Here is a 460,180-nt window from a genome sequence, read left to right as displayed (position 1 = left end):
TCGCGGCTTCATGCCGTGCGCGATCGAAGCGATCCACAACTATCCGTGGCCCGGCAACGTGCGCGAGCTGATCAACCGGATCCGGTTCGCGGTCGTGATGACGAACGGCCCGATGATCTCGGCCGCCGATCTCGAACTGCAGCAGTACACGTCGCGGCAGCCGCCGACGCTCGCGGAAGCGCGCCGGCAGGCCGAGCGGCACGCGATCGAGGAAACGCTGCTGCGGCACCGCCACCAGCACGCGGACGTGGCGGCCGAGCTGGGCATCTCGCGCGCGACGCTGTATCGGCTGATGACCGCCCACGGGCTGCACGGCTGACGCGCCGCGGCGCAGCGCAGCCGCTCAAGACCGCCCGACGGCGGCCGTTAAGACAGGCAACGGCCCGTCCGGACCGCCGGCGCAGCGATGCGCGCGCGGCCGGCACGCGGCGCATCACGCTTATCCGAGGTTACCGTGGCAGAGTGCAGTCACTGCGGCAGGACGTTCCTGGTCGGCGGGCGGTCGATCGACGGCCGCCGCTATTGCCGTCCGGCGTGCGCCCGGGCGCATGCGATCGTCGTCGAGGCGGAACGGGTGCCCGACGCGAAAGTCTGGGAGTACGTGCACGACTGGCGTTACGGGCCATGCCCGATCTGCCGTCGCGACGACTGGCCGGTCGATGTCCATGCGTCGCATCGCGTCGTGTCGTTGCTGTTCGTCACGCGCTGGGCGACGCGGCGCCATGTGTGCTGCCGGCGTTGCGGCCGCCGGAAGCAGGCGGTCGCGCTGCTGGCGTCGGCCGCGTTCGGCTGGTGGGGGCTGCCGTGGGGCCTCGTGCTGACGCCGATCCAGCTCGCGCGCAACGCGCTCGGGCTGGCCGCGCGCGATCCGGAGGTCGCGACGCAACAGTTCGAGCAGCTCGTGCGGCGCAAGCTGGCGGCGCGCCGGCTGCGGCGCGCGAGGCAGGGCGTCAGCGCCTGAGCGCGTGGCCCGGCGCGCAGCGTCAGGAGGCCGGCCGCTCGAAGCCCGATGCGACCCAGCGCTCGGCGCTGGCCTTGTTGAGCTTGAACCCGGCCGACACCTTCGCTTCGGCCAGCAGCTCGCCGTACGGATCGAATGCCTTGAGCTGCGCGTACGGCTCGAACTCGTCCGGCACGATGTCGAGCGTCACCGACACATCCTGGTCGTCGTCGCCCTGAACCGTCACTTCCTTGTGCAGCATCGCGCGCCGCTGCTGCTCGTGCCGCATCAGCACCTCGGTCGCGGTCTTCACGAGCGTGCGGAACGCGTTCGCGTCCATCGGTTTCGGGTTCTTCTTGTCGCGGCCCATGGTCCACGGCCCGACGAGCGCGGGCTCGGACTCGCCGTCCTTGATCATCTCGACGGCCCAGCCGTCGTCGTCTTCGTTCTTGATGATGCGGGCCGTCCAGCCGTTGTCGCGCCAGAGGCCGTCTTCGTGGATGGAGGTGTCGTCGGATTGCAGGTCGGATTCGGTCATGGGGGAAGCGGGGGAGTACGGGCAGCCGGCGGATGGGCAGCCGGGAACCGGGCGGTGGCGCGCGGCCGGCATCGGCGCGTCGCTCGCCGCCGGTGGCCCGGCGCGGCATGCAAAGGGTGCAATTTTACCTGCTGGCCGGCCGAGTGGCCCGCACGGCCCGCCACGTTGGCCATCCGGCCGATGCCTGCCGATGCCGGCTGCCATGTGTCGGGCGCTCGAACCGGCGCAAATATCAAACTCGTATTACGTCCCGGACGGCCGATCTCGATGCCGTCCGATATCCTGTCCGCGCGCGGCTTCGTAGAATCGACGTTCGGGCTAAAAATAGCCTGAACGTCCTTTCAATGCCAAACCGGCCATGCGCGCTCCGCGCCGTCTGGCCGGCGAACCCCCTGGAACTGCGCATGAGGAAATTCAATGTTCGCATCGTCTTCGCGTACGACTGGCCGTTGACGCTGGCCGGCATCGAGCAGGTCGCCGGCAGCGGCTGTGCGATCGAGCTCGTTGCGGTCTACCGGAGTGTGGCCGAACTGGTCGCGTCGTTCGGCAGCGTCGACTGCGATGTCGTGCTGGTCGACTATGCGGTCCGCGGAGACGCGCAGATGGACGGCCTCGCGCTGTTCGACTGGCTGCGGCGCATGCGTCCGAACGTCGGGATCGTCGCGCTGGTCGCGAACGAGAATCCGCTGATCTTCGGGTCGATCCTCGCGACCGGCAGCTTGAGCATCGTCAGCAAGTTAGACGAGGTCGGCCATATCGTGACGGCCATTCATTCGAGCTACAGCGGCGGGCGCTACCTGTCGCCGCTCGTCAGGCGCGCGGTCGACGCATGCGGCGACCGTGGCGAGGCGCCCGCGAAGCTGACGACGCGCGAGATCGAGGTCATTCGCCTGTATCTGTCGGGGGTGCCGATCAAGACGATCGCGCACCGTCTGAGCAAGGGCAAGCAGACGGTCAGTGCGCAGAAGATCAGTGCGATGAAGAAGCTCGGCGCGAACAACGACATCGAGCTGATCCAGCGGGCGGCGGGGCTGGGGCTCGGCACCGGCGCCGCGTGAGCGTGCGTGCGTCGGGCTGCCGCCGTCAGGCCGGCAACGCAAACCGCGTCACGGCGTCCCGCAGCGCCTCGGCCTGATCGCGCAACGAATGCGCGGCGGCCGCGGCTTCTTCGACGAGGGCCGCGTTCTGCTGCGTGACCTGATCCATCTCGCCCACCGCACGATTGACCTGTTCGATCCCGGCGCTCTGTTCGCGCGATGCATGGCTGATCTCGTCGAGGATCTCGTTCACGCGCCGCACCGACTGCACGATTTCGGCCATCGTCTCGCCCGCATTCGTGACGAGCGCCGCACCTTGCTCGACGGTCTCGTTCGACGACACGATCAGCGTCTTGATCTCCTTCGCGGCCGTCGCCGAGCGTTGCGCGAGCGAGCGCACCTCGGCCGCGACCACCGCGAAGCCGCGGCCCTGTTCGCCCGCCCGCGCGGCTTCGACGGCCGCATTCAGTGCGAGGATGTTGGTCTGGAACGCGATCCCGTCGATCACGCCGATGATGTCGCCGATCTTGTGCGAGCGGTCGGTGATCTCGTTCATCGTGCGCACGACGTCGTCGACCACCGCGCTGCCGCGCGTCGCCACTTGCGCGGCCTGGTCGGCGAGCGAGGCGGCCTGTGCGGCGCTGTCCGCGTTCTGCTTCACGTTCGCGGTCATCTGGTCCATGCTCGACGCGGTCTGCACGAGCGCGGCCGCCTGTTCCTCGGTGCGCTGCGACAGGTCGGTGTTGCCGGACGCGATCTCGCTCGCGCCGACGTTGATGTTCTCGGTGCCCATCCGCACGCGCGACACCATGTCGATCAGCCCGCCCTGCATCGTGTGCAGTGCATGCAGCAGGCTGCCGCGATCGTCCTGCTTCACGGCGACGCGCGCGGTCAGGTCACCCTGCGCGATGCGCTGCGCGGCGTCGAGCGCCACTTCCAGCTCGCCGCCGAGGTTCGCACGCACGCTTTTCAGCACCAGCACCATCACGGCGGTTGCGATCCCGCCGAGCACGGTCGTCATCGCGAGCCAGCGGCCGATGCTCTCGAGCACGGCCGAGCGCACGTCGTTCATGTACATGCCGGTCACGAGATACCAGTCCCACGGCGCGAAGCGCTGCACGGCGCTGGTTTTCTCCTGCGGCTTGTCGGCGCCCGGCTTCGGCCACAGATATTCGACGAAGCCCTTGCCGCCTTCCACGTTGCCGGCTTTCACGATCTCGACGAACAGGTGCTTGCCGTTCGGATCGGTGAAATTCGACACGTCCTTGCCGTTGAGATCGGTCTTGATCGGATGCATCACGATCACCGGCTTCGAGTCGTTGACGGAAATGTAGCCGTCGGCGCCGTAGCGCATCGCGGCGATCGCCTCGAGCGCTTTCTGCTTCGCATCGGCTTCCGGCAGCGCATTCTGCTGCGACAGCTTGTAGTAATGGTCGGCCACGCTCGTGGCCTGCGCGACCAGCGACGCGAGCTGGTCGCGGCGGTCCGTGACCATCGATGCGCGCGTCTGCCAGGCGCCGAGCCCCGCGATCACGAGCAGGCCGAGCCAGAGGATGACGATCATCGAGGCGAGTTTCTGATTCAGGGAGAGGTTGCGCATGGTGTGTGGTCGGTCGGTCTTGGAAGCTCGCCGAAACGGCGTGACGGGATAAGTGTCTTGACGGCACAAAACGCGCAGCGCCGTAGACGGGAAATCCCTTAGAAGGTGTTGCGAAATTAAACGGGCGCTGTGTCGGACTTTTTCAGCAAGTCAAGCAGCAAGGGGCTGGAAGGGGCTCGATGTCAACGGGAATGGATAGCCGACGGGAGCAGCAATGAAAGTGGAGATGATTGAGTGACCGGAAAGTATGGCGATCCATGTCAGGAAGTTAAGCGAGTTGCTTGCCAAGGCGCATATGGTCAGCGTGGCAATCGGTACGTTAAACGCCCACGGCGAAGCATTGAAAGGTCTCAAAGAGTCGCGCGCGAAGTTTGAGGATGAGTGGATTCGGGCGACGGACGACGGACGACGGGATAGCGCATGCCGATGAACAAATGGACGCTTGCGTAGGAGCGGCGGTAGACATGATCGGCACGTTGATCGAAGACATGTTCGAAATCGGCATCGTCGATCGCGCCGACGCCGAACGCATCAAGTCGATGATGGATCGCAATATCGAGAAGGCTCGCAAGGGCGAACCATGACGACGATCGATCGCACAGCGCGATGTGCCCGCGCGGCTCGGGCGGGCTACGTCATCGGCGCGACGCCACGCGAGCCACGGCTGACGAATTAATCGTGTAAATACCTATCTCAAAATTTTGCACTCCAGATTGATTTTGTAACTTTGGTATGCTGGCGATCAAATTCCGAGTTTCGCGGCGTGGTCCCCGTGACCGCCCGCTTAAAAGACCAAGTCACGAAGAAGAATGATGAGAGCGTGGATATGTCGATAGCTGCAACCCTGCGAAGTTTTTCGTCCGGTCTGGTTGACTGGAACCAGCGGCCCGTCGCCCTCAATTTCGGGCAGGCGCAAAGCGCGGTCGGTCATCTACTGGCGCTCCATCACGCCGATATCCACGAAGGGCTGATGACCGGTATCGACGGCTATCTGAACTGCGTTTCGACGCGCGATAACCTGTCGCCCAAGCTGCTTCTCGGTTTGCCGGTGTCGGTGCGCCTGACGACCGACCGGGGCGGCTTGCAGACGATCAACGCGATCGTTCGCGATGTGCAGGTGGGCCAATCGGACGGCGAATTGACCGTCTATCGATTAAACGTTTGCGACGCTTTGTCGCTGATGGACCGCCGCACGAACTCCCGCATATTCCGCTCGCGCAACGTGATCGACATTGTGTCGACGCTGATGCACGAATGGCGGCAACGTAGCGCAGCGCTTGCCCGGGCGTTCGAATTCGACCTGTCCGGCCTGCGTAGTGAACGCTACCCCGCGCGCGAACTGACGCGGCAGGTCAACGAGTCGGATGCACGATTTGTTCGCCGTCTGCTGCGGCGCGAAGGGATCACGGTCTTCGCGAAGACCGGGCCGGTCGGTGGCGCACGCAGCGTCACCGACGAGCGACCGATTCACACACTCGTCTTTTGCGATGACCCGATGCGGCTTGCCGAAGCGCCGGCCGGTGCCGTGCGCCTTCATCCCCGCGATGCCGGAACGGAACAGCGCGACACGGTAACGCTCTTTGCGCACTTTCAGAGCCTTTCCGCCGGTAAGGCGAGCCGCCCATCGTGGGACTACAAGAAAGCCCGTTTGGACGATTCCGCCGTCGCTACCGGCATCGATCAGGGCGAGTCCGGCAACGACCTTGCGCAATTGTTGACCGACGTTGCCATCGATATCCCGCACGTCGGCGATTCATGGACCGACCATGAACGCATCACGCGCGACCGGATGCTCGCGCACCAGTTCGACGCCGAGCGTTACGACGGAATCGGCAGTGTCCGCGATATGCCGGTCGGCTCGTGGTTCACGCTGACGGGCGACCCAGAACTCGACATGAAGCCGGCCGATCAGCGCCAGTTCGTCGTTACATCGGTTCGTCACGATATCTGGAACAACCTTCCGAAAGACCTGACCGGCCGCGTGATCGCGCTATTCGCGGCGAGCCGAAACATCGCGCAGCCCGCGCTGCCCGCGCCGGCCGATGTGTCGGGACAGAAAGACACGCGTTACGAGAACAGTTTCACGTGTGTCCGTCGCGGCGTTCCGCTCAAACCATCCTACGATCCGAAGATCGATTTGCCGCCCGTACACCTGCTGACCGGAACGATTGTCGGCACGGAGGGAGAGGAAGTGTTTTGCGACGCAGACGGCCGTGTGCGCGTGCTGATTCACGGCCTCGATCCGGCGGACCATGCGCACGCGCAAGGCGTCGGAACGAATGGGCTGGCGGGCGACAGCGCGCCGATTCGTGTCGGGGCGAGTTTGGCGGGCGGCAACTTCGGCGCGCTCTTTCTGCCCCGCGTCGGAATGGAAGTCTTATTGGGCTGTCTTTCTGGCGACCCGGACCGTTTGATCATCATTGCGGTCTTGAGTAACGGTGCGAATCCGCCTGCGACGTTCACCCATACCGGCGCGCTGCCGGGCAACCGGTACGTGTCCGGGATCAAGACGAAGGAAATCAAGGGCCGGCGTTACAACCAACTTCGTCTTGACGATACCCCCTCGCAAATTTCCGCGCAGCTGGCGAGTGAACACGCGCATACGCAATTGAATTTGGGGTATCTCACGCAGCCCCGGAAGGACGGACACGGGACCGACCGGGGCGAAGGTGCGGAACTGCGCACCGACGCTGCCGCCGCGTTGCGCGCCGCCCAAGGCATTCTGTTGACGACCTACGCGCGCTCACAGGCGAGCGGCGGCCAGCTCGACCGCGACGAACTCGTTAGCTTGCTCGGCCAGTGCACGGAACTCTTCCAATCGCTTGGCGACTATGCCGGCCAGCACGGCGGACAAGCCGCCGATACGGCCGGCCAAACGACCATCGCTGACGCGTTCAAGGGCTGGAAGCCCGGTGACGCGGCCGGCGATGCGTCCGCGCTGATGGCGTTCGGCGCGCTGGCCGGATCGCTCAACGTCACGCCGAAAACCCACGTGATCTATGCGGGCGTGAACATCGATCAGGTAGCGCAGCAACACGTGCAACTCACCAGCGGCGAGCGGATCAACCTGCACGGCGGGCATGGTGTCGCGATGTTCGCGCACAGCGAAGGCGTGTCGGCCATCGCAAATCAGGGCAAGGTCACGATTCAATCGCAGAACGACGATACGCAAGTCGATTCGGCGAAGAACATCCAATTGACTGCAGCCGGCGGCAAGCTCGCGGGCATGGCGAGCGATCAGGTGGTGTTCATCACGTCGGGTGGCGCATATCTCAAGCTGCACGGCGGTGACATCGAACTCGGTTGTCCCGGCACCTTCACGGTGAAATCGGCCGGGCATTCGTGGGACGGTCCCGCCAGCATGTCAGCCGACATGCCGAAATTCGATCATGCGCCGCTCGGCCGCGTGCCGAAGCTCGTTCGTGCCACGGACGGTAACGCGGCGGTAGGGTTCGACGGACAGGTACAGAAGGCGTCGGGGGCGCTGTCGAATTTGAAGACCGATGCGGCCGGAGAGCTGTCGGCTGTGCATGCCGACCAGTTCGAAAAACTGGCGGTGCAGTTCGTCAAGAAGAACGTATAGACCAGGGCAGGAGTTTTGATGACCCATTCCTTTCTCGATCCTCGATCGGTGGCGGATGCGCGCACCGGCGAATCGATCTCAAAATCCGATGCGGCGGGCGCAACTGCATCGCGCGGAGAACCGCCGCCTATTGTTGTGGGTCGTGCCGAAGGGCCGACCTTGTACGACAAGAACAACCGGCTTATCTGCATCAAGCAAATGCCGTTGCCCGGCATCGTTATCTTCGTGCATGGCGTGAACTCCGAAGGCGAATGGTTCGAGGCGGCGGAAGAAGGACTGTGCAAAGGCTTGAATCGTCGGCTCGGGCGCTTGGACGATCAATTGAAGTACCAAGGCATCGACGCCGGCCAATTGACACCCGCGAAGTACACCGAAAGTCTGACGCCGGACGGGTTTCTGAACCCCGATTTGCTGGCAGACAATTACGTCAAGGCCGATCCGTCGTTCTCGAACGTGATTCATTTCAGGTGGGGTTACAAGGCGACGGCCGAAGAATTGAAAGAATACGGCGACAAGATTTTTCTGAACGAACAGGACTACTGGGGTGGCGGTCCGTTCACGAATGGATGTTCGAGTCTCCCCGATCTTTGGCATGGCGGACTTGATGATCGTGCATTCGGTTGGACAAGCGTGCAGGCCATCAACCCGACCAATCGGCCGTTGTATCGCGCGCCACCGCGTGCGTATGGTGTGCTCGCAGCCTTGCGCCTTGCCAAACTGATTGAGTCGATCCGACGAATGCAGGCTGGCGTGCCGATTACCGTCGTGTGCCATAGCCAAGGCAACATCGTGGGCCTCACGGCAGCGTTCTTCGGCGATGCGCTGCCCGACGTTGAAGACCCGTGGGGACGCAAGGGACGATGCGTGGCGGATGCCTATGTGCTGGCAAACGCGCCATACAGCTTTGCGAGGGGAGAAGGTCCGAATAAATCTTCGACGGGAATGGATGCGTGGTCGCAACGTGAGACGAAAGATCCACACGGGAAGCGCGGACGGCAGACCTACGCAGCGCGCACGCAGACGTTTGGCAAGTTTCTGTCGATCATCGGCACGCGCAAAGCCTACGAACTTCCTGCCGACAAGATCGATGAAGACATGGGGAACAGTCGAGTATCCCCGACGAGCAACAAGTCGTATGCAGCGCAGGAAGATCGCGTGCGGCATGGTCTGAATGAATCGACGTATGGCCGCGTCACGGCGTACTGTTGTCCGCACGATCAGGTGATTTCGGCGGTGACTGTTCAAGGGATTGGCTGGCGCGGTATCAGCAAGCTTGAAATCAACGATATCGGCGTTCCCGGCGTACTGACGCAGCGTGTCTTCGCATCGGGTTTCGATGTTGGCGTGCAGAAAGACTATCGATATTGGGAAGACGACTGGCGACGTGTGCAGAAAGGGTCGACTCCGGGATTCTGGTATCCGCCGTCGCCGCCGGCAAAATTCGGTCTGATTGGTGCGCTCAAAGGAAACGAGTCGGTCTGGGGGATGATGGGGACACTAATTACCGCATCCCTCATGTACGCGGGAACTGCTGCGACTTCTGCAATGAAGATGTTCCGCGTGAATGAAGATCCGCCGAAGGGCTGGACCGTGACTGCGGATGCTCCCGCGCTGGATCAACCGTTCCCGCCGAAGGCGATGCGATTCGGCAAGCCGATCGTGCCGACGGAAGATGGACCAGCCAAAAGCGACTTCAACGAAGGAAATGATCCGCCGTCCGCATGGCGCGACGCGAGCAAGGCAGATGCGGACAAGCGAGCCGACGATCCCTACGACCTTTACAAGTCGAAGAAAAAGGACGGTGACGCCCAAGGTACGGCTGAGAGTGAAACCGGACAGCGCTACGAGGACCGCGCGCTGATGCGCCTGGAAGCACGACGGACGATTAATTCCGATTGGGTTGATAAGGCCGGTCACGTGATAGGCGAAGACGGGAAAAGTGCCGTGCCTGAAGGATACAAGGAATGGCGCGACAAGCAGATCACGGACGGGATGGATCGCGGCCAGACCAACAACCCGACAAACCACTCGACGACGATGACCAATCCCGACCATGCCGAAATGGCGCTTGCGTATGATGTGGCGGTGGGCCTGTGCTATCTGACGGAAAAGCAAATCAAGGCGCTGCGCATTGAAGCTGATTGGCGGATGGGTAATGGTGTTTCGGGCGACAACCCGCACAAGAAATACTATGACTATTTTGCACTTGGGAAAATTGACGATCTAGCGATGCACGAATGGGTCCACAAAAAGGACGGTGAATGCAACATGCCAAGCAAGATTGTTGACGAGCGAGAAGGTCAGGCTTATCTGAAGGTCGGGGGTGGGGTATGAAGGCGTTGATTGCCACATGGCCCCGACGTGTCGCCGTCGCCGCTTTGGTTTGGATGATCGCGGTCTTATTCATGGCCTCGGTGATGGCACACGTCGAACAACCGGACCCAGCACACTTGGAAATAGGAGATTGGATGAAACGATTCGTCGTCGCGCCCGGCTTGCTGGCGCTCGTAGTGTTTTTGTTCACCACGGCCATGATGCAGCCCGTACAGGCCGCTCCGACCCCGACACCCATAGGCAATGCAGCGCCAGTAGTCGAAGAACCGGCGAAACCCTTTATCGCTCAGGTCGTCGGCCTGATTTGGTTGAATCCTCTAGAACGTAAGGACTACCCAACGGAATGGCAATTGTTGTGGACGCAAGGGCTTGTAGCGCCGAACAAGAACGACGATATGGTGCGTACAAAGCCCGAAAAGTTTTCGTCGCTTCGATCCATCGGTGCCTTAGTGTACGGGAACGAAGGTGAAGAAACGTTCAAGGGCTTCTATCACAAGTACGTCGATGAATTCCTGTCGCTGCTACGGACGCGCTACGCGAGCAACGCGAAATACTTCTACACGGTTAGTTCCGAGAACTCGAAGGACTGGCGCGAACTTGCCGGTATTCGAATCGAACTTGCGATTCCGAATCGACTTGAACCCAAAGAGGCTCAAGCCCGCTTGCGAAAGCGGGCCATGAGTTTCTTCGAGATTGGTGACCCACATCCCAAATCTGTTTGGAGCCGCGACACCCCCCCCCGATGTGCAGATCACACAGGGCGGCGCAAACGCTGGCTTCACGTCGCTGAACAATGCGTTGAGCTACTTGCAGGCGAACCCCGACAAGAGCGCGTGGGTTATGAATTGGGACGCACCGAGTTTCCCGCCCACGGATGCGCAGATCAACGAGAACCTTGTCGTGCTGTTCCTCGCTGGTCCGACCTTCAACACGGAGCGCGAACCGCTCGCATGGATCGGCAAGGCAGCGACGGGCGACACGAAGGACTTTTCGCCGAAGGTCGGCACGACGCGCACTGTTCAGGCGTGGAAGGCGACCATCGATCACGCGGCCCGCAATGCGGGCGTCGCGGTCACGGACCTGAAATACATCGTCCACGACGCAGGTAAAGGCAGTGATGCGGCCTCTAACCGCCTTGTCGGCCTGTCGCAAACGCTTACCGAAGTCTTGCCGGAATACGACCACTCGAAGCAGACGTTCAACACGGCGGCACTGCTCGGCGACATGGGAACCGGTAGCGCATTGACTGACGTTGCACTGGCAATCGGCCGGATCAATCACTTAGGCGGTAATGCACTGGTTGCTGGCACAACCGATGCCGAGCATCCCGTCGCAGTCGTCGTGCTGCCGCCGTCGAAGCTGACGCCGATCGATCCGAACAAGGACTGGTTTCGCGCGCGTGGCGGGAACAATGCTTACCTGCCGTGGTGGGGTCGCCGACACGATACCGATTACGGTCAGCAGGGTTATTCGTGGTGATGTAGTCGGCGCGGCGGCGCGTGCACATGTCGCGCGCTGCCGCGCCGGGTCATTCAGGGGATGGAGATATGCGGGGAATTGTCCGGGTAGACGATGCACATACACACGGTGGCCGAGTGGAAACCGGGGCCGGTACGAGCAACGTGATGGGGCGCGCGGTCGCTCGCATCGGCGACACGTGTTCATGTCCGATTCACGGCGCTTGCGTGATCGTCGAAGGTGACGCGGAATTCAAGGTTGAAGGCCAAGCCGCCGCGTTCGATGGCCACAAGACGTCATGCGGTGCCGAATTGATTTCATCCCTTCCGGCTTCCGGACGTGTTTGAATGCAGAAGCCCCGACGCATGACCGCCAAACAGTTCCACCGGATCAAGCCGTTGAACCAGTGGGCGTTGTACGAGATTTGCGTCCGGCACCTGGACAGCGGCGCGGCACCGCATGAAACCGAAAGGAGGCAACGATGCGAATTCTGGTGGTAGGGGCCGGCGCGGTCGGCGGATACTTCGGCGGCCGGCTGGCCGCGGCGGGGCGCGACGTGACGTTCCTGGTACGCGACGGCCGCGCGGCCGCACTGGCGCGTGACGGGCTGCTGATCCGCAGCCCGCGCGGCGACCTGACGCTCGCGAACGTGCAGACCGTGCGCGCGGGCGACGCGGATGCCGGCGTCGCGCCGTTCGACCTCGTGCTGCTGAGCTGCAAGGCGTACAGCCTCGACGATGCGATTGCGTCGTTTGCACCATTCGTCGGCCCGCAGACGCTGATCCTGCCGATGCTCAACGGGATGCGTCATCTCGACGTGCTGCGCGACCGGTTCGGCGCCGCGCAGGTGCTCGGCGGGCTGTGCGTGATCGCGGCGACGCTCGATCGCGAGCAGCGCATCGTGCACCTCAACGACACGCACGGGGTCACCTTCGGCGAACTCGCGGGCGGCGAATCGCCCCGCGTGCGGGCGGTGGCCGACGTGCTCGGCGGCGTGGGTTTCGATGCGACGCTCAGTGACAACGTAGCCGCGCGGATGTGGGAAAAGTGGGTGTTCCTCGCGACGCTCGCCGCGAGCACGTCGCTGTTTCGCGGCTCGGTGGGCGACATTCTCGCCGCGCCGGACGGCCGTCACCTGCTCGAGACGATGCTCGCCGAATGCAGCACGATTGCCGAGCACAACGGCCACCGGCCCGACCCGGCCGCCATCGAGCGGATGCAGCGGATGGTGCTGACGCCGTCGCCGCTGACCGCGTCGATGCTGCGCGACGTCGAGAACCACGCGCGCGTCGAAGCCGATCACGTGATCGGCGACCTGCTCGCGCGCCGCGACCCGCAGGCGGCCGATGCACTGTCGCTGCTGCGGATTGCGTACAACCACCTGAAGGCATACGAAGTGCGTACCGCGCGCGAGCACGCGGCCGCGTAGGCACCGGAGCGGGCGGTCGTGCGGCCGCCCGGCGGCTAGACCGGATCCTTGCTCGGCGGTCCGTCCGGTTGCTGCGGGTTGTCGTGATGGCCGGGCGGTGACGACAGCGGGTCGTCTTCCGGGTCGCGGTTCGGGTCGGCCGGAGGTTCGGGTGTCGGGGTCGTGTGATCGGTCATGGAGAACTCGCGGAGTATGTGACGGCGGTGGCGCGGCGGGGGCGCCTCGTCTCCGTTATAGCCAATCGGGCATGCGTTTGCAGCGGGATTGTTGCGGCGGCGGTCTTTCGTCTGCGCAATCCGTGCATGGGCGGTTTTCGTGCAGGAATCTGCTGCGCCGGCGCGGGTCATGCGTTGCAGCGCGAACGCTGCGTGATCGCGGTCAGCGCAAATCCGCCGGCGTGTCGACGTCGCGCACGATGCCGGGATCGTCGACGTCGAGCAGCTTGACCGGTGCGCTGGCGAACAGCGCGCGGGCGCCCGTGTCGCCGTCGAGGGCGGCGAGCGCATCGAAGTGGTGCGCGGAGAAACCGACCGGATGGCCACGCACGCCGCGATGGGCGGGCGCGACGATCGACGCGCCGTCGGCGTCGAGCGCGCGCGTGACGGTTTCGTAGGTGGAAGCCGCGATCCACGGCATGTCGCCGAGCGCGACGAGCCAGCCGTTCGCCTCGGGTGTCGCGCGCACGCCGGCCGAGAGGCTCGCGCCCATGCCGCGCACCGCATCGGGCGCGTAGACGACGTGGCAGCCGGCTTCGTTCAGCAGCATCGCGAGTTTTTCGGCGCCGGGACGCACGACGGCGATCACGTCGGACGTGACCGCCGCGAGATGGCGGGCGGCCGCGACCGCAACCGGCGTGCCGTCGGGAAGCGGCGCGAGCAGCTTGCTGTGCAGGCCGCTCGGGTCGAAGCGTTGACCGAGGCCGCCGGCGAGAAGGACGCCGGTGGCGAATGACGCGTAGGACATCGGCGCGGGGGAGAGTGAAGCAGGTGCTGCGATTGTGCGGGAGCGAGCAGGGATCGACAAGTGAGGATGTTACCGAGACGGGCGTGTTTCGTCGGAAAGAATGTCAGCGCGCGGCTTCGTCGAGCATGTTTTCCTCGACGGGACCGTAAATTGCGTGCGATTGATGGTACATGACGGCCCAATAGCGGTCGCCGAACGACCAATGCCACCATTCCGACGGGTAATTCGTGAAGCCGGCGCCCGTCAGTGCGGCGATCAGCATCTTGCGATTACGGGCGGCCGCGCGGCTGATGAACGGGTTGTGCGTGTAGCACGCGCCGGACGATTCCTGGTCGGTGGCGTCGAGCGCGCAGCCCATGTCGAGCTCGGTGCCGTCCGGCGAGATCAGTGTGAGGTCGACGGCTGCGCCCGTCGGATGCGCGGCGACTTCCGGCGGTGCGACGTAGTGGCTCGTGAGTGCGACCAATGTGTCTTCGTCCAGCAGCGGATTCAGCGTCCGGCGCAGGTGCGCGAGATGCCTTGTGAAGTAGTGGCGCTGCAGGGCCAGCGGACGATAGCCTTCCTTGACATACAGGCGCAGGCCGTCGGGCAGCGCGTGCGCGGCGGCGATCAGCCGGTCCGCCACGCCACCGCGCACCTTCAGGAAATGCGGGCTCTTGTTGGCGACATCGTCGGGGCCGGGAACGACAACGATGCGGTCATGGAAGCCTGCGAGATCGACAAACCCTTCGTGCGACTCCAGCAGGGCGATCGACCGGACAACGGGATCGGAGAGCGATATCACGATAGCGGACGAGGTGGCGCGATGACGGTTGCGGGCCACGCGCCGGCGGTGAGGCTGGCCGGCCGAGGTCATTTTTGTCAGACGAATCGCCAATATGCCAGAGTCCGGCGGAGATGGTGTTGCGGTTTGGCCCGCAGGAGGGCGGCGCTTACCAGAGCGTCTTGACGTGCGCGTAAGCGCGGATTTTTTCGTCGCGCGTGACGAGCGGCGCGCCGAGCCGCCGCGCGGTCGCGACGATCATGCGGTCGGCCGGATCCTTGTGGAACGTGCCGGGCAGGTCGGTGGATTTCGCGGCGATGTCGGCATCGACGGGCACGAAGCGCATGCCGTCGATCTGCGCGACGGTGGCGAGCCATGCGTCGACATCCATCGTCAGTGCGAGGCGGTCGTTGCGCACCAGCATCGCAATCTCCCACGCGGAGATCGCGGATGCGACGAGCGCGCCTTCGCTCCGAGCGCGATCGATCGCGCTCCTCGCCTTCTTGCTGAGCGAAGGATCGCCCGCCACCCACCACACCAATGCATGCGTATCCAGCACGATCACCGCGACGCCTCCCAATCATCTTCCGCAATCGGATCGAGAGGATTGTCGTAGCGCATGACCGAGCCGCGCAATATGTCCAACGGCTGAGCCTCACGTGCGCGATACGGCCGGATTTCGAGCGTCGGCTTGCCGTGATCGGTGACGATCAGGCTTTCACCGGACGCCTCGACGAGCCGGAAGTATTCGAGTGCGCGAGCCTTGAATTCGGATTTCGATACGGGGTCGTGCGGCATCATGATGTGATCATGGTCATTTGACGATGGTCATTTTAGTCACGGATGCCGGCGTGGCGCAAGCGCCGGGGCAAGCAGCGCTACCCGTTCGCGCTACGCATCCGCCCACTTCCGCAACAGGTTGTGATAAATCCCCGTCAACGCAATGACCATCGGATCCTTCGCGCCTTTCTCGGCGGACAGCGCCTGAATCTGCGTATCGAGCTGAAACAGCAGCGTGCGGTCGCCGTCGTCGCGCACCATGCTCTGGATCCAGAAGAACGACGCGACGCGCTCGCCGCGCGTCACGGGCGTGACGTGGTGCAGGCTCGATGCCGGATACAGCACGAGGTCGCCCACCGGCAGTTTCGCGCGATGCGTGCCGTACGTATCCTCGACACACAGCTCGCCGCCGTCGTACGCATCGGGTTCTTCGAGAAACAGCGTCGCCGACAGATCGCTGCGCACGCGGAAATCCGTGCCGCGCAGCAGCCGGATTGCGTTGTCGACGTGCGTGCCGAACGTCTCGCCGCCTTCGTAGCGATTGAACAGCGGCGGAAACACCTTGAGCGGCAGCGCCGCCGAAAAGAACAGTGGATGGCGTGCGAGTGCGTCCTGGATCGCGTCACCGACCGCGCGCGCCGCTGGCGAACCTTCCGGCAATTGCCGGTTGCGTTTCGCGAGCGCCGACTGCGTGCCGGACGTCGCATTGCCGTCGACCCATTCGGCTGCATCGAGCAACTCGCGACATTGCGCGACCTGCGCTTTCGTCAGTACGCCGGGGATATGAAGCATCATGATGCGGATTCCATGCAGTGCGGCTGCGGCTGGGGTGGCAACTGCATCGCCGCCGCACGAAACGCGTCGATCGGCGACGACGCGAGATACGCGTGCATCTTCGCGACGAACGCGGGGGTAGCCGTGGCCGGTACGCGCGCGAGCCAGGCGAGCGCTTCGTCGATGCGCCCGCGCTCGGCGAGCAGCCGCGCAAGGTTGAACTGGCCGCGGAAGTCGCCGGCCACGGCGGCGCGGCGATAGTGGTCGAACGCGGCGTCGGGGTCGACCGGGACGACCCAGCCATCCTCGTAGAAGCCGCCGATCAGGTTGATCGATTTCGCATGGCCGAGCGCGGCCGCGCGCTGGAACCAGTCGAGCGCATCGGCGCGGTTCTCGTCGACGCCGTTGCCGAGCGCGAGCGCCGTCGCGTAGTTGTACATGCCCCAGTCGAGCCCCGCCTGCGCGGCGAGCCGGTACCAGTACACGGCGACCGGTGCGCACGCGGCCGTGCCCCAGCCGAACTCGTAGCAGCGGCCGAGCATGTTCATCGCCATCGCGTGGCCGGCCCGCGCCGCGTGCCGGAACCAGTTGAACGCGGCCGCCGGATCGCGCGCGACGCCATGCCCGTCGAGCAGGTACTGCCCGTAGACGGCCTGCGCATCGACGATGCCGTTGTCGGCCGCCGCCGCGACCCACGCGGCGGCACGCTCGGGCGGTCCGGCCAGGATGTCGGCGAACTCGCGCGGCGATACCGACGCGAGCGCCTTCAGCGACACGGCCTCCATCGATCAGTAGCGCGCGTTCAGCGTGACGAACGCCGAGCGGCCCGGTGCGATCGACGCGTAGTGCGCTGGATACGCCTGGTCGAAGTAGGTGCGGTTGAACAGGTTGTTCACGTTCAGCTGCAGGTCGAGCTTCTTGTTGATCCGGTACTGCGCCATCGCATCGAAGCGCCAGTACGACGGCACCGCGTGCTGGTTCGCGGTATCGCCGAACACCTGCGACATGTAGAACGCGCCGCCGCCGACGGTGAACTTCGGCGTCACGTCGTAGTTCGACCACATCGTGAAGCTGTGCTTCGGCGTGTTCGGGAACTGGTTGCCGTTGCTCGTCGTGTCCTTGCCGTTGTCGCGCAGCTCGCTCTTCATGTACGTATAGCCGCCGAACAGTTGCCACTGCTTCGTGATCTGGCCCGCGACGCCGAGTTCGAGCCCCTGCACGCGCTTGTTGCCGACCATCGCGTACTGGTTGTTCGGCAGCGTCACGCGTGCGTTCGTCGTGTCGATCTGGAACAGCGCGGCGGTCAGCGCGAGCTTGTCGTTCAGCACGTTCCACTTCGTGCCGAGCTCGATGCTGCGGTTCTTTTCCGGCGACAGCTGATCGGCGTTCGAGCCGACGCCGCCACGACCCGGCGTGAGCGACTGCGATTCGCTGCCTTCGCCGAGCAGCATGCCGGCCGGCGTCGACGACGTCGCGTACGACGCATAGATGCTGCCGTTCTGCGCCGGCTTGAACACGAGGCCGGCCTGCCAGTTCACGAGCGTGTCGTCACGCGTGGTGGTCTTGCCGCCGTTGGCCTTGGTGTCGGTGAAGCGGGTCGAGTAGTCGTCGATGCGCACGCCGCCGTTGACCTGCCAGCGCGGCGTGATCTCGATCGTGTCGAAGCCGTAGATCGACTTCGTCACGGTGCGGGCATGCGAGTAGTCGTTGTTGCGCGTGATCGAGCCGGCCCACGGGTCGTTGGGATTCGGCGACCACAGGCTCGTGCAGTTGTAGCCCGACGCCGCGCCGATGCCGTTCTGGCAGATCTTGCCGTTCGCGGTGGCGACGTTGTACGTGTCGCGCTTGCCCCATTCACGTGACAGCTCGATGCCGGTCGTGAAGCTGTGCTTGAACGGGCCGGTGCGGAATTCGCCGAACAGCTCGGTCTGGTTCGCGATGCTGTTGATCGCGCTGTTGCGGGTGTTCGCGCGCCGCCAGACCTTGCCGTTGACCACGTTGCCCTGGCTGTCGTCGGGCTGCGTCCAGATGTAGTCCTGGGTGGACTCCGTGTAGCGCGTGGTGTTGCGGATCGTCAGCGACGACGTGATGTCGTGCTCGATCTTGAGCGTGCTGATGTCCGACGTCGTCTTGCGGAAATCGCGGTTGATCAGCCCGTAGAAGTTGTGGCGGTCGACGGGCGCCGGGCCGTCGGTGGCGACGCCCTTCGGGAGGTTGAAGCCGTAGTAGTACGGGATGCCGCCGTCGGGCAGGTCGTCGGTGGACAGGTGGTAGTAGCTCGCGACGACGCGCGTCGACGTGCCGAGGCCGAACGCGATCGACGGCGCGACGCCCCAACGCTCGTTGTTCACCGCGTCGCGGCCGGCCACGTCGTTGTTGTGGCTCATCAGGTTCAGGCGGAACGCGGCGTGATCGGCGAACTGCCAGTTGCCGTCGGCCGTGAAGCGGCGATAGCGGTCGGTGCCGAGGCCCGCGCTCGCAGCAGCGGTGGTGCCGAGGTGCGGGGCCTTCGTGATCAGGTTGATGCTGCCGCCCGCGCCGCCGCGACCGCCGTACGCGCCGTCGGAACCCTTGGTGATCTCGATGCGCTCGGTGTTGAAGATCTCGCGCGTCGTGGCGCCCGTGTCGCGCATGCCGTCGACGAACATGCTGCCCTGCGTGTCGTAGCCGCGGATGAACGGACGATCGCCGAGCGGGTTGCCGCCTTCGCCGGCGCCGAACGTGATGCCGGGCACGGTGCGCAGCGCTTCCGTCAGCGTCGACGCGCCGCTGTTCTGGATCAGTTCCTGCGGGATCACGGTGACGGATTTCGGCGTGTCGACGAGCGGTGCGGTGAATTTCGCGGAAGCGGAGAAGTCGGCCTTGTAGCTGTGCTCGGCCTTGCCCTGGATCTCGATCGGCGCGAGATGGCCTTCGGTGCTCGCCGGGGCGGGCGGCGGCGTGCCGTCCGCCGCGAATGCCGGACTCGCGGCGAGCACGCTGCACAGGGTGGTGAATTTGCCGAGCTTCAGCTCGTCGGAACGTGACTTCATGGTGCGCTTCGACCTCGCGGTGTGGCCCCGGGGCGGTGCGCTGCGGAAATGTGCATGCCGTCGGGAATTATTACGATTTGTTTTCAGGCGGCATTCTATGTAATTTTTAGTTAAATGAGAAGCGTTCTTGTTCGCGTTTGTTGGGAAATTGTTGAGGAATGTTGCGGGGTGGTTGCGCGGTCGACGGGGCGGTGGCGGATGGCCGAAAGGCCAGGTGGGACGGGCTTGCCGGGCGGGTTAGAGTGGTGCTGTTGCGGATCACCCGCCATGACATCAAGGTGCTAATATGACTGCATTGAAAGCAAATGTGGTGAGGTGCATCATGCCCGTGATTACCGTTCGAAATCTGCCCGATGAAGTGCACCGTGCGCTCCGGATTCGCGCGGCCCAGCATGGGCGCAGCACCGAAGCCGAGGTGCGAGACATCCTCGAGCAGGCCGTTTTGCCGGGTGGCCGGCTCAAGCTGGGGACGCTACTGGCGGAAATCGGACGGGAGGCGGGCGGCGTCGATTTCGACGTTCAGCGCGACAAGACGCTAACCGACCCGATGAGCTTCGAATGATCCTTCTTGATACGAACGTGATGTCCGAACCGCTGCGGCGCGAGCCGAGTTCGGCCGTGATCGAGTGGCTCGATGCCCAGAACGTCGAAACGCTGTTTCTTGCAGCGATCAGCCTTGCCGAAATGCGCTTCGGTGTGGCGGCGTTACCGGAAGGGCGCAGGCGCGACTGGCTTCACCAAAGCATCGAGCAGCGTGTCGTGCCGCTGTTTCGCGGTCGAATCGTGCCATTCGACGATGCAGCGAGCAAAGCGTATGCGGGTATTCGCGCGCGGGCCCGTGCCGCGGGCACCGCGATCGCGCCCGCCGACTGCTTTATCGCCGCGACGGCCGAGGCGAACGGACTCATCATTGCGACACGCGACGTCGCGCCATTCGAGGCGGTCGGCCTGCGGGTGATCGATCCGTGGGCGTCCTAGGCGCCGATTGCGCACCCGTTCACCGCGCGCAAAAAATAAAGCGCGTCGGGTAACCCGGCGCGCTTTCTTTTGAACGTAGGGGCGCCTGACTGGCGTGCCCCCGCAGTTCCTGCTCAATCCACCCCGTGAAACACCGCGTCCTCTGGCCCGAGATATGCCGGCGGGCGCCACGTCGCGTCGCGCATCGAATGCTGGACGAGGTTCTCCACACCGAGCAGTACCGCGAAGATCGCCATCCGCACCGGAATGCCGTTGTCGGTCTGGCGGAAGATCGCGAGGCGCGGGTCGCGGTTCAGGTCGACCGACAGGTCGTTCGCGCCGGGCCGGCTGTCACGCGGCAGCGGGTGCATGATCAGCGTGTCGGGTTTGCATACCGAGTCGACGAGCGCCTGGTTGATCTGGAAATCCGGCGTGTAGCCTTCGAACGACTCGTCGGTGAAGCGTTCCTTCTGGATCCGCGTCGCGTAGACGACGTCCGCGCCGCGCAGCCCGGCCGCGAGGTCGGTCGTCTGCTCGATCACATGGCCGTTCGTGGCGATCTGGTCGACGATGTAAGCCGGCATCTCGAGCGTCGGCGGCGACACGAGCGTGAACTTGAGCCCGCGGTACAGCGCGAGCAGCTTGACGAGCGAGTGCACGGTGCGGCCGTACTTGAGGTCGCCGACCAGCGCGATGTGCGCGCCGTCGACGATCTTGCCGAGCCGCGAGAACTCGCGCTGGATCGTATAGAGATCGAGCAGCGCCTGGCTCGGGTGCTCGCCGGGGCCGTCGCCACCATTGATCACGGGCAGGTTGGTCGCGCGCGCGAACTCGGCCACCGAGCCTTTCTCCGGATGGCGGATCACGAGCGCGTCGACGTAGCCGGCCATCACGCGGCTCGTGTCGTAGATCGATTCGCCCTTGGCCATCGACGAGAACGTGAAGCCCGTCGTGTCGCACACCGAGCCGCCGAGCCGGCAGAAGGCGGCACCGAACGACACACGCGTACGCGTGCTGGCCTCGAAGAACAGGTTGCCAAGCACCGCGCCCTCCAGCACGCGCGAGATCTTGTGGCGGCGCGCGATCGGCTGCATCACGTCGGCCACGCGGAACAGCGCCTCGACCGAATCCCGCGAGAACTGGTCGACCGAGATCAATTGCGGCTTGCCTTCGAACAGGAACTGCTTCGAGAGCCCTTGTTTGTCTACGCTTTGCGTATAGTCCCCGCCATCCGGTGCCGAGCGCTCGACGATTTCCGACACGAAGCGCTCGACGATCTCGGGCATCCCGCGCGATTCCTGCGAATCGTCGGGCAACAGCCAGGTGTCCAGCGCGCGCCGGCTGACACCGATACGATTGGCGAACGCTTCGCGGGTCATGTTGAGGCGGCGCATCGCGTCGCGAAGGAAGGCTTGCTGGGGAACGGTCATCGGCGGCTCCTGACAGAAAATATACGCGGTGCGTATATTAGATCGTGGCGCGTTGAAGTCAAGGAAAATCTGCGCGACCCGGCTGGGTGGCCCGTGTGACAGGCGGCGGGTTCGTACTGGCGTGCGGCGGCTGTCTCCGTATAATCAGGTCAGGCCCCGTGCCCGGCATCTTGCCGGGCACCGCGCCACACATGATTCGCCCGTCGGGCTTGATGATTCGAAGGAGAATGGGAATGACGCGTACGATTGCTGCAATGCTGCTGGTGGTGACCGCCGCGCTTGCCGGTTGCAACACGGTGGCCGGCATGGGGCAGGACATTTCGAAGGGCGGCCAGGCGATCAGCGATACGGCTGAAAAGGCCAAGTAAGCCGACTGGTTCAGGAATACAGAAAGCGCCGGGCCGTCCCGCGATCGCGGGGCGGCCCGGCGTTTTTTTTGCGTCTGATGTCCGATGCCAGTGGCGTCAGGCGTGCTCGACGAACGCGTAGCGGCCTTCGACCTTGCGCGGCGTGAACCCGCCGTAGTCGGGGAACATCCGGTTGCGGACGAACCAGACATAGCCCACCAGCAGGACCGTGACCACGAGGCTCGGCAGCGCGGTCGACGGACTGCGTCCGAGCTCGGCGATGGTCTTCGGCACCTGCACCAGCGACAACAGGATGAACGCGTGATAGGCGCCGACGCGATGCGTCGCGAAGCCCCAGATGAACAGCAGCGACAGCAGTACGTTCAGCGCGAGCAACAGCATGACGAGGCCATTGCCGAGCGCGCCCGAGACGCCGAGGTCGCCGCCGGATTGGGCGACGCCATAAGCGAACGTCAGGCCGTTCGCGAGCTGGACGACAGCGAGTGCGACCAGGATCCGGACGTGCACCTTGTTCTTGCGGCAGCGTTCGGGATCGGGGCGCGACGCAATCAGGCCGGCGAGCACACGATCGTCGAGCCCTTGTCCGGACAGATCGGCCAGGACGTCGGCCTTCCTCGTTCCAGCGGACATCAGCACCGCGATTCTTGTTTTGGCTTCCTTCCTGTTCATTGCGCGGCGGCGTGTCGTTCGATGGTCGTCAAAGGTCCCGGTCACGCGAATATTGCATCTCGCCGGGTGCCACGCAACGGTTTTGCGGCGCGCGGACACATTCCTACAATCGCCTGCGGCGGCGCGGGAACGCGGCGGAGCGACAGGGCCGAACGATCTCCCATGTTGAGATGACGCGACGAACGCCGATCAGTCGGTCGCGGTTGGTGCGGGGCGGGCTGGCCGTACCGGCTTCGCCGGCCGCGCATCGCGTGCCTGAGCGGGCGGTTCGCGCCGCCGTGTTGCGCCGACGGCCATGCCCGCGACGACGAGCGCGATGCCCGCGACCCGCGTGCCGTTGAGCGTTTCGCCGAACAGCGCGACTGCGAACAGCACGGCGGAGACCGGCGCGACCGCCGTGAACAGCGCGGCCTCGGTGCCGCTCGTGCGCGCCGAACCCGCATACCAGCACAGGTAGCCGAGCACGGTCGGCACCAGTGCGTAGTAGGCGATCGCCGATACGGCGCCGACGGTCCAGCCGGTCGCTACCGCGCGCCATTCGAACGCGGCCGGCACGAGTGCGAGCACGAAGCCGAGGCCCGACATCGCGGTGGACAGTGCCAGCGGCGGCAAGGGTGCGGCAAGCCGCCGGTTGAGCAGGATGAAGACGGCTTCGCACGCGACGGCGGCCAGCACCAGCGCATCGCCGGCAAGCGTGCGGAACGACGGCAGCGCCTGACCGGGTGCGAACGTGACGAACAGTACGCCGGCCGTTGCGAGCGCGGCGGCCAGCCAGTCGCGCGGCGTCTGCCGCTCGCGCAGTACGATGGCCGCGATCAGCGTCGACATCGCGGGCAGCGTGCCGAGCATCACGCCCGCATCGAGCGGCGACGACAGCTTCGTGCCGCAGATCAGCAGCACCGTATAACCGACGCCGCCCGCCGCCGCCTGGATGACGAGCAGCACGGCGTCGCGTGTGGAGATGCGTGGCCAGCGCATGCGCTGCGCGCGCATCAGCGCGAACAGCAGCGGTGTCGCGATCAGGAAGCGCAGCGCCGTGGCCGCGAACGGCGGCAGGCCGCCTGCCGCGAGACGGCTCGCGATGACGGTGCTGCCGACGCCCGCCATCGCGGCGGCGAGATAGAGATAGCCAATCAGTCGTGTCTTCATGCGCCGCATCGTCGCGCACGGCGGCAGCGTGCGTCTTGAACGAAATTGCAGCGCACGCGGGCGTGTCGAATACGGCGCACGGGATTCGGCATGCGTGCGCCACGGGCATCGGCTGCCGCCGCTGCGGTCATGTGTTACTGCGGTCGCTGTGGCCGTGCCGTCGACGGCGGTTTGCCTGGTGGCCTCGCGCGGGAGGACGGCGGCGTCAAACGGCCTGCGTGAACCGCCCGGGCGTGATCCCGAACTGGCGCGCGAATGCACGCGTCAGGTGGCTCTGATCGGCAAAGCCGGCTTCGGCCGCGGCATCGGCGATCGGCAGGCCGCTGGCGAGCAGCGCGCGCGCCAGCCGTGCGCGCGACTGGATCAGGTACGCGTGCGGTGTGATGCCGAGTTCGCGGGCAAACCCGCGCAGCAGCTGGAAGCGGCTGACGCCGCTCAGGTCGGCCAGCTCGGCGAGCGAGACGGGGGCGGCCGGCGCCGCGTCGAGCCGCTCCCGGGCGATGCGGATCGCCGGTGCGACCCCCGCCGCCGGCAGCGTGCGGTTCGCGTGCCGGGCGAGCAGCCCGGCGACGAGCATCACGAGTGCCTCGTCACGGGCGAGCGGCTGGGATGCCCCCGCGACGATGCGTGTATGCAGCCGGCCGACGGCGGCCGTGAGCCGTGCGTCGCGCACCGCCGGGTGTGCCAGTTCGACGCCGCCGAGACCTTCTTCCGCCGCGACGCCCGCGACCAGCGCGGGCGCGAGGTACAGCATCCGCCAGCGCCGGCCCGTACCGGCCTCGATCGGCGAGCCGTCGTGCATCTCGCCCGGGTTGACCATGATCGCGTCGCCGGCCAGTGCGTCGACCTGCCCGCGGCCGCTCCACGACCGGTGCGCGCCGCTGACGATCACGCCGACCCCGAATTCGTCGTGTGCGTGGCGCGGAAACGCGCGATCGGATTCGAGGCTGATCGCCTCGATGCCTTCGCCGGTTCGTCGGTAATGGGTGATGCGGTGCATGTGCGCTCCTCGCGCCGGTCGCGGCGCGGATTTCGTGCACTTTAGCGCGTTCCGGCGCCGCGCGCCCTTCATCCTTTTGGCCGATACCGCGCGGCGCACGCAGCCCGCACCATGTGCACATGAGCAGCGTACACGGCCCGCCGGGCCTGAAGCTGCGCGGGAGACGGCAGGTGGAACGACAGGATCCGGTATTCATCCAGGTTGGCGCGCTCGCGGACGGCTTCGCGCCCGAAGCGAACATCCTCGCATCCGTCGATGCGCTCGCGGGGCGGACGCTCACGCTCGGCGACGCATCGGGCGTGTGGCGCGTCTATACGTTCGAGCCCGGCGCGCTGCAGTGGCGCGATGCGGCGACCGGCGCGAGCGGCCGCGAGCCGTGCCGCGTGACGCGGCTGCGCGACGCGCTGTACTTCGTCGACTACCTCGATTCGGCCGCCCGTGCGACTTCGGTCAGTCTCGTGATCGATCTCGACAACGGCGTATGGACGTCGGTGGTCGGCACGCTGCCGATCGAAGCCGACACGCGCATCGACGCGTTCACGCGGGTTGCGCGCGGGCTGCCGCTGACGGCCGTCGAGGCCGGGTTCCGGCACGGCACGCTCGGCGGCCACACGCAGCCGGGGCCGTTGCACGGGCCCACGCGCGCGCTGATCGGCAAGCGGACGATGTACCGCTACAGCCCGACCGAATGCTACGAGCACATCTACCTGAACGAGAACTTCTATGCGTGGCAGTGCCTGCTGGGTGTCGAGCGCGGGCTGGCCGATGTCGACCGCTGCCATTACTTCAGGATTGCAGACGAGCTGTATCTGTTCGTGTGGCGTGAAAAGGTGGTGCCGACGCTCGGTGTCGTGCTGATCGACCTCGCGCAGCGCAAGACCGACGGCAAGATCTTCGGCTATCAGGGGGGCGATTTCGGCACGCTGTCGAACTTCCCGATCGGCGCGCATGCGCAGGTGCTGAACGACACCGTGCATCCGCTCGACGGCGAGGCGCCGCGATGAATGCCGCCCCGGGCAGCGGCCGCCTGCGGGCGGATTTCAGCGGGCGTGTCGTGCTCGTCACGGGCGCCGCGCAGGGGATCGGCGCGGCGATCGCGCGCCGTTTCGCGGAATCCGATGCGTTCGTCGCACTGGCCGACCTGAACGGCGAGGCCGCCGCCGCACAGGCCGACGCGCTCGCGAGCACGGGCGGCGAGGCACGTGCCTATCGGGTGGATGCCGCCAGCCGCGACGAACTGGTCGCGCTGGTCGCGGCGGTCGAGCGTGACGGCGGCCGGCTCGATGTCGTCGTCCACAATGCCGCGTATTTTCCGCTGACGCCGTTCACGCAGATCGACGAGCCGACACTCGACCGGACGCTGTCGGTCAACCTGTCGGCGCTGTTCTGGCTTGCACAGGCCGCGCTGCCGGCATTCGAGCGCGCGGGAACCGGGCGGCTGCTCGTCACGTCGTCGGTGACGGGGCCGCGCGTCGTGTATCCGGGGCTCGCGCATTATGCGGCGTCGAAGGCCGGCGTGAACGGCTTCATTCGCGCGGCGGCGCTGGAACTCGCGCGTCGCAACGTGACGGTGAACGGCGTCGAGCCGGGCATGATCCGCACGCCGGCGGCCGGCAATCTCGGCGACGCGTCGGTCGCCGCGCAGATCGCGCGCGACATTCCGCTCGCACGGATGGGCGAGCCGGAAGACATCGCGAACGCGATGCTGTTTCTCGCATCGGCCGATGCCGCGTACATCACGGGGCAGACGATCGTCGTCGACGGCGGTGCGACCTTGCCGGAGAGCGGGGCGGTGCTGGGCGGCGAATGACGGTTTACTGCGTCACGCTCCGGTGGAACGCGAGCGGCGGCGCCGGCCTGCTGTGCGTTTGCGCAGCAGGCTCTCCATGGTTCCCGCAGGCGGTTGCCGGATGGCTTCTCCGTAACGCGGCAAGCGGTGGCCGCCTAGGCGCTGCTTCGCGCCCCTTCGTTCCGCGCAATGCGGGACGTGCCGCCGACGTCTTGGCCGATGGCGGCCAGTGACGGCCAGCGACAACAGTCGACAAGCGATTAGCCCCAAGCCCCAAGCCCCAAGCCCCAAGCCCCAAGCCCCAAGCCCCAAGCCCCAAGCCCCAAGCCCCAAGCCCCAAGCCCCAAGCCCCCCAGCAACACTTGCCGCGCCCAATCCCGACTCGTTTGCATCGCGATCCGCGGCGCCTTGCCCGCATCCGAAACCCGGGCCGTCATACCGAGTGAATCGATCGCCAGCGTCCTTCCTGTCTGTCTGCTGGCCACTGGACGCCAATCTTACCGACCAGCCGTCCCGTCTCGCCGTCTCCCCATTGCCCGACAAAAAAATCGCTGATTTGTGGCGAATCTACCCGTGCCGGAACGAATCGCGCGGTAACGCCACCGGTTTCCACCTTCTCCGAGACGAATCATAGGATTCTTCCGACAATGTATTCGCACGAGCAACGCGATCATTTTGGAAAATGAAGAATTGGTTATTGGCTGAGCGATAAACCTGTCTTCATTCCGGATTATTTTTTCGGTTCTAGGAATATTCCGATTGTGTGCCGGGAATTTTTTCTGGATCATTACTGTGTGTAAAGAAAGCGAAAAGCAATCCGAGGCCACCAACATGCATTTCATCGAATAAATCGAGTCCGCGAGCGGGGAAACGAATCGCGGATTAACGACATCACAAGACATCATAAAGGGAAGGGCTCCGGCAGGCGCTGAGCGCGATGCCGGGCGGGCTTTGTCGTCCCTGAAAAATGCGAATGGAGCGAAGCGCCGATATCGATCGGTATCGTTCCATTTCGCTGTCTCGTGTCGCCGGGATATTCCCTTTTCAATCGTTTGCACCGGCCCGAATGGCCGGAATTCCAATGGGTTAATCAATTGCGCGGCAATGGCGGGTAATTGCGCCGTAATTGTGCGTGCGCCGGAGGCCAGCATGGTCAAAGCGATTCGGAAGACGGTCTGGCTCGGGCTGATGCTGGTTCCGTTCGCCGGCATTCAGGCCGGGCAGGTCAACGGCACGGTGAACGTCAGCCTGCAGGTGCGCAGCGGTTGTCAGGTCGGCGGCGGGCCGATCGGCGCGGATTTCGGCGCGCTCGACTTCGGCACGCGCGGGCCCACGTGGGCCGAGCCCCTGACCAGCGACACGCGCCCGTCCGGCAGCGGCCCGCTGCACGTCGTGTGCAGCCCCGATATCGGCGGTTTCCTGGTGTCGGTCGACGAGGGCCGGCACGGCCTGCAGTCGACCCGCTATCTGGTGCGGCGCGATGCGGCGGGCCGGAGCGTCGCGCGCGTGCCCTACAACATCTATCGCGATCCGGCGCGCAGCGTGGCGTACGTCCCGCAGATACCCCAATCGTTTCGTGTCGACGAGCGGCGCGATGCCGTCGCGCTGCCGCTGTTCGGCGTCGTCGGCACACAGATGCAGTTCGTCCCGGCCGGGACTTATGAAGATTTGCTCGGGATCACCGTCAACTGGTGAGCCCGGGCGGATGCGTAGCAACCTCACCTCTCATTCGTCAAAGGAACACGCGTGAAAACTCAATGGAACACCCTGGCAGCGGTTGCTCTGGCGTCGGCATGCATGACCGCCGGCGCGCAAACGAGCCCGATTACCGGCTCCGTCAATTCGAAGCTCGTGCTGACGACCGGCTGCGCGATCGATGCCGGCTCGGGCTCGACCGGCAACTCGACCAACCTCGGCACGCTCGACTTCGGCACGCAGCCGTCGGGCTTTACCGGGGCACTGACGGCCCAGGCCGCGGGCGGCGGCAGCGCCGGCGCGACGCAGGTGACCTGTTCGCCGGACGTGACCGCGCTGCAGGTGACGATCGACGGCGGCCAGAACCTCGGCAAGGGCGTGGCGGTCGGCGCCGGCACGCGCGCGCTCGCGAGCGGCTCAAGCTACGTGCCTTACGAGGTGTACGCGGATTCCGCGCGCTCGGTCCAGTACGTCGCGGGCACCGTGCAGTCCGTCCCGGTGCCGGCGCCGGGTTCGGCGTTCAACCTGCCGATCTACGGCGCGATCAACAAGACGAGCCGCGGCGCACTGTCTGCCGGCACCTACACGGACACGCTCAACGTCACGCTCGGCTGGTAAGCGCGCGGCCGGCGCCGCCGCCTGGCGGCCCGTCGGCTGCGCTGCCGCGACCCCCTTCGACTCACTTGCCATCATGCGGATAGCTGAACCTCTGGTCTTCCTGATGGGCGCGCTCGCGTGCCCGATCGCCGGCCTCGCGGATACGGCGGTGCCGACTACCCGAACCTTCGCGGTCAGCGCGCAGATCGTGTCCGGCTGCGGCGTGGCCGGCGGCGGGTCGGGCACGGGGCTCGATTTCGGCACGCTCGATTTCGGCGCGTATCCCGCGGTCGCGACGGGGCAGGCCGTCGCGACGTCGGGCGGCAGCGCGCTGCAAATCGAGTGCTCGCCCGGCACGACGCTGAAGATGTCGGTAGACGGCGGCATGCATCCGACGGGCGGCAACACGCAGCGCAACCTCGCGAGCGCGGGCAATGCGCTGATCGCCTACCGGCTCTATGCGGACGCGAGCCGCACGACCGTGCTGGCGGTCGGGCAATCGGTGTCGATCCCGGCGTCCGGTGTCGTCAGCCTGCCGATCTACGGCGCACTGACGCTGCCGGGTGGTGCGACGCCGCCCGGCACCTATACCGACACCGCGCAGGTCACGCTGAGTTATTGATTCAATCAGGATTCCGACATGAATGATGCCCTTTCAGGACTTCGCCGCGGATGCGCGCGGCGCAGGCGCACGAGGGTGCGCGCGGCCGTGGCGCTGGCCATGGCGGTCGCGGCCGGCGCGGCCCGCGCGGCTGCGTCCGTGATGATCTGGCCGATCGATCCCGTCATCGAGAGCGGCCAGCGCGCAGCGGCGCTGTGGCTCGAGAACCGCGACATGAAGCCCGTCACGCTGCAGGTGCGCGTGCTCGGCTGGCGCGAGGCGGGCGGCGAGGACCTGTATGCGGAAGATCAGATGCGCGTCGCGGGCAGTCCGCCGATGACGACCGTGCCGCCGGGCAAGCGGCAACTGATTCGCCTGACGCGCTTGACCGACGTCACGCCCGGCACCGAGGACGCGTACCGCGTGTTGATCGACGAGATTCCGCAACCGGACGACGACACGGCACAGGCCGGCGGCCAGGCGTCGCTCGGCGTGAAGTTCCAGATGCACTACTCGATCCCGCTGTTCGTGTATGGGGCGGGGCTGCGCGCGAAGGCGCCTGCGGAGCCGTCGTCCGGCCAGGCTGGCGTCGGGCAGCCGCGGCTCGGCTGGCGCATCGAGCACGAGGGCGGCAAGCGCTGGCTCGCGATCGAGAACCGCGGCCCCGTGCACGCCCGGCTGACGCAGGTTGCGCTCGTCGCGCGGGGCGAACGCAGCGACGTGGCGCGCGGGCTGCTCGGCTATGTGCTGCCCGGCGCGCGGATGCGCTGGGTGCTGCCGGATGCCGTGCGGGAGACGCCACAAGCGCGACTGGTCGCGACGGTCAATGGAGAGCACGACGTGGCCATCGAGCCGGAGCCCGCCGACATGAAGCGCTGACGCTTCGCATGCGCGCAGCGACGCGAGGTCGTCGCAGGGGATCGAGCAGGAACGGACGGGATATCACGGCAAACGGGGGCAGTCTTGGAGCGGTTCAATCGACAGGGACGCAGGCGGCCGCGCCTGCGCGGCGCCGCGTGGGCGATCGGCATCGCCGTTTCGGTGACCGGTGCGGCACGTGCGGACGACGCAATGAAACTCGCCGACAACTTCGGGCGCGCGTTGCCGACCTCCGACCCGGCGCTGCGCAGCGGCACGCTGTATCTCGAACTCGTGGTCAACGCGCTGCCCACCGGGCAGGTCGTGCCGGTTCGCTATCAGGACGGCGCGTACTACGTGCGCGCCGGCGATCTCGCGAAGGTGTCGGTGCGAACCGACGCCGAGCCTGACCGGATGGTCGATCTCGCGAAGCTCGCTCACGTCGAGGTCGAATACGAAAGCACGTCGCAGCAGCTCAGGCTCACAGTGCCGCCCGACTGGCTGCCGGCCCAGACGATCGGCACGCGGCGGCTGTACGACCGCACGCCGGCGGCGGCGGATTTCGGGCTGCTGTTCAACTACGACGTCTATACGAACTCGCCGACGCTCGGCCGCAGCCAGACGTCCGCGTGGACCGAGCAGCGGCTGTTCGACCGCTGGGGCACGCTCGCGAACACGGGCGTCTATCGACGCACCTACGGTATCGGCGGCGCGCCCGGCGACAACCGTTACATGCGTTACGACACGACCTGGCGCTATGCCGACCAGGACCGGATGCTGAGCTTCACGGCCGGCGACCTCGTCACGGGGGCGCTGTCGTGGACGAGCGCGGTGCGGCTGGGCGGCGTGTCGGTTGCGCGGGATTTTCGTGTCCGGCCGGACATCGTTACCTATCCGCTGCCGCAGTTCGCGGGGCAAGCAGCGGTGCCGACCGCGGTCGACCTGTTCATCAACGGCAGCAAGGCGACGTCGGGGCAGGTCAACCCGGGCCCGTTCGCGCTGAACGACGTGCCGTTCATCAACGGCGCGGGCGAGGCGACCGTCGTGACGACCGACGCGCTCGGCCGCCAGGTTGCGACCACGGTGCCGTTCTACGTCGCGAACACGCTGCTGCAGAAAGGGCTGTCCGACTATTCGCTGTCGGTCGGCGCGATGCGCCGTGACTATGGCATCCGCTCGTTCTCGTACGGCAAGTTCGCGATGTCCGGCACCGCGCGCTACGGGCTCACGGACTACCTGACGCTCGAAGGGCATGCGGAGACCGGCGAACGGCTCGCGCTCGGCGGGCTCGGCTTCGACGTCGCGGCCGGCCGCGCGGGGGTGTTCAACTTCGCGGCGACGCAAAGCAGCCTCGCCGGCACGTCGGGGCAGCAATACGCATTCGGCTACAGCTACACGTCGCGCCGATTCAGCGTCGCGTTGCAGCGCATCCAGCGCACCGACGGGTTTCGCGACCTGTCCGTGTACGACCAGGCGTCCGGCGTGACCTACCGGCTCGTGCGCAGCAGCACGCAGGCGACCGGCGCGCTGAATCTCGGCATGATCGGCGGCACGCTCGGGGCCGGCTATTTCGACGTGCACGGCGGCGACGGATCGCATACGCGGATCGCGAACGTGTCGTACACGCGGCCGTTGTTCGGGCGCGCGACGTTCTACGCGTCGCTGAACAAGACCATCGGCAATCACGGCGTCGCCGCCCAGATGCAGCTGATCGTGCCGTTCGGCGGCGGCGGCACGGTGACGGCCGGCACCGCGCGCGACGAGCGCGACAACTGGACCGAGCGCGTGCAGTACAGCCGCTCGGTGCCGAGCGATGGCGGGCTGGGCTGGAACCTCGCGTATGCCGGCGGCGGTTCGCGTTACCAGCAGGCCGACCTGACGTGGCGCAATCGCTACTTCCAGGTGCAGGGCGGCGCATACGGCGGCGGTGCCGGCCAGGGCTACACGCGCTGGGCCGACGTGCAGGGCTCGTTCGTCGTGATGGGCGGCGCGGTGCTCGCGGCCGACCGCGTCGACGATGCGTTCGTGCTGATCGACACGCAGGGGCAACCGGGCGTGCCCGTGCGCTACGAGAACCAGGTGGTCGGCAAGACCGACGGTGGCGGCCACTTGCTCGTGCCGTGGGCGCCCGCGTATTACGCGGCCAAGTACGAGATCGATCCGCTCGGCCTGCCGAGCAACGTGCGCGTCCCGACGGTCGAGCGGCGTGTTGCGGTGCGCCAGCGGGCGGGCGCGATCGTACGGTTTCCGGTCGAGCGCATCGTGTCCGCCAGCATCACGCTCGTCGACGCGCAGGGTCGGCCGCTGCCGGTCGGCGCGCGTGCGACGCATCGCGAATCGGGGCAGACGGCGCTCGTCGGCTGGGGCGGCGAGACGTATTTCGAAGGACTGTCGGACATCAATCACGTGGACGTCGCGTTGCCGGGCGGCCGGACTTGCGAAGTGACGTTCCCGTCCGACGCCGGCGCGGACCGGATGCAGCGCATCGGGCCGCTGCGCTGCGGCAACTAGACGGAAGGGAAGGGAGGGGACGGATGAAACAGTTCGGCTGGATCTTGAAATGGGTGCTGACGGCAGCGATGGCGGCCGTGCTCGCGCCATCGGCCGCGTATGCCGGATGCGCGGTGACGCCGGCGAACGGTGCGTCGTTCGGCACGGTCACGTCGTTCGCGGCGCTAAACCAGGCGCAGTCGACTTCGACGACGAACAGCGGATTGACCTGCTCGGGCGCCCTGTTGTCGCTGCTGCAGGTCGGCGACCAGATCGACGCCACCATCACGTCGGCCAACGGCGGCCAGTTGACCGGCCCGACCGGCGATGCGATTCCGTACACGATCTTCGCGGATTCGGCTTATTCGGTGGTGCTGAACAGGGGGCAGCAATACAACTGGTTCAGCGGCGCGCTGCTCAACCTGCTCGGGATTTTCGGCGGGCCGGCCGCCTCGCTGCCGCTCTATTTCCGCACGAGCACCAACAGCAACGTCGCGGCGGGCGTCTATACCGACACGCTGACGATCAACTGGACCTGGAACTATTGCGCGGGGATCGGGATTCTCGGGATCTGCCTCGGCCGCGACCAGGGCAGCGGCGTGTCGACGTTCCAGGTCACGATGACCGTCACCAACGACTGCACGATCACCGCGCCGGACGTGAGCTTTGGCGCTGCGCCGACCGTGTCGAGCTTCCAGCCCGTGTCCGGTGCGATTGCGCTGACCTGCACGAAGGGGATGATCTACACGGTTGGGCTGAGCCCCGGCAACAACGCGGCCGGCAACGGGCGCCGACAGATGGCGAGCGGTGCGAATCGTCTTCAGTACGACCTGTTTGCCGGCGGCGGCGCGACGGTCTGGGGGCAGGCGAGCAACCGCGTCGCCGGTAGCGGTCCGGCGGACGGAACGTCGGTGAATACGATGCCGTACGTGGCTAGAATCTACAACGACCAGGCCACGCCGCCCGTCGGCACCTATACCGACAGCGTGATCGTCGACGTCCGCTACTAGCGGGCGCGCGAAGGCATGCCTGGTTGGCGCCCCGAATGACGACAAGGATGAGGATGACCACGAGTGACGAACCACCGGGATGCCGGCGCGGTTCCGGGGGCGTGAAGTGACACCGAACGACCGCGCCGGTTCGGCGGCAGGGAGATGACCCGTGGTGCTATGGTCGGTGTTTGCCTCATGTGTCTGCAGCGCCCTCGCGGGGGTGGCGGTGTGGGCCTGCATGAGACGCGAGCGGCTGCGCCTCGAAGCGGCGCTGCGCGCGTCGAACGATGCGCTGGCGTTGGCCGGGCACGAACTGCGCACGCCGCTCGCGGCGATGCTCGCGCTCGTCGACGTCGCGCATCGCGAGGCGCCCGCGCACGAGCGCCGCGGCCTGCTGGCGCTCGTGCATGAGACGGGGTTGCGGCTCATGCGTCTGCTGGACGACATCCTCGTGCATGCGCGTGTCGACGCGGGCCGGCTGCCGATCGCACCGTCGGCGGTCGATCCGCGCGCGCTGCTCGACGACGTGTCGGCGTTGTTCTCGGCGCGCGCGGCCGCGAAAGGGCTGCGCCTGCAGGTGCAGGTGGCCGGCGCGGTGCCCACGTGCGTGACGACGGACGGCGAGCGCGTGCGTCAGATCCTGTCGAACCTGGTCGGCAATGCGATCGCGTTTACCGCGCACGGCGCGGTGGGGTTGCGTGCGGACGTGGTATCGCGGGCACGCGATGGCGTCGTGCTGGAGATCGTCGTCGAGGATACCGGGCCCGGTATTCCGGATGCGCTGAAACCGGGCCTGTTCACGCCATTCGTCACGCATGCCGGTGTCGAGCGCGATGGTGGCGCCGGCAGCGGGCTCGGCCTGGCCATTTCGCGCAAGCTCGCGCGGGCGCTCGGCGGCGACCTGCGGTTGCTCGATACGCATCGCACCGGTGCGGCGTTTGCGTTGACGCTGCGTTGCCCGGTGGCGGCGCCAGCACGCGCGAATGCGACCACGTCTGACTCCGGCGCTGCCGTTGCCGCTGCCGATTCACCGCACGATAGCGGGGGCACCGAGGCGCCCCAGCGGCCGTTGTGCGTGCTGATCGTCGACGATCGCGAGGTCAACCGCATCGCGCTCGCGCATCAACTGGCCCGCCTCGGGCATCGTGCGATCGAGCGTCACGACGGGCGCGCGGCGCTCGATCTGCTGGAGACGGGCGCGATGCCGATCGACGTCGTGCTGACCGACTGCCGGATGCCGGGGATGGACGGGTTCGCGCTGGCGGCCGCGTTGCGCGATCACCGCGATCCACGGCTCGCGCGCATACCGGTCATCGGCCTGACGGCCGGCGACGGGGCCGACCCTGATGCGTCCGGCTGGGCCGGCGCCGGCATGGTTGCGTGCCTGCGCCGGCCGGTCACGCCCGGCGAACTGCGCGACGTGCTCGATGCACGCGACACGCGCGTATCGCACGATGCCGGCGACGCGCTCGGCTTCGACGCCGCGGCGCTCGATTACGCGACGCTGTTCGATGCGTTCGGCGTAGCGGGGGATGGCGGCGCTGATGCCCGAAACGTGCTCGCCGCGTGCCGCGCGTCGCTCGATGCCGACTGCGCGGTGCTGTCGCGCGCGCTGCGCGCGGGGGATCGGCAAGCGCTGCAGGCATGGAGTCATGCGGCGCGCGGCACCTACGCGCTGTTCGGGCAGCGTCACATCGACTGCCTGCTCGACCGCTTTCACGCGGCCCTCATGTCCGGCTCGGCGGCGGCGATCGGCAACGCCGGAGCAGAAGTATCGAAGATGACGGATCATCTGCTGACGCACGTCGGCGAACGGGCACGCGCAGCGGGCGCCTGACGGCATTGAGTTGATGGCGAGAGACGAAGGAGGGCGAAAGTGAGTATCAGGGTTGTGATAGCGGATGACCATCCGCTGATGTTGTACGGCATTCGTCATGCGTTGGCATCCGAGACGAGTATCAGCGTGGTCGGCGAGGCCCTCGAGCCCGGCGCGCTGCTGAGCTGCATCGCGCGCACGCACTGCGATGTCGTGGTGACCGATTTCGCGATGCCGGGGCGTGCGCACGCGGATGGTCTGCTGATGCTCGAGGCGATCCGCGAAGCGTTTCCGCTGGTGCGCGTGGTCGTGCTGACGATGCTCGACAATCCGGCGCTGATGCAGAACATCTGCAATACGGGCGTGCTGACCGTGCTCAACAAGCGCGGCGTGGCGGCCGACCTGGCGCGCGCGATCGTCGCCGCGCATGCGGGCCGCCCGTTCCTGCCGGCCGTGCGGCCGATGCCGACGGCCGTGAACGACGACGTCTATGCGCTGAGCCCGCGCGAGATCGAAGTCGTGCGGATGTGCGCGAGCGGGATGACGATGACCGATATCGCGCATTACTACGGCCGCAGCATCAAGACGATCAGCACGCAGAAGCACAACGCGATGAAGAAGCTCGGCATCCGCAGCGACGCCGAGCTGTTTCTGTACGTGTCGGGAAACGGGCTGGCCTGAGCGGGCCGGCTGTCCATCCCGTGCCTCGATCCCGCACGATCGGGATCGCTTGCCCTCCAGCCTGGATCGACGGCGGAGGGATTTTTTTGCGCGTCGCGCCATGGCGAGGTGGGCGCCGGTAACGGTTGGCCCGGATCACTGCTGGCCTTTCGGCCATGCACTCGGGTCGACCGTCGAGCGTCAGCGACGCCCTTATGGCGTCCGTCAGAACACGGGTTCGATGACCGTCGCGGGCATCTTCGCGCGCGTCAGTCCGGCATCCCGTTGTGGCCCCCGAGCGGCCGGTCGGGCCAGTCCACCCAGCGGTCCGCGCGGGTAAGCTCATACGCCTGGTTCATCGGGTAGCGGATGCGGTTGTCGTCGCGCGGACGTTCACCGATCACCATCAGCCGGACTTCGTCCTGCGTGTTGTTGATGAAGGTGTGGCAGATGCCGGTGCCTGCCGGAAACGCGACCGAATCGCCTTCGGCAACGGGGTGCAGCACGCCGTCGATCCAGACATCCGGCTTGCCTTCGAGCACGTACACAAACTCCTGCTCGGTACTTTCTGCATGCGGATAGGACGTCCGCCGGCCCGGCGGAAGCCGCACGTGATGAATGCCGATACGGGTGATGCCGAGCTCGGCGGAAAGCGGTGCGTCCAGCGCCATCGGCTCGGTGTCGCCGCGATAGCAATGCGCTTCCGGTTCTTCGAGCTCGGTCCAGTGCTTGATGAAATCGGGGCGGCTCATCGGTTGCGCTCCTTTCGGGGAGATGGTGACGGTAGCGGTTCAGGCACCGAAGTCGGCGGTGACTCGCGCGCCCTCTCGGCGAATGAACCTCGCCCGATAACTTACCAGCGAATGCGGCGGGACGATTGCTCGTCGGATTTCTCGAACGGCCGTGGCGGCGAAGCCGGCTGGCGTGATCTTGACCGCCGGCCACGCGGGACGTCAGGTGCCGGTCGGCGAGATTCATGGCGGCCCGGATGTCGCGGATCGGGCGGTCGACGGCATCTGCGGAAATCGGCACCGCACCGTTTCTTGCGTTGTGCAAAAAAGTCTGCGACGCGATGCACGGATGCTCGCCGCCGCGTATCGCCGCGATTACAGCCAGCCGTTGCGGATGAACTCGACGATCGAATAGCGGCGGTGCTCGAGATCGTGCAGCCGGACGGCATCGACGATACGCGACACGCCGTCCGCGTAAGGCGTCGCGCCCACTACGCGCGATTCGAATTGCAGGCTGCACGCACCGTCGTCGATGCGGATCCGGTGAATCGCGTGGCGGCCGAGCTGATCGTCGGCGACCGCGAATTCGCTGCCCTGTACATCCGGGTCACGCACGGAGCGGATATCTTCCGGCCGCACGCCGAGCGACTGGCCGATTCCTACAGCCGTGCCGGGGACGGACGTCTTGCCGGCCTGATGCGACTCCGTCAGGCTGATCTGGCAGTCATGAAACAGGTGACCACTGGTTTCCAGCATGCTCATGAACTTGAGCATCAGGATGTTGGTGTTCGGGCACAGCACGACCGGGAACGCGTGCGAGCCGGTCTCGAGCTCGGAGCCGGTGGACAGCTCGACGAGTGGCGATCCGGTGGCTTCGCAGAACGCGATCACGTCCGGGAGTTCGCGGCCGGAACCGGCGTGCACGACGATCGTTCGGGCGTCGCTGCGCTGCGCATCGTTGCGCGCGCTGTCCGACCAGGGAATCACGCGACAGGTTGCCGGGTCGAGCCGGTGCGCGCCGAGCAGCTCGCTGGCCAGCTTGCCGGTTCCTACGACGAGTACTTGCATGGAATTGACGGGTTGAGGTTCAGGATTCAGGGCGAGAACGGCGCGGGCTGTCGGGTCGCCCGGCTCGGTCGCGGCGCGTGGCGCCGGAGCGGCCTCGCGCATTATGCCCGGCCGGGCGCCTGCGTGCCCGCCGGGGCTGTGCAGGCGGCGGCGCGGTGCGTCAGCTCGCCGACACCGTCGGCAGCCACGCGTTCGCGGCGTTCTGCGTCGCGAGCTGCTTCGCGATCGAGCGCGCGAGGCGGTCCGTATCGGACGCCACCGTGTCGTGCTTCGCTTCCGACACGCCGTGCAAGCCGGCGCCCACCGCTGCCGACGTCGCGAGGCGGCCGGCCGCCGCGCCGACTCCGGCGGTTTCCACCATGCCCGGCAGGTGGCCGCTGTTCGCGCTGGACGAGAACGTGCCGAGCGGCTGCGGTGCGCCATGCGCCGGCTGGAACAGCACGGTGACCGATGCCTTCACTTCGCTCTTGCCCGCGCCGAGCCCGATCAGCGTGCGGCGGCGGCGGTTGCCGGCGTCGATCGACTCGAAGCGGCCCTCGACCACCAGCGCGTCGCGACCGTCGGGCACCGGGCCGCGCAGCGCGGGGATGCCTTGCGACCGGAGCTCGCGCACGAGGGCGTCGGCGAGCTGGTCGCGGGTCTTCAGCGCGCTTTGCTGGCGCTGCACGTCGGCGGACGATCCGCTCGCGAGGGTCGCAAGCTTGCTGATCATCCCGCCGTCGACCTTGACGTCGGTCGTGGCCACGTCGAACGCGGACACATAGACGACGTCCGCACGAACCTGCGGCTGCGTGCGGGCGGCCGGCGCGGCGGTCATGGACGTGGTCGCGGTCGATGCGCAGCCGGTCATCGCGAACGTGCCGGCGATCAGCGCGGCACTGGTCAGACGTTTGGCGTGGGCGGCGAGTGCGTGAAGGGAAGGGAACATGTCGATCTCCGTGGCCTGGATGAAGTTGCCGATACTGTCGCGGCATTCAGGAACGCGAACGATCGGAAGCGGGGCGTGATCGCTGGCGAGGGAGAGGGTTCATGCCGTTGCGCAACACGCAGGCGCAAGTATGCGGAGGTCGGGCGGGATGCGCCACGCAGGAATTATGTCGGCGGATGTCACGCAAGGCTGCGCGCTGGCGCGGATGGTAGGTAGGCCGTCGGGCAGATGGACGAACGGGCGGGCGTGCAGACGCGCAGACGTGCAGACGTGCAGATAGGCAGACGTGCAGATAGGCAGACGTGCAGATAGGCAGACGTGCAGATAGGCAGATAGGCAGATAGGCAGACGTGCAGATAGGCAGATAGGCAGATAGGCAGATAGGCAGATAGGCGAGCAGACAAACGGGCGAACGGACAAACGGACGAACTGACGGTGGACGGTGAGTGGTGAGTGGCAAGTGGCAAGTGGCAAGTGGCAAGTGGCGAACGGCGAACGGCGAACGGCGAACGGCGAGTGGCGAACGGCGAACGGCGAACGGCGAACGGGCGAGCCGTCGGGCAGTAAGGTAGGCCATCAGGCAAACAGTCCGTCAGGCCGACAGCGACCGCCGCACCGCTCCGGACGAATCGAGCGGCAACGCGACGACGGCCTCCAGCCCGCCGCCATCGCGGTCGCGGAACGTCAGCGACCCACCATGCAGTCGGGCGATCCGCTCGACGATCGCGAGGCCGAGGCCCGTGCCGCCCGCATGGCTGCGGGCGTTCGCGCCCCGGCTGAACGGTGCCTTGAGCCGTTCGAGTTCGGCGGCGCCGATGCCGTTGCCGCGATCGCTGACCACCGCATACGCGATGCCGCGCTCGGTCCACGTGCGCACGCCGAGGCCCGTCCGGCCGTAGACGACCGCGTTCTGCATCAGGTTCATCAGCAGCCGCATCAGGGCGATCGGACGGAACGCGAACGCGGGCACCGCGCCTTCGTCGAAGTCGAATTCGTGGCCGAGCCCCGCGAAATCCGCGACGAGCTGGCCGATCAGCGCATTCAGGTCGCCGGTTTGCGGTGTTTCTCGTTCGCCGCTGCCTGCATAGTCCATGAATTGCTGCAGGATCGTATCGATCTGGTCCAGGTAGTGCTCGGTCGACGTGGTGAGCGCGTCGTGCGTGCCCCGCGGCAGCGCCATCGCGATCGCCAGGCGCAGTTTGGTGAGCGGCGTGCGGATGTCGTGCGACACGCCGGCGAGCATCAGCGAGCGGGTCGCTTCCGCCTGTTGCAGCGCGTCGGCCATCTGGTTGAATGCGCGGCTCACGTCGGCGATTTCGGTCGGGCCGTCGGTGGGCAGCGGCGGCGGGCGCTCGCCCGCGCTGACGCGTTGCGCCGCGCGCGCCAGTGCGTCGAGCGGCCGGTTCAGGTGGAGCTGGATCAGGTAGCCGGTCAGCGCGGCGAGCAACGCCAGCCCGACCGACAGCATGAGTGCTGTCGTGATGCCGCTCGCCTGCGCGTCGGCGGCCATCGGCAGCGGCAACCACACAGGCGAGCCGGCAACATGCAACCGGATCCAGAGACGCTCGTCGTCGCCAGACTGCCAACGCGCGGGGAGGTCAGGCGGCAGGTGGCGTTCGAGTGCCTGCATGAACACGTCACGCTGCCAGGTGCGGAAGAAGGCCGCCAGGTTCGGTGCTTGCGGCGATGCGGCGGGCGGCAGCGCGGCCTGGCCGCCGAATTGCGCGATGACCGTGCGGCCGGCGTCGGGCGGCAGGCTGGCGAGCGTGCGGTCGAGCAGCCTGACGTAGTCGGAAAAGACGATCGACGCCCGCTCGATGCGCGGGCGCTGCACGTAGTGCAGCAGCACGGTGAGCGAACAGGCGAGCGACAGCGCGACGAGTGCCACCAGCAGTGCGATGTTGCGCGCGAGCAGCGAGCGCGGCAGCGGGATGCGCATCACGGCTCGACGCCGGCCACCAGCATGTAGCCGATGCCCCAGACGGTCTTGATGAAGCGCGGCTTGCCGGGATCGTCCTCGACGATCTGGCGCAGCCGCAGGATCTGCACGTCGACGCTGCGGTCGAGTGCGGCATGGTCGCGGCCGCGCGCGCGGGCGAGCAGGTTTTCGCGGCTCACCGCGCGGTTCGGCGACGAGCCGAGCGCATGCAACAGCAGCATCTGCGCCGAATGGATCTCGACGGGCGTGCCGTCGCGCATCAGCGTCTGCTGGCCGACGTCGAACGTGAATGCGCCGAAACGCAACCGCTGCAACGTGACGGTCGGCTCGCCGGCCGCCATCTTCTGCCGCCGCAGCAATGCGCGGACACGGGCCACGAGTTCGTCGGGGAGAAACGGCTTCGCCAGGTAATCGTCGGCGCCCGTCTCGAGGCCGACGACCTTGTCGGCGGCGTCGCCTTTCGCGGTGAGCATCAGGATCGGCAGCGTCTGGCCTTCGGCGCGCAGGCGCCGGCACACGCTCAGGCCGTCCTCGGGCTCCATCATCAGGTCGAGCACCAGCAGGTCATACGGTTCGCGCTGTAGCAGGCGGTCGAGCCGCTTGCCGTCGGCGACCGCGCGCACCTGGAAGCCGTGGCCGGTCAGGAAGCGCTGCAGCATGTTGCGCAGCTCGGCTTCGTCGTCGAGCACGACGATCCTGCAGGACTGTTCCATCGCTTGCCTCCCGGTGCGTGCGCGGCCGGATTCTCGTGCGGGTTCAACGGGCCGCCATGCGCTGGCGCATGAAACCGGCGAGCTGCTCGAGCGTGACGTAGCCGTTGTGCTGCGTGTCGATTTCGTCGAAATGCTGCGCGACCATCGGCATGCCCGCGGCGGCCTGCTCGCGGGTGAGCTTGCCGTCGTGCGTCGTGTTCGCGCTGGCGAAACGGGACTGCAACTGCATCAGCGCACGTTCGACGCGTGCACCGCCGTTCGCCGCGCCGGGCGGCACCTGCTGGGCCGACGCTGCTGCTGAGACGATACACAAAACGACGACGGCAATCATCTTCTTGATGGACTTCATGGGGTTTCTCCGTGCGTGGCCGACGGTCTGCGCCGGCCGGGTGGTTGATGAAACAAGCGGATGGAAAACGAAGCGAAACGAAGCGGCGCCGGGTTATGCCCAGTGCGCGGGTACCCATACGCGGCCGGCCCAGTGGGCGGGCACCCAGATGACGGCGCGCGGCGGGTGGGCGACATACACGGCACGCGGGGCGACGTACACGGAACGCGGCAGCGGCGGCGCGAGGTACAGGACCTTCGGCGGCGGCGGTGCGACGTAGACGACACGCGGCGCGGGTGCGACCACGACAGCCTTCGGCGCCGCAACGCGCACGACCTTCGGCGGGGGCGGCGGGACGATGACAGCGGCAGGTACGGGCGGCGGGGGCGTGACCACGGCGGCGGCCGGGGCAGGTGCCGCGACAGCGACCGCGGCGGCGGGCGGTGGGGTCGTCACGACCACGGCGGCCGGCGGAGGCGCCACGACAGGCGCCGGCACCGGGACGGGAACCGGCACCGTTCCGCCGGCCACGACCACCGTGCCGCCCACTGTCGTGCTGCCGTGGATCACGGTCGTGCCACCGGTCGAGACCGTGCCGCCGTGTACGACCGTCGAGCCGCCCGACGTCGTCACGACACCCGGCGCCACGCGCGTCGCGCTGCCGGAATGCGTGACGGTTCCGCCGTCGGTGCCCGTCACGGTGCCGGAGCGCGAGCAGGTCGAGCCCGCGCAATTCGTCGACGCCGTGTGGCTGGCCGTGTTGCCGTTCGCGCCCGTGATCGTGCCGCTCGACGAGTACTGGCCCGGGCCGTTGCGCGTCACGCTGCCCGACGTCGTGGCGCTGCGGCCGTCCGAGCCCGTCAGCGAACCGGTGTGCGAGCAGGTGCCGTCCGCGCAGCTCGTGTCGCCGCTGTGTTCGACCGAGCGCCCGTTCGGCCCGACGGCCGTGCCGCTGTTCGAGAACTGGCCGGGCGCGGTGCGCGTGACGGTGCCCGTGTTGGTCGCGATACCGCCGCCGGGGCCGATCACGCCGCCCGCATGTGAGCAGCTGCCGCCGCCGCACGAGCCGGCGTGCGCGCCGTTGTAGGTGCCGCGCGGCGTGTACGCGGTGCCGTGGCCGGCCCAGCCGGCGAAGGCCGGTGCGCAGGCGAGGGTGAGAGCAGTGGCGGTGACGAGGAAGCGGGTTTTCATCGGGTGTCCTTGCGGTTCGTTTCGGTGCACGCAGTGGCGTGGCGACGGGACGAACTTTAGGGCGATGACACCCGCCCGTCGCGTCATAAAAGATGTCGCGGTGTTACACGTGGCGTGCTGTTTCGAAGTACGACGAATGCGTGCGCCGGCCACGGCGATCGCGGGCATGCCACGCCGGGCAAGGCTGTCGGCGATGCGGTCGCGTGAGGGCACGGTGCCGCGGCACGCGAGCGGACCGTGTCGTGCGCAGCGCGAAAGCGTGTCGCGGCGACATGCGGCGACATATTTGCCGGCCGATTCATGCGTGTTTTGTGTCGAGCCGCGTCACGCGAATTGAACGCATGCAGTACGCCATGTGCGACTGGAACGTGCTTCGCCGTAACAGGGCGCGACCGTCGCCAACCATCCGAAGAATCGATTTCCTTCCGATCGGTAACGACAGGGTTCATCTGCCGCGCAGGGCTTGTCCGTCGGCCCGTGTCATGCCGTGTACGACGCCGTCGACCGGCTTCGTCGCGGGCGACACATTTTCCGCAGGACAGGCGTACGCGCAGCCCCAAACCGGCTCGGCTCCAGTCCACAAGCGCCCACGCCCGCAACGCACCAGCTGAACGCGCCTTCCCGCACGACATGCGGCGACACATTCCCCGCCGGTCACACATACGCTCAGCCCCAAACCGCCCCGGCTCCAGTCCACAAGTGCCCGCGCCCGCCATGTAGCACCTGATCGCCTTTCCCGCGACACGCGGCGACACATTTCCCGCCGGACACACATACGCGCAGCCCCAAACCGGCCGTCCTCCAATCCACAAGCGCCCTTGACCGCCACACACCACCCGAACACCTTTCCCCGCGACATACGGCGACACATTTCCCGCGTGGTCTTTCCATTCCGCGCCCACTACAGTGCGTTCCATTCGACGCGATGGCAGCCCGTGCCGCCCATGACGCGTCCGACTCAACCGAAGGAAAGGCCCATCATGCTCACCACCACAGGAAAGCTCACGTACTACGTCACGCTCTTCATCGTCGCCGTCTCGCTCGTCGAGGCGGCCGTGCTCACCTGGCGCCGCGCCCGCGGGCCCGAACCGTTCGACTGGAACGAGGTGTGGCTGTCGCTCGCCGATCTCGCGGGCCGCAAGCTGCTCGCGCTGGTGCCGCTGTCGCTCGCCACGCCCCTGTTCGACCTCGCGTGGGCGCACCGGCTCTTCACGATCCCGCTCCACAGCGTCGCGCTCGCGCTGCTCGTGTTCGTCGGCCAGGAGTTCTGCTACTACGGGTATCACCGCGCATCGCACCGCGTGCGCTTCTTCTGGTCGACCCATGCGGTGCATCATTCGCCGAACCAGTTGACGCTGTCGTCCGCATTTCGCCTCGGCTGGACCGGCAAGATCGCCGGCGCCGCGATGTTCTTCACGCCGCTCGTGTGGCTCGGCGTGCGTCCGGAAGCCGTGCTGGCGATCCTGTCGTTCAACCTGATGTACCAGTTCTGGCTGCACAACACGTGGATGCCGAAGCTCGGCTGGTTCGAATACGTGTTCAACACGCCGTCCGCGCACCGCGTGCACCATGCGTCGAACCTCGACTATCTCGATGCGAACTACGGTGGCGTGCTGGTGGTGTTCGACCGGCTGTTCGGCACCTATGTCGCCGAGCGTGCTGACGAGCCGTGCCGCTTTGGCCTCGTCACGCCGACCCGCTCGCGCAATCCGTTCGTCGTCGAGCTCGAGCACTGGGCGAGCCTCGCCCGCGACGTCGCCACGGCCCGCGACGTGTGGACCGCGATCCGCTTCGTGCTGCTGCCGCCGGGCTGGCGCCCCGACAACCAGGGCGAAACGACGGAGGAATTGCGCCGCCGCAGCCTCGTCGCGGTGCGCACGGATGCGTGAACGGCGCTACGCTGTGGCGCATTGCCGGCCGCGCCCGCATGTCGCGGCCGGCATGACTCATGCAACACGCATCAAGCAACCCTCGATCCAGGAGAAAACATCGATGGAACACGAACTCAAAGGCAAGGCAGTCGCGATCACCGGCGGATTCGGTCATCTGGGCGTCGCGACGGCCGCGTGGCTCGGCGAGCGCGGCGCACGCGTCGCGCTGATCGGCCGCGGCGCGGCCCCGGCGGCGCAGGCGCTGCCCGGCGTGCCGGCCGACGCGCTGCGCATCGGCGGCATCGATCTCGTCGATCCGCAGGCCGCCGCGCAGGCGCTCGATACCGTACAGCGTGAATTCGGCCGCGTCGATGCGCTGCTGAACATCGCGGGCGCGTTCGTGTGGCAGACGATCGCCGACGGCGACGCCGCCACGTGGGACCGGATGTACGAACTGAACGTGAAGACCGCGCTGAACGCATCGAAGGCCGCGCTGCCGCACCTGCTGGCGAGCCCGGCCGGGCGCATCGTCAACATCGGCGCGGGCGCGGCGTTCAAGGCCGGCACGGGGATGGGCGCCTACGCGGCCGCGAAGGCCGGCGTCGCGCGGCTCACCGAGGCACTGGCGGCCGAGTTGCTCGACCGCGGCGTGACGGTGAACGCGATCCTGCCGAGCATCATCGATACGCCGCCGAACCGCGCGGACATGCCGGATGCGGATTTCACGCGCTGGGTGCGGCCGGAACAGATCGCGGCGACGATCGGCTTCCTGCTGTCGGCCGACGCGCAGGCGATCACCGGCGCGTCGATTCCGGTGACCGGCCGCGTGGCATAGCGCGGCGGGGGTAAGGGCAGGGGCTCGCGCCGTGGCCGGCCGTGCGTACAATGTCGCACCGGATTGCGCGAGCCCAGCCAGAGACCATGCATCAGCCCAATATCCTGATCGTCGAAGATGAAGTGGCGATCGCGGACACGATCGTCTATGCCCTCGGTACCGACGGCATGCAGACCGTCCACTGCACGCTCGGGCAGGCGGCGCTCGACCATCTGCGCGACGCGCGCTTCGATCTCGTGGTGCTCGACGTCGGCCTGCCGGATCTCAGCGGCTTCGAAGTATGCCGGCGGCTGCGCACCTTCTCCGACGTGCCGGTGATCTTCCTCACCGCGCGGCACGATGAAATCGACCGGATCGTCGGGCTCGAAATCGGCGCCGACGATTACGTGGTCAAGCCGTTTTCGCCGCGCGAGCTGGCGGCGCGCGTGCGCGTGATCCTGCGGCGTTTCTACCGGACGGCCGCACCCGAAGCGGCGCCCGCGCCGGCTGCGGCCATCGCACCGGGTTTCACGCTCGATACCGACGGCGCGCGCGTGTCGTGGCTCGGCCACGCGCTGGATCTCACGCGCTACGAATTCGGGCTGCTGGCGCTGCTGGTCCGGCATCCCGGGCGCATCTATTCGCGCGAGCAGTTGATGGACCTCGTGTGGCACGAGGCATTCGACTCGGCCGACCGCACGGTCGACACGCATATCAAGACGCTGCGCGCCAAGCTGCGCGCGGTCGACCCCGAGCGCGACCCGATCCGCACGCATCGCGGGATGGGTTACTCGCTGCAACCGTAACGAGCGGTACCGCCCATGCATATCGGCCTGCGCATCTTCTTCGGTTTTTTCCTGATCGTCGGTCTGGCCGCGCTGATCACGCTGCGGGTCTTCGTGCAGGAGGTGAAACCCGGCGTGCGCGAGGCGATGGAGGACACGCTCGTCGATACCGCGCAAGTGCTCGCGACACTGGCCGCCGCCGACATGGCGAACGGCCACATCGCCGATGGCGCGTTCGCGCGGCAACTCGCGAACCTGCACGAGCGCCCGGTCAGCGCGAACGTGTGGGGCGTGCAGAAGAACACGATCGGCTACCGCCTCTACATCACCGACGCGCACGGCATCGTGCGCTACGACTCGTCCGGCAAAGCGGTCGGGCAGGACTATTCGCGCTGGAACGACGTGTATCGGACGCTGCGCGGCGAATACGGCGCGCGCAGCACGCGCAGCGATCCGAACGACGACAGCAGCACCGTGATGCACGTGGCGGCGCCGATCCGGCGCGGCAACGAGATCATCGGCGTGTTGACGATCGCGAAGCCGAACCAGACGGTTGCGCCGTTCATCGCGCGCAGCCAGCGCAAGATCATGCTGTACGGCGCGCTGCTGATGGGCGGCGCGATCCTGATCGGCGTGGCCTGCACGTGGTGGCTGGTGGTCGGGCTGCGGCGCCTGCAGCGCTATGCGCGCGCGATCGCGGCGGGCGAGCGGGCCGACATGCCGCTGCAGGGCGCGAGCGAGCTGGCCGAGCTCGGGCGTGCGGTGGAAAGCATGCATCAGCGGCTGGAGGACCGGCAGTACGTCGAGACCTACATCCACACGCTCACGCACGAGATGAAGAGCCCGCTGGCGGCGATCAGCGGCGCGGCCGAACTGCTGCAGGAAGACATGCCGGTGGCGAACCGCCGGCGCTTCACCGGAAACATCCGCCGCCAGGCCGGCCGCCTCGAACAGATGATCCGCAAGCTGCTCGCGCTCGCCGAAGTCGAGCAGAAGCAGCGCCTGTCGGTGCGCGAACCGGTCGCGCTGCGGCCGGTGCTCGAACAGCTCGTCGACGATATCGAGCCGCGCGCGCGGCAGCGCGGCGTGAACCTGGCGATCGACGCACACGACGCGGCCGATCCGGCGATCGTCGAAGGCGATCCGTTCCTGTTGCGCCAGGCGCTCGGCAACCTGCTCGACAACGCGCTGGATTTCGCGCCGCAGGGCAGCACGATCCGCATCGTGCTCGAACGGCAGCCGGCGGGCAGGGCGCACGTCGCCGTCGTGCGCGTGGCCGACGACGGCCCCGGCGTGCCCGACTACGCACTGGCGCGCGTGTTCGAGCGCTTCTATTCGCTGCCGCGCCCCGACGGGCAGGATCGCAGCACGGGTCTCGGGCTGTGTTTCGTCCGCGAAGTCGCGATGCTGCACCGCGGCCAGGTCGCGCTCGCGAACCGCGACGAAGGCGGTGCGTGCGCGACGCTCACGCTGCCGTCGGCGGGCTGAGCGCGCTTCACGTTCGCCACACATTCGCTTCACACCGGCTTCAATCGCCCTTCACCGGGGCTGCTCATGCTGACCGTACCCTTTTACTCCGGTACCCGTCGGCCATGAATCGAGTCCTGTTGTTCAAATTCGCGATCACCGCGTTTCTCGCGCTGCTGATCCTGATCCCGCTGCACATGGTGCAAAGCATCGTGCAGGAACGCTCCGCGTATCGGATGGATGCACTGCAGAGCATCTGGTCGAGCTATGCGGGGCCGCAGACGGTGGCGGGCCCGGTGCTCGTCGTGCATTACACGGAAGTCACGCGCGTGCGCGACGACACGCCGGCCGGCGGCGCGACGAAGACGAGCCTCAGAAGCGAGACGAAGCGCCTGCTCGTGTTCCCGAAGACGCTGAACGTCGACGGCACGCTGACGACCAGCGTCCGCTATCGCGGCATCCACAAGGCGCTGGTGTACGAGCTGGCGAGCCGGCTGAACGGCACGCTGCCGTTGCCGGACCTGAAGAAGCTGCCGCAGGCGGACGGCCACGTGAGCTTCAAGGTCGACGACGCTTACGTCGCGATCGGCATCGGCGACATTCGCGGGCTGACCGCGCAGCCCGACCTGCGCATCGGCGGCGCGCGCTTCGACGTCGAGCAGGGCACGCGGCTGGACAGCCTGCGCCAGGGCGTGCACGCGAACGTCGATCTCGCGGCGCTGGCGGACGCAAGCGCGGGGGCGGCCGTGCCGTTCAGCATCGACCTGCCGTTGCGCGGCGCGGATTCCGTCGCGTTCGCGCCGGTGGGCGACCAGAACGATTTCTCGCTGAAATCGACGTGGCCGCATCCGAGCTTCGACGGCGCGTTCCTGCCGAACACCCGCACGGTCGATGCGCACGGCTTCACCGGCAACTGGCGCGTGACGTCGTTCAACACGAAGGCGCGCGAGCAGATTGCGTCGGGCAACGGGGAAGGTGCGATCGAAATGGCGTCGGTGTCGGTGATCGAACCCGTGAACGTCTATCTGCAGGCCGAACGCGCGACGAAGTACGGCGCGCTGTTCGTGATGCTCACGTTCGCGAGCTTCTTCATGTACGAGCTCGTGAAGCGGTTGCGTATTCACCCGATCCAGTACGCGCTGGTCGGCCTGTCGCTCGCGCTGTTCTTCCTGCTGCTGCTGAGCCTGTCCGAGCACATCGCGTTCGCGTATGCGTATCTGGCGGCGAGCGGCGCATGCATCGGGTGGCTCGGCTTCTACCTGTCGTTCGTGCTGCAAAGCGTGAAGCGCGGTGCGGTGTTTGCCGCGCTGCTCACGGTGCTGTACGCGGCGCTCTATGGGCTGCTGCTGTCGGAAGACAATGCATTGATGCTCGGCTCGCTGCTGCTGTTCGCGATCCTCGCCGGCATCATGACGCTCACGCGCCGCGTCGACTGGTATTCGCTCGGTGCCGCGTGGCAGCCGCTGGCCGACAAGGCGGGCGCGGGCGCCGCGAAGCCGGGTGCGCAGGCGAAGTAAGCGCGCGGGTCGAGTGCAGCGCGCCGGTCGGCATGTTCTGGCCGGCGCGTCAAACGGCGCGGCGTCGCGTCGCCGATTCACGCACGCGATGCAGGCCGGCGAAACCGCTCCAACGGAATTTCGGCGACGGCGGTGATCTCGATCAGCAGATCGGGATGGTAGAGGCGCTCGACCTGGACGGTCGTCGTCACGGGATAGGGCTCGGCGAAGTACGTCTTGCGGATGTCGCCGGCCTGCATGAACGCATCGATGTCGGTCGCGTAGTGCACGAGCGAGATCACGTCCTGCATCTGCCCGCCCATCGCAAGGAGCACGGCGCGGATGTTGTCGAGCGTCTGCCGCACCTGCGTGCGCATGTCGCCGTGGCCGACCACCTGGCCGTCGCGGTCGAGCGCCACTTGTCCCTTCAGATGCACGATCCGGCCATTGCCCTGGATCACGGCCATCGAGAATGCGCCGAACGGCGCCCAGACTTCCGGCGGGTTCACTGCTTCGGCCATGATGCAGCTCCATTGAGTCGAGAATGGGTCGGGCAAAGGGGATCGATGCTGTCGACCATCGCGCCATTATGGATGAGTTCGTTTTTGCCGCCGCTCGCGGCCTGTGCAACCCGCCTGCCCTGTTCGGGCGGCGCCCGGACGGCCACATTTTTTCATTCGCGGCGTGAATCGATTCGACTGTTGACGTAGCAGTAATTCCGCAGTGATTTGCGCCTGTCGCACGTATGCACCGTTATGATTCACACGCGCTTTCGTCAGTTGGAAATGCGCACATTCCGAGGGGCGGGACGATCACGCGCCCGCTATTGCTTCTCGTCAAAACAAGGAAAACAACATGTGTACGAGTTTTGTGATCCGCACGGTGGATGAGCACGTCGTCTATGGCAGAACCATGGAGTTCGCGCCGGATCTGGGTTCGGTCCCGGTCGTCGTCGAGGCCGGCAAGACGCTGAACGCGTCGGAGCCGCTCGGCAAGCAGGGCTTGAGCTGGACGACGAAGTACAAGGCGATCGGCATGAACGGGCTGCAGATGCGGATCCTGGTGGACGGCATCAACGAGAAGGGGCTGGCCGGCGGGATCCTTTACTTCCCGGGGTTCGCCGCGTATCCGGCGCTGACGCCGGAGAACACCGCGCGCGCGTTGGCGCCGTGGGATTTCCTCACGTGGGCGCTGACCAGCTTCGACAACGTGAGCGACGTCAAGCAGGCGCTTGGCGGCATCGTCATCGCCGATATCCCGCATCCCGCGTTCGATGGCGCGCCGCCCGTGCATTACACGCTGCATGACGCGAGCGGCGCGTCGCTCGTCGTCGAGCCGGTCCACGGCGAACTGCGCGTCCACGACAATCCGCTCGGCGTGATGACCAACTCGCCGCCGTTCGACTGGCATCGCACCAACCTGCACAACTACCTGAACCTGTCGCGCGTCACACCGGCGAGCAGGACGCTGTCGCTGTCGCGCGATGCGAAACACGTGAAGCTCGAGTCGTACGGCCAGGGGTACGGGATGCTTGGCCTCCCCGGCGACATCACGCCGGCGTCGCGTTTCGTGCGCGCGGTCGGCTATGTGACGTCCGTCGAGAATCCGCACGGCGGTGCCGACGCGATCCGGCTGGCCGAGCACATCGTCAATACCTTCGACATTCCGAAAGGGTGGATCAAGGAGGAGGTCGATCACGACACGCCGGTCTACGAATACACGCAGTGGATCTCGATCGCCGACCTGGAGGCGCGCAAGTATTACTTCCGGACGTATGACGATACGGTGATGCGTGTGATCGACCTCGCGACGTCGAAGGTGTCGACGGTCGAGTCGTCGACGCGGGTCGAACTGACAGTGATCTAGCCGTTCGGTCTGCTGAAAGCGGCGGTGGCCCGGATCGACCTATACTGATCGTCTTACTTCACCGGACCACGCCGTGCCGAACCAACCTTCCGGGGATCCGTCCGTCGACGATCCCCGTCCGACCCCGCCCATCCAACCCGAACTGGAAGACTGCTGCAACAGCGGCTGCTCGCCGTGCGTCTTCGATCTCTACGACGAAGCACTCGCGCGCTATCGCGTCGAGCTGGCCGAATGGGAAGCGCGCCAGGCGCAACGCAAGCATCACGCGTGAGCCGGATGCGGGCGTGCGCCTACACCTGCGTCTGCGCCGTTTCCGCGTCAGACCCTGCCGTCGCAACGATTCCCGTCCCGCTTACGTGCCTGCATGCAGCCGCCGATGCAGCGGCCCAAGCATGGCCGACAGCGCGATGCACACGAGCAGCACCACCGTCAGCGCGAACATCGACGTCCTGAAGCCCTGCACGTAATCGAGTGCGGCCGGATGCGCGCCGAGCCGGGCGAAGAACATGCCGCCGAGCGTGGCCGCGCCGACGGCCGCACCGATCTGCAGCATCGCGGTGACCATGCCGGATGCGACACCCGCGCGTGCCGTGTCGACTTCCGCGAGCACGATCCGCACGACCGACGGCAGCACGAGTCCCTGGCCGATTCCGATCGCCGCAATTCCCGCGTAGAAACCGGGGCCCGGCGCGGCCGCGCCCGCTAGCGCGGCGGCCGTCGCGACGCCGGCCGCGAGCATCGCGAAGCCGAGCGTGAGCACGCGATAGCCGCCGAACCGGCCGACGAGTCGCGGCATCAGCAACGGGCTCGACAGGAAGCCGAGCCCGAGCGGCAGGATCGCGAGCCCCGTCGCGAGCGGCGACCAGTTCAGGCAGCCCTGCAGGTAGATCCCGTAGCTCAGGAAGAACGCGCTCAGCGTATAGAACAGGAACGCCAGCACGAGCCCGAGCGCGACGACGGGGTTGCGCAGCAGGCGCACGTCGAGCAGCGGATCGTGTCCGCTCGTGAGACGGCGCGCTTCGACCGCCAGCAGCGCGCCGAGCATCGGCAGCGCGCCGACGAGGCACGCGATCATCCACAGCGGCCAGCCGGCCTCGCGCCCGTGCGTGAGCGGGTACACGAGCATCAGCAGGAACAGCGACAGCAGCGCCATGCCCGGCACGTCGATGCGCTGGCCGCGCGGCGGCCGGCTTTCCGGGATGAAGCGCCAGCTGCCGATCAGCGCGAGGATGCCGATCGGCAGGTTGACGAGGAAGATCGCGCGCCAGCCGAGCCCGAACGGATGCAGGCTGATCAACGCACCGCCGCCGAGCTGACCGATCACGGCCGCGAGGCCGAACACGAAACCGTAGAAGCCCATCACGCGCACCTGCTCCTGCGGGCTGAACACGCTGCGGATCGTCGCGAGCACCTGCGGCGCGAGGATCGCGGCGAACAGGCCCTGCAGCACGCGGCCGCCGACCAGCACCGCGCCGCTGCCGGCGAGCCCGCACAGCGTCGACGCGACGACGAAACCGGCCATTCCGATCATGAACATGCGCTTGCGGCCGTACAGGTCGCCGAGCCGGCCGCCGGTGATCTGCACGACCGCGTTCGCGCACGCGTATGCCGACACGACCAGCTGCAACTCGGCCGGGCGCGCGCCGATGCCGTCGCGAATGGCCGGTAGCGCGAGATTCACAATGAAGTAGTCGAGCGGCGGCAGAATCGCGCCAACCAGCAGGACCACCAGCGCCCAGCCGTGGTGGCTGCGCGGCGTCGCCGCGGCGGCCGTGCCGGCCGGCACGCAGGGGGCAAGGGTGTCGTTCGTCATGGAAGCAAGTCCGAAAGAATGAGTGCCACATTCACGCCGGACGTGACGTCAGGGGCGCCGGTTCGGCCGTGGATGGGCGATTGACCCCCATTCTGGGTGGTGGTAATGAATCGGAAAAGCGGGAATTGGTGGTAGCATCCATCGGGTTAATCGATGGATGGAGAATGGCGATGCGCGGTTTCGATCTGGATCAGTTGCGCACTTTCGCGGCGGTCGCGGATGCCGGCAGCCTGACGGCCGCGGCGCCGCTGCTGCACCTGTCGCAGTCGACGGTCAGCGAGCAGGTGCGCAAGCTTGAATCGCGCGCCGGCGTGCCGCTGTTCGTGCGCAGCAAGCGCGGGGTCGAGCCGACCCCGGCCGGCTCGCGGCTGCTGCAGCACGCGCGGCGCATCGTCGCGCTGAACGAGGCCGCGTTCGACGAAGTGCGCGGGCAGGCGATCAAGGGCGAACTGCGCGTCGCGATCACCGATTACTACCGGACCAACGAAGTCGCGGGCCTGCTCGCGCGGCTGCGGGAGTGCTACCCGCAGTTGAGCCTGCACGTCAGCGCGATGAAGAGCGCCGATATCGAGGCCGCGCACGCGCGCGGGCAGGTCGATCTCGGCGTGGTGATGAACCTGTCGAGCGGGCCATTCCGGCCGGCGTCGGCCGATACGCGCTGGGTGCTGCGGCGCGAGCCGCTGTCATGGGTCGCATCGCCCGCGCTCGCCGAGCAGTTGCCCGAGCCGTTGCCGCTCGTGCTGCTGCCGGACGACTGCATGATGCATCAGGTCGCGGTGCGCTCGCTCGACGAGCAGCACACGCCGTACCGGCTCGTGCACAGCGCGTCGGGGGTCGCGGGGCTGCAGTCGATGCTGGCGGCGGGGCTCGGGGTGGGCTGCCTGTGCGCGTCGGCGATCGGCGAGGGCCTGATGCGGCTCGGCACCAAATACCGGCTGCCGCCGCTGCCCGACGCGGTGTTTTCGCTGACGCCGCCGATGCCGGGCGAACGCGAAACCGTCACGCAGGCGCGCGAGGTGCTGTCGCGGCAATTGCTGATGTAAAACCGGGCCGCACGACCTGCGGCGGCGCGTATCTGAGAGGCGCGCGAAGGAACATAAAAATGAACGACGAACTGCAACGCCAGATGGCCGCGAAGCTGCAGGATGCGCTGGAGCGCGTGGTCGACGAACGCTCGCTGATCCACTTCCTGCGCGTGCTTGGGCACGACTGGAACAAGGAGCGCCAGCTCGAGGCCGACGTGCCGCCGTCGCCGTACGCGCGCGCCGCGCTCGGCTGGGAAAACCACTCGATCGGCGAATACCTCGACGCGATGGTCGACTGGGCCGAAGCGTCGGAGGAAGGGCTGCGCTGCTACGACCTGCCCGACAATCCGTGGCGGCGCATGGCGGACATCCTGTTCGCCGGGAAAATCTACGAATAGCGCCGCTCGGGCGCTTCGTTCACTTCGTTCGCGTACGCCGCCGGAACCGTCTATTCGACGGCTTCGCCGTTCACATACGCACGCAGCCCGTCGGCCAGCGCATCGAACACCGCGCGGCAGCGCGGGCTCGTCCGCAGGTCCTCGTGCATCACGACCCAGGTTTCCAGTTGCATCGCGGGCCCGTCCGGCAGCACGCGCACGAGCCGTGCGTCGCGTTTCGCGAGCCCGGTCTGGCAGAAGCCGATCCCGTACCCGGCGCGGATCATCGCGAGCTGCGCGAGGTTGCTGTCGGTGCGCAGCGAGAACGCATCGCGCTTCCACAGCGGCATGCTGCGGCCCACCGAGCGGATGAACGGCGTGACCGTGTCGAAGCCGATCAGCGCGTGATGCGCGAGTTCGTCGGTCGTCGCGGGCACCCCGTTGCGCGCCAGGTAGTCGTCGCGCGCATACATCCCGACATCGATTTCGCCGATGCGCCGCGCAACCAGCGCCTCCTGCACGGGCGGCGCCATCCGGACCGCGATGTCGGCCTCGCGCTTGAGCACGTCCTGGATGCGGTCGGTCGGCACCAGTTCGATGACGAGCCCCGGATGGTTGCGCCGCAATTGCGCGAGAATCGGCGGCAGCACTTCGACGGCGATCACGTCGCTGGCGGAGATCCGCACGATGCCGCGCACGCCGGCGCCGTGGCTCGCGGCCGCGCGCTCGAACGCGGCCGCCGCGCTGCGCAGCGCCTCCGCATGGCCGCGCAGCGCGAGCGCCGCCTCGGTCGGCAGCAGGCCGGACGGCGAGCGCGTGAACAGCGTCTGGCCGAACCCGGCCTCGAGCGCCGCGACGTGGCGGCCGGCCGTCGGTTGCGTGATGCCGAGCGCGCGGGCCGCGCCGGACAACGAGCCCTCCGTCAGCACGGCGAGGAAGGTGCGGTAGCGTTCCCAGTTCAGATCGGTGGTCATACATAAATGTATAGCTGATCAACTAGGTTCGGCAATTCCTTGATAGCTGAAGGCGCGCCAGAATGCGTGTCATCACGGAAGTTCATTCAAGGAGAGCGGCAATGACGACCCACACAGGCGGGACCCAACGACAGGCACTCGTGCTCGGCGCGAGCGGCGGGATTGGCGGGGAAGTCGCGCGGCAGTTGCGCGATGCGGGCTGGCAGGTGCGTGGGTTGAAGCGCGGGCTCGACGCCGAGGTCGTGGAGCGCGACGGCATCGCGTGGATGCGCGGCGACGCGATGGACCGCGACGCGGTCGTCCGGGCCGCGCGCGGCTGCAGCGTGATCGTGCACGCGGTGAATCCGCCCGGCTATCGGAACTGGGCCGGGCAGGTGCTGCCGATGATCGACAACACGATCGCGGCGGCGAAGGCGGAGCAGGCCACCGTCGTGCTGCCGGGCACCGTCTACAACTACGGCGCCGATGCATTTCCGGTGCTGGTCGAAGATGCGCCGCAGCATCCGTCGACACGCAAGGGCGCGATCCGCGTCGAGCTGGAGCGCCGGCTGCAGGATGCGGCCGGGCAGGGCGTCCGCACGATCATCGTGCGTGCCGGCGATTTCTTCGGGCCGAAGCTTACCGGCAACAGCTGGTTTGCGGCGGGGTTCGTCAAGGCCGGGCGGCCGGTTGCGGCCATCAGCGTGCCGGGGCGGGACGGCATCGGGCATCAATGGTCGTATGTGCCGGACGCCGCGCGCTCGATGGTCGAGCTGATCGAGCGGCGCGACACGCTGGAGCCGTTCGCGCGCTTTCATCTCGGCGGCCATTGGGACGCGGACGGCACGCAGATGGCGGAAGCCGTGCGCCGCGTCGCGCAGCGGCACGGGCTGCGGCCGACGGTGCGCAAGTTCCCGTGGTGGTTCGTGTGGGCGGCGGCGCCGTTCGTCACGACGCTGCGCGAATTGCTCGAGATGCGTTACCTGTGGCGCGAGCCGATCCGGCTCGACAACACGCGGGTGACCGCGGTGCTCGGCCGCGAGCCGGTGACGCCGCTCGACGCGGCGGTGGAGGCGACGCTGGCGGGGCTCGGGTGTCTCAACTGAGCAACGGCGGTCGCGAACGGAATCGCGTTCTGCTATGATCCGCGCTCCCTTCCTCGACGCTGCTGCAGGAAGGTACCCACGACCGCCGGAAGGCCGGAGGTCGCGTCGTACCTTTTTCATTTCCAGCAGCGATGTCTACTCTTCCTCGCTTAAAAAAGGCCTTGCAACGGCAAGGCATCCATGTCGACTATCACGCCGGCATCTATCACCTGCGCAATGAACTGACGCAGGCATCTGTCCTGTTGCCCGCTTCGCTCCCGCTCGAGGAGAAGGCCGTTCAGCAGTTGCTCGCGTTCGCGGCCGTCCGTTTGCCGGACGGTCATCAGCGCGTATGCAAGGCGTGCGCGACGCCCGATTTTCATCCGGGCGGGGTCGCGCCGGTCGGCTCGATCGTCGCGACCGACGACGCGTTCGTGATTCCCGCCGCGATCGGCACCGATATCAATTGCGGGATGCGTCTCGTCACCACGGGCCTCAAGCGGTCGGCGCTCGCGCCGTTCGAGACGGCGCTCGTCGAGCGGCTGACGCGCGCCATTCTCGCGGACCGGCGCGACGTGCCGGTCGGCAGCGACGCATTCCGCGCGCTGTTCGATGCGGGCCCGGCGGCATTCGTCGATCGCGTTGCGCCGCAGGGGCTCTGGCAGCACGTCGACCGCGACCGGCTCATCGACGAACTGTCGGCGTGCATCGGCCTCGACCGGTTCGACGGCAGCGCGAAATACGCGCCGGACGCACACGTCGGGTCGCGCGAGGTATTTCGCGATCCGTGCCTCGGCACCCCCGGGGCGGGCAATCATTTCGTCGAACTGCAGGTGGTCGACGAAGTGTTCGACCGGCATGCGGCCTACCGTGCGGGACTCGCGAAGGACGATGTCGTCGTGATGATCCACAGCGGGTCGCGCGATGTCGGTTTCTACGTCGGGCGCCGCTGGATGGACCGGGCGCGCGCGGCGTGGCCGGCGGGCGTCAGGCATCCGGAAAGCGGCCTGTACGGTCTTTCCGGCGAACTGGCGCGCGAATACCTCGTCGCGATGGGCACGGCCGCGCGCTATGCGTGGCTCAACCGTGTCGTGCTGGCCGAGATGGTCCGCAAGGAACTGGCGGAGCTTACCGGCGAGACCCGCTCGGCACTGGTGGTCGACGTGCCGCACAACGTCGTGCTGCGCGAAGACGGGATGAACATCCATCGCAAGGGGGCGACGCCCGCCCGCGACGGCGATCTCGCGCTGATTCCCGGATCGATGGGCGATGCGTCGTTTCTCGCGACGGGGCTCGGCCATCCGGACTGGCTATGGTCGTGCAGCCACGGCGCCGGCCGCAGCGTGCGCCGGCAGGCGGTGCGGCGGATGCGCACGGAGCAGGCGCCGGGCACGTGGCGCTGCGTCACGCTGCGCGACGAGCGTCGCATCGAGGAAGCGCCGGAAGCCTACAAGCCGATCGGGCCCGTGATCGACGCGCAGGAGCAGGCCGGCCTCATTCGCAGCGCGGTCCGGTTGAAGCCGTGGGTCACGTTCAAGGCGTGACGCGCGGCGGCGTGCTCCGCGGCCGCCGTCATCGCTTGCGCGAGGACCGGCGACCCGCCGTCCGCCTACCCGTGCCGCGGGCTGCGCCCGGGCACGGGGAACGCGTCATCGCGAACCGCGGAACCCCCGCGACAACAATTTTCCACATAACCGGGCGCGTCCGATGCGCATCATGGCGGTCAACGTCGAAACAGCGAAAACGGGGGCGCCATGTTGCAGATCGGATGGAAAGTGTCGGTTGTGGGGGCAATCATGTTTGCATTGAGCGGGTGCACCAACCTGGTCGGTGTGCTGTATTGCGGCAACTCACAGTTCAACTTTCCGGACTATCACTGCTTTTAGCCGTACCGGCAGGGACACGCGCGGCGACAGACAGCTGTCGCGCCCGTGTGCCGCGCGATGGCTCATGGCCGTCACGCGACGACCGGCAATACCTCCACCGCGTAGCGGTGCCGAAGGCTGCGCCCGAGCACCGGATCGTGCAGTTCCATCTCGAACGCATCGCCGTCGCCCATCGCCGCGATCGCGCCATGCACGGCGACCGTGCCGCCATACATCGCGCCGCGCGCGGGCATCGTGCGGCGGTCGTCGAAGCGCTGCCACAGCACGTCGGGCGCGAGCAGGCCGCTCACCGCGCCGTGCTGGTATGCGGCCCGCTCGCCATCGCGCGAGATCAGCCACGAACGCATCTCGATCGCATCCCAGTGATCCGCGACTTCCGCGTAAAGCCACGCGTCGCGGCCGAGCGGTTTCGCGCACACCTGCTTCGACACCGCGACGCCGTAGGCTTCGACTTCGCGATCCGTATGATCGGAGCCGACGGTCACGAGCGTGCCGGCCGGGCTGTCGACCAGCACGCATTCGATCTCGCCGCCCGAGCGCGCGCCGAGCACGCCGATCGACGGCGCCTGCGTGAGCAGTGCGGCCGACACGCGATAGAAGCACGGCGTGGTCGACGGCGGCGCGACGCCGAGCGCCGCGAGTTCGTCGATATGCGCGCGGATCGCGGCCGGATCGCGGCCGGCCCAGCCGGCGATCACGACGCGCTCGATCTCGACCTCGACGGCGGCCGGCGCGTGTTGCCGGGACATCACGTTGAACGACAGGGTTTGCATGCGGGTATCCGTTTGAAGTACGAAGGAATGAAACGGCGGGCGGCGACGTTCAATCCGCGAGCGGCTGGTGCGCGGTTTCGCGCGCGGCGAGGAGCGCGATCGACGTGACGACCAGCGCTGCGGCGACATACAGCGATACGGCCGTCGTCGTGCCCGTCTGCCGGAACAGCGCGGCGATCACGAGTGGCGCAAAGCCGCCGCCGACGATGCCGGCCAGCGTGTACGCGAGCGACGAGCCCGCATAGCGCACGCGGGTCGGGAACTGTTCGGTCACGAACGCACCCTGCGGGCCGTACATCACCGCATGGATCACGAGGCCGATCGCAACGGCCGAGACGATCGCGCCCGGGCGCGCCGAATCGAGCAGCGTGAAGAACACGAACGCCCACACGATGCCGGCGAGCGCACCGGCGAGATACACGGGCCGGCGGCCGAAGCGGTCCGACAGCGCGCCGAAGAACGGCACCGCGAGCGCGTTGCAGGCCGTGCCGATCATCACGGCCGTCAGGGCGACGGGGCGCGACAGATGCAGCACGGTCGTCACGTAGGTCAGCGTGAACACGACGATCAGCGCATACAGCACGTCCGAGCCGATTCGCGAACCGCCCGCGATCAGCAGGCGCTTCCAGTGGTATTTCAGCACGTCGGCGACGGGCACCTCGGCGGTCGCGTGCGATTCGGCGAGCTGCTCGAACTGCGGCGTTTCGTCGACGCCGCGACGCAGCCAGAAACCGAACACGACGAGCAGTGCGCTGGCCGCGAACGGCACGCGCCAACCCCACGACAGGAAGTCACCCGACGTGGTCGACAGCGTCACGAGCGCGATGCAGCCGGTGCCGAGCAGCGTGCCGAACGACGGGCCGATCTGCGTCCACGATGCGGACAGCCCACGCCGTTTCTGGTCGCCGTGCTCGACCGACAGCAGCACCGCGCCGGCCCATTCGCCGCCGAGCGCGACGCCCTGCACGAAGCGCAGCGCGACGAGCAGGATCGGGCTCAGGATGCCGGCCTGCGCGTAGGTCGGCAGCGCGCCCATCAGCGCGGTCGTCACGCCCATCAGCACGAGCGTGAGCATCAGTACCGCGCGGCGGCCGATGCGGTCACCGAGATTGCCGAACACGAAACCGCCTAGCGGGCGCGATACGTAGCCGACCGCATAGGTCGAGAACGCGAGGATCGTGCCGGCCAGCGGATCGACCGACGGGAAGAACAGATGGTTGAAGACAAGCGCGGCGAGCGTGTTGTAGATCGTGAAGTCGTACCACTCGAGCGACGTGCCGATCATGCTCGCGGTCGCGAGTCGGCTGTTGCGGACGCGGCGGGGCGCGTGGGCGGCGGGCTGGGCGAGAGTGCTCATGGTGTCGGGCATGTCGTGACGGGGAACGGGATGAAACGCCGGGCCGATGCGCGGGTGTGCATCGCGCATCCGGTGCGGCCGGCGTGGGCGATCAGGCCGGCAGGGCGGCGGCAGCGCCAGCGGGCTCGGTTTCGACGTCGTCGCGCACCGCATGCAACGGCGCGGCGGCGCGCCACAGCAGGTCGAAGGTGCGCACGTCGTCATGCCCGGCGAGCGTGGCGGCCACGCGTCGCGTCGCGGCCGCATCGCTGCCTTCGATCAGCACGAGCGCATCGGCGGCCGGGCGGGCAGCCGCATCGGCGCCGATCGGCGCGGACAGGTCGGGTGCGGTGCGGAAGAGGCGCGCGGCGTGGATGCCCGGTTCGTGCAGCACGTCGTCGAAGCGCGCGCGCAGTTGCGGCACGTCGATGCGATCCGGCGGCAGCACGAACAGTGCGAGATGCGCGCCTTCGCCATCGCCGGCCTCGATCGTCAGTTCGCCGACGCGCCGCTGCGTGCCCGTCATGAGCTCGAAGTTCGCGAGCGACCAGGCGGTCTGCTGCGTGAACGCACGCCGGTACGCATCGCCGCGGAACACGTCGAGCGCGTCCGTCACATACAGCGCGAGGTACTTGCGCGGGCCGCGATCGGTCGCGCAAAAGCGCCGTGCATGCGTGAAGCCGGGAATCGCGACACGTTCCTGCATGTGCTCGCGGTCGTACCACGCGTTGAAATCGGCTTCGTGCGCGGGGTCGATATCCGTCCAGACGCAGAGTTGGCCGTGCGGAAGGGAAAGGCGGGTCATCGCGGGGTTCCTCGTGACGGGGGGGTGTCAGGAACCGCAGTTTCCCGAAGATGGGCCGCGCCCGTCCAACAAGAAAACAAATTCGCGGTGAACAGGTTTTCTTATGAGCGGCGCGGGCGGCGTTTCGCGGGGGGCGTGGCGGATTGCGTCGTGCGCTTCGCTTGCGCCGGCGCGTTGGCTTTCGTTTTCGTCGCGGGACGGGCGGGTGGTTTGTCGGCGCTATCGGGCGTGGCTGGTGGCGCCGGTTTTGCGTGATTCGCGGCGGCCGACATCGCGCGCGCGACTTCGCTGGCCAGTTCCGCGATGCGCGCGGCCACCGGCTGGCCCTGGCTGCGGTACGTCGCGACGAGCGGCAGCGCGGGGAATTCGGGGTCGACGTCGAGCAGTTCGAGCGCCCCTTCGTGCAACTCGCGCCCGATGATCGCGGGCGGTAACGCGGCCACGCCGAAGCCGTCGGCGACCAGGCGGATCATCGCGGCGACCGACGTGATGCAGTTGATGCTGGCTGGCCGCTCGACGGCCGCGAACAGGCGCTCGATCGTCGCGTGCGGCCCCGAGTGGCGCGAGAAGCTGATGATCGGGAATTCGGCCAGGCGCGCAACGTCGAGCGCCTGGCCGCCGAGCCCGAGGCGCGGGCTGGCCGCCCAGCGCACCGGGAATTCGCACAGCGGCAGGTTCGTGAAATCGGGGCCCGGCACCGGGTCGGTCTGCAGGATCAGGTCGACGCCGTCGGTGCTGAGCAGGCGGATCAGGTGCAGCGTCGTGTCGCTCGTGATTTCGACGTCGAGGCGCGGATAGCGCTCGCGCAGTTGCGCCATCAGCGCCGGGAACCAGCTGTGCACGATCGATTCGATCACGCCGATGCGGATCAGGCCTGCGTCGCTCGCCGCGTCGATGTCGCGGCGCATTTCACCGTCGAGCCGCACGATCCGTTCCGCATAGGCCAGCATGCGCCGGCCCGCGGGCGTCAGCGTGGCCGAGCGCGTGTTGCGGTCGAACAGGCGCACGTCGAACGCTTCCTCGAGCGACGCGATGCGGCTCGATACCGCGGCCTGCGTCGTGTGCAGTTTTTCGGCGGTGAGCCGGAAGTTTTCCAGCTTCGCGAGCCAGACGAAGGTTTCAAGAAACCGGATGTTCATCGACGTTCGAACCGTGAGGCGGTGCCGGGCGGAGCGGCGGGATCGGTCGATGGTAGCGGATTTTCGCGGGCGGGAAATGAGCGGGCGGCACGGAGAGCGTGCCGTAATGGGTGCCGGGACGGGCGACGAAGTGACGGAGGACCCGCCCGGCACGCCGCCCGCAGCGATGGGTCACGCGGGTGGCGTGACTCCGCTCATCAAAGCCGGTCGAACGCGAGCGTCGGGACATCGACGACCATCGCGCCGCCGTCGGCGACGAGCGTCGTGCCGGTGACGAACGATGCGTCCGGCGACGCGAGGAACGCGCAGACGGCCGCGATTTCGTCCGGCTCGGCCGCGCGCCGCAGCGGCACGTCGGCGCTCACGCGTGCGTATGCGCCGTCGAGCGTGTCGCCATGCGCGGCCATCAGCGGTTCCATTTCCGCGTCGGCCATCGGCGTGCGGACCCAGCCCGGGCAGACGGCGTTCGCGCGCACGCCGTGCGGGCCGTAGTCACGTGCGAGCGACCGCGTGAGCCCGAGCAGCGCGTGCTTGCCGACCGTGTAGCCGCACACGCCGGGCCCGGCCGCGAGCGCGGCGATCGACGCGACCAGCACGATGCTGCCCCGCTGCGCGATCAGGTCGGGCAGGCACGCGCGCGCGCTGACGAACGCGGTGTCGAGGTTCGCGTGCATCGCGTCGCGCCACTGCGCGTCGTCGGTTTCGTCCGCGCGGCCGAGCCCGTGGCCGCCCGCGCACGCGACGAGCGCATCGACGCGGCCGAAGCGTTCGGCGATCTGCGGCAGGAAGCGGGCCCAGTCGGCGGCACTCGCGGCATCGCCGGCGAGCGCGAGGCCGCCCGTTTCGGCGGCCAGCGCGTCGAGCGGCGCTCGGCGGCGCCCGATCAGCACAACGCGGTCGCCGCGGCGGGCGAAGCGGCGCGCGCAGGCGGCGCCGATGCCGGTGCCCGCGCCGGTGATCGCGATCGTGCGAGGTTGCGGGTGCGTCATGTCGTTCTCCGGAAGGTGTCGTTGCCGGTCACTTTAGGCGGCGTCGGCGAGCGCCGGTATCAGCCGAAAGGATGAACGCAAACGAGGGATGACAGTCGGCAACGACGCACGGCGACGCGCCCGCGTTGCCGCCGTTCCGGATCCGGGGCGAGCGTCCAACCGCGCGCCGGTGGAGCCGACTGATATTCGGACACCGGACCAGTCCGGAATCCGGCCGTTCGCCGGTGCGTCACCTGTCCGAAGCAACCCGCTCCACCCGATGAACGCCCCGCCTGGCCTGGCCGGGGGGAATCGACCCGCCGGATCCACCGAATGGCACGGTTGTTGCCTCACTGCAGATGAGCCGACGCCCGGGATCGAGCGATGACCCCGCTCGAACCGGAACCCGGCTCATCACGACTTCAATCATTGGAGACATCACCATGGAAGGACTTTCGCAAGTCCAGGTCTTGGGCATCGACGCGGGCGGCACGATGACCGATACCTTCTTCGTGCGCGAGGACGGACGGTTTGTCGTCGGCAAGGCGCAAAGCAATCCGGAGGATGAATCACTCGCGATCTTCAACTCGTCGCAGGACGCGCTCGCGCATTGGCAACGCGACGTCGACGACGTCTATCCGGAACTCGTCACCTGCGTGTATTCCGGTACGGCGATGCTCAACCGCGTCGTGCAGCGCAAGGGGCTCGACGTCGGGTTGCTCGTCAACAAGGGCTTCGAGCACGTGCACCTGATGGGGCGGGCGATCCAGAGCTACCTCGGCTACGCGCTCGAAGAGCGCATCCACCTGAATACGCACCGCTACGACGAGCCGCTCGTACCGCTGTCGCGAACGCGCGGCGTCACCGAGCGTACCGATGTCCAGGGCGAAATCGTCATTCCGCTGCGGGAAAACGAAGTGCGGCAGGCCACGCGGGAGCTCGTCGCCGCCGGCGCCAAGGCGATCGTCATCTGCTTGCTCCAGTCGCACAAGAACGCGACGAGCGAGCGTCAGGCGCGCGACATCGTGCGCGACGAGCTGGCTGCGCGCGGCGTCGATCTCCCGGTGTTCGCATCGGTCGACTACTACCCGCAGCGCAAGGAAAGCCACCGGATGAACACGACGGTGCTCGAAGCGTATGCGGCCGAGCCGTCGCGGCAGACGCTCAGGAAAGTCAGCGACCGCTTCCTCAAGCACGGCGCGAAATTCGACCTGCGCGTGATGGCGACGCACGGCGGCACGATCAGCTGGAAAGCGAAGGAACTCGCGCGCACCATCGTGTCGGGGCCAATCGGTGGCGTGATCGGCTCGAAGCTCCTCGGCGAGGCACTCGGCTACGACAACATCGCCTGCTCGGACATCGGCGGCACGTCGTTCGACATGGCGCTCATCACGAAGGGCAAATTCGCGATCGCGTCCGATCCGGACATGGCGCGCCTCGTGCTGTCGCTGCCGCTCGTCACGATGGATTCGGTCGGCGCGGGCGCCGGCAGCTTCGTGCGGCTCGATCCGTACAGCGGGGCCATCAAGCTCGGGCCGGACAGCGCCGGCTATCGCGTCGGCACGTGCTGGCCCGACAGCGGCCTGACGACGGTGTCCGTGTCCGATTGCCACGTCGTGCTCGGCTACCTGAATCCGGACAACTTCCTCGGCGGCCAGATCAAGCTCGACGTGAATCGTGCCCGCGAGCACATCCGCGCGCAGATCGCCGAGCCGCTCGGACTCTCCGTCGAGGATGCGGCGGCCGGCGTGATCGAGCTGCTCGACCTGCAGTTGCGCGAATACCTGCGCTCGAACGTCAGCGCGAAAGGCTACAACCCGACCGAATTCGTGTGCTTCTCGTATGGCGGCGCGGGGCCGGTGCATACCTATGGCTACACCGAAGGTCTCGGCTTCAAGGATGTCGTCGTGCCGGCGTGGGCGGCAGGCTTCTCGGCATTCGGCTGCGCGTGCGCGGATTTCGAATATCGCTACGACAAGAGCGTCGATCTCGCGCTGCCGCAGCACGCGTCCGACGCCGAGAAGGCGCGGGCCGCGCAGACGATCCAGAAGGCGTGGGCCGAACTGACGGCCAAGGTGATCGACGAGTTTCGCATCAACGGCTTCAGCGAGCGGGACGTGATCCTGCGGCCGGGCTTCCGGATGCAGTACATGGGCCAGCTCAACGACCTCGAGATCGAATCGCCGATCGCGGGCGCGTCCGGTGCGGACGACTGGGACAAGATCGTGACGGCCTTCGAGGATACCTACGGCCGCGTGTACGCGAGCTCCGCGCGCTCGCCGGAATTGGGTTTTTCGGTCACGGGCGCGATCATGCGCGGGATGGTCGTCACGCAGAAGCCGGTATTGCCGGAAGACCCTGTCGCCGGCCCCACGCCGCCGGCGGACGCGCGTGCCGGCACGCGGCGTCTGTATCGGCACAAGCAGTGGCATGACGCGGTGGTCTGGCGAATGGAGTCGCTCAAGCCGGGCAACGAGATCGCGGGGCCCGCGATCATCGAATCCGACGCGACGACGTTCGTCGTCCCGAAGGGCTTCGCCACCACGCTCGACAAGCACCGCCTCTTCCATCTCAGGGAAGTCAAGTAAGGAGACATGCGATGAACATGATGTCCAGCCAGGAAGTCGGCTTCGCCGATCTGCTGAAGAACGGCCAGACGCTCAAGCAGTTTCGCGACGGCATTATCGAGCGCACCGCGCAAACCGGCCATTACAACGGGCTCGAACGGCTCGAGCTGCGCGAGCGCGATCCGATCCGCTACGAGAAGATATTCTCGAAGCTGCGCGGCGGCCTCGTGCATGCGCGCGAAACGGCCAAGAAAATTGCCGCGAGCCCGATCGTCGAGCAGGAAGGGGAGCTGTGCTTCACGCTCTACAACGCGGCGGGCGATTGCGTGCTCACGTCGACCGGGATCATCATCCACGTCGGCACGATGGGCGCGGCGATCAAGTACATGATCGAGAACAACTGGGAAGCCAATCCGGGCATTCAGCCCGGCGACATGTTCACCAACAACGACTGCTCGATCGGCAACGTCCACCCGTGCGACATCGCGACGATCGTGCCGATTTTCGCGCACGGCAAGCTGGTCGGCTGGGTCGGCGGCGTCACGCACGTGATCGACACCGGCGCGGTGACGCCGGGCTCGATGTCGACGGGTCAGGTGCAGCGTTTCGGCGACGGTTACATGATCACGTGCCGTAAGACGGGCGTGAACGACACGCCGCTGCGCGACTGGCTGCACGAGAGCCAGCGCTCGGTTCGCACGCCGAAGTACTGGATTCTCGACGAGCGCACGCGTATCGCCGGCTGTCACATGATCCGCGATCTGATCGAGGAAGTGATCGAGGAGGAAGGCCTCGACGCGTACGAGGCCTTCGGCTTCGAGGTGATCGAGGAAGGGCGGCGCGGTCTGCAGACGCGCATCAAGGCGATGACGCTGCCGGGCAAGTATCGCAAGGTCGCGTTCGTGGACGTGCCGTACAACCATCCGGACGTGCAGACCTCGTCGGCGTTTGCGAAGCTCGACTCGATCATGCATTCGCCGGTCGAGATGGAGATCCGCAAGGACGGCTCGTGGCGTCTCGATTTCGAAGGCGCGAGCCGCTGGGGCTGGCACTCGTACAACGCGCACCAGGTCGCGTTCACGAGCGGCATCTGGGTGATGCTGACGCAGACGCTGGTGCCGACGCAGCGCATCAACGACGGCGCGTATTTCGGCACCGAATTCCACCTGCCCAAGGGCGCGTGGATGAACCCGGACGACCGCCGCACCGGACACGCTTACGCGTGGCACTTCCTGGTGTCGGGCTGGAGCGCGATGTGGCGCGGGCTGTCGCAGGCGTACTTCAGCCGCGGCTATCTCGAGGAAGTCAACGCGGGCAATGCCAACACGTCGAACTGGCTGCAGGGCGGCGGGATCAACCAGGACGGCGACATCCATGCGGTGAACAGCTTCGAGGCATCGTCGTGCGGCACCGGCGCGTGCGCGATCAAGGACGGCCTGAATCACGCGGCCGCGATCTGGAACCCCGAAGGCGACATGGGCGACATCGAGATCTGGGAGATGGCCGAGCCGCTGCTGTACCTCGGCCGCAACGTGAAGTCGAATTCGGGCGGCTACGGCAAGTACCGCGGCGGATGCGGATTCGAGACGCTGCGCATGGTCTGGAAGGCGCAGGACTGGACGATGTTTTTCATGGGCAACGGCTACATGAACAGCGACTGGGGCCTGATGGGCGGCTACCCGCCCGCCACCGGCTATCGATTCGAAGCGCATCGCACGGGCATCCAGGAACGCATCGCGCTCGGCGAGAGCCTGCCGCTCGGCGGCGATACGAATCCGGACCTGCCGGATTACGAAAACCACCTGAACGCCGGCGCGGTCGTCAAGCGCGACCAGCAATGCATGACCACGGAGGACTGCTACAGCAACTACGATCTCTACCTGAACTACCTGCGCGGCGGCCCCGGCTTCGGCGATCCGCTCGACCGCGAGATCGACGCGATCGAACGCGATCTCAACAACGCGGTGCTGCTGCCCGAATACGCGCAGAAGGTCTACGGGGCGGTCGCGACGCGGGATGCCAACGGCATCTGGACGGTCGATCCGCAAGCGACCGCGCTGCAGCGCATCGAGATCCGCAACGCGCGTCTCGCACGCTCGCAACCGACCCGCGAATGGATGAAGGGCGAGCGCGAGCGGATCCTGCTCAAGCACGCATCGACCCAGGTGCAGCACATGTTCGCGACGAGCTTCGGCCTGTCGACGAAATTCGAGCAGCAGTTCCGCGTGTTCTGGGAGCTGCCCGATACGTGGACGCTCACCGAGGACGAACTCGACGTACCGACCTACGGCTCGAAATTCCGCATGGACCTGTCGAAGATGCCCGACGTCAATACGGTGGTGCTGGTCGAGGAGTGAGCCGGACCCCGCGCACTATCACCCATATGGAGGACTGGAAATGTCTACCTACACCAAGGAACAGATCAGGAACATGGTCGACGGCAAGCTCGACTGGGACACGACGTTGCGCATGCTGTCGATGCCGAAGGACGGCGAGCGCTTCCGGATGTATGTCGATGCGCTGCAGCAGAAACTCGGCTGGAAGGACCGCATCGTGCTGCCGCTCGGCCCGCACCTGTACATCGTGCAGCAATGGGCGACGAAGCACTGGGTCACGCAGTGCGACTGCGGCCACGTGTTCTGCGATTACCGCGACAACTGGAAGCTGCACGCGAACATCTTCGTGCGCGAATCCGAAGAGGCGATGGACGAGGTCTATCCGCGCCTGATGGCGCCCGACACGCAATGGCAGGTCTATCGCGAATACTACTGCCCGACCTGCGGCGCGATGCACGACGTCGAGGCGCCCACGCCGTGGTACCCGGTCATTCACGACTTCGAGCCCGACATCGATGCGTTCTACGCGGAATGGGTGAAGCTGCCGGTTCCGGAGCGCGTGCAATGACCTGACATTTGAGGCTGTCTGCGGGGCTCGGCGGTCGCCGGCCCTGCTTCGGCTTCGTCAGCGGGAAGCGTTCGATTTCCGGCCGTTCGATTGTCGAACGGCCGGTTTCTTTTCGGCCATCGGTTCCCGGCGGCGTGCCGGGCCGCGCGACGACTGGCGGGCGATCGCTTGCTGGCGCGCGCATTGCTTGCAGCGGTTTGTGTCCGGACGGTCGTCGAGGCGCCGGGACGGAGTACGATAGTCGCTACGCTCGCCGCCGGCTGCGGTCGGGCGCCCCACAAAGTCGACAAAAAGGCCGCTGCGACGGCCTTGCGGTTCGTGCCCTCACGAAACCGCCAGGAGACAGATATGCAACAGAGAGGCACGCCGATGGACTGGTTTCCCAGTCCACGCCATGACGCAAGCATCATGGCCGCATGGGAGCACCTGGTGACCGGCAGCGAGTGGCGTTCGCCCGACGTACGCGGCGTGGTCGACGATTCGTGGCAGCGCTGTCTCGTCAGCCGCGTCGATCCCGGCGTCGACCGCGCGCCGCCGCCGCTCGACGAAGACGGGCTCGTGCAGTGGCGCACGTCGAACGGTCGCCTCGTCGACGCCAGTCTGCCGCTGATGCAGCAGACCCGTGATTTTCTGTCGCAGACGGGCACGGTGATGCTGCTGGCCGATCCGAACGGGATGATCCTCCAGCAGGAGGGCGACCTGCGGATCGTCGAGCCTGCGCGCGAGGTCGGCCTGGTTCCGGGCTGCGAGTGGACCGAGCTGAATTGCGGCACCAATGCGATCGGCACCGCGCTCGCGCTCCGGCAGCCAGTCCAGATCCATGGCGCGGAGCACTTCTGCGCGGGCATCAAGCGATGGACCTGCTCGGCGACTGTCATCCAGGATCCGCGCGACGGGCACGTCCTGGGCGTGATCGACATATCGGGGCTCGCGCAGACCTACAACCCATACAGCCTTGCGCTCGCGGTATCGCTTGCGGGCCGTATCGAAAGCCGGCTCGCGAAGGATGGCATGGCACGCCGCCTGAGCTTGCTTGACCGCTGCGCGTCGCGCTTCGGTGCGTCTTCCGCCGATGCGGTGATCGTCGTGGACGAACGCGGCCGACTCGTCAAGGCCAACGCGCAGGTCGTTCCGGTATTGCGCCGGCTGGGATTCGATATCCGGTGCGACGCGGCGTTCGCGCTGCCCGAACTCGAGCACTACGCGGGCGACGGCCGTCTGCCCGCAAGCGCGCCGGCATGGCTGGCGCGCAGCCACATCGAAACCGTGCGTGACGGCGCCGACGTGCTCGGCTACATGATCGTGACGCCGGGCATCGCGAACCCCCGCGGGGCCGTCCCGATCGCGCGCGGACGGGAACGGCACGGCGGCGAGCCGCGCGGGTTCGAGCGCATCGTCGGCGACAGCGCTGCATTGCGGGAGGCCGTGAATCGTGCGCGTCAGCTCGCGCCGTCCAGGGTGCCGGTGCTGCTGCTCGGCGACACCGGCGTCGGCAAGGAGCTGTTCGCGCAGGGTATCCATCAGGCGAGCGATCGCGCCGACGGTCCGTTCGTTGCGCTCAACTGCGGCGGGTTGTCGAGAGACCTCCTTGCCAGCGAGTTGTTCGGCTACGCGGAAGGCGCATTTACCGGCGCCCGCAAGTCCGGTGCGGCGGGCAAGATCGAAGCGGCCGATGGCGGCACGCTGTTTCTCGACGAGATCGGGGAAATGCCGCTCGACATCCAGCCGCATCTGCTGCGCGTGCTGGAGGAGAGCGAAATCTATCGCCTCGGCGAGAATACGCCGCGCAGGGTGAATTTCCGGCTGGTCGCGGCGACGCACCGGAATCTGAAGGATGCCGTCGTGAAAGGCCAGTTCCGGATGGATCTGTACTACCGGATCGCGGTCACGACCGTGTCGATTCCGAGCTTGCGCGAGCGCGGCGAGGATCTGCCGGCGCTGATTGCGCATTGGCTCGGGCATCTGTGCGAGTCGTATGGCCTCTCCCCGAGGTCGTTCGACGACGATGCGTATGCGCGCCTGTTGCGCTATCCGTGGCCCGGCAATGTGCGTGAACTGCGGAACGCGATCGAGGGGGCGCTGCTGCTGTCGGACAGCACGGTGATCAAGGCCGACAAGCTGCCCGCCGAGATCGGCGCGGGGGCGTCGATCGATACGTGTGCCGCGCGGCCCGTCGACGCGCTCTCGCCGGATACGGGCGACTCGTTGAAGATGGCCGAGGCGGAATCGATTCGCCGCGCGCTTGCGCGTCATGCCGGCAACCTGACGAAGGCGGCGAGTCAGCTCGGCATCGCGAAGAGCACGCTCTATGAAAAGATCCGCAAGTATCGCCTGCTCGACGCAGTGAGCGATGTGCGCCGGGGTCGCGCGAAGTAAGTCGCGGCAGGCCTGGCCGTCCCCTGATCATCGCGTCCTCCCGGGCCGCACGTGCGGTCATTTTGCAAAGAATGACGATGTCGCCGGTCCGGTCGCACTATGCTCCATATTTTTTGCGATAAGACACCCAGATCGGCAAAATGGCGCGTGCGCCGGCCTGTCATCCGGGTGCCGCGTGCGTCGTGTATCGACAGGTCTGCACGGGTCTGCATGCATGACCGGGCGGGGCCGCCGTGCGATAGCGAGCCGGACGCTGCCCGTCGCAACGGGAATCAATCGCCTGCCGGGGTCTGTCCGGTCAGCACAACGACAAGGAAGGGAGGGCCGGCAATGAGGCTGGACGACGAAAGGGAAAGCACGAACGTCGAGGATCGCCGCGGCGCCGGCGGGTTCGGCGGCGGGCGCGGCGCGACGATCGGCATCGGCACGATCGTGGTTGCGTTCGCCGCGTCGTATTTCTTCGGGATCGACCCGCGCGTGATACTCGAAGGCGCATCGGCGCTGCAGGGCCGCCAGCAGCAGGCGCAGCCCGCGCCGGGCCAGCGGCAGGGCGCGGCGGCGAACGAACCGGGCGCGGTGTTCACGCGCAAGGTGCTCGCCAATATCGAGGACACGTGGTCGGGCATTTTCTCGACCCAGTTGCATGCGCAATACCAGCCGCCGAAGCTGGTGATGTTCGAGAATTCGACGCCAACCGCATGCGGCACGGGCCAGAGCGCAATGGGGCCGTTCTATTGCCCGGGCGACCGCAAGGTGTATATCGATCTCGGCTTCTACGACGAACTGCGCAAGCGTTTCGGCGCGGGCGGCGATTTCGCGCAGGCTTACGTGATCGCGCACGAAGTCGGCCATCACGTGCAGAACCTGCTCGGCATTTCCGACAAGGTCGACGCCGCGCGCCGGCGGGCGAGCCAGGCGCACTCGAACGCGCTGTCGGTGCGGATGGAGTTGCAGGCCGACTGCTTTGCCGGTGTATGGGCAAACAACGCGCAGCGCGCGAACCAGCGGCTGATGGAACCCGGCGATTTCGAGCAGGGGCTGAAGGCGGCCGCCGCGATCGGCGACGACCGGCTGCAGCAGCAAGGGCAGGGCTATGTCGTCCCGGAAAGCTTCACGCACGGCACCAGCGACCAGCGCGTGTACTGGCTGCGGCGCGGGATGCAATCGGGCGAGCTGAGCGCCTGCGACACGTTCGCGGCGAACGCCCGCTGACACGAGAGCGCGCGCCGTCGCGCGCCCGCCTCGTTCCGGCCGAACCCGCGATGCCGGCCGGGCCGGGACGGGACGATTTGCCGATTTGTGCTCACCGGCGCTTTTCGGCGCCGGTAGGCTGGCCCGAACTTCGATCTTCGATACGTTCGCTCGTCAGCCGACTCCACCATGCCGACCCCATCCGTTCCCGCCGACCCGGCCGCCGCCGACTGGCCACGCGCGCTGCGCGCGTGCGTGGACGCGTTCGACGCGTTCGCGAGCCCGTCCGCGATCGTGTTCTACCGGCTCGACCAGAGCGGCGAACCGGCCGATTTCGAGCTGTTCGGGATGCCGGAATCGATGCATCGCACCTATGTCGCGCGCTACCGGATGCTCGATCCGCTGCATCCGTCGCGTTGCGCGGCGGGCGAACGCGCGGTCGTCACGCTCGCTTCCCAATTGCCTGACGAAAGGCGCGACGCGTCCGCGTACTGGACCCGTTTCCTGCGGCGGCACGACGTGGCCGACGTCGTCGAGATCTGGCTGCGCGACGCGGGCCGGACGGTCGGCGCGTTCTCGCTGCTGCGCTTCGGGTCGGGCGAAACGCGCGGCGGCGTGGCCGGCAACAGCACGGCCGGGCGGTTCGCGCCCGGCGAGATCGATGCGCTCGCGCGGCTGCAGCCGGTTGCCGAAGCCGCGCTGAGCCCGCTGCTGCGCGCGCGGCGCGGGATCCACCGGATCGGCTGCGAGGAGCGGCTGACCTACCGCGAGGAGCAGATCGCGCGCCTCGTGCGCGACGGCCGCTCGAACAAGGAGATCGCCCGCGATCTCGCGCTCGGCCAGCCGACCGTCAAGACGCACCTGATGCGGATGTACCGCAAGCTCGGCGTGTCGAACCGCACCGAACTGGTCGGGGCGCTGTTCCTGTAATTCATCGGATAATTGCGATCCGGAATTCAAACCTTTCGCGATTGCCGATTCATGAATATCAAGGCGCTGCTGGCTGGGCTGCTCGTGTTGCTGGGTGTTTCCGCGGCCTCGACTGCGTTCGCGCAAGAGAGCGAACCCGATTCGTGCGCCGTACTGCAACCGCTCCGGATGCTGGCCGATGACGTCGGCGACGCTGGCACTGATCTCGGCGACGGATGGCTCGCACTGGCGCCGGACGGCAATCGCTGGAAGCTCGCGCCGGCACGCATCCGGCTCGAACCGGTGCAACCGGATGGCATTGTCGTCGACGTCACGCCCGACGTGAAACGTGCCGTTGCGCTGTTGCGTTGCACATCGCTCAGGCCGGGCCGGGTCGACGCGGTGAACCTGGCGTTCCCGAACGGTGGAAGGGTGATCGAGCCCGGCCCCGAACCGCTGCGTTTCGCGTTTCACGGCCACCGGTACGCGTTGCGCTACACCGCATCCGGCGCGGTGATTGCCGAAGGCGGGGGCAAGCGGTCGGTCCTGCATGATTTCGGCGGCGACCCGCCGCCGTTTCGCGTCACCCTGATCTGGGCGGGCGACCTCGATCGCGACGGCCGACTGGACTTCCTGATGGAATTCGGCAGTGAAATCGGCACGAATTTTTGCCTGTTCACGTCGGGCAATGCCAAGGAAAACGAACTGGTCGGTCCTGCAGGCTGTCTGGATGTCAGCGGCTGACCGGCCGGACGCCTCTGTCAAGCATCCACCTCGCAAGCCTGATCGGTCGAACCGTACCGAACCGGTTGGCTCGCCGCCGCCGCAATCGTTCTGCTCGCGGATTTCCGCCGTCGTGCAGTACCATGCGCGATCGTCGTTTCAATAACAACCAGGGGCCGGGAACATGGACGTCACGATCATTGCAGTTGCGCTTGTGGTCGCCGCCTTGAGCATTGCACTGCCGATTTTCATCATCAGGACCGTGAGAAGCGGGATATACGATTCGCTGTACTTCCTGATTCCGCTGGCGCTCGGCATCTACTGGCTGGATTACCAGGCGTACGACTTCCTTGCGTCGATGGGGCACGGCTTCAGAAACTAGCCCGGTACCGGCGCGGGCATGCCCGCACCGGTCGAGTAGGCCGGCCGGTCTGCCCGTGCGATACCGAGCCGGCTTCCCGTCTCGACACTCGACCCGCCACCGCGGGGTTCGAACCCGCCACCCTCAGCGCCCACGCGCTGCCAATTTGCGCTCACCGGGCGCGAACCCTCGTCGATACAGTGGAACGACGCCCGCGTGCCCATGCGCACGCGGTCCAGCCACGACAATCCTCGAGACGCCCATGAGCACCACGAATTTCGTCGCCGTCAGCGACACCGTGCGCACCTTCGTTGCGCGCGACTTCGGCCTCTTCATCGACGGTGAAATGCAGCCCGCGCACGCGGCCGCACGGCTCGACGTGTACGACCCCGCGACGGGCGAGCGGCTCGCGACGGTCGCGGACGCCGACGAACGCGACGTCGACCGCGCGGTCGCCAGCGCGAAGCGCGCATTCGACTCCCGCGTGTGGCGCGGCCTGCGCCCGGCCGACCGCGAACGCATCCTGCTGAAACTCGCCGACCTGATCGAGCGCGACGCCGAAACGCTCGCGCAGCTCGAAACGCTGAACCAGGGCAAGTCGATCCACGTGTCGCGCGCGGTCGAGGTCGGCGCGAGCGTCGAATACGTGCGCTACATGGCCGGCTGGGCGACCAAGATCACCGGCCAGACGCTCGACGTGTCGATCCCGTTCCCGCCCGGCGCGCGCTATACGGCCTATACGCGCAAGGAGCCGGTCGGCGTGGTCGCCGCGATCGTGCCGTGGAATTTCCCGCTGATGATCGCGGTGTGGAAGCTGATTCCCGCGCTCGCGGCCGGCTGCACGATCGTGCTGAAGCCGTCGCCGGAAACGCCGCTCACCGCGTTGCGCCTCGCCGAGCTCGCGCTCGAAGCCGGCGTGCCGCCCGGCGTGTTCAACGTCGTCACCGGCGGCCGCGTGTGCGGCGCCGCGCTCGCGAGCCACCCGTCGATCGCGAAGATCTCGTTCACGGGCTCGACCGCGACCGGCAAGCTGGTCGGCGCGGCGGCCGTGCAGAACATGACGCGCTTCTCGCTCGAACTCGGCGGCAAGAACCCGATCGTGATGCTCGACGACATCGACGTCGCGCAGGCACTCGACGGTGTCGCCGCCGGCGCGTTCTTCAACCAGGGGCAGGTGTGCGCGGCCGCGTCGCGCATCTATGTGCATCGCAGCAAGTTCGCGCAGCTCGCCGACGGCCTCGCGGGCGTCGCGCAGTCGATGAAGCTCGGCGCGGGCCTCGACACGACCGCGCAGATCAACCCGCTGGTCTCCGCGCATCACCGCGACAAGGTCGTCCAGCACATCGAAGGCGCGCGCCGCGCGGGCCTCACGTTCCTCGCGGGCGGCACGCCGGCCGACGATTTGCCCGGCTATTACGTGAAGCCGGCCGTGATCGCCGATCCGCATCCGGACAGCGCGATCGTGCGCGACGAAGTGTTCGGCCCGGTGATCGTCGTCGTGCCGTTCGACGACGCGGCCGACGCGGTGCGCCTCGCGAATGCGTCGCCGTACGGCCTCGCCGCGAGCCTGTGGAGCAACGACCTGAAGCGCGTGATGAACCTCGTGCCGCAGATCGAGGCCGGCACCGTGTGGGTGAACTGCCATATCCCGCTCGACCCGTCGATGCCGTTCGGCGGCTACAAGCAATCGGGCATCGGCCGCGAATTCGGCCAGTACGCGATCGAAGGCTTCACCGAAACCAAATCCGTCTGCATCGCGCACTGACGCGCTGCGCCAATTGCGAAAACCTCGAACCTCGGCGATCGAGGTTCAACCGATCCGACAGTGGAGACTGCAATGAGCTACAACGAAGCGAAATTCTGGCATCCGATGGTGCACCCGAACGACATGAAGCAGCGCAAGCCGATCCGCATCGTGCGCGGCGACGGCTGCTACGTGTTCGACGAACAGGGCCGCAAGCTCGTCGACGGCGTCGCGGGCCTGTGGAACGTGAACGTCGGCCACAACCGCCAGGAAGTGAAGGACGCGATCGTACGCCAGCTCGACGAGCTCGAATACTTCCAGCTGTTCGACGGCATTTCGCATCCGCGCGCGGAAGAGCTGTCGAAGCAGGTGATCGACATGCTCGAACCGGAAGGGATGCGCCGCGTGCTGTACAGCTCCGGCGGTTCCGACTCGATCGAGACCGCGCTGAAGATCGCGCGCCAGTACTGGAAGGTGCGCGGCCAGGCCGACCGCACGAAGTTCATCTCGCTGAAGCAGGGCTATCACGGCACGCACTTCGGCGGCGCGTCGGTGAACGGCAACACGGTGTTCCGCCGCAACTACGAGCCGAACCTGCCCGGCTGCTTCCATGTCGAGACGCCGTGGCTGTACCGCAACCCGTTCACGCAGGATCCGGAGGAACTCGGCCGGATCTGCGCGGAAATGCTCGAGCGCGAGATCCAGTTCCAGAGCCCCGACACGGTCGCCGCGTTCATCGCGGAGCCGATCCAGGGCGCGGGCGGCGTGATCGTGCCGCCGGCCAACTACTGGCCGCTGGTGCGCGAGGTGTGCGACCGTTACGGCGTACTGCTGATCGCCGACGAGGTCGTGACGGGCTTCGGCCGCAGCGGCAGCCTGTTCGGCAGCCGTGGCTGGGGCGTGCGCCCGGACATCATGTGTCTCGCGAAGGGGATCTCGTCGGGCTACGTGCCGCTCGGCGCGACGGTGGTGAACGCGCGGATCGAGGACGCGTTCGCCGCGAACGCGGACTTCGGCGGCGCGATCATGCACGGCTACACGTACGCGGGCCACCCGGTGGCATGCGCGGCCGCGATCGCGAGCCTCGACATCGTCGTGAAGGAAGACCTGCCGGCGAATGCGGCGAAGCAGGGCGCGTATCTGCTCGAAGCGCTGAAGCCGTTCGCGGAACGCTTCGCGGCGGTCGGTGAGGTGCGCGGCAAGGGGCTGATGCTCGCGCTCGACCTCGTCGCGAACAAGGACACGCGCGAGCCGATCGACCCGCTGTCCGGCTACGCGAACGCGGTCGCGGAAGTCGCGCGCGAGAACGGCGTGCTGGTGCGCCCGGTCGGCACGAAGATCATCCTGTCGCCGCCGCTCGTGATCCAGCGCGAGCAGCTCGACCGGATCGTCGACGCGCTCGCGGCGGGCTTCGAGGCCGTGCCGTTCGCGTGATGGCGTGATCGCGTGACGGCACGCCGGCGGCGGGCAGCGCGGCTGCCGCCGGTTTGCCGATTTGCGCTATGACCGGATTATTTTGCCTGCGTATTTTTTCGACATCGGATCAAGGTGTGATCGACAGGGGGTCCGGGAATCGAAGCGCTGAAGCGCCGCCCCGGGCCGACCGCAATGCCATGGAACCCCGGCCGCCGACGAAGCGGCGGCACGGTTCGACACAGGAAGGAGACAAGGATGTCGGGATGGTCTGGAGTTACCGGCGCAGCGGGCGACACGCCCGCCGGCGCGCCGGCTGAAGCGGGTGGCGGCACGGCGCTGAACGCGGGTGCGGTCGGTTTTCCGACCGCGCTGGCGAGCGCCGTCGGCCTCATCATGGCAAGCCCGGTGATTCTCACCGCGACGTCGGGCTTCGGGATGGGCGGCTGGGCGTTCGCGGTCGCGATGATCATCGCGTTCGTGATGATGCAGGCGCAGGCGACGACCTTCTCCGAAGCCGCCGCGATGCTGCCGACGGCCGGCTCGGTTTACGATTACCTGTCGTGCGGGCTCGGCCGCTTCTGGGCGATCACCGGCACGATTTCCGCGTATTTCCTCGTGCACGTGTTCGCCGGCACCGCGGAAACGATCCTGAGCGGCATCATGGCGCTCGTCAATTTCGAATCGCTGAATGCCGCGTTCGAGAAGCACAACAGCTCGTGGCTCGTCGGCGTCGGCCTCGTCGTCACGTTCGCGATCACCAACATCATCGGCATCAAGGTGTTCAGCAAGCTCGAGATCGTGCTGACGGCCGGCATGTGGCTGTCGCTGATGATCTTCGGGATCCTCGGGCTCGCGGCCGCGCCGGCCGTGCATCTCGACGGCTGGTTCGGCGGCTCGGAAGTCGGCACGTCGGTGCCGGCCGTGCTGTCGCTGGTCGGGATGGCGATGTTCATGTTCGTCGGCTGCGAGTTCGTCACGCCGCTCGCGCCGGAAATGAAGACGCCGGGCAAGACGATTCCGCGCGCGATGGCGCTGGGCCTCGTCGGCGTCGCGATCTGCATGTTCCTGTACGGCGCGGCGATCCGCCGCCAGGTCGCGAACGTGCCGGTGAGCCCCGACGGCCTCACGCACCTGCTCGATACACCGGGCGCGATTCCCGCGTTCGCGCTGCAGGTGCTTGGGCCCTTCGGCCGCGTGTGGTTCGGCATCGCGTTCCTGTGCGCGGGCGCCGCGACGATCAACACGCTGATGGCCGGGCTGCCGCGCATCCTGTACGGGATGGCGATCGACGGGGCGCTGCCGCGCTGCTTCGCGTACCTGCATCCGCGCTTCAAGACGCCGGTGGTCGGCATCGTCGCCGCGGCGATCGTGCCGATCTTCCATGCATGGCTGATCAACGGCAATCTCGACAGCATCCTGCACCTCGTGCTCGCCGCGACCTGCGCGTGGGGGACCGCGTATCTGCTCGTCACCGCGTCGGTCGTGATGCTGCGGATTCGCCGCCCGGACCTGCCGCGCCCGTACCGTTCGCCGCTGTTCCCGCTGCCGCAGATCGTGTCGAGCGTCGGAATCGTGCTCGCGATCTGGTACATCACGCCGCCGGGCATGAATGCGCGCGACATCTACGTGCCGTTCGGCGCGATGCTCGGGCTCACCGCGCTGTACGCGCTGTTCTGGACGCTCGTCGTGCAGCGCCGGCATCCGTTCAAGCCGGTGCCGGTCGAGGAAGTGCTGCGCAACGAGCACGTCGCGTCGTGAAGGCCGTGCTTGCCCGCTGGCGCGCGGCGCCCGATGCGCCGCCGCCCGGCCATCGGCCCGGCGCGATCGCCGCGCGCGTGCTGGCCGACTTGGGCGCCGAGCGCGATGCCGATCGCGTCGGCAGTCTGACGGCGAGGCTGCCGAACGGCGTGCGCGTGAGCATCGACGAGCGGGTCGACCGCCAGTTCCTGATGCACACGGTCAGCGTGAAGGTGGCGGCAACCGTGTGCGGCCCGGCCGTGCAGGGCAGTGCGCGCGTGCGGCAGACCGGCTGGCTGCGCTGCACGGGCATCGACGCGCTGGCCGCGCCGGGATGCGACCCCGGATTCGCCGACACGCTGGCCGCACTGGTGGCCGAGCCGTCGCTGGCCGACGCGCTGCGGCCGCTGCACCTGACCGACTGCACGATCGACGCGCGCGACGGCCGCTGGACGCTCGCGATCGTGCCGTTCGGTGGCAGCGAGGTCGTGAACCGGATGCCGTCGTTCCGCCGCTACGTCCGTCTGACGGGTGAGCAGGCTGCTGCATTGTCGGCGGCCTGTCTTGCGTTCGAAACCGCACTACGCAGGATTTTGCACGGGTAAGCTGTGGCGTTGCGCACCGGGGGAACCCGGCGGCCGCGTTTAGGGGTTTTACCGGAGATGCCGATGCTGTTCCAGTCACGCTCACACGAAGACGTGCACGATCACGGGCTCGCGATCGCGGGCTGGCATCAGGTCTATCGCCAGATGACGCCGGGCCGCTTCAAGGGCACCGTCACGCAGGTGCTGTACGACGATTTCCACTTCTTCCGCGAAACGACCAACCGGCGTGTCGCGCAAACCGGGCTCGCGCCGGCCGGGCGCACGTCGCTCGCGGTGCCGCTGTCCGTGCCGCTCGCGGGCACGTTCCAGGGCCAGCCCGTCGACGGCTATGCGCTGCTTGCACTGCGCGCCGGCGAGGATTTCGAATTCCACACGCCGGAAGGGATGGGGCTCGTCGGGATCAGTGCGGCGTCCGACATGGTCGACGAGCTGTGCGAAGCCGAATTCGGCGCATCCGGCGCGCGCAAGCTGCGCCACGTGACGCGGCTGTCCGACGAGCAGGGCGTCGCGCTCGGCGTGCGGCTGTCGGCGCTGATCGACGACGCGCAGCGCAACCCGGGCCACCTCGAATACGCGGCCACCCGCAAGATGTTCCGCGATGCGATGCTCGGCATGTTCCTCGACGCGCTCGAGCAGGGCATCGGCGTCGAGCGCCGCGACATCACGCACGCCACCTACAGCGACATCGTGAGCCGTTGCGAGAAGCATCTGCGCGACCGGCCCGAAGAACCCGTCACCGTGCTCGAACTGTGCCGTGCGCTGCGCTGCAGCCGCCGCACGCTGCAAACGAGTTTCCAGCGCGTGGCCGACGTCACGCCGGTCGGCTATCTGCGCACGATCCGGCTGAACGCGGTGCGCCGCATGCTGCGCACGACGTCGGTGCAGCAACTCGGCGTCGGCGAGGCCGCTGCGAGCTGGGGTTTTACGCACCTCGGCTATTTCGCGCGCGAGTATCGCGACCTGTTCGGCGAGCTGCCGTCCCAGACGACGCGCCCCGAATGACGCACGCGCGCCGCAACGGCGCCGCTGGGCACGGTCGCGGGCAACGCGTGCGACTGTTTGCCGATTTGCGATAGAGGTCCTGAATTTTCGCTGGATAGAGTCCTGTCACCCATATCGATAACCCCATCGATCTGCACTGCGAATCGATGACAACAGAGGGGCGGGACATGAAGATCGGACGACGACTGGCCGCGGCTGCGGCGACGCTGGGTTGCATGCACGCACACGCGCAAACCTCCGGCAGCGTGACGCTGTACGGCACCGTGGACACCGGCATCATCTACTCGACGAACCAGCAGTTCACGCGCGCCGACGGCAGCACGGGCGGGGGCCATGCGTGGCAGATGGGCGGCGGCAACCTCGTGCCGTCGCGCTTCGGCTTCCAGGGTGCCGAGCCGCTCGGCGGCGGGCTCAATGCAGTATTCACGCTCGAGCAGCAGTTCCTGTCGGCGAACGGGCAGGCGCTGCAGGGCGGCACGGCCTTCAGCCGGCAGGCGTGGGTCGGGCTGCGCCAGGACGGGATCGGCACGCTCGGCCTCGGGCGCCAATACGACTCGTACACCGACATGCTCGGCGCGTACGTGTCGAGCAACAACTGGGCGACGCCGTACGGCTCGCACCTCGGCGACGTCGACAACCTGAACGCCGCATTCAACTTCAACAACGCGGTGAAGTTCACCAGCGCCGATTTCAACGGCCTCACGTTCGGTGGCACGTTCAGCTTCGGCGGGCAGGCCGGCGACTTCTCCGCGAAGCGCGGCTATGCGGTGGCCGCGACGTACGCGCGCGCGCCGGTCGCGTTCTCGGTCGGTTACCTCGACCTGCATCAGCCGCTCGACGCGGCGCTCGGCGGCGCGAACGGCTATATCGGCGATTTCGCGTGCAGCAACCCGGGTGCGATGTACTGCCTGCTGCAGGATGCGGGCTCGATGCGCGCGTTCGGCGCGGGCGGGTCCGTCACGTTCGGCGATGCGACGATCGCGCTCACCTATACGCATACGCGCCTCGGCGACAGCCGCTATTTCTCGACCACCGCGCAGCCGCGCACGCAGGCGTTCACGTTCGACATCGGCGAGTTGAACGCCACCTACCTGTTCACGCCCGCGCTGCAGGGTGGCGTCGCCTATATCTTCAACGCCGCGCATACCGACGGGCGGGGCACGACGCGGTTCCACCAGGTGAACGTCGGCACGAACTACAGCCTGTCGAAGCGCACGGCGCTGTATGCGGTCGCGATCGGCCAGATCTCGAGCGGGAAGGGGCTCGGCACCGACGCGGACGGCAACGCGGTGAACTACGCGCAGATTCCGGTGCTCGCGAACAGCAATTCGAGCCGGCAACTGGCGGTGATGGCCGGGATCCGCGTGAACTTCTGATCCGGCCGGGGAGGTCTGGCCGGGAAGGTCCGGCCGGGGAGGTCCGGCCGGGGAGGCCGCACGGGTGGGGCGGCCGGGCACGGCGGCCGCCTCTCCCGCCGTGTGCCATAAATTCTTAACGATCGGCGTGAACAATGGCGTTCGCTTCAGGCGGCCAGAAGCGTCGCCCGCGTTGCACACGTGTGCAACGCCTGGCCGTCCCGCCACCACGCCGAACGAGAGAGACCTCATGACCTTGCTGAGCCGCCTGCGCGCGCTGTCCGCCGCCCTTGCGCTGTCCTTCGCCGCCACGCACGCCGTTGCCGCGGATCTCGTCATCGCGGGCCGCGACGACATCTACGGCAAGGGGCTGGCCGACGCCGTCGCCGGCTTCAACAAGCTGCACCCGGGCACCGAGATTGAGCTGCTCAAGCTGCCGAACGCGAACCTGTACCAGAAGCTCAAGCTGTCGATGCGCGAAGGCACCGGCGCATACGACCTCGTGATGATGGACGACACGTGGGCACCCGAGTTCATCGGCAACGGCTGGCTCAAGCCGCTTCCCGCGTCGCTCGCGGACGCCGATCTCGTGCCGTCCGCCGTCGCGCTCGGCCGCAACGCGACGGGTGCGCTGTACGCGCTGCCGATCGTCGGCAACGTCGAGATGTTCGCGTACCGCAAGGACCTGCTCGCGAAGTACAAGCTGCAGCCGCCGCGCAACTGGGACGACGTGCTGAAGATCGCGCAGACCGTCGGCGGCGCGGACAAGAGCGTGTCGGGTGTCGTATTCCGCGGCACGAAGGGCAACCCCGTCGTGACGGGTTTCCTGCCGATCCTGTGGGCCTACGGCGGCGACGTGTTCGACCATGCCGGCAACGTGACGATCGATTCGCGTGAGGCGCAGGCCGCGCTGAAGACCTTCCTCGCGCTGAAGGCGTCCGCGCCGAAGGACGTCGACGTGTATGGCGCGGCGGAAGTGCGCGACGCGCTGCAGCGCGGCACGGCCGCGCAGTCGATCGAGGTGTGGCCGGCGTGGGTGCCGGCGCTCGACGATCCGAAGCAGTCGCGCGTGGTCGGGCAGATCGCGCTGCAGCCGCCGCCCGGGCAGACCGCGGGCCCGGCGCCGATGCTCGGCATCTGGCAGATGGGCATTCCGAAGGACGCGCCGCACGCGAAGCTTGCACAGGATTTCCTCGCGTACCTGACCGCACGCGACACGCAGACGCGCCTCGCCGGCATCGGCATTCCGCCGACCCGCCGCAGCGTGTTCAATGATCCGGCGCTGGTGCGCCAGTACCGCTGGTATCCGGATCAGCTGAAGGCGCTCGAAGCGGGCCGTGCGCGGCCGCGCGTGAAGGACTGGCAGCAGGTCGAGAGCATTCTCGGCGACCAGCTGCAACTCGCGCTGACGGGGCAGGCCGCACCCGACGCGGCGCTGCGCCAGGCGCAGCAGAAGATCGCGCAGGCGACGGCCGCGGCGGGCAAGTGACGGCGCGCGTCGAACCTTCGCCGGGACACAGCGCATGAAAGCCTTCGGTCGCAGCCTGCCGTTCGTCGCGCTGCTCGGGCCCGCGCTGCTGGTGCTCGCCGCGCTCGCGCTGTATCCGGTCGCGCAGGTGCTGATCGATTCGTTCTGCCAGGTCGACTATTCGGCCGGCCGCCGCGCATTCGCCGGGCTTGCGAACTATCGCGCGGTGCTCGGCGACGACGCGTTCACGGCCGGCTTCGGCAACACGTTGCGCTTCACGGTCGTCGCGTCGCTCGCCGAAGTCGCGCTGGGTTTCGGACTCGCGCTGCTGTTCGTGCGTGCGTTTCCGGGGCGGCGTATCGCGCTGCCGCTCGCGATCCTGCCGATGATGCTGTCCACGCTCGTGTGCTCGGCGATCTGGCGCAACTGGCTGAACTTCGACGGCTTCCTGAACGCGCTGCTCGCGGCGTTCGGCATCGAAGGCGTGCGCTGGCTGTCCGATCCGCATCTCGCGCTGTGGTCGCTCGCGCTCGTCGACGTATGGCAGTGGACGCCGATGGCGTTCCTGATCGTGCTCGCCGGGCTGCAGTCGATTCCGCAGGAGCTGTACGAAGCCGCGCGCACCGACGGCGCGAGCGAGTGGCAGTGCCTGCGCGACATCACGCTGCCGCTCGCCGCGCCGCAGATCGGCCTCGCGCTGCTGCTGCGCTCGATCGACACGTTCAAGCTGTTCGACAAGGTCTATGCGCTGACGGGCGGCGGCCCCGGCAACGCGACACAGACGCTGTCGACCTATATCTACGACACGGGCTTCCGCTTCTTCAACGTCGGGCCGGCGAGTGCCGCGTCGGTGCTGATGCTCGCGGCGTCCGCGCTGCTGGTCTCGGGGTACGTATGGCAGACGGTTCGCAAGCGGCGCGCATGACGGCGCAACCCGCAGTCATCACGGGCGCACGAACGGGCGCCGCATTCGGTCGCGCACTGCCGTGGGCGTTGCGCATCGTCGCGCTCGCGCTGTTGCTGCTGCCGTGCCTGTGGATGGCCGGCGCGGCCTTCATGCCGACGCTCGAACGCCTCGATCATCCGTTGCGGATCTGGCCGGCCGCGCCGACCTTCGAGCATTTCGCATCGGTATGGTCCAACGGCATCGGCGCGCCGCTGTTCAATTCGCTGCTGGTCGGCTTCGGCACGACGCTGCTCGCGCTGGCGCTTGCGTTTCCAGCCGCGTACGCGCTCGTGCGATTGCGGTTTCCGGCACGGCTCGACCTGCTGTTCCTGGTGCTCGTGCTCGCGTTGAAGCTGATGCCGCCGATCACGATCGCGGTGCCGCTGTTCGCGCTCGCAAAGCGGCTGCACCTGCTCGATTCGACGCTCGGCCTGATGCTCGCGTACCAGATCTACGCGCTGCCGATGGCGATCTGGATGCTGCTCGCATTCGTGCGCGACGTGCCGATCGAATACGAGGAAGCCGCCTGCATCGACGGCGCGGGCCTGGCTCGACGGCTCGTGCAGATCGTGCTGCCGCTGTGCGCGCCGGGGCTGATCGCGACCGCGATCTTCGTGTTCATCGCCGCGTGGAACGAATTCCTGATCGCGCTGCTGTTCGTATCGACGCCGAGCCGCTTCACGCTGCCGCTCGCGATTGCCGGCTACGTGACGGAGAACGGCATCGACTGGGGCGACCTGATGAGCGCGGGGCTGATGGCGTCGCTGCCCACGCTGGCCGTGGCCGGCTACGTGCAGCGCTACCTGTTGCGCGGGTTCGCGGGCGGGCTGAAGTGACGCGCGGCAACGCCGCGCCCGATCTCCCCGCGTTACTCGCAACTGGCCCGCACCACCTGCGTGACCGGCACGACGCGCGTGCGCGACGGGCCGTCGAACGTCTGCATCCGGTCGGCGAGCAGGTCGACTGCCGCCTGCGCGAGGCCGCGCGTGTCCTGCCGGAGTGTCGTGAGCCGATACGCGTCGTATTCGGCGGCCGGGATGTCGTCGAAGCCGATCACGCGCACGTCGTCCGGCACGCGCAGCCCGAATTCGCTGCGCGCGACGTCGATCACGCCGAGCGCCAGCAGGTCCGACGAGCAGAACACGCCGTCGGGCCGCTTGCCGTTCGCGAACAGTTGCCGCGCCGCTTCGACGCCGCTCGCATGGGTGTCGGACGGCGCGTCGAGCACGTGCGCGAGCGTCGCGTCGAACGCGTCGCCGCGCCCGATCGCCTGCTCGAACGCGGTGGCGCGCGATTGCGCGCTGTAGCTCGCGCCGCGCGGGCCGACGAACGCGAGCCGGCGCGCACCGGCCCGCACGAGCCGCTGCGCCGCATGGACGGCGCCCGCCGCGTTGTCGCTGACGACGATGTCCGCGCCCGGCAGGTTCGCCTCGCGGTTGATCATCACGACCGGGATCCGGTGTTCGAGATACTGCTGTGCAACCGACAGCGGCGGCGACGCGGATGTCATCACGAGGCCCGCGATCCGGTAGCTGAGCAACTGTTCGAGCGATTGCCGGACCTGGCGCGGATCTTCCGCGTTGGTCACGAGCGGCGTGAGCGCGCGCTGCCCGAGCGCGGCCATCAGGTCCGACAGCAGCCGCGCGCGGAACGGATTCTCGAACCCGGCCGTCACGACGCCGATCATGCTGCTGCGCTGCGTGATCATGTCGCGCGCGATCAGGTTGACCTGGTAGCCGAGCGCGCGCGCGGCGACCATCACGCGCTCACGCGTCTGCGGCGCGATGCTTGCCGTCGGCGAGAACGCGCGCGACACCGCGGAACGCGAGACGCCCGCGCGTGCCGCGACATCCGACGCCGTTACCCACGGTTTTCTTTCCTTGTCATTCATCGATTCATGAATCCTTCGAGCCACGATACGTGCACGCCGCCTGCCGACTGGATGTCGGCGCTCGACGACGCGCGGCCGCTGCATACGCTGACCCTACCGGGCAGCCATGACACCTGTGCGTATACCGTCGACGATCCGCTCGTGCGCACGCAGCGTGCGCCGCTCGATGCGCAGCTCGCGCAGGGCGTGCGGCTGCTCGACATCCGCTGCCGGCACGTGCGCGATGCGTTCGCGATTCATCACGGCGGCATCGCGCTCGGCATGACGTTCGACGACGTGCTGGTCACCTGTGCGCGTTTTCTCGATGCGCATCCGCGCGAATGCCTCGTGATGTCGGTGAAGGACGAATGGCCGGCGCACGCGTGCACACGCAGTTTCGATGCGACGTTCGACGCGCATCGCGCGCGGCACCCGCGGCTGCGCTGGCATGCCGGCGGCCCGCTGCCGGCGCTCGGCGACGTGCGCGGCGCGATCGTGCTGCTGCGGCGCTTTCGCAGCAGCCGGCCGCTCGGCATCGACCTGACCGCGTGGCCCGACAACGCAACGTTCACGATCGATCATCCCGATGGTGCGTTCGTGATCCAGGACGAATATCGCGTGCCGGTGGCCGCGTCGATCGGCTGGAAGTGGCGTGCGATCGACGCGTTGCTGACGGACCTGCCGTTGCCGGACAGCGGCCGCTGGGCGATCAACTTCTGCAGCGGGACCGGGATGGGTGCGAATCCGTCGGTGGTCGCACACGGCGACGGCAGGGTGCGAGGCATTCATGCGCGGCTGGCCGAACGGTTGCGCGCGCAGCGCGGCCCGTACGGCGCGATGCTGCTCGACTTCTGCGATGACGACGACTGGGCGCTGGTGCGCGCGCTGATCGCGTGCAACGACCAGGCACCGTCGCCGGGCGTCTGGCGCAAGACGTTTCGCTGTTAGGGCCGACAATGCGCGGACTTCAGTCCTGGTTTGCCGGTCAGGTACCGCTGCGCGGGCGCGACGATCCAGGCGCGTCGCCGATCGTCACGCAGAAATGCAGTTTGTCCGTGGTTTCGGGATTTTCGTTCTGCCACACCTCGGCGTCGGACACCATCGTGCGTCGACAGAACGCGGCGGCCTCCTCGAGCGGCCAGTCCGCGAGGCAGACGGTGCCTTGCGGCGCGCTACCGTGTCCAACCCGTCCGTCGATGGTCAGGACCCAGCCTTCCCAACCGTAGATAGGGATGCGATGCAGTACACAGAAGTCGATGCATTCGAGCGCGGCGGCAAGCGGCAGCACGATTTCGCGACGGGAAATCGACTGGGCGGCGAGCGCTGGAGGCATTGCGCCGAGTTGCGACATGGCGGGCCGGCCGGCGACGGCGTGGCGTGCGACGGGGCGCCGCTCAGCGCGTTGCGATCGCCACTGCCGCACCGGCCATCGCGGTCGCGCTCGTGCGGTTGGCGATCCGCTTCGCGCGCGCCGACGTCAGGAAAGTCCGTGCGCGCGATGCAAGCAGCGACCAGAAGCAGTCGGCCAGGATCAGGACCGCGAGCATCGTGCCGACCAGTTCGGCCCATGCGGTCACGCCGACGTGCGCGAGATCGACGATGGTCGGCAGCAGCGCGAGATAGAAAACGGCGATCTTCGGATTGCCGAGCGTCACGGCCATGCCCGCGACGAACATGCGCCACGGCGACTGGCCGCGCGGCAGGTCGTCGGCGCCGGTCTCGGTAGGTGCGGTCCACATCTTCCATGCGAGGAACAGCAGGTACGCGACGCCGAGCAGCTTCAGTACGATCAGGCCCGTCTCGAACGTGCGGGCGAACGCGGACAGCCCCGCGACCGCGAGCGTGAGCCACAGCGCTTCGCCGAGCCACATGGCCGCCAGGAACGGCAGCACGTCCCGCACGCCGTTCGTCAACACGCGCGCGACCAGCGCGGCGACGCTCGGCCCGGGCGTGCCGGCGGTGACGAGCAGGGTGACAGCGAAGACGGCGAGCGCGGACAGCGTCATGACGGACCTCGTGGGCGGGCGTTCGAAACGTATGAAGTTTCGATTATAGTGACGGCCGTTCCAGACTGTCTGCCTGAGTTGCCGTCATGACTGCACCGATCCTGATCCGTCCCGCCACGCGGGACGACGCGGCCGCGATGGCCGCCATCGAAGTGGCTGCCGCGCAGCGGTTTCGCGAAATCGGCATGACCCACATCGCGGAAGCCGAGCCGACCGATACGGCCGCCGTGCTCGTGCGCATCGATGGCGGCCGGGCTTATGTGGCGGTCGATGCGCACGGCGCGTGCGTCGGGTTTGCGTTCTACCGGCTGCTGGATGCGCAGCGGCTTTATCTGGAAGAACTGGATGTCGCGCCGTCGCATGCCGGACAGCGGATCGGCGCGCGGCTGATCGAACAGGTGATGGCGCGCGCGGCGCAGGACGGCATCGCGGAGGTCGTGCTGTCGACGTTTCGCGAGGCGCCGTGGAATGCGCCGTACTACGCGCGCCTGGGTTTCGAGGTGCTCGACGACGCGATGCTCGACGATATGCTGCGTACCATTCGCGCGTATCACGTGTCGCTCGGGCTCGACGAGACACAGCGCGTATTCATGCGGTTGCGCGTTTCGGGCTGAGCAGGCCCGGCGAGTCATGGTGTCGGCTGCAGCCCGATTCGTTGTCAGCGCAATGCGTCGCTCCCGGTCAGCGGCAGCGACGCGAACGCGGCTTCCACGTGCGCCAGAAAGTCCGAAGCGGGCCGCGTCAGTTGCAGCCCCGGCGGCGTAAGCCGGTACAACTGCAGCGGTGGCGGCGACAACGGTAGCGGCAGCGGCGTCAGCTTCTGGCCGAACACGGTTTCCGCGAGCGAGAGCCGGGTCCACGAGAAAATCGCATCGTTGGTCATCATCAGGCTGTAGAACAGCGCATACGACGTGCAGCGCGTGATGCAGCGCGGCGGGGGCAGGCCCGCGTGCGCATGCAGGTCACGGATATACGTGGGGAAGTTGTCGCTTGCGTCGGCGTGGATCCATTCCGCGTCGCGCAGCGCCTCGAGCGATGTCGCGCCGGCGAAGCGCCCGTTCTCGCGGGTGACGAATGCGGTGTCGAACGTGCGGATCGCCTTGATGTCGACCGACTCGGCAATGGGGCCCGTGACGGCGACGAAGGCGAGATCGAGCGTGCGATTGCGCAACTGTTCCGAGAGCAGGTTGAACGTCAGTTCACGCAGTTCGCACTCGACGTTCGGCCAGTGGCGGCGGAACGCGGCGTAGGCCTCGGCAAAGCCCGTCACCGCGACGATCGGCGTGAAACCGATCACGAGCCGTCCGTCGCGCAGCCCCTTCATGTGCGCCATGTCCTCGCTCGCCCGTTCGAGCTCGCGCACGACGGCCTGGGCGCGCCCCAGCAGCGCGTCGCCTTCCGGCGTCGGCGCGACGCCCCACGGCTTGCGCTCGAGGAGCGGTACGCCGAATTCGTTCTCCAGTTCCTGGATCGCCTTGCTGATGGCCGGCTGCGTGACGTGCAGGGTCCGGGCCGCGGCCTTGATGCTGCCGGCCGTCGTGACCGCGACGAGCGCGCGCAATTGATGGATTTTCATGATGCGGAAGATATTACCAAAAGTTATCCGCATCAAAATTCGTGAGTTTTTTGACCCGAAACGCGTCTCTATGCTTGGCCGAGACGGTCGCGACGCGGCCGATTCCACGGAGCCATTCATGACGCAGAACCTTGCTCACGTACTCGCGGCAATTCGCGAGTCGGAGTCCCGATTCGTGGCGATCCGCCACGACATCCACGCCCATCCCGAACTCGGTTTCGCCGAGACCCGCACCGCGCAGCTCGTCGCCGAACAGCTCGCCGCATGGGGTTACGACGTGACGACGGGCGTGGGCGGCACGGGTGTCGTCGGCCAATTGCGGCGCGGCGCGTCGGCGCGCACGCTCGGCCTGCGCGCCGACATGGACGCGCTGCCGATCGAGGAGGCGACGGGGCTGCCGTATGCGAGCACGGTGGCGCGCACGATGCACGCGTGCGGACACGACGGCCATACGGCGATCCTGCTGGCCGCCGCGCACTATCTCGCTGAACAGGGCCGGTTCGACGGCACGCTCAACGTGATTTTCCAGCCGGCCGAGGAAGGGCTCGGTGGCGCAAAGCGGATGATCGACGACGGCCTGTTCGAACGTTTCCCCTGTGAACGCGTGTATGCGCTGCACAACGCGCCGGGCGTGCCGGTCGGCCATTTCGCGCTGCGCTACGGGCCGATGATGGCCTCGTCCGATTCGGTGACGATCACCGTGACGGGCAAGGGCGGGCACGGCGCGATGCCGCAACTCGCGAGCGATCCGATCGTCGCGGGCGCGCAAATCGTGACCGCGCTGCAATCGATCGTCTCCCGCAACGTCGATCCGCTGAAACCGGCCGTCGTGACCGTCGGCACGTTCCATGCGGGCACCGCGCCGAACGTGATTCCGGAAACCGCGACGCTGCAGTTGTCGGTGCGTGCGCTCGATGCGGCGACGCGCGACGAAATCGAGGCGCGGATCCGCCGGATCGTCGACGCGCAGGCGCAGGCGTTCGGGATGACCGCGCAGATCGAATACCAGTCGATCTCGCGCGTCGTGGACAACGACCATGCGGCGTCGGATCTCGCGGTCGAGACGATCTCGGCGCTGGCCGGCGAGGGCGCGCTCATGCTGTTGCCCGACGGCGTGATGGGCAGCGAGGATTTCTCGTGGATGACCGAATGCGTACCGGGCTGCTACGTGCTGATCGGTAACGGCGTCGATTCCCGGGGCGGGTGTTCGGTGCACAACCCGGGTTACGACTTCAACGACACCGCGCTGAGCTGGGGGGCGGCCTATTTCGCCGGTATCGCCGAACGCTTCCTGAAGGCGGGCTGACGACGGCGCACAGGAGACGCGCCGGCCGGAGATGGATCGAATTGACAATAAGGATAGCGAATGAAGAAGCGATTTGCATTTGGCGTGGCCTGTCTCGCGCTCGGCGCCGGCAACGCGCGTGCCGTGCCCTATCAGGACGTGTTGCTGGCGGCGGTGCCCGAGTACAACGGTCGACTGACGGAGGGTGTCGCGTTGTACGGCTCGGTCGACATGGGGATCAACTACCAGACGGTCGGCGGCCATTCGCTGTGGCAGACGCAGAGCGGCGGCGAGTGGACCTCCAAATTCGGCTTCTTCGGCCGTGAGAACCTCGGTGGCGGCTGGCGCGCCGAGTTCAACCTCGAAAGCGGGTTTCTCGCGAACAACGGCGCGCAGCAGGACAAGCAGTCGACTTACAACCGGCAGTCTTGGGTCGGCCTGACGTCGGACAGCTACGGGCGGCTGCGTCTCGGCAAGCAGATCGGCACGGCGCTGCCGCTGTTCATCGACGTGTTCGGCACGGTGGGCACGAACTCGGTCTATACGTGGCTGGGTGCGGCAGCCGTGCAGACGAGCCGCGGCGTCGGCTACAACTCGGACCTCGGGCCAGGGGCGACGCAATTGCCGGCGCGCGTCGACAACGCCATCACGTACCGTACGCCGATCGTCGCGGGCACCACGTCGCTGATGCTGATGGTTGCGCCGAGCAACGTGGCCGGGCGCGCGCCCGCGGCGTCCGCGCAAGGCGCGCTGCTGCAGTGGTACAACGGCTCGACCTATCTGGCCGCGAGCTACAACCAGGTGTGGGGCGTCAACGGGGCAAGCACCGTGCGCAACGACCTGTACGGGCTCGGCGCTGTTTATGACACGGGGCGGATCGTGCTGTCCGCATCGTTCAACCAGTACGCGCCGAAGCTGGCCGGCGACGGCATCGCGCGCGTCTACACGGTCGGCGCGATCGTGCCGTTCGGCGTCAATGCGATTCGCGCGTCGGTCGTCTATCGCGATACGTCGGGCGTACGCGACGCGGCCGGCCAGCCGGCCAAGGACTCGGCGCTCGGCGCGATGCTCGGCTACGACTACCTGCTGTCGAAACGCACGGGCCTCTATGCGCGCGCCGGGTTCATCCGCAACTACGGCATCTCGACCGTGTTGCTGAACGGCAACCCGCTGCCGACCGAACCGGGCGGCACCGCACCACGCACCGGGACGACACCCGTGACGCTGTCGCTCGGCATGTATCACAACTTCTGAACGGGAATTTTCCGATGCATACCCTGAATCGCACGGCCGCCGCGCCGGTCGATGCCGCGCCGCGCGTGACGCGCCGCACGGTCGTTGCGGCCGCACTCGGCAACGGGCTCGAATTCTTCGACTTCACCGTCTACAGTTTCTTCGCCGCACTGATCGGCAAGCTGTTCTTTCCCGCGTCGAGCGACGTAGGCGCGCTGATGCTGTCGCTCGCGACGTTCGGTGTCGGCTTCGTCGCGCGGCCGCTCGGCAGCGTCGCGATCGGCGCCTATGCGGACCGTGCCGGGCGCAAGCCTGCACTCGTGCTGACGGTCGCATTGATGGCGCTCGGCACCGGGATCATCGGCTGCGCGCCGACCTATGCGCAGATCGGCATCGCCGCGCCGCTGCTGATCGTCATCGGGCGCTTGCTGCAGGGCTTTTCGGCCGGTGGCGAAGTCGGCGCCGCGACGACCCTGCTGATGGAGTCGGGCGACACCGGCCGGCGCGGCGAGCGGGTGAGCTGGCAGATGGCGAGCCAGGGCGGCGCGACGCTGGTCGGCGCGTTCGTCGCGCTGACGCTGTCGCGCGCACTGTCGCCCGAAGCGCTGCACGCGTGGGGATGGCGCGTACCGTTCGTGCTCGGTCTGCTGATCGGCCCGGTCGGCTTCTATCTGCGGCGTCACCTCGACGATACGCTGCCGCACGCGGCGGCCGGCGCACCGCGCGAGCGTGCGCGCATTCCGTGGCGGCAGGTCGTGGCCGGCACGCTGCTCGTGATCGGCGGCACGTCGACCACCTATACGATCGTGTTTTTCCTGCCGTCGTTCCTGACGCTGACCGTCGGCATGCCGGCGTCGGTATCGCTGCTGTCGGGCTGCGCGGCGGGCGCCGTGCTGTTGATCGGTTCGCCGTTCGCGGGGCGGCTCGCGGATCGCGTGCGTCGTCGCAAGCGGCTGGTGGGCGTGACGTGCGTCGCGTCGGCCGTGCTCGTGCTGCCGGCGTTTTACGCGATGAGCGTGTGGCCGTCGGTGGTTACCGCGGTCGCGGTCGTGATCGTGCTGATCGGCTTGATGACGCTGTCGAGTCCCGCCGGTTTCGTGATGATTCTCGATGCATTCCGGCCCGAAGTGCGGGCGATGTCGCTCGGGATGATCTATGCGCTCGGCGTGACGATTTTCGGCGGGTTCGCACAACTGATCGTCGGTGCGATGTGGCGCGCGACCGGCAGTTTTTACGCGCCTGCGTGGTATGTGCTGGGATGCAGCGCGGCGAGCCTGGTCGGTCTGGCGTTGTTCGTGGACGCGCCCGCCGTGGACGGCAGGCGGTGAGCGGGAAGGGCGAATGCGTTGCATGCCCGCCCGGTGGTGTGCGCGACGAACGGACGGGCGAGGCCGGTCCGTTCGTCGCACGTGGCCTGCGGTGCGATCAGGCCGCGTCGCTCAGCGCCGGGTAATCGGTGTAACCCGTTTCGCCTTCCGCGTAGAACGTCTCCGGCACCGGCCTGTTGAGCGGCGCGCCGAGTTCGAGGCGGCGCGGCAGGTCGGGGTTCGCGATGAACAGCTTGCCCCATGCGATCGCGTCGGCGCTGCCGTTCGCGAGTGCGGCCTGCGCGGTGTCGAGCGTGAACTGCTCGTTCGCGATCAGCGGGCCGCCGAACGCTTCCTTCAGGCGCGGGCTCAAGTGATCGCCCGAATACGATTCGCGCGTGAAGATGAACGCGATCTTGCGGCGGCCGAGTTCGCGCGCGACATAGCCGAACGTTGCCGCCGGATCGGAATCGCCCATCGTATGCGCGTCGCCGCGCGGTGCAAGGTGCACGCCGACACGGCCGGCGCCCCACACGTCGATCGCGGCATCGACCACTTCGAGCAGCAGGCGTGCGCGGTTCTCGACCGGGCCGCCGTACGCATCGGTGCGGCGATTGGTGCTGTCCTGCAAGAACTGGTCGAGCAGGTAGCCGTTCGCGCCGTGGATCTCGACACCGTCGAAGCCGGCGGCCTTCGCATTCTCGGCACCCTTGCGGTACGCTGCGACGATGCCCGGGATTTCGTCGAGTTCGAGTGCGCGCGGCGTCACGTACGGGCGCTGCGGGCGCACGAGGCTCACGTGGCCGCCCGCGGCGATCGCGCTCGGCGCGACCGGCAGGTCGCCGTTCAGGAACACCGGGTCGGAGATCCGGCCGACGTGCCAAAGCTGCAGCACGATGCGCCCACCGGCCGCATGCACGGCCTGCGTCACCTGCTTCCAGCCCTCGACCTGCTCGTCGGACCAGATGCCGGGCGTGTCCGCATAGCCGACGCCCTGCGGCGTGACCGACGTTGCCTCGGTAATGATCAGGCCGGCCGTTGCGCGCTCGGTGTAGTAGCGGGCCATCAGTGCGTTCGGCACGCGTGCCGCACCCGCGCGGGAGCGGGTGAGCGGCGCCATCACGATGCGGTTCGGCAGGGTCAGGTCACCGAGGGTGACGGGATCGAACAGGGTGGGCATGGCAAATAACCTCTTCACGAAAGGCGGGCAGCCGTCGCGTCATGGGCGACCGCAACCCGCATGGCCGGTTCGGCCGTGTTGGCTAGAGTTCGCGGCGCAGGGCGTCGTGAAATGCGTCGATGACGGCCTCGTTGCGCTGAAAAAACGCCCACTGGCCGATCCGCGTCGACGTCACGAGCCCCGCGCGCTGTAGCGTCGCGAGGTGCGCGGAGACGGTCGATTGCGACAGCCCGCAGCGCGCGTCGATCTGGCCCGCGCAGACGCCGTGTTCGTACGGCAGCGTCTGGTTCGGGAAATGCACGTCCGGCGTTTTCAGCCAGACGAGGATTTCCCGGCGCACGGGGTTCGAGAGCGCTTTCAGGATCGCTTCGATGTCGAGTTCGGTCGGCATGGATAGGTGGGGTGTTTCGGTCGGGCAACCAGGTATCGTCGATGGGCGAATCTTATATCGGAATGTGACGATATATTTGAAAGCATTGTTGCCAATGGGGTTGATAGAGAACGGCTGTCGCGGGGCGTCAAGGCTGGCTGGGCCATCTGACGCCAGAGCGAACCGGTGGCTTGCCGAATCGACGCAGGGTCGGCAGGCCCCCGCCGCACGTTGGCGGGCGTCAGCCGTTCGAGCGCGTCATCGCCAGCAATTCGTCGATGAATGCCTCGCGCTGCGTCGGGTCCAGCGGACGTACCCCACATACTTCATCGAACCACAATCCTTCGACGGCAAAGCGGATGATCCGCGCGGTCCGTTCCGGCAACGCATCCCGGCTCAGCAATTCCGTCCAGCGGGCAGCGTGGCCCGCATAGACGGGGAGCAGGCTCGGCTCCAGGAGCAGGCTGCCGATCACGGCCGACAAGCTTCTGCCCTGGAGCGCTTGCTCGGAGCTTGCGATGATGTACGCGCCACCAGCATGCTCGCGGCGATCATCAGCTTCAACAATGCGACCGTGCGTTACGGGTATTCGCTCGGCCGCGACGGCATTGCGTTCAAGCGGCTCGCGCAATTGAGCGAGAAGAAGGGCCTGCCGGTCCGGGCCGCGAACCTGCAGTCGGTGCTCATGGTCACGCTGATCGCTTTGTGTGCCGCCCGTCGCGTCGATCCGGTGATGGTGATTGCACCGTATCTCAGCATTCCGTCCGCGATCGGGATCGTGTGCGTTCAGGCGTTGACCGCGCTGGCGGTCATCCGCTTCTTCGCGGCCCGCCGCGAGCGCGAAACGCGGTTCATCCGGTGGGCCGTGTTTCCGGCCCTGAGCTTTGCCGGATTCGCTTACTTCCTGTACGCAATGATCGGCAACGTATCGCTGATGGCCGGCACGGCTTCGACCGTCGTTTCGCTTCTGCCGTGCACGACGCCGGCGGTTGCTGTCGCGGGTGCCGGCTTCGCGGTTTGGCTGCGACGTGCGCGGCCGTCGGCGTACAACGGCCTGGGGCAATTTCTCAGCGATAGCTGAGCATGGGGACACATTCCTGAAACGGGCATGGCTGAATCGTTAAGGTATCCACATGGATTTGCGTGACGAAGGTGTTCCGGATTGACGATCCAGGGGGCGGGTTCGGTTCGACCGACGGGCCCCGCATCCATGCACGTCGGCTTCAGCCCGGCTTGCCGACGATCTCGTACCGCCCCTGCGTCGCATCGACATGCGCGATCGTGTCGAGCACGCGTATCACGGGCGGAAAGCCGTACACGCGCTCGACCATCGCCTTGTATTCGTCGCCGTGCCAGTGCGCGGCGGCTTCGCGCGTGCGCCACACGTACACGCCGCCGCCTTCGTGCGTGGCCGCGTCGTAGAAGTACCACTTGTGCAGCAGGTCCGGGTTCAGCGCCCACTTCACGGCGGTCGCTTCATAGCGGTCTCGCAGCGTGGGCAGGTCGACGTCGGGCCGCAGCTTGAAGAAGACGATTTCGGTGATCACGGCAGTGCCTCCATTCGCGAATCGTGGCGATGCGGCGGGGATGCCCCCGGGAGGCGTTTGAGTCGGACGACGGACCCCGGGAGGCAGCGTCTTTCAGTACGGCGACGGCCGGTTCTCCGTGCGCCACTTGAGATCGGCCGGTGTGCCCGGCTGCGGCGGGCGCAGCCCCTCGATCGTCCACAGCCCGAACGGCGTTTCGCCGATATGGATTTCCCAGCGCAAGCCACGCTCGCCGATGAACGGCGCCAGGCGCCGGCCGACATGCTGCATGAACCGCGCCTGCTCGGCGGGATCCTCGATCTGCCGCGCGATGTGGTCGACCCGGATCCGCACGAAGTCGTCGGTCGGCTTGCCGCCGATCAGGAACGACGCGGGCGGCAGCGGCTGGAACAGCACGTTCACGTAGAAGCGCGGCAGAAATCCGTCGTAGAGGCCGACGATGCGCTCGGCGATCTCCAGTTTGTCGGTATCGGAATAGGCGTGTTCGGGATGGTAGATGTTCCAGAGCGGCATGTGTGTTCCCCGGTTCGTGAGAGAGCAGGTGTCGTGTCAGATTGCGCTGTAGCGCGCGGCGGGCTGGCCATCCCGCGTGACGGCATGAAGGAGGGTGCCGCGCGCGCCGTCGAACTGCTGCCATGCGCCGAGATCGTGGAGCGTCGGAAAGCACACCGATTCCTCGTGATCCAGTGCATGCAGCGCGGTGTCGACAAGCGTTTCCGGCGTCATGAACAGCGAATCCGGGAACGGCGCGGCCGCGTTGCCGAAAAACGCCGTGCGCACCGGCCCCGGCATCACGGCCTGGACCGCGACGCCGCGCGACGCAAGCTCGGCGTGCAGCGAGCGCGTGAAGTTGAGCACGTATGCTTTCGAGCCGCTGTATCCGCCCGCACCGGGCACGGGCATCAGCGTGACGATCGACCCGATGTTCACGATCATGCCGCGTCCGGTCGCACTGCAGCGGCGCGCGGCCGCGAGCGAGAGCCGGGTCAGCGCGAGCACGTTGACCCGGATCATCGTGTCGACGGCGGCCGGGTCGACCGATACCGACAGGCCCAGTGCGCCGAGGCCGGCGGCATTGACGATGCCGGCGAAATCGGCGGTGCCGTCGATCAGCGCCTCGACGTGCGCGACGCCGTCGGGGCTCGACAGGTCGGCGGCGACGGCCTGCGCATCGCAGCCGTATGCGGACCGGAGCCGGTCGGCGAGCGCCGCGAGCCGTTCGCGCCGGCGCGCAACCAGGATCAGGTCGTATCCGCGAGCGGCGAGACGATCCGCATAGACCGCGCCGATCCCCGACGACGCACCGGTTACGACGATCACGCCTCGATCTTCTTGCTTCATGTTCGAACCTCCAAAGGGTTGGACTGACAAGGTTTCTATTAACTCTTATTATCAGAGTAAGTCGAGGGCGACACGCCGTCAAGCGTTGCCGGATGCGATACGATTACCGCCGTGCGCGCACCGGCATGGGCTGCGCATCGAAGTCAGGAAAGGTGATTTGCGATGAAATCCAAGAGTTTTGACGGCATGACCTGCTCGATCGCCAGCGTGCTCGATGCGCTCGGCGATCGATGGAGCACGCTGATCGTGCGCGATCTGGCGCTCGGGCTGGCGCGTTACGACGATCTGCGCCAGTCCACGGGCGTGACCCATGCGACGCTGTCGGATCGGCTGAAGGCGCTCGAAGGCAGGGGGCTGATCGAGCGCCGGCTGTATCAGTCGCGCCCCGACCGGTACGAATACCATCTGACGCCGCGCGGCCGCGACATCGGCATCGTGCTGATGGCGCTCGCGCAGGTCGGCGATGCATGGGGGCAGGCGGAATCGAAGGCGCCGCCGCTCCGTTTCATGGAGGCGCGCTCGGGGCATGCGGTGCGGCTGGCGTTGGTCGATGCCGAGACGGGCAGCCCGATCGACCTGCCGGACCTGCGCGTGGAGGCGGGGCCCGGCGCGGACGAGATCATGCACTGGCGGCTCGAGAAGACGCGCGCGCGGCGCGGCGAATCGTGACGCGCGCATCGCCGTCGCGCTGCCGGTTCACGGCTCATGCCGGAAATCGTGCTGTGCCTGCTTCCGGCGGCAGGCGCAGCCCGTTCGTGAGGTAGCTGACGGTCCGGTAGAAGCCCGCGAGCATCAGCAGTTCGAGCAGCGCCTCGTCGCTGAAATGCGGGCGCAGCGCGTGCCACAGCTCGTCGTCGATGTCGCAATGCCGATGCAGCGTGTCGCACAGCCGGATCAGCAACCGGTCCGCATCGCTCCAGCATGCGTCGTCGGCCGAGCCGCGGGCCAGCGAGCGAATCTGTTCGCTGGTCAACCCCGCGGCTGGCGAAAACACGGAAACATGCACCCCCCATTCGTATTCGGAACCGCACAGCGCCGTCGTGCGGTCGATGACGATCTCGCGTTGCCGGATGTCGAGGTGGCCTTTGTCCAGCAGCCCGGCGGCGAAGAACTTCGTGAACAGGCGAGTGTCGCGCGCCAGCGTGGTGAAGAGGCGCAACGGCGGGCGGCCCCGCATGATCCGGTCGATCGACGCGGCAATGTCGGGGGCAAACGGCGGCACTGCGCATGCGATACGCTGAGTCATGTGAACTCCTTCGTGCCCGTGGCGGGTGCGTGTGAACGCTCGCATTCGCCGATGGCTGAGCCGGTAGCGTAGGTGGCGTGCTTTAAAAAGTAAAGCATGAGTGACGAAAATTCATCGACATCGGGCGATGCCGCATACGTCCGACATTGCATCGATTCGTTGACGTCACGCGGCGTTTGCTCTAAAAAGTACAGCATGACCACACCCAAAATCGGACAACGCGTTCGCGGATCGAAGACGGGACGACCCATCATGGTCGTACTGGATCTGCTCGGGCGGCGCACCACGCTGCGCATCCTGTGGGAGCTGCGCGGCGAGCCGCTCACCTTCCGTGCGCTGCAGGAAGCCTGCGAAACGAATGCACGCCTGCTCAACACGCGGCTGGCGGAGCTCAAGGCGTCGGGCCTCGTCGAGCATGGCGAGGGCGGCTACTGCATGACCGCCGAAGGCCGGCGGCTCGAGGCGGCGTTACAGCCGTTGCTGGGGTGGGCAAAACAATGGGCAAAGCGCGACCCCGACGGATTCGATGCGGCCGATCGCGAGCAATCCGGTCAGGAACGCTGATCGATCGACGCACGGGTTTGCATCGCCACGTCATGCCGGTTCGCGCATCGCGCACGCGCCAATATTTTGCGGAGTCCTTTCATGCCTGTTCGGGCCGTCCTTTTCGATTTCGATTTGACGCTGGCGGATTCGTCCGCCGCGATCATCGCGTGCACGGAGTACGCGTTGCATCGGCTGGATGCCGCCGGCGCGACGCCGGCGCAGATCAGTGCCGTGATCGGGCTGCCGCTGCACGAGATGTTCCGCTCGCTCACGGGGGAAACCGAGCCGGCGCGGGCTGACGCGTTCGCACGTCACTTCGTGGCGCGGGCCGACGAGATCATGGTGCACGGCACGCGCATCTATCCCGAGGTTCCGTCGCTGCTCGCGCGTCTGCGCGAGCAGGGTCTCGCGGTCGCGATCGTATCGTCGAAGTTTCGCTACCGGATCGAGGCGATCCTTGCGCTGAACGAATTGCAATCGCTCGTCGACGTGCTGATCGGCGGGGAAGACGTGCAGCGTCACAAGCCCGATCCAGAAGGGCTCGTGCTGGCGCTGGCGCGGCTGGGCGTGCCGGCCCGCTCGGCAATCTACGTGGGCGACCACGCGGTGGACGCGCAGGCGGCCGAGCGTGCCGGCGTGGCGTTCGTCGGCGCGGTGAGCGGGATGACGTCGTTCGACGGATGGGCACGCGCGGGCAAGCAGGCGGTGGCCACGCATATCGGCGAACTGGACGCGATCGTGCAACGGATGCAGCGCGATCCGTCCGAAGCATCGGGCTGACGCTCCGCCGCGCCGCAAGCCAAGGCGACCTCGGCCTGTCGATGATCCCGGCGGTCTGCTTTCGGGCCAGTACGATCGACCTGCCGGCGGCTGGCAGGTCAGATGAGGGATGCCGGGAATCGGTGTCCGCGAAATGGCGATTTCGCCTGCTTCATCCCGGCATCGCGGGTTCGTCGGGTTGACGAACCCCTTGAGGCTGCATGTCGCTCAGGATTCAGGAAATATCATTTTCATTAAATCCCGCTTTTCGGAATAAATGCAGCCTGAATCGCGTGTCAGCTGATCGAGCCGATCACGACGAAGCTGAAATTCCGGTCGCTGTATTTTCCATAAGAGTCGCCGGTTTGAATCGTCGCGCCGCTGCCGGAAAGCGCAGGGAAGATCACGTTGTCCAGCGTGTTCTGTCCGCCGCCGTATCCCCATTGCGACCCGACAATCGCCGGCGTCTTGGTGAAGGCGGTGCTGAACGAGAGCTGATACGTGCCCGTGCTTTCACGTTTCACGGCGAATCCACCCGAACCATCCACGACCGTACCGTTGCCCTGAACGCTACCCCACAACGTAACTTGAGCCATGATCGCTTCTCCTTATCCATTGTTGAAACAATGTCGATAATTGAAACGGGATGTCGACCCAGTAATGTCTTGGTTATCCGGGTCGGCAGTTGTATTTTATGTTATGGATTTTTAAAGTTTGATCCGGGGTAAATAATTTATTCTGATTTTTATTTTAAATATGCGGAATTTGTAATCGGAAGAGAATACTGTTGCGTAAAGTTCGCATTCGGTCGTTGGCCGGGTAATCAAGCGCTGGTCGACGTCGTGACCCGGGGGATGCGCGGGTGGCCGAACGCGAAGCAGAACCGGCCGGCTGAACCGCTTTCGGCAACAGTCCGGCAGCGCGCGACGGATTCTGCGACCATCGCCGTTGAAGTCATACCCGCTACTCGATCCGTCGCCATGTCACTCATTTCCGTCGCCTTCGCCAGCCTCCGGTTCGCGCGCGTGCTGCCGGCCGCCCGAACGCTGTCATACGCCATTTCGCTGGCGGCCGCCGGTGCGGTGCTCGGCGTGCCGGGCGGCGTGCGTCCGGCCGAAGCCGCCACGCAGCGCGAACGCCTCGATGCGCCGGTCAAGGCCGTCGCCGGCCAGCGCGTGGCCGTCGATACACCGCGGGGCAGCGCGGTGCTGCCCGTCTACGCGGATCGTCCACTCGACCAGGCCGCGCCCGATGTCACGCGCGTCTTCGTCGTGATTCACGGCACGCTGCGCAATGCCGACGCGTATTACGCGTCGGGGCTCAAGGTCGTCGAGCAAGCCGGTGCGGTTGGCAAGGGCACGATGGTCGTCGCGCCGCAGTTCCTGACGCGTGCCGATACGCGCGCGTTTTCGTTGCCCGCGCAGACGCTCGCGTGGACGCAGGAAGGATGGAAGGGCGGCGACGCGGCCCGTCAGCCGGAGCCGGTCAGTTCGTTCACCGCGGTCGACGCATTGCTCGCGCATTTCGGCGACCGCAGCCTGTATCCCGCGTTGTCGAGCGTGGTCGTGATCGGCCATTCCGCCGGCGCGCAGTTGCTGCAGCGCTATGCGGTGGCCGGACACGAAGGCGATGCGCTGGAGCGGGCCGGCATCGCCGTGCGCTATGTGGTCGCGAACCCGTCGAGCTACCTGTATTTCGACGACGCACGGCCGGACGGCCAGACGATCGCAGGCGGAACCTGCCCGCGCGCGACGCAATGGAAATACGGGTTGCAGTCGGCGCCGCCCTATGTCGCATCGCAGGACGTGCGCGCGCTCGAAGCACGCTACGTCGCACGTCGTGTCGTGTACCTGCTCGGCCAGGCCGACACGAACCCGTACACGCATTTCATCGACCGTTCGTGTGCGGCCATGGCGCAAGGCCCGTACCGTCTCGCGCGGGGGCTCGCGTATTTCGACTACCTGAAGAAGCGGCACCCGGCCGATCTCGTCCAGCAGGTCGTCGAAGTACCGGGCGTCGGGCACGACAATCTCGGCATGTTCACGTCCGCCTGCGGGCTGGCCGTGCTGTTCGACCAGGCATTGCCGTCATCGTGTCCGGTCGTTGCCGGCACCGCGCCGGGCGTGCGCGCGGCGTTGCCGTAAGCGGGTGCGGGAGATCCGCGCCGGCCGGCATCGACCGATCGGAACGATCCACGAACCGGCCGGATCGATGCGTTTCGCTGTCGGTCACGCCCGCGTTCGGGCCGATCGCGATCGGCGCGCGATTGCCGCGCCGCGCGTCATGCCGTTTTTTCCGTGCCGGGCGGCGCGCTTGCATCGAATACCGTCAGGCCTTCCATCGGGTCCGTCGGCGTGTCCCACGGACGTGCCGCGATGGCCCGTTGCGCGGCCTCGTAGCCGGCCTGCCGGCGGGCCGCGATGCCGTCCGGCGTGAAATCGATGTCTTTCAGCTGATTGTCGCCGGCGAGTCGCGGCGCCGCGAGCTTGACCAGGTGCATCGTGGTTTCGCATCCCCACGCGGCGAGCCGGCGCACGGCCGGCGACGCGCGTTCGGCTTCCGGCACGTGCCGGGCCAGTTCGCGGATCACGTGGCGCAGCCGGTGGATCTGCTGCTGGCGCGCGATGTGGCTGTCGGTGCGGCTCGCATACTGGATATCCTTCTGCCGCTCCGACACCTGCCAGATGCTCTCGGGCTCGGGGCCGGCCGGATTCCACATCTGGACGGAGAAGATGATCGAGCTGCGGCGCGGGTTGTCGTCGAGCACGACCTCGACCGGCGTGTTCGAATACACGCCGCCGTCCCAGTACGGTTCGCCGTCGATCCGGATCGCCGGGAACGCGGGCGGCAGCGCGCCCGAGCTCATGATGTGCTCGATCCCGAGCCGCGTATCGCGCGAATCGAAATAGCGCATCGTGCCCGTGCACGCATTGACCGCGCTGACGGTCAGGCGCGGGTGGCCCGCGTTCAGCAGGTCGGGATCGATCAGCGACGCGAGCGTGTCGCGCAGCGGCGCGATCCGGTAATACGACGCGCGATCGACGCCGAGGCGGGCCATCGGCCCGAGCCACGATGCCGGATTCGGCTGGAAGAATCCCGCGATGCCGCCGCCGATGATCATCAGCTCGGCGAGCGTCCGGTCCCAGCCGGGCAGCAGCGGTGCGGCGTCGAAACGGGTCCGTTCGGTCACGCGGCGCCAGAACGCCGACAGCTTGTCGTAACGCTGCTCCGGCGGATTTCCGGCGATCAGCGCCGCGTTGATCGCGCCGATCGACGTCCCGACCACCCAGTCGGGCCGGATACCGGCTTCGTCCATCGCCTGAAAGACGCCGAGCTGGAACGCGCCCAGTGCGCCGCCGCCCTGGAGTACGAGCACGACTTGCCCGGGGAGATCCATGCGTGCCGGCTGGCTCGCGGTCATGGCTGGCCTCGCTGCGTGTGACGGTGGTTTGGATCCGAACGGTTCGATTCAGTTTAGGCGATCGGCGGCGGGGGACCGCCCCCAAGTGCAACGGGCCGCTGCGTCTGCGTTGCCTGCCGCTTCCGACCCTCAAGTGCGTTAGCCGTGGTGCGCTTGCATGCGGCAGCTCGCGTCGTTTTGGGCCGCGCATCCGCAGGCGTGAGCTGCAGGCGTCACGCGTCCGAGTACGGCGTGCCGTCCTTGTGCAGGAACCGGCCGTCGCGGCTCGGGCTCATCATGTCGATGTCCGGGCAGGTGATCACGTCGTCCGGCGAGCGCGAGCCGACCTCGAGATAGACGGCGACCGCATCCGACCGGTTGACCAGGTGATGGCCGTTGCCCGAGCCTTTCGGAAATGCCGCGCAGTCGCCGGCGCGCAGCACGGTTTCGCCGTCGTCCTCGATCATCACGAGTTCGCCTTCGAGCACGTAGACGAATTCGTCTTCGTCGGAATGCCAGTGGCGCTGGCTCGACCAGCCGCCCGGCGGCACGCGCATCAGGTTGACGCCGAAATCGCGCAGCCCGCCGGCGTCGCCGACGCGCTGGCGGATGCGCTGCGCACACGGCGCGTCGAACGGCCGCGGATAGCCGCTGCCGCGGCGTTCGGGCACGGTGCTGAGGTCGATCCTGGGCATGGGCGGCTCCGTCGGCCACGCGGGCGAATGGGATGGGGGCATTGTAGGCGGGCCGCCCGCCATTCGTCCGCGCGTGTCGCGGCGCGCCGCGTCATTCGACCGTGATGGTCTCCTTCATGAACGGGTGAATCCCGCAGAACACCTTGTAGACGCCCGGCTTGTCGAAGCGGAACGAGTACGTCTCGTCCTGGTCGAGCGCCTTCGAATGAAAGATGCCGGCGTCGTTGACGACGGTGTGCGGCTCCGCGTCGAGGTTCTTCCACGTGATCGTCGTGCCGGCCTTGATCGTGGTCGACATCGGCGAAAACATGAAATTGCGGATCGTCACGAGCGTGCCGTCCGGGCCCTGCGCGAGTGCGGAAAGCGGGGCGGCGGCGCACAGGATCAGCGCCGCGACGACGCTGAATGGCTTGAAGCGGGTCATGTCGATCTCCTTGCGGTTCGGTGCGTCACGCCAGCGTCGCATCGTGCAGCGACGATGCGACCGGATGACCCGCGAATTCGACGGTCGTCACGCCGAGCATCGACGGCAGCCGGTCGCGCGGCACGGTGAGCGGCACGGGCCCCGGGCCGTTGCCGGCCGTCGGCTGCGGGAACGCGGTGGAGCGCGCGGTGTGGAACGTCACGTTGCCCTCGACCTTCGACACGATCTGGTGGATGTGCCCGTTCAGCACGGTGACCGAGCCGAAGCGGCGCAGCAGCGCCATCGTCTGCGGTGCGTCGCCGGTGCCCCAGCCCCACGGCTCGTAGATGGTCCACATCGGCATGTGCGAGAACACGACGATCGGCGTGCTCGACGAGCGGCCCTTGAGATCCTGCGCGAGCCACGCGAGCTGGTCGTCGCCGAAGCTGCCGAGCCCGTTCGGCTTGAAATGCATCACGTTGACGAGGCCGATGAAGTGCACGCCCGCGTGATCGAAGCTGTAATACCCGCGGTTGTCCGACGCCTTGCCGAACCGGCTGAAATATTCGGCGCCGGAACCGTCGGTGACGTCGTGCTCGCCGGGCACCGTATGCAGTTCCGGCACGCGCAGTGCGGACAACAGTTGCGACGCATGGTCGAACTCCTCGGGCTTGGACAGGTGCGTGATGTCGCCGGTATGGATGGCCAGCGCGGGCATCGCCGGCATGCCGTTGACGAGGTCGATCGTCTGCTTCAGCGTGGCCGACACGTCGGGATTCGCGTCCTTGTTGAAGCCGATGTGCGTGTCGCTGATCTGCACGAACAGCGGGCGGCCCGCGTTGGCAGGGAGCGTGTCGCCGGTCTGCGCGAGCGCAAGGTCGAACGGCGTCAGGACGCCGCCCGACAGTGTAAACAGCGTGCCGAGGCCGCCGAAGGCCATGCACTGCAGGGCCTTGCGTCGCGACGGGTTGGTGGGGGTCGATGAAGACATGTGAGCCTCGCATTCGTGTGACGAAACCGGACGGCCGGATCGTCCTGGAAGAAACCGGCGCCTTCGCGTGCCATACCGGCGAAGCGGCGGATTTATTCCCATGCGTTACAAGGTCGACCGCCCGTGTTTGCGGCTTGCGCGGTGCGGCGCGATTCCTGACAGATGGCTTGTCAATGTCTTGTAAGTGACACGTCACATTTGCGTCACGACCGGTCGATAGCCTGCCACTCCGAGTCACCTCTCCGGAGCCCCTTCATGCCGAATCTCGCGGCAACGGAAATCAGCGGTGCGGTCAGCAACCGCACGCGCGCCATCAGCCTCGCGCTGTTTTTTCTGATCATTGCCTGCGGCATCGTCTATGTCGGTATTCATCTCAGCGCCGACCTCAGTCCCGTCAAGGAAAGCTCGGTCCTCCCGTTCCTGCTGCTGATCGTCGCGCTGCTGATCGCGCTCGGCTTCGAATTCGTCAACGGCTTCCACGACACCGCGAACGCGGTCGCGACCGTCATCTATACCCATTCGCTCGACCCGCACCTGGCGGTCGTCTGGTCGGGCCTCTGGAACCTGTGCGGCGTGCTCGTGTCGAGCGGCGCCGTCGCGTTCGGCATCCTGCAGTTGCTGCCGGTCGAGCTGATCCTGCAGGTGGGCAGCGGCTCGGGGTTCGCGATGGTGTTCTCGCTGCTGATCGCGGCCGTCACGTGGAACCTCGCGACCTGGTATTTCGGGCTGCCGTCGTCGAGCTCGCACACGCTCGTCGGCTCGATCATCGGCGTCGGGCTGATGAACCAGATCGTCAGCGGCCCGTCGGGCACGAGCGGCGTCGACTGGAACCAGGCGCTTGGCGTCGGCAAGGCGCTGCTGTTTTCGCCGCTGATCGGCTTCGTACTGTCTGCGCTCGTGCTGCTGCTGTTGAAGGCGCTCGTGCGCGTGCCGGCGCTGTACCAGGAACCGAAGGGCAACAAGCCGCCGCCGTTCTGGATCCGCCTGCTGCTGATCCTCACCTGCACGGGCGTGTCGTTCGCGCACGGTTCGAACGACGGGCAGAAGGGCATGGGGCTGATCATGCTGATCCTGATCGGCGTGATGCCGACCGCCTACGCGCTGAACAAGGCCGTGACGCCCGACCTGACGAGCACGTTCGTCGCGGTGGCGCGTCACGCGTCGACGACGCTCGTCAAGTACGCGGATCCCGCCGCGCAGTCGTCCGACCCGCGCGCCGACGTCGAGGCGTACGTGCGCACGCACAAGCTGTCGCCCGCGACGATCCCGGCATTGGGCAAGCTCACCGACACGATCGCCGACCAGGTCGCGCAGGCCGGCGGCATCTCGAGCGTGCCGCAGAACCTCGTCGACAACGTGCGCAACAACATGTATGTCGCGTCCGAGGCGATCCGGCTGATGGAGAAGGCGAAGACGCCGGCGTTCTCGGTCGAGGACGCGAGCGCGCTCGAAGCGTTCAAGAAGCAGATGGATCGCGCGACGAAATTCATCCCGACGTGGGTGAAGGTCGCGGTCGCCATCGCGCTCGGCCTCGGTACGATGGTCGGCTGGAAGCGGATCGTCGTGACGGTCGGCGAGAAGATCGGCAAGTCGCATCTCACATACGGGCAGGGCGCATCGGCCGAGGCCGTCGCGATGCTGACGATCGGGATGGCCGACGCATACGGGCTGCCGGTGTCGACGACGCACGTGCTCGCGTCGGGCGTGGCCGGCACGATGACGGCGAGCGGCTCGGGCCTGCGCTGGGATACCGTGCGCAACCTCGTGCTCGCATGGGTGCTGACGCTGCCCGCGTCGATCGCCCTGTCGGCCGTCCTGTACTGGGCGCTGCACGGACTGTTCTGACCCGCGCCGGGGGGCGCGACGTCCGGCCGCGCGACGCGCGGCCGGTCCCATCGATTTTCAATTCAACACAAGACGCTACCGATGGATATCAGTTTCGATCCGAATCGCACCGCGAACGCCTCGGCGTGGCGCGTGCTACCCAACCGCTGGGATGCCGTCGCGTTTCCGCTGATCATCTGCCTGCTCGCGATGACGATCATCGGCTTTCACCAGACGATGGCGCCGATCGGCGTGCTGCAGACGCAGAAGATCTCGCTCGACCCGTCGAACCTGCCTGAATACGCGCTGCGCACCACGCTGCGGATGCTCGCCGCGATGGTCGCGTCGCTCGTGTTCACGCTCGTCTACGGCACGCTCGCCGCGAAAAGCCGCCGCGCGGGCATGGTGCTGATCCCGATCCTCGACATCCTGCAGTCGGTGCCGGTGCTCGGCTACATTTCGTTCACCGTCACGTTCTTCATCGCGCTGTTCCCGGGCCGCGTGCTCGGCGCGGAGCTCGCGGCGATCTTCGCGATCTTCACGAGCCAGGCGTGGAACATGACGTTCAGCTTCTACCAGTCGCTGCGCACGGTGCCGCGCGATCTGCATGAAGTGTCGCGCGGCTTCCACCTGACGGCGTGGCAGCGCTTCTGGAAGCTCGAGGTACCGTTCTCGATGCCGGGCCTGATCTGGAACATGATGATGTCGATGTCGGGCGGGTGGTTCTTCGTCGTCGCGTCGGAGGCCATCACCGTCGGCAACCAGACGATCACGCTGCCGGGGATCGGCGCGTATCTCGCGCAGGCGATTTCGGACAAGAACCTCGGCGCGGTCGGCTGGGTGATCGTCGCGATGACGGTCGTGATCCTCGCGTACGACCAGTTGCTGTTCCGCCCGCTCGTCGCGTGGGCCGACAAGTTCCGGATGGAGAACACCGCATCGGGCGACGCGCCGCAGTCCTGGCTGCTCGACATGATGCGTCGCACGCACCTGATCCACCAGTTGCTCGTGCCGGCCGGCTGGCTGCTGTCGCAGGCCGCGCGGATTCCGTTGCGCCTGCCGTCGTTCAAGGGCACCGGTGCGCGCGGCGCATCGCGCCGCCGGTCGTCGCGGATCGGGGACATCGTCTGGGGCGTGCTGGTCATCCTGTTGACGGTGTATGTGGTGTGGCGCGTCGTCAGCTTCGTGTCGACCGGCGTGACGATGGCCGAGGTCGGCCATGTGCTCGTGCTCGGGCTCATCACGCTGCTGCGCGTGCTGCTGCTGATCCTGATCGCATCGGTGATCTGGGTGCCGCTCGGCGTGTGGATCGGGCTGCGCCCGGCGCTGGCCGAGAAGATCCAGCCGCTTGCGCAGTTCCTCGCCGCCTTCCCGGCGAACCTGCTGTTCCCGGTGTTCGTGATCGTGATCGTCCGCTTCCACCTGAATGCGGACATCTGGCTGTCGCCGCTGATCGTGCTCGGCACGCAGTGGTACATCCTGTTCAACGTGATCGCCGGGGCGATGTCCTATCCGAACGACTACAAGGAAGTGACGAAGAACTTCCATATCCGCGGCAAGCAGTGGTGGCGGCAGGCGATCCTGCCGGGCATCTTCCCGTACTACGTGACCGGTGCGATCACCGCATCGGGCGGCGCGTGGAACGCGAGCATCGTGTCCGAATTCGTGCAGTGGGGCGATACGAAGGTCGTCGCGCACGGCCTCGGCGCGTACATCGCGCAAACGACTGCCGCCGGCGATTTTCCGAAGATCATCCTGGGCATCGCCGTGATGTCCCTGTTCGTTACCCTGTTCAACCGTCTGCTGTGGCGTCCGATGTACGCCTATGCGGAAGCCCGGCTCCGTCTCGATTGAGAGTAAGCGCGATGCAAAATCCGAATGTCATGAATGCCCCCGTCCAGACGAACCAGGCGGCCCAGCCGCCGCGTCTCGGCGACGAAATCCTGCGCGTCGAGCATGTCAGCCGCGGTTTCAACAAGTCGCAAGGCGAACTGCTGGTGCTCGACGACGCGAACCTGTCGCTGCGCGAAGGCGAGATCGTCGGCCTGCTCGGCCGTTCCGGCTCGGGCAAGTCGACGCTACTGCGAATCATCGCCGGCCTGATCGAGCCGACCGGCGGCGAGGTGTCTTATCTCGGCAAGCCGCTGGACGGTCCGGCCGAAGGTGTTGCGATGGTGTTCCAGACCTTCGCGCTGTTCCCGTGGCTTACCGTGCTGCAGAACGTGGAAGCCGGCCTCGAGGCGCTCGGTGTCGACGCCCGCCAGCGGCGCGAGCGTGCGCTGGCCGCGATCGACCTGATCGGTCTCGACGGCTTCGAGAACGCGTATCCGCGCGAGCTGTCGGGCGGCATGCGTCAGCGCGTGGGCTTTGCGCGCGCGCTCGTCGTCGATCCGACGATCCTGCTGATGGACGAGCCGTTTTCGGCACTCGACGTGCTGACCGCCGAGACGCTGCGTACCGACCTGCTCGATCTGTGGACGCAGGGCCGGATGCCGATCAAGTCGGTGCTGATCGTTACGCACAACATCGAGGAAGCGGTGTTCATGTGCGACCGGATCCTCGTGCTGTCGTCGAACCCGGGCCGCGTGATTGCCGAGATCAAGGTGCCGTTCAAGCATCCGCGCAACCGGCTCGACACCGATTTCCGCAAGCTCGTCGACGACATCTACGCGAAGATGACGGCGCGTGCGACCAACGAGGCGACGAAGAAGGGGCTCGAGCTCGGCAGCTGGCTGCCGCGCGTGTCGACCAACCTGATGTCCGGCCTGATCGAGACGCTCGCGATGGCGCCGTACCACGGCCGCGCGGACATGCCGGAAATCGCGCGCACGCTGCATCTGGAAGTCGACGAACTGTTCCCGATCGCCGAAGTGCTGCAGTACCTCGGTTTCGCGGACGTGCGTGAAGGCGACGTGTTCCTCACGCCGCCCGCCCGCGTGTTCGCGGAATTCGGCACGCAGGAGCGCAAGCTGATGTTCGCGGATCACCTGCTGAAGCACGTGCCGCTGGCCGCGCGGATCCGCAAGGTGCTGAACGAACGTCCGGGCCATCGTGCGCCGCGCGTGCGCTTCGAGCAGGAGCTGGAGGATGTCCTGTCCGACGAAGCGGCCGAGGAAACGCTCGACGCGGTGATCGACTGGGGGCGTTACGGGGAAGTGTTCTCGTATAACGACAAGACCGAGGTGTTCAGTCTCGAGGATGTCGAGAGCTGAAGCCCGCGGACGGATCGACCGAACAGCCACTGCAAAACGAGCCCCTTGCCGAGTGTTCTAACCCGGGCAAGGGGCAAGCAGATGAGCAGGGCCGGGCAGGAAGGGGGGAGCCCTGCGGAGGCAGTGCGAAACCAGTCAGTCCGAAGCCGACGGAATGGTCGAGACTGCGTGCCGAAGCGGCGCGTCTGAAGCGGGCGCGCGACATCCTTTGGAACGCGTGCGCGTACTGCCCGGCAGGCGCGACACGACGTGCACGTTCATCGAATGCAATCGTCACCACTGGCCGATCGTACGGTGACGGGAAATGCCGGAAATCGGCATGGCCGATGTTCGGGCGAATCAATGCCTGCGGCGATACCGGATCAGTTGCCGGGGCGGAGCGATGAAAAAGATCATCGACGCCGCCTTCGCGTCATGCTTTCCATTCCTGACGCATCCAGCGTTGGCTGCCTCCCTTTCCGACAAGAAAATAATTTCGTGTCGCTCGTATGCCCGTCATTCTGGAAAATATGGAGCAGTCGCGATAAATGCTCGCGATTCCCGCGGTATCGACACCCCTTGGCGGAATTCGCTACCTTGCCGCGGGCGGCCACGCTTTCTATCAGATCGATAATGGATTGCCGGTCATTGCATTCAACCCGAACATGACAGCGCGGACACGGATGGGCGCGGCGGAGCGGAATAACGTTCGCACCGAGGCGGTTGCCGGCAAAAGGTAAGATGGCGGTTTGTGGCCGGCAGGCAATCGGGCCTGTATGGAAGGCCCACACCGGCATGCATGTGGCGCGTGATGGCGTCCTGCCTGTCCTGGCGTCGCAGGCCAGATTGCGGTTTGGCGTTTCTCGTTGATCAATGACCATTCTGCTGCGGGAGCGGGGTATGCCGTGTAACCGGATCGCCGGCATTTTTTGTGTATCGGGAGTCGTGCATTGAAGAGCCGGAGAATAGTGTCGATCGGGTTGGCCGTGGCGACATTGCCTTTTGGCGCGGTATCGGCAAGCGCGAGTGAAGCCGTGACTTTCACCGTTGAAGCGCGCGCATTGCGCTATCAGTACGCGAGTCCTTCCGACAATCGAAATGCCCTCGATGAAATGCTGCAGCACGCGAGTATCGTCGGCCACTATTGGAAGCCGACCACGGTCGTGGAAATGTCGCGATGCATGACCGGTGTGGTGTGTTATCCCTCCCCGCACCTGGAGAGTGAAACGAAAGATCATCCTGTTACGGTGCAGCCCCGGGTCATGCCCGGCCCGCCCGGGCAGGAATCGATCCAACTGCGGTTCGAACTGCCGGTCAGTCACCGCGGCGCGTCTCTGGACGGCGTGTCGCTGGTGTTGCCGCTCAAGTTCATGTTGCAGCAGCCGAGCGCGCAGCTTGTGCTCAAGCAAGCGGACGCGGCGCTGGCAGACTATCAAAAGACCCGCCGTGCATTTGAGCGCGGGGCGTCGGTGACCATCAATCTGGCATTGCCGAAGGTGTTGGGAGAGCCGGGCCCCATGCTGGATCACTGCACCGGGATTCCGAACCCGTTGAGCTGGAGCAGCTCCGGCGTCGTCGCCATCCGGACCTCTGCGCAGCTCGGGGCGCAGCGAAACGTGCCGTGGTCGCCGACGCGGGTCAATGAGGATGCGAGCAGGCTCGGAACGGAGGAAAGCTGTGCCACCTGGCGGCCGGATGTGGAGAACACCTACCGGTGGCGCGCGGAACCTTGAACGTGTCGACGATCGGGTTTCGGCGCGTCCAGCCTCGGTGAATGGCGCTGTTGCGCGCAGCGCCCCCTCACTCCGGCAAATCCCGCTGACTGATATCCGGCTCGCTCCCCCCGGAATTGAGATGCTCGATCTTCTCCATCCGCTGCCGCGCCAGTTCCGGCAACTGATTCGTCACGCCGATCACGAGTGCTTCAGCGAGCGCGAGCGCCGGCACGTTGGTCTGCAGCATCGCGAACGGTTGCCCCCGGATGCGCAGCACGATCTCCGCGAACTCGCCGATAGGCGAGTGCCATTCGTCCGTGATCAGCAGCACGCGGGCGCCGAGCCGATGCGCGGCCTGCGCAAAGCGAATACTGTCCCGTTGATAGCGGCGAAAATCGAAAATGACGAGCACGTCGCCGGGGCCCATGTCCGCCAACGCGACCGACGCGAGATTCACATTCGGTTCGATATACTGAACATGTGGCCGCGCGTACGCGAGCGTGAATGAAAACAGCGACGCGAGCGGCGCCGTGTAACGCCCGCCGCCGCAAAAGACACGCACATCCGGATCGGCCAGCAACGCCACGGCCGCGTCGAATGCGGCCGCATCGAGCCCGTCGATCGTGGTGGCGAGCGATTCGGACAGCCGCTGGAAAATCGCCGCATGGCTGTCGCGCATGCCCGTTTCCGAGTGGAACGCGTCCATCCGCGCGAGCGGCGAATTCATCGCGGTGTCGATCTCGCCATACAGCGCCTGCTGGAACGACGAGTAGTTGGGAAACCCGATCCGGACGACGAAGCGGAACACGGTCGGGTCGCTGACTTCCGCCTGCTTCGCAAACTGGGCGATGGGTCCGAGCCCGAGGCTGGGATAGCGATCCAGCAACGCCTGCGCAACCTTCTGTTCCGACGGCGTGAAGCTATCCATCTGGGATAACAGCAACGCCCTGATGCTCGTCCCCATCGGGCACTCCAGCTTTCTGATCTGAATGACAAACGGCAGACGGGTGTCTGCCGGCGACTCCATGCATGTTAGCCGATCGACGTGCGGCAGGCCGTCTGCGGCTCGAAATTAGAGGGACGCATCATCCGGTCGCATGGCACGTCGGTTTATGTAATGAAATAAACATACATCGAAAAGCATTCCCGGGGGCAGTCGCCATATATTCAGTGATTACCCTAGGTTTTAGCGTAAAAAAGCGAGTGCTATGATCGCGGCCTCGCCGGAATGTATGGTTTATTACATTCCGGATTGGCAGCGTCGGCACGTGATGACGCGGTGGCGCATCCCGGCCTGGCCCGGTTTTTTTGTCTGGAGGATTCCGTCATGAGGCGGCTCGTAGTACTCACCCTGTTGTCGGCCATGAGCGTGTGCTCGTTCGCCGCTTCGGACCCCGCGGTTGAAGCGAAGAACGGCATGGTCGTGTCCTCGCAGCATTTCGCGTCGCAAATCGGCGTCGATATCCTGAAGGAAGGCGGCAACGCGGTGGACGCCGCGGTAGCAGTCGGCTATGCGCAGGCCGTGACCAACCCGTGCTGCGGCAACATCGGCGGCGGCGGCTTCATGACCGTGCACCTCGCCGACGGCCGCGACCGCTTCATCAATTTCCGCGAGACGGCGCCGGCCGCGGCATCGGCGAACATGTATCTCGACGCGAAGGGCAACGTCATTCAGGACGACAGCCTGTACGGCTATCGCGCCGTCGGCGTGCCGGGCACGGTCGCCGGCCTCGATCTCGCGCAGCGCAAGTACGGCAAGCTGACGCGCAAGCAGGTGATGGCGCCGGCAATCCGGCTCGCGCGCGACGGCTTCGTGCTGACGCGCGCCGATACGGACATCCTCGACACGACGATCGACCGCTTCAAGACGGACCCGGATGCGGCCCGCATCTTCCTGCGGCCGGACGGCACGCCGCTGCAGCCGGGCGATCGCCTGGTGCAGAAGGACCTGGCCCGCACGCTCGAGCGCATCGCGGAGCAGGGCCCCGACGCGTTCTATCACGGCGAGATCCCGAAGATCGTCGAGGCCGCGGCCAGGAAGGGCGGCGGCCTGATCACGGCGGCCGATTTCGCGTCGTACCGCGCGCAGGACATGGCGCCGCTGACGTGTACGTATCGCGGCTACGAGTTCGTGTCGGCTCCGCCGCCGAGCTCGGGCGGCGTGACGATGTGCGAGACGCTGAACATCCTCGAAGGGTACGACATGCGCAAGCTTGGCTACCATTCGGCCGCGGCGGTTCACTACATGACCGAAGCGATGCGCCATGCGTATGAAGACCGCAACACGCTGCTCGGCGACCCGAACTTCATCGACAACCCGGTCGCGAAGCTGACGAGCAAGGACTACGCGGCGCAAATCCGCAAGAGCATCCATGCCGATACGGCAACGCCGTCGGTCGACGTGCAGCCGGGCGTCGGCGTGCACGAGAAGCCGGAGACGACGCATTACTCGATCATCGACAAGGACGGCAACGCGGTATCGACGACCTACACGGTCAACGGACGCTTCGGCGCCGTGGTCATCGCGCCGGGCACGGGCTTCTTCCTGAACGACGAGATGGACGACTTCACCGTGAAGGTCGGCGCGCAGAACCTGTTCGGTCTCGTGCAGGGCACGCGCAACTCGATCGCACCGGGCAAGCGTCCGCTGTCGTCGATGGCGCCGACCATCGTGAAGAAGGACGGCAAGGTGTTCATGGTGGTCGGCTCGCCGGGCGGCTCGCGCATCATCACGATCACGCTGCAGACCGTGCTGAACGTGATCGACTACGGGATGACGCCGCAGGACGCGGTCACCGCGCCGCGCATCCACCACCAGTGGCTGCCCGACGAGGTCTATTACGAAACCTACGGACTGTCGCCCGACACGCTCGCGATCCTGCGCAACATGGGCTACAAGATGGTCGAGCAGACGCCGTGGGGCGCCGCCGAGCTGATCATGGTCGGCTTGCCGGGTACCGAAGCGGCGAGCCGCCAGAGTTCCGGGAACGATTCGTCCGTGTCCGGCAACGTGCGGGTCGGCTTCATCTACGGCTACAACGACCCGCGCCGTCCGGCCGGTTCGGCGATCGGTTACTGACCTGATCTGATTGCATCATGCTGAATCGCTGCCGCCGGCGTTCGCCTCCGAGCGAATGCCGTTGCGGCGGCAGTACGTCAGTTCGCGGATCTCCGCGAGCCTGACCGGCGCCGGCACCCGTGCCCGACACACCGGGCACGACCGGCTTGCCACGCGCGCCCCCTGGCACGGCACGGGATGCGCGCCTTTCATCCGTCAACATCTTCCCGTGCGTCGAATTCCGTTATGAACAAACGAATGTCCGCGGCAGGCTGGATCCTGCTCGCGATGGCGGCCGGCATCCTGATCGGCTACATGATCTATACGCAACTGCCGGACAAGCAGGCCGCGACGGAGATCGCCGGCTACATCTCGCTGGTGTCCGACGTGTTCCTGCGACTGATCAAGATGGTGATCGGCCCGCTGGTGTTCTCGACGCTGGTCGTCGGCATCGCGCACATGGGCGACGCGTCGTCGGTGGGCCGCGTGTTCGTGAAGGCGCTCGGCTGGTTCGTCACCGCGTCGTTGATCTCGCTGCTGCTCGGGCTGCTGATGGCGAACCTGCTGCGCCCCGGCGAGAACCTCGGGCTGCCGCTGCCCGATATCGGCGCGTCCGCGCATCTCGCGACGTCGAAGTTCACGCTGAAGGATTTCGTCGGTCACATGGTGCCGAAGTCGATCGCCGAAGCGATGGCGAACAACGAGATCCTGCAGATCGTCGTGTTCTCGATGTTCTTCGGCGTGGCGCTCGCGTCGCTCGGCGAACGCGGCAAGATCCTCGTCGCGGCGATCGACCAGCTCGCGCACGTGATGCTGAAGATTACCGGCTACGTGATGAAGCTTGCGCCGCTCGCGGTGCTGGCGGCGATGGCGTCGACCGTCGCGATCAACGGCCTGTCGATCCTGCTGAAGTTCGCGGTGTTCATGGGCGACTTCTACCTGAGCCTGTTCCTGCTGTGGGGCACGCTCGTCGCCGCCGGGCTGCTGTTCCTCGGCCGCCGCGTGTTCAAGCTGCTGGTGCTGATCAAGGAAGCGTTCATGCTGTCGTTCGCGACCGCGAGCTCGGAAGCCGCGTATCCGAAGATCCTCGATGCGCTCGACCGGTTCGGCGTGCGCCGCAAGATTTCGAGTTTCGTGATGCCGATGGGCTATTCGTTCAACCTCGACGGCTCGATGATGTACTGCACGTTCGCGTCGCTGTTCATCGCGCAGGCATACGGCATTCACCTGTCGCTCGGCACGCAGGTCACGATGCTGCTGATCCTGATGCTGACGTCGAAAGGCATGGCCGGCGTGCCGCGTGCGTCGCTCGTCGTGATCGCCGCGACGCTGCACCAGTTCAACATCCCGGAAGCGGGGCTGCTGCTGATTCTGGGCGTCGATACGTTCCTCGACATGGGCCGTTCGGCCACGAACGCGGTGGGCAACTCGATCGCCAGCGCGGTGGTCGCGAAATGGGAAGGCGAGCTGATGCCGGAAGCGGAAGCCGAAGCGAATGCGGCGCGGCTGGATGCGGAAGCCGAAGCGCGGATGAGCGAGGCGGTCCGCGATGCGGATCGCGTCACCACTGCCTGAAGCGGAATCCCGGGCCGAATTCCCGGCCCTCAGGCCGCCTCGGCGGGGCGGGCCGCGTCGATGCACGCGGCCAGCACCATCGCGGCGGCGTTGCCCGGCGTCGAGCCGAGCAATTGCGGCGCAAAGACACTGTCGCCGATCTCGATCGGCTGCCCCGACAGCGCGCACACGCCGCGCTTGCGCGTGGTGAACAGCCGCCACTTCTGGTAACCGTAGTGCCCCGTGCAGGCGTCGCACCATGAAATCATCACGGTGTCGGCCGTGGGCCGTTCGAGCACGCTGATGGACGGCTTGCTCGTCGCGTCCCACGACGGCAGCCGGTCGCGCGTGACGCTGCGCCGTCGCGGCACGCCCCACGAGACGGACGGCATGTCGAAGCTGCTGATCGCGGCGACGGTCACGAGCCAGGGCGCTATACGGTTGTTCATGTCAGTTTTCCTCTAAACGTTACGCGACACCGCCACGTGCGGCATCACGACAGGCGGATGCGCGGCTGTACGCAGCCGTTGATCCGTTCGGCGATCCACAGCAGGGTCGCCTTGGGGAAGCCGTGCAGCGCCTGCTGGTGCCGCCGGTAGAGCATCAGGTGGCTGAGCTGCGCGAAGCGCCCCTGGATGAAGCCGCCGCGAAAGAACCCGAACTGCCCGAGCGTGCCGAACGCGTCGTAGTCGCTGATCGACACGAGCGCGCCGAAATCGTGGAACGCGAACGGCGGAATCGGCGTGCCGTCGAGCCACTCAGGCAGGTGCTTCGCGAGATGCTCGGCCTGCTGCGTCGCGACTTGCGCGGTTGGCGGCAGCGGCCGTTCGTGGCCGTCGGGCAACAGGCTCGCGCAATCGCCGATCGCGAACACGTGCTCGTCGCCGGTGGCCTGCAGCGTCGGCCCGACCACGAGCTGGTTCGCACGATTCGTGTCGAGCCCGTCGAGCGCCTGCATGAAATCGGGCGCCTTCACGCCAGCCGCCCAGACCATCAGGTCCGCTTCCGCAAACGAGCCGTCGCCGTAGTGGAAGCCGTTCGCGTCGGCTGCCGTGACGCGCGTCGACGTCAACACATGAAAGCCGATCTGTTCGAGCCGTCGCTGCGCCGATGCGGAAATCCTCGGCGGAAACGCGGCGAGGATGCGCGGGCCGCTTTCGAGCAGCGTGAGCTGCAGCCGCTCGCGCACCCTCGCGTCGCCATACGCTTGTCCCACTTCCAGCAACCGGCTCAGCTCCGCCGAGAGTTCCACGCCCGTCGCACCCGCGCCGACGATCGCGACGCGCAGTGCTTCGTCGCGCGCGACGCTGCGAAATACGCGCATCCGCAACGCTTCGTTGAAGGTCTCGGCCTGCTGCTGGCTGTCGATGAAATAGCAGTGCTCGCGCACGCCTGGCACGCCGAAATCGTTGGCCTGGCTGCCGAGCGCGAGGATCAGCACGTCGTATTCGAGTTCGCGCGCGTCGAGCATCAGCTCACCGTCCTGCGCGCGGATCTCGCCGAGCTGCACGCGGCGGCGTGCGCGATCGAGCCCCTTCAGTTCGCCGGGCTGGTACGTGTAGCCGTGGTCGCGTGCATGGGCGAGGAAGATCACCTGCTGTTGCTGGACGTCGCGCGTACCGGCCGCGATCGTGTGCAGCATGGGTTTCCAGATGTGGGTCGGGCTGCGGTCGACGACGGTGACCTGCGCGCGCCCGGACCGGCCGAGGCGCTCGCCCAGGCGGGTGGCGAGCTGCAGTCCGGCGATCCCGCCGCCGACGATGACGATGCGTGTAGGGGTTGTCATGTATAAATCATCACGTGATGAATAAGGTATGATCCTAGCGCTTCCCGGCTTCGCGTGTCAACGGAGTGGGGCAGGTCACCCGGTTTCGGCGGCGCTCAAGCGGGGCCGGAACAGGGGCATTCGAATCATTCAAGGAGAGCAGGAGAACGTGGCTGAAGTCACTGAGCGCGCGCCGGCCAAGCGGCGTATGCGAGGGCGGCCGCTGGCCGGGGCGTCCGTCGGTCCGGACGTGATACTGCGGGCCGCGCGCCGCACGTTCGCGAGGCGTGGCTACGACGCAACGAGCGTGCGCGAAGTCGCGCGCGAGCTGGGGGTCGACGCGGCGCTGATCGCGCACCATTTCGGGACGAAGGAAACGTTGTGGTTGGCGATCGTCGAGCAGATCGCCGAGCTGGCCGTGCCGATGTTCGATGCGATGCGCGCGCTGCGCACGTCGCCGCTGCCGCATCGCGACCGCGTGCGGCGCGCGATCGAGCTGTGTGTCGACCACGAGTTCGACGAGCCTGACATGGGCATGTTCTTCTCGACGGCGGCGACCGAAGTGGGCGGGCGGCTCGACCGGCTGCAGGAGCAGATCGTGCGCCCGTATTACGACGTGATGTTCCCGCTGCTGTCGGATGCGGTGGAGGCCGGCGTGATCCGCCCGGTCGAGCCGACGGTGCTGTTCTTCATGATCGCGAGCGCGATCGGCACGACTGTGTCGTACAGTCACATGATGCTGGAGTACACGTCGCTGCCCACGCAGCCGGACGCGTTCCGGAAGGCCGTGGTCGACGTCGCGTTCAACGTCGTCGGCGGCTGAGCGCCGCGCGCGGTCACACCGCCAGCACCCGCCCCAGTTCGCGCACCGCGCTTCGCGCGGTCTCGCGCAACGCATCGACGAGCGGCGATGGCGTCCGGTACGCGATCGCCAGCTCGTACGCGAGCGGGCTGCCCGCATCCTTCAGTTCGCGGAACGTAATACCTTGCGGTTGCATCGGCACGAACAGGCGCGGCATCGCACACCGCGCCCGTCTGCCGGTCATTCGAGGTCCGGGGGCGGCGGGTCGCCGAGCCAGCGCCGCGCGCCGGGCCCGTTGCGACCCGCACGGTCTTCCGGGTTCGTCAGCTTGCAGCGTTTCAGCGACAGGCAGCCGCAGCCGATGCATTCGTCGAGGCTGATGTAGAGCCGCTGCAGCTCCTCGATCCGGCTCGCGACCCGCTGCTTCCAGCCGCGCGACAGCCGCTGCCAGTCCTTGTTGCTCGGCGCGGTGTCCTCGGGCAGGCTGACGAGCTGCTCGGCAATTTCGTCGAGCGAATAGCCGATCTTCTGCGCGAACACGATGAACGCGATCAGCCGCAGCACCGCGCGTGAGTAGTGGCGATGGCTCGAGCCGTTGCGGTGCGACTTGATGAGCCCGCGCGTCTCGTAGAACCGCAGTGTCGACGCCGGCACGCCGCTGCGCGCGGCTACTTCGCGAATCGACATCAGCGGCCATTGCGGGATTTCCTGGATACCCATGTTGCCCCTCCGGGAAAACTTGACTTGAAGTTAACTTCAACTTTTATGCTACGCGGCAGTTTAACCCGTCGCGAGGCATCATGCTCTCCTTATCCCTACGCAGGACGTCGCCTTTGGGCGCGGCCTGTGCACTGCTGCTGGCGTTGTCGGGCTGTCACGACGGCAAAGGCACGTCGTCGGCCCAATCCCTTCCCGAAGTCGGCGTCGCCACGATCGCGCCGCGCACGATCCGCCTCGCGGACGAATTCAACGGACGCGTCGAAGCGGTCGACGCGGTCGAACTGCGGCCGCGCGTGAGCGGCTATCTGCAACGCGTCGCCTACAAGGAAGGCGATCTGGTCGCGCAGGGCGCGCTCCTGTTCGAGATCGACCCGCGCCCGTACCGGATCGCACTCGATCGCGCGAATGCGCAGCTGCAGCGGGCCCGCGCGGCCGCGAGCCTCGCGAACGTGCAGCTCAAGCGCGTGCAGACGCTGATCGATGCGCATGCGACGTCGCAGGAAGAGCTCGACAACGCGCGCGCCACGGCCGAGCAGGCGCGTGCCGACCTGCAGGCGGCCGACGCGGCCGTCGCCGATGCGAAGCTCAATCTCGGTTTCACCGAAGTGCGGGCGCCGATCGCGGGCCGCGTCGGCCGCGCGGTCGCTACCGTCGGCAATCTGGCGCGCGCGGACGACACGCTGCTGACGACCGTCGTGTCGCAGAACCCCGTCTACGTGTATTTCGACTGCGACGAACAGAGCTACCTGCGCTACAACGCACGGCGTGCCGATCCGAAGCACCGTGCGATCGGCGCCGATCCGGTGCGCGTGGGCCTCGCGAACGAGACGGGTTTCCCGCATGCCGGCACCGTCGACTTCCTCGACAACCGGCTCGACCCGCAAACGGGCACGATCCGCGCGCGCGTGCGGCTGCCGAATGCGGACCATACGTTTACGCCGGGCCTGTATGCGCGCGTGCAGCTCGTCAGCGGCCGCGATCAGGATGCACTGCTCGTCGACGACAAGGCCGTGCTTACCGACCAGGACCGCAAGTACGTGTATGTGATCGGACCCGGCGACAAGGCGATGCGCCGTGACGTGACGATCGGCCGCGGGCTGGACGGCGAGCGGATCATCGAGAAGGGGATCCAGGCGGGCGACCGCGTGGTCGTGGACGGCATGCAGCGGATCTATTATCCGGGCGCACAGGTGAAGCCGAAGGCACTGCCTGCGCGCGCCGACGCCGGTGCCGGCAATGGCGCGGGTAACGGCGCAGGCAACGGCACGCAGGCCATCGCCGACGCCGGTGCGCCGGCCGCGCAGTGACGGGAGACAGGTCATGGATTTCTCCCGATTCTTCATCGACCGGCCGATCTTCGCGGTCGTGCTGTCGATCGTCATTTTCGCGATCGGCCTGATCTCGATTCCGATGCTGCCGGCCGGCGAGTACCCGGAAGTCGTGCCGCCGAGCGTCGTCGTGCGGGCGACATACCCGGGCGCGAACCCGAAGGAAATCGCCGAATCGGTCGCCGAACCGCTGGAAGAGGCGATCAACGGCGTCGAAGGCATCATGTACATGAAGTCGGTCGCCGGTTCCGACGGCAGCCTGCAGGTCGTCGTCACGTTCCTGCAGGGCGTCGATCCCGACACGGCCGCCGTGCGCGTGCAGAACCGCGTGAGCCAGGCGCTGTCGCGCCTGCCCGACGAGGTGCGCCAGTACGGCGTGACCACGCAGAAGCAGTCGCCGACGCCGCTGATGTACGTGAGCCTTTATTCGCCGGACAACAGCCGCGATTCGCTGTACCTGCGCAACTACCTGACGCTGCATGTGAAGGACGAGCTGTCGCGGCTCACCGGCATCGGCGACGTCGGCGTGTACGGCTCGGGCGACTACGCGATGCGGCTGTGGCTCGACCCGAACCGGCTCGCGTCGCGCGGGCTGACCGCGAGCGACGTGATTGCCGCCGTGCGCGAGCAGAACGTGCAGGTGTCGGCCGGCCAGCTCGGCGCGGAGCCGTCGCCGAAGAAAAACGACTTCCTGCTGTCGATCAACGTGCGCGGCCGGCTGCGCACGGCGCAGGAGTTCGGCGACATCGTGCTGCGCAACGGCGGCGACGGCCAGGTCGTGAAACTGTCCGACGTCGCGCGCATCGAGCTCGGCGCGGGCGATTACACGTTGCGCTCGTATTTCAACAACAAGCATTCGGCCGTGGTCGGCATCTTCCTGTCGCCGGGCGCGAACGCGCTGGAGGTCGCGAAGGCCGTCTATGCGAAGTTCGACGAACTGTCGAAGCGCTTCCCGCCCGGCGTCGCGTTCCGACCCGTGTGGGATCCGACAGTCTTCGTGCGCGAATCGATCCGCGCGGTGCAGCACACGCTGATCGAGGCCGTCGTGCTGGTCGTGCTCGTCGTGATCCTGTTCCTGCAGACCTGGCGCGCGTCGATCATTCCGCTCGTCGCGGTGCCCGTGTCGGTGGTCGGCACGTTCGCGTGGCTCTATCTGCTCGGCTATTCGATCAACACGCTGACGCTGTTCGGGCTCGTGCTTGCGATCGGGATCGTCGTCGACGATGCGATCGTGGTCGTCGAGAACGTCGAGCGCAACATCGCTCAGGGGCTGAGCCCGCGCGACGCCGCGCATCAGGCGATGCGCGAGGTGTCGGGGCCGATCGTCGCCATCGCGCTCGTGCTGTGCGCGGTGTTCGTGCCGATGGCGTTCATGTCCGGCGTCACGGGCCAGTTCTACCGGCAGTTCGCGGTGACGATCGCGATCTCGACGGTGATCTCCGCGATCAACTCGCTGACGTTGTCGCCCGCGCTCGCGGCGAAGCTGTTGCGTCCGCACGGCGCACCGAAGGATGCGCTCACGCGCGGGCTCGATCGCGCGTTCGGCTGGCTGTTCCATCCGTTCAACCGCTTCTTCGACCGCAGTTCCGATCGCTATCACGGCTTCGTTGGCCGCACGCTGAAGCGGCGCGGGGCGGTGTTCGCGGTCTATACGGCGCTGCTCGCGGCGACCGCGCTGCTGCTCAACGCGGTGCCGGGCGGCTTCATCCCCGTGCAGGACAAGCTGTACCTGTTCGCGGGCGCGAAGCTGCCGGAAGGCGCATCGCTCGCGCGCACCAGCGAGGTGACCGAGCAGATGACGAAGATCGCGCTCGGCACCGACGGTGTCGAGATGGTGCCGGCGTTTGCCGGGCTGAATGCGCTGCAGGGCGTGAACACGCCGAACATCACGAACTCGTACGTGATCCTGAAGCCGTTCGATCAGCGCCACCGCAGCGCCGCGCAGATCAACGCGGACCTGAACGCGCGCTTCGCGGCCATCGGCGGCGGCATTACCTATGCACTGATGCCGCCGCCGATCCAGGGCCTCGGCAACGGCTCGGGGTATTCGCTGTACCTGGAGGATCGCGGCGGGCTCGGCTACGGCGCATTGCAGAACGCGCTCACCGCGTTCCAGTCCGCGGTCGCGAAGACGCCGGGGATGAGCTACCCCGTCAGCTCGTACCAGGCGAACATCCCGCAGCTCGAGGTGAAGGTCGACCGCTTGAAGGCGAAGGCGCAGGGTGTCGCGCTGACCGACCTGTTCAGTACGCTGCAGGTTTATCTCGGCTCGATGTACGTGAACGACTTCAACCTGTTCGGCCGCGTGTACCGCGTGATGGCGCAGGCGGATGCCGGCCACCGGCAGACGGCCGCCGACATCGCGAACCTGCGCACGCGCAACGCGAAGGGCGAGATGGTGCCGATCGGCTCGATGGTGACGGTGGCGCCCGCGTACGGGCCCGACCCGGTGGTGCGCTACAACGGTTATCCGGCCGCGAACCTGATCGGCGACGCCGATCCGAAGGTGATGTCGTCGTCGCAGGCGATCGAGAAGCTGCAGCAGATCGCGAAGGACGTGCTGCCGCCGGGCATCACGCTCGAATGGACCGACCTCAGCTACCAGCAGGTCACGCAGAGTAACGCGGCGATCGTCGTGTTCCCGCTCGCGGTGATGCTCGTGTTCCTCGTGCTTGCCTCGCTGTACGAGAGCTGGACGCTGCCGCTCGCGGTGATCCTGATCGTGCCGGTGTGCATCTGCGCCGCGCTGTTCGGCGTGTGGCTGTCCGGTGGCGACAACAACGTGTTCGTGCAGGTCGGTCTGGTCGTGCTGATGGGGTTGGCGTGCAAGAACGCGATCCTGATCGTCGAGTTCGCACGCGAGCTCGAAATCCAGGGCAAGGGCGTGATTGAGTCCGCGCTCGAAGCGTGCAAGCTGCGGCTGCGCCCGATCGTGATGACGTCGGTCGCGTTCATCGCGGGCTCGGTGCCGCTGCTGATCGGCGGCGGCGCGGGCAGCGAAGTGCGGGCGGCCACCGGCATCACCGTGTTCGCGGGGATGCTGGGCGTCACGCTGTTCGGGCTGTTCCTGACGCCCGTGTTCTATGTGGCGATCCGCAAGCTCGCGGGCGGCACACCGGCCGTGTGGAGCGAACACCACGGCACCCTCGAAGGAGAAAACCGATGAGCGCCGCTTTTCGTCTTTCCGCGCTCGCGATGTCGGTGACGCTCGCCGCGTGCGCGGTCGGCCCCGATTTCAAGCGGCCCGACACGGCCACGACCGCGCGGTTCGCGCGCGACGCGCATCCGGCGTCGCCGCGCGATGCGTCGCCGTCCGGTACGACGCCGGATACGCCGCCCGACGCGTCGGCCGATGCCGATGCCACGTTCTGGCGCGGCTTCGGCGATCCGACGCTGACGCAACTGATCGACACGGCGCTCGCGGCGAACCAGGACCTGCAGGTCGCCGTGTCGCGCTACGACGCATCGAATGCGCTGCTGTCGCAGGCCACGTTCGACCGCTACCCGACGATCACCGCGAGCGGGAAGATCGGCCATCAGCTGATGAGCAAGGATCAGGCGTTCGGCGCGCCGCGCAGCCAGCGCGATACGCCGACGTCCAGCGTCGGGATCAATGCGGCGTGGGAACTCGACCTGTTCGGCCGCGTGCGCCGGTCGATCGAGTCGCAGCGTGCGGAAACGGCCGCCAGCGCGGCGGACGTGCGCGCGGTGCGGGTCGCGATCGCTGGCGAGGTGGCGAGCACGTACGTCGATCTGCGCGGCTCGCAGGAGCGGCTGCGGATCGCGCACGAGAACGCCGACAACCAGAAGCAGACGCTCGCGCTGATCAATGCGCGCGTCGGCGCGGGGCGCGGCTCCGAACTCGATGCGGCGCGGGCGCGTGCGCAGTACGAATCGACGACGTCGCGGATCGCCGTGTACGAAGCGGCGATCGGCGTCGACGAGCACCGTCTCGCGGTGCTGACCGGGCAGACGCCGGACGCGCTGAGCGGCCGCTTCGATCTGCCGAAGGCAGCCGCGTCGGCGGGCACGCCCGTGCCGCTGCCGGCGCTGGCCGCCGACATCGATCCCGGCACGCCGGGCGACCTGCTGCGGCGGCGGCCCGACGTCGCGGCCGCCGAGGCGCGGCTGCACGCGGCGACCGCGCGCGTCGGCGTCGCGACGGCCGACCTGTTCCCGCGCTTCACGCTGTCGGGCCTGCTCGGCAGCGCGACGAGCAGCTACGGGTTCTTCCGCGCGGGCAGCGACACGAACCTGATCGCGCTCGGCATCGACTGGTCGTTCCTCGATGTCGGCCGCGTGCGTGCGCGGATCGCCGCGAGCGATGCGGAAGCGGCCGGGCAGCTCGCGCAGTACCGGCAGACCGTGCTCGGGGCGCTGGAGGAAACGGAGAATGCGCTGCTGCGCGCCGCCCGCACGCGTGACGAGACGGACCATCTCGTGCGGGCCGCGACCGACAGCGCGCGCGCCGCGCAACTGGCGCAGGCGCGTTTCTCGGCGGGGGCGATCGACTACTACGAAGTGCTCGACGCGCAACGCACGCTGCTGCAGGCGCAGGATGCGGCGGCCGACGGGCGGATGCGCAGTGCGGCGTCGACGGTGGCGCTGTACAAGGCGCTGGCGGGCGGCTGGCCGTCGGGAACGGGACAGGGCCCGCAAGGCCCGCTCGCGCAGTCGGGGCAGTAGCGCGGGCAGGGCGGTGGCGCGGCAGGCTGGCGCAATCCTGCCTGCCGCGCCACCGCATGACTACACGCTGGCCGGATCGACCTTGTCGATGTCGATGCCGTAGCGCCGGATGGCTTCGCCGACGCGTGTACGCGGAATCGCACCGTCGTCGGCGAGTGCCTTCAGCGCCGCGATCACGATGAAGTGCCGGTCGACCTCGAAGAACGTGCGCAGCGCGTCGCGCGTATCCGAGCGGCCAAAGCCGTCGGTGCCGAGCGACACGAAGCGCCGGCCGTCGACGAACCCGCGGATCTGGTCGCCGACGATCTTCATGTAGTCGGTCGCGACGACCACCGGCCCCGTGCGGCCGTCGAGGCATTGCTGCACGTATGGCACGCGCGGCGCCTGATCCGGATGCAGCAGGTTCCAGCGTTCCGCCGCAAGCCCGTCGCGGCGCAGCTCGTTCAGGCTCGTCGCGCTCCACACGTCGCTCGCCACGCCGAAGTCCTGCGCGAGCAGGTCGCTCGCCGCGAGCACTTCGCGCAGGATCGCGCCGCTGCCCATCAACTGCACGCGCGGTACGTGCTGCATATCGGCCGCCTGTGACGTGCCTTCGCGCAGCAGGTAAAGCCCCTTGAGAATGCCGGCCTCCGCGCCGTCCGGCAGCGCCGGATGCGGGTAGTTCTCGTTGAGCAGCGTGATGTAGTAGTACACGTCCTCCTGTTCCGCGAACATCCGCCGCAGGCCGTCGCGCACGATCACCGCGAGTTCGTACGCATAGGTCGGGTCGTACGACACGCAGTTCGGAATCACCGACGACAGCACGTGGCTGTGCCCGTCGTCGTGCTGCAGCCCTTCGCCCATCAGCGTCGTGCGGCCGGACGTCGCGCCGAGCAGGAAGCCGCGCGTACGCGCGTCGCCGGCCGCCCACGCGAGATCGCCGACCCGTTGCAGCCCGAACATCGAATAGAAGATGTAGAACGGGATCGCCGGCAGCCCGTGATTGCTGTACGCAGTGCCGGCTGCGATCCACGATGCGATCGCGCCCGATTCGTTGATGCCTTCCTGCAGGATCTGCCCGTCCTTCGCTTCCTTGTAGTAGCTGAGCTGGCCCGCGTCCTGCGGCGTGTAGAGCTGGCCGAGATGCGAGTGGATGCCGATCTGGCGGAACAGGCCTTCCATCCCGAACGTGCGCGATTCGTCCGGCACGATCGGCACGACGAGCTTGCCGAGCGCTGGATCCTTCAGCAGCGTGCCGAGGATGCGCACGAACGCCATCGTCGTCGACAACCCGCGCTCACCGCTGTCCTTGAGCTGACCGTCGAACGCGGCGAGCGGCGGCACCGGCAACGGCGCCACCTGGCTGAAGCGGGCCGGCACGTGGCCGCCGAGCGCGGCACGGCGCTCCGCGAAGTAGCGTGCCTCGGCGCTGCCCGGTTCGGGTTTCAGGTAAGGCAGGTCGTCGAGTTGCGCGTCGCTGACCGGCAGCGCGAAGCGGTCGCGGAACGCGCGGACGGCGTCCGCGCTCATCTTCTTCAACTGATGGTTCACGTTCTGGCCTTCGCCGGCTTCGCCCATCCCGAAGCCCTTGACCGTCTTCGCGAGCACGACGGTCGGCCGTCCGTCCGCGCGCATCGCCTGCGCATACGCCGCATGCACCTTTTCCGGATCGTGGCCGCCGCGCGCCAGTTTCCAGATGTCGTCGTCGGACAGATCGGCGACGAGCTCGAGCAGTTCGGGATACTTGCCGAAGAAATGCTCGCGCACGTACGCGCCGCTCTGCGACTTGAAGGTCTGGTAATTGCCGTCGACGCATTCCATCATGCGCTGGCGCAGCAAGCCCGTGGTGTCGCGTTCGAGCAGGCGATCCCAGCCGCCGCCCCAGATCACCTTGACGACGTTCCAGCCCGCCGCGCGGAACGTGCCTTCGAGTTCCTGGATGACCTTGCCGTTGCCGCGCACCGGGCCGTCAAGGCGCTGCAGGTTGCAGTTGACGACGAAGATCAGGTTGTCGAGCCGTTCGCGTCCCGCGAGCGAGATCGCGGCGAGCGATTCGGGCTGGTCCATTTCGCCGTCGCCGAGAAAGGCCCACACCTTGCGCCCCTGATGCGCTTTCAGCCCGCGATATTCGAGGTAGCGCATGAAGCGCGCCTGATACGCGGCCGTGAGCGGCCCGAGCCCCATCGATACGGTGGGGAATTGCCAGAAATCGGGCATCAGGCGCGGATGCGGATACGACGACAGCCCGTCGCGTCCCGCTTCGCGGCCGGTCTCGCGGCGGAAGTAGTCGAGCTGCGCGTCCGTGATGCGGCCTTCCAGGTACGCACGGCCATAGATGCCGGGCGCCGAATGGCCCTGGATGTAGACCATGTCGCCGTCGAACGTATCGGTGCGGCCGCGGAAGAAGTGATCGAAGCCGACGTCGTACAGCACCGCGGCCGACTGGTAGGTCGCGATGTGCCCGCCGACGTTCGAATGCCGGCCCGCGCGCAGCACCATCACCATCGCGTTCCAGCGGATCATCGCGTTCAGGCGCCGTTCGAGCGCGAGATCGCCCGGATAGGCCGGTTGCCGTTCACGCGGCACCGTGTTCACGTACGCGGTCGTCACGCGGCCGTGCAGGTCGCCGTGGCGCGCCGCGTCGAGGTCGGCAAGCTGGTCGAGCAGGTAGTGCGCGCGCGGGCGGCCTTCGAGCGCGATCACGGATTCGAGTGCATCGAGCCATTCGCGGGTTTCCTGCGGGTCGATGTCGGGTAGCGCGAGAGGTGCGGTCATGCAGTGTCTCCAGAAGCATAAGGCTGCGCGGGGCGACGGTCGTGGCGCCGCGACGCGCGACGGAACGCCCGCCGATCGGCGGGCAGATAATTGCAATTGCAATCGTGTGAGGGCAATTGTTATCGAGGTAAAATTTAATTGCAACTGCAATTCAACGAGAGGAACGACCTGACATGAGCGCACCCGAACCCGATCTGTGGTTCTCGTTCGTCCGCGCGCACCGGACGATGATTCGCGAGATCGAGCGCCGCCTCGCGGCGGCCGGCCTGCCGGCCTATGCGTGGTACGACGCGTTGTGGGGGCTCGAAAGCGGGCCCGACGGCACGCGCCGCATGCACGAACTTGCCGACGTGCTCGCGATCGAGCGTTACAACCTGACGCGCCTCGTCGACCGGCTCGAGCAGGACGGGCTTGTCACGCGCGCGCGTTCGGCGGACGACGGCCGTGCCGCGTACGCGAGCATCACCGACAAGGGGCGGGTGCTGCGCAAGAAGATGTGGAAGGTGTACCAGTCGACGGTCGCGGAGCTCTTCCTCGATCAGTTCGGCGGCAAGGAGCAGGCGGCGATGGCCGCCGCGCTCGACCGCGCGACCGCCGCGGCGCGCGACGCGGCGGCCGACGCGAAGTAGCGGCGGCGGGCCCGCGCGTCAGTCGCTCGCATAGCGGCGCATCGCCTGCGCGGCCCAGTCGGCCGGCACGCGGCCGTCGTCGGCCAGCAGGCGAAGCGCGACCGCGGCGATCCAGCGTGCATTCGGCGCGCGCGTGGCGGGGCCCGGGCCGGCCAGATCCGCGCCGAGCGCCGCAAAGCGGGCCGGTACGAACGCGCCGATCTGCGCGGCGACGTGCCCCGCGTAACCCGTCACCGCAAGCACCGGTATGCGGCTGTCGCCGATGCATCGGCGCACATGCGCGATCTGCGGTTCGTCGTGCGGGTGCAGCAGGTTCCACCGGTCGGCCGCGTGACCGTCGCGGGCGAGCTGCGTGTAGCTCGGGCAGCTCCAGATCGTCGAATCGACGCGCCAATCGTCGTGCAGCAGATCGGCCGCCTCCATCACCTGCGCGAGCGTGCTGCCCGCGCCGCACAGCCGGATCTGCGCGGTCGCGCCGGCTGCCGTGCGCCGGCCGGCCCGCACCATGCCGCTGAACGCATCGCGGGCCGCCGTGGCCGACAGCGGCTTCGCACCGGGCACCGGGTCGTCGTGGCTCGCGAGGTAGCAGAATCCCGGCTGGCCGGCGACATAGAGCGTGCGCAACGCGTGGCGCAGGATCGCGATCGCCTCATGCCCTGAAGCCGGATCGTACGGCGTGCACGCGGGGTTCGCGGCCAGCCAGTGCGGGACGTCGGGCGTCACGCCTTTCGGCCAGGACGACGCGATCGTTTCGGCATCGTTCACGAAGATCCCGCGATCGACGGTTTCGACCGACGCCAGCCGCAGCCGGTCGGTCGCGCGTGCGTGCAGCAGGTACAGAAGCGGCCGCTCGAACCGTTTGCGCGCATCGAGAAACCGCAGCGGCCATGCACTGATGCGGCGCTGCGCCCCCGCGTCCGCAACCGGCTCCCGCGCATCGGCGCGCACGATCCAGACGCGTTCCGAGGTCGTCTCATCGCGTTCGAGGCAATCGGCGGCCGCGCGCATCGCGCCGAGCGGCGATACCGCGCGGCCACGCGGCGCGAGTCGCTGCGTGATCAGCCTGTCGAGGCAGGCCGCCGCGGCGCGGTGGGTGTCGGGTGTCCGCACGGGCGGACCGGGTCGCGCAGTCTGCATGTCCCTCCTTCGAGTACTGGCATGTCGCCGGGTTATCGGTTCCGGCATAGAATTGCAATTGCAACGATTGTAGTTGCAACTATAACCGGAAGACAAGGACCGACATGATCTCGACGCACCCCCTCACGTTCTATACGGCCGACACGCCGAACGGGCACAAGGTTGCCATTTACCTGGAAGAGGCCGGGCTCGCGCACGATCGCGTGCACGTGAACCTGTCCGCCGGCGAGCAGCGCAGCGCGGCGTTCCTCGCGATCAACCCGAACGGCAAGATCCCGGCCATCGTCGACCGCGACATCGGGCTGACCGTGTTCGAATCCGGCGCGATCCTGAGCTATCTCGCCGCGAAGACGGGCTTTCTGCATCCCGACACGCTGGCCGAGCGTACGGCCGTCCAGCAATGGCTGCACTTCCAGATCGGCGGGATCGGGCCGATGCTCGGCCAGCTCTGGTGGTTCCTGCATGCATCGAAGACGGTCAATGCGGAAGCGCTCGAGCGCTACCGGAACGAGGCGCGGCGTCTCTATGGGGTCGTGAACGGCCGCTTGGCGGAATCGGCGTATCTCGCGTCGTCGCGCTACTCGATTGCCGACATCGCCGCGTTCCCGTGGTTGCGCGCGGCGGCCGAGCTCGGTATCGATCTGGCCGGCTACCCGCACGTCGAGCGCTGGCTTGCCGGCATCGAGGCACGGCAGGCCGTTCAGCGGGGCCTGACGGCGTGCCGCGCGCCGGCGGCGGAGGGCGCGCACTGACGTCGCATCGCCCGCGCCATACGGATGGCGCGGGCGCCGGCCGCTGGCCTGCCGGGAAACATTGTTCTCCTTCGTCGTAAACGTCTCGAATGCGTGATATTTGCGCCGCGCGATCCGGTTTAGAGTGGCCGCGAATCGATGACGATGTGTCGTATCGCCGCAGTCACGGGCCATACAGATGCACCAGAGGAGTGGGAGACAAATGAGTGAAGGCAGGATTACGCAGGTCGAGTCGTTCGGTTTCGAGCGCATTCCCGATGTATCGCGCTATGCACGGCCGATCGATCTGTTCAGGTTGCTGTTCGGCGGCTGCAATACGTTTTCAACATCGGTGCTCGGCAGCTTTCCCGTGCTGGTCGGGCTGTCGTTCAAGGCGGGTGTCTGCGCGATCGTGCTCGGCGTGCTCGCCGGCACCTGCATCCTTGCGCCGATGAGCCTGTTCGGCCCGCGCAACGGTACGAGCGACCCCGTGTCGTCCGGCGCGCATTTCGGCATCCACGGCCGGATCGTCGGCTCGTTCCTCGCGCTGCTCACGTCGATCGCGTTTTTCTCACTCGCGGTGTGGAGCTCGGGCGATGCGCTCGTCGGCGGTGCGCACAACATGGTCGGCGTGCCGGTCAACGGCTTCACGCTCGGCGCGGCGTACATGGTGTTCGCGGTGCTCGTGCTGATCGTCTGCATCTATGGCTTCCGCTTCATGCTGTGGGTCAACAAGATCGCCGTGTGGGCCGCGAGCGTGCTGTTCGTCGCGGGCCTGTTTGCATTCGCCGGCCTGTTCGACATGAGCTATGCCGGCACGGTGCAGCAGGGCAGCGCGGGCTTCTGGGCCGCGTTCGTCGGTGCAGTGCTGGTCGCACTGAGCAACCCGGTATCGTTCGCGTCGACGCTCGGCGACTGGGCGCGCTACATCCCGCAGAGCACCCCGAAGCATCGCGTGATGGGCGCCGTGTTCGCTGCGCAGATCGCGACTTTCGTGCCGTTCTTCTTCGGCCTCGCGACTGCGACGATCATCGCGACGAAGGCGCCCGCGTTCATCGCGTCGAACGACTACGTCGGCGGCCTGCTCGCGATCTCGCCGCGCTGGTTCCTGTTGCCGATGTGCCTGATCGCGATCATCGGCGGGATGTCGACCGGTACGACCGCGCTGTACGGCACCGGCCTCGACGTATCGAGCATGTTCCCGCGACTGCTGAACCGCGTGCGTGCGACGCTGCTGATCGGCACGATCGCGATCGCGTTCATCTTCGTCGGCCGTTTCTGGTTCAACCTCGTCGAAAGCGTCGCGACGTTCTCCACGCTGATCGATACGTTCAGTTGCCCGTGGATGGCGATCATGGTGATCGGCTACGTGACGCGGCGCGGCTACTATCTCGCGGACGACCTGCAGGTGTTCAACCGCGAGCTGCGCGGCGGCCATTACTGGTTCACGCACGGCTGGAACGTGCGCGCGATGGGCGCGTGGCTGCCGGCGGCGTTCGTCGGTCTGTCGTTCGTGAACCTGCCGGGCCAGTTCGTCGGGCCGCTCGGCAACCTCGCGGGCGGGCTCGACCTGAGCGTGCCGGTGTCGCTGGTGATGGGCGGGATGCTGTATTTCGCGCTGCTGACGCTGTACCCGGAACCGGACGGCGTGTACGGGCCGCACGGGCGCCGCTTCGTGCGCGGCGGCAGGCAGGCGGCGCGCAGCGTCGGCGCGCCGGCGATCCAGCCGAAGGGGTACTGAGCGACGCGGGGCGTGTCGCTCCGCACATGACGATGCCGCCGCGCGGGAGGGCCGCCGGCGGCATTGTCGTTTTCTGGTGCGGGAAGGCCGTACTTTTCACTCGGTGGCCCGCACACGAAAGCGAAAACGAAGACGCCCGCCGGGTTGGCGGGCGTGCGTCGACCTGGATGCGTGTCAGTGGAACGAACTGCCCGCGAGCATCCCGCCGTCGACGATGAATTCCGATCCCGTGCAGTACGCGGATTCGTCGGACGCGAGGAACAGCACGAGGTTCGCCACTTCGTCGGGCTTGCCGATGCGCGCGATCGGCAGGCCGCTGTAGATCGACGACGGATCGAAGTCCGCGAACTCGGGCGGGCGCGCCATCACCGTATCGATGCCGCCCGGGTGCACCGAGTTCACGCGAATGCCGTAGCGGCCGAATTCGAGCGCGGCGGCCTTGGTCATCCCGCGCACCGCGAATTTGCTGGACACGTATGCGCTGCCGCCCGCGACGCCTTCCATCCCGGCCGTCGACGACACGTTGACGATCGAGCCGCCGCCTGCCGCCTTCAGCGCACCAAGCGCCGACTTCATGCCGAGCCAGCAGCCGACCTGGTTCACGTCGATCACCTTGCGATAGTCGTCGAGCGAACACGCTTCGATCGGCACGAGCTTCAGGATCGCCGCGTTGTTCACGAGGATGTCGAGCCGTCCGAACTGCGCGAGCGTCGCATCGACGGCAGTCTGCCAGTCGGCTTCGCTGGTCACGTCGAGATGCTGGAAACGTGCGGCGTCGCCGAGCTCGGCCGCGACGCGCCGGCCGGCGTCATCCAGCACGTCGGCGATCACCACGCGCGCGCCTTCGGCAACGAACCGGCGCGCTTCCGCTTCGCCCTGGCCGCGGGCACCGCCCGTGATCATGGCCACCTTGCCTTCGAGTCGTTTCATGCTGTTTGCTCCTGTGCGTGAGAGTAAGAGGGGGCTTACGCGGAGGTGCCCGCCGCGTCGATGATGCGAACCGGATCGGTGCCGTCCCAGGCGCGGGCTTCTGCGATGCCGTGCGCGATCACGTCGCGCATGCCGGCACCTTCGATGACTTCGACGCGCACGCCGGGATCGTCGGCGTCGTCGAGATACGCGACGCGCGTGGCGGGGTTGCGTGCTTCAAACACGACACGTAGGCCACGGGACGTGAGCCGTGCGAGCGCGGCATCGAGATCGCCGACGACCCACGCGACGTGATGCAATCCGACGAGCGGCTGCCCATGCGCATCGCGGTACGGCGACGACGTGTCGCTCGTTACGTGAATCAGTTCGATCTGCAGATCGCCGCGATACGCGAGCCCGACGTCCATCGTGATCGTCACCGGTGCGCCGAGATGATGGCCGTCGAGGCGCACGTTGCGAAATACGGTCCACGGGCCGACGTCGTGGCGTTCGCGCCAGCGCGCGATGCTGCGGTCGAGATCGGCGACCACGTAGCCGATCTGGTCGATGGGGCCGAGGACTGGGTCGTTCATGGCGTCTCCTTGGCGGACGCACGTGTGCGTGCCGCGCGATGAATGACTGCCATGTTCGCAACAAAGCGCGCGCTTCGTGCCGTCCAAACGGACTAGCTGCGAGGCACGGCCAAGGCGTAGCGCCGATGGGGCGTTCGGCGTCCTGGTGACGCCGGTTCGCGCGAAGGCAGGGCGTGGGGCGTCAGCGCGCCACGAGGAGGTCGCGCACGCAGTCGACGAATTGCGCGGCGGCCGGCGTCAACGCGCTGCCGCGGCGCTGGATCGCGCACATCTGCAGTTCGGGCATCGGATCGTCGAGCGCCACGCGGCGGATGCCCATCCGCTGGAACACCTCATTCGCGAGCGGTTCGACGAAGAAGCCGACATGATCCATCTGCGCGACGAGCGCGAGCGCGGTCGAGATCGAATCGCCGTGCACGACGTGTGCCGGCACGGGCAGCCCGAACGAGCCGAACAGCCATTGGGTGGCCGACATCGGATCGTTGCCGTCGCCGGGCAGCACCCATTCGGCGTCAAGAAAATCGCGTACGTTGCGCCGGTTGCGCAGCGGATGCTTGTTGCGCACGCCGAGCACGAGCTGCACGGGCGCGAGCGGCTCGCTGACGAAATCGTCGTCGAGCGATTGCGGATCGACATGCATGATCGCGAAGTCGGTCTGCGCGTCACGCAGCCTCGCGAGCGTGCCGGGGAGACCCGATTCGGTGACGTGCACCGTCACGCCGGGGCGCCGTTCACGCAGCAGCCTGTAGGCCGGTACGAAGATCGTCTGCGCGAACGACGTGCTGACCGCGACACGAATGTGGCCGAAGTTGCCGTCGCGCAGCTGCACGATCTCATCGCGAGCGCGCTGCATGTCGTCGAGCAGCAGGCGCGCACGCGGCAGCAGTGCGGCGCCGTACTCGGTGAGCACGATGCCCTTGACGCTGCGCTCGACGAGCGGCGCGCCGATCTCGCGCTCCAGTTCGCGGATGATCTTCGTGACGGCCGGCGCCGACACGCCGAGCTGGCGCGCGGCGCCGCGGATGCTCATCTGTGCGGCCACGGCCACGAATGCATGCAGCTGGTTCGGTTTCACGAGGCGCTCCGGGGGTGTAAACCAAATGGCAACGAGTGTAATGGATTGTTGTCTTTTCGGGTAACACGAGCCCGCCTAGAATGCGTCGCATACAACCGGTGCGATACAGCACCACGAAGGAGACACCCGTGATGGCACCCCAACCGCAGTCCGGCGCCGACGTGCGCCGGACGATCCTCGCGACGACCGTCGGCAACGCGCTCGAATACTTCGATTTCACGGTCTACGGCTTCCTCGCGTTCATCATCGGCAAGCTGTTCTTCCCGTCGTTCGACACGGCCGGGCAGTTGCTGCTGGCAGTCGGCACATTCGGGGCCGGCTTCGTGATGCGGCCGCTCGGCGGCGTCGTGATCGGCGCATATGCCGATCGTGCGGGGCGCAAGCCGGCGATGGTGCTCACCATTTTCCTGATGGCGCTCGGCTGCGGGATGATCGCGGTGATGCCGACCTATGCGCAGATCGGCGTGGCTGCGCCGATCCTGATCGTCGTCGCGCGGTCGATCCAGGGCTTCTCGGCCGGCGGCGAATTCGGTGCGTCGACGACCTTGCTCGTCGAGCATGCGCGGCCGCGCACGCGTGGCTACATGGCGAGCTGGCAGTTCGCGAGCCAGGGGCTCGGCGTGCTGACGGCTGCGCTGACGGTCGCGATCCTGTCGTTCGCATTGACGCCCGACGCGCTCGAACGCTGGGGCTGGCGCGTACCGTTCGCGCTCGGGATGCTGATCGCGCCGGTCGGCGCCTACATACGCCGCCGGCTCGAGGAAACGCATTCGGGCGATAGCGCGCGGCCCGCGCCGGGCGGCGCGCGGCGCAGCGGTCGCGTCGCGACGCTCTGCCGCGAGCACGGGCGCGCGGTCCTCGTCGCGATCACGATCACGATGGGCGGTACGGGCGCATCGTACGTCGTCAGCTTCTACATGCCGACCTATGCGATCCACGAACTCGGGATGAGCCCGGCCGTCGCGCTGTCGGCCGCCGCGCTGACGGGCGCGCTGGCATTCGGATGCGCGCCGCTGGTCGGGCGCTGGTCGGACCGCGTCGGCCGCAAGCCGTTGATCGTCGCGGGGCGGATCGCGCTCGTGCTGCTGATCTATCCGGCGTTCGCGTGGCTGAAGGCGTCGCCGACGCCCGCCGTGCTGTTCACGGTGGTCGGCCTGCTGACCGTCGTGCTCGCGATCCAGGCCGTGCCGAGTATCACGATCCTGCCGGAGATGTTTCCCGAATCGGTGCGCGCGACGGGCATGTCGCTCGTGTACAGCGTGGGGGTCGCGATCTTCGGCGGTTTCGCGCCGTTCATCAGTACGTGGCTCGTCAACGCGAGCGGCAACAAGGTGGCGCCGGCCTGGTACCTGATCGTGGTCGCGCTCGTGTCGATGGCCGGCCTGCCGTACCTGCGCGACCGCACCGGTGAAACGATCGACAGTCCCGCCGTTTCCGGCGTTTCCTCCTACTCGAAGGTCTGACCATTCCATGGAATCTACCGCCGTTACCCGCCATTTTTCCGGCACCTATGCCGAAGCCCGCCAGAAGTTTCTCGACGCCGCCGCGCACCGTCGCGCGACGCTCGAGTCGTTCGTGCTGCCCGAGCTGCGGGGTGCGCTCGGCGAAGCGCTGGCGATCGACGTGGCAGGCCTCGGCATGGCCGATGCCGAGCGGCTGCTGATCGTCAGTTCCGGCACGCATGGGCCCGAAGGCTTCTGCGGGTCGGGCTGCCAGGTCGCGACGCTGTTCGACGACGACCTGATCGGGCGGCTGGCGCGTGCCGGTGTCGGGCTGCTGCTGATTCATGCGGTCAATCCGTACGGTTTCTCGTACCTGCAGCGCACCAACCAGGACAACGTCGACCTGAACCGCAACCACATCGATTTCAGCGCAGCGCTGCCGGCCAACGACGCGTATCCGGAGATCGACCGCCTCGTGCTCACGGAAACCTGGCCACCGTCGCCTGACGACGAGCGGGCGCTGGCCGATTACATCGCGCGACACGGCAAGCTCGCGTATCACGGCGCGCTGAGCGGCGGCCAGTATGCGACACCCGACGGGATGTTCTTTGGCGGGCGCGAACCGGCCTGGAACAACCGCACGATGCGCACGATCCTGCGCGAGCGCGCGGCACACGCGAACACGATCGCATGGATCGACGTGCATACGGGCCTCGGGCCGCGCGGCCATGGCGAGAAGATCTACGCGGGCCGCAACGTCGCCGCCGAACTCGCGCGCGCCCGCGCGTGGTGGGGCGCCGACGTCGTCGCGCCGTTCGACGGCGAATCCGAATCGCCGGGTGTGTCGGGGCCCGTCGCGTCGATCGCGCATGACGAGTGCCCGCACGCGGATGCGGCGCTGATGGCACTCGAATTCGGCACGTTGCCGTTCGACGACGTGATCAACCGGCTGCGTGCGTCGCACTGGCTGATCCGGCATCCCGATGCGCCGGCCGAACTGAGGCGCGACATTCTCCAGCGAATCCGCGACGCGTTCTACGGCGATGACGACGTCTGGAAGGGCGCGGTCTGGGGGCAGGCGCGAGCCGCGCTGCTGCAGGCGCTGATGGGGTTGGCCGCCGCGTAAGGGCGGGAAGGCGGCATGCGCCGCCTGTTCAATCATAAGAATATTATTGAGGAGATCTGATGAAAATCAACGGCATCATCGCGGCGGCCGCGACAGCATCCTTCGCCATCGCCGCGCACGCGCAGAATTCGGTCACGCTGTACGGCACCATCGACAACGGCGTGAACTACGTCAGCAACATGGGCGGCGGCAAGGCGATCCAGGCCGTATCGGGCACGCTGTACGGAAACCGCCTCGGTTTCAGGGGTAGCGAGGATCTGGGCGGCGGGTTGAAGGCGATCTTCACGCTGGAGAACGGCTACGACGCGAACACGGGGCGGCTCGGGCAGGGCGGCCTGATGTTCGGCCGCCAGGCGTTCGTCGGCCTGACCGGCGCGTTCGGCACCGTCACGCTTGGCCGCCAGTACGACGAGCTGAGCGGCGAATATCTCGGCCTGCTGGCGGCCGGCTGCAATTTCACCGGCTATCTCGGCGCGCATGCGGCTGACGTCGACAACCTGAACGACACGGCGCGCATCAACAACGCGATCAAGTACAAGACGCCGGATTTCTACGGGTTCTCGATGGCCGCGCTATACGGATTCGGTGGCGTGCCGGGCAGTTTCTCCTCGAACCGGGCGATCAGCGTCGGCGCGCGCTACGAGCGCGGCCCGCTGACGCTCGACGCCGCGTACGAGACCGTCAACAACCCGGCCGTGACGCTGTGGGGCGCGAGCGCGAACGCGGCGCTGAACGCGGCGTTCTCGACTGCGCTGCCCACGCCGATCTGGGGCGGCTACCAGTCAGCATCGAGGCTGCAGATCTTCGGAGCAGGCGGCAGCTATGGCGTCGGCAATGCGACGTTCCGATTCGTGTACACCAATACGCGTTTCCAGAACATCGTGCAGACGCTGAATACGGGGTACCGCGGCAAGGCAGCATTCGACAACTACGAGGCCAACGTCACGTACCTCGTCACGCCGGCCGTGTCGCTCGGCGCCGCGTACACGTACACGGCGGCGCCCGATGCGAAGTATCAGCAGTTCAATGTCGGCGCGCAGTATTTCCTGTCGAAGCGCACGACGCTCTACATGGTCGGCATCTACCAGCATGCGTCCGGGCTCGACTCGTACGGCCGGCAGGCCGTCGCACAGATCAACCAGACGACACCGTCGTCGACCGCCAATCAATTGCTGATGCGGCTCGGCTTGCTCGTCAAATTCTGATGTCGGGCGCCGCGACGCGCTACCGCGCGTTCGGCCCCTTGACCGTCAGCCGGCACACCGTCGCCAGTGCGAGCAGGTTCGGGTCGCGTTCGCGCCGATGCAGGAAGCTCAGGCCGATCGTCTGGCGGATCGCCGGCCCGGCGAGCGGCACGAGCGCGATCTTGTGCGCGAACAGGTCGCGCACGCGGCCGGGCAGCAGCGAGCAGCCGACGCCGCCCGACACGAGGTTGATCAGCGAGAAGATGTCGCCTACCCGCATCACGACGTTCGGCGCGATGTCGGCCGCGCGAAACGCTTCCGTGAAGCCGTGATGCGTCGCGAAGCCTTCGCCGAGCGACACGAACGGCGCGTCGCCGCACCTACGGAGATCGATGGCGTCATGCTGCGCGTACGGCGAGTCGATCGGCGCGGCGAAGAACATCTCGTCCTCGAACAGCGCAATCGATTCGATCTCGGCGTCCGGTTCGGGCAGCGCCATCAGCGTCGCGTCGATCGCACCTTGCCGTAGCTTGTCGAGCAGGTCGGCGTTCGAGCCGAGCACGAGCTCGGCCTGCAGCTCGGGGCGGCGCTCCTTCAACGCGATCACGACTTCGGGAACGGTGCGGATCGTCAACGAGTAGAGCGAACCGATCTTCAACTGGCCGGCGCCGTAGCCGGCCGCCTCACGCGTCGAGCGGATCCCGTCGGTCATCGTCTTGAGCACTTCGCCCGCGACTTCGGCGAGCACTTGCGCGGCGTCGGTCGGAATCAGGTTCCGCCCCTCGTGGCGGAACAGCGCGCAGTGCATCCCTTCCTCGAGCGTGTGCAGCGCGCGGTGCACGCTGACCGTGCTCACGCCCAGCGCCTCGGCGGCCTTCGCGAGACTGCCGGCTTCCATGAAGGCGAGCAGCACCTCGAGCTTGCGGAACGTGATCTCTTCGTTGATGCGGTTGCGCATGATGCGGACGACGGGAAGGGCGGCCGACGATTCTGCCGCAGAACCGGGGATGCAACAATGCGCGAATTTCCGGGGTTTTCGTGTGATGGAGCCCGGCGGGGAAACATTTAATCTCCGGCTAATCATCCGCCGCGGGCGTTAATTGATGCGGGTTTTCGGTATCCCTATGATCGTTTCACGCCGGTCGTGCGCGCGGGCCACGAGATTTCGATGGTGCGGGCCCGTGCCACATCGGCCGGCGATACGAACAGCCGGTTCGCCCATGCCAGCCACGGAAGGCGGCACGCATGCGGCGCGGCGCCATGAGACTGCAGGAGACAAGCATGCACGACTCACGTCGGAACGCACGGCATCGGCAGGTGGTTGCCGCTGTCGTCGGCAATACCCTCGAGTGGTACGACTTCATCGTTTACGGTTTCTTCTCCGGCATCATCGCGCGGCTGTTCTTTCCCGCCGAGAGCCAGTACGCGTCGTTGCTGATGTCGCTCGCGACCTTCGGCGTCGGCTTCTTCATGCGCCCGGTGGGCGGCATCCTGCTCGGGCTCTATGCGGACCGCAAGGGCCGCAAGGCCGCGATGCAGCTCATCATCTTCCTGATGACGCTGTCGATCGCGCTGATCACGTTTGCGCCGTCGTACGCGGTGATCGGCCCGGCGGCGCCGGTCCTGATCGTCGTCGCGCGGCTGCTGCAGGGGTTCGCCACCGGCGGCGAATACGCGAGCGCGACTGCGTTCCTCGTGGAAAGCGCGCCGGAAAACCGGCGCGGGCTGTATGGATCGTGGCAACTGATCGGCCAATGTCTCGCGGTGTTCTCGGGTGCTGCGATGGGCGCGTGGGCCACGCAGTCGCTGTCGGAGGCGGCGCTGCACAGCTGGGGCTGGCGCGTGCCGTTCGCGCTCGGGCTGCTGATCGGGCCGGTCGGCCTGTGGATCCGCAGGCACATGGAGGAGACCGAGGCGTTCCTCGACGCCAGCAAGTCGGCCGTCGAGCCGCCGGCGAGCGTGTCGCGCGTGCTGCGCGACAACCTGCGCGGCGTGCTGGTGTCGATGGGGCAGACGATCACCGGCACGGCCGTGTTCTACGTGATGCTCGTCAACATGCCGACATTCGTGCACAAGACCTTCGGGTTGCCGCTCGACCAGGTCTTCAAGGTGCAGATGGCGGCGGTTGCGCTGCTGACGGTGACGATTCCGGTCGCCGCGCTGGTGTCCGACCGCATCGGCCGGCGTCCCGTGCTGATCACCGGTTCGCTGGCGCTGCTGACGGTCACGTATCCGCTGTTCACGTGGCTGGCTGCGGCGCCGGGCATCGGGCGCCTGCTCGTGATGCAGCTCGTGATCTGCACGATCATCGGCATCTGCTACGGGCCCGCGCCGACCACGCTCGCCGAGCAGTTCGCGACGCGTTCGCGCTCGACCGGCATCGCGCTCGCCTACAACGTCGCGGTGATGGTGTTCGGCGGCTTCGCGCCGTTCATCGTCACGTGGCTGACGCACGCGAGCGGATCGCCCGTCGCACCTGCGTGGTACGTGCTGTTCGCGGCGTCGTTCGGGCTGCTCGCGAGCGTGTTCATGCATGACGGTGCGCCGTGCGTGCTCGCACGCCGGCAGTTTCAGGGCGAGCCGTTGAGCGTCAAATAGCGGGCGTGGCCTGCCGCCCACACCGGTGCCCCATCGGCGCGGGCGACAGGCAGGGTATGGGCGCGGCCGATGCTTAGCATCGCGGGCGGCGGCCTACCGCGGCCGCCGCCCGATCGATACGCTTGGGCGATCATCCACTCTGTCCGGAAGGTCGCCATGTCCCGGCTCGATTACAAGTTGCTCGGCCCCTGCCTGCTCGCGATCGCGATCGACGCGATGGGATTCGGGCTCGTCTATCCGATGATGTCCGCGATCTTCAGCGATCCGCACGCGGGCATCCTGCCGGCCGACGCCGGTGCGCACGCGCGCAATTTCTACCTCGGTCTCGGCTACGGGATCTACCCGTTGTGCATGTTCTTCGGCTCGTCGCTGATGGGCGACCTGTCCGATCGTTACGGCCGCCGCAGGATCCTGCTGCTGTGCTTGCTCGGCCTCGCGGCAGGCTACGCGATGATGGCGGCCGGCGCATGGCATGCGAGCGTCGCGCTGTTGCTGGCCGGCCGCGGGCTCACCGGGCTGATGGCCGGTTGCCAGGGCATCGCGCAGGCCGCGATCACCGACCTGAGCACGCCGGAGAACAAGGCGTACAACATGAGCATCATGTCGCTCGCGTTCAGCGCGGGCGTGATCGTCGGCCCGGTGCTCGGCGGCGTCACGTCCGACCACACGATTTCACCGCTGTTCGATTACGGCACGCCGTTCGTGCTGGTTGCCGCGCTGTCGCTGGTCTGCGCGTGCTGGACCTGGACGTCGTATCGCGATTCGGCCGCGCCGCGCGGCGACACGCGCATCGATCCGCTGCTGCCGCTGCGAATCATCGGGGAGGCCGCGCGCCAGCGCAACGTCGCGTTCCTGTCGGTGGTGTTCTTCCTGATGCAGGTCGGCTATGGGCTCTACCTGCAGACCATCATGCTGCTGCTGCAGGCGAAGTTCGGCTACACGAGCGCGCGGCTCGGGTTGTTCAGCGGCGTGATCGGCCTCTGCTTCGTGTTCGGCCTGCTGTTCGTCGTGCGGCGGATGCTGCGCGTGTGGCGCGTGGTCGACATCGCGAAGACGGGCCTGCTCGTCGCGGGCGTCGGCCAGGTCCTGTCCGCGCTGTTCCCGCACGAGCCGGTGCTGTGGGCGCTCGCGATGGTGGTCGGCTGCTTCGACATGGTCGCGTATACGACGATGTATACGGCGTTCTCCGACGCGGTCAGTGAAGACCGGCAAGGCTGGGCGCTCGGTGTTGCGGGCTCGGTGATGGCCGTCGCGTGGGTCGTGACGGGCGCGCTCACGAACCTGCTGCCCGTGTTCGGCGAGATCGGCCTGCTGCTGATCGGCGGCGCGGGCTTCCTGCTCAGCTTCGCGATGATGGTCGCGTATGGCCGCACGCAGCCGGGCGCGCGAACGGCCGCGCTGTCGTAGGTGGTTTGCACGTTGGCCCGATCCTGTCGGACGTTGTCCTGCGCGCCGCTGTCGCGCCAGGCCGCGCGGCCCGACACTGGCGCCTCGCGTCCCGGGAGCATCCGGGCCGCGTCCGGCGGCGCCGGCTGGCCCGGCGCGCCGTTCCTTCGACAGGCCAACCGAGAGAGCGACCCATGCAACATCCGACCATCCGTACCCTGGCGGGCGCGAGCGCGCCGACGTCGATCGCCGCCGCCCGCACCGCGCTGCTGGTGATCGATTTCCAGAATGAATACTTCAGCGGCCGCCTGCCGATTCCGGAGGGGCCGCGCGCGCTGGGCAATGCGCAGCGCGTGATCGCGTTTGCCGACCGCGCGGGCATTCCGGTGTTTCACGTCCAGCACGTCGATGCGGCCGACGGCCCGATCTTCGCGGACGGCAGCGACGGCTTCCGCTTCCACGCGGACCTGCAGCCGGCACCGCATCACACGGTGGTGAAGAAGACGTCGGTGAGCGTGTTCCCGACGACGGACATCGATGCGCGCCTGAAGGCGGCCGGTATCGACACGTTGATCGTCACGGGCCTGATGACGCATGCATGCGTCGCCGGTGCGGCACGCGATGCGGTGCCGCTCGGCTACGCGGTGATCGTCGTCGACGACGCATGTGCGACACGCGACCTCGACATCGCGGATGGCGGCACGGTATCGCACCGCGACCTCCATCGCGCGACGCTGGCCGCGCTGTCGGACACGTTCGGCGACGTGCTGACGACCGAGCAGGTGCTGGCGCTCAACGTCGCCTGACGGCCGCCGGGGGCGTGCTTCAGTCGGCCCAACCCGGTGCGGCGTACACGACTTCGCCGCGGAAGCACGTCTCGATCACGCGGGTTTGCGCGAAGGTCTCGACCGGGTGCGCGAACGGATTGCGGTCGAGGATCGCGAAGCTCGCGTCCTTGCCCGCTTCAAGCGAACCCGTGCAGTCGTCGAAGCGCAGCGCATACGCGGTGTTGACCGTATAGGCTTCGAGCATCGTGAGCAGGTCGAGGCGTTCGTGCGGATTCCACGGCGGGCTGTCGGGCTGGTCGATCAGCAGGTGCGTGACGCCTGTCTGGATGATCTGCATCGGGTCCATCGTGCTGACCGACCAGTCGGAGCCGGCCGCGAGCATCGCGCCCGCGTTGCGCAGGCTGCGGAACGGATAGTTGCGCGCGGTGCGTTCCGCGCCGAGCAGGTCGCGATAGAGCTGCTGCTGCTCCTCGCGCGCGGCCGTCCAGAGGGTCTGGACGCTGGCGATCGCGCCGAGCCGGTTGAAACGGCTCATGTCGGCCGGATCGACAATCTGCAGGTGCGCGAGCTGCGCGCGCCGGTCGCGCATGCCGTTGCGGATCTGGACATATTCGAGCGCGTCGAGCGTCATGCGCACCGCGCGGTCGGCGAGCGTGTGGAAGTGCAGGTCGAAGCCGGCCGCATCGGCGAGCAGGCAGATTTCGTTCAGCGCGTCCTGGCTCCACAGCGCGAGGCCGCAGTCGTCGGTGCCGGCGTACGGCTCGAGCAGCGCGGCGGTTTTCGATTCGGGCACGCCGTCGACGAAGATCTTCACCGTATGCAGGCGCAGGTTGTCGCATTCGTACTCGCGACGCCATCTGGCGAAGCGCTCGATCTGCTCGCGCGGATCGCGGCGCGGGTTCGCATAGAGGCCGGCGCTCATGTACACCTTCAGCGTGCCCGCGCGCTGCGCGTCGGCATATGCCTTGAGTTCGGCCTCCTCGACGCGAGCATCGAACCAGCCGGTGATGCCGTACCCGTGGGCCATCGCGTGCGCTTTCGCGAGCGACTTCGGGTAGCCGGCCGGGCTCAGCTGCGGAATGATCGGGCAGACGCGGTAGAACGCTGCTTCGTGCACGACGCCGTTCGGCGCGCCGGACGCATCGCGCTCGTAAACACCGCCGGCCGGATCGGGCGTGTCGGCGTGGATGCCGGCCGCTTCGAGGCCCTTCGTATTGAGGCAGCCGCTGTGCACGTCGAAGCCGACCACGAGCAGCGGCCGGTCGGGCACGATCCGGTCGAGCAGCTCGCGGGTCGGATACGCGCCGAAGGCGGCCAGGTTGGCACCGCCGAGATAGACCCACGGTTCGTCCGGCGTCGCATCGGCGCATGCGCGGATCCGCTGCAGGATCGCGTCGGGATCGTTGACGCCGGACAGGTCGAAGTCGCCGAGGATCTGGTGGCCTTCGAGCGGGTGCACGTGGCCGTCGATCAGGCCCGGCAGCATCAGCCTGCCGGTCAGGTCGACGACGCGCGTCGCGGGGCCGGCCAGCGGGCGGATGTCGTCGTCGCGGCCGACGGCGACGATCTTGCCGTCCTGGATGGCGAGCGCCTGCGCGAAGCGGCGCTGCGCGTCGCCCGTGTAAAGCAGGCCGTTCAGATAGACGGTATCGGCGTGTTGCATGTGTCTCCTCCGGATGGGGGCAGATCGACGGGCGCACGTGTCCGGCGGGCGGGCCGAGTGGCTCGTCCGGTCGCGTGTACCCGGTCGGGTTGGAATGGGATGGGGCGGCTAGGTGCCGGTGCGGCGCGGCAGGCGCGGCGATGCGTCTTGGAGCGGGCCGGCTGCTGCCGGAGCGTCATGCCGATCTCGCCGCCCGGTCAGCGTCGGCAGGTCGATGGGCGACGCGCGCGCGGCCGTGCGGGCCGGCGTCCATCCGGTATTCGGCATTCCGTGTCTCCGTGATATCCGACGCGTTCCTGTGGTCGGGTGAGTCAGATACTAGGAGCGGGGCGGCCGACTGTCTGTCATCGTTTTGAGGACAAGGCGCGACAAAGGCGGCGGGGGCGGGGGGCGTCGCAGCGATACGGAAGCGTCATCTAGTGACTGCGATCCTCCGGCGCTTCCTCTTCGGTCACGCACCACGCGAACAGCCCGGCCCGGTTCGCGACGCCGAGCTTCGCGAGCGCGCGCCCGAGATAGGTGCGCACGCTGCTCGGCTTGAGCGCGAGCGTATCGGCGATCTGCGGGACGGGTTGCCCTTGCAGCACTGCGCGGCACACGAGCCGTTCGCGCTGCGACAGCGCCGCGCCGCAGGCCGACAGGCGCTGTTCGAACCGCTGCAGCAGTGCGCCGTCGTCCGAGCGCGGCGTCAGGCGGGCGAGCCGCGCATGCTGGATCAGGAGCGGCAGCACGAAATCGCCGAGCTGGCGCAGCAGCGCCAGCTCGGCCAGCGTATAGGACGGCTGGCCGCGCCGGCGGAACAGCGAGAACGCATAGACATAGTCGCGCTCGCTGCCGAGCAGCGTGCAGTCTTCGCCGAGTTCGCCGAGCGCGAAATGGCGGCCGTATTCGGTCGCCGTGTCGATTTCCTCGTTGCACGAGAACACGAGCTGCGAATCGGTGGCGCGCTCGATATGCGGGAGCAGCGTGTCGGTGCGCCAGTCGCCCTGTGTATACAGATCGAGCGCGTGGCGCGTGCCGTCGGGATCGTCGCCGCCCGCGAAGAACAGCACGTCGACGCTGTCGATCGATTGCGACGGCGCGTCGCGACGGTAGCGCGTCGCGACGCTGTAATGCGACTGCGGATCGACAGTTTCGCGCAGCCACGCCCAAAGCCGGGCGGGAAACTGCGGACTGCCGAGGCTGGCGACCAGGTCGCCGGCATTGCTGAGGGAAATATGGGCGGGGCTCATCGTTGACACCGTCTTCGCGAACGGCCGCCCGTGCCGGCCGTGCTTCGCACACGACGGCCCGCCGGCGGCGGTGCGGTCATGCGGGACGGAGGCCGGCGCGGCGGCGAAGCTCGATTGTAGGGGACTTCGCCGCCGCGGGGCATGTGCGCTTGCGCGGCGGGCGGCCGATCGTCCGTCGACGGGCGGCGCGCTTCGTTGCGCACCGCGTTCCGCCCCGGCGTGTCAGAACATCGTGTTCGCGTTCGCGGCCGTTTCGGGCACCGGCTGGATCACGTCCCAGTGTTCGACGATCTTGCCGTCCTTCACGCGGAAGATGTCGACGACGGCTTCGCCACGGTCGCCCGGACGCTCGGTTGCATGCACGTGCAGGTAGACGAGGTCGCCGTCGGTTGCGCTGCGCACGATGCGTGCGCGCGATGCCGGGTTCTTCTGGAAGGCGCCGACGAAGTACGACACGAACGGCTTCTTGCCGTCCGGCACGTGCGGGTTGTGCTGCTTGTAGTCGTCCGCGACGACGGCGGCGGCCTCGACCGCTTCGTGCTTGTTGAAGAAGCGGTCGTAGAACGTCAGTACGAGTTGGCGGTTGGCTTCCTCGGCGGCCAGGTCGCGGGTGGCCGGGCCGGCCGCCAGCGCGGCCGTCGACGCGGCCAGCAGGACGAGCGCGGCAACGGCGCGAACGGGGGAGCGGAGCAATGGCATGTAGCGGGTTCCTTGTCTGACGAAGCGTGGGTTGGTGCGCGATGCGCGACGGCGGGTTGACGCGGCCGTGCCGATCGGCGGGAGAAGGGGCCTGGTTGCGGATGCATGTACCTGATCGACGCGACGGATTCGCCGCCCGGTCCGTAACGTCACGGTATGGGCGGGGCGAGGTCGCACGTCGTCATCATGCTTCGTTCAACTGGCGAATCCGCGCGGCTGTCGGGCCGATCGAATGGTACAGTTGCCGCGAACCCGTCACAAGAAGTCAGCGTGGTGTGAACAGGTCACACCGCGCTGACCGTGCGTTGCCCGTGAAAGAGAATCCAGCCATGCCGTTCCAGCCCGCCGATGAAACCGTCGAACTCGATCAGCCGTGCCCGATCCGCGATGTGCTCGACCGCATCGGCGACCAGTGGAGCCTGCTCGTGCTCGAAGCGCTGTCCGGCGGCACGATGCGCTTCAACGAACTGGGCCGTGCGATCGGCGATGTGTCGAACCAGATGCTGTCGCGCACGCTCAAGCGGCTCGAGCAGGACGGCTTCGTCAGTCGCACGTTGTTCGCCGAAGTGCCGCCGCGCGTCGAATATGCGCTGACCGACCTCGGGCGTTCGTTCCTGATGCCGATGCAGGCGATGATCCGATGGGCCGACGAACATCATCGCGCGATCTGCGCCGCGCGACGTCGTGCACGGGAGCTGGGGGGCGGCGGGCGCTGAGCGGGACGCTCGCGCTGTCCTGTCGAGGGGGCGTGCTGCGGATCGGGGGCGATGCGGCGAGGCATGGCGAAACTGCGTGTGTATCGCCACCGCATGATTTCGTTATCCGAATGATTTGATCGGGATGGACAGGATCGTCGATGCTTCGGCGTATTCCGTTTGTCCCGAATGCGGCAATGCGCTGGCGGTGCCCCGTTTGCAAGGGCAGGTGCGGGGGCGACCGAAACGGCGGTCTTCCGCCGCATGGCGCACGGCGGGTGCGGCAGGATCCGGTCGAGACGGGGCGGTGCGCCGTAAGTCGGCGGGCATGTCGATGGTCGAAGTTGAGTGACCGGACGCCTCGGCACCGGTTTGCGCGCCGGTATCGGGGCGGAGTGGGGCAGGATTCGCGGAGGCGCCTGCCAGGCGTCACGATGTCGGGGTCGAACGGCGCGGATTCGCCCGCGCCGCCCGGTTCCGGGCCGGCCACCGGCCGGATCCCGGCGCTTGCCTATCGCCATGTGCCGTCGACGTAGATCCACGCCGGTCCCTGACGGCGCCAGTAGCCGGGCACCCACCTACGCCCGGGGCGCCGCGCGACCCAGCGGCCGGACACCCATATATAGCGGCCACGCTGCCAGCGCCAGTAGCCGTCCGTCCATATATAGCCGTGCGGCCGTGGCGGCGGCGGGCGGCGGTCGTGCCGGGCGGCTGGCGGCGCGAAGCCCGGGCGGTCCCCATAGGGCGGCCCGCCGGGTACGCCGTTCGGACCGGACGGCCGGTACGCGGGCGGCGCGGGCTGGGCCGAGGCGGCACGCAGCCAGCCGGTGCCGACGAAGGCGGCGGTCAATCCGATGGCGCGCAACAACGAGCGTCGATTCATGGCGTGTCCTGTTCTGTTCTGTATTCGAGGCTGCCTTACGTTAGCCTGCCAGTCGGCCGGCCGGGTTACGCGAGCGGTTAAGGCTGTTACGGTGTGTCACGGCGGGCGGGTGAACCGCTGGTGGGCGGGGGCTTTCTGTTTCAGCAACTGATCGGGGTGCCCGCTGTACGAACGTCGCGCCCTGTTTATTGGCCGACGGACGCGTTTTAGGTGTCCGGAGCCTGGAATTCGAGGCTGAATCGGGTAAAATTTGCCGATTACGGGGTGTCTTGCCGAATCCGTTTGTTGTTTCTATGCAACCGTCAAGACGATGACATGAAAGAATGATGCGATGGAAGCCTCCAAAAAGCCCCCGTCAAGAAGTCAAAAACAAACGTCAAAACAAATACTTATAACGCGGCCCCATTTCTATTATTTCTAGTTCTGGAAAAGCTTATTTCTTTATTTGCGGATCGCTCGCCTAGGGTACACCCCTAAACTCACGGTTCCCAAACGGGCAACTATCCGGGCGCGGCCAGCAGGATCGATGGCGCTCCCGGGCGGTTGCAGACCGTTTATGAACAAGGTCGCGAGACCTGCCTCTTTTTAGAAGGGAGCTCCACGAATGAACAAGACTCTGATCGTTGCAGCAGCTGCAGCATCGTTCGCTACCGTCGCTCACGCGCAAAGCAGCGTCACGCTGTACGGCGTGCTGGACGCAGGCATCACCTACCAAAGCAACGTCGCAACGGGCGTTAACGCAGCTGGCCGGCCGGTGAACGGCAAGTCGCTGTGGTCGATGGGCTCGGGTATCGACCAAAGCCGTTTCGGCCTGCGTGGTTCGGAAGACCTCGGTGGCGGCCTGAAGGCAATCTTCACGTTGGAAAGCGGCTTCGGCATCGGTAACGGCAAGCTGGGCAACAACGGCGGCATGTTCAACCGTCAAGCCTTCGTCGGCCTGTCGAGCCAGTACGGCACGGTCACGCTGGGTAAGCAGTATGACGCAACGCAAGACTACCTGGCGCCGCTGACGGCAACGGGTTCGTGGGGCGGCACGTACTTCGCGCACCCGCTGAACCTCGACCGCCTGAGCACGAACGGCGATGTCGCATCGAACAACACGATCAAGTTCACGAGCGCGAACTACGCTGGCCTGCAATTCGGCGGCACGTACTCGTTCTCGAACAACACGAACTTCGGCAACAACCGTGCATACAGCGCGGGTGCTGCATACCAGTTCCAAGGTCTGAAGCTGGCTGCTGCATACTCGCAAGCAAACCTGGGTGACGGTTCCAACGGTAACGGCGCAACGTCGTCGGCAATCGGTGGCATCGCTAGCCAAGGCCGCGTCCGCACGTACGGTGCTGCTGCTGGTTATGCATTCGGCCCGGCACAAGTCGGCGCTGCATGGACGCAAGCACGTCTGGACAACAATGCAGTTGGCACGGGTTCGGTTCGCACCGACAACTACGAAGTCAACGCAAAGTACAACCTGACGCCGGCTCTCGGCCTGGGCGCTGCTTACACGTACACGAACGCGAAGATCAACAACGGCAGCACGCACTGGAACCAGTTCGGTCTGCAAGCTGACTACGCACTGTCGAAGCGCACGGACGTCTACGCACAAGCTGTGTACCAGCGTGCAGCGAAGAACGGCGTTGGCGCATCGATCTACAACGGCGACATCAACACGCTGCCGAGCTCGTCGATCAACCAAACCGCAGCAACGGTTGGTCTGCGTCACCGCTTCTAAGCGTGACGGCGGGGTAACCCGCTACGCAGCATCGAAAAAGGCGCCTTCGGGCGCCTTTTTTTTCGTCTGTGGAATGTGATGCCGGCGATTCGTATCGTCCGGATGCAAAAAAGCGAGGCCAGTGCCTCGCTTTTTTCGTTGAGCGCCCTTGCGGCGCGGTGCGGGCGGCAGGTGGCGTCAGCGCGTGTATTCGCCGTTGGCTTCCGGCTGGAACACGATCGCGGCGACCTTCATCAACTTTTCGGCGCCGCTCGGCTGCATCACCTTGACCATCTGGCCACGCTGGGTGCCCAGCAGTGCCATGCCGACGGGCGAGAAGACGTTCAGGCGACCGTGCTCGAGATTGGCAGCATCCGGATAAACAATCGTCCAGGTGGCTTGTTCCTGGGTCGCTTCGTCGAGCAGCGTGATTTGCGAGTTCATCGTGACGACGTTCGCCTTGATGGCGTCGGGCTGGACGATGTCGGCGCGCTCGAGCAGCGTATCGAGCATCGTCTGGAAGCGCGGGTTGTGTTCGGCGTGCTTCTCGAGGCGAGCGACGTCGAGTTCGGTCAACTGGTAAAGGCGTTGTTTCATGGCAGTTCTCCAAATGATCGGCAGGGGCAGGCGTGGCGTGCCTATGAGGATCGCCCGGAGCCTGTCTGACCTGGCTCCGGGAGGAGACCGAGCCGTCAGATCAGGCGCCGGGCAGGGGCGAGCGGCGCCTGGGCCGTGCGTCGAGCGAGGGGATGCGCCGGATGACCGGCGCGCGCGCGCACGCCGGCCGGGCCGGACGGCGAAACCGAAAGGGGCGTGAGCGCGTACATGGTGAATGGAAGGTCGATTGACGTATAAAACCTTACGATTCTACAACACAACCTTCGGGATATGTGATTTGGCTGTCGGCAATTCGTCAGCGATTGTTGTGCGAGTGAAGCAAGTTGAGGCGATATCAGCCTGGAAAAGCGGGTGATTTTTGTCGAAATCGCAACGCTGTATGTTCAAACTAAGGGTTTCCCCTTGAAGTGGCGAGAACTACACTGGATTCAATCGCTTCAGACAGGTCCCGCCGAGGCGACGCCATAAGAGAACATATTCCGGAGGTAAATCATGAAGTCGATCATCTACGCAGCTATCGCCGCATCCGTCCTTGCCGCCCCGATCGCATCGTTTGCACAGTCCGAGCAGGGGCTGACCCGCGACCAGGTCAAGGCCGAGCTCGTGCAACTCGAACAGAATGGCTACAAGCCGCTGGCGAGCGATTCGCAGTATCCGGACAACATCCAGGCCGCCGAACAACGCATTCAACCGAATCAGCCGATGCTCGCGCACGCCGATACGAGTGGCTACGGTGCCGTCGCGACGGGTGCCGCGCAAGCCGGCCGTCGCATGACGCGTGAAGCACCGAATCCCGTGAACTCGGTCTACTTCGGCAACTGATCGTCCCCGGGTCTGCCCGAGCGCACCGCTTATTCGACGAGACGCGCGCCAGTTGCGCGCGTCATCCGCCCGCAGGAGCAGAACCTCCGTCGCCGCATTCCGGCGGCTTTCCGCCCAGACGCTCACGCGTTTGGGCCTTTTTTGCTGGAGCGGGTCAGGCGGACGTGACCGCAGGCGTGCCGTGGATATAGTGTTCGAGCTGGCTGATCGTGAACTGCTGATCGGCGATCACGCTCTTGACGAGGTCACCGATCGAGATGAGGCCGACCAGCTTGCCGCCGTCGAGGACGGGCAGGTGGCGCATCCGGTGCTCGGTCATCAGCGCCATGCACTCGTCGGTGGATTGCGAGGGTTCGACGTAGCGCACCTTTGCCGTCATGATTTCTTCGACACGAGTGGCCTTCGACGAGCGATCCTGCAGCACGACCTTGCGCGCGTAGTCGCGCTCGGTGACGATGCCCGCGATGTCGTCGCCGTCCACGACCAGCAGCGCGCCGATGCCCTTTTCCGCCATCAGCTTGATGGCGTCGTAGACGAGATCGGTCTTTGTGACGGTGTAGATGGTGCGGCCCGAATCCGGCTTGGCCTTGAGAAGCTGCGCGACAGTCGTGCTCATTCGCTTTCTCCGTGTGCAGGTCGATGCTGGGCTGGCAGGGCGTGATGCGTGTCACCCGACGAGCCCAGTATAGCCGCGCAGGTGGCGGCAGTCGCGTGACGATTCCAGATTAGCGGTAAACTCCCGTCACGCACTATCCACACAACTCCTACATTCCTGAACGTTTCGATTGAATTCATGATGTCTTCGCGTCCCCAATCGCCCACGCCGGGCAACGGCCAAGCCGACGAGTGCGTGACACTCGTCGCCACCGCGTCGCTGCCCACGCGCTACGGTACGTTCAAGTCATACGCGTTTCGCGTATCGGGCAGCGATGCCGAACATCTCGCGCTTGTGATGGGCGACGTTGCCGGCGAGCAGTCCGTGTTGACGCGGCTGCATTCCGAATGCCTGACCGGCGACGTGTTCGGCTCGTACCGCTGCGACTGCGGCGAGCAGCTCGATCTCGCGTTGCGCTACATTGCTGCCGAAGACCGCGGCGTGCTGCTGTATCTGCGCGGTCATGAAGGGCGCGGGATCGGCCTGAGCAACAAGATCCGCGCGTACGCGCTGCAGGAGCAGGGGCGGGACACCGTCGAGGCGAACCTCGACCTCGGCCTGCCCGACGACGCTCGCGAATACGACTCGGCCGCTGCAATCCTCAGGATCCTCGGCGTGACGTCGGTGCGGCTGATGAGCAACAACCCGGCAAAGTTCGACACGCTCGCGAAGCACGGCATTCCCGTCTGCGAGCGCGTGGCGCTTGCGGTGCCCGTGCGCGAGGAAAACGAGCGTTATATCCGCACGAAGCAGGTGAAGTTCGGGCATTACTTCGAAGAAAACGAGTAATCCCCGCGGGCGCGCCGGCGCCCATTTCTCATCACCGGTTCCCTGGGTCGTCGCCGGCAGAAGCGACGATCCCGATTTCCCCTTCGTCCTTTCCGCTTTCGGGTTTGTGACGGCGCTTCCATTACGCCGCCTGAACGATCCGTATCTCCCGTGTCCACACCGTCGAAGATCGAAACCGCGCGTCTGACGCTGCGTCGCTGGCAGTCGGCGGATGCGGACGCGCTGTCGGCGATGAATGCGGATCCGGACGTGACCGCGTGGCTCGCGCGCGGTCCGATGTCCGTTGACGAGGCGAGCGACGTCATCGCGCGCTTCGACGCGCATTTCGATGCACACGGTTTCGGCCCGTGGGCGGTCGAGCGCCGTGCCGACGCGATGTTGATCGGTGTGTGCGGTCTGTCGCACGAAGTGCGTGCAACGCATCCGATGGCGCCGTGTGTCGAGATCATGTGGCGGCAGGCTCGCCACGCATGGGGGCATGGCTACGTCGCCGAAGCGGCCGCCGCCGCACTGGTCGACGGGTTCGGCCGGATCGGGCTCGGCGAGATCTTCGCGTGGACGGCCGACACCAACCTGCGATCGCAGCGCGTGATGCAGCGGCTCGGCATGCAGCGCCAGCCCGCGCGCGACTTCGACCATCCTGCGTTGCCGGAAGGTCACGCGCTGCGTCGGCACGTCGTGTATGCCGCTCGCGCCGCCGGCCTGGCCGGCGCGTAACGGCTCACGCGTATTCGCGTGTCAGCGCCACGTGCCGTTCTGCAGCACGATCCGGTAGCCGTCGGCATCCTCGAAGGTCTGGCCGGATATTTCCCAGTAAGGATTGAACGACGTGACGGGCATGAAGCCGTGCGCTGTGGCGCGCGCGCAGGCGGCTTCCCATTCCGGCCGATCGGGCAGGTAGAACACGATCAGGTCTTCGGGCGTCGGCGACGGCGCGATCGGATGGTCGGGGCAGTGCGTGAATTCGAAGTGATAGTCGAGGCCGTCGCGTCCGAGCATCACGCCGGAAAAGCCGTCGTGATCTTCAAAGCGGGCAAGAACGGACAAATCGAGGGCGTCGCGATACATGCGCTCGGTGCGGGTGAGGTTGCTGACCGGGCGGGCAATGCGCAGATGGGCGTGCAAGATGGCCTCGGAGGTGAGTGGCGGGCCGGTCAATGATAAGCCGGCCGATCCGGATTGCGCGAGGTGAACGGAGCACGCCCGGCGCATGCTCGTCGTATTGAACGATATGAGCGCGTTCCGGCCAAACGAATCGAACCGTCGAACCTCGTCTCGCGAAAGAAAAAACATGACGCTTCCGATCCAATGCCACTGCGCCCACCCCGATGCGGCGAGTGCTTGTCCGGACAACCTTCGAAGTTCCGCTTTGGCGTCAGCCTGTCGATCGACGGACGGATGCACGCATCCCGGACGAGAGGTCGTGAATGAGTAAGCCCGATCTCCGTCGACCGGTTGCCGGCCCTTATCGCCAGTCGCGATGGGCGGGCGTGCTGGAGCTTGCCTTTGGATGGGTGGCGAAGGGGACGATGGTGCTGCTCGGACTCGGCTTGGCTGCGCTGGCGGCCTTGACGGGCGATGTGAGTGCGCTGGCTGACCTGCCGACAACCAGAAAGGGCTGGTTGTACCTGCTGCTGGCAGTGGCCGGGGCAGTCGGGCTGATATTTGCGGTGCACCACTACTGGTTGCGACCGATCGGTGTGTACCCGGCGGGTTAGGCGGGGCGGAGGGGATGTGTCCCCGCAATTCGAGCAGACAAGAAAAAGCCCGCTACATTGAGCGGGCTGAATCCATGTTTGGAGACATGGAGGAGACAGACGTAAATTTAAGGGAAAACCCGACCCATGGCAAGCCCTAGTTGTATCGATACAACTTTTTGTTGCGCCGCACTCACATGGCGCCTGCCCGCGCGTGCGCCGCGAACGCGCTGAACCGCTCCTGCGCGACAGGCAACGCGAACTTGTCGCGCATCTCCGTCTCGATCCATGCGCAGGCCTCGCGCGCGCAGTCGGTCAGCGCGTGCCGTGTCGCGTGCCCGTCGATGTCGTAGAGGAAGCGCACACCGACCTCGTCGTCGGCGACCTGCCGCTCGAGCTGGTTGAGCTGCAGTTGCGGCCCGTGCTGTTGCGACAGCGCACGCAGTTCGTCGAAGTGATATTCGAGCCAGTCGGCAAAGAACAGCGCGTCGCTGTGGCACGGCAGCCGGAAAGCCGCGCTGCGCGACGGGCGCGAACCGGCTTCGCCGGCCGATGCATGCGGTTCGCTGTCCGTGGCGATGGACGTGTCGACGGGCGCGAGCGGGTGCCGAATCCGGCGATAGGGCTCGCGATCGCGCAGCGCATGCCACAGCAATTCGTCGCCGGCGGCGCCGGATGGCTGCATCGTCAGGTCATGCCGGCCGTCGCCGGCCGGCGCGATGTCGCGGATCACGAGGCGCAGCGAGCACAGTGGCTCGTCCGCGACCAGCAGCGTCGCCGCACGTGGCAGCCCGCACACGAGCGGCGCGGCGCCGGCGGCACGGAACACGAGGCCGCGGCGGTCGAGCCGCACGAGCGGCAGCGGCCGGGGAAACGACGGGTAGGCGACCGCGATGCGGGCGCCGTTGACGCTCGTCAACCCGGGCATCATCGCGCGAAAGACCTGGGACTGGTCCACGTTGATTCTCCTTCGTTACGATACCGCCCGGACCGAAACGCGCGTTCCGGCTCAGGCGGCGATGGCTTGCCGGGCGGCCTGCCCCGGCTCGATTCCTAGTGCAGCAAACGTTTGCGGATCGATGTCGATCCAACACGCGACCACCAGACGTCCGTCCACCTGCTTCGGCGAGCCTGCGCGGTGCGCGTGTATGCCGATCCGGCGGAACAGCCGCTCCACGCTTGCGAACGTCACGCCGATCAACTGCCGCGCGCCAAGCTTCGCCGCGCATTCGACGACGGCCGCGAGCATCGGGCGCACGGCCCATTCGGCATTGCCCGACCCGCCTTCGTCGTCGGTTGCCGCGAACCGGGACAGTTCCCAGACGGCGGCCGATTGCGGCAGCGGCATGTCTTCGGCGATCAGGTCGGCGAACAGCGACTTCAGCAGATACGGGCGCGTCGTCGGCAGCAGGCGCGCACATCCGCACATGTCGCCGCCGGCGTTTCGCGCGAACACGTAGACGGTATCGTCGCGATCGAATTGGTCGCGCTCGAAACATTCGTTCGCCGACGGGAGCGCCCAACCGAGCTGCTCGACGAACACACGGCGCCGATAGCGCCCGAGATCCGCTGCAAGTTCGTGTGGCAACCGCCCTTCCTCGTGAACGAAGGTACGCATGGTGTCCTCGGATCTGTGCTTTTGTATCCGTGCATTACATCGCGCAGCACGAGGGGGCTGTAACTGGTAACTCTTACAGGGTGACGGCGAAAGGGCGCCGTTCAGGGCGTGGTATCGGTTTCTTGATCAACGGGATTGAAAACCGAGCCGCTTTTGCTTATAAAGAGCGCCAGCATCGCGGAAATCGTCAGAGGAATGTGCGGCCAGTTGTCACTGGAGCGTCGGCCCGGCATGATAGGCGTCGTTGTGCCCGAGCAGGGCCGACGCGACGGCGGCGGGCCAGTCGATGGACGCAAGCCGCGCGGCGAGCGCGGCGGCCGTGCGGAACATGCCGATGTCGGCGCCCGTGGCGTCTACGACCATCACGTTGCTGCGGACGTCGCTGCCCGCGATCACGAACGTGCCCGTCGCGCGGTCGAGATACCAGTCCCAGCCGACCGTCACGTAAGCGACGCCGGTATGGGCCGGGCGATGCCATTCGGTATAGCCGGCAAGGCGTGCGTCGATGGCGCTGTCGTGCAGTTCCGCAAGCAGCGATGCGTCGAGGCCGCTTGCGACATGGTCGAGCGCAAGCGCGGCCAGTGCGCCTTCTGACAGGCGTACGTAGCCGTCCGGGGACGGGCCGGGGACCGGGTGCAGCAAAGGTGAGGTCATGCGCGGAATGTATCAGCCTCGAACGGGTGCTGGAACCTGACAAGTATGACAGCGTGTCGTTGTCGGAGAATGAATGGAACTGCGCTGGCAGGATGCCTACCAACAATTCAGCGCCGCGGAAGACGAGCAGCAGCTCTTCCAGCGGATCGCCGCCTATTCCAAACGGCTGGGATTCGAATACTGCTGCTACGGCATTCGCGTGCCGTTGCCCGTATCGAAGCCGTCGGTCGCGATCTTCGATACCTATCCTGACGGCTGGATGGCGCACTACCAGGCGCAGAACTACATCGAGATCGATTCGACGGTGCGCGACGGCGCGCTCAGTACCAACATGATCGTCTGGCCGGACGTCGACCGGATCGAGCCGTGCCCGCTGTGGCAGGACGCGCGCGATTTCGGGCTGTCGGTGGGGGTCGCGCAGTCGAGCTGGGCGGCCCGCGGCGCGTTCGGCCTGCTGAGCATCGCCCGCCATGCCGACCGGCTGACGCCGGCGGAAATCAACATGCTGACGCTGCAGACGAACTGGCTCGCGAACCTTTCGCATTCGCTGATGAGCCGCTTCATGGTGCCGAAGCTGGCGCCAGCGGCGGGCGTCACGCTGACCGCGCGCGAGCGCGAGGTGCTGTGCTGGACGGCCGAGGGCAAGACCGCGTGCGAAATCGGCCAGATCCTCAGCATCTCGGAACGGACGGTCAACTTCCACGTCAACAACATCCTCGAGAAGCTGGGTGCGACGAACAAGGTCCAGGCGGTCGTCAAGGCAATCTCGGCCGGGCTGATCGAGACCCCCTGACAGGGCACGAGGGCGGGCGGCGGCGCGAAACGCGGCTGCCGCCAGGCCGCTCACTCCATCATCGGCTCTGCTTCCTTCGCGGTCCAGCTCACGCTGGAAATGCTCTTCTCCATGCTCATCCGGCTCGCGATCTGCTCGAGCTTCTGCTGATCCTTCGGATGCAGCTTCAGGGTCGCGGTTACCTTCAGCCGGTCCGGCTGGTCGGGCACGTCCTCGCTCGTGAGGCTCTGGAACGACAGCGGCTTCGCGTACATCGAGTTCGACAGCAGCGTGCGGATGTGCACTTCGTCGGAGGCCAGGCAGATCACGGTGATCTGGTATTCGCGCACGAGATCGGCATTTGATACAGGCGTCGCGTTGATCGCCTGGCTGACGCTGCGCAACAGCGTATTGGTCAGCAGCACGACACCGGTGCCGGCGAGCGCCGGCACGTAATGGCCGGAACCGGACAGCACGCCGACGGCGGCCGAGCACCACAGCGTCGCAGCGGTGTTGATGCCCTGGATCGAGCCCTTGTCGCGCATGATCACGCCGCCGCCGAGGAAGCCGACGCCCGACACGACGTACGCGGCGATCTGCGTGACGCCCGCGACGCCGTTGCCGGTCAGCACGCCGAGTGTGACGAACAGGCACGCGCCGCTCGCGACGAGCGTGATCGTGCGCAGGCCGGCCGTGCGCTGGCGCATCTGGCGTTCGATGCCGATGGCGACGCCGCAGGCGAACGCGGTGAAAAGACGGAGTGCGAAATCGAAAGTCATGGTTGTCCTGCCGTGCAAGGAGCGCGTGCCGTTTCGCGTCGCTGCGGCGCAATGCCGAAAGCGACGCGAAGATAGCCGTCATCGCGCGGTACTGTACCGCGCGAATGCGTCATTCAGTGTGAAACGGTAGGCGTGCGGCTCGCGGAACGCGAGCCGGGCAGGAGAACTGCGTCGGACAGGCGTTCAGGCGGCAAGCGGCGCACGCAACGGAGTGCTGCAACTGTCCACGATGGTTCCTGAAGGAAGATTGGCCGGCATTCTAGTGGGCGGCGAGCGCATGCGTCAACCGCCTCGCGGCGGTTGCGCTACTGCGCCGAGCCGATCGTCCCCGTCGCGAGCGCGAGTGCGGCCGCGGCGGAGAGCGCACCGGCATAGCTGTCGACCTCCGCGTTGCGGGCCGCGAGCAACTGGCTTTGCGCGATCGTCGCGTCGGTGACCGAACCGACGCCGTTCCGGTACGCGGTGAGCGCCGCGTCGTAGCTCGTCTGCGCGGCATCGACGAGCGCCGTCGCGGCGTCGTGCGACGCAAGGCTCGTCTGCACCGCGTTCTGCGCGGCCACGACCTGGCGGACGGCTTCCTCCTTGGTTCGCGTGAGGCGCGCGGACGCGCTTTCCGCATCGTTGCGCGCCTGCATCAGCACAGCCGAGCGCAGGCCGCCGTCGTACAGCGGGATCGTCACGCCGAGGAACACGCCGCCGCCGTAGCGGCTGCCGTTCAGGTTGACGGTCGGTGCCTGGTCGCCGATTGCGGGCAGCGCGGTGAGGGACGTGCCGCCGCTCGCGTACGACGTCGACGCGGACAGGAAGATCTTCGGCATGAACGCGGCTTCCGCGGCCTTGATCTTCGCGCGATTGGCCTTTTCAAGCGCGAACGCGCCTTGCAGGTCGGGGCGGCGCGCGATCGCATCCGACACGATCGCGTCGACCGACGAGCCGAGCGTGGGCGGCAGCGGCCGCTTCGGCAGCGCGGCGATGGTCGGCTTCGACAGCGGCGAGATGCCGAGCGCGGAAACGAGGGCGAGGTAGCTGTCGCTCTCCGCGCCGTTCGCCTGCACGAGCGCGAGGTTCGCCTGCGCGCGGTTCTGCGTCGCCTGCGCAAGCTCGACGACCGTGCCGACGCCATGCTTGAGCCGCGCGCGGGAGGCTGCGAGGATCGCGTCCGCGTTCGCGAGGCCCTGCTGGGCACTGAGGGCGCGCGAGCGCGCGGCTTCGTAGCGGTAGTACGCGACGGTCACGTCGTGGATCACCTGCTGGTGCACGGCCGTGAACGCGACGTTCGACGCGATCGACGCCTGCTCGGCCGCTTCGACGCGCGCCGCGCGGCCGCCGAAATCGAACAGCAGCCATTGCAGCGACAGCGCCGAGATGGTGCCGTGCACGGTGGAGTTGCTCGACGAGTCGCCGAGGAACGACGACGTCGAGCCGTGGTTGGCCTGGTATCCGCCCATTGCCGTCGCGGACAGCTTCGGCAGGTAGGCGGTCTTGGCCAGGCCGACCGCGAGTGCGGCGTTGCGCGCGTCGTTCCACGCGATGCGGGTCAGCGGGTTCGCCGATTCGGCGACATCGATCAGCTCGGGCAGCGTGTACGCGTGCGCGGCATCGAGCGCGGCCGGCGGCGGGACTGACGCGAGCGCCGGCGACGCGGGCAGCGTGTAGTCGTGCGAACTTTGCGCGGACGCGCGCGGCGGGCCCGGCACGATATCGCCTGCGGCCGACGTTTGCGGCTGCCACGGGCGGTCGGACGCCTCCGGCGCCAGATCGATCGACGACGTCGCGCAGCCGGCCAGCGCGACGGCGGTCGCGAGGGCGGCGGCGGCGATCGAGGCGGCCGGCGGTTCAGGTAGGCGCATGGGGGGCAGGCTCCTTCGGTGTGGCTTGACGGGCGGCATCGGCGATGTGCGCGAGCCGCGTGTCGATCAGGTTCAGCAACGCGTCGCGTGCGGGGTCGATGGGGGCGGTGCCCGGCGGGGTGGCCGGCGGCGCGGTCGAATCTGCCGGGCGCGTGGCTTCGTCGTCGCGCGGTTCGGTCACGCGGGCGAGCTGCTCGCCGATCGCCGCATCGCCGGGCTTGCGTTCGGCAAGCAGGAACAGCGGGCCTTCGAGCGCGCCGAGTTCCGCGAGCGCGCGCCGTCGCGTGGCGAGCCACGTGGCGGCCGGTCGCACCCATGACGGTTCGTAGTGGATCAGCCCGAGCTCCTGCGCGATCGCGCCGTGGCGGGCGAACGCTTCGGCCGCGAGCGCGCGCCGCTCGGCCGGCTGCGTGATCTGCACGAGGCGTCGCCACTGGTCGATCAGCGCCGCGAGCCCGGCGTCGATCTGCTTGCCGATGCTGACGGGCCAGATGCGCGTGAACACGAGATACACGACCACGTTGCCGAGCAGGATACCGATCGTGCGATCGCGCGCGATCGTCAGGTCGAAGCCGGGGCCGGCGCCCTGGATCACACACAGGAAAAACGCGAACGCAATCTGGAAGCCGGCATACGCGATGCGCGGCGAGCCGAACGCGACCCACGCGGCGAGCCACCCGCCGGCGAACACCAGTGCCATCAGGTGGCCGACCGACGACAGCGACGGCACGACGAAGACGAGTGCCGCGGTGCCGAGCAGCGCGCCGACCATGCAGCCGAGAATTCGCAGCGTGAGCTTCTCGACCGTCTCGGCCGTCGAGCCGAGCGACACGATGTAGCAGGTGACCACGCACGTATGGATGCCCGACCAGTCGAGCTGCGAATACAGCAGGTAGCAGAAGATCGCCGCGGCGGTCGTTTTCAGCGCGTAGCGGATGTGGTCGGGATTGGTGCGCGCGTCGGGCAGGAAGAAGCTGCCGCGCGGTGCGGGGGGCGGGGCGGCTTCGGGGGCGGCTTCGGGGACATCGTGTCCAGCTGCCTGAGCTGCCTGAGCTGCCTGAGCTGCCTGAGCTGCCTGAGCTGCCTGAGCAGCCGAAGCAGCCGAAGCAGCCGAAGCAGCCGAAGCAGCCGAAGCAGCCGAAGCAGCCGGAGCTGCCGGAGCTGCCGGAGCTGCCGGAGCTGCCGGAGCTGCCGGAGCTGCCGGAGCTGCCGGAGCTGCCGGAGCTGCCGGAGCTGCCGGAGCTGCCGGAGCTGCCGGAGCTGCCGAAGCGACATTGGCCGTTGCGGCCGGTTCCGCGAAGTGCGTGATTGCCGCATGGAGATCCGTCGCGGCGACGCGTGCGAGCGGCGGCAGCGCGTCGATCGGCGGCAGCGCGAGCGTCACGTCGACCGGGTAGCCGCCTTGTTCGAGGATGTCGGCCATCTCGTCGAGCGTCGCGGCGATCGGTGCGGTGACCGTATCGGGCAGCCGCGCGTCCGGTTCGCGATCGGCCAGCGCGACACCGACCAGCAGCGCGGTGCTCGATGCCACGGCCTGCCGCAATGCGACGAAATCGGCGGCGGACGACGAGCCTTCGAGTTTCGACAGCTTGAGCCACGTGAGCAACTGCTTGTCGCCTTCGTGCAGGCAGGCATCGAATGCCTCGCGCGCCGTATCGTCGCCGCGCAGGCGCTGCGCGGCGAGCCGCAGGCGCTTGGCGAGCTGCGCGTGCGCGAGCTTGCGTGGCGACGGCGCGATCAGCAGGTTGACGACGATCGCGACGCCGACCGGGATCGCGATCGTCAGCCAGATGTACAGCAGCGCGCGTGTCGCGGCTTCGCCGAACGGTGCGAGGCCGAGCTGGTCGAGCCCGAAGCCGACGATCATCGCGAGGATCGCGCCGACCGGGCGCAGCTTGCTGGCCGACGTCAGGTACAGGAGGCAGACCGACAGCACGGCCATGCACGCGACCCGCAGGATCGAATAGTCGATGCTGAAGATCGCGACGCCGAGCACGAGCCCGATCACGATCGTGACGATCAGCAGCAGCGCGGCCGCGAGCACGATGCTCGTCACGCGATCGGCACGGATCATGAAGAACACGACGTACGCGGACAGCGCGGCTTCGGGCGTGCCGTAGGCGGCCGTCACGAGCGCGGTCAGCGCGCAGATCAGCGCGACCCGTACGGCAATCGACGCGCGTCCCGGAAACGGCGCGAGCAGTCGCAGGACTTCGCGCGGGCCCGGCGAGCGAACCTCAGCGGCAGGCAGTGCCATGCCGGACCTCGACGATCGCGCTGGCGCCGACGCGCACGAGCTTGCCGTCGGGTTCGTCGAGCTTCACGCGCACGGGGAAGCGCTGCGAGACGTGCACCCAGTTCACTGAACGCTGCACGATCGGCAGTGTGCGCGGCAGGTTGATGCGGTCGCTGTCCGCAATGCCCGCGCCGATGCCGACGACCTTGCCCGTCAGCGGGCGGCTGCGGTCGATCATCGAATAGACGGTCGCGCAGTCGCCGACCTCGATGCGGCTCAGCGACGTCTCGCGGAAGTTGCCGACGGCGAACCATTCGCTCGCGTCGATCAGCGTGAAGATCGACTGGCTCGGCGCAAGGGTTTCGCCGGCGAGTACCGTCAGGCCCGTGACGAGGCCGTCGTGCGGCGCGCGCACGACGGTGTCGTCGAGCGCGTGCTGCGCGCGCGCCAGCGCGGCCTCGCGCGCATGCAGCGTCGCGATCGCGTCGGCCTCGTCGCCGATCGTCTGCGCGGACGATCGCTGTTGTTCCTGCGCCTGCGCGAGCGACACGGCCGCGTCGCGCTGGCGGACCTTCGCCTGGTCGAACTGCTGCGCGCTGACGTAGCCCTGCGCGGCGAGCGGTGCGAGCCGGTTCACGTCGCGCATCGCAAGGTCGTGGTTCTGCGTCGCGCGCTTGACCTGCTCGGCGGCCACGGCCGCGTTCGAGCGCTCGCCGATCAGCGAGCGGCGGCGCGTGTCGAGCGATGCGCGCGCGAGCTCGAGGTCGGCCTGCGCCTGCGCAACCGTCAGCCGGTACGGGACGGGATCGATGACATACAGCAGGTCGCCCTTCGCGACGCGCTGGTTTTCATGCACCGCGAGCTGCACGATGCGGCCGCCGACCGGCGACGCGACATGCACGACGTCCGCGTCGATCGACGCGTCGTCGGTGGACGGGTAGGCCGTCGTGCGGTGATACGCATACGCGAGCGCCGCGATGCCGAGCGCGATGATCGCGAATGCGATCACGCGGCCTTTGATGGAGGGGCGGGCGGTGCCGGCGGCTTTCATGCGAACGGCCCCGTACCGGTGAGCCAGACGATCACGGCGACCACGAGCCCGATCGCGGTGCAGACGGCAAGCTGGTAGGGCACCGTGGCGGCCCAGCCGGTCGCGACGAACACGCGGTGCGCGACGATCGCGCCGACGACGCCGACGATCGCACTGACGAGCCAAAGCGGGAAATACGCGCCGAACAGGACGTACGACGGTGCGCCGCGCGATGCGCAGCCCGCGAGCGGCAGGGCGGGCGCGAGGACGGCGGCGACGCGCAAGGGCGCGCGCGGCGTTGTTTTTCTCATGGTGTGACGAGCTCGACGTTGGGGGTGGATGCCGGGCGCGGCGCAATGCGGATCGTCGCCGCGACGACGATTCCGGGATACGGAGCCGATAATAAATCAGTGCGATGCGGATCGCCAGCCATCCACCCTGTACACCGTGGGGGGGCGTTGCCGATCGGGGAGGCGAGTCCACATGTCCGGTATCGCGTTTCGGCAACCGGGACCGGATCGCCGCGATTCTGCCAGTGTCGGCTCGCATAGGGTTGCTAACGGACTGTAAAGAATCGTCAGACGAACGAAGGGTCGCTGAATTTGCCGTGTCGACAGCGCGGAATCGGCGCGGAAACGGGCGATTGCAGCACGGGCGCACGGGAATTCAGTCGGGTTGGCAGGCCGGGGGGGATGTTGACGCGCAGGTCGACGGGATCGCGTGCGAAGCGCGGCAGCGCGGCGTGATCAGCTATGCAGACCAGCAGCGGGCGTGTGGCCCGGGTCGTTGGCGAGGGCGACGCTCCGCAGCGCCATCGGGCAAGATGCGGTCGTTCGCGTCGATCGTCTTGCAGGCCGTGCCGACGTGGTCGACCTGGATGTGCAAACGCAGCATATGCTTCATGTCGCGAACGGGGTGCTTCAGGAAATCGTCGATCGCGCTCGCTTCGGGTCGCCTGATGCAGTCGCGGTCGAGTGCCGCGGCGAACGGGATCGAAGCCAGGCCGGCGACCGGTCGCCGCCGCCGCGATCTGTGTACCATCGTACGGATGGCGCGACGCGCGGCACGAACCCTCACGGTCTCGTGCGACACGCGGCGCGGACGCGGTAAAGCGGTATCGCAACGAAGGTGAACGTTCCATGCGAAGTTTCTTTGTCCGGTTCATTGCAATCGGCGTGCTGTTCCATCTGTACGTCGGGATGCGGATCATTCCCGATGCGTTCGCGTCGCCGGTCGCGCGCACGATCGCGGCGCTCGTGCTGGCGAGCTTCGTCGTGCTGATCCCGGTCGGCATGTTCTCTCGCCGCTTCGACGAAGGCTGGGCCGCGACGCTGGCCGGCTGGGCCGGCTCGCTCGTGATGGGCTTCTTCTCGTCGCTGCTCCTGCTGACGTTCCTCCGCGAACTCGTGCTGCTCGGCGTGTTCGGATGGCGGCATTTCGGGCACGACGGCGCGTGGCCCGGCGTGGCGACCGACACGGCGCTCGGCGTGCTGGCCGGTGCGGTGTTCGTCACCGTGATCGGATTCGTCGGTGCGCGCCGCACGGCGGCGGTCAAGCGCGTGTCGATTCCGGTCGCGGGGCTGCCGGCCGGGCTCGACGGGCTGACGATCGTGCAGCTGTCCGACATCCACGTCGGGCCGACGATCAAGCGGCCCTATGTCGAACGGATCGTGCGCGCGGTCAATGCGCTCGATGCCGACCTCGTCGTCGTGACGGGCGACGTGGTCGACGGCTCGGTCAAGCGCCTGCGCGAGCACACGGCGCCGCTCGGACGCATGCAGTCGCGGCACGGCAGCTTCCTGGTGACGGGCAACCACGAGTATTACGCGGGCGCGCATGCGTGGATCGACGAATTCCGCCGCATCGGGCTGACGGTGCTGCTCAACGAGCACGTGTTGATCGAGCGTGACGGCGCGCGCGCGGTGCTCGCGGGTGTAACCGATTTCACGGCGGGCGGGTTCGATCCCGCCCATCGCAGCGACCCCGCGCAGGCGCTGGCGGGCGCGCCGCACGATGTCGGCACGAAGATCCTGCTCGCGCACCAGCCGCGTAGCGCGGATGCGGCGAACCGCGCCGGTTTTACCGTGCAGTTGTCGGGGCACACGCACGGCGGCCAGTTCCTGCCGTGGCCGCCGTTCGTGCGGTTGCAGCAGCCGGTGATCGGCGGGCTGAGCCGCTTCGGCGATCTGTGGCTCTATACGAGCCGCGGCACCGGATACTGGGGCCCGCCGAACCGCTTCGGCGTGCCGTCGGAGATCACGCTGATCCGGCTGACACGCGGCGGCTAGGGCCTGTTCACGCTAATAACGGACTTGCGCTGGCCACCAGAAGGGCCGAGCGCAAGGATTGCGACGAAGCGAATACGCGACGTATTCGCGAGGAGCATGACGCGGCGATCGGCCCTTCTGGGGGCCAGCCCCACGAATGAATTTTCCGAACAGGGGAACGTGCCTTTCCGCCCGCATTGCGGCGTCGTTCGTCGCTTGTCCCCCAAGGGGACTTCCTTCGGGGCGTTTGGCACGGCCAAACGGCGCTCCTCACTTCTTGCACTGCGAGCGCAAAGGCACGTTCGCAAGCCCGTTATTAGCGTGAACAGGCCCTAGTGGGGGGCATCACTCGATGCGGGCGATGTCGTCGAAGTCGAAGCGCGGGCTGCGCGGGAACAGGCCGGCCGGATCGCCGTAGCCGAGATTCACGAGGAAGTTGCTCCTGATCGCGGTGCCCGCGAAGAACGCGGCATCGACCTTCGCGCCGTCGAAGCCGGACATCGGGCCCGCGTCGAGGCCGAGTGCGCGCGCGGCCAGGATCAGGTAGGCGCCTTGCAGCGACGAATTGCGGAACGCGGTGGCCTCGATCAGCGCATCGTTGCCGGCGAACCAGCTGCGTGCGTCGGCGTGCGGGAACAGGCGCGGCAGGTGTTCGTGGAACGCCATGTCCATGCCGACGATCACGGTGACGGGCGCGGCCATCGTCTTCGCGAGATTGCCTGCGGACAGCGCGGGCTTCAGGCGTGCCTTCGCTTCGGGCGACTTGACGAACACGAAGCGCGCGGGGCTCGCGTTCGCCGACGTCGGCCCGAATTTCGCCAGGTCGATCAGCCGGTGCAGCAGCGCGTCGTCGACGGGTTTGTCCTGCCACGCGTTGTGCGTGCGCGCGGTGAGAAACAGTTGATCGAGGGCGGCGTCGGACAGCGTCGTCATGATGGGATCCGGAAAGCAAGCGGCCGGATCGCGCCGGCCGGCAGGGCGGAGGAGGGAACGCGGCACCCGTCGGTAAGGCGGGCAGCGATACGCCGCGATGATAGCGTGATGCGCGAACGCGCATCGCCGGGCGCCGGGCGCGGCGGTTTCCTTCCATCCGCGAATGACAGCGCATGGCGGTGCGCGACGCCGTTGGCTAGTATGCAGGCATGCACTGTTCGCTCCGTTCCTTCCGACATGTCGACGCCCGATTTCTTCGCTGACACGCCCGCCCCCGACGTGGACTGGTATCCGGACTGGCTGGCGCCGCCCGACGCCGACCGCGCGCTGGCCGCGCTGATCGGCGAGGTCGCGTGGCAGCAGGACACGATCCGCACGCCGCGCGGACGCATTCCGTTGCCGCGGCTCACCGCATGGCAGGGCGAGCCGGATGCCGTCTACGTGTATTCGGGGATCCGCAACGTGCCGGCGCCGTGGACGCCGGCCGTGCTCGACCTGAAGCGCGCGGTCGAGGCGACGTGCGGCGCGCGTTTCAATAGCGTGCTGCTCAATCGCTACCGCAACGGGCAGGACAGCCTCGGCTGGCACGCGGACAACGAGCCCGAGCTGGGTGACGCGCCGGTGATCGCGTCGGTGAGCCTCGGCGCGATGCGCGTGTTCGACCTGCGCCATCGCAAGACCGGCGTCACGCATGCGTATCGCCTCGGGCATGGCAGCCTGCTCGTGATGCGCGGGCGCACGCAGGCCGAATGGCAGCATCGCGTGCCGAAGGCGCCGGGCGTGCAGGGCGAGCGCGTGAACCTGACGTTCCGGCGCGTGATGCCGGTCGATACGGGCCGGTAACAACCGTCGTCGCCGAGGTGCCCGGAGCGACGGGCGATTCGCGCCCCGTTTTTGCGACTCATGGGCGATCGATGCAGGCAAGCGGTCGAATGTGCGGCACGTTGCCGCACGAACGCTGATCCGTGCGCCCCGAAACGGCGCTGAGCCGCGTCCCATAAGGGTTTCATGAAAATTTCATCGACCGCCCGGTACCGATAGATGAGTGAAACCTCTGATGGTGCGTCGCAACAATCATTGACTAGACTGTCGAATGGCAAAAGCGCGTCGCATCCCGACGCGATCCTTTCGACATGCCCCACGCGTCGCCGATGCGGTGCGCAAGGGGGCAGGAGCAAAACGCGTGACCGTATTCGACCCTTCCTTCGAACCCTCGCTGCACGTCTTTGAACAAGACGGCGGATGGCAATGGGCGCTGACGGTGAGGCGGGCGACCGGCGTCGGCGTGAAAGTCGTTGCGTTCAGCCGGGAAGGCTTTCGCGGCGAAGCCGAGGCCTACGCCGCCGGCCAGCTTGCCCGCGCCGAGTATGACGACGCCGTGACGGCCTGACCCGTCGCGTCGATCCCGCCCGAGGATCGTCTTCACCCTTCACCGCCCGCCGCCGGGTGGTTTTTCCCGATCGTTTTCAGTTTCCCGTCGCCTGTCGCGCTTCGCGCGACAGTGCGTGCGGCGCAGTTGCACGCCTGTCCGCCTGAGCCCGCCGCGCCAAATGGTCCGTACCATTCGACACGTGTGTGCCATACGTCGCGCTTAACGTCCCTGCACGGCGTCCGTTGCGCCGGCGATGCGGCTTCGCGCCGCGATGTGCACGCCGAACGCCGGACGACGACCCATCGACAAGAATGCAGGTCATGTGCGACGACAGAACCGACTACAACCGCCATGCGCGCGGCGGATCGCGCACGGCGCGGGCGCCGGAACGGGGATTCACGCTGATCGAGGTGCTGATCGCGCTGGCGATCGTCGCGGTGGCGCTGGGCGCCGTGATGCGCGCGATCGGCGCGCTCGCGTCGGATACCGACATGGCGCGCATGCGCCTGCTCGCGCTATGGAGCGCCGACAACGCGCTCGGCGAGATCCGCATCGCATCGACCTGGCCGTCCGTCGGCACGAACACGTTTGCGTGCCCGCAGGGCCGCTACCGGTTCGTGTGCCGCCAGTCGGTGGCCGCGTTGCCGAGCCCGCTCGTGCGTCGCGTGACGGTGAGCGTGTATCCGTCCGCGTCGAGCCGCAACGTGCTCGCCGAAGTCGTCACGGTGATCCAGAATGAAGCGCGCCGCTAGCCCGCGCGCGGCGGCGCGTGCCCGCGGCTTCACGCTGATCGAGATGCTGGTCGCGATCACGCTGCTCGCCGTGATCGCGCTGCTGTCGTGGCGCGGCCTCGATGCGACGATCCGCGGCCGCGACGATATCGCGTCGAATCTGGCGCAAACGCGTCTGCTCGGCCGGTACTTCTCTCAACTGCAGTTCGACCTGACGAACCTCGTGACGCCCGACGAAGTGTTCGGGCCGCCGCTGCGCATCCACCCGGGCGAACTCGTGATGGTGCGCCATCTCGGGGTCGGCGGCGGGCCGACGCAGATGCAGGTCGTGCGCTACCAGCTCAAGGGGCGCGAGCTCGTGCGCAGCGCGTCGCAGCCGCTTGCGTCGCTCGCCGAAGTCGACGACGCGCTGCATCACATGGATGCGTTCGCGCGCGTGGTGGTCAGCAATGATGCGCGCTCGATGCAGCTTTCCGTATGGATTCCACCCAGTGGATGGACGACGAGCCAGGCCGCCATCGAACAGTCCTATGCGCAGTTTCTCGCGCAGCACGGGATCAGCAACTCGACGTCGATCGGCGCGCCGGTGCCGCGCGGGGTTCGCTTCTCGGTCACGATGGGCGCGCCGGCGGTCGAATACGTGCGGACGATCCCGATCGGCCAGTGAGCGCGCGATGGCGTCCTGCGCACGCGGCCATGCCCCGAAAGCCGTTCCGTCCCCCGGACAAAATGGTCCGTAACTTTCGTCATACGTCTGTTATTGGTCGTCCGTTAGTCTCGTCACGAGCATGACCGACGCGACCGGTTCCATCGACCGGCTCAGCGGCGGCATCGGCAAACGGGAAGGGGGCGAACGTGACGGTCGAGCACCGGCATGATGCACACGCGGGCGCGTCGGGACACGACGCGCGTGGACAATGGCAATCGGCGGCGATTCTGGGCCGTGCACAAAACTGGCACAGCGCCGGACGGTTTGGCGACGCGGCGCGCGACTATCTCGCGGTGCTCGCGAAGGAACCCGATCATCCGCGGGCGCTGCATCTGTACGGCGTACTGCAATTCCAGTGCGGTGCGGCCGATCAGGCCGAAGCACTGCTGCGCCAATCAATTGCGATCGCGCCGGACGTGCGCGCGCTGTCGGATCTCGGCGCGATCGTCGGCGAACGCGGTCGCGTCGACGAAGCCCTCGGCCATTTCGCGACCGCGCTGCAAGCGGCGCCCGACGACGTGCAGACGCTCGTGCGCCACGGCAACGCGTTGATCGGCCTGCGCCGCTACGACGACGCGCTCGCGTCGTTCGATCGTGCGCTCGCGGTGTCGCCGCTCGTGCTCGACGCGCTCTGCAATCGCGGCGGCGCGCTGCGTGCGCTCGGCCGCCTCGACGATGCACTCGACACCTACGACCGCGCACTGATGGTCGATCCGCAATCGTTCGAATCGTGGTTCAACCGCGGCCTCGTGCTGCGCGCGTTGCGGCGTGCGGCCGATGCGCTGCATTGCTTCGATCGCGCGAACGCGATCCGGCCAGGCATCGCCGCGATCATGGCCGAGCGCGGCCGTACGCTCGCCGAGCTCGATCGCCTGAACGAAGCGCTGGCCGCCTTCAACGACGCGCTCGCGGCCGATCCCGCCCGGCTCGATACGCTCTGCGACAGCGCGGCCGTGCTCGAACGGCTCGGTCGCGCGGACGAAGCGCTGACGCGTTGCGAACGGGTGCTGGCGCTCGATCCGGATCAGGTCCGCGCGCTCGCGGGCCGCGGCAATGCGCTGCTGCAGCTCGAGCGCTACGACGCCGCACTCGACAGCTACGAACGCTCGCTTGCCATCGATCCGCGTTCGGCCGACACGCTGTGCAATCGCGGCATCGTGCTGCGCGACCTGCAGCGCTTCGACGCGGCACTCGCCAGCCACGATGCCGCGCTGGCGCTCGACGAGCGTTTCGCCGAAGCGTGGACGAACCGCGGCACCGTGCTGCGGGACCTGCATCGCTATGACGAAGCGATCGCGTCGGTCGATCGTGCGCTCGCGCTGCATCCGGATCTTGCGACGAACTGGCTGGCCCGCGGCAACCTGCTTGCCGAGACAGGGAAGGTGGAGGAAGCATTCGCCGCCTACGATCGCGCGCTCGCGCTGCAACCCGACTTCGCCGCCGCACACTGCGCGCGTGCCGCGCTGCACCTGATGGAAGGCGATTTCACGCAAGGCTGGCGCGGGTACGAATGGCGGCTGCGCGATACGCAGCTCGCGCAGCATGCGCGGCCGTTCACGCAGCCGGTGTGGCACGGCGACGAACCGCTCGACGGCAAGACGATCCTGATCCATGCGGAAGCGGGCATCGACGACGCGCTGCAGTTCTGCCGCTATGTCCCGCTCGTCGTCGCACGCGGCGCACGCGTGGTGCTCGAGGTACCGCCGTCGTTGCGCGCGCTGATGGCGTCGCTCACCGGCGCGGCCCGCGTGATCGCGCGCGGCGAACCGATTCCCGCCTTCGACTGCCACGTGCCGCTGCCGAGCCTGCCGCATGCGTTTCGCACCGACGCGGACACCCTTCCGCGTACCGCCGCCTACCTGCATGCGGACCCGCTGCGCACGCGCCAGTGGGACACGCTGCTCGGCGAACGTCGCAGGCTGCGCATCGGGCTCGCGTGGGCGGGCGATTCGGCACGCCGGCATGACGCAGGCCGGTCGATCGATTTCGCGCGACTCGCGCCGCTGTTCGATCTCGATGTCGACTGGATCAGCCTGCAGAAACCGCTGGATGAACGCGATGCCGTGCGCCTTGCGGATGCGCCGGTATGTCGGGTCGACGACGAACTCGGCGATTTCGCGGACCGGGCCGCATTGATCGGCGCGCTGGATCTCGTGATCGCGACCGATTCCGCGGTCGCGCATCTGGCCGGTGCGCTGGGCGCGCGCGTCTGGGTGCTGCTGCCCGACCCGCCGGCGTGGCGCTGGATGCGCACGGGTGGCGACAGCCCGTGGTATCCGTCCGCGCGGCTGTTTCGCCAGCCGGCACCCGGCAACTGGACCGATGCGATCGACGCGGTGCGTGCCGCGCTCGAACCGATGACACGTTAGATACGACACGCGATACGAACAGCGACAGTGGGGGCCACACGATGACACCGAACGGGGAAGGGACGACATTGGCGAGCGCGACGATCGCGCCGGATCGCCGTCCGCCCGACACCATGCAGCTCGAACGGCTGCTCGTGCGCGCACGCAAGGCGCATCACGAGGGCGCGCTGCAGCATGCGGAGAACGCCTATGCCGAGCTGCTGGCGCTCGATCCCGAGCATCCGGAGGCGCTGCACCTGCTCGGCGCGGTGCGCTTCCAGCAGGGGCGGCTCGACGATGCCGAGCCGCTGATGCGGCGCTCGGTCGAGCGCCAGCCGGTGCCGCTCGCGCTCGCGAACTACTCGGCGGTGCTGGCCGGGCTCGGGCGCGAGCACGATGCGCTCGCGCGGCTCGACGAGGCGCTCGCGATCAATCCGGTGCATCAGCGCGTGCTGTTCCAGCGGGCCGGGCTGCTCGCGCAACTCGCGCGGTACGACGAAGCATGCGCGGTCTACGACCGCCTGCTCGAACTCACACCCGGTTTCGCCGACGGCTACGTGAAACGTAGCGACATGCTGCGCGCGCTCGGCCGCTTCGACGAAGCGCTCGCCGATTGCGACCGCGCGATCGCGCTCGCGGGGCGGACGTTCGACGCGATGCGCGCACGCGGGCTCGCATTGCGTGAACTCGGCCGCTTCCGTGACGCGGCGGACAGCTATGGCCACGCGCTCGCGCTGCGGCCGGGTAGCGCCGACGCGCTGTTCCTGCGCGGCGTCGCGTATCTCGACCTGCACGACCCCGAGTACGCACTGGCGGATTTCAACGCGGCGATCGCGGCGAGCCCCACGTACGTCGATGCGATCTTCAACAGCTCGATCGCGCTCGAACAGCTCGGCCGGCACGACGAAGCGCTGGTGCGTTGCGATCGTGCGCTCGCGATCGACCCGCACCATGCGCGCTCGCTCGCCAATCGCGGCAACGCGGCGAGCCACCTCGGCCGCTTCGCGGATGCGGTCGACAGCTATTCGCGCGCACTCGACGTGGAGCCGGGCAGCACGGGCGTGCTGTGCAACTACGCGAGCGCGCTGATGCAGGTGGCCCGTCATGACGATGCGCACGACATGTGCGACCGCGCGCTGGCGATCGACCCGCTCTATGCGCCCGCATCGTTCACGCGTGCGCGTGTCCGGCTTGAAGCGCATCGCTACGACGATGCGCTCGACGACCTCGCGCGCGTGATCGCCGCGACGCCGCGCGACAAGCTTGCGCACTTCCATCGCGGCAGCGCGTTGCGCGCGCTGCGACGTAACGAGGACGCGCTGCGCGCGTATGCGGAAGCGATTGACATCGATCCCGACTATGCGCACGCGCACTGCATGCGCGCGTTCCTGTGCCTGTCGATCGGCGACTTCGAGGCCGGCTGGGCCGAATACGAATGGCGCTGGCGCGACAGCCAGCTCGACGGCAGCCGGCGCGATTTCGCGCAGCCGCGCTGGACGCACGGGATGGCGCTCGACGGGCAGACGATCCTGCTGTATCCGGAGCAGGGGCTCGGCGACACGCTGCAGTTCTGCCGCTACGTGCCGCTCGTGAAGGCGCTCGGCGCACGCGTGGTGGTCGAGGCGCCGGTCGAGCTGAAGGCGCTGTTCGCGACGCTCGACGGCGTCGACGTGCTCGTCGCGCGTGGCGACCCGCTGCCGCCGTTCGACCTGCATTGCCCGCTGTTGAGCCTGCCGCTCGAATTTCGCACCGACCTGTCGTCGATCCCGGCGGGCGGTCCATACCTGCGCGCCGATCCCGCGCGGGTCGAGCACTGGCGCGCGCGGCTGGGTGCGACCGACCGGCCGCGCATCGGTCTCGTATGGTCCGGCAACCCGGCGCACCTGAATGACCGCAATCGCTCGATCACGCTCGCCGACCTGTTGCCGCTGCTCGACGACCGCTTCGAATGGGTCAGTCTGCAGAAAGTGATCCGCGACGAGGATCGTCCGGTGCTCGATGCGAGCCCGATCCGCTTCGTCGGCGACGAACTGACGGATTTCGCGGAAACGGCCGCGTTGACCGACGCGATGGATGCGGTGATCAGCGTCGATACGTCGGTCGCGCACCTGGCGGGCGCGCTCGGCCGGCCGCTCGCGGTCATGCTGCCGCACACGCCGGACTTCCGCTGGCTGCTCGATCGCGACGACAGCCCGTGGTATCCGGGCGCGCGACTGTTCCGCCAGCCGGAAGGCGGGCAGTGGGCGCCGGTCGTCGAACGGCTTCGCGACGCGTTGCCGGCGCTGGTGGCGGGAGCGTCGCGATGAGCACGGCGCAGGCACCGGCGTTCGGCGCGGGTGCCGCGCCGCTGCGGGCCGCCGTCGACGATGCGCTGCGCAATGCGCGCGCACGGCTCGAGCAACGCGACTACGCGGGCGCGAAACGGCTCTACGAGGGCGTGCTGGCGATGATGCCCGACCACGTCGAGGCGCTGCATCTGCTCGGGTTCGTGCATCTTCAGCTTGGCGATCCGGCACGTGCGGAGCCGCTGATCGAGCGCTCGATGCGCGCCGGGCTGAATCACCCGTGGAATTTCGTGAATCATGCGGAGGCGCTGAGCGGCACGGGCCGCCATCGCGAAGCGCTCAACGCGGCCGCGCAGGCGCTCGCGCGCGATCCCGGCCACGCGCAGGCCTACGCGGCACGCGGCGACGCGCTGCATGCGCTCGGCCGGCATGGCGAAGCAGTTGGCGCCTACGACCTTGCGCTGACGCGCGAGCCAGCGCGCACGGTGTCGTGGGTCCGGCGCGGCGAGGCATTGCGCGCGCTCGGCCGGCCCGCCGACGCGCTGATCAGCATCGAGCGCGCGCTGCGGATCGAGCCGGATGAGCCGGCGGCGCTTGTCGAACGCGGCCACGCGTTGCGCGCGCTCGGTCGCGGCGACGAGGCGCTGCATTGCTTCCAGCTCGCGATGGTGGTGCGCGGCAAGACACCCGATCTCATCTACGCGTGCGGCTATACGCTGATCGAACTGGGGCGTCCGGCCGAAGCGCTGGGGTGCCTCGACGAAGCGCTCGCACGGATGCCGGACGACATGCAGCTGCTGTTCGTGAGTTGTGTCGCGCTCGACCTGCTGCATTTGCGTGACGAGTTGCTGAAGCGCAGCGACCGGCTGCTGGTACGCGACCGCGACAACGTCGGTGCGTGGGTCGGCCGCGGCAACGCGCTGCTCGGGATGCGGCGGCACGAGGAAGCCGCGCACGCATACGGCGAAGCCCTCGCGCGCGCGCCGGCGGATTTCGATGCGCTGCGCAACCGGGCCGGCGCGCTGCGGGCGTGCGGTGCGTTCGACGAAGCGCTCGCGCATTACGACCGTGCGCTCGAAGCACGTGGTCCGCACGCGGAAGTGCTGTGCAATCGCGCGATCGCGCTGCAACTGCTCGGCCGCTACGACGACGCGCTTGCAAGTTATGCGGCGGCCGTCGGTGCGCCGGGCCGCACGGCGCAGGAGATCTATACGCGCGCGGTCGCCCGGCAACAGCTCGGCGACCACGAAGCCGCGCTCGTCGATTTCGCGCTGGCGTGCGGGCGCGACCAGAATCACGGCGTCGCGCGCCGGTCCGAGGCGTTCTGCCGCCTGGTGCTGGGCGACTTCGACGCCGGCTGGCGGCAGCATGAAGCGCGCTGGGATGCTGCCGACGTGACGCTGCATCGACGTCATGCGGACCGTCCGCAATGGACGGGCGACGAATCGCTCGCGGGCCGCACGCTGTTGCTGCATGCGGAGCAAGGCTTCGGCGACACGCTGCAGTTCTGCCGCTACGCGAGCCTCGCGCACGCGCGCGGCGCGACCGTGCTGATCGACGCGCCGGCGCCATTGGCCGAGTTGCTGGGCACGCTGCACGGCGTGAGCCGCGTCGTCGCCGACGGGCATCCGGCGCCGACGTTCGATTTCCATTGCCCGATGATGAGCCTGCCGTTCGCGTTCCGGACGACGCTCGATACGGTGCCGTCCGACGTGCCGTACCTGCATGCCGACCCGCAACGGCGCGCCGCATGGGTCGAACGGCTCGACGCGGTCGCCCGGCCGCAACGATTGCGCGTGGGGCTCGCGTGGTCGGGCAATCCGAATCATGCGAACGACGAGAACCGGTCGATGACGTTCGCCGCGCTCGCGCCGCTCGTCGCGCTCGATGCGACGTTCGTCAGTCTGCAGGTGGGCGCACGCCCGCGCGACGCCGACGCATTTGCGGCAAGCGGCGTGCTGTCGTTCGAGGCCGGGCTGAAGGATTTCGCGGAAACGGCTGCGCTCGTCGACACGCTGGACCTGGTGATTGCCGTCGATACGTCGGCCGTGCACCTGGCCGGCGCGCTCGGGCGCCCCGTGTGGGTGATGCTGCCGCGCGTGCCGGACTGGCGCTGGCTGCTCGAACGCGACGATAGCCCGTGGTACCCGAGCGCGACGCTGTTCCGGCAGGGGCTGCCCGGCGACTGGCCGGCGCTGGTCGAGCGTGTGGCGCAGGCCCTCGCGGCCCGCATCCGCACGCACCGCGCAACCGCGTGACCGGCCGACTGTGACAAAAGCTACGGACCTTTCCCATGCGGCCCGAATGGTCCGTAACACCCGCCACGCCGCTGCCATCGGGCCTTCGTATGTTCTTGGGATTCCAGTGGCCGGGGTCGATCCCGGTTGCAACGACCGAGCGCGAAAACGGATCGGCGCCGCTTTCGGCGCGACCGTCGTCAAGCGCAATTTCATAGGATTCGGGGTGAAGAATGGCAGCACGCGCACGCACGGCACGACAACCTGACGCGACGGGCTCGCGCCCGGTCCTGAAATCGGAACTGCGGCCGCTGGTCCGGGCCGTGGCCTTGATGCTGCTGGCGGGCGCGTCCGCGCACGTGCACGCGGCCGGCATCATGAACCTCGGGGCGGCGGCCGCGCGTGCATCGGGCGGCGGCGCGGGCGGCGCCGGTGGCGCGCCGGGCATGCCGAACCTGGGCGTATCGGCGCAGCAGGCGCTGCAGGCGAGCCAGCCGTCGATTCGCAACCTCGGGTATGCCGCGCATGCGATCGCCGCGCAGATTGCCGCGCAGCAGAATGCGGCCGCGGCGGCGGCGAAGCTGCCTTCGACCGTGCCGAACGGGCTGACGCCGGGCGGGCTGCAGGTGGCGGCCGGTGCGTCGAGCGATACGAACAATCCGGTGCTGTGGTTCAACGCGAATGCGCCGACGCAGAACGTCGACGGCAGCGGACACGTGAACGTCGACGTCAAGCAGACCGGGCAGAACGCAGTGCTGACCTGGGAGACGATGAACGTCGGCCGGCAGACGACGCTGAACTTCGACCAGTCGGCCGGCACGCAGACGAACGGCGCGAACAACTGGGCCGTGCTGAACCGGATCAACGATCCGAGCGGCAAGCCGAGCCAGATTCTCGGGAACATCACCGCGCAGGGCGCGGTGTATGTGATCAATCGTAATGGGGTGTTGTTTGGTGCAGGGTCGCAGGTCAACGTGCATTCGCTCGTGGCTTCATCGCTGAACCTGCTCGATATGAAAAACCAGCTCGTGCCGACGCCTGCGGGCATTGTGGCGAGCAATCAGCAGTTTTTGAGCTTGCCTGCGGGGACGACGGGCGGGCTGGCTTATCCGGAGTCGGGGAGTTCGAGCGGCACGGTCGGGTCGGGGGGCAAGCCGAACGAAGTGCTGGGACTGGGTAATCAGGTGCTGCTGACCGGCACGTACCAGGCGCCCGGTGACGTGACGATCGAGCAGGGTGCGTCGATCACGACGCATGTCAACGGTACGGCGAGCGATGGCGGCTTCGTGCTGGTCGCCGCGCCGAACGTGACGAACGCGGGCAGCATCTCGGCGACGTCGGGGCAGGTCGTGCTCGCGGCGGGGGTGGGGGTGAGCCTGCGGCCAAACGGAGCGGGGACGACGGCCAATCCTCAGGTCCTGTTGCCGGAGCTGAGCGGGCAAATCGTCACGACGGATCTGCAAACCGGATCCACGATCGACGTGACACCCGCCGGTACGTTGACCAATACGGGCATCGTGCAAGCTGCGCGTGGCAACGTGAACCTGCTCGGCAGCCGCGTTGCGCAAAACGGTGTAGTGGGCGTGACGACGAGCGTGAACACGCCGGGCACGATCACGCTCTCGACGGTGGACGAGTATGCGTCGAACAATCCGCTGGGCACACCGTATCCGAATCAGGTCCTGAACGGAGTCGACAATACAAGCCGTGCCGGCCTGCTGAGCTTCGGACCCGGTTCGGTAACGACGGTACTGCCCGACAACAACGGCCAGACCGCGACGTCCACGCCGGGTACGACCTTCACGCCGGGCGGCATTACGATGACGGCCGGTTCCGTCTGGTTCCAGGGCGGCTCGCTGATCGAGGCGCCGGGCTCGAACGTGTCGGTGACGGCCTATGCGCCGTCGATCGTGGCGAACAAGGTGCCGGGCCAGACGGCGGTGCCCGGCCGGATCTATGTGGACGACGGCGCGACGATCGACGTATCGGGGCTGGCGAACGTGCAGGTACCGATCTCGCAGACGCTCGTCACGGTTGACCGGATCGGCCAGAACGAATTGGCGGATTCACCGCTGCTGCGCAACAGCTTCCTGTTCGGACTGAAAGGTGTCGTCGTCGACAGCACGCTGACGGGCACGCGCAGCGACGGCGTGCAGTGGGTCGGCAGCCCGATCCTGAACCTGTCGGGTTACGTGAACCTGATTCCGCGTACCGTCGATCAACTGCTGACCAATGGCGGCACGATCACGCTGTCCGGCAACGAGGTGATGACCGCGGCAGGTTCGTCGATGAACCTGAACGGCGGGTATGTGCATTACAACGGCGGGATGGTCAACACGACGCGGCTCGTCGATGCCAACGGCGCAATCGTGCCGATCGGGCAGGCGAGCCCTTACGACAACTATGTCGGCATCGCCGGGCAGTTCATCGAAAGCCATCCGCGCTGGGGGGTGACGAAGTCCTGGTACAACCCGCTGCTGACCAGCGGCACCTACCAGTCCGACTACATCGTCGGCGGCAATGCGGGCACGCTCGACCTGTACGCGTCGCAGGCGCTGGTGCTCGACGGCGACATCAGCGCGCAGTCGTTCGGCGGTGCGAAGCAGATGCAGGGCAACAGCCTGCCGTCCGGCGGCATGTTCAACCTCGGTGCCGATCCGAAGCTGGCCGGCGGCGCGCTGGCAGGGATGACGTGGAACAGTGCCGTCAACTCGACCATCACGAACAACGGCGTTTCGGGATTGGCGATCCTGCAGGACAATGCGCCGCAACTCGGCGCGCTGATGCCGGGCTTTTCGATCGATACGCCTATCGACAAGACAGCGTCCCAGTCGCTGGCCGCCAATGATCCGGACAACCTGCTGACGACGCAGGTCGTGCCCGTTACGAAGCTGAACAACGGCGGTTTCGCGAACCTGAACGTGACCGGGGACAAGTACCTGGGCAAGGGCATCTTGGTTGCACAGGGCACGCAACTGAACGTGCAGCCGGGGGGCTCGATTTCGCTGAACAGTACGGTGGCCGGTGCCGACGTCAATGTTGCGGGGCGGCTGTCCGCGCCGTCCGGTTCGGTTTCGATCGCGAGCGGCGGCAATGTCGTCGTCGGGCCGCAGGGTGCGATCAGTGTGGCCGGACAGTGGGTGAACAACGACGTGCAGGCCGCGTCGGGCACGGTGCCAGGCAACAGCGAGTTCATCAACGGCGGGAGCATTTCACTGTCGGCGATACAGAGTGCGACCTTCGTGAACGGCAGCGCCGTGGATGCGACGGGGTCGATCCTGCTGCAGCCGGGCAGTGTGCTTGATGTATCGAGCGGCGGCGAAATGCTCGCGAACGGCCAGTTGCTGATGCAGAACGGCGTGCCGGCCGGGCGCGGGGGCAGCGTTGCGTTGCGGACCTACGCGGTACCGGCGAGCGGAGCGCAGTTCGGCGATACGGCTGACGGCGGCGCGAGCATGCCGAATGCTCAGCCGATAGCCGGACATATCGCGATGAACGGCTCGATGCTGAGCGAAGGCTTTTCCGGTGGCGGCACACTGACGCTGCAGGCACTGGGCTTCCGGATCGGCGGAGCGGAGTCTGCAGCGTCTCCGTGGGACCTGTACTTGCCCGAGAATTTCTTTTCCCGACAGGGCTTCGGCAAGTATGTGCTGAATGCGTATTACAACGCGATCGTCGCACCGGGCGCGACGGTTGCGCTGACGCAATTGAACCGTATTCCGGACGCGGTGGCGCTCCAGCAGGCGGGCTCGGGCGCAAATCCGGCGACGGCCGGCCTGACCACGATCGGCCAGCTGGACGCGTATCATCGGCAGCCCACGAGCCTTGCGCTGACGGGCGGGGGTTACGTAGCATGGCCGAACGCGGCGGGTACGGGATCGGTGTCGTATCCTGGCGTGACCGGTTCGGTCACATTGTCGTCCGGTGCGTCGATTGACGCGGATGCGGGTGCGAGCGTCGCGCTCACGTCGCCAAAGCAGGTCACCGTGCTCGGGGCGGTGGTCGCGCCGGGCGGGGCGATCACGCTGAGCGCGAATGCTGGCGGAATTGTGGCCGGGCAGAGCAGCCGGTCCGTCTGGCTTGGCTCGAATGCGACGCTCGACGTGTCGGGCGTCGCGCTTGCCAATCCGCTTGCTTCGCCGGTCAAGATCGGCGGAACGGCCGCGGTACCGCATACGGGCAAGGTGTTGCCGGGCGGATCGGTGACGCTGTCGAGCGATACGGGTTATGTGGTCGCGCAGGCCGGTTCGACGATCGACGTGTCGGGTGCGTCGGCGAACTTCGACCAACTGCAGGCGAACGGCACCTATGCGCGTCAGCCAGTGTGGAGCGATGCCGGGTCAATCACGCTGTCGGCCGCGTATGGTCTCTTCTCGGATGCGACCCTGGCTGGCCACGGTGGAGCGCCGCAGGCGCGCGGCGGTACGCTGTCGATCCTGCCGCATCAGAATAGCGGATCGGCCGGCGCGACCGGGCTCGTCGTCCGTCAGAGCGGGATGCTCGTTCCCGTCGGTCTCGTGCCCGGCCAGGATTTTTCGACGGCGATCGACCCGACCACCGGGCAACCGATCGGTCAGCCGACCGGCGTGATCCAGTTCGCCACCGACCGCCTGAACGATTCGGGAATCGCGAATCTCGTGCTCGGCGACAGCACACCGTCCCCGACTCCTGTATCGGTACCACCGATCGTGTTTGCCGGTGACGTGAACCTGACATTGCCCGAGTCGGTGACGCTGAACACCGGACGCATCGCGGCGATCGGAATGGACCAGCTCTCGACGCTGCTGTCGACACCGGCCCAGCCGGCAAGCGGCAATTCGGTGCTGGTGAACCTGCTCGCGCAACCGCCAGCGCATCCGCTCGGCACGACGGTGACGATCAACGCACCTTATGTTGCGCTGGTCGGCCCGACGGCAACCTCGTCAACGCCCGCATTCGCGCCGGTTGCGACGCTTTCCGACGCGACGCTGAACGTGAACGCGTCGTTCCTCGACCTGCGCAATCAGATCCAGCTCAACAATATCGGTCAGGCGACCCTCGCAAGCAGTGGCGATATCCGACTCGGTTCGACCAGCGTGGCGCAGAGCGGCCCCGCCGGGCTGGTTCCCGGCGTACTGTACACGCCGGGCAACGTGACGTTCAACGCGGCGGACGTTTATCCGGCAACCGGCAGCACGTTCATCGTCGATGCGGTCGGCCCGGTCGATTCGACCACCGGCAAACCCGCGCCGACCACCGTTACGTTCGGCACGACTGGTGCGTCCGGCACGCCGCTGTCGGCAGGCGGCACGCTGCTCGTCGACGCGACGAACATCGTGCAGGGCGGTGCCGTGCGCGCGCCGTCCGGCTCGCTCGTATTCGGCGTCGGCGACCCGACGAACAGTGCGACGCAGAAGCAGTTCGGCAACCTGCCGCTGGTCGCGACCGATTCGGTGACGTTCGCGAACGGCAGCGTGACGTCGGTTTCGAACGGCAGATCGATCATTCCTTACGGCACGACGGTCGATGGCGTCGAATGGCAGTTCAACCCGCTCGCGGGCACGACGGCGCCTGACCTGAGTGCGCCGCCGGCCAAGTACATCGGCGTGAACGGCACCAGCGTCGCACTCAACAAGGGCGCGACGATCGACCTGTCCGGCGGCGGTGACCTGCAGGCCGCCGAATGGGTGCCGGGCACGGGCGGCACGCGCGACGTGCTGTCGCAATACAACGTGAGCTATGCGAACGGCAAGGGTGCAACGGCCGTGCCGGTCAACGCGGGCGCCGGGAACGTCTACGCGATCGTGCCGGGCACGCAAGCGCCGGTTGCCGCCTACGATCCGCTGTTTGCACAGATCCTGCAGCCTGATGTCGCCAGCAACGGGACGCCGACGACCAAGACCGTGACGCTGGGTGTCGGCCAGGCCGGGATGAACGACGCGATCGGCAAGGCCGTGTACCTGTCCGGCGTGCCGGGCCTCGCACCTGGCTATTACACGCTGCTGCCCGGCAAGTACGCGACGCTGCCGGGCGCCTATCGCGTGACGGTATCGGCGACGACCGGCAACGTCGTGCCGGGCGCGTCGCAGGTGCTACCGGACGGCACCGTCGTGGCGGCCGGGTATTTTGCCGATGCGGTGACGGGCGGCCGCAGCGCGACGCCGACGCTCTTCAACGTGCAGTCGGGTGCGACGTGGCAGCAGTACTCGCAATACATGCTGAAGGGGGCGAACGACTTCTTCACGACGCAGGCCGTGAAGCAGGGCAACGTGACGCCGCCGCTGCCGGTGGACGGCGGCCAGCTCGTGCTGGCTGCAACGAAGGCGCTCACGCTCGGTGCGACGCTGAACGCGGCGGCAGGTGTGGGCGGCGCGCCGGCCGAGGTCGACGTCGCGTCTCAGGACATCCAGATCACCGGCAACGGCAGCGCGGCGCTGCCTGGCTATCTGCAGATCGGCGGCGATGCGCTCGATTCGCTGAACGCCGGCAGCCTGCTGATCGGCGGCACGCGCGCCGCGACGACGAAGGGCGTGACGATCACGCCGATTGCGAACAGCGTGGTGGTGTCGAACGATGCCGGCTCGTCGTTGAAGGGCCCAGAGATCCTGCTCGTGACGAAGACCGACGCGAGCGGCACGGATTCGAGCGCGGCGAATGGCTTGCGTGTCGACGCGGGGGCGTCGATCGTAGCCGCCGGCGACTACCCGGCCGCGAAGGACCAGCCGATCACGATCGCAGGCGACGGCGCGCTGCTGCGCGTATCGAACGGCGCGATGGCGCCGCTTACGCGCACGGGCGGCACCGGCACGGGGCTGCTGGCGGTCGGTGCAGGCGCGACGTTGTCGGGCGGCCAGGCGCTGATGCTCGATTCGTCGGGCAACCTGAAGGTCGATCCGAGCGCGGTGCTGTCGGGCAAAGCGATTACCGCGGACGGCTCGGCGATCACGTTCACGAATGCGAGCGGTGCGGCCGCCGCGAACCTGCCGGGCTTCGTGATCGATCCGGCCGGGCTCGCGCAGCTTGCCAACGCGGATCTCGTTTCGCTGCGCAGCTATGGCGCAATGGGTTTCGTCGGCGATGTGAACGCGACGTTCGGCAAGAGCGTCGACCTGAGCGCCGGCACGTTCACGAGCGACGGCGGCCACGTCACGTTGAACGGGCAGCAGATCGCATTCACGAACGAGACGGGCGCACCCACCAGTGCGGGTACGACAGGCAGTGGCACGCTGACGGTCAACGGGAAGGAGATCGACTTCGGCGCAGGCACGAAGACGCTGAGCGGGTTCTCGTCGGTGAACATGACCGCGAGCGGCGGCATCGTGGGGCAAGGCACGGGGACGTTCGATTTCGGTGCAATGCCGGTGACGCTGAATGCCCCGGTGTATCTGGCCGATACGAGTTCCGCGTCGACCGTGAAGACGTCCGGTGTCCTGACGCTGAACGGCGCAGCGGGCACGGCGCTGACGACAACGCCGGTCGGCGGCGCGTGGAAATTCGTTGGCAGCACGGTGGCCGACAACGGCGCGACGATCGCGGCACCGGCCGGCAACGTGAGCCTCGAGGCGACCACCGGCAACCTGACGATCGGCAGCGGTTCGACGGTCAGCGCCGCGGGCGTGTCGAAACAGTTCTTTGACGTGACGCAGTACGCGCCGGCCGGTTCGATCATCCTGACCGCCGATGCAGGGACGGTCGACGTGCAGTCGGGCGCAACGCTCGATTTCTCGGGCGCGAAAGGCGGCGGCGCGGCAGGCAGCCTGACACTGTCTGCGCCGAAGCAGGTCGTGAATCTCAACGGCACGATCAAGGGCGGCGCGACGAACGGCTATGCGGGCGGCTCGCTGTCGCTCGACACGGCCGGGGCGGCCGATCTCGATTCGTTGGCGCAGACGCTCGCATCGAGCGGCGTGAACCAGTCGATTGCGGTTCATACGAAGTCCGGCAACCTGACGTTGTCGGCCGGTAACGCGCTGACCGCGCGCTCGGTGTCGCTGACGGCCGACGGCGGCGCGGGCAATGCGTCGGACACGGCGAACGGCAACGTGAACGTGCTGGGCACGATCGACGCGTCGGGCAAGGCGGGCGGGCAGATCGACCTGTACGGCCGCAGCGGCGTCGATGTCGAGGGCACGCTGCTCGCACGCGGCTCCGACCCGACGCAGCGCGGTGGCAAGGTGAACATCGGCACGAGCGCGGTGTTCGATCCGACAGTGGCGAACCCGTACAACGCGACCTATGGCTACGAGAACATCGATCCGTCGCGTTCGGGGCTGATCCGTGTCGGTGCGAATGCGCTGATCGACGTATCGGGCGGGACGGCCGGCGGGTTGTCGGGCGGCACGGTGAATTTCCGCGCGCCGTTGCTCGCGGATGGCAGCGTCGATGTTCAGCTGCCGAATGCGTTCAACGACGGCAAGGGCATCGTCGGTTCCCGTGCGACAACGCTCGAGGCGTACGCGACGTGGAGCACGACCGATACGACGTCGGGTGCGCAGCACTTCGACGGCATCGTCGATCCGGCAGGCTGGTACGACAGCAAAGGGCATTTGCTGGCCGGTACGTTCACGGCACAAGGCACCAATCCGCCAACCTTCACGTTTGCGCCGAATGCGAGCGGCGACGGTGGCGGCACGCTGACGAACAACGCGACCGGTGCACAGGTAACGCTGACGGGGAGCCAGTCAGACCTGGCTTCGCTGTACAACGGTGTGGCGTCGATTGGCTTCCCGGGAGCGAGCGGCGCATACTTCGTTCCGACGACTGCGAACGCCGATCATCAGAACTACTACGGCGGACAGATCGTCAAGGCGAGCGACGGCACGCTGTCGATGACTCCCGGCACGCTGATGGGATTCATTCGGAGCGGGCTTGGCGCCAACGGGCCGACACTGCAGGGCTCGACGGCGAACATCGCGAATTTCCGCGTGGCACCCGGTGTCGAATTCGACAATCCGAGCACGGCGATCAATGGCGGCAACATCTCGGTCCTGTCCAACTGGAATCTCGGTGCGGGACTGCCGAACAACAGCGGGACGATCGATCCGTCGTATCGTTATAACGGGACGGTCGCGCCGATGCTGACGTTCCGCGCATCGAACAATTTCGATGCGGAAGCGAGCATTACCGACGGATTTTTTCAGAGCCAGGTCGCGACGATTCTGGGGGCGGCGGGGAATGCCTCTGCGACGGGGACGTATGCCGCTGCGTTGACCCTTTACAACAGCCTGATGTCGGTTGACGATCCCGCATCGATCACCGTGCAATTTACCGATGGATCGAGCCAATCGCTGACGTCGATCGGCAGCAATCCGACGAATCCGCTATACGACCCAAACGTTGCGCTGACCGCGCCGCTTCAGAATCAAGCGGCTCAGTACTACTCCGACTATCTGCAGTACGGTAGTTCATGGGGTTCGTATTACGGTTACTGGGCAAGTGGGAAATACGCATTCCACATCATGCCTTATATCCCGTTGCGCACGCCGGCTCCGGTGCTGTCGAACTATGCGTCCTACAAGGATTATGCCGACGCGTACTATGGTCCGGGCTCGTGGTTCCAGGGGTACTCAATTAATACAGTTGCCGGCGTGGTGCGGAACGGCGTCGTCCTCTTCGAGCCATTTGGCACGCCGACACCGCCGGTCCTGTCGTCGAAGCCCAGTGATTATGAGCAGTACATTGCCTTGTACGGAACTTATCTGGATCGATTGTCTTTCACGAAGTCTCCGAACCTGGTGTTCGTGAATCCCAGGAATGCGTACAGTTTCTTCTACGCACCGGCCGCTCCGCTGTCGATCGCGAACTCAGGCGTCAATATAGGTGCGTTGCCGGGCAACGCACCCGCGAACGTTGCTACTGCCGACAACCCGTTACCGATCAGCTATGCAGCATTGCTGAGCGGTCAAAGCACGTCGTACCGTATTGTCGGTGGCGCAGATCTGGCGAGTGCCAATCCCCTCGCCGTGCAACCGAGCGCAGCGTTCAGTTCGGCGAGTGGGCCCGCGGGCAACGTCACATTGAATCAGCACACTGCCTATATCGACTCGAACGGGTTGGCCTTGCTGCAGCCGACAACGATCAGGACGGGAACGGGTTCGATCGACATTGCGGCGGCCACCGATTTCACGCTGGCCGATACGACCGCTCCAGGGGTCGTGTACACGGCGGGCGCGCCTGCGCAGGGTTCGCCCGCGTTGGGGCTGGCCTCGGCTGTCGCTAAAGGCGGCCCAGGCCGGCAAGACATTCTGGTTACGCCGGCCGTGAACCCTGATTCGGCCGGCGACCTTTCGATTCGCGTGCAGGGCGATATCAACGGAATTCAGAACGTGACCGATGCGACGGGTGCGGTGACCGGCGGCGTGGGGAACAATATCGGCCAGTACTGGTGGCCGTGGATGCAGATCACCGCGGCGAAAACCTCGGATGGTTATGGCATTCAGGCTCCGTTGACCCGATCGTCGATCGATTTCGGCGCATTCGGTCAAGGCGTGATGAGCGTTGGCGGCAACGTGTCGATCAGCGCCGGTGGCAATATTGCCGACCTCGCCGTGTCGCTGCCGACTACGTGGTACTTGAACGAAAGCGGTAAGCCTGTGACTGTCGGAGGTGGAAATCTGACGGTGCGAGCCGGTGCCGATATTCTGAGCGGCGATTACTTCGTCGCGAAGGGCTCAGGGACGATATCGGCTGGCGGAAGCATCGGATCTGATATAGCCGTGTCATCTCCCATGGCGCTTGTGAAGGCCCCGATTGCCGTATCGACGGTGCTTGCGACGCAGGATGGCGTGCTCGATGTCACGGCGCGTCAAGGCGTTGAAATCGGCGCAGTGCTGAACCCGTCGTATGCAAGTCGTTTCGACCCGCCAGGCGGGCAACTCGCCACTACAATCAACCTGTCGAATTACGGCCAGTATGCCGACAGCAAGGGATACTCGCCGACTTCTGCGGTGAATGTGCTGTCTACAACCGGAGACGTCCGGCTCGGCTCGCTCGGCGGCTTGTTGACAGGGGCCAATGGCGTACTGCCGGCTAGCGTCAATCTGACGGCATTTGACGGCGGGATCAATATCGACTCGGGTGGTGTGCTTTATCCGTCGGCCGTCGGCCAGTTGAATCTGGTTGCGGATCGATCCGTGAATCTATCCAGCATATCGTCCGTACTGGTAGGGACGAATCTGCCGAATACGTTCGGTATGTCCGACGCCGATCCTTCGCAGATGCCTTCGCCGACAAATCCACTAGCGGTGATTCCGGCGTTGACGAATACGACGCTCGCTGCCCATGCGCTGAATGCACTTCACGGTGACGACTTGCAGCCCGCACGCATCTACAGCCTGAATGGAAGCATCGTCAACGGCACGGTGGACAATCCCAACTTCAATGACGGCTTCTACCGGAGCCTCATTACGCTATCGATCGACAAACCGGCGCTTCTGCAAGCCGGGCAGGACATCGTTAACCTCGCGTTCTGGGGGCAAAACCTGCGCAGTTCCGATGTGACCCGAGTCGTGGCCGGCCGAGATATCTACGACACGCCGATCCCTTACATCGGCGGCGGCGCTGTTCCGGTGCTGGCGATCGGCGGGCCCGGATGGTTCGATATACAGGCGGGACGCAACATCGGCCCGCTGTCGAGTCAGGCCGAGTTGTACAACCAGGTTGTCAATACAGGTGGGCTCGCACATGTTTTCACCGGTATCGACGCGGTAGGTAACGCGAACAACCCGAACCTGCCGCACGAGAGCGCGAACGTCAACGTGCTGTTCGGCGTCGGGCCGGGTGTCGATCTGCCGGGATTCGTTTCGGCCTATATCGCTCCGGGTAGCTCCGTTGCCGGTGTGCCGAGTGCGACGCCTGCATTGATCGCGTTCATGGAGCAGTACAACGCGGGGCTTGGCGTCGATACGGGATTGCAGGCGGACAAGGACGCCGCGCTGGCGAAGGTCGGCCGGTTGACGGCCGACGACGCGTGGAAGCAATTCCAGGCGTTGCCGTCTTACATCCAGCAGCTTTTCGCGGAACAGGTGCTGTTCGGCGTGCTGGCGCAGGTCGGTGCGGACTTCAACGACCCGGCGAGCCGGTACAACGGCAAGTATTCGCGAGGTTACCAGGCGATCAACACGTTGTTCCCCGCTGCGTTCGGCTATACGGCGAACAATCTGGAGGGCGGCTCGAATGGGGCGAACAAGCCCGCGAGCACGGGCAACCTCGATATCCGCAGCACGACGATCCAGACGCAGCAAGGCGGCGACGTGACGATCCTCGGGCCGGGCGGGCAGGCGCTCGTCGGCAGTACGACGGCGCCGCCGCAGATCGTCGGCAGTGGCGGGAACGTCGTTGCGGGCCCCGGCACGATGGGGATCCTGACGCTCGAGAAGGGTAACGTCGACATCTTCACGGACCAGAGCGTGCTGCTCGCACAGAGCCGGATCTTCACCGAACAGGGCGGCGACATGACGATCTGGAGTTCGAACGGCGACATCAACGCGGGCAAGGGCGCGAAGACGTCGGCGGACACGCCGGCGCCGCAGTACATTTGCGATGCGAACCACTACTGCACGGTCGATTCGCGCGGGCAGGTGACGGGGGCGGGGATCGCGACGCTGCAGAGCATCCCGGGCGCACCGAAGGGCACGGTCAACCTGATCGCGCCGCGGGGTACCGTCGATGCTGGTGATGCGGGCATACGCGCAGGCAACCTCAACGTCGCCGCGTTGCGTGTCGTGAACGCGGACAACATCCAGGTGACCGGCAAGGCGACCGGTATCCCGCTCGTTCAGGCGGTGAATACGGGCGCGCTGACTGCCGCGAGTTCGGCGGCGTCGGCGGCGAGCCAGGTCGCGCAGGACATCGCGAAGAACAATGCATCGGGCGTTGCTCCGCGCCGCTGGACGATCAGCGTGCAGGTCGAGGGCTTCGGGGATAACGGTACGGATGGCGGGTCGAAGCGGCGCAGGTCGGAGCAGGTTGGTTACGATTCGTCGAACTCGGTCGCCCTGCTTGGGTTCGGCGCGGCGGGGCCGACCCAGCGGACTTTGCTTGGCAAGGAAGAACTCGTGAAATTGAACAGGTTCTGAGTTCGACCCGAACTGAGTGTGTTGAGCTGCCAGGATCCGCGTCGATCGAATTGAATGGACGCACCTGCCCCCGTTTCGTGTTCGGAGTGGGGGCATGTCGTTTTAAGGCCCCGAGTTGCACTAGCTCAGGCAGCCTGCTGGTCAACGGGAACGAAGACGTCGCGGTGCCTGTTCCGGAGGGTCTTGTTCGGGAACACCGTTGATTCAAACGCACTGCAATCGGAAATCGGGGCCGTGTGGTGCCGAGGCTGGCGTTGCTTCGAATACGGCGATCTGGAAGCGCAGCGGCGGATTGCCGGGGGCAGGTGAGGGGCACGGGATGGAATCGTGCCGGTGGCCACGATCCGTTTCATGCGATGTATGTGGCGTCTGCTTGTGCCTCTATCCATCCGATAGTGGCCGTTCCATAAAAAACCCGCCTCGTAGGAGCGAGGCGGGTTCAACAGGACGCGTTGAATCAGCAGTGTTACCGCTTAACGGCCGGTGTACAAGGAGCAGTTGCCTGCATCGCCGATGTCCAGGCCGTTCCCGCTCGAGTTGCTCAGGAAGTTCGCCGAGATCGCGGTCCGGAAGCTCGACGGCACGGTGTCGAAGCCATTGCCATGAACGACCGATGCGTAGCTGGCGTTCGTGTAGTGGTTGTTCAGGAAGCTCTGAACATTCGATGCAACCGTCGGGTTGGCGTAGCACTGGCTCAGGATGATCTGGCTCGTGCCCGATACCGGATAGCCGGCCTTCGGGTTGGCGAGAGCCGCGTAATTCGGCCCCGAGACCGGTACCCATGCATTCGGATCGGCAGGGTTGGACGGGGCGGCAATCGTGCCCAGTGCCGTCGTTGCGTTTGCATACGTCGGTGCGTAGTACGCGCCGTTCGTCGAGTTGTACAGGCTGGCGACCGGAAGCTGCAGCGCGCCCGACGACGTCACGACCGAGCTTTGCGACGCGAGGAACGTGTTCGTGTAGTCCGGGCTCAGGTACGCGACGGCGGCAACACCTGCCGACGACAGCGATGCGAGCGAGCCGCGGACACCGGTCACGACACCGTTGACAATCGGGCCGCTGCCCGAGGCGCCGATGAAGTTCCCCGGCACGCCGGACGGGAATGCCGTCGTGTTCGCGAACGTCAGCGAATCGACGAACTTGACGCCCGTCGCCGTGTTGCCGGTCGTGCAGACAGCGGCCAGGTGACGGGTCAGCAGTTCGGTCGTGCCGCTGCTGTCCGAGCGATAGATGACCTTGATCGGGGCGTTGGTCGAGTAGAAGCCGCCTTCCGGATTGGTGACCTGATTCCAGTTCGTCAGCTTGCCCGAGAAGATGCCGCACAGGTCATCATCGTTCAGCGCAATGCTGTGCGCCTGACCCGGCGTCGTTTGCGGCGTGACCGAGCTCGTCACGGCCGGCGCGTTGACGACCGGCACCGTGATGGCCGTCACGATGTACGGGATCTGGATCAGCGGGCCGCTGTTCGCGCCGATCGTGCTGGCGTTATACGACGCGACTTGCGCGGTGGTCAGTGCGGCATCGCTGTTCGCGAAGTTGACCGTGCCCGTGACGCCTGCGCCGAGGTACGTCGGCTGGTTGTTCAGGAACGCGTTCTGGCCTGCGCCCGAACCGACCGAGAAGTACGTGAATGAGGCGTTGGACGAGCCGAACAGACCGAGTTCGCCGGAAGCCGTCACGGGCGGGGTGACGTTGGGGTTGGCGCTGGCGCCGATCGTCGGTGCGACGAGCGACGAGCCACCACCTTGAATCAGCGGGCCTGCGGCCATCGCGACCGATGCACCCATGCCCGAAACGACGAGAGCGAGGACTTGACAGATCTTGCGCTTGCTGGATTTCATGAGAAATTTCCTTGGACGAAGATAAACGGGAAGCCTGCTGCTGCGGTTTGAATACCGTGTCGACCGCCGGATAAATGTAGGAGGAAATCCGTATGCGGCGTGTGAATTTTTAATAACGAATGGTACGGAACATTTTTGGCGATATTGCCAATGGAGTATTCGGATTGGCGGGCGGCCAATCGGGACTGATTCGCGGGACGTGTGAGTCCCGGATGTTGGGAAGACGATGACGTTCGGTGGCGGCATGTTGTGCCGCGGGCGTGTTGGCGGGCAAGGCAGCGCTATCGCAACATCAAGTCAGTTTCGTGGCGGATGCTACGGAAGATTTCTTCCAGAGGCGCATCGGCTATCCGATTTATATATTCCTGAAATTGATTCAATTTCGTTAATTGTTGGATATTGATTCGTAATTGCTGGGTGGTCAATGATTGAATAATTGATGCCATCGATATGAATTAAATAATTTATCCAATATAAGAGCGCCGACCGAAAGTAATAACGCCTACCAAAGCCAAAAAAGGTAGCCCAACATCCGTCACAAATCTGCGCCGGTTCGCTCCGTAGTCTTCCCCGACGACTCCGTCCGACTCGTTGCACGACGTCGCCGAGCAAGTCGCACACGTGACACGAGGGCACTGACATGTCGGCATTCCGTTACGAAGCGATCGATCCCACCGGCCGCACGCTGAAAGGTGTGCTCGAAGCCGACAGTGCGCGCGCAGGCCGCAGCCATCTGCGCACGCAGGGTCTCACGCCGCTCGTGGTCGAACTCGCCGCGCAACGCCTGCACGGCGAGCGTCATCAACGTCTGTCGCTCGGCCGCAAGCTGTCGCAGCGCGAGCAGGCGATCATCACGCGCCAGCTCGCGAGCCTGCTGGTCGCGGGTCTGCCGCTCGACGAATCGCTGTCGGTGCTGAGCGAGCAGGCCGAGCGCGAATACGTGCGCGAGCTGATGGCGTCGATCCGCGCGGAAGTCGTCGGCGGCCATTCGTTCGCGAATGCGCTCGGCCAGCATCCGCGCGACTTTCCGGAGATCTACCGCGCGCTCGTCGCAGCGGGCGAGCACACCGGCAAGCTCGGCATCGTGCTATCGCGTCTGGCTGACTACATCGAGCAGAGCAACGCACTGAAGCAGAAGATCCTGCTCGCGTTCACGTATCCGGGGATCGTCACGCTGATCGCGTTCGGCATCGTCACGTTCCTGCTGAGCTACGTGGTGCCGCAGGTGGCCAACGTGTTCACCAGCACGAAGCAGCAGTTGCCGACGCTGACGGTCGTGATGATGGCGTTGTCCGATTTCGTGCGGCACTGGTGGTGGGCGTCGCTGCTTGCAACAATCGCGATCGTCTTTGCGATCCGCAAGGTGCTGTCGCAGGACGGGCCGCGGCTGAAATTCGACCACTGGGTGCTGACCGCGCCGCTCGCCGGCAAGCTCGTGCGTGGCTACAACACCGTGCGTTTTGCAAGCACGCTAGGCATCCTGACCGCAGCGGGCGTGCCGATCCTGCGCGCGTTGCAGGCGGCCGGCGAGACGCTGTCGAACCGCGCGATGAGCGCGAACGTCGACGATGCGATCGTGCGTGTGCGCGAAGGTTCGGCGTTGTCGCGCGCGCTGGCCCATACGAAGACGTTCCCGCCGGTGCTCGTGCACCTGATCCGCTCGGGCGAAGCGACTGGCGACGTGACGACGATGCTCGACCGCGCATCCGAAGGCGAATCGCGCGAACTGGAGCGCCGCACGATGTTCCTGACGAGCCTGCTCGAACCGCTGCTGATCCTGGCGATGGGTGGCGTCGTGCTCGTGATCGTGCTCGCGGTGATGATGCCGATCATCGAGCTGAACAACATGGTGCAGTGATGCGTTGTGGCTCAGCGCACGAACGCGTTGGCGTTCTGCACGGCGGGCAGCGCGATCTCGCGTTGCAGGCCGTTGCGGTCGACGACGATCGAGCGGGCGCGCACTTCAGCAAGTTTCGCGGCTTCGCCGATCGCCGAGCCGATCCGCACGACGCGCGCCGCTTCGCCGCCGATGCTGACGATCGCGGCCGCACGGCGCGCGTCGAATGCGAGCACGCCGAGCAACTGGATCGTATTGCGGCTGTCGTCGGGTTTGGCGCCGAACAGCTGCGCGCCGGCCGTGACGTCGAACGGTGCGGGCGGCGCGGGTTGGGCAGGGGCCGGCGCATCGGGCGCGTTCAGTGCGCGCGCGGCCCACATCGAAACGGCGACGAGCGCCGCGCCGGCTGCAAGCGTCGCGACGAGCGCCAACGGATCGATGCGGGACGGAACGGTGCGAAGCAGGGCGAGCGGTTTCATGGCGACGAATTGGATCGATGGGTTCGGTGGGTTCGATGAACAGGAACGGTTTCCATTCTTTGACGCAAGGGTGAATGCATGATGACGCGCCACGAAGAAGTCCGAACGTTGCATGCCGGCCTCACGCATGACAGTGCGCGCCGTCGCATGCAGCGCGGCTTCACGCTGATCGAGATCATGGTGGTGGTCGCGATCCTCGGGATTCTCGCGGCGCTGATCGTGCCGAAGATCATGAGCCGTCCCGACGAGGCGCGCCGCATCGCCGCGAAGCAGGACATCGGCACGATGATGCAGTCGCTGAACCTGTATCGACTCGACAACGGCCGCTATCCGTCACAGGAGCAGGGGCTCACCGCGCTGGTCCAGAAGCCGACTAACGATCCGGTGCCGAACAACTGGAAGGACGGCGGTTATCTCGAGCGGTTGCCGAAGGATCCATGGGGCAACCCGTATCAATACCTGAACCCGGGCGCGCACGGCGCGATCGACGTGTTCAGCTACGGCGCGGACGGCAAGCCGGGCGGCGAGGGGAACGATGCGGACATCGGCTCGTGGCAGTAACGGCATGACGATCGCGCTCGTCGGGAAACGGCGTCCGCTTGCGTCACGCCGTGCAGCCGGCTTCACGCTGCTGGAGATGCTCGTCGTGCTCGTGATCGTCGGGCTGCTGGTCGCGGTCGTGACGCTCGCGCCGTCGCGCAATCGCCGCACGGATCTGGCCGAGGAAGCGCAGCGGCTCGCGAACCTGCTCGAATCGGCCGGCGACGAAGCGCAGGTGCGCTCGATGCCGATCGCGTGGCAAGCGGTGGGCGGCGGCTATCGCTTCGTGCAGCGCACCGAAAGCGGCGCGTGGGCGCCGATGACGGACGACCTGTATCGTGCGCGTCGCTGGGGCACGGAGGTGACGGGCGTATCGGTGCGCTACACGGGCGGTGGCGAAACTCCGTCACGTATCGTGCTCGGCAGCGAAAGCATCGACGTGCCGGTGACGATCACGCTGTGGTCCGGCGATGTGCGGATGGCGGTTGTCGGCACGGGCATCGGCAACTTCGTCGTGCGTCGGCCATGAGTGGCGCGCGAAGTGTCCGGGAGGCGCGATGTCGAGCCTGATCGTGTCGCTGCCGTCGATCGGCGCGTTCGATGCTGCGGGGTGGGAAGCCACGGAGATGCCGTACGCGCTGTTCGACCGCCGTGGGCAATGCGTGCGGGCGGGGCGCGCGCATCGTGAAGCGTGGCCGAAGGCCGCTTCGACCGTGCTCGTGCTCGCCGCACGCGATACATTGCTCGTCGACGTGAACCTGCCGCCCGTGAAGGGAGAGAAATTGCGACGCGTGCTGCCGCATGCGGTGGAGGAGTATCTGATCGGCGATGCGCTGCAGAGTCATGTCGCCGTTGGTCCGGCTGCAACCGACAACGCGGCGCGACCTGTGGCGGTCGTCGATCGCGAGCGGTTCGGCGAAGTGATTCGCTGGTTCACCGAGGCCGGCCATCGGCGCGTGCGTGCGGTACCGTTGATCCACTGCATGACGACGACGGTGTACGGTGGGCCAGCGGATGGCGGCGAGCAGGACGATGTGTCGCCCGAGTTCGCAAGGTCATCCACATCGCGAACACTTCCAATACCGAACGGCGACGAGGATGGCGAAGCGACAGTACTCATGCGCAGCGACGCCGATGTGCTGAGCGTCGATCCACCCGCATTGAGCGAAGTGGATGCCGAACGCTGTGAAACCGATGTACTGATCATTTGTCGACCGGCATCGAGCGAAGGCGATACCGATACCGATGCGCGTGGCCACCCGCTCCGACTTGAATTGGCCATCAAGCGCGGATCATCAGGGTTCGGATTTGAAACGCATGCGTCGGCGCTGGATACGACGATTGCCGAGTTGTCGAAACACGATTCCGTGCGGGTACACGCGCTGGTTGTCGAGGGTCACGACGATGTCGAAGGCGGCGCCACAGCCGCATCGGACCTCCGCGCACGCATGGCCGGACCGTCCGCATTCCCGCTGGCCGCACGAACACTACGGTGGGACGCACTCGCAAGCAACGCGCTCGACTGCAAGTTCGACCTGTGCCAGTTCGAATTCGCCCGCAGCGCTTCACGCGCCGCCACGGGCGGGTGGCGTCGCTGGCGCGTGTCTGCCGGCCTGGCGATCGCGTCAGCGATCGTCGCAATCGCGACGATCAACGTGCAGTGGTTCCAGCTACGCCACCGCCAGGATGCGTTGAACGCCGAACTGACGGCACGCGTGAAAGCCGCCTTCCCCGAGACGCAGGTGCTGCTCGACCCACCGCTGCAAATGCGAACCGGGCTCGAACGCCTGCGCGCGGCGGCCGGCGAGCTGCATGCAGACGATTACCTGGTGCTGTCGGCGTCGTTGTCGCGTGCGCTGGGCCCGATCCCGTCCGATGCGATCGCGGCGCTCGACTATCGCGACGGCTCGCTGGCGGTCGCCTTCCGTCCCGGTACCGCCGTCGACGGCGACGGATTCCGCCAGCGCCTGCAGGCGCAGGGCGTGACGGCCAACGAGGAGGATGCGAAGTGGATGCTCGGCTCCGCGCGGCCCATGCCGCGCTGACGCAGTGGCTCGATGGCCGTTCGCCGCGCGAGCGCACGCTGCTGGCGGCGGGTGGTGCCGTGTTGTTCGCTGCGCTGGTCTACCACGTGATGTGGGAACCTGCCTACACGGGGCGCGCACGCATTGCGGCCAATCTGCCCGCATTGCAGCGACAAGTAGCCGAAGCTGGCGGGCAACTCGCAGAAGCACGACGCCTGCGCGCAGCCGCCGCGATCCGGCCGCCGGCCGGTGCCGCACTGCGGGATGCGCTTGCCGCATCGCTCGCACAGTCGGGCATCGCGAAGGCACAAGTCGCGGTGCTGGGCGAAGGTATCCAGGTGGACGCGAAGGGCATCTCGTTCGCCGCCTGGATGGACTGGCTCGACCGGATGCGCGACACGCACCACGTGCGGGTCGTGAGCGCGCACGCGAGCGCGGACGGCAAGCCTGGTGTGACGACGGTTTCGGCGTTGCTGCAGCCGCCAACGGCCCGTTGATTGCGAACCGCATGAACGCAGCGAAAGTATTGAATCGCATCGCTGCACGGTTCACCTGAGTGTCATAGTGCCCGCTCACAATCTGACGTTCGTTTGCTGCGGAACCGCTCACGGGGGTGCGCGTTTCGCACGGCAACGTGCAACTCCACTTCCGTCCAGGGATTCATGACTCGTTCACGGGCGCCGACCGGTGTCCTGGCGTTCGTCGCGTGGCTTGCGTTCGTCGTGCTGTGCATGCGCGGCGTACAAGCGCAGGAGACCGGTTCCAGCGGCCGCCAGCCGGGCAGCATGGTGCATTTCGATCTGCCCGCGCAGCCGCTCGCAAAGACCTTGCAGGACTTCGCGCGGCTGACCGAGCTGATCGTGCTGGCGCCGGCGCCGCTGCTCGACGGGCGCACGAGTGCGCCGGTCCAGGGCGAATTCGCGCCGCGCGACGCGCTCGAGCGGATGCTGGCCGGAACGGGATTGCGTGCGGAATTCTCGCGTCCGGACGAAGCGATCATCGTCGCGCAGCCGGCCGCCGAGCAGGCGTCCGCGACGGCCGACACGCCGGCGGATGCGGCCTTGCCGATCGACGGGATCGGCGATTCCGGCGATCGGCACGCGTTCGCGGGCCTGCTGCAGGCGCATCTGATCGATGCGCTCTGCGCGCAGCCGGGGGCCGTGCCGGGCAGCTATCGACTCGTCGCGCAGGTGCGCATCGACAACAGGGGGGCGGTGGTGGCGGTCAACATGGTGGCATCGAGCGGTTCAGCCGCCCGCGACGCGGCGGTGATGCGTGCGTTGCGCGCATTGAAGCTGGACGACGCGCCGCCTGCGGACCTGCCGCAGCCGGTCACGATCCTGCTGCGGCCGGCCGGCAACGGCGTGCATTTCCGCTGTCCGGCGCCGCAGCCGGCCGTCCGGGGCTAGGCCGCGATGACCGACAGCAACCGCACCGGGCTCAGGAAGCTGCTGGCGACGCGCTACGCGTACCTCGTCAGGCGCCTCGAGCGCGTGACCGGGTCGAAGGACGGCGCCGCCGACGCACTGCACGAAACCTGGCTGCGCCTCGAGAACGCGAACGTCTCCACGCAGGTGACGAACGCGGACGCCTATATACTCGGGATGGCGAACAATGTCGCGATCGACCAGCATCGCCGCGAACGCCGGCATCTGCACGACGACGATGTCGAGACGCTGCTCGAGATGCCCGACGAACTGGCCGATCCCGAGCGCATCGTCGCGGCGCGCCGCAAGGTCGAGACATTGAAGGACGTGCTGCGCGGCCTGCCGCCGCGGCGCCGCGCGATCCTGCTGGCCGCCCGCGTGGACGGCCTGCTGAACCGCGAGATCGCCGAGCATTTCGGCATTTCGCTGCGGCTCGTGGAAAGCGAGCTGAGTGCGGCAATGAAGTACTGCCTGCAGCGCATGCAGGAAGATGGCGATCCGTACACGGGCACGCGAGGCGGCCCGCGTAAATTTTGAGCATCAGGACGATGACGAAAGCCCAGGCCGAACCTGCCCACGACGAACTCGACGAAGCGAGTGCGTGGCTGCTGCGTCTGCGCTCCGGAGACGCGAGCCAGGCCGAAGCCGATGCGTTCGAGCGCTGGTGCGCCGATCGTCCGCAAGCCGCCGATCTGCTGCGCGATACCTGGAGCTCGCTGCGCACGGCGGGGACCGAACTCGCACACGAGGAACGCGCGGCCGCTGCCTGGGCAAACGTTGCCAAGCGCGAGCGCACGATGCGCACCGGGCGGCGCGCGTTCATCGGCTTCGCGGTGGCGGCCGGCGCGTCGTGGCTTGCGCTGCGCCCGCCGATGCAGTTGTGGCCGTCGCTCGGCGATCTCGCGGCCGATTACCACACGGGCACCGGCGAGCAGCGCAGCGTTGCGCTGTCGTCGCGCGTGACGGTGGAGCTGAATACGCAGACACGTCTGGACGTACTGGCCGCGAGCGATGCCGCGCACGGCGTCGAAGTCGTCGCCGGCGAGGCGGAGATCGACGCGGCTGCGCCGCCTGCCGACCGCGCGACGCCGATCCAGCCCGTCACCGTGGTGGCGGGCGGCGGCCGCATGCGGGCGACCGTCGCGCGCTTCAACGTGCGGCGCACTGGCTCGCAGGTCTGCGTGACCTGCCTCTCCGGCACGGTCGCGCTCGAACATCCGCGCGGCGCGCGCACGCTGGCGACCGACGATCAGGTCGTCTACGACGATCGTGGCGTGCAGCCCGTGTCGCGGATCGATCCGGGCGCGGTCAGCGCATGGCGGCGCGGCATGCTGGTGTTCAACGGCGTGCCGCTCGCCGATGTCGTCGACGAGATCAACCGCTACCGGCGCGGCAAGGTCATCCTGCGCAGCGCGTCGCTCGGCGAAAACCGGATGCAGGCGCAGTTCCCGATCACGCGGCTCGACGACGTGATCGACATGGTCGGTCGCCTGTATGGCGCGCACATCACGCGCCTGCCCGGCAATATCGTGCTGCTGAGCTGACCGGCTTCCCGCGTTTTACTTTTCCTTCTTCCTTCCGCTGGCGATGCGTTCGCGTCGCTTCCGGCTGTCCGCGCGCTGCGGGTTACGGCCGTCCGATACGACTTGATCAATGAGGGCCGGCAAACGCCGGGCTGCCTGTCATGGCGGCCCGGTGTGACGTCGTCGGACCCGAGGCGTGTGTGGCAAGCGCCCCGGCCGTGCAGCGATGCGCGGTGCGGGGGAGGTGTGTCGAGGGAGCTTCGGGCGGTGGCGTGATCATGAACGAATCGCAACGGGAGTCGGATCCCGGCGACGCGACTACGCGCGCCGATGCGATCCGCGAGGGCGCGGTGCGCTGGTTGCTGTGGTTGCGCGTCGGCGACACGACGGAACAGGAACTCGACGCCTTCGCGCGCTGGCGTGCGCAGAGCGACGAGCATGCACGCACGGTTCGCGAGCTGATCTGGATGTGGGCCGTGCTGGAGGCAGTCGGCCGCCAGGCGCCTGGCGGGTCGACGCGTACGCATTGATACGGCGGCTTGTCGTGCGCACTGGTGTGGTGCGCATTCGCATTTGCGCCGTGGCACGCGCGTGCTGAAAGAAAGTATGCGGGTTAGGCGGGCCCGCTTCGACCTTGTATATGAGAGAGCGAGGGGGCTGTACAGAGGGGCTGTAAAGCGGAGACCGGGGAACGGAGGTCTGAATGGGCTTCCGGATCACCGCTCACGCATGGTGGCGGGCGTGGCCGAGTACGTGCCGGCCACGTCACGCAAGCCCGGATTCACGACTCGGGATTCAGGATGGCGCCCCGGGCTGCAGGCCGGCGCGTGCGCCGTTCCAGGCGGCGTCGAGCGGATCGCCGGCATCGCGCAGCGGCTCGCGCAGAAAGGGAAAGCGTTCGACGAACGGTGCGGATTCTTGCAGGGCCACGATATGGTTGACCATCCATTGCAGCAGTTCGCCGCCGTGCCGGACCTGTTCCGGCCGCCAGTCCGGCATCGTCGAGAAGAGGGCCGAGAAGCCGCTCCAGCGCGACGGACGGTCGTTGTCGCCGGGCCGGAAATAGGTGTTCATCGCGACGTCGTGCGCGTCGGTCAGCGTGCCGACGAACAGCCCGTGCGGCGTCGGCACGCCGATCTGCTGCCAGCCTTCCGCGAGGGCGAGCGAGCGCATCACGCGCGCCGCGACGAACGCGATGCGCGTTTCATGTTCGATTTCCGCCAGCGACATCACGCCGTTGCGCTGCATGCAGCGTGCGACCGCGTGCGGCCGGATCACGTTCGACGCGAAGCTGCGCAGCACGAGGTCGGGCACCGTCAGTTGAAGCTGGAATTCGCGCAGGCCGTGCTCGGCGCTCATCGTCGAGAAGTTGACGAACAACCCTTCGGCATGACCGAGCGCGCCGACGTACGGATCGAGCCCGAGGCGCGCGAGCTTTGGTGCGATCTGGCGTTCGAGCAGTCGCATCAGGTTGCGGCGATTGCGCACCCCCGTGAAATCGTCGAGGCCGCGCGTGACCACGTCGCTGATCTCCCAGCGGCGCTCGTCGGCGACGAGCCGCGGGGAGCCGCTCAGGTCGAACCGGGCGCGGCCATGGGCCACGCGGGGATCTACGTACATGCCGGTGCCTCGTGCATCGATTGCGGGCTGACCGCCGCGGCGGCGCGTCGTCGCGCGGGTCCGGTCGCCCACGATGCTGCGGCGTCGCGGGCGGCCCGTCAAGTGCGCATGCGCCGCGATGCAGGCGAACGCGCGTGCCCGGCCGAACAGTGTGGAGTGACTGGATGATGCGCACGATTGTGGAACGCTTCGTCGAACAGAGCCCGATGACGATCATGACGCGGCTCGTGCTGCAGTGCGCGCTGCACGACGACTGGATCGATATGGCTGCCGACGCGGACGAAGCGCCCGACGACGAGTCGATCCGCGAGACGCTGTTCGCGCTGGCGGTCGACGCGCTCGCGGCGATTGCCGCGCAGATGCAGATGCCGCATGCGGTGCCCGGAAATGCGGTGTCCGCGTCCGGCGCCGCGGTGGCCGAGCTCCACGACGGCATGAGCCGATGGCGGGCCGGCTGGGGGCGGGCGCTCGTCCGGGACAGCGTCGATCTGTTGTTGCCCGTCGCGGCGGCGCGGGCCGACGAACGCGGGCGCACGCTCGGCGGGATGCGGCTGCGCGTGCTGGACGGCACGGGTGACAGTTGCGCGCCTGGCGGCGCCGGTTGCGACTGCGGCCGCGCGTGCGACGACCCGGCGCGCGATGCGGCGCTGGGCCTCACCGGCGCACGCGTGCTGCCGGTCTACGATCCGGAGCTTGCGATGATCGTCGACTTGCTGCCGGTCGAGCGCGGCCGCTTGCACGAACGTGCGTTCGTCGGCGCACTGCTGGAAACCGTCAGGCCCGGCGAGCTGTGGATCGTCGACGGCCGTTTCGACATCGACGCGATCGTGTCGGGCTGGCCGCGCCGCGGTGGCGCGTTCGTGCTGCGCGACGACGCCGGCGCTGCATGCCGGCCGCTCGGTGGCTGGCGCGATGCCGGCCCGCTCGACGGCGGTGACGTTCGCGAGCAGGCCGTCGGTATCGCGGGCGATGGCGAATCGGCCGGCGCGCTTCGGCGGATCGAGTGGCGCGGTCACGGGTTCGACGGCCACCCGGGCGCGATGGTCGCGGTGCTGACGAACCTGCCGGCGGAGCAGTTCGACGCGTGCGAGGTAATGCAGCTGGCGCGCCGGCGCTGGCGCGATGCGCTGCCGTTTTCGCTCGAGGCGATACTCGGCGGCGCGTTGTTCGGCAGCGTGCCCGCCCGCGCGTCGCTGCTCGCGAGCGGCATCGCGGCACTCGCGTACAACGCGTTCAGCGTGATGACGCGCGTCATCAGCGGTGCGCTCGGCCTGGATGAGCGCGACGCGGAACGCGTGCCGTCGCATATCGCCGACGGTGTCACCGCAACCTACGCGGGGATGATGATCGCGCTGCCGCCCGACTGGTGGCGACGCTACGACCAGTTGCCCGCGGCGACGCTCGGCCAGATCGTGCGGATGCTTGCCGTGCACGTCGATCCGCGCAGCGAGCGGCGCCGGCGCCGCGACAACCGGCTGTCGGCGAAGTCGCAGGCGCTGCTGCGCGCGGCGACGCTCGAACATCTGCTGCATGACGACGGCGGCGATCCGGCCGCGAACGTGTTCAGCCTGCGCACGATCGCGATGGCGACGCGCGACTTCAGCAGCAACCCGTCGAAGGCGCTGCGGCACGCGGGCGAGGCGCTCGTGATGGTCACGAAGTACAACCGGCCGATCGCGCTGCTCGTGTCGATCGACGACTGGAACCGGCTGCTCGGCGAAGTGCGCGAGACGAGTCTCTCGCGGCTGTCGTTCGATGCGGCGTTGACGCCGCAGGGGGCGCGTGCGGTCGGGTTTGGCGAGTTGTCACCGGTTTAGCGTTCCGTTCCGTTCCGGTGCGTTGCGGATACCGTCAGTATGGCGCTTCGAGCCGGGCGCCTGCTGAATCCCGTTGCGGCGGCATCGGGATACCTGCCAATGCGGGCGCATGAAAGATGGAACCGGACGCTCACCCGTCGCGGTTCATCGGCGCCCGACTACCCGGGATCGTTTGTCGGATAGACTCATCCGTTACTGCATGTCCCTATGCCCATATCCCGGTGATCTGCCGGGGCGGATGCATTTCCATCTCACGCTGACGAAATGATACGAGTGACGGTCTTCTTCCTGGCCATGTGCGCCGGTCTGGGTTTCTGCGCCCGGGCACATGCCTATACCACGTCGACATGCGAGGAGACCTGGTATGTGCCTGCCGCAGGCCAGGAGTTCACCGGGAGAACGACGTCGTGGAAGGAGGTCGCGACCAAGGCGTGCACCAGGCACGACGTCAAGGTGATCGGCACCCAGCCGTCGACCTGGGACGATTACAACGACGCAGGTTCCGGCGCGCGGCAAGGGGGCGCGTTCGCGATCCTGGGCGGGAAGGGGTATTTCATACTCGCCACGGACGTCCATCAAGGCCCGTATTGCGGCGGTGGGGACGTCGCGGGGTTCAGCGCAGAATGTGTGCTTCCCCCGGTAGCCCGACGGAACGAGGTGCATCACCACCGCTACTACTACCAGGTCACGTCCACACCGAAACTGGATCTCGTCGCCGGGTGCAAGCCGACCTATGCAACCGACGGGCAAGCGATTTTCTACCTGACGAGCGATCACAGTTACGAAGCCGGCCATGTCGAGGATCTGCCTTTCAAGGTTGTCGACGCGGACGTCCGCTCATTCAAATGCTTTGTACCCGAAGGCGCGCAAGGCGACCAATGGGCACGCGATGCGAACCGCGTATTTTTTGACGGAAGGCAGGCGAAGGGGATGTCTCCGGACGCTCCCGTCAAGGTGTTTGACGGCGCCATCCAGAATGTCAGCGATCTTGCCGTGAACGGCGGGAATGTTTTCAGTGTCGACTACACCGACGGCGTGAAATGGCTGAACAAGACCGACGGAGCGCTCAGGATCCTGTCGCCGGCTTTCTACGTGGATCGACGGAATGTCTTCGATCAGGGCTTCAGGAAGGTTGCGGGCTTGAGTCCCGATGCATTTTCCGTCGTGACACCGGCTTGCCCGGTTCCCGGGCAGCCGGACCTTCGATGCGTCGTACCGGACAGCCGGAGTGACAAAGCGGGATACGGAATTCAGGGCGACATGCTCGTCATTCCGCGCGGGACCCTGGAGCCCGGCAAAAGAATCGTGATCAAGGGATTGAACCGGAACAACGCTGCCGTTTTCATTCTTCACGGTATGTTTGGCTCGGTTTCCGGGGATTCCGCGTTCATGTTGGTCAACGATCGCTTGTACAGCATGGATGCGCTCGCCAAAGGCCGTTTCACGGACGGCATTCCGATTCGCGGGCGCCTGAGAAGTTTGCCGACGTTCAGCAACTGCGTCCTGAATGGCGACCACGGAGCCGGTCTGGACAGATATATCCTGGATGATGCGGGTGGTATCGACTTGACCGACATGAAGCACGTCGGCCCGTGTACGCATTGAGGCCAGCCCGCCGGCGTCAACTCGTCAGCCGATGAACCCAGATCACCGACGTCCACGTGAAATTGCCGCTGCCGTAGCGCGCGATCAGCGTGTCGACGCGTGCGTTGATGCGCGCCGAATGCACGCGGCAATGCACGATGAAGTAGAGGCTGTTGACGCCGACGGTCGAGCCGTCCGGCAGCGTCGGATTGCCGCCGCGCGCGGGTAGCAGGTACTCGGCGATGTCGCCGGTGCTGACGAAGTACGCGGTGCCGCGCCGGTCGACGAGCCGCTTGGCCTGGCTGGCCGACAGCGTCGGAATCGCGGCGACGAGCACGGGCTCGGCCGCCGTGTTCGCGTTGACGGTGGTCAGGTCCGGCAGGATCGTCGTGAACGGCGTCAGCGTCTCGATTGCATGTGCGTCGTAGCCGGGGATGCGGGCGAGATCGTCGATCGATACGAGCTGCAGCGGCCAGCCGTCGGGGCCGTTCGTGTCGCGCAGCGAACGCAGCATGTAGTCGGCCGTCTGCTGTGCGAGCGCGGGATCGAGCGATAGCTGGCTCAGCAGCCGCCGGTACGCGAGCACGCCTTCGCCGTTGGCCTGCCACGGCTTGCCGGGTGCGATGCGCGTGACGAGGTTCGTCAGGTTGAAGCGCGCCTGCGCATCTTCGACATGGCCGGAGATCCACGCACGCGACAGCTCCGCATTGACCGCCGCGGCGTCGGGCGGCAGCAGGTCGGCCAGCTGCACGTCGGCGGCCGGCGACGACCACGGCTGGCCGACGAACGTGACGTTCGACGTCGCGTTCTGCGCGCGCAGCGTCGCACGCGCCCATTCGACCGCCGCGCGTTCGACCCACATCGTCTGCGTCGCGAGCCGCTGGTTCTCCACGTCGCGCGTCGCGACCTGCTGGCGCCACAGCACGCTCGCCGCCAGCGTCGCCGCCAGCGCGACGACGAGCAGCACCGTGACGATCGCGATGCCGCGTTCGCGCCGCGGCCGCGTGCTCCGGGACTTTCCGTATCGATGCATTCGCATGCTCCTGCAAGGGCGGCGTGACTGCGCTCAGTCCACGAAAGCCAGCCACGCATGGGCGATGCTCGCATGCGCAGATGACGTGACGCCGAACATCGCGGTGAGTCCGGCCACCCAGAACGCGAGTGTCGCCGGACGCGTGCCGTCGGTCGTCAGCGCCAGCGGGCCGACCAGCGACGCGATCGCATGCGAGCGCCACAGCAGCAGCACGAACAGCGCACAGCCGACCGCCATCGCGACGAAGAACAGGTAGAGCGCAACCGTCGAGCGCCGCGTGAACGGCGTGCGGTGATGGCGCTGGTTTGCCGCGACGATCGCCGCCCCGTTCGCGACCGGCACGATCGCCATCGCGAGCATCCAGAACAGCGGCTGGTCGCTCGACGCGTCGATCAGCAGCAGCGTGCCGATCGTCCAGATCGGTGGCGCAAGCAACGTGAGCACGACCCACGACAGCAGGTGCCAGACCAGCCAGGGCGCGCGCCAGCGCAACGCGCGGCGCGGCGCGGCAAAGGCGGCAGGCGGCAGCCGGCCCGCGGCCGCGGCATGGCCGGACAGGCGTTCGGCGAGCCACCGTACGAACATCGTCGCGAATGACATGGAGGGATCCGGTCGTTGACGTTTTTACCCAATAGCTAGGACGAAGCGGACGGCCGCAAACCGCAGGATTTCTCGTGGCCGGGACGCTTGCGGCGGCGCCGCATCGCGGATGCGGTGCGCGGAAACGGTCTCGCGCACGTCTCGTGCATATCTTCAGCGGAATGTCACAAAAACTTCCCGGTTGAAACCTGAGGATTGTCGAGCCGCACACAGGGGGAGGGTGACGCGCGTCGCGCGCAGCCTTCGGGGCGGCAATACGTTTGCCGGCGATCGCGCACGCGCGATTCCGGAAGCCTCGGCAGCCACGGCAGACGATACGTACACGAAACGGGGGCCACGCACATTCCTGCGCAACGCGCCGCGCGATTCGCGCCGGCTATCGTTGCGCGCGCATTGCAGGCCGCACGCTGGCGGCCGTGTCCTGCTTCCGTCGTCGAGCCGGACGGCCAGCTGGACGGCCCGCGAAAAAAAGTTTGCGGCAATGCGCGACCAGTTCCGTCTAGGTAGGTGAGAGCGGCGACTCGTGCGCAGCACACGATGGTCGTTGCCGATCGACGCAGCAGTGCCGATGCGTCGGCGGGCAGCCGATCGCGACGATGCGTGACGAAGGTTGCGGGTTTTCCGGAGTCGCTTCGTCCTTTCCGGTAGATGCGGTTGAACGCACCGGGCACGGAAATCGGGAAAAGCATTGTGCAGATCATGCTAAGGATGACGAATAAATAGTCATCAAAGTGAAACAGGCATTTGATAGCGGAGCGAACGGCTGGTGCGGTGTGCTTCGTTGCGATCCGGAACAACAAAGGGGAATGGCGCATGCCGCCGAGAGTAGACCGCAAGTCACGTGAACGATGGCGGCTTAACTGCCGATGCCTGGCCGGTGTCGTGCTGGCCGGAGGGCTGGGCCTCGCGCCGGGCGTTCATGCGCAGGAAGCCGCGCCGGCTGCGAAGGCGGCACCGGCCGCGCCTCAGTCGTTCGACGTGAATGCCTTCGTGGTGCGCGGCAACACGACGTTGCCGACGCTCGAGATCGAGAAGGCCGTGTATCCGTTTGAAGGGCCGGGCCGCACGCTCGCCGACGTGAACGCGGCACGTGATGCGTTGCAGAAGGTGTACCAGGATCGCGGCTACCAGTCGGTCGTCGTCGAGCTGCCGAAGCAGCAGGTGAAGAACGGCGTGATCCTGCTGCAGGTGACCGAGGCGAAGGTCGGCCGCTTGCGGGTCGACGGCGCGAAATACAACTCGCCGCAGCACATCCGCGATGCGGTGCCCGCGCTGGCCGAAGGCCAGGTGCCCGATTTCAACCAGGCGCAGCAACAGCTCACCGACCTGAACCGCTCGGCGGACCGGCAGGTGATTCCGATCCTCAAGCCGGGCGCGCTGCCGCAGACGGTCGACGTCGACCTGAAGGTCGACGATCACAGCCCGCTGCATGGCTCGCTCGAACTGAACAACGACAACAGCCCCGGCACGTCGACGCTGCGCACGACCGCGAGCCTCAGCTACTCGAATCTCTGGCAGCTCGGCCACGTGATTTCCGGCACCTACGTGCTCGCGCCGCAGCATCCGAACGATGCGCGCGTCTACGCGTTCTCGTATCTCGCGCCGATCAAGGATTCGCACTGGAGCTTCCTCGCGACGGTCGTGCATTCGGACAGCAACGTCGCGTCGGTCGCGAGCACCAACGTGCTCGGCAAGGGCACCACGTACGGCTTCACCGCGATCTATTCGCTGCCGGCGTCGGAAACCTACGCGCACTCGGTCAGCATCGAGATCGACCGCAAGCACTTCGACGAAAACGTGTCGATGCCGGGCCAGCCGAGCTCGACGGCGCCGCTGACGTACGTGCCGGTGACGCTGTCGTACAACGGGCAACTGAGCCTGAAGAATTCACAGACGTCGTTCGCCGCATCGGTGACGACCAACCTCCGCGGCGTCGGCAGCGACTGGGCCGCGTGGGACAACAAGCGCTACAACGCGACGCCCGATTTCGTGTACGGCAAGTTCGACGTCAACCACACGCAACGCTTCGCAAACGACATGCAGGCGAACGCGCACGTGAACGCGCAGATCTCGAACTCGCCGCTCGTGTCGAGCGAGCAGTTCGCCGCGGGCGGGATGAACAGCGTGCGCGGCTACATGCAGGCCGAGGACACGGCCGACAGCGGCGTGATCGCATCGGTCGAGCTGCGCAGCCCGTCGCTCGCGAAGTGGCTCGGCGGGGCCGTCGGCAGCCGCGTGAACGAATGGCGCTTCCACGCGTTCTTCGACGCGGCGCACCTGTGGCTGCTGAGCCCGCTGCCGGAGCAGACGTCGCGCTTCAACCTGATGAGTGTCGGCGTCGGCACACGCGTGCAGATCATGAAGTACGCAAGCGCGGATTTCGAGGCCGGGTGGCCGTTGAAGGCGGGCGTCTATACGCGGCAGTACAGCCCGCGATTCGATTTCTACGTAAGGCTGGGTTTCTGACGGATTTTTTTGATCGTGCCGGGGCGATGCGACGAGCGCGGCGCCCGCACATTCGGGGAGTGGATCGTGAAGCGAGTCTTGTTTTTCCTGTTGGCGGTGATGCTCGGCGTGCTGCCCGGCATCGCGAATGCATGGTGGCAGAACGACTGGTCGTACCGGAAGGCGATCACGATCGACGCGAGCGCGAAAGGTGCGAACCTCGCGGAATCGGCCGGCCGCGTGCCGCTGCTGATTCGCCTGCACTCGGGCAACTTCCAGTTCGACGGGCTGGCCGACAACGGCGCGGACATCCGCTTCGTCGCCGCCGACGACAAGACACCGCTGAACTACCACGTCGAACAATACGATCCGGTGCTCGGCGTCGCGCTGATCTGGGTGGACATCCCGAAGATGCCGGCCGGTGCAGCGGAGTCGATCTGGATGTACTACGGCAACAAGAAGGCGCCGGACGGCAGCAAGCCGGCCGAGACGTTCGATGCCGACTACACGCTCGTTTATCACTTCAACGGCGCGGCGGGTGCGCCGCCGAAGGACCTGACCGCATATGGCAACCACGCGCAGAACGCGTCGTTCCAGACGGTCGAGGATGGCATCGTCGGCAAGGGCGCGCGGTTCGACGGCAACGGGTCGCTGACGCTGCCGGCGAGTGCGTCGCTGAACGTACCGGCGGGCGGCAGCTTCACGTTCAGTGCATGGGTGAAGCCGTCGGCGCTTGCACCGAACACGTTGCTCTACAGCCGCCGCGACGGCGCGAACGCGCTGCTGATCGGCCTCGACAACGGCGTGCCGTTCGCGGAAGTCCAGGGCGCTGCAGGCAATCCGGCGCCGGTGCGCACGCCGGCCGCATCGCCGGTCGCCGCGAACCAGTGGACGTATCTCGCGGTCACGGCCGACGGCAAGAATCTCACCGTCTACGTGAACGGCAAGCAGGCCGCGCAGGTCGCGGCGACGCTGCCTGCACTGAGCGGCGCGGCAACGGTCGCGGCGGACGCAACGGGCGCACCCGCAGGGTTCGCCGCGTATTCGGGCGCGCTCGACGAACTGCGTCTGTCGAAGATCGCGCGCTCGCCGGCCGCGATCGCGGTCGACGCGCTCGCGCAGGGCTCGGAATCGAAGCTCGTCGCCTATGGCGCCGACGAGAAGCAGTCGGGCTTCGGCTTCGGCTACTTCGGCGTGATCGTGCAGTCGGTGACCGTCGACGCGTGGGTCGTGATCACGATCCTGCTCGGCATGGCGCTTGTGTCGTGGGTCGTGATGTGGACGAAGGCGCGCTACGTCGGCACCGTCGACAAGGCGAACCAGTATTTCGTGCAGCGTTTCCGCGAAGTGGCCGGGCGTCATCTGGTCGGCCTCGCGCATGTCGACGAAGCGAGCGCCGATGGCCGCCGGCTGTACCAGTCGTCGCTGTACCGGCTGTACAAGGCTGGCGTGCATGAAATCCACAGCCGCGTGGACAGCAACGGCCGCACGGTGATCACGTCCGAATCGATCGAGGCGATCCGCGCGTCGATGGACGCGACGCTCGTGCGCGAGAACCAGCGGCTGTCGAAGTCGATGGTGCTGCTGACGATCGCGATTTCGGGCGGCCCGTTCCTCGGGCTGCTGGGCACGGTGGTCGGCGTGATGATCACGTTCGCGGCGATCGCCGCGGCCGGCGACGTGAACGTGAACGCGATCGCGCCAGGTATCGCGGCCGCACTGCTCGCGACGGTCACGGGCCTGTTCGTCGCGATCCCCGCGCTGTTTGGCTACAACTACCTGCTGATCCGCAACAAGAACGTGACCGCGAACATGCAGGTGTTCGTCGACGAATTCGTCACGCGCCTCGCCGAAGCGCACCGCGCACCGGATCACGCGGTGCTGGCCGACTGACGCACGCAGGAGACCACCATGCAGGTTCAGGACGACGACAAGCCGTACGACGACATCAACATCACGCCGATGCTCGACCTCGCGTACGTGCTGCTGATCATCTTCATCATCATGACGACCGCGTCGGTGCAGGGCATCAAGGTCGATCTGCCGAAGGCGAGCTCGTCAGCGAGCCTCGCGAAGCCGAAGACGAAGGCGATCACGGTGGCCGATTCGGGGCAGGTGTTCCTCGACGCGTACCCGGTGACGATGGACGAGCTCGAAAGCCGGCTGCGCACCGAGAAGGCGACCAATCCGGAGTTTCCGATCGTGTTGAAGGGCGACGCGGGCGTGCAGTACCAGAAGGTGATGGACGTGCTCGACCTGTTGCGCCGCCTCGATCTGTCGCAGGTCGGTCTCGTGACCGGCAAGGCAAAGCAGGGCGGCTGACGCGATGGAAATGACCTACAACGGCGGCCCGCCGGACAAGGGCCCCGGCCGCTACGTGAAGCCCATCGCGATCGCGCTGGTGCTCGCCGGCGTGGCCGCGCTGATCTGGCATTTCGCGGGCGACACGGCCGGCGTGAAGCGCGTGAGCGCGCCGCAGGTGACGACGGTGATTCCGTTGCCGCCGCCCCCGCCGCCGCCGAAACAGAAGCCGCCGCCCGAGAAGGTGAAGGAAGAGGTCAAGACGCCGGTCGACCGGCCGACGATCGCGCCGAAGCCGTCCGAGGCGCCGAAGCCGTCGGACAACCAGCCGAAGCAGATGACGATGAATGCCGATGCGCAGGCGGGCACCGACAACTTCGGCATCGGTGCGGGCGACGGGTCCGGCATGCTCGGCAGCGGCGGGGGCGGCAAGTTCGGCAACGCGAGCTATGCGCAATACATGGTGTACGTGCTGCAGCGCGCGATCGAGCAGGACAAGGGCGTGCAGGAGGCCGGCGGCGCTCGGTTCGCGGGCAGCCTGAACCTGTGGATGGATGCGTCGGGGCGGATCACGAAGGTGACGGTCGCGCAGTCCACCGGCGACGCGAAGATCGATGCGGCCGTCGTCGCGGCGGTCGAAGCGCTTGGCAGGGTCGACGAGGTGCCGCCGCCGGCGACCTCGTATCCGGTGCTCGTCAAGCTTCAGGGGCGCAAGCCGGCATGACGATGCGTGCGCGAAACGACGAAAGAATCATGGGGTGGCGCCGTCGCACGGATGCTGCCGGAAAAGAAACGAAAATTGTTCGGAGCAGTCGATGATTCAGAAGATGAACGGACGGGGTGGGGTGCCCCGCAACGGCGCGCTGCCCGCGCGCCTGTCGCGCGTCGGCGCGGCGGTGCTGACGCTCGGGCTGGCCTGCGCGTCCGCCGCGCACGGGCAATCGCTCGAGGCGCAGGCGGCGTCGGGGAAAGCCGCGCCGACCGAGAGCGTGGTGATCAACCTGATCAACCTGCTCGTGAAGCGCGGCGTGCTCACGCAGCAAAACGCGAACCAGCTGATCAGCGAGGCGCGCACCGAGGCCGTGCAGGCGAGGTCGGCCCGCGCATCGGGCACGCCGGTCGTGGCGGGTGGGGTCGTCAATCCGCCGACACAGCCGGGCGATGTCGCGGTGCCGTACGTGCCGCAGCTCGTGCGCGACCAGATCCGCGACCAGGTGAAGCAGGAAGTGATCGCGCAGGCGAAGGCCGAGAACTGGGCGCAACCGAACACGTTCCCCGACTGGGTGTCGCGCATCAAGCTCGACGGCGACCTGCGCGTGCGTGACGAGTACCACTTTTATGGCGGCCGCAACACGAACGGCGTGACGAATTTCGCGGCGATCAACCAGGGCGGCGGGTTCGACGTCAACTCGAACACCAACAACACGCAGATTCCTACGCAGAACACGCGGGAGAACCGCAACAACCTGCTGCGCTACCGCGCGCGGCTCGGCGTGACGGCGACGCTGTCCGACGAGATGATCGCCGGCATCCAGCTCGCGAGCGGCAACGACAACGGGCCCGTGTCGACCACGGCCACCGCGGGCGGCGGCTTCGCGAAGAAGAACATCTGGCTGAACAAGGCGTTCTTCGCGTACCGTCCGACGCCGTGGCTGAACCTGACGGCCGGCCGGTTCGACAATCCGTTCTTCAAGTCGGATCTGGTGTTCTCGGACGATCTGATGATGGACGGCCTCGCCGCGAACCTGCGCCATGCGCTGCCGTGGAATCCGGACGTCACGCTGTTCGGCACGCTCGGCGTGTTCCCGATTCAGTACACGAGCGAGAACTTCCCGTCGAACAGCACCGACAAGGCCGGCAGCGACACGAAGTGGATGTTCGGCGCGCAGTTCGGTGCCGACTGGAAGATCGACGCGAAGAACCGGCTGCGCGGCGCGGTCGCGTACTACGACTTCCAGAACATGCGCGGCACGCTGTCGTCGCCGTGCGCGCTGTATCTGGGCGCGACGAGCTGCAGCACCGACAACGAGGCGCCGGCATTCATGCAGGGCGGCAACACGCTGGTCGCGCTGCGCAACATCGTGCAGAACCCGAATCTCGCGCCGGGGATGACACCGCAGCCGCAGCTCTTCGGCCTGGCCTACAACTATCGGCTGCTCGACCTGAAGGCGCAGTGGGACACGGTGGTGGCCGATCGCTTCAAGCTGCGTCTCGACGGCGAATACGTGCGCAACCTCGCGTACAACGACAACAAGGCGTTCGCGGCGGCGTCGCTGCCGGTCAACAACTACGATTCGACGTCGGTGAACGCGACGCGCGCCGACTATCGCAGCGGCCCGAACGGCTTCCTCGCGAAGGCGACGTTTGGCGAGCCGGAGCCGCGCGAGAAGGGCCAGTGGAACTTCTCGATCGCGTACAAGTACCTGCAGCCGGACGCCGTGCTCGACGCGTTCAACGATCCCGACTTCCATCTCGGCGGCACCAACGCGCGCGGCTACGTGCTCGGCGCCGCGTATGCGGTCGCACGGGACACGTGGGTGTCGGCCCGTTACCTGAGCTCGAAGGAAGTGTACGGGCCGCCGGTATCGATCGACGTGCTGCAGATCGAGCTCAATGCTCGCTTCTGACCGGAGCCGCGGATGAACACGATCACTCGCACGATGTTCGCGGCCAGCGTGGCCGGCACGCTGCTGCTTGCGGCCGGCGGCGCACACGCGCAGAGCATCGAGGACAAGCTGCGCAGCCAGTTGCGCTCGACCGTGCAGGAGCTGCGCCAGTTGCAGGACAACCAGGCGCAGTTGCAAAGCGACAAGGTGGCGGCCGAGAAGCAGCGCGACGACGCGCTCGCGCAACTGAAGGCGATGCAGGGGCAACTGGCGGCCGCGCATGGCGACTCGGGCGCCGAAGCGGCCGCGAAGCGCGCGCTCGCGCAGGAGCGTGCGGGCCGCGAGCAGGACGCGAAGTCGCTCGCGAAATACAAGTCGTCCTACGAGGACTTGCTCGCCGTGTCGCGCGCCCGCGATACGCAGCACACGCAACTGCAGAAGGACGTGGCGGCGCGTGACACGCAACTGAAAACCTGCCAGGCACACAATGCCGAGCTGTATCGCGTGGGGCACGAGATTCTCGACGCCTATGAGCACGTCGGGATCGGCACGCTGTTCTCGTCGCGTCAGCCGTTCGCGCAGTCGGCGCGCGTGAAGTATGACGACATTGCGCAACGCTACGGCGATGCGCTGTATGCGGGCAAGTACGACCCGGCTGCGCGGCCCGTTGCCGCCACGCCGGCACCGGCATCGGCCGCTGCGGCGAACCCGCAGTGAGCGCGCGGCCCGCAGCCGGGGTCGAACCGATCGATTCGTTGAATACGGGGAACACAGACATGCAAGACAAGCAATCGAACGCCGGCGACGAACGCGCGGCACACGATGCGCCGATCGAAGCGATCAGCGCCGACCGCCTCGCCGACGTGCTGCGCCGCGCGGGCTACCGCGTGACGGCGGCCGAACAGAACGGCGCGGTGCAACTGATGAGTGCGAGCCAGGGCATCGGCTTCGCGGTGCGCTTCGGCAACCCGGCCGCCGTGCTCGCGCCGCAGGGGCCCGACGCATCGCCCGCGTCGCTGCTGTTCATCGACTACACGCTGTCGTGCGTGCTGCAGGTGCAGGGTGAATTGCCGGCCGAACTCGTCGCGGACTGGAACCGGACCAAGCGCTTCGCGCGTCTCGCGAGCCACGGGCCGTTTCTCGCGCTGGAGATGGACGTGGTCGTCGCGGGCGGCGTGTCGGAGCGCTACCTGCGCTCGACGATCGAACTGTGGGATCGCCTGATCCAGGAATTCCTGCTGCACCTGCGCAATCGTCCTGCGATGGCCGAGCAGGAAGCGGCGGCGCGCGCGGCGGCAGGCGATCCGGCCACCGCGTCGGCCGCCGAGGCGGCAGTGGAAGTCGCCGGGCTCGAGGCCGCCGCGCAGTGACGCTCGGCGCGAGCTGGCGCGCCGGCCGCCGGATCGGCGCCGCGCTGCGGGCGCTGCTGCCCGGCCGTGCGCGGCACGACGCGGACGCGATCGCCGCCGGCGATGCACCCGCCGCGTGGGGCGCGTATGCACGGCGCATCGCGCAGTGGCTGCAGGCGACGCTCGACGGCGACGACGCAGCGGTGTGCCGCCTGCGCGCCGGCATCGAGCGCTGGGCCGGTGAGCTTGCCGATGCCGGCGACGACGGTCCCGAGCTGCCGGTGCGTGCGTGGCTCGACCGGTACGGGCACGTGACGCGCATCGACAGCGGGGCGGCCGGGCAACCGGAACTCGACGCGGCGCTGCACGCCGCACTCGTCGGCCGGGCCGTCGGCGCGGCGCCGCCACGCGGGATGGCGCAGCCGCTCGTCCTGCGCATGACGCTGACGGACGCGCGCTGATGCAGCGTCCGCATTTCAAGAGCAATCGAGAGGGCAGTCGAACGATGAAGACGAAGATGAAGATGCTGGCGATCGTGGCAGGCGGTCTCGTGCTGGCCGTGCCGCTCGTTTCGCACGCGCAGGACGACGTGATCGCGAATGCCGCGCAGGCGTCGGTCACGCAGGCCGATATCGCGGAGCTGTTGAAGGCGGTGAGCCCCGAAGGGCGTGAACGTCTCGCGGCCGATCCCGGGGCGCTGGGCCAGGTCGTGCGCTCGACGCTTGCGCAGAAGGCCGTGCTGGCCGAGGCGAAATCGAAGGGCTGGGACAAGCAGGCGCAGGTGCAGGCGGCTGTCGAGCAGGCGCAGCGCGATATCGTCGTGCGCAGCTATCTGGCGTCGGTGAATGCGCCGCCGGCCGACTATCCGTCGGACGCGGAGCTCCAGTCCGCGTATGACAAGAACCGCGCCGCGTTCACCGCGCCGCGCGCCTTGCACGTCGCGCAGATCTATATCGCGGTGCCGCCGAACGCGGATGCCGCGACGCTCGACAAGGCGCGCAAGCAGGCGGCCGATCTCGCGAACCGCGCGCGCAGTGGCGACTTCGCGGCGCTCGCAAAGGCGAACTCGCAGGACAAGGCGAGTGCCGCGAATGGCGGCGATCTCGGTTTCGTACCCGATCAACTGATGGTGCCGGCGGTCCGGCAGGCGGCCGACGCACTGAAGCCGGGCCAGGTCTCCGCGCCGATCCAGACGCCGGCCGGCTTTCATGTCGTGAAGCTGATCGACATCCGCGCGGCGGCGCCGCGCCCGCTGGCCGACGTGAAGGAGCAACTGCGCGCGATGCTGCGTGCGCAGCGCACCCAGCAGAATGCGCAGGCGTATCTCGCGAAGCTGGCTGCGAACGCGTCGATCAACGAAGACGCGCTGAAGAAAGCGCTCGCGTCTGCCCGGTAGGCACGCTCATGGCAATCGTCCGTTCGACACCGCGCGTCGACGCGCCCGACGCGCGCACGCCGGGGCGACGCCGCCCGGCCGCAGCCGCCGACCGCCCGCGCATGCCGAAGGCCAACCCTTGGCCGGGCCGGCCCGGCGAGTGGCCCACGCATTGCCCGCTGTGCTTCGGCGCGCTGGAGCCGTTGCCCGGTGCGGGCGGCTACGCGAGGCACCGGAGCGCGCGGTGTTCCGCGCAGTGCGTGCTCACGACACGCCAGTATCAACCGGACGAACTGACGATTCGCGGCTCGCGCGACGTGCAGGTCGCCGCCCGGCACCGCGAGCGCTTCGTCGCGCAGTGGGCACGCCATTACGCGCTGATGCGGCGGGCGTGGCCCGCACTCACGATCGGCCGCTTCATCGCGGTGGTCGCCTGTGTCGACGTCGCGGATCTCTGGTCGTACCGGATGTTGCGCGACGACGATCTGGCGGCCGTGCTGCTCGTGCTGGCCGGCTTCCTGCGTGTGCCGGACGCGGCGGGCACCGATGCGCCGGGCCCCGACCCGCGCGCGCCGACGGTGCGCTGGGTGCGGTTCTGGTTCGACGCGAGCGTGCGCGACGTCGGCGATCTGTGGACGGCCGGCAGCGGCGCACCGGCGCTGTTTCGCGTCGACTATCGCGAACCGCTCGTCACGCCGTATCCGACCGGCGCGCAGGTCCATGCGTGGCAGCCGGTCGACGACATGCGCGACGCGTGGGTGCAACGGATCGATGCGCAAGAGCCTGCCGTCGAAGCGGCCGATAGCGCGGCGTTCGCGCGTTTCCTGGCGCGCGCGGCGACGCCGGGCACGCACCTGTGATGGCGGCCGTGAGGGCGCCATGGCGCCATTTCTGAAGGAGGCGCACATGAAGATGCGACGAAGCGGAATCGCGACGATCGTCTGCCTGCTGCTGGCAGCCGGTGCGCACGCGCAGGGGGGGCGCGCGGCGGCGAGTGCGGCCGTGCCCGCGCCGGCCAGTCCGGGCTCGGCCGCGAAGCCGGTGTGTGTCGATGCGGAAGTCGACGGCAAGCGCGCGCTGTCGTACGACTGCCTGAGCCAGCAACTGAAGCCGAAGGCCGACCCGCAGGCGGGGGCATCGCAAACGGATTCGGAGCGGCTGTCGAAGCAGCCGTCGAACCGTCTCGGCACGTTCAACCTGTCGACCGAGCGGAACCGTTTCGGCTCGAACTGGGGCCGGTCGGTGACGCCGCAGCGGCCCGATGCGCCGGTCGCGGTGCCGCCGAAGTAATGCACGCGGCCGAGCGTGGGGCGCAGGTATCGACGAGCCGGCTGCGTTCCGGTGCGAACTGACGAGGAGCAGCAACATGACGGCGGGCAAGCACACGAACCGGGCGGCGATGCTGCGAGCGATGGCCGGCCGGCTGGCATTGGCCTGTGCGTGCGCGTGCGGTTGTTCAACGGCAACGGCTGCCGAGCGGCCAGCGCAGCCGGGTGCCGCATCGCCAACGCCAACGCCAACGCCGACCGTCGCGCTGCCGAATTTCGCCGCGCTGGTGCGGCGTGTCGGCCCGGCCGTCGTCAACATCAGCGTCACGCGCGAAGTCACGCAGATGGGCATCCAGTTGCCGCCCGGCATCGCGCCCGATCATCCGCTCGCGCCGTTTCTGGCGCGGCACGTGATCGGCAACCGCGAGGAAGTGAGCCTCGGCTCCGGCTTCATCGTCAGTGCGGATGGCGTGATCCTGACCAACCGGCACGTGGTCGGCGACGCCGTTGCGATCGATGTGAAGCTGACCGACAAGCGGCAGTTCAAGGGGCGCGTGATCGGCAGCGATCCGGTATCCGATGTCGCGGTGATCCGCATCGACGCGCACAACCTGCCGGTCGTCGCGACCGGCGACCCGGCGCGCACCGAAGTGGGCGACTGGGTGATGGCGATCGGTTCGCCTTACGGGTTCGCGAACACGGTCACGCAGGGCATCGTCAGCGCGAAATCGCGCTCGTTGCCCGGCGAGCGGGCGATCCCGTTCATCCAGACCGACGTGCCGATCAACCCCGGCAATTCGGGCGGCCCGCTGTTCGACCTCGGCGGCCGCGTGATCGCGATCAACTCGATGATTTTCTCGAAGACGGGTGGTTATCAGGGGCTCGCGTTCGCGATCCCGATCGATATCGCGCTCGACGTGAAGGACCAGTTGCTGCGGACCGGCAAGGTCACGCGCGGCCGGCTCGGCGTGGCCGTGCAGGAGGTGAGCCAGGCGCTCGCGCGTTCGTTCGGCCTCGCGAGCCCGGACGGCGCGTTGATCACCATGGTCGAACCGGATGGCCCGGCCGCACACGCGGGCCTGCAGCCGGGCGACGTCGTGCTCGCGGTCGACGGCAAGCCGGTTGCCGAATCGGCGGACCTGCTCGGCACCGTGGCGGGCATGCGGGCCGGGCGGCAAGCCGACCTGCTGGTGTGGCGCGCGGGACGGGCGATGCACGTGAGCGCGACGGTTGGCGCATTCGACAGCGGCACGGCGTCGGCCGGTGGCGAGCAAGGGCCCGCGCGGTTCGGGCTCGCGCTGTGCGCGGCGACCGAGCAGGAGCGCCAGCGGCTCGGTGTCGGCCAGGCGCTCGTCGTCGAGCAGGCGAGCGGGCAGGCCGCCCGCGCGGGCTTGCAGCCCGGCGATATCGTGCTGTCGGTCAACGGCACGTCGGTCGCGAGCATCGGCGCGCTGATGACCGAGATCGACGCTGCGCACGGTAACGTCGCGCTGCTCGTCCAGCGTGGCGGCACGCGGTTGTATGTGCCGATCGAGATCGGTTGAGGGGCGCATGACACGACACGACGCAGCACGACGGCGAACCGTCGAAACGGGAGACGGAATGAAGCGAATGCAGGCGTGGGGCGCATCGGGATGGCTGCGGGCGATCGTCGTCGCGTGGGCGCTGGCCGTATGCGCCGTGCCGGCCGTCGCGCAGACGGCCGACGTGCCGCAGACGTGGATCCGCTACGGACAGCTCGCCGGGCAGCAGTTCCAGACCTGGCTCGAAGCCGACGGCGACGCGGCAGACCGTCTGCACCGCTATCTGGAGGCGCGTGTGCTGAACGCGCGTGCCGATGCGCCACCGCCCGCGATCGTCGTGCGCGCGTGGATCGGGGCGAACGGCGCCGTCACGCGCGTCGAATTCGCGTCGCTCGGCGATCCCGACGCGGACGCGACGCTGCGGCAACTGCTCACGGCCGGCCCGCTGGCGGAACCGCCGCCGCCCGACATGCTGCAGCCGTTGCGCGTGCGCCTGCGGCTCGCGCCGAATCCCGATGCGGCCGCCGCCGCGCCGGCATCGGCGGCGCGCATGCCGTGATGCCCGGGGGCAGGCGTCGACGTAACGGGATGTCGTCATAAGATATGAGGTTATTGCGTTGGCGGGACGATGACGCCTCGCTTCTTCGACAGGAGCCACCCATGCAACTGACCCCGTTGGGCGCGCATGTCGCCCAGTTCGGTTTCCCCGAGCGGCAGAGACACGTGCAGGCGCTGATCTCCGGCACGGCCGATATCAACACGTATGTTTCCGCCGGCGTCTGCTACGATGCCGCAGCCTATGTGCGGTACCTGATGCGCGCTGACGCGATGATCACACCCAACACGTTGCTCGACACGATCGGTCAGCACTGGCGGCCGCGGTTCAACTTCGAGAACGGCGGCGAATGGGACGGGCACGCGCCCATTCAGGCCGGGACCGCGGTCGGCTTCTCGCGTGGCGGCACGGTCTTTCATGCGGCGATCGCCATCGGCGGCACCCGGATCCGCGCCGTAAACGGCGGGCTTCTCGGCAGCGGATGGCGGTATGCGGTCGATCTGGCAAGCGTGCTCGAACCGGACGCGGCCGGCGGCTTCAAGTACGACCGCACGAACATCCGGGTTCATCTGTCGCACCTGTAGCCTGCGGGCGTCTCGGCGGTACATGCCACGGTGGTCTCGATCAGTCGGTGGCTCGCCTCGCACACGGCCGGGCGGCGGCTGTTCCGCCGTCCGGCGATTTCCGCATGGCGTCGCGCTGCCCATCGCTGCTATCCTCTCGACCGTGAATGACTCTTCCGGGAGTCGTGGCGGCGCATGCTGCGTCGCGGCGAAGTGCGCGGGTGCAACTGCGTGCGCGCCGGGGCGGCATGACCGGCCGTCCGCGACGATCCATGACCTGTTTCGTAATTGATTTCCTCCCGTCCATGCCCACATGGCCAAGACAACGATGAGCAACGCACCCGACCAAGCCGCGCCCGGCGACGATGAATCGTCCGGCGGCGGTTCGTCCTATCTGGTGCCGGGGCTCGAACGCGGGCTGCGGATTCTCGCCGAATTCTCCGCGCGCGAGCCCGTGCTCGGCGCGCCCGAGTTGTCGAAGCGCATCGGCATTCCGCGCACGACCACGTTCCGCCTGCTGCAGACGCTCGAAGCGCTCGGTTTCCTCGAGCGCGTGAACGGCGACCGTTATTTCCGGCTCGGCGTCGGCGTGCTGCGGCTCGGCTTCGAATACCTGAATTCGCTCGAACTGACCGATCTCGGTGCGCCCGTGCTCGAACGGCTGCGCGACGCGACCGGCCTGTCGACGCACCTGCTGATCCGCGACCAGCGCGACGTCGTGTTCGTCGCGAAGGCGCAGAGCAACGCGTCGATGTTCGGTTCGGTGAAGGTGCACGTCGGCACGCGCCTGCCTGCGCACGCAACCGTGCATGGCCACGTATTGATGGGCGACCTGACGCGCGACGCGCTGCGCCAGCTCTATCCGGAAAAGCGCCTCGAGCAGTTCACCGAGCGCACGCCGGGCACCGTCGACGAGTTGTACGAACGCGTGCGCCATTACGCGCGGCTCGGCTACGCGGTCAGCGAGGCGGCATTCGAGAGCGGCATTTCGGCCGTCACCGCGCCCGTGCGCGATCATTCGGGCTCGATCGTCGCGGCGATCACGGCGACGGTGCCGCGCTCGGAGATCGGCGAGGCCGGCGAGAAGGAACGGCTCGTCGAAGCCGTGTGCGGCGCGGCGGTCGACCTGTCGCAGCGGCTGAACTATCGTCCGCTCGAAAGCGACCCGACGTTCGCACACGCGCGCCACAAGGTCGCGATGTTCTGAGTGTTCCGATGTGCGGCCGGCGGCCGTGCCAGTGCAATGCGCGAAAGACAAAAGCGGCCCGTGGGCCGCTTTTGTCGTTTCAGGCGGCGAAGCGCCTGCCACCGTTCGTTCAGAACGAGTGGTGGATCCCGGTGAGCACGATTACCTGGTTCGCGGTGCTCGACACGCCTGCCGTGAAGAACGCGGCCTGTGCACCGCCCGAACCGTGCTCATACAACACGTTCGCGTACAGCTGCGTGCGCTTCGACAGCGAATAGATGTCGCCGAGCTCGACCTGCGTCCAGCGGCGGCCGGCCAGCGTCGTGGTCGCCGCGCCGCCCGCGATCGTGTTGAACGCGCTGCTGCGGTAGTTCACGCCCGCGTCGTAGCTCTGGAACGTATCCGAAAAGCCGTTCGACTGCATCTTCGTGCGCGTGTACAGGCCGTGCACGAGGAAGTCGCCGAACTGGTAGGACGCACCCGCGCCGATGTTTTCCACCTTGCTCGCGGTATAGCCGGTCGCGGTGTTCTGCCCCTGGAACGACGTGATGCCGGTCGTGCTGATCAGGATCGCGCGGTCGTGCTCGTTCGAGTACACGGCCGACGCCTTGAACGGCCCGTTCGCGTAGTTCAGCGCGACGCCGACCGACTTGCCGGTCGAGAAGTTCGTCGTGTTGCCGAGCGCCATCGTCGCGGCGGCCGAGAAGCCCGCGAAGGTCGGCGAGCGGTACTTGACCGAGTTGTTGTACGGCACGTTGCCGGTCGCGGCGAGCCCGTCGATGTTGCCGGGGTGGAACGCGTACCAGCTCATCGCGAGGTAGGCCGTGCTGAGCGGATCGAGATAATCGAACGACAGCGGCGTCTGGCGGCCGAGCGTCAGCGTGCCGTAGCGTTCCGAGCTGAGGCCCACGAACGCCGCGCGGTTCCAGATCGTGTTCGCGGTCGCGAACTGGCCGTTGTTCGTATAGAAGCCGTTTTCGAGCTGGAAGATCGCCGACAGGCCGTCGCCGAGGTCTTCCTTGCCTTTCAGGCCCCACCGATCGGGCTGCGTATTGCCCTGGATCATCGCCCACTTCGCATGGCCGCCGACGTTGTTCACGTACGCGACACCCGCATCCATGCTGCCGTACAGCATCACGCTGCTCTGCGCCCACGCGCCCGACACGGCGCCCAATCCGATCACTGCTGCTGCTACCGCATGCTTGACCATTTGATCTCCTGAATCTCCAACCTGATGAAAACGTGCCGTGGCGGCATGCGCAGGAACGGCCGGCCGTCGCGCGTTCTCGCCATCGGGTGGGCATTTTTATGTTCCATATAAGGAACGATGTGCCTCTGATGGAATAGAGTATAGAGGCGTCACGCACCGGATCAAAAATAATTTTTTCGGGACGGATGGGTTTCCGACCGATGCCCGGCGTCGGTGCGCGAAGCCCGCGTAAACCCGGTAAATCCCCGTTATATAACAAAAAATTTCATTTACTGAGATGGATGGACGTGATCGCCGACCCGACGGTCAGTGTTTTCCCTAGGGCATGCACCTTTTTGTTTTACTCGTGGAAAGTCGCTCCTATAATCACCATCCATAAACTGCTGTTCCTGGTATGGAACAAATCGGAACCAACCGAGAGTCGATCAGAAGGAAGGGTGTGAGATGTCTGAACAATGGGTTTGCGCCGGACACGCCGGCGCGCTGTCGGAAGACACGCCGATCGAGTTCAAGCGGACCGACGGCGTCGAGATCGGGATCTATCGCGTCGGCGATGAGGTGTACGCGCTCGAGAACGTGTGCCCGCATGCGTACGCGCTGCTGACGCAGGGGTTCGTCGACGAAGGCACGGTCGAATGCCCGTTGCACGAGGCCGTGTTCGACATCAAGACGGGCGAATGCCTGAAGGGTCCGGGCGGACGCGCACTGAAGCAGTACGCGGTGCGTCTCGCCGGCGAGGAAATCCAGATCAAGGTGGAATGACATGAAAGAAGCGACCGTCAACTTCAATCCCTTCCTGAAGCCGTGGGTGGCGCCGCAGCCGAACAACGTCGCGGGCAAGGGGCAGATCGAGATCCCCGGCCAGGTCGAGAACCAGGTCTGGCAGAACCGCAAGGCCGCACCGACCCAGTACGAAAACGACCTCGGCGATGCGCTCGAACGCGTGTTCGAAGCCGGCGCGATCGAGCTGGACGACGTCGTCGCGGGCCTGAACCGTATCGGCTTCCGCGCGCCGGACGGCACGGCGTGGACCGCCGAGCGTTTCCGCGCCGAAATGGCCGCGCTGGCGGAATGAGCGCTTGAGCGCCGATCGCCGACCCGACGACAACCGCATCCGGAGCACACTGATGACGTCCCCCGTACAACACGCAGTCCAACACGACCCGGTCCGTGACTATCTCGACCGCGGCATCAAGAACTACTGGTATCCCGTCGCGCCGAGCTGGCAGGTGTCGAATGCGCCCGTCGGCCTCACGCGCCTGTCCGAGCAGATCGTGCTGTGGCGCGATCACGACGGCAAGGTTCACGCGCTGGAAGATCGCTGCCCGCACCGCGGCGCGCGCCTGTCGCTCGGCTGGAACCTCGGCGGCAACATCGCCTGCTGGTATCACGGCATCGAAGTCGACGGCGGCGGCACCGTGAACCGCGTGCCGGCCGTGTCGAACTGTCCGCTCGAAGGCACGAAGTGCGTGAAGTCGTATCCGGTCGAAGAGAAGGCCGGCGCGATCTTCCTGTGGTTCGGCGATGAAGCGCACGGCGAGCCGGCGCCGCTGAACCTCCCCGAGGAACTGGTCGACGACGAGTACGGCCACTTCCTGTGCGTGTCGAACTGGAAGTGCAATTACCAGTACGCGATCGACAACGTGATGGACCCGATGCACGGCGCGTACCTCCATGCCACCTCGCACTCGATGGCCGAAGGCGACAAGCAGGCCGACATGCGCGTGCGCAAGACGGAAACGGGGCTGATGTTCGAGAAGATCGGCCAGCGCGACGTGAACTTCGACTGGGTCGAGCTCGGCGAAACGGGCTGCCTGTGGATGCGCCTCGCGATCCCGTACAAGCAGAAGTTCGGCCCGGGCGGCAACTTCGGGATCATCGGCTTCGCGACGCCGGTCGACGGCGACAACTGCCAGGTCTACTTCTGGCGCACCCGCAAGGTCAGCGGCTGGCAGCGCGACGTGTGGCGCTTCATGTACCGCAACCGCCTCGAGGGCCTGCACTGGGACGTGCTCGAGCAGGACCGCTACGTCCTCGAAAGCCTCGCGCCGAATGCGCGCGATCACGAATACCTGTACCAGCACGACGTCGGCATGACGCGCGTGCGCCGGATGCTGCGCACGCGTGCGCAGGAGCATCTTTCCGCGCTCGACGCGCATCGCGCGGCGCAGGCGCAGGCCGCATCGGAGCCGGCAAATGGCTGAGCGCGCTCCGGTCGTGTCGCTCGCGGGGCGCCGCGTGCTCGTCACGGGCGGCGCGCGCGGGCTCGGCGCGGCGTTCGTGACGGCGCTCGTCGAAGCGGGCGCGCAGGTCGCGTTCGGCGACGTGCTGGCCGACGAAGGCCGCGCGCTTGCCGCGCAACTCTCCGAAGCCGGCCATGTCGCCCATTTCTTCGCACTCGATCTTGCCGATCCGGCGAGCGTCGATGCGTTCGTCGCGCAGGGCGCGGCGGCGCTCGGCGGCATCGACGCGCTGATCAACAACGCGGCGATCACGAACTCGGGCGGCAAGCTGTCGACCGAGCTCGACGTGTCGACGTGGGACGCCGTGATGAACGTGAACGTGCGCGGCGTGTGGCTCGTCAGCAATGCAGCGCTGCCGCACCTCGCGCAGTCGGGCCGCGGCGCGATCGTGAACCTCGCGTCGGACACCGCGCTGTGGGGCGCGCCGAAGCTGCTCGCGTACGTCGCGAGCAAGGGCGCGGTGATCGCGATGACGCATGCGCAGGCACGCGAGTTCGGCGCGCACGGCGTGACGGTCAACGCGATCGCGCCGGGGCTCACCGAAGTCGAGGCCACGGCCTACGTGCCGGCCGAGCGCCACGCGTTCTACATGCAGGGCCGCGCGCTGACACGCGCGCAGGTGCCCGACGACGTGACGGGCCCCGTGCTGTTCCTGCTGTCGGACGGCGCGCGCTTCGTGACGGGTCAACTGCTGCCGGTAAACGGCGGCTTCGTGATGAATTGATTGAATTGAAGTTTTCACTCTGATGAAGGAGAGGACGATGGCGGACGCCGATCTCGAACGCAAGTCGTGGGACCAGCCGGAAGGCGCAAGCTTCAACGACTGGATGGAAGGGCGCGTGGCGCGCTACGCGACCCGTCGCTACGACTGGGACGCACTGAAGTTCCAGGCCGACTACGACCCGAAGTACCGCCGCGCGCAGATGCGCTACGTCGGCACGGGCGGCACGGGCGTCGCGAAGGACGTCAACACGGTGCCGGCCGGCGGCTTCACGTTTTCGACGATGGTCATCCCGGCCGGCAACATCGGCCCGAGCCACATCCACATGGACGTCGAGGAAATCTTCTTCGTGCTGCGCGGCAAGATGAAGGTGATCTGCGAGCGTGAAGGCGAGACGTGGGAAGCGATCCTCGGCGAGCGCGACCTGATCTCGGTGCCGCCCGGCGTGTATCGCACGGAAATCAACATTGGCGAGGAAGACGCGCTGATGTGCGTGATGCTCGGTTCGCCGAAGCCGATCACGCCGACGTATCCGCCCGATTCGCCGCTCGCGAAGATCAAGCGCTGAAACGGAGCGGGTGAAGCAATGAGTGTCATCGACAAACGTGAACGCGACCGCACCGCGGCGTTCGCCGCGCTGCTCGGGCAGTTTCCCGAACAGCGTTGCGCGGCCGGCGCGGCGGGCACGATCGGTTATCGCGAGGCCGGCGCGCAGCATGCGGGCCGTGCGCTGCCCGTCGTGCTGCTGCACGGCATCGGCTCGGGCGCCGCATCGTGGGTCCGCCAGCTCGACACGCTCGGCGCATCGCGGCGCGTGCTCGCGTGGGATGCGCCCGGTTATGGCGTGTCGACGCCGGTGCACGGCGCGTCGCCGGCCGCCACCGATTACGCGGCTTCGCTGAATGCGTGGCTCGAGGCACTCGGCATCGAACGCTGCGTGCTGGTCGGTCATTCGCTCGGCGCGATCATCGCGGGCGGTCTCGCCCGCGTGATGCCCGCGCGGATCGCCGGCCTGCTGCTGGTGTCGCCCGCGGGCGGCTACGGCAGCGCACCGGCCGAAACCCGCGAATCGCGCCGCGACGCGCGGCTCGCGATGCTTGCCGAACTCGGCCCGGCCGGGCTCGCCGAGCAGCGCAGCGGCAACATGCTGTCCGGTTTCGCGAACGAGGATGCGCGTGCGTGGGTGCGCTGGAACATGGCGCGCATCGTGCCGGCCGGCTACGCGCAGGCCACGCATCTGCTCGCGAATGCCGATCTCGCGACCGATCTCGCCGGCTTTCGCGGCCGCACGGCCGTGGCCGTCGGCGCGAACGACGCGATCACGCCGCCCGCCGCGTGCGAGCGGATTGCCGCGGCCGCGCACGTCGGGCTACAGGTGATTCCGCAAGCAGGCCATGCCGGCTACGTGGAAGCGCCGGCCGTTTATTCCGCACTGATCGACACGTTCTGCCGTCAGTGCGACCAACAGCGGGGAATGGCATGAACGAACCGCTACAACAACCCGATACCGAAAACGGGAAAGCCGAAGCCAGCTACGTGGTGCCCGGCCTCGAACGCGGGCTGCGGATCCTCGCCGAATTCTCGCCGCGCGAGCCCGTGCTCGGCGCGCCCGAATTGTCGAAGCGGCTCGGCATTCCGCGCACGACGGTATTCCGTTTGCTGCAGACGCTCGAATCGCTCGGCTTCCTCGAGCGCGCGGACAAGGATCGCAACTACAAGCTCGGCATCGCCGTGCTGCGACTCGGCTTCGAATACCTGAGCTCGCTGGAGCTGACCGATCTGGGCCTGCCCGTGATCGAGAGCCTGCGCGACGCGACCGGCTTCACGACGCACATCGTGATCCGCGACGGCCGCGACGTGGTGTTCGTCGCGAAGGCGCAGAGCCAGGCGCCGGTGTTCAGCTCGATCCGCGTGAATGTCGGCACGCGCTTGCCCGCGCATGCGACGACGCACGGCCACGTGCTGATGGGCGACCTGTCGTTGAAGGAACTGCACTCGCTGTATCCGGAAGGCGCGCTGAACCGGATGACGAACGCGACGCCGGAGACGGTCGACGCGCTGTATGAAGTGATCCGCGAGGATGCGCTGCGCGGCTACGGCGTCAGCAATTCGTCGTTCGAGCGCGGCATCTCGGTGGTGACGGCGCCGGTGCGCAACGAGACGCAGAAGATCGTCGCATGCATCACGGTGACGGTGCCGAGGCCGGAGATCGACGCGGCGCTGATCGCGGACGGTCTGATCGACAAGGTGCAGCGCGCGGCGGCGGAATTGTCGCGGCGGCTCAATTACCGCTCGGATGACGAGCACACGTTTCTGAAGGCTTTAGGACTCCGATGATCCAGATCGATCTGACCGGGCAGGTGGCGGTGGTGACGGGCGGTTCGTCCGGCATCGGCCTCGCGACCGCCGAACGGTTCCTGCAGGCGGGCGCGTCGGTCGCGATTTGCGGCCGCGACAGCGAGCGCCTGGCGCGCGCCGAAGCGATGCTCGGCGAGAAATACCCGGGCGCGCAACTGCTCGCCGCACGCTGCAACGTGCTCGATGAGCAGGATGTGGCTGCGTTCGCTCAAGCGGTGTCGACACGCTTCGGCCGCGCCGACATGCTGGTCAACAACGCCGGCCAGGGCCGCGTGTCGACCTTCGCCGACACGACCGACGACGCGTGGCGCGAAGAGCTCGAACTGAAGTATTTCAGCATCATCCGCCCGACCCGCGCGTTCCTGCCGTTGCTGCGCGACGCGCAGGCGCCGACGATCACCTGCGTGAACTCGCTGCTCGCGCTGCAGCCGGAGCCGCACATGGTCGCGACGTCGTCGGCGCGCGCGGGCGTGCTGAGCCTCGTGAAGTCGCTCGCGACCGAGCTTGCGCCGCAGCGCATCCGCGTGAACTCGATCCTGATCGGCATCGTCGAGTCGGGCCAGTGGCGCCGCCGCTATGAAGCGCAGGCGCAGGCCGGCGAAAGCTGGGAGGACTGGACGGGCGCGATCGCCCGCACGAAGAACATTCCGCTGAACCGCTTCGGCAAGCCTGACGAGGCCGCCTGGGCACTCTTTTATCTCGCAACGCATCTGTCGTCGTACACGACGGGCAGCCATATCGACGTTTCTGGAGGCTTTGCACGCCATGTCTAAAAAAACCACGGTTGGCGAGCTGATTGCCGCCTTTCTCGAGCAGTGCGGCGTGAAGACCGCATTCGGTGTCATCTCGATCCACAACATGCCGATCCTCGACGCGATCAACTCGCGCGGCAACATCCGGTATGTCGGCGCACGCGGCGAAGCCGGCGCGTTGAACATGGCCGACGGCCTGGCCCGCGTGTCGGGCGGCCTCGGCGTCGCGTTCACGAGCACGGGCACGGCGGCGGGCAACGCAGCCGGCGCGATGGTCGAGGCGCTGACGGCCGGCACCGCGCTGCTGCACGTCACCGGGCAGATCGAGACGCCGTATCTCGACCAGGATCTCGCGTACATCCACGAAGCGCCGGACCAGTTGTCGATGCTCGACTCGATCTCGAAGGCCGCGTTCCGCGTGCGCACCGTCGAAACCGTGCTGCCGACGATCCGCGAAGCCGTGCGCATCGCGCAGACCGCGCCGACGGGCCCCGTATCGGTCGAGATTCCGATCGACATCCAGGCTGCCGAAATCGAATGGCCGGAAGACCTCGCACCGGCACACGTCACGGTGCGCGAGCACGACACCGCACGCGTCGCGAAGCTCGCCGACGCACTGGCGGCCAAGCGCCGCCCGCTGCTGTGGCTCGGCGGCGGCGCGCGCCACGCACGCGAGGAAGTCGAACGCCTCGTGAAGCTCGGCTTCGGCGTCGTGACGAGCGTGCAGGGCCGCGGCGTGCTGCCCGAGGATCATGCGGCGACGCTCGGCGCGTTCAACGTGCATGCGTCCGTCGAAGCGTTCTACAAGACCTGCGATGCACTCGTCGTCGTCGGCTCGCGCCTGCGCGGCAACGAGACGCTGAAGTACAAGCTCGCACTGCCGCAGCCGCTGTTCCGCGTCGATGCCGACGCGCTCGCCGACAACCGCGGCTATCGCAACGAGCTGTTCGTGCACGGCGATTCGAAGCGCGTGCTGGCCGAGCTGGCCGACCGCCTCGAAGGCCGCCTGTCGGTCGATCCGCAATTCGCCGTCGATCTCGCGGCAGCCCGCGAGCAGGCGGTGGCCGACGTGTCGAAGGGCCTCGGGCCGTACAAGCAGCTCGTCGACACGCTGCAGGGCGCCGTCGGCCGCGACTACAACTGGGTGCGCGACGTGACGATCTCGAACAGCACGTGGGGCAACCGCCTGCTGAAGATCTTCGAGCCGCGCTCGGGCGTGCATGCGCTCGGCGGCGGCATCGGCCAGGGCATCCAGATGGGCATCGGCGCGGCGCTGGCGGACGCGGCTGCGAAGACGGTCTGCCTCGTCGGCGACGGCGGCCTGATGGTCAACGTCGGCGAGCTCGTCACGGCCGTGCAGGAAAACGCGAACGTGATGATCGTGCTGATGAACGACCAGTGCTACGGCGTGATCCGCAACATCCAGGACGCGCACTACGGTGGCCGCCGCTGCTTCGTACAGCTGCACCAGCCCGATTTCGCGCAGTTCTGCGCGAGCTTCGGCCTCACGCACTATCGGATCACGTCGCTCGACCAGGCGGAAGCGATCGTGCGTGAAGGGATGGCGAAGGAAGGGCCGGTGATGGTCGAGGTCGACATGCTGTCGGTCGGCTCGTTCGCGTCGAACTTCGCGGGCCCGCCGGTGAAGAAGGAAGCGCCGTCGGAGCGCCAGTATGCGTAACGGCCACGCACCCGTCGACGTCGCGATGATCGGCTTCGGTGCGATCGGCGCGGCCGTGTACCACGCGGTCGAGCACGATGCGTCGCTGCGCATCGCGCACGTGATCGTGCCGGAACACCAGCGCGCGGCGGTGCAGGGCGTGCTGGGCGGCGCGGTGGAGGTCGTGTCGTCGGTCGACGCACTGGCCCGCCGCCCCGAGTTCGCACTCGAATGCGCGGGCCACAGCGCGCTCGTCGATCACGTCGTGCCGCTGTTGAAGGCCGGCACCGACTGCGCGGTCGCATCGATCGGCGCGCTGTCCGATCTCGCGCTGCTCGACGTGCTCGCGCAGGCGGCCGACGAAGGCGATGCGACGGTCACGCTGCTGTCCGGCGCGATCGGCGGGATCGACGCGCTGGCGTCCGCGAAGCAGGGCGGCCTCGACGAAGTGCTGTACGTGGGCCGCAAGCCGCCGCTCGGCTGGCTCGGCACGCCTGCCGAGGAACTGTGCGACCTGCGTGCGATGAGCGCGGAAAAGGTGATCTTCGAAGGCAGCGCGCGCGATGCCGCACGCCTGTATCCGAAGAACGCGAACGTCGCGGCCACCGTCGCGCTCGCGGGCCTCGGGCTCGACGCGACCCACGTGCGCCTGATCGCCGATCCGGCCGTCGAGCGCAACGTGCATCGCATCACCGCGCGCGGCGCATTCGGCGAGATGTCGCTGGAAATGAGCGGCAAGCCGCTGCCCGACAACCCGAAGACGTCCGCGCTGACGGCGTACAGCGCGATCCGCGCGCTGCGCAACCGCGCGGCCCGCTGCGTGATCTGACCGGGCCATTGAATGTCCGCCCGCGCCACGGCGAGGGCGGACGTGCAGAGACAGATTTGTGGGACTTGTGACATGACTCCTTTCGATACGAGCCTCGTACCCGACGGCAACATCCTGATCGGCGGCGAATGGCGGCGCGGCCGTGGCGCGCGTTACGCGAGCATCTATCCGGCCGACCAGTCGCTGAACATGGAAGTGTCGACCGCGAACGCGGACGACGCGGCCGAAGCTGTCGTCGCCGCCGACGCCGCGTGGCGCCGCGCCGACTGGGCCGGGCTGAAGCCGCACCTGCGTGCGCAGGTGCTGTACCGCATCGCCGACCTGATCATGCAGCGCCACGAGGCGCTCGCGAACCTGCAGCGCCGCGACAACGGCAAGCCGATCAGCGAGACGCGCGTGCTGGTGGCCAGCGCCGCGAACACGTTCCGCTATTTCGCGGCGTGCCTTGAAACGCTCGACGAGGAACTGACGCCGTCGCGCGGCGATTACCTGACGATGAGCGTGTACGAGCCGATCGGCGTGATCGCGGCGATCACGCCGTGGAATTCGCCGATCGCGTCCGATGCGCAGAAGCTTGCGCCGGCGCTGGCGGGCGGCAACGCGGTCGTGCTCAAGCCGGCTGAAGTCACGCCGCTCGTGTCGCTCGCGCTGGCTCGGATCTGCGAGGAAGCCGGCGTGCCGAAGGGCGTGCTGAGCGTGTTGCCGGGCAAGGGCTCGGTGATCGGCGACGTGCTCGTGCGTCATCCGCTCGTGAAGAAGGTGTCGTTCACCGGCGGCACCGAAGTGGGTCGCGGCATCGCGCGCATCGCGGCCGAAAAGCTGATGCCGGTGTCGCTCGAACTCGGCGGCAAGTCGCCGACCATCGTCTGCGATGACGCCGATCTCGATCACGCGGTCAACGGCGTGCTGTACGGCATTTTCAGCTCGTCGGGCGAAGCGTGCATCGCGGGTTCGCGGCTGTTCGTGCAGCGCGCGGTGTACGACGAATTCATGAAGCGTCTCGTCGCGGGCGCACGCAAGCTGCGCGTGGGCGACCCGACGCGTCCCGACACGCAGATGGGGCCGCTGATCACCGCGAAGCATCGCGAATCGGTGGAGCGCTACGTCGCGCTCGGTCTCGAAGAAGGCGGCCGCCTGCTGTGCGGTGGCGAACGGCCGTCGGGCGACGGGCGCGAGAACGGCTTTTTCTATCAGCCGACGATTCTCGAAGGCCTGCCGAACAGCGCGCGTATCTGCCAGGAAGAAATCTTCGGGCCCGTGCTCGTCGCGATGCCGTTCGACGACGAAGCGTCGCTGATCGCGCAGGCGAACGACAGCGTGTTCGGCCTGGCGGCCGGCATCTGGACGCGCGACTACAAGCGCGCCTGGCGCATCGCGCGTGCGCTGGAGACGGGCACCGTCTGGATCAACACGTACAAGCTGTTTTCGATTTCCACGCCGTTCTCGGGCTGGAAGGAGAGCGGGATGGGGCGCGAGAAGGGCCGCCTCGGCATCCGCGAATACATGCAGCAGAAGAGCCTCTACTGGGGCTTGAACGACGCGCCGCTGCCGTGGGCGAACTGAGCGAAGGGGAATGACGCAATGAGCATTTTGGGAATCGAGCAGATCACGTACGGCGTCGACGACCTCGCGACCTGCCGGCGCTTTTTCGCCGACTGGGGGATGAAGGAAGTCTCGCACGACGATTCGCGCGCACGCTTCGAGACGCTGAACGGCTGCACCGTGCTGGCCGTCAAGGCCGACGATCCGGCGCTGCCGCCCGCGTTCGAAGCGGGCCCGACGCTGCGTGAAGTCACATGGGGTGTCGCGACGCAGCAGGAACTCGACGCGCTGCGCACGAAACTGGCCGGCCAGCCCGGTTACTACGCGCAGGACGATGCGGTCGGCTGCATCGACCCGAACGGGATGGCGATCCGCATCGAAGTCACGCGCAAGCGCGAGCTCGACATCACGGGCTCGCCGTCGAACGTGTGGGGCCAGACGCTGCGCGTCGACCAGCCGAGCCCGATCTATGCACGCGCGGAACCGGTCGAGGTCGGGCACGTGGTGTTCTTCACGAACTGCCTCGACGCACAGGAAAAGTTCTATCACGAGCTGCTGGGCTTCGAGACGTCCGACCGTTACCCGGGCCGCGGCGCGTTCATGCGCTGCGCGCCGCACGGCGGCCACCACGACCTGTTCCTGCTGGCGCTGCCGAACGGCAAACGCGGCCTGAACCATGTCGCGTTCACCGTGCGCGACATCCACGAGGTGTTCGGCGGCGGCATGCACATCGACCGCTGCGGCTGGGAAACGCAACTCGGCCCGGGCCGTCACCCGGTGTCGTCCGCGTACTTCTGGTACTTCCAGAACCCGGCCGGCGGCCTGATCGAGTACTACGCGGACGAAGACATGCTGACGCCCGAATGGCAGCCGCGCGAATTCGAGCCGGGTCCGACCGTGTTCGCCGAATGGGCCGTCGACGGCGGCCTCGACGGCAACACGCGCCGGCAGAAGAACGCGAAGGCGCCGGAAGGCAAGTTCATGACGGAGCGGAAATCATGAGCGAAGGGAACGAACAGGCGCAGGCTGCGCCCGGCACGGTCGTCGTGATCGGCGGCGGCCAGGCCGCCGGCTGGGTGCTGAAGACGCTGCGCGCGGAAGGCTTTGCCGGCCGTCTCGTGATGATCGCGGACGAACCGCATCTGCCGTACGAGCGTCCGCCGCTGTCGAAGGCCGTGCTGGCCGGCGACGCCGACATCGAAACCGTGCGCGTCGTGCGGCCCGACGAATTCGACGCGCTGAACGTGGAAGCCTGGCAGCCGGAACGCGCCGCATCGATCGACCGTGCGCGCCGCGTCGTGGCAACCGAAAGCGGCCGCGAGATCGAATACGACCGGGTCGTGATCGCGACCGGCGGCACGTCGCGCCGCCTGCCGGACGCGCTCGTGAAGACGCCGAACCTGCATTACCTGCGCACGCTCGACGAAGCGGCCGCGCTCGGCGAGAAGCTGCGCGCGAGCCAGCGCGTGCTCGTGATCGGCGGTGGCTGGATCGGCCTCGAAGTCGCGGCGACCGCGCGCAAGCTCGGCGTCGAGGCGGTCGTGGTCGAAGGCGCGCCGCGGCTGTGCGGCCGCTCGGTGCCGCAGATCGTGTCGGATTTCCTGCTCGACCTGCATCGTGCGAACGGCGTCGACGTGCGGCTCGGCGCGGCGCTCGCATCGCTCGACGCGCAGCCCGACGACGCGTCGAAGGTACGCGCGACGCTGGCGGACGGCACGACGATCGACGCCGATTTCGCGGTGGCCGGCATCGGCCTCGCGCTGAACGCGTCGCTCGCGAGCGATGCGGGGCTGGCGATCGACGACGGCATCGTCGTCGACGAATTCGGCGCGACCAGCGACCCGGCGATCTTCGCGTGCGGCGACGTCGCGAACCATCACAACGGCTGGCTGAAACGGCGCGTGCGGCTCGAATCGTGGGCCAACGCGCAGAATCAGGCGATCGCGGCCGCGAAGGCCGTGCTCGGCGTGCGTGCCCCGTACGCGGAGATCCCGTGGTTCTGGTCCGATCAGTACGACGTGAACCTGCAGATCCTCGGCGATCTGCCGGCCGATGCGCAGCTCGTCGTGCGCGGCGAGCTTGCCGCGCGGCGCGCGACGCTGTTTTTCGTGGGCGAAGGACATGTGAGAGGTGTCATCGCCGTCAACAACGCACGTGAGCTGAAGCTCGCGCGCAAGTGGATGAACCAGGGCCGGGCAGTGGATACGGAAGCCCTGGCAGACACGAGCAAGACACTGGCCTGACCGGGCGACGAGACACAGGAGACACCCCGCATGAGCACTTTCGACAACGTCGTGGCCGGTCGCGCCACGATGGAAGCTGCCGCCTCCACGCCCGGCGCGATCATCGCGCGGCTCGAGCGGCTTCCGGCCAACGCGATGCAGATCCGCGCGCGCGTGCTGATCGGCACCGCGACGTTCTTCGACGGCTTCGACGTGATCACGATCGCGGCGACGCTGCCGCTGCTGATTCACAAATGGGGGCTGTCGCCGACGCAGATCGGCATGCTGATCGCGTCCGGCGCGATCGGCCAGCTGATCGGCGCCTTCCTGTTTCCGGCGCTGGCGGAGAAGCACGGCCGCGTGAAGGCGATCGCGTGGAGCTCGGCCGTGATCGGCATCACGAGCATTGCGTGCGGCTTCGCGCCGACCTTCGAGATCTTCGTGCTGCTGCGGATCCTGCAGGGCCTGGGCCTGGGCGGCGAGCTGCCGGTCGCCGCGACGTACATCAACGAGATCACGCGCGCGCATGGCCGCGGCCGCTTCGTGCTGCTGTACGAGATCGTGTTCCCGATCGGCCTGCTCGTGTCGATGGCGCTCGGTGCGTGGCTCGTGCCGCGTTTCGGCTGGGAAATCATGTACTTCGTCGGCGGGCTGCCGCTGATTCTGTCGTTCGTGCTCACGCGCATCGTGCCGGAGTCGCCGCGCTGGCTCGCGTCGCGCGGGCGCCTGGCCGAAGCAGGGCGCGCGGTCGGCGCGTTCGAAGCGTCGGTGCGCGGCGAGCTGCCGCCGGTCACGCAGGTGGCCGCGTTCGACGAGATGGTGCGCCAGCATCCGAAGCGCAAGATGAGCGACCTGTTCAGCGCCGCGTATCGCAAGCGCACGCTCGCGGTGGCGACGTTGTGGGCGACCTGCGGGTTCATCCAGTACGGGCTGTCGACGTGGCTGCCGACGATCTACAAGAATTTCTATCACGCACCGCTGCAGCTCGCGCTGAACCTCGCGGTGATCGGCTCGGTGATGGGCGTGCTCGGGTCGCTGGCGTCCGCGCTGCTCGTCGACAAGCTCGGCCGCAAGCCGGTGATCGTGTGGTCGTTCGTGCTGTGCGCGCTGTCGCTGGCGTTCGCGGGCATCTATCATGCGTCGTCGGTGTATGTCGTCTCGATCTTCTGCTCGCTGTCGCTCGGGTTGATGGCGTCGGGGTTCATCACCGCGTACGTCTATACGCCTGAGCAGTATCCGACGAGCATCCGCGCGTCGGGCTGCGGGCTCGGCAGCGCGTGGCTCAAGATCGCGTCGTTCGTCGCGCCGATGGTGGTGCCGCACGCGATCATCGGCGGCAACCTCGCGCCGGCGTTCTACCTGATCGGCATCGTGCCGCTGATCGCGGCGGTGACCGTGCACTTCGTCGGGATCGAGACGAAGGGGAAGGTGCTCGAAGCGCTTGAAGCGTAAGCGCGGCCGGCAGGCGGTAACAGCTGAGGCGAAGAGGCCCGGGCGATGATGTCCGGGCCTTTTTGTTTTGCGGTGATTCGGGGTGCCACGGTGGGGCGCGGCGTACGAGCGCGTGCAATGACTGACTCCCGGCTTGCGTGTTCTAATTCACGATCCCGTTTTTCGACCGACTGTCGCCATGCCCCTGTTCGAACCCGTCACGCTGGATACTTCCCGCCTCGTCCTGCGGCCGCTACGCGAAGCCGATGCGCACACCTTCTTCGAGATCTGGTCGGATGCGGAAGCGATGCGCTATTTCTCGTTCTCGCCGATGACGCACATCGAACAGGCGATCGAACGTGTCGCGCGCAACGTGAAGAATTCCGCGAGCGGGCAGGACCTGATCTGCGTGCTCGAATTGCGGGAAACCGGCGAAGCGCTCGGCGAATGCGTGCTGTTCCATGCGAACGAGCAATGCCGGCGCGCCGAGATCGGCTTCTGCCTGCGGCGCAAGTTCTGGAGCGGCGGTTACATGCGCGAAGCGGCATCGGCCGTGATCGATCACGCGTTCGGCACGCTGCGGCTGAACCGGCTCGAAGCCGATATCGATCCGCGCAACGTTGCGTCGGCGCGGCTGCTCGAACGGCTCGGCTTTGTGCGGGAAGGGTTGCTGCGCGAACGCTGGATCGTCGGGGACGACGTATCGGACAGCGCGCTGTACGGGTTGCTGGCGAGCGACCGGCGCGCGTGATGCGTGACGTGTGATGCGGCCGGGCCGGCGATGGCCCGGTTGTATCAATCCCAGCGGCTGTCTTCCATGTCGGCTTCCACGTCGGCGGTGCCGCCGAATCCCAACTGCTTGAGCTGCGCGTAGTAGCGCGTGTAGTCGAATTCGCCGTCCTCTTCCCACGGTTCGAGATCCCGGATCACGTCGGCCATCCACGGAATCCAGCGCGGCGGAGGCGGCCATTTCAGGAAGTAGGTCACGCGCTCGCGCTCGTGCCACGTGTGCTGTTCCCACCATTCCTGAAACACCGTCATGAACGTTTCGCCGCCGCCCATGCGCCACCGCATGCTGTACGGATGCGAAGCGGCCGCGATGACCCACGGCGGCGGAACCGCACCGTACTGCGCGAGGTAGTCGGCCACGCTTCGTCTGTACCAGTCTGCGTCCGCATACTGCCCCGTCAGATCTCCTTCCGCTGTTTGCCGCGTATTCCCTTGGCACGCTCACGGTTTCGCGAGCCAGCCCTCGACCTGTTCTTTCCCGCGCAGCGCCGCGACCCAGCGGGTGGGCAACGCGTGCTCGCCGTACAGCGCGCCGGCGAGGCTACCGGCGATGGCCGCTGTCGTATCCGTATCGTTGCCGAGTCCGATCGCGCGCTTCACGCAGTCTTCGTAGCTGCCCGTCGACAGCAGGCAATGGATTGACGACCAGAAGCTGTCGACCACGTAACCGGATCCTTGCGGCGCATCGAAGCGGCCATCGAGCACGATCTTCAGTTCGCTCTCGTCGGCGGTGCCCGCGTAGCGCGCCAGCAACTCGTCTTCGGCCGCGCGCACGGCATCGGGCGCGGGCTGGCCTTCGACGATGCCCCATGCCGTCAGGCCGTAGAGCGCACAGCACAGTTGCGAGCGTACGTGGCCGTGCGTGACGACGCTCTGCTTGCACGCGAGCCGGATCGCTTCGTCGCGCGATGCGGCGACCATGACCACCGGGAAGCAGCGCATCAGCGAGCCGTTGCCGTTGTCGCGCTCGCCGTTCGGGCCGGCAACAACTGGCGCCGCGCCGGCCGCCAGCGCGTGGAATGCACGCTGCGTCTGCAGGCCGACGTCGAACACGCGGCCGTCCGGCGTGAAGGCGCCGCGATGAAACCAGTCCTGCAGGTTGCGCGCGAACGTGTCGAGATTCAGGGCGTGGTCGTCCGACAGCGCGTCGAGCAGCGCGAGCGCCTGCGCGCCGTCGTCGCTCCAGGTGCCGGGCGGCACGCCGTCGTGGGCGCGCGCAAAGCCGGGCGGTGGCGTCATGTCGATCGCGGCGGGCGGCGGAATCGACTCGGCGTCGTGGAATTCATACGGCACGCCCAGCGCGTCGCCGATCAGCAGGCCCAGCAGGCCGCCGCGCAAGCGGGATCGTCGGTTCGGAGTGGTGGTCATCGGACAGGGATCGGGTTGGCGGCTCGCGCCGCGGAATACCGTGCAGCCTAGACCAATCGTGTGCGCGTGCCTAGCCGATGCCGCGCCGCCGGTGCGAACGAGTGCCGCATGGCCCGTGTGCGCCGGTGAGCTAGAGTCGAACGGTAGTGGATGAAACGACATCGGGAAGACAAGATCATGGCCAAGAAATTTCCGCTGCATCCCGTGCATCCGGAGCGGATCTGCTGGGGATGCGACAACTACTGCCCGACACACGCGATGCGTTGCGGCAATGGCTCCAGCCGTACGCAGCACCCGAGCGAGCTGCTCGGCGACGACTGGTATCGATACGGCGACTGGGGCATTGAAGGCGCGGATGCCGACAACGAACATGAAGCCGCGACCGAAGCCGGCGGGCAGTCATAGCGACAAGTTGCCTCACCTGCGCGCATCCGGTTTCTTGATCTGCATCACGGTTGCGAAACGCGTGCCGAAACATCATGAAAAAAGATGCATAAGACACGCATCTTGAAGCGGGCGGGATGCCCGGCAGCCGGGAACCCGCGTTCCGCTGTCGCTCGCGCCGACCCGCGCCCCCATGATCGAGAATGGAGAGCACCGTGTTTTGCTATCAATGCGAACAGACTGACAGGACCGGCACGCGGCCCGGCTGTGCATCGGCGAAAGGCAACTGCGGCAAGGATGCAACGACGGCGGACCTGCAGGACCTGCTGGTCCATGCAGTGAAGGGCATTGCGCAATACGGCGCGATCGCGCGTGCGATGGGCGCACCGGATCGCGATGCCGACCGGTTCGTGCTGTATGCGATGTTCACGACGCTGACCAACGTGAACTTCCATGCGGCCCGTTTCGTCGCGCTGTTGCGCGAAGCGGCGCAGATGCGCGACCGCGTGAAGGCCGCATGCGACGCGAGCGCGCGGGCGGCGGGCACGGTCGTCCCGGCGCAGCACGGGCCGGCGATGTGGCAGCCGGCGGACGATCTGGCCGGGCTGCTGGAGCAGGCCAAGAGCGTCGGCGTGGACCACGGGCTCGACAAGGTGGGCGCGGACATCGTCGGCCTGCGCGCGCTGGTGCTGTACGGGCTGAAGGGCGTGTGCGCGTACGCGCATCATGCGCGGGTGCTCGGCTACGAGCGCGACGACATCTACGAGGGGATCGAGGCGGCGCTCGCGTTTCTCGCGCGCGACCCCGACGACGTCAACGCGCTGCTCGCGCAGGCACTCGACCTCGGCCGGTTGAACCTGACGGTCATGGAACTGCTCGACAGCGCGAACACCGGCCGCTTCGGCGCGCAGCAACCGACGGCCGTGCGCGTGTCGCCGGTGGCGGGCAAGGCGATCCTCGTGTCGGGCCACGATCTCGGCGATCTGCACGCGCTGCTCGAACAGACGGCCGGCACCGGCATCCAGGTGTACACGCACGGCGAGATGCTGCCGGCCCATGCGTATCCGGTGTTGAGGGCGTTTCCGCATCTGGCCGGCAACTACGGCGGCGCATGGCAGGATCAGCAGAGCGACTTCGCGCATTTCCCGGGGCCGATCCTGATGACGTCCAACTGCATCATCGAACCGATGCCGCAATACCGGCAGCGGATCTTCACGGCGGGTCCGGTCGGCTGGCCGGGTGTGCGCCATCTCGAGCATCACGATTTCTCGACGCTGATCCGCGCCGCGCAGGCGCTGCCCGGGTTCCCGGCCACGGCGCCGGAGGAGACGATCACGGTCGGCTTCGGCCGGCATGCGGTGCTCGGTGTCGCGGACAAGGTCATCGACGCGGTCAAGGCCGGACAGATCCGCCATTTCTTCCTGATCGGCGGCTGCGACGGCGCGGCACCGGGCCGCAACTACTACACCGAGTTCGCGGAGCAGGCGCCGGACGATACGGTCGTGATGACGCTCGGCTGCAACAAGTACCGGTTCAACCGGCACGCGTTCGGCGATATCGGCGGCATTCCGCGCCTGCTCGACCTCGGGCAGTGCAACGACAGCTACTCGGCGATCCGGATCGCGACGGCGCTCGCCGACGCATTCGAATGCGGGGTGAACGACCTGCCGCTGTCGCTCGTGATCTCGTGGTTCGAGCAAAAGGCGGCCGCCGTGCTGCTGACGCTGCTCGCGCTCGGCCTGCGCAACATCCGCCTCGGGCCGACGCTTCCGGCCTTCGTGACGCCGGGCGTGCTGGCGGTGCTGGTCGAGCAGTTCGGCATCCAGCCGATCGGCGACGCCGGTACCGACCTGGCCGCGTCGCTGGCGCGCCAGGCCGCTTGAGCGGGATCGTTCGATGACTTATCGCATCGAGATCACGACACGCGACGGCGAGCGCTTCGGCTTCGCCTGCGATGCCGGGCAGGATCTGCTGTCGGCAGCGGCCGAGGCCGATATCACGCTGCCGTCGCAATGCCGGCGCGGAAGCTGCGGCGCGTGCCAGGCGACCGTCGTCGACGGCGCGTACGAGACGTCGACCGACAGTGCCGGCGTGCTGCCGGCCGGCCAGCGCGGCGTGGTCCTGTTGTGCCGGACCCGGCCGCGCGGCGATCTGCGGGTCGCCGCGCCGTACGACCGCACCAAGGTGTTGCTGCATCCGGTGCCCGTGCGCACCGCGCGGATCGCGGCGCTCGAGACGATCGCGGCCGACACGATGCGCGTCGAGCTGCAGGTCGAGCCCGACGACGCGTTCGGCTCGGCCGCGGAATTCGAGCCGGGCCAGTTCGCGGAACTCGAGGTGCCGAGCAGCGGTATGCGCCGCCCGTATTCGCTCGCGAACACGAGCAACTGGGACGGCCGCCTCGAATTCCTGATCCGGCTGCGGCCGGGCGGCTGGTTTTCGACCTACCTGCGCGAGCGTGCGCGGCCGGGCGATCCGCTGACCGTGCGCGTGCCGATGGGCGGCTTCGGGCTGTTCGCGGACAGCCTGCGGCCGCGCTGGTTCGTCGCGGGCGGCACCGGGCTCGCGCCGATCCTGTCGATGCTGCGGCGCATGGCTGAATTTCAGGAGATGGTCGACGCGCGGCTGTTCTTCGGCGTCAATCAGGAAAGCGAACTGTTCATGCTGGATGAACTCGCGCGATTGCAGGCGGACCTGCCGCAGTTGCGCGTCGATCTGTGCGTCTGGCGGCCGGGCGGGGAGTGGGCCGGGCTCAGTGGCACGCCGGTCGATGCGTTGCGCGCGGCGCTCGCGCAGGTCGGCGCGCCACCGGACGTCTACGTGTGCGGACCGCCCCCGCTCGTGCAGGGTGTACGGGACGTGGCAATGGCGGCAGGCGTGCCCGATGCGCAGTTCGCGAGCGAGCGTTTCACCGTGTGATGCTTGCATCCGGCACCGATGGTGCGCTGCGGGTATGGCGGCGCCAGCGGAAGGCTGCGCCGTCCGGTGTGCAACGTGCCAGCGCGGCCCGCTGGTCCGTTGCCGCGAAGCCGTCGCACGGCGTCGCCGCGTATTCGTCCGGAGGGCGCGCGCGTCGCTGGCGGTATGCTTGCGCCCGGGACCGGCGCCGGTGACGGACGACGGAGCGCAATCCGCGCAGCCGACGACACGGCGGCGGCATCGGGGCATGGAGGCACGACATGGAGCAGGTGGTGGTGATGCACGTTGCGCCATATTCAACCGACAGCGAGTGCGCGGCGGTGACGTTACGGTGCGGCGAACACGCGATCACGGTGTTCTCGTTCGGAGGCGACGCGCGCGTCGACGACATCGTGCGAACGCCGGTGTCGGCAGTCGACTGCGAGGTCCGGGCGGCCTGTCTCGACGATTGGCCCGACGACGCAAGACGTGCAGCCAGCCGGCAACGGATCGGGAAAACCGGGAACCCGTACGGCTACCGCGGATGCGGGTGGGTCATCGATCGGGAGCAGGGATTGATCGACGTGGTCGGCTTCACGCTCGACATGGGCGAGTTGCCATGCGACGGCGCGGTCGAATTCGAGTGCCTCCGGCTCGATCTCTGACCGGGCGGGCGACCGGCGGGCTTGCCGGATTGCCGTCACGAACTTACCCTTGGTCGACATCCCGGCCCCGAACAGGATCACGACCATGCAAGCCCACCCTCTGCGTCTTTCTCCCGGCGACGACCTGCGCGCGTCGATCGAGCACGCATTACGTCAGCACGACGCGCACGCAGCCTTCGTGATCCAGGGCATCGGCAGCCTGAGCGTCGCGCAGTTGCGCTTTGCCGGGGCCGACGTGCCGACCGAACTGCGCGGCGACCTCGAAATCCTGACGCTGGCCGGCTCGGTATCGCCGGACGGCGCGCACTTGCACATGTCCGTTTCCGATGTGGTCGGCCGCGTGTCGGGCGGCCACGTGGCCAGCGGCTGCGTGGTGCGCACGACCGCCGAGATCCTGCTTGCCGTGCTTCCCGCGCATCGCTTTGCGCGCGAACCCGACCCGCACACCGGCTTCAACGAACTGGTGATCCGCCGTTAGCCGGGTGGCGAGGGCGCGTGACGGTTGCGAAGCCGCGTTAGAATTGGCGGTCATTCGACGCTTTTTCGCCATTCACCGTTCCGCGAGGCCGCCATCCATGGATGATTCCGACATCGAACAAAAGGCGTGGGATATCGTCCGCACCTGGCTCGAGGGCGCGACGCCCGAGCAATTGCACCGCTTCGCCGCGCGCTCCAATTACGACGGTAACAGCCGCGCGCTGCGCTGGCTGCTCGACAACCGCAACATCGATCGCGCCACCGCGCTGCTGATCTACTGGAGTCTGGGCGCCGCGTGGTTCGTGCAGTACGCGAACGAAAGCGACCTGGGCAACGCGTCGTATCAACTGGACCAGTTCCGGCTGGTGCGTGAAATCGAGCAGCGTTATGCCGACGGCTATTACGCCGATCACGGGATCTGGTTCGATCCGCATGACTACGAAGGCGCGAGCCCGAACGACTATCCCGATCTCCCGGTCGCGCGACCGGTGCCGGCGCTGATGCTGCAGCCGACCGACGGCCGCGAGTATGTCGATCTCGACGAAGCGGAAGGGTACGACGAAGGCTTGCCGTTCGACGTGGTCGAGCGGCTTTACGCGCTTCACGAGTGACCGGGCCGGCGCTGCCCTCCGGCGCCCGATAAAAAAATGGCGCCGCGGGCATTCAGCCTGCGACGCCATTGCGTGGTGTGCTGCGACGTCTACCGCCCGTCGCAGCCCGCTCCGCGTGCTTACAGCTGCACGGTGTCGGCCACTTCCTTGAAGTCTTCGATCTGATCGAAGTTCATGTACTTGTAGATCTTGTCGCCGTCCGCGCTGAGCACGCCCATGTCGGCCATGTACTCTTCCTTGGTCGGGATCTTGCCCAGACGCGAGCAGATCGCTGCCAGTTCCGCCGAGCCGAGGTACACGTTCGTGTTCTTGCCCAGGCGGTTCGGGAAGTTGCGGGTCGACGTCGACATGACCGTCGCGCCTTCGCGCACCTGTGCCTGGTTACCCATGCACAGCGAGCAGCCCGGCATTTCGGTACGCGCACCGGCCGTGCCGAACACGCCGTAGTGGCCTTCTTCGGTCAGCTGCTTCTGGTCCATCTTGGTCGGCGGCGCGACCCACAGCTTGACCGGGATGTCGCGCTTGCCTTCGAGCAGCTTCGACGCGGCACGGAAGTGACCGATGTTGGTCATGCACGAGCCGATGAACACTTCGTCGATCTTCGCGCCTGCGACGTCCGACAGCGTCTTCACGTCGTCCGGGTCGTTCGGGCATGCGACGATCGGCTCGTGGATGTCGCCGAGGTCGATCTCGATGACGGCCGCGTACTCGGCGTCGGCATCCGGCGACAGCAGTTGCGGGTCGGCCAGCCACTGTTCCATCGCTTCGATACGGCGCTGCAGGCTGCGCGGATCCTGGTAGCCCTGCGCGATCATCCACTTCAGCAGCGTGATGTTGCTGTTGAGGTATTCGATGATCGGTTCCTTGTTCAGGTGCACCGAGCAACCGGCTGCCGAACGCTCTGCCGACGCATCCGACAGCTCGAACGCTTGCTCGACCTTCAGGTCGGGCAGGCCTTCGATTTCGAGGATACGGCCCGAGAAGATGTTCTTCTTGCCTTGCTTGGCGACCGTCAGCATGCCTTGCTTGATCGCGTACAGCGGGATCGCGTTGACGAGGTCACGCAGCGTGACGCCCGGCTGCATCTTGCCCTTGAAGCGGACCAGCACCGATTCCGGCATGTCCAGCGGCATCGTGCCGGTGGCGGCCGCGAACGCGACCAGGCCCGAACCTGCCGGGAAGCTGATACCGATCGGGAAGCGGGTGTGCGAATCGCCGCCGGTGCCGACGGTGTCGGGCAGCAGCATGCGGTTCAGCCACGAGTGGATCACGCCGTCGCCCGGGCGCAGCGCGATACCGCCACGCGTGCTGATGAAGTTCGGCAGCGTCTGGTGCGTCTTCACGTCGACCGGCTTCGGATAAGCGGCGGTGTGGCAGAACGACTGCATCACGAGATCGGCCGAGAAGCCGAGGCACGCGAGATCCTTCAGTTCGTCGCGGGTCATCGGGCCCGTGGTGTCCTGCGAGCCGACCGAGGTCATCTTCGGTTCGCAATACGTGCCCGGGCGCACGCCCTGGCCTTCCGGCAGACCGCAGGCGCGGCCGACCATCTTCTGCGCGAGCGAGAAGCCCTTGCCGCTGTCGGCCGGCTGGTGCGGCAGGCGGAACAGCGTCGACGGCGCGAGGCCCAGCGCTTCGCGTGCCTTCGCGGTCAGGCCGCGGCCGATGATCAGCGGAATGCGGCCGCCGGCGCGCACTTCGTCGAACAGCACGTCGGACTTGACCTGGAATTCGGCGATCACGTTGCCGTCCTTCAGCGCCTTGCCTTCGTACGGGCGCAGTTCGACCACGTCGCCCATTTCCATCTGCGACACGTCGAGTTCGATCGGCAGTGCGCCGGCGTCTTCCATCGTGTTGTAGAAGATCGGGGCGATCTTGCTGCCGAGGCACACACCGCCGAAGCGCTTGTTCGGCACGAACGGGATGTCTTCACCCGTGAACCACAGCACCGAGTTGGTGGCCGACTTGCGCGAGGAGCCGGTGCCGACCACGTCGCCCACGTAGGCGACCAGGTGACCCTTTTCCTTCAGCGATTCGATGAACTTGACCGGGCCGCGCTTGCCGTCTTCTTCCGGCGTGATGCCCGGGCGTGCGTTCTTCAGCATCGCCAGTGCGTGCATCGGGATGTCCGGGCGGGTGGTGGCGTCCGGGGCCGGCGACAGGTCGTCGGTGTTGGTTTCGCCCGTCACCTTGAACACGGTGATGGTCAGGCTTTGCGGCACTTCCGGACGGCTCGTGAACCATTCGGCGTCGGCCCAGCTTTGCAGCACGGCCTTCGCGTGCGCGTTGCCCTTGTCGGCGAGTTCCTTGACGTCATGGAACTGGTCGAACATCAGCAGGGTTTTCTTCAGTGCGTCGGCGGCCACGGCAGCGACGGCTTCATCGGACAGCAGCTCGATCAGCGGCTGGATGTTGTAGCCGCCCAGCATCGTGCCGAGCAGTTCGGTGGCGCGTTCGCGCGAGATCAGCGGGGAGGCGGTCTCGCCCTTGGCCACGGCAGCCAGGAAGCCGGCCTTCACGCGGGCGGCTTCGTCGACGCCGGCAGGCACGCGATGGGTGATCAGGTCGACGAGCGTCTGCTCTTCGCCGGCAGGCGGGTTCGCCAGCAGTTCCACCAGTTCGGCGGTCTGCTGAGCCGTCAGCGGCAGGGGAGGAATACCGAGCGCGGCGCGGGCGGCCACGTGAGCACGAAAGTTTTCAAGCATGGGGAGACCTGCTGATATTGCGTTTGAGGGGAAGGCCTTGCCGGCACTCCGGGGCTGTTCCAGGCACTGCTTTGAGCGGGATTCTAATCTCAATGCTCTGTAACGTCAAATGTCTTATGTCTTATATAAGAGTTGCGGGGCGCGGCACGGAAAAGCCCGATGGGACGGGGGAGTTGGGTTTTTCGGACGTGTTTCGGTGGCTTGCCTGGGCGTGAACGCGGGAGAGGGGTTCCGGGTGGTTCCGACCGCCGCCGGGATGTGTGCGGGCGGCGGGGCCGGGTGGCCAACTGCGGCCCGGGATCGTCCGTTCGCGCCAGGCCGCTCCCGTCGGATCAGGCATGCCGTCATGCGGAATGGGCGCGGGCCGTTCGGGACGGCAGGCGAGGGGCGCGACCGGTAACGAAGTCCCGGGAGCCTTGCTTCCGGGGCCGTGGCGCACATATCTGCACAAGCACGTAAGGAAACGGTACACACATGGCGCTTTCGCGCGCCTACGCTCCATTTCGCACGACTTTCAATCAGGTTTCAAAAGCCGAGGCGAGCAGCGGTGCGTGCCGATCGCCCCGTCCCGAACGGCCGCGCGTCCCTCAGTCCTTTCGATCAACAGCATGCGATACAGAGAATCGGTTTTCGTGGTGGTGTCGCTCGTCGCTTCGTCGGTCGTGCAGGCGGCCGCGGCCGGCGCGGTCGTGCTGGCGACCTATCCGAACCGCGATATCGCGGCCGCGACCTATCGCTACGGCAAAGGCCGCGTCGGGCTCGTCGGCCCGCATCCCGAAGCGGACGAAAGCTGGTACAGCCAGTACGGTCTCAAGAATCCGGACGGCGTGCTGCCGGACATGGCTTACGACCTGATCAATGCGACGATGAAGCCATAACGGTGGGTGCTATTTCCGTTTGGCGCGATACGCGTCGAGATTTTTCCGCGCCTGCGCGCGGATCGCGCGTTGCACGAAAGGCGTCCAGCCGAGCAGCGCGCCTTTCAGTCCCAGCGCCTGACGCGCCCAGCGCCACAGGTCGAAGCTGTCGCGATGCTCGACGATGAGTCCGTCGCGAAACCGGAACCGCGCGTCGATCCGGTTGACCACCGTCCGGCCGGTCGCGGTGAACCGGTAGTGGGCGATCCACTCGGCACGCCCGGCCTGTTGATCCGCGTCGACGTCGCCGAACGTCAAGGAAAAGTCCTGCGCCCGCGCGACCAGCATGCGCCACATGTCGCGTGCGAAGTCGCCGCGCAACTCGCCGAATGCGGGATCGCTGAAGACGACGTCATCGGCATAGCAGGCGAGCATGGCGTCGATGTCGCGCTGCTGGAACGCCGTGTAGAAGCGCTGGATCAACTCGGTGTGCGGATGGTTCATCTCTGGATGGGGTGTTGCTGCGAATGAAGCGGAGCCGTGACGCGGTGGCCGGAAATTCGGCCGGTCGATCGACGGGGGCGTGCTGGGCGGCAAGGATCCGCCGATTGAACCGACGCAGACGCGTTTGCCCCGCGATGATGGCGGTCACGTGCAGACGTTCGGCGGCACCGCCGTCCGGGCCGTGACATGCATCGCGACTTCGGTCGAAATAAGCGGAAAGGGATGCGGGCGCACGTGGCGCCGGTTCAGCCGTCGTGACCCGGGCGCGACCGGCGCGTCAACTGACGTACGTCAGCGGTTCGCCAGCGCGACGTCCTGGTTGCCTCGCCCCGTCACCAGGCAGCCCGACATGAATGCCTCGCTCTGGCTGCTGGCGGCCGCTTCGCCGAAGCCGCGGCCGAGCGCGTCGACCTTCACCTGCGCGGCGCCCTGTTCGCACGCAAGCGGGCTGGTGTCGCGGCCCTGCGCATGCAGGATCGCGCGATCGCCAATGAGATACGCCAGCAGCGCGAAAACAGCGATATGTACGGCTCGTCTCATGGTTCGTCTCCTCGTCGCTCAAGCGTAACGCGGACCCGTTCGACGAAGCACTTGGGGGTTCCCCCGGTAAACGTCTGCTGAAACAGGGGAAGCGCGGTGATCCTGTCCCGTTTTTCGTGCTTTGCGTGCGGAAGAAGGGCGCGGCTTCAATGCGGCAGGCAGGCGAAACCGGACGTGCGGCGCGGCATTCGCGCGATGGTTTTCAGCGCGGCAGGCACGCGATTCGCGCGAGTTTGACGAATGTCAGGGTACGGGCGGGACGGGGCGGTCGCGCGGCCGTTCAAAGCGATAGCATGAATGCATGATTTGACGGAACGCGATCGCGGACGAATGCATCGGTTCCGGCAAGCAGGTGCGTGTTGAACATTGCTATCGAAATAGTGAGGAATCCAAATGCTTAACGTCTCTTCCGTCCTGATCAGCCTCGCCCCGATGTGGGCCATCCTGCTCGTTGCATCGTCGGCAGCCGCTTATTTCGTGTTCTGGCGCAAGGTCATCGATTAAGCGCTGCGTGATGGCCGGTGCGCGTGCGGGCGGCAACGCGCACCCGTGTCGCACTGCTCGTTCGTCCGTGCGTCGCGGGTGCTGGCCTGCGGCCCGTCAGCGAACGCCCGTCGACGCGCCGCCGCGCGTCATCGCCGTCATTGCACGGCGGTTACCGGCACATTCGAAATCCGCACCAGCCGGCTCATCACGCTGCGGCGGAACACTGACATCAACGCATGCAACGGGTCGTGCCGCGGCGCGACGACCACGATCTCGTCGCATCCCGTCTCCGCTGCCACGGCGGCGATCGTATCGGCCACCGGGCCCACCTTCATCACGACGCTGTACTTGACGCCGGCTTCCTGCAGAATCCGCTCGGCCATGGCCAGATCGTCGGACGCGAACTTCTCCTCGATCGAACGCAACCGCGACAGCGGATGGTAGGCCTCGAGCCGCGTCGATTCGAGCGGTGCCTGAACGTTGATCAGCACGATCTCCGACGCGCAACGTTCGCGATACAGGAAGGTCGCATGGCGAACCGCCTGAAGCGATCGTGGAGAGTGGCCGACCGGAACCAGCAGCTTGAGCATGAATGTTGTCCAGGGAACGAGATGATTCCAGCGTAGCGCGCCGCCGGGTCGAACAATCTAAAGAGAGCGGGCGAGCGCGTAAAAATGTCGTTAATGCGCGCTGCCTCGCGCCGCACCTAATAGAAATATAAGAAATTTAAGTTTATGCGCATAAACGATTTCATCGGCCGGGCCGGTGTGCGCGACGCGTGGCCCGCCGCCCCGATTCAGTCGAAACCGCAATGAATCGCGGCGGAAAATATCGGAGGTTGCCAATCCTGCGTCGCGTAGAGTAGTGCATCGGCCGCGGCGCGGCCGCTCCCGGCCGGTTCGGGAGCGACCGCCGCCACGCGGCCCGTCATTCCATTCCGATTCCAGGAGACTCCGCATGCCGCACGGCGCCCCGCAGCTTCTCGCTCCCGCTTCCATCCCCGTTGATCCGATCGTGCGCCTGTCGGCGGGCGAGCTCGCGTCGGCGATCCGCGGCAAGGCCGTGTCGTGCGTCGAGACGATGCGCGCGTATCTCGATCACGTCGAGCGCGTGAACGGCGCGGTCAACGCGATCGTCGCGCTGCGCGATCGCGACGCGCTGCTCGCCGAAGCCGCGGAGAAGGATGCCGCGCTGGCGCGCGGCGAGTACCACGGCTGGATGCACGGGATGCCGCAGGCGCCGAAGGATCTGGCGATGACGAAGGGGCTGCGGACGACCTACGGCTCGCCGATCTTCCGCGAAAACGTGCCGCAGGCCGATTCCGTGGGCGTCGCGCGGATGCGCGCTGCCGGCGCAATCTTCATCGGCAAGACCAACACGCCCGAGTTCGGGCTCGGCTCGCACACGTTCAACGAAATCTACGGCGCGACGCGCAACCCGTACGACCTGAAGAAGAGCGCGGGCGGCAGCAGCGGCGGCACGGCGGCGGCGCTCGCGTCGCGGATGTTGCCGGTGGCGGACGGCAGCGATTTCGGCGGTTCGCTGCGCAATCCGGCCGCGTTCTGCAACATCTACGGCTTCCGTCCGTCGCAGGGCCGCGTGCCGCGCTGGCCGGGCGTCGACGTGTTCGTGCAGCAACTCGGCATCGAAGGGCCGATGGGCCGTACGGTCGGTGACGTCGCGCAGCTGCTCGCGATCCAGGCCGGCTACGACCGCAACGATCCGCTGTCGCTTGCGGATGATCCGGCCATGTTCGCGCAGCCGCTCGACACCGACCTGCGCGGCAAGCGCATCGCATGGGTCGGTGACTGGAACGGCTATCTCGCGACCGAGGCTGGCGTGCTCGCGCTGTGCGAACAGGGGCTGGCGACGCTGCGCGAGATCGGCTGCGACGTCGATGCCGCGCTGCCGGCGTTCGCGCCCGACCGGATCTGGCGCCTGTGGCTCACGCACCGGCACCTGCTGTCCGGCGGCGGGCTGCTGGCGCACTATCGCGACCCGGCGCGCCGTGCGCTGCTGAAGCCCGAGGCGATCTACGAGGTCGAAGGGCTGCTCGCGATGCAGGGTGCGGCCGTGTTCGACGCGAGCGTCGAGCGCACCGCGTGGCATCAGGCCGTGCTGAGCTTCTTCGACCGCTACGACTTCATCGCGGCGCCGACCGCGCAGGTGTTCCCGTTCGACGTCGACCAGCGCTGGCCGAAGGAGATCGCGGGCCGCGCGATGGATACCTACCACCGCTGGATGGAAACGGTCGTGCCGTGGACGCTGGCCGGCTGCCCGGTGATCAGCGTGCCGGTCGGTTTCAACGACGCGGGGCTGCCGATGGGGATGCAGTTGATCGGGCGTCCGCGCGCCGATCTCGCGGTGTTGCAGCTTGCGCGTGGCTATGAGCAGGCGGCTGATTGGGTCGGCGGACGGTTGCCGGGGTGGATGGCTGCGTAACGCGGCGCTGGTCGATAGCCGATAGCCGAAGCCGATAGCCGATAGCCGAAACCGAAATCGAAGCCGATAGCCGAAGCCGAAGCCGAAGCCGAAGCCGAAGCCGAAGCCGGTGCGGATGGGCGCATGGCAGATCGAGAGGCGGGCGGCGACAAGTCGCCCGTTTTGCTTTGATTTCCGAACGTGTCGTTCGACGGAGCGGGGCACGCCAGGCACGGGCACAGGCGTGTTGTGCGACGGCGTGGCGTCACGTCCATTAGACGCTGCTCGGCACGTTCCGCGTCGCCGCCGTGCCGGTCGACGGTGAATTCGACGTGCAGTGCGACACGCGCGACGGCTGGCCGCCCCCTCCGGCATCGTCTGGGAAGCCCGGCAACGCCACCATTGACGCGGCTCGCGAACGAATTCCAGCTCCTGCCCGATATCGCCCGGCAAATGCGGACGAATCCGCCCGGCCGCGTACGCCGGTCGCCGAATTGCAAGCGGCCGCGCCGCGCGATTTCGTTTCGATGTGTTTCAGTCGTTGCGGCCGCGCGCGGCGCGCTTCGACAATATCGGCCTCAACAATTCGGGCACGAGGAAAACACATGAAGCAGATTCGCGCGACGGGCCGGTACCTGGCCTCGGCAGGCATTGCGTTCAGCATACTGGCAAGCGGTGCCGCGCACGCGCAGCTCGACCTGCAGTCGCTCGGCGCATCGCTGCTCGGCGGCGGGCAGCAGCAGGCGGCGCCTGCGCAGGGCGGTGTCGGGCAACTGCTGCAGGCCTATGTCGGCGCGAACCAGCAGGTGCTGACCGGCCAGTCTTCGCTTGCGTCGGCGATGGGGCTCACCGGCGCGGCCGGGCAGGCGCAGCAGGCCGCGAGCCAGCTCTCTGGCGGCGAAGCGCTGACGCCGGCCGCGCTGTCGCAGATGGGGGGCGCGCAGCAATCGGTGTCACAGGCGCTCGGCCAGGCATTCGCGAGCGGCGGCGCGACGCACGGGCCGATCGACAAGCAGGCGTTCAGCAACGGCCTCGCGTCGCTCGGGCAGGGGCTCACGCAGTATTCGCAGCTGCAGTCGGGGCTCGGCAATCTCGGTTCGACGAGCGCGGCGTCGCTGTTGCAGTCGGGCCTGAATCCGCAGAACATGCAGGCGGCGTCGTATATCGCACAAAGCGCACCGGGCCAGTTGCAGTCGCTCGCGGCGACGCTCAGCCAGGCCGTGCAGTTCGCGACGAGCCAGGGCATTTCGGTGCCGTCGGTCGCCTCGTCCGCGCTGAAGCTGCTGCCGTAACGTTGCGCGGGGCTGCGCGCGATGCGGTGCCGGCATCGCGCGCGACGACGAAGATCGCCCCGCCCAACATGGGGATTCCGCGCGATGCTATCGTGGCGTGTCCCTTTTTTCGGTGCAGGTTCATGACAGACTCGTTTGACCTCTCGCGCTATTTCTCCCGCATCGGCTACGACGGCCCGGTCGAGCCGACGCTCGACGTGCTGCGCCGGCTGCACCTGCTGCACCCGCAGGCGATTCCGTTCGAAAACCTCAATCCGCTGACCGGTGCGCGCGTCGCGCTCGACCTGCCTTCGATCGTCGACAAGGTGCTCGCACATCGCCGCGGCGGCTACTGCTTCGAACTCAACAAGCTGTTCTACACCGCGCTCACGACGATCGGCTTTCGCGTGACGCCGATGATCGCGCGCGTGCGCTGGATGCTGCCGCCGGAAGTCGCCACCGCGCATACGCACATGCTGCTGCGCATCGATCTCGACGGTGCGGCCTGGCTCGCGGACATCGGCTTCGGCAGCGCGACGCTCACTGCGCCGCTGCGTTTCGTGCCGGACGAGCGGCAACTGACGCCGCACGGCGCGTTCCGCGTCGTCGCCGCGCCGGTCGACGGTGAATTCGACATGCAGATCGAGACGCCCGAAAGTTGGCAGACCACCTACCGTTTCCAGCCGAAGCGGGTCGAGTGGATCGATTACGACGCCGCGAACTGGTTCACGTCGACCTATCCCGAATCGATCTTCCTGCATAACCTGATTGCCTGCCGCGTGCTGCCGGACGGCCGTGCAGCGCTGCGCAACACCACGCTGACGATCCGCGACGCGGCGGGTGTCGGGCGCACCGTCACGTTCGACGATGCGGCCACATGGGGCGCATGCCTGCGCGATACGATCGGCATCGACACGACGGGATTCGATCTCGACGCGCTGTTCGCGCGGCTGGCGGCGCGCGCCGCGACGTAACCCGGACTCACGATCGATAGCCAACGGCGGCCCGCAAACACGGGCCGCGGCTGCGGTTGACATTTGCTAGATTGCTAGCATACTAGCTCCATGACCGACGAAGAAGTGAAGCAATTCAACGTGTACCTGCCGCTCAGCCTGATCCGGCAGGTCAAGCATCGCGCCATCGAAACGGAGCAATCGCTGTCCGCGCTGGTGGCCGATGCATTGCGCGCGTACCTGGCCGCGCCGCCGCCGGGCACGGGGCCATCCACCAAGGAGGAGTGACATGTCATCCGAGCGAATCGAAGCGGTGTACCTGACGACGCACAACTGGGGCAAGTCGGCGAAATTCTTCCAGGCGCTGGGCTTCACGCTGGAGTTCGAGACCGATCATCACTCGGGCCAGCTGCGCAGCGGCGACGGCCCCTTTCTGTTCATCGCCGAAGTGCCGCCGGGCGAGACGCCGGACATGCAGGTCGTGCTCAAGGTGCCGGATGAACAGGCGGTGCAGCCGCAGCCGATCGTCGACGTCGTCACGCCGTTCGAGGATACGCACTGGGGCACGCGCGACATGACCGTGCGCGACCCGGACGGCCGCGTGTGGCGCCTGCAGGCGCCGGGCAAGCAGGGCGCGTGAGGCGGCCATGACCGAACCCCGCGAAAGCGCCCCCGACAGCACGGCCGCGCGCGTTGCGCTGTGGCGCGCACTGCACGTCGAACTCGACGCGCCGCCGCATGTGCTCGTCGACGAGGTCGGGCTGCAACTGCTCGCACCGGAACCCGGCTGGCAGCAGCGCGGCGACATGGATCCGCAGTTCACGCGGCCGTTCCGTGCGTCGATCGTCGCGCGGGCGCGCTTTATCGAAGATCTGGTGACCGAGCAGGCCGCGCGCGGCGTGAGCCAGTACGTGATCCTCGGCGCAGGCCTCGACAGCTTCGTGCAGCGCCGGCCCGACATGGCGTCGCGCGTGACCGTCTTCGAAGTCGACCCGCCCGTGCTGCAGGCATGGAAGCAGCGCCGTCTGGTCGAGCTCGGTTTCGGCGTGCCCGACTGGCAGCGTTTCGTGCCGGTCGATTTCGAGGCGAAACAGTCGTGGCGCGCGGCGCTCGTCGGCGCGGGCTTCGATGCCGGCAAGCCGGCGGTCGTGGTGTCCACCGGCGTGAGCATGTACCTGACGCACGAAGCGAACGCGGCCGCGTTGCGCGAAGTCGCATCGCTCGCGCCGGGCTCGACGCTCGCGATGACGTTCCTGCTGCCGCTGGAGAATGCGGATCCGGACGTGCGCCCCGGGCTCGAAATGGCCGCGAAGGGCGCACGCGCAAGCGGTACGCCGTTCATCAGCTTCTTCATGCCGGCGCAGATCCAGGCGCTCGCGCGGGAGGTCGGTTTCGCACAGGCCGCGCACGTCTCGGCCGCCGAACTGACGCGTCGCTATTTCGCCGATCGCACCGATGGCCTGCGGCCGCCGAACAACGCGGAAGAGCTGCTGGTCGCGACGGTCTGAGCCGTCGCGTTCACCACGCCCGTCACGCCCGTTCGAGCACGGCCATTTCCCGCACGACCACGAGCAGCACCGCGAGGCTCGCGCCGCCGGACGCGCGCAGGTCCGCGAGCAGGTGCTCGTAGCGCACGAGCGCGGCTTCGCGGCGCGCGCGCCACGCGCCGACGATCGTCTCCGGCGTGGTCGAATCCGGCGATTCCGCGAGGGCGCTCGTCGCGAGTGTGCGCTTGAGGCGCGCGACTTCCGCGAGCGCGGCCGCGCGCGCCAGCATGTCCCAGTGCGTCGGCGTCGGCAGTGTCGCCGCGCGTTCGCCGATCCAGCTGTAATTGAGCAGCGTGCCGAGCGAGAAATAGACGCCCGCGACGAGTTCGAGGCTGCGGTTGCTCGCCGCGGCCACTTCGGCGATGTCGAGCAGCGCGGCCGAGATGTCGCCGCTCGCGACGCGCACCGCCAGCGCGCTGTCGACGCCGGCTTCGACCAGCACGCGCTGCCGCTCGGACAGCGCTTCGAGATCGTCGGCCGGCAGCAGCGACGGCAGTTGCGGCGCGAGGCGCTCCGCCGCGTCGCGGCAGCGTGCGATCAGCTCGACGACGCCGCCGTCGGCCACCGCGCCGGATTGCAGATGCCGCAGGAACCACAGTGCCGCGCGCTCCAGCAATCGTGCGACGTCGACGAACATGCGCGCCTGCACGTCGTCGGCGACGCGGTTGTCGAGCGCGTCGATGTCGCGCCACACCGCATCGAGGTCGAACACGTCGCGCGCCATGATGCACGCCCGCACGATGTCGCCGGGTTTCGCGTCGGTTTCCTCCATCAGCCGGTGCACGAACGCACAGCCGACGCGGTTCACCAGCGCGTTGGTCAGGTGCGTCGCGAGGATCTCGCGGCGCAGCGGATGGCGGCGCATCGGTTCGCTGAAGCGCTGCTGCAGCGGCTTCGGGAAGTAGTCGACGAGCATCGCGGCCACCAGCGGATCCTCGGGCACGTCGGATTCGAGCAGCGCGTCGTACAGCCACATCTTGCTGTACGCGAGCAGCACCGCGCGTTCCGGCGACGTGAGGCCGAGCTTCGCGGTCTGGCGCTCGGCGACTTCGTCGTCGGTCGGCAGGAATTCGATCACGCGGTTCAGGCGCCCCGCGCGTTCGAGCCAGCGCATCAGGCGCGCCTCGGCGTCGAGCATCTCGACCGCATAGCGGCCGGCGATCGACAGCGCCTGCGTCTGGTAGTAGTTGTCGCGCAGCACGAGCAGCCCGACTTCGTCGGTCATCTCCGCGAGCAGCGCATTGCGTTGCTTCTCGGTCATCTCGCCATCGGACACGACGAGCCCGAGCAGGATCTTGATGTTGACTTCGTGATCCGAACAATCGACGCCGGCCGAGTTGTCGATCGCATCGGTGTTGATGCGGCCGCCACGCTGAGCGAACTCGATCCGGCCGAACTGCGTGCAGCCGAGGTTGCCGCCTTCGCCGACCACCTTGCAGCGCAGGTCCGTGCCGTTCACGCGCACCGCGTCGTTCGCGCGGTCGCCCACCTGGAGGTGAGTTTCGCGTGCGGCCTTCACGTAGGTGCCGATGCCGCCGTTGTACAGCAGGTCGACCGGCGCCTGCAGGATCGCGCGGATCAGCTCGGCCGGCGGCAGCGCGTGCGCGTCGATGCCGAGCGCGGCCTGCACGGCCGGCGACAGCGGGATCGTCTTCGCGGTGCGCGGATAGACGCCGCCGCCCGACGAGATCGACGCCGGATCGTAGTCGGCCCAGCTCGAGCGTTCGAGCGCGAACATGCGTGCGCGCTCCGCGAAGCTCGTCGCGGGATCGGGGTTCGGGTCGAGGAATACGTGCCGGTGATCGAACGCGGCGACCAGGCGGATATGCGGCGACAGCAGCATCCCGTTGCCGAACACGTCGCCCGACATGTCGCCGACGCCGACCACCGTGAAGTCGGTCGTCTGCGTATCGATGCCCATCTCGCGGAAATGCCGCTTCACCGATTCCCACGCGCCGCGCGCGGTGATCGCCATCTTCTTGTGGTCGTAGCCGACCGAGCCGCCGGACGCGAATGCGTCGTCGAGCCAGAAGCCGTATTCGTGCGAGATCGCGTTCGCGTAGTCGGAGAAGGTGGCTGTGCCCTTGTCGGCGGCGACGACCAGGTACGGGTCATCCGGATCGTGGCGCACGACGTCGGGCGGCGGCACGATCGCGTTGCTCACCAGGTTGTCGGTCAGGTCGAGCAGGCCGCGCAGGAAGGTCTGGTAGCACGCGATGCCTTCGCGCATCCACGCCTCGCGATCGCTCGGCGGCGGCGGGTTCTTCACGACGAAGCCGCCTTTCGAGCCGACCGGCACGATCACGACGTTCTTCACCATCTGCGCCTTCATCAGCCCGAGCACTTCGGTGCGGAAATCCTCGCGGCGATCCGACCAGCGCAGGCCGCCGCGCGCGACGCGCCCGCCGCGCAGGTGCACACCCTCGACCCGCGGCGAATACACCCAGATCTCGAACATCGGCTTCGGTTCGGGCAGGCCCGGTACCTTCGCCGGATTGAACTTGAACGACAGGTACGGTTTCGAGTTGCCGTTTGCGTCGGCCAGGAAGTAGTTGGTGCGCTCGGTCGCGTTGATCACGCCGAGGAACTGGCGCAGGATGCGATCCTCGTCGAGGTTCGGCACCTGGTCGAGCGCGCCTTCGATCTCTTTCAGCAGCCGTTCGGCCTGCACGTCGCGCGTGTCGCCGGTGGCCGGGTCGAAGCGCAGCAGGAACAGCTCGACGAGCTGCCGCGCGATCGCCGGATTGCCGGTCAGCGCGCGTTCGATATAGGCGTCGCTGAACGTCGAGCCGACTTGCCGCAGATACTTCGCATACGCGCGCAGGATCGTCACTTCGCGTGCGCTCAGGTGGGCGCGCAGCACGAGGCGGTTGAAGTCGTCGTTCTCGATCCGGCCGCTCCAGATCTGGTCGAACGCATCTTCGAACAGGCCCTTCACGCGCTCGATGTCGAATTCGGTATCGTCGGCGAGCTCGAGGCCGAAGTCGTGTACCCACGCATGCGCGGCATCCTGCGTATGGATCCGGTACGGCCGCTCCTCGTCGACGCGCACGCCGAGATGCTCGAGCATCGGCAGGCTGCGCGACAGCGCGATCGGGTCGCCCGCGCGATAGACCTTGAAGCGGAACGCACGCGCGTCGGCCTCGATCGGCCGGTACAGGTTCATCGCGAGCTGCCCCGAATCCTTCACACGCTCGATCAGCTCGATGTCGCGCACGGCCGTGCGCGCCGGATAGTCGTCGCGATAGCCGGCCGGGAACGAGTCGGCATAGCGCTGCAGCAGGCGGTTGCCTTGCTCTTCGCCGAATGCGTCGAGCAGCGCGTCGGCGAGATCGTCCTGCCAGCGGCGCGTGACCTGCACGAGCCGCGTTTCGAGCTCGCGCGTGTCGACGTCGGGCATCGTGCCCGGTTCCGCATGCACGACGAAATGGATGCGCGCGATCGCCGATTCCGACAGCAGCGGCGTGAATTCGACGTTCACGCCGTTGTACGCATCGACGAGCAGCTTCGCGATGCGCCGGCGCAGGTCGGTGTTGTACTTGTCGCGCGGCACGAACACGAGGCACGACACGAAGCGGTCGAAGCGGTCGCGCCGCACGAACAGGCGCGTGCGCTGGTGTTCCTGCAGCCGCAGGATGCCGAGCGCGATGTCGTAGAGCTGGTCTTCGTCGGCCTGGAACAGCTCGTCGCGCGGATAGGTTTCGAGCACCGTCACGAGCGACTTGCCGAGATGCCCCTTCGGCAAGAAGCCCGCGCGCCGCACGATGTTCGCGCACTTGCGGCGCACGATCGGAATCTCGGCGCTCGACACCATGTAGGCGGTCGACGTGTAGAGCCCGATGAAGCGGCGTTCGCCGGTGACCTTGCCATCGGGGCCGACGAGTTTCACGCCGACGTAGTCGAGATAGCCGGGCCGGTGCACGGTCGCGCGCGAATTCGCCTTGGTCAGGAAGATCGGCCAGGAGCCGGTGATGATGTCGGCGGCGGCCGGCGGCAGCGGCGTGACGTCGGGCGCGCCCGACGTGCGCAGCGATTCGCGCAGGATGCCGAAGCCGGTGCCTTCGATGCCGCGCAGCCCGAAGCCGGTGCCGTCCGATACCAGCGCGTAGTCGCGCTGGCCGAGGAACGTGAAGTGATCGGCGGCCATCCATTCGAGGAACGCGCGTGCCTCGATGTCTTCCGCGGTCGATTCGCGCGCCTTCATTTCCTTGATCGTCGCGCGCGCGATGTCGACGATCTTCGGCCAGTCTTCCACCGACGCGCGCACGTCGCCGAGCACGTGCGCGATGTCGTTGCGCAACGTGTTGAGCAGCGCGGCATCGCCGCAGCGGTCGACTTCGAAATGGATGAACGACGCGAGCTGCGACTGGCCGTCGCCGGGCGTCGCGCCGCCCGCATCGACGCGCTCGATGGCGCTATCGCGACCGCGCCAGATGCGGAATACCGGGTGCAGCGCCGAGTGCAGCGCGAGCCCGAGGCGGTTGACGGCCATCGTCACCGAATCGACGAGGAACGGCATGTCGTCGTTGACGATCTCGATGACCGTGTGGTCGGAATGCCAGCCGTGCTGTTCGAGGATCGGGTTGTACACGCGCAGCCGTTCGCTGCCGGTCACGAATTTCTGGGCGGTCTGCCAGTGCGCCATCGCGGCGCCGTAGAGATCGGCGATGCTGCGGCTCTGCAGATCGTCGGCATCGGCGAAATCGTAGTAATGACGCAGGAAGGGTTCGACGATCCGGAACGTGGCTTCGGGCAGGCGCCCGCGCGCGAATTCGACGACGTCCGAGAGCAGGTGTGCGACGACTTCCTCGTTCTTCGCTTCCATGGCGGTCTCCTCGTCGGGTGGCCATCGGCTGCTGCGTCTGTCCGGCATTATGCGCCGATTGCGTGACAAAGCGATGTGCGGGCGCACAACGAGGGGCGGGCCGGAGGAAGCCGCTCGCGGCGCCCGTTGCGGGCGCCACAGTGGGTGAATCAGTGCAGGGCAGGCAGCGCCGAAGCGACGCCGCCTTTGACGCTCAGCGCTCGTCGCTCCACAGCTTGCCGGCCGTCGCCCAGTTCTCTTTCTTCACGTCGGTCAGGATGATGTCGACCGAGCCCGGCTCGCAGCCGAGCGTCTCGCACGTGACGCGCGTGATCGCTTCGACGAATGCGCGCTTCTGGTCGACGGTGCGGCCTTCGAAGAGCTGGATATTGAAAGTCGGCATGACGGATGCTCCGATGGTTGGGGTGAATGATGGGTTGGGAGCCGGCGGCGTCAGTCGCGATACGTCGGATCGATCCGGTCGAGCCGGCGCAGCAGCGCCGGCCATTCCAGTTCGCCTTCGATCGCACCGCCGTCGCGCAGCTGTTCGGCGGTTCGGTCGGCGATGGCCGGGTCGGGCAGCACGAGCGGCCCGCCGCCAGCCTGCGCGCGCACCTGGATGTCGCACGCCTTGATCAGCGTATCCATCAGCACATAGGCTTCGGCCACGGTGCGGCCGACCGTCAGCGTGCCATGGTTGCGCAGCAGCATTGCGGATTTCGCGCCGAGGCTCGCGGTCAGCCGCGCGCCTTCGGCTGGCGAGAACGCGAGCGCCTCGTAGTCGTGGTACGCGAGGTCGCCATGAAACCGCAGCGCGTGCTGCGACGCGGGCAGCAGCCCGTCGCGCTGGATCGACACGGCGATGCCGGCCGTATTGTGCAGGTGCATCACGCACACGGCGTCGGCGCGCGCGGCGTGCACGGCCGCGTGCAGCGCGAAGCCCGTCACGTTGACCGCATGCTCGCTGTCGCCGATCCGGTTGCCGGCCAGGTCGATCTTCACGAGATTCGAGGCGCGGACTTCGTCGAACGTGAGGCCGAACGGGTTGATCAGGAAGTGGCCGGGCTCGCCGGGGACGGTCGCGGAAAGGTGCGTGTAGATCAGGTCGTCCCAGCCGTTCAGCGCGACGAGCCGGTACGCGGCGGCAAGGTCGACGCGCATCTGGCGTTCGGCGTCCGAGATCGGGCCGCCGGGTTTCACGGCATCAGGACGGTGTGCGAATGACGACATCGGGTTCTCCGAGGGTGAAGCGGCGCGCGACGATCACCGTGACCCACGACGCGAGCGCGAACGGGGCCGTGAACGCGGGAATGCCGGCGCGGGTCGCGAGCCACTGGATCAGGGCGGCCAGCGCGGCGGCCGCGAGCGCCGCACGCGGGCCGCGCGGCATCAGCGCGAGCGCGGCGAGCGCACCGTTGAAGCCGAGCAGGCCGTCGCCGAACGACGCGCCGCTGGTGCCGAGCGCGACCAGCAGCACGGTCGACACTAACGCGCCGCCAAGCGCGAACGCGGCCGCGCGACGCGACGCGACGGCGAGGCCGGCGACGATCAGCGCGCCGGCCCACGCGCCTTGCGCGAAAGTGGTTTGCGCGACGCCTGACAGAAGGGCGTCGGCGGCGGAAGTCAGCGTCAACACCGGGCCGGCCGTCGCGCCGCCTGCATGTTGCAGCGCGACAAACGGCAGCCACAGCGTGGTGACGATGAGGCACGGGCTCGAATACGGACACTGGCGCCAGCGTGCGAGCGGCTGGCGCATCGCGCGCTGCACGAGCGCCGCGCCGATCGAGGCCAGCGGCACCAGCACGACGGCGGCGAGTTGATGGGGCGCGAACAACACGGCGATCAGCGCGGCGAGCGCGCCGTTGAAGCCGTGCAGCCCCTGTTCGACGTCGCGGCGCTCGGCGCCTGTCAGCACGGCCGTCATGCTGGCGGCGGCCGAGCCGACCAGCGCCGCGCTCGCGAGCCGCAGGTCGGTCAGCGCCAGCGCGGCGAGCAGCAGCGCGCCGGTGAACGCGTTCGCCTGCAGCACGATCTGCCCGATGCCGCGCAGCAAGATACGCAGGTCGATCGACGGCGGGACGGGGCGGGCGGTAGGCATGATGGCGGCGGAACAGGACGAGCCGCGAGCATAGGACACAATGCCATGCACCGGAATAGGGAATTCTGGATAGTCAGGATTTGTGGTCGATGCCCCGAAACGGTGAATGCAGATGTCGATTCGTGCCCGAACGCCGCGCTGTTGGCACGTTCGGCGGGGTTGCCCGTTTGGGACTCGAATCCCGGCAGTGGCCGGCATTTTCGTCGAGCGATCTGTGCGACGATGCCTCGCATCGGGCATACCGGGAGACGGAGAGATGGGCGAAGTACGGTGGGCGTCGCTCGAAGGCGACGGGGTCGAACATCTGACGTTCGACCGGAGCGACGGCGGGATCGTCGTCGAAAGCGCGGTGGTCGGCCAGCGATATGGCCGTGCGTACGGGCTCGCGTATCGCGTCGAGTGCGACACGCACTGGTGCGTGACCTATGCGGTGCTCAAGGTGATGGGCGGCGGCACGCTCGAATTGCGCAGCGACGGCGCCGGCCACTGGCACGACGGCTCCGGCCGCGCACTGCCGGCGCTCGACGGCTGCATCGACATCGACATCGCGGCGACGCCGTTCACGAATTCGCTGCCGATCGGCCGCCTCGGGCTCGCGCGCGGCGAGCGGCGGCCGATCGACGTCGCGTACATCTCGACGCCGGACCTGAAGGTTACGCCGGTCAAGCAGGCCTACGCGTGCCTCGAGCCGGGCCGGCGCTACCGCTACGAAGGGATCTTCCGCGACTTCACCGCCGAGATGGACATCGACGACGACGGGCTCGTCATCGATTACGAGACGCTGTTCAGACGCCTGCCGGCGCCGGCGGTGCGCTGAACCCGGGCCACGGCGGGGGCGAGCGCCGGCCGCTCCTGCGCGGACGCGAAGCGGTCGATCCGCGACGCGATCATGTCCGGGTGGCGCAGCACGACCCAGTGGCTGCCGTCGATTTCCTCGCGCACGTGGTCGCCGAGCCAGCGGTCGAGATCGACCGACATCTCGGGCGTCACATAGCGGTCGCGCACCGGCACCAGGATCTGCACGGGCGCCTGTGCATACCGTTCGCGCGGCTTGCGGGCCCGTGCGATGAAGTTCGCGCGGTACAACTGCAGGCCGTTCAGCGCGTTCTTCAATTGCACGGGATCGCGCTCGGCGCGCACGCGTTCGGTGAGCTGCAGCCAGCGCGGCCACAATGCCGCGCCGCCGAGCCGCCACACCAGCGACGGCACGAGCGGCAGGTGGAAGAACGCGATGTACCACGACTTCAGGCTCTGCTTGAGCCGCATCTTTGCGCGGAACACGTGATCGAGGCACGGGCCCGAGATCGACGTGTACGATGCGATCCGGCCGCGGAACGCGGGGTCGGTCACGGCCTCCCAGCACTGGATCGACCCCCAGTCGTGGCCGACGAGATGGAACGGCCGGCCGCCGCAGGTCGCATCGGCCACCGCCTTCAGGTCGGCGGCGAGCCGTTCGAGCGTGTAGTCGGCGCGGCGGCGCGGCGCATCGGAGGCACCGGCGCCGCGCACGTCGTACGCGATCACGCGGTAGCGCTTCGCGAGCCGCGCCCGGATCGGCGCCCACACGGCCGCCGAATCGGGGTAGCCGTGCACGAGGATCAGCGGCGGGGCGCGACGCGACCCGCTTACGTAGACGGCGAGTTTCACGTCGCCGGACTGGACGGTCAGCATCTCGTGGGCGCGCGCCATGACGTCATGCCTGCGGAACCGGGTGCAACGGCACGCGGCGCGGGGCGGCTTGCGCGGCGTAGCGCGCGTTGGTCGCGTCGATGTTCTCGAGCAGCGTGTCGAGCCCCTGCAGGTACTGGTGGTTGTCGTGGTCCCACGGGTGGAAGCCGGGGCGGAAGTAGTCGAGCCATTCGCGCGCGATGTTCGGGAACACGCCGTGCTTCGGGCTGTACAGATACTTCACGAGGCGCCACATGCCGCCGAACTTGCCGTGTTCGCGACGGTGCGCGCGCATCAGGCGCAGGTGGAAGTCGAACACGATCGCCCAGAAGAACACGGTCGTCGTCAGCATCGTGCCCGTGCGCAGCAGGTAGCTGCCGAGGCCCGGCTTCATCACGGTGGTCCATACGTCGTACGACACCGCCTTGTGCTCGGTTTCCTCCATCGCGTGCCACATCCACATCTGCTGGTAGCCTTCGACCGAGCCGTCGATGCGATGCTCGTGGCCCGACAGCAGCTGGTTCGCGAGGATCGCCGTGTAGTGCTCGAGCGCGATCGTGATCGCGAGCTGCATCGAATGCGGCAGCGCCTTCTTGAACCAGCCGAGGATCGTCCACAGGCGCTTGTCGAGCTTGTGCGCAGGCAGGCCCGACGACTGCAGCAGGTCGTTGTATTCGATGTGCTCGCGCGTGTGCATCGCTTCCTGGCCGATGAAGCCGAGCACCTGCTTCTTCAGTTCCGGATCCTCGATCTGGTCGCGGTAGTTGCGCACCGAATCCATGAAGAAGCGTTCGCCGGCCGGGAACAGCAGCGACAGAGCGTTCATGAAGTGCGTGACCGGCACGCCCTGCACGTGCCAGTCGCGCGCGCGTTCGGGGGGCAGCGCGAAACGGATGTCGCGCCGCACGGGCATCATGTTCGGGGTCGTCATGATTGTTCTCCTCCCTGGTTGCCTGCATTGTTGTAGGTGGCGTGCAGCGGCGCGGGCGCCGGCGTGCCGCGCGTGGCGCGGCGGGCCTTCGCGGCCTCGCGGCGCGTCGCGAGCACGACGAGCGCCTGGTAGGCCGACGGCAGGATGCGCGCCAGCCAGTCCGCCCCCTTCGCGTCGCGGCCGATCAGTACGCGGCGCTTGTTCTTGCGCACGCCGGCGAGGATCGTGCGCGCGGCATCGTCGGCGGTCGTGATGAAGAACTTCTCGAAGCTGTCCTTGCCTTGCTGCTCGCTCTCGACGATGAAGCCGACCATGTTCTTCGCGACGCGGCTCGACTGCGCGATGTTGGTGCGGATGCCGCCCGGATGCACGCAGGTGGCCGACACGCCGCACTTCATCATGTCGAGTTCCTGGCGCAGCGACTCGGTGAAGCCGCGCACCGCGAACTTGGTCGCGTTGTAGCCGCTCATGCCCGGCTGCGCGAAGATCCCGAAGATGCTCGACGTGTTGATCACGTGACCGTCGCCCGAGGCCTTCAGGTGCGGCAGGAACGCCTTCGTGCCGTGCACGACACCCCAGAAGTTGATGTTCACGATCCACTCGAGATCGCTGTATTCCATCCCTTCGATCGTGCTCGACAGCGCGACGCCTGCGTTGTTGAAGATCAGGTTGACCTTGCCGTGCTCTTTCGCGGTGTCGTCGGCCCACGCGAACATCGCGTCGCGGTCGCCGACGTCCAGTACGCGCGTCGACACGCGCACGTTCGGCGCGATCGTGCGGACGATCCGCTCGGTTTCGGCGAGGCCCACGCCGTTCTTGTCGGCGAGCGATACGTGGCAGCCGGCCTGCGCGAGCTGGATCGCGAGCGAGCGGCCCATGCCCGAGCCGGCACCCGTGATCGCGGCGACCTTGTTGGCGAAATCTCTCATGTCGGTTGCTCCTTGTCTGGCTCAGGCCGCTTCGGCGGACGTGGAAGTCGAAGCGGAAGCGGCGGGCGCGGCGACGGGCCGCGCGGTCGTGTCGTGTTGCGGCGCGCGATACGCGTGGTAGTCGGCGATCGAGAAGTGCGCGGTCGCCTGGCGGAAGCGCCACGTGAAGCCCGGCCACAGCGTCGTGTTCTTGCCGGTGCGCGGGTCGAGGTACCAGCTCTTGCAGCCGCCCGTCGACCAGATCGCCTTTTTCAGCTTGCCCTGCAGGTCACTGTTGAATTGCGCCTCGACGAGCGGGCGCACTTCGATCGCATCCGCGCGTTCGCGGCGCATCGCCTGCAGCGCGCCGAGGATGTACTCGATCTGCGACTCGATCATGAACACCATCGAGTTGTGGCCGAGGCCCGTGTTCGGGCCGACGATCATGAAGAAGTTCGGATAGCCGGGCAGCGTCGAGCCGAGATACGCGTGCGCGCCGTCGCGCCACGCGTCGACGATGTCGAGCCCGCCGCGGCCGAGGATCGCGCCGCGCGGAAACGGATCGGCCACCTGGAAGCCGGTGCCGTAGATCAGGCAGTCGACTTCATGGCGGCGGCCGTCGGTCGTCACGACTGCGTCGGCTTCGACGTGGTCGATGCCGGTCGTGATCACGTCGACGTTCTTGCGCGACAGCGCCGGGTAGTAGTCGTTCGAGATCAGCACGCGCTTGCAGCCGAGCGTGTAGTTCGGCGTGACGGTCTTGCGCAGCTCCGGATCGGGAATCTGCTTGCGGATGTGGCGCAGCGCGAGCTTCTGCACGTTCTTCATCAGCGACGGATGGATCGCGAAGCCGAGCACGCGCGATTCGAGCATCCAGTAGATGCTGCTGCGCACCGCCTTCTGCGTGAACGGCAGCGTGCGGAACAGCCACTTCTCGAGCCCGGTCAGGTTGCGGTCGGGCTTCGGCATGATCCACGGCGGCGTGCGCTGGAACAGCGCGAGTTCCTTCACGCGCGGCGCGATCTGCGGCACGAACTGGATCGCGCTCGCGCCGGTGCCGATCACCGCGACGCGCTTGCCTTCGAGCGCATAGTCGTGATCCCAGTGCTGCGAGTGGAACGCGCGGCCCTTGAAGTTTTCGAGGCCGGGAATCGACGGCAGCGCGGCCCGCGACAGGCCGCCCATCCCCGACACCAGCACGCGCGCGGACAGCCGCTTGCCGTTCGCGAACGTGAGGCGCCAGCGTTGCGCGGCCTCGTCGTACTCGGCGCGCTGCAACTCGTGGTTCAGGCGCAGGTGCGGGCCAACGCCGAAGCGCTGCACGCAGTCTTCCAGATACGCGCGGATTTCCGGCTGCGGCGCGAACATGCGTGTCCAGCGCGGATTCGGCGCGAACGAGAACGAATAGACGTGCGATTGCACGTCGCATGCACACCCGGGGTAATGATTGTCGCGCCACGTGCCGCCGACCGACGCGGCCTTCTCGAGGACGACGAAGTCGGTCACGCCTGTTTGACGCAGGCGGATCGCCATCCCGAGGCCGGCGAAGCCGGTGCCGATGATGGCGATGTCGATGGTTTCGTCCAGGCCGTCGTGGCCGGGCGGACCGAAAGGCAACGTGCGAGCATTCATCCGGGTGTCTCCGATTTGGCTCATTTTTGAATGTTACATTGTTTGATGTAACGATAGTGGGTGAGCCCGGAAACCGCAAGAGGCTAGAAGCGGCGCTCTAAGGGCCGGAAGCCAGACGGGAAAAGGCTGAGCGGGGTTTGGAACGGGCCGGTTTCCGCCATGCGGGATGAGCGGGAAAGGCCGTCGACAGGGCGAGACAGGCGGTGGACGAGACCGCCGGCGCGCGGCGGTCTGTTTGAAACAGTATCAGGGACGGATCGTTCGGGCGGCCGTCTCATGGAAAACCCCGGCCACGATCGTGACCTGCGCGAGCGCGTAGAGGCCCCAGATCAGGTAGTCGATGCCCGGAAAGCCGCCGAGGAAGCGGCCGGCGCCGATCAGCGTATCGGAGCCGACGAAGATCAGGCTGCCGAGCGCGACCAGTGGGCCGCGCGTGCGGGCCGCGAGCGCGAAGCTGGCCATCGTGCACAGCACGAGCATGTAGACGGCGACCGGCGCGACCAGCTCGCCGAGATGCGGGAAGAACGCCACGTAGAACGCCGGCGCGGCGATCCACAGCCCGACGAGCGCGACGATGCGCCAGCCGTGCGGCCGCGCGCGCCAGCGGAAGAAGATCGCGCAATAGAACAGGTGCGTGAGCAGGAACGCGCCGAGGCCGAGGACGAACGACAGCGGCCAGTCGGGCAGTGCGAGCAGCACGTCGCCGAGCACGGCCGTCACGAGCGCCGCGCACAGCCACGCGCGTTCGCGCGGTGCGGCGCAGGTGCTGCCCGCCGCGAGCAGCAGGATGCCCATCGCCGCTTTCGCGGCGGCCTGGCCGGGATAGGGCGCGGCGGCGAGCGACAGCCCGTACAGCAGCGCGGCGGCGACGGCGAGCGGCCAGAGCCGGCGGTAGGTGGCGGGAAGCATGGCGATCAAGGCGGGTGTCTCCGGTTTGTCGTTGTCTGCGGTGGACGGCGCGCGGTCGAGGGCGCGGCTGTCGGCCATTATCCGGAAGAAAAGGGGGGCGAAAACCGGCGAATCCTTCTAGGAAGCGAGGGCGCCGCTACTGCCGGATTTCTCCGCGCGTTGCCCCGGTTGAACCGGGGCAACGACTTCAATTCGGCTTGCTATGATCGCCACGGTATTGCCGTTGTCGATGTGGTTGTTGCTGTCGTTGTTCCGCCCGGCCGCGCGACAGGATGCGCAAGCCGGTGCGTGCCCGATGAATCCATGCCATGCCCGGCCCGCGCGCCCATGCGACGCGGGGCGGGCTGGTCTCCCCACGAAAACAGGTCCGACCATGACCGAACTTCTCCACGGCGACGGCGCGATCCGTCGCACGACGCCGTACGGCTCGTCGATCGAAAACACCTACGCGGGCGTGCTGTCGTTCATGCGCCGCAACTATTCGCGCGAGCTCGACGGCGTCGACGTCGCGATCTCCGGCGTGCCGCTCGACCTCGCGACGACTTACCGCTCCGGCGCGCGGCTCGGCCCGGCTGCGATCCGCGCGGCGAGCGTGCAGCTCGCGGAGCTTCATCCGTATCCGTGGGGTTTCAACCCGTTCGACGATCTCGCGGCCATCGACTACGGCGACTGCTGGTTCGACGCGCACAACCCGCTGTCGATCAAGCCCGCGATCATCGAGCATGCGCGCACGATCCTCGGTTCCGGCGCGAAGATGCTGACGCTCGGCGGCGACCACTACATCACGTATCCGCTGCTGGTCGCGCATGCGGAGCGCTACGGCAAGCCGCTGTCGCTGATCCATTTCGACGCGCACTGCGATACGTGGGCCGACGACGATCCGGACAGCCTCAATCACGGGACGATGTTCTACAAGGCCGTGAAGGAAGGGCTGATCGATCCGGCGACGTCGGTGCAGGTTGGGATTCGCACGTGGAACGACGACTTTCTCGGCATCGAGCGGCTCGATGCGGCGTGGGTGCATGACCACGGGTCTCGCGCGGCGGTCGAGCGGATCGTCGACATCGTCGGCGCGCGGCCCGCGTACCTGACGTTCGATATCGATTGTCTCGATCCGGCGTTTGCGCCCGGCACGGGCACGCCGGTCGCGGGCGGCCTTTCTTCGACACAGGCGCTCGCGATCGTGCGCGCGCTCGGCGCGGTGAACCTGGTGGGTGCGGATGTGGTCGAGGTGGCACCCGCGTACGACCACGCGGACATCACGGCGATTGCGGCCGCGCACGTCGCGTGTGACTTGCTGTGTCTGTGGCGGCAGAAGAAGGTGGCGGGGGCGCTGAAGTAAGTCAGGATGCGCGTGCCGTTGGCGCGGTGCGCGCATCGCCGGATCGGTGTGCCGTGTGCCGTTTGCATCACGTGGCTCAGGCAAAAGATCTTCGCGGATTCCCGTGGCGCGTGATTGCCGACCCGTTGGCGACATCGGTGGAACGTCATCGGATGGCGGCTTGCATGCGCCAACGAGGCGTTGGCTTGTCACCGATGATGCACGCTGACGTCATCGCATCAAGAAAAGCTATCGACTCCTGAAAAAAGCGGCAAGCATGTCGTCTTTCGGCGCTGCAGGTTGCGTTGTTTGCTGCTTTCCCGACCGTCCGCGCGATCGCGCATGATCCGGCCCGGCACCGGATCCACCTGGCCACGTCCCCGTATAAACCGCACGCGGCCGGATGAGATCGGATTGCTCGCGCTGCTCCAGCCCGTGCGCGATCCAGCCGATCGAGCGGCCCAGCGCGAACAGGCCGAATGCAGCACCGACGGGAAGCCGCAAATGTCTGCGAAGCGCCACCAGCGCGAGATCCAAAGAGGGCTTGTAGCCGACGAGCGCGCTCCCTGCATCGATCATCCTTTTCCATTGCGGATGGCGCGGCAGGATCCGCGACAACAGATACGTCGCACGCACGTCGCCGTCGGGATAGAGCGAATGTCCGAAGCCCGGCAAGCCGTCTCCCCGGGCGAGACGTTCGCTCATTTTTTGCTCGATGTCCTTATTACCCAGTTCGTCCCACAGTGCTTCGCCACGCGCGGTGGTCGCGCCATGCCGCTCGCCCGACAGGCCGGCCAGACCACCGACCACCACGGCCCGCAAGCTCGCGTTCGTCGACGCGATGCATCGTCCCGTGAAGCTCGACGCGTTCAGTTCGTGATCCGCGCACAACACGAGCGCCATCCTGATCAGCTCGGCGCCAGCAGGCCCGACGCCCCACGCCCGCGCGCATTGCACGTGGATGGGCGCTGTGTCGATCCGGGTTCGCAACAGGCATGCGGCAAGAATCCGCACGAGATCGCCGCAGCCCTGCGCCTGACGATCGGTCGATTGCTGCCAGATCGCCGTTGGCGCGTCCTCGCTTGCGACGGTGAAGAGCGGCAGCAGGGCCTGCTCGGCGCGTTGCTCGCCGTAGTGCCTGAAGAGCGTTCGCAGCACCGCGGGCGTAGCGGGAATGTGGCGGCCGAAAGCGGTCTGCTCGTCGCATCGCCATAGCAGCGCCGCGACTTCCTCGAGACTCGCGCGGGACGCGAGATCGAGTGCATCCACACCGCGATAGAAGAGCCGGCCACCGTCGATCAACGTGATGCTCGACTCGAGCACGGGCGAACCCCAGTTCAGCGCGGCCTTCGCCACTTCCTTCGGCTTGCGGCCTCGTGCGCGCCGATCCGCGAGCCGGTCGACCTCGGCCGCGAGATAGCGGCGTTCGCGATGACTGCCGCCCGGTTCCGCGCGAAGCAGGCCGCGGCTGACGTACGCATAGAGGGTTTGCCGCGAGACACGGAGCCTTGCCGCAGCTTCGGTCGAATTCAGGTAGTTCGACATCGTGCGCAGGGGGAATGGTTCGACAGGTTGATCAGGATAATCAACGTTGACAGCAAATGCGAGCGAGACGATCTTTGCCTCACCTAATTCATGCGAGGCGAACATGCGTATCGATCAAATGTCGAGGGAACGGGCCGTGGCCGATGAGGATCGGGTGTCGCATCATCTGCGGGCGTTCTGGCTGGCGGCGGGTGGGTCTCAGGCGTTCCTCGAGTCGTGCAGCTTCAACGGGTCGGGCGAGCTGGTTTCCGCGTTTCGCGTAACCGACATGGCCACGGCGGCAATCGGCGCGGCAGGGACGTCCGTTGCCGAATTGCTGCATGCGTCGACCGGAACGTTGCCGTCGGTGCGGGTCGACCGGCGCATGGCGTCGCTGTGGTTCGGCACGTCGCTGCGTCCGCAGGGCTGGACGATGCCGCCACAATGGGATCCGGTGGCCGGCAACTATCGGGCGCGCGATCGCTGGATCCGGTTGCACACCAACGCGCCGCATCATCGGCTGGCCGCCTTGTCGGTGCTGGGCTGTGCCGCCGATGCACCGGCGGTCGCGCAAGCGGTGAGTCGCTGGGATGCCGGTGCGCTCGAAGACGCGATCGTCGAGCGAGGCGGTTGCGCTGCGGCGATGTACGCGGCGCAGGAGTGGGCCGAGCACCCGCAGGGCAAGGCGGTCGCAACCGAACCGTTGCTGCATGTTCATGCCGCGACCGATGCCATCGCGCGTGACTGGCGCCCTTCGAAAGACCGGCCGTTGCGCGGCATCCGCGTGCTCGACCTGACGCGCATCCTCGCCGGCCCCGTGGCGACGCGATTTCTTGCGGGCCTGGGCGCAGACGTACTGCGCATCGATCCGTACGGCTGGGAAGAACCGGGCACGGTGCCCGAAGTCGTCCTCGGCAAGCGATGTGCGCGGCTGAACCTGAAAGATGCGGCGGATCTCGATACGCTCAAACAGTTGCTCGGCAGCGCGGATATCGTCGTGCACGGTTACCGGGCCGACGCGCTCGCGCGCCTCGGTCTCGATGCTGCGCATCGGCGCGAACTGAATCCCGCGCTCATTGACGTGTCGCTCGACGCTTATGGCTGGAGCGGTGACTGGCGTTGCCGGCGCGGCTTCGACAGCCTCATTCAAACGAGCACGGGAATCGCCGAGGCGGGCATGCGCGTCATGGGCAGCGATGAACCGGTGAACCTGCCCGTTCAGGCCATCGACCATGCGACGGGTTACCTGATGGCGACGGCCGCCATCCGTGGGCTGACGACACGAATGAAACAGGGTGTCGGTACCGAGGTTCGCGCGTCGCTGGCGCGCACGGCGGCCGATTTGCAACTGCGGTCGGAGCCCATGAGCGAGGTGGTCGAACTGGTCGCCGACGGTCAACGGGATCGTGCGGAGCACGTCGAGCCGACGTCGTGGGGGCCGGCATCCCGGCTCCTCCCGCCCTTGCAGATCGACGATGCGCCGCTCCGATGGTTTTATCCGGCGCGCGCACTGGGTGCGTACGAACCCGAGTGGTTGTCTTCGAACGGCGATCTTTGAAGCGGCGCGATGAATCGGCTGGTGTCGGTGAGTGGCGGCGGGACGGGAATCGGCCCGGCCACGGCAATGCATTGCGCTCAGCGCAATGCGCAGGTCGTCATCGTCATCGTCGGACAGCGCGCGAACGTGCTGGAACACGCCGCCGAAGTGATCGGCGGCGTGTTTCCCGATGCGCGTCCCACCGTGCCCGGACTGCCGACCTGGGCGTGCCTGATCAGGTGGACCGTGTTCTGGAGACGCTGGCAGAGCGTTTCGAGCCCCTCGATTTCGTGGTCAACGCGGCCGGCGCGTTGCGCGTCGCTGGATCGATGGTCGGGCCTTGCCTTCAACCGCGCGTGTCGACCCAGTTGCGTGCCCAGCGGGCCGAATGCTGCAACGCCTGCTCCTCACTCGTGAAGTAATCGAGCGAATAGAACTGGTAGCGGCCTTCGGTGCGTGGGCTACCGGCGCGTTCAAGCAGCAGGTTGGATGAAAAGCTTCCGTCGGGCAAACGATGCGCCGAGGGGTGAACGGCATAGCCGTTGTATTGTTGAATTCGATGGTTCTGCATTTTAATTTTAATAATGTTCGAGTGCGTGCGTGCCGTGCGGAATGTGCACAGGTGCGCCGATTCAAAGCCATTGCGAGCTGAATCTGAAGCAGTCGTAAAGCGAAAAAGGGCTTGGCAGCCTGAGGGGGAATGAAGTGCAACGAGGCGTGTGGCGCTCGGCGAGCTGCTGAATGAACCGATGCAGCTAAGAGCAATCGCGCCAACTTTGGGAGACCAATCTCCGCGAGGATGTCGCTGCAACCCGGCGTCCGTTACGGGAGGCCGGGTCCTTCAAACTTTACAGCGGCTTGATGTTGGCCGCTTGCAGACCCTTCGGGCCTTGCTTCGTTTCGAAGCTCACCTTCTGATTTTCAGCCAGCGTCTTGAAGCCGTCGGCGCGAATTTCGGAGAAGTGAGCGAACAGATCGTCGCCGCCGTTGTCGGGCGTGATGAAGCCAAAGCCTTTGCTGTCGTTGAACCACTTGACGATACCGGTATCCATGAAGATTCCTTGAGAAAAAATAGAAAGATTTGCTCTGTAAAAGAGCGCGTGAAGCGTCAAGGAGGGAGAGGACAACGAATACCGCTGAGGAGCGATCAATTGATGAACAGCAATCGGACTTCTTGAACTTCGGACGATACACTAACCGCTGGGCGGTGCTGGCGTCAATCGTTATCTTGTAACTGTGTTGCCACGCGGTCCGTTTTGCGGATGAGTCGATGTGGCCCCGCCTGGCTGCGGGCACTATCCGTGATGACGCACAGGTTGGACAGGGCCTGATGGGGTTGGTGGCGATGAAGGACCCGAAGCGGTCACATCACCTTATCCAAAGCGGCCATTCGAATCGGGGATCACGTTGCGACGGGCAATCGCTTCGCGGTCGTCCACGACAACCATAAAAGAGCCCCGCGCTCTGGCCGAGCGCCGACCGTTCGCCACGCGTTTCGCGATAATTCGGCAAGAACAAACAAGGCCGACGCGTCGTGCGCTCGTCATGTGCCGAAGCAGACGGACGAAGCGATCGGCGGCGCATGTCCCGATGCGCCACCGATCGTGCGAGAGGGATGACAACCGCACCCGACGCGGCAAGGACGATCGACTGTCCGGAAGACCCGCGTCGCCGACAAGCGCGATCCGTACTACAGGAACAAGCGATAGGCGAGATTGCTGCCTTCCTCGATGTACGGATAGCCGAGCGTCGACAGGAAGTGGTCGAATGCGTCGCGATCGGCCTGCGGCACCTGCAGTCCGACGAGGATCGAACTGTAGTCCGCGCCCTGGTTGCGGTAGTGGAACAGGCTGATGTTCCAGTCCGGTGCCATCGCCGACAGGAACTTCATCAGTGCGCCCGGCCGTTCCGGGAATTCGAAGCGGAACAGGCGCTCGTCGAGCGCGAGCGGCGAACGGCCGCCCACCATGTAGCGGATATGTTCTTTCGACAATTCGTCGTGCGTCAGGTCGATGGTCCTGAAGCCGTGCGATTCGAAGTTCGCGGCGATCTCGGCCGATTCGCCGCGGCGCTTGATCTGCATGCCGACGAAGAAGTGCGCGGATTGCGCGTCGGCGATCCGGTAGTTGAACTCGGTCAGGTTGCGATCACTGACGAGCGCGCAGAAGCGCCGGAAGCTGCCGCGTTCCTCGGGGATCGTGACCGCGAACACGGCTTCGCGCGCTTCACCCACTTCCGCGCGCTCGGCGACGAAGCGCATCCGGTCGAAGTTCACGTTCGCACCGGACGTGACCGCAATGAGCGTCTGGTTCTCGGTGCCTTCGCGTTCCGCGTAGCGCTTTGCACCCGCGACCGCGAGTGCACCGGCCGGTTCGAGCACGCTGCGGGTATCCTGGAACACGTCCTTGATGGCCGCGCATAGGGCATCGGTGTCGACCGTCACGACGCCGTCGAGGTATTCGGCGCACAGCCTGAAGGTTTCTTCGCCGACCAGCTTCACGGCGGTACCGTCCGAGAACAGGCCGACCTCGGTCAGCTCGACGCGCCGGCCGGCCGCGAGCGATTGCGCCATCGCGCACGAATCCTCGGTCTGCACGCCGATCACCTTGATCTCCGGGCGCACCGCCTTCACGTAGGCAGCAATGCCGGACGCGAGGCTGCCGCCGCCGATCGGCACGAAGATCGCGTGGATCGGCCCCTGGTGCTGGCGCAGGATTTCCATCGCGACCGTGCCTTGGCCGGCGATCACGTACGGATCGTCGAACGGGTGGACGAACGTGAGATCGCGCTCCGCCTGAACCTTGACCGCGTGCCGGTACGCGTCGCTGTACGACTCGCCAGCCTGGATGACCTCGACCGTCGGGCCGCCGTGCGCACGCACCGCGTCGACCTTCACCTGCGGCGTCGTGACGGGCACGACGATCACGGCCTTGACGCCCATCCGCGCTGCCGAGAACGCGACACCCTGTGCGTGATTGCCGGCCGACGCCGTAATCACGCCGCGCGCGAGCGCGTCCACCGGAATGTGCGCCATCTTGTTGTACGCGCCGCGCAGCTTGAACGAGAACACCGGCTGGTTGTCCTCGCGCTTCAGGTAGACGGCGTTGCGCAGCCGGGCCGACAGATTGCGGGCGGGCTGGAGTTCCGTCTCGCGCGCGACGTCGTAGACACGGGCGGTGAGAATTTTCTTGACGTAGTCGACGGGAGGCTGGGCTTGCGTGGCAAGCGCGGTGCAAGCGTCAGGCGAGCTTCGGTACAAAGACACGGTCATTTCCTTTCGAGGGCGGGTTTGAAATGCCCTGGGCGGAAATGAAACAACCCGCCTCAGGGGCGGGTTGTCGTCATTGAGCCGGATGCGCGCTAACCCACCATTCGAAGAATGGTGCGAATAATCAGCGCAATGGTGAATGCTTGGCGGCTCATGTTTTCAAGCATCAACCATGGCAACGGTAGTTGTCAACTGTATCGAGCGAATTCCGGCCATCATGGGATGGTTGCCTGGTCGAATGCCGGTACTTCGCGTCGCCTTTCCCGGTCATCCGTGACAAGCAACGAACGAGGCCGACGGGCAGGGTGCCGGTCGGCCTCGTGCGAATCAGTTCGCGCCGCGGGTTGCGCGTTACTTCGCCGCGAGCGCACTCTGCACGCTCTTGTCGACCCATGCGTTGTCGGCCACGCTCAGTTTCTGCGGAATCAGCTTCGCCGCATAAAACGCATCGGCGACGCTTTGCTGGGCCGCGACGATCTTTTCGTCGAGCGGCACCGCGCCAAACGGGACCCGCTTGATCCACGTCTCGACGAGCGGTTGCGGCAGGCCGACCTTCGGTGCGATCAGCGCGGCCGTGTCGGCCGGATGCGTGTTGACCCATTGGCCCGTCTCGCGCGCCTGCTTCAGGATCGCGCCGACCACGTCGGGATGCTGCTGCGCGAAATCGCGCGTCGCTTCGTAGAAGTTGTTGGTCGCCGAGAGTCCCGTGTAGTCGGACAGCGTGCGCACCTTCAGCGCATTTTGCGCGGCTGCATAGTACGGATCCCAGACGACCCACGCGTCGACGTTGCCGCTCTCGAACGCGGCGCGCGCGTCGGCCGGCGCAAGGTACACGGGGCGGATTTCGTCGTAGCGCACGCCGGCCTTCTTCAGCGCTTCGAGCAGCAGGTAGTTCGCGCTCGAGCCCTTCTGCAACGCGATCTTCTTGCCGCGCAGGCCGGCGACCGAACGGATCGGCGAATCGGTCTTCACGACCACGGCTTCGTTGTGCGGCGCCGGCGGTTCCGCGCCGACATAGACGAAGTGCACGCCGGCCGCCTGCGCGAACACGGGTGGCGGCGCACCCGTATAGCCGAAGTCGATGCTGTTCGCGTTCAGTGCTTCGAGCAGTTGCGGGCCGGCCGGGAATTCGAACCACTGGACGCCATAGCCGAGCGGCTTGAGCCGCGCTTCGAGCGAACCTTGCGCCTTGATGACCGACAGCAGGCCGGCCTTCTGGTAGCCGATGCGCACGACCTTGTCGGCGCCGCCTTGCGCGAAGGCCGGCGCGGCGGACAGCGCGACGAGCGTGGTGACTGCGGCGGCGCGGGCGATCCAGCGGGTGAAACGAATCATCGAACGGACTCCATGCGAAACGTCTTCGGGCGAGCGGTGGTGCTGCTCGGTTGGAAGAATCGTCGCATGGGCGATCACGCCCGCAAACGAAGCATTGCCGATATCAATATGACGGCGGCGCGCCTATGCTTCGTCGCTGTCGTCTTTCGATGCCGGCGTGCCGGACTGCCGCGCGGCCTCGTCGCTGAGCTTCTTGTCGAGGATCGTCGCGACACGGCCGCCGAGATAGGCGCTCGCCGCGGTTTCGAGTGCACGGTTCGTCTCGCCTTCGACGAACACGGCCGCGAGCGGGCGCAGGCGCCAAATTGCGTCGACCAGTTCGGGCACGTCGGTGGCGGGCGGCAGCGTGTCGGCGTCGTAGCGGTCGAGCCGCTTCACGACGAGATCGACGAGCAGTCGCGCGATCGCGTCGAAATGCGGCCGCGCGAGGCTGATCACGTCGAGCAGCTCGCGCGGCGGGATGCCTTCCTTCGTCATCGCGGCCGCTGCTTCGAGCAGTGCGGGGTTCTTCGCGACGAACGACAGGCCGCGCCGTTCGAGCAAGCCGAGTTCGGTCACGCGTGACAGCTGCGTGGTCGCCTGCGGGCCGAACATCTGCGCGAGCGCGGCGAGCGAATAGGTTTTCGGCAGTTCGTGCGACCAGCGGCCGCCGATCGCATTTTCGAGGCCGAGGATCGAGCGCAGGTCGTGGCCTTCGTCGATCGCCTTGATCAGGTCCTGGATGTTCGACAGCGTATAGCCGCGTGCGAGCAGGTGGTTGATCAGCTTCAGGCGCGCGACGTGCGTGTCGTCGTAGATGCCGACGCGGCCACGCTTTTCCGGCGGCGCGAGCAACCCGCGATCCTGGTAGGCGCGGACATTGCGCACGGTCGTGTCGGACACGCGTGCAAGTTCGTCGACCGTGTACTCGTTGCGGGAGTCCGGCGCCGCCTCGTCGGGTGTGGAATGAGTCTGTTTTGACATGCGGCCATTCTAGCGCGACGCGGCGGGCTAGGGCGAGACAGGGAGCGTGCGCGCGCCGTCGCCGAGCGGGCGCTGCAGCAGCGCCGTATCGATCCAGCGGCCGTGCTTGAAACCGGCTGCCTTCAGCATGCCGGCCGGCTCGAAGCCGAATGCGCGATGCAGCGACGTCGAGCCGCCGGTGCCGCCGTCGGCGATCACCGCGATCATCTGCCGCCACGGGCCGGCCTCGCAGCGTTCGATCAGCGCCGCGAGCAGCGCACGGCCGATCCCGCGCCCGCGCTGCGACTCGTCGATGTAGATCGAATCCTCGATCGTGAAGCGGTACGCGCTGCGCGAGCGATACGGCGTCGCATACGCATAGCCGGCCACGCGGCCATCGCATTCGGCGACGAGATACGGCAGCCCGTCGCGCAGCACCGCGTCGCGGCGCGCGCGCAGTACGGCGACGTCGGGCGGCGTTTCTTCGAACGACGCGACGCTGTGGTGCACGTGGTGCGCATAGATCGCGTGGATCGCATCGAGGTCGGCGTCGGTTGCGTCGCGAACGACGCAGGCGGGAGCGGTGGGCATGGCGGTGGGTCCGGCGAATTCAGAACGCAAACCACCACTATGCCGGCCGCCGAAGCGCATGGCAAAGCCGCGTGCGGCCGCGGCCGCCTAGAGCCGGCCGTCCGCCGCGCGAACCGCATCGGCGATCGCGTCGGCGACCCGCTGCACGCGCGGGGACCGTCGCACGTCCGGATGGACGACGAGCCAGATCTCGCGCTCGATGTCGCAACGCGGTGCGGCCGTCAGCTCGACGAGCGGCGCACCGGCGTGCGCGGCCGGATCGTCGACGAGAAACCTCGGCAGCAGCGCGACGCCGGCGCCCGCCGCGCACGCGTGATGCTGCGCAGCCAGGTCGTTGGTGACAAATGCGAAACGGCGTCCGGCCGCGAAGCGGGCGAGCCACTGGTGCTGCGGCGTTTGCGCGAGCGCATCGTCGTAGCCGACGAACGCCCAGGTTTCCGGCGGCGCGTCCGCCCATTCCGGCGACGCGCACAGCGCGAAGCGCATCGTGCCGAGCCGGCGCGCGGCGAGCCCCGGCTCGCTCGGCCGCGACAGCCGCACTGCGAGGTCGGCTTCGCGCGCATACAGGTTGGCCGCATGCATTTCGCCCATCAGGTCGATCCGCAGCGCCGGCCATGCGCGCTGCGCGCGGGCGAGCCGCGGCGCGAGGAAATGGCTCGCGAACACCGGCGACGCCGATACGCGCACCACGCCGTCTAACGCCGCTGCGCCCTGGGCGGCGCGCGCGAACGCATGCGCGTCGGTTTCGAGGCGGGCGGCATGCTCGGCAAGGTGCAGCCCTTCGTCGGTCGGCGGCCAGCCGCGCGGCAGCCGGTCGAACAGCCGGATGCCGAGCGCCGACTCCAGCGCGTCGATGCGCCGTGCGACCGTCGAATGCTGAACCTGCAGCGCCCGCGCGGCGGCCGACAGGCTGCCGCCGCGCATCACCGCGAGGAAATAGCGGATGTCGTCCCAGCTCATCGGTGACGCGGATGCAGGCGCGGCGTCCAGATCGGTTGAATTTTGCACAGTAGATGGGCGATTTACATGAGTTCCGTTCGATTATGCACGATGGGATGATCGTGTCACTTCATTCGATTACGAGGAACGTTATGACCCAGACTGCCACTGCCATCCGGATCGGGATCGACCGCTACGGCGACGCCGGCGTGCTGCGCCGCGTCGATGCGCCCGTCGCGCCGCCCGGCGCCGGCGAAGTACGGATTCGCCAGACCGCGATCGGCGTGAATTTCGTCGACATCTATTTCAGGACGGGGGCGCACGCGATGCCCGCGCTGCCGGACGCGCTCGGTGTCGAGGCGGCCGGCGTGATCGATGCGGTCGGGCCCGGCGTGACGGCGCTCGTCCCCGGCCAGCGCGTCGCGTATGCGGGCATGCCGACCGGCAGCTATGCAAGCCTGCGCACGATGCCGGCCGAGCGCGTGCTGCCGATCCCCGATGGCCTGAGCGACGAAGCCGCCGCCGCCGGGCTGCTGAAAGGGATCACGGTTTACATGCTGCTGCATCGCGTCCGGCAGCTCGGCGCCGGCGACACGGTACTCGTGCACGCGGCGGCCGGCGGCGTTGGGCTGCTGGCGACGCAATGGGCGCGTGCGCTCGGCGCGCGGGTGATCGGCACGGTCGGGTCGGCCGCGAAAGCCGCGCTCGTGCGCACGCACGGCGCCGAGGCGGTCGTCGATTATCGCGAGGAAGATTTTGTCGCGGCGGCACGCGCGTTCGGCGGTGGCGCGGGGGTCGATTTTGCGATCGACGGGATCGGCGGCGACGTGCTGACGCGCACGCTCGGCGCGGTCCGTCCGTTCGGGATGGTCGCGAGCATCGGACAGGTGGCCGCAATCGGCGCGCGGCAGACGTTCGATCTCGACGAACTGGGGCCGGCGCGGTCGATCGCGCTGTCGCGGCCGAGCGTGCTCGGCTTCATCGCGCGCGACGTGGACGGATATCGGGAGGCTGCACGCGCGACGCTCGACCGGCTGGCGGGCGGGATGCATATGGAGATCGGCGCGCGGCTACCGCTGGAACAGGCGGCCGATGCACACCGGCTGCTGGAGTCGCGCGCGACGACGGGCGGGGTCGTGCTGCTGCCTTGACGGCGGGCGGATGGGGATCGCGATGCGGCCCGCCGCTCGCATCGCGATCCACGGGCGGCTCAGTGATGCTTGCGCAGCGGCGCATCCTCGACGAACCACGCGAGCACGAACGCGATCGCGATGACGGTCGCCGCCGCGAGATACACGACATGCAGCGAACCGGCGAACGCATGGAGATATACATCGCGCACGGCATCCGGCAACTGGTGCACGGCGGCCGGGCCGAGCGCGGGCGGCAGCTCGGCGCCGGCCGGCAGCGCAGCCATCACCCGCGATTGCAGCCCGTGCGAGAACAGCGCGCCGAACGCCGCGACCCCGAGCGAACCCCCGATCGAGCGGAACAGCGTCGCGCCCGACGTCGCGACGCCCATGTGCCGGAATTCGACCGTGTTCTGCACGGCGAGCGTGAGCACGGGCATCACCATGCCGAGCCCGATCCCGAGCAGCGCCATGTACGCATACATCGTGTGCAGCGGCGTATCGAGCGTCAGCGTCGACAGCAGCGCCATCGCGATGCCGCCGGTCAGCGTGCCCAGGATCGGGAACATCCGGTACGAGCCGAGCCGCGAGATCAGCCGGCCGCTGACGATCGACGTCACGAGCATCCCGCCCATCATCGGCAGCAGCTGCATCCCGGCTTGCGACGGCGTCGAGCTCTTCACGACCTGCAGGTAGAGCGGGATGAACGTGACCGAGCCGAACAGCGCGATGCCGACGACGAAGCCGATCAGGCTGACCAGCACGAAGGTGCGATGACGGAACAGTTCGAGCGGCATGATCGGCTCGGCCGCGAGCCGTTCTTCATAGATGAAGCCGCCGATCGCGACGACGCCGAGCACGAGTGTCATCCATAGTTGCGGCGATGACCACGGCAGCAGCGAGCCGCCTTCGCTCGTGAACAGGATCACGCAGGTGAGGGCGGTGGCGAGGAACGCGGCGCCCATGTAGTCGATCCGGTGCTTCACGTGCGCGGTGTGCGGCCGGAACGCGACGCCGATCACCGCGAGCGCGAGAAAACCGAGCGGCAGGTTGATCGTGAAGATCCAGCGCCACGACAGGTGCTCGACCAGGAAGCCGCCGAGCAGCGGGCCGATGATCGTCGCGAGGCCGTACACGCCGCCGAACATCCCCTGGTAGCGCGCGCGGCGGTCGGGCGGCACCAGATCGCCGATCGCGGCCATCGTGACGACCATCAGGCCGCCACCACCCAGTCCCTGCAGCGCGCGCAGCACGATCAGCTGCGTCATGTCCTGCGCGACGCCGCACAGGGCGGAGCCCGCGAGGAACAGCACGATCGCGGCCTGCAGCACGATCTTGCGGCCGTACAGGTCGCCGAGCTTGCCGTACAGCGGCAGCACGACGGTGGACGACAGCAGGTACGCGGTGACGACCCACGACAACTGGTCGAGCCCGCCGAGCTCGCCGACGATCGTCGGCAACGCGGTCGACACGATCGTCTGATCGAGTGCGGACAGCAGCATGACGAGCAGCAGCGCGGCGATGATCAGCCCGGTCGGCGCGTCGCGGCGGGCCGTTTCGGCGGCCGGCGGAGTGAGGAGGGTGTCGGTTGTCATCGAGATATCTGCCATGGCAGGGAATTGTGTCGAACTATAGCCACAGATAATTGACTAGTCAATTTCTGCCCAGCCTCGATATGTTGCAGCCGTAACAGGAGATTGCCGGCCCGAAAAATTGATCGGGATCAGGCGGAAAGCAGGGCCGGACTCAAGTTTTCTGCAGGCAAACCGTAATCCAGAGTGCTGCGGACCGATTGCCGTGGCACCTTTCATCGCTCACGTCCCGTCATGAACCTGAACGTCCTGTTTTCCCGTTTCTCGATCCGTACGCGGATCTTCTCCACGCTCGGCCTCGTCGCCGCGCTGCTCGTCGTATCGGGGCTGATCGGCCTCGCCGGCATGCAGAGCTCGAACCGCGCGCTGGACGAGGCCTATACGCAGCAGCTGGCTGCGAAGACCGCGCTGTCGGCGGCCAGCCTGAACCTGACGGTCGTGCGTACGACGCTCGACCGCGCGCTGCTGCATCCGGAAGCGCCGGAAGTGCCCGATCTCGTCAAGAAGGCCGAGAACTATCTCGCGAAGGCCGACACCGCCTGGCGCGGCTACGCGGCGATGCCGCACGACGGCGACGAAGGCCCGCTTGCGAGCCGCCTCGACGCCGCGCGTCAGGCGCTGATCGGGCAGGCGTTGAAGCCGATGATCGACGCGGTCCGCGACGGCCGCCGCGACGAGGCCGACCGGCTGCTGATGCAGGTCGCGCCGCCGCTGTCGGTCGCGCTCACGCAGGCGACCGATGCGCTCGATGCGTATCAGGCCGCGCGTGGCAAGGCGGTGTACGACACCGCGCAAACCTATTACGGCTGGATGCGCGTGGGCGCGATCGCGGGTATCGCATTCGGCCTCGCCGCATGCCTCGGCTGCGCGGTCGGCCTGCATTTCGCGATCACCCAGCCGGTGAACCGGCTGCTGTCGCACTTCCGCCGCCTGTCGGACGGCGACCTGACGTCGGAGGTGCGCTGGTCTTCGCGCGACGAGATGGCCGAACTGGTCAAGGGCGTGACCGGCATGCAGCGCAGCCTCGCGGACACGGTGCGCCAGGTCAGCCAGGGTTCCGAGGCGATTTCGACGGCGACGCACCAGATCGCGGCCGGCAATACCGACCTGTCGCAGCGCACCGAGGAACAGGCGTCCGCGCTGCAGGAGACGGCCGCGAGCATGGAGCAGCTGACGGCGACCGTGAAGCAGAACGCCGACCATGCGCTCGAGGCGCAGGCGTGCGCGGACAGCGCGAGCGAGATCGCGACGCGCGGCGCGACGGTGGTCGGCGAGGTGATCGGCACGATGAACGAGATTGACCAGAGCTCGCAGAAGGTCGCCGACATCATCGGCACGATCGAGGGCATCGCGTTCCAGACCAACATCCTCGCGCTGAATGCGGCGGTCGAAGCCGCGCGCGCGGGCGAGCAGGGCCGCGGCTTCGCGGTGGTCGCGGGCGAGGTGCGCACACTCGCGCAACGCTCGGCGTCGGCGGCGAAAGAGATCCGCACGCTGATCGGCGAATCGGTCGAGCGTGTCGCGAACGGTTCGCGGCTCGTCGGCGTGGCCGGCACGACGATGCAGGACATCCAGCAGGCGATCGGGCGCGTGACGGGCATCATGACGGAGATCGCGGCTGCATCGAACGAGCAGCGCGACGGGATCGAGCAGGTGAACCGCGCGGTGTCGCAGATGGACCAGGTGTCGCAGCAGAACGCGGCGCTCGTCGAGCAGGCCGCGGCGGCGGCCGCTTCGCTGGAAGAGCAGGCCGACGGGCTGCGCCGCGCGGTGGGGGCGTTCCGGGTGGCTTGATCGACCGGGGCGGCGACGGGTGGGCGCTGGCCCGCCGGTCGCCCGCCCGTTACGTCAGACGGCTGCCAGTTGCGCGGCCGCGCGCGACGACGCGACGATCAGCAGCTTCATCGTCGCACGCGTCGCGCCGACGAACAGCTTGCGCGCGGCACGCGCGTCGAGTGTATCGAAGTCGACCTCGGTGAGGATCACGCACGGCGCCGACTGGCCCTTGAAGCGGTAGATCGAATCGAGCAGCACATCGCCTTCGCGATACTCCGGGTTGCCGAACAGGTCGTACTTGCCGGTGAAGCTCTTGAGCCGGTGCGGGCCGAGCTGGTCGAGCGGTGCGAGCACCGAGCCTTCGCGGCCGCGATAAGACAGCAGCGCGATGTCCTGCTTGCGGAAGCCGAGCGACAGCGCGTGCGTGATCGCCCGCTTGGTCGCGTCGATGCAGGCGTCGGCCAGTGCGTCTCCCGACGCGCCTGCTTCCCCGTATGCCGACACCGACGGATCCGAACCGTCGAACGGGCTGCCCGAGCGCAGCTCGGCCGCCAGCGGCTCGACCCGGCCGACGATGTCGCGCACGAATTCGAGCAGGTCGCGCGGGCTCCGGTAGTTCGTGAGCGCCTTCAGCGTGACCCAGCCCGGCAGCGCGACGGGTTCGCGCATGTACAGGTTCTGCAGCGGATCTTCCAGCCACCACCATGCGCCATCCGGCGCCAGCAAGCGCTCCAGCGCGGCCGCCCACGGCGCATGGAAATCCTGCCCTTCGTCGACGACCAGCACGTCGAAGCGCCAGTGCTCGGGAATCGGCGTTTCCGCGAAGCGCGCTTCGAGCCGCTCGAACTCGCCGGGCACCTGGAAGTCGGGCGTATAGCCGCCGTCGCGTGCGACCCAGTCGCACAGCTGGTGGTAGTTCGCGATCTTCGCGCCGGGCGGCGCGATGCGCGCGATGTAGTCGGCGAGCGGCCGGTTGAAGCACACGTAGAGCACGCGCTTGCCGGCCGCGACCGCATCGCGCATCGCCTGCACCGCGAGCTGCGTCTTGCCCGAGCCGGCCGTACCGGTGACGCGCAGCCGGAACGGCGCGAATTCGAGCTGGCGCGCCCACGCGGCGAGCCCGCCCGACAGCCGCGTGACGAGCGTGCCGGCCTGCCCGACGAGCGCGCTCGTATCGGGCGTGAGCGCGAGTTCGTCAGCCAGGAAATGGTGGAGTTTCGGCGCGTTCGAAAAGTGCTCGTCGTCTTCGGGCAGGATCTGCAGGATCACCTGCGCGAGCTGCGCCTTGCGCGACGCATCGACGATGCGGTCGGCCGCGACGCCGGCGATCGACGCGTCGCGGATCGCGTAGTCAGGGCAGTACAGCAGCGCCTCGACGCCGTAGACGCCCGCGCCGAGCGCGGCCGTCAGGCGCCGGTGCAGTGTTTCCTGCGTGCGCGCGAGCTGGATCGGGACATTGCGTTCCTTCTGCAGATAGACCTTCACGAGCCCCTTCGGCGTTTCGCGCAGGAAGCCGGCTTTCTGCTCGATCAGCAGCACGCGGCCGGCCGGGCTCACGACGACGAACGCGGCCTCGCCGAACACCGAGAATGCCTGATCGGCGCGCGTCCAGTGCACGCCGTGATACACGGTGTAGCTGTCGGGCAGCGCGTGTTCGAGCGCGGCGAGCGTTTCGCGCTCGCGTTCGGCCGCACCGGTCGCGGCGAGGCTTTTCCAGTCGTCGGGGATGAGGCGGGCCATGGCGTCGGGCGGCGGAAGCCGGCGTGGGCGTGAACGGGTGCGGCTATTGTACTGAGCTATGACCCGGTTCACGACCGCCGTGCCGCGCAGACGCTGGCCGTCCGGAGAAGGACGGCCCGGGGACGTTACCCGCGCGCGAGCCGTTTCGCGAGATCGGCGCTGAGGATCGCCATGCGCGCGGGCTTTTCGTAGCAGACGACGTCGAACGCTCGGATCACGTCGCTGATATCGGCCTCGCTCGCGCGGCCGGTGAGCAGGTCGCCGGTCAGCACGAAGATCGGCGCGCCCGGGTTGTCGGACGTGCGCACGGCCTTGATTGCGGTGGCGGCCGTGCTGTCGTCGAACAGCCATTCGGTCAGGACCGCGTCGAACGCCTGGCCCTGCAGCGCGTCGACGAACGGCGCGAGGCCGTCGAATGCGGCCGTCGCGAAGCCTTGCCGTTCGAGATAGCGGCACAGCTCGGTCGCGCTGACGCGATCGGGGTCGATCACCGCGACGACGAGCTTGTCGTTCTCCGCGCGGCGTGGATAGATCTCGATCTTGTGCACGTCGTACGCGTTCTGGTACAGCACGCCCGTGTGGCGCAGCACGCGCCAGCGGCCGTTTTGTTCATACGCGACGAACTCGGGGCGAGCGCCGGCTTCGAGCGGCGCGCCGATCCATGCGGTGCACGGAATCTCGGCGACGCCCGCATAAAGGACGGCTTCCTGCGAATAGGCGCCGACCATGCCGGGGTCGAGCGTTTGCGCGCCGAACAGCTGGGCGGCGGGTTCGCCGTATGCTTCGGCGACTTTCTTGATCTGCGCGAGCGTCCAGGGGCTGCTGCCGCGCAGTTTGCGATGGCCTTGCGAGAAACTCAGGTCGAGGATGCGGCACAGCTCGGTGGTCTGCTGGCGCTTGCCGATGCCGTTGCGGGTCATCAGCTCGCGCACGCGCTCGGCAACCGCGAGGGAATCCGTGGTGATTGCTTCAGTGGTCATGCTACGGGAACGGATCGTGACGTTCAGAACGACGCCTTTCGGCAGTCTCGACGGACAGTCTTCAAGACGTCCAGGGGCGAGCCGACCGGCCACGCGCGGAAAAGATAACTTTACCGCAAAATGGTCGTCATTCAGCGCCGTGAAAGGTGCGTTTGTGTGAAAGGTGTGTCACGACGTTACCGTCGCGGTTCGTATCCGGATGCATTAACGCCTGACAGGAAACAATGACGACAACTTATCCGCTGCACGATGCCCTGACCCTCGCCGGCACGCGATTCCCGGCAGAAGCCGACGTCGTGATCGCGGGTGCCGGCATCATGGGCTGCACCGCCGCGTATTACCTGGGCCTGCGCGGCCTGAAGGCCGTCGTGCTCGACAAGTCGCGCATCGCCGGACAGCAGTCGACCCGTGCGTGGGGCTTCGTGCGGCAGCAGGGCCGCGAAGCGGCCGAGGTGCCGCTGATGATGGCCGGCATGCGGATCTGGGAGGGGCTAGAGGAAACCCTCGGTTTCGACCTCGAATGGCGGCAGGGCGGCTGTCTTTATATTGCGGACAACGAAACGGACTGGGCGTCGTTCAACGCGTGGCTCGCCGTCGCGCGCGAGCACGGGTTAGACACGCGTACGCTGACGCGTGCGCAGATCGACGAACGCGTCAGCGGCCTTTCGTCGCAGGCACGCACGCTCGGCGGACTGTACACCGCGACCGACGGCCAGGCCGAGCCGCGCCGCGTGGCCGCCGCGTTCGCCGCGCGTGCCGCCGAGGCGGGCGCGCGCTTCTTCGAAGGCTGCGGCGTGACCGCGATCGAGACGGCCGGCGGCGCGGTGGTCGGTGTCGTGACCGAGCGCGGCACGATCCGTACGCGGCGCGTGATCTGTGCGGCCGGCGCGACCAGCTTCCGGCTGCTCGACGGCGTCGGCATCCGGCTACCGCAGCAGGCCGTCCGCGGCACCTGCATGCGCACCAATGTGGTGCCGCCGGTGTCGGCGTCGACGGTGTGGGGGCACGGCCTCGGCATCCGGCAGCGCAAGAACGGCGCGATCAATCTCGCCGACGACATGCAGGTCGACGTCGACCTGACGCTCGGTCACCTGCGCGGATTGAGCCTGTTCTGGCCGGAGTTCTGGTCGCAGCGCGACAAGTTCCGGCTGCACGTGAACGGGGCTGCGTGGCGCGATGCGCTTGCCCGCATCAACGGCGCGGCCGGGCCGATCGAGCCGCGCGATCCGCAGCCGCAGCCGAATCGTGCGCATGCGCCGCGTGCGCTCACGAAACTCAAGACAATCTTCCCCGCGCTGAAGGACGCGCAGATCGTCGAAGCCTGGGCCGGCCTGATCGACGTGCTGCCTGACGGCATTCCGGTGATCGATGCGCCGGGCACGCCGTCCGGGCTCGCGATTGCGACGGGATTCTGCGGCCACGGTTTTGCGATGGGGCCGATCGTCGGGCGGCTGCTTGCCGAATGGGTCGACACGGGCGCGCCATCGCTCGACCTGTCGGCGTTTCGCGCGCAGCGCTTCGTCGACGGGACGATGGTCCGGCCGCGCAGCATGTTGTAGCAGACGAAGCGACGCGATGACGTCGGCCGGTCGCGGCCGACCCATCGTAGAATCGAGCCCGCATCCTTCAGGAGATTCCCCGTTGGCAACGCCTTCCGCTCAGCGCCGCTCGTTGCGCTCACGCCTGCGTCGCGCCCGTAATCCGTGGCAGGCGCCGCGTGCGCGCACGCTGTTCACGCGTCCCGCGACGTCGCCGCGGCGCACGCTGCTGTTCCGTATCGGCGCGGTCGTGCTGCTGTGCACGCTCGCGTTCCTCGTGCTGTATCTCGATCGCGACGGGTTGCGCGATTCGACCAAGAGCACGCCGATGACCGTCGCCGATCTCGTGTACTTCACGATGGTGACCGTCGCGACGGTCGGCTACGGCGACATCGTGCCCGTCACCGCACGGGCGCGCCTGATCGATGCGTTCTTCATCGTGCCGATCCGTATCGTCATCTGGTTCATTTTCCTGGGCACGGCGTATCAGTTCGTGATCCAGCGCGTCATCGAGGAATTCCGCATGAAACGCCTGCAGAAGCAATTGTCCGATCACATCGTCGTATGCGGTTATGGCCTGTCGGGGTCGATCGCGGTGCGCGAGCTGCTCGAGAGCGGCGTCGATCCGGCGACGCTCATCGTGATCGATTCGCAGCAGCAGGCGATCGAGGCCGCGACGTCGCTCGGCGTGGCGGGATTGCTCGGCGATCCCGCGCACGAGGATCTGCTGCAGCAGGCACAGGTGCGTGAAGCGAAGGCCGTGATCATTTCCGTGACCGACGATCCGACCGCGATCCTGCTGACACTGTCGGTGCGCAGCATCGCGCCCGATACGAAGATCGTCGTGCGGATCCAGGAGAACCTGTACCAGCGGCAACTGCGGCAGGCGGGGGCGGACGTGATCGTGTCGTCGACGAAGATCGGCGCGCTGCTGCTCGCGGATGCCGTGCATAGCCGCTATATCGTGCCGTTCGTGAACGACATGCTGTCGACGCGCGGCCGCGCGACGCTGCTGGAGCGCGAGGCGATGCCAAGCGAGATCGGCTGCCTGACGAACGTCGTGCCGGGCGCGATCGTCGTCGGGCTCGATCGGTGCGGGAAGATTTTTTCGTTCTACGAGGACCCGCCGTGCAGGATCGAGGCGGGGGACACGCTGGTCGTGATCCAGTCGGCGCGGATTCCGGATCCGGATATTTGATGGGCGGGCGTTCGATACGAACGCAGCCCGAGCAACTCAGGCAGATACGCCGACCGACTTCAGCGAGGGTGGTCGAAGATCACCGCCATCGGGCAGCCGGTGCCGCTCGCGAAAGGGCGGTGCAGGGTGCAGGCCGTCGCAACGGCGACGCGACGGTGTACCCGATGGCACGCGGCCCGGCATGACCACTTCGCGATCGTTCGACGGTCGCGGGTGCCGAGCCCGTGCGGGGTTGCCGATGGACGCGCAACGGCCGCGACGGCGTTACTTGAAGAAATCGGTGACGTAATCCGGCAGCGGCATTTCGGCAAGGCGGCGGGCTTTATCCGGTGCGATGCCATAGAGCCGCATCAGGCATTCGACTGTCTCGGCGGTGATCTGCGCACTCGGGCCGCCGTCGAGAATCCGGGTCATCGCACTGATCAAGGCTGCGATCGTGATGTCCGCCGCGGGGTCGATGAACTGAATCGAGAACCGCTTTTGCGCGGCGCCGTCACCAATGTCTTTCGACGCCCGAACCACGAACGTCTCGTTCATCTGCCGGTGTGAAGCGTCAATGGCACTGGGGGGGCGCCGCCGGCAATTTCCAGGCCGGCCGTCGGTATCCGGCGAGCCTGAAATACACGGTCGGCAATCTCCTGATCAGCGCGGGAGTCTATTCCGGCAACAGTGGCGGTACGGTGTCGACGCCGATTCCGACGACGGTCGAATTCTGGGGGCGCGCGATCGGCGCAACCTACCATTTCGGCGTCGTCACGGCGAAGGCGCAGTTCGTCAACTACAAGGTGGCGCACTCGTACGATTCCAATGTGTACAGTGCAGGCCTGGACAGCTACGTGACACCGCAGTTGAATCTCAACGGAGGGATCTATTTCACCAGTGACCGGAATCACACGGCGAATCATTCGATCATGGGCGCTGCCGGGGCCACCTACAACCTGTCGAAAAGCACGGCGCTCTGCGCGCAAGTCGCTGTCGTGAACAACCACGGCACGATGAATACCGGTATTTCCGCAGACGGGGCACTGTATGGCGTTCAGGGGACGGCCGTCGGTGCCGATATCGGTATCCGGCATTTCTTCTGAACGGCGGGTGTCGGTGTGGCGGGTATGTCGGGGTGAACGATCGCGGCGCGTATGGACGGTAATCGCGTTGGGCGCGCAACATGTGCTTGGTATACTTCGACCTCTTCCCGCCTTCGACGCTATTCCTGCATGCCCAGCTCCGATACTTCGGCCAAGCGCCAGCCCACTGCCAAACGTACCAGGGGACGCCCGTCCGGCACTGCGCACGTGGGTTTCGATTCGCTGCTGCGATGTGCGCGGCAGCGGTTCGCCAAGCAGGGCTACGCGGCAACCAGCGTGCGGGAAATCGCGGGTCTGGCCGGTGTCGATCCTGCATTGATGGCGCATCATTTCGGGTCGAAAGAGGGGCTGTGGACGGCGGTCGTCGACCAACTGGCCGCGCAACTGGCACCGTTGATCGAGATGACGAAACAGCTCCGCAACAGCCGGATGTCGCCGGTCGAACGGATCAGGCAGGCATTGACACTGTTCATCGACAACGTGTTCGCCAACCCGGATATCGGCATGTTCTTCTCGACCGCCACGACGGAGCACGGCGAGCGCTTGAACGTCCTCGTGGAGCGGTTGCTCGGCCCCTATCGTGACGCGTTCATTCCGCTTCTCGCGGATGCAATCGAAGCGGGAAAGATGAAGTCTCACGATCCCGAGCTGATGCACGCGATGATCGTGAATGCGATCAGCAATACGATTTCGTATGGCCACGTGTTCGCGAAATTTTCAACGCTGCCCGATCACCCCGAAAAATTCAAGCAAGGCGTCCTGGATATTGCAATGGGGCTGCTGCGATAGCGTGGCCGTCGCGCCGAAGTGCCAGGTGCGACGAAATTCCGGCGAGGTGCGTGGTGACGAAGGTCGCGGGGCCGGCGCATCATGCGGCCGAGCGGGCAGCCGCTGTCACGCGGCATCCGCGCTTGCCTGGCATTGAGCCGATGCGGCGCTGTGCCAGGCAGTCTCGGATTCGTCGAACGTCGCCAACAGATGGTCGATGAAGGTTCGCACCTTGGCCGGCAAGTGGCGACGGCTGGGGTAGACGATGCCGAACGTGGGCGAGGGCGCCCAGTAATCCGGGAGAACTCGCTTCAGCGTGCCTTTCTCGAGTTCCCGCTGAACCAGTGCGGGATGGATCAACGCGATGCCTGCGCCCGACAGGACCATCTGCATCAGAAAATCGATATTGTTGGCCACGACGGCCGGATGGCACGTGATCGTCACGGTGCCGTCGGCACTGTCCAGTTGCAGCTCGGATTTGCCGCGCTGGGGGCCCGAGATCGCGAGGTACGCGTGCTCGGCCAGTTCCTCAGGTCGCGTCGGCTCGCCGCGCCGCTGAAGATAGTCGGGGGATGCGCATGCGATGAGCGGCGAGCTGAAGACCGCGCGCGCGACGAGGCTCGTGCATGACAACGACGACAGGTCGAAGATGCCGGCATCGTATCCGTCTGCGACCAGATCGACCGGGCGATCGACCAGCACGGGAACGGGAACCACTTCCGGGTACGAATCGCAATAGTCTCGCAGGCACGACGACAGGTGCCGCAGCGAAAGGCCGACGGAGACCGCTACGCGCAGGGTTCCGGACGGCGTTTGCGTGGGCACCGACACCGCGTGCTCGACTTCGTCGAGCTTCGCCAGAATGTCGCTGACGCGCGTGTAGTACGTCTTCCCGAAATCCGTGAGCGACACACTCCGCGTTCTGCGGACGAGCAGGCGCCTTTCCAGTTGTTCCTCGAGCCAGTTGACGCGACGGCTGATCATCATTTGAGAAATGCCGAGGCGGGTGGCTGCGCGGATAAAGCTTCCGTCGTTCACGACCTGTACGAACGACCGCATCGATTGAAGTTTGTCCATTTCGGTTTCCGGGTTCACGAGTCGTTTCCGTCCCGGACATATCGCGCCCGGCAATCGACGTGTTCGGCATGTGCTTGGGAACGGTCGTTGGCATCGCTCGCCAACATTATTCAACACGTGGTGAATAAAATGATAGCGCAAAAATGATCATGCGTGAAGCGTGCCCGCGATCGCTTCACGCTGACATGTCCGCCACGACGGCTCAGTGCGTCGATCGGGGTGGCGGTAGCGCTTTCGACACGCTCGCCAGGTTCGACGCCGACCCTTCGTCCAGGCGGTGCGATCGCTGAAATTCTTCTCCCGTCGGCGCACCTGGCACCTCGTTGCCTCGATCTGAGTGGCACTTCTATCCGCTGTCCGTTCTGCCACGTGAGTGCCGCTTGCGCCTGGTTTGGCGCTGCCTCGAGCGTGCCGTCCTGCCGCATGGCGCGACGATTGAACGGTTGACAGCGTCGCGACGGATGCCCTACCATCGCATTAAATCAACAAGTGATGAATAAATTTCGACCATGAGGATTCCGGCCATCGGGGACGGATAGCGCGCAGCGCGCTCTGCTTCCGCCCCGCACGACAGGCGCCCGGCAACCCGGGTGGCATGCCTACCCCATCGGGTGGATGGTCCCGTCGCATCGCACGCGTCATTCGTACGGGTGATTCGTTGCGTCGGGTCGTGTGTTAACGGGCGCGATGTTCCGGACCGTTAACGTCCTTTCTTATAGATCAGTACACCTACGGAATGGGTGGGGGTCATGCTGCGCGCGGAAATTGTTGAAGGCGGTGCCACTTGCCGACTCGACGTTGCGTGCGGCGGATCGTATGCATGTCGCGATGGCGGATGCGCCACGCAGGCGTCCATATGGATCGACGAACCGGACTTGTCGTTCAGCCCGGCGCACCGAGGGGCTTCCCCGGTGGCTGCCGGATTCGCAACGTTGAGAGTGAGAAACATGAAACGAACAGTGAGGGATGTTGTATGTACCGGATGATCATTCCCAAGAGAAGCGCCTTGCTTGCGACGTGTGTCGTGGTCGGGTCGATGGCCGTCGCCGGATGCCAGAAGAAGGAAGCCGCGGTGGCGGCCGTCCCCGAGGTCGGCGTGGTCACGCTGCAGCCGCAGGAGATCACGCTCAAGTCGTTGTTGCCGGGCCGGGCGAATTCGTGGCGTGTCGCCGAGGTGCGCCCGCAGGTCAATGGCGTGATCAAGCGGCGGCTCTTCGTCGAAGGCGAGGACGTCAAGCAGGGGCAGCAGCTCTACCAGATCGACGATGCGCCTTACAAGGCCGCGTACGAAAAGGCGCGTGCCGCACTGGTGTCGGCGCAGCATCTTGCCGAGCGTAATGAAAAACTGCTTGCCGACAACGCGGTGAGCCGCCAGCAGTACGACGACTCGGTGTCCTCGTACCGCCAGGCGCAGGCGGATCTCGATACCGCGAAGGTCAACCTGGACTACACGAAGGTGTACGCGCCGATCGCCGGGCGTATCGGCCGCTCGCTCGTGACGGAAGGCGCACTGGTCACGAACGGCCAGGCGCAGTCGATGGCCGTCATCACGCAGCTCGATCCCATTTACGTTGACGTGACGCAGTCGTCGTCCGACATGCTGCGCCTGCGCAAGGAACTTGCCGACGGCCAGTTGCAGACCGTCAGCGCAGGGGCGGCCAGTGTCGGGCTGTTGCTCGAGGACGGCACGTCGTATGCGCACGGCGGTACGCTGAAATTCTCCGAGGTCAGTGTCGACGAAGGCACGGGCTCGGTAACGTTGCGTGCCCAGTTCCCGAATCCGGATCACCAGATCCTGCCGGGCATGTTCGTGCGCACGAAGCTCGACGAGGGCGTCAAGCGCGACGCGATCCTGGTGCCGCAGCAGGGCATCACGCGCGATACGACGGGCACGCCGGTGGCCTGGGTCGTCGATGCCGACGGCAAGGTGCAGCTGAAGCAGCTTGCGGTGGACCGGACGGTCGGCAATACGTGGCTCGTCCGCTCCGGGTTGAATGCGGGCGAACGCGTGGTGACCGAGGGCGTGCAGAAACTGCAGCCGGGCATGAAGGTGGTCGCGGTGCCCTCGACGAACGTCCATGTCGACCTGGGTGACGCGCGCATTGCCGCGCCGTCTACGGCAAACGGCAGCTAGTCGGAGCGCGCATGTCACAGTTCTTCATCAGGCGACCCATCTTTGCGTGGGTGATCGCCATCGTCATCATGCTGGCCGGTTATCTGGCGATTCGTTCGCTACCGATCAACCAGTATCCGAACATCGCGGCGCCCGCGGTGTCGATCACGGTCAGCTACCCGGGTGCGTCCGCGCAGACGGTCCAGGACACGGTCGTCCAGCCGATCGAGCAGCAGCTCAACGGCCTCGACGGCCTGCGTTACATGTCGTCGGAAAGTAACGCCGACGGCAGCATGACGATCGTCGCGACGTTCGACCAGGGCACCAACCCCGATATCGCGCAGGTCCAGGTGCAGAACAAGCTGTCGCTCGCGACGCCGCTTCTGCCCCAGGAAGTGCAGCAGCAGGGGATTCGCGTCGTCAAGTACCAGATCAACTTCATGATGGTCGCGGCGCTCGTTTCCGAAGACGGGAAGATGTCGAGCGGCGACCTCGGCAACTATCTGGCATCGAACCTCCAGGATCCGATCCTGCGGACGAAAGGGGTGGGCGACTACCTGCTGATGGGTTCGCAGTACGGGATGCGGATCTGGCTCGACCCGGCGAAGCTCGACAGCTATTCGCTCACGCCGCTCGATGTCACGAACGCGATCCGGTCGCAGAACGTCCAGGTCTCGTCGGGCCAGCTCGGCGGCCTGCCGACGCGGCGCGGCGTGGAACTGAGCGCGACCGTGATCGGGAAGGTGCGCCTGCGTACCGCCGACGAGTTCAAGCAGATCCTGCTCAAGGTGAATGCCGACGGTTCGCAGGTCAAGCTTGGCGACGTCGCGACCGTGAGCCTCGGGCCGGAGAACTACTCGATCTCGAGTATGTACGACGGCAAGCCGTCCGCCGGTATCGCACTGCGTCTGGCGACCGGCGCGAACCTGCTCGAGACGGTGGAATCCGTCAAGAAGCTGCTCAAGGAACAGGAAGCGCTGTTGCCCCCGGGCGTGAAGATCGTCATTCCGTACGACACGTCGCCGGTCGTTCACGCGTCGATTCACGAAGTGGTCAAGACGCTGATCGAAGGGATCATCCTCGTGTTCCTGGTGATGTACCTGTTCCTGCAGAACATCCGCGCGACGCTGATTCCGACGCTGGCGGTTCCGGTCGTGCTGCTGGGGACGTTCGGCGTGCTCTCTGCGTTCGGCTTCACGATCAACACGCTCACCATGTTCGGCATGGTGCTGGCGATCGGCCTGCTGGTCGACGATGCGATCGTCGTGGTGGAGAACGTCGAGCGCGTGATGACCGAGGAAGGGCTGAGCGCGCGGGAAGCGACCAGCAAGTCGATGGGGCAGATCCAGGGCGCGCTGGTCGGCATCGCGATGGTGCTGTCGGCCGTGTTCCTGCCGATGGCATTCTTCGGCGGGTCGACGGGCGTGATCTATCGCCAGTTCTCGATCACGATCGTGTCGGCGATGGCGCTGTCGGTGCTGGTTGCACTGGTGTTCACGCCGGCGTTGTGCGCGACGATGCTCAAGCCGGGCGATGCCGATCATCACGCGAAGAAGGGCTTCTTCGGGTGGTTCAACCGGACGTTCGACCGTGGTACCGACCGCTACGAAGGTGCGGTCGCGGCGATCCTGCGCAAGAAGGGGCGCTACATCGTCGTCTACCTGCTGATCGTGGTCGGCATGGGCTTCCTGTTCACGCGCATTCCGACAGCTTTCCTGCCGGACGAAGACCAGGGGACGCTGTTCGTCCAGATCCAGATGCCGGGCAATGCATCGGCGGAACGAACCGAAGACGCATTGACCAAGGTACGCGACTACCTGCTGAAAGACGAGGCGGATGTCGTCGAGTCGGTCTACACCGTGAACGGCTTCAACTTCGCGGGGCGCGGACAGAACTCGGCGCTGGCATTCGTCTCGCTCAAGCCGTGGGAAAAGCGCAAGGGCAGCGATACGAGCGTGTTCGGCCTGGCGCAGCGCGCTGGCGGGGCCTTTGCAAAGATCAAGGACGGCATCGTGATTCCGATCGTGCCGCCCGCGATCATGGAAATGGGTAACTCGCAGGGCTTCGACGTGTACCTCCAGGACCGGAACGGTCAAGGCCACGAGGCGCTGATGGCGGCACGCGACCAGTTCCTGAAGCTCGCGCATGACAACCCGCTGCTGGCCAATGTCCGCCCGAACGGCATGAACGACGAGCCGCAGTTCCACATCGATATCGACGACGAGAAGGCGCGTGCGCTGCAGGTCAGCATCGCCGACATCAACGATACGATGACGGCCGCCTGGGGTTCCCAGTACGTGAACGACTTTGTCGATCGCGGCCGGGTGAAGAAGGTGTACGTCCAGGGCGTGCCCGATGCGCGCGTGGGTCCGGAGGATCTGTACAAATGGTATCTGCGCAACAGCAACGGCCAGATGGTGCCGTTCTCGGCGGTGGCGTCGGGGCACTGGGAATACGGTTCGCCGAAGCTCGAGCGTTACAACGGCATTCCGGCCGTCGAACTGCAGGGCCAGCCGAAAGCCGGCCACAGCTCGGGCGAAGCGATGCAGGAGATCGAGAAGATCGCGGCGCAGCTGCCGAACGGATTCGGGCTGGCGGTCACGGGGCTGTCCTATGAGGAACAGTTGTCGGGTTCGCAGGCGCCGGCGCTCTATGCGCTGTCGATCCTGATCGTGTTCCTCTGCCTTGCCGCGCTGTACGAGAGCTGGTCGGTGCCGTTCTCGGTGCTGATGGTCGTGCCGCTCGGCGTGATCGGCGCCGTGGTCGCCACGCTGGCGCGCGGCCTGACGAACGACGTGTTCTTCCAGGTGGGCCTGCTGACAACGGTCGGCCTGTCGGCGAAGAACGCGATCCTGATCGTCGAGTTCGCGAAGGAACTGTACGAAAAGGAAGGCATGTCGTTGATGCAGGCGGCCGTTCAGGCGGCACGGCTGCGGCTGCGCCCGATCATCATGACGTCGATGGCGTTCGTGCTCGGTGTGCTGCCGCTCGCGATCTCGAACGGCGCCGGCTCGGGCAGCCAGCACTCCGTTGGCACCGGGGTGGTCGGCGGGATGATGACCGCGACGTTCCTGGCCGTGTTCTACGTGCCGCTGTTCTATGTGCTGGTGACGGGCCTGTTCTCGCGCGGCAAGTCAGGCAAGGCCGACAAGGCCGACGACATCGACAAGGTTGACGAGGTGACCGCATGAAGATCCTGAAACTCGCGGTGTTGCCCGCGGCGCTGCTGATGGCGAGCTGCACGATGATCCCAACCTATCATCGTCCCGACCCGTCGGTCGCCGCGCAATACGCGGCCACTGCACCGGACACCGCCGGCAAGCCGTCGGCCGCGGAACTCGGCTGGCGCGACTTCTACACCGACCCGCACCTGCAGACGCTGATCGGCATGGCGCTGGAAAACAACCGCGACCTGCGCGTGGCCGTGCTGAACATCGAAGCGGCGCGTGCGCAGTACCGGATCCAACGGGCGGACCTGCTGCCGACGCTGTCGGCCAGCGCCTCCGGGTCGATCCAGCGGCTGCCGTCGGACCTGTCGACGTCCGGGCAGGCCGGCGTCACGCGCTCCTACAACGTCGGGGGCGTCGCGTCGTACGAGTTGGACCTGTTCGGCAAGATCCGCAGCCTGACGGAGCAGGCGATGCAAACCTATCTGGCGACCGAGGCCACGCGCCAGGCCACCCAGATCAGCCTGATCGCCGAGGTGGCCACTGCGTGGCTGACGCTGCAGGCCGACCAGGACATCCGGTCGCTGACGGCCGACACGCTCGCCAGCCAGCGGGCGTCGCTGAAGATCGTCGAATCGGGGTACCGAAACGGCACGTCGTCGCTGCTCGATCTGCGTCAGGCCGAGACGACCGTCCGTGCCGCGGAAGCGAATCTCGCGCAGTACGAACGGCAGGTGCGGACCGACATCAACGCGCTGACGCTGCTGGTCGGCGCGCCGCTCGACGACGCGCTGCTGTCGCGCGAATCGTTGGCGACGGTTCGGCTCGACGAGGATCTGCCGGCCGGGCTCCCGTCGGATCTGCTCGCGCGGCGGCCGGACATCATGGCGGCCGAGCATCAGCTGATGGCGGCCAACGCGAACATCGGCGCCGCCCGCGCCGCGTTCTTCCCGAGCATTTCGCTGACGGCCAGCGGCGGCACCGCCAGTGCGTCGTTGCGCAACCTGTTCGATCCAGGCAGCGCGGCGTGGTCGTTCGGGCCGACGATCAGCGTGCCGATCTTCGACTACGGGCGCAACAGCGCGAACCTGGCGGTATCGAAGGTCAATCGCGACATCGAAGTCGCGACGTACCAGAAGGCGGTCCAGACGGCGTTTCGCGAAGTCTCCGATGCGCTCGACGGGCGTGCGACCTGGGGCCAGCAGGAAACGGCCCAGCGCTTGCTGGTCGATGCGAGCCAGTCGGCGTACCGGTTGTCCGACGTACGCTATCGCGAGGGTGTCGACGGCTACGTGAACGTGCTCGTCAACCAGCGGTCGCTGTACGACGCGCAGCAGAATCTGGTGAAGGTTCGGCTGGCGCGGATGACGAACACGGTCGATCTCTACCGCGCATTGGGCGGCGGCTGGCAGGACCGGACCGTGAAAGCAGAAGCCTCGACCGGGCAAGCCGCGCCTCCGCCGGGTTGATCCGTGCGCTGACGTGAAGCAGGACATCGTAACGGGCCCGGCCCGTTGCGGTGATTCAGGAGGCGTGCCCCGACACCCGGGGCTCGCAATCGCATGCCCTTGCCGGGCCGCTGCGAGGTGACAGGCGAGCCATCCCGAGGCGGATGGACGTTCGGAAACGTTATGGTGAAACGAACCCGTGAACAGGCACAGGCGACACGGGCCATCATCGTCGAGTCGGCGCAGGGCGTGTTCTTCGATCATGGCTTCGCGCATGCGTCGCTCGAGGAAATTGCCCGCCGCGCCGGCGTCACGCGCGGGGCCGTGTACTGGCACTTCGAGAGCAAGCTCGACGTGCTCGATGCCATCTTCGCCGATGCGGCGATCCCGCTGGATCCTTTTCTGATTCCGCCGCGTCAGGATGCGGCGCATGCGCTCGATGCGCTGATCGATTCACTCGGCGCGTGCTGGCGGGCGGCAACCCGTTCGAAGCTGTCCCGTCGCCTGTACACGCTGTCCTACACGCGTTGCGAGAGCGCGGGTGCAACGGCCGCGTTCTGCGAGCGGGTTCGTCAGGCCGCGTGCCATGCCGAACAGCGCATCGAAGCCTGCGTGCGTCGTGCGATAGCGGCCGGACAGTTGGCGAGCGAACATGAACCGGCGGTGATCGCCAGCGTGGTTCACGCGACGTTGAGCGGATTGCTGCGCCGGGAGTTGACGCGGCCAGGAAGTCGCAATCCGGACATGGCTGACATTACCGAAATCGTCCGGACTCTGATTCAAGGATGAATGCGTCGGGCGCTCGGCGGACGGTGTAGTGCCGGGTTCCGCGCGTGCTGCCATGAATCCCGTACCGGAAGAACTTGAAATCGAGAAAGAAGGGTGCCGTGAAGTGGTGCAGGAGAGGTCTGGTTCGGATTCCAGACAACGGGAAATGAGCAGCCGGGGTATGTCCATCGTGCACCTGCTGTCGGCTGCCGAATCGTTGCTGTCCAGATGCGTCGACCGGCATGTCGAGCGGGCGCTCGGCATTACGACGTCGCAGGCGTCGCTCCTGCACGCACTTGATGGCGGGGAACCGTTGACGGCCGGCGAGCTGTCCGATGCCTGCGGCATTGCCGGCAGCGCGGTGACGCGCCTGGTGGACCGGCTGGAGGCGCTGTCTCTCGTGACGCGAACGCAGAGCGAGGATGACCGCCGTATCGTCCACGTGTCGCTCACGCGGGACGGGCGCCGGATCGCGGCTGCGTGGCGCGACGTGCAAGACGAGATCCAGCGCGAGATGAGCGCCTTCGCGAACGACGACGAGCTTCGGATGATGGGTAATTTGCTGTCGCGCATACTCGTCAATGCGGCGCGACGCGATGCGAGCGGATGAGCGTCATGGCCGGCTTTTCCTTGCGTACCGATGGCTGCCTTCGCTGATGCGTCCCCGGTGCCGAACGGGACGGGCGTGCCTGCTCCCGGAGTGCAAACCGGCGTGCTCCTGCTCCGTATAGATGCGCGCTGGCCCGAAAAAACGCGCATAGGCGCCGGGATCGGCACTGTTCCCGTACGGTAACGCCACCGCAAGCAGCCGATAGTTGTCCGCCGCGAAGGACCGCACCAGATGATGCATCCTGCCCAAGCACTGATCGAGCGCTTGCCGGGACACGGGCGCGCGAGGAACCAGCAACTCGAGACGGATCTCCGCCGCATCCTGGACCAGCGTGCTCGGTTCGATCACGGAAAGCTGCGCGGCCGGGCTGTGCACGTACAGATAGCGGGACACCGTCGTCATGGCCTCGCGGACATTGGCGGAATGCTGGATGGCCATCGCGAGCGGGCCGAGGTCGTCTGAAAGTAAATCGTAATATCGCCGCCTTAGCGCATGACATGGCCGGCGTTGCTCACGCCGGCATGCACGGCCCCCGATCAGGGGAATCCATGCTCTCAAACTACCCGAACGGGTAGCTGCCACCCGTCCCCTCCAAACCTACACTCCTTTCCAGAAACAACGCGACAGAACGGTGGCGATACCGCCGGGTCGTGACTCACGCGCCAAAACTGGTGCGCGACGTGGCTTGTTTCGTTGTGCTTTCGATTGACGCATTCGCGTCGACGGCAATCCTGTCGATCAATGTGCACGGTTGGCCGGACTCCACCCTGCGCCGACCAGGCCCGGGCAAGCCGCGGCCTCCGGTCTGACGGGCATTCGCGTCAGCGAAGCACCGACATCCAACAAACAGAGACTAGAACAGGAGACATCCCCGATGACGACCATCCCGTCCGGTAAACGTTTCGCGTCCGCTGCCGGCATCCTGCTGGCCGCCGCCGCTTTGCCCGCGCATGCGCAAAGCAGTGTCACGCTGTACGGCGTCGTCGACGCCGGCATCCTCTATACGAGCAAGGCGATCGATCCGAAGACCGGTCTGAATGCGGGGCATCAGGTCTCGATGATCACCGGCGGGATGACGCCGTCGTTGTTCGGCCTGAAAGGCACCGAGGATCTCGGCGGCGGCGTGAAGGCGCTCTTCACGCTCGAAAGCGGCATCGACGTGTCGAACGGCGGCTATGCGGATTCGAACGGCAACCTGTTCGGCCGGCAGGCGTGGGTGGGGATCGAGAGCACCTACGGCACCGTGAAGGCGGGCGTCCAGTTCTCGCCGTTCGTGCTGTCGTTGATTGCCACCGACGCGCGCAGCGTGTCGTACTTCGGCAGCGGCGTGCCGATCTATGTCGGCGGCGTGCTCGTGACCGGGATCTTCAACGCGAATGCGATTTCGTACACGAGCCCGGTGGTGGCGGGCTTCCAGGGCAGCGCGATGCTTGCGCTCGGCGGCACGGCCGGCGATTTCCAGGCGGGCCGGCAGTATTCGGCGAGCCTCAACTACACCTACGGGCCGTTGCTCGTCAGCGCCGCGATGTACAACGACAATGCGGGCGGCACGGCCGCATCGACGCCGGTGCCGAGCACGGTGCCGTTTACCGGGCGCACGCTCGGCGCGAGCTATCAGTACGACGCGCTCACGGTGAGAGCCGCGTACGTCAATTACAAGATCGCGGGCTCGTTCGACAGCCGTGTCTACGGCGGCGGTGCCGCCTATCAGTTCACGCCGGTCGTGAGCGCGGATGCCGGCGTCTGGTACACGAGCGACGGCAACGATACGAACAATCACTCGATCAATCACTCGATCATGGCGGCGGCAGGGCTGACGTACAGCCTGTCGAAGGCGACGTTGCTGTACGGGCAGCTTGGCTATGTGAACAACCACGGCAAGATGAACACGGGGCTGTCGACGAACGGCGCGCTGTACGGCGCGAACGGGTCGACGTTCGGCACCGTGCTCGGCGTGCGCCACCTGTTCTGACGATGTGGTTCCCAGGGTTCGACAGGAGGGCAGCATGCAGATCGAGTTAGGTTTCGAGCAACGCCACGTGTTCGTCTTCGGCGGCACGACCGGCATCAACTTCGGCATCGCGCAAGCATTCGCGCGATGCGGCGCGGCTGTCAGCGTGGCGAGCCGCAAGCGCGAGAACGTCGACGCGGCCGTGCAGACGTTGCGCATGACGCATGCGTCGGTGTACGGCGCATGCGCCGACGTACGCGATTTCGACGCGGTGGGCACCGCGCTCGGCGACGCGGCGCGCGAATTCGGCCCGATCGACGTGCTGATATCGGGCGCGGCAGGCAATTTCCTGTGCGACGCGAATGCGATGTCGGCGAACGGATTCCGCACGGTCATCGAGATCGACCTGGTCGGCTCGTTCAACGTGATGCGGCAGGCCTATCCGCATCTGCGCAAGCCGGGCGCATCGATCATCAGCATCACCGCGCCGCAGGCGACGGTGCCGATGCGCCATCAGGCACACGCATCCGCGGCGAAAGCCGGCATCGACCAGCTCACACGCGTGCTCGCGCTGGAATGGGGCGCCGACGGCGTGCGCGTCAACGCGATCTCGCCGGGCCCGATCGACGGCACGGAAGGCTTTCGCAAGCTGATCGCCCGCACCGACGACGAACTCGCGCTGGCCGAGTCGGCCGTGCCGCTGCGCCGGTTCGGCACGACCGACGACATTGCGAATCTCGCGCTGTTTCTCGCGTCGCCGTATGCGTCGTACGTGTCCGGCGCGGTGATTCCGTGCGACGGCGGCGGTGCGATCGACAGCGTGAAGCCGGCGATCGAGCGGGCGGGCGCGAACGCGTCGGCCGGCGCCTGACGCGCGCGACCGATACGGGCAATCCATACCCGATAACTACCCGGACGGGTGGCGGCGGCCGACGGGCCGATGCCTACACTGATTCCACGACGAACATGAACAAACAGGAGACGACGTGCATTCCCTTCCTTTTCCGACGCCGCACGGTTGCATGACGGAACCGCGCGCGCCCATCGACATGCATCGTGCCGCGCGGGCACGGCAGCCGGGCCGCGCCTGAACCGACCGATCACGAAGCGAGAGAGCTCATGACAATCCCAACCGATTCGATCCAGCCCGCGGTATCGGGCACGTCCGGCACACGGACTGCGCGGCATCGCCTGATCAACATCGATAACGGCGGCACGCTGACCGACATCTGCGTGATGGATGGCGGCAACGTGATCCGCACGAAAACGCTGACCACGCCGCACGACCTGTCGCAATGCCTGTTCGACGGGCTGCGCAAGGCGTCCGTGGCGATTTACGGCAATGAAGACCTGGAGGCGCTGCTGCTGTCGACGGCCGCGATCCGCTACTCGACGACACAGGGGACGAACGCACTCGTGGAGCGCAAGGGGCCGCGACTCGGGCTCGTGGTCGGCGGGACGCTGTCGGCTGAGCAGGTGCGCGAAGCCGACGGCGCCGCCGGCCTGTTCGACGCAGTGATCGGCAGCCGTGCGGTCACGCTGTCCTGCGATGCGCCCGAGGCCGACGTGGTTCGCGCGGTCGGCGAACTCGCCGCGTCGGGGGCCAACCGGCTCGTCGTGGCGATCGGCGGCCCGCGCCGCGTCGAACTCGAACAGCGCCTGAAGCGCAGGCTGCTGCGCAGCTTTCCGCCGCACCTGCTCGGCGCGCTGCCGATCCTGTATGCCCACGAAATCGCCGACGATGCGAGCGACGTGCGCCGCACGTGGACCGCGCTGTTCAACGCATTCCTGCATCCGGCGATGGAGCGCTTTCTCTACAGCGCCGAGCAGAAGCTGCGCGATGCGCGCGCGCAGAGCCCGCTGCTCGTGTTCCGCAACGATGGCTATGCGGGACGCGTCGCGAAGACGATCGCGCTGAAGACCTACAGTTCCGGCCCGCGCGGCGGGATGGAAGGCGCGCGCGTGCTGGCCCGGCACTACGGGTTGACGCATCTGCTGTCGATGGACATCGGCGGAACGACGACCGACATCGGTGTCGTCGACGAACGGGGCGTGCGCGCGGACCGGCACGGCAGCGTCGAAGGCGTCGCGACGTCGTTCGCGTTGTGCGACGTGGTCAGCGCGGGCGTCGGCGGCAGTTCGATCGTCCGCGTGGAAGGCGAACGCATCGCGGTCGGGCCGGAAAGCGTCGGCAGCGCACCCGGGCCGGCCTGTTTCGGCCTGGGCGGCACGCAGGCGACGATCACCGATGCGTTCACGCTGTCGGGCCTGCTCGATCCCGCGTCGTTCTTCGGCGGCAAGCTGCAGCTCGACCCGGCGCGTGCTCGCCAGGCGATTCATGCGCATGTGGCCGATCCGCTGAAGATGGGCGACCTCGAAGCGCTGTCCGCGATGGAAGCCGCGTGGGTGAAGAAGGTCGCCGACAGCCTCACCGCGTATTCGCCGATCCGGTCCGACACGACGCTCGCCGCGTTCGGCGGCGCGGGCGCGCTCGTCGCGTGCCGCGTCGCGGAGGCGATCGGTGTGAGGCGGGTGCTGATTCCGGGGCTGGCGGCCGTGTTTTCCGCCTACGGAATCGGCTTTTCGGATGTCGGTCACAGCTTCTCGGCGCCCCTTGCCGAAGCGACCGACCGCGCACTCACTGCCGCGATGGACACGCTGTTGACGCAGGCGTCGCGTGCGATGTTCGGTGAAGACGCGGCGATCGACGACTGCCGGTTGGTCTATACGGTCGAAGCGACCGGCGCCGACGGCCGGAGTACCGAGCACGCGGTGACCGGCACGACGCTGCCGGCCGGGCTGGCGCCGGATGCGACGCTGTCCGTGTCGCTGACCGCGATCAAGCGCATGCCGCAAGCGACGCTGGACGGCCGCTTCGGCGAGGCCGACCACCAGCCCGCGGTGGCGCACGGCACGCGGCACGTCGTGGTCGATGGCCACGAGACCGAACTGCCGCTGTACCGCGTCGAGGATCAGCCGAAGGGCGTCGCGGTCCGCGCGTCCGGCCCGGCGGTACTCGAGGAAGCGTTCTTCACGGGGCGCATCGACGCCGGCTGGCATTTCGACATCAATTCCGCCGGAGACATCCTGCTCAGCCGCGGCAAGGAGAATGAACAATGAAAGTCCTGATTACCGAAACCCTGCGCATCGATCTCGGCACGGAACAGTGGGAGTGCCGGCGCTGCGGTCACGCGCACGGCAGCGCGCGCGACAACTACAAGCGCGGCCTGCTCGTCCACGATCGCGATCCGCGCGAGATTCACAAGCCGCTGCTCGATCCGGACCGCTACGCGCGCACTTACTCGCCGGACCCGGACTGGTGCCGGATTCTCGAGTACTACTGCCCGGAGTGCGGCGTGCTCGTCGAAGCCGAATATCTGCCGCCGGGCCATCCGCCGCTGCACGACATCGATCTCGACATCGACGCGCTCAAGCTGCAATGGAAGGATCGCGACGAGATGACGGAGCCCGCGCAGGCGCCCGATCTCGCACTCGAACGCGTCAAGCTGCAGCGCGCGCTGCATGCAGCCGCACATCATCGTCACACGGTCGGTGCCGGCACCGACGCGTCGTCAACTTGAGCCACGGGGAGATTCGATCATGAAACGTGTTTCCGTCGACATTGGCGGCACCTTCACCGATTGCTTCGTGGCATGGGGCGATCATTGCGTCGAAGGCAAGTCGCTCACGACCCACCACAATCTGGCGGTCGGCTTCAACGATTCGCTGGCAGACGCGTGCCGCCAGCTCGAACTGACGCCGACCCAGCTGCTGTCCGAAGTGGATTCGGTGCGCTACGCGACGACGCTCGGCACCAACGCGCTGATCGAGCGCAAGGGCCCGCGCGTCGGCCTGCTCGTCACGACGGGCTTCAAGCACACGGTGCCGCTGTCGCGGGCCCGCGGTTACGGGGAAGGGCTGTCCGAGCACGAGCAGATGGACATTCCGAATGCGGCGCGCCCGGAGCCGCTCGTGGCGATCCCGCTGATCCGCGAGATTCGCGAGCGTGTCGACTACGTCGGCCAGGTGTTCTGGACGCTCGACGAGGACGACGTGCGGTTGCGTATCCGCGAGCTCGTCGATGCCGGTGCGCAGGCGCTCGTCGTGATGTTCACGAACAGCGTCGTGAACCCGGTGCACGAGTTGCGCGTGCGCGAGATTTTCCTCGAGGAGTATCCGGCGCACATGCTCGGTGCGATCCCGATGCTGCTGTCGCACCAGGTGGTCGGCCGCAAGGGCGAGTATTCGCGCGCGACGTCGTCGATCATCGACGCGTTCCTGCATCAGATCATGTACCACGGGCTCGGCACGCTGGAGCTGAATCTGCGCCAGCAGGGCTATACGAAGCCGATGCTGGTCAATCACAACTCGGGCGGGATGGCGCAACTCAACTCGACCGACGCGCTGCAGACCGTCCACTCGGGGCCGGTGTCGGGCATCGCCGCGAGCGAGTACCTGGCGGCGGCCGCCGAGCTGGGCAACGTCGTCGCGACCGACATGGGCGGCACGAGCTTCGACATCGGGATCGTCGTGCAGGGCGGGCAGAAGTTCTACGACTTCAACCCGGTGATCGACCGCTGGCTCGTCAGTGTGCCGATGGTGCACCTCGTCGCGCTGGGGGCCGGCGGCGGCTCGATCGCGCGCTACGAGCGGATGTACAAGACGGTCGAGATCGGCCCGCAGTCGGCCGGCTCCGATCCGGGGCCCGCGTGTTACGACCGGGGCGGCCAGCATCCGACCGTCACCGACGCCGACCTGCTGCTCGGCTATCTCGATCCGAAGAACTACGCGAACGGCCGCATTCCGCTGAATCCGCGCCGCGCGAAGCAGGCGATGCAGGACGACCTGTGCGACGTGCTCGATCTCGACGTGATCGAAACGGCCAAGCTGATCAAGAAGCAGGTCGACGCGTCGATGGCGAACGGCATCGCCACCGAATTGCGCACGCGCGGCTTCGAGCCGAAGGCGTTCACGGTGCTCGCGTACGGCGGCAACGGGCCGCTGCATGCGTGCGGGATCGCGTCCGCGCTCGGGGTCGCGAAAGTGCTGGCGCCGCCGTATTCGTCGACGTTCTCCGCATGCGGTGCGGGGACGGTGAACCAGATGCATATCCACGAGATGAACACGTGGACCGTGCTGTTCAACCCGAACACGAAATCGTTCTTCCTGGATTTCGACACGTTCAACCGCGGCGTCGAGGAGCTCGAGCGCCGCGGGCGCGAGGATCTCGAACGGCAGGGGATGGATCCGTCGCAGATCCGCTACCGGCTCGAACTCGACATGCGCTACGGCAACCAGCGCGTGCAGACGGCCGTCGTCACGCCGATCTCGCGCCTGAAGACGCAGCGCGACGTGCTGACGCTGATGGAGCTGTTCCACGAGAGCTACGGCTCGCGCTTCGGGGACGGCTCGCAAAGCCCGGAAACCGGCGTGCGAATCAACACGCTGCGGGTCTGCGCGTACGTCGAACAGCCGTCGGTGAAGTTCGCGAAGCTCGCGGTCAGCGACAGCCCGCTGCCGCCGCCGGAGCCGGTCGGCTATCGCGATTGCCACTTCGTCGGACACGACGGGCCGCAACGCACCGCCATCTACGACGACCGCGCGCGTGCCGAGCGCACGCAGATCGAAGGGCCGGCCGTCATCACGACACGCGCGACGACGTTCCTCGTCGAGCCGGGCTGGATCTATCAGGCGACGGCCCAGGGCGGCGCGTGGTTCCTGCGCAAGTAAGCAAGGAGTTCGACATGCAAAACGACATCAATGCGGAAGACCGGGCGCTGCTCGACAAGTTCATCGCCGACAACACGCTGTTTCTCGGCCCCGATCCCGAGATCATGCGCAATCACAGCATCCTGCCGCGCTCGAAGGTGGAAAACGACGTGCTGGCGCGCGGCGTCGACCCGCACCAGGTCCACCATGTGCGCGGGCTGATCAACTCGGCGCTGTCCGAAGCGTTCACGATGGTGAACCAGATGGGCGCGGCGCCGGGCGCGAAGTGGGGCGACCTGGTCACAGCGATCTACACCGCGCAGGGCGACCTGTCGATGATCGCACCGCACGGGATCATCGCGTTTGCCGCGTGCTGTTTCTATCCGATCCGCTTCATCATCAAGAACTGGGTGAACGACCCGACGGTCGGCGTGAAGGACGGCGACGGCTTCATTCACAACGACGCGCGCTACGGCGGTATCCACAACACCGACCAGTCGATGATGATGCCGCTGTTCTACAAGGGCGAACTGGTGTGCTGGCTGTCGTCGACGATCCACGAGGGCGAGAACGGCTCGACCGAACCGGGCGGGCTGCCGGCCAAGGCGGAGAGCAAGTACGACGAAGGCATCAAGATGCCGCCGTTCAAGATCGTCGAGAACTTCGAGCTGAAGCGCGACCTCGTCACGTTCCTGCAGAACTCGGTGCGCGACCCGCGCCTCCAGCTCGAGGACATGAAGGTGAAGCTGCACGCGGTGCTGCGCCTGCGCGAGCGGATCATCGCGCTGCTCGACCAGTATGGCCGCGACGCGCTGATCGGCACGTTGCGCACGCACCTGGAAGACGTCGAAACGGAGATGCGCCGCCGGATTCGTGAACTGCCCGACGGCACCACGCGGGTGCTGCAGTTCATGGATTCGAGCCTGCGCGAGAACGCGCTGCAGAAGATCGCGTGCGCGATCACCGTGAAGGGCGACCGGATGGTGATGGATTTCCGCGGCTCGGCGCCGCAGTTCATGAACCGCTCGGTCAATACCAACATCGCGTCGTTCAAGGCGGCGCTGTGCACGGGCCTGCTGCAGAACATCTGGCCCGACCTGCCGCATACGATGGCCGTGCTGTCGCCGATCGAGATCATCACCGATCGCAACTCGATCCTCGATGCGGAAGGCGAGATGCCGCAGGCGATGAGCCTGATGCCGCTGTTCAAGGGTTGCGTCGTGTGGACGATTCCGATGAACAAGCTGAGCTACAGCCTGCCGCACCGCTACTCGGCGGTGATCGCGTCGCAGTACGACCAGGCGGCGACGTTCATCTACGGCGGCCTGACGCAGCACGGCGACGTGACCGGCAACTTCTGCGCGGACATCAACGGCAACGGGCAGGGTGCGCGCAGCCACGCGGATGGCGAGCATTCGATTTCGCCGGTGTTCGGCTTCATGTGCGACACCGGCGAGCACGAGATCGCGGAAGAGGATACGCCGATCATCCGTCTCGGCGCGCAGCGGCTCGCGAAGGACCGGATCGGCTGGGGCAAGTATCGCGGCGGGATGGGCTACGAGCAGATCGCGACCGCGCGCGGCTCGGGGCTGTGGGGCTTCATGACCGGCTGCGAGGGCTCGAAGTTCCCGTCGGCGCAGGGGCTGTTCGGCGGCTACTCGTGCCCGAGCTACCAGCTGATGAAGATCAAGGGCATCAACATCTTCAAGGTGCTCGAGGAGAACCCGAAGGCCGTCGACACGTTCGACATCGTCGAGCTGATGAACAAGCGGCCGATTCCGGGCGCGCAGTACAGCAGCCACGACATGGGCATGACGTTCGAGATCTGCAACGAGGGCGAGATCTACATGATCTGCCAAGGCTCGGGCGGCGGCTATGGCGACGTGCTCGAACGCGATCCGGCGCTCGTGATGCAGGATCTTCGCGAGGAGCTGATGTCGCACGAGAACGCACGCGACATCTACAAGGTCGTCTACGACGAGGAGACGCTGGTCGTGGATGTCGAGGCGACGGCAGAAGCGCGGGCGGCCGAACGGCTCGCACGGATCGCGCGCGGCAAGCCGTTCGACGCGTTCTGCGACGCGTGGGTGACGCCGGAGCCGCCTGCGACGCTGCCGTACTTCGGTAGCTGGAACGACAGCACCGAGATCTACGCGACGACGCTGGGCCAGCGCGTCAGGATGCCGGCGGACGCGATACAGGGCGCATTCATGCTCGATCCGAAGGATGTCCGGATCGCGGAGCTGGAGGCGCAGTTGGCCGGCAAGACGGCGCAAGCATAAGCCGGCGCCACGGCCGAGGCGCGGCGGCCGAGAGCCGTCGCGCCGAACGTTTTTTCCTGGAGGGCGGGCGGCGGTCGCGTGATCGACGGCCGCCCGGCCTCATGCTGAACTGGAAGGCATCATGTCTCGACTCATCGAACCCGCTCGGGTACGCCGGCCGCTCTGGCTGAATCACGATCGCTACAGCGTGCCGTTGCTCGCGGGCGGCAGCGCGCCGTGGCTCGACAGTGCCGCGTGCGTCGCGTGGGCGCGTCAGGCGCACGGATTGCTCGGATCGGACGTGCTCACGCTGCCGCTGGCGGATCTTGCCGCCGCATGGTCGGCGCGCGACACGGCATTGACGGATGCGATGGCCGCGAACACGAAGCGCGCGCATCTGCCGCTGAAGGCGTGTCTCGCGAGCATGCCGCTGCGCGAGCATGCGGCCGCGCTGGCCGGCGCGTTGCGCGCGGCGTTGCCCGATGCGATCTTTGCGCTCGTGCTGCCGTCGCCACGCGACTGGGCGGCGCTGGCGCTTGCGTCGGCAGGCGGTTCGCCGAGCGGCGAGGTCGACGAGGACGCCGCCGATGCGGCGGCGTCGAGCATCGCGGATTTCCTGAGGGTATTCGCGACGGCGGGCGTCGACGCGGTGCTGCTGCGCGAGTCGCGTACGTGGGCGGCCGACGAAACCGCGCTGTGGCTCGAACTCTATCAACCCGTCGCGAACGTCGCGACGCATTACGGCTGGGACTGGGGAATGCAATGGCCGGCGGCCGTGACGCTTGCCGACGGCCAGGGGCCGGATTTTACGATCGCGCCAGCGCGATGCGGGCACGGCGCGGCCGGTATCGTCGTGCCGGACGCGTTCTGGCAGGACGGCGGCCTGCCGGCGCCGGAACCCAAGGCGTTCGACGTGGCCGACATTCCCGCTGCGGCGCATCCGGAGACCGTTCTCGAACGGCTCGCGTGCTTACATGAAAGGCGATTGACATGGTGAACGAAGGCGAACTGCTGTGGACGCCCGACGAGACATTCGTACGCGGCTCCCATCTTGCGCGCTATCTCGACTGGCTCGCGACCGATCGCGATCTGGTCTGTGCGGATTACGACGCACTGTGGCGCTGGTCGGTACGTGAGCCTGACGCGTTCTGGGCGTCGATCTGGCAATGGTACGGCGTGCGGTACGACGGCTCGGCGCGACGCGTGACGGATGGCGCACCGATGCCGCATACGCGCTGGTTTCCGGATGCGCGCGTGAACTACGCGGAGCATGTGCTGCAGAACGCCGCGCATGCGGGTGCGGCCCCGGCCTTCCATTACGCGTCGGAAATTCGACCGTTGCAAACAATGTCGCTTGCCGATCTCGCGAGCCAGGTGCGACGCTTCGCGACACGCCTGCGCGAGCTCGGCGTGGCGCCGGGCGATCGCGTCGTCGCGTATCTGCCGAACGTGCCCGAGTGCGCGGTCGCGATGCTCGCGACCACCGCCATCGGCGCGATTTGGTCGTCGGCCGCGATCGACTTCGGCGTGCGCACCGTCGTCGACCGTTTCCAGCAGATCGCGCCGAAGGTGCTGATCGCCACCGACGGCTACCACTTCGGCGGCAAGGTATTCGACCGCCGGCGCGAGGTCGCCGAGATCGCGCAGGCGCTGCCGTCGCTGCAGACGCTCATCTGGCTGCCGAACGTGGCGGACGCGATGCCGGCCGACGCGGCGTCGCTGCCGTGTGCGGTGCACGCGTGGGACGCGTTGCTCGCCGGCCCCGACGTGCCGGCCGATACGTTCCGCTTCGAGCGGGTCGGCGCCGATCACCCGTTGTGGATCGTGTTCTCGTCGGGCACCACGGGTTTGCCGAAGGCAATCGTGCATGGTCACGCCGGCATCCTGGCCGAGCACCTGAAGCTGATGCATCTGCATATGGATCTGCACCCGGGCGACGTGATGTTCTTCTACAGCACGACCGGCTGGATGATGTGGAATCTGCTGGTCGCCGCGCTGCTGACCGGCGCATCCGCCGTGCTCTACGACGGCAGCCCGATGCACGGCGGCCCCGAGTGTCTGTGGCGGCTCGCGGCCGACGCCGGCGCCACCTGCTTCGGTGGCAGTCCGACCTTCGTGCAGATGATGGAAAAATCGGGCATCGAGCCGGGGCGGCAGTTCGACCTGTCGGCACTCAGGAGCGTGCTGCTGTCCGGCGCGCCGAGCACGCCCGAGACGTTCGCGTGGTTCTACCGCAACGTGAAACCGGACCTGTGGGTCACGTCGCAATCGGGCGGCACCGAGCTGTGCAGCGGGCTGGTGGGCGCGGTGCCCTCGCTGCCGGTCCACGCGGGCGAGATCCAGGCGCGCATGCTCGGCATGGCGGTCGACGTGTGGAACGACGACGGGCAGCCGGTCGTCGACGAAGTGGGTGAACTCGTCGTGACCCAGCCGGCTCCGTCGATGCCGATCTTCTTCTGGAACGACGACGACGGCACGCGTTATCGCGAGTCGTACTTCGAAACCTTCCCTGGCGTATGGCGGCACGGCGATTTCATGCGGCTGACGCGCGACGGTGGCTGCTACATCTACGGGCGCGCGGATTCGACGCTGAATCGATACGGCGTGCGAATCGGCTCGGCGGAGATCTATCGCGTCGTCGAGGAGATCGACGAGGTGGCCGACAGCCTGGTCGTGTGTTGCGAGCTGCCGGGCGGCCGTTTCTTCATGCCGTTGTTCGTGCGGCTGCGCCAAGGCGAGACGCTCGATGACGCGCTGCGCGCGCGCATCGCCGAACGGTTGCGCACGCTGTGCAGCCCGCGCCACGTGCCGGACACGATGGTCGCGATGGACCAGATACCGTACACGCTGACGGGCAAGAAAATGGAGGTGCCGGTGCGCAAGATCCTGATGGGGCGTCCGGTCGAGCAGGCGGCGAGCCGTGACGCGATGGCCAATCCGGCCGCGCTCGAAGCGTACGTCGCGTTTGCCGCCGAGGTGCCGCGATGATCGCCACAGCCTCGCTTCCCGAAGCGGCCGCCGCGACAGCCGATGACGACCCCGCAGCTCATGAACCGGAGGCATGCCTGCGGCCTTACTGTTGTAATCCGTTTGCAGCGTTCTCCGCGTTTTCCCGGGTGGGCGGATGGACGCCGCCGCTGCCGGACGCGCGTGCGGTGCCGGACGGCGATGCCACGGCTTGAAGCCGCCGCGCGAATGCGGCAGGATGATCGACCCGACCCTTCACCCGGATGATCGTGACCGTTTCCCGAAATGCGATCCCGCGCAGCGTGCGTCATGACGGCGTGGATTTGCGTGAGCACAAGTTTTCCCCGCCTGCCGCGCGACGCGGCGCGATCGTGCGTCACGCGTTGCTCGAACGCGTGACGCGGCTCGGCGTGCCGCACGTCGTGATCCTGCACGCGCCGCTCGGCAGCGGCAAGTCCACGCTGCTTCGGCAGATCATGGAGATCGGCACCGCGAAGCGCTGGACGGTCGGTTGGCTGACGCTCGACGAGAACGACAACGATCCGCGCCGCTTCGAAACGTACTTCATCGCGCTGGTCACGCAGATGGTGGCGGACGCGGGCGGCCCCGCGCCCGAGCAGTCGCCGGCGACGACCGACAACATGATCGACTGGGTGCTCGATCGATTCGGGCAGATTCCCGGCCCGATCGGCTTGTGCATCGACGATCTCCAGTGGATCCGCGATCCCGCGATCCTGCGTTTCCTGCGCGACCTGTTGCGCGCGCTGCCAGGCCGCTGCCGGATCTATATCGGGTCGCGCAATTTGCCGGACATCGGCGTGAGCACGCTGCTCGTCGCCGAAGAGGCGCTGGTGCTGCGGATGGAGGACCTGCGTTTCTCGCCCGAGGAATCGGTCGAGTTCATGACCGCCCTGGACGACGGGGTGCTCGACGCGGATATCGCGTCGTTCGTGCAGGCGCGCACCGAGGGCTGGCCGGCGGGGTTGCAGCTGTTCAAGCTTGCGCTTGCGCGCGGCAATCCCTGGCATACGGTCGACGAGATGCGCGATTGCGGGCCGCTGGAGCTGGTGCGCTACCTGTCGGAAAACACGCTGTCGCTGCAGCCGCCGGACGTGCAGGTGTTCCTGCTGAAAACCTCGCTGCTGCGACGCCTGAACGGATCGCTGTGCGCGGAGGCGACCGGCGCGCATCACGCAGACGCCATGCTGCAGCGGCTGGAGCAGGACGGCTTGTTTCTCGAGGCGCTCGACGGCAATCCGGGCTGGTACAGGTATCACAGCCTGTTTGCGCGCTTCCTGTCTGACCGCCTCGCCCAGGACGATCCCGATGGCGTGCTCGACGTGCACCGGCGCGCGGCGCACTGGTACGTGCGCCACGGCGTGCCCGAGGAGGCGATGTATCACGCTGTCGAGGCGCGCGAGTACGCGCTTGCGGTGCGCACGCTCGACGAATGGGCATCGCGGCTGATCGCGGGCGCGGAGCTGGCCACGGTGGTGGTCTGGTTCGACCGGCTTCCGTTGAACGAAGTGCTCGGCAATCGCAGTCTCGCGATCAAGGTGGCATGGGCGCTCGTGTTCCTGCGTCGCGGGAGCCCGACGCATCCGTTGCTGTCGTACCTGGACCAGACGCGAGCGGGCGAACATGACGGCACCGTGCACAACCCGGACGTCGTGCTGGCGATGGCGACGATGTTCAACGACGATCTGCGCGGCGCCGCGCGTCTCGCGAACATTCCCGTGCTGCATCAGCCGGCGCGCGACATCTTCGAGGCGTTCGAACTGGGCGCCGCCGCGAACCTGCTGACGTTCAGCGCGATGGCGACGTGGAACGAGGAGGACATCCACCACATGCTCGTGCTGGCGAACAGCCACAACGATCATGCGCAGGCAGCGTTCAGCCAGGGATACACACTCGCGCTGCGCTGCATCCTGCAGGTCACCAGCGGGCAACCGAGGCTCGCGACCGAAGCGCCGCGCGCGACGTCGGGCTCGCGGCCGTGGCCCTACGTGAATCGCGGGATGGCGGCCGTAGCGCTGGCGGCCTCGCGGATCTGGGCGTGCTATGAGGCTGACGCGCTCGACATCGGGGAAAGGCTGGCGGCCCAGTTCGAGGACGAGATCGCGCTGGCGGCGGTGCCGGAATTCATCGCGCTGTCGATGGTCTCGATCGCGCGCATCCACGCGGCCCGTGGCCGGATGATCCAGGCGCGCGACACGCTCGAGCGCCTGAGCTTTCAGAGCCAGTGGTCGGGCGTGCGCCAGATGATCGCGTGGGAGCGGCTTTACTTTGCCGGGCGCAGCGGCGATGCGGCGCGTGTCGATGCGCTGCTGCAGCACGTGACGGACGACACGTCGCCATCGGATCCCGTATGGATTCCCATCACCGAGATGCTGAGCGGGCGGCTGCTCGGCCGTATCCGGCTCGCGCTGTTCCGGCAGCAACTCGACCGGGCCGGCGAGTTGCTGAAGGTCGCGCTGGCGATCACGCCGGCGCGGCCGCTGCTGTCGGTCAAGCTGCACGTGCTGCAGGCGCTGGTGCAGCATCGGCAGGGGCATACGCGGCTCGCGCTGCGAACGCTGCAGGGCGTACGCGAAACGGCGAACGCCGGCGGCTGCCGACGCGCGCTGCTCGACGAAGGCGCCGAACTGGCCGCGTTACTCGACCAGTCGCCCGACGCGGAGATGCCGCATACGGCGCAAGCGTCGGAACAACGTTTCCATACGGCGGCGTGGTACGGCGCACTGTCGCAGCGCGAACAGGAAATCCTGCGGCTGCTGTGCAGCGGGGCATCGAATCGCGAGATTTCGGAGAAGCTGTTCCTGTCCGAAAACACCGTGAAGTTTCATCTGAAGAACGTGTATCTGAAGCTGGACGTGAAGAACCGCGCGCAGGCGATTCTCAAGGCGCAACTCGACTTGCGGTGAAGCAATGCGAAGAGGACGGCAATGCGGGTTGCGTTGCCGTCCTCTTCAGTACGTCAGCTCAGGCTATCGCGGCACGGGATGGTGCGGCGGAAGCGGCCGGCGACCGTGTCACGTCCGGGCAAGGCCGGCAGGCAGCCCGGCTCGCAGCGGGTAGAAGCCGTCGCGTTACGCCCCCAGGTGCTTCCGGAAAAACGGCACCAGCTGCTCCAGCGCCTGGCTGGTTGGCGCAGGCTGGTCGTACAGGTCATAGCGGGTGACGCCGGGCACGATCTGCAGCGTCTTCTCGCTCGACCGCGCACGGTTGTACAGGTCGAAGCCGTCGCGGTACGAACCGAACACGCCCGGCTCGCGCCCGGCACGCCGATCCGTTGCTCGTCCACAAACGGGAGCGTGACCAGGTAGTCCACCGCGCAGCGGAAGTCTTTCACGCGCAGCGCGTGAAGATCGATGGTCAGCCGGTCGGCAACGGCATCGGGTCGGCGCGCGATGCCGCGTTGAGCGGGCTCGGGCTGGCGTACCTGCCGCATGCGTACGTCGCCGGTCAGCTGGCCGCGGGGCAACGGGTCGAAGCGCTGTCGGGCTGGCGCAAGACCTACGAGCCGTACTACCTCTACTACCCGAGCCGCCGTCATGCGTCCCCCGCGTTTTCGCTGGTGGTCGACGCACTGCGCTACCGCGGGTAGCGATCGCGGTCGCGCGCTACGACGCCATGTCCTGCGCGAGCTCGGCAATTTGCCGGCGCAGCCACCCGTGTGCCGGATCGTCGTGCGTGCGCTCGTGCCAGATCATCGTCAACGCGAACGGCGGCACCTCGACCGGCAGCGGCACCGGCGTGACCGGCATCGACTGCGCGACGTGCTGTGCGAGACGGCGCGGCAGCACCAGCGTCATGTCGCTTTTCGCGACCACCATCGGCGCCACCAGAAAATGCGGCAACCGCATCGCGATTCGCCGCTGCAGCCCTTGCTGCGCGAGGGCCGCGTCGACTCGCTCGCCACCGCGGCCGCCGATCGTCACCAGCACGTGCGACAGCGCCGCGAAGCGCTTCGGCGTCAGCCGCGCGGACAGCGCCGGATGTCCGTTGCGGACGAGGCAGACCAGGCTGTCGTCGTAGAGCTTGCGACGATAGATGCCGGCCGGCAGGGTGTCGTCGTCGAACGCGCCGAGCGCGATACCAGCCGTGCCGTCCACCACGAGTTCGACGTTGTTGCCGCGTGACGGCGGCACGTCGAGATCCATGCCGGGCGCGCGCTGCTCCAGCCGCGCATTTACGTCAGGGATCAGCGTCAGCGCCATGTGATCGAGGCTCGCGATCGAAAACTGTCCGCGCGCGGTGGCCGGATCGAATACGGCCGGCGCGACGATGCTGGCCGCTTCCGTCAGCACACGCGACACGCGCAACGCGAGCGACGCCGCGCGCGGCGTGAACTCCAGCCCCTTCGGCGTGCGCACGACGACGCGATCGTCGAGCAGCGTGCGCAGGCGGCCCAGCGCGCGGCTTGCCGCCGGCTGCGTCAGGCCGAGCCGGGCGCCGGCCCGTGTGACGCTGCGCTCCTTGATCAATGCATCGAGCAGCTTGAGCAGGTTGAGGTCGACGGCGCGCAAATCCACTTTGTGCATGATGGACATGATTGGTATGCATTTGAGTTATGTGATGCCAGCCTACATCATCGAAGTCATCGCTCCAACGGGTGGAGCGTCTGACGGGAGAACACATGTTCGTTGTTACGGGTGTCACCGGGCGCACGGGAGCCGTCGCGGCCCAGGCTCTGATCGATGCGGGCGTCGCGGTGCGCGTGGTCGTGCGCGATCGCGCGAAGGCGGCGCGCTGGGCGGCGCAGGGCGCGGAAGTGGCGGTCGCGGATCTGGCCGACACCGCGGCCTTGACGCGTGCATTCGCCGGCGCGCGCGGCGCGTATTTGGTCAAGCCGCCCAACTATGCGCTGGAAAACCTGTTCGAACACGCGGACGTGACGGCACGTGCCGTCGCCGACGCGGTGCGCGCGGCGGGCTTGCCGAAACTCGTGCTGCTGTCGTCGGTCGGCGCGGATCGGCCGGACGGCACCGGCGTGATCGCGACCAATCGCACGGCCGAGCAACGACTGGCGGAACTGGGCATTCCGGTCGTGTTCCTGCGCGCGGCGTATTTCATGGAGAACTGGGCGCGCGTCGTCGATCCGGTTCGCACGCAAGGTATTCTGCCGAGCCTGCTCGTGCCGGTCGAGCGCGCGATTCCGATGGTCGCGACCGAGGATATCGGCCGCGTCGCGGCGGATCTTTTGCGTGAAGACTGGGCGGGCATCCGGAAGATCGGCCTGGCAGGGCCGATGGCGTATTCGCCCGGCGACATCGCGGCGATCTTTGCGCGCGCGCTGAATCGACCGGTGCGGCCGGTGGCGCTCGAGCCGTCCGCGTGGGCCGGGGTACTCGCGATGAATCCGTTCTCGACCGCGGCAATCGATGGATTCATCGAACTGAATCGCGGGCTGAACAGCGGTCACATCGACTTCGGGAGCGACGACACGGTCGAGCTTCGACAAGGGCGCGTGCCGTTCGAACAGGTTGCCGAGGAGATCCTGCGCGCGTGACGCCGGCCGTCCGCAGCCGGCGCGTCGTTGCGGCATCGCGGCGTTCGTGAACGGCGCGGCGGCACTGCCCGGACACGGGCGTCATCGCGTATGCTGAACGGCCGCAACGGGTCGAATGGCGTCACGCGCGATCCGGCTCCGCCGCGGAGCCGGTCGCTGCCGGGTCGCGCGCGACCTTTCCGGTCAGCGCACCGGCGCGGCCGTGGCCAGCAGGCTGCGCAGGAACACCATGATCATGTGCCCGATCGGCACCTCGGACAGGATCGACTGCTGCAGCGACAGGCCCTGCGAGAGCCCCATGAACGCAATGGCGAGGACGGTCGGCGGTTCGGGCGGCACCTTCTTCAGCCGCGCGAAAATCTGTTCGATGCAATAGGCGAGGCCATCGCGATGGGCATCCAGCAACGCCTGCGACGCGATGGCAAAAGCGGGGTTGCGCCGCCCCAGAAGCTTGAACTCGACGCCCAGCACCGACCACTCGGGCTCGGCATCGACAGTCCGCGACCAGACATCCAGTGCATTCAGGATGTCCTCCCCGGACGCGGATGGGTCGCTCAGCGCCTGGGCGATCGCGGCCACTTGCGTCTTCGAGCGCTCCCGCATCAGTTCGATGAACAACGCCTCCTTGCTCGCGAAGTTCGAATAGAACGCACCCTGCGTATAGCCGGCCTCGGCCGCGATATCCCTGAGCGACGTGGCGCCGAACCCGCGGTCGACGAACAGCCGCTTTGCCGCGGCGAGCAAATGGGCGCGGGTCTGCAAGCGGCTTTCTTCGCGACTCAGCCGCGGGGGAAGGGTGGCCATGTTCATGGCAGGCAGGATATCAGTTGATATTTAAGATAGATACCATTACGATTGCATTTCAAATATCACTTGATATGTGAAATGCAGGGCGCGATTGTGTCGCCGGGTGTCCGAGCGGGGATCGTTTCGGGCGGGCGATCGTGCCGTCGCGGGGGCGCGCACTGTGTGCCGGTGTGTGGCGGCGTGTCGTTGCCCTCGTGTCGCGTGCTTCGTTGCACCGACGCGAGCCGTTTGCCGATCGAGTGAGTGCCGTCGTCTCGGGGCGACGTGAAACAGTCAGTTAGTCATGCGAATCATGCCGGTTAGCATGCGGATGCGGGGCAGGAAGCAGAAGATGAGCGCGAGCAAGACCTATGCACAGCTCGTAGTCGAGCTGGCCGAACTGGACGAGGAAATCGAGCGCGCACGCGCGCGCGAACGTGTCGATGCGATCGCGGAGGTTCACTCGCTGATGGATACCTACGCGATCAAGCATCGCGACCTGGTCGGCCGCAATGGCAGCCGGGGTTCGTACATCGTGAAAGTGCTGCCGGCGCGCTATCGCGATCCGGCGAGCGGGAAGGAGTGGAGCGGGCGCGGTAATGCGCCGCTCTGGATCAGGGGCAAGGATCGCCGTCAGTTCGTCATCGTCAAGCCGCCGGCCACGGCCAAGAAAGCCAGGACCGGCTGACGGACGGCGCCGGGTTACGGCGACGGCGGCTTCGCCGGCGTTGGCCCGGCGGCGTCAGCACGACGAGCAGCGTTGCGCCTTCAGGCGACGGCCATGTCCGCAGCGTTTATCCGCGTCCCACGAACGGCATGGCCGTCGCCATGATCGTCATGTTCAGGATGTTCGTGTCCAGCGGCAGGTTCGCCATCTGGACGATCGCGTTCGCGACATGCGTGACGTCCATGCGCGCCTCAGGCGCGAGGCTGCCGTCGGCCTGCGGGACACCTTGCGTCATCCGGTCCGTAAGCGACGTTGCCGCGTTGCCGATGTCGATCTGACTACACGCGATGTTGTAGCGGCGGCCGTCGAGCGCCAGCGACTTGGTGATCCCGGTCACCGCATGCTTGGTGGCCGTGTACGCGATCGTATCGGGGCGCGGCGCATGTGCAGAGATCGAACCGTTGTTGATGATCCGGCCGCCCTGCGGCGTTTGCGCTTTCATCAGGCGCCATGCGGCCCGCGCGCACAGAAAGACGCCGGTCAGGTTCGTCGCGACGACGCTGTTCCACACATCGAAATCGTATTCGTCGAGGGAAACCGGCGGCGCGTTGCGGCCGGCATTGTTGAAGAGTACGTCCAGCCGGCCGAACTGCTGTGCGATCTGCGCAAACGCACGGTCGACCGATGCTTCGTCGGTGACGTCGGCAGGAAACGCTTGCGCGTCGCCGCCGGCGGCCTGGATCGCGTCCTGCGTTTCGCGCAACGACACCTCCTTGCGCCCGAGCAGCGCGACGGTGAATCCCGCCTGGGCGAGCGCGGTGGCCGCTGCGCGACCGATGCCGGAGCCGGCGCCCGTGACAGCTGCGAATTTCTTCGACTTCGAGACAGACATGGCTTGATTTCCTGCGGGTTGAGTGACGGGTGAGGCTGCGGATGAACGATGGCAGGGCCACTTCGGCAATGTAGTCGAAATGCGTGGCGCAGCGGTTCACGCGATATCGTAAAGCACGCGCGATAGTGCGACGACCTCGGCTACTTCTTCCTGCCCGGTGCGGTCTTCCTTGCCCGCGTGCCCGTCTCCGCAAACAGATCGACGACCACGTCGCGCAGCCACCGGTTCCCTTCGTCCTGATTGACCCGCGTATGCCAGAGCATGTGAATCGGCGCACCCGGCAGCGTGACGGGCAACGCGCGCCAGCCCAGCGAAAACGGCGCGGCGAGCTGCTGCGCGAGATGCTCGGGCACCGTCGCGATCAGGTCGGTGCGCTGCAGGATGTAGCCCACGCTCATGAAATGCGGCACCGTGAGCCGCACCTGGCGCGTCACGCGTCGGCGCTTCAGCCATTCGTCCACCTGCCCGTGACCGGTGCCGGCCGACACGACGACCAGATGCTCGGCATTGCGCCACCCGTCGACCGTCAGCGGCGCGTCCTCGAGCGGATGCCCGCGCCGGAACAGGCACACATAGCGCTGATCGAACAGCCGGCGCTGGTAGAAACCGCCCTTGAGCTGCGGCAGCAGGCCGATCGCGAGATCGACGCGGCCGTCGGCCATTTCGTCGCCGAGATTGACGCTCGTGTTGCGCACGGTATTGAGCGCGATGCCCGGCGCCGCTTGCGACAGGTGTTCGAGCAGCGCCGGCAGGAACACGACTTCGCCGATATCAGTCATGCCGATCGTCAGCGTGCGCGTGGCGCGCAGCGGATCGAACCCGGTCTCGGGATTGAGCGCGGCATGCAGCGTCGCGAGCGCGTGCGACACGGGTTCCGCGAGACGGAGCGCGAACGGCGTCGGCACCACGCCGCCCGGCCCGCGCACGAACAGCGGATCGCCGAGCCGGCGGCGCAGCTTCGCGAGCGCGTTGCTCACGCCCGGCTGGCTCATGTTCATCTGCTCGGCGACGCTCGATACGCGCCGCTCCTGCATCAGCCGCTGGAAAAGCAGCAGCAGATTGAGGTCGATATCGCTCAGTTCCATGGGTTTCGCCTTGCCGGATTCATTGCTTCCAGTGATGAAGCAGATTCCAGTCATTTTATTGCGGGATGAAAGTCCGCTCCTGAAAATACCGACACGGCCATGCAATCGACATGACCGCTGCGCGAGCCGCAGATCTCACATCGGAACATCGGAGACACCTTCATCATGCAGACGAACCTGAAGATTGCGATCGTCGGCGCCGGGATCGGCGGCCTGACGCTCGCGCTCGCGCTGCGCGAGCACGGCATCGACGCGCAGCTCTACGAACAGACGGAGGTGTTGCGCGAAGTCGGCGCAGCCGTCGCGCTGTCGGCCAACGCGACGCGCTTCTACGAGCGCATGGGCTTGCGGGCGGCCTTCGACGCGGTGTGCGCGGACATCCCGGGGCTCGTTTATCGCGACGGCCGCAGCGGCGCGGTGATCGGCCATCATCGCGGCGACCCCGACTATCGCCGGCAATTCGGCGGCGCGTACTGGGGCGTGCATCGCGCGGATCTGCAGGCCGTGCTGTCGAAGGCGGTCGGCCTCGAATCCATCCATCTCGGCCATCGGCTGACCGATCTCGCGCAGCATGCCGATCGCGTCACGCTGGCGTTCGACAACGGCGAGCGCGTCGACGCCGATCTCGTGATCGGCGCGGACGGCGCGCGCTCGATCACGCGGCGCTGGATGCTCGGCTACGACGATGTGCTGTATTCGGGCTGTTCGGGGTTTCGCGGCGTGGTGCCGGCCGCGCGGCTGAGCCTGCTGCCCGATCCCGAAACGCTTCAGTACTGGATCGGGCCGCACGGGCACCTGCTGCACTATCCGATCGGCGACAACGGCGACCAGAATTTCCTGCTGGTCGAGCGTCATCCGTCACCGTGGCCGTCGCGCGACTGGGTGATGCCGTCGGAAGAGGGCGAGCAACTGCGCACGTTCAGGGACTGGCATCCGGCAGTGGTGCAGATGATCACCGCCGCGCCGATCAGCCCGCGCTGGGGGCTGTTCCATCGGCCGCCGCTCGGCCGCTGGAGCCACGGGCGCGTGACGCTGATCGGCGACGCCGCGCATGCGCTGGTGCCGCACCACGGGCAGGGCGCGAATCAGTCGATCGAAGATGCGGTGGTGCTGGCCGCGCAACTGGCGCAGGCCGGTCCGGGCAACTGGCGCGAAGCGCAGGAAGCGTACGAGCGGTTGCGTCGCGGCCGCACGCGCAAGGTGCAGTACGCGTCGATCTCCGTGGCCGACGTGCTGCACCTGCCCGACGGGCCGGCCGCGCAGGCGCGCAATGCGCGTCTGGCCGAGCGGGACAGCGTGCTGCATCACCTGGACTGGATTCACGATTTCGATGCGTTGGCCGGGGCGCCGAGCGAACGGCAGGGCGGCACGTGGCTTTGAGCGTCGAGCCGTCGCATGGCCGTCGCGCTCGGGCGGCCGACTACCCGGCGTGCCCGCAGGGCGGCGAGATCGGCCGGCGCGACCGGTCGCGCCGTGTCTTCGAGCCGTATCGGAATGCCCGCCGACGCGGGCAAGCCATTCACCGATTGTTTCCTGAATGACGATTCTGTATCGATTTAGTGTATCGATACAGAAGGTGATATAGTCCGACCACGTCATGCGCACACCACCTCTTCAAAAAATAGGGGTGGCATGACAGAACACCCCCGAAATCACCTTTTCACCGGATTCCTCCAGGGACGATTCCATGCGTTTGCCCGGCTATTCCGCGCTTGTCGTGCTTTCTCTCATCGCGTCGGCCCCCGCGTCGGCAGCCGGGCAGGCGGCGGATCGCGTTGCGGCGGGCAAGGCGTTGGCCGTCGCGGCGGACTGTGTCGCGTGCCATACCGCGGGTGGCGGCCAGCCGTTCGCGGGCGGCCTCGCCATGCCGTTGCCGATGGGCAATATCTACTCGACCAACATCACTCCGGACAAGCAAACCGGGATCGGCAACTATTCGGAGCAGGAATTCTCGAACGTGCTGCGCAAGGGCGTGCGGCGCGACGGCGGCAACCTGTATCCGGCGATGCCGTACCCGTCGTATACGAAGTTCAGCGACGACGACATCGCGAGCCTGTACGCGTATTTCATGCACGGCGTCGCACCGGTCCATCAGGCGAACCGTCAACCGGATTTTCCGTGGCCGCTGACCATGCGCTGGCCGCTGAAAATCTGGAACGCGCTCTATCTGCGCGAAGGCGCGTATGTGCCGAAACCCGGGCGAGATGCCGAGTGGAATCGCGGCGCCTATCTGGTCCAGGGCGCCGCGCACTGCGGCACCTGCCATACGCCGCGCGGCATCGGGATGCAGGAACTGGCCTACGACGAAACCGGCACCGGCTATCTCGCCGGCGCGCCGCTCGCGGGCTGGCAGGCGTTCAACATCACGCACGACCGCGACGCGGGCATCGGTACGTGGACGACCGCGCAGATCGTCCAGTACCTGCGCACCGGCAACGTGCCCGGCAAGGCACAGGCAGCGGGCCCGATGGCGGAAGCCGTCGAACATAGCTTCAGCCGCATGAGCGATCGCGACCTGAACGCGATCGCCACCTACCTGTCGACGGTGCCGGCCGCCGGGGGCGCTGACACCGCGCCGCGTTCCACGCAGGGGCGCAAGACCGACGACTACGTCGCGGTGCGTGCCGCAGCCGCCGTCGGCGGTCAGGCACCGGCCGGCGCGTCGCTTTATCTCGACCACTGCGCGAGCTGCCACGGTATGACGGGCGCCGGCACGGCGGACGGCTTCTTTCCGTCGCTGTTCGCCAACAGCGCGGTCGGCACCGCGACCACGTCGAACCTGCTGCAGGTCGTGATGCACGGCGCGAGCGTGAACAACGGCGCCACGCACTATTTCATGCCGGCCTTTCAGACCGAACTCAGGGATGACGAAGTGGTGGTGCTCGTGAACTACCTGAGCGACCGGTTCGGCAGCGGCCGGGCCCGCGTGAGCGCGGCGGATGTCGCGAAGCTCCGCACGGCACCCGCACACTGAAGGAGATGTCCGCGATGAACGATTTCGATGGAGCCGGCGACCTGGACGTGCAGCGCCGCCGTCTCATGAAGCTGTCGGCCGGCGCGGCGCTCGCCGCGGCGTTGCCGGCCGGTATGTTGATGGCGCGTGCGGCCGTGGCGCCGGAAGCCTTGCCGGCGCGGGACTTTGCCGGCGTGGCCGCGTACCTGACTTGCCGCAAGGCGCTCCCGGCGCGCTATGTGCAGTCCGTCTACGACGGCCTCGTCGCGCAGGACCGCGAGTTTCCCGCACGGCTGCGCGCGCTCGTCGTCGCGATCGACACGGGCACGCAGCCGCTCGAGGCCTTCGTGAAGACGCTCGGCATCGCGGCGCCTGAATTGCACACCACGGCGCTGGCCGTCATCGAAGCCTTCTACACCGGCAGCGTCGGGCACGGCGGGCAGGCGCGGATGGTCGGCTACGAAACCGCGCTGATGTTCGAGCCGACCGTGGACGTCACGGTCATTCCAACCTATATCCGTGCGCGCCCCGAATACTGGACCGAGCGCCCGGCCGTCGACGCCGGTTGACTGCCTTCCGAACGAGGATCGAAACCATGAGCAGACCCTACGACGCGGACGTCATCGTCATCGGCGCGGGCATCCTGGGCGGCGCCGTCGCGCAGTCGCTGACGCAGCAGCGCAAGTCCGTCATCGTGATCGAGGCGGGGCCGGACGTGAAGCGGGCCGAGCTCGTCAGCGCGTTCCGCAATTACGGCAACAAGTCCGACTACAACGGCCCGTATCCGGATCTGCCGTGGGCACCGAAGTCGTCCACCGGGCGCTATTCCGACCGGTACATCGACAGCGTCGGCCCGGTGCTGCAGAAGCCATCGTTCCTGCGGCTCGTCGGCGGGACGACGTGGCACTGGGGCGGCGCGACCTGGCGCATGCTGCCGAACGACTTCCGCCTGCACAGCCTGTACGGGCACGGGCGCGACTGGCCGATCGGCTATGACGAGCTCGAACCGTGGTATCAGCTCGCGGAAGAACAGATCGGCGTATCGGGCTCGGACACCGACGACCAGAGCGGCCAGGGCGGTGCGCCGTTCCCGCCGCGCTCGAAGCCGTACCCGATGCGGCAGCAACCGTGGTCGTACCTGACGCAGCAGGTCGCGGACAAGGTCGCGACGATCGGCCATCGGTTCGTCGACGAACCCAACGCGCGCGCGACGCGGCCTTACGATGGCCGGCCGACCTGCGCGGGCAACAACAACTGCGCGCCGATCTGCCCGATCGGCGCGCAATTCTCCGGCGATCGCCCGGTCCTGCGCGCCGTCGCGCAGGGTGCGCGACTATTGACCAATGCGGTCGTCTACAAGATCGAGCGCGGCGAGAACCGCAAGATCGCGGCGATTCATTACATGACGCCCGACGGCAAAAGCACGCGCCTGACCGCTCGCATCTTCGTGCTCGCGGCACATGGCGTCGAGATTCCGAAGCTGCTGCTGATGTCGGACGTCGCGAACGCGTCCGGCCAGGTCGGCCGCAACATGATGGGGCACACCGGCCGCGCGATCGCGATGCTCGCCCGCGAGCCATTGTGGGCCGGGCGCGGCCCGACGCAGCAGGGCAGCATCAACACGCGGCGCGACGGTGCGTTTCGCCGCGAACATGGCGCGATCCGGCATTTCCTCGACAACACGGTGCCCAACGAGATCGTCACGCGGCGGCTGATCGCGCAAGGCATCGTCGGCGACGCGCTCGATGCGCGGATTCGTCACGACGCGGCGCGCTATCTGAAGATCGCGAGCTACGTCGAGATCCTGCCCGACCCGCGCAACCGGGTCACCCTGAGCGACCGCAAGGATGCGCTCGGGCTGCCGACGCCACGCACCGACTACGACGTCTACGATTATTCGTTGCGCGCGGCGTCGCAAGTGCTCGACGATTACCGCGATTTCCAGCAGGTGTTCGGTGCGACCGAGGTCGTGAACGACGTCCACGCGTGGGTGCCGAGTTCGCACATCATGGGCACGACGATCATGGGCAACGATCCGGCGGATTCGGTCGTCGACCGCGATTGCCGGACGCACGATCACCCGAACCTGTTCATCGCGAGCACGGCCGTGCATCCGAGTTCGTCGGTGGTCAATCCGACGCTGACCGGGTACGCGCTGGCGCTGCGGATGGCGAAGACGATCGGTACGGAAGTCTGACGCGGCCGGCGGCGTGGGGCTGCGCTTACGCCGCCGTCACTTCACGCACTCCAGCGCGTACTTCAATCCCTGCCCGAGCAGCCCGCGCCATACGTCCCACGTATGCCCGCCGTCGACGATGCGCAGTTCGGCCGGATTCTGCGCGCGGCGCAGGTGCGTGTACAGCACGCTCGATTCCGCCTGGATGGTCAGGTCGTCGTCGCCGGCCGCGATGAACATCGGGATCCGCCAGGTGCGCGCGAAATAGCCGCGCATCAGCGCCGGGTAGTTGAGCTCGTGCCACACGCGCGGATCGAACTGCCGGTCGCCGAACACGCCGACGTAGCGCGCGGCGGAATTGAGCGGCGGCTCGTTCGCGTAGATCGCGGGGCTCAACAGCATCGCGCCGCAGAACAGCCCGGGTTCGAGCAGCGAGAAGCGCAGCGCGCCGAAGCCGCCCATCGACACGCCGCCGATCGCGCGGCCCGCGCGCTGGTTCGACACCGCGAAGTGCGCTTCGACTTCGGGCAGCAGGTCGTTGAGGAACGCGCTCTGCATCTTCTCCTTGCGGTCGACGTACCAGTCGGTGCCGCCCTGCGGCATCACGATCACGACGGGCGGAATCTCGCGACGCTCGATCAGCGTATCGGCGGTGGCCTGCAGCCGGCCCTGCGTGACCCAGTCGTTCGCGTTGCCGGCGTTGCCGTGCAGCAGGTACATCACCGGGTAGCGCGCGCCTTCCGGGTTGTAGCCGGGCGGCAGGTAGACCGTGTACGACCAGTCGCGCTTCAGCGACGCCGACCGGAACGTGCGCAGCACGACGCTGCTGCCCGGGTTGACTGCGGGCTCCAGGGCGGCCGACGGGGTCGTCGCGGTCTGGATGGCCGGTGGCGGCGGTACGGGCGATACCGGCGGCGCGGCCGGCGTGGCGCGGGCGGTGGCGATGGAGCCGGCGATCAGGGCGAGGGCGAACGGAAGGGCGAGTCGGCGCATGACGAATCGTTTCAGGAGAGGCGCCGGCTATCGTAGCAGCGGCGCATGACGGCGCGGCGCGTCATCGCCGCGAACGGAACGGCAGCCGCGCGACGAGCGGCCCGTAGAGTTTGGCGACGAGATACAGCAGGCCCATCGCGACCACATCGGCAAGCAGGCCGAGCTTCACGTCGAGATAGCCTTCGGTCGCCTGGTAAAGCAACGAGTCGACCGCGAGCGAGATGCCGGTGCCCGCGACGAAGCACAGCAGCCCCTGCCGGCCGATCGTGCCGATCCACGGCATCGCGTGCGCGACCTTCTTCATCCAGCCGAGGTGGACGAGCTTGGCCGCGAGCCACGCAATCGCGAGGAAGTTCGCGAGCCGCAGCGCGCCGAGGTTCTGCTTGATCGACGGATCGGTCGGGAACGGTTCGATGCGCAGCCGGTAGTACGCGCCGGCCGCGACGATCGCGAGCGCGGCGGCCGTCAACAGCCAGCCCTGCGGCTTCGGCGCGAGCGTCTGATAGACGGGCTGGCAACGCGCGATCACACCGAGCACGAACAGGAACTGCCACGCGAATGGATTGAAGTCCCACGGCGCGCCTTCGACGGTCGGCAAAAAGCGCGCGACGTGCGGCGCCGCGTACCAGAGCGACCCGCTGAACGCGAGCAGCAGCCACGGCTGCGTGCGCGCGAGCGGCAGCGTGAGCGGGACGAGCAGCGCGAAGAACGCGTACATCGGCAGCACCGACGCGAGATACGGCTGGCGGCGGAACAGCAGGATGTCGCGCAGCGCGGCGAGCGGCTTCTGGAGCAGGCCGTCGAGGTCGTTGGTCGGCATGTTCGGGCCGTCGATCGCGAACGCGTTCAGCGCGGCCGTGATCAGCAGCATCAGGCCGGCCGTCACGAGGAACGCGCGGTAGATCTCGAACGCGCGCCGGATGAAGCGCTGGCGCGCGGCGGCCTCGTCGTGGCGCTCGGCCAGCGAGTTGTACGCGATCGCGGTGGCGAAGCCGCCGAGGAACACGAACACCTCGGCCGCGTCGCACAACGCGTACGCATGCAGCGTCACGCGCGACAGGATGCTGCCGCCGATGTGGTCGACGACGATGACGAGCAGCACGAGGCCGCGGAAGAAATCGAGCTCGGCGTAGCGGCCGGCCCGGGCCGGTGCGGTCATCGGACCGCCTCCCGGCGCGGGGCGCGTGCGCGGCCGGCACGCGCCACGCATGAATCGGGGTGAAGCATGACTTCGTGAAGAAATGACGAACGGATGCGCATTGTGCCACCGATGCGGTGCACACCGGGTTTACGCGGATGGTCGGCCGTCCTGCCGCTGCCGATAAGCCGGGTCAGGCCGTCTGCGCAACGGGGCAGTTGGACGAGCGCAACGGTTTGCGCAGGGTTCATATACCCCGATGGACGGACGGTTTGCGACGTGACACCATTTTGACCTCACGCGGCCGCACACCGCGTCGTCCGCCCTGCGGGCCACACATATAACAGACCAAACATCCGCCGGGCGCTTGACCCTGCCCGGCCACCGGCTCCGGAGATCCGTCATGAAGAAGCACGTCATTTTTACCGCCGCGCTGGCCGCTTTCGCCGCGCCGGTCTTCGCCCAGAACAGCGTGACGCTGTACGGTGTGATCGACGAAGGCTTCAATTACACGAACAACGTGAACGTCAATGGGGTCGGAAAAACGAATTACCAGCTCGCGAGCGGCTATGCACAGGGCAGCCGCTGGGGCCTGAGGGGCAGCGAGGACCTCGGCGGCGGGCTGAAGGCGATCTTCACGCTGGAAAACGGTTTCGACGTGAACAACGGCCGGCTCGGCCAGGGCGGCCGCATGTTCGGCCGCCAGGCGTTCGTCGGGCTGAGCGAGTCGCGCTTCGGCACGCTGACCTTCGGCCGCCAGTACGACTCGGTCGTCGACTATCTCGCGCCGCTCACGGCCAACGGCAACTGGGGCGGCACGCTGTTCTCGCACCCGTTCGACAACGACAACACGGACAACTCGTTCCGCGTCAACAACACGGTCAAGTATGCAAGCGCCGACTGGAACGGCCTGACGTTCGGCGGCACGTACAGCTTCAGCAACAGCACCGGCTTCTCGAACAACCGTCAATACAGCCTCGGCGCGCAGTATTCGCTCGCCGGGCTGCAGGTCGCGGCTGCGTACCTGCAGGCGAACAACCCGGGCGTGGGCAGCGCGGGCGCGATCTCGGCGGATGACGCGAACTTCGTCGCCGACCGCCTGCGGATCTTCGGCGGCGGCGTCAACTACACATTCGGCCCGGCCACGGTCGGCTTCGTCTACACGAAGACGGACGTGAAGAACCCGGTGTCGACCGTCTACCTGCCGGCGGCGACGTTCGCCGGCCTCGGGCTGACCGCGACGAAGTTCCAGAACTTCGAGATCAACGGCAAGTACCAGCTCACGCCCGATTTCTATCTCGGCGCGCAGTACGTGTACACGGACGGCAAGTTCGATGCCGCGGCCGGGTCGTTCAAGCCGAAATACCACACGGTTGGCCTGATGGCCGACTACAGCCTGTCGAAGCGCACCGACGTCTACCTGCAGGGCGCATGGCAGAAGGTTGCCGGCGACAAGACCGGCACGGCGGCCGACGGCGGCTATGTCGTCGGGACGGACGGCCCGTCGGCGTCGTCGAACCAGTTCGCGGTGCGCGCCGCGATCCGCCACAAATTCTGATCGGGCGGCGCCGGGGCCGCGTGCTCCGGCGCTGGCTGCGCTCAGTCCGCCCGGGGCGTGGTGCCGAGCGTTTCCGCGAGCCAGTCGACGAAGATCCGCACACGCGGCGCGAGATGCCGGCCGGTCGGAAACACGACCGACACGGGCAGCGGCTCCGCATTCCATTCCGGCAGCACCTCGACCAGCGAGCCGTCGGCAAGCAGCGGCCCGAGCCCGTCGCGCGGTACCTGGATCAGCCCGAGGCCCGCAAGACAGCACGCGAGATACGCCTGCGAGCTGTTGACCGACACGACGCTGCGCATCTTGACCGCGTGCAGCTCGCCCGAATCCATGTCCGCATATTCCCAGTCCAGCTCGCGGCCCGTGCGGCTCGAGAAATAGCCGACCGCGACGTGGTCCGGCAACTCGTCCGGCGAGCGCGGCGTGCCGTGCCGCGCGAGATACGCGGGCGCCGCGCAGTTGATCTGCGCCAGTTCGCCGATGCGCCGCGCGACGAGCGATGTGTCGGACATCGTGCCGACCCGCACCGCGCAGTCGATGCCGTCGGCGACGAGATCGACGAAGCGGTCGGTCGTGCCGATCACGACGCGCAGGTCAGGGTAGCGCGCGTGGAAACCCGGTAGCGCCGGAATCACCTGGTTCAGCGCGAAGCGCTCGGGCAGGTCGACGCGGATCGCGCCGCGCGGCGTCGTGCCGGCGTCCTCGAACAGCGTTTCCGCATCGTCGAGATCGGCCAGCAAGCGCATGCAGCGTTCGTAATAGGTTGCGCCCTCGGCCGTCAGCGCGACGCGCCGCGTCGTGCGCTGCAGCAGGCGGGTCTTCAGGTGTTTTTCCAGATACTGGACGGCATTGCTGACCGTCGGGCGCGGCAATTGCAGCTGCTCGGCCGCTTTCGTGAAGCTGCCGAGATGGGCGACGCGCGCGAAGATGCGCATTGCTTGCAGATGATCCATGCGGGCGAGGGCCTTGACGGGGATGGGGCAGGCTCCATTGTTAATCAGCGTCGAATGGTTTGGTTGAGTGTTTCGCGTTTATCGCGCGTCGCGATGCGTCCAGAATCCGGCCTGTTCATTGATCATTCGAGGAAACGGACATGGATATGCGTCAACTGGGCCGTACGGGCCCGCAGGTATCGACGATCGCGCTCGGCTGCATGGGCATGTCGGATTTTTACGGGCCGGCCGACCGCGACGAAAGCATCGCGACCCTGCACGCGGCTCTCGACCACGGCATCACGATGCTCGACACCGGCGATTTCTACGGCATGGGCGACAACGAGATGCTGATCCGCGATGCGCTGCGCGGCCGGGCACGCGACCAGGTGCTGATCAGCGTGAAATTCGGCGCGCTGCGCGATCCGGCCGGCGGGTTTGCCGGCTACGACGCGCGGCCGGTGGCGATCCGCAACTTCGTCACGTACTCGCTGAAACGGCTCGGCACCGACTACATCGACATCTACCGGCCGGCGCGCGTCGATCCGGCGGTGCCGATCGAGGAGACGATCGGCGCGATCGCCGATCTCGTGAAGGCCGGGTACGTGCGCCATATCGGCCTGTCGGAAGCCGGCGTCGACACGATCCGCCGCGCGGCGGCCGTCGCGCCGATCGCCGACCTGCAGATCGAATATTCGCTGCTGTCGCGCGGCATCGAGGCCGGAATCCTGCCCGCGTGCCGCGAACTCGGGATCGGCGTGACGGCCTACGGCGTGCTGTCGCGTGGGCTGCTCGGCGGACGCTGGAGCCCGGCGCGGGAAGGTGAGCGCGATTTCCGCGCCGCGAGCCCGCGCTTCCAGGGCGAGAACCTCGCGCACAACCTCGCGCTCGTCGACGCGCTGCGCGCCATCGCCGACGAGAAGGGCAGCAATCCGGCGCAGGTCGCGATCGCGTGGGTGCTGTCGCGCGGCGGCGATATCGTGCCGCTGATCGGCGCGCGCAAGCGCACGCAGCTTCAGGACGCGTTTCAGGCTGCCGAGATGCAACTAACGGTCGATGATATCGCTCGCATCCAAGCGGCGGTTCCCGCCGGGGCGGCTGCCGGTGAGCGTTATCCGGCCGCACAGATGGCGCACCTCGACAGCGAGCAGGGGCGGGGGACATCTCACGGGGGCTGATCGGCCCGAGTCGGCATGATCGGCCCGGGACGGCATGGGTTGCGGAACAGGCCCCGTATTCGGCTCGAATCCGGGGGCCGGGGCGGGGTTCGGCAACCCGGATGGCGGCGCATGGCCGGCACCGCCTGCCTTGACGCCGGCGGCGCGTTTCCCGCCGGCCCTCAGTGCGACAGCCCATCGACACCATCGCGCCGGCGCTCCGTCCGGCAAGCCCTAGCCAGCCTCAGGCAAAGCCAGATGGCGGGCGGCGCGATCGGGGTTCACCATCGGCGCCGTACTCAACCGGACGGAATGCCTTTCATGCACATTCATACGCTGACGATCATCGCGGTGGTTTTCCTGCTGGCCGGCGCGGTCAAGGGAATGATCGGGCTCGGCCTGCCGACGATCGCGATGGGGCTGCTGACGCTCGCGATGCCGCCGTCGGCCGCGGCGAGCCTGCTGCTCGTGCCGTCGTTCATCACCAATGTGTGGCAGTTGTGGCTTGGCCCGTCGTTCGGACCGCTGTTGCGCCGGCTGTGGCCGCTGCTTGCCGGCCTGACGATCGGCACGCTGACGGGCGGGCTGCCCGCGCTCGCGGCCGGCACCACGTGGACGCATGCGGCACTCGGCGTCGTGCTGATCGTCTACGGGCTGTGGGGGCTGGCCGCCGCGCGGCTGCCGGCGCCGGGCCGCCACGAAAAATGGCTGTCGGCCGTGGTCGGTTACCTGACGGGTGTCGTGACGGCCGCGACCGGCGTATTCGTCGTGCCGGCCGTGCCGTACCTGCAGGCGCTGCGGCTGTCGAAGGACGACCTGATCCAGGCGCTCGGGCTGTCGTTCACCGCATCGACGATCGTGCTCGGCCTGCAATTGCGCATGACGGGCGCGCTGGAGACGGTCGATCTCGGCGTGTCGGCGCTCGCGCTCGTGCCGGCGCTGGCAGGGATGTCCGGCGGGCAATATGCGCGGCGCGTGATGAGCGAGAGGGCGTTCAAGCGCTGCTTCTTCGTCGGGCTGATCGCGCTGGGTGGGTATATGGCGGCGTCGGGGTGGCTGTGGTGAGCGGGCATCGCCGACGAGCGTGATGCCCGCCGGTCGTGACGATCCCGAAGCCGGTTCGACAGCAACCGGCTTCGAGAGCATGCACGGAACGTGGGTCACACCGCTCAGGCCGGGTCGGCGTACTTCAGCGTCCACCCGAACGTGCGGGTCGCGCCCGCGCCGAGTGCAAACGGCTTCGTCGTGCACGCGAAGTTCGAATGCAGCTGGCCGATCGGCGTCGTCGACAGCGGATTCGTCGTGCCGTTCGTCGTGTCGAAGGCGGACAGCGCGCAGGTGTCGAACCCGGACGCCGCGTAGCCGGTCGCGGCGCTGTTCGCGTACGTGACCGACACGCCGTCGCCGTTGGCCTGCGTCGACCCGAAATCCGCGAACGACGTGAAGTCCGTCTCGACCGACAGGTTGCCGGTGAGCGTGCCGGTGCTCAGCGTATCGCTGCGTGCGACCGAGCTGTGCGCGAACGTCAGCACCGTATGCACCTGCAGGTCGAGATCCGTCGTGTACGCCGCGTTCTTCGACGCGAGCCGGAACTTCGCGGTATCGAACGACACGATCACCTGCCCGTTGCTTTGCTGGACGTTCAGGTTCTTGTAGTACGTGACGGGCATGTAGGTCTTCCCGTTGTACGACACCTGCGGCACCAGCAGCGCATAGCCGAGATCGGTCGTGCCGTAGATCAGCTTGTCGGAGAACGGCACCGGATAGTACGGCGTGTACGAGTTGTAGTCGGGCGCCTGGCTGAGGTTCAGGTTGATCACGCGCCGGCCGTCGCGCACGGTGACGAGCGCCGCACTGTACGGATGCGCGGTATCGCCGGGCTGGTTGTACCAGGTGAGCGTGTAGCGCGGCAGCGCATCGAGCCACGCGTTGTAATCCGCATCGGCCATCGGCGCCTGGCCGCCGAAGCCGAGCTTGTTCCACCACGCGTTCACGTACAGGTACTGGTGCAGCAGGCTGAAGTTCTCGCCCATCACACGCGGCTTGCCGCGATACGCGTCCGTGCCGCGGCCCTTGACCCACATGTTCACCGACGGCGTCGGCAGCGACGGGTCGTACCAGTATGTGTCGAACCGACGCGCGGCCTGGTAGATGAACGCATACGCAACCTGCTTCTCCTGGTCGGTCAGCACGCCGGCGTTGGCCGCGGCCGTCAGCACTTCCATGAACGCCGAATCGCCGTACGGGCCGATCGAGCGGCCGTAGTTGAAGCCCTGGCCGTTCGCGTTCAACTGCGGCAGGATCAGGTCGACCGACTTGCGCAGGTAGCCCTTCAGTTCGGGCGTGAGGTTCGCTTCGTTGCCCATCTCGAACGTACGCTCGGTCACTTCACCGATCAGCAGCGTGCTGTAGCGGTCGAAGCGTGCCTGGTCGTAGTAGGTCGTGTGGGTGTTCGACGCTTCGTCCGAGAACCCGCCCGACGAGTCGTTGCGGATATGGTTCGTGAGCGTGTACAGCAGCGCGTCGCGCGCGCCCATCGTCGCGACCGACGGATCGGTCTTCGACGCAAACGACGGGCTGCTCCAGCCGAGCTTCTGGCGCAGCCCGGCGATTCCGTAGGACACCGCATAGTAGTTCTGCGCGGTGTTGAGCGACGCGATGTCGATTGGCGTACCGGCCGCGGGGCACGTATCGGTCTTGCCGCTCGCATCGGGGCCGAACATGTCGCAGAAGGTGAGCCGCTGCTGCAGCGTCGCGAGCATCGCGTCGCTGAAGACTTCGTTGAGCATCCCGTGCGCCTTCAGGTTGTTCAGCGCGACGAGGTAGTAGTACTCGCCCCACGACGTATTCGCATACGTGTAGTTGCTGCCCGACTGCGCCATCATCGCGGTCGTGATCGTCTGGTAGGTCGCGAGGTAGCTCGCGTATTGCGGATCGTTCTTCGACTTCATGTCGATCAGGATGTACGACAGGCCGAGCGCGAGCTTGCCCGGCAGGAATTTGTCGCCGGTGTTCGTGTCGAGCACGTGGACCGGCGTGCCGTCGCCGAGATCCATCACGACCTGCGTGAAGTCGGGCGATTTCCGGATCAGGTCGAACAGCGCGCGCATCTGGCCCATCATCGTGACCGGAATGTTCGTGCCGGCGGGCACGCTGGTGTCGGGCGCGCCGTAGACGAGCGCCTGCAGCGAGTTGGACGCGAGCGACGGCGTCGTGGACGGGGGCGGCGAAGATGATGACGGCGTGTCGGTCACGTCGTTGCCGCCGCACGCGCTGACGAACAGGACGGAAAAGGCGCTGAGCGCGGCGCCGAGCGCGAATCTGCTGCGCGGATGCATTGTGTCTCCAGTTTTGGATAGTGATGAAGGACGGGCGGCGGTGGCCGTTGCCGCGCTCGATGCCCGTACCTTGCCCCGTCTTACAACCCTGATCCCTGAAGACGGACGGCCTGAATCACTACTCGAGCGGGCAAGCGTTCTCCCTGCACGGGCCATGACCGGCGTCGCGCGGATGCATTGGAAAACGTTTTCCAAATTTAGGCAGCGATCGGCATGATGTCAATGAACTTTCACGCCGGAAGCGCCGGGAAAAACCCGGATGGTGGGAAGGCGGGAGTGGCCGGCGGGATCGGAACGTCGCACCTGTTACCGGGATTTCTTCCGATTGAGAGGCGGTGCAGCGTGGAATGTCGATGCGGAAGCGGCGAGCAGAACGGCTATCCGGCGACGCTAGCTCGCCGGATTTTAAGGGAAAACGTTATCCATAAGGATCGAAGTGAATCGGGGCGTGCATCGCGGCATCAACCGCGAGCGGCGCGCGTCACTGCGACGTGGTCTCGCCGGACAGGAACGCGACGAACTCCCGCGTGTACTTCGGCAGCGCGTCGAACGACCGAGCGCACAGTTTCAGCCGACGATGGCTCCACGAATCGGACAGCTCGACGAGCCGCACGTCCATCGTCTGCATCGCGCGCTCGGCCGCGTGGCGCGACACGATGCCGATGCCCACGCCGCTGGCGATCATGCGGCAGATCGCATCGAAGCTCTTCAACTGCACGCGATAGCGGATCCGCTTGCCGAGCGCGCGCGCCTGGTCGGCGAGATGCACCTGCAGTGCGCTGCCGTCGGTGAGGCCGATGAAGTCGGCATCGGCGATCGCGTCGAACGCGACGTTGTCTTGTGCCGCGAGCGAATGGGTGGCCGGCACGACGACGATCAGCCAGTCCTCGCGGAACGGTTTCTGTTCGAGCCCGCCGAGCCCGACCGAATCGGCGACGATGCCGACGTCGGCCGTCTTGTTGCGGATCGCATGCACGATCTCCTGGCTCGAGCGCTCCTCGACGCTGATCGACAGCTTCGGATGATGCGGCAGGTAGTCGGCCAGTGCGTCGGGCAGATATTCGCTCAGCGACGCCGTGTTGCACAGCAGCCGGATATGCCCGCGCAGCCCCTGGCCGTATTGCTGCAGTTCGCCGCGCATGTGGTCGATCTGCTGCAGCACGGTGCGCGCGTGGTGTTCGAGCGCGCGGCCGGCGTCGGTTGCCTGCGCGCCCGACTTGGTCCGGTGCAGCAGCGGCACGCCGAGCTCGTCCTCCATGCCGCGGATGCGCTCGCTCGCGGCCTGCAGCGTGATGTGGGTCCGCTCGGCGCCGCTCGTGATCGTGCCGGCGTCGCAGATGTTCAGGAAGAGCCGCAGGTCGGTCAGGTCAAAACGCATGATGGGTGGGACGATCATGTTGGAATGGCCGATAAGTTAGCAGGGAATCGCAGCCGCGGTCTCAGGCGCAGCCTGAGGCCGGATTCGCCGGTTCCGCATTTTCGGGGCGCGATCGATGGCGGATCATGACCGCACATCAACCGGGGAGCCTGTCATGCAGATCGATCCGTCGTGGGGCGTGTCGTTCAAGATCGCGATGCACGTGCTGTTCCTGTGCATCGGCATCGCGTGGGCCTGTTCCGAACTCGCCACGTGGTTGCGTTGAACGTCGCGGCGAACGGTTGCTGCCACTTCGCGTCTATTGAAACAAATCTGTCATAGATTCTCGAAACGAAAATTCTTCCGCTTTTCCGCAAAAAGACCATCAAGTTTTTCTGGGTCGGGCCGTATTACCGGTAACGAATGCCGGCCGGCATCCGGTTCGTGATTGTTTGTCATCATTGTTTGCATCCGGTTACACGTCGGCCGTTCCGTTTTTGAGATGCTTGAAAGATTGTCAAACCGGAGTCGGATCGTCCATGAAAACGCGCGAGATTCATCGTCACGCGGCGTGGCTGCCGGGCTTGGCCGCCGTGCTCGTCATGGCCGGTTGTGCAAGCACGCAGTCCGTCCCGCCGAGCGACACGCAGGCGGGACAGTCGTCGCCGTCGAGCGCGCCCGTCGCTGCGCCGTCGGCCGCAAGCCCGCCACCGGCGCCGATTCTGGTCGCGCAGAAGTACGTCGTGAAGCGCGGCGACACGCTGACGGGCATCGCGTCCGCGAACGATTGCAGCATCGGCGACCTGCGCACCTGGAACAAGCTGGGTGCGAACGGCAAGCTGCGGATGGGGCAGGTGCTGCGCATCGTCAAGCAGCAGCCGTTGCCGCCGCCGGGCACCGCCGGCACGCAGATGGCCGCATCGTCGGCCGCGAGCAACGGCGCAGGGAGCAACCCTGCAACGACGCAGACCGCCGCAGCGACGGCGAGCGACCGTCAGGTCGTCAAGGAAACGAAGCGGCATGCGGGCGGTGTCGCGCTCAGGTGGCCCGCGAGCGGCAGGATCGTCGACGGGTTCCGGCCGGGGCAGAACCGCGGCATCCAGATTGCCGGCCGGCCCGGCGACCCGGTCCGCGCCGCGGCCGACGGCCGCGTGATGTACGCAGGCACCGGCCTGAACGATTACGGCAGCCTGATCATCGTCCAGCACAACGCGGATTTCCTGACGGCCTATGCGCACAACCGCAAGCTGCTCGTGAAGACGGGCGACATCGTGCGCCAGGGCGACGAGATTGCCGAGATGGGCGACCTCGACAACTCGCGTGTCGCGCTGCTGTTCGAAGTGCGGCGCGACGGCAAGCCGGTCAATCCGATGCCGTACCTGCCTTCGTCGCAAGGGTGAAGCAGGGCCGTTGCGCTGGAACGTGGCGGCGGTCGCTGCTACGCTAGGGCCTGTTCATGCGCGTCCCGCGCTTCGCGGGGCCGACGGTCGTCTTTCGGGGATGTGCGGCGGATGCCGCTGCGGGCCGGCCGTCGGCGTGAACGGGCGCGCGTCTTCGACGCGTGCCCGCGTTGCTCCGTGCCACCGTTTCCGATAGAACACACCACATTCATGGAACACTCTCCGACACGCCGCTCGCTGTTGCTTGCCGCCGTTGCCGCGCCGTTCGTCGCCGCGTGCAGCTCCGCGCCGGTCGCCGATCAGGGGCGCGCCCATGCCGCCCAGGCCGAATTGACCGCGCTCGAGAAGGCCTCGAACGGCCGGCTCGGCGTCGCCGCGCTCGATACGTCGAACGGCGTGCGCATCGCCCACCATGCGCGCGAGCGCTTCCCGCTGTGCGGCACGTACGCGGTCGTCGCGGCCGCCGCGATGCTCGCGCGCGGCTCGCTCGACGCGTCGCTGCTGCCGCGCCGCATCCTGTATCGCCGCTATGAAGTCGTGTCGGGCTCGCCGATTACGGAAAGCCACGTCGACACGGGCATGACGATCGAGCAGCTTTGCGTGGCGATGCTGCAGTCGGGAGACAAGGGCGCCGGCAACCTGCTGATGGGCGTGCTCGGCGGCCCGCAGGCCGTCACGTCGTTCGCGCGCGCGAGCGGCGACTCGTCGTTCCGCCTCGATCACTGGGAACCCGAACTGAACCACGCGGCGCCCGGCGACGAACGCGACACGTCGACACCGGTCGAGATGGTCGACACGCTGCAGCGGCTGCTGCTCGGCACCACGCTGCACGAGCCGCAGCGCACGCAACTGACCGAATGGATGGTCGGCGGCGCGCGCGGCGCGACCGGCATCGCGGCGGGCGTGCCGCCCGGCTGGCGCGTCGCGGACAAGGCCGGCACCGGCGGATACGGCACGACGACCGACGTCGCGGTGCTGTGGCCGCCGTCGCGTGCGCCGATCGTGATGGCCGTGTCGTTCACGCAGCCGCAGGCCGCCGCCGCGGCCCGCGCGGACGTCGTCGCGTCGGCGGCGCGCATCGTGGCGGGCGCGCTCACCGCGACGGCCTGAGCGTCCCGCGTCTCGCGCAAAACCGGCGTTTGGCTTATCGTGTCGGACAGCGCGCGCCGGGGTCGGCGCGCGGTCCTTCCGCGCCGCTTTTCCGTTTGCCTCCTTCATGCGCCGACTTCCGCCCCTGCACGCGCTGCAGATCTTCTCGACGGTGGCTCGCCACCGCAGCTTCACGCGCGCGGCCGAGCAGCTGTGCATCACGCAGGGCGCGGTGAGCCGGCAGATCCAGACGCTCGAGGCGCATTACGGTTTTCCGTTGTTCAAGCGGCATGCGAAGGGCCTCACGCTGACGGCGGAGGGCGAGCAGTTGCTGCCGGTCGTCAACGAGAGCTTCGCGCGGATCGACGATATTTCGATGAAGCTCACGCGGCAGCGCACCGATCTCGCGCTGAAGGTGCCAACCTGCGTAATGCGCTGGATGCTGCCGCGCATCATGCGCTTCCAGGGCGAGCATCCCGATCTTCATGTGCAGATCACGACGGCGTGGCAGCACGTCGTCGATTTCTCGACCGAGCCGTTCGACGCGGCGATCGTCTATGGCACGTCCCCGGGCCCCGGCGTGTTCGCGCTGCCGCTGTTCGACGAGCGGCTGACGCCCGTCTGCGCGCCCGAATTGCGGCAGACGGCGCCGCTCGACGCGGTCGGCGATCTTGCGCGTCATACGTTGCTGCATCCGACCCGCGACCATCGCGACTGGCGCGCGTGGCTCGATCACGCGGGCGAGCGCAGCGTCGATCCCGCGCGCGGGCCGACGTTCGACACGCTCGATCTCGCGACGAACGCGGCGATGCAGGGCTTTGGCGTCGCGATCGGCGACGTGACGCTCGTCGACGACGACGTCAGCGCACGCCGGCTCGAACGGCCGTTCGACATCGTGCTCGAAACGGGCGCGCGCTACTTCTTCGTCTATCCCGAGAACATCGGCAACCAGCAGAAGATCCGCGCGTTCAGCGACTGGATCGCGCGCCATCGCGATTGACCGGCGAAGCGCGAACCGGCGCGCGGCACCCGTTGGATGCCGCGCCGGCGGACGGCTTTACTGGTAGGTCACGACGGCGATCATCGGCGCCTGATTGTTGCCCGGACGGTTCGGTAAAACGATTGCGCGCGAGGCCTGAGTAAAGGTCGTGGTCTTGATGGCCTGCTGGCTCGCCGCGTCGACGAACGCGATCTGGCCGCTTGCGGGGCGCGGGCAGTCAGGCAGCACGTGCCCGCGGGCGAGGTCAGCGGTATCGAGCGCGAACGAGCAGGGCGGCTCGACGATCATGCCGGAGAAGTGGATGATGCCGGACGCGCCGGCGGCAAAGGATGAGGAAGTGGCCAGAAGCGAGGCAGCCAGGGCGAACGAGGCGGCGATATGACGATGCTTCATGACAGGCTCCAGAGAGGAAGCGCGTCGCAGCGGGGCCGCTCGGGTGGCAGTCCGTCAACGCTGCGATGCTGTATGCGTAAACGGCAAAACGATCGGGCCTCTTGAATGAAAAAATCGAAATAATGGCAATAAGCAAACGATTGCCTATTGCTAAAACCAATCTAGCTGGAATCTGCGCAACCGCAAGTCAGGGTAATACCGGGTGACATAAGATTGGAGGACGAACGGTCGTCGTGACCGTTGTGTAGGCAACGGCCTTGCGCCGCCCGGAAAGCAAAACGGCCGCTCGTTTCCGAGCGGCCGTTTTGCGTTGGAGCCGAAGGCGCGCCGTTCAGTTCATGCGCTTGCGTATCGCGCCGACGATCACGAGCAGCACGATCGCGCCGACGATCGACGCGATCCAGCCCGCGCCCTGGCCCGGTGCGTACCAGCCGGCGGCGCGGCCGACGTAGCCGGCGAACAGCGAGCCGACGATGCCGAGTACGATCGTCATCAGGATGCCCATCTTGTCGTCGCCGGGCTTGAGCGCGCGGGCGAGGAGGCCGACGATGAGCCCGACGACCAGGGTTTCGATGAAGTGCAGCATGAACGCCTCCCTATTGCGGTTGAGCTGTTAACGAAACGTTGTTGACCCGTACGGCGCACAAGGGTTCCATGCGGCGGCAGAGGCACGGGGCGGGGCGCGCCGAGTATCGCACGCAGGCGCGTCGCGCAGATGTCACGCCGCCGGCGCGCCCGCCACCGGGTCGAGACGACGGTAGCCTTCGGTCGCGTGCAGCAGCGTGCGCGTGTAGTCGCGCGCAACCTGCCCGGCGCGCACGTCCTCGATCCGGAGCTGCTCGACGATCTCGCCATGCTGCATCACCGCGATGCGCTGGCACAGAAAGCCGATCACCGCGAGATTGTGGCTGACGAGGATCATCGTCAGGTTGCGTTCGCGATGCAGGCGGCGCAGCAGGTTCAGGATCTCGGCCTGCACCGACACGTCGAGCGCGGACGTCGGCTCGTCGAGCAGCAGTACGCGCGGCTCGACGATCAGCGCGCGCGCGATCGCGACGCGCTGGCGCTGGCCGCCCGACAGCTGGTGCGGATAGCGGAACCGGAACGCGGGGCCGAGGCCGACTTCGGACAGTGCGCGGGCGATGCGCGCATCGGTGTCGCCGATGCCATGGATCGACAGCGGCTCGCGCAGCGTTTGGTCGACCGTGAAGCGCGGATGCAGCGACGCGTAGGGATCCTGGAACACCATCTGCACGTGACGGCGGAACGCCCGATCGGGCGTGTCGCCCACCGGCCGGCCGTCGATCGACAGGCTGCCGGACGCGAGCGGCACGAGCCCTGTCAGTGCACGCAGCAGCGTCGACTTGCCGGAGCCCGATTCGCCGACGAGCCCGAACACCTCGCCGTTGCGCACCGCGAAGCTCGCGTCGCGCACGGCGTCGACGTGACCCGTGCGGGTCGGGAAACGGATCGATGCGTGATCGACGTCGATCATCGTGCGGCCTCCTGTCGATCGGCGGGCGTGCCGGCGTGCGACGCGGGATCGAGCCACGCCGGATCACGCCGCAGCACGGGCAGTTCGTCCGGCGGGTTCGCGAGCGGCGGGTTCGCCGCGAGCAGCCCGCGGGTATAGGGATGGGATGCGTTGCGCAGGTCGCGCGCGGCGCAGGTTTCGACCACGCGGCCGGCGTACATCACCGCGACGCGATCGCAGAACGACATCACGAGCGGCAGGTCGTGGCTGATGAACATCAGGCCCGTGTTGTGCCGCGCGATCATCGCGTCGAGCACCGCGAGCACCTGCATCGACACGGCGACGTCGAGTGCGGAGGTCGGTTCGTCGGCGATCAGCAGGCGTGGGCCGGTCGACACCATCATCGCGATCATCACGCGCTGGCCCATGCCGCCCGACAACTCGTGCGGATACGCATCGGCCACGCGCGCCGGGTCGCGGATCTGCACGGCCGACAGTGCGTCGACGATCCGTTCGCGCAGCGCGCGGCCGCGCAGGCCCCGCTCGCGCAGCCGGAACGCTTCGCCCATCTGCTTCGCGACCGTCATCACCGGGTTCAGCGAATATTTCGGGTCCTGCAGGATCATGCCCATCTGGCTGCCGCACAGGCGCCGGCGCTCGCCTGGCGACATCGCGAGCAGGTCGTGGCCCGCGAAGCGCATCGTGCGTGCCGACCAGCGCGCGGCGTCGGGCAGCAGGCCGAGCAGCGCGCGGCCCGTCAGCGATTTGCCGGAGCCCGATTCGCCGACGATGCCGAGCCGCTCGCCGGGGGCGAGGGTCAGCGACAGGTCGCGCACGGCATCGGTGACGGTGCCGTCGTGCCCGCGAAAGCCGATTTTCAGGCCGTCGATTTCGCAGAGCGGCGCGGGCGAGGGGGCGGAATTCAGTGGCATGTCACGCTCCATGACGCGGATCGAAGACGTCGCGCAGCCCGTCGCCGAGCAGGTTGAACGCGAGGCTCACGAGCAGGATCGCGCAGCCGGGCAGCGTGGCGACCCACCACGCGTCGAGCAGCACGTTGCGGCCCGACGCGACCATGAAGCCCCACTCGGGGCTCGGCGGTTGCGCGCCGAGGCCGAGGAAGCCGAGGCCTGCGACGGTCAGGATGATGCCGGCCATGTCGAGCGTCGCGCGCACGATCACCGACGACATGCACATCGGCATGATGTAGCGCAGCAGGATGCGCGGGCCGGACGCGCCCTGCAGCCGTGCGGCGTGGATGTAGTCGGCCTGGGCGATGCGGATCGTCTCCGCGCGCGCGAGCCGCGCATACGCGGGCCACGCGGTGATCGAGATCGCGACGACCGCGTTGATCACGCCGGGCCCGAGCGCGGCCGCGAACGCGAGCGCAAGGACGATCTTCGGGAACGCGAGTGCGACGTCGGTGACGCGCATCAGCATGCTGTCGACGAAGCCGCCGCAATAGCCGGCCGTCGTGCCGATGAGCAGGCCGATCGGCACGACGATCACGACGACGAGCAGCGCGATACCGAGCGTGAGGCGGGAACCGGCGATCAGTCGCGAGAGGATGTCGCGGCCGAGCTGGTCGGTGCCGAACCAGTGCGCCGGCGAGCCGGGCGGCAGCAGGCGGTCGGACAGCACCTGGCGCAACGGATCGTGCGGCATGATCAGCGGGCTGACGATCGCGACGACGATCAGCGCGACGAGGATCGCGAGCCCGAACAGGTTGAGCGGGTTGGTGGCGAACCGGCGCCAGCGTCGGTACGCAAGACCGAGCGCGGCCTGCGAGCGCGACGCGGGCGCGTCGGACAGCAGCCATGCGCGCAGCGTGAGGCGCTCGGCGTTCATGATTGAAGAACCTTCGGCATGGGCGATGAAAGAAGCGGGGTGGAGGCGGTCATGTCGTGGCGGCCCTCAGCGCGCACGCGGATCGAACACGCGATACAACGCGTCGGTCAGCAGGTTGACGGTGATGAACATCGCGCCGATCACGAGCGTCGCGCCGAGCACTGCGTTCATGTCGGCGTTCAGCAGTGCGCCGGTCAGGTACGAGCCGAGCCCCGGCCACGCGAACACGATCTCGGTCAGCACCGAGCCTTCGAGCAGGTTGCTGTACGTGAGCGCGATCACGGTGAGCAGCGGCACCATGATGTTGCCGAACGCATGCCGCCAGATCACGCGTCGTTCCGACAACCCCTTCGCGCGCGCGGTGACGATGTATTCCTGGCTCAGCTGGTCGAGCATGAACGAGCGCGTCATGCGGCTCAGGTAGGCGACGGAGTAGTAGCCGAGGATCGCGGCCGGCAGTGCGATGTGCGACACCGCGTTGCGGAACACGTCCCACTCGCCCGCGAGCGCCGCGTCGATCAGCAGGCTGCCGGTGCGTGTGTCGACCATCCCGTCGTACACGGGATCGAGCCGGCCGGGCCCGCCGACCCAGTGCAGCCGTGCGTAGAACAGCAGCAGCCCCATCAGTCCGAGCCAGAACAGCGGCACCGAATTGCCGATCAGCCCGACGAAGCGCGCGATGTGGTCGATCGGCCGATTGTGCTTCACGGCGGCCGCGACGCCGAGCGGCACGCCGATCGCGATGCCGATCAGCGTTGCGATCGTCGCCAGTTCGAGCGTGGCCGGGAACACGCGCTTGATGTCGTCGAGCACCGGGTTCGCGGTCAGCAGCGACATGCCGAGATTGCCGTGCAGCACGTCGCGCGCATAGATCAGGAATTGCGTGACGAGCGGCTTGTCGAGCCCGAGCGCGATGCGTTCGGCCGCGTACGCCTCGGCCGACGCGCGATCGCCGAGGATCGCGAGCACGGGATCGATCGGCACCTTGCGGCCGATCACGAACGTCAGCGCGAGCAGCCCCGCGAACGTGACGGCGAGCGTGAGCGCCCAGCGCAGCACGCGCAGGGCCCAGCGCACGGCCGGGCGCCGCGCGGGCAGCGTGCGCAGTGCTTCGAGGGAGGAGACGGGAGTCGACATGCGGCGAATCTTATTGCTTCTTCAGGTTGCGGTACGACACGAGATCGTTGATCGGTCCGACTTCGAGCCCGCTCACGCCGGGCCGCGTCGCGACCTGCGCGACTTTCTCGAACATGATCACGAACGGCGAGCGCGCGAGCATTTCCTTCTGCATCGCCTGATACCGTTGCGCGCGTTTCGCGGCGGTCGGTTCGGCGAGCGCGGTGTCGGTTTCCTTCGTCAGTTGCGGGATGTCCCAGCTGTTGCGCCAGGCCAGCATTTTATAGCTCGACTTGTCGGAATTGTCGGGGTTCCACGCAAAACCCTGCGCGTTGCTGTGCGGATCGATGTAGTCGGCCGACCATTCGCCGATGTAGATGTCATGCTGGCGCGCGCGGTATTTCGCGAGCGTCTGCTTGTTGTCGCCGGGGATCAGCTGCACCTTGATGCCCGCCTGCGCGAAGTTCGCCTGCACGGCCTGCGCGATTTCGGTGTACGGATAGTCGTTGCGCACGTCCATCGTCACCGAAAAGCCGTTCGGCACGCCGGCCTTCGCGAGCAGCGCCTTCGCCTTCGCGATGTCGAGCTTATACGGGTTCGCGTTCAGCGTGCCGAGGAAGCCTTCGGGCAGGAAGGTCTGGTGCACCTTGTAGGTCGTCTTCACCACATTGCCCTGGATGCCCGCATAGTCGACGAGCCACTTCAGCGCTTCCTGCACGTCGGGTTTCGCGAGCGTCGGGTTCTTCGTGTTCAAGCCGAGATACAGCAGCGTCGCCTGCGGCGAGGCCGACACCTTCGCCTTGCCGGATTTCACGACCGACGCGAGATCGTCAGGGCTCAGGTCGCGCGCCGCGTCGACATCGCCGTTTTCCAGCAGCAGGCGCTGGCTCGCGGCTTCGGGCACGTGGCGCAGCACGATGCGCTTCATCGCGAGCGGCAGCCGGTAGCCGTCGAAGCGCTGCAGCACGAGGCTGTCGCCGGCCGTCCACTTGACCAGCTTGTATGCGCCGGAGCCGGCCTCGTTGGTCTTCAGCCATGCGTTGCCGAAGTCGTTGCCTTGCTGATGCGACAGCAGCAGCTTCTTGTCGAGCACCGACGCGGGCCACGAGCCGAGCACGTTCAATACGAAGGTCGGCGCGTACTTCTGGTCGGTCGTGACCGACACCGTCAGGTCGTCGAGCTTCTTCACGTTGGCGACGACGTTCGCCTTCGTGAGCCCGATCCCGGTGAGCACGGCGGCCGGGCCCTTGTCGAGCAGCACCGCGCGCTGGATCGACCAGGCGACGTCGTCGGCGCTCAGCGGGTTGCCCGAGTGGAACTTCAGGCCGGGGCGCAGCTTGAACGTGTAGGTCAGCCCGTCGGGACTCACCGTCCACGACTGCGCGACGTCGCCGTTGAATCTCGAAGGATCGCGCAGGTCGACGCGCACGAGCCGGTCATAGGTATTCGCGACGTATTCCTCCGGCACCAGCTCGTAGATCTCGCCCGGATCCAGCGTCGTGAATTCGTCGAGCAGCGTGGCCATCACGAACATGTCCTTCGGCGTTTCCGCGCGTGCAGCGGAAAACGGAACGGCGGCGAGAACGGACGCGGCGGCCAGCGCCGCGACGAGCCGGGATGTCAGGAAATTCATGAGCGCTCCATCGGTTGTCGAACGTGAACGTGAACGGGGACGTGCATCACATCAGGTGCCACGGGCCGCTGTCGGCGTTGTCGATCTGCGGCAGCGCGCGCGAGCCCGGCAATTCGTAGTGCCACCACTCGCTGTCGATGTGCGCGAAGCCGGCCGCGTGCATGACGCCGAGCAGCAGCAGGCGGTTGCGCTGCACGGTTTCGGGCAGCCCCGCGTGGAAGTGGCCCGATGCGGCGACCATCTCGTCGAAGCCGGTGCCCATGTCGAGCGGCTCGCCGTCCGCGCCGACGAGCGTCAGGTCGAGTGCGGTGCCGCGGCTGTGATTCGAGCCGCGGCCGAGGTCGGCGATGAAATCCGGACCGGGCAGGAAATCCCACAGCACTTTCTGCGCCTGCGGCGGCCGGTACGCGTCGTAGATCCGCAGCGTGAAGCCGGCTTGTGCCGCGACGTCCACCGCGCGGCGCAGTGCGGATTCGGCCGGCTCCAGCAGCAGGCAGTGCGCTGCGCGGTAGATCGGCTTGCCGGTCAGGTTGCGATCGGTCGCGTAGACCAGATCGATGTCGACGCGATGCGTGGCGGGCGTGATTTCAACGAGGCGGTGCGTGTTCATCGGCGGTTCGGAAGGCCCTCGCATTCAGGATTCGAATTGATCGAACGTGTGCTGCAGTTCGCGGTTGCGCGCGACGCGCCGGTCGATCGCGGGACCGAGGCGGTCGACCACGGCCGTGATCAGCAGGTTGAACAGGCAGGTGAGCGGCGCGAGCGAATCCCAGAACTGGCCGACGTCGGTCTTCACCTGCAGCAGGTCGGCCGGCCAGTCGCGTGCCCACGGGCACGAGAGATCGGTGACCAGCGCGAACGGCTGCCCGCGCTCGGCGGCTGCCTGGCAATAGCGGCGCGCGCTGCGCGAATACGCGCGCGTGTCGGTGACGATGCAGTACGGCCGCTCGAATTCGGAGTTCAGCGAATCGACGTACGAGCCCGACTGGCCGTCCGAATAGAACACGCGCGGGCGCAGGTATTCGAGGTAGCTGCTGAACGCGTTGCTGATCCCGCGCGTCGACTGGATGCCGAGGATGAACACGGCGTCCGCATGCGCGATCCGGTCGGCCACCTGCGCGAACACCGGGCCTTCGGCGAGCCGGTACACGTGACGGATCGCATCGAGCTCGCGCTCGAGCGACGACGCGAGCGGGCCTTCATTGCCGTTGCCATTGGGTTCGGCCGGCTGCGTGCCCGCGACGCGGCGGTATTCGTCGAGCCGGTCGGTGATCATCCACGGGCGGTCGCCGCCGCCGCGCAGCTCGCGTTTCAGGTCGTCGAGGTTGCGATAGCCGACGCTGCGCAGGAAACGCCCGACCGAGATGCCGCTGGTGCCGGCCTGCTGCGCGATCTGGTCGGCCGTCTCGAGCCCGAGCCGGTCGAGGTTCGCGAGCATGTAGCTCGCGATGCGCTTGGCGGTCGGCGTCAGCTCGGCATAGCGGGATTCGACGGTATGGGCGAACGCGCAGGTCATCGGCTGTTAGATCATTGTCGTCTGATGATCGAATGTCATCCATCTAACAAAGCCAAAATCATTCGCGCCAGCGGATAAAAACTATGGTGTGAGGATAGGTGATAGGGTCGGGAGCGTGCTTGGTGGCTGGGCGGGGCGGGCGAGTAGGCTGGAGAATTATTCCTGGCAGGCATATTTTGCGTTTATTGCCGACAGGAATCCACGCCGTGAATTTCATCGCCAATACACCCGCGCAACTGGGAGAGATCCTGTCGTCCGCGCGCCAGGCCAAGGGGCTGACACAAGCCGAAGCGGCGGTGCGGATCGGCGTGGGCCAGCCGCGTATTTCGTCGCTCGAATCCACCCGTACCGAAAGCCTGTCGCTCAGCCAGCTGCTCGAACTGACCGCGCTGTACGGTCTCGAGCTCTGCATCCGCACGAAGGACGAGCGCGAAGCAGCCGAAGTCGGGTGGTAAGCGATGGGCTGCAAATCGCACACTCGCGCGTTGTCGATCTGGCCGGTCGAAGGCGACGGTCGTGATCGTCGGGTTGAATGCGCCCCGGGTGTGGCTGCCGTTCAACTGAACGGCAGCCCGCCGGCAGCCTACTGCTGCATGTCCGGTGCCTCGCGCAGCCGCCAGATCGCGTTGCATTGCTGGCCGCCGAGGCTCGTCGAGCGCAGCGTGATGACGGTGCCGGCCACGATCCGATACGAGAAATGCGCCATCAGCTCGGTCCCCTTGCGCTGCGCCTGCCCGTCGACCAGCACTTCGCACAGCAGCGGCGACGGCGAGCCGGACGGGTGCGTGACGTAGACATTCAGCCGCGCGATGTCGCGTGTCGCGGTGAGCACGACCTCGTGGTTCCCGCTGCCGATCAGCATCGTGCCGCCGGGCTCGTCGATCGCCTGCAGGTAGGCGCCCGCGCTTCCCTCGATCGCGGCGGCCGCGACGGTCAGCCCGGCCGAGCGCACGTAGTCGGTCGCCGCGATGCGCGCCGCGACCGCGTCGGACGGTGCCGGCGTGCCGTCCGACAGCGCGAACGGCGCACCGTCGCGCAGCGCGGCGTCGGTGCGGTTCGCGTAGTAGCGCCACCGGTCGAAGAAGCGGATGTCTCCGGTCATGTGCAGCGCGCGGATCGGCTCGTCGCGATACCGGAGCGTCGTCGTGCCGATGCCCCCGTCGAACGCTTCGTGAATACCGTACTTGCTGACGAAGTTCTGGACCGGATCGAGCAGCGCCGTTTCGCCTTGTGCGCCCCACAGGTGCAGGAACGTCGTATCGATCCCGAAGCAATCCTGGAAATCGGTGCCGATGCGGGCGATGCAGTCGCGCAGATGGCTGGCGTAGCGCGCCCACGCGTCGGCGGTTCCGGCAACGAGCCCGGCCTGCAATGCGCCGCCGTGGCGCGCGGAGACTTCGTCGACGACGAGCCGCCAGTGATGATCGCGCCGCTCGCCGATCAGCGGCGCGACGACGAACGTGCAGAACAGCGGGTCGGGGCACGCGTGGATCCGGTCGTCGCCGATCTGCGAGAACAGGTCGAACCCCGGCGCGCAGAACCAGATGTCGGCGTCGTACAGCGCGAGCTTGCGGATCTGCGGGTTGCGTGCGCAATACTCGGCGGCCTCGATGAAGCGGCCGACCGGCAGCGCATGCGCGCTCGACGCGTCGATCACGTCGACCGACTGGCTCGCCAGGATCTGCCGCTTGCGTTCGGAGAGGCCGTAGCCGATCACCGCGATCCGGCCGTCGTAGCCGGTGTGCCGCAGCGACAGCAGGAACGGCACGAGCATTTCATACCATGCGCGGTTGTTGTCGTTGATCGCCACGCAGACCGCGTGCTCGCTCGTATGCATGTGTTCTCCCCGTGGTGCGCGCGCCCGGTAACCGGCGCGGCGCTCGTGCTGCGTATCTGAAACTGCCTGCTGTCGTGCAGCCGCTGGAACACGGCTTGTCGATGGCGGACGCGGTCATGCCGTGCGGCACGATCATCCTGCGCGCCGACGGGCCGAACCGGGTCGGTGGTGCCGCTCATTGTAGATCGCGGCCGCCGCACGGCCTGGCGCCGGCGCGGCGGGCCGCGGCGCTTACCCGCGTGCCGGTATGCCCGGCCGCGCGGGCAGCCGCCATTACTTCGCGAGCGTGCGGTATGACACGAGGTCGTTGATCGGCCCGATTTCCGGCCCGGTCACGCCGGGGCGCGTCGCGACCTGCACGACCTTCTCGAACATGATGATGAACGGCGAGTTCGCGAGCACAGCCTTCTGCAGCGCTTCGTAACGCTGCGCGCGCTTCGCGGGCGACGGCTCGACGAGCGCGGCCTCGGTGTCCTTCGTCAGTTGCGGGATGTCCCAGCTGTTGCGCCACGCGAGCATCTTCGTCGGCGACTGGTCGGAGTTGTCCGGATTCCACGCGAAGCCGCGCGCATTGCTGTTCGGGTCCATGTAGTCGGGCGACCATTCGCCGACGAAGATGTCGTGCTGGCGCGCGCGATACTTTCCGATCGCCTGCTTCGCATCGCCCGGAATCAGCTTCACGCGGATGCCGCCCTGCGCGAAGTTCGCCTGCAGTGCCTGCGCGATCTCGAGGTACGGATAGTCGTTCGGCATGTCCATCGTCACGTCGAAGCCGTTCGGCAAGCCGGCCTTGGCGAGCAGCGCCTTCGCCTTCGCGACGTCCTGCTTGTACGGCCGCGCGTTCGACGCGCCGAGGAAGCCTTCGGGCAGGAAGGTTTCATGCACCTTGTAGGTCGTGCTGACGATGTTGCGCTGGATGCCGTCATAGTCGACGAGCCATTTCATCGCCTGCTGCACCTCGGGTTTCGCGAGGTTCGGGTTCTTCGTGTTCAGGCTCAGGTACAGCAGTGCGGACACCGGCCACGACGCGACCTTGATCTTGCCGGCCTTCGTCAGCGCGGCGAGGCTGTCGGGGCTCAGGTTGCGCGCGGCGTCGGCGTCGCCGTTCTCCAGCAGCAGCCGTTGCGCGGACGCTTCGGGCACGTGACGCAGCACGATGCGCTTCATCGGGTACGGCGTGCGGTACTTGTCGAAACGCTGCAGCACGATGCTCTCGTTCGGCGTCCACTTGACGAGCTGGTACGGGCCCGAGCCCGCGTCGTTGGTGCGGAGCCAGCCGCTGCCGAAATCGTTGCCCTGCTGGTGCGACAGCAGCAGCTTCTTGTCGAAGACCGATGCCGGGCAGGCGCTCAGCACGTTGAGCACGAAGCTCGGTGCGTACTTGCGGTCGGTTTCGAGCACGACGGTCTGCGGATCGACCACGCGCACCTTCTGCGTCACGTTCGCCTTCGTGAGACCGAGATCGGCGAGCACGCCGGCCGGCCCCTTGTCGAGCAGGATGGTGCGCTGCAGCGACCACGCGACGTCGTCGGCGGTCACCGGGTTGCCGGAATGGAACGTGAGGCCGGGGCGCAGCTTGAACGTGTAGGTCACGCCGTCGGCGCCGACCGTCCACGATTGCGCGATCTGTCCGTCGAAGCGCGTCGGGTCCTTCAGGTCGACGCGCACCAGGCGTTCGTAGGTGTTCGCGACGTACTCGGACGGCACCAGCTCGTAGATCCCGCTCGGGTCGAGGGTCGTGAATTCGCCGAGTTGCGTGGCGACGACGAAGATGCCGGGCGGCGTGGCCGCCTGTGCCGGCAGCGCCGGAACAAGTGCGACGAGCGCGGCGCTGACGAACAGGCGGGACAGCAGGTGCTTCATGCGGGCTCCGTGGAAAGGGAATCGTGGGTGCGATTCTCTCATCGACGGCCGCCCGGATGAAATTATTCGGCGTGCGCGCCGGCGGGGTGGCGCGCAGCAGCGAGCCGGGCGGGCGCCCGGCATCGGCAGGTTCGGATCAGATCGCGCAGCGCGCGACCGCGAAGCGCATCGCTTCCTCGGCCGGCTCGTTGCCCGAGCCGCGCACGACCTTGATGACCGAGCCGTTGCCCGACGGCGTCAGCGTGACGAAGTACGAGTTCGAGCCGACGGCGATATCGGTTACGCCGTTGTGCTGGGATTGCTCGGTGCCCGACAGGCGGCTGTCGAGGCAGTTGGCGATCGCGTAGGCCGGACGTTGCGACGACACGTAGATCATCGGTGCGGCGCCCGACGCGGCCGAGTCGGACGAGGGAGCGGAACCGCAGGCGGCGAGCAGGGCGGCGGGAAGGAGCAGCAGGAATCGTTTCATGATGGGTCGTCGTGTGTCTCGTATCGAGGCTGGGGCGCGGGGTAGGCGAAACGCGAAGCTTCGCGACGAAACCGCCCGGAATCGGGCCGTTGATGACGGACGACGATGCGACAGGCGGCTGACGGTCGAGTATACCCGCAGCATTTGACGGCGTTAGCGCGTTGAAACGATTCGATACACAACAAGCACCCGCTGTCGCATGGCGGCAGCGGGCGTTTCAAGTGATGGCGAATGGGCACTTGCCGGTGGTGTCGATCTTATTGGCCGATCTGGTGGCTGACCGCATTTTCCTGCTGGTTCAGCACGTGCTTTTCGCTCTTCGTGATGTGGCTGCGATCCTGCCCAGCCATGTCCCGCTCTTCCTGGCGGATCTTGCGGTCGTCACGGTGCAGGCGCGCGGCCTGTGCGTGCGACATCTCGCCTTCCTTCACTTCGTGATGGATCCGGCGATTCTGGTTTGCGAGGCGCTGGTTGACTTCTTCGCGGCGCGGATGCGCCTGCTGCCACGGCGTGTCGGCGAACGCGGTGCCGGTCAGCACCGACATCAGGGTGGCGGCAATCGCGAGATGGCGGGTAAGGGCTCGCATGGTGTTTTCTCCTGTCGTTGCGCGTCCGGATCGTGGGCGCTTGATGAAAAAACGCGGAGCGGGCACCGCCTGTTGACGTTTCGGCCTGTATCGATTGCAAGTCTTTATTACGTCCGCGCGATTCGACGCGGGCCCCGGCGTGCGTGGCGCGGGGCCCGACCGTCGCGCATGCGGATCAATGCGCGCCGGCCGCCGCCGCATCGGCATCGCCGCCGCCCGAGCGCACCGGTTTCGTGATCCAGATGAGCGGAATGATCGCGATGAAGATGATCGCCGACACGTAGAAGATGTCGTTCAACCCCATCACGGCCGCCTGCGAATCGACCGATGCGTTGAAAAACGCGAGCGCCGAATCGGGGCTCAGATGCAGCAGCGAACGCGTCGTGTCGACCTGCTGCGTGAAGACCGGGTTGGTGACGCTCGCCTGTTCGGTGAGCCGCACGTGATGCAGGATCGTGCGGTCGTTCCATGCGTTGCTGATCAGCGACGTGCCCACCGCGCCGCAGAACGTGCGGCCGAAATTCGACAGGCCGGCGGCGGCCGGGATCTTTTCCGGCGGCAGCCCGGACAGGATGATCGACGTCAGCGGCACGAAGAACATCGCCATCGGGATGCCCTGCAGCAGCGTCGGCAAAATGAGATCCCAGCGCGACACGTCGGTATAGAAGATCGTGCGCATCATGAAGACGACCGCGAAGCCGACGAACGCGAGCGTCGCGATGTAGCGCGGATCGGTGCGCGGCAGCAGGCGTCCCATGACCGGCGTGAGCAGGATCGCGAACACGCCGAGCGGCGCGGTGGCGAGCCCGGAATCGACCGCGCGGTAGCCGAGATAGCCCTGCATCCACTGCGGCAGCAGCACCAGCGTGCCGAAGAACATCCCGTACGCGACCGAGATCGCGATCGTGCCGCCCGCGAAATTGCGCTGTGTGAACAGGCGCAGGTCGACGATCGGGTTGGCCTCGTGAAGCTCCCACACGAGGAAGAACGCGAAGCCGATCAGCGCGACGATGCCGAGCGCGACGACGACGGGCGAGTTGAACCAGTCGAGATCCTTGCCCTTGTCGAGCATGATCTGCAGCGATGCGACCCACAGCACGAGCAGCAACAGGCCGACCGTATCGATCGGCATGCGTTTCGTGGCCGATTCACGGTCGCGGAACACGATCCACGTGACCGCGGCCGCGAAGAAGCCGACCGGAATGTTGATGTAGAAGATCCACGACCAGTTGTAGTCGTACGTGATCCAGCCGCCGAGCGATGGCCCCGCGATCGGCCCGACGAGCGCCGTCATCGACCACAGCGCCAGCGCGCTCGACGATTTCTGCCGCGGCCATGCGCCGAGCAGCAGCGCCTGCGACAGCGGCGCGAGCGGCCCCGCGACCGCGCCCTGCAGGATCCGCGCGGCGAGTAGCGTCGGCAGGTTCGGCGCGATCCCGCACAGCCACGACGCGAACACGAACAGCAGGATCGACGTGACGAACAGGCGCACCTGGCCGAAGCGCTGCGTGAGCCAGCCCGTCAACGGAATCGACACGGCGTTCGCGGCCGCGAAGATCGTGATCACCCACGTGCCTTCGTCGACCGACACGCCGAGATCGCCCGAGATCGTCGGAATGGCGACGTTCGCGATCGACGAGTCGAGCACGTTCATGAACATCGCGAGCGATACCGCGATCGTGCCGATCGCGAGGCGGCCGCCCGACAGCGGGGCGGGAGATGACGGAGTGGACATGGGGTTTCCTGCGTAACGTGCGGAACGGATGCGGCCCGTTGCGGCGGGCACGCACGGCCGCGCACGCGCGCGAAAGCGACGCAGGCGCGGTGCGGCGGCTGAACGGAAGGGGGCACGGTGCGCGCGACGCGGCCCGTTACACGGGGCCGACGCGTGCGACGTGCGGCTCGATCGAATGCGCGAAGCCGTGGCGGGCTTCGGGAGGCAGGAGGCTGCCGGTCAGGAGGGCGGGACGCGCGTGACGCGCCTGCGGGCAGCGGTCAGGCGGCTGACGTCGCGTGTGGAGTCGTTGTGCATCGCGACAGGCTAACGATGTGGCGAGCCGCCATCAACACGCGCCGGCTCACTAATCGATTTCGCGGGGCGCAATAATCGGTGTGCGAACGGTGCCGGTCAAGGGGCGGTTCGCCATGCGGTGAACACTTCCGCGAGGAAATCGACGAACGCGCGCACCTTGCTGTCGAGTGTCGCGCGCCGCGGGTACAGCACGTGCAGCTCGACGTCGTCGGCTCGGTGCCAGTCGGGCAGCACGATTTCGAGCTCGTTTCGTTCGAGCCGGCGGGCCGTGTAGTGCGTCGAGACCAGCGCGATGCCGCCGCCGCTCGCGGCCTGGCGCAGCACCGTCACCGATTCGTTGGTGATCAGCACCGGCCGCACCGGCACGTCGGCCACGTCGCCGGCCGCATTGGTGAGCCGCAGCGTCAGGCTCGGCGCGTCGCGGCCAACGAGCAGCAGATCGTGCTGCGCGAGGTCCTGCGGCGTGGCGGGCCGGCCGGCGCGATCGAGATAGGCGGGGTTCGCGGCGAGCTTCGCCTGCGACCAGCCGAGCGAGCGCGCGATGTAGCTGGAGTCGGTCAGCACGCCCGCGCGTAGCGCCACGTCGAAGCCGTGCTCGACGAGATCGAGCGGGTTGTTGTCATAGATCAGCACGAGCTGGACCAGCGGATAGCGCCGGCGAAACTCGGCGAGCGTCGGCTCCAGTTCGAACAGGCCGATCGAGTAGGGCACCAGCACGCGCAGCGTGCCCTCCGGCGCCGTGCGCAGCGAGCGGGCCTGGCGATCCGCGTCGAGCAGGATGTCCTCGGCGCGCAGGCAGCGCTCGTAGTAGTCGCGTCCGGCCTCGGTGACGGATACGCGGCGCGTGGTCCGGTACAGCAACTGGACACCGAGCTCGTCCTCGAGCTGCTTGACCTTGCGGCTCACGCGGCTGAGCGGCATGTCGAGGTGCGTGGCGGCGGCGGTGAAATTGCCGCGCTCGACCACGCGCAGGAATATCCGGATGCTTTCGAAGTCCATGTGGGGTGCTTCAGTGTTCGATCTGCGCGCATCTTACCTTTGCTTACCGGATCGTTTCATGAAGCAGCGATTATCCCGCCCGGTGCAATAACGCATCCCGTCCGCGCCTCTTAGTGGCGGCGGCGCGCCCCCGTATGCTCGCCGCATGAAATTCGCCTTACCCCATCTGCCGCCGCTCGAGGCTGTCCGAACCGCGCTGCGCGACGCGCGGCCCACGCTGCCGCCGGGTGCCCTCGGCTTCGCCTTGCGCAACACCGCCGCGTCGCTGCTGGCGCTCTACATTGCCTTCCGGATGAATCTCGACGACCCGAAATGGGCCGCGTCGACCGTGTGGATCGTCGCGCAGGGCAGCCGTGGCATGGGGCTGTCGAAGAGCCAGTACCGGATTCTCGGTACCGCGATCGGCGCGGCGGTCGCGCTGCTGCTGACCGGCGCGTTCGCGCAGACCCCGGAACTGTTCCTGCCGGCGCTCGCCGCGTGGATCGGCCTGTGCGCGGGCGTCGCGACCTTCCTGCGGAATTTCCGTGCGTATGCGGCCGTGCTCGCGGGCTATACGGCGGCGATCATCGCGATGGACGCCGTATCCGCCCCGCTGCACGCATTCGACATCGCGACCGCGCGATTCCTGTACGTGGTGGTCGGCATCCTGTGCGGCGCGGCGTTCGAGACGGTGTTCGCACCCGGTTCGCCGCTGCGCGACGTGCGTAAGCGGTTCGCGAGCTACCTGCAGCGCGCGGTCGCCGTCGGCGCGGGCGCGCTGCGTCGCGAGCCGAACGGCGCAGCCGTGCACCGGCTGTTCGCGGACGCGCTCGAACTCGACACGGCGGCCGAGTATGCGGCCGCCGGCGCCCCCCCGGTGCGCAACGCGATCGGCCATCTGCGTACCGCCGTGCTCGGCGTGCTGGCCGCGCAGGCCGCCGGGCAGGCGCTGCACGAGCATGCGGCGCGCAGCGGCGACGCGCCGGACCCGCTGGTCGCCGACGCCGCGCGCGTGCTCGACGGCACGGCCGCCGCGCGCGAGCCGGGTGCGGAACTCGCGGCGCTGCGCGCGCGGGTGGACGACGCGATGCGCGCCGAGGCGGCCGAACCGGCAGGCTGGGATACGTCGCGGCTGTTGACGCTCGACCGGCTGGCCGCGATGCTGGCCGGATTCGAGCGGGCGTTTGCGGGCAAGGCGCTGGTCGACCGGGAGCGTCCGCCGGCGTCTCGCGTGCGCTATGCGTTCCACCGCGACACGGTGCTGGCCTGGCACAACGGCATCCGCGCGTTCATCGCGGTGCTGGCCGCGTCGACGATCTGGATCGTCAGCGCGTGGCCGTCGGGCGCCGGCTTCGTCACGATCACGGGCGTGGTCTGCGCGCTGTTCTCGACGCGCCCGAACTCGGTGGGCGCGGCCATGGGCTTCCTGAAAGGCACCGCCTGCGCGGCGGTTGCTGGCGCGCTGTGCAATTTCGTGCTGCTGCCGGCGGTGTCGGGTTTCGAGATGCTCGCGTACATCCTCGGCGTGTTCCTGATCGGCACCGGCATCGTGATACGCAACCCGCGCACGGCGGCCATCGGCAGCGGCTTCTCGATCTTCTTCTGGAACTTCACGTCGCCGGACAACACGGCGCGCATCGGCGATGCCGCGTTTCTCAACTCGGCGCTCGCGACGCTGCTCGGGATCGCGTTCGGCGCGCTCGTGTTCGCGCTCGTGTTTCCCGGCGACCCTGGCACGAGCCGGCGGCGCCTGCACAGCGCAGTGCGCCGCGACCTGGCGAACCTCGCACGCGACCCGCGCGCGTGGCCGGCCAGCGCGTGGCTGAGCCGCACGGCCGATCGCCTCGGCCGCGAACTGGGCTTCGCAGGCAGCCTGCCGCAGAGTCTCGTCGAGCGCGACCTGCGCGATCTGCTCGCGGCCTGGACGATCGGCGACAGCCTGCTGGCGCTGGCCGAACTGGCGACGCGCGAACCGGCGGCACGCCGGGCAGTCGCGGCGGTGCGCGGGCGGATCGGGCAGGGCGATTTCGTCCGGCTCGAACAGACCTGCGACGTGGCCGCCCGCGCATTGCGGCGGCGCGTGGCCGACCTCGACAGCGACGACGGGCGCGCGCTGCTGCGCGGCGTCGTGCTGGTGCGGACGATCGCGGAGGCCGCTGCTGCGCACAGCCGTTTCCTGCGCGGGCGTCTGCCTTGGACCGCGAGCGGTATGGCGTGGCTCAACTGAGCCGATAGGCCTTGCCGGGTGTCACTTCCGCCAGAATCCGTTGTACCGAGGAATGGTTCCGATCAAACAACTGAGCGATCTGCTGTAGCGACTCGCCCGTGCGCCAACGCTCCCGCATTAACGCCTTCTGGGTGTCTGTATAGTAGATCCGCCGTCTCTGTTTCATGGCAACACGCCTTGCTGCTGTGCAGCCTCAAGTGCGTTGCATCGACGGGTTGAATCCGCAATCGATTGATCGCCATGTCCTCCACGAAGCATTCGACAACTTGGAACTATACTGGGCAACCTGGAGGCTTCCATGACCGATCACGATAGACTGCATCCACTACGTCCGCTCCTGAAAAATTGGGTTTGGGAGCATGGTCGAATCGGGACTCGCTATCTGGACTGCGTTGATGGCGAAGTCAGGTTTGACGAGGGCAAGAAGTCGCATTTCGCGGCCGAGAAATATATCTATGTGCCCCTTGGCAAGGGCGCTGAAGACGATCCATCTGCGGAGGGTCCTGCGATCCAGGAGGCTGGACTTGCCCGGTTTTTGCGGGCCGCGCAGTTGGGTACGCCGGAGGAAGCCGGTTCTGTCGCGGATGTCCAGCGCGCAGTGCAGGACTGCGTGGAAATTGGCCTGTTCAGCGCATATCAATGGGAGGCTCGAAAGGCGTTTGCCCGATACGCGCAGGAACCCATGTTCGATGACGAGATCCGCGCGGCGGTTGTCGACGACATCCGGCGTATTTACGCCGGCATGCGGGAGCAACTGGCGCTGTACGATTTCAGTGTGCTCCACGGCTTGCCCATGCCGCTGCTTATCGGCGACACGCCCTTCATCGACTGGCGCGTGCGTGCCAGTCCGGCACTTCCGTTTGTATCGCTCCCGCTGGGACCTTACTGCCTGCTGGTCGGCGCGCCGTCGGGCAGGAAAAGCCGAATCGCCCCGGTCGTCTGGAAGGCCGCTGCCGCGATGGGCCCGTTGAAGGATCACAACCGCCAAATCGAGGAGCAGGCGCGTCTGTGGCTGGTGGCGACCACGGATGACCAACTCGTCGCCATGCAAAGCCGCATTGCTGCGGCCATCGGCTCCAGGCAAGGGAATGTGAAACCCTGACCGAAGTTGACCTTAAGCAGATCGTCGGCGGTGGCTGAATGATGAGCGGTAGTCCGCTGTCTTGTCGGGCGGTTACTGCCTGCAAATATCGTCGGATCACCGGGTTTCCCTGTTTTGCCGTCCGTTGCAAAGCGGTAACGTCGCCATGCGGCCAGCACCGGCCGTTCGACCGTGCGACGAAGATCGTCGACAATAGGGGTTCGATCGAACATTGACGCGAGAGCCTATGCCAGTTTATGAAATGCGCAGTGACGCGATTCGGCCTTTACAGGAAGTCCCGTTTTCTCACCTCGGTTTGCATGAGCGGGGCGACATTCAGCGCCTTTTACGCGAATGTATCGACGTCATCTCACCGGACACGTTGGTTATTTCTGAAGAGTTCAGTAGTTGGTCTGAAGGCAACCGGCGGATCGATCTGCTCGGGGTTCACAAGACGGGCGATCTGGTGGTTATTGAACTCAAGCGGGACGATGCAGGCCACATGGAGCTGCAAGCGCTACGCTACGCTGCGATGGTGTCAACAATGACGCTTGCGCAGGCTATTGACACGTACCAGACCTATCTGAGCTCTCGCGGGATGCCTGACGACGGAGCCGCACAGAAGATTACCGATTTTCTTGAAATCGACGCGAAATTCGGCGAATCCGTGCGCATAGTTTTGGCCGCGTCCACGTTCCACAAGGAGATTACCTCGACCGTTCTTTGGCTCAACGACAGGGGTCTCAACATTTCGTGCGCCCGACTGACGCCGTACAGCAATGACGGCAAGGTGTTCCTCGACGTCGATCGCTTTATACCGCTACCTGGAGCGGAGGAGTATCAAATCGCTGTCAGAAACAAGGTAGCTGTTGAAAAAATAGCTGAAAGCGAGCGGGTTGCACGCAATCTCGCAAAGTACTCACTTCACACATCGTTCGAAGACTTCGATTCCTTGAGTAAACGAGATTTGATCTTTAACGTTGTGAAGATCGCACTCGAATCGAACGTTAACGTTCAGCAGATTCAAGAAGCAATACCCTGGAAGCCGGACCTCTTCTGGTCTGCGAAAGGCTCGCTTCCCATAGATGAATTCATCCGACAGGAAGGGCCACGGGCTATGGATGCCGGTTTAAATCTCGAACGTCGCTATTTCAAAGATCAAAAGCGACTACTAGAGCACGACGGCATGACTTATCTCATGCGCCGGGATTGGGGCGCCAAGACCGAGCGAGCCGTACAAAACGTTATCAAGCTTCTACCTGAAGGTCACGGTGTTACTTACAGCGTTCAGGAAGGAGACGAATCTGTTTAGGACCGAGGCGCATTGAACGACCGCTCCCGGCAGGATCGAACGTCCCTTCCGGGGCGACAGCACGCCTTCACTGGCAGGGACAGGGGGCGACTGCTCCCCCTTGTCGCAGCTAGAGAGCGCTGCACCGGTAAAGCGTATGGAAATCCCAGGCGGCCCCCCGTCTTGTGCCGCACGATACATTCCGGTATCATTCACGCCCCCCACAAGCTGCGCATACGGATTTCGCGCGAGGCGTCCCGCCCTCGACTATCTGTGCGTACACGATTCCGTTCGCATCCCGGCAGGCAACCCGTTCTGGCGTCATGCTCGCGACGATCGTCGGCTCATCTGTCGAGGAGCATGTATTGACAAATCCTGATCGGAACGATTCCACATCCCCTGAAATCGCGGCCACGGCAAAAGCCGGCCGCCGTGTGGCAAAGGGAAAGGCCCAGGCCCTGACACCGACGGACATCGCGTCGCTGGCACGCCAGAATGAGGAGCGCCAGCACCAGATGCGCGCGTTGATCGCGCTCGGTCGCGAGCGCGGCTATCTCACCCACGCGGACATCAACGACCACCTGCCCGACAACTTTGCCCAAACGGCGGCGATGGACACCATCGTCAGCACGTTCAGCGACATGGGTGTGGCCGTGTACGAACAAGCGCCGGACGCCGAAGCGCTGCTGTTAACCGAGGCTGCGCCGGCCGTGGCATCCGACGATCAGGCGGACGAGGAGGCGGAAGCTGCGTTATCGACCGTCGATTCCGAATTCGGCCGCACCACGGATCCGGTTCGGATGTACATGCGTGAGATGGGCGCCAGCGAACTGCTGACCCGCGCCGGTGAAATCGAGGTCGCGAAACGGATCGAAGATGGTCTGCAGGACATGATTCAAGCGATTGCCGCGTGTCCGTCGATCGTGTCCACGATTCTTGCCGATGTCGACCGCATCGTTGCCGGCGAACTGCGCATCGACGAACTGGTCGATGGCATCAGCGTCGACGCCGATGAAAGCGAAATGACGCCGGAGTCCCAGGAAGAGGAGGCGGAAGCACTCGCCGCCGACGATGATTCGGACGAAGACGACGTCGACACGGACGCCGGGGATTCGGAGAAGGTGAACGCGGCACGCCTCGAAGAACTCACGAACGACAGTCTCGTGATTTTCGCGCGCGTGCGTGCACTGTTCGAGCAGTTGCCGGATGTGCCTGTCACTGGCGATGCCCGTTCCGCAGCCGCTGCGCAAGTGCGTACGGCGATCCAGCGTGAACTCGCGCCGATCCGCTTTACGGCCAAGACCATCGACCGCCTGTGCGCCATCGTGCATGGGCAAGTGACTGAGGTTCGCGCGATTGAGCGCAGCATCCTGGCGATTGCCGTCGACCGTTGCGGCATGCCGCGCGACGCGTTTGTCGAGTCGTTCCCGGGCCACGAGACCGACCTCGAATGGACGAGCCGCACGGCCGCGACCTCGCAGCAGTTCGGCGCGGCGCTCGAGCGACATCAGCCGGCGATTCAGGCGGCGCAGCAGAAACTCGTCGACATCGAATCCCGGGTCTCGTTGCCGCTCAAGCAGCTCAAGCAGATCAACCGCCAGATGAGTGCGGCGGAACTGAAAATGCGGCAGGCCAAGCGCGAGATGATCGAGGCGAACCTTCGTCTTGTCATTTCAATCGCCAAGAAATACGTGAACCGCGGCATGCAGTTCCTGGATTTGATCCAGGAGGGCAATATCGGGCTGATGAAGGCCGTGGACAAGTTCGAATACCGGCGCGGCTGGAAGTTCTCGACCTACGCGACCTGGTGGGTCCGGCAGGCTGTCACGCGTGCGCTCGCCGATCAGGCGCGGACCATTCGCGTGCCGGTCCACATGATCGAGACGATCAACAAGCTGAACCGGATATCGCGCGAAATCTTGCAACAGACAGGGCAGGAAGCGCATCCCGCTGTGCTGGCAAAGCGCATGGAGATGTCCGAGGAGAAAGTGCTCAGTATCCTCAAGATTGCCAAGCAACCTGTCTCGCTCGAAACTCCGGTGGGTGACGACGCCGATGCAACGCTCGGCGACATGATCGAGGATGTCTCGGCGAGTTCACCGGCTGAGGCGGCGATTCACGCGAACATGCGCGCGGCGATCGACGAGGCACTCAACGGGTTGTCGCCGCGCGAGGCCAAGGTTCTGCGGATGCGATTCGGGCTCGACACAAACTCCGATCACACGCTTGAAGAGGTCGGCAAGCAGTTCGACGTGACTCGCGAGCGGATCCGTCAGATTGAGAGCAAGGCGATGCGCAAGCTGATGCATCCCAGCCGTGCGGACAAGCTCAGGCCATTTCTCGAGCGCTAGAGCAAGCCGGGCGCGGTACCCCTTCGATGCCCGGCTCCAGACTTGCAGCGATCACGCGTCGGCCTGATCGTTGTCCTGGCCGGGCGTGTTCGCTGCGGGGAAGACTTACAGCGGCTTGATGCTGGCGGCCTGCTTCCCCTTGGGGCCCTGTTTGACCTCGAAGCTGACCTTCTGGCCCTCCTGAAGCGATTTGAGGCCACTTCCCTGAACCTCGGGGAAGTGAGCAAACAGGTCTTCGCCGCCGTCATCCGGGGTGATGAATCCGAACTTTCTCGCCAATCCGGTCACGGCGTCGGCTGATCAAGTCCCTTTTTGCGCAACACGGCGGTCGCTTCGGCCGATTGCAGAAAATCGATCAGTGCCTTGGCACCGCGCGGATCCGCCGCATGGGTGGCGATGCCTGCCGTGTAAACCGTGTCGTGCTGCAGTTCACGCGGCAGCAAGCCGACCAGTCGAACACCCGGCACGTCGACGATATTGGGCACGGTGATCACGGTCGCGTCGGCCTGGCCGCCGGCAACGGCCGCGACCACGTCGCCGCCCGGGACGGGCACGAGATGCGCCTTGACCGTGTCCATGATGCCCAGTCGGCCAAGCAGGCCGACGAGATAGGCGCCACTCGCGCTCTCCGGCGACCACGACAGCGAACGGACACTCGTCAGCGCCCGCGTGAACGCGTCGACTGTCCCGATGTCGGGCGCTGGCTTGTCCGCACGCATCGCCATGCCGACTGCTTGAGGAATCGCACACGGAGCCCCGTTGCGGAGCGGTTCGCCGAGCATGCACGCACGTTGGCTAGATCTCTATCCGCGGGGTGATCGCTGCCATTGCGGCGGGCGACTCCCTGTACCTGTAACCTTGCGGACTCTTCCGTTCGATCTGGTGAACGACAAATATAGCGGACACCACATTCGCGGGCGCGATGCGCCGAGCGACAGAAAGGAATGGCAAGCCGCCTCACGAACTCACGGGTCTGCGCGTCCGCAAAGGTCGAAGATCTGTCCTCAAAACGACGGCACGGAATGACCGTTCCACTCCGATAACTTCCCTTGGAACAGAGACTGCACGACCGGCTGTAACGGGTCGGAACCCGTCGATCCTCGAAAGGGTGAGCGCAGGTCGCGGCATAGGTTTGCGCGCTGATCCCTGTCATATAAGGCGCAGGTACTGCTGCATCATTGGGGTGATGGGTGCAGGTGCTGCGGTGGGGTGCGTGCTCATGTGGCGGGAAAAGTTGCTCTGGCTGGCCGAGTTTACCAGCGACCCCAGCGAGCCAGTGCGAAGTTCGCCATTCGGCCAGATGCACGTGCTGGCGAGCAGTACCTCATTGAGGGGGATTGCTCCGTACTGGCGTCCGTTGCGCTGACGGAACGTAATAGTAAAGGTCCGAAAGATCTCTTCTAAAGTACTGCTCCCATTTGCGTGAGGTGTACTCTAGTTCAGTTCGAGTCGCCAGCGACGTTAGTGCCAATGATTTGTAACATGGATCGAATGCGTCATCAAACATGGGCTTTCGAACGTCATCGCCTGATCGGAAACCCCATATGACACGGAGACCGTAATTTGGGCAGGTGAACGTAATGGGAAGTGCCGTTAGTGGATACGCGTACGGCCCAGAGCATGAAGGCAGATGCAGTACAGGCTTTGACCCAATGCCAAAATCTCTGCACGTGTTTGATTCTCCCGCGCTCGACAATGAGATGAGCAAACCTAAACAACCGGCAATAAGGTATTGGAGGAAGTGCCTTGTCAGTCGTTGTTTGGTATGCATCGCGGCATTGAAATATGTGTGCAGGTCTGCGCGTCGCGCGGTCAGCTCATTATGCTTGCAATTTGTTCGCTTGAGACAAGTGACAGATTGAACGGTTGAGAGCGTAGGTCGTGGCGTAGCTTTCTAAGCCAAGCCTTATCAAATAAGGCGCAGGTACTGCTGCATCATCAGCGTGCGCTACGCGGGACCTGGCAGTGGGTCAGTGGGTGTGGGAGCCGTCACGGGTGCCGCTGTCGAGTTGAGTCGGCCGGCTCAACTAAGCCGATAGGCCTTGCCAGGCGTCACTTCCGCCGGCAGCGGCTCGCGGTTCAGTTCGAGCAGCGTGCGCTCGATCTGGCGCGTCATTGCATCGAGGGCGAGATGGTTCGGCCCGTCGCCGAACGGTTCGGCGATCGCATGCGCGATCGCGTCGAGCGCGATCAGCGTATAGGCGACGAACACGGTGACGAACGGCGTCGCCGCGCCGATCGAATCGACGAGACCGAACGGCAACAGCACGCAGTACGCATAGATGGTCCGGTGCAGCAGCACATCGTATGAAAACGGGATCGGCGTCGACGCGATGCGCTCGCAGCCGCTCACCATCGCGACCAGATCGTCGAGGCGCGCGTCAAGCATCCACAGGCGCGTGTCGGAGAGGGTGCCCGTATCGGCGCGTGCGGCGAACGCTTCGCGCAGTGCGTGCACGATGACGACCGGGCGGAACTGCGAAGCGGCGACGCGCGCATAGCTGGCATCGTCGAGCAGCCCGCGCAGGTCCGCGGCCGGATCGGTGCCGCGCAGTTGATGCTTGAGCGCATAGACGTACGCGACGACCTTCCGCACGAACGCGCGTCGCGACGCATCGTCACGGTCGATCGCGCCGTAGCAGAGCGCCTGCGACACCAGCGTGCGCGTGGCGGTCAGTACGCCGCCCCACAGCTGCCGGCCTTCGCGGTAGCGTTCGTAGCTCGCGTTGTTGCGAAACCCCGCGAAAATCGCGAGCGTGAGGCCGATCAGCGTGAACGGCGTCGGGTTCAGCGGTACCTTCTCGCCGAGCACGCGGCCGCCTCCCCAGACCGCGACGAGGCTGATCGCGAGCGTCAGCACGAGCTGCGGCAGGATGGTCGGCAGCACCGAGCCGTTCCAGACCAGCAGCATCCGCAGCCAGTGCTCGCGCGGACGAACGATCATCGCCGTGCTCCGTCAGGCGGCGATCGAGGCCGGCGCGGCCGCGCGATGCAGCAGCACCGGAATCGACTTCGACGTCGGCGTGTTGCAGATGTCGCCGACGCTGTCGAGCGGCACGAGCGGGTTCGTTTCCGGGTAGTACGCGCCGATGCAGCCGCGCGGGATGTCGTACTCGACCAGCAGGAAGCCGTCCGCGCGCCGCTCGATGCCGTCGTGCCACACGGTTTCCATGTCGACCCAGTCGCCGGCCTTCAGGCCGAGCATCGCGAGATCGTCGCGGTTCGCGAACACCACGCGGCGCTGGCCGAATACGCCGCGATAACGGTCGTCGAGCCCGTAGACGGTCGTGTTGTACTGGTCGTGCGAGCGCGTCGTCATCAGCGTCATCAGCCGTTCGCCGTGCTGCGCGCGGGCACGCTGGATCGGCGTGTCGGCCGGCAGCGCGTGCGCGATGAAGTTCGCCTTGCCCGTCGGCGTCAGCCATTCGCGGTCGCGCGACGCGACGCGAAGGTGGAAGCCGCCCGGCCGCGCGATGCGCGTGTTGTAGTCGTAGAAGCCGTCGAGCGTCGCCTCGATCGCATCGCGGATCTTCGCGTAGTCGTCCTTGTAGGCTAGCCAGTCGATCTTGCCGCTGCCGAACAGCGCGTGACCCATGTGCGCGACGATCGCCGGTTCCGACATCAGGTTCGGCGACGCCGGCTTGTTCATCCCGTACGACACGTGGACCATGCTCATCGAATCCTCGACCGTCACGCCTTGCGCGACGTTGTCCTGCAGGTCGATCTCGGTGCGGCCGAGCGTCGGCAGGATCAGCGCGTCGCGGCCGTGGATCAGGTGGCTGCGGTTCAGCTTCGTCGTGATGTGCACGGAGAGGTCGCAGCGGCGCATGCCTTCCCACGTGCGCGGCGTGTCGGGCGTCGCCATCGCGAAGTTGCCGCCGAGGCCGATCAGCACCTTCACGTGGCCTTCGAGCATGCCTTCGATCGTCTCGACGACGTCGTAGCCGTGGTGGCGCGGCGGTTCGAAGTCGAACACGTGGCCGAGCCGGTCGAGGAAGGCCTGCGACGGCTTTTCCTCGATGCCGACCGTGCGGTTGCCCTGCACGTTCGAGTGGCCGCGCACCGGGCACAGGCCGGCGCCGGGGCGGCCGATGTTGCCGCGCATCAGCATCAGGTTGGTCAGCATCTGCACGGTCGCGACCGAATGCTTGTGCTGCGTGATGCCCATGCCCCACGTCGCGATCACCCGCTCGCTGCGCGCATAGAGTTGCGCGAGGCTGTCGATCTGCTCGTACGGCACGCCGCTTTCGGCCGTCAGCGCCGACCAGCTTTCGCGGCGCAGATCGTCGGCGAACGCGTCGAAGCCGGCCGTGTGTTCATCGATGAACGCGGTGTCGAGCACGCGCGGCGCACCGGCGGCACGCGCGGCATCGTCGAATTCGAGTACACGTTTCGCGATGCCCTTGATCAGCGCGAAATCGCCGCCGATCGTCGGCTGGATGAACGTCGATGCGATCTTCGTGCCCGACATCGTCAGCATTTCCAGCGGGCTTTGCGGATCGGCGAAGCGTTCGAGGCCACGCTCCTTCAGCGGGTTGATCGACACGATCGTCGCGCCGCGCTTCGCGCACTCGCGCAGCTCGCCCATCATCCGCGGATGGTTGGTCGCCGGGTTCTGGCCGAAGATCAGCAGCGTGTCCGCGTGTTCGAAATCGTCGAGCGTGACGGTGCCCTTGCCGACGCCGACCGACGCCGGCAGCCCGCGGCTCGTCGCCTCGTGGCACATGTTCGAGCAGTCCGGGAAGTTGTTCGTGCCGTACAGCCGCACCAGCAGCTGGTACAGGAACGCCGCTTCGTTGCTCGCGCGGCCGGACGTGTAGAACGCGGCCTGGTTCGGGTCGGGCAGGGCGCGCAGGTGGCGCGCGATCAGCTCGAATGCGTCGTCCCATGCGATCGGCACGTAACGGTCGGTCTGCGCGTCGTACACCATCGGGTCGGTGAGCCGGCCGTGCTGTTCGAGTTCGAAGTCGGACTGTTCGAGCAGCTCGGTGACCGTATGCGCGGCGAAGAACTCGGGCGTCACGCGCTTGCTGGTCGCTTCGGCGGCCACCGCCTTCACGCCGTTCTCGCAGAATTCGAACGTCGATGCGTGCTGGCGGTCGGGCCATGCGCAGCCCGGGCAGTCGAAGCCGTCCGGCTGGTTCTGGCGCAGCAGCGTGCGGTAGTTGCCGCCGGCGACCTTTTCCTTGATCAGGTTGATCGTGACGGCTTTCAGCGCCCCCCAGCCGGCGGCCGGGTGGGTGTACGGTTCGATGCGCGCGGTGGCGGATTTCTTTTTCATGATGCTGCGTGGGTCGGGGTCGATGCGTGCAGAGTACGCGCGGCGCCCCGGCCGCTGTGTGTACACCTGTTCACTTCAAAAAAGAGTACAGTTGCGCCAACTCGCACAGTGCGGATCGCAACTGTGTTGTTGAATGGTTTTTGAAAGGGAAGCAGGTGAAGCGCTACGAACAACTGGCCGACGAACTCCACGCACAGATCGAGCGTGGCGTGTACCGGCCCGGCGAGCGAATTCCGTCGGTGCGGCAGGCGAGCCGGCAGCAGCAGCTCAGCGTCACGACCGTGCTGCGCGCGTATCTCGTGCTGGAAAGCCGCGGGCTGATCGAGAGCCGGCCGCAGTCCGGCTATTTCGTGCGCGCGCGGGCCCCGGCGCCGGCCGAGGCCGAGCTGCATGCGTCGGCGCCGGCGGCCGAGCCGTCGGCGGTGGACGTGAGCCGGCTCGTGCTGTCGACGCTGCGCTCGATCGCGCGTGACGATGCGGTGCCGCTCGGCTCGCCGTACCCCGACGCGTCGCAGTTTCCGGTACAGAAGCTCGCGCGCTACGCGCAGACGATCGGGCGGCGCCGCACGCGCTGGGGCGTGATCGACGATCTGCCGCCCGGCAACCAGGAGCTGATCCGCCAGATCGCGCGACGCTATGCGGAGCGCGGGATTCCGGTCGAACCGGACGAGATCGTGATGACGATCGGCGCGACCGAGGCGATCAACCTGTGCCTGCAGGCGGTGGCGCGGCCCGGCGACACGATCGCCGTCGAATCGCCGACGTTCTACGCGATGCTGCACGCGATCGAACGCATGGGCATGCGTGCGCTCGAGGTCGCGACGCATCCGGTCGACGGCATCGATCTCGACGCGCTCGAACGGTTGCTCGAACGCGAGCGGATCGCCGCATGCATGGTGATGCCGAACTTCCAGAATCCGCTCGGCTTCCAGATGCCGGATGCGCGCAAGCGCGCGCTCGTCGAACTCCTCGCGAAGCACGGCGTGCCGGCGATCGAGAGCGACGTGTATCACGAGCTGCACTACGGCGAAGCGACGCCGAGCGCGCTGAAGTCGTTCGACCGCGACGGGCTCGTGCTGCATTGCGCGTCGTTCACGAAGAGCCTGTCACCGCGCTACCGGATCGGCTGGGCGATGCCGGGCCGCTACCGCGACCAGGTCGAGAAGCTGAAATTCCTGAACACGCTGGCCACGCCCGCGATCGAGCAGCTCGCGATCGCCGAATACCTGAAATACGACGGCTACGATTTCCACCTGCGGCGCATGCGCAAGCAGTACGCGCAACAGGCGAGCCTGATGAGCGCGATGGTGCGGCGTTTCTTTCCCGAAGGCACGCGGCTGTCGCAGCCGCAGGGCGGGTACGTGCTGTGGGTCGAGCTGCCGTCGCAGGTCGATGCGATGAAGCTGTATGCGCTGGCGCTCGCGCAGCGGATCACGGTGGGGCCCGGGCACATGTTCTCGGCGAGCAGCGATTACCGGCATTTCATCCGGCTCAACTACAGCTATCCGTGGTCGCGGCAGATCGAGGATGCGTTGAAGGTGCTCGGGCGGCTCGCGTCGGAGTGCGCGGCGCGGTGAGCGTAGGCGGCCGCGCGGCGAGCGGCGGCCGATGACCGGCCGCCGTCGCGCGCGTCAACCCGCGTGCGGCGCCCGTTGCCCGGCTTGCGCGGCGCCGGCCATCTGCCGCATGTCGAAGCCCGACGGGTGCTGGTACACGCGCAGCCCGAACTCCGGCAGCACCGCGATCAGGTGATCGAACAGGTCGGACTGGATGGCCTCGTAGTCGACCCAGGTCGTCGTGTCGGTGAAGCAGTACAGTTCGAGCGGAATGCCTTCGGCCGTGAGCGGCAGTTGTCGTGCCATGCAGGTCATGTCGCGGCGGATGCGCGGATGGCCTTTCAGGTAGTTCGCGACATACGCGCGGAACGTGCCGAGGTTCGTCAACTGGCGACGGTTCGCCGGGCAGTCGCCGGCCGCGCCGAGCGTGCCGTTCCATTGCTCGATCGCGTCAACCTTGTCCTCGAGATAGTCCTTCAGCAGCGTCAGGCGTTCGAGCCGTTCGATCTCGTCGTTGGACAGAAAGCGCACGCTGGTCGCGTCGACGAACAGCGCGCGCTTGATGCGGCGTCCGCCCGCTTCGGTCATCCCGCGCCAGTTCTGGTAGCTCTCGGTGATCAGTTTCCACGTCGGCACCGTGATGATCGTGTGGTCGAAGTTGGCGACCTTGACGGTGTTCAGCGTGATGTCGATCACGGTGCCGTCCGCGCCGGCCGACGGCATCGTGATCCAGTCGCCGATCCGCAGCATGTCGTTCGACGACAGCTGCACGCCCGCGACGAGGCCGAGCAGCGTGTCCTTGAAGATCAGCATCAGCACCGCCGACATCGCGCCGATGCCCGACAGCAGCAGGCCGATCTGCTTGCCGGTCGCATCGCCGATCACGACCAGCGCGGCCGTGATGAACATCACGAGCTTGACGAGCTGCATCGCGCCTTTCAGCGACAGGTGCGGCTGGTCGCGCTGATCGCGCTGGTACGTGCGATGCGTGTGTTCGAGTGCGGACAGCGTCGCGCTGACGGTCATCGTCACGAGGAACACGATCAGCGCGAACAGCACCTTGTCGGCGGCTTGCGCGGCCGTCTCGGGAATGCCGGGCACCGCGCCGAGCCCGAGCTTGATCACAACGAACGGGACGATGCGGTTCAGCCACTTGAATGCGCCGAACTCGAACAGCGCGTCGTCGACGCGCGTGGCGGAAAGCCGCGCGAGCCGCGCGACCACGCGGAACAGCAGGAAATGGACGGCGGCGGTGATTGCGCCGGCGGCGGCGAGCAGGATGAGGAGGCCGACGAGCGGCGCAAACCAGGGTTCGTTCAGGGTCATAGGGGCAAACGGGGGCCTTCTTGTGCGTTGAATCGGCGCCGCGGCGCGGCGCGCGCCCCGTGAAGGGCACATGAAAGGGACCGTGATTGTGCCATCGGGTTCCGTGCACGTGCAGGGTGTACGGCTCCCGAACCTCCTCACCATTGCGCAGGTCTCCTCTGTAATCGGGTGAGGGCCGGCAATGAAAAAGCGTCACCGCAAGCCGGCGCACGTGCGTGTTGCTGGGTCCGTTGCACGCAGGCCCGGAATCGGTGCGACGCCGCTATCCCGGGCCTTCGCGCTTCAATGCGCGTGAACGGCGATCCATGCAATCATGCAGGCGTCGCATGGATTGTCGGTGCGCCGTTCGTCCTTTTGTGCGGCCCATCCGCAGACGGTGAGCACCGTGCGCGGCCTTCGCGCACTTGCCATGCGATGCCCGCACGGGGCACGATGCGCGAACGACTTCGCGAACCACGCCACCCCATACTCACGCATTTCACGCATGCAAGATTCCAACGAAAGCCGCCCGTCAGGCGTGCGGCTGCTGAAAGGCATCCTCCCGATCCGCCGCGGCGGGGCCATCCGCGATGTATTCGCGGGCATGTCGCTCGCGTCGATGGACATCCCGCAGGTGCTTGGCTATGCGCGCATCGCCGGCATGCCGGCCGTCACGGGCCTCTATACGGTGTTCCTGCCGCTCGTCGCGTTCGCGTGCTTCGGCGCGTCGCGGCATCTGGTCGTGGCGGCCGATTCCGCGACCGCGACGATCTTCGCGAGCCGGCTGTCGTCGATGGCGCCGGCCGGCAGTGCCGAGTATGTGGCACTGGCCGGCATGGTCGCGCTGCTCACCGCCGCGATGCTGCTGCTCGCGCGCATCTTCAAGCTCGGCTTTCTCGCCGATTTCCTGTCGCGTACGGTGCTGGTCGGCTTTCTCGCCGGGGTCGGCGTGCAGGTGTCGATCGCGATGCTCGGCGACATGTTCGGGCTGGCGGTACCGTATCCGGCGTCGCGCAGCCTCGCGCAACTCGACTACGTCGTCACGCATCTCGTCCACACGAACCGGCCGACGTTCGCGCTCGCGGCGCTCGTCGTCGTCGCGATTCTCGTGTGCAAGCGGTTCCTGCCGCGCGTGCCGATGCCGATGATCGCAGTCGCGGGCAGCATCGCGGCAAGCTACACGTTCGGATTCGCCGCGCATGGCATCGCGGTACTCGGGCCGGTCGCGGGCGGGTTGCCGCCGTTGCGCTGGCCGTCCGTCACGTGGCAGCAGTTCCTCGACCTCGTGCCGGTCGCCGCGTCGTGCTTCGTGATGATCATTGCGCAGAGCGCGGCCGCCGCGCGCGTGTTCGCGCAACAGTACGACGAGGAGGTCGATACCAACGCCGACATCCTCGGCCTCGCGGCCGCGAACGCGGCTGCGGCGGTGGGCGGCGCATTCGTCGTCAACGGCAGTCCGACGCAGACGGCGATGGCCGACGGCGCGGGCGTGCGCAGCCAGATCGGGCATCTGGCGTTTGCCGCCGTGGTGGCGGTGGTGCTGCTGTTTTTCAGCACGTTTCTGCAGTATCTGCCGCATGCGGTGCTGGCCGGCATCGTGTTCACGATCGCGCTCGGGCTGATCAACGTGCGCAGCCTCGCCGCGATCCGCAAGGAGAGCCCCGGCGAGTTCACGCTCGCGCTGGTGACGGCGCTCGCCGTCGTGACGGTCGGCGTCGAGCACGGCATCCTGCTGGCCGTCGCGCTGTCGCTGATGCGGCACGTGCGCCACAGCTACCAGCCGCACACGATGGTGCTCGAACCTGTCGAAGGCAACGAGCGGTGGCAGCCGGTGCCCGCGCGGCGCGGCGCGATGACGGCGCCCGGGCTGATCGTCTACCGGTTCGGCTCCGACCTGTTCTTCGCGAACGACCATCTGTTCACTGCCGAAGTGACCGAGCTCGTCGAGGCGGCGCCGGTGCCGACGCGTTGGTTCGTCGTCGATGCGGGCGCGATCACAGACGTCGACTATTCGGCCGCGCGGACGCTGACCGACCTCATCAAGTTGCTGCAGGCACGCGGGATCGGCGTGCTGTTCGGGCGGGTCAACCGCTACCTGCGCGCGGACATGGATCGTCACCGGATCACGGAGATCGTCGGCGCGTCATGCATTTTCCCGACGCTGCACCAGGCGCTCGAGGCCGCCGGCACGACGCCGGCGCCGCAGGAACCGGGCATCGTGTAGCGTGAACAGGCCCTAGGCCGCCGCCCGCACGCGCGCGAAACCGTTGCGCAGGTGGCGGGCGAGTTCCGTCGCGGCCGGCGTGCGCTGGCCGCGCGGCAGATGCAGGTTGATCGCGAAGTTCGGCAGCGCGGGCAGGCCGCTGTCGGCCGGCAGGATGTCGAGGTCGGCCGGCACGGTCGACGCGAGCCAGGCGGTCACGGCGAGGTCGGAGCGGACGGTCGCGGCCGTCGCGTCGATGCTGCCGTTCTCGAACACGGTGCGCCACGCGCGATCGCAGCCACGCAGCGCGTCGAGCACCGTCGGACGGAACGCGCAGGTCTGCGCGACCATCGACACGGGCAGCGGCGTATTCCGGTACGCGGTGCCGCCTTTCGCGCCGACCCAGACCAGGCGGTCGACGGCGATGCACTCGCCGCGCGACGGCCCGGCCGGCGCCTCGATCAGCGCGACGTCGAGTTCGCCCTGTGCGAGCCCCCGGCGCAGTTCCGGCGACGCCGCGCACACGAGCGTGAGCGCGACCTGCGGATGCGCCTGCGCATAGCCTTTCAGGATCGGTGCGAGACAGCTGCCGACGAGATCCTGCGGCGCGCCGACGCGCACGGTGCCTTCGACCGCACCGGCCGTCATGTCGGTCAGCAGCGCATCGTGCGCGGCGAGCAGCCGGCGCGCCTGCCCGAGCAGCCGCTCGCCGTCCGCCGTGAGCAGCAGGTTGCGGTGCTCGCGGACGAACAGCGGGCCGGACAGCGTTTCGAGCCGTGCGACCTGCTGGCTGATCGCGCCTTGCGTCAGGTGCAGCGCGCGGCTGGCCGCCGTCATGCTGCGATGTTCGGCGACCGTGACGAAGGCGCGCAGCAGCGCGATGTCGAGATTGCGTACCATGCGACGCATTATGAACGCTAATGGAAGACATAAAAATCTTTTGCTGTCGTAATGCGAAGACCGCGGGTAAAACGGGGCTTCGACGACGACAACCGGGAGCTTCCGTGCCGTTCCGCGACTACCTGCCGCTGATGCTGTTCGTGATCGTATCCACCGTGACGCCGGGCGGCGCGACGACGCTCGCGACCGCCTCGGGCGCGCATTTCGGCTATCGGCGTTCGCTGCCGCTGATGGCGGGCATTGCGGTCGGACTGGCGTCGATGGCCGCCGCCGCTGCGGCCGGGCTCGGCGGTGTGCTGCTTGCGCTGCCCGCGTTGCAACTCGCGATGAAGGCGGTCGGTTCGGTGTATCTCGTGTGGCTGGCCGTGCGCATCGGGCGCGGCGGCAAACCGCGGCTCGATGCCGCGGTGCACCGGCCGCAGGGGTTCGTCAGCGGTGTCTGGATGCTCTGGCACAACCCGAAAGGCTGGGCAATGACGCTCGGCGCGGCCGCGTCGTTTGCCGCGCTCGCATCCGGCCCGGCACGGCTCGGTGTCTTGCTCGGGCTGGCGTTCGGCGTGGCAGCGATGGCGTCGCTGTCGCTCTGGTGCTTCGCCGGGCTGTTGTTTGCGCGCGTGTTGCGCACGGAGCGGCAGTGGCACTGGCTGAATGCCGGGCTCGGTGTGCTGCTCGTGGTGTCGATTGTGCCGATGTGGCTGCCGTAGCGACGCTACGCACGCTGCGCGGCACAGCGTGACGTAGCGTCTGCGTTCAGCGCGATCCGGCGCGCGCGGTCTCGCCAGGTTGCCCGCCCGCACCGGCCGACCACAGCGGCAGCCGCAGCGTGGTGACGAAGCTCGCCGCGTGCAGCACGCAAAGCAGGCCGAACGCCCACGCATATGCGTTCGCCTGCGTGCCGCCGCTCGCCACTGATTCGGCTTGCAGCCGCCACGCGAGGAACAGCGTGCAGACGGTCGTGAACGTCGGGCCGCCGAGACGCTGCACGATATTGAGCGAGGTCGTCGCCATCGGCAGGTTGCGGCGCTCGACCGACGCATACGCGGCGGAGATCGACGGCGCGCCGATCGCGCTCTGGCCCATGCCGCGCAGAAACAGCGCCGGCACGAGCAGGGTCGGATCGTAGCCGGTCAGTGCGAGAAACACGAACGGCAGCGTCGCGAACAGCGCGAGCAGGGCGCCTGCGGCGGCGAGGCGGCGCACGCCGAACCGGCTCGTCAGCGCACCCATCGATGGATACGTGACGAGCATGCCGAGGCCCATCGGTGCGAGCAGCCAGCCCATTTCTCCGGGCGTGCGGCCGCATGCCTGGATCAGGAACACCGGAATCAGCATCTGGCCCGCAAACAGCGCACCGTTCGACAGGAACTGCGTCGATGCGGCCGCGCCGAACACCTTGCCGCGAAACAGCGCAAGGTCGATCAGCGCGCGGTCGCCCTTGCGCGTTTCGACCCGCAGGAACGCCACGAGCAACAGCGCAGCCGCGACGATCGCCGCGATCCCGAGTGCTTCGTTGATCCGCTCGATGCCGTACAGGAACAGCACGAGCCCCGGCGACAGCAGCGCGAGGCCGACCCAGTCGAGTTCGCGCGGCTGCGTGTCGTCGCGGTCGCCGGGCAGGAACCGCACGGCCAGCGCGAGCGCCAGGACGCCGACGGGCAGGTTCACGAGAAACAGCCAGCGCCACGACATGTGCTGCAGGATCGCGCCGGCGACGACCGGGCCGAGGATCGGCGCGAGCAGCACCGGCACGGCCGCGTAGCCGATCACGCGCGCCATCTGCTGGCCGGCGACGCGCGCGATCATCATCTGCGCCATCGGCGCGAGCAGCCCGCCGCTCACACCTTGCAGCACGCGGAAGGCGATCAGCGACGGCGCGGACCACGCGAGCCCGCACAGCGCCGACGAGAGCGTGAACGCCGAGAAGCACCACAGGTACAGCGCCTTCGCGCCGATCCGGTCGACGAGCCAGCCGTTCAGCGGCAGCACCAGCGTGAGCGCGAGCAGATAGCCGCTCGTGACCCACTGGATCGTCGCGAGGCTCGCGTGCAGGTCGGTCGCGAGGCTCGACAGCGATACGTTGACGATCGTCGCGTCGAGCTGCGACAGCAGCGAGCCGAGCACCGCAACCGCACTGACCTTCCAGATCGACGGATCGGGCCGGCCGGTCGCGTCGTCCTGCGCCGGCCGCGTGCGCGGGTCGCTCACGCGCCGCGCCGGTCGAGCAGCGCGACGATGTCCTGCGTCGTGCCCGTCTCGCCGAGACGAGGGAACAGGCGTTCGACGCTGTTCACGTGCGCATCCGCGTTGAGGTCGGTCATCGCGTCGACGGCGAGCGTCACGTTGTAGCCGAGTTCGTGCGCCTGACGGGCGGTCGATTCGACGCCGATGCTCGTCGCGACGCCGGTCAGCACGATCTGCGTGACGCCGGCGGCCTTCAGGTGCGCATCGAGGTCGGTGCCGGTGAAGGCGCCCCAGGTCTTTTTCGTCACGAGGTGGTCGCCCGGCTGGCGGTTCAGTTCAGGCACGAGCTCGGCCCAGTCGGCGGGAAGGGCGTCCAGGCGCACCTGCTGCTGCGTGCGGCCCGGTGCGCCGCCCGCGACGTTGACGAGCACGACCGGCAGGCCGCGGCTGCGGAATGCGTCGAGCAGTTCGCGGGTGTGCGCGATCACCGGTTCGACCGGGTGCGCGGTGGGGAGGGCGACGATGCCTTTCTGCAGGTCGATGACGACGAGTGCGGTGTGCGTGTCGAGACGGGTTGCGCTCATGATGGGACTCCGTGAAAGAGACGAAGAAAGCCGTGCGCGCGGATGCGGTGGAGCGCGCGGGCCGGATTCATTGCTCGCCGATGCGGCGGATCAGCGGGATCGCGGCGGCGAGCGTATCGATGTCTTCTGGATCGAGCTGCGCGATCGCGGCGCCGAGCCATTGGTGTTTCGCGGCGTTGCGCTTGAGCCGTGCGTCGAGGCCGGCCGCGGTCAGCCGGAACAGGATCTGGCGGCCGTCGGTCGGATGCGGTTCGCGCTCGACCAGGCCGTCTTCCTCGAGGCTGGCAAGCGTCGCTTTCATCGACTGAGGCTTCATTGCTTCAGCGCGCGCGAGATCGGCGGTCGTCATCGGCCCGTGCCGTTCGAGTCGCGCGAGCGCGCTCGTCTGGGACATGCCGAGCCCTCCGGATTCGATCTCGGAGCGGAGCCGGCGGATCAACTGGCCGACCGCGAGGGTCAGGTCGGCGGCGACGGTATCGGCGGAAACGCCGGGTTTGCGTGGCGGGTTCATGCGGCGGATCATAGGACATGACAGTTAAACTTGCAAGTTTAACTGTCTAATTGACCGCCGGATCGGCGTGGAGCCGGGTGCGCGGTTACTCGTCGCGGAGCGGGACCGGTACGACCTCGTTGTATCTCGGGGTCGCGGCCTCGTGCAGCAGGTCGCCGAGGTATTGCGCGAGTTCATCCGCGGCGAGCGTGGGCGGAATGTGCAGGTCAGCCGGGCGACGCTTGCCTTCAGCGCCGAGAGCAAACACCATCCAGCGGTCGTTCTTGCGTACGACGGCGAGTAGCCGACCAAATGCGTTAAAGCGGTATTCGTCCTGCATGGCATCGCTCCCGTCTGGTGAACGCGCCGGCCGCCCGTGCGCGTTTACTGGATCGAGCAGGACAGCCAGCGGTGGATTTTGATGGCATCGCTCGATACGCCCGCGCGTGTCGGGGCACCAAGCAGCACGACCGTTTCGCGGCGGCCCTTGACGCGCATGCGCATCACGACGCCGTGTCCCGACTCGTTGATGAAGCCGGTCTTCTGCAGCCGGATCGGCAGGCGGCGGTAGCGGACGAGCGGGTCGGAATTCACGTAAAGCAGTTCGCCGTCGCCCGGGCGCACGGTGGTCGACGTATCCGTCGAGAAATAGCGGATCAGCGGATCCTGCGCGGCCGCGCCGACGAGCTTCGCGAGATCCTCGGCCGTCGACACGTTGTGCGGCGACAGGCCGGTCGGCTCGCGGAAGTGCGTATGGCGCATGCCGAGGCGGCGCGCTTCGCGGTTCATCGCCATGACGAACGCGGCGCGCCCGCCCGGATAGTCGCGGCTCAGTGCGGCGGCCGCGCGGTTTTCCGACGACATCAGCGCGATATGGAACATCTCGCGGCGCGACAGTTCCGAGCCGACCTGCAGGCGCGATCCGGTGAACTTGATCGTGTCGCGATCGTGCGTGGTGACGCGCAGCACACCGTTCAGCGGACGGTCGGCGTCGCGCGCGACGACGGCCGTCATCAGCTTCGAGATCGACGCGATCGGTCGCACGGTGCGCGCGTTGCGGGCCAGCAGCGGCGTGCCGGAGTCGACGTCGAGCACGTAGGCCGCGCGTGAATGGAGCGAGTTGACCGCGCGCGGGGTGTAGCCGCAGCTCGCCATCAGGCGCGGCCCGGCGGCCGGCCGCGGGCGTACGGCGCTCGAACGTTTCGCGCGGCGCTGCTGCGGGGCCGGTGCCGCCTGGCGCTTGACCGCCTGATGCTTCACGCGCGGGCGGCGGTGCTTGACGGTCTTCTGTTTACGCTGCGCGGGCTTTTTTTTGACGGCTTTCTTGACGACCTTTTTCGCATGCGGCTGCGCATGCGCGACGCGCTGCGGCGCGTGACGTTGTGCGGACGATGCGTTCGTCGAGAAGGCGAGCATCAGCATTGACAGAGCGACGAGCAGGGTGGTCCGGGCGAGAGGCAGGCGCGCGATGAGGCCGGTCAAGCGAAAGTCTCCTTTTCACGCGTGGTGATGTGCGTGAAATGCATGGGCGGTCAGCGGGATGCGGAAAATTATACGGTCGATCGCGCGAAGATGACGATTCGTTTACGCATGGCGCGACGATTCGCCCCCATGTCGTCATTGCGTGTCGTGCTGGACACGGGTGCCGACACATCGCGCATGCGTGACAAACGGTGGCTGCGTCGGCAAGATGCCAAGGTCACTTTTCAGGAGCTTTCCGTGTCCGCGCACCCGCATGATTTGTCCGTGTCGCCGTATGCGTCGATCGATCGCCTTTGCGAGACGGGCGATCTCGTGGCCTTCAACGTGGGGCCGGACGATGCCGTCTACATGGTGTTCGCGCTGGAGCCGCTCGATTATCGAACCGAGGGGGCCGGCGGCGCGTCGTTTGCGAAAACGATGCCGTCGACGTCGCAGCGGTATCGCGTGATGGCCTGGCAGGGCGGCGGGGTTCGCATGGACTGCATGATCGATAACGAGCCGTTCAATATTCACGACATCCAGCCTGTCGGCGACGATCTACTGCTGGTTTGCTGCCGGTCCGTCCGTCGCGGGGACGATGATTTCGACCTGAACGGGCGTTTCTACCGGCGCGACGGCACGCCGTGCGGCGCAATCCTGCTTGGCGACGGCATCGAGGCCGTGCAGGCCACGGCTGCCGGGGAAATCTGGACGTCCTATTTCGACGAGGGCGTGTACGGCAATCTGGGCTGGGATTCGCCGGTCGGCGCGTCCGGGTTGGTCGCGTGGAGCCGGGCCGGCGAGCAGCGCTATGCGTTTGCTCCGTCGCCGGGGTTCGGCCCGATCGACTGCTGTTACGCGCTCAACGTTCCGAACGACCGGGACGCGTGGATCTACTACTACAACACATTCGCGCTCGTCCGCGTGCGCGACCGGCAAACAGTCTGGTCATCGCGCATGCCGGTCAATGGCAGCTATGCGTTCGCAGTCATGGAGGATGTAACGCGGCACGACGGATGCGTGGCGCTGTTTTGCGGCTCGTATCAGGAACGCGACATGTTGTACATGGTGCATATTGATGGCGGCGGCGATGCTCGACTGGTGCGCACGTATCGCTTGCGGTGCAATGGCGCCGAACCGGTCGGAATCGCGCGAATGACTGGCCGCGGCCGGGTGCTTCATGCGGTCGGTACGGACGGCAACCTCTATCGCATCGATATCGCCGACCTGGCGCTCGGGTGAGCGCATCGCGCGTTTGACGTCGCGATGGCCGAGGCCGGCATGAAAAGCATGCACGGGCACCGCACGCCATTCAACGCGGCCAGTTGCGCCGCGACACCACCGCGAAACTGATCGCGATCGAACCGGTCACGGGGCGCGGCGGCGCGTCGTTCATCGCGCTCATCGCATCCACCGCATCGCCGAAGCGAAAGCGGCGGCCGCGGCCGTCAGCGCGTTCGGTACGCGCGACACGTTCGGCGCGACGTTTCGGCACGCGCGGATCGGCTGTTGCTGCGGGCTCGTCGATGGCCGCTGCTGCACACGAAGTGTCGTCGGTCGGACATTCACGCACGGGATCAAGGGACATGGCGGTCGATTCCGGAAAGGGCATATCCGTATTGAACGTCATCGCATTCGATCGGTAAAATGAATGTTTCGATCGTTACGATTCCTTTTAAGAATGGAATTGAAGCTGCTGCGAACCTTCCTGACGGTCACCGAGCTGTGTCATTTCAGTCGCGCGGCCGATGCGCTGCACATGAGCCAGCCCGCATTGAGCAAGCAGATCGGCGCGCTCGAAGCGAGCCTCGGTGGCAAGCTGTTCGAGCGCGGCCGGCACGGCGCGGAGCTCACATCGTTCGGCGAGCGTTTCCTGCCCGATGCGCAGGCACTGGTGCGCGATGCGGACGAGATTCTCGCCCGCGCGCGTGAGCTGTCGAGCGGGCAGCGCGGTCATTTGCGGCTGGGCATCTGTTTGTCGGTGCTGACGCTCGTCCCGAAGCTCGTCGCCGAGTTTCGCAGCCGGAATCCTGGCATTGCCGTTACGCTGAGCGACCTGTCGTCCGCGGAGCAGACGCGTCGGTTGCGCGCGGGCAAGCTCGACGCCGGGTTCCTGCGCCTGCCGTCGGACGAAGGACTGTCGTCGTTCAAGGTGATCGACGAGGCGCTGGCGCTGGCGGTGCCGCCGCATCTCGGCCTGAAGCGCGTGCCGGCCGATCTCGGTACGCTCAACGAGATTGGCTTCATCGCGTTGCAGCGCGCACGCGGGCAAGGGTTGGCCGCGCAGGTGGACCGGTGGTGTGTCGAGCGCCGCTTCGTGCCGCACGTGACGCAGCAGGCCGAAGACGTGCAGTCGGTGCTCGCGTCGGTCGCGGCCGGCGCGGGCGTCGCGTTCATTCCGTCGCGTGCGCAATATCTGCTGCGCGACGCAACGGTATTGCCGCTCGACGGCCGGGACGCGAAGTGGCGCGTCGGGCTTGCGTGGCTGTCGGGCCGCGACGATCCCGTCACCACACGCTTCGTGTCGTTCATGCGTGCCGCGATCAAGAATGCATGACGGACGAGGCAGTATAGTGTCCTCACCCGGCGGCGGTCGCCCGATCGCGTGCCGGTGCTCGTACGAAAGCCCAGTCTTGCTCACCGACCGCAATCCATGACTTCAGAATCCGACGAATCCCCGCTCGACCCCGCACTCGTTGCGACGCTCGCGACGCTGAACGATGCCGCAAGTGACCCGGCCGGCAAGACCTGGTCGTTGCCGAAGATCGCGAAACGCGCGCAACTGCCGATGAGCACGCTGCGCCGCGTGCTGACGCAGCTCGACGCCGCGGGCCTGAGCGCGACGACGTTGAACGAGGACGGCACCGGCAGTGCCGCGCTGACCGACGAAGGGCGCGCCGTGTGCGCGCAACTGTTCGGCGCGAACGACGCGCAATAAAAAACGGGCCGCTGGAAGCGGCCCGTCGTCTTGCGGTTCGATACGGCGTACCGGCGCGTTACCACCGCACCGTCACGCCGCCCATCACCGAATGATCGTAGGTCTGGTCGTTCAGCCCGCGCCGGTAGCCGATGTCGAGATCGAGCCACGGCTTCGGCGAATAGATCGCGCCCGCGATCATGAATGCAGGATTCGCGCCGGCGCCGCTTTCCGTGTTGCGCGACGTGCCGATGTCGGCCACGATCTGCAGCTTGTCGGTCGCCTTGTAGATCGCCGCGCCCGACACGGCCCAGATCGACGTCAGGTCGCCCTGGCGATTCGGCTGATACGTCATGCCCGCATTCGCGAGGAACGAAAACCGCGCGACGTCGAGCTGCGCGAGCAGCGTTGCGCCGGCACCCACGCGTCCGGTGCCGATCCCGCGCCGGTCGTTGCCGGTCGGCGCGGTCAGTTTCGGCTTCAGTGCGATCGACAGCGGGCCGCGCTCGACGAACCGCCATTTCATGCCGATCTCGACATCGCCGATCCCGGCGCCGTTTTCATCGGTGCGCGTTTGCAGATGCGTGTAAGGCGCGTTCACGTAGAGATCGACGTGGTCGCCGAATCCGCGCGTGAGCGTCGCGTTCCACAGCTGGTGGCGGCCGTTTTCTTCCTGTTTCGAGGTTTCCTCTGCGTTGAACTCGAACTGCCAGTTCGCGTTGCCCTGCGTGCCCGTGTCGTCGCTGACGAGCGGATGGGTGGCGAGGGCATCGAACGGCGCGAGGAGGGCGCTCGCGGCTGCGAGCGGAAGCATTCTCTTCATGGGATCACCTGTCGTGCGTGGCGAGCCGGCCGGCCCATGCAGGGGAGCGCGGGCCGGCCGGCTTCAGGCAAAGATCTTCAGAACCACTGCTTGTAGCGGCGCACGTAGATCGTCTTGACGATCTGCGCGAGCAGGATGTAGCCGACCATCGTCGCGGCGAGCCACAGCCAGAAGGTGCCCGGCAGGTGCATGAAGCCGAGCGATTCCGCGAACGGCGAGAACGGCAGCCAGCAGCCGATCGCGATCGCGGTGAAGGTCGACAGCAGCACCGGCAGCGCGGCCGTGCTTTGCAGGAACGGGATCTTTTGCGTGCGCAGCAGGTGCACGACGAGCGTCTGCGACACGAGGCTCTCGATGAACCAGCCCGAGTTCATCACGATCTGGCCGCCGGCGCCGCCGTTCAGGTGATACATCGCGCCCGCGCCGAACACGGTCCACATCAGGATGTAGGTCGTGATGTCGAATACCGACGACGTCGGCCCGACCCACAGCATGAAGCGGCTGATGTTGCCGGCTTCCCATTTGCGCGGCTTCTTCAGGAACTCGGGATCCATCTTGTCCCACGGCAGCAGCATCTGCGACGTGTCGTAGATCAGGTTCAGTACGAGCAGCTGGGTCGCGAGCATCGGCTCCCACGGCAGGAACGCGCTGGCGACGAGCACCGAGAACACGTTGCCGAAGTTCGAGCTCGCGGTCATGTTCAGGTACTTCAGGATGTTGCCGAACGTCTCGCGGCCCTTGATCACGCCTTCCTCGAGCACCATCAGGCTCTTTTCGAGCAGGATGATGTCGGCGGTTTCCTTCGCGATGTCGGCGCCGCTGTCGACCGAGATGCCGACGTCGGCGTCGCGCAGCGCGGGCGCATCGTTGATGCCGTCGCCGAGGAAGCCGACCGTATGGCCGTTCGCCTGCAGCGCCTTGACGATGCGCGCCTTCTGCAGCGGCGTCAGCTTCGCGAATACGGTCGTGCGTTCGACGACCTGCGCGAGCGTCGCGTCGTCGAGCGCTTCGATTTCCGTGCCGAGCATCGGCTTGCCGGGTTCGAGGCCGACCTGGCGGCACACCTTCATCGTGACGATCGGGTTGTCGCCCGTCAGCACCTTCACCGCGACGCCGTTTTCGCGCAGCGCGGCGAGCGCCGGCGCGGCCGATTCCTTCGGCGGATCGAGGAAGGTCAGGAAGCCGCGCACGACGAGGTCGTGTTCGTCGGCGGTGCGGTACTGCTGGCGCTCGTCGCCGCGCGTGATCGTGCGCGTCGCGAGCACGAGCACGCGGAAGCCGTCCTCGTTGTACGCGCTGGCCTGTTCGAGCAGCCGCTTGCGCGCGACGAAGTCGAGCGGACGCACGCCGTCTTCATCCTGCACGTGCGTGGAGACGGCCAGCATCTCCTCGACCGCGCCCTTGCAGATCAGCAGGTGCGTGCCACGCGCATCCTCGACGACGACCGACAGGCGGCGCCGCACGAAGTCGAACGGCAGTTCGTCGATCTTCTTGTAGCCCTGCGGCTTCACGCGCTCGCCGATCTCGTCGGCACGCGCGACGACCGCGATGTCGATCAGGTTCTTCTGGCCGCTCTGGTGGAAGCTGTTCAGCCAGCCGAGCCGCAGGATCTCCTCGTCCTTGTGACCCGACAGGTCGAGGTGGTGCTCGAGGATGATCTTGTCCTGCGTGAGCGTGCCGGTCTTGTCGGTGCACAGCACGTCCATCGCGCCGAAGTTCTGCACCGAGTTCAGCCGCTTGACGACGACCTTGCGGCGCGCCATCGCGACCGCGCCGCGGGCGAGGTTCGCGCTGACGATCATCGGCAGCATCTCGGGCGTGAGGCCGACGGCCACCGCGAGCGCGAACGTGAGCGCGCTCAGCCAGTCGCCCTTGGTCAGCCCGTTGATCATGAACACGATCGGCACCATCACGAACATGAACTTGATCAGCAGCCAGCTCACGCTCGCGACGCCGCGGTCGAAGCTCGTCTCGATGCGCTTGTGGCTCACGACGTTGCGCGCGAGCGAACCGAAGTAGGTGTCCTCGCCGGTCGCGACGACGACGGCCGTTGCGGTGCCGCTGACGACGTTGGTGCCCATGAAGCAGACGTTTTCGAGATCGAGCAGCGATGCCGACGTATCGGTCGCCGCGCCGGCCGCGCGCGTGCTGGCGGATTTGCCGGCGACCGCGCCGAGCGTGTCGTACTTCTCGACCGGCAGCGCCTCGCCGGTCAGCACGGCCTGGCTGATGAACAGGTCGCGCGACGCGAGCAGGCGCACGTCCGCCGGAATCATGTCGCCGGCCGACAGGTGCACGATGTCGCCGGTCACGACTTCGCGCATCGGCACCTCGCGGCGGGCCGGTTCGGACGTGTCGGTCACCGAGCGCTGCACGGTCGCGGTCGTGCGGACCATCGCCTTCAGCTTCTCGGCCGCGCGCAGCGACCGGAATTCCTGCGCGAAACGCAGCAGCGCGCTGATCGTGACCATCGTCAGCAGGATCGTCATGCCGACATAGTCGCGATCGTCGGGGGCCGCGAAGTAGACGTCGGTGAAGAAGCTGATGGCGGCCAGCGCCAGCAGCACGTAGACGAACGGGTTGTGGAACGAGAGCAGCAACTGGCGGGTCCAGTGCGGCGGCTTGTCGTGCGCGATTTCGTTCGGGCCGTAGTGCTGCAGGCGGTCGGCGGCCTGGTCGTAGGTAAGGCCGCGCGTGCTGGTGTGCAGCGACTTCAGCGTGTCTTCGAGCGGGCGGGCCGCTTCCTGCGCGGCGCGCATGATGCGCGGGTCGTTCTGCGGGCCGGTGCCGGCCTTGATGAAGCCACGCTGTTTCTTTTGCGATGTGTTGTGTCGTGTCGTCATGAGTTGCTCCTTGCGCACGAGTCGGCGGGCGGGGAGCGACCGTGACGTTATCGACGCACGAGCGCTTCCCGCCGCGTCGCGTCGGGCGCGATCGGCTGTGGATCGGTGAAGGCGGGAACGCTCGCCGGCGCGTGCGGTGCGGCCGGAGGGGCGATGTGCAGCGTCGCACCGGCGAGCGGTAATCGACTACTGTCGTCTGAGTTCATCTGCACTCCTGTCGGTTGCGGATAGTCGGCACGGGCGATCGACAGCGACGCACGCACGAAGGCGCGCGGCCGGACGGCACGCGAACGGAAAGCGCGCGCGGCTGACGCTGCGCGCAACACGAACGCACGCGCGCGACGGCGCATCGCGTGCATTCGACAACCATGAAAATTCGGCGGGAGATCTGGCCAGTCAGGCCGGAAGGACGCCGCATCCTGCTTCCCGGGATGCGGCAGAAGACGAGGCTCTGCGCGTTTTCCTCAGGCAGCAGTCAAGTTGGTCAAGCACCAACTACAACTCGCATCGGTGTTCACAGAACACTCCATGTAATTAGACGGGAGCGATGGTAATGGGTCGCTGTGCGAAGCGTCAACCCTTTTGTCAGTCGTTATTTCGAGAAACGTAATCCAGCCGTTGCGCGAGCGGAGAAACGCCGGATCGCCGCCAATGAAACGGCCGCGCGCATGCGATGTCGGCATGCGCGCGGCCGCGTCGAAGCAGGGTGCCGGTGACTAGTTGACCGACGCGACGGCCGCCCCTGCATCGAGGATGCCCGAGCCCGCCGGCAACGCGGTGCACGACGTGCCGGCCGCCAGCTTGGTCGTGCGCGTGCCGCCCTGCAGTTTCTGCTGGATCTGCGCGGGCGTGAGATTGCCGTTCACCGACAGCATCAGCGCGGCGACCCCCGACACTTGCGGTGTCGCGAGGCTGGTGCCGTTCGCGAGGCCGTAGGTGTCCGCGCCCGGCGTCGTGGTGCCGGTATTCGACGTCGACAGGATGTTGACGCCGGGTGCGCTGAGCGTGACATCGGCGCCGAAGTTGCTGAACGACGCGCGGCGGCCCGTCGCGTCGGTTGCGCCGACGCTGATCACGCCGCGGCAGTTCGCGGGCTGGTCGAGTCCGGTCGACAGGCCGTCGTTGCCGGCGGCGACGACGACGGTCACGCCCTTCGCGGTCACGTCGTCGATGGCCTGCTGGAACGTCGTGCTGCACGCGCCGACGCCGCCGAGGCTCAGGTTGATGACCTTCGCGGGCGTCGGGTTGTTCGGTACGCCGGTGACCGGAATACCGGCCGCCCAGCGCATCCCGTCCGCGATGTCGCTCGTCGTGCCACCGCACTTGCCGAGCACGCGAACCGGCAGGATTCGGCCGAGCCACGATACGCCGGCGATCCCGGCGCCGTTGTTCGCGGTCGCGCCGATCACGCCCATCACGCGGGTGCCGTGCCAGCTGCTGTCGCTCGGCTGCGGCGCGCAGTTGTAGTACGGACCGTTCGCATTGCTGAGTTCCTGCTGCGTGACCCAGTCGCCCGGATCGGTTGCGTCAGGGCCGCGCGTCAGGCCGTTGTTGCTGGTGTTGACGTTGCTGATGAAGCTGTAGCCGGGCATCAGGTTCGCGGCGAGGTCGGCATGCGGCCGGTAACCGGTGTCGAGCACGGCGGTGACGACGGTCGGCGAACCCTTGGTCACGTTCCAGGCCGGCGGCATGTCGATGCCGGCGGTCGGGTCGGACAGGTACCACTGCTGGCTGTAGAGCGGATCGCTCGGCGTGTCGCGGATCTGCATCGGGTGATCCGGTTCCGCGTAGTCGACGTCCGAATCGGCTGCGAATGCCTGCGCGAGCGCGGCTGCGTCGGTGGCGGCCATGCGCTGGCCGAGCGACAGCACGGCCGCGCCGTTCGAGATCGTCCGTTCGACCTGCACGTTCACCGGCGCTTGCCCGACCGTGCTCGCATAGGCACGTGCGCTGCCGGCGACCGGCGCCGTCCAGCGCGTCATCGAGCGCTGGATCACGGCGTCGAGCCGCGTCCCGTTGTCGATGGCCGCCATCGCACGCGTGGCCGTCAGCGTCTTGAGCTTGACGATCAGGTGATCGATCGGCGGTTCGGCCGGTGCGGTCTGCGCGGCCATCTGCACGGCGGCCTGCTGCGTCGGGCAGGCATTGCTGCCGGTCGTGGTGGGCGTGGGCGTCGGGGTGGTCGGGGCGGGCGCCGGGGCCGGCGCCGGCGCTGCGTTGGAGGAGGACGGGTTGCTGCCGTCGCCGCCGCCTCCGCCGCAACCGGCGAGGGGCAGGAGGGCGGCGGCAGACAGCATGCCGGCGAGCATGCGCGCATGTGCGGAGCGCGCCAGCGCGAAATTGAAACGCTTGGTTCTCATGTTGAAACTCGATCCTCGTAGATAACCGTCGTGCCGGCGGTGGCGCTGGTCCGGCTGACCCGGACCTTGTCTTTTTTTGTCTGACGGCAGCAGCAAGGTTGCTGCGACGCGCCATGCACTGGGTAACGGCCGGCGTGGCGGCTTCTTGAGTACGTTTCACGAGAAAAACCTGTGCGCGCGCAAACGATTACGTTGGTGCGTTGCGGCATGAACGCGCGTTTGGAACGTGTGGCACAGAAGGTGGGGTTGAGTCCACGCGTGGCCGGTCGGGCGAAACCTGCGTCGCGGGCCGGTTTGCGCGGCACGGCAAACGTCTTTCAACGGGCGGCCACGGTGGAAGGTTGTTTACGCTTTCCCTGATGCGACGCGAATTTTGTCGGGCGTACGATCGCGATTCGATCAACGTTTCGTCAGGAGAAAAGCATGGATCGCCGCTTACGCTGGCTGGCCGTTGCGCTGTCCTGTGCGCTGGCGGGTACCGCGCACGCGCAGGCCCTTACCGGCACGCTGAAGAAGATCAAGGACACGGGCGTCGTGTCGCTGGGCATTCGCGAATCGTCGGTGCCGTTCTCGTATTCGGACAACCAGCAGAAGAACATCGGCTATTCGCGCGACATCGCGTCGCGCGTCATCGACCAGCTGAAGACGGAACTGAACCTGCCGAATCTCGCGGTGAAGGAAATCCCGATCACGTCGCAGAACCGGATTCCGCTGCTGCAGAACGGGACGATCGATTTCGAATGCGGATCGACGACGAACACGCTCGAACGGCAGAAGCAGGCCGCGTTCTCGAACAGTATTTTTCTGTATGGCATCCGCTTCAGCACGCGCAAGGATTCGGGCGTGAAGGATTTCGCGGACCTGGCGGGCAAGACGGTCGCGACGACGGCCGGCACGTCGGACGAGCGCCTGCTGCGCAAGCTCAACGAAGAGAAGGCGATGAACATGACGATCATCAGCGCCAAGGATCACGCCGAAGCGTTCATGAACGTCACGACCGGGCGCGCGGTGGCGTTCGTGATGGACGAACCGCTGCTGTACGGCGAGATCGCGAAGGATCGCAACCCGGGTGCGTACACGGTGACGGGCACGCCGCTCGTCCACGAGAACTACGCGTGCATGATGCGCAGGGACGATCCGGCGTTCAAGCATGTCGTCGATGGCGTGATCGCGAAGATGCAGACGTCGGGTGCGGCCGAGAAGCTCTACAACCAGTGGTTCACACAGCCGATTCCGCCGAAGGGCGTGAGCCTCAACTATCCGCTGTCGGTGGAGATGAAGCAGCTGTTCAGGAATCCGACGGATCAGGCGCAGTATTGATTGGGAGTCGGTGCTGATCGACGTTTGGTCATGAAAAACCGCCGGCGCGTGCCGGCGGTTACGGTGCGGAAGGCGGAAGGCGGAAGGCGGAAGGCGGAAGGCGCGAAACACGCCAGGCCTTGATTTCCGGCCCACACGCGGCCGGTGTTGCTGGCGCTGCCGAATGTGCCAGCGGGCGTGCCGTCGCGATGACGGGAATATCGCCCACGGCGCCATCGCGAACCCGACCGGGTGCGGCATCGGCATCGCGCGTGCGTTGGCGAGCGCGACGTGCCGGAGGGCCATCGGGTGCCGGCTCAAGTCAGGATTCAAGCGGCCGACGCCACGCCAATAGCGGATTTCCGGGCAGGCCGCAATCGGCATTCAACCTCGCCCACGCCAGGGGAATCCGGCTGCGCGACTGGACAACAGGCACAATACGGTATTCGTCACGACGCACGCGTGTTCGCAGTTCGAACATCGCGCGGCTGCGTCACTGCTGTCCGACCTCCTTTCCAGCCGTCATGAACGCCACGCTCACTCCCGCGCGCGAGTCGAACTCGCCGCGTTTCCTGCTGTTCCTGATCTGCCTGTTCGCGTCCGCCGGCCAGCTCGCGATCGACATCTACGTCCCCGCGCTGCCCGACATGGCACGTTCGTTCGCGACCACGCCGCAGGCGATCCAGTCGAGCGTGTCCGGCTACATGGCGGCCTACGCGCTCGGCCAGCTCATCTTCGGCCCGATCGCCGACGCTTACGGCCGCAAGCGCGTGCTCGCGTTCGGGCTCGTGATCTACACGATCGGCTGCCTGCTGTCGCTCGGCGCGCAGAACCTGGAGACGTTCGTGCTGGCGCGCTGCCTGCAGGGCTTCGGAATCGCGACCACCAACCTGCTCGCGAAGGCGATCATCACCGATTCGTTCTCCGGCCAGGCGCTGATGCACGCGTTCACGTACATGTCGATCGCATGGGGGCTCGCGCCGATCATCGCGCCGGTGATCGGCGCGCACCTGCAGGAATGGTTCGGCTGGCGCGCGTGCCTCGTGTTCCTGCTGGTGTACTCGCTGGCGATGTGGGCGCTGCTGTGGCGTTACCGCGAAACCTTGCCGAAACCGGTGCATCTCGAGCCGCGCACGCTGATGACGAACGCGGGCAAGGTGCTGGCGAGCCCGGTGTTCCAGAGCTGCTTCCTGGCGCAGGGGCTGTGCTACAGCATCCTGCTCGTGTTCAACATCGTCGGACCGTTCATGGTGCAGACCACGCTGCACAAGCCGCCGACCTTCTTCGGCTATCTCGCGCTCGGGATCGGGCTGATGTATTTCCTCGGCGGCCTGTCGAACCGCATTCACGGGCGCGGGCTGCCGAGCGCCGAGCAACGTCTGCGCATCGGCGCGCGCGTGATGGCGGGGGCCTCGGTGGCGATGCTGGTGCTGGCGCTCACAGTCGGGCTGCGCGTCTGGACGCTCGCGACGCCGGTGCTCGTGATGGGCTTCTGCGCGGGCGCGATGTACCCGACGCTGATGGCCAAGGGGAATTCGCTGTTTCCGCATATCGCCGGCCTGACGAGCGCGATCCTCGGCTGCGCACTGCTGCTCGTGTCGTCCGCGATGATGGGGCTGGCCGGTTTCGTGTCGATCCATGTCCTGACGCCGCTCGCGGTGTTCTTCGTCGCGCTGTCGTGCATCGTCGTGTGGATGGTCACCAAGCTGCTGCGGTACCTGTCGCAGCAGCAGGCCCAGGCCGCGTCCGTCGTGTGCGGGAGCGGGGAGGCTGCGTAAGTGCCGCCCGTCGACCGACCCATGCCCCCGATCCTGCTGAACCGCGTCGCCCGAACCGACGCCGCCGATCTGATCGCCGCCAACCGCGCGAGCCGGAGCCACCATCTGCCGTGGGTCGACTCGTTCACCGACCCGGCGGGATTCGACCAGTGGTTCGCCCGCTGCCTGACGGGGCCGAACGTCGGCCTCGTCGCGCGCGAGCGCACGTCCGGGGCGGTGGTCGGCGTGGTGAACCTCAACGAGATCGTCGGCGGCGTGTTCCAGAGCGCGTATCTCGGGTACTACGGGATGGTGGCGTTCAGCGGCAAGGGGCTGATGACCGAGGCGCTGCGCGCGGCGATCGGCGTCGCGTTCGGCGAACTCGGGCTGCATCGGCTCGAAGCGAACATCCAGCCCGGCAACCACGCGTCGATTGCGCTGGTTCGGCGGCTCGGTTTCACGAAAGAGGGGTTTTCGCCGCGCTATCTGCGCATCGGCGGCGAATGGCGCGACCACGAACGGTGGGCGCTGCTGGCCGATGGCGAGCCCGAAGCGCGCGCCTGACGCCCGATCCCGGGCGATCTTCTTTCCGCCGCCGGCCGCTTACAGCGGATGTGCCGCGCCGGCCTGCGCCAGCAGCGAAACGGCCACCGGATCCGGCATCCCGTTCGAGTCGATCGCACCGGCTTTCGCGAGTGCGACGAGGTCGCTGTCGACGCCCGGCTGCCCGACCGTGAACGACGTGGTCAGGAATGCCGGCGCCGCGAGCGTGACCGAATAGCGCTGCTGCAGGTTCGTCACCACGGCCGATTGTGCGGCCTGTACGGTGTTCGCATTGTTCATCGCCTGCTGGTAGCGCGAATTCCCCTGGAAATTGCCGATCAATGTGGCCGTGTCCGTGCCGAGTTGGGCGGCGAGATAGACCAGCATCAGCTCGGTCTCAGGCGTCGTATTGAACGTGCCGCCCGCGTACGCGAGCGAATGCAGGCTCGTGCCGCCCGACGTCACGGTGATCGCGCACGGCAGCACGGCATTGACCGTCACCTGATAGTTGCCGCCGCCGTCCGTCAGCGTCGTCGCCGAACCCGTCACGCAGTTGACCGCCACCTGCGCGCTGGCGAGCGCGTCGCCCGTCGCGGCCGTGCCCGAGAGCGCGACGGTCTGCGTGTTGTTGTTGAAACAGACATCCACGCCGAAGCAGGCATCGCCGTTGCACGCCTGAAGCGTCGCGAGGATGGCGATGCAGAGCGTGCCCAGCGCGGGGCGGATGAAACGGCGGGGGTGAATGTTCATGGTCGCTGGCCTTGAGGAGAGTGGGGCAACCGGTGGGCGCCGGAGAGGTGGTGCCGTTCACATTCTAGGTCCCGAATCGGGTGGCTGCTTGCCCGCTTGGCCCGTTTGGCCCGCTCGTGGCCGGGGCGGGCTGCCGTCGAGCGTGTCATGCGCTGCACGGCTTTGCCGGCATCGGGGCGATACGACGACAGACTGAAATGACGAGGTCCGGAAGCCGGCCGGAAACCTTTCAGTTCCCTTCGCAATTGGTTATGCTGCGGGACGATTAAAAACGACGAGAGAACGCGCCGCTCCCGATGGAGCCGGCGCGCCGTTTCCGACATGAACTTGAAACGACTGACGGGCCGGCCGCGCCTGCCGGGTGGCGAGGGCGATCCGGCAACGTGGGCAGGCACGACCCGAAACGGCATTCCGCCCACACGCAGCACGAAGGGGGAGGCCCGCAGGCCCGGCTTCTGGAAGGCCACGGCCTTGCTGACGGGCGCGGTCGTGCTGTTCGGCGGCGCGGCCATTGCCGCGCCAACCGAAGACGGCAGCAACGCCGTCGTGGCGTCGTCGGCCACCCCGCCTTTCACCCCGGCCCAGTCGGCGTGCACGCACGTGGCTGCCGCAGCGGCCTATCCGGTCGCCGCAAAGCCCGAAGCCGCACCGCCACTCAAAGGCCGCGTGACGGACACCACGGGCGTGCTGAGCGCCGCCTGCGCATCCGAGCTGACCGACCGCCTCGCGGCGCTCGAACAACGGCTCGGCGTGCAGATCGCGATCCTGCTGGTCGGGTCGACCGGGCAGTCGACGATCGAACAGTTCGCGACCACCGTATTCGATCAATGGAAGCTCGGCAAGGCCGAGGTCAACAACGGCCTGCTGCTCGTCGCCGCGCTCAACGACCATACCGTGCGGATCGAAGTCGGCTACGGGCTCGAAGGCACGATTCCGGACATCGTCGCGGGCCGGATCATCCGTGAGCGGATCGTGCCGGCATTCCGCGAGAACCGCATCGAAGGAGGCATCAGCGATGCGGTGGACGCGCTGGCACGCGAGATGATGCCGGCAGACGTCGCCACGCCGGAGCCGGCGGCACCCGCGACGGCGCCCGGCGGGCGCGACGACGCATACGAAACGGCCACGGCGACCACGGCGGATGCCACGAACGCACCGCCTCGTGACGCACGGGCCGGCGGCGAACAGTATCAGCCGAACGGCCTGCCGGTGCGGAAACATGCGAATACGGGCGGGGTGCGGTTCTGGTTCCTGCTCGGGGTGGCCAACGTCGTGCTGGGCGTGGTCGCGCAGTGGCGCCAGTTGCGCCGCCGGGTGGCGCTGCTGGCCGCCTGGCTCGTGGCGGGCGTCGTACCGATCGTGATGCTGCCGGTCGGCACAATCTTCAACGGCAATCTCGAAGCCATGCTGGGCGCCGCGTTGTTCGTCCCGGCGGCGGCCGGTGTCGCGCCGTGCCTGCTCGGGATCAACCTGTTCCTGTCGGCGCGCGTGCGCAAATACACGGCGATCGTGGGCGGGACGCTGTTCATGATCATCGCGATCGGGCGCGAGATGGATTATTCGGTCGAGGAAGTGCTGTCCGGCATCTTCGGCGTGCTGTGCGTGCTCGCCGTGATCTGGGCGAAGTTGATGGGCATCGGCTCGTCTTCGTCGTCTTCCTCGTCGGGCTCCCGGTCGCGCTCGAGCTCGAGCTCCGATTCGTTCCGCGGCGATGGCGGTTCGAGCGGTGGCGGCGGTGCATCGGGCCGCTGGTAGCCACCGCGCACCGCGTGCCTGCGCACCCGTTTCTTTTCACCTACCGCTCCACCCGGAGCGTTCAACCGGAAACATCCACCATGAAATGGTTTCGAATCCTGCTCGTGTGCTGCGTGCTGGCTCCGCTCGCGGGGTGCGGTTATAACGCGATCCAGTCGTCCGACGAGAACATCAATGCCGCGTGGTCCGAAGTGCTGAACCAGTACCAGCGCCGCGCCGACCTCGTGCCGAACCTCGCCGCGTCGGTGAAGGGCTACGCGTCGCACGAGGAACGCGTGTTGACCGAGGTGGCGTCGGCCCGTGCGCGGGTGGGCAGCGTGCAAATGACGCCGGAGATGGCAAAGGATCCGGCCGCGCTCGCGGCGTTCGACCAGCGGCAGGGCGAACTGTCGGGTGCGCTGAGCCGGCTGATGGTGGTGTCCGAGCGCTACCCGGAGCTGAAGGCGAACGAAGCGTTCCGCGACCTGCAGACCCAGCTCGAAGGCACGGAAAACCGCATCGCGGTCGCGCGCGGCCGCTACATCAAGACGGTGCAGCACTACAACGTGCAGATCCGCCAGTTCCCGGGCGTCGTGATCGCGAAGATCTTCGGCTACCAGCCGCGCCCGAACTTCGGCGTCGCGAACGAGGCGGCGATCTCGACCGCGCCGGCACTCGACTTCTCCGCGCAACCGCAGTCGCCGAAGGCGAACACGAACGCGGCCGGCGAGTAAGGCCGGCTCACCCACTCAAGCGCTCAGGGCTTGCGCGCGGCCGCCTTTGCGAACGCGCCGCGCACCTCGAAGCTGATCGCATCGGCGACATTGCCGCGCGCGTCGACGAGTTCGAGCCGGTGCCGGCCCGGCCACGGCAGCCACGCGATGCGATCGGCATGGCCGATCACTTTGTCGTCGAGCCGCCACGCAAACTTCGTGGCGCGCCCGGCCGAACGCTCGAACCAGATCCGCTGGTTCTTCGGCGGAATGTCCGGATCGATCGCGAAGATCGTGCCGTCGGTCGGCGTGCCGATCGTCAGCGGCGCGCGCGCGCCGTCCTTGCCCGGTGTGACGGGGGCGGCGAGCCGGATCGTGTCGACCGCCGTTCCCGCGATGAACCACTCGTTGCGTGACGGTTCGATATCGCGTTCGAACGTGATGCGGCGCGTCTCGACCCCGGCCGGCGCGCGTGGCGCGCGGCTCGGCTGGTCGCGGTGCAGGTAGCCGACGACCGCCGACCACACCGGCGACGCGCCCGTGACACCCGACACGTCCCACATCGGCGAACCGTCCGCATTGCCGACCCACACGCCGACCGTATAGCGCGACGTGAAACCGACCGTCCAGTTGTCGCGCATGTCCTTGCTCGTACCGGTCTTGACCGCCGAGAAGAAGCGCGTCGCGAGCGGATTGTCGAAGCCGAACGTGCGCACACGCGCGTTGTTGTCGGACAGGATGTCGGTGACGACGAAGCTGGCCGCCTCGCTGAACACGCGTGTACCGTCGGCGGCGCGGGCGGGCGACGCGGCCGACGCGGCGGATGCGCCGGCTGCCGGAGCCGGCGCTGGCACGTCGATGACCTTGCGCGCAATGCCGCCGTTCGCGAGCGCGCGGTACGCGTTGGTCAGCGACAGCAGCGTGACGTCCGCACTGCCGAGCGCGAGGCTGAAGCCGTAGTAGTCGCCTTCCTGCGCGAGCGGCAGGCCGAGCGCGGTCAACGTGCGCGCGAAGCGGTGCGGCGTGACGAGCACGAGCGTGCGCACGGCAGGCACGTTCAGCGAGCCGCCGAGCGCGCTGCGCACGCTCACCCAGCCCTTGAAGTCCTTGTCGTAGTTCTGCGGAATGTACAGGCCGCCGCCGGCGGCGAGGTTGATCGGCGCATCGTCGAGCAGCGACGCGGCCGTCAGCCGTTTCTCGTCGATCGCCTGCGCATACAGGAACGGCTTGAGGGTCGAGCCGGCCTGGCGTGGCGCGAGCACGGCGTCCACGTCGCGGGCGCTCGACAGCGCGCCCGACGATCCGACCCACGCGCGAATCTCGCCGGTCGCGTTGTCGATCACGACGACCGCGCCGTCCTGCACGTTGCGCCGGTGCGCGGGCGCGTTGAGTTCGGTCAGCGCGCGCACCAGCGTGTCGCGCGCGAAGCGCTGCAGCGGCGCATCGAGCGTCGTGCGCACCTGCGCGCCGGCCGTTGGCCGGACCTCGGCCGCGATGCGTCGCGCGAAGTGCGGGGCGAGGGCGGCGCCGTCGTCGCGCGCGGCGCTGGCGGGACGCGCGGTGACGAGTTGCACGTAGCCGTCGAGCGATGCGCAGGCCTGCTCGGCATGCATGTCGCGCAGGATCCGGCACGCGCGCTCGGCGACTTTCGCGGGCGTTGCGTTCGGCGCGCGCACGAGCGCGGCCGCGATCGCGGCTTCGCGTGCGTCGAGGCCCGATGGCGCCTTGCCGAACAGCACCTGCGACAACGCGGCGAGGCCGATCGTCTCGCCGCGGAACGGCACGAGGTTCAGGTATGCCTCGAGCACCTGGTCCTTGCGCCAGCCGCGTTCGAGCAGCAGCGCGTTGACCGCCTGCGACGCCTTCTGCGGCAGCGAGCGCTGGCCCGACCGGCGCGGCGAATCGCTGAGCAGCCCGGCGAGCTGCATCGTGACGGTCGACGCGCCGCGCGTGCGCTCGTTCCACAGGTTGCCCCACGCGGCGCCGGCGATGCCGCGCCAGTCGACGCCGCTGTGTTCATAGAAGCGCTTGTCTTCGGACACGACGATCGCTTCGCGAAATGCGGGCGACACGTCGGCGAGCGACACCCAGTCGCCGCGCCGTTCGGTGAGGTCGACTCGCGTGCGCTGCAGCGGCGTGCCGTCGCGCGCGAGCAGCACCCAGTCCGAGCTGCGCCAGTTGCGGTGCACTTCGTCGTAGCTCGGTAGCGCATGCGCGACGAGCGGCGCGGCCAGCACGATGGCGACCAATACGCGGCCGGCGAAACGCGCCGGCCGCGGTAATACCAGATCGATCATCACGTTCTCGTTACTTGCCCGCGTCGGCCGCCTTCACGGTCATCGGCGGGTTCGGCCACAGGCCGTACACGGACGGCGCGTACAGCGCCTCGACACGCGTCGGCGGCAGCCCGAACGTGCCGACGTTGTTCAGCCGCACCGTGTACTCGACCGAGAATTTGCCCTTCGGCAGATAGTCGTAGTACGCGCGGTAGCCGTCGAAGTCGCGCTCGATGAACGCCGGCCACGCGCCATCCGGCGTCTTCTCGCCCTGCGTCGCGGCTTCGGAGTCGCGGCCGAGGCCCGATCCGAGGATCGTCGACCCGGCCGGAACCGGATCGTTGACGACGACCCACGTCATGTCGCTCTGCGCATCGATGTCGAGATGCACGCGCACGACGTCGCCGCGCGTCAGCACGCCCTTGACGGCGGGCGACACGGGCGTGACGGTCTTCGTGATCCGGTAGCCGGCCGCGAACGGCGAACGCAGCGGCACCGCCGCGAGGCTTTCGATCGTGGCCCACGGGCGGCCCGTGCCGTCCTGCGTGACGGACAGCGTGGCCGGCGCCTGCGACGCGCGCGGCCACGGCAGCATCACGCTGCGGGACGCGGCGGCGCGGGTGGCCGGGGTGGCCGACGCCGGCGTATCGACCGGCGCGGGTGCCGATGCCTGCGACCACGAGATCGTGCGCTCGTCGCCGCCGAGCGCGACCTTCGTCGCGCCGGCCACCGGCGTGCTCTCGTAGGTGCGCGAGAAGCGCTCGACCGCGAGCAGGCCGAGCGCGTTCGACGTGGTCGTCTGCCATGCGCCCTGGCGCTGCAACGCGAGCAGGCCGGCCGTCACGCGCGGCATCTCGTCCTTCCACGCCGGGTCGCCCGCGAATTCCAGCGCGAGACGTGCCGCGTTGGTCTCGTTGCTGGTCATCAGCCACCACAGGTCGTCGTCGCGCGCAGTCGAGAACACGAGCTGCGTGCCCTGGTACGTGAGGCGTGCCCGCAGGATCTGTTCGACCTGCGCGCGTTTCTCGTCGCGTTGCGGGATGTCCTTCACGCGCGTCAGGATCGCGTGATAGTCGATCACCGCCGAGGTCGGCCACTGGTTCGGCGCGATCTCGATCGAGCCGAGCATGCGGCCCTGCGCGGCGCCATAGCGCGACAGTGCCTCGATCGCGGCGAGCTTGCGCAGGTCGCGATCCTGGCGCGGCGCCCACGAGTTGCGCTCGAGGCGGCCGTCGACGAAGCGCGCGAGCCCGGCCTCGAGCTGCGTGCGCAGGTCTTCCGGCAGCGCGAAGCGCGGGTCGAGACGGCTCGCCTCGTCGGACACCACGAGCAGGTACGACGACAGCGTCGCGCTGCCGGCGTGCGAATCGTCGGACGACGGCGGGAAGTAGCTCGCGAGCCCGTCGCTGTCGAGATAGACCGGCATGCGGGCGATCAGCGCCTGCCATTGCGCGGAGTCGCGCAGGCCGATCGCGCGCGAGGTCTGCTGTTCGAGGCAGCGGTACGGATAACGTTCGAACCAGCGTTTCACGCCAGGCAGCCCGTCGGCAAGCTTCGACTGCAGCGACACCGCGATGCCGCCGCGCGGCAGGCCTTGCGCGTTGTTCGTGGCGCCGGCCGGGGAGGCCACCGGCACCGTCAACGTGCCGTCGACTTGCGCGAGCGTCGCCTGCTGGACCGTGACCGGCAGCGCGGGCACGACCTTCTGCGCGACCGCCAGCGCGTCGGACGCGCGCTTGCCGCCTTGCTCGGCTGCTTCGATGCGCCAGTTCAGCGCGCCAGCCGTGTCGATCGCCTGTTCGGGCACGGTGATCGTCCACGCGACTTCGGTTGCCGTATTGGCCGCGAGCGATACGGTCTGCGGCGCGACCTCGACACCCGTCACGCGGGGCGTCACGACGACCTGCATCGCGCGGTCGGTCGTGTTGCGCAGCGTGACCTGCGCGCGGAACGCGTCGCCTTCGCGCACGAGCGGCGGCAGGCCGGAGATCAGCTGCAGATCCTGCGTGCTGCGGATCGACGTGCTGCCGGTGCCGAAGCGGTCGGGGCCGACTGCGGCGATCGCGACGATCCGGAAGCGCGTGAGCGCGTCGTTCAGCGGTACTTCGACGGTTGCGCTGCCATTGGCATCCAGCGTCACGCGTGGATTCCACAGCAGCAGCGTGTCGAACAGTTCGCGCGTCGGTGCGCTGCCGCCACCGCCGCCGGCCGGCACGGCCTTGCGGCCGAAGTGGCGGCGGCCCACGATTTCCATCTGCGCGGTGGCCGTCTCGACGCCGTACGCGCGTCGCCGCAGCATCGCGTCGAGCAGGTCCCAGCTGTTGTTCGGCATCAGTTCGAGCAGCGCCTCGTCGACGGCGGCGACCGCGATCTGCGTGCCGGCCGGTGCGGGCTGGCCGTTCGGCAGTGTGACCTTCACGTGTGCCTGCGCCTTGCTGCGCACCGTGTAGCGCGTCGCGTCGGTCGTCACGGTCACGCCGAGGCGATGCACGCCCGTGCCGACCTTGATCTCGCCGAGGCCGTAGCGGAACGCGGGTTTCGACAAGTCGACGAACGCGGTCGGCGCTTCATAGTGACGGCCTTCGCGCCAGAATGCGCGTGCCCATTCGACCGGTGCTTTCCAGCCCCACGTGAAGAACGAGTACCACGGCACTTCGCGAATCCGGCCGCGCAGTGCGAGCACCGACACGTAAACGTTCGGCCCCCACGATTCGCCGACCTTCAGGTCGACCGTCGGGTTCTTGCCGTTCAGCTCGACGATGTGCGTTTCCATCACGCCGCCGCGTTCGACTGCCACCAGCGCGGTTGCGTAGCGGAACGGCATGCGCACCTGGAAGCGGGCGGTTTCGCCCGGCTCGTACGAGGTCTTCTCCGGGATCACGTCGATCCGGTCGGTGTTGTCGCCGCCGAACCAGAGTTCGTCCTCGCGCGTGACCCACACCGACGTCGATGCGTTCGACGTGCGGCCGTCGCCGTCCTTGGCCACCGCGATCAGCTGCACGTTGCCGGCCTGTTCGAGTGTCGCGTCGCAGGCCATGCGGCCCTTGTCGTCGGTCTTGCCCGAGCACAGCACGCCGAGGTCGCGCGTGTCGCTCTTGTTGTCGTAGGCGTAGAAGCCGCCGACCATCCGCTTGCGCGACGACGTCGTGATGTGCGCGACACCCTTGATCTCGATCGGCACCGACGTGCGCGGCTTGCCTTGCAGGTCGACCGCCAGTGCCTGCACGGGCACGTGCTGGCCGACCGATACCCAACGGCCCGCCTTGACACCGGCCACCACCGCGGCCGGCCACAGGATCGTGTCGCCGCGAATCGTCTGCACTTCGCCGTTCGGGTCGGCGAACGTCGCTTCGAGCGCGATGCGCTTCGGTGCGTCGACGTCCGGCAGGCCCTTCAGCGTGACCGAGCCGGCACCGTTGCGGTCGAGCGTCAACGGCAGCTTGTCGGCGATCAGCTTCGTCGCGTCGGGATCATTGTTCGACGCCGATGCGTTGTCGCCGTCCTGCGAATCATCGTCGGCATTGCCGTCGCTTGCTTCGGGGCGATATGGCGTGAAGCTGAAATCCTCGAAGCGATCGGCGAACGGCGGCGAGGCCCACTTCATCAGCGCCGACACCTGCACGGGCAGGTTCGATGCGCCGCCGCCCGACACGTAGTCGATCTGCACCGCGAGCGGCGCTTCCTTCACGGCGACGAGCGGGCTCTTCTGCGCGTCCCGTGCGCCGATCGATCCCTTCAGCACCGGCAGGCGGAACGCCTCGACGCGGAAGCTGCCGCTGTAATAGGTGGCGGTCGGCGCATCTTCCGGGCCGCCTTCGAGCTCGACGCTGTATTCGCCGAGCTTCGCGGCGGCCGGCAGCGTGAACTGCGTGTCCGCGCTGTGGTCGGCCGCCCACGTGAGCGGCAGCTTGTAGGTCTGGCCCGTGCCGAGATGGCGGATCGTCACGCGCGTCGGGTATTGCGCCGGGAACGCGAGGCTCTGGAGCGTCTCGGTGCGGATGAAATGCTTCATCGACACGGTTTCGCCCGCGCGCAGCAGCGTGCGGTCGAATACCGTATGCGCGCGCACGGTCCGCGCGCTGTCGGTGTCGGTCGGCACGTTGAAGCGCCACGATTCGATCCCGCGGTTCCAGCCCGAGCTGACGAACGCCATGTCGGGGCCCGTCTTCGGATCGTTCACGCGGGCCGACACGAAGTAGTCGTCGAAGCGTTGCTCCGAATCGGACGAACTGCAGGCGCGCTTCGATTCGAACGCGCCGTCGATCTTCAGCAGGCCCTGCGCATCGGTCGTGCCAGACGCGATCTCGTCGCCGTTGCAGTCCGACACGCGGATCTGCGCGTTCGGCACCGGCTTGCCCTTGTCGAGCGTCGTGACCCACACGAGGTTGTTTTCGCGGCCCTGTTTCAGGTGCACGCCGAGGTTGGTGACGAGCACCGTGGTGCGCACGTACATGCTCGACGGCTTCGCGAGCAGCGAGCGGCCGAGCGCGGGCGACGCGAGTTCGAGCACGTAGAAGCCGGGCTTGTCGATCGGCACGCCGACGACTTCGAACGGGCGCAGTGCCTTCGGGTCCGCCTTCGGCAGCGTCAGCGCCTGCACGCCGGGCTGGCCCTTGAGCAGTGTCAGCGAGCGCACGTCGATGCGGCGATCCTTCGGCGCGGGCGCCTTCTCGCCGGCTTCGCGCGGCACGTAGACGGGGTGCTGGCCCTTGCGTTCTAGCAGGCCGGGAATCTGGCTGTCGATCGAGCCGGCCGTCATCGACCAGTTGTCGAAGCGGTCGACCGTGCGCATCCACTGGCGAATCGCGGTGTCGTCGTCGACCTTCAGGTTCGAGAACTGCGCGCCCTGGGTGTTGAGGCCGTCGATATGCAGGTCGGCCTCGACGTTGCGCAGCGTGACGGGCACGAGCGCGGGCGTATCGGGTTCGGCGAAGCGCTCGACGATCCCGAAGGTGCCCGACGAGAACTTCGCGAGCGGCGGCATCGGCGCGGTGCGCGTCGCGAGCGGGAACAGGTCGGCGTTGGACAGCGGCCGGTCGGTCACGTCGCGCAGGCCCGACGGCAATTCGACCGTCAGGCCGGCCTGCTCGGGCAGCGGCGGGTTGAACGTGACGGTGGTGACTTCCTCGCTCTTGTCGTCGGCCGCGAAGGTCGGCGACAGCGAACCGTCAGGACCGCGCAGCTTGATCGCCTCGGCGTTCTTGCGCGAGATCGGCGCGTTGAACGACAGCGTGAGCGGGCGCAGCGGCGTGCAGGGTGCCTTTGCGTTCTCGCGTTCGCACGAGAAGCTCGCGGCGAACGGTGCGCGCACGGTGAAATCGAAGCGCCGTTCCGTTTCGTTCGGAATGCCGCTCGGGCTCGTGACGCCCTTGCCGTAGACGAGCTGCATTTTTGCGCTCGCCGGTAGCGCCTGCGCGCACGACAGCGTCAGCACGCGCGCGGAATCCTTCTTCAGCCCGAAGTGATCGAGCAGTGCGTTGCGCGCATCGTCGTCGGCGGCCGTGACGGGAATGCGGTTGCCGATGCCGGCCGCTTCGCACCAGATGTTCGCGAGCGCCGAGCGCGGTTCGGCCGGGCCGTTCAGCTTCAGCACGAACATCTGCCGTTCCTCGATCTCGCGCGAGCCGGGGCGGACGTTTACCGGGAACGGGCCGCCCGTCTGGAACGTGAAGCGGCGCGGGCCGCTGGCCGCATTGCCGGCGACCGAGCGCAGCGTGTCGTTGAGCGCGACCGCGCAGCGCACGCCGGGCGGCAGGTCGTTTTCGAAATCGTAAACCCAGGTCTTGTCGTCGAGCCAGTGACCCTGGCCGCGCGCGGCGGTGGAATCGTTGCAGGTGACGCGCGCGGGATTCGGCGCGGAGGCCGAGCCGAACGCGACCATCGGTTCGTCGAACTTGACGACGCTCTGCCGGACTTCGGTGACGGTGCCTTGCGGCGAGACGCTCACCGTGCGGGCCGCGCCCGCATGCAGCGACAGTGCCGTGGCGCCGCCGAGCGCCGCGACGGCGCCAAGGCGCCAGAGCAGCCGGGTGGTGTGGTGGATGCGTTCCGTTTTGTTCTGTTTGTCGTGCTGCTTCATCGCTCGATCGCCCTCGGAGGGAAGCTTTCTGTTTGATTGCACGCGATTCTAACCGACCGACATGCGCATGCATCGTCGCGCGCGGTCAGTGTGTCGCCGGTGTACGACATGGGTGCGTCGGCCGCAACTTTGTCGCGCCGACGATACAAAAAAGCAGCGAAATGTCGATTGTCTCGGATTGCGGAACATTTAATGGACTATAAAAAGATTGTTCGATCCGATTTGTGCGCGTACATTTCAGATCCGCGCCAATGTTTGAGAAATATCAAGCGTGGTTTTCCCGAATCCGGTGTTCGAGAGAAAAGGAAACATGCACAACGACAACACTCCCCACTCGCGTCGCACTGGCGACGCAGCCGTAACAGGCATCACACGGCGTCAATGGCTGCAGGGCGCACTGGCGCTGACGGCGGCGGGCCTCACGGGCTCGCTGGCGATGCGGGCCCTGGCCGACGATCCCGGCACCGCGCCGCTCGATACGTTCATGACGCTCTCCGAAGCATTGACCGGCAAGAAGGGGCTGAGCCGCGTGCTCGGCCAGCGCTTCCTGCAGGCCTTGCAGAAGGGCTCGTTCAAGACGGCCGACAGCCTGCCGCAACTCGCCGGCGCACTCGCGTCCGGTTCGCTGAATCCCGATCAGGAAGCACTCGCGCTCAAGATTCTTGAAGCGTGGTATCTCGGCATCGTGGACAACGTCGTGATTACCTACGAAGAAGCATTAATGTTCAGCGTCGTATCCGATACGCTCGTGATCCCGTCGTATTGCCCCAACAAACCCGGCTTCTGGGCCGACAAACCGATCGAGAGGCAAGCCTGATGGCCGATACCGATACGCAGAAGGCCGACGTCGTCGTCGTCGGGTCGGGTGTCGCAGGCGCGATCGTTGCACACCAGCTCGCGATGGCGGGCAAGTCCGTGATCCTGCTGGAAGCCGGCCCGCGCATGCCGCGCTGGGAAATCGTCGAGCGCTTCCGCAACCAGGTCGACAAGACCGACTTCATGGCGCCGTACCCGTCGAGCGCGTGGGCGCCGCATCCGGAATACGGCCCGCCGAATGACTACCTGATCCTGAAGGGCGAGCACAAGTTCAACTCGCAGTACATTCGTGCGGTGGGTGGTACGACGTGGCACTGGGCCGCGTCGGCGTGGCGCTTCATCCCGAACGACTTCAAGATGAAGACGGTATACGGCGTCGGCCGCGACTGGCCGATCCAGTACGACGACATCGAGCATTACTACCAGCGCGCCGAAGAGGAACTCGGCGTGTGGGGCCCGGGCCCCGAGGAAGACCTGTACTCGCCGCGCAAGGAGCCGTACCCGATGCCGCCGCTGCCGTTGTCGTTCAACGAGCAGACGATCAAGAGCGCGCTCAACGGCTATGACCCGAAGTTCCACGTGGTGACCGAGCCGGTCGCGCGCAACAGCCGCCCGTACGACGGCCGGCCGACTTGTTGCGGGAACAACAACTGCATGCCGATCTGCCCGATCGGCGCGATGTACAACGGCATCGTGCACGTCGAGAAGGCCGAGCAGGCTGGCGCGAAGCTGATCGACAGCGCGGTCGTCTACAAGCTCGAGACCGGGCCGGACAAGCGCATTACCGCCGCGGTCTACAAGGACAAGACGGGCGCCGACCATCGCGTCGAAGGCAAGTACTTCGTGATTGCCGCGAACGGCATCGAGACGCCGAAGATCCTGCTGATGTCCGCGAACCGTGATTTCCCGAACGGCGTCGCGAACAGCTCGGACATGGTCGGCCGCAACCTGATGGATCACCCGGGCACCGGCGTGTCGTTCTACGCGAACGAGAAGCTGTGGCCGGGCCGCGGCCCGCAGGAGATGACGTCGCTGATCGGTTTCCGCGACGGCCCGTTCCGCGCGACCGAAGCCGCGAAGAAGATCCACCTGTCGAACATGTCGCGCATCAACCAGGAAACGCAGAAGATCTTCAAGGGCGGCAAGCTGATGAAGCCGGAAGAGCTCGACGCGCAGATCCGCGACCGTTCCGCGCGCTTCGTGCAGTTCGACTGCTTCCACGAGATCCTGCCGCAACCCGAGAACCGCATCGTGCCGAGCAAGACGGCCACCGACGCGATCGGCATTCCGCGCCCCGAGATCACCTACGCGATCGACGACTACGTGAAGCGCGGCGCCGTGCATACGCGCGAGGTCTACGCGACGGCCGCGAAGGTGCTGGGCGGTACCGAAGTCGTCTTCAACGACGAGTTCGCGCCGAACAACCACATCACGGGCGCGACGATCATGGGCGCGGATGCACGCGACTCGGTCGTCGACAAGGACTGCCGCACGTTCGACCATCCGAACCTGTTCATCTCGAGCAGCTCGACGATGCCGACCGTCGGTACGGTGAACGTGACGCTGACGATCGCGGCGCTCGCGCTGCGGATGTCGGACACGCTGAAGAAGGAAGTCTGACCGTGCGGAAATCTACTCTCACCTTCCTCCTGGCCGGCTGCCTCGCGCTGCCGGGGCTCGTACGCGCGGCCGATGCGGCCGATCCGGCGCTGGTCAAGCGCGGCGAATATCTCGCGGTCGCGGGCGACTGCATGGCCTGCCACACCGCGAAGGGCGGCAAGCCGTTCGCAGGCGGTCTCGGCATGCCGATTCCGATGCTCGGCAAGATCTACACGAGCAACATCACACCCGATCCCGACACGGGCATCGGCAACTGGTCGGCCGAGGACTTCGAGCGTGCGGTGCGCCACGGGGTGTCGAAGAACGGCGACAACCTGTATCCGGCGATGCCGTACGTGTCGTACGCGAAGATCAACGACGACGACGTGAAGGCGCTGTACGCGTACTTCATGCACGGCGTCGAGCCGGTCAAGCAGGCGCCGCCGAAGAACGAGATCCCCGCGCTGCTGAGCATGCGCTGGCCGCTGAAGATCTGGAACTGGCTGTTCCTGAAGGACGGCGCGTACGAGCCGAAACCGGCGCAGAGCGCCGAGTGGAACCGCGGCGCGTATCTCGTCCAGGGTCTGGCTCACTGCAGCACGTGCCACACGCCGCGCGGCATCGCGATGCAGGAGAAATCGCTCGACGAGACGGGCGGCAGCTTCCTGTCGGGCTCGGTGCTCGCAGGCTGGGACGGCTACAACATCACGTCCGACGCCAACGCGGGGATCGGCGGCTGGACGCAGCAGCAGCTCGTCCAGTACCTGCGCACCGGCAGCGTGCCGGGTCTCGCACAGGCGGCCGGCCCGATGGCCGAGGCGATCGAGCACAGCTTCTCGAAGATGACGGAAGCGGACATCGGTGCGATCTCGACGTACATTCGCACGGTGCCGGCAGTCGCCAGCGGCGATGCGAAGCAGTCGCGCGCGTCGTGGGGCAAGCCGGCCGAGGACGGGCTGAAGCTGCGTGGCGTCGCGCTCGCGTCGTCGGGCATCGATCCGGCGCGGCTCTATCTCGGCAACTGTGCGACCTGCCACCAGATGCAGGGCAAGGGCACGCCGGATGGCTATTACCCGCCGCTGTTCCACAACTCGACGGTCGGCGCATCGAATCCGACCAACCTCGTGCAGGTGATCCTGAACGGCGTGCAGCGCAAGGCCGGCAGCGAGGACGTCGGGATGCCGGCGTTCCGTCACGAGCTGTCGGATGCGCAGATCGCCGCGCTGACGAACTACCTGACCGGGCAGTTCGGCAATCCGGCCGCGAAGGTGACCGAGCAGGACGTCGCGAAGCTGCGCTGATGCGGCGCGCGACGAAGCAGGGCGATAACTGACAAGAGGAGGAGCACAGCACATCGGGTTGTTGCCCGATGCCGGTTGTTGCAGAGCGGGGCGGGCGGCGCAGGCGGCCGCCCGTCCTGGTTCATTCGCAATCCGATGCGCCGGGGCTGTTTCGGCTACGCGCATCGTTTTCGTTGATCGACACCATGACACCGAATCAACCGTTTCTCGCGTCCCAGCGCGATGTGCTGCTGCTGCTTGCCCGGATCCTGCTCGTGATCCTGTTCGTGATGTTCGGCTGGAAGAAGGTCGTCGACTTTCACGGCACCATCGCGTTCATGGGTTCGGAGGGCGCGCCCGCGCCGATCATCTCCGCCGCGATCTCCGTCGTGATGGAGCTGTTCGTCGGGATCGCGATCCTGGTCGGCTTCCAGACACGTGCGCTCGCGCTGCTGCTGGCGCTCTACACGATCGGCACCGGCATCATCGGCCATCACTACTGGACGATGACGGGCGGCGAGCAGATCGACAACATGATTCATTTTTACAAGAACATCGCGATCTCCGGCGGCCTGCTCGCGCTTTGCGCGGCGGGCCCCGGGCGTTTTTCGATCGATCGCGGGTAAGCGGAACCGGGGCGCGCGCATGGGGCACGCGCCGGACGGTCGAGACTTCGAGGGGGCATCATTTTGCGACTCAAACATTTCGCATGGCTGATCGCGGCCGCCACACCGGCGGCCGCTTTTGCACAGACGAGCGTGATGCTGTACGGCCGCATCGACGGCGGCATCGAATACCTGAACCACATCGCGAAGCCGAACGGCGGCAGCGGGACCCGCTGGAGCGCCGAAAGCGGCGATTGGGGCACCAGCATGTTCGGGCTGAAGGGCATCGAGGATCTCGGCGGCGGGCTGTCGACGGTCTTCAACCTGGAAACCGCGTTCCAGGTGATGAACGGCCAGACGGGCGGTGGGCGCATGTGGTCGCGGCGCGCGTATGTCGGGCTGAAGAGCGACACGTGGGGCCAACTGCAGGCCGGCCGCAACCTGTTCATCGACAGCGACGGCGTGTGGGAATTCGACCCGTTCGTGCAGCAGGCGTTTTCGTCGGCATCGCTCGTGCGCGGCCGTAACTGGCAGCAGACCAGCAACAACATCGAGTATCACAGCCCGGTGATCGGCGGCTTCGACGTGCAGGCGCAGTACGCGTTCGGCAACCAGTCGCGCGGCTTCAACTACGGCGCGGCCGACGATTTCGGCCGCTCGGACGGGATCATGATCTCGTACCACTCGCCGTTGCTCGACGTGCGCGGCATCTACGACGAACTGCGCGACAACAACGGCAAGTTCAGCAACATCTTCACCGCGTCGCGCGAGTATTTCGTCGGTGCGAACGTGAAGGTGTCGAAGTTCAAGATCCAGGGCGCGTATACGCACTACCAGGCACCGGACAGCCCGGCAGGCGTCGCGGATCGCGCCGATCACTACTGGCTTGGCGCAACTTACGCGGCGAATCCGCAATGGGCGGTGACGGGCGGCGGTTATTACGTGAAGGTGGGCGACGGCGGCGGCGATGCATCGCACGATCCGTCGGGGCACGCGATGATGTACGTGCTCGGCACCACGTACAACCTGTCGAAGCGCACGTTCCTGTACGGCACGGTCGCGTATGTGCGCAACGGCGGCAACTCGAACTTCTCGCTGCTTGCGACACCGCGCGACGCGACGTCGGGCACGAGCCCGATGACGGGCGAGTCGCAGACGGGTGCGTATGTGGGGATGATGCATACGTTCTGAGCGGGGCAGATTGCGTACGGGAAAGGCACGGGCGGTGAGGGCCCGTGCCTTTTGCGTTTACGGCGATTGCGAGGGGGCATTGCGGCGAGCATATCGGTATCGGCCGGCGGACTCGGATGTGTCGTGCCAGCCGCGACCGCTGTTATATAACTGCCGCACGTCGCACGACCATCGGTTCGCTGAGAGCGCATGGTGTGCATGAGCATTGCGTTGCCGATAGTACGCGCTCGATGGATTCACACTCTCTGACGTTTATGACGTGGAAATTTGACGCGAAATGGTTATGCGATTTGTCGCTATCTGACTGATGTGAGCCACTATTCGATCCGTTCGGCCGATCGCACGGGCGTGTCCATGCAGATTGCGCGTCGGCGACCAGCCCCGCACGAAAACCGCGGCCAGCGCTCGTGCGGCACGCCGTGTCGACGGGCGGCGAGCCCGTGCTTCCCAGCGACATCGTTGTGCTCGAAAGCATGATGCAAGTTGCACGGGAGTCGTTTCGGCGCGCCGCGATACTGAATGTGAAACGTCATCAGCGCACGACAGGATGAATCGCGATTTAATATGATGAATGCCGGCTCGGCGCGATTCAGCGCTTCGAACCGCTTCGAACCGCGTCGATACCTGAAGGCCCTGCAGCGGCCGAAATTCGGGGCCTTCTCCTGTCGATGTGATACCAATGTGCCGCCCGGCGTTGCCCGGCGGCTGTTTTTGTTACTACACGGTACGGGGTAGTCCGATGATTTCCGAACTGTTGAACAAGGCATTGCGCGCGCAATACGTGCAATCCGGACGAATTGTCCGCCTTGATACGCCACTTGGCGAAGACTGGTTGATTCCGCTCTATGTCCGAGGGCGCGCACGCCTTGGGCGAGACTTCGCATTCACCATTGATGCAACATCGACCCGGCTTGAAACGATTCAGGCCAAGGCATTGATTCGGCAATCCGTGACGCTGTGGATTCGACAGACGGACGGCAGCGAAATGCCGATTCATGGCTTCGTGACCGCGTTCAGTCGCTTGGGCGTGGACGGCGCGAACACCTACTACCAGCTTCGATTCAACTCGGTCCTCGCGTTGCTTCGGCTCGGGAGCGACCGTCGCGACTGGATCGAGGCGCCCGCACAGCAAACCGTGTCCGACGTGTTCGCAAAATATCCGCAGGCATCCGGTAACGTGACTTGGCAAGTGCGCCAAGCGTTGCGCTCGTATTCCCAGCGGATGCAATGGGAATCGGACTGGAACTACGTCCACCGTACATTCGAAGAACTCGGCCTCTTTCCGCGTTTCGATATCGCGCAGGACGGCAAGTCGCACAAGGTCGTCATCATGGACGATCTTTTTTCAGTTCCCGAATTGAAGCACAAGATCATTTCGTTTAGCGGCGCGGTGCAGGACGAGGAATTCGACGGTCTTGGCGAGTGGATCGATTCGCAGGAAATCCAGTCCGCCGAACTCGACACGGGCACGTTCGACTACAAGCGCCCGGACCTGTCCAAACACGTCACCATGCCCGCGTTCGATCTTGATGACGTTCCGGGCTTGGGCGAGCAGTACGAATACACCGGTTCACATACGTGGTCGGATCGCGATATGGGCGAGAACCAAGCGAACTTCATTGCTGAGGAATGGCGGTCGCGTGCGCAACGCTTCTACGGGGTCGGCGCACTGCGTTGCGCATGGCCGGGCCGCTATGGCGTGCTGACCGGGCACCCCGTGCACGATGCGCAGTCGGAACAGGATCGAGAGATGGCAATTCTTTCGGTGAACTGGTTGATTCAGAACAACGTGCCGGGCCTTGAAAACCTGATGCGTTTTCGCAAGAGCGTGCGCGCAGAGGTCGAGCAGGCGCGCGCGACTGGCGCGGGTTCGGCGGTGCGCCATGACGACGGCGGCGTTGGATTCTTCCACGTCGAAATCGAAGCGCAGCGGCGTCGCGTCGCGTTTCGTAGTCCGTTCGAACACAAGAAGCCCGTCATGCAGATTCAAACGGGCATCATTGGCGGACCGGACAACGAGGAAATCTATACGGATGCGATGCTGCGCGCGAAGGTTCGCTTGACATCGGATCGGCTCAATGACGGCGATCAGAACGTGTCGGCGTGGATACGCGCGGCGATGCCCGATGCGGGCTTCAAGCGCGGCGGCATGTTTCCACTGCGCAAGAACGATGAAGTTTTGATTGGCTTCATTAACGGCGATTGTGATCGTCCGGTGATCCTGTCCAGAATGCACGGCGGCGAAAGCATGCCCGAATGGCACACGCACGGGCTGACCTCGGGCTTGCTGTCGCGCGAATACGGCGGCGACGGCTACAACCAACTCATGATGGACGACGCCAGCGGGCAGAACCGCGTGCATTTGTACTCGACAAGCTACAGTTCACATTTGCACCTGGGCTACTTGATTCAGCACTCGGGTAACACGCGTGGCGCGTTCATCGGCCACGGCTTCGACCTCAAGTCATTGGGCTACGGCGCGGTGCGTGCCGAACAGGGGCTCTATGTGTCGACGCAACCCGCCGCGACGCAACCGCTGAGTGCGACGGCGGCATCCGAACAGCTTACCCGTGCCGAAGCGATGTTGGAGACGACATCGAAGGCGAGCCAAACCAATCGAGCACAAAGCCAACAAGACGGCCACGATGCGCTGAAAGCGTTCACGGACGCTACGACGCACGCAGTGGCAGGCACGACCAAGGGCGGTCGCACGGCGGGCGGCGGCACGGGCAATGCAAATGGCTTCGCGAAGCCGATCATGCTGCTCTCCAGTCCGGAAGGCATCGCCGCATCGACGCAAGGATCGGCGCATATCACGGCAAACAAGCAAACTAATTTGGTCGCAGGAGAGGACATCAACCTTGCGGCTGGACGAGCACTACTCGCCAGCGTGCTGGAGCAAATCAGCCTGTTTGCGGAAAAGCTCGGCGTCAAGATCTATGCGGCGAGCGGCCCGATTGACCTTCAGGCGCAAAATGACTCGATGAGCCTGGCCGCCTCGCAGGATGTGAAAATTACGGCGGGTAGGAAGATGTATTTATCGGCCGACGAAATCTGGATCGGCGCGAATGGTTCGTATATCAAACTGACGGCGAACATGATCGAGAACGCGACGTTGGGCCAGATTGTGGAAAAGTGTGCGGATTGGGAGAAAGCAGGAGCGGCAAGCGGCACTTTGCAAAACCCGTTGCATTCGTCGCCGGTATCGGTAGACGGCGGGCGTTTCACGCTGTTCTCCGGTTGAATTGCTCGGCCGGCATAGTGCCACCATAAAAAATTCTGAAACCGAATCCGAGTCGGGAATCATGGGCAAGACAACGCACAAAAAGAAACACCATCCAGCGGCTGCGCCACAACCGGTACCGAAGCCCGCCGAACCCATCGATACGCCGCTGAGTTGGGCGTATCCCTTTACGCCCGTGGGGAAGAGCGACGCGGCCGACCCGATGACGTATTTCAGGGCGCTGGCGAAGTGCGACACGGGTTTTTATCCAATTGGCGTGAGCGGTATGTGGCACGGAGGCGTGCACTTTGCCACAGGCAGTGCTGAAATGTTGAAGCAGGACAGCGGCGTGCGCGCCATCGCGGACGGCAAGATTGTTGCGTACAGGCTGAACACGCAGTACGAGGAAACGACGTACCCGAACAACCTTGGTCTGGCGCACTACTCGACGGGTTTTGTACTGGTTCGGCATGAACTGAAATTGCCGCCCGTACCGCCGAAACCGGCACCGAAAGAACCCGCGAAACCTGCGGCCCCCGCATCGGCTCCCGCGCCAGCATCGACTTCCGCCTCACCAACGCCCGCCCCGGCCGATAATCCCGCGCCGAGCAGCAAACTGGCGACCGACAAGCCGCTCGTGTTCTTCAGCCTGTACATGCACACGATGGATTGGAAGACCTATCAGAAGGCGGTCGAACAGGCTCAATCCAACCCGAAGCCCGATCCGGCGCTTCCCGCGCCAATGTCGTATTGGGAAGGCGAGCGCTACTATCGGGTTGGCGATAAAGCGAAAGATCTGCAATCGCTGCCGAAAGCGCCTGCGCCGCCCGCTCCGCGTACCGACGGGGCCGACGATCTGCCCATTAACAACACCAATCAGAACCAACCGCCGTCCGCGAATAGCGATCGAGATACCGATCTACTGGCTCCCCAGACGGGGTTGCGCATTAGAGAATTGCCAGATGGCAAGAGCAAGATTACAGGTCTGTTGCCGAAAGGGGCTGAAATTATTGCCGGCGAAGGCGACCCGGCCCATACAGACTGGATCAAGATCAAGGCCGTTAAATCGGGCACGATTTTGCCTGCCGAAGTGGGTAAGCCGGTATCACCCCAAGCGCCTTGGGGCTACGTGTTCAAAGCGGAACTGGACGCCGTAGTCGACCCGCAGCCGCTTGATACGGTCGTGATCCTGAAGGAGCCGCAGCGGGTCAAGGCAGGCGAAGTCGTCGCCCATGTCGGCCAGTATCAATGGGCCGTGAAAGCCAGTCCGATACCGCCCAAGTCGAACTTCCCGATGCTGCATCTCGAAGTGTTCGCGGGAGCGGATTTCAAGGATTTCATGGACCGAAGCCGCAATCGCGTCAAGGAACTGAACGAGAAAAACAAACCGCTTCTGGAAATCGAGCCGGGGGCGAAGTTGGTGAGCGAGGTTCCCGCGCCGGATCAGCAGTTGACCCAAGCCGGGTTGAAGCTTGTACCGATAGGCGATGGAAAGGGTTCGCGCTGGATCAAGGTGCAGCCCAAGAGCGTGACCAATCTTCCCGCGAAAGGCAAACAGAAGGCCGGGCAAAAGTTTGCAGATGTCGGGAAGCCGATGTGGGTGGAAAGCAGTCTCGCGAACACGATCAGCACGGCGAACGTTCCGGGCTGGCAGAATTTCCCGCTGGACGTTTCCAAGGCAAGCGGACCGGGAGCAGGCTTTCGGGATGTGATGAGTCGTGCACAACTCGACAAGCTTGGGGCGGACAAGACCGCAATCGATGATAAGGGCCATCATTGGTGGAATATCACGGTTGGTTCGAAGGATGGGGCCGACCAGCAAGGGTGGGTGTGCGACACCGACCACCCGAACGTACAGTTTCGGAGTCCTTGGGAATGGCCGGGTTTCGAGTTGGTCGACAACGGTAGCGTCAACCCTGACGATATGTACAAACGCCATATCCATACGACCGAGCAGTATATGGCGGACGAAGAAGGCACCGAGTTCATGGAGACAGCGGCGAAGATCAACGCCGGGGAACTCATCACGAAACTTGAAAAGGCGATCGATACGGACCACAACGGGAAGGTGACGGCGCAGGAACTGAAGCACGCACTTGAAACGCCGTGGATGGCCGAAGCGGTATCGCACCTTGTGGTGCGCAATGAAACCGAGTGGGGCGGCGGTCTCGGCAAGTGGGAAGAACTCAGCCCGCTCATGCAGAAGCAAACCGAGATGTGGAAGACGGAACTTGATCGGCTCGCGAAGCTTCAGTGGTGGGAGCAAATCAAGGGGGTTGATGGCTTCCCTACGGACCTTTTGCCTTGGCACTTTCACCCGATTGGGTTGATCGGGAATTTCTCGGCAAGTGGGGGATGCGGCTGTATCGGTTCGCGACTCGAACTATCAAGTATGAGAAAGATTGCGACAGTCTGCGGCGACGAAAAAATTAACGAATATCTTGGTGCTATAAATCAAGCATTTGTTGATTACAAAATGAATGAATGTATGCAGCGGGCTCATTTTATTGCTCAAATTCTTACGGAAAGTGGGGAATTTAGATATACGCGAGAGATGTCAAAGAATAATGCCCCGCTTGAGTATGATCCGTGGAGGGGCGCGGATTAATTCAACTCACCCATAAGGATAATTACGATTCATATCAAGGGTACTCTGGTGAGGATGTGACGTCAGGGATGCCGGCAATCGAAAAGCTTGAGAAGGCGCCTCATTCTGTTTTGTCTGCGGCTTGGTATTTTGTGATTCATGCCAATTTGCTCAAACCTAGTGAGGACGATGATTTTATTTGGGTATCCCGTATCATAAATGGTGGTTTTAATGGGTGCGATCATCGTCTCAAATACCTCAATCGGGCTATCAAGGCTCTAGGGTTAGAGGCTTGCACGAAATTGAACCGGGATGGAGTGTATAGATTTGAGGAGAGTCGCGCTTACAACGAGAAGCGCGCGTCCTTTGGTTGGGGGAACTGGCATGATCCGGGTTCGACGGTGTCGGGCACAGATAAGGATAAGGACGAGGCGATCAAGGGGTATAGGCGATATCTTGATCTTGATGATGCGGAGGGTAAGCCGGTAGATAAACATGGCAAACCAAAAGATCAAAATTGGTATCACATCGCAATTGTGCGCCCACGTGCTGAGGCTCGACTGGCCGCGCTAATGGCATCTTAATGAAGGGTCGGGCTATGAAGAGAAGAAGCGTCTTGAGGGTTGTTTTTCTTTGCTCTCTTGTTTTGAGTGCTCCTTGTGTTTTTGCGTCAGCCGGTAAAAATAAAGTGACGGGCGACTTTGAGGGTGTTGGGAAGCCTGGAGTCTTCACATCTGAGGTGGCGCATAATGGATTAGATATTAAGTATTATTCGCCATCACTGCAGCGGACTCTTTCATATAGAGTCGAGAATTTTGATGAATGCAGCATGATGGGTATGTACGTTATTCCGCATGCAAATTTGTTGGCTGTTGATGGGAGTTGTCCGAGTCAAGGTGGGCAGATATATCGTTACATCTATCAATGGAGTGCAAACGATAAAAATTGGTGCTTGATTCGTCAAATTAATGGGGAGAAATCTGACATTACTTCGGGCACAGTAGTTCCGACTGAGGATGTGTTGCGAGTAAGCGGATGCGCGCCTATTGGGAAAAGTGATTCGCTAATATATGAATCAAAAAATCAAGTGCGAAATGAAATTCGTGACGAATTGATTGATTTCAAGAGGGCGGCTCTAGCCCAATCGTCTCTGGGCAAGTATATCGCTGGGATGCTGGATTTTAATGTGGCTGAGATCGCGGCGTATATTGATGCGGATAATGTCGAGGATGTTAATAATTTGGCATTTTATCTTGAGAAATACAAAAGAAATGATGATGCCTTGCAGATTCTGCAATCCTTGGTCAAGAAATTCCCAAATAGAACGGTGGCCCGGTTAAATTTGGCGGATGCATATTGGGGGGGGATGCTAAAGAATTGGCTATTCCGGAATATCGGGAATACAAACGTCAAATGGACTCGAAAGGGTTGTCTTCAAAAATTCCTCCGCGCGTTCTGGATAGAGTAAGGTAGTTTGTTGAATTGATTGGGTTGAATTGTGATGAATCTAATTCGCATTGGTGACGATACTGACCATGGCGGCAAAGTCGAAACTGGCTCATCGACTATGAAATTCGATGGCCGTTATGTCGCCCGCAAAGGCGACCGCGTGTCGTGTCCGCAGCATCCCGACGTGTCGCCGAACATCATCGAAGAAGGCGACGAATCGATGAAGGACGACGGCATGCCGATTGCCCGACACGGCCATCGTGCGACATGCGGCTGTCACCTCATTCCGCGTCTTGTGTAAGGCTACAACAGCGGCGCGACGCCCGGCCGCATCGGACAACGCACGATCAGGGAGCCGTCGTTCTTCGACGGCACGACGAGCTGTGTAAAGCTGTTGGCGGGCGCGTAGCGTTACAGGTAGAGGTCGAACTGAAGGATCAGCGCCGCCATGCTGTCTTCAATGAACGCGTTCTCGTCCACCGCCATCACGATTTCGAAGTCTCTCACAAGGGCCGAATGCCGTTTCGCACCTTATTGTGCGCAATGAAACCGAATGGGGTGGCGGTCTTGGCAAATGGGAAGAACTCAGCCCGCTCATGCAGAAGCAGACCGAAATGTGGAAAACGGAACTTGACCGGCTCGCGAAGCTTCAGTTGTGGGAGCAAATCAAGGGGGGGCGACGGATTCCCTGCTGACCTCTCACCTTGGCACTTCCATCTGATCGGATTGCTGGCGAATTTCCTCGCCACTTTTAGAAAACGACGGGATTACGATCTTGGAGGGTTGTCGACATATTACGAAACTAGTGGTCGAGGGCCGATTGTCGTCTCAGGTGGTCAAGGAGATCCAGGGGGAGTTTCATACGGTTCGTATCAGTTTACGAGCCAAACACGATAAAAGCATGGCCTACCCATCATTGGCGGAAGAGTAAAGGAATTTGTTTCATGGTCTGGATTTACTTGGCCCAACGCCTTTGACGGATTAACGCCTGGATCATCTGAGTTTTCCGATAAATGGCGGGAGTTTGTGAAGTATATCGAATCGAAATTTCATGATTCGGAGCATAAATTCACAAGAGAAACTTACTGCGACATCCGGATTCCGGCAATTGAGGATTCAGCGCGATTCGACATGAGATACCACTCTCGCGCACTGAATGACGTAATTTGGTCAACATGTGTGCAACATAGACCATCGGCCGATGTTGTTACAACAGCAATGAGCTCTCGCGGACCACCGACAGAGATGCGAGATTACGATGTGAAGCTGATTGACGCTATCTATGCGGAACACGGTAGAAAAAACTCTGAGGGAATTTTGTTCGATTTGTCCACTCGTCACGCAATGAGCAAGCTAATGTGGCAAAGAGATTTGTTTCAGAAAGAGTAAAGGCACAACAGGAGCTTGACAATGAAAAGAATTATTGATTTATCGTGCAGTGGCGTGCTGCTATTTACGTCTATGTTCGCACATGCAGAGAAAACCGTAAAGTTTTATGAAACGCAGGGAGCAGATGCAGCTTTGGTAAAGGCTGACGATAAGTACACGTTGACGCTATCGGGCGGCGCCCCACCAGCCGGAGCGTCGACTTCCGCAGATTGTTACGTAAAATCTAAGGACCTGGAGCTAAAAAATGGCATTCTCGGTGGTGAGCTTGCTCCCATCCATAATGGAATCGCAAATCTCAGCTCGAAAAATTTGACCGGACATCATATTTATGCAAGTCTGAATAATTCGATTATCGATGTAAGGGAGGCGGATGTGCAAGGGATTTGCGCGGACGATATTGATTTGACGGGCGGCTATAAGGTGGTGGTGAATGAAAATGAAATAAAAGAAAAATACATATATTATGTCGATATGGCGCATCAAGAGGCACTTCTTTTTCTAAAGAGTGGCAATCCCGTGGGCGCCGTCACCACTCTCGCACCATATGCCAATTCATATCGAGAGAGATGGCTGCGTGACCGAAGCTCTCGCAACACCTTAATTTCGGTTCTGAATGATTATGCGTATGCCCTCCAATTGAACAATCAAAATGAAGAGGCAATTACCATTTTGAGAGCTGTATTGTCTGCCGCGCCGAATCGTGCGGTGGCGTGGCTTAATATCGCTGATTCATATTGGAGCCAAGGCGATTTCGAAAAGGGGCGGGCAGCATATAGAAAATATGTTAGCCTGATGACTAGTGCTGGAGATGCTACAAAAATTCTGCCCAGGGCGAACGAGAGATATGTCAATTGAAAAGTTGACGCCGCCATGAGCAAGATAAAAGAGGGCATTAAATCGAAGGGGCGGTGCTTCCCGGTCTCGTCCACAGGCGAGCTGATGAAGTGAGCTTGTACCAAAAAGGACGATATGAGATGAATGGCGTACCGATTAATCATGAATGATCGACTTTGTAATCTTCTAGAGGGCGTGTCGATAGGGTTGCAAGAAATTTTTAAACTGCTGTGGATTGGATTATTTATTTTTCTCCAGTCGCAACAGGCTATTGCTGCCGAATGGAATCCAGCCATTGAAGGCCAATGGAAAGTAGAGTCAGTGCACTTGAATGCTGGTGCGGAGTGGACCCCAAGCTACGGATGGAATGATCCAAGGCTGGTAGGAAGGCTGTTCATTTTTAAAAAGAATAAGATTTGGACTGACGCCCCTGAAAATAGATCTTGTGCCGAGATAAATATTCAGACATCACAAGCCAACTTGCGCGATCTGATTTCATCGAGCATGTCTGGATTTGGAAATCCAGTAACGAATGCTACCGAAGAAAGTTACAAAATTGATATTCCCGGATCAACGACGGTTGATGTTATTAGGATATTTTGTGGCTCGCAGCCTTGGCATGGCAGTTTGGGAGCATCAGATAAAGAAAGTGGCGTATGGATATTTCCCCCCCAGTCCAGGAAAGCTTCTGCTGCGGTGGTATGGGGAAACAATTCTCACCCTAATGCGAGTTCATGACAACGCGAGGCCAAGCCCATCTTTCAACTGCGAAAAGGCAAGGAGCGAAGTGGAGATGGAGATATGTGGCTCATATGAGCTTTCATCGTTTGACCAAAGTGTTGCCACATCGTTTTCACAATTAATCAAACAAAGAAAGTCGGCCGGGAATGAGGTGGGCGACGCAATTCGAAAACAAAGAGAATGGCTTTCTAGCCGAAATTTATGCGGCAAAGATACTGCCTGCATTCTTGATGCAATGAAGGAGCAGCTTATAAAGCTTGACGGCATGAGCCGTAATTAGCGAGACCTATCTAGGTCAATTCAGGATGAACTTGATTCGCGTCGGTGACGACACCGATCACCGCGGTAAAGTTGAAACTGGTTCATCGATCATGAAATTCGACGGCCGCGACGTCGCACGCAAAAGCGACCGCGTATCGTGTCCGAAGCATCCCGACGTGTCGCCGAACATCATCGAGGAGGGCGACGAATCGACGAAGGACAATGGCATTCCTATTGCACGACACGGCCATCGCGCGACATGCGGCTGTCACCTGATTTCGAATCTTGTGTAACGCTACAACTGCGGCGCGATGCCCGGCCGCATCGGACAACGCACGTTCAGGGAGCCGTCGTTCTTCGACAGCACGACGAGCTGTGTAAAGCTGTTGGCGGGCGCGTAGCGTGACAGGTAGAGGTCGAGCTGAAGGATCAGCGCGCCCATGCTGTTTTCGATGAACGCGTTCTCGTCCGCCGCCATCACGATTTCGAAGCCTCTCACAAGGGCGGAATGGGGCTTGATCGCCAGCAATCGTTCGACGACGTTTCGCTTGACGAACGAAATCGCGCCGACGTGTTCGGCGCGTCGGTCATTCGGCGCAAGCTGGCGCATGAGCGTCACGAAGTCCGGCCACCCCTCACGGGTCAACTGCGTCAGGTTCGCCGTCGTCAGCGCGATCACGCGCCACTGCGCTTCCACCTCACGAGACGCGCTATAGGTCGGTGTCGGCTGTTTCAACAGCGTAATCCTGCAAGGCACTTGATCGTTTTCGTTTTTGAGATCGCTCTTGGGCGAGCCGATCCGTATCCGCAACGGCCAGTCGCGATTCGTGCAGGTGAGGTCGGCGTTCAATTGCAGCGGCATCTTCGCCGCCGCCGTCCCATTCGCACGCAGCAGCACGAGCGACGTTTCACATCCGGGATGATGGGTTGCCGCGTAGGGATCGTGACGCGCGAGCCAGAACCGTTCGCCGGTTCCCGCTTTCCACGCGTTCAGCGGCGGAATGACGATCCCGTCTGACGGATCGCGAATCGCGTCAATCGAATAAATGCCGCGCATGGCCGGCCGGTTCGGCTTCGGCACAAGGGGATAGTCCGCGACGATTTCGCCGCGCAACGACTTGATGCCCGTTTGCGTAAACAGGTTCACGATTGGCGTACAGAACAACCGGAGGTTGTCCGCCGATAGCGGGGCGAGTGCCTGCGCAATGCGCGAATCGGCGTGCACGCCCTCAATTGCGAGATGCAGGGTGACGCGCCGCGCGCGGTTCATTTGAGCGGGCTGAAGACATCGGTGTAAATGAATGTCGAGGAAATCGAACTTGTCCGGAAATCCGACGTGTTCGAGCAGCGGTTGAATGAGCGGCGAGGTTCTGGACGGCGGCAGCAGCATGTCGGTCGGTCCGAACCCGGCCGGTGTGATCGGTATTCCCGAAATTGGTATCCAGCGCCCGCTGTCGTCCGCTTCAACAAACGCACCCCGGACATGCAGTAGGACCGTATCCAGCAGCGCCACGACGGTATGGCGCGCTCCGGTAAGGTGGACACGCAGTACGTCAGGCGAAACCGTTCCGAGCGGCACGGTGGCGGCCGACTCGATGGTGATGGAAATGATGTTGGTTGTGTTCGGCGGCAAGGTGACGTGTGCCGGTGCGACGGTGCTGCGTGAGAATCGGGCACTTGCGATGCGGATCGGTGCAAGCGTGACGTCATAGGCGGTTCGAAAGCGCACTTCTCCGCCGCGCGACGTGAGTTCCAGGCCACGCGGCAAGACGACCGGCTTGTCCGGTAAATCCCTGGTTGGCTCGAAGCGAGCGATCGAACATGCCGGGAACGGTCGCAAGTAGTGCGGGTGCAAGACATGAAGCAGCGCTTCGGTGAACTTCGGTGCGCCGTCGTCCAGGTTGGCCCGGATTTCGGCTGCAATCAACGCGAACGCCTGCATCATTCGCTGGACGTGCGGGTCGTCCGTCTGTCCGCCGGTAAAGCTCAGACGGGCGGCAATTCGTGGATGCTCGTTGGAGAAGGTCGCGAACTGATCCTCCAGCTTCGCCAATTCCCGTTCATAGTATCCGCGCAGCTTGTCGTGCATATCCAACGTCGTAAGGCCTCTGCAGTTCACGACGCGCGTCGTATTGTCGAGCGGCCATCGTAGCCGAATCTTCATCCTCCGAGTTCCCGCAGCCCGATAGTCTGACGTCAAAATATGTCTCTGATGAGATTGGGGCAGCCGCACGACGGCAGGAAAAATCGCCTATGTCCGCATACGGTGACTCCACCCGAATAGCGAACGAAGCGTGCCGGCCTCCATTGCTGTGCCGGCTGGCATGGCTGTCAGCGCTCGCGTCTGGGCCTGTCGATGGGGGGAGAGCTGGGGAGTCGGGCGCCGGCTAAAAACTGTCCGCGAGTGTTGCTGGTCTCCGCTATCCGCAAGCGATTGATATTCAGTAACCCATATTGATGGGTTTTTTTGCGTCAATCGTGGTTTCTTCAATCTCGTGAAGATGTTTCGCAATGTGAACTTCGAGGGGCGGCTCGTCGAGATAATGTCGGCACGGTCGCGTATGTGCGCAACGGCGGCAACTCGCACTTCTCGCTGCTCGCGACACCGCGCGACGCGACGTCGGGCACGAGCCCGATGACGGGCGAGTCGCAGACGGGGGCGTATGTGGGGATGATGCATACGTTCTGAGCGGGGCGGTTCCGCGAGCGGTACGCAACGCACGGGTGGTGGCCGCCCGTGCGTGGTTGCGTTTACGGCGCGTGATCCATGGTCAGAACACGCACGCGTCGGTCGTGGTGAGCGTCGCGAACGGGCCACCGAGCGTCGCATTGTGATGCGAGACGATCCGCTCGGCCGGCAGTTCCGGCGTGTCCATGCAGGTGTGCGCATCGGTCACGAGCACCGCGCGAAAGCCGTGATCGCCGGCCGCGCGGCAGGCCGTGTCGACGCAGTACTGAGTCTTCATTCCCGCGATGACGAGCTCGCCGATGCCGGCCTCGCGCAGCCATTCGGCGAGCCGCGTGCCCGCGAAGCTGCTCGGCCGTGCCTTGTCGAACACGATGGCGCGCGCCGCATCGATCGCGAGTTCAGGTACCAGCGCAGTCAGCGGAGAACCGGGCGCAATCGGCGAACCGGCGGGCCCGGTGTGCCGGACGGCGAACACCGGCGCACTGGCTTCATGCGCGCGACCGATCAACCGGTTGATGTTCGCGAGCACGCGTTCGCCGTCGTACGGACGCTCGGGGCCATGAAACAGGCCGACCTGCATGTCGACGACGAGCAGCGCGCGTTTCGGGGAAGAGACTTCGGGCATGGCGTTTCTCCTGAGTGACGGATACGGACGGAGAAACGACAAGACCCCGTCCGGAACCGGCGGGGCCTGTGAGGGATGGCGCTATGACCTTGCGCGCACTCTCCGCACGAGCCCGCCGAAGGCGGTCGTGCGCGTCGTGGTCGAGGAAGTGGTCGTGGTGTGGCGCATGGCGCGATCATGCCCGATGCGTGCGCGTCACGTCAATCGCGCATCGTGCGTCGCCCGCCGGTCAGTCGAGCGCCTTCCCGGCCTTTTCGTCCATGCAGCGCACGGCGAGCAGCGTCATCGCACCACATCCGATCGCATACCACGCAGGCGCATTCGGATTGCCGGTCGCCGCGATCAGCCACGTGACGAAGAATTGCGCGAAGCCGCCGAAGATCGCGACGCCGACGCTGTACACGAGCGCACCGCCGGTCGCGCGCACCGCACGCGGGAACAGTTCGCCGAGCATCGCGCCCGTCGCGCCGATGTTGATCGCATGCACGATCGACAGCGCGGCGATGATCGACAGCAGCGACGCGGCGCCCGGCCAGCGGTTCAACGCGATGAACGCCGGGTAGATCGCGGCCATCAGCACGATGCGCGTCCACCAGACGATCCGGTTGCGCCCGTAGACGTCGGACAGATGGCCGCCGATCGGCGTCACGAGCATCAGGATCGCGCCGGCAACGCAGCCGGCCGTCATCGACAGCCACGTCGGCAGGTGCAGCACCTGCACGCCGTAGATCGCCATGTAGAACACGATGATGTAGTGGATCGACGTGCCGCCGATCGTCACGCCGAGGCCCGCGAACACGGCCTTGCCGTGATGGCGCAGCACGTCGGCGAGCGGCAGCGATGCGACCGGCTCGTCATGTGCGGCAGCGGCGGCGGGCGCGGCGGCCGGCACTTCCTCGACGGTGCGGCGCAGCCAGTAGCCGATCGGCACGAACAGCGTGCCGATGATGAACGGTACGCGCCAGCCCCAGTTTTCGAGCTGCGCTGCATTCAGCGTCGATGTCAGCGCGACGCCGGTCAGCGCACCGGCGAGCGCGGCGAGCCCCTGGCTCGAGAACTGGAATGACGCGTAGAAGCCGCGACGATGCTGCGGCGCCTGTTCGAGCAGCAGCGTCGTCGATGCGCCGACTTCGCCGCCCGACGCGAACCCTTGCAGCAGGCGCGCGAGCACGAGCAGCAGCGGCGCCGCGAGGCCGATCTGCGCGAAGGTCGGCGCGACGGCGATCGTCGCGGTGCCGAGCGCCATCAGCAGCAGCGTGAGGATCATCGCCTTCTTGCGGCCGGCGCGGTCGGCATACATGCCGATCACGAGCCCGCCGAGCGGGCGCGTGACGAAGCCGACGCCGAAGCTCGCGACCGCGAGCATCAATTGCCCGAACGACGAATGCACGGGGAAGAACAGCTTGCCGATCAGGATCGCGAAGAAGCTGTAGACCGTGAAGTCGTAGAACTCGAGCGCGTTGCCGACGGCGGCGGCCGCGATCAGCCGGCGTTTCTTCGCGGCGGCGCGTGCATCGACCGGCGTGCCGGCGAACGAAAGGGTGGACGTTTCCATGTGGGGCTCCCCCGGTTGGCGCGAAACGATGGGATGACGGGCCGTCAGGCCGCGAGCCAGGCTTCGGCGACGCGAACCCAGTAGCTCGCGCCGATCGCGAGGATGTCGTCGTTGAAGTCGTAACCGGGGTTGTGCACCATGCAGCCGCCTTTGCTGCCGATCCCGTTGCCGATGAATGCGTAGCAGCCGGGGCGTGCCTCGAGCATGAACGCGAAATCCTCGCTGCCCATCAGCGGCGCGGAGTCGGGTTCGACACGGTCGGCGCCGAGCATCTGGCGTGCAATGTCGGCCGCGAACGCGGTCGGTTCCGCGTGATTCACGAGCACCGGGTAGCCGTAGTCGTAGTCGACTTCCGCTGTGACGCCGAAGCTTTCGGCCTGGCCTTTCACGAGGGCTTCGATGCGGCGCGCGAGCAGCGCGCGAACGTCGGCGTTCAGCGCGCGCACCGACAGCTTCATCGTGACGGTTTCGGGAATGATGTTGAACGTTTCGCCGGCCTGCACGCTGCCGACCGTGATCACGGCCGCGTGCTGCGCATCGACTTCGCGCGCGACGATCGTCTGAAGCGCGACCATGATGCTGCCCGCGGCCGACATCGGATCGCGTGCGAAATGCGGCATCGCGCCATGGCCGCCGACACCGCGCAGCGTGATCGTCACGCGGTCGGCCGACGCCATCGCGGCGCCGGTGCGGAAGGCCATGTCGCCGGCCGCGCGGCCCGGCATGTTGTGGATCGCGAAGATCGCGTCGCACGGGAAGCGGTCGAACAGGCCGTCGTCCATCATCGCCTTCGCGCCGCCGAAGTTTTCCTCGGCCGGCTGGAAGATCAGGTTCAGCGTGCCGGAGAACTGGCGCGTGGCCGCGAGGTGGCGCGCCGCGCACAGCAGCATCGCGGTGTGGCCGTCGTGGCCGCACGCATGCATCTTGTTCGCATGGCGGCTCGTGTACGGCAGGCCGGTGGCCTCCGCGAGCGGCAGCGCGTCCATGTCGGCGCGCAGCCCGACCGTGCGCGTGCCTTGCCCTTCGCGCAGCACGCCGACCACGCCCGTCTTGCCGATGCCGCGATGCACTTCATAACCCCAGCCGGCGAGCAGCTCGGCGACGAGATCGCTCGTGAGCGTTTCCTCGAATGCGAGTTCGGGGTGAGCGTGGATGCGGCGGCGTACCTCGACCAGCTCGGGTGCGATCGCGGCGATGCCGGGGATGACGGGGTTCACGGCTTGCAGCATGGTGTCTCCTGTGGGGCAGGTGGGGCGTTTGACGCACATATGACGAGCAAGCATATAAATTTCTTTTGGCCACCAGAAGCTGATAAATTGCTTTGGTGCTCACCACCGGTTGCCGCTCGGGAATACCCTGAGCCGGTGTGTGCCGTGCAGCACAGGGTTTCCACGGATCACGCGTTGCCGCCATGAAATACCATCAGTTGAAAGCGTTCGTCACCGTCGCGGAAGAGGGCAGCATTCGTGCGGCCGCGCGGCGTCTGAACGTGTCGCCGGCGGCGCTGACGAAGGCGGTCAAGGAGCTGGAGATCGCGCTCGGCGTGTCGCTCGTCGTGCGCACCGCGCGCGGCGTGCAGCTCACCGCGTTCGGCCAGCAGTTGCAGGTGCGCGCGCGGCTGATCGTCGCCGAAATGCAGCGCGCCCGCGACGACATCGAACAGGCGCAGGGCGCGATGACGGGCTCCGTCGCGGCGGCGATCACGCCGGCCGCTGCGGTGACGATCCTGCCCGACGCGTTTCGCGCGTTCCGGCGCCGCTTTCCGGTGGCGCGCGTCAACCTGGTCGAAGGGTTTCCGGGCGTTGCGCTGCCGCGCCTGCACGACGGCTCGCTCGATTTCGCGGTGGCCGTCGTCGTGCCCGAACTGCTGGCGGCCGAATTCGATCACGCGGAACTCTATGCGAGCCGATCGCTGATCGTCGCCCGCAAGGGGCATCCGCTCGCGTCGGCCACCTCGCTCGCCGATCTCGTCGACGCCGACTGGCTGATGAACCCGTCGCCGGAAAGCTCGACGCAGGTGCTGTTCAATTCGTTCGTTGCCTACGGGCTGCCGGTGCCGGCGCGCGTCGTCGAATGTCCGAGCTTCGGGCTCGCGCACAGCCTGATGACCGGTTGCGACCTGATCGCGTCGATGCCCGAGCAACTGCTACAGGGCGAGTGGGCGCGCGACCAGCTCGCGGTGCTGCCGATTCGCGAGCGCTTGCCGGGCGTCTCGGTGCAGGTCATCACGCGTCGCGACAGCCCGCTCACGCCGGCCGCGACGATGCTGCTCGACTGCCTGCGGGACTCCGCGCGGCGCAAGGGGCTGCGGTGAACCGGTGCCCAGGGTCGGCAGCAGTCATTGCATCGGTATCCTGACGATCTGGGGCGTGGCGTTGCCGTCGTCAGGCGGGCACGTGGCTTGCCCAGCGGACGCCATTCCGGCGCAGGCCGCGCGAGCCGGTATCATAGCGGCCGGCCCGCCGCTCCGGCCGGCCTCCAACAACATCGCCATTCGGCATCCAGCAATCAGAGGCATTTCATGACCAGTGCAACCCAATTCGACAACGTATCGGTCGTCAAGCGCGCGAACGTCTATTTCGACGGCAAGTGCGTGTCGCATACCGTGCTCTTCCCGGACGGCACGCGCAAGACGCTCGGCGTGATCCTGCCGTGCGCGCTCAACTTCGGCACCGATGCGCCCGAATTGATGGAAGTGCAGGCCGGCAAGTGCCGCGTGAAGCTCGACGGCAGCAGCGAATGGCAGACCTACGGTGCCGGCGAATCGTTCTCGGTGCCGGGCAAGAGCCGCTTCGACATCGAAGTGCTCGAGACGCTCGATTACGTCTGCAGCTACCTGTAACTCGCCCGTACTCGCGCAGCAAAAGAAAAGCCCCGCCGAAGCGGGGCTTGTCGCAAGTGGAGGGCGCCAGGGCCCTCCGGCGCGCCTGTTCTCTGCTTACAGGCAGGCGTTGATATCGCCGGCGGAAGCCGCATTGCCGCCGCGGAAACCGACCCAGGTCTTCGCGCCTGCGGCGTTGGCCGGGCGCACGATGGCGGCAGCGCCGTTCGGCGGCTGCTGGCCCGGCGCATAAACGGCCATTGCGAGGCCGTTCGCCAGTTCATACTGCGACGTCACCTGTTGTTGCGACTTGTCGGCCCAGGTCTTGGCGATGCACTGCGCCACTTCGTCGGCGGATTTTTGGCTTTGTCCCACGTTCTGCAGGGCAGAATCGGCTGCATGAGCAGAAAATGCCACGGTCAATGCGATGAGCGGTAAGTATTTCGCGTTCACGTTATCTCCCTCGAGTCGTGATTGATTGAGTGGGATGCGCAGCAGTACTGCGTACAAGTGAGATCGCATCAGGCGAGCACGGTTCCGGCTATTCCGAAACAAGTTGTTAACGCGCTTGCCAAATGGCGGCTCCGGTGCTGTGTACTTTGCTGCGGCACGGCATGCATCGTGTGCGGCACGACGTCATGCGTTGCGTGGTCGGCGCGCTGCCCGGTCGTGTGGTGATGTGACGGCCGCGGCGAGCGGCATGTGTTGCATGCCGTGCCGCGACTCTTTATTTGATCGCGAAGTGGAATGGCTGATTGATGGCCCCGTCGCATGAGCACCATGATGACAAACTTTCGTCCGTCGAATTGTTAACCAACTTTAAACACGGGAAGCGGCGAAATGCGATGCGGCACGTGAAGGGCGTGCCGCATCGTACGGAAGAGGTGACGCGAGCGGGGTGTGCGCGGCGAGGGTGCCGCGCAGCGCAGTGGATCAGCCGGCCTTGCGCGTGCCGATGTCGCGCAGGTTGGCCGGGACGACCGGGCGGAAGCGCTCGCGCTTCTGTTCGTCGTCGAAGTGCTGGAGCGCGGGCTTGATCAGGTCGCTGCGCGACACGATGCCGGTGATGCGCATCGATTGCTCGTCGGCAACGACAGGCAGGCGCTCGAGTCCGAGCATTGCGAGCCGCGACGCGACGACGCGGCAAGTTTCGTGCGCCTGAGCGACGGCAGGCGCGCGGTTGACGAACGCGCCCGAGATCGGCGTGTCGGCCGTGGCCTGTGCGCGCTGCGCGTCGAGCGTCGCGCGATCGACGAGACCGAGCAGGCGGCCGTTCTGCACGACCGGGTACGCACGGTGCGACTGCTTCGCGCCGAAGTACTGCGACTCGACGGTCGCGAGCGTCGCTGCGCCGTCGATCGCGACGAGCAGGTCGGCCGACGTCATCACTTCGCCGATGTCATGTCGCTCGAGCGGATCGACGCCGTACTCGCGATAGATGTGATAACCGCGGCGCGCGATCTTCTCCGTCATGATCGAGCGCTTCATCACGATGGTCGCGAAACCGTGCGCGACGAGCGTCGCCGCGAGCAGCGGCAGCAGCGCGTTGGCGTCGTGCGTGAGGCCGAACGCGAACACGATCGCGGTCAGCGGCGCACCGAGCGTCGCGCCGAGCGTCGCGGCCATGCACACGAGCGGCCACAGCGCCGGGTCGCCGCCCGGCAGCATCGGCGACAGTACCGTGCCGAGCCCGGCGCCGAGCATCAGCAGCGGGGCGAGCACGCCGCCCGACGTGCCCGAGCCGAGCGCGATCACCCACATCACGGCCTTCACGATCAGCAGCGCGAGCGCGATCTTCAATGCAATGTGCTGATGAAGCAGGTCGCCGATCACGTCGTAGCCGACGCCGAGCGCGCGCGGCTCGAGCCAGCCGCCGATGCCGATCACGATCGCGCCGAGCGCGGGCCACCACATCCAGTGCACCGGCAGCTTCGCGAAGGTGTCCTCGACGCGATACAGCGCAGCCGACAGGCCGCACGCGAGCATGCCCGACAGCAGGCCCGCGACGATGCACGACAGCAGCGCGACGGGCGTCGGCGCGGCCGTGGTCAGCGGAAACAGCGGATCGACGCCGAAGAACACGGCGCGGGCGAAACCAGCCACCGCGCAGGCGAGCGCGACCGGCAGGAAACTGCGCGGACGCCATTCGAACAGCAGCAGTTCGACCGCGAGCAGCACGGCCGCGACCGGCGTGCCGAACACGGCCGTCATGCCGGCGGCCGCACCGGCGACGAGCAGCGTCTTGCGCTCGGCGGCGGTTACGTGCACGCACTGTGCGATCAGCGAGCCGAGCGCGCCACCCGTCATGATGATCGGGCCTTCGGCGCCGAACGGGCCGCCGCTGCCGATCACGACGCCGGACGACAGCGGCTTCAGGATCGCGACCTTCGGCGACATGCGGCTCTTGCCGAACAGGATCGCCTCGATTGCTTCGGGAATGCCGTGGCCGCGGATCTTTTCCGAGCCGAAGCGCGCCATCAACCCCACGATCAGGCCACCGATCACCGGCACGACGATCACCCACGCGCCGAGCGTGTTGTGCGCGGGCGAGCGGTCGACGAACGAGAATTGCTGGAAGAAGAACAGGTTCGTGAACAGGTGGATCAGGCTGAGCAGTACGAATGCGGCCAGCGTGCTGAGCAGGCCGATCCCGGCGGCAAGCAACGCGATCCTGGGCAGGCGGTCGTTGGTCGCGAAATCGCGTTTGTGTGGTGCGTTCATCGGAGTGGAAAGAGCAGGGGTCAGTAATCGATCTGGGGAACCTGGAACGCGTCCTTGAGCGACTTCAGCTCGGCGCGATGCATGGCCGCGAGGCGGGCGAGCAGCGTTTCGCCGGCTTGCTCGAGGTGGACCTCGACCTGGCGGCGGTCCGCTTCGCTCGTCTTGCGCTTCACGAGGCCGAGCGCTTCGCAGCGCGTGACCAGCGCGACGACGCCGTGGTGCTGCGCCTGCAGGCGTTCCGCGAGTTCGCCGATGGTCGCCCATTCGCGATGCGGGTAGCCCTTGATGTGCAGCAGCAGCAGGTATTGCAGCGGCGTCACGCCTTCGCTTTGCGCGGCACGTTCGGAGAAGCGCTCGAAGCGGCGCATCTGGTAGCGGAACTCGGACAGTTGCTGGAAATCGCTTTTCGCCAGCGCGCGTCGGGTATCGTTCATCGAGGTCGGTCGGACGGTCAGTTTCGGTAGCGAGAAATATATCACAACATGATATAAATGGCCGAATTCAGGCGGGATGAATGCATTCCGCGTGTCTCAGGCTGTTACATGGCGTTACGTGCGCCGCGTGCGCTGCATGCGTTATGCGGCCTCGCGTATTTGCGTCTGTCGATACAGGCCCGTGACGAGATCCGTCTGCGTAATGATCCCGACGAGCCGGCGCGATGCATCGACGACCGGAATGTGGTGGTGCCCCGAATGCGTAAACAGCGGGACGAGCGCCGTGATCGGCATCGTTTCCGGCACGCACGCGACGTCGTGCGTCATCACGGTGGCGACGCTCGCCGGCTGGCCGCCGAACGATTGCGGCAGCCGCGCGGACAGGCGTTGCCACAGCGGGGTCGGACGGCGCAACTGGCGCGTGAGGTCGGCGCGCGTGACGATGCCGGTCAGGCGGCCTTCGCCGTCGACGACGGGCAGCGCCTTCACGCGGTGGCGGTCGAGCAGCGTGAGCGCGGCCGTGACCGACGTCGACGGCGCGACTTCGATGGCATTCTTCGTCATCAGGTCGGCGCACGAGAGCTGGCCGAACGTGCGCGTATAGGCCTGCATCTCGGTTTCGCGCAGCAGCGCTTCGAGATCGTCCGGATCGACGTCGAGCCATTCGCCGCGGCGCTTCAGCACCGCGTCGAGGTCGCCGCGCGTGAAGCCGCCGCGCGCCGGTGCGGCGCCGCCTGCCTGCGGTTTCGCGTCAGGACGCACGCCGCCGTGCGGATAGCGGTGCCCGGTCAGCGCGTGATAAGCAAGCGCGGCGGACAGCAGGATGGCCGATTGCAGCGCGATCGGTTCCAGCACGAAGCTGAAACCGAGCGAATGGATCGCCGGGCCGCCGACCACGGCCGTGAGCGCGACGGCGCCCGACGGCGGGTGCACGCAGCGCAGCACGAACATGCCGCCGATCGCGCATGCGATCGCGACCGCGGCGGCCGTGATCGGATCGGCGATCCATTGTGCGCACGCGACACCAACCGTGGCCGCGACGAGATTGCCGCCGATGATCGACCACGGTTGCGCGAGCGGGCTGGCCGGTACCGCGAACAGCAGCACGGCCGACGCCCCCATCGGTGCGACGAGCAGCGGCACGAGGCCCGGCACGCCGGGTAGCAGCCGCATCGTCACGCCGACCGTCGCGATGCCGACGAGCGCGCCCGTGCACGAGCGCAGGCGTTCACGCCAGCCCAGCGACATCGGATGGGGAATGAAGCTGTGCAGCCATTGCCGCAACGTGCGGCGCGACGAAGGGGAGCCTGACGACATGGACGGTAAGCAGTAAAGATGACAGCGCGGATGCGCGCGGCGACAAGCGGCGAATTATATCGCGTTGTGATACAAATTGTCGCACCGCATCAAGCCGTTGCATACGCGCGACGGACGTGTCTTGCAAAAAGCTTTCATCCGATGAAAGTTTGCAGGCCGGACAAACGCGCAAATTTGTCGGCAGCGGCGTACAATTCGGGCCACTGAATCCCCCGTCATGCCAGAACCACGTACGCGATGCCCGCTCCCCCGCCTTTCCCCCGGCACGGTGATCGAATTGACGTGGTTCGCGGCTGCGTTCCGTTTTCCACCTGACGCGAGCGCTGCCGACGCCTCCCCACTGACTCTCCCCAAGCCAATTCAATGGACATGCTCGAAAACATGCGCCTGTTCGTGCGCGTTGTCGAAGCCGGCAGTTTTACTGCGGTCGCAAAGGAAATCGACGCGACCACCGCGCAGGTGTCGCGCGCGGTATCGAACCTCGAAGCGCACGTACAGACGCGGCTGCTGCATCGCACGACGCGCCACCTCGGCCTTACCGAAAGCGGCGAACGCTACTTCGAGCGCTCGAAATCGATCCTCGCGGAAATCGACTACGCGAACGCGGAGGCGCGCAACGCCCTGCTGCGGCCGAGCGGCAAGATGCGCATCCATGCGATGACGGGGCTCGGGCAGAGTCATGTCGTGTCGTCGATCGTTCGCTACCAGGAGGACAACCCCGACGTGTCGGTCGAGCTGACGCTCGCCCAGCGGATGCCGAATCTTGTCGAGGAGGGCTACGACGTGTCGATCGTGACGGCGTCGCAGCTGCCCGATTCGGGCTATGTCGCGCAGACCTGCGGCACGAGCTGCAGCGTGCTCGTCGCGTCGCGCGAATATCTGGCGCGCCACGGCACGCCGCAGTCGCCCGACGAATTGCCGAACCACGTGTGCCTGCGCCTCGATACGCCCGCCTCGCCGGCCAGCGAATGGCGGCTCGAGCGCAGCGATGGCGAGGAAGCCGTCTACGAGCTGCAGCCTGCGCCGTTCCAGGTCAACGTGCCGGACGCGCTGTGCGTCGCGGTGCGCGCCGGGCGCGGGATCGCGTGCGTCGCGCTGTATACGGTGCTCGACGACATCCGCGAAGGGCGGCTGATCCGCGTGCTGCCCGAGTATCGGCTGCAGACGGTGAGCGTGTACGCCGTCTACGCGACGCGCCGCTATCTCGACGCGAAGATCCGCACGTTCCTCGATCACCTGCGCACGACGCTCACGCCCGCGCTGGAGAACGACCTGCGCGAACTCGACCGGCTGACGACCGAACAGACGCCGGGCGGCCGCAAGCGCGCCTGACGATCCGCGCGGGCGCGCGCCGCGCGAACCGCACGGGCCGTGGCGCTGTTCAGGCGCGCGGCGCGATGCGGATCCGCTCGAAGCGTCCCGCGAGCCACGCGTAGGCGGCGATGCCGAGCAACCCGTGCGCGGCGACGAACCATAATGCGCCGGCAAACGAGCCCGTGCTGGCGACGAAGTAGCCGATCACGAGCGGCGTGACGATCCCGGCGATGTTGCCGAGGCCGTTGAACACTCCGCCGCTCAGGCCGACCATGCCTTCCGGCGCGGTGTCGGCGAGCACGGCCCAGCCGACTGCCGCGAGCCCCTTGCCGAAGAACGCGACCGTCATCAGTGCGATCACGATCGCGTTCGACGACGCGCCGTTCGCGAGCACGAGCAGCGTCGCCATCGCCATCCCCACGACGAACGGCGTCTTGCGCGCCTTCGACGGATGCATGCCGCGCCGGATCAGCCAGTCCGACAGCACGCCGCCGAGCACGCCACCCGTGAAGCCGCAGAGCGCCGGCAGCGCGGCGACCCAGCCGGCTTCCATGATCGTCATCCCGCGCCCCTTGATCAGGTAGATCGGAAACCACGTGATGAAGAAGTAGGTGAGTGCCGTGATGCAGTACTGGCCGATGTAGATCGCCCACAGGTTCCGATGGCGAAACAGTTGCGACACGTCGTGCCACGACACGCGCGGCCGATGGCGCACCCGGTTCGCTTCGAGATCGACGAGTGCGCCGTGCGCGCGCAGGTAGTCGCGCTCCGCGTCGCTCACACGCGGGTGGCCGTGCGGCTCGCGATACCACGCGAACCACAGCGCCGCGAGCGCGATGCCGAGCATCCCCATCCACAGGAACACGTGTTCCCAGCCGAGCGCATGCGTGAGCCAGGCCATCGCGGGCGTGAACAGCACGACGGCCATGTACTGCGCGGAATTGAACAGGGCCGACGCGGTGCCGCGTTCGGCGGTCGGGAACCAGCACGCGACGATTCTCGAGTTGGCCGGGAACGCCGGCGATTCGACGAGGCCGAGCATGAAGCGCATCACGAACAGCGCGAGCGTGGCGGCCGCCCCCTGCACGGCGAGCCAGCCGACCGTCCCCTGCAGCATCGTGAAGACGGACCACAGCAGCAGGCTCAGGCCGTACACACGCCGTGCGCCGAAGCGGTCGAGCAGCCAGCCGCCCGGGATCTGGCCGATCGCATAGGCCCACGCGAATGCGGAAAAGACAATGCCGAGCTGCACGGGCGTCAGCCCGAGGTCGTGCGCGACGCCGGTGCCGGCGATCGACATCGTCGCGCGATCCGCATAGTTGATGACGGTGACCGCGAAAATCAGCGCGAGGACCGTATAGCGGACGCGGCCGATCGTGCGTGAGGCGGCGGGTGAGGCGGCGAGAGCAGCGCCGCTGGATCGATTGGGCATGCGTGTCTCCTGGCCTCCGTCGTGCGGAGGCATCCGGTGTTGTAACGGGTGGCCGCCGTGCGGCGTGCGGATCAGCTCGTGACGCTGGTCGGCGGGCGCTGACCTGCAAAACATGCGGCAAGATTGGCGAGCACGATCCGGCCCATCGCTTCGCGCGTTTCGCGGGTCGCGCTCGCGCGGTGCGGCTGCACGACGACGCAGTCGAGTTCGAGCAGCGCGGCCGGCACGTGCGGCTCGTTCTCGAATACGTCGAGACCGGCGCCGGCGATCGTGCCGTCGGCGAGCGCGCGAATCAGCGCGGCTTCATCGACCAGCTTGCCGCGTGCGACATTGATCAGGAATCCTTGGGGGCCGAGCGCGGCGAGCACGTCGGCCGTCACGAGCACGTTGCCGTGATCGGCCGATGCGGCGATCACGAGTAGGTCGCTGTCGCGCGCGAGCGCAGCGAGGTCGGGCACGAAGCGATAGCCGCTGTCGCGATGCTCGCGCGGGCCGAAGTAGCTGACGGGCATCCGGAACGCCTGCGCGCGCTGCGCGATCGCGCGCCCGACGCGGCCGAGCCCGACGATGCCGAGCCGCTTGCCGGTCACCTGGGTCGCGAGGGGCTGGGCCGTCTTGCCCCAGCGGCCGGCGCGCACGATCCGCTCGCCGGCGCCGAGGTCGCGCAGCGTCATCAGGATCAGCCCCATCGCCATGTCGGCGACGTCGTCGGTCAGCACGTCGGGCGTCGTCGTCACGTGGATGCCGCGCGCCCTGGCACGGTCGAGATCGACGGCATCGGTGCCGATGCCGCTGATCGCGACGATCTCGAGCGCGGGCAGCCGGTCCATCAGCGCGGCGGACAGGCCGTTCGCGCCGCCGGTCACGACCCCTCGAATGCGCGTGGCGACGCGATCGAGCAGCGCGTCCGGTTGCCCGGCCGCATACAGTCGGTGCACCGCGTAACGGGTGGACAGTTCGGCGTCGACCGCGTCGGGGAGCGGCTGGGTGAGCAGGATGTCGATGGTCATGAAGGTCCCGGTCGTCGTGCGCGGCGCGGGCCGCGCATCAGGTGCAACCGAGTATAGAAATCGTATCGATATCGGTCTAACATCAAAAGGCTATCGATTGATTCAGGAATTGGATGATTGAACTGCACCAGCTTCGCTGCTTCGTCGCGGTGGCCGAGGAACTGCATTTCGGTCGCGCGGCCCGACGGCTCTTCATGACGCAGCCGCCGCTCAGCCGGCAGATCCAGCTGCTCGAGCATGCGCTCGGCATCGCGCTGCTCGAACGCAGCAGCCGGCAGGTCAGGCTGACCGCGGCCGGCGAGCGGTTCCTGCGCGACGCGCGGCATATCCTCGAATTCTCCGCGCGGGCCGAGCAGGCCGCGCAGCGCGTCGCGCATGGCGGGGCCGGCCGCATCACGCTCGGCTTCACGGCGGTCAGCGCGTACCGGATGATCCCGATGCTGTTGGCGCACGCCGCCCACGCGCTGCCGGACGTCGACATCGAATTGCGCGAGATGGTGTCGACCGTGCAGATCGATGCGCTTGCGTCGCGGATGCTCGACGCGGGCTTCGTGCGCCAGCGGGCCGCGCGCCAGCCGCTCGAATACCGGCTCGTGCAGCGCGAGCCGATGCTGGTCGCGGTCGCGGAGGGCGCGCCGCTCGCCGCGTGCGAGCGCATCGGCCCCGACGAGCTCGACCGGCAGCCGTTCATCGCGTATTCGCCGAACGAGGGGAAATACTTCCACGACCTGATCTCGGGCCTGTTCGCGAACGCGGGGCGGCTGCCGAACTACCTGCACTACGTGGGGCAGACGCACACGATCCTCGGCCTCGTGCGCGCGGGGCTCGGTGCCGCACTCGTGCCGGCGTCGGCACGCGAGCTGCATGTCGACGGCGTGGTGTTCCGGCCGCTGGCGGGCGCCGACGTGGCGGCCGAGCTGTATCTCGCATGGCGCGCGGACAACGACAACCCGGCGCTGCCGGTGTTCAACGCGATGGTCGAGCAATTCCTGCCGGGAAGCGCGGACGACGGACGCGCGTGAATGCCGGCGGCGGGGCGCGGCGAGCACCCGCCTCGCGTCGATAAGTCAGTTGTCTGACGATTGGCGGGGTGGCCCGTCGACAGCGGGATACCCCATTCGCGGACGCTCCAACCTCCTCGTAACGCCTTTCCTGATGCGGGTTAAGGCGATTTCCACCGTATTTCCTGTTGCTCGACGCGGGGAAACCCTCATTCCGGATTCATCGGTCGTCGTATTACTGTATCGATACACTAAATCGATACAGTCGCGCTGAGATGCGCACAAGCAAAGGAGACGGCCCATGAATACCCTGACCCGGCGGCGCTTTCTGCAGACGGCGTCCGTCGCCACGCTCGCGGCTGCAGGCGGCTTGCCCGGCGTGGCCCGCGCGCAGCCTGCGGTGACGCTGCGCTGCTCGTCGTCGATGCCGGCTGACCAGAACGCCGCGCACTACGTGTGGTACGAGCGTCTGGCGGCGAACCTGAAGGCGAGCGTCGGCGACGCGATCCGCGTCGACTACTTTCCGAACAGCCAGCTCGGCAAGGAGAGCGACGTCGCGCAGCAGGTCAAGATCGGGGCGATCGACATGATGATCGCGGGCTCGTCGATCTGGGCGACGGTGGCGCCGGAACTCGGGATGCTCGATCTCGGCTATCTGTTCGACAGCTATGCGCATGTCGCGAAGGTGCTTGACGGCTCGGTCGGTGCAAGCCTGAACACGCTGCTGCAAAAGCGTGCGGGCAGCTCGGTGCTGACCTGGGGCTCGCATTTCGGCGGGCGCTGCGTATTCACGAAGCAACCCGTGCTTGCGCTGCAGGGGCTGAAGGGCACGAAGCTGCGCGTGCTGCCGACGCCGGCGTTCATGGACACCTTCAAGGCGATGGGGGCGGTGCCGACGCCGATTCCGTTCGGCGAGCTGTACATGGCCGTGCAGACGGGCGTCGTCGACGGGCTCGAGCACGATCCGGCCACGGTGCTTGCGAGCAAGTTCGACGAAGTGGTGAAGTCGTGCTGGCAATCGCATCACGTGTTTGCCGCGATGACCGTCGTGATGGGGCGGCGCGCGCTCGACCGGATTCCGGCGAACCTGCGCCCTGCGTTCGATCGCGCGGTGGCCGACGCCACCGCACAGCAGCGCGCGATTGCCGCGCAGAAGGCCGATCAGGCCGAGCAGGCGCTGAAGCAGCGCGGCATGAGCTTCCATCCGATGGCGGCGGCCGAACGCGATGCGGTGCGGCAGACGATGCACGACCGGCTCTATACGGCATTCGCCCGGCAGTATCCGGCGACCGCGCCGCTGTTTCCGGCGATTGCCGCCGCGCGGAGCTGAATGATGGAGACCTGTTCCGTTTCGGGCGCCGCGGCGGCGCCTGGCGCCGGCCTTCCGGCACGCCGTGTCGCACGCGTGCTGGACGCGATGCTGCGCGCGATCGAATACGTGTCCGCGGCGGTGCTGGCCGTCGATGTGCTCGTCGTGTTCGTCTCGGTCGTGTGCCGCTATTTCCTGCACGATCCGCTCGACTGGACCGAGGAGGTCGCGAGCGCGCTGATGATCGTGCTGGTGTTCTTCGGTGCGGCGACGGTGCTCGGGCGCAGCCAGCACGTCGGCATCGACCTGTTTCGCGGCTGGTTCCCGGCGCGCTGGCAGGGCGCGCTCGTGCAGATCGGCCACTGGATCGTCGCGGCCGTCTCGCTGAACCTGCTGGTGTCGTCGTGCCAGTTGCTGGCCGATTCGTACGACCAGTTGACGCCGGGCGGCCTGCCGGGCTGGATCAACGTGTACCCGATGATGTTCGGCGCGCTGTTCATGACCGTGTTCGCGCTCGCGAACGCGCTCGACGCGCCGCGCCGACGCGTGGTCGGCACGCTCGCGTGCTGCGCGGGATTCGCGGCCGCGTTGTACGGATGGAATGCGCTGGTGCCGGCGCACGCGATCGCACCAGGCATGCTGCTGGTCGCCGGTTTCGTCGGCGGGCTCGTGCTGGGCGTGCCGATCGGTTTCGTGCTCGCGTTTTCGGCGCTGCTGTATTTCCTGGCCGACCCGACACTGCCGCTGCTCGTCTACTCGCAGCAGGTCATGGCCGGTGCCGATCACTTCGTGCTGCTCGCCGTGCCGTTCTTCGTGCTGGCCGGGCTGCTGATGGAGTCGAACGGCATGTCCGCGCGGCTCGTCGAATTGCTGCTGCGGATCTTCGGGCGCGTGCGCGGTGGGCTCGGGCTGATCGTGATTCTCGCGACAGCGTGCTTTTCCGGCGTATCGGGCTCCAAGCTCGCCGACATCGCGGCAGTCGGCGGCGTCGTGATGCCGGCCGTGCGCCGCGCGCGCCAGGATCCCGACGAAACGGCCGCGCTGCTCGCGTGCAGCGCGGTGATGGCCGAGACCATCCCGCCCTGCGTGAACATGATCATCATGGGTTTCGTCGCGAACATCTCGATTGCCGGGTTGTTCGTCGCGGGCATCGTGCCGGCCGCGGTGCTGGCCGCGTCGCTCGCGGTGGTCACGGTGATCACCGGGCGCAGGATCGATGTCTCGACGGTGTTCACGGAACGCCGCGCGTGGCTGCCGCTCGCGGGCGGCGCGCTGGTCGCGCTGGTGATGGTCGCGATGATCGGCAAGGGCGTGACGTCGGGGATCGCGACGTCGACCGAGGTGTCCGCGTTCGCGGTGGTCTATGCGCTGGCGGCGGGCTGGCTCGCGTTTCGCGAGCTGACCTGGCGTGTGGTCGGGCGCGTGTTCGTGCGTGCCGCGTCGATGGCCGGCGGTATCCTGTTCATCGTGGCCGCGGCGTCGAGTGTGTCGTTCGCGCTGTCGATCGAGCAGATTCCGGCGCTGGTCTCGGGCACAATGACCGCGTTCGCCCATCAGTACGGCGCGACGATGTTCCTGCTGCTCGCGGCACTGGTCATGGTCGTGTTCGGCGCGGTGCTCGAGGGGGCGCCGGCGCTGATCATCTTCGGGCCGCTGCTTGCGCCGATCGCGCTGCAGCTCGGTATCAACCCGCTGCATTTCGGCACGGTCGTGGTGGTGGCGATGGGGCTGGGCCTGTTCGCACCGCCGGTCGGACTCGGGCTGTTTACGACCTGCGCGATCACGGGCACCGACGTGCGGCACGTTGCGCGGCCGATGGTGAAATATCTGCTGGTGCTGGTTGCCGCCCTCGTGGCGCTGATTCTGGTGCCGGCGTTTTCGTTGTGGCTGCCGGCCCATTTCGGCCTGTAGCCGTTTTTGATAGCAAGACGACATGAGTACGATTCAGGACGTGGCCCGTCATGCGGCCGTTTCGGTCAGCACGGTTTCGAACGTGCTCAACGGCCGTACCGACCAGATGAAGCAGGAAACGCTCGAACGCGTGAAGGCCGCGATGGAAGTGCTGCAGTACCGGCCCAGCACGCTGGCGCGCCAGCTCAAGACGGGGCAGACGCCGCTCGTCGGGCTGCTGGTGCCGTCGATGGCGAACCCGATGTACGGCTACATCGCGCGCGAGGTCGAGGCCTGCGCGCAGGAACGGTACGGGCATCGCGTGCTGATCGGCAATACCTATCGCGATGCGAAGAAGGAAGCGTCGTTCTTCGACGACCTGTTCGCGCATGGCGTGCGGCGCGTGATCGTGATCTCGTCGCTGGCCGACGAAAGCCACCTCGAGCGCGCGGCCGAGCGCGGGATGACGGTCGTGAGCTACGACCGCCGCGCGACGCCCGGCGAGCTGTCGAAGGTCGATCACGTCACGGCCGACAACGAGGCCGCCGCGCGGCTCGCGACCCGTTGCCTCGTCGACGCGGGACACCGGCGGCTCGCGTTCGCGACGGTCGCCGGCATGACCGTGAGCCGCAGCGACAAGATCCGCGGCTTTCTCGCGACGGCGCGCGACGCGGGCGTCGAGGCGCACGCGCGGGTGCTCGACGGCGGTCCCGCGAACGAGTACGGCGACGCCGTGATCGTCGACGTGGGGCGCGCGCTGGGCGTCGCGCTGGCCGCCGATCCGGCGCGGCCGACCGGCATCGTCGCGGTCAACGACCTGTTCGCGCTTGGCCTGATGGCCGGGTTGCGTGACGGCGGTCTGCGCGTGCCGGACGATGTATCGGTCGTCGGGATGGACGGTCATTTCCTGTCGGCGATATCGAATCCGGCGCTGACCACGGTGCAGTTGCCCGTCACCGAGATGGCGGAGGAAATGGTGCGGCGCGTGATGCGGGCGGATGGCGACACGCCGCCGCCGACCGAGCCGCACGTGTTCTCCGGCGTGACCCTCATCGAGCGCGCCTCGGTTGCATCGCCGCCGCAAGCGGACGATTCGCACGGAGGGGCAGCATGATGCGCGTCTTCGTCACGCATCCGACGGGGATGCTCGACCACTATTTCGGCGCGAAGGCGCTGCGTGCGCTGCAGGCGATCGCGGACGTCACGTGCAATCCGCTCGATCGCGAGCTGGGCACGGACGAACTGGTCGCGGCCGCGCAGGGTTGCGACGCGATGATCGCGTACCGGCAGACGCCCGCGCCGCGTGCGCTGTTCGCCGGGCTGCCGGCCCTTGCGGCGTTCCTGCGCTGCGCGGTCGATATTCGCACCGTCGATGTCGACGCGGCGAGCGCGTGCGGCGTGCTGGTCACGCAGGCGAGCCCCGGCTTCGCGCCGGCGGTCGCCGAGTGGACGATCGGCGTGATGATCGATCTCGCGCGCGGTATCGGCCGCTATGCATCGGCCTATCACGACGGGATGCCGCTGGCGCCGCAGATGGGGCGCGAATTGCGCGGCAGCACGCTCGGCCTGATCGGTTACGGGCAGATCGCGCGCCACCTTGCGCCGATCGCGACGGCGCTCGGGATGCGCGTGCTCGTCAGCGATCCGTACGTGCGCGTCGATGCGCCGACGCTCGAACAGGTCGAATTCGCGGCGCTGTTGCACGCCGCCGATTTCGTCGTGTGCCTCGCGCCGGCGACGCCGGCCACCGCGAACCTGATCGATGCGAGCGCGTTCGCGGCCATGAAGCCGGGCGCGTATTTCATCAACGCGTCGCGCGGCGAACTGGTCGACGAGCGGGCACTGGCCGATGCGCTCGACACGGGCCGGCTCGCCGGCTGTGCACTCGACGTCGGGCGCGCCGCGGACCAGATGCCGACGCCCGCGCTTGCCGCGCATCCACGGGTGATCGCGACGCCACACGTCGGCGGCCTGACGCTGCCCGCGGTCGAGCACCAGGCGCTGGAGACGGTCGATCAGCTCGCCGTGCTGCTCGACGGAAGCGTGCCGCGCGGCGCCGTCAACGCGGTACACGCAACGCGGCTGGCGCGCTGGCGCACGGCGCGCGCAGATGCCGGGCCGGACGCGCGATGAGACACGACGCGCCCACCGGGCGGCCGTCCGACGCGTGCGATTGCCACATCCACATCTATGACGATGCCTATCCGCTCGCGCCGACGGCGACGTTCCGTCCGCCGCACGCGCCGGTGGATGCGTATCGCCGGGTGCAGCAGACGCTCGGCCTGGCCCGCGTCGTGATCGTGCAGCCGACCGGCTATGGTGTCGACAACCGTTGCCTGCTCGACGCACTGGCCGCGTTCGGTCAGCAGGCGCGCGGTGTCGCGACGTTGCCGGCCGACGTGCCGGATGCCGAGCTCACGCGGTTGCACGCGGCGGGCGTGCGCGGCGTCCGGTTCATGATGTTGGCAGGCGGGCTGGCGCGGTGGGACGAACTCGAGCGGGTGGCCGCGCGGATCGGGCCGCTTGGCTGGCACGTCGACCTGCAGCTCGACGGCCGGACGCTGCCCGACGTCTTGCCGTTGCTGTCGTCGCTATCGGCGCGCGTCGTGATCGATCACACGGGCAAGTTCCTGACGCCCGTCGCGCCGGACGCACATGCGTTTCTCGCGCTGCGGCGCCTGCTCGACCGTGGCCATGCGTGGGTGAAACTGTCCGCGCCGTACGAGACGTCGCGCTCGGGCGCGCCCGGTTACGACGATGTCGCGCGTCTCGCCACCGTGCTGGCGCGCAACCATCCGGCGCGTTGCGTATGGGGCAGCAACTGGCCGCACCCGAACGCGTCGCCGGTCCCCGACGACATGGGCTTGCTCGGCTGGCTGGATGACTGCACGGCGGACGACTCGGTTACCCGCGCGATTCTGGCCGACAACCCGGCCGTGCTTTACGGATTCTGAGCCGGCACCCGGCACGATGCTGCGCGTGACGAGCTTTCAATCCGGAAGCTTGTGTCTGCGATGACAAGCATTCCTGACCGAGCACGACAGGTCGCAGTCCTGCAAATCCTTACCGTGCTGAAAGCTGCTTCGCTGCCGGTGTTCCAACGGAGGAACGCAGCCGTTCGCTGCACTGCGACAACTGCTTGACGCTGCATGCCGGTCGGCGCAGGATACGTCCGTGCATTTGGAGCGGGACGCGCCGGCCGCGCGGTTCCTGCACCCGCGATACGTAGAAGAACAACGATGAGCCTTTACGCACTCGTACCGGAATACCGGCCCCGCGTTTGTCGGCCCGCCGGAACAACGCTTCTCCCGACGCCCGTCGCGTCACGTATCCGTCATCCCGTTTCGTACCGTGCATCGGTACACGTTCCCGTTCGCGCGCGAGCCGCGACAATGCATGGCGCCTGTCTGCATCGCATCGCTGCGCCGTCCGCCACGCCTCATCACCGCATCCTGAACGGCGCCTACACCGGCGTCTCGTGACGCCCGTCGCGCCCATCCTTGCATTGCGCCGCCGGCTTGTCTGACTGCCCGGCGGCGCCGAAGTCCGAAGCATTTCGATTGAGCTTGAAAGAGGCAAACGCAAGCAGTTCGGTTCGAGGTTCAAGGAGAAAAACTCATGTCGCAGCTTTCGAATGAAGAAGCAAACGGCAGTTCGGGGAGTAGCAAGGTCAAGCTGATCAAGTGGGCGATCATCGTCGCCGGCGTCGCGATCGTGGCACCGGCCGCGCTGTTCATCCTGAAGGGGGTGATCGCGCTGGTCGCGGCAGGCGTGATCGGCCTTGGCGCGATCTATCTGGCGCCGGTCGTCGCGATGAAGTTCGCGAACCAGAAGGTGAAGATGATCGTCGAGGAGGCGCAGGCCAATCCGATCGAGACGCTGATCAACCAGCTCGCGGAAAAGCGCCAGGCGGCACAGAAGTTCGCGGACAGCATCACCGCGTTTCGCACCGAGGTGAAGAACTTCGAGAGCAAGACGGAACTGTTCGAGAAGCAGTACCCGGACGACGCGCCGCGCTTCCGGCAGCAGCTCGACACGATGAAGCAACTGCTCGCGTTTCGCGAGGGCCGCTACAAGCAGGTGCAGGCCGAGCTGAAGAATTTCGCGTCGGCGATCGACCGCGCGAAGGCGATGTGGGACATGTCGCAGGCGGCGCAGCAGATGAACAAGCTCGCGGGCCGGCAGGCGTCCGACACGTTCGAGCAGATCAAGACCGACGTGGCCGTCGATTCGGTGATGCGCTCGGTCAACAAGGCGTTCTCCGAAATGGAGACGTCGCTGATGGATAACCCCGAGGTCAAGCAGGCGCAGCAGCAGGCGGTGATGAACGCCCCGCGCGCGCCCGGGCTCGATACGGCGAACCCCGCGCAGTTGCCGTCGAAACAACAATAACTTCCTGCAGGCACGCAACCATGAAAAAACTTCTTGGCGCCATCGCGTTTCTGGTAGTGCTCGTCGGCGTATGGATCGTGCATCAGGGCGGCCTGTCGACGCTGATGCCCGCGCATGACGCGTCGCCGGCCTCGACATCCGCGCAAAGTGGCGACACGAGCCAGCCCGCGCAACCGTCTCCGTCGGCCAACGTGCTGCCGGCCGGCTTCACGCCGCAGGCCAGCACGCTGAAATCGATTGCCGACAACGGCCTCGTGCGAATCTCGGTGCAGAACCCGAGCGAACCGTTCTTCGGCGAGGACAAGGGCACGGCGCACGGCTTCAACGTCGAGTTCGCGCGGCTGCTGTTCGCCGATCCGTCGTTCTCGCACGGCGGCAAGCCGGTCGCCGTCGATACGCGTCACGAGGTCGACACGTACCCGGGTGTGCCGAAGCAGCTACTCGACACGGACGCGAAGGGGAACCACGTGGTCGACGTGGCCATGGACGGGCTGACGTTCCCGGACAACACGCCGGCGGGCGTCGTCTACTCGGTGCCATACGTCGACGATTTCGGTTATTCGCTGATCGTGAGGCAAGGCTCCGCGATCCGCTCGACCGACGATCTCGCGGGCAAGACGGTCGGCATCCTGAAAGGCGACCCGGATGTACGCGCGTTCGTCACGCGCCAGTATCCGAACGTGAAGTTCGTCGAAGTCGACGATTCCGATCCGGCGTTCATCGCGAAGAGCCTCGACGGCCATACGGTCGATGCGTTCATCTACGACTATCCGTTCGCGGTCAGCTCGATCAAGGGCACCGACCTGAAGTTCGCGGTGACCAAGCTCGACGGCTCGAACATCGCGTACAAGATCGGCGTGCGCGCCGACGACCAGGATCTGCTGATCTACCTGAACGCCGCGATCGCAAAGCTCAAGCAGTCGCCGCAGTATCTCGACCTGCTGCGCAAGTACTTCGTCAGCGACCAGGCGGTGACGACCGCAGCCGCGTCGGGCGAACACACGTACGTGGTGAAGGCGGGCGACACGCTGAACCTGATCGCCGCGAGCAAGCTCGGCAGCGGCCAGCGCTATCGCGAGATTCAACGCCGCAACAACCTCGCGAACCCGAACCTGATCCTGGCGGGCCAGCATCTGGTGATTCCGGTGCGGTAACGGCGGCGTGAAGTGAAGGTGGGAGCAGGGGCTTGAAAGACTGCGCGCGGCCCGGCGGAGGTGATCCGCCGGGCCGCGCGCTTTTCTGCGTCAATGCGTGATCGACAGGAACAGGTAAGCAGCGAACAGCGACAGGTGCACGACGCCGTGCAGCACCGTCGTGCGCCCCTGGCTGAGCGTCAGCGTGCTGACCAGCAGCGTCAGCGACAGCAGCACGGTTTCCATCGGGCCGATGCCGAGCGTGAGCGGCTGGCCGACCCAGATGAACACGGCGGCGACGGTCGGAATCGTGAGCCCGATGCTCGCGAGCGCCGAACCGAGCGCCAGGTTCATGCTGGTCTGCAGCCGATTCGCGCGCGCGGCGGTGACGGCCGCGAGCCCTTCCGGCAACAGCACGAGCGCGGCGATCACGATACCGACCGCGGCTTCGGGCGCACCGAGCTGCATCACGGCATGCTCGACGGCCGGCGACAGCAGCTTCGCGAGCAGCACGACCGCGACGAGGCTCGCGAACAGCAGCAGCATGCTGATCAGCGCGGTGCGGCTGCTCGGCGGCGATGCGTGCACCGATTCGTTCGCGCTGTCGTGCGCGGTAAGGAAGTAATCGCGGTGACGCACGGTCTGCACGAACACGAACGCGCCGTACAGCACGAGCGACGCCACGCCGGCGAACGCGAGCTGCGATTTCGAAAAGAACGGGCCCGGTGCGGCGTTCAGGTAGTTCGGCATCACGAGCGACAGCACCGACAGCGACGCCAGCACCGCGAGCGCCTTGCTGGCGCCGCGCCCCTGGAAGTCCTGTTCGCCGTGCTTCCACGCGCCGACCAGCAGGCAGAGGCCGACGATGCCGTTGCAGATGATCATCACGGCGGCGAACACGGTGTCGCGGGCGAGGCCCGATTTCTCGGGGCCCGCGCCGAGCATCACCGACACGATCAACGCGACTTCGATGACGGTCACGGCGACCGCGAGCACGAGTGTGCCGAACGGTTCGCCGACGCGGTGCGCGACGACTTCGGCATGGTGAACGGCGGCGAACACGGCGCCGGCGAGTGCGGCGGCGAACACCGCGATGACGAGGCCTTCGGCCGGCACGACGCGCGACAGCGCGAGGACCAGCCATGCGGCAAGCGGGGCCACGAGGGTCCAGCGCGGGAGCTGGTTGGACGAGAGCGGCATGGAGGGTTTCCTTATGCGAGTGGCGGCGCGCGACGCGCCGTCACGGGTTGACGAAGCCCGGCCGTACTATCCGCCGAACGAGGACGATGAAACCTGGGGTGGCAGCACGCAACGGCTGCCCTGGGTTCGCCGCCGTGAGGCGGCGAGGGGCGCGGGCGGGCCGGAGCCCGTCGCTGGATGAAACGGTTCGATGCGGCCGGCCGCAAACGGCGCGGCGCGCCCGCGTGACGACGCGCGGGCCGGAGGCTCGGTTCCGACCCCGAAAGGGCGCCCGGCGATGGACGGCGGTGGCGGCGTGACACGCGGTTTCCCCCTGAAATCCGGCGGTTTGTCGAATTTTATCAGGCGTTCGGGGGGCACTATCTCATATTCGAACGCTTTCATTGACCTTTCTGTTTACAAAAAGTGCCCGAATCTTTCAATTTTTTGTCTTTGCAGTTTCCGTAACGGTCTCTTGCACGACAAATTCGGGCTCGCCCTGACATAAATCTACCGACCGGTCGGTTTATAATCGCTCGCACCTCCACTCCATGACGGATCGCAAGCGATGGCTGTTTCTTCTGCACATTCGGTGAACTCGGGCGCGCTGGCGCCGTCGGCCGTCGTCGGCGTGATCGGCGCCGGCGCGATGGGCGCGGGCATTGCGCAGGTCGCGGCGGCGGCCGGTCTACGGTGCTGCTGTACGACCTGAACGAAGCGGCCTGCGACAAGGCGCTGGCCGGCATCCGCGCGCAGTTCGCGCGGCTCGCGGAGAAAGGCCGGCTCGCACCGGCCCAGGCGGAGGCGGCTGGCGCCCGGATTCACGCGGTGCGTGAACTGGCCGATTTCGCGGGCGCCGCGCTGATCGTCGAAGCGGCGGCCGAGCGGCTCGACGTGAAGCGCGAGATCTTCGCGACGCTCGAACGCCACGTCGATGACACGTGCGTGCTGGCGACCAACACGTCGTCGATCTCGATCACGTCGATCGCGGCCGGGCTGCGCGTGCCGCAGCGCGTCGCCGGCCTGCATTTCTTCAACCCGGCGCCGCTGATGGCGCTCGTCGAGGTGGTCAGCGGGCTCGCGACCGCGCCCGAGGTCGCGCAGGGGCTGGTGGCGACCGCCGCCGCGTGGGGCAAGCAGCCCGTGATGGCGAAATCGACACCCGGCTTCATCGTGAACCGCGTCGCGCGGCCGTATTACGCGGAGGCGCTGCGCGTGCTGAACGAGCAGGGCGGCGCGCCGGCATCGATCGACGCGGTGATGCGCGAGGCCGGCGGCTTCCGGATGGGGCCGTTCGAGCTGATGGACCTGATCGGCCACGACGTGAACTTCGCGGTGACCGAATCGGTGTTCCGCGCGTATTTCAACGATCCGCGCTATACGCCGTCGCTGATCCAGCAGGAACTCGTGAACGCGGGCTTCCTCGGACGCAAGTCGGGGCGTGGCTTCTATTCGTATGCGGACGGCGCGACGCCGCCCGCGCCCGATCTCGAAGCACCGCGCGACGCGCCGGCCGACGTTGCGCTGTTTGCGCAGGACGGCCCGGCCGCCGCTTTGCATGCGCGCTTCGCCGAACGCATTGCGAGTGCCCGGCAGGCCGGCGCGCATGCCGACGATCTGCTCGCGACGGCCGGCCGTGCATCGATCGCGCTGACCGACGGCCGCACCGCGACCGCACGCGCCGCGCAGACGGGCGTGGCCGATCTCGTGCTCGTCGACCTGGCGCGCGATTACGCGCAGGCCGGGCTCGTTGCGCTGACGCGCGCACTCCAGTGCAGCGATGCGGCCTATGCGGACGCGGTCGGCCTGTTCCAGCAGGCGGGTTTTCGCGTCGTCGGCGTCGCGGACGTGCCGGGCATGGTCGCGATGCGTACCGTCGCGATGCTCGCGAACGAGGCGGCCGACACGGTGAACCAGGGCGTATGCTCGCCCGCCGATCTCGATCTCGCGATGGAGAAGGGCGTGAACTACCCGTGCGGCCCGCTCGCATGGGCCGATGCGATCGGCATCGGCCGCGTGTATCGCGTGCTGTCGAACCTGGCGGCGAGCTACGGCGAGGACCGCTATCGCGTGTCGCCGCGTATTGCCGCGCTGCATGCGGCCGGCCGCCTGTTCAGGTCGTAACGCCGCCCCTGTTCCCACGATCACGATAACGACATCACTCCATTGGAGGAGCACCCCGATGACTCACCCGACGCATCCCGCCGCCGCCCTCGAGCCGATCGAGACCGCCAGCCGCGACGAACTGCAGGCGCTGCAGCTCGAACGCCTCAAGTGGTCGCTGCGCCACGCGTACGACAACGTCCCGCACTATCGCCGCACGTTCGATGCGGCGGGCGTGCATCCGGACGATCTGAAGTCGCTCGCCGATCTCGCGAAATTCCCGTTCTCGACCAAGAACGATTTGCGCGACAACTATCCGTTCGGGCTCTTTGCGGTGCCGCGCGAGCAGGTCGTGCGCGTGCACGCGTCGAGCGGCACGACCGGCAAGCCGACGGTGGTCGGCTACACCGCGCGCGACATCGACACGTGGGCGAACGTGACCGCGCGCTCGATCCGAGCGGCCGGCGGCCGCCCGGGCGACACGCTGCACAACGCATTCGGCTACGGCCTCTTCACGGGCGGCCTCGGGATTCATTACGGCGCGGAACGGCTCGGCTGCATGGTCGTGCCGATGTCGGGCGGGCAGACCGAGAAACAGGTGCAACTGATCCGCGATTTCGAGCCGAAGATCATCCTCGTCACGCCGTCGTACATGCTGAACCTGATCGACGAGATGGTGCGGCAGGGGATGGATCCGGCCGAGTCGTCGCTGAAGATCGGCATCTTCGGCGCCGAGCCGTGGACGCAGGCGCTGCGTGAGGAGGTCGAGACGCGCGTGGGCATCGACGCGCTCGACATCTACGGGCTGTCGGAAGTGATGGGCCCGGGCGTCGCGTGCGAATGCGTGGAGACGAAGGACGGCCCGGTGATCTGGGAAGACCATTTCTATCCGGAGATCATCGATCCCGTTACGGGCGAAGTGCTGCCCGACGGCAGCCAGGGCGAGCTGGTGTTCACGTCGCTGACGAAGGAGGCGATGCCGGTGGTCCGCTACCGCACGCGCGACCTCACCGCGCTGCTGCCGCCGACCGCGCGCGCGATGCGCCGTCTCGCGAAGATCACGGGCCGCTCCGACGACATGCTGATCGTGCGCGGCGTGAACGTGTTCCCGAGCCAGATCGAGGAGATCGTCGTCGCGCTGCCGCAGTTGTCGGGCCAGTTCCAGATCACGCTGTCGCGTGACGGTCACATGGACCGGCTCGACCTCGCGGTCGAACTGCGCTCCGAAACGGCCGCGTCCGTCGGCGACAGCGATCGCGCGGCGCTCGCGCGCGAGCTGCAGCACCGGATCAAGACGATGGTCGGCGTGTCGTCGGGCGTGACGGTGCTGGCGGCGGGCGGCATTCCCGCGACCGCGACCGGCAAGGCCCGGCGCGTGATCGACCGCCGTCAGGCCGCGTAATTCCGATGTTTGTCGTTCTACCCGAGGAAACCTGTTCGATGGATGGATTGAAGACCCTGGCCGTCACGGTCGATGCGCGCGGCATCGCCACTGTCGCGCTGCAGCGCGGCGACGTGCTCAACGCGTTCGACGAGACGATGATCGCCGAGCTGACCGACGCGTTCACCACGCTCGGCCAGCGTGACGAGGTGCGCGCGATCGTGCTGCGCTCGGACGGCCGCGCGTTCTGCGCGGGCGCCGACCTGCAGTGGATGCAGCGCGCAAGCGCGAACGATGCGGCCGCGAACCTGCGCGACGCGGAGCGGTTTGCCGCGATGATGCGCGCGATCCGGCAATGTCCGAAGCCGACGGTGGCACGCGTGCAGGGCCATGCGTTCGGCGGCGGCGTCGGCCTGTGCGCGGCGTGCGACATCGTGATCGCGAGCGATCACGCGCGCTTCTCGGTCAGCGAGGCACGTTTCGGGATCCTGCCGGCCGTGATCGGCCCGTATCTGGTCGAGGCGGTTGGCCAGCGCCAGGCGCGCCGGCTCGCGCTGACGGCGACCCAGCTCGCCGCCGGCGAGGCGGTCGCGATCGGCCTGATCCACCAGGCCGTGCCGCTCGATTCGCTCGACGAAGCGCTCGACAAGACGCTCGCCGAACTCGGTCGTAACGGCCCGAACGCGCTGATGGAGATCAAGCGCTTCTTCGACGCGATCGGCGAGTATCCGCCGTCGGACGAGCGTGCGGCGTTCACCGCGCAGACGATCTCCCGCGTGCGGGCGACACCGGAAGCGAAGGAAGGCTTCACGGCGTTTTTCGCGAAGCGGCCGCCGGCATGGGAGGCGGGCACCGAGTAAGGGGCAACGGCGAGGGAAAACGGCGACGATCGACCGCGCAGCGGGCCCGGCCGCAATTTGCGGCTCGGGCGCGGGCGCTTGCTCTACAATGCGTGACCCCCGGCGCGCTGCCGGCCCAGCCCCGACCGATTCTTCATCCGATGATCGTCAACCGCCTTATCTCCGAGATCCTGTTCGGCTTCACCGGCCTGATCGGCATCATCAACCCGATCGGCATCGCGTTCCTGTTTCTCGAACGGACCGAGGCGCTCACCGAGCAAGAGCGCGATCTGCTCGCGAGAAAGGTCGCGTTCAATGCGTTCATCGTGCTGATGGTCGCGTTCTTCGCCGGCACGCCGGTGCTGCATTTCTTCGGGATCTCGATGGAAGCGCTGCGGATCGGCGGCGGCTTCGCGGTTGCGGTGGCCGGCTGGCAGATGCTGAACGAACCCGACGGCCCGGGCGGCGGCGACACGCCCGTCAAGCCGATCGACGCGAACGCGATCATGACGCGCGCGTTCTTCCCGCTGACCATGCCACTGACGGTCGGTCCCGGCTCGATCGCGACCGCGATCGCGCTGAACGCGAACCGCACGCACAAGCTGTCGGAGTTCATGCTGTCGAGCATCGTGTCGATCGCCGTCTCCGTGCTGGTTGCGATCGTGATCTGGCAGGTCTACAGCCGCTCCGCGCTGCTGTCGCGCTACCTCGGCAGCGAAGGCACCAAGGTCGCGAAGCGCGTATCGGCGTTCCTGCTGCTGTGCATCGGCGTGCAGATCATGCTGACCGGTTTCTCCGCGTTCCTGCAGCCGATCGCTGACCAGGTCAAGTAAGCGGCCGGCGCCGCGGCGCACGTGATGTGCAGCCGGCGCCCCGCACGACCTCGCGCTGACCAGCGCCTCCTCCGTACGATGCGGCGACGCCGCACGCCTTTTTGCCACCCGCGATAACATGCGACGGTCCGGCGGATGCGCGGCGCGCATCCGGCCGTCAGCTCAACTTCAATGGCGAGGCGTGCAATGGAATACGTGAAATTCGGATCGACAGGGCTGGAAGTGTCCAATCTGGTGCTGGGTTGCATGACGTTCGGCGAACCGTCGCGCGGCTCGCATCCGTGGACGCTGCCGGAAGCGGAGAGCCGCCCGATCATCCAGCGGGCAGTCGAAGCCGGCATCAACTTCTTCGATACCGCGAACATGTATTCGGACGGCACGTCGGAGGAGATCGTCGGCCGCGCGCTGCGCGATTTCGCGAAACGCGACGAGATCGTGATCGCGACCAAGGTGTTCTACCGGATGCGGCCGGGGCCGAACGGCGCGGGGCTGTCGCGCAAGGCGATCATGACCGACATCGACCAGAGCCTGAAACGGCTCGGCACCGACTATGTCGATCTCTATCAGATTCACCGCTGGGACTACGGCACGCCGCTCGAGGAGACGCTCGAGGCGTTGCACGACGTCGTCAAGGCCGGCAAGGCGCGCTACATCGGCGCGTCGTCGATGTTCGCGTGGCAGTTCGCGAAGGCGTTGCACACGTCGAAGCAGCACGGCTGGACCCGCTTCGTCAGCATGCAGAACCACCTGAACCTGCTGTATCGGGAAGAAGAGCGGGAAATGCTGCCGCTGTGCGAAGACGAAGGAATCGCGGTGATTCCGTGGAGTCCGCTCGCGCGCGGCCGCCTGACGCGCAACTGGGACGAGTCGACCGAGCGGCAGCAGAGCGATGCGGTCGGCCAGCGGCTTTACGATGCGACGGCGGAGTCGGACAAGGCGGTCGTCGACGCCGTTGCGACGATCGCGGCCGCACGCAACGTGCCGCGTGCGCAGGTCGCGCTCGCCTGGGTCGCGCAGAAGCGCGGGGTCACCGCGCCGATCGTCGGCATTTCGAAGCCGCAGCAGCTGGACGACGCACTCGCCGCGCTCGAGCTGAAACTGACCGACGACGAGATCGCCACGCTCGAACGCCCGTACGTGCCGCACGCGGTCGCCGGGATCAACTGAGCGGCCGCGCCGCGCGGCCGTCAGCGCGCGGCGGCGAGCATCGGGTAGGTGAACAGGCCGAAGTGGACGACGTTCAGCCCCGCATGCGCGAGCGCGGACGCGAGCAGTCCGCCGCGCCGCCAGGCGAGGCCGTAGCCGACGCCGGCCACCGTGCCGAGCACGATCCATTGCCAGCCGCCGGCCGCATGCGCGGCGCCGAACAGACCCGCGCCGATCGCAAGCGCGGCCCACGGCCCCCATGCGAACGTGCGCAGCGCGCGCGTCAGCCCGCCCTGCACATAGCCGCGGAACAGCGCTTCCTCGGCGAGCGTCACGATCAGCAGGTTGTTCACGAGCCACAGCCAGCCTGACGACGGCCACTTGGGCGCCCAGCCGACCATCCCGAACGCGAGCGCGCCGGCCAGGCATGCGGCCGCCGTTGCCACGGCCGCCACCGCGCCGGTGCGCAGCGCGCGCGACAGCGGGATGTCGGGGGCGACCCACGGCAGCACCCACACCAGCCACAGGCCGATGAGCGGCTTGTCCAGATTCAGGTACATCGTGAATGGCACGGCATCCGGCGTGAAGCGCGTCGCGGCGATCACGCGCGGATTGTGGAAGCCGGGAATCAGGTGCAGGCTGAGCGCGATCGCGAGCGCGGCAAAGACGACGTGGGCGGCGATGCGCACCGCACGCGGGCGCTCGGGCATCACGCCCCAGGCGGCCGCGGCCAGCAACGCGAACGGCGCCAGCGCGAGTGGTGCGAGCTTGCCGAACGCCAGCGCGCACGCATAGCCGAGCGCGGCGAGGCCGAGGCTCAGGCCGTGCTGCGGGCGATGCCACGCGAACGCGGCGGCCGCGAACAGCGCGAGCCAGATCGTGGCGGACGGAAGGAGAGAAAGGGACATGACAGGTGCGGCATTCGTCGGACGAGACGCCGCGCATCATACAGCAGGCGTCCCGCCATGCCGGCCGGGCGCGCTCAGCGGCCGGCGGTTTCGGTGACGCCGTCGCGACCCGGGATGTGAACGCTGTTGCGCACGCGCATCCGCCGCCGGTACCAGAAGGTCCACGTCAGCAGACAGCCGAACACGGTATAGCCGATGATCGGCGACACGACCAGCACACGTTCGACCGGCCAGGTCACGACCATCCAGAGGCGCAGCAGCATTTCCAGCGTCATGAACGCGCCCCAGACGAAGGTCATCAGTCGGAGCATCTGCCGCAGCCCCGGCTGCGCGTCCCAGACGGTTTCGAAATGCGCGGCGCCGCCGTCCATCTCGCGGGCCACGGTGGCGCGGGCGAGATAGAAGATCAGCGGACGTGCGCGGAACAGCGACAGCAGGAATACGACACCGATCGTGCCGGACGCGAGCGACTCGCGCATCAGCAGCGTGCGCGGGCTGCCGCCGAGTGCCATCCCGATGATCGACAGCGCGATGCCCAGCAGCACGATGGCCGCCACCGCATCGACGCGGCGCGAGCGGATGAATTCGACGATCGACCAGACGATCGGCGGGACCGCTGACGCGTACAGCGCGCCGGTTTCACCGAAATACGGCTGCGCGGCCCGGTAGGCGACCCAGGGCAGCACCAGGTTGACGAAGAGTTCGAGAATCAGTCCGGCTCGCGGTTTCACGGTGCGCTATTCCACGCAGGTTGGGGCGAACGTGCAAAGGGCGTGGTGGCCCCCGGTTGCCCCGAAAAGGGTTCGGTCCAGTATATCGAAGAATCGGGTGGGGCTGCGGCGTCGCCTCGGCCGCTTGCCGCCGTCACGGATTCACCGCCACGGGCAGCGTGATCGTGACCGTGGTGCCGTGCAGCACGACACTGTGCACGTGGATGTTGCCTTCATGCCGCTCGACGACTGCCTTGACGAACGCCATGCCGAGCCCGACGCCGCTGGTTTCCGGCTGGCCGGCGGTGCGGAAGCGCCGGTAGCGCTCGAACAGCCGCATCTGGTCCGCGCTGCTGATCCCGCACCCGCTGTCGCGGATCGTGCAGCGTACGGTCTTGCCGTCGCCACCCGGCTCGACCTTGCATTCGACGCTCGTCAGCGGCGCGCTGTACTTGATGGCGTTGTCCAGCAGGTTGATCAGCGCGCGCGACAGCAGTGCCGGGTCGCCCTGGACGATCGTGTCGTCGCGCCGCGGCACGTCGTCGATCGACATGGATTTCCGGTGCGCGAGCGGCCACACGGCGTCGCGTGCCTCGTTCATCAGGTCGGCGAGGTTGACCGGCACGCGTTCGTATTCGCTGGCCTCCGCACGCGAGAGCTGCGCGAAACCGTCGGCCATCGCCAGCGTGTGCCGCGCCAGCTTGCCGATTCTCGCGAACTGCTGCTTCGTCTGCGCGTCGCCCGCCCGGTGCGCCTGCGTGTCGATCAGGATGATCAGCGAGGTCAGCGGGGCGCGCATGTCGTGCGAGAACAGCGTCAGCATGTCGTTGCGCTGGCGCTCGAGCATGTCGCGGCGGACCGTCGCGTTGCGCAACGTTTCCAGCGCGTCATGGATCCGCTCGATCTCGGGCCCGATGCCGCGCGGCATCGCGACGTGCGACGTATCGCCGTCGCTGAGCGCGACGATCCGGCGGCCGAGCGCATCGAGCGGCTTCGACAACAGCCGCTGCGTGCCGCGCGCGAGCGAGACCAGGATCGCGATGCACAGTGCCGTGGCGAACGCCGACAACCCGACCTTGATCCGGGCGGCGTTCCGGTCGCCGATCGCGCGGTGCCGGGCAAGGTCGATCACGCGGTCGCGCAGCAATTCGCTCGGCCGGAAATGCGGCACGATCGCGCGGGAAAATTCGGCCGCGCTCATCGTATAGGCACCGTTCCGGCCGCTGGCGACCGTCGCGTCGACGAGCGGCAGGATGTGCGTGTCGAAGGCCGCGTTGAGCTGCGCGTATTCGCGTGCCACGTCGGGGTCGTCGAGCTGCGCGCCGATCGCGCCGTCGATCAGCGCGCGCAATTGCTCGATGCGCCCGCGCATCCGCATGATGTCCGCGAACTGCGCGCGATCGAGCGCCTGCCGCGCGAACATCGGCGCGATGAGCAGCGAGCCCGTGCGGCCCGCGTATTCCCGGAGATCGCCGAGGAGCCGCGCCAGCAGGATCGCACCCGACGTGCGCGGGGCGCGCATCGCGGTGTCGGTCATCGCCCCGTCGATCAGCAGCGACAGCGTGTCGACGACCCGGAACAGGTGCGCCTGCGCGTGCTGGATATCGTTAACGGTGCGTGACGTGAGCGGCCGCGCGTCGAGCGCATCGACTTCCGCACGCGCATCCGCGAGCGTCATCCGGGCCGAATCGAGTGCATGCAGCAGGTTGCCGCGTTCGCGATCGTTCAGCACGGTCGCCTGCGCGATGCCGGCGCGAAAGCGTTCCAGCGCCTGGTCGGAACGCGCGCGCGCGGCGAGCAGGTGGCGGGCTTCGGTGGCGCCGTCGTCCTGCAGGCGGACCAGTAGGTCGTTCGTCGGGCCGCGCTCGGCCGAGATCACGTTGGCGGCGCGCATCGCCCCGCGGACGAATTCGAAGCTTTGCAGGTCGGCGTTCTCCTGCCGGTATTGCCGGAAACTCCCCCAGATAATCGTGCCGCACAGCAAGGCCAGCAGCGTTGTGACGATTGCGAAGCCGATATGCGTCTTCTGCAGGATCGTCAGCGATCGAATGTTGTATGCGCGTTCCCGGTTAAACGAGAATGATCGATTCATGACACACCATGTTTGCAAGCTATCCCGGGTGGGCCCGTATTCTCTGCCTGTCGGCGCCGTGACGCCGTAAGGTTTATCGGGGGGCAGGGAGCCGCCTTCACGGGGCGGCAACGATCCCGGCCGGGAAGCCGGATCGTGCTTGGCACAGGATCGCCTTGCGTCAGTGTCCTGTCGACACCGGACGAATCGCGCTTGATCCGGAGAAACCCTGATCGCGTATCGCGCCCGTGGCGCGTGACGGCAGATGGTTTGGATTGCGAATGTTTTGAATCGACGTGTCCGACCGGGACGCGGCATCAAGTCCGCTTCGGACGATGGCAGGCAGGCGGGGAAGGCGCGCGCGGGAGGGGGGCGGCAGGCACGTCGCCCGCGAACGGGCGACGCTTCAGGGCGATACGGCAGCAGGCGTGCCGCAGCGCGAATCGCGGCCGCGGGCCTAGCGAGCGGTCAGGCAGCGGCGGGCTGAACGATGATCTTCACGTTCCGGTCCTTGTGGTTGACCAGTTCCTCGAAGCCGTGCGAGACGATGTCGCCGAGCGCGATGCGCCCGGTGATGAGCGGCTGCACGTCGATGCGGCCGTCCGCGATGAAGCGGATCACGTCCGCGAATTCGCCGTTGTACGCCAGTGAGCCGATCACTTCCTTCTCGGTCGACACGATGTCGAAGAAGTTGAACGGCGCCGGCTCCTCGAAGATGCCGACCATCACCGACTTGCCGGCCTTGCGGATCACGTCGATCGCGAGCTTCGCGGTGGTCGTGTGCCCGATGCACTCGAACGACACGTCGGCGCCGTAGCCGCCGGTCAGCGCCTTCACTTCCGCGATCGCGTCCGACGTCTTCGGATCGATGACGACGCTCGCGCCGACTTCCAGCGCTTTCTGCTTGCGCGCGGCCGACATTTCCAGCGCGATCACGCGCCCGGCGCCCGCGGCTTTCGCGCACATGATCGTGCACAGGCCGATCGTGCCCGCGCCGACCACGACGACCGTCTGCCCGACGATGTTGCCGGCCTTCTTCACCGCATGCAGCCCGACCGCGAGCGGCTCGATCAGCGCCCCGGCCTCGGTCGGGAAATCGTCGGGCAGCTTGTACAGCAGCTCGGCCGGCACGTTCACGTATTCGGCGAACGCGCCGTTGTTCATCAGCCCGGTGAACGCGAGGTTCTCGCAGATGTTGTACAGCCCGTGTTTGCAATACCAGCAGGTGCCGCAATGCTGGCATGCGTCGGCCGTCACGCGGTCGCCGACCGCGAAGCCCGTCACGCCCGCGCCGAGTTCGGCGATCTCGCCGCTGAACTCGTGGCCGAGGATGCACTGACCCTTCAGGCCCGTCAGCGGATGCGGCGCGTCGACCGGGATGAACACGGGCCCCGCGACGTATTCGTGCAGGTCGGAACCGCAGATCCCGCACCAGTGCACGCGAATCGTGACCCAGCCTGCCGGCGGGCGCGCCGGCACGGGAACCTGTTCGACGCGGATGTCGTGGCGGCCGTGCCAGACGGCGGCTTTCATGCTGAGGGCGGTGGTCGATGCCGGTGTACTCACGTTGCTGTCTCCATCAGGTTGT

At 66.7% G+C, this 460,180-nt stretch carries 397 protein-coding genes and 9 pseudogenes (1 of these 406 cut by a window edge); 236 read left to right on the top strand and 170 right to left on the bottom strand.

What is annotated here, in order from left to right; genetic code table 11:
* Together QZM67_RS05300 and QZM67_RS05295 are read left to right on the top strand one after the other, a co-directional pair.
* Positions 1-319: the end of a sigma-54 dependent transcriptional regulator gene (locus QZM67_RS05300; RefSeq protein ID WP_301801123.1), read on the top strand. The gene continues 1,103 nt to the left of window position 1, outside the view; the window shows 319 of its 1,422 coding nt (coding positions 1,104-1,422); the start codon falls outside the window, past its left edge; the stop codon is at positions 317-319.
* Between the two features lie 135 nt (positions 320-454).
* Positions 455-961, top strand: a complete 507-nt coding sequence (locus tag QZM67_RS05295; RefSeq protein ID WP_301801122.1) for a hypothetical protein — start codon at positions 455-457, stop codon at positions 959-961.
* A gap of 22 nt (positions 962-983) precedes the next feature.
* Here QZM67_RS05295 and QZM67_RS05290 read toward each other — a convergent pair whose 3' ends face one another.
* Positions 984-1,478 (bottom strand): hypothetical protein, encoded by a 495-nt coding sequence (locus QZM67_RS05290; protein ID WP_043179921.1) that lies wholly within the window; start codon positions 1,476-1,478, stop codon positions 984-986.
* Between the two features lie 404 nt (positions 1,479-1,882).
* On the opposite strand from QZM67_RS05290, the gene QZM67_RS05285 reads away from it, so the two are divergent.
* Positions 1,883-2,536 (top strand): response regulator transcription factor, encoded by a 654-nt coding sequence (locus QZM67_RS05285; RefSeq protein ID WP_301801121.1) that lies wholly within the window; start codon positions 1,883-1,885, stop codon positions 2,534-2,536.
* Between the two features lie 25 nt (positions 2,537-2,561).
* Here the strand turns inward: QZM67_RS05285 and QZM67_RS05280 are convergent, their stop codons facing one another.
* Positions 2,562-4,115 carry a methyl-accepting chemotaxis protein gene (locus QZM67_RS05280; protein ID WP_301801120.1) on the bottom strand — a complete coding sequence of 518 codons (1,554 nt, stop codon included), beginning with the start codon at positions 4,113-4,115 and terminating at the stop codon, positions 2,562-2,564.
* 377 nt (positions 4,116-4,492) lie between these two features.
* Here QZM67_RS05280 and QZM67_RS05275 point away from each other — a divergent pair, with 377 nt between their 5' ends.
* The 6 genes and pseudogenes from QZM67_RS05275 to panE all read left to right on the top strand — a co-directional run bounded on the left by QZM67_RS05275 (position 4,493) and on the right by panE (position 12,919).
* Positions 4,493-4,699, top strand: coding sequence for a hypothetical protein (locus QZM67_RS05275; RefSeq protein ID WP_301801119.1), 207 nt, complete (start codon positions 4,493-4,495; stop codon positions 4,697-4,699).
* A gap of 242 nt (positions 4,700-4,941) precedes the next feature.
* Positions 4,942-7,698 carry a type VI secretion system Vgr family protein gene (locus QZM67_RS05270; protein WP_301801419.1) on the top strand — a complete coding sequence of 919 codons (2,757 nt, stop codon included), beginning with the start codon at positions 4,942-4,944 and terminating at the stop codon, positions 7,696-7,698.
* 18 nt (positions 7,699-7,716) lie between these two features.
* On the top strand, positions 7,717-10,032 hold the full coding sequence (locus tag QZM67_RS05265; RefSeq protein ID WP_301801116.1) for a hypothetical protein: 2,316 nt from the start codon (positions 7,717-7,719) through the stop codon (positions 10,030-10,032).
* Between the two features lie 134 nt (positions 10,033-10,166).
* Positions 10,167-11,511 (top strand): annotated as a pseudogene (locus QZM67_RS05260) (virulence factor).
* Positions 11,512-11,579: 68 nt separating this feature from the next.
* Positions 11,580-11,837, top strand: a complete 258-nt coding sequence (locus tag QZM67_RS05255) for a PAAR domain-containing protein (RefSeq protein WP_301801418.1) — start codon at positions 11,580-11,582, stop codon at positions 11,835-11,837.
* A gap of 134 nt (positions 11,838-11,971) precedes the next feature.
* Complete coding sequence (panE, locus tag QZM67_RS05250; protein ID WP_301801114.1) at positions 11,972-12,919, top strand: 2-dehydropantoate 2-reductase; 948 nt, start codon at positions 11,972-11,974, stop codon at positions 12,917-12,919.
* A gap of 35 nt (positions 12,920-12,954) precedes the next feature.
* Here panE and QZM67_RS05245 read toward each other — a convergent pair whose 3' ends face one another.
* The 8 genes from QZM67_RS05245 to QZM67_RS05210 all read right to left on the bottom strand — a co-directional run bounded on the left by QZM67_RS05245 (position 12,955) and on the right by QZM67_RS05210 (position 19,231).
* Positions 12,955-13,095 (bottom strand): hypothetical protein, encoded by a 141-nt coding sequence (locus tag QZM67_RS05245; protein WP_021158153.1) that lies wholly within the window; start codon positions 13,093-13,095, stop codon positions 12,955-12,957.
* Between the two features lie 202 nt (positions 13,096-13,297).
* Entirely contained in the window at positions 13,298-13,882 is a 585-nt protein-coding gene (locus tag QZM67_RS05240; protein WP_301801113.1) for a nucleotidyltransferase family protein, read from the bottom strand.
* A 103-nt stretch (positions 13,883-13,985) separates the two neighbouring features.
* Entirely contained in the window at positions 13,986-14,666 is a 681-nt protein-coding gene (locus tag QZM67_RS05235; protein WP_301801111.1) for a M15 family metallopeptidase, read from the bottom strand.
* Positions 14,667-14,814: 148 nt separating this feature from the next.
* The gene (locus QZM67_RS05230; protein WP_175842464.1) at positions 14,815-15,210 is read right to left on the bottom strand and encodes a type II toxin-antitoxin system VapC family toxin; all 396 of its coding nucleotides are present in this window, start codon (positions 15,208-15,210) and stop codon (positions 14,815-14,817) included.
* Complete coding sequence (locus QZM67_RS05225; RefSeq protein ID WP_205785475.1) at positions 15,207-15,446, bottom strand: type II toxin-antitoxin system Phd/YefM family antitoxin; 240 nt, start codon at positions 15,444-15,446, stop codon at positions 15,207-15,209. The genes QZM67_RS05230 and QZM67_RS05225 overlap by 4 nt, the downstream gene beginning before the upstream one ends.
* Positions 15,447-15,536: 90 nt before the next feature.
* On the bottom strand, positions 15,537-16,220 hold the full coding sequence (locus QZM67_RS05220; protein ID WP_301801106.1) for a Fe2+-dependent dioxygenase: 684 nt from the start codon (positions 16,218-16,220) through the stop codon (positions 15,537-15,539).
* On the bottom strand, positions 16,217-16,984 hold the full coding sequence (locus QZM67_RS05215) for a tetratricopeptide repeat protein (protein WP_301801105.1): 768 nt from the start codon (positions 16,982-16,984) through the stop codon (positions 16,217-16,219). The genes QZM67_RS05220 and QZM67_RS05215 overlap by 4 nt, the downstream gene beginning before the upstream one ends.
* Before the next feature lie 3 nt (positions 16,985-16,987).
* On the bottom strand, positions 16,988-19,231 hold the full coding sequence (locus QZM67_RS05210; RefSeq protein ID WP_301801104.1) for a TonB-dependent siderophore receptor: 2,244 nt from the start codon (positions 19,229-19,231) through the stop codon (positions 16,988-16,990).
* A 322-nt stretch (positions 19,232-19,553) separates the two neighbouring features.
* On the opposite strand from QZM67_RS05210, the gene QZM67_RS05205 reads away from it, so the two are divergent.
* Both QZM67_RS05205 and QZM67_RS05200 read left to right on the top strand, forming a co-directional pair.
* On the top strand, positions 19,554-19,793 hold the full coding sequence (locus tag QZM67_RS05205) for an Arc family DNA-binding protein (protein WP_301801103.1): 240 nt from the start codon (positions 19,554-19,556) through the stop codon (positions 19,791-19,793).
* Positions 19,790-20,209 carry a type II toxin-antitoxin system VapC family toxin gene (locus QZM67_RS05200; RefSeq protein WP_301801101.1) on the top strand — a complete coding sequence of 140 codons (420 nt, stop codon included), beginning with the start codon at positions 19,790-19,792 and terminating at the stop codon, positions 20,207-20,209. Before QZM67_RS05205 ends, QZM67_RS05200 begins: the two co-directional genes overlap by 4 nt.
* Positions 20,210-20,322: 113 nt before the next feature.
* On the opposite strand, the gene QZM67_RS05195 is transcribed toward QZM67_RS05200, so the two are convergent.
* Entirely contained in the window at positions 20,323-21,618 is a 1,296-nt protein-coding gene (locus tag QZM67_RS05195) for an aspartate carbamoyltransferase (RefSeq protein WP_043179892.1), read from the bottom strand.
* Positions 21,619-21,851: 233 nt separating this feature from the next.
* On the opposite strand from QZM67_RS05195, the gene QZM67_RS05190 reads away from it, so the two are divergent.
* Positions 21,852-21,986, top strand: coding sequence for an entericidin A/B family lipoprotein (locus tag QZM67_RS05190; protein ID WP_009688930.1), 135 nt, complete (start codon positions 21,852-21,854; stop codon positions 21,984-21,986).
* 96 nt (positions 21,987-22,082) lie between these two features.
* Here the strand turns inward: QZM67_RS05190 and QZM67_RS05185 are convergent, their stop codons facing one another.
* From QZM67_RS05185 to QZM67_RS05175, 3 genes are all read right to left on the bottom strand, one after another.
* Positions 22,083-22,655, bottom strand: a complete 573-nt coding sequence (locus tag QZM67_RS05185) for a permease (RefSeq protein WP_089452296.1) — start codon at positions 22,653-22,655, stop codon at positions 22,083-22,085.
* A gap of 189 nt (positions 22,656-22,844) precedes the next feature.
* Positions 22,845-23,804, bottom strand: a complete 960-nt coding sequence (locus tag QZM67_RS05180) for a DMT family transporter (protein ID WP_301801099.1) — start codon at positions 23,802-23,804, stop codon at positions 22,845-22,847.
* Between the two features lie 205 nt (positions 23,805-24,009).
* Positions 24,010-24,804 (bottom strand): AraC family transcriptional regulator, encoded by a 795-nt coding sequence (locus QZM67_RS05175; RefSeq protein ID WP_175025700.1) that lies wholly within the window; start codon positions 24,802-24,804, stop codon positions 24,010-24,012.
* A 170-nt stretch (positions 24,805-24,974) separates the two neighbouring features.
* Between QZM67_RS05175 and QZM67_RS05170 the strand changes: the two genes are divergently transcribed.
* The 10 genes from QZM67_RS05170 (at position 24,975) to QZM67_RS05125 (ending at position 36,323) form a co-directional block, all read left to right on the top strand.
* Positions 24,975-25,808: a molybdenum cofactor biosynthesis F family protein gene (locus QZM67_RS05170; protein ID WP_301801097.1), complete on the top strand. Its 834-nt coding sequence runs from the start codon at positions 24,975-24,977 to the stop codon at positions 25,806-25,808.
* Positions 25,805-26,614: an SDR family oxidoreductase gene (locus QZM67_RS05165; RefSeq protein ID WP_301801095.1), complete on the top strand. Its 810-nt coding sequence runs from the start codon at positions 25,805-25,807 to the stop codon at positions 26,612-26,614. The genes QZM67_RS05170 and QZM67_RS05165 overlap by 4 nt, the downstream gene beginning before the upstream one ends.
* A gap of 1,128 nt (positions 26,615-27,742) precedes the next feature.
* Entirely contained in the window at positions 27,743-28,288 is a 546-nt protein-coding gene (locus QZM67_RS05160) for a spore coat U domain-containing protein (protein WP_301801093.1), read from the top strand.
* Between the two features lie 51 nt (positions 28,289-28,339).
* Entirely contained in the window at positions 28,340-28,906 is a 567-nt protein-coding gene (locus tag QZM67_RS05155) for a spore coat protein U domain-containing protein (protein ID WP_043179881.1), read from the top strand.
* A 91-nt stretch (positions 28,907-28,997) separates the two neighbouring features.
* A complete protein-coding gene (locus QZM67_RS05150; RefSeq protein WP_080741517.1) occupies positions 28,998-29,507 on the top strand; it encodes a spore coat U domain-containing protein in 510 nt (169 codons plus the stop codon).
* A 99-nt stretch (positions 29,508-29,606) separates the two neighbouring features.
* On the top strand, positions 29,607-30,365 hold the full coding sequence (locus QZM67_RS05145) for a molecular chaperone (protein WP_301801416.1): 759 nt from the start codon (positions 29,607-29,609) through the stop codon (positions 30,363-30,365).
* 192 nt (positions 30,366-30,557) lie between these two features.
* Positions 30,558-32,855: a fimbria/pilus outer membrane usher protein gene (locus QZM67_RS05140; RefSeq protein ID WP_301801090.1), complete on the top strand. Its 2,298-nt coding sequence runs from the start codon at positions 30,558-30,560 to the stop codon at positions 32,853-32,855.
* A 68-nt stretch (positions 32,856-32,923) separates the two neighbouring features.
* Entirely contained in the window at positions 32,924-33,844 is a 921-nt protein-coding gene (locus QZM67_RS05135) for a spore coat U domain-containing protein (protein WP_301801413.1), read from the top strand.
* 220 nt (positions 33,845-34,064) lie between these two features.
* Complete coding sequence (locus tag QZM67_RS05130; RefSeq protein WP_301801088.1) at positions 34,065-35,663, top strand: ATP-binding protein; 1,599 nt, start codon at positions 34,065-34,067, stop codon at positions 35,661-35,663.
* 39 nt (positions 35,664-35,702) lie between these two features.
* On the top strand, positions 35,703-36,323 hold the full coding sequence (locus QZM67_RS05125) for a response regulator (RefSeq protein WP_301801086.1): 621 nt from the start codon (positions 35,703-35,705) through the stop codon (positions 36,321-36,323).
* 248 nt (positions 36,324-36,571) lie between these two features.
* Here QZM67_RS05125 and QZM67_RS05120 read toward each other — a convergent pair whose 3' ends face one another.
* A complete protein-coding gene (locus tag QZM67_RS05120; protein ID WP_301801084.1) occupies positions 36,572-37,054 on the bottom strand; it encodes a cupin domain-containing protein in 483 nt (160 codons plus the stop codon).
* A 151-nt stretch (positions 37,055-37,205) separates the two neighbouring features.
* Here QZM67_RS05120 and QZM67_RS05115 point away from each other — a divergent pair, with 151 nt between their 5' ends.
* The gene (locus QZM67_RS05115) at positions 37,206-37,448 is read left to right on the top strand and encodes a hypothetical protein (protein ID WP_301801081.1); all 243 of its coding nucleotides are present in this window, start codon (positions 37,206-37,208) and stop codon (positions 37,446-37,448) included.
* On the opposite strand, the gene QZM67_RS05110 is transcribed toward QZM67_RS05115, so the two are convergent.
* The 6 genes from QZM67_RS05110 to QZM67_RS05085 all read right to left on the bottom strand — a co-directional run bounded on the left by QZM67_RS05110 (position 37,409) and on the right by QZM67_RS05085 (position 43,200).
* On the bottom strand, positions 37,409-38,101 hold the full coding sequence (locus QZM67_RS05110; protein WP_301801080.1) for a dihydrodipicolinate reductase: 693 nt from the start codon (positions 38,099-38,101) through the stop codon (positions 37,409-37,411). The two genes, QZM67_RS05115 and QZM67_RS05110, sit on opposite strands and share 40 nt — an antisense overlap.
* A gap of 160 nt (positions 38,102-38,261) precedes the next feature.
* A complete protein-coding gene (locus QZM67_RS05105; protein WP_301801078.1) occupies positions 38,262-39,029 on the bottom strand; it encodes a DUF4410 domain-containing protein in 768 nt (255 codons plus the stop codon).
* A 592-nt stretch (positions 39,030-39,621) separates the two neighbouring features.
* Positions 39,622-40,968: an ATP-binding protein gene (locus tag QZM67_RS05100; protein ID WP_301801076.1), complete on the bottom strand. Its 1,347-nt coding sequence runs from the start codon at positions 40,966-40,968 to the stop codon at positions 39,622-39,624.
* Entirely contained in the window at positions 40,968-41,681 is a 714-nt protein-coding gene (locus tag QZM67_RS05095; RefSeq protein ID WP_301801073.1) for a response regulator, read from the bottom strand. The genes QZM67_RS05100 and QZM67_RS05095 overlap by 1 nt, the downstream gene beginning before the upstream one ends.
* Before the next feature lie 43 nt (positions 41,682-41,724).
* The gene (locus QZM67_RS05090; RefSeq protein WP_155291818.1) at positions 41,725-42,030 is read right to left on the bottom strand and encodes an EF-hand domain-containing protein; all 306 of its coding nucleotides are present in this window, start codon (positions 42,028-42,030) and stop codon (positions 41,725-41,727) included.
* A gap of 93 nt (positions 42,031-42,123) precedes the next feature.
* Positions 42,124-43,200 (bottom strand): hypothetical protein, encoded by a 1,077-nt coding sequence (locus QZM67_RS05085; RefSeq protein ID WP_301801071.1) that lies wholly within the window; start codon positions 43,198-43,200, stop codon positions 42,124-42,126.
* A gap of 980 nt (positions 43,201-44,180) precedes the next feature.
* On the opposite strand from QZM67_RS05085, the gene QZM67_RS05080 reads away from it, so the two are divergent.
* The 5 genes from QZM67_RS05080 to creD all read left to right on the top strand — a co-directional run bounded on the left by QZM67_RS05080 (position 44,181) and on the right by creD (position 49,654).
* Entirely contained in the window at positions 44,181-45,089 is a 909-nt protein-coding gene (locus QZM67_RS05080; protein ID WP_175025716.1) for a sterol desaturase family protein, read from the top strand.
* Between the two features lie 103 nt (positions 45,090-45,192).
* Positions 45,193-45,906: an SDR family NAD(P)-dependent oxidoreductase gene (locus QZM67_RS05075; protein WP_175025717.1), complete on the top strand. Its 714-nt coding sequence runs from the start codon at positions 45,193-45,195 to the stop codon at positions 45,904-45,906.
* Positions 45,907-45,992: 86 nt separating this feature from the next.
* A complete protein-coding gene (gene creB, locus QZM67_RS05070; protein WP_175025718.1) occupies positions 45,993-46,691 on the top strand; it encodes a two-component system response regulator CreB in 699 nt (232 codons plus the stop codon).
* A gap of 15 nt (positions 46,692-46,706) precedes the next feature.
* Positions 46,707-48,158, top strand: coding sequence for a two-component system sensor histidine kinase CreC (creC, locus tag QZM67_RS05065; protein ID WP_301801066.1), 1,452 nt, complete (start codon positions 46,707-46,709; stop codon positions 48,156-48,158).
* Between the two features lie 104 nt (positions 48,159-48,262).
* Positions 48,263-49,654: a cell envelope integrity protein CreD gene (creD, locus tag QZM67_RS05060; protein ID WP_301801064.1), complete on the top strand. Its 1,392-nt coding sequence runs from the start codon at positions 48,263-48,265 to the stop codon at positions 49,652-49,654.
* Between the two features lie 77 nt (positions 49,655-49,731).
* Here the strand turns inward: creD and QZM67_RS05055 are convergent, their stop codons facing one another.
* Positions 49,732-50,154 carry a RidA family protein gene (locus QZM67_RS05055; RefSeq protein ID WP_301801062.1) on the bottom strand — a complete coding sequence of 141 codons (423 nt, stop codon included), beginning with the start codon at positions 50,152-50,154 and terminating at the stop codon, positions 49,732-49,734.
* A 334-nt stretch (positions 50,155-50,488) separates the two neighbouring features.
* On the opposite strand from QZM67_RS05055, the gene QZM67_RS05050 reads away from it, so the two are divergent.
* Both QZM67_RS05050 and QZM67_RS05045 read left to right on the top strand, forming a co-directional pair.
* Positions 50,489-51,499, top strand: coding sequence for a choloylglycine hydrolase family protein (locus QZM67_RS05050; RefSeq protein WP_301801060.1), 1,011 nt, complete (start codon positions 50,489-50,491; stop codon positions 51,497-51,499).
* 73 nt (positions 51,500-51,572) lie between these two features.
* A complete protein-coding gene (locus tag QZM67_RS05045) occupies positions 51,573-51,770 on the top strand; it encodes an oxidoreductase-like domain-containing protein (protein ID WP_011354524.1) in 198 nt (65 codons plus the stop codon).
* An 81-nt stretch (positions 51,771-51,851) separates the two neighbouring features.
* Here QZM67_RS05045 and QZM67_RS05040 read toward each other — a convergent pair whose 3' ends face one another.
* Complete coding sequence (locus tag QZM67_RS05040) at positions 51,852-53,312, bottom strand: MFS transporter (RefSeq protein ID WP_301801057.1); 1,461 nt, start codon at positions 53,310-53,312, stop codon at positions 51,852-51,854.
* 170 nt (positions 53,313-53,482) lie between these two features.
* Between QZM67_RS05040 and QZM67_RS05035 the strand changes: the two genes are divergently transcribed.
* Positions 53,483-54,355: a LysR family transcriptional regulator gene (locus QZM67_RS05035; protein WP_043181331.1), complete on the top strand. Its 873-nt coding sequence runs from the start codon at positions 53,483-53,485 to the stop codon at positions 54,353-54,355.
* Between the two features lie 59 nt (positions 54,356-54,414).
* Positions 54,415-54,735, top strand: a complete 321-nt coding sequence (locus tag QZM67_RS05030) for a hypothetical protein (RefSeq protein WP_043179842.1) — start codon at positions 54,415-54,417, stop codon at positions 54,733-54,735.
* A 50-nt stretch (positions 54,736-54,785) separates the two neighbouring features.
* On the opposite strand, the gene QZM67_RS05025 is transcribed toward QZM67_RS05030, so the two are convergent.
* Complete coding sequence (locus QZM67_RS05025) at positions 54,786-55,688, bottom strand: LysR family transcriptional regulator (RefSeq protein ID WP_301801055.1); 903 nt, start codon at positions 55,686-55,688, stop codon at positions 54,786-54,788.
* A 101-nt stretch (positions 55,689-55,789) separates the two neighbouring features.
* Between QZM67_RS05025 and QZM67_RS05020 the strand changes: the two genes are divergently transcribed.
* Positions 55,790-56,773, top strand: coding sequence for an NAD-dependent epimerase/dehydratase family protein (locus QZM67_RS05020; RefSeq protein ID WP_301801054.1), 984 nt, complete (start codon positions 55,790-55,792; stop codon positions 56,771-56,773).
* A 131-nt stretch (positions 56,774-56,904) separates the two neighbouring features.
* Positions 56,905-58,296, top strand: a complete 1,392-nt coding sequence (locus QZM67_RS05015) for an RtcB family protein (RefSeq protein ID WP_301801052.1) — start codon at positions 56,905-56,907, stop codon at positions 58,294-58,296.
* Positions 58,297-58,709: 413 nt separating this feature from the next.
* On the opposite strand, the gene QZM67_RS05010 is transcribed toward QZM67_RS05015, so the two are convergent.
* The 5 genes from QZM67_RS05010 to QZM67_RS04990 form a co-directional block, all read right to left on the bottom strand.
* Complete coding sequence (locus tag QZM67_RS05010; protein WP_301801051.1) at positions 58,710-59,411, bottom strand: DUF2848 domain-containing protein; 702 nt, start codon at positions 59,409-59,411, stop codon at positions 58,710-58,712.
* Between the two features lie 49 nt (positions 59,412-59,460).
* Positions 59,461-60,780, bottom strand: a complete 1,320-nt coding sequence (locus QZM67_RS05005; RefSeq protein ID WP_301801050.1) for an MFS transporter — start codon at positions 60,778-60,780, stop codon at positions 59,461-59,463.
* A 79-nt stretch (positions 60,781-60,859) separates the two neighbouring features.
* Positions 60,860-61,552, bottom strand: a complete 693-nt coding sequence (locus tag QZM67_RS05000; RefSeq protein ID WP_301801049.1) for a DUF4286 family protein — start codon at positions 61,550-61,552, stop codon at positions 60,860-60,862.
* Between the two features lie 101 nt (positions 61,553-61,653).
* Positions 61,654-62,691, bottom strand: a complete 1,038-nt coding sequence (locus tag QZM67_RS04995; RefSeq protein ID WP_301801048.1) for a LysR family transcriptional regulator — start codon at positions 62,689-62,691, stop codon at positions 61,654-61,656.
* 197 nt (positions 62,692-62,888) lie between these two features.
* Positions 62,889-63,680 carry an SDR family NAD(P)-dependent oxidoreductase gene (locus QZM67_RS04990; protein WP_301801047.1) on the bottom strand — a complete coding sequence of 264 codons (792 nt, stop codon included), beginning with the start codon at positions 63,678-63,680 and terminating at the stop codon, positions 62,889-62,891.
* Between the two features lie 422 nt (positions 63,681-64,102).
* Here QZM67_RS04990 and QZM67_RS04985 point away from each other — a divergent pair, with 422 nt between their 5' ends.
* The 17 genes from QZM67_RS04985 to QZM67_RS04900 all read left to right on the top strand — a co-directional run bounded on the left by QZM67_RS04985 (position 64,103) and on the right by QZM67_RS04900 (position 85,799).
* On the top strand, positions 64,103-66,247 hold the full coding sequence (locus tag QZM67_RS04985; RefSeq protein WP_301801046.1) for a hydantoinase/oxoprolinase family protein: 2,145 nt from the start codon (positions 64,103-64,105) through the stop codon (positions 66,245-66,247).
* 11 nt (positions 66,248-66,258) lie between these two features.
* Positions 66,259-68,583 carry a hydantoinase B/oxoprolinase family protein gene (locus QZM67_RS04980; RefSeq protein WP_301801045.1) on the top strand — a complete coding sequence of 775 codons (2,325 nt, stop codon included), beginning with the start codon at positions 66,259-66,261 and terminating at the stop codon, positions 68,581-68,583.
* 40 nt (positions 68,584-68,623) lie between these two features.
* On the top strand, positions 68,624-69,130 hold the full coding sequence (locus QZM67_RS04975; RefSeq protein ID WP_034180969.1) for an acetone carboxylase subunit gamma: 507 nt from the start codon (positions 68,624-68,626) through the stop codon (positions 69,128-69,130).
* A 348-nt stretch (positions 69,131-69,478) separates the two neighbouring features.
* Entirely contained in the window at positions 69,479-71,506 is a 2,028-nt protein-coding gene (locus tag QZM67_RS39890) for a sigma-54-dependent Fis family transcriptional regulator (RefSeq protein ID WP_367620421.1), read from the top strand.
* A gap of 330 nt (positions 71,507-71,836) precedes the next feature.
* Positions 71,837-72,718, top strand: coding sequence for a neutral zinc metallopeptidase (locus tag QZM67_RS04960; protein WP_301801044.1), 882 nt, complete (start codon positions 71,837-71,839; stop codon positions 72,716-72,718).
* A 168-nt stretch (positions 72,719-72,886) separates the two neighbouring features.
* Complete coding sequence (locus QZM67_RS04955) at positions 72,887-73,627, top strand: LuxR C-terminal-related transcriptional regulator (RefSeq protein WP_175024277.1); 741 nt, start codon at positions 72,887-72,889, stop codon at positions 73,625-73,627.
* 51 nt (positions 73,628-73,678) lie between these two features.
* Positions 73,679-74,350: a hypothetical protein gene (locus QZM67_RS04950; protein ID WP_301801043.1), complete on the top strand. Its 672-nt coding sequence runs from the start codon at positions 73,679-73,681 to the stop codon at positions 74,348-74,350.
* Between the two features lie 163 nt (positions 74,351-74,513).
* Positions 74,514-74,711 (top strand): hypothetical protein, encoded by a 198-nt coding sequence (locus QZM67_RS04945; protein WP_043179813.1) that lies wholly within the window; start codon positions 74,514-74,516, stop codon positions 74,709-74,711.
* 241 nt (positions 74,712-74,952) lie between these two features.
* Positions 74,953-76,455, top strand: a complete 1,503-nt coding sequence (locus QZM67_RS04940) for an aldehyde dehydrogenase family protein (RefSeq protein WP_175024279.1) — start codon at positions 74,953-74,955, stop codon at positions 76,453-76,455.
* 72 nt (positions 76,456-76,527) lie between these two features.
* A complete protein-coding gene (locus QZM67_RS04935; RefSeq protein WP_175024280.1) occupies positions 76,528-77,868 on the top strand; it encodes an aspartate aminotransferase family protein in 1,341 nt (446 codons plus the stop codon).
* 237 nt (positions 77,869-78,105) lie between these two features.
* Positions 78,106-79,608: an APC family permease gene (locus QZM67_RS04930; RefSeq protein WP_175024281.1), complete on the top strand. Its 1,503-nt coding sequence runs from the start codon at positions 78,106-78,108 to the stop codon at positions 79,606-79,608.
* Entirely contained in the window at positions 79,605-80,192 is a 588-nt protein-coding gene (locus QZM67_RS04925; protein WP_175024282.1) for a DUF3156 family protein, read from the top strand. Before QZM67_RS04930 ends, QZM67_RS04925 begins: the two co-directional genes overlap by 4 nt.
* Before the next feature lie 63 nt (positions 80,193-80,255).
* Positions 80,256-81,194, top strand: coding sequence for a helix-turn-helix domain-containing protein (locus QZM67_RS04920; protein ID WP_041493501.1), 939 nt, complete (start codon positions 80,256-80,258; stop codon positions 81,192-81,194).
* Positions 81,195-81,361: 167 nt separating this feature from the next.
* Positions 81,362-82,570, top strand: a complete 1,209-nt coding sequence (locus QZM67_RS04915; RefSeq protein WP_301801042.1) for a porin — start codon at positions 81,362-81,364, stop codon at positions 82,568-82,570.
* 229 nt (positions 82,571-82,799) lie between these two features.
* On the top strand, positions 82,800-84,038 hold the full coding sequence (locus QZM67_RS04910) for an ABC transporter substrate-binding protein (RefSeq protein ID WP_301801041.1): 1,239 nt from the start codon (positions 82,800-82,802) through the stop codon (positions 84,036-84,038).
* 34 nt (positions 84,039-84,072) lie between these two features.
* The gene (locus QZM67_RS04905) at positions 84,073-84,942 is read left to right on the top strand and encodes a carbohydrate ABC transporter permease (protein ID WP_175024285.1); all 870 of its coding nucleotides are present in this window, start codon (positions 84,073-84,075) and stop codon (positions 84,940-84,942) included.
* Positions 84,939-85,799 (top strand): carbohydrate ABC transporter permease, encoded by an 861-nt coding sequence (locus QZM67_RS04900; protein WP_175024286.1) that lies wholly within the window; start codon positions 84,939-84,941, stop codon positions 85,797-85,799. The genes QZM67_RS04905 and QZM67_RS04900 overlap by 4 nt, the downstream gene beginning before the upstream one ends.
* Before the next feature lie 32 nt (positions 85,800-85,831).
* On the opposite strand, the gene QZM67_RS04895 is transcribed toward QZM67_RS04900, so the two are convergent.
* Positions 85,832-86,854, bottom strand: coding sequence for a LacI family DNA-binding transcriptional regulator (locus tag QZM67_RS04895; protein ID WP_301801038.1), 1,023 nt, complete (start codon positions 86,852-86,854; stop codon positions 85,832-85,834).
* Positions 86,855-86,860: 6 nt separating this feature from the next.
* Between QZM67_RS04895 and QZM67_RS04890 the strand changes: the two genes are divergently transcribed.
* Complete coding sequence (locus QZM67_RS04890; protein ID WP_301801036.1) at positions 86,861-87,781, top strand: phosphatidylinositol-specific phospholipase C; 921 nt, start codon at positions 86,861-86,863, stop codon at positions 87,779-87,781.
* A gap of 37 nt (positions 87,782-87,818) precedes the next feature.
* Here the strand turns inward: QZM67_RS04890 and QZM67_RS04885 are convergent, their stop codons facing one another.
* Positions 87,819-88,184, bottom strand: coding sequence for a hypothetical protein (locus tag QZM67_RS04885; RefSeq protein ID WP_301801034.1), 366 nt, complete (start codon positions 88,182-88,184; stop codon positions 87,819-87,821).
* A gap of 43 nt (positions 88,185-88,227) precedes the next feature.
* Positions 88,228-88,839, bottom strand: coding sequence for a LysE family translocator (locus QZM67_RS04880; protein ID WP_175024290.1), 612 nt, complete (start codon positions 88,837-88,839; stop codon positions 88,228-88,230).
* 86 nt (positions 88,840-88,925) lie between these two features.
* Between QZM67_RS04880 and QZM67_RS04875 the strand changes: the two genes are divergently transcribed.
* Positions 88,926-89,453, top strand: a complete 528-nt coding sequence (locus QZM67_RS04875) for a GNAT family N-acetyltransferase (protein ID WP_301801032.1) — start codon at positions 88,926-88,928, stop codon at positions 89,451-89,453.
* 44 nt (positions 89,454-89,497) lie between these two features.
* Here QZM67_RS04875 and QZM67_RS04870 read toward each other — a convergent pair whose 3' ends face one another.
* Positions 89,498-90,535: a LysR family transcriptional regulator gene (locus QZM67_RS04870; RefSeq protein ID WP_235996175.1), complete on the bottom strand. Its 1,038-nt coding sequence runs from the start codon at positions 90,533-90,535 to the stop codon at positions 89,498-89,500.
* Here QZM67_RS04870 and QZM67_RS04865 point away from each other — a divergent pair.
* From QZM67_RS04865 to QZM67_RS04855, 3 genes are read left to right on the top strand one after another with little or no spacing between them, the layout of a single operon-like run.
* Positions 90,534-91,721, top strand: coding sequence for a M20 aminoacylase family protein (locus QZM67_RS04865; protein WP_043179783.1), 1,188 nt, complete (start codon positions 90,534-90,536; stop codon positions 91,719-91,721). The two genes, QZM67_RS04870 and QZM67_RS04865, sit on opposite strands and share 2 nt — an antisense overlap.
* Positions 91,722-91,781: 60 nt before the next feature.
* Complete coding sequence (locus tag QZM67_RS04860; protein WP_301801029.1) at positions 91,782-92,954, top strand: porin; 1,173 nt, start codon at positions 91,782-91,784, stop codon at positions 92,952-92,954.
* 14 nt (positions 92,955-92,968) lie between these two features.
* Complete coding sequence (locus QZM67_RS04855) at positions 92,969-94,261, top strand: MFS transporter (protein ID WP_301801026.1); 1,293 nt, start codon at positions 92,969-92,971, stop codon at positions 94,259-94,261.
* A gap of 97 nt (positions 94,262-94,358) precedes the next feature.
* On the opposite strand, the gene QZM67_RS04850 is transcribed toward QZM67_RS04855, so the two are convergent.
* The 3 genes from QZM67_RS04850 to QZM67_RS04840 all read right to left on the bottom strand — a co-directional run bounded on the left by QZM67_RS04850 (position 94,359) and on the right by QZM67_RS04840 (position 96,265).
* Entirely contained in the window at positions 94,359-95,420 is a 1,062-nt protein-coding gene (locus tag QZM67_RS04850) for an alkene reductase (protein ID WP_175024295.1), read from the bottom strand.
* Positions 95,421-95,502: 82 nt separating this feature from the next.
* On the bottom strand, positions 95,503-95,811 hold the full coding sequence (locus QZM67_RS04845) for a helix-turn-helix transcriptional regulator (protein WP_043179776.1): 309 nt from the start codon (positions 95,809-95,811) through the stop codon (positions 95,503-95,505).
* Positions 95,812-96,031: 220 nt separating this feature from the next.
* Complete coding sequence (locus QZM67_RS04840) at positions 96,032-96,265, bottom strand: hypothetical protein (RefSeq protein ID WP_301801411.1); 234 nt, start codon at positions 96,263-96,265, stop codon at positions 96,032-96,034.
* A 156-nt stretch (positions 96,266-96,421) separates the two neighbouring features.
* Here QZM67_RS04840 and QZM67_RS04835 point away from each other — a divergent pair, with 156 nt between their 5' ends.
* Positions 96,422-96,871 (top strand): hypothetical protein, encoded by a 450-nt coding sequence (locus QZM67_RS04835; protein WP_301801024.1) that lies wholly within the window; start codon positions 96,422-96,424, stop codon positions 96,869-96,871.
* Positions 96,872-97,013: 142 nt separating this feature from the next.
* On the opposite strand, the gene QZM67_RS04830 is transcribed toward QZM67_RS04835, so the two are convergent.
* From QZM67_RS04830 to QZM67_RS04820, 3 genes are all read right to left on the bottom strand, one after another.
* Positions 97,014-97,337 (bottom strand): hypothetical protein, encoded by a 324-nt coding sequence (locus QZM67_RS04830; protein WP_301801022.1) that lies wholly within the window; start codon positions 97,335-97,337, stop codon positions 97,014-97,016.
* A 93-nt stretch (positions 97,338-97,430) separates the two neighbouring features.
* Positions 97,431-97,850 (bottom strand): tautomerase family protein, encoded by a 420-nt coding sequence (locus tag QZM67_RS04825; protein WP_301801020.1) that lies wholly within the window; start codon positions 97,848-97,850, stop codon positions 97,431-97,433.
* Between the two features lie 36 nt (positions 97,851-97,886).
* Positions 97,887-98,678 (bottom strand): SDR family oxidoreductase, encoded by a 792-nt coding sequence (locus QZM67_RS04820; RefSeq protein ID WP_301801018.1) that lies wholly within the window; start codon positions 98,676-98,678, stop codon positions 97,887-97,889.
* A 162-nt stretch (positions 98,679-98,840) separates the two neighbouring features.
* Here QZM67_RS04820 and QZM67_RS04815 point away from each other — a divergent pair, with 162 nt between their 5' ends.
* Positions 98,841-99,347 (top strand): helix-turn-helix domain-containing protein, encoded by a 507-nt coding sequence (locus QZM67_RS04815; RefSeq protein ID WP_175024314.1) that lies wholly within the window; start codon positions 98,841-98,843, stop codon positions 99,345-99,347.
* Between the two features lie 34 nt (positions 99,348-99,381).
* Here the strand turns inward: QZM67_RS04815 and QZM67_RS04810 are convergent, their stop codons facing one another.
* Together QZM67_RS04810 and QZM67_RS04805 are read right to left on the bottom strand one after the other, a co-directional pair.
* Positions 99,382-99,924 (bottom strand): carboxymuconolactone decarboxylase family protein, encoded by a 543-nt coding sequence (locus tag QZM67_RS04810; RefSeq protein WP_301801012.1) that lies wholly within the window; start codon positions 99,922-99,924, stop codon positions 99,382-99,384.
* A complete protein-coding gene (locus QZM67_RS04805; protein ID WP_301801010.1) occupies positions 99,921-100,178 on the bottom strand; it encodes a hypothetical protein in 258 nt (85 codons plus the stop codon). Before QZM67_RS04805 ends, QZM67_RS04810 begins: the two co-directional genes overlap by 4 nt.
* Here QZM67_RS04805 and QZM67_RS04800 point away from each other — a divergent pair.
* The gene (locus tag QZM67_RS04800; protein ID WP_231937848.1) at positions 100,177-100,488 is read left to right on the top strand and encodes a winged helix-turn-helix transcriptional regulator; all 312 of its coding nucleotides are present in this window, start codon (positions 100,177-100,179) and stop codon (positions 100,486-100,488) included. The genes QZM67_RS04805 and QZM67_RS04800 overlap by 2 nt on opposite strands.
* 81 nt (positions 100,489-100,569) lie before the next feature.
* The gene (locus QZM67_RS04795; protein ID WP_301801008.1) at positions 100,570-101,250 is read left to right on the top strand and encodes an HAD family hydrolase; all 681 of its coding nucleotides are present in this window, start codon (positions 100,570-100,572) and stop codon (positions 101,248-101,250) included.
* Positions 101,251-101,525: 275 nt separating this feature from the next.
* Here the strand turns inward: QZM67_RS04795 and QZM67_RS04790 are convergent, their stop codons facing one another.
* Positions 101,526-101,825 carry a hypothetical protein gene (locus tag QZM67_RS04790; RefSeq protein WP_235996181.1) on the bottom strand — a complete coding sequence of 100 codons (300 nt, stop codon included), beginning with the start codon at positions 101,823-101,825 and terminating at the stop codon, positions 101,526-101,528.
* Between the two features lie 384 nt (positions 101,826-102,209).
* Between QZM67_RS04790 and QZM67_RS04785 the strand changes: the two genes are divergently transcribed.
* On the top strand, positions 102,210-103,373 hold the full coding sequence (locus tag QZM67_RS04785) for an alpha/beta hydrolase (protein ID WP_301801006.1): 1,164 nt from the start codon (positions 102,210-102,212) through the stop codon (positions 103,371-103,373).
* A gap of 137 nt (positions 103,374-103,510) precedes the next feature.
* Here QZM67_RS04785 and QZM67_RS04780 read toward each other — a convergent pair whose 3' ends face one another.
* From QZM67_RS04780 to QZM67_RS04765, 4 genes are all read right to left on the bottom strand, one after another.
* Positions 103,511-104,650 carry a patatin-like phospholipase family protein gene (locus QZM67_RS04780; RefSeq protein WP_301801005.1) on the bottom strand — a complete coding sequence of 380 codons (1,140 nt, stop codon included), beginning with the start codon at positions 104,648-104,650 and terminating at the stop codon, positions 103,511-103,513.
* 212 nt (positions 104,651-104,862) lie between these two features.
* Positions 104,863-105,324, bottom strand: a complete 462-nt coding sequence (locus QZM67_RS04775) for a cupin domain-containing protein (protein ID WP_301801003.1) — start codon at positions 105,322-105,324, stop codon at positions 104,863-104,865.
* A gap of 91 nt (positions 105,325-105,415) precedes the next feature.
* Positions 105,416-105,748 (bottom strand): cupredoxin family copper-binding protein, encoded by a 333-nt coding sequence (locus QZM67_RS04770; RefSeq protein WP_175024319.1) that lies wholly within the window; start codon positions 105,746-105,748, stop codon positions 105,416-105,418.
* Positions 105,749-105,773: 25 nt separating this feature from the next.
* Entirely contained in the window at positions 105,774-106,718 is a 945-nt protein-coding gene (locus QZM67_RS04765; RefSeq protein WP_175024320.1) for a metallophosphoesterase, read from the bottom strand.
* Positions 106,719-106,973: 255 nt separating this feature from the next.
* On the opposite strand from QZM67_RS04765, the gene QZM67_RS04760 reads away from it, so the two are divergent.
* The 5 genes from QZM67_RS04760 (at position 106,974) to QZM67_RS04740 (ending at position 113,466) form a co-directional block, all read left to right on the top strand.
* Positions 106,974-108,563, top strand: coding sequence for an inorganic phosphate transporter (locus tag QZM67_RS04760; protein WP_301800999.1), 1,590 nt, complete (start codon positions 106,974-106,976; stop codon positions 108,561-108,563).
* Between the two features lie 81 nt (positions 108,564-108,644).
* Entirely contained in the window at positions 108,645-110,396 is a 1,752-nt protein-coding gene (locus tag QZM67_RS04755; RefSeq protein WP_301800996.1) for an ABC transporter permease subunit, read from the top strand.
* An 11-nt stretch (positions 110,397-110,407) separates the two neighbouring features.
* Positions 110,408-111,754 (top strand): AAA-associated domain-containing protein, encoded by a 1,347-nt coding sequence (locus QZM67_RS04750; protein ID WP_175024323.1) that lies wholly within the window; start codon positions 110,408-110,410, stop codon positions 111,752-111,754.
* A gap of 527 nt (positions 111,755-112,281) precedes the next feature.
* Positions 112,282-112,473, top strand: a complete 192-nt coding sequence (locus QZM67_RS04745) for a hypothetical protein (RefSeq protein ID WP_301800994.1) — start codon at positions 112,282-112,284, stop codon at positions 112,471-112,473.
* A gap of 294 nt (positions 112,474-112,767) precedes the next feature.
* Positions 112,768-113,466 (top strand): hypothetical protein, encoded by a 699-nt coding sequence (locus QZM67_RS04740; protein WP_301800992.1) that lies wholly within the window; start codon positions 112,768-112,770, stop codon positions 113,464-113,466.
* 67 nt (positions 113,467-113,533) lie between these two features.
* Here the strand turns inward: QZM67_RS04740 and QZM67_RS04735 are convergent, their stop codons facing one another.
* The gene (locus tag QZM67_RS04735; RefSeq protein ID WP_301800990.1) at positions 113,534-114,412 is read right to left on the bottom strand and encodes a MurR/RpiR family transcriptional regulator; all 879 of its coding nucleotides are present in this window, start codon (positions 114,410-114,412) and stop codon (positions 113,534-113,536) included.
* Positions 114,413-114,775: 363 nt separating this feature from the next.
* On the opposite strand from QZM67_RS04735, the gene ggt reads away from it, so the two are divergent.
* Together ggt and QZM67_RS04725 are read left to right on the top strand one after the other, a co-directional pair.
* Positions 114,776-116,527: a gamma-glutamyltransferase gene (ggt, locus tag QZM67_RS04730; RefSeq protein WP_301800989.1), complete on the top strand. Its 1,752-nt coding sequence runs from the start codon at positions 114,776-114,778 to the stop codon at positions 116,525-116,527.
* A gap of 225 nt (positions 116,528-116,752) precedes the next feature.
* On the top strand, positions 116,753-118,081 hold the full coding sequence (locus QZM67_RS04725; protein WP_043179672.1) for a dicarboxylate/amino acid:cation symporter: 1,329 nt from the start codon (positions 116,753-116,755) through the stop codon (positions 118,079-118,081).
* A gap of 29 nt (positions 118,082-118,110) precedes the next feature.
* Here the strand turns inward: QZM67_RS04725 and QZM67_RS04720 are convergent, their stop codons facing one another.
* Positions 118,111-118,509 (bottom strand): DUF3331 domain-containing protein, encoded by a 399-nt coding sequence (locus QZM67_RS04720; RefSeq protein WP_175024328.1) that lies wholly within the window; start codon positions 118,507-118,509, stop codon positions 118,111-118,113.
* 44 nt (positions 118,510-118,553) lie between these two features.
* Positions 118,554-119,846, bottom strand: coding sequence for an NAD(P)/FAD-dependent oxidoreductase (locus tag QZM67_RS04715; RefSeq protein WP_301800985.1), 1,293 nt, complete (start codon positions 119,844-119,846; stop codon positions 118,554-118,556).
* Positions 119,847-119,994: 148 nt separating this feature from the next.
* On the opposite strand from QZM67_RS04715, the gene QZM67_RS04710 reads away from it, so the two are divergent.
* Complete coding sequence (locus tag QZM67_RS04710) at positions 119,995-120,648, top strand: TetR/AcrR family transcriptional regulator (RefSeq protein ID WP_301800984.1); 654 nt, start codon at positions 119,995-119,997, stop codon at positions 120,646-120,648.
* A gap of 13 nt (positions 120,649-120,661) precedes the next feature.
* On the opposite strand, the pseudogene QZM67_RS04705 reads toward QZM67_RS04710, so the two are convergent.
* Positions 120,662-120,844 (bottom strand): annotated as a pseudogene (locus tag QZM67_RS04705) (LysR family transcriptional regulator); the annotation flags it as partial.
* A 23-nt stretch (positions 120,845-120,867) separates the two neighbouring features.
* Complete coding sequence (gene soxR, locus QZM67_RS04700) at positions 120,868-121,347, bottom strand: redox-sensitive transcriptional activator SoxR (RefSeq protein ID WP_043179662.1); 480 nt, start codon at positions 121,345-121,347, stop codon at positions 120,868-120,870.
* A gap of 80 nt (positions 121,348-121,427) precedes the next feature.
* Here soxR and QZM67_RS04695 point away from each other — a divergent pair, with 80 nt between their 5' ends.
* The 3 genes from QZM67_RS04695 to QZM67_RS04685 are packed head-to-tail and all read left to right on the top strand — an operon-like array spanning position 121,428 to position 127,361.
* Positions 121,428-122,654: an efflux RND transporter periplasmic adaptor subunit gene (locus QZM67_RS04695; RefSeq protein ID WP_301800982.1), complete on the top strand. Its 1,227-nt coding sequence runs from the start codon at positions 121,428-121,430 to the stop codon at positions 122,652-122,654.
* 13 nt (positions 122,655-122,667) lie between these two features.
* A complete protein-coding gene (locus QZM67_RS04690) occupies positions 122,668-125,841 on the top strand; it encodes an efflux RND transporter permease subunit (protein WP_301800981.1) in 3,174 nt (1,057 codons plus the stop codon).
* Positions 125,838-127,361, top strand: coding sequence for an efflux transporter outer membrane subunit (locus QZM67_RS04685; RefSeq protein WP_301800979.1), 1,524 nt, complete (start codon positions 125,838-125,840; stop codon positions 127,359-127,361). The genes QZM67_RS04690 and QZM67_RS04685 overlap by 4 nt, the downstream gene beginning before the upstream one ends.
* Before the next feature lie 60 nt (positions 127,362-127,421).
* Here the strand turns inward: QZM67_RS04685 and aceE are convergent, their stop codons facing one another.
* Positions 127,422-130,115, bottom strand: coding sequence for a pyruvate dehydrogenase (acetyl-transferring), homodimeric type (aceE, locus tag QZM67_RS04680; RefSeq protein ID WP_301800978.1), 2,694 nt, complete (start codon positions 130,113-130,115; stop codon positions 127,422-127,424).
* 173 nt (positions 130,116-130,288) lie between these two features.
* On the opposite strand from aceE, the gene QZM67_RS04675 reads away from it, so the two are divergent.
* Positions 130,289-130,744 (top strand): MarR family winged helix-turn-helix transcriptional regulator, encoded by a 456-nt coding sequence (locus QZM67_RS04675; protein ID WP_301800977.1) that lies wholly within the window; start codon positions 130,289-130,291, stop codon positions 130,742-130,744.
* 18 nt (positions 130,745-130,762) lie between these two features.
* On the opposite strand, the gene QZM67_RS04670 is transcribed toward QZM67_RS04675, so the two are convergent.
* A complete protein-coding gene (locus QZM67_RS04670; RefSeq protein WP_301800976.1) occupies positions 130,763-131,881 on the bottom strand; it encodes a pyruvate dehydrogenase in 1,119 nt (372 codons plus the stop codon).
* A 104-nt stretch (positions 131,882-131,985) separates the two neighbouring features.
* Here QZM67_RS04670 and QZM67_RS04665 point away from each other — a divergent pair, with 104 nt between their 5' ends.
* Positions 131,986-132,633, top strand: coding sequence for a glutathione S-transferase family protein (locus QZM67_RS04665; protein ID WP_301800975.1), 648 nt, complete (start codon positions 131,986-131,988; stop codon positions 132,631-132,633).
* 202 nt (positions 132,634-132,835) lie between these two features.
* A complete protein-coding gene (locus QZM67_RS04660) occupies positions 132,836-134,353 on the top strand; it encodes a cytosine permease (protein ID WP_301800974.1) in 1,518 nt (505 codons plus the stop codon).
* Between the two features lie 174 nt (positions 134,354-134,527).
* Here the strand turns inward: QZM67_RS04660 and QZM67_RS04655 are convergent, their stop codons facing one another.
* The 3 genes from QZM67_RS04655 to QZM67_RS04645 form a co-directional block, all read right to left on the bottom strand.
* Positions 134,528-135,283, bottom strand: a complete 756-nt coding sequence (locus QZM67_RS04655) for a glucose 1-dehydrogenase (RefSeq protein WP_301800972.1) — start codon at positions 135,281-135,283, stop codon at positions 134,528-134,530.
* A 35-nt stretch (positions 135,284-135,318) separates the two neighbouring features.
* Positions 135,319-135,855 (bottom strand): VOC family protein, encoded by a 537-nt coding sequence (locus QZM67_RS04650; RefSeq protein ID WP_301800971.1) that lies wholly within the window; start codon positions 135,853-135,855, stop codon positions 135,319-135,321.
* A gap of 181 nt (positions 135,856-136,036) precedes the next feature.
* Positions 136,037-136,930, bottom strand: coding sequence for a LysR family transcriptional regulator (locus QZM67_RS04645; protein ID WP_043179636.1), 894 nt, complete (start codon positions 136,928-136,930; stop codon positions 136,037-136,039).
* 131 nt (positions 136,931-137,061) lie between these two features.
* Between QZM67_RS04645 and QZM67_RS04640 the strand changes: the two genes are divergently transcribed.
* From QZM67_RS04640 to QZM67_RS04630, 3 genes are read left to right on the top strand one after another with little or no spacing between them, the layout of a single operon-like run.
* Entirely contained in the window at positions 137,062-138,393 is a 1,332-nt protein-coding gene (locus tag QZM67_RS04640) for an MFS transporter (RefSeq protein WP_301800970.1), read from the top strand.
* Between the two features lie 7 nt (positions 138,394-138,400).
* A complete protein-coding gene (locus QZM67_RS04635; protein WP_301800968.1) occupies positions 138,401-139,498 on the top strand; it encodes a M14 family metallopeptidase in 1,098 nt (365 codons plus the stop codon).
* Positions 139,499-139,557: 59 nt separating this feature from the next.
* Complete coding sequence (locus tag QZM67_RS04630) at positions 139,558-140,703, top strand: porin (protein ID WP_301800967.1); 1,146 nt, start codon at positions 139,558-139,560, stop codon at positions 140,701-140,703.
* 19 nt (positions 140,704-140,722) lie between these two features.
* Here the strand turns inward: QZM67_RS04630 and QZM67_RS04625 are convergent, their stop codons facing one another.
* Positions 140,723-141,640: a LysR family transcriptional regulator gene (locus tag QZM67_RS04625; RefSeq protein WP_301800966.1), complete on the bottom strand. Its 918-nt coding sequence runs from the start codon at positions 141,638-141,640 to the stop codon at positions 140,723-140,725.
* 323 nt (positions 141,641-141,963) lie between these two features.
* On the opposite strand from QZM67_RS04625, the gene QZM67_RS04620 reads away from it, so the two are divergent.
* The 3 genes from QZM67_RS04620 (at position 141,964) to QZM67_RS04610 (ending at position 145,472) form a co-directional block, all read left to right on the top strand.
* Positions 141,964-143,280: an MFS transporter gene (locus QZM67_RS04620; RefSeq protein WP_301800965.1), complete on the top strand. Its 1,317-nt coding sequence runs from the start codon at positions 141,964-141,966 to the stop codon at positions 143,278-143,280.
* Positions 143,281-143,436: 156 nt separating this feature from the next.
* The gene (locus QZM67_RS04615) at positions 143,437-144,687 is read left to right on the top strand and encodes an MFS transporter (protein ID WP_301800964.1); all 1,251 of its coding nucleotides are present in this window, start codon (positions 143,437-143,439) and stop codon (positions 144,685-144,687) included.
* Between the two features lie 173 nt (positions 144,688-144,860).
* Positions 144,861-145,472, top strand: a complete 612-nt coding sequence (locus QZM67_RS04610) for a cysteine hydrolase family protein (protein ID WP_175026597.1) — start codon at positions 144,861-144,863, stop codon at positions 145,470-145,472.
* Between the two features lie 19 nt (positions 145,473-145,491).
* Here the strand turns inward: QZM67_RS04610 and QZM67_RS04605 are convergent, their stop codons facing one another.
* The 4 genes from QZM67_RS04605 to QZM67_RS04590 form a co-directional block, all read right to left on the bottom strand.
* Positions 145,492-147,117 carry an amidohydrolase gene (locus QZM67_RS04605; protein WP_301800963.1) on the bottom strand — a complete coding sequence of 542 codons (1,626 nt, stop codon included), beginning with the start codon at positions 147,115-147,117 and terminating at the stop codon, positions 145,492-145,494.
* A 108-nt stretch (positions 147,118-147,225) separates the two neighbouring features.
* Positions 147,226-147,384, bottom strand: a complete 159-nt coding sequence (locus tag QZM67_RS04600) for a hypothetical protein (protein ID WP_301800962.1) — start codon at positions 147,382-147,384, stop codon at positions 147,226-147,228.
* 149 nt (positions 147,385-147,533) lie between these two features.
* Positions 147,534-148,349: a helix-turn-helix transcriptional regulator gene (locus tag QZM67_RS04595; RefSeq protein ID WP_301800961.1), complete on the bottom strand. Its 816-nt coding sequence runs from the start codon at positions 148,347-148,349 to the stop codon at positions 147,534-147,536.
* A 222-nt stretch (positions 148,350-148,571) separates the two neighbouring features.
* On the bottom strand, positions 148,572-149,048 hold the full coding sequence (locus QZM67_RS04590; protein WP_175026691.1) for a nuclear transport factor 2 family protein: 477 nt from the start codon (positions 149,046-149,048) through the stop codon (positions 148,572-148,574).
* 329 nt (positions 149,049-149,377) lie between these two features.
* Here QZM67_RS04590 and QZM67_RS04585 point away from each other — a divergent pair, with 329 nt between their 5' ends.
* Complete coding sequence (locus QZM67_RS04585; RefSeq protein ID WP_301800960.1) at positions 149,378-149,764, top strand: helix-turn-helix domain-containing protein; 387 nt, start codon at positions 149,378-149,380, stop codon at positions 149,762-149,764.
* Between the two features lie 490 nt (positions 149,765-150,254).
* Here the strand turns inward: QZM67_RS04585 and QZM67_RS04580 are convergent, their stop codons facing one another.
* Complete coding sequence (locus tag QZM67_RS04580) at positions 150,255-150,626, bottom strand: hypothetical protein (protein ID WP_301800959.1); 372 nt, start codon at positions 150,624-150,626, stop codon at positions 150,255-150,257.
* A gap of 604 nt (positions 150,627-151,230) precedes the next feature.
* Here QZM67_RS04580 and QZM67_RS04575 point away from each other — a divergent pair.
* On the top strand, positions 151,231-152,358 hold the full coding sequence (locus QZM67_RS04575) for a porin (RefSeq protein WP_175026686.1): 1,128 nt from the start codon (positions 151,231-151,233) through the stop codon (positions 152,356-152,358).
* 177 nt (positions 152,359-152,535) lie between these two features.
* Here the strand turns inward: QZM67_RS04575 and QZM67_RS04570 are convergent, their stop codons facing one another.
* Positions 152,536-152,934 (bottom strand): GreA/GreB family elongation factor, encoded by a 399-nt coding sequence (locus QZM67_RS04570; RefSeq protein ID WP_043179609.1) that lies wholly within the window; start codon positions 152,932-152,934, stop codon positions 152,536-152,538.
* 513 nt (positions 152,935-153,447) lie between these two features.
* Between QZM67_RS04570 and QZM67_RS04565 the strand changes: the two genes are divergently transcribed.
* Entirely contained in the window at positions 153,448-153,777 is a 330-nt protein-coding gene (locus QZM67_RS04565; protein ID WP_043179606.1) for a DUF4148 domain-containing protein, read from the top strand.
* A gap of 154 nt (positions 153,778-153,931) precedes the next feature.
* On the opposite strand, the gene QZM67_RS04560 is transcribed toward QZM67_RS04565, so the two are convergent.
* A complete protein-coding gene (locus tag QZM67_RS04560) occupies positions 153,932-154,393 on the bottom strand; it encodes a CBS domain-containing protein (protein ID WP_011354633.1) in 462 nt (153 codons plus the stop codon).
* A 177-nt stretch (positions 154,394-154,570) separates the two neighbouring features.
* On the opposite strand from QZM67_RS04560, the gene ribA reads away from it, so the two are divergent.
* Together ribA and QZM67_RS04550 are read left to right on the top strand one after the other, a co-directional pair.
* Positions 154,571-155,221 carry a GTP cyclohydrolase II gene (ribA, locus tag QZM67_RS04555; protein ID WP_122947508.1) on the top strand — a complete coding sequence of 217 codons (651 nt, stop codon included), beginning with the start codon at positions 154,571-154,573 and terminating at the stop codon, positions 155,219-155,221.
* Positions 155,222-155,371: 150 nt separating this feature from the next.
* The gene (locus QZM67_RS04550) at positions 155,372-155,938 is read left to right on the top strand and encodes a GNAT family N-acetyltransferase (protein ID WP_175025295.1); all 567 of its coding nucleotides are present in this window, start codon (positions 155,372-155,374) and stop codon (positions 155,936-155,938) included.
* A gap of 21 nt (positions 155,939-155,959) precedes the next feature.
* Here QZM67_RS04550 and QZM67_RS39885 read toward each other — a convergent pair whose 3' ends face one another.
* Positions 155,960-156,346: a VOC family protein gene (locus QZM67_RS39885; protein WP_175025298.1), complete on the bottom strand. Its 387-nt coding sequence runs from the start codon at positions 156,344-156,346 to the stop codon at positions 155,960-155,962.
* Between the two features lie 302 nt (positions 156,347-156,648).
* Between QZM67_RS39885 and QZM67_RS04540 the strand changes: the two genes are divergently transcribed.
* Positions 156,649-156,939, top strand: coding sequence for a hypothetical protein (locus QZM67_RS04540; RefSeq protein WP_301800956.1), 291 nt, complete (start codon positions 156,649-156,651; stop codon positions 156,937-156,939).
* 172 nt (positions 156,940-157,111) lie between these two features.
* Here the strand turns inward: QZM67_RS04540 and QZM67_RS04535 are convergent, their stop codons facing one another.
* From QZM67_RS04535 to QZM67_RS04525, 3 genes are all read right to left on the bottom strand, one after another.
* Entirely contained in the window at positions 157,112-157,876 is a 765-nt protein-coding gene (locus QZM67_RS04535; RefSeq protein WP_301800955.1) for a hypothetical protein, read from the bottom strand.
* Between the two features lie 51 nt (positions 157,877-157,927).
* Entirely contained in the window at positions 157,928-158,536 is a 609-nt protein-coding gene (locus QZM67_RS04530; RefSeq protein WP_301800954.1) for an acyl-homoserine-lactone synthase, read from the bottom strand.
* A 210-nt stretch (positions 158,537-158,746) separates the two neighbouring features.
* On the bottom strand, positions 158,747-159,190 hold the full coding sequence (locus QZM67_RS04525) for a DUF4902 domain-containing protein (RefSeq protein WP_301800953.1): 444 nt from the start codon (positions 159,188-159,190) through the stop codon (positions 158,747-158,749).
* Positions 159,191-159,263: 73 nt separating this feature from the next.
* Between QZM67_RS04525 and QZM67_RS04520 the strand changes: the two genes are divergently transcribed.
* On the top strand, positions 159,264-159,983 hold the full coding sequence (locus QZM67_RS04520) for an autoinducer binding domain-containing protein (protein WP_089452485.1): 720 nt from the start codon (positions 159,264-159,266) through the stop codon (positions 159,981-159,983).
* 50 nt (positions 159,984-160,033) lie between these two features.
* Here the strand turns inward: QZM67_RS04520 and QZM67_RS04515 are convergent, their stop codons facing one another.
* The 5 genes from QZM67_RS04515 to QZM67_RS04495 all read right to left on the bottom strand — a co-directional run bounded on the left by QZM67_RS04515 (position 160,034) and on the right by QZM67_RS04495 (position 166,168).
* A complete protein-coding gene (locus QZM67_RS04515; RefSeq protein WP_011354660.1) occupies positions 160,034-160,741 on the bottom strand; it encodes an MgtC/SapB family protein in 708 nt (235 codons plus the stop codon).
* Positions 160,742-161,046: 305 nt separating this feature from the next.
* On the bottom strand, positions 161,047-162,591 hold the full coding sequence (locus tag QZM67_RS04510) for a TolC family protein (protein ID WP_301800952.1): 1,545 nt from the start codon (positions 162,589-162,591) through the stop codon (positions 161,047-161,049).
* Positions 162,578-164,848, bottom strand: a complete 2,271-nt coding sequence (locus QZM67_RS04505) for an FUSC family protein (RefSeq protein ID WP_301800951.1) — start codon at positions 164,846-164,848, stop codon at positions 162,578-162,580. Before QZM67_RS04505 ends, QZM67_RS04510 begins: the two co-directional genes overlap by 14 nt.
* Positions 164,829-165,878 carry a multidrug transporter subunit MdtN gene (mdtN, locus tag QZM67_RS04500; protein WP_301800950.1) on the bottom strand — a complete coding sequence of 350 codons (1,050 nt, stop codon included), beginning with the start codon at positions 165,876-165,878 and terminating at the stop codon, positions 164,829-164,831. Before mdtN ends, QZM67_RS04505 begins: the two co-directional genes overlap by 20 nt.
* A complete protein-coding gene (locus QZM67_RS04495) occupies positions 165,875-166,168 on the bottom strand; it encodes a hypothetical protein (protein ID WP_011547413.1) in 294 nt (97 codons plus the stop codon). The genes mdtN and QZM67_RS04495 overlap by 4 nt, the downstream gene beginning before the upstream one ends.
* Before the next feature lie 828 nt (positions 166,169-166,996).
* Here QZM67_RS04495 and QZM67_RS04490 point away from each other — a divergent pair.
* Complete coding sequence (locus tag QZM67_RS04490; RefSeq protein WP_301800949.1) at positions 166,997-168,145, top strand: metallophosphoesterase; 1,149 nt, start codon at positions 166,997-166,999, stop codon at positions 168,143-168,145.
* A 324-nt stretch (positions 168,146-168,469) separates the two neighbouring features.
* Here the strand turns inward: QZM67_RS04490 and QZM67_RS04485 are convergent, their stop codons facing one another.
* Positions 168,470-169,057, bottom strand: coding sequence for a malonic semialdehyde reductase (locus tag QZM67_RS04485; protein ID WP_043177424.1), 588 nt, complete (start codon positions 169,055-169,057; stop codon positions 168,470-168,472).
* A gap of 237 nt (positions 169,058-169,294) precedes the next feature.
* Between QZM67_RS04485 and QZM67_RS04480 the strand changes: the two genes are divergently transcribed.
* The 8 genes from QZM67_RS04480 to QZM67_RS04445 all read left to right on the top strand — a co-directional run bounded on the left by QZM67_RS04480 (position 169,295) and on the right by QZM67_RS04445 (position 191,794).
* Positions 169,295-169,900: an alpha-ketoglutarate-dependent dioxygenase AlkB gene (locus QZM67_RS04480; protein ID WP_301800948.1), complete on the top strand. Its 606-nt coding sequence runs from the start codon at positions 169,295-169,297 to the stop codon at positions 169,898-169,900.
* A gap of 340 nt (positions 169,901-170,240) precedes the next feature.
* A complete protein-coding gene (locus tag QZM67_RS04475) occupies positions 170,241-170,447 on the top strand; it encodes a hypothetical protein (protein ID WP_043177420.1) in 207 nt (68 codons plus the stop codon).
* Positions 170,448-170,749: 302 nt separating this feature from the next.
* Positions 170,750-171,181: a type II secretion system minor pseudopilin GspI gene (gspI, locus tag QZM67_RS04470; RefSeq protein ID WP_043179123.1), complete on the top strand. Its 432-nt coding sequence runs from the start codon at positions 170,750-170,752 to the stop codon at positions 171,179-171,181.
* The gene (locus tag QZM67_RS04465; protein WP_301800947.1) at positions 171,165-171,827 is read left to right on the top strand and encodes a type II secretion system protein J; all 663 of its coding nucleotides are present in this window, start codon (positions 171,165-171,167) and stop codon (positions 171,825-171,827) included. Before gspI ends, QZM67_RS04465 begins: the two co-directional genes overlap by 17 nt.
* Before the next feature lie 188 nt (positions 171,828-172,015).
* Positions 172,016-174,238: a tetratricopeptide repeat protein gene (locus QZM67_RS04460; protein WP_301800946.1), complete on the top strand. Its 2,223-nt coding sequence runs from the start codon at positions 172,016-172,018 to the stop codon at positions 174,236-174,238.
* Positions 174,239-174,279: 41 nt separating this feature from the next.
* Positions 174,280-176,523 carry a tetratricopeptide repeat protein gene (locus QZM67_RS04455; RefSeq protein ID WP_301800945.1) on the top strand — a complete coding sequence of 748 codons (2,244 nt, stop codon included), beginning with the start codon at positions 174,280-174,282 and terminating at the stop codon, positions 176,521-176,523.
* On the top strand, positions 176,520-178,760 hold the full coding sequence (locus tag QZM67_RS04450; protein ID WP_301800944.1) for a tetratricopeptide repeat protein: 2,241 nt from the start codon (positions 176,520-176,522) through the stop codon (positions 178,758-178,760). Before QZM67_RS04455 ends, QZM67_RS04450 begins: the two co-directional genes overlap by 4 nt.
* A 212-nt stretch (positions 178,761-178,972) precedes the next feature.
* Positions 178,973-191,794, top strand: coding sequence for a filamentous haemagglutinin family protein (locus QZM67_RS04445; protein ID WP_301800942.1), 12,822 nt, complete (start codon positions 178,973-178,975; stop codon positions 191,792-191,794).
* Between the two features lie 473 nt (positions 191,795-192,267).
* Here QZM67_RS04445 and QZM67_RS04440 read toward each other — a convergent pair whose 3' ends face one another.
* Positions 192,268-193,635, bottom strand: a complete 1,368-nt coding sequence (locus QZM67_RS04440; protein ID WP_301800941.1) for a substrate-binding domain-containing protein — start codon at positions 193,633-193,635, stop codon at positions 192,268-192,270.
* A 640-nt stretch (positions 193,636-194,275) separates the two neighbouring features.
* Between QZM67_RS04440 and gspF the strand changes: the two genes are divergently transcribed.
* The gene (gene gspF, locus QZM67_RS04435) at positions 194,276-195,493 is read left to right on the top strand and encodes a type II secretion system inner membrane protein GspF (protein ID WP_301800940.1); all 1,218 of its coding nucleotides are present in this window, start codon (positions 194,276-194,278) and stop codon (positions 195,491-195,493) included.
* Between the two features lie 11 nt (positions 195,494-195,504).
* On the opposite strand, the gene QZM67_RS04430 is transcribed toward gspF, so the two are convergent.
* A complete protein-coding gene (locus QZM67_RS04430) occupies positions 195,505-195,951 on the bottom strand; it encodes a type II secretion system protein N (RefSeq protein WP_301800939.1) in 447 nt (148 codons plus the stop codon).
* Positions 195,952-196,098: 147 nt separating this feature from the next.
* Between QZM67_RS04430 and gspG the strand changes: the two genes are divergently transcribed.
* The 8 genes from gspG (at position 196,099) to QZM67_RS04390 (ending at position 201,995) form a co-directional block, all read left to right on the top strand.
* Complete coding sequence (gene gspG, locus QZM67_RS04425; protein WP_175010571.1) at positions 196,099-196,512, top strand: type II secretion system major pseudopilin GspG; 414 nt, start codon at positions 196,099-196,101, stop codon at positions 196,510-196,512.
* A 4-nt stretch (positions 196,513-196,516) separates the two neighbouring features.
* On the top strand, positions 196,517-197,020 hold the full coding sequence (locus QZM67_RS04420; protein ID WP_301800938.1) for a GspH/FimT family pseudopilin: 504 nt from the start codon (positions 196,517-196,519) through the stop codon (positions 197,018-197,020).
* On the top strand, positions 196,962-198,536 hold the full coding sequence (gspL, locus tag QZM67_RS04415) for a type II secretion system protein GspL (protein ID WP_367620420.1): 1,575 nt from the start codon (positions 196,962-196,964) through the stop codon (positions 198,534-198,536). The genes QZM67_RS04420 and gspL overlap by 59 nt, the downstream gene beginning before the upstream one ends.
* Positions 198,500-199,012 carry a type II secretion system protein GspM gene (gene gspM, locus QZM67_RS04410; RefSeq protein WP_179258787.1) on the top strand — a complete coding sequence of 171 codons (513 nt, stop codon included), beginning with the start codon at positions 198,500-198,502 and terminating at the stop codon, positions 199,010-199,012. The genes gspL and gspM overlap by 37 nt, the downstream gene beginning before the upstream one ends.
* A gap of 165 nt (positions 199,013-199,177) precedes the next feature.
* The gene (locus QZM67_RS04405; protein WP_301800936.1) at positions 199,178-199,924 is read left to right on the top strand and encodes a secretin and TonB N-terminal domain-containing protein; all 747 of its coding nucleotides are present in this window, start codon (positions 199,178-199,180) and stop codon (positions 199,922-199,924) included.
* 6 nt (positions 199,925-199,930) lie between these two features.
* A complete protein-coding gene (locus QZM67_RS04400) occupies positions 199,931-200,479 on the top strand; it encodes an RNA polymerase sigma factor (RefSeq protein WP_043177401.1) in 549 nt (182 codons plus the stop codon).
* Between the two features lie 11 nt (positions 200,480-200,490).
* Entirely contained in the window at positions 200,491-201,486 is a 996-nt protein-coding gene (locus QZM67_RS04395) for a FecR domain-containing protein (RefSeq protein ID WP_301800935.1), read from the top strand.
* A gap of 257 nt (positions 201,487-201,743) precedes the next feature.
* Positions 201,744-201,995 (top strand): DUF4880 domain-containing protein, encoded by a 252-nt coding sequence (locus QZM67_RS04390; RefSeq protein ID WP_301800934.1) that lies wholly within the window; start codon positions 201,744-201,746, stop codon positions 201,993-201,995.
* 265 nt (positions 201,996-202,260) lie between these two features.
* Here the strand turns inward: QZM67_RS04390 and QZM67_RS04385 are convergent, their stop codons facing one another.
* Entirely contained in the window at positions 202,261-203,085 is an 825-nt protein-coding gene (locus tag QZM67_RS04385; RefSeq protein WP_301800933.1) for a hypothetical protein, read from the bottom strand.
* Between the two features lie 164 nt (positions 203,086-203,249).
* Here QZM67_RS04385 and QZM67_RS04380 point away from each other — a divergent pair, with 164 nt between their 5' ends.
* Together QZM67_RS04380 and QZM67_RS04375 are read left to right on the top strand one after the other, a co-directional pair.
* Positions 203,250-204,902 (top strand): type II toxin-antitoxin system Phd/YefM family antitoxin, encoded by a 1,653-nt coding sequence (locus tag QZM67_RS04380; RefSeq protein ID WP_301800932.1) that lies wholly within the window; start codon positions 203,250-203,252, stop codon positions 204,900-204,902.
* A 273-nt stretch (positions 204,903-205,175) separates the two neighbouring features.
* Positions 205,176-206,507 (top strand): hypothetical protein, encoded by a 1,332-nt coding sequence (locus QZM67_RS04375; protein ID WP_301800930.1) that lies wholly within the window; start codon positions 205,176-205,178, stop codon positions 206,505-206,507.
* A 16-nt stretch (positions 206,508-206,523) separates the two neighbouring features.
* On the opposite strand, the gene gspK is transcribed toward QZM67_RS04375, so the two are convergent.
* Together gspK and QZM67_RS04365 are read right to left on the bottom strand one after the other, a co-directional pair.
* Positions 206,524-207,519, bottom strand: coding sequence for a type II secretion system minor pseudopilin GspK (gspK, locus tag QZM67_RS04370; protein WP_301800929.1), 996 nt, complete (start codon positions 207,517-207,519; stop codon positions 206,524-206,526).
* Between the two features lie 33 nt (positions 207,520-207,552).
* Positions 207,553-208,119 carry a hypothetical protein gene (locus tag QZM67_RS04365; protein ID WP_301800928.1) on the bottom strand — a complete coding sequence of 189 codons (567 nt, stop codon included), beginning with the start codon at positions 208,117-208,119 and terminating at the stop codon, positions 207,553-207,555.
* Between the two features lie 813 nt (positions 208,120-208,932).
* Between QZM67_RS04365 and QZM67_RS04360 the strand changes: the two genes are divergently transcribed.
* The 15 genes from QZM67_RS04360 to QZM67_RS04290 all read left to right on the top strand — a co-directional run bounded on the left by QZM67_RS04360 (position 208,933) and on the right by QZM67_RS04290 (position 223,312).
* Positions 208,933-210,585, top strand: a complete 1,653-nt coding sequence (locus QZM67_RS04360) for a ShlB/FhaC/HecB family hemolysin secretion/activation protein (RefSeq protein WP_301800927.1) — start codon at positions 208,933-208,935, stop codon at positions 210,583-210,585.
* Positions 210,586-210,651: 66 nt separating this feature from the next.
* Entirely contained in the window at positions 210,652-212,457 is a 1,806-nt protein-coding gene (locus tag QZM67_RS04355; protein ID WP_301800926.1) for a DUF2341 domain-containing protein, read from the top strand.
* An 18-nt stretch (positions 212,458-212,475) separates the two neighbouring features.
* Complete coding sequence (locus QZM67_RS04350; RefSeq protein WP_043177386.1) at positions 212,476-212,886, top strand: biopolymer transporter ExbD; 411 nt, start codon at positions 212,476-212,478, stop codon at positions 212,884-212,886.
* A gap of 4 nt (positions 212,887-212,890) precedes the next feature.
* Entirely contained in the window at positions 212,891-213,589 is a 699-nt protein-coding gene (locus tag QZM67_RS04345) for a TonB family protein (RefSeq protein WP_367620419.1), read from the top strand.
* Positions 213,590-213,680: 91 nt separating this feature from the next.
* Positions 213,681-215,492 (top strand): putative porin, encoded by a 1,812-nt coding sequence (locus QZM67_RS04340; RefSeq protein WP_301800922.1) that lies wholly within the window; start codon positions 213,681-213,683, stop codon positions 215,490-215,492.
* A 12-nt stretch (positions 215,493-215,504) separates the two neighbouring features.
* Positions 215,505-216,188 carry a hypothetical protein gene (locus QZM67_RS04335; RefSeq protein WP_089452510.1) on the top strand — a complete coding sequence of 228 codons (684 nt, stop codon included), beginning with the start codon at positions 215,505-215,507 and terminating at the stop codon, positions 216,186-216,188.
* A gap of 59 nt (positions 216,189-216,247) precedes the next feature.
* Positions 216,248-216,841 carry a YbjN domain-containing protein gene (locus QZM67_RS04330; RefSeq protein WP_301800920.1) on the top strand — a complete coding sequence of 198 codons (594 nt, stop codon included), beginning with the start codon at positions 216,248-216,250 and terminating at the stop codon, positions 216,839-216,841.
* The gene (locus QZM67_RS04325) at positions 216,838-217,281 is read left to right on the top strand and encodes a hypothetical protein (protein ID WP_301767910.1); all 444 of its coding nucleotides are present in this window, start codon (positions 216,838-216,840) and stop codon (positions 217,279-217,281) included. Before QZM67_RS04330 ends, QZM67_RS04325 begins: the two co-directional genes overlap by 4 nt.
* A 44-nt stretch (positions 217,282-217,325) precedes the next feature.
* The gene (locus tag QZM67_RS04320; protein WP_301800919.1) at positions 217,326-218,216 is read left to right on the top strand and encodes a peptidylprolyl isomerase; all 891 of its coding nucleotides are present in this window, start codon (positions 217,326-217,328) and stop codon (positions 218,214-218,216) included.
* Between the two features lie 8 nt (positions 218,217-218,224).
* Positions 218,225-219,055, top strand: a complete 831-nt coding sequence (locus QZM67_RS04315) for a hypothetical protein (RefSeq protein WP_301800918.1) — start codon at positions 218,225-218,227, stop codon at positions 219,053-219,055.
* A 46-nt stretch (positions 219,056-219,101) separates the two neighbouring features.
* Positions 219,102-219,485, top strand: a complete 384-nt coding sequence (locus QZM67_RS04310) for a hypothetical protein (protein WP_122949553.1) — start codon at positions 219,102-219,104, stop codon at positions 219,483-219,485.
* Positions 219,486-219,561: 76 nt separating this feature from the next.
* A complete protein-coding gene (locus QZM67_RS04305; protein ID WP_301800917.1) occupies positions 219,562-221,007 on the top strand; it encodes a Do family serine endopeptidase in 1,446 nt (481 codons plus the stop codon).
* A gap of 58 nt (positions 221,008-221,065) precedes the next feature.
* A complete protein-coding gene (locus QZM67_RS04300; RefSeq protein WP_301800916.1) occupies positions 221,066-221,545 on the top strand; it encodes a YbaB/EbfC family DNA-binding protein in 480 nt (159 codons plus the stop codon).
* Between the two features lie 44 nt (positions 221,546-221,589).
* Positions 221,590-222,126: a type 6 secretion system effector deamidase TecA gene (gene tecA, locus QZM67_RS04295; protein ID WP_367620418.1), complete on the top strand. Its 537-nt coding sequence runs from the start codon at positions 221,590-221,592 to the stop codon at positions 222,124-222,126.
* 292 nt (positions 222,127-222,418) lie between these two features.
* Positions 222,419-223,312: an IclR family transcriptional regulator gene (locus tag QZM67_RS04290; protein WP_175025856.1), complete on the top strand. Its 894-nt coding sequence runs from the start codon at positions 222,419-222,421 to the stop codon at positions 223,310-223,312.
* A gap of 109 nt (positions 223,313-223,421) precedes the next feature.
* On the opposite strand, the gene QZM67_RS04285 is transcribed toward QZM67_RS04290, so the two are convergent.
* Positions 223,422-224,501 (bottom strand): porin, encoded by a 1,080-nt coding sequence (locus tag QZM67_RS04285; protein ID WP_301800915.1) that lies wholly within the window; start codon positions 224,499-224,501, stop codon positions 223,422-223,424.
* Positions 224,502-224,945: 444 nt separating this feature from the next.
* Here QZM67_RS04285 and QZM67_RS04280 point away from each other — a divergent pair, with 444 nt between their 5' ends.
* The 15 genes from QZM67_RS04280 to QZM67_RS04210 all read left to right on the top strand — a co-directional run bounded on the left by QZM67_RS04280 (position 224,946) and on the right by QZM67_RS04210 (position 239,010).
* Positions 224,946-225,263 (top strand): non-heme iron oxygenase ferredoxin subunit, encoded by a 318-nt coding sequence (locus tag QZM67_RS04280; RefSeq protein ID WP_006758060.1) that lies wholly within the window; start codon positions 224,946-224,948, stop codon positions 225,261-225,263.
* Position 225,264: 1 nt separating this feature from the next.
* Positions 225,265-225,576, top strand: coding sequence for a recombinase-like helix-turn-helix domain-containing protein (locus QZM67_RS04275; protein ID WP_043177351.1), 312 nt, complete (start codon positions 225,265-225,267; stop codon positions 225,574-225,576).
* 52 nt (positions 225,577-225,628) lie between these two features.
* On the top strand, positions 225,629-226,705 hold the full coding sequence (locus QZM67_RS04270) for an aromatic ring-hydroxylating dioxygenase subunit alpha (RefSeq protein WP_175025854.1): 1,077 nt from the start codon (positions 225,629-225,631) through the stop codon (positions 226,703-226,705).
* Entirely contained in the window at positions 226,698-227,468 is a 771-nt protein-coding gene (locus QZM67_RS04265) for an SDR family oxidoreductase (protein WP_175025853.1), read from the top strand. The genes QZM67_RS04270 and QZM67_RS04265 overlap by 8 nt, the downstream gene beginning before the upstream one ends.
* Before the next feature lie 37 nt (positions 227,469-227,505).
* Positions 227,506-228,033, top strand: a complete 528-nt coding sequence (locus QZM67_RS04260) for a cupin domain-containing protein (protein ID WP_301800914.1) — start codon at positions 227,506-227,508, stop codon at positions 228,031-228,033.
* A gap of 18 nt (positions 228,034-228,051) precedes the next feature.
* A complete protein-coding gene (locus QZM67_RS04255) occupies positions 228,052-228,948 on the top strand; it encodes an alpha/beta fold hydrolase (RefSeq protein ID WP_301800913.1) in 897 nt (298 codons plus the stop codon).
* On the top strand, positions 228,945-229,802 hold the full coding sequence (locus tag QZM67_RS04250) for an IclR family transcriptional regulator (RefSeq protein ID WP_301800912.1): 858 nt from the start codon (positions 228,945-228,947) through the stop codon (positions 229,800-229,802). Before QZM67_RS04255 ends, QZM67_RS04250 begins: the two co-directional genes overlap by 4 nt.
* Positions 229,799-230,596, top strand: a complete 798-nt coding sequence (locus tag QZM67_RS04245; protein ID WP_043177336.1) for an SDR family oxidoreductase — start codon at positions 229,799-229,801, stop codon at positions 230,594-230,596. The genes QZM67_RS04250 and QZM67_RS04245 overlap by 4 nt, the downstream gene beginning before the upstream one ends.
* Complete coding sequence (locus tag QZM67_RS04240; protein ID WP_301800911.1) at positions 230,589-232,256, top strand: thiamine pyrophosphate-binding protein; 1,668 nt, start codon at positions 230,589-230,591, stop codon at positions 232,254-232,256. The genes QZM67_RS04245 and QZM67_RS04240 overlap by 8 nt, the downstream gene beginning before the upstream one ends.
* A complete protein-coding gene (locus tag QZM67_RS04235; RefSeq protein ID WP_301800910.1) occupies positions 232,249-233,064 on the top strand; it encodes an aspartate dehydrogenase in 816 nt (271 codons plus the stop codon). The genes QZM67_RS04240 and QZM67_RS04235 overlap by 8 nt, the downstream gene beginning before the upstream one ends.
* A gap of 72 nt (positions 233,065-233,136) precedes the next feature.
* Positions 233,137-234,627, top strand: a complete 1,491-nt coding sequence (locus QZM67_RS04230; protein WP_301800909.1) for an aldehyde dehydrogenase — start codon at positions 233,137-233,139, stop codon at positions 234,625-234,627.
* Positions 234,628-234,645: 18 nt separating this feature from the next.
* Positions 234,646-235,608, top strand: coding sequence for a VOC family protein (locus tag QZM67_RS04225; protein ID WP_175025847.1), 963 nt, complete (start codon positions 234,646-234,648; stop codon positions 235,606-235,608).
* The gene (locus QZM67_RS04220; RefSeq protein WP_301800908.1) at positions 235,605-236,849 is read left to right on the top strand and encodes an NAD(P)/FAD-dependent oxidoreductase; all 1,245 of its coding nucleotides are present in this window, start codon (positions 235,605-235,607) and stop codon (positions 236,847-236,849) included. Before QZM67_RS04225 ends, QZM67_RS04220 begins: the two co-directional genes overlap by 4 nt.
* A gap of 30 nt (positions 236,850-236,879) precedes the next feature.
* The gene (locus tag QZM67_RS04215) at positions 236,880-238,280 is read left to right on the top strand and encodes an MFS transporter (RefSeq protein ID WP_301800907.1); all 1,401 of its coding nucleotides are present in this window, start codon (positions 236,880-236,882) and stop codon (positions 238,278-238,280) included.
* 178 nt (positions 238,281-238,458) lie between these two features.
* On the top strand, positions 238,459-239,010 hold the full coding sequence (locus QZM67_RS04210; RefSeq protein WP_301800906.1) for a GNAT family N-acetyltransferase: 552 nt from the start codon (positions 238,459-238,461) through the stop codon (positions 239,008-239,010).
* 44 nt (positions 239,011-239,054) lie between these two features.
* On the opposite strand, the gene QZM67_RS04205 is transcribed toward QZM67_RS04210, so the two are convergent.
* Together QZM67_RS04205 and QZM67_RS04200 are read right to left on the bottom strand one after the other, a co-directional pair.
* On the bottom strand, positions 239,055-239,408 hold the full coding sequence (locus QZM67_RS04205) for a hypothetical protein (RefSeq protein WP_301800905.1): 354 nt from the start codon (positions 239,406-239,408) through the stop codon (positions 239,055-239,057).
* Positions 239,409-239,489: 81 nt separating this feature from the next.
* Positions 239,490-240,416, bottom strand: coding sequence for an ADP-ribosylglycohydrolase family protein (locus QZM67_RS04200; protein WP_301800904.1), 927 nt, complete (start codon positions 240,414-240,416; stop codon positions 239,490-239,492).
* A 177-nt stretch (positions 240,417-240,593) separates the two neighbouring features.
* Here QZM67_RS04200 and QZM67_RS04195 point away from each other — a divergent pair, with 177 nt between their 5' ends.
* The 6 genes from QZM67_RS04195 to QZM67_RS04170 all read left to right on the top strand — a co-directional run bounded on the left by QZM67_RS04195 (position 240,594) and on the right by QZM67_RS04170 (position 245,451).
* The gene (locus QZM67_RS04195) at positions 240,594-240,821 is read left to right on the top strand and encodes a DUF3079 domain-containing protein (protein ID WP_175025841.1); all 228 of its coding nucleotides are present in this window, start codon (positions 240,594-240,596) and stop codon (positions 240,819-240,821) included.
* Between the two features lie 194 nt (positions 240,822-241,015).
* Complete coding sequence (hcp, locus tag QZM67_RS04190; protein WP_301800903.1) at positions 241,016-242,683, top strand: hydroxylamine reductase; 1,668 nt, start codon at positions 241,016-241,018, stop codon at positions 242,681-242,683.
* Between the two features lie 13 nt (positions 242,684-242,696).
* Positions 242,697-243,719, top strand: coding sequence for a 2Fe-2S iron-sulfur cluster-binding protein (locus QZM67_RS04185; RefSeq protein WP_301800902.1), 1,023 nt, complete (start codon positions 242,697-242,699; stop codon positions 243,717-243,719).
* A 260-nt stretch (positions 243,720-243,979) separates the two neighbouring features.
* Positions 243,980-244,363 (top strand): hypothetical protein, encoded by a 384-nt coding sequence (locus tag QZM67_RS04180; RefSeq protein ID WP_301800901.1) that lies wholly within the window; start codon positions 243,980-243,982, stop codon positions 244,361-244,363.
* Between the two features lie 85 nt (positions 244,364-244,448).
* On the top strand, positions 244,449-244,841 hold the full coding sequence (locus QZM67_RS04175; RefSeq protein WP_301801406.1) for a PPC domain-containing DNA-binding protein: 393 nt from the start codon (positions 244,449-244,451) through the stop codon (positions 244,839-244,841).
* Between the two features lie 97 nt (positions 244,842-244,938).
* A complete protein-coding gene (locus QZM67_RS04170) occupies positions 244,939-245,451 on the top strand; it encodes a DUF4274 domain-containing protein (RefSeq protein WP_301800900.1) in 513 nt (170 codons plus the stop codon).
* A gap of 119 nt (positions 245,452-245,570) precedes the next feature.
* On the opposite strand, the gene acnB is transcribed toward QZM67_RS04170, so the two are convergent.
* Positions 245,571-248,156, bottom strand: coding sequence for a bifunctional aconitate hydratase 2/2-methylisocitrate dehydratase (gene acnB / locus QZM67_RS04165; RefSeq protein WP_301800899.1), 2,586 nt, complete (start codon positions 248,154-248,156; stop codon positions 245,571-245,573).
* Positions 248,157-248,764: 608 nt separating this feature from the next.
* Between acnB and QZM67_RS04160 the strand changes: the two genes are divergently transcribed.
* Positions 248,765-249,034 carry a hypothetical protein gene (locus tag QZM67_RS04160; RefSeq protein ID WP_301800898.1) on the top strand — a complete coding sequence of 90 codons (270 nt, stop codon included), beginning with the start codon at positions 248,765-248,767 and terminating at the stop codon, positions 249,032-249,034.
* A gap of 9 nt (positions 249,035-249,043) precedes the next feature.
* Here the strand turns inward: QZM67_RS04160 and QZM67_RS04155 are convergent, their stop codons facing one another.
* From QZM67_RS04155 to QZM67_RS04145, 3 genes are all read right to left on the bottom strand, one after another.
* Positions 249,044-249,517, bottom strand: a complete 474-nt coding sequence (locus QZM67_RS04155) for a nuclear transport factor 2 family protein (protein WP_301800897.1) — start codon at positions 249,515-249,517, stop codon at positions 249,044-249,046.
* Between the two features lie 291 nt (positions 249,518-249,808).
* Positions 249,809-250,057: a hypothetical protein gene (locus tag QZM67_RS04150; RefSeq protein WP_039344123.1), complete on the bottom strand. Its 249-nt coding sequence runs from the start codon at positions 250,055-250,057 to the stop codon at positions 249,809-249,811.
* A gap of 641 nt (positions 250,058-250,698) precedes the next feature.
* Positions 250,699-251,133 (bottom strand): universal stress protein, encoded by a 435-nt coding sequence (locus QZM67_RS04145; RefSeq protein ID WP_301800896.1) that lies wholly within the window; start codon positions 251,131-251,133, stop codon positions 250,699-250,701.
* A 367-nt stretch (positions 251,134-251,500) separates the two neighbouring features.
* Between QZM67_RS04145 and QZM67_RS04140 the strand changes: the two genes are divergently transcribed.
* From QZM67_RS04140 to QZM67_RS04115, 6 genes are all read left to right on the top strand, one after another.
* Positions 251,501-252,985: an amidase gene (locus QZM67_RS04140; RefSeq protein ID WP_301800895.1), complete on the top strand. Its 1,485-nt coding sequence runs from the start codon at positions 251,501-251,503 to the stop codon at positions 252,983-252,985.
* Between the two features lie 584 nt (positions 252,986-253,569).
* Positions 253,570-254,256, top strand: a complete 687-nt coding sequence (locus tag QZM67_RS04135) for a hypothetical protein (protein ID WP_301800894.1) — start codon at positions 253,570-253,572, stop codon at positions 254,254-254,256.
* 122 nt (positions 254,257-254,378) lie between these two features.
* Entirely contained in the window at positions 254,379-255,209 is an 831-nt protein-coding gene (locus QZM67_RS04130) for an arylamine N-acetyltransferase (protein ID WP_175025830.1), read from the top strand.
* 90 nt (positions 255,210-255,299) lie between these two features.
* Positions 255,300-255,476: a ribbon-helix-helix domain-containing protein gene (locus QZM67_RS04125; protein WP_089452540.1), complete on the top strand. Its 177-nt coding sequence runs from the start codon at positions 255,300-255,302 to the stop codon at positions 255,474-255,476.
* Position 255,477: 1 nt separating this feature from the next.
* Positions 255,478-255,828, top strand: coding sequence for a glyoxalase/bleomycin resistance/extradiol dioxygenase family protein (locus QZM67_RS04120; RefSeq protein ID WP_043177283.1), 351 nt, complete (start codon positions 255,478-255,480; stop codon positions 255,826-255,828).
* 7 nt (positions 255,829-255,835) lie between these two features.
* Entirely contained in the window at positions 255,836-256,696 is an 861-nt protein-coding gene (locus QZM67_RS04115; protein ID WP_301800893.1) for a class I SAM-dependent methyltransferase, read from the top strand.
* A gap of 22 nt (positions 256,697-256,718) precedes the next feature.
* On the opposite strand, the gene QZM67_RS04110 is transcribed toward QZM67_RS04115, so the two are convergent.
* From QZM67_RS04110 to QZM67_RS04095, 4 genes are all read right to left on the bottom strand, one after another.
* Complete coding sequence (locus tag QZM67_RS04110) at positions 256,719-261,560, bottom strand: NAD-glutamate dehydrogenase (RefSeq protein ID WP_301800892.1); 4,842 nt, start codon at positions 261,558-261,560, stop codon at positions 256,719-256,721.
* A 193-nt stretch (positions 261,561-261,753) separates the two neighbouring features.
* Complete coding sequence (locus QZM67_RS04105; RefSeq protein ID WP_039344138.1) at positions 261,754-261,942, bottom strand: 4-oxalocrotonate tautomerase; 189 nt, start codon at positions 261,940-261,942, stop codon at positions 261,754-261,756.
* A gap of 50 nt (positions 261,943-261,992) precedes the next feature.
* Positions 261,993-262,769, bottom strand: coding sequence for a class II aldolase/adducin family protein (locus QZM67_RS04100; RefSeq protein WP_043177273.1), 777 nt, complete (start codon positions 262,767-262,769; stop codon positions 261,993-261,995).
* Positions 262,744-263,637, bottom strand: coding sequence for an urea transporter (locus QZM67_RS04095; RefSeq protein ID WP_301800891.1), 894 nt, complete (start codon positions 263,635-263,637; stop codon positions 262,744-262,746). The genes QZM67_RS04100 and QZM67_RS04095 overlap by 26 nt, the downstream gene beginning before the upstream one ends.
* A 256-nt stretch (positions 263,638-263,893) precedes the next feature.
* Here QZM67_RS04095 and QZM67_RS04090 point away from each other — a divergent pair, with 256 nt between their 5' ends.
* On the top strand, positions 263,894-264,454 hold the full coding sequence (locus QZM67_RS04090) for a putative glycolipid-binding domain-containing protein (protein ID WP_301800890.1): 561 nt from the start codon (positions 263,894-263,896) through the stop codon (positions 264,452-264,454).
* Here the strand turns inward: QZM67_RS04090 and QZM67_RS04085 are convergent.
* The 5 genes from QZM67_RS04085 to QZM67_RS04065 form a co-directional block, all read right to left on the bottom strand.
* Complete coding sequence (locus QZM67_RS04085; RefSeq protein ID WP_301800889.1) at positions 264,409-265,326, bottom strand: alpha/beta fold hydrolase; 918 nt, start codon at positions 265,324-265,326, stop codon at positions 264,409-264,411. The two genes, QZM67_RS04090 and QZM67_RS04085, sit on opposite strands and share 46 nt — an antisense overlap.
* 4 nt (positions 265,327-265,330) lie before the next feature.
* Complete coding sequence (locus tag QZM67_RS04080) at positions 265,331-266,236, bottom strand: metal-dependent hydrolase (RefSeq protein WP_175026048.1); 906 nt, start codon at positions 266,234-266,236, stop codon at positions 265,331-265,333.
* Positions 266,233-267,165: an SDR family oxidoreductase gene (locus QZM67_RS04075; RefSeq protein WP_175026047.1), complete on the bottom strand. Its 933-nt coding sequence runs from the start codon at positions 267,163-267,165 to the stop codon at positions 266,233-266,235. Before QZM67_RS04075 ends, QZM67_RS04080 begins: the two co-directional genes overlap by 4 nt.
* Before the next feature lie 21 nt (positions 267,166-267,186).
* Positions 267,187-268,776, bottom strand: a complete 1,590-nt coding sequence (locus QZM67_RS04070) for an NAD(P)/FAD-dependent oxidoreductase (RefSeq protein WP_301800888.1) — start codon at positions 268,774-268,776, stop codon at positions 267,187-267,189.
* A 246-nt stretch (positions 268,777-269,022) separates the two neighbouring features.
* Complete coding sequence (locus tag QZM67_RS04065) at positions 269,023-269,694, bottom strand: lysoplasmalogenase (RefSeq protein WP_301800887.1); 672 nt, start codon at positions 269,692-269,694, stop codon at positions 269,023-269,025.
* A gap of 364 nt (positions 269,695-270,058) precedes the next feature.
* Between QZM67_RS04065 and speB the strand changes: the two genes are divergently transcribed.
* Positions 270,059-271,027 (top strand): agmatinase, encoded by a 969-nt coding sequence (gene speB / locus QZM67_RS04060; RefSeq protein WP_301800886.1) that lies wholly within the window; start codon positions 270,059-270,061, stop codon positions 271,025-271,027.
* A 228-nt stretch (positions 271,028-271,255) separates the two neighbouring features.
* On the opposite strand, the gene QZM67_RS04055 is transcribed toward speB, so the two are convergent.
* Positions 271,256-272,551, bottom strand: a complete 1,296-nt coding sequence (locus tag QZM67_RS04055) for a citrate synthase family protein (RefSeq protein WP_301801404.1) — start codon at positions 272,549-272,551, stop codon at positions 271,256-271,258.
* A gap of 103 nt (positions 272,552-272,654) precedes the next feature.
* Between QZM67_RS04055 and QZM67_RS04050 the strand changes: the two genes are divergently transcribed.
* Positions 272,655-274,088, top strand: a complete 1,434-nt coding sequence (locus tag QZM67_RS04050; RefSeq protein ID WP_301800885.1) for a CoA transferase — start codon at positions 272,655-272,657, stop codon at positions 274,086-274,088.
* Between the two features lie 325 nt (positions 274,089-274,413).
* Here the strand turns inward: QZM67_RS04050 and QZM67_RS04045 are convergent, their stop codons facing one another.
* The 7 genes from QZM67_RS04045 to QZM67_RS04015 all read right to left on the bottom strand — a co-directional run bounded on the left by QZM67_RS04045 (position 274,414) and on the right by QZM67_RS04015 (position 281,163).
* On the bottom strand, positions 274,414-274,638 hold the full coding sequence (locus tag QZM67_RS04045) for a hypothetical protein (protein WP_301800884.1): 225 nt from the start codon (positions 274,636-274,638) through the stop codon (positions 274,414-274,416).
* Between the two features lie 277 nt (positions 274,639-274,915).
* Complete coding sequence (locus QZM67_RS04040; protein ID WP_006485974.1) at positions 274,916-275,119, bottom strand: cold-shock protein; 204 nt, start codon at positions 275,117-275,119, stop codon at positions 274,916-274,918.
* Positions 275,120-275,757: 638 nt separating this feature from the next.
* Positions 275,758-277,326: a threonine ammonia-lyase, biosynthetic gene (ilvA, locus tag QZM67_RS04035; RefSeq protein WP_301801403.1), complete on the bottom strand. Its 1,569-nt coding sequence runs from the start codon at positions 277,324-277,326 to the stop codon at positions 275,758-275,760.
* A 360-nt stretch (positions 277,327-277,686) separates the two neighbouring features.
* The gene (locus QZM67_RS04030; protein WP_301800883.1) at positions 277,687-278,670 is read right to left on the bottom strand and encodes a sulfonate ABC transporter substrate-binding protein; all 984 of its coding nucleotides are present in this window, start codon (positions 278,668-278,670) and stop codon (positions 277,687-277,689) included.
* Positions 278,671-278,793: 123 nt separating this feature from the next.
* Complete coding sequence (locus tag QZM67_RS04025; protein WP_301800882.1) at positions 278,794-279,633, bottom strand: MerR family transcriptional regulator; 840 nt, start codon at positions 279,631-279,633, stop codon at positions 278,794-278,796.
* A 27-nt stretch (positions 279,634-279,660) separates the two neighbouring features.
* Positions 279,661-280,203: a GNAT family N-acetyltransferase gene (locus tag QZM67_RS04020; protein WP_301800881.1), complete on the bottom strand. Its 543-nt coding sequence runs from the start codon at positions 280,201-280,203 to the stop codon at positions 279,661-279,663.
* Between the two features lie 87 nt (positions 280,204-280,290).
* Entirely contained in the window at positions 280,291-281,163 is an 873-nt protein-coding gene (locus tag QZM67_RS04015) for a LysR family transcriptional regulator (protein WP_175026040.1), read from the bottom strand.
* A 131-nt stretch (positions 281,164-281,294) separates the two neighbouring features.
* Between QZM67_RS04015 and QZM67_RS04010 the strand changes: the two genes are divergently transcribed.
* Positions 281,295-282,293, top strand: coding sequence for a quinone oxidoreductase (locus QZM67_RS04010; protein WP_301800880.1), 999 nt, complete (start codon positions 281,295-281,297; stop codon positions 282,291-282,293).
* Positions 282,294-282,352: 59 nt separating this feature from the next.
* On the opposite strand, the gene QZM67_RS04005 is transcribed toward QZM67_RS04010, so the two are convergent.
* On the bottom strand, positions 282,353-283,867 hold the full coding sequence (locus tag QZM67_RS04005) for an MDR family MFS transporter (RefSeq protein ID WP_301800879.1): 1,515 nt from the start codon (positions 283,865-283,867) through the stop codon (positions 282,353-282,355).
* A gap of 231 nt (positions 283,868-284,098) precedes the next feature.
* On the opposite strand from QZM67_RS04005, the gene QZM67_RS04000 reads away from it, so the two are divergent.
* Entirely contained in the window at positions 284,099-285,658 is a 1,560-nt protein-coding gene (locus QZM67_RS04000) for a methyl-accepting chemotaxis protein (RefSeq protein WP_043177246.1), read from the top strand.
* A 54-nt stretch (positions 285,659-285,712) separates the two neighbouring features.
* Here the strand turns inward: QZM67_RS04000 and QZM67_RS03995 are convergent, their stop codons facing one another.
* Together QZM67_RS03995 and QZM67_RS03990 are read right to left on the bottom strand one after the other, a co-directional pair.
* Complete coding sequence (locus tag QZM67_RS03995) at positions 285,713-287,380, bottom strand: ATP-binding domain-containing protein (protein WP_301800878.1); 1,668 nt, start codon at positions 287,378-287,380, stop codon at positions 285,713-285,715.
* Between the two features lie 125 nt (positions 287,381-287,505).
* A complete protein-coding gene (locus QZM67_RS03990) occupies positions 287,506-288,360 on the bottom strand; it encodes a helix-turn-helix domain-containing protein (protein ID WP_175026035.1) in 855 nt (284 codons plus the stop codon).
* Between the two features lie 224 nt (positions 288,361-288,584).
* Here QZM67_RS03990 and QZM67_RS03985 point away from each other — a divergent pair, with 224 nt between their 5' ends.
* Complete coding sequence (locus QZM67_RS03985) at positions 288,585-289,919, top strand: FAD-binding oxidoreductase (RefSeq protein ID WP_301800876.1); 1,335 nt, start codon at positions 288,585-288,587, stop codon at positions 289,917-289,919.
* A gap of 82 nt (positions 289,920-290,001) precedes the next feature.
* Positions 290,002-291,096 carry a TrkA family potassium uptake protein gene (locus tag QZM67_RS03980; protein WP_175026033.1) on the top strand — a complete coding sequence of 365 codons (1,095 nt, stop codon included), beginning with the start codon at positions 290,002-290,004 and terminating at the stop codon, positions 291,094-291,096.
* A gap of 264 nt (positions 291,097-291,360) precedes the next feature.
* Here the strand turns inward: QZM67_RS03980 and QZM67_RS03975 are convergent, their stop codons facing one another.
* Positions 291,361-291,633, bottom strand: coding sequence for a hypothetical protein (locus QZM67_RS03975; protein ID WP_301800873.1), 273 nt, complete (start codon positions 291,631-291,633; stop codon positions 291,361-291,363).
* A gap of 20 nt (positions 291,634-291,653) precedes the next feature.
* Between QZM67_RS03975 and QZM67_RS03970 the strand changes: the two are divergent.
* Positions 291,654-292,181: pseudogene (locus QZM67_RS03970) on the top strand (porin); the annotation flags it as partial.
* A 129-nt stretch (positions 292,182-292,310) separates the two neighbouring features.
* Entirely contained in the window at positions 292,311-292,970 is a 660-nt protein-coding gene (locus tag QZM67_RS03965; protein WP_043177224.1) for a TetR/AcrR family transcriptional regulator, read from the top strand.
* A gap of 105 nt (positions 292,971-293,075) precedes the next feature.
* Here the strand turns inward: QZM67_RS03965 and QZM67_RS03960 are convergent, their stop codons facing one another.
* Positions 293,076-294,044 carry a LysR family transcriptional regulator gene (locus QZM67_RS03960; RefSeq protein ID WP_230624081.1) on the bottom strand — a complete coding sequence of 323 codons (969 nt, stop codon included), beginning with the start codon at positions 294,042-294,044 and terminating at the stop codon, positions 293,076-293,078.
* A 988-nt stretch (positions 294,045-295,032) separates the two neighbouring features.
* Between QZM67_RS03960 and QZM67_RS03955 the strand changes: the two genes are divergently transcribed.
* The 5 genes from QZM67_RS03955 to QZM67_RS03935 all read left to right on the top strand — a co-directional run bounded on the left by QZM67_RS03955 (position 295,033) and on the right by QZM67_RS03935 (position 302,132).
* Positions 295,033-296,160, top strand: a complete 1,128-nt coding sequence (locus tag QZM67_RS03955) for an efflux RND transporter periplasmic adaptor subunit (RefSeq protein WP_275891902.1) — start codon at positions 295,033-295,035, stop codon at positions 296,158-296,160.
* Positions 296,161-296,171: 11 nt separating this feature from the next.
* Positions 296,172-299,330: an efflux RND transporter permease subunit gene (locus tag QZM67_RS03950; RefSeq protein ID WP_301800869.1), complete on the top strand. Its 3,159-nt coding sequence runs from the start codon at positions 296,172-296,174 to the stop codon at positions 299,328-299,330.
* Positions 299,327-300,775 (top strand): AdeC/AdeK/OprM family multidrug efflux complex outer membrane factor, encoded by a 1,449-nt coding sequence (gene adeC / locus QZM67_RS03945; RefSeq protein WP_301800867.1) that lies wholly within the window; start codon positions 299,327-299,329, stop codon positions 300,773-300,775. The genes QZM67_RS03950 and adeC overlap by 4 nt, the downstream gene beginning before the upstream one ends.
* A gap of 93 nt (positions 300,776-300,868) precedes the next feature.
* Positions 300,869-301,543 (top strand): TetR family transcriptional regulator, encoded by a 675-nt coding sequence (locus QZM67_RS03940; protein ID WP_301800864.1) that lies wholly within the window; start codon positions 300,869-300,871, stop codon positions 301,541-301,543.
* A 52-nt stretch (positions 301,544-301,595) separates the two neighbouring features.
* Complete coding sequence (locus QZM67_RS03935; RefSeq protein ID WP_301800863.1) at positions 301,596-302,132, top strand: MarR family winged helix-turn-helix transcriptional regulator; 537 nt, start codon at positions 301,596-301,598, stop codon at positions 302,130-302,132.
* Between the two features lie 3 nt (positions 302,133-302,135).
* Here QZM67_RS03935 and QZM67_RS03930 read toward each other — a convergent pair whose 3' ends face one another.
* Complete coding sequence (locus QZM67_RS03930; RefSeq protein WP_301800862.1) at positions 302,136-302,714, bottom strand: AraC family transcriptional regulator ligand-binding domain-containing protein; 579 nt, start codon at positions 302,712-302,714, stop codon at positions 302,136-302,138.
* Between the two features lie 292 nt (positions 302,715-303,006).
* Here QZM67_RS03930 and QZM67_RS03925 point away from each other — a divergent pair, with 292 nt between their 5' ends.
* From QZM67_RS03925 to QZM67_RS03885, 9 genes are all read left to right on the top strand, one after another.
* A complete protein-coding gene (locus tag QZM67_RS03925) occupies positions 303,007-304,104 on the top strand; it encodes a porin (RefSeq protein WP_301800861.1) in 1,098 nt (365 codons plus the stop codon).
* Positions 304,105-304,138: 34 nt separating this feature from the next.
* Complete coding sequence (locus QZM67_RS03920) at positions 304,139-304,954, top strand: SDR family oxidoreductase (RefSeq protein WP_301800859.1); 816 nt, start codon at positions 304,139-304,141, stop codon at positions 304,952-304,954.
* Between the two features lie 248 nt (positions 304,955-305,202).
* On the top strand, positions 305,203-307,203 hold the full coding sequence (locus QZM67_RS03915; RefSeq protein ID WP_301800858.1) for a hydantoinase/oxoprolinase family protein: 2,001 nt from the start codon (positions 305,203-305,205) through the stop codon (positions 307,201-307,203).
* Positions 307,200-307,664, top strand: a complete 465-nt coding sequence (locus tag QZM67_RS03910) for an acetone carboxylase subunit gamma (RefSeq protein WP_043177211.1) — start codon at positions 307,200-307,202, stop codon at positions 307,662-307,664. The genes QZM67_RS03915 and QZM67_RS03910 overlap by 4 nt, the downstream gene beginning before the upstream one ends.
* A 19-nt stretch (positions 307,665-307,683) precedes the next feature.
* Complete coding sequence (locus tag QZM67_RS03905) at positions 307,684-309,813, top strand: hydantoinase/oxoprolinase family protein (RefSeq protein ID WP_301800855.1); 2,130 nt, start codon at positions 307,684-307,686, stop codon at positions 309,811-309,813.
* A 14-nt stretch (positions 309,814-309,827) separates the two neighbouring features.
* On the top strand, positions 309,828-312,074 hold the full coding sequence (locus QZM67_RS03900) for a hydantoinase B/oxoprolinase family protein (protein WP_301800854.1): 2,247 nt from the start codon (positions 309,828-309,830) through the stop codon (positions 312,072-312,074).
* Between the two features lie 121 nt (positions 312,075-312,195).
* The gene (locus QZM67_RS03895) at positions 312,196-313,050 is read left to right on the top strand and encodes a hypothetical protein (protein ID WP_301800853.1); all 855 of its coding nucleotides are present in this window, start codon (positions 312,196-312,198) and stop codon (positions 313,048-313,050) included.
* Positions 313,044-315,041 carry an acetoacetate--CoA ligase gene (locus tag QZM67_RS03890; RefSeq protein ID WP_301800852.1) on the top strand — a complete coding sequence of 666 codons (1,998 nt, stop codon included), beginning with the start codon at positions 313,044-313,046 and terminating at the stop codon, positions 315,039-315,041. The genes QZM67_RS03895 and QZM67_RS03890 overlap by 7 nt, the downstream gene beginning before the upstream one ends.
* Before the next feature lie 242 nt (positions 315,042-315,283).
* Positions 315,284-317,944, top strand: a complete 2,661-nt coding sequence (locus QZM67_RS03885) for a LuxR C-terminal-related transcriptional regulator (protein WP_301800851.1) — start codon at positions 315,284-315,286, stop codon at positions 317,942-317,944.
* Between the two features lie 165 nt (positions 317,945-318,109).
* On the opposite strand, the gene QZM67_RS03880 is transcribed toward QZM67_RS03885, so the two are convergent.
* Positions 318,110-318,283: an alpha/beta hydrolase gene (locus QZM67_RS03880; protein WP_301800850.1), complete on the bottom strand. Its 174-nt coding sequence runs from the start codon at positions 318,281-318,283 to the stop codon at positions 318,110-318,112.
* A gap of 29 nt (positions 318,284-318,312) precedes the next feature.
* On the opposite strand from QZM67_RS03880, the gene QZM67_RS03875 reads away from it, so the two are divergent.
* Positions 318,313-318,627: a LysR substrate-binding domain-containing protein gene (locus QZM67_RS03875; RefSeq protein WP_301800848.1), complete on the top strand. Its 315-nt coding sequence runs from the start codon at positions 318,313-318,315 to the stop codon at positions 318,625-318,627.
* 16 nt (positions 318,628-318,643) lie between these two features.
* On the opposite strand, the gene QZM67_RS03870 is transcribed toward QZM67_RS03875, so the two are convergent.
* Positions 318,644-319,573: a LysR family transcriptional regulator gene (locus QZM67_RS03870; protein WP_301800847.1), complete on the bottom strand. Its 930-nt coding sequence runs from the start codon at positions 319,571-319,573 to the stop codon at positions 318,644-318,646.
* An 86-nt stretch (positions 319,574-319,659) separates the two neighbouring features.
* Here QZM67_RS03870 and QZM67_RS03865 point away from each other — a divergent pair, with 86 nt between their 5' ends.
* Entirely contained in the window at positions 319,660-320,532 is an 873-nt protein-coding gene (locus QZM67_RS03865) for an NmrA family NAD(P)-binding protein (protein ID WP_301800846.1), read from the top strand.
* Between the two features lie 183 nt (positions 320,533-320,715).
* Here QZM67_RS03865 and QZM67_RS03860 read toward each other — a convergent pair whose 3' ends face one another.
* Positions 320,716-321,342: a TetR/AcrR family transcriptional regulator gene (locus QZM67_RS03860; RefSeq protein WP_301800845.1), complete on the bottom strand. Its 627-nt coding sequence runs from the start codon at positions 321,340-321,342 to the stop codon at positions 320,716-320,718.
* Positions 321,343-321,670: 328 nt separating this feature from the next.
* On the opposite strand from QZM67_RS03860, the gene QZM67_RS03855 reads away from it, so the two are divergent.
* The gene (locus QZM67_RS03855; RefSeq protein ID WP_235996312.1) at positions 321,671-322,006 is read left to right on the top strand and encodes an H-NS family nucleoid-associated regulatory protein; all 336 of its coding nucleotides are present in this window, start codon (positions 321,671-321,673) and stop codon (positions 322,004-322,006) included.
* A gap of 106 nt (positions 322,007-322,112) precedes the next feature.
* Here the strand turns inward: QZM67_RS03855 and QZM67_RS03850 are convergent, their stop codons facing one another.
* Both QZM67_RS03850 and QZM67_RS03845 read right to left on the bottom strand, forming a co-directional pair.
* Entirely contained in the window at positions 322,113-322,877 is a 765-nt protein-coding gene (locus QZM67_RS03850; RefSeq protein WP_301800844.1) for an SDR family oxidoreductase, read from the bottom strand.
* Between the two features lie 140 nt (positions 322,878-323,017).
* Positions 323,018-323,962, bottom strand: a complete 945-nt coding sequence (locus QZM67_RS03845) for a LysR family transcriptional regulator (RefSeq protein WP_175026462.1) — start codon at positions 323,960-323,962, stop codon at positions 323,018-323,020.
* A 165-nt stretch (positions 323,963-324,127) separates the two neighbouring features.
* Between QZM67_RS03845 and QZM67_RS03840 the strand changes: the two genes are divergently transcribed.
* From QZM67_RS03840 to QZM67_RS03825, 4 genes are all read left to right on the top strand, one after another.
* On the top strand, positions 324,128-325,342 hold the full coding sequence (locus tag QZM67_RS03840; RefSeq protein WP_301800841.1) for an FAD-dependent monooxygenase: 1,215 nt from the start codon (positions 324,128-324,130) through the stop codon (positions 325,340-325,342).
* A gap of 307 nt (positions 325,343-325,649) precedes the next feature.
* Positions 325,650-326,936: a c-type cytochrome gene (locus QZM67_RS03835; RefSeq protein ID WP_367620417.1), complete on the top strand. Its 1,287-nt coding sequence runs from the start codon at positions 325,650-325,652 to the stop codon at positions 326,934-326,936.
* Between the two features lie 14 nt (positions 326,937-326,950).
* Positions 326,951-327,484 carry a sugar dehydrogenase complex small subunit gene (locus QZM67_RS03830; RefSeq protein WP_301800838.1) on the top strand — a complete coding sequence of 178 codons (534 nt, stop codon included), beginning with the start codon at positions 326,951-326,953 and terminating at the stop codon, positions 327,482-327,484.
* Between the two features lie 26 nt (positions 327,485-327,510).
* Entirely contained in the window at positions 327,511-329,112 is a 1,602-nt protein-coding gene (locus QZM67_RS03825; RefSeq protein WP_301800837.1) for a GMC family oxidoreductase, read from the top strand.
* 36 nt (positions 329,113-329,148) lie between these two features.
* On the opposite strand, the gene QZM67_RS03820 is transcribed toward QZM67_RS03825, so the two are convergent.
* Together QZM67_RS03820 and QZM67_RS03815 are read right to left on the bottom strand one after the other, a co-directional pair.
* A complete protein-coding gene (locus tag QZM67_RS03820; RefSeq protein ID WP_301800836.1) occupies positions 329,149-330,084 on the bottom strand; it encodes an esterase family protein in 936 nt (311 codons plus the stop codon).
* Positions 330,085-330,145: 61 nt separating this feature from the next.
* Entirely contained in the window at positions 330,146-331,243 is a 1,098-nt protein-coding gene (locus tag QZM67_RS03815; protein WP_043183960.1) for an OpgC domain-containing protein, read from the bottom strand.
* A gap of 382 nt (positions 331,244-331,625) precedes the next feature.
* On the opposite strand from QZM67_RS03815, the gene QZM67_RS03810 reads away from it, so the two are divergent.
* A complete protein-coding gene (locus tag QZM67_RS03810) occupies positions 331,626-332,780 on the top strand; it encodes a porin (protein ID WP_301800835.1) in 1,155 nt (384 codons plus the stop codon).
* Positions 332,781-332,821: 41 nt separating this feature from the next.
* Here the strand turns inward: QZM67_RS03810 and QZM67_RS03805 are convergent, their stop codons facing one another.
* The gene (locus tag QZM67_RS03805; protein WP_301800834.1) at positions 332,822-333,733 is read right to left on the bottom strand and encodes a LysR family transcriptional regulator; all 912 of its coding nucleotides are present in this window, start codon (positions 333,731-333,733) and stop codon (positions 332,822-332,824) included.
* A gap of 140 nt (positions 333,734-333,873) precedes the next feature.
* Here QZM67_RS03805 and QZM67_RS03800 point away from each other — a divergent pair, with 140 nt between their 5' ends.
* Both QZM67_RS03800 and QZM67_RS03795 read left to right on the top strand, forming a co-directional pair.
* Entirely contained in the window at positions 333,874-334,890 is a 1,017-nt protein-coding gene (locus QZM67_RS03800) for an aldo/keto reductase (protein ID WP_301800833.1), read from the top strand.
* A 300-nt stretch (positions 334,891-335,190) separates the two neighbouring features.
* The gene (locus tag QZM67_RS03795) at positions 335,191-335,934 is read left to right on the top strand and encodes a sulfite exporter TauE/SafE family protein (RefSeq protein WP_301800832.1); all 744 of its coding nucleotides are present in this window, start codon (positions 335,191-335,193) and stop codon (positions 335,932-335,934) included.
* Positions 335,935-336,038: 104 nt separating this feature from the next.
* Here the strand turns inward: QZM67_RS03795 and QZM67_RS03790 are convergent, their stop codons facing one another.
* The gene (locus tag QZM67_RS03790; RefSeq protein WP_301800831.1) at positions 336,039-338,207 is read right to left on the bottom strand and encodes a hypothetical protein; all 2,169 of its coding nucleotides are present in this window, start codon (positions 338,205-338,207) and stop codon (positions 336,039-336,041) included.
* Positions 338,208-338,688: 481 nt separating this feature from the next.
* On the bottom strand, positions 338,689-339,585 hold the full coding sequence (locus QZM67_RS03785; protein ID WP_175026182.1) for a LysR substrate-binding domain-containing protein: 897 nt from the start codon (positions 339,583-339,585) through the stop codon (positions 338,689-338,691).
* Positions 339,586-340,103: 518 nt separating this feature from the next.
* On the opposite strand from QZM67_RS03785, the gene QZM67_RS03780 reads away from it, so the two are divergent.
* From QZM67_RS03780 to QZM67_RS03770, 3 genes are all read left to right on the top strand, one after another.
* The gene (locus QZM67_RS03780) at positions 340,104-340,964 is read left to right on the top strand and encodes a peptidoglycan DD-metalloendopeptidase family protein (protein ID WP_301800830.1); all 861 of its coding nucleotides are present in this window, start codon (positions 340,104-340,106) and stop codon (positions 340,962-340,964) included.
* A gap of 210 nt (positions 340,965-341,174) precedes the next feature.
* Positions 341,175-342,074: a class A beta-lactamase gene (gene bla, locus QZM67_RS03775; RefSeq protein WP_301800829.1), complete on the top strand. Its 900-nt coding sequence runs from the start codon at positions 341,175-341,177 to the stop codon at positions 342,072-342,074.
* Between the two features lie 106 nt (positions 342,075-342,180).
* Positions 342,181-343,053 (top strand): LysR substrate-binding domain-containing protein, encoded by an 873-nt coding sequence (locus QZM67_RS03770; RefSeq protein ID WP_301800827.1) that lies wholly within the window; start codon positions 342,181-342,183, stop codon positions 343,051-343,053.
* Positions 343,054-343,110: 57 nt separating this feature from the next.
* Here the strand turns inward: QZM67_RS03770 and QZM67_RS03765 are convergent, their stop codons facing one another.
* The 9 genes from QZM67_RS03765 to sapR all read right to left on the bottom strand — a co-directional run bounded on the left by QZM67_RS03765 (position 343,111) and on the right by sapR (position 351,033).
* Positions 343,111-343,446, bottom strand: coding sequence for a type 1 fimbrial protein (locus QZM67_RS03765; protein WP_175026170.1), 336 nt, complete (start codon positions 343,444-343,446; stop codon positions 343,111-343,113).
* 331 nt (positions 343,447-343,777) lie between these two features.
* Entirely contained in the window at positions 343,778-344,032 is a 255-nt protein-coding gene (locus QZM67_RS03760) for a GlsB/YeaQ/YmgE family stress response membrane protein (protein ID WP_301800825.1), read from the bottom strand.
* Positions 344,033-344,164: 132 nt separating this feature from the next.
* Positions 344,165-344,941, bottom strand: coding sequence for an ABC transporter ATP-binding protein (locus QZM67_RS03755; RefSeq protein ID WP_301800824.1), 777 nt, complete (start codon positions 344,939-344,941; stop codon positions 344,165-344,167).
* On the bottom strand, positions 344,938-345,852 hold the full coding sequence (locus tag QZM67_RS03750) for an ABC transporter ATP-binding protein (protein ID WP_301800822.1): 915 nt from the start codon (positions 345,850-345,852) through the stop codon (positions 344,938-344,940). The genes QZM67_RS03755 and QZM67_RS03750 overlap by 4 nt, the downstream gene beginning before the upstream one ends.
* A 1-nt stretch (position 345,853) precedes the next feature.
* Positions 345,854-346,768 carry a nickel transporter permease gene (gene nikC / locus QZM67_RS03745; protein WP_301800819.1) on the bottom strand — a complete coding sequence of 305 codons (915 nt, stop codon included), beginning with the start codon at positions 346,766-346,768 and terminating at the stop codon, positions 345,854-345,856.
* A gap of 66 nt (positions 346,769-346,834) precedes the next feature.
* Positions 346,835-347,905, bottom strand: coding sequence for an ABC transporter permease (locus tag QZM67_RS03740; RefSeq protein ID WP_043183877.1), 1,071 nt, complete (start codon positions 347,903-347,905; stop codon positions 346,835-346,837).
* 10 nt (positions 347,906-347,915) lie between these two features.
* Positions 347,916-349,517, bottom strand: a complete 1,602-nt coding sequence (locus QZM67_RS03735) for an ABC transporter substrate-binding protein (protein ID WP_301800817.1) — start codon at positions 349,515-349,517, stop codon at positions 347,916-347,918.
* A gap of 46 nt (positions 349,518-349,563) precedes the next feature.
* Entirely contained in the window at positions 349,564-350,127 is a 564-nt protein-coding gene (ddpX, locus tag QZM67_RS03730; protein WP_301800815.1) for a D-alanyl-D-alanine dipeptidase, read from the bottom strand.
* A 24-nt stretch (positions 350,128-350,151) separates the two neighbouring features.
* Entirely contained in the window at positions 350,152-351,033 is an 882-nt protein-coding gene (gene sapR, locus QZM67_RS03725) for a sap1 transcriptional regulator SapR (RefSeq protein WP_301800813.1), read from the bottom strand.
* A gap of 206 nt (positions 351,034-351,239) precedes the next feature.
* On the opposite strand from sapR, the gene QZM67_RS03720 reads away from it, so the two are divergent.
* Complete coding sequence (locus QZM67_RS03720) at positions 351,240-351,488, top strand: helix-turn-helix transcriptional regulator (protein WP_301800811.1); 249 nt, start codon at positions 351,240-351,242, stop codon at positions 351,486-351,488.
* A 128-nt stretch (positions 351,489-351,616) separates the two neighbouring features.
* Here the strand turns inward: QZM67_RS03720 and QZM67_RS03715 are convergent, their stop codons facing one another.
* The 6 genes from QZM67_RS03715 to QZM67_RS03690 form a co-directional block, all read right to left on the bottom strand.
* The gene (locus QZM67_RS03715) at positions 351,617-352,870 is read right to left on the bottom strand and encodes a hypothetical protein (protein ID WP_301800810.1); all 1,254 of its coding nucleotides are present in this window, start codon (positions 352,868-352,870) and stop codon (positions 351,617-351,619) included.
* Positions 352,871-353,143: 273 nt separating this feature from the next.
* Positions 353,144-354,733 (bottom strand): ABC transporter substrate-binding protein, encoded by a 1,590-nt coding sequence (locus tag QZM67_RS03710; protein WP_122947322.1) that lies wholly within the window; start codon positions 354,731-354,733, stop codon positions 353,144-353,146.
* Between the two features lie 136 nt (positions 354,734-354,869).
* On the bottom strand, positions 354,870-355,202 hold the full coding sequence (locus QZM67_RS03705; protein WP_175026160.1) for a sugar ABC transporter ATPase: 333 nt from the start codon (positions 355,200-355,202) through the stop codon (positions 354,870-354,872).
* 257 nt (positions 355,203-355,459) lie between these two features.
* The gene (locus QZM67_RS03700) at positions 355,460-355,789 is read right to left on the bottom strand and encodes a hypothetical protein (protein ID WP_043183865.1); all 330 of its coding nucleotides are present in this window, start codon (positions 355,787-355,789) and stop codon (positions 355,460-355,462) included.
* A gap of 175 nt (positions 355,790-355,964) precedes the next feature.
* Positions 355,965-357,524, bottom strand: coding sequence for a DHA2 family efflux MFS transporter permease subunit (locus tag QZM67_RS03695; RefSeq protein ID WP_175026159.1), 1,560 nt, complete (start codon positions 357,522-357,524; stop codon positions 355,965-355,967).
* Positions 357,525-357,917: 393 nt separating this feature from the next.
* Positions 357,918-358,820, bottom strand: coding sequence for a LysR family transcriptional regulator (locus tag QZM67_RS03690; protein ID WP_175026158.1), 903 nt, complete (start codon positions 358,818-358,820; stop codon positions 357,918-357,920).
* 145 nt (positions 358,821-358,965) lie between these two features.
* Here QZM67_RS03690 and QZM67_RS03685 point away from each other — a divergent pair, with 145 nt between their 5' ends.
* Positions 358,966-361,026 (top strand): FUSC family protein, encoded by a 2,061-nt coding sequence (locus tag QZM67_RS03685; RefSeq protein ID WP_301800808.1) that lies wholly within the window; start codon positions 358,966-358,968, stop codon positions 361,024-361,026.
* A gap of 25 nt (positions 361,027-361,051) precedes the next feature.
* Here the strand turns inward: QZM67_RS03685 and QZM67_RS03680 are convergent.
* Positions 361,052-361,192: pseudogene (locus QZM67_RS03680) on the bottom strand (IS30 family transposase); the annotation flags it as partial.
* Between the two features lie 132 nt (positions 361,193-361,324).
* Between QZM67_RS03680 and QZM67_RS03675 the strand changes: the two are divergent.
* The 3 genes from QZM67_RS03675 to rpoD all read left to right on the top strand — a co-directional run bounded on the left by QZM67_RS03675 (position 361,325) and on the right by rpoD (position 365,749).
* Positions 361,325-362,128 (top strand): hypothetical protein, encoded by an 804-nt coding sequence (locus QZM67_RS03675; RefSeq protein ID WP_301800806.1) that lies wholly within the window; start codon positions 361,325-361,327, stop codon positions 362,126-362,128.
* Between the two features lie 226 nt (positions 362,129-362,354).
* Positions 362,355-363,419 carry an oxidoreductase gene (locus QZM67_RS03670; protein WP_301800805.1) on the top strand — a complete coding sequence of 355 codons (1,065 nt, stop codon included), beginning with the start codon at positions 362,355-362,357 and terminating at the stop codon, positions 363,417-363,419.
* A 302-nt stretch (positions 363,420-363,721) separates the two neighbouring features.
* Positions 363,722-365,749: an RNA polymerase sigma factor RpoD gene (gene rpoD / locus QZM67_RS03665; protein ID WP_301800804.1), complete on the top strand. Its 2,028-nt coding sequence runs from the start codon at positions 363,722-363,724 to the stop codon at positions 365,747-365,749.
* Positions 365,750-365,854: 105 nt separating this feature from the next.
* On the opposite strand, the gene QZM67_RS03660 is transcribed toward rpoD, so the two are convergent.
* From QZM67_RS03660 to QZM67_RS03645, 4 genes are all read right to left on the bottom strand, one after another.
* Positions 365,855-366,037, bottom strand: a complete 183-nt coding sequence (locus QZM67_RS03660) for a cold-shock protein (RefSeq protein ID WP_301800803.1) — start codon at positions 366,035-366,037, stop codon at positions 365,855-365,857.
* Positions 366,034-366,474: a molybdate ABC transporter substrate-binding protein gene (locus tag QZM67_RS03655; RefSeq protein ID WP_367620416.1), complete on the bottom strand. Its 441-nt coding sequence runs from the start codon at positions 366,472-366,474 to the stop codon at positions 366,034-366,036. The genes QZM67_RS03660 and QZM67_RS03655 overlap by 4 nt, the downstream gene beginning before the upstream one ends.
* 1,298 nt (positions 366,475-367,772) lie before the next feature.
* Positions 367,773-368,693: a bestrophin family protein gene (locus tag QZM67_RS03650; RefSeq protein ID WP_301800800.1), complete on the bottom strand. Its 921-nt coding sequence runs from the start codon at positions 368,691-368,693 to the stop codon at positions 367,773-367,775.
* Positions 368,694-368,705: 12 nt separating this feature from the next.
* The gene (locus QZM67_RS03645) at positions 368,706-371,030 is read right to left on the bottom strand and encodes an FdhF/YdeP family oxidoreductase (protein ID WP_301800799.1); all 2,325 of its coding nucleotides are present in this window, start codon (positions 371,028-371,030) and stop codon (positions 368,706-368,708) included.
* A gap of 155 nt (positions 371,031-371,185) precedes the next feature.
* Between QZM67_RS03645 and QZM67_RS03640 the strand changes: the two genes are divergently transcribed.
* Positions 371,186-372,607: a PLP-dependent aminotransferase family protein gene (locus QZM67_RS03640; RefSeq protein ID WP_301801401.1), complete on the top strand. Its 1,422-nt coding sequence runs from the start codon at positions 371,186-371,188 to the stop codon at positions 372,605-372,607.
* Positions 372,608-372,661: 54 nt separating this feature from the next.
* On the opposite strand, the gene QZM67_RS03635 is transcribed toward QZM67_RS03640, so the two are convergent.
* On the bottom strand, positions 372,662-373,912 hold the full coding sequence (locus tag QZM67_RS03635) for a mechanosensitive ion channel family protein (protein ID WP_175024499.1): 1,251 nt from the start codon (positions 373,910-373,912) through the stop codon (positions 372,662-372,664).
* Between the two features lie 484 nt (positions 373,913-374,396).
* On the opposite strand from QZM67_RS03635, the gene QZM67_RS03630 reads away from it, so the two are divergent.
* Positions 374,397-376,115: a SulP family inorganic anion transporter gene (locus tag QZM67_RS03630; protein ID WP_301800798.1), complete on the top strand. Its 1,719-nt coding sequence runs from the start codon at positions 374,397-374,399 to the stop codon at positions 376,113-376,115.
* A 12-nt stretch (positions 376,116-376,127) separates the two neighbouring features.
* On the opposite strand, the gene QZM67_RS03625 is transcribed toward QZM67_RS03630, so the two are convergent.
* Positions 376,128-377,003: a LysR substrate-binding domain-containing protein gene (locus QZM67_RS03625; RefSeq protein ID WP_175024497.1), complete on the bottom strand. Its 876-nt coding sequence runs from the start codon at positions 377,001-377,003 to the stop codon at positions 376,128-376,130.
* 95 nt (positions 377,004-377,098) lie between these two features.
* On the opposite strand from QZM67_RS03625, the gene QZM67_RS03620 reads away from it, so the two are divergent.
* On the top strand, positions 377,099-377,698 hold the full coding sequence (locus tag QZM67_RS03620; protein ID WP_080741641.1) for a LysE family translocator: 600 nt from the start codon (positions 377,099-377,101) through the stop codon (positions 377,696-377,698).
* A gap of 46 nt (positions 377,699-377,744) precedes the next feature.
* Here QZM67_RS03620 and QZM67_RS03615 read toward each other — a convergent pair whose 3' ends face one another.
* The 5 genes from QZM67_RS03615 to QZM67_RS03595 all read right to left on the bottom strand — a co-directional run bounded on the left by QZM67_RS03615 (position 377,745) and on the right by QZM67_RS03595 (position 381,731).
* The gene (locus tag QZM67_RS03615; protein ID WP_175024496.1) at positions 377,745-379,199 is read right to left on the bottom strand and encodes a DHA2 family efflux MFS transporter permease subunit; all 1,455 of its coding nucleotides are present in this window, start codon (positions 379,197-379,199) and stop codon (positions 377,745-377,747) included.
* Complete coding sequence (locus QZM67_RS03610) at positions 379,196-379,759, bottom strand: isochorismatase family protein (protein WP_175024495.1); 564 nt, start codon at positions 379,757-379,759, stop codon at positions 379,196-379,198. The genes QZM67_RS03615 and QZM67_RS03610 overlap by 4 nt, the downstream gene beginning before the upstream one ends.
* A 67-nt stretch (positions 379,760-379,826) precedes the next feature.
* On the bottom strand, positions 379,827-380,282 hold the full coding sequence (locus QZM67_RS03605) for a MarR family winged helix-turn-helix transcriptional regulator (RefSeq protein ID WP_080741642.1): 456 nt from the start codon (positions 380,280-380,282) through the stop codon (positions 379,827-379,829).
* Between the two features lie 73 nt (positions 380,283-380,355).
* Positions 380,356-380,589, bottom strand: a complete 234-nt coding sequence (locus tag QZM67_RS03600; protein WP_175024494.1) for a hypothetical protein — start codon at positions 380,587-380,589, stop codon at positions 380,356-380,358.
* 44 nt (positions 380,590-380,633) lie between these two features.
* A complete protein-coding gene (locus tag QZM67_RS03595) occupies positions 380,634-381,731 on the bottom strand; it encodes a serine hydrolase (protein ID WP_301800796.1) in 1,098 nt (365 codons plus the stop codon).
* A 33-nt stretch (positions 381,732-381,764) separates the two neighbouring features.
* On the opposite strand from QZM67_RS03595, the gene QZM67_RS03590 reads away from it, so the two are divergent.
* Entirely contained in the window at positions 381,765-382,952 is a 1,188-nt protein-coding gene (locus QZM67_RS03590; RefSeq protein ID WP_301800795.1) for a hypothetical protein, read from the top strand.
* A gap of 70 nt (positions 382,953-383,022) precedes the next feature.
* On the opposite strand, the gene QZM67_RS03585 is transcribed toward QZM67_RS03590, so the two are convergent.
* Entirely contained in the window at positions 383,023-383,340 is a 318-nt protein-coding gene (locus QZM67_RS03585) for a hypothetical protein (RefSeq protein ID WP_301800794.1), read from the bottom strand.
* A gap of 51 nt (positions 383,341-383,391) precedes the next feature.
* Between QZM67_RS03585 and QZM67_RS03580 the strand changes: the two genes are divergently transcribed.
* Together QZM67_RS03580 and QZM67_RS03575 are read left to right on the top strand one after the other, a co-directional pair.
* Positions 383,392-384,267: a LysR family transcriptional regulator gene (locus QZM67_RS03580; protein ID WP_175024490.1), complete on the top strand. Its 876-nt coding sequence runs from the start codon at positions 383,392-383,394 to the stop codon at positions 384,265-384,267.
* 96 nt (positions 384,268-384,363) lie between these two features.
* The gene (locus tag QZM67_RS03575; RefSeq protein WP_021162049.1) at positions 384,364-384,648 is read left to right on the top strand and encodes a hypothetical protein; all 285 of its coding nucleotides are present in this window, start codon (positions 384,364-384,366) and stop codon (positions 384,646-384,648) included.
* A gap of 58 nt (positions 384,649-384,706) precedes the next feature.
* Here the strand turns inward: QZM67_RS03575 and QZM67_RS03570 are convergent, their stop codons facing one another.
* The 4 genes from QZM67_RS03570 to QZM67_RS03555 form a co-directional block, all read right to left on the bottom strand.
* A complete protein-coding gene (locus tag QZM67_RS03570) occupies positions 384,707-385,450 on the bottom strand; it encodes a transporter (RefSeq protein WP_301800793.1) in 744 nt (247 codons plus the stop codon).
* A 77-nt stretch (positions 385,451-385,527) separates the two neighbouring features.
* A complete protein-coding gene (gene mgtA / locus QZM67_RS03565; RefSeq protein WP_301800792.1) occupies positions 385,528-388,293 on the bottom strand; it encodes a magnesium-translocating P-type ATPase in 2,766 nt (921 codons plus the stop codon).
* A gap of 47 nt (positions 388,294-388,340) precedes the next feature.
* Complete coding sequence (locus QZM67_RS03560) at positions 388,341-388,499, bottom strand: hypothetical protein (protein WP_175024487.1); 159 nt, start codon at positions 388,497-388,499, stop codon at positions 388,341-388,343.
* Positions 388,500-389,009: 510 nt separating this feature from the next.
* The gene (locus tag QZM67_RS03555; RefSeq protein ID WP_301800790.1) at positions 389,010-390,653 is read right to left on the bottom strand and encodes a S8 family peptidase; all 1,644 of its coding nucleotides are present in this window, start codon (positions 390,651-390,653) and stop codon (positions 389,010-389,012) included.
* Positions 390,654-391,076: 423 nt separating this feature from the next.
* Here QZM67_RS03555 and QZM67_RS03550 point away from each other — a divergent pair, with 423 nt between their 5' ends.
* Positions 391,077-391,973 carry a glutamate/aspartate ABC transporter substrate-binding protein gene (locus QZM67_RS03550; RefSeq protein ID WP_175024485.1) on the top strand — a complete coding sequence of 299 codons (897 nt, stop codon included), beginning with the start codon at positions 391,077-391,079 and terminating at the stop codon, positions 391,971-391,973.
* Between the two features lie 58 nt (positions 391,974-392,031).
* Here QZM67_RS03550 and QZM67_RS03545 read toward each other — a convergent pair.
* Positions 392,032-392,258: pseudogene (locus QZM67_RS03545) on the bottom strand (hypothetical protein); the annotation flags it as partial.
* 218 nt (positions 392,259-392,476) lie between these two features.
* On the opposite strand from QZM67_RS03545, the gene QZM67_RS03540 reads away from it, so the two are divergent.
* Together QZM67_RS03540 and QZM67_RS03535 are read left to right on the top strand one after the other, a co-directional pair.
* Positions 392,477-393,730 (top strand): multidrug effflux MFS transporter, encoded by a 1,254-nt coding sequence (locus tag QZM67_RS03540; protein ID WP_175024484.1) that lies wholly within the window; start codon positions 392,477-392,479, stop codon positions 393,728-393,730.
* Between the two features lie 21 nt (positions 393,731-393,751).
* Entirely contained in the window at positions 393,752-394,273 is a 522-nt protein-coding gene (locus tag QZM67_RS03535) for a GNAT family N-acetyltransferase (protein WP_301800788.1), read from the top strand.
* A gap of 39 nt (positions 394,274-394,312) precedes the next feature.
* Here the strand turns inward: QZM67_RS03535 and QZM67_RS03530 are convergent, their stop codons facing one another.
* A complete protein-coding gene (locus QZM67_RS03530) occupies positions 394,313-395,002 on the bottom strand; it encodes a hypothetical protein (protein ID WP_175024482.1) in 690 nt (229 codons plus the stop codon).
* A 321-nt stretch (positions 395,003-395,323) separates the two neighbouring features.
* Between QZM67_RS03530 and QZM67_RS03525 the strand changes: the two genes are divergently transcribed.
* The gene (locus QZM67_RS03525; RefSeq protein ID WP_301800787.1) at positions 395,324-396,757 is read left to right on the top strand and encodes a YgcG family protein; all 1,434 of its coding nucleotides are present in this window, start codon (positions 395,324-395,326) and stop codon (positions 396,755-396,757) included.
* Between the two features lie 80 nt (positions 396,758-396,837).
* Complete coding sequence (locus QZM67_RS03520; protein ID WP_043184368.1) at positions 396,838-397,470, top strand: LemA family protein; 633 nt, start codon at positions 396,838-396,840, stop codon at positions 397,468-397,470.
* A gap of 23 nt (positions 397,471-397,493) precedes the next feature.
* Here QZM67_RS03520 and pbpC read toward each other — a convergent pair whose 3' ends face one another.
* Both pbpC and QZM67_RS03510 read right to left on the bottom strand, forming a co-directional pair.
* Positions 397,494-399,746: a penicillin-binding protein 1C gene (gene pbpC, locus QZM67_RS03515; protein ID WP_301800786.1), complete on the bottom strand. Its 2,253-nt coding sequence runs from the start codon at positions 399,744-399,746 to the stop codon at positions 397,494-397,496.
* A 10-nt stretch (positions 399,747-399,756) separates the two neighbouring features.
* Entirely contained in the window at positions 399,757-405,804 is a 6,048-nt protein-coding gene (locus QZM67_RS03510; protein WP_301800785.1) for an alpha-2-macroglobulin, read from the bottom strand.
* Between the two features lie 310 nt (positions 405,805-406,114).
* Here QZM67_RS03510 and QZM67_RS03505 point away from each other — a divergent pair, with 310 nt between their 5' ends.
* The 15 genes and pseudogenes from QZM67_RS03505 to QZM67_RS03440 all read left to right on the top strand — a co-directional run bounded on the left by QZM67_RS03505 (position 406,115) and on the right by QZM67_RS03440 (position 422,072).
* On the top strand, positions 406,115-406,621 hold the full coding sequence (locus tag QZM67_RS03505) for a sugar dehydrogenase complex small subunit (RefSeq protein WP_043184374.1): 507 nt from the start codon (positions 406,115-406,117) through the stop codon (positions 406,619-406,621).
* Positions 406,621-408,240: a GMC family oxidoreductase gene (locus tag QZM67_RS03500; protein WP_043184375.1), complete on the top strand. Its 1,620-nt coding sequence runs from the start codon at positions 406,621-406,623 to the stop codon at positions 408,238-408,240. Before QZM67_RS03505 ends, QZM67_RS03500 begins: the two co-directional genes overlap by 1 nt.
* Before the next feature lie 2 nt (positions 408,241-408,242).
* Entirely contained in the window at positions 408,243-409,520 is a 1,278-nt protein-coding gene (locus tag QZM67_RS03495; RefSeq protein WP_301800784.1) for a cytochrome c, read from the top strand.
* 185 nt (positions 409,521-409,705) lie between these two features.
* Positions 409,706-410,125: a DoxX family protein gene (locus QZM67_RS03490; protein WP_175024475.1), complete on the top strand. Its 420-nt coding sequence runs from the start codon at positions 409,706-409,708 to the stop codon at positions 410,123-410,125.
* Between the two features lie 63 nt (positions 410,126-410,188).
* Positions 410,189-411,295, top strand: a complete 1,107-nt coding sequence (locus QZM67_RS03485) for a porin (protein WP_301800783.1) — start codon at positions 410,189-410,191, stop codon at positions 411,293-411,295.
* Positions 411,296-412,034: 739 nt separating this feature from the next.
* Entirely contained in the window at positions 412,035-414,539 is a 2,505-nt protein-coding gene (locus tag QZM67_RS03480; RefSeq protein WP_301800782.1) for a type VI secretion system Vgr family protein, read from the top strand.
* Between the two features lie 61 nt (positions 414,540-414,600).
* Positions 414,601-417,126 (top strand): lytic transglycosylase domain-containing protein, encoded by a 2,526-nt coding sequence (locus QZM67_RS03475; protein ID WP_301800781.1) that lies wholly within the window; start codon positions 414,601-414,603, stop codon positions 417,124-417,126.
* Positions 417,127-417,194: 68 nt separating this feature from the next.
* The gene (locus QZM67_RS03470; protein WP_301800780.1) at positions 417,195-417,689 is read left to right on the top strand and encodes a hypothetical protein; all 495 of its coding nucleotides are present in this window, start codon (positions 417,195-417,197) and stop codon (positions 417,687-417,689) included.
* 14 nt (positions 417,690-417,703) lie between these two features.
* Positions 417,704-418,573 carry a tetratricopeptide repeat protein gene (locus tag QZM67_RS03465; protein ID WP_301800779.1) on the top strand — a complete coding sequence of 290 codons (870 nt, stop codon included), beginning with the start codon at positions 417,704-417,706 and terminating at the stop codon, positions 418,571-418,573.
* 30 nt (positions 418,574-418,603) lie between these two features.
* Complete coding sequence (locus QZM67_RS03460) at positions 418,604-418,855, top strand: PAAR domain-containing protein (RefSeq protein WP_301800778.1); 252 nt, start codon at positions 418,604-418,606, stop codon at positions 418,853-418,855.
* Between the two features lie 217 nt (positions 418,856-419,072).
* Positions 419,073-419,304, top strand: a pseudogene (locus tag QZM67_RS03455) (hypothetical protein); the annotation flags it as partial.
* Positions 419,281-419,943 (top strand): annotated as a pseudogene (locus QZM67_RS39880) (hypothetical protein). The pseudogenes QZM67_RS03455 and QZM67_RS39880, both read left to right, overlap by 24 nt.
* A 21-nt stretch (positions 419,944-419,964) precedes the next feature.
* Positions 419,965-420,798 carry a tetratricopeptide repeat protein gene (locus tag QZM67_RS03450; protein WP_301800777.1) on the top strand — a complete coding sequence of 278 codons (834 nt, stop codon included), beginning with the start codon at positions 419,965-419,967 and terminating at the stop codon, positions 420,796-420,798.
* Positions 420,799-420,939: 141 nt separating this feature from the next.
* Positions 420,940-421,515 carry a hypothetical protein gene (locus tag QZM67_RS03445; protein WP_301800776.1) on the top strand — a complete coding sequence of 192 codons (576 nt, stop codon included), beginning with the start codon at positions 420,940-420,942 and terminating at the stop codon, positions 421,513-421,515.
* 308 nt (positions 421,516-421,823) lie between these two features.
* Complete coding sequence (locus QZM67_RS03440) at positions 421,824-422,072, top strand: PAAR domain-containing protein (RefSeq protein ID WP_301800775.1); 249 nt, start codon at positions 421,824-421,826, stop codon at positions 422,070-422,072.
* A 2-nt stretch (positions 422,073-422,074) separates the two neighbouring features.
* Here QZM67_RS03440 and tssF read toward each other — a convergent pair whose 3' ends face one another.
* On the bottom strand, positions 422,075-423,868 hold the full coding sequence (gene tssF / locus QZM67_RS03435) for a type VI secretion system baseplate subunit TssF (protein WP_301800774.1): 1,794 nt from the start codon (positions 423,866-423,868) through the stop codon (positions 422,075-422,077).
* A 459-nt stretch (positions 423,869-424,327) separates the two neighbouring features.
* On the opposite strand from tssF, the pseudogene QZM67_RS03430 reads away from it, so the two are divergent.
* Positions 424,328-424,468, top strand: a pseudogene (locus tag QZM67_RS03430) (porin); the annotation flags it as partial.
* An 82-nt stretch (positions 424,469-424,550) separates the two neighbouring features.
* On the opposite strand, the gene QZM67_RS03425 reads toward QZM67_RS03430, so the two are convergent.
* From QZM67_RS03425 to QZM67_RS03415, 3 genes are all read right to left on the bottom strand, one after another.
* Complete coding sequence (locus QZM67_RS03425) at positions 424,551-425,093, bottom strand: cysteine hydrolase family protein (protein WP_301800773.1); 543 nt, start codon at positions 425,091-425,093, stop codon at positions 424,551-424,553.
* A 229-nt stretch (positions 425,094-425,322) separates the two neighbouring features.
* Positions 425,323-426,648, bottom strand: coding sequence for an MFS transporter (locus QZM67_RS03420; RefSeq protein ID WP_301800772.1), 1,326 nt, complete (start codon positions 426,646-426,648; stop codon positions 425,323-425,325).
* A gap of 44 nt (positions 426,649-426,692) precedes the next feature.
* The gene (locus QZM67_RS03415; protein WP_301800771.1) at positions 426,693-427,877 is read right to left on the bottom strand and encodes a M20 aminoacylase family protein; all 1,185 of its coding nucleotides are present in this window, start codon (positions 427,875-427,877) and stop codon (positions 426,693-426,695) included.
* A gap of 182 nt (positions 427,878-428,059) precedes the next feature.
* On the opposite strand from QZM67_RS03415, the gene QZM67_RS03410 reads away from it, so the two are divergent.
* Both QZM67_RS03410 and QZM67_RS03405 read left to right on the top strand, forming a co-directional pair.
* A complete protein-coding gene (locus tag QZM67_RS03410) occupies positions 428,060-428,962 on the top strand; it encodes a LysR substrate-binding domain-containing protein (RefSeq protein WP_175024470.1) in 903 nt (300 codons plus the stop codon).
* 207 nt (positions 428,963-429,169) lie between these two features.
* Positions 429,170-429,490: a pyrimidine/purine nucleoside phosphorylase gene (locus tag QZM67_RS03405; RefSeq protein ID WP_006478890.1), complete on the top strand. Its 321-nt coding sequence runs from the start codon at positions 429,170-429,172 to the stop codon at positions 429,488-429,490.
* A 96-nt stretch (positions 429,491-429,586) separates the two neighbouring features.
* On the opposite strand, the gene QZM67_RS03400 is transcribed toward QZM67_RS03405, so the two are convergent.
* The 4 genes from QZM67_RS03400 to QZM67_RS03385 all read right to left on the bottom strand — a co-directional run bounded on the left by QZM67_RS03400 (position 429,587) and on the right by QZM67_RS03385 (position 433,941).
* Positions 429,587-429,922 (bottom strand): hypothetical protein, encoded by a 336-nt coding sequence (locus tag QZM67_RS03400; protein WP_063763464.1) that lies wholly within the window; start codon positions 429,920-429,922, stop codon positions 429,587-429,589.
* 480 nt (positions 429,923-430,402) lie between these two features.
* Positions 430,403-432,190, bottom strand: a complete 1,788-nt coding sequence (locus tag QZM67_RS03395) for a chloride channel protein (protein WP_043184387.1) — start codon at positions 432,188-432,190, stop codon at positions 430,403-430,405.
* Between the two features lie 20 nt (positions 432,191-432,210).
* Positions 432,211-432,624, bottom strand: coding sequence for a MarR family winged helix-turn-helix transcriptional regulator (locus tag QZM67_RS03390; RefSeq protein ID WP_043184389.1), 414 nt, complete (start codon positions 432,622-432,624; stop codon positions 432,211-432,213).
* Between the two features lie 141 nt (positions 432,625-432,765).
* Positions 432,766-433,941 (bottom strand): HPP family protein, encoded by a 1,176-nt coding sequence (locus QZM67_RS03385; RefSeq protein WP_301800768.1) that lies wholly within the window; start codon positions 433,939-433,941, stop codon positions 432,766-432,768.
* Positions 433,942-434,304: 363 nt separating this feature from the next.
* Between QZM67_RS03385 and QZM67_RS03380 the strand changes: the two genes are divergently transcribed.
* Positions 434,305-435,273, top strand: a complete 969-nt coding sequence (locus tag QZM67_RS03380; RefSeq protein WP_175024466.1) for a LysR family transcriptional regulator — start codon at positions 434,305-434,307, stop codon at positions 435,271-435,273.
* A 49-nt stretch (positions 435,274-435,322) separates the two neighbouring features.
* Here the strand turns inward: QZM67_RS03380 and QZM67_RS03375 are convergent, their stop codons facing one another.
* Positions 435,323-436,687 carry an MFS transporter gene (locus tag QZM67_RS03375; RefSeq protein WP_175024465.1) on the bottom strand — a complete coding sequence of 455 codons (1,365 nt, stop codon included), beginning with the start codon at positions 436,685-436,687 and terminating at the stop codon, positions 435,323-435,325.
* A gap of 71 nt (positions 436,688-436,758) precedes the next feature.
* On the bottom strand, positions 436,759-437,697 hold the full coding sequence (locus tag QZM67_RS03370) for a 2-hydroxyacid dehydrogenase (RefSeq protein WP_301800766.1): 939 nt from the start codon (positions 437,695-437,697) through the stop codon (positions 436,759-436,761).
* On the opposite strand from QZM67_RS03370, the gene QZM67_RS03365 reads away from it, so the two are divergent.
* The 9 genes from QZM67_RS03365 (at position 437,696) to QZM67_RS03325 (ending at position 447,443) form a co-directional block, all read left to right on the top strand.
* Positions 437,696-437,818 (top strand): hypothetical protein, encoded by a 123-nt coding sequence (locus tag QZM67_RS03365; protein ID WP_265328606.1) that lies wholly within the window; start codon positions 437,696-437,698, stop codon positions 437,816-437,818. The genes QZM67_RS03370 and QZM67_RS03365 overlap by 2 nt on opposite strands.
* Positions 437,811-438,719, top strand: a complete 909-nt coding sequence (locus tag QZM67_RS03360; protein ID WP_043184397.1) for a LysR substrate-binding domain-containing protein — start codon at positions 437,811-437,813, stop codon at positions 438,717-438,719. The genes QZM67_RS03365 and QZM67_RS03360 overlap by 8 nt, the downstream gene beginning before the upstream one ends.
* A 280-nt stretch (positions 438,720-438,999) precedes the next feature.
* Positions 439,000-440,028, top strand: a complete 1,029-nt coding sequence (locus tag QZM67_RS03355) for a TRAP transporter substrate-binding protein (protein ID WP_175024463.1) — start codon at positions 439,000-439,002, stop codon at positions 440,026-440,028.
* Positions 440,029-440,031: 3 nt separating this feature from the next.
* Positions 440,032-441,918, top strand: a complete 1,887-nt coding sequence (locus QZM67_RS03350) for a TRAP transporter large permease subunit (protein ID WP_301800765.1) — start codon at positions 440,032-440,034, stop codon at positions 441,916-441,918.
* 22 nt (positions 441,919-441,940) lie between these two features.
* Positions 441,941-443,011, top strand: a complete 1,071-nt coding sequence (locus QZM67_RS03345; protein WP_175024461.1) for a LacI family DNA-binding transcriptional regulator — start codon at positions 441,941-441,943, stop codon at positions 443,009-443,011.
* Positions 443,008-444,030, top strand: a complete 1,023-nt coding sequence (locus tag QZM67_RS03340; RefSeq protein ID WP_301800763.1) for a hydroxyacid dehydrogenase — start codon at positions 443,008-443,010, stop codon at positions 444,028-444,030. The genes QZM67_RS03345 and QZM67_RS03340 overlap by 4 nt, the downstream gene beginning before the upstream one ends.
* Complete coding sequence (locus tag QZM67_RS03335; RefSeq protein ID WP_175024459.1) at positions 444,027-444,851, top strand: amidohydrolase; 825 nt, start codon at positions 444,027-444,029, stop codon at positions 444,849-444,851. Before QZM67_RS03340 ends, QZM67_RS03335 begins: the two co-directional genes overlap by 4 nt.
* 664 nt (positions 444,852-445,515) lie before the next feature.
* Positions 445,516-446,289 carry a hypothetical protein gene (locus tag QZM67_RS03330; RefSeq protein WP_175024458.1) on the top strand — a complete coding sequence of 258 codons (774 nt, stop codon included), beginning with the start codon at positions 445,516-445,518 and terminating at the stop codon, positions 446,287-446,289.
* Between the two features lie 20 nt (positions 446,290-446,309).
* Positions 446,310-447,443: a transporter substrate-binding domain-containing protein gene (locus QZM67_RS03325; protein WP_301800762.1), complete on the top strand. Its 1,134-nt coding sequence runs from the start codon at positions 446,310-446,312 to the stop codon at positions 447,441-447,443.
* Between the two features lie 90 nt (positions 447,444-447,533).
* Here QZM67_RS03325 and QZM67_RS03320 read toward each other — a convergent pair whose 3' ends face one another.
* On the bottom strand, positions 447,534-448,622 hold the full coding sequence (locus tag QZM67_RS03320; protein ID WP_175024456.1) for a calcium:proton antiporter: 1,089 nt from the start codon (positions 448,620-448,622) through the stop codon (positions 447,534-447,536).
* A 547-nt stretch (positions 448,623-449,169) separates the two neighbouring features.
* Between QZM67_RS03320 and QZM67_RS03315 the strand changes: the two are divergent.
* The 5 genes and pseudogenes from QZM67_RS03315 (at position 449,170) to QZM67_RS03295 (ending at position 454,924) form a co-directional block, all read left to right on the top strand.
* A pseudogene (locus QZM67_RS03315) lies at positions 449,170-450,725 on the top strand (3-hydroxyacyl-CoA dehydrogenase).
* A gap of 58 nt (positions 450,726-450,783) precedes the next feature.
* Positions 450,784-452,106, top strand: coding sequence for a phenylacetate--CoA ligase PaaK (paaK, locus tag QZM67_RS03310; protein WP_301800761.1), 1,323 nt, complete (start codon positions 450,784-450,786; stop codon positions 452,104-452,106).
* Positions 452,107-452,144: 38 nt separating this feature from the next.
* On the top strand, positions 452,145-452,945 hold the full coding sequence (locus QZM67_RS03305) for an enoyl-CoA hydratase-related protein (RefSeq protein WP_175024453.1): 801 nt from the start codon (positions 452,145-452,147) through the stop codon (positions 452,943-452,945).
* Between the two features lie 140 nt (positions 452,946-453,085).
* Entirely contained in the window at positions 453,086-453,757 is a 672-nt protein-coding gene (locus tag QZM67_RS03300) for a MarC family protein (RefSeq protein ID WP_043184423.1), read from the top strand.
* Between the two features lie 186 nt (positions 453,758-453,943).
* Positions 453,944-454,924 (top strand): aldo/keto reductase, encoded by a 981-nt coding sequence (locus QZM67_RS03295; RefSeq protein ID WP_301767781.1) that lies wholly within the window; start codon positions 453,944-453,946, stop codon positions 454,922-454,924.
* 20 nt (positions 454,925-454,944) lie between these two features.
* Here QZM67_RS03295 and QZM67_RS03290 read toward each other — a convergent pair whose 3' ends face one another.
* From QZM67_RS03290 to QZM67_RS03275, 4 genes are all read right to left on the bottom strand, one after another.
* Positions 454,945-455,811 (bottom strand): CPBP family intramembrane glutamic endopeptidase, encoded by an 867-nt coding sequence (locus QZM67_RS03290; protein ID WP_301800760.1) that lies wholly within the window; start codon positions 455,809-455,811, stop codon positions 454,945-454,947.
* Positions 455,812-455,885: 74 nt separating this feature from the next.
* Positions 455,886-456,542, bottom strand: a complete 657-nt coding sequence (locus tag QZM67_RS03285) for a VC0807 family protein (protein ID WP_301800759.1) — start codon at positions 456,540-456,542, stop codon at positions 455,886-455,888.
* A 133-nt stretch (positions 456,543-456,675) separates the two neighbouring features.
* Positions 456,676-458,613: a HAMP domain-containing histidine kinase gene (locus QZM67_RS03280; RefSeq protein ID WP_301800758.1), complete on the bottom strand. Its 1,938-nt coding sequence runs from the start codon at positions 458,611-458,613 to the stop codon at positions 456,676-456,678.
* A 447-nt stretch (positions 458,614-459,060) separates the two neighbouring features.
* A complete protein-coding gene (locus tag QZM67_RS03275) occupies positions 459,061-460,125 on the bottom strand; it encodes a 2,3-butanediol dehydrogenase (protein ID WP_043184432.1) in 1,065 nt (354 codons plus the stop codon).
* Positions 460,126-460,180: the final 55 nt, after the last annotated feature.

It is taken from the genome of Burkholderia sp. AU45251, assembly GCF_030482905.1.
Lineage (GTDB): Bacteria > Pseudomonadota > Gammaproteobacteria > Burkholderiales > Burkholderiaceae > Burkholderia > Burkholderia aenigmatica.
Note: the sequence above shows the minus strand (reverse complement) of the source record. Positions and strands in the feature narration are given on the sequence as shown.

What these genes read in the sequence shown, in the direction of transcription:
- QZM67_RS04590 (WP_175026691.1), bottom strand. Translation starts at nt 149,048, where the DNA reads ATGCCATTGCTCCGCTCCCCCGTTCGCGCCGTTGCCGCGCTCGTCCTG.
- QZM67_RS04010 (WP_301800880.1), top strand. Translation starts at nt 281,295, where the DNA reads ATGACCCAGACTGCCACTGCCATCCGGATCGGGATCGACCGCTACGGC.
- QZM67_RS04640 (WP_301800970.1), top strand. Translation starts at nt 137,062, where the DNA reads ATGGCACCCCAACCGCAGTCCGGCGCCGACGTGCGCCGGACGATCCTC.
- QZM67_RS04620 (WP_301800965.1), top strand. Translation starts at nt 141,964, where the DNA reads ATGCACGACTCACGTCGGAACGCACGGCATCGGCAGGTGGTTGCCGCT.
- QZM67_RS04390 (WP_301800934.1), top strand. Translation starts at nt 201,744, where the DNA reads ATGAACGAATCGCAACGGGAGTCGGATCCCGGCGACGCGACTACGCGC.
- QZM67_RS04565 (WP_043179606.1), top strand. Translation starts at nt 153,448, where the DNA reads ATGAAGTCGATCATCTACGCAGCTATCGCCGCATCCGTCCTTGCCGCC.
- QZM67_RS05175 (WP_175025700.1), bottom strand. Translation starts at nt 24,804, where the DNA reads ATGCACCGCATCACCCATTACCGACGAACCGGCGAAGGCATCGAGGCG.
- QZM67_RS03870 (WP_301800847.1), bottom strand. Translation starts at nt 319,573, where the DNA reads ATGTCCATCATGCACAAAGTGGATTTGCGCGCCGTCGACCTCAACCTG.
- QZM67_RS03445 (WP_301800776.1), top strand. Translation starts at nt 420,940, where the DNA reads ATGAATGATCGACTTTGTAATCTTCTAGAGGGCGTGTCGATAGGGTTG.
- QZM67_RS05075 (WP_175025717.1), top strand. Translation starts at nt 45,193, where the DNA reads ATGGAACACGAACTCAAAGGCAAGGCAGTCGCGATCACCGGCGGATTC.
- creB (WP_175025718.1), top strand. Translation starts at nt 45,993, where the DNA reads ATGCATCAGCCCAATATCCTGATCGTCGAAGATGAAGTGGCGATCGCG.
- QZM67_RS04085 (WP_301800889.1), bottom strand. Translation starts at nt 265,326, where the DNA reads ATGGCGCGCGCCCACGAGATGCTGACCGTCCAGTCCGGCGACGTGAAA.
- QZM67_RS05105 (WP_301801078.1), bottom strand. Translation starts at nt 39,029, where the DNA reads ATGTTCCCTTCCCTTCACGCACTCGCCGCCCACGCCAAACGTCTGACC.
- QZM67_RS04825 (WP_301801020.1), bottom strand. Translation starts at nt 97,850, where the DNA reads ATGCCGCTCTGGAACATCTACCATCCCGAACACGCCTATTCCGATACC.
- QZM67_RS03630 (WP_301800798.1), top strand. Translation starts at nt 374,397, where the DNA reads ATGCAAGATTCCAACGAAAGCCGCCCGTCAGGCGTGCGGCTGCTGAAA.
- panE (WP_301801114.1), top strand. Translation starts at nt 11,972, where the DNA reads ATGCGAATTCTGGTGGTAGGGGCCGGCGCGGTCGGCGGATACTTCGGC.
- QZM67_RS03300 (WP_043184423.1), top strand. Translation starts at nt 453,086, where the DNA reads ATGATCGTCAACCGCCTTATCTCCGAGATCCTGTTCGGCTTCACCGGC.
- QZM67_RS04090 (WP_301800890.1), top strand. Translation starts at nt 263,894, where the DNA reads ATGGGCGAAGTACGGTGGGCGTCGCTCGAAGGCGACGGGGTCGAACAT.
- QZM67_RS04805 (WP_301801010.1), bottom strand. Translation starts at nt 100,178, where the DNA reads ATGATGGGTCGTCCCGTCTTCGATCCGCGAACGCGTTGTCCGATTTTG.
- QZM67_RS04225 (WP_175025847.1), top strand. Translation starts at nt 234,646, where the DNA reads ATGAGCATTTTGGGAATCGAGCAGATCACGTACGGCGTCGACGACCTC.
- QZM67_RS03710 (WP_122947322.1), bottom strand. Translation starts at nt 354,733, where the DNA reads ATGAAGCACCTGCTGTCCCGCCTGTTCGTCAGCGCCGCGCTCGTCGCA.
- QZM67_RS04810 (WP_301801012.1), bottom strand. Translation starts at nt 99,924, where the DNA reads ATGACTCAGCGTATCGCATGCGCAGTGCCGCCGTTTGCCCCCGACATT.
- QZM67_RS03795 (WP_301800832.1), top strand. Translation starts at nt 335,191, where the DNA reads ATGCACATTCATACGCTGACGATCATCGCGGTGGTTTTCCTGCTGGCC.
- QZM67_RS03850 (WP_301800844.1), bottom strand. Translation starts at nt 322,877, where the DNA reads ATGTCTGTCTCGAAGTCGAAGAAATTCGCAGCTGTCACGGGCGCCGGC.
- QZM67_RS03750 (WP_301800822.1), bottom strand. Translation starts at nt 345,852, where the DNA reads ATGCCACTGAATTCCGCCCCCTCGCCCGCGCCGCTCTGCGAAATCGAC.
- QZM67_RS03350 (WP_301800765.1), top strand. Translation starts at nt 440,032, where the DNA reads ATGGAGACCTGTTCCGTTTCGGGCGCCGCGGCGGCGCCTGGCGCCGGC.
- QZM67_RS04850 (WP_175024295.1), bottom strand. Translation starts at nt 95,420, where the DNA reads ATGCCCACCCTGTTCGATCCCGTCACCCTCGGTGACCTGACCCTGCCG.
- QZM67_RS05160 (WP_301801093.1), top strand. Translation starts at nt 27,743, where the DNA reads ATGGTCAAAGCGATTCGGAAGACGGTCTGGCTCGGGCTGATGCTGGTT.
- QZM67_RS04130 (WP_175025830.1), top strand. Translation starts at nt 254,379, where the DNA reads ATGACAGACTCGTTTGACCTCTCGCGCTATTTCTCCCGCATCGGCTAC.
- QZM67_RS05030 (WP_043179842.1), top strand. Translation starts at nt 54,415, where the DNA reads ATGAACGACGAACTGCAACGCCAGATGGCCGCGAAGCTGCAGGATGCG.
- QZM67_RS05035 (WP_043181331.1), top strand. Translation starts at nt 53,483, where the DNA reads ATGCGCGGTTTCGATCTGGATCAGTTGCGCACTTTCGCGGCGGTCGCG.
- gspG (WP_175010571.1), top strand. Translation starts at nt 196,099, where the DNA reads ATGCAGCGCGGCTTCACGCTGATCGAGATCATGGTGGTGGTCGCGATC.
- QZM67_RS04385 (WP_301800933.1), bottom strand. Translation starts at nt 203,085, where the DNA reads ATGTACGTAGATCCCCGCGTGGCCCATGGCCGCGCCCGGTTCGACCTG.
- QZM67_RS03825 (WP_301800837.1), top strand. Translation starts at nt 327,511, where the DNA reads ATGAGCAGACCCTACGACGCGGACGTCATCGTCATCGGCGCGGGCATC.
- QZM67_RS04000 (WP_043177246.1), top strand. Translation starts at nt 284,099, where the DNA reads ATGAACCTGAACGTCCTGTTTTCCCGTTTCTCGATCCGTACGCGGATC.
- QZM67_RS04675 (WP_301800977.1), top strand. Translation starts at nt 130,289, where the DNA reads ATGAGCGCACCCGAACCCGATCTGTGGTTCTCGTTCGTCCGCGCGCAC.
- QZM67_RS03295 (WP_301767781.1), top strand. Translation starts at nt 453,944, where the DNA reads ATGGAATACGTGAAATTCGGATCGACAGGGCTGGAAGTGTCCAATCTG.
- QZM67_RS04990 (WP_301801047.1), bottom strand. Translation starts at nt 63,680, where the DNA reads ATGACGCACCCGCAACCTCGCACGATCGCGATCACCGGCGCGGGCACC.
- QZM67_RS03895 (WP_301800853.1), top strand. Translation starts at nt 312,196, where the DNA reads ATGTCTCGACTCATCGAACCCGCTCGGGTACGCCGGCCGCTCTGGCTG.
- QZM67_RS04110 (WP_301800892.1), bottom strand. Translation starts at nt 261,560, where the DNA reads ATGGAAGCGAAGAACGAGGAAGTCGTCGCACACCTGCTCTCGGACGTC.
- QZM67_RS03735 (WP_301800817.1), bottom strand. Translation starts at nt 349,517, where the DNA reads ATGAATTTCCTGACATCCCGGCTCGTCGCGGCGCTGGCCGCCGCGTCC.
- QZM67_RS03785 (WP_175026182.1), bottom strand. Translation starts at nt 339,585, where the DNA reads ATGCGTTTTGACCTGACCGACCTGCGGCTCTTCCTGAACATCTGCGAC.
- QZM67_RS05140 (WP_301801090.1), top strand. Translation starts at nt 30,558, where the DNA reads ATGAAACTCGCCGACAACTTCGGGCGCGCGTTGCCGACCTCCGACCCG.
- QZM67_RS04125 (WP_089452540.1), top strand. Translation starts at nt 255,300, where the DNA reads ATGACCGACGAAGAAGTGAAGCAATTCAACGTGTACCTGCCGCTCAGC.
- QZM67_RS05050 (WP_301801060.1), top strand. Translation starts at nt 50,489, where the DNA reads ATGTGTACGAGTTTTGTGATCCGCACGGTGGATGAGCACGTCGTCTAT.
- QZM67_RS04160 (WP_301800898.1), top strand. Translation starts at nt 248,765, where the DNA reads ATGCGATACAGAGAATCGGTTTTCGTGGTGGTGTCGCTCGTCGCTTCG.
- QZM67_RS04240 (WP_301800911.1), top strand. Translation starts at nt 230,589, where the DNA reads ATGTCTAAAAAAACCACGGTTGGCGAGCTGATTGCCGCCTTTCTCGAG.
- tecA (WP_367620418.1), top strand. Translation starts at nt 221,590, where the DNA reads ATGAGGTTATTGCGTTGGCGGGACGATGACGCCTCGCTTCTTCGACAG.
- QZM67_RS04070 (WP_301800888.1), bottom strand. Translation starts at nt 268,776, where the DNA reads ATGAATGCTCGCACGTTGCCTTTCGGTCCGCCCGGCCACGACGGCCTG.
- QZM67_RS04815 (WP_175024314.1), top strand. Translation starts at nt 98,841, where the DNA reads ATGAAATCCAAGAGTTTTGACGGCATGACCTGCTCGATCGCCAGCGTG.
- QZM67_RS03335 (WP_175024459.1), top strand. Translation starts at nt 444,027, where the DNA reads ATGAGACACGACGCGCCCACCGGGCGGCCGTCCGACGCGTGCGATTGC.
- QZM67_RS04650 (WP_301800971.1), bottom strand. Translation starts at nt 135,855, where the DNA reads ATGAACGACCCAGTCCTCGGCCCCATCGACCAGATCGGCTACGTGGTC.
- QZM67_RS04180 (WP_301800901.1), top strand. Translation starts at nt 243,980, where the DNA reads ATGGAGCAGGTGGTGGTGATGCACGTTGCGCCATATTCAACCGACAGC.
- QZM67_RS04270 (WP_175025854.1), top strand. Translation starts at nt 225,629, where the DNA reads ATGACGTCCCCCGTACAACACGCAGTCCAACACGACCCGGTCCGTGAC.
- adeC (WP_301800867.1), top strand. Translation starts at nt 299,327, where the DNA reads ATGAAGATCCTGAAACTCGCGGTGTTGCCCGCGGCGCTGCTGATGGCG.
- QZM67_RS03380 (WP_175024466.1), top strand. Translation starts at nt 434,305, where the DNA reads ATGGACATGCTCGAAAACATGCGCCTGTTCGTGCGCGTTGTCGAAGCC.
- QZM67_RS03740 (WP_043183877.1), bottom strand. Translation starts at nt 347,905, where the DNA reads ATGTCGACTCCCGTCTCCTCCCTCGAAGCACTGCGCACGCTGCCCGCG.
- QZM67_RS05135 (WP_301801413.1), top strand. Translation starts at nt 32,924, where the DNA reads ATGGCGGCCGTGCTCGCGCCATCGGCCGCGTATGCCGGATGCGCGGTG.
- QZM67_RS04760 (WP_301800999.1), top strand. Translation starts at nt 106,974, where the DNA reads ATGCCGAATCTCGCGGCAACGGAAATCAGCGGTGCGGTCAGCAACCGC.
- QZM67_RS04195 (WP_175025841.1), top strand. Translation starts at nt 240,594, where the DNA reads ATGGCCAAGAAATTTCCGCTGCATCCCGTGCATCCGGAGCGGATCTGC.
- gspK (WP_301800929.1), bottom strand. Translation starts at nt 207,519, where the DNA reads ATGCATCGATACGGAAAGTCCCGGAGCACGCGGCCGCGGCGCGAACGC.
- QZM67_RS05015 (WP_301801052.1), top strand. Translation starts at nt 56,905, where the DNA reads ATGTCTACTCTTCCTCGCTTAAAAAAGGCCTTGCAACGGCAAGGCATC.
- QZM67_RS03655 (WP_367620416.1), bottom strand. Translation starts at nt 366,474, where the DNA reads ATGGCGATGCGTGCGGACAAGCCAGCGCCCGACATCGGGACAGTCGAC.
- QZM67_RS03765 (WP_175026170.1), bottom strand. Translation starts at nt 343,446, where the DNA reads ATGAAGCATCGTCATATCGCCGCCTCGTTCGCCCTGGCTGCCTCGCTT.
- QZM67_RS05010 (WP_301801051.1), bottom strand. Translation starts at nt 59,411, where the DNA reads ATGCAAACCCTGTCGTTCAACGTGATGTCCCGGCAACACGCGCCGGCC.
- QZM67_RS04750 (WP_175024323.1), top strand. Translation starts at nt 110,408, where the DNA reads ATGCAAAATCCGAATGTCATGAATGCCCCCGTCCAGACGAACCAGGCG.
- QZM67_RS03550 (WP_175024485.1), top strand. Translation starts at nt 391,077, where the DNA reads ATGGATCGCCGCTTACGCTGGCTGGCCGTTGCGCTGTCCTGTGCGCTG.
- QZM67_RS05210 (WP_301801104.1), bottom strand. Translation starts at nt 19,231, where the DNA reads ATGAAGTCACGTTCCGACGAGCTGAAGCTCGGCAAATTCACCACCCTG.
- QZM67_RS04155 (WP_301800897.1), bottom strand. Translation starts at nt 249,517, where the DNA reads ATGAACCATCCGCACACCGAGTTGATCCAGCGCTTCTACACGGCGTTC.
- QZM67_RS04135 (WP_301800894.1), top strand. Translation starts at nt 253,570, where the DNA reads ATGAAGCAGATTCGCGCGACGGGCCGGTACCTGGCCTCGGCAGGCATT.
- QZM67_RS04935 (WP_175024280.1), top strand. Translation starts at nt 76,528, where the DNA reads ATGAGCTACAACGAAGCGAAATTCTGGCATCCGATGGTGCACCCGAAC.
- QZM67_RS03570 (WP_301800793.1), bottom strand. Translation starts at nt 385,450, where the DNA reads ATGAAGAGAATGCTTCCGCTCGCAGCCGCGAGCGCCCTCCTCGCGCCG.
- QZM67_RS05290 (WP_043179921.1), bottom strand. Translation starts at nt 1,478, where the DNA reads ATGACCGAATCCGACCTGCAATCCGACGACACCTCCATCCACGAAGAC.
- QZM67_RS03535 (WP_301800788.1), top strand. Translation starts at nt 393,752, where the DNA reads ATGCCCCCGATCCTGCTGAACCGCGTCGCCCGAACCGACGCCGCCGAT.
- QZM67_RS05040 (WP_301801057.1), bottom strand. Translation starts at nt 53,312, where the DNA reads ATGACGAACGACACCCTTGCCCCCTGCGTGCCGGCCGGCACGGCCGCC.
- QZM67_RS04200 (WP_301800904.1), bottom strand. Translation starts at nt 240,416, where the DNA reads ATGACCACCACTCCGAACCGACGATCCCGCTTGCGCGGCGGCCTGCTG.
- QZM67_RS03325 (WP_301800762.1), top strand. Translation starts at nt 446,310, where the DNA reads ATGAAAAAACTTCTTGGCGCCATCGCGTTTCTGGTAGTGCTCGTCGGC.
- QZM67_RS04120 (WP_043177283.1), top strand. Translation starts at nt 255,478, where the DNA reads ATGTCATCCGAGCGAATCGAAGCGGTGTACCTGACGACGCACAACTGG.
- QZM67_RS03780 (WP_301800830.1), top strand. Translation starts at nt 340,104, where the DNA reads ATGAAAACGCGCGAGATTCATCGTCACGCGGCGTGGCTGCCGGGCTTG.
- QZM67_RS04430 (WP_301800939.1), bottom strand. Translation starts at nt 195,951, where the DNA reads ATGAAACCGCTCGCCCTGCTTCGCACCGTTCCGTCCCGCATCGATCCG.
- QZM67_RS04485 (WP_043177424.1), bottom strand. Translation starts at nt 169,057, where the DNA reads ATGACGACGCTGTCCGACGCCGCCCTCGATCAACTGTTTCTCACCGCG.
- QZM67_RS04790 (WP_235996181.1), bottom strand. Translation starts at nt 101,825, where the DNA reads ATGGCTCAAGTTACGTTGTGGGGTAGCGTTCAGGGCAACGGTACGGTC.
- QZM67_RS05020 (WP_301801054.1), top strand. Translation starts at nt 55,790, where the DNA reads ATGACGACCCACACAGGCGGGACCCAACGACAGGCACTCGTGCTCGGC.
- paaK (WP_301800761.1), top strand. Translation starts at nt 450,784, where the DNA reads ATGACTCACCCGACGCATCCCGCCGCCGCCCTCGAGCCGATCGAGACC.
- QZM67_RS03575 (WP_021162049.1), top strand. Translation starts at nt 384,364, where the DNA reads ATGACTTCAGAATCCGACGAATCCCCGCTCGACCCCGCACTCGTTGCG.
- QZM67_RS03985 (WP_301800876.1), top strand. Translation starts at nt 288,585, where the DNA reads ATGACGACAACTTATCCGCTGCACGATGCCCTGACCCTCGCCGGCACG.
- QZM67_RS03555 (WP_301800790.1), bottom strand. Translation starts at nt 390,653, where the DNA reads ATGAGAACCAAGCGTTTCAATTTCGCGCTGGCGCGCTCCGCACATGCG.
- QZM67_RS04170 (WP_301800900.1), top strand. Translation starts at nt 244,939, where the DNA reads ATGGATGATTCCGACATCGAACAAAAGGCGTGGGATATCGTCCGCACC.
- QZM67_RS04870 (WP_235996175.1), bottom strand. Translation starts at nt 90,535, where the DNA reads ATGAATGGCTCCGTGGAATCGGCCGCGTCGCGACCGTCTCGGCCAAGC.
- QZM67_RS05120 (WP_301801084.1), bottom strand. Translation starts at nt 37,054, where the DNA reads ATGAGCCGCCCCGATTTCATCAAGCACTGGACCGAGCTCGAAGAACCG.
- QZM67_RS05005 (WP_301801050.1), bottom strand. Translation starts at nt 60,780, where the DNA reads ATGCCCGACACCATGAGCACTCTCGCCCAGCCCGCCGCCCACGCGCCC.
- QZM67_RS03530 (WP_175024482.1), bottom strand. Translation starts at nt 395,002, where the DNA reads ATGAACATTCACCCCCGCCGTTTCATCCGCCCCGCGCTGGGCACGCTC.
- QZM67_RS04015 (WP_175026040.1), bottom strand. Translation starts at nt 281,163, where the DNA reads ATGAGCTGGGACGACATCCGCTATTTCCTCGCGGTGATGCGCGGCGGC.
- QZM67_RS04630 (WP_301800967.1), top strand. Translation starts at nt 139,558, where the DNA reads ATGAAAATCAACGGCATCATCGCGGCGGCCGCGACAGCATCCTTCGCC.
- QZM67_RS03320 (WP_175024456.1), bottom strand. Translation starts at nt 448,622, where the DNA reads ATGCCGCTCTCGTCCAACCAGCTCCCGCGCTGGACCCTCGTGGCCCCG.
- QZM67_RS04080 (WP_175026048.1), bottom strand. Translation starts at nt 266,236, where the DNA reads ATGACGACCCCGAACATGATGCCCGTGCGGCGCGACATCCGTTTCGCG.
- QZM67_RS05025 (WP_301801055.1), bottom strand. Translation starts at nt 55,688, where the DNA reads ATGACCACCGATCTGAACTGGGAACGCTACCGCACCTTCCTCGCCGTG.
- QZM67_RS05270 (WP_301801419.1), top strand. Translation starts at nt 4,942, where the DNA reads ATGTCGATAGCTGCAACCCTGCGAAGTTTTTCGTCCGGTCTGGTTGAC.
- QZM67_RS03600 (WP_175024494.1), bottom strand. Translation starts at nt 380,589, where the DNA reads ATGCAGGACGAATACCGCTTTAACGCATTTGGTCGGCTACTCGCCGTC.
- QZM67_RS04915 (WP_301801042.1), top strand. Translation starts at nt 81,362, where the DNA reads ATGAAGATCGGACGACGACTGGCCGCGGCTGCGGCGACGCTGGGTTGC.
- QZM67_RS05185 (WP_089452296.1), bottom strand. Translation starts at nt 22,655, where the DNA reads ATGAACAGGAAGGAAGCCAAAACAAGAATCGCGGTGCTGATGTCCGCT.
- QZM67_RS04920 (WP_041493501.1), top strand. Translation starts at nt 80,256, where the DNA reads ATGCTGTTCCAGTCACGCTCACACGAAGACGTGCACGATCACGGGCTC.
- QZM67_RS04940 (WP_175024279.1), top strand. Translation starts at nt 74,953, where the DNA reads ATGAGCACCACGAATTTCGTCGCCGTCAGCGACACCGTGCGCACCTTC.
- QZM67_RS03770 (WP_301800827.1), top strand. Translation starts at nt 342,181, where the DNA reads ATGCGCCGACTTCCGCCCCTGCACGCGCTGCAGATCTTCTCGACGGTG.
- QZM67_RS04600 (WP_301800962.1), bottom strand. Translation starts at nt 147,384, where the DNA reads ATGCCGAATACCGGATGGACGCCGGCCCGCACGGCCGCGCGCGCGTCG.
- QZM67_RS04655 (WP_301800972.1), bottom strand. Translation starts at nt 135,283, where the DNA reads ATGAAACGACTCGAAGGCAAGGTGGCCATGATCACGGGCGGTGCCCGC.
- QZM67_RS04515 (WP_011354660.1), bottom strand. Translation starts at nt 160,741, where the DNA reads ATGACTTTCGATTTCGCACTCCGTCTTTTCACCGCGTTCGCCTGCGGC.
- QZM67_RS05285 (WP_301801121.1), top strand. Translation starts at nt 1,883, where the DNA reads ATGAGGAAATTCAATGTTCGCATCGTCTTCGCGTACGACTGGCCGTTG.
- QZM67_RS05145 (WP_301801416.1), top strand. Translation starts at nt 29,607, where the DNA reads ATGGCGGTCGCGGCCGGCGCGGCCCGCGCGGCTGCGTCCGTGATGATC.
- QZM67_RS03700 (WP_043183865.1), bottom strand. Translation starts at nt 355,789, where the DNA reads ATGCGAGCCCTTACCCGCCATCTCGCGATTGCCGCCACCCTGATGTCG.
- QZM67_RS03280 (WP_301800758.1), bottom strand. Translation starts at nt 458,613, where the DNA reads ATGAATCGATCATTCTCGTTTAACCGGGAACGCGCATACAACATTCGA.
- QZM67_RS04115 (WP_301800893.1), top strand. Translation starts at nt 255,836, where the DNA reads ATGACCGAACCCCGCGAAAGCGCCCCCGACAGCACGGCCGCGCGCGTT.
- QZM67_RS04610 (WP_175026597.1), top strand. Translation starts at nt 144,861, where the DNA reads ATGCAACATCCGACCATCCGTACCCTGGCGGGCGCGAGCGCGCCGACG.
- QZM67_RS03415 (WP_301800771.1), bottom strand. Translation starts at nt 427,877, where the DNA reads ATGCTGCAAGCCGTGAACCCCGTCATCCCCGGCATCGCCGCGATCGCA.
- QZM67_RS04725 (WP_043179672.1), top strand. Translation starts at nt 116,753, where the DNA reads ATGAACAAACGAATGTCCGCGGCAGGCTGGATCCTGCTCGCGATGGCG.
- QZM67_RS04735 (WP_301800990.1), bottom strand. Translation starts at nt 114,412, where the DNA reads ATGGGGACGAGCATCAGGGCGTTGCTGTTATCCCAGATGGATAGCTTC.
- QZM67_RS04770 (WP_175024319.1), bottom strand. Translation starts at nt 105,748, where the DNA reads ATGACCCGCTTCAAGCCATTCAGCGTCGTCGCGGCGCTGATCCTGTGC.
- QZM67_RS03990 (WP_175026035.1), bottom strand. Translation starts at nt 288,360, where the DNA reads ATGACCACTGAAGCAATCACCACGGATTCCCTCGCGGTTGCCGAGCGC.
- QZM67_RS05255 (WP_301801418.1), top strand. Translation starts at nt 11,580, where the DNA reads ATGCGGGGAATTGTCCGGGTAGACGATGCACATACACACGGTGGCCGA.
- QZM67_RS05000 (WP_301801049.1), bottom strand. Translation starts at nt 61,552, where the DNA reads ATGACCCGCCTTTCCCTTCCGCACGGCCAACTCTGCGTCTGGACGGAT.
- QZM67_RS04095 (WP_301800891.1), bottom strand. Translation starts at nt 263,637, where the DNA reads ATGCCTACCGCCCGCCCCGTCCCGCCGTCGATCGACCTGCGTATCTTG.
- QZM67_RS04245 (WP_043177336.1), top strand. Translation starts at nt 229,799, where the DNA reads ATGATCCAGATCGATCTGACCGGGCAGGTGGCGGTGGTGACGGGCGGT.
- QZM67_RS04660 (WP_301800974.1), top strand. Translation starts at nt 132,836, where the DNA reads ATGAGTGAAGGCAGGATTACGCAGGTCGAGTCGTTCGGTTTCGAGCGC.
- ribA (WP_122947508.1), top strand. Translation starts at nt 154,571, where the DNA reads ATGATGTCTTCGCGTCCCCAATCGCCCACGCCGGGCAACGGCCAAGCC.
- QZM67_RS03540 (WP_175024484.1), top strand. Translation starts at nt 392,477, where the DNA reads ATGAACGCCACGCTCACTCCCGCGCGCGAGTCGAACTCGCCGCGTTTC.
- QZM67_RS05180 (WP_301801099.1), bottom strand. Translation starts at nt 23,804, where the DNA reads ATGAAGACACGACTGATTGGCTATCTCTATCTCGCCGCCGCGATGGCG.
- QZM67_RS04885 (WP_301801034.1), bottom strand. Translation starts at nt 88,184, where the DNA reads ATGTCGCAACTCGGCGCAATGCCTCCAGCGCTCGCCGCCCAGTCGATT.
- QZM67_RS04405 (WP_301800936.1), top strand. Translation starts at nt 199,178, where the DNA reads ATGACTCGTTCACGGGCGCCGACCGGTGTCCTGGCGTTCGTCGCGTGG.
- QZM67_RS04020 (WP_301800881.1), bottom strand. Translation starts at nt 280,203, where the DNA reads ATGCCCACCGCTCCCGCCTGCGTCGTTCGCGACGCAACCGACGCCGAC.
- QZM67_RS04765 (WP_175024320.1), bottom strand. Translation starts at nt 106,718, where the DNA reads ATGTCTTCATCGACCCCCACCAACCCGTCGCGACGCAAGGCCCTGCAG.
- QZM67_RS04575 (WP_175026686.1), top strand. Translation starts at nt 151,231, where the DNA reads ATGAACAAGACTCTGATCGTTGCAGCAGCTGCAGCATCGTTCGCTACC.
- QZM67_RS04345 (WP_367620419.1), top strand. Translation starts at nt 212,891, where the DNA reads ATGGAAATGACCTACAACGGCGGCCCGCCGGACAAGGGCCCCGGCCGC.
- QZM67_RS04290 (WP_175025856.1), top strand. Translation starts at nt 222,419, where the DNA reads ATGGCCAAGACAACGATGAGCAACGCACCCGACCAAGCCGCGCCCGGC.
- QZM67_RS03370 (WP_301800766.1), bottom strand. Translation starts at nt 437,697, where the DNA reads ATGACCATCGACATCCTGCTCACCCAGCCGCTCCCCGACGCGGTCGAC.
- QZM67_RS04450 (WP_301800944.1), top strand. Translation starts at nt 176,520, where the DNA reads ATGAGCACGGCGCAGGCACCGGCGTTCGGCGCGGGTGCCGCGCCGCTG.
- QZM67_RS03845 (WP_175026462.1), bottom strand. Translation starts at nt 323,962, where the DNA reads ATGGAACTGAGCGATATCGACCTCAATCTGCTGCTGCTTTTCCAGCGG.
- QZM67_RS04220 (WP_301800908.1), top strand. Translation starts at nt 235,605, where the DNA reads ATGAGCGAAGGGAACGAACAGGCGCAGGCTGCGCCCGGCACGGTCGTC.
- QZM67_RS03345 (WP_175024461.1), top strand. Translation starts at nt 441,941, where the DNA reads ATGAGTACGATTCAGGACGTGGCCCGTCATGCGGCCGTTTCGGTCAGC.
- QZM67_RS05190 (WP_009688930.1), top strand. Translation starts at nt 21,852, where the DNA reads ATGACGCGTACGATTGCTGCAATGCTGCTGGTGGTGACCGCCGCGCTT.
- QZM67_RS04465 (WP_301800947.1), top strand. Translation starts at nt 171,165, where the DNA reads ATGAAGCGCGCCGCTAGCCCGCGCGCGGCGGCGCGTGCCCGCGGCTTC.
- QZM67_RS03885 (WP_301800851.1), top strand. Translation starts at nt 315,284, where the DNA reads ATGATCGTGACCGTTTCCCGAAATGCGATCCCGCGCAGCGTGCGTCAT.
- QZM67_RS03585 (WP_301800794.1), bottom strand. Translation starts at nt 383,340, where the DNA reads ATGACGTTCAATACGGATATGCCCTTTCCGGAATCGACCGCCATGTCC.
- acnB (WP_301800899.1), bottom strand. Translation starts at nt 248,156, where the DNA reads ATGCTTGAAAACTTTCGTGCTCACGTGGCCGCCCGCGCCGCGCTCGGT.
- QZM67_RS04260 (WP_301800914.1), top strand. Translation starts at nt 227,506, where the DNA reads ATGGCGGACGCCGATCTCGAACGCAAGTCGTGGGACCAGCCGGAAGGC.
- ggt (WP_301800989.1), top strand. Translation starts at nt 114,776, where the DNA reads ATGAGGCGGCTCGTAGTACTCACCCTGTTGTCGGCCATGAGCGTGTGC.
- QZM67_RS04860 (WP_301801029.1), top strand. Translation starts at nt 91,782, where the DNA reads ATGAAGAAGCGATTTGCATTTGGCGTGGCCTGTCTCGCGCTCGGCGCC.
- QZM67_RS04685 (WP_301800979.1), top strand. Translation starts at nt 125,838, where the DNA reads ATGAGCGCCGCTTTTCGTCTTTCCGCGCTCGCGATGTCGGTGACGCTC.
- QZM67_RS04265 (WP_175025853.1), top strand. Translation starts at nt 226,698, where the DNA reads ATGGCTGAGCGCGCTCCGGTCGTGTCGCTCGCGGGGCGCCGCGTGCTC.
- QZM67_RS04890 (WP_301801036.1), top strand. Translation starts at nt 86,861, where the DNA reads ATGAATCCTTCGAGCCACGATACGTGCACGCCGCCTGCCGACTGGATG.
- QZM67_RS05280 (WP_301801120.1), bottom strand. Translation starts at nt 4,115, where the DNA reads ATGCGCAACCTCTCCCTGAATCAGAAACTCGCCTCGATGATCGTCATC.
- QZM67_RS04445 (WP_301800942.1), top strand. Translation starts at nt 178,973, where the DNA reads ATGGCAGCACGCGCACGCACGGCACGACAACCTGACGCGACGGGCTCG.
- QZM67_RS04140 (WP_301800895.1), top strand. Translation starts at nt 251,501, where the DNA reads ATGCCGCACGGCGCCCCGCAGCTTCTCGCTCCCGCTTCCATCCCCGTT.
- nikC (WP_301800819.1), bottom strand. Translation starts at nt 346,768, where the DNA reads ATGAACGCCGAGCGCCTCACGCTGCGCGCATGGCTGCTGTCCGACGCG.
- QZM67_RS04320 (WP_301800919.1), top strand. Translation starts at nt 217,326, where the DNA reads ATGAAGACGAAGATGAAGATGCTGGCGATCGTGGCAGGCGGTCTCGTG.
- QZM67_RS03915 (WP_301800858.1), top strand. Translation starts at nt 305,203, where the DNA reads ATGACAATCCCAACCGATTCGATCCAGCCCGCGGTATCGGGCACGTCC.
- QZM67_RS04185 (WP_301800902.1), top strand. Translation starts at nt 242,697, where the DNA reads ATGACTTATCGCATCGAGATCACGACACGCGACGGCGAGCGCTTCGGC.
- QZM67_RS03950 (WP_301800869.1), top strand. Translation starts at nt 296,172, where the DNA reads ATGTCACAGTTCTTCATCAGGCGACCCATCTTTGCGTGGGTGATCGCC.
- QZM67_RS03560 (WP_175024487.1), bottom strand. Translation starts at nt 388,499, where the DNA reads ATGAACTCAGACGACAGTAGTCGATTACCGCTCGCCGGTGCGACGCTG.
- QZM67_RS04775 (WP_301801003.1), bottom strand. Translation starts at nt 105,324, where the DNA reads ATGCCCAGGATCGACCTCAGCACCGTGCCCGAACGCCGCGGCAGCGGC.
- QZM67_RS04350 (WP_043177386.1), top strand. Translation starts at nt 212,476, where the DNA reads ATGCAGGTTCAGGACGACGACAAGCCGTACGACGACATCAACATCACG.
- QZM67_RS03360 (WP_043184397.1), top strand. Translation starts at nt 437,811, where the DNA reads ATGATTGAACTGCACCAGCTTCGCTGCTTCGTCGCGGTGGCCGAGGAA.
- QZM67_RS05220 (WP_301801106.1), bottom strand. Translation starts at nt 16,220, where the DNA reads ATGATGCTTCATATCCCCGGCGTACTGACGAAAGCGCAGGTCGCGCAA.
- QZM67_RS03490 (WP_175024475.1), top strand. Translation starts at nt 409,706, where the DNA reads ATGACACCGAATCAACCGTTTCTCGCGTCCCAGCGCGATGTGCTGCTG.
- QZM67_RS03610 (WP_175024495.1), bottom strand. Translation starts at nt 379,759, where the DNA reads ATGAGCGCAACCCGTCTCGACACGCACACCGCACTCGTCGTCATCGAC.
- QZM67_RS04615 (WP_301800964.1), top strand. Translation starts at nt 143,437, where the DNA reads ATGTCCCGGCTCGATTACAAGTTGCTCGGCCCCTGCCTGCTCGCGATC.
- QZM67_RS04490 (WP_301800949.1), top strand. Translation starts at nt 166,997, where the DNA reads ATGCGAAGTTTCTTTGTCCGGTTCATTGCAATCGGCGTGCTGTTCCAT.
- gspL (WP_367620420.1), top strand. Translation starts at nt 196,962, where the DNA reads ATGTGCGGATGGCGGTTGTCGGCACGGGCATCGGCAACTTCGTCGTGC.
- QZM67_RS04235 (WP_301800910.1), top strand. Translation starts at nt 232,249, where the DNA reads ATGCGTAACGGCCACGCACCCGTCGACGTCGCGATGATCGGCTTCGGT.
- QZM67_RS04305 (WP_301800917.1), top strand. Translation starts at nt 219,562, where the DNA reads ATGACGGCGGGCAAGCACACGAACCGGGCGGCGATGCTGCGAGCGATG.
- QZM67_RS03500 (WP_043184375.1), top strand. Translation starts at nt 406,621, where the DNA reads ATGGCCGATACCGATACGCAGAAGGCCGACGTCGTCGTCGTCGGGTCG.
- QZM67_RS03510 (WP_301800785.1), bottom strand. Translation starts at nt 405,804, where the DNA reads ATGAAGCAGCACGACAAACAGAACAAAACGGAACGCATCCACCACACC.
- QZM67_RS03715 (WP_301800810.1), bottom strand. Translation starts at nt 352,870, where the DNA reads ATGCATACGAGCGAGCACGCGGTCTGCGTGGCGATCAACGACAACAAC.
- QZM67_RS04975 (WP_034180969.1), top strand. Translation starts at nt 68,624, where the DNA reads ATGTCTACCTACACCAAGGAACAGATCAGGAACATGGTCGACGGCAAG.
- QZM67_RS03705 (WP_175026160.1), bottom strand. Translation starts at nt 355,202, where the DNA reads ATGAAACGATTCCTGCTGCTCCTTCCCGCCGCCCTGCTCGCCGCCTGC.
- QZM67_RS04510 (WP_301800952.1), bottom strand. Translation starts at nt 162,591, where the DNA reads ATGCGCCTACCTGAACCGCCGGCCGCCTCGATCGCCGCCGCCGCCCTC.
- QZM67_RS05205 (WP_301801103.1), top strand. Translation starts at nt 19,554, where the DNA reads ATGCCCGTGATTACCGTTCGAAATCTGCCCGATGAAGTGCACCGTGCG.
- QZM67_RS03605 (WP_080741642.1), bottom strand. Translation starts at nt 380,282, where the DNA reads ATGATCCGCCGCATGAACCCGCCACGCAAACCCGGCGTTTCCGCCGAT.
- QZM67_RS03340 (WP_301800763.1), top strand. Translation starts at nt 443,008, where the DNA reads ATGATGCGCGTCTTCGTCACGCATCCGACGGGGATGCTCGACCACTAT.
- QZM67_RS03815 (WP_043183960.1), bottom strand. Translation starts at nt 331,243, where the DNA reads ATGACCGCACCGGCCCGGGCCGGCCGCTACGCCGAGCTCGATTTCTTC.
- bla (WP_301800829.1), top strand. Translation starts at nt 341,175, where the DNA reads ATGGAACACTCTCCGACACGCCGCTCGCTGTTGCTTGCCGCCGTTGCC.
- QZM67_RS04865 (WP_043179783.1), top strand. Translation starts at nt 90,534, where the DNA reads ATGACGCAGAACCTTGCTCACGTACTCGCGGCAATTCGCGAGTCGGAG.
- QZM67_RS03355 (WP_175024463.1), top strand. Translation starts at nt 439,000, where the DNA reads ATGAATACCCTGACCCGGCGGCGCTTTCTGCAGACGGCGTCCGTCGCC.
- QZM67_RS03470 (WP_301800780.1), top strand. Translation starts at nt 417,195, where the DNA reads ATGCCGGCAATCGAAAAGCTTGAGAAGGCGCCTCATTCTGTTTTGTCT.
- QZM67_RS03935 (WP_301800863.1), top strand. Translation starts at nt 301,596, where the DNA reads ATGAATCCCGTACCGGAAGAACTTGAAATCGAGAAAGAAGGGTGCCGT.
- rpoD (WP_301800804.1), top strand. Translation starts at nt 363,722, where the DNA reads ATGCTCGCGACGATCGTCGGCTCATCTGTCGAGGAGCATGTATTGACA.
- QZM67_RS04625 (WP_301800966.1), bottom strand. Translation starts at nt 141,640, where the DNA reads ATGCGCAACCGCATCAACGAAGAGATCACGTTCCGCAAGCTCGAGGTG.
- QZM67_RS03690 (WP_175026158.1), bottom strand. Translation starts at nt 358,820, where the DNA reads ATGGACTTCGAAAGCATCCGGATATTCCTGCGCGTGGTCGAGCGCGGC.
- QZM67_RS03375 (WP_175024465.1), bottom strand. Translation starts at nt 436,687, where the DNA reads ATGCCCAATCGATCCAGCGGCGCTGCTCTCGCCGCCTCACCCGCCGCC.
- QZM67_RS04440 (WP_301800941.1), bottom strand. Translation starts at nt 193,635, where the DNA reads ATGAAATCCAGCAAGCGCAAGATCTGTCAAGTCCTCGCTCTCGTCGTT.
- pbpC (WP_301800786.1), bottom strand. Translation starts at nt 399,746, where the DNA reads ATGATCGATCTGGTATTACCGCGGCCGGCGCGTTTCGCCGGCCGCGTA.
- QZM67_RS04280 (WP_006758060.1), top strand. Translation starts at nt 224,946, where the DNA reads ATGTCTGAACAATGGGTTTGCGCCGGACACGCCGGCGCGCTGTCGGAA.
- QZM67_RS04105 (WP_039344138.1), bottom strand. Translation starts at nt 261,942, where the DNA reads ATGCCGACTTTCAATATCCAGCTCTTCGAAGGCCGCACCGTCGACCAG.
- speB (WP_301800886.1), top strand. Translation starts at nt 270,059, where the DNA reads ATGACCGAACTTCTCCACGGCGACGGCGCGATCCGTCGCACGACGCCG.
- QZM67_RS04495 (WP_011547413.1), bottom strand. Translation starts at nt 166,168, where the DNA reads ATGAGAAAAACAACGCCGCGCGCGCCCTTGCGCGTCGCCGCCGTCCTC.
- QZM67_RS03480 (WP_301800782.1), top strand. Translation starts at nt 412,035, where the DNA reads ATGATTTCCGAACTGTTGAACAAGGCATTGCGCGCGCAATACGTGCAA.
- QZM67_RS03790 (WP_301800831.1), bottom strand. Translation starts at nt 338,207, where the DNA reads ATGCATCCGCGCAGCAGATTCGCGCTCGGCGCCGCGCTCAGCGCCTTT.
- QZM67_RS05100 (WP_301801076.1), bottom strand. Translation starts at nt 40,968, where the DNA reads ATGCGCATCCCGCTGCCGCGCTCGCTGCTCGCGCGCAACATCGCACTG.
- QZM67_RS03645 (WP_301800799.1), bottom strand. Translation starts at nt 371,030, where the DNA reads ATGAAAAAGAAATCCGCCACCGCGCGCATCGAACCGTACACCCACCCG.
- QZM67_RS03755 (WP_301800824.1), bottom strand. Translation starts at nt 344,941, where the DNA reads ATGATCGACGTCGATCACGCATCGATCCGTTTCCCGACCCGCACGGGT.
- QZM67_RS03975 (WP_301800873.1), bottom strand. Translation starts at nt 291,633, where the DNA reads ATGAACGAGACGTTCGTGGTTCGGGCGTCGAAAGACATTGGTGACGGC.
- QZM67_RS04315 (WP_301800918.1), top strand. Translation starts at nt 218,225, where the DNA reads ATGGCAATCGTCCGTTCGACACCGCGCGTCGACGCGCCCGACGCGCGC.
- QZM67_RS04210 (WP_301800906.1), top strand. Translation starts at nt 238,459, where the DNA reads ATGCCCCTGTTCGAACCCGTCACGCTGGATACTTCCCGCCTCGTCCTG.
- QZM67_RS05215 (WP_301801105.1), bottom strand. Translation starts at nt 16,984, where the DNA reads ATGGAGGCCGTGTCGCTGAAGGCGCTCGCGTCGGTATCGCCGCGCGAG.
- QZM67_RS04365 (WP_301800928.1), bottom strand. Translation starts at nt 208,119, where the DNA reads ATGTCATTCGCGACGATGTTCGTACGGTGGCTCGCCGAACGCCTGTCC.
- soxR (WP_043179662.1), bottom strand. Translation starts at nt 121,347, where the DNA reads ATGGGTATCCAGGAAATCCCGCAATGGCCGCTGATGTCGATTCGCGAA.
- QZM67_RS04695 (WP_301800982.1), top strand. Translation starts at nt 121,428, where the DNA reads ATGCTCTCCTTATCCCTACGCAGGACGTCGCCTTTGGGCGCGGCCTGT.
- QZM67_RS03290 (WP_301800760.1), bottom strand. Translation starts at nt 455,811, where the DNA reads ATGTCCCTTTCTCTCCTTCCGTCCGCCACGATCTGGCTCGCGCTGTTC.
- QZM67_RS03860 (WP_301800845.1), bottom strand. Translation starts at nt 321,342, where the DNA reads ATGAACATGGCCACCCTTCCCCCGCGGCTGAGTCGCGAAGAAAGCCGC.
- QZM67_RS03865 (WP_301800846.1), top strand. Translation starts at nt 319,660, where the DNA reads ATGTTCGTTGTTACGGGTGTCACCGGGCGCACGGGAGCCGTCGCGGCC.
- QZM67_RS03670 (WP_301800805.1), top strand. Translation starts at nt 362,355, where the DNA reads ATGCCAGTTTATGAAATGCGCAGTGACGCGATTCGGCCTTTACAGGAA.
- QZM67_RS03650 (WP_301800800.1), bottom strand. Translation starts at nt 368,693, where the DNA reads ATGATCGTTCGTCCGCGCGAGCACTGGCTGCGGATGCTGCTGGTCTGG.
- QZM67_RS03840 (WP_301800841.1), top strand. Translation starts at nt 324,128, where the DNA reads ATGCAGACGAACCTGAAGATTGCGATCGTCGGCGCCGGGATCGGCGGC.
- QZM67_RS04570 (WP_043179609.1), bottom strand. Translation starts at nt 152,934, where the DNA reads ATGAAACAACGCCTTTACCAGTTGACCGAACTCGACGTCGCTCGCCTC.
- QZM67_RS03995 (WP_301800878.1), bottom strand. Translation starts at nt 287,380, where the DNA reads ATGGCCCGCCTCATCCCCGACGACTGGAAAAGCCTCGCCGCGACCGGT.
- QZM67_RS04665 (WP_301800975.1), top strand. Translation starts at nt 131,986, where the DNA reads ATGATCTCGACGCACCCCCTCACGTTCTATACGGCCGACACGCCGAAC.
- QZM67_RS04795 (WP_301801008.1), top strand. Translation starts at nt 100,570, where the DNA reads ATGCCTGTTCGGGCCGTCCTTTTCGATTTCGATTTGACGCTGGCGGAT.
- creC (WP_301801066.1), top strand. Translation starts at nt 46,707, where the DNA reads ATGCATATCGGCCTGCGCATCTTCTTCGGTTTTTTCCTGATCGTCGGT.
- QZM67_RS03525 (WP_301800787.1), top strand. Translation starts at nt 395,324, where the DNA reads ATGAACTTGAAACGACTGACGGGCCGGCCGCGCCTGCCGGGTGGCGAG.
- QZM67_RS04605 (WP_301800963.1), bottom strand. Translation starts at nt 147,117, where the DNA reads ATGCAACACGCCGATACCGTCTATCTGAACGGCCTGCTTTACACGGGC.
- QZM67_RS03440 (WP_301800775.1), top strand. Translation starts at nt 421,824, where the DNA reads ATGAACTTGATTCGCGTCGGTGACGACACCGATCACCGCGGTAAAGTT.
- QZM67_RS04985 (WP_301801046.1), top strand. Translation starts at nt 64,103, where the DNA reads ATGGAAGGACTTTCGCAAGTCCAGGTCTTGGGCATCGACGCGGGCGGC.
- QZM67_RS03800 (WP_301800833.1), top strand. Translation starts at nt 333,874, where the DNA reads ATGGATATGCGTCAACTGGGCCGTACGGGCCCGCAGGTATCGACGATC.
- QZM67_RS04100 (WP_043177273.1), bottom strand. Translation starts at nt 262,769, where the DNA reads ATGTCGTCATTCGCACACCGTCCTGATGCCGTGAAACCCGGCGGCCCG.
- QZM67_RS04855 (WP_301801026.1), top strand. Translation starts at nt 92,969, where the DNA reads ATGCATACCCTGAATCGCACGGCCGCCGCGCCGGTCGATGCCGCGCCG.
- QZM67_RS05165 (WP_301801095.1), top strand. Translation starts at nt 25,805, where the DNA reads ATGAATGCCGCCCCGGGCAGCGGCCGCCTGCGGGCGGATTTCAGCGGG.
- QZM67_RS03890 (WP_301800852.1), top strand. Translation starts at nt 313,044, where the DNA reads ATGGTGAACGAAGGCGAACTGCTGTGGACGCCCGACGAGACATTCGTA.
- QZM67_RS04745 (WP_301800994.1), top strand. Translation starts at nt 112,282, where the DNA reads ATGCTCGCGATTCCCGCGGTATCGACACCCCTTGGCGGAATTCGCTAC.
- QZM67_RS04540 (WP_301800956.1), top strand. Translation starts at nt 156,649, where the DNA reads ATGAGTAAGCCCGATCTCCGTCGACCGGTTGCCGGCCCTTATCGCCAG.
- QZM67_RS05195 (WP_043179892.1), bottom strand. Translation starts at nt 21,618, where the DNA reads ATGACCGTTCCCCAGCAAGCCTTCCTTCGCGACGCGATGCGCCGCCTC.
- QZM67_RS04030 (WP_301800883.1), bottom strand. Translation starts at nt 278,670, where the DNA reads ATGATTCGTTTCACCCGCTGGATCGCCCGCGCCGCCGCAGTCACCACG.
- gspI (WP_043179123.1), top strand. Translation starts at nt 170,750, where the DNA reads ATGTGCGACGACAGAACCGACTACAACCGCCATGCGCGCGGCGGATCG.
- QZM67_RS05130 (WP_301801088.1), top strand. Translation starts at nt 34,065, where the DNA reads ATGAGACGCGAGCGGCTGCGCCTCGAAGCGGCGCTGCGCGCGTCGAAC.
- QZM67_RS05090 (WP_155291818.1), bottom strand. Translation starts at nt 42,030, where the DNA reads ATGAAGTCCATCAAGAAGATGATTGCCGTCGTCGTTTTGTGTATCGTC.
- mgtA (WP_301800792.1), bottom strand. Translation starts at nt 388,293, where the DNA reads ATGACGACACGACACAACACATCGCAAAAGAAACAGCGTGGCTTCATC.
- QZM67_RS04910 (WP_301801041.1), top strand. Translation starts at nt 82,800, where the DNA reads ATGACCTTGCTGAGCCGCCTGCGCGCGCTGTCCGCCGCCCTTGCGCTG.
- QZM67_RS03330 (WP_175024458.1), top strand. Translation starts at nt 445,516, where the DNA reads ATGTCGCAGCTTTCGAATGAAGAAGCAAACGGCAGTTCGGGGAGTAGC.
- QZM67_RS03965 (WP_043177224.1), top strand. Translation starts at nt 292,311, where the DNA reads ATGCCCAGCTCCGATACTTCGGCCAAGCGCCAGCCCACTGCCAAACGT.
- QZM67_RS04720 (WP_175024328.1), bottom strand. Translation starts at nt 118,509, where the DNA reads ATGAACAACCGTATAGCGCCCTGGCTCGTGACCGTCGCCGCGATCAGC.
- QZM67_RS04480 (WP_301800948.1), top strand. Translation starts at nt 169,295, where the DNA reads ATGTCGACGCCCGATTTCTTCGCTGACACGCCCGCCCCCGACGTGGAC.
- QZM67_RS05055 (WP_301801062.1), bottom strand. Translation starts at nt 50,154, where the DNA reads ATGGCCGAAGCAGTGAACCCGCCGGAAGTCTGGGCGCCGTTCGGCGCA.
- QZM67_RS03835 (WP_367620417.1), top strand. Translation starts at nt 325,650, where the DNA reads ATGCGTTTGCCCGGCTATTCCGCGCTTGTCGTGCTTTCTCTCATCGCG.
- QZM67_RS05085 (WP_301801071.1), bottom strand. Translation starts at nt 43,200, where the DNA reads ATGAAAACCCGCTTCCTCGTCACCGCCACTGCTCTCACCCTCGCCTGC.
- mdtN (WP_301800950.1), bottom strand. Translation starts at nt 165,878, where the DNA reads ATGAAAGCCGCCGGCACCGCCCGCCCCTCCATCAAAGGCCGCGTGATC.
- QZM67_RS03855 (WP_235996312.1), top strand. Translation starts at nt 321,671, where the DNA reads ATGAGCGCGAGCAAGACCTATGCACAGCTCGTAGTCGAGCTGGCCGAA.
- QZM67_RS04690 (WP_301800981.1), top strand. Translation starts at nt 122,668, where the DNA reads ATGGATTTCTCCCGATTCTTCATCGACCGGCCGATCTTCGCGGTCGTG.
- QZM67_RS04950 (WP_301801043.1), top strand. Translation starts at nt 73,679, where the DNA reads ATGAATATCAAGGCGCTGCTGGCTGGGCTGCTCGTGTTGCTGGGTGTT.
- QZM67_RS03275 (WP_043184432.1), bottom strand. Translation starts at nt 460,125, where the DNA reads ATGAAAGCCGCCGTCTGGCACGGCCGCCACGACATCCGCGTCGAACAG.
- QZM67_RS04075 (WP_175026047.1), bottom strand. Translation starts at nt 267,165, where the DNA reads ATGAGAGATTTCGCCAACAAGGTCGCCGCGATCACGGGTGCCGGCTCG.
- QZM67_RS04395 (WP_301800935.1), top strand. Translation starts at nt 200,491, where the DNA reads ATGACGAAAGCCCAGGCCGAACCTGCCCACGACGAACTCGACGAAGCG.
- QZM67_RS03925 (WP_301800861.1), top strand. Translation starts at nt 303,007, where the DNA reads ATGACGACCATCCCGTCCGGTAAACGTTTCGCGTCCGCTGCCGGCATC.
- QZM67_RS04330 (WP_301800920.1), top strand. Translation starts at nt 216,248, where the DNA reads ATGCAAGACAAGCAATCGAACGCCGGCGACGAACGCGCGGCACACGAT.
- QZM67_RS03760 (WP_301800825.1), bottom strand. Translation starts at nt 344,032, where the DNA reads ATGCTGCACTTCATCGAAACCCTGGTCGTCGGGCTCATCGTCGGCCTC.
- QZM67_RS04340 (WP_301800922.1), top strand. Translation starts at nt 213,681, where the DNA reads ATGATTCAGAAGATGAACGGACGGGGTGGGGTGCCCCGCAACGGCGCG.
- QZM67_RS03695 (WP_175026159.1), bottom strand. Translation starts at nt 357,524, where the DNA reads ATGTCCACTCCGTCATCTCCCGCCCCGCTGTCGGGCGGCCGCCTCGCG.
- QZM67_RS03520 (WP_043184368.1), top strand. Translation starts at nt 396,838, where the DNA reads ATGAAATGGTTTCGAATCCTGCTCGTGTGCTGCGTGCTGGCTCCGCTC.
- tssF (WP_301800774.1), bottom strand. Translation starts at nt 423,868, where the DNA reads ATGCACGACAAGCTGCGCGGATACTATGAACGGGAATTGGCGAAGCTG.
- QZM67_RS04360 (WP_301800927.1), top strand. Translation starts at nt 208,933, where the DNA reads ATGCCGCCGAGAGTAGACCGCAAGTCACGTGAACGATGGCGGCTTAAC.
- QZM67_RS05080 (WP_175025716.1), top strand. Translation starts at nt 44,181, where the DNA reads ATGCTCACCACCACAGGAAAGCTCACGTACTACGTCACGCTCTTCATC.
- aceE (WP_301800978.1), bottom strand. Translation starts at nt 130,115, where the DNA reads ATGACCGCACCTCTCGCGCTACCCGACATCGACCCGCAGGAAACCCGC.
- QZM67_RS04250 (WP_301800912.1), top strand. Translation starts at nt 228,945, where the DNA reads ATGAACGAACCGCTACAACAACCCGATACCGAAAACGGGAAAGCCGAA.
- QZM67_RS04955 (WP_175024277.1), top strand. Translation starts at nt 72,887, where the DNA reads ATGCCGACCCCATCCGTTCCCGCCGACCCGGCCGCCGCCGACTGGCCA.
- QZM67_RS04780 (WP_301801005.1), bottom strand. Translation starts at nt 104,650, where the DNA reads ATGACCGCGAGCCAGCCGGCACGCATGGATCTCCCCGGGCAAGTCGTG.
- QZM67_RS04455 (WP_301800945.1), top strand. Translation starts at nt 174,280, where the DNA reads ATGACACCGAACGGGGAAGGGACGACATTGGCGAGCGCGACGATCGCG.
- QZM67_RS03390 (WP_043184389.1), bottom strand. Translation starts at nt 432,624, where the DNA reads ATGAACGATACCCGACGCGCGCTGGCGAAAAGCGATTTCCAGCAACTG.
- QZM67_RS03830 (WP_301800838.1), top strand. Translation starts at nt 326,951, where the DNA reads ATGAACGATTTCGATGGAGCCGGCGACCTGGACGTGCAGCGCCGCCGT.
- QZM67_RS03420 (WP_301800772.1), bottom strand. Translation starts at nt 426,648, where the DNA reads ATGGAAACGTCCACCCTTTCGTTCGCCGGCACGCCGGTCGATGCACGC.
- QZM67_RS03465 (WP_301800779.1), top strand. Translation starts at nt 417,704, where the DNA reads ATGAAGAGAAGAAGCGTCTTGAGGGTTGTTTTTCTTTGCTCTCTTGTT.
- QZM67_RS04420 (WP_301800938.1), top strand. Translation starts at nt 196,517, where the DNA reads ATGACGATCGCGCTCGTCGGGAAACGGCGTCCGCTTGCGTCACGCCGT.
- QZM67_RS03940 (WP_301800864.1), top strand. Translation starts at nt 300,869, where the DNA reads ATGCCCTTGCCGGGCCGCTGCGAGGTGACAGGCGAGCCATCCCGAGGC.
- QZM67_RS03365 (WP_265328606.1), top strand. Translation starts at nt 437,696, where the DNA reads ATGAAGGTCCCGGTCGTCGTGCGCGGCGCGGGCCGCGCATCAGGTGCA.
- QZM67_RS03905 (WP_301800855.1), top strand. Translation starts at nt 307,684, where the DNA reads ATGAAACGTGTTTCCGTCGACATTGGCGGCACCTTCACCGATTGCTTC.
- QZM67_RS04300 (WP_301800916.1), top strand. Translation starts at nt 221,066, where the DNA reads ATGAAGCGAATGCAGGCGTGGGGCGCATCGGGATGGCTGCGGGCGATC.
- QZM67_RS04585 (WP_301800960.1), top strand. Translation starts at nt 149,378, where the DNA reads ATGCCGTTCCAGCCCGCCGATGAAACCGTCGAACTCGATCAGCCGTGC.
- QZM67_RS03405 (WP_006478890.1), top strand. Translation starts at nt 429,170, where the DNA reads ATGACCAGTGCAACCCAATTCGACAACGTATCGGTCGTCAAGCGCGCG.
- QZM67_RS03805 (WP_301800834.1), bottom strand. Translation starts at nt 333,733, where the DNA reads ATGGATCATCTGCAAGCAATGCGCATCTTCGCGCGCGTCGCCCATCTC.
- QZM67_RS03505 (WP_043184374.1), top strand. Translation starts at nt 406,115, where the DNA reads ATGCACAACGACAACACTCCCCACTCGCGTCGCACTGGCGACGCAGCC.
- QZM67_RS04255 (WP_301800913.1), top strand. Translation starts at nt 228,052, where the DNA reads ATGAGTGTCATCGACAAACGTGAACGCGACCGCACCGCGGCGTTCGCC.
- QZM67_RS04755 (WP_301800996.1), top strand. Translation starts at nt 108,645, where the DNA reads ATGGATATCAGTTTCGATCCGAATCGCACCGCGAACGCCTCGGCGTGG.
- QZM67_RS04050 (WP_301800885.1), top strand. Translation starts at nt 272,655, where the DNA reads ATGCGTATCGATCAAATGTCGAGGGAACGGGCCGTGGCCGATGAGGAT.
- QZM67_RS03675 (WP_301800806.1), top strand. Translation starts at nt 361,325, where the DNA reads ATGACCGATCACGATAGACTGCATCCACTACGTCCGCTCCTGAAAAAT.
- QZM67_RS04310 (WP_122949553.1), top strand. Translation starts at nt 219,102, where the DNA reads ATGAAGATGCGACGAAGCGGAATCGCGACGATCGTCTGCCTGCTGCTG.
- QZM67_RS05110 (WP_301801080.1), bottom strand. Translation starts at nt 38,101, where the DNA reads ATGCAAGTACTCGTCGTAGGAACCGGCAAGCTGGCCAGCGAGCTGCTC.
- QZM67_RS03635 (WP_175024499.1), bottom strand. Translation starts at nt 373,912, where the DNA reads ATGACCCTGAACGAACCCTGGTTTGCGCCGCTCGTCGGCCTCCTCATC.
- QZM67_RS04285 (WP_301800915.1), bottom strand. Translation starts at nt 224,501, where the DNA reads ATGGTCAAGCATGCGGTAGCAGCAGCAGTGATCGGATTGGGCGCCGTG.
- QZM67_RS04505 (WP_301800951.1), bottom strand. Translation starts at nt 164,848, where the DNA reads ATGGCACTGCCTGCCGCTGAGGTTCGCTCGCCGGGCCCGCGCGAAGTC.
- QZM67_RS03625 (WP_175024497.1), bottom strand. Translation starts at nt 377,003, where the DNA reads ATGCGTCGCATGGTACGCAATCTCGACATCGCGCTGCTGCGCGCCTTC.
- QZM67_RS04980 (WP_301801045.1), top strand. Translation starts at nt 66,259, where the DNA reads ATGAACATGATGTCCAGCCAGGAAGTCGGCTTCGCCGATCTGCTGAAG.
- QZM67_RS04820 (WP_301801018.1), bottom strand. Translation starts at nt 98,678, where the DNA reads ATGAAGCAAGAAGATCGAGGCGTGATCGTCGTAACCGGTGCGTCGTCG.
- QZM67_RS03450 (WP_301800777.1), top strand. Translation starts at nt 419,965, where the DNA reads ATGAAAAGAATTATTGATTTATCGTGCAGTGGCGTGCTGCTATTTACG.
- QZM67_RS04845 (WP_043179776.1), bottom strand. Translation starts at nt 95,811, where the DNA reads ATGCCGACCGAACTCGACATCGAAGCGATCCTGAAAGCGCTCTCGAAC.
- QZM67_RS03410 (WP_175024470.1), top strand. Translation starts at nt 428,060, where the DNA reads ATGAAATACCATCAGTTGAAAGCGTTCGTCACCGTCGCGGAAGAGGGC.
- QZM67_RS04400 (WP_043177401.1), top strand. Translation starts at nt 199,931, where the DNA reads ATGACCGACAGCAACCGCACCGGGCTCAGGAAGCTGCTGGCGACGCGC.
- QZM67_RS05245 (WP_021158153.1), bottom strand. Translation starts at nt 13,095, where the DNA reads ATGACCGATCACACGACCCCGACACCCGAACCTCCGGCCGACCCGAAC.
- QZM67_RS03900 (WP_301800854.1), top strand. Translation starts at nt 309,828, where the DNA reads ATGCAAAACGACATCAATGCGGAAGACCGGGCGCTGCTCGACAAGTTC.
- QZM67_RS03580 (WP_175024490.1), top strand. Translation starts at nt 383,392, where the DNA reads ATGGAATTGAAGCTGCTGCGAACCTTCCTGACGGTCACCGAGCTGTGT.
- QZM67_RS04145 (WP_301800896.1), bottom strand. Translation starts at nt 251,133, where the DNA reads ATGCTCAAGCTGCTGGTTCCGGTCGGCCACTCTCCACGATCGCTTCAG.
- QZM67_RS03305 (WP_175024453.1), top strand. Translation starts at nt 452,145, where the DNA reads ATGGATGGATTGAAGACCCTGGCCGTCACGGTCGATGCGCGCGGCATC.
- QZM67_RS04230 (WP_301800909.1), top strand. Translation starts at nt 233,137, where the DNA reads ATGACTCCTTTCGATACGAGCCTCGTACCCGACGGCAACATCCTGATC.
- QZM67_RS03920 (WP_301800859.1), top strand. Translation starts at nt 304,139, where the DNA reads ATGCAGATCGAGTTAGGTTTCGAGCAACGCCACGTGTTCGTCTTCGGC.
- QZM67_RS04025 (WP_301800882.1), bottom strand. Translation starts at nt 279,633, where the DNA reads ATGTCAAAACAGACTCATTCCACACCCGACGAGGCGGCGCCGGACTCC.
- QZM67_RS04275 (WP_043177351.1), top strand. Translation starts at nt 225,265, where the DNA reads ATGAAAGAAGCGACCGTCAACTTCAATCCCTTCCTGAAGCCGTGGGTG.
- QZM67_RS04995 (WP_301801048.1), bottom strand. Translation starts at nt 62,691, where the DNA reads ATGAACATCCGGTTTCTTGAAACCTTCGTCTGGCTCGCGAAGCTGGAA.
- QZM67_RS04880 (WP_175024290.1), bottom strand. Translation starts at nt 88,839, where the DNA reads ATGACGCTGTCCGCGCTCGCCGTCTTCGCTGTCACCCTGCTCGTCACC.
- QZM67_RS04595 (WP_301800961.1), bottom strand. Translation starts at nt 148,349, where the DNA reads ATGAGCCCCGCCCATATTTCCCTCAGCAATGCCGGCGACCTGGTCGCC.
- QZM67_RS05265 (WP_301801116.1), top strand. Translation starts at nt 7,717, where the DNA reads ATGACCCATTCCTTTCTCGATCCTCGATCGGTGGCGGATGCGCGCACC.
- QZM67_RS04895 (WP_301801038.1), bottom strand. Translation starts at nt 86,854, where the DNA reads ATGAATGACAAGGAAAGAAAACCGTGGGTAACGGCGTCGGATGTCGCG.
- QZM67_RS05200 (WP_301801101.1), top strand. Translation starts at nt 19,790, where the DNA reads ATGATCCTTCTTGATACGAACGTGATGTCCGAACCGCTGCGGCGCGAG.
- QZM67_RS04335 (WP_089452510.1), top strand. Translation starts at nt 215,505, where the DNA reads ATGAACACGATCACTCGCACGATGTTCGCGGCCAGCGTGGCCGGCACG.
- QZM67_RS03810 (WP_301800835.1), top strand. Translation starts at nt 331,626, where the DNA reads ATGAAGAAGCACGTCATTTTTACCGCCGCGCTGGCCGCTTTCGCCGCG.
- QZM67_RS05275 (WP_301801119.1), top strand. Translation starts at nt 4,493, where the DNA reads ATGAGTGGATTCGGGCGACGGACGACGGACGACGGGATAGCGCATGCC.
- QZM67_RS03475 (WP_301800781.1), top strand. Translation starts at nt 414,601, where the DNA reads ATGGGCAAGACAACGCACAAAAAGAAACACCATCCAGCGGCTGCGCCA.
- QZM67_RS04040 (WP_006485974.1), bottom strand. Translation starts at nt 275,119, where the DNA reads ATGGATACCGGTATCGTCAAGTGGTTCAACGACAGCAAAGGCTTTGGC.
- QZM67_RS04900 (WP_175024286.1), top strand. Translation starts at nt 84,939, where the DNA reads ATGACGGCGCAACCCGCAGTCATCACGGGCGCACGAACGGGCGCCGCA.
- QZM67_RS04670 (WP_301800976.1), bottom strand. Translation starts at nt 131,881, where the DNA reads ATGCAGACTGCGCGACCCGGTCCGCCCGTGCGGACACCCGACACCCAC.
- QZM67_RS03385 (WP_301800768.1), bottom strand. Translation starts at nt 433,941, where the DNA reads ATGTCGTCAGGCTCCCCTTCGTCGCGCCGCACGTTGCGGCAATGGCTG.
- QZM67_RS04175 (WP_301801406.1), top strand. Translation starts at nt 244,449, where the DNA reads ATGCAAGCCCACCCTCTGCGTCTTTCTCCCGGCGACGACCTGCGCGCG.
- QZM67_RS03425 (WP_301800773.1), bottom strand. Translation starts at nt 425,093, where the DNA reads ATGCCCGAAGTCTCTTCCCCGAAACGCGCGCTGCTCGTCGTCGACATG.
- QZM67_RS04960 (WP_301801044.1), top strand. Translation starts at nt 71,837, where the DNA reads ATGAGGCTGGACGACGAAAGGGAAAGCACGAACGTCGAGGATCGCCGC.
- QZM67_RS03910 (WP_043177211.1), top strand. Translation starts at nt 307,200, where the DNA reads ATGAAAGTCCTGATTACCGAAACCCTGCGCATCGATCTCGGCACGGAA.
- QZM67_RS04380 (WP_301800932.1), top strand. Translation starts at nt 203,250, where the DNA reads ATGATGCGCACGATTGTGGAACGCTTCGTCGAACAGAGCCCGATGACG.
- QZM67_RS04930 (WP_175024281.1), top strand. Translation starts at nt 78,106, where the DNA reads ATGTCGGGATGGTCTGGAGTTACCGGCGCAGCGGGCGACACGCCCGCC.
- QZM67_RS04005 (WP_301800879.1), bottom strand. Translation starts at nt 283,867, where the DNA reads ATGACAACCGACACCCTCCTCACTCCGCCGGCCGCCGAAACGGCCCGC.
- sapR (WP_301800813.1), bottom strand. Translation starts at nt 351,033, where the DNA reads ATGACCTGCGCGTTCGCCCATACCGTCGAATCCCGCTATGCCGAGCTG.
- QZM67_RS05225 (WP_205785475.1), bottom strand. Translation starts at nt 15,446, where the DNA reads ATGATGCCGCACGACCCCGTATCGAAATCCGAATTCAAGGCTCGCGCA.
- QZM67_RS04800 (WP_231937848.1), top strand. Translation starts at nt 100,177, where the DNA reads ATGGTCGTACTGGATCTGCTCGGGCGGCGCACCACGCTGCGCATCCTG.
- QZM67_RS04525 (WP_301800953.1), bottom strand. Translation starts at nt 159,190, where the DNA reads ATGACCTCACCTTTGCTGCACCCGGTCCCCGGCCCGTCCCCGGACGGC.
- QZM67_RS04635 (WP_301800968.1), top strand. Translation starts at nt 138,401, where the DNA reads ATGGAATCTACCGCCGTTACCCGCCATTTTTCCGGCACCTATGCCGAA.
- QZM67_RS04530 (WP_301800954.1), bottom strand. Translation starts at nt 158,536, where the DNA reads ATGCGTACCTTCGTTCACGAGGAAGGGCGGTTGCCACACGAACTTGCA.
- QZM67_RS04215 (WP_301800907.1), top strand. Translation starts at nt 236,880, where the DNA reads ATGAGCACTTTCGACAACGTCGTGGCCGGTCGCGCCACGATGGAAGCT.
- QZM67_RS05240 (WP_301801113.1), bottom strand. Translation starts at nt 13,882, where the DNA reads ATGTCCTACGCGTCATTCGCCACCGGCGTCCTTCTCGCCGGCGGCCTC.
- QZM67_RS04045 (WP_301800884.1), bottom strand. Translation starts at nt 274,638, where the DNA reads ATGCAGAACCATCGAATTCAACAATACAACGGCTATGCCGTTCACCCC.
- ddpX (WP_301800815.1), bottom strand. Translation starts at nt 350,127, where the DNA reads ATGAACACGCACCGCCTCGTTGAAATCACGCCCGCCACGCATCGCGTC.
- QZM67_RS04560 (WP_011354633.1), bottom strand. Translation starts at nt 154,393, where the DNA reads ATGAGCACGACTGTCGCGCAGCTTCTCAAGGCCAAGCCGGATTCGGGC.
- QZM67_RS04875 (WP_301801032.1), top strand. Translation starts at nt 88,926, where the DNA reads ATGACTGCACCGATCCTGATCCGTCCCGCCACGCGGGACGACGCGGCC.
- QZM67_RS03685 (WP_301800808.1), top strand. Translation starts at nt 358,966, where the DNA reads ATGAAATTCGCCTTACCCCATCTGCCGCCGCTCGAGGCTGTCCGAACC.
- QZM67_RS04945 (WP_043179813.1), top strand. Translation starts at nt 74,514, where the DNA reads ATGGACGTCACGATCATTGCAGTTGCGCTTGTGGTCGCCGCCTTGAGC.
- QZM67_RS04785 (WP_301801006.1), top strand. Translation starts at nt 102,210, where the DNA reads ATGTCACTCATTTCCGTCGCCTTCGCCAGCCTCCGGTTCGCGCGCGTG.
- QZM67_RS03820 (WP_301800836.1), bottom strand. Translation starts at nt 330,084, where the DNA reads ATGCGCCGACTCGCCCTTCCGTTCGCCCTCGCCCTGATCGCCGGCTCC.
- QZM67_RS04715 (WP_301800985.1), bottom strand. Translation starts at nt 119,846, where the DNA reads ATGACAACCCCTACACGCATCGTCATCGTCGGCGGCGGGATCGCCGGA.
- QZM67_RS04520 (WP_089452485.1), top strand. Translation starts at nt 159,264, where the DNA reads ATGGAACTGCGCTGGCAGGATGCCTACCAACAATTCAGCGCCGCGGAA.
- QZM67_RS05095 (WP_301801073.1), bottom strand. Translation starts at nt 41,681, where the DNA reads ATGGAACAGTCCTGCAGGATCGTCGTGCTCGACGACGAAGCCGAGCTG.
- QZM67_RS39890 (WP_367620421.1), top strand. Translation starts at nt 69,479, where the DNA reads ATGCAACAGAGAGGCACGCCGATGGACTGGTTTCCCAGTCCACGCCAT.
- creD (WP_301801064.1), top strand. Translation starts at nt 48,263, where the DNA reads ATGAATCGAGTCCTGTTGTTCAAATTCGCGATCACCGCGTTTCTCGCG.
- QZM67_RS04150 (WP_039344123.1), bottom strand. Translation starts at nt 250,057, where the DNA reads ATGAGACGAGCCGTACATATCGCTGTTTTCGCGCTGCTGGCGTATCTC.
- gspF (WP_301800940.1), top strand. Translation starts at nt 194,276, where the DNA reads ATGTCGGCATTCCGTTACGAAGCGATCGATCCCACCGGCCGCACGCTG.
- QZM67_RS04055 (WP_301801404.1), bottom strand. Translation starts at nt 272,551, where the DNA reads ATGTCGAACTACCTGAATTCGACCGAAGCTGCGGCAAGGCTCCGTGTC.
- QZM67_RS04580 (WP_301800959.1), bottom strand. Translation starts at nt 150,626, where the DNA reads ATGAATCGACGCTCGTTGTTGCGCGCCATCGGATTGACCGCCGCCTTC.
- QZM67_RS03395 (WP_043184387.1), bottom strand. Translation starts at nt 432,190, where the DNA reads ATGAACGCACCACACAAACGCGATTTCGCGACCAACGACCGCCTGCCC.
- QZM67_RS04905 (WP_175024285.1), top strand. Translation starts at nt 84,073, where the DNA reads ATGAAAGCCTTCGGTCGCAGCCTGCCGTTCGTCGCGCTGCTCGGGCCC.